The organism is Aeromicrobium sp. 636, from assembly GCF_024433585.1.
In the GTDB taxonomy this organism is placed as follows: domain Bacteria; phylum Actinomycetota; class Actinomycetes; order Propionibacteriales; family Nocardioidaceae; genus Aeromicrobium; species Aeromicrobium senzhongii.
In genome coordinates this window covers 736,873-1,187,372 of sequence record NZ_WNJU01000001.1, presented here as the reverse complement: position 1 = coordinate 1,187,372, position 450,500 = coordinate 736,873, and the positions used below count along the sequence as shown (strand labels likewise).

Below are 450,500 nucleotides of genomic sequence, written 5' to 3'. Positions count from 1 at the left end.
CAGATCAACGCCTCGGGTCGCGTGGCCATGGTCCAGCCCTACGTCGCGGGGGTCGACGCCGCCGGCGAGACCGCCGTCGTGTTCCTCGGGGGCGAGTTGTCGCACACGCTTCACAAGAAGCCGGTGCTGCGTGAGCAGGGGACCGCCGAGCTGCTCGATCCCGACGACCCGGCCTCGGAGGCCGCGATCATGCACGACGACGACCTGGTCACCGCGCGCGAGGCGGCCCCGGAGTTCGTCGATCTCGCCCTCGCCGCACACGGTGAGCTCGCGGCCCGCTTCGGCGAGCCGCTCTACGTGCGGGTCGACCTGGTGCCCGGGCCGTCCGGCCCCGTGGTCATGGAGATCGAGGCGGTCGAGCCGTGCCTCTACCTCGACCTGGTCCCGGGCGCGGCCGAGCGCTTCGCCGCAGCGATCAGGTCACGCCTCGACCGCTGAGGCACGCGTCCCCGTGCGGGCCGGCGCCAGCCACACCGCGATCGCGGTGGTGATGGGCACGGCGAGCACGAGACCGATCGCACCCACGAGGGTGCGGATCACCTCCTGGGCGATCCCCTCGGTGACGGCGACCTCCAGCAGCGGACGCTGGTAGGCCGAGATCAGCAGCAGGGTCGTCATCGCGGTGCCGGCGTAGGCGAAGACCAACGTGTAGACGCTCGAGGCGATGTGGTCCCGGCCGATGCGCATGGCCGAGACGAACAGCTCCGGCCGGGCGGCAGTGGGCTTGAGGGCGCGCATCTCCCACACGGCGCTGGCCTGCGTGACGGTGACGTCGTTGAGCACGCCCAGGCCGGCGATCACCATGGACGCCGCGACGACGCCCGACAGGCTCATCTGCGGCGCGGTCGCCAGCAGCAGGTGGTCGTCCTCGGACCCGACCCCGGTCAGGTGCGCCCAGTCGGTCGAGGCGGCACCGACGATGGCGGTGAACGCGATGCCGAAGAGCGTGCCGAACAGGGCCGCCGTCGTACGGATCGAGACCCCGTGCGCGAGGTAGAGGACGGCGAGCATGATCACCGTGGACCCCGCCACCGCGACGGCGATGGGCGGCTGGTCCGCCAGTAGGGCGGGCAGCACGAATCGCAACAGCACGAGCAGGGTGATGCCGATGCCGATCAGGGCGAAGAGGCCGCGCCAGCGGCCGACCACGGTGACCAGCACCGCGAACACCAGAGCGATGATCGCCAGCTGCGGGCCGCGTTGGTAGTCGTAGAACTCGTACGTGGTCTCCTGGCCGTCGGCCGTGAAGGCGCTGACCCGGATCTCGTCGCCCTCGGACATGCCGCCGCCGACGTACCGGGTCGGGTCGAGCGTGAAGGAGGCCGATCTGCCGTCGTCGGTCTCGGCGGTGACCTGGGCGCACATGCCCTCGACCATCGGGACGTTGTCGGGGCCGGTCCCGGTGCTGCCGCAGTCGAACGGCGTCACCTTCGTGACCGTGGCGTCCACGAGGTCGACCTGGCCGTACGGGTCGGCACCCTTCGGGACCTCGCTCTGGTTCGGCCACAGCAGCGCGACGGCGGCCAGTGCGGCCAGCGTGACGGCCAGGACGGCCGCGGTCAGCGACCAGGCCAAGCGGGGGCGGGGCGGTCCCTCGGGAGGCTCGATGCCGTGGTGGTGTGTCACGATGCCAGCGTGTCACGTGGCGAAGAGATCCCTGAACACCTCCCCGGCGGGTCCGGCGGCGTGTGGCGCGTCGGCCGCACCGTCCGGCGCCCCACCGGCCCCTGGACGCCGGCGGTCCACGAGCTGCTCGACTGGCTCGCCGACGAGGGCCTCGGCGGCATCCCGCACGTCTCGGGAGTGGACGAGGACGGCCGCGAGATCGTCTCGTACATCGAGGGGCGCGGGGTGCCCGTCGACGACGAGGTCGTGCTCGACCAGGTGCTGGTCGAGGCGGTCGCGTGGCTGCGGGACTTCCACGACATCGTCGACGGCTACGCGCCCGACGGCCCGCGCGTCTGGCGCCAGACCGGCGACGACCCGGTCGACCTGGCGCCCGGCCAGATCATCTGCCACAACGACCCGGGCGCCTACAACTGGATCATCCAGAGCGGTCACTTCGTCGCGATGATCGACTGGGACCTGGCCGGCCCCGGCCGACCGATCGACGACCTGGCGTTCCTGTGCTGGACGGCCATCCCGCTCTACCGCGAGATCCCGCTCGAGGACGTCGTCCGGCGCCTCGAGCTGGTCGTCGACACCTACGCCGAGTGGGGACCGCTGACGCTGTTGGACGCGGTCGTCGCCCGGATGACGACCGCCAGCGAGCGGATCGCCACGGGCATCGAGCGTGGCGACCCGGGAATGATCAACCTGCAGAAGAACGGTGAGCCGCAGCGCACCCGCGACCGGGTCGCGGCGTTCGAGGCTCGCCTGCCCGCGATACGCGAGGCCCTCGAAAAGTAACTCAGAGTGACATTCGTCACGTAGGGTGTCGGCCATGGACTCGAGCCTCTCGACCGTCGGGCTGCCCGTCGCGCTCGGCATCATCATGTTCGGCCTCGGTCTGTCGCTGACCGTCGGCGACTTCGCTCGGGTCCGCCAGTCGCCGCGCGCGGTCGTGATCGCCCTGCTGTGCCAGCTGGTCCTGTTGCCGATCGTCTGCTTCGGGCTGGTCCTGGCGCTCGACCTGCCACCGCTGCTCGCGGTGGGCATGCTGCTGCTGGCGGCGTCGCCCGGCGGCAGCACGGCGAACCTCTTCAGCCACCTGTTCCGCGGCGATGTCGCGCTGAACATCACCCTGACGGCGATCAACTCGATCGTGGCGATCGTGTCCCTGCCGGTCGTGACGAACCTCGCGATGGCCTACTTCGACCTCGGCGACGAGGTCTCCCTGCAGTACCGCAAGGTGGTCGAGGTGTTCGCCGTCGTCCTGGTGCCCGTCGCCCTGGGGATGCTCGTGCGGGCCAAGGGTCCCGACTTCGCGCACCGCATGGACACGCCCGTCCGCATCGGGTCGGCGGTGCTGCTGCTGATCATCATCGTGGGCATCGTGGTCGACCAGCGCTCGAACGTCGGCGACTACGCGGCCTCGGTGGGCCTGGCGGTCACGATCTTCTGCGCGGCCAGCCTGGTCATCGGCTACCTGGTCCCGTGGTGGGCCGGGGTGAAGGAGAGCCAGGCCGTGGCGTGCTCGTTCGAGATCGGCGTCCACAACGCCACGCTGGCGATCTACGTGGCCGTCGAGGTCCTCGACAACGTCGAGCTCTCGGTGCCGGCCGCGGTCTACGGTCTCGTCATGTTCCTGCTGGCGACGCTGTGGGGCCTGACCCTCACGCGCTGGATCCTGCCGCGGCGGACGGAGTCGGGCGCGTTACCGTCGCAGCATGCCTGAGGTTCATTTCGACGAGCGTGAGGACGCGGAGGCCTTCGTCGCGGAGCTGGAGTCCCAGGGCCTCGCTCACCGGCTGCACCGCGACGAGTTCGCGGGTGAGGACGACTTCGAGGACGCGGCCTGGCTCGTCGAGGTCGAGGCGACCGTCCCGGACCTGCACGCCCGCGTCGAGCGCGCCGGCGGCTGGCTCGTGGAGGCTCCGGATCCGAGCCGATCCGTACCGCCCCCGCTGCCGGAGGCACCACGTCGGATCAAGCGCTCCCCGGGGCATTGACGGGTCACGTGTTCTTGCACGTGTGATCGGTGACCCGGCACAGACCTGCCTGCTGTCGACCTCCTTCAGCCGCACGTCCCGCGGGTCACCGCCGCGGATCCGCTGCTGGGGGAGTGGTTCGACTCCTGCTTCGACCTCAGACGGAGACGGGCTGCTCGTCCTCGGGAAGTCGGATGACTCCGCCGTAGATCGTCAGCAGCACCTGGTCGAGCACGGCCTCGCGGTCGAAGGGCCGGCCGGTCCACCGAGCCATCTCGGCGGCGAACCACAGCGAGCCGAAGATCTGCTCGTGGGCGAGCCGGACGTCGACCTCGTCCTTCATGAGGTCGGGGATGCCGTTGACGGTGATCGTCGTGGCGACGTCGAACAGGGCGTCGAGGCGCTCGACGAGCTTGCTGCGAACCGGTGAGTCCGGCCCGAACGCGGTGGCACCGATGAGAGGGCCAAGCTCGACGGCGAGGTCGGCCAGATCGGTGAAGAAGCGACGGATGCCGTCCTGGATCTCGGTGGACGAGCCGGCGAGGTCCCGGCTGATGCTGCGGGCGTTCGCGTTGGCCCCGATCATGGCGGCGTCGATCGACTCCAGGACCGAGGCCTCGAAGAGCTCCTCCTTGGAGGGGAAGTGTCGGTAGAGCATCGCCTCGTTGACACCGGCCTCCGCCGCGATCTCGCGGGTCCGGGTCGCGGCGTAGCCCTTCTCGGAGAACACGCGCCGCGCGGAATCGGTGATCTGAGCACGGCGAAGCGCGGCGGACATCCGCCGTTTGGGGCCTCGTTCAACACTCACGCGAGAAACGGTAGGTCACATCCCTGGAATGTGGGTGAAAAGAGATGAAACTCGTGTGACCCGTGTGACTGGTGTGACGGAATGTGTGTCAAATGGTAACGGGAATCACAATTTTTTCGAATTCGTTTGCACGCCGCGTCAGAACCCACCTAATCTGGCGTCACTTCATAGAAGTCAATACCTACTTACTTAGGTCGGGATGCTGCCCCGGTCTTTGCGCAAGGAGAGAACATGAGCGTTCCGAAGCCGCTCGTAAGGACCCGCCTACGGATGGCGCGACCGGTGATGCACTCCACCCGCGTCAGCCTGGGCGCGAAGCGCACCATGGCCGACTCGATGGCCGGGTCCGCCCGGGCCCCCGAGGGCGCCATCTACGACTTCGACGTGATCGCCGGACTGCCGGTGCAGTTCGTCACCGTCGAGGGGACCGGCCCGGCCACCGGCCGCGCCACCATGATCTACCTGCACGGCGGCGGTCACGTCGTCGGCAGTTCGCGCGCCTACCGTGCCTTCGCTGCGCACCTGGCGATGCACTCGGGCATGGACGTGCTGCTGCCCGAGTACCCGCTGGCCCCCGAGAGCCCTTACCCGGCGGCGCTCGACTCGCTCCTCGCGCTCTACCGCGCGTTGCCCGCCTACGGTGTCGACCCGACCACCGTGGTGCTCGCCGGCGACGATGCCGGTGCCGGTCTGGCCCTGGCGATGGCGCTGGAGATCCGTGACCGCGGTCTGCCGATGCCCGCCGCGATCGGCATGATCAGCCCTTGGCTGGACATGAGCGCCGACGTCGAGCGCGCCCGTCCCTCGGCGTCGGACCCCTGGTTCACCCCGGCCCTGGCCACGCGATGGGCTCGCACCTACCTCGGTGGCGCCGACCCGCGCGAGATCGGCGCCTCGCCGTTGCACGGCGACTTCGACTCGCTGCCGCCGATCGTCGTGCACTACAGCGGCCTGGACCCGCTGCACACCGACGCCGAGGCGTTCCTGGAGAAGGTCACCCTGAACGCCGAGGGCCCGCGGGTCATCGCCCGGGAGTACCCCGAGATGTGGCACTCCTTCCACCTCCAGGCCGGTCGTCTCGCCGCCGCCGACGAGGCGGTCGAGGAGTTCGGCAAGGCGATGGCGTCCCTCGTGCAGGTCCCGCGTCGCCACGGCGACGTCGTGCCGATCAACCGGCCCGTCGCGGGTCAGGGTGGTCGCCGGCTGCGACTGGTCAAGCCAGTTGCTGCCGCAGGAACTCCATCTGTATGAGCTTGAGGTTCTCGGCGACCTCTTCCTGAGGCGTCATGTGGGTGACTCCGGACAACGGCAGCACCGTGTGCGCTCGTCCTGCCGCCAACAGTGCGGAGGACAGCCGCAGGGTGTGCGCTGCGACGACGTTGTCGTCGGCGAGCCCATGGATCAGCATCAGCGGACGCTCGAGCCGCGGCGCCAGCGGCAGCAGTGAGTTCTCGTCGTAGACCTGCGGGTCCGTGGCGGGATGTCCCAGGTAACGCTCGGTGTAACAGGTGTCGTAGAGCCGCCACTCGGTGACGGGCGCCCCGGCGACCGCCGCGTGGAAGACGTCCGGACGTGCCAGCACGGCCAGTGCCGCGAGGTACCCGCCGTAGGACCAGCCGGTGATGCCGACCCGCCCGGCGTCGACGTCGTCCGGGTGGCGCTCGGCGATCGCCGCCACGGCGTCGACCTGGTCCTGCAGGGTCACCTCGGCGAAGCGGTGGTGGATCTCGCGCTCCCAGGCCGAGCCGCGCCCCGGCGTGCCGCGGCCGTCGGCGACCACGACGCAGAAGCCCTGGTCGGCCATCCACTGGGCCTCGAGGAACATCCGTCCCGAGGCCAGCACGCGCTGGGCGTGGGGACCGCCGTACGGGTCCATCAGCAGCGGCAGCCGCCGCGAGCCGGGCACGTGGTCGCGGGGGAACAGCACCGCGGCTCGCAGTTCGCGGTCACCGAGCCGGACCAGCTCGACCTCGGGTGTGAGGGGAGCGGGCTCGGACAGGACCCGGATCGGCGCCGGCTCGCGGCCGGGCGCGTGCACGGTGACCGTGGTGGTCGTCGACTCGAGCTCACTGCGGACGATGACGGTCGTGCCCCCGCCGGAGACCGCGCCGTGGACGGCGCGCCCCTGGGTGAGCACGTCGGTCGAGCCGTCGAACCCGATGCGGACGACGTGCACCTCGGTGGGCTCGTCGGACGCGGTGACGAGGACGCCGGAGTCGGAGACGTCGATGATCGAGCGGACCTGCCACGCGTCGCCGCTGATGGCGGTGCCGTCGACGCACACGCGGCGGCGGCCTTCGAAATCCTCCACGGTGACGAGACGCCCGCCCGGACCGCGCCGGGGAGCCGAGGACAGCTCGACCCAGGCGTCGTCGGCGAGCTCGCGCAGGGTGCGGGTGGCACCCGTGGCCGGATCGACCTCGAGCACGAGACTGCGCCGCTGGTCGCGGCTGAGCACCTGCAGCACCGGGTCGGAGCCCTCGGACCAGTCGATCCGGGCGAGGTACTCGAAGGCCGCGTGGTCCCACGTCACCTCGGTCGGCGCGGAGCCGTCGAGGGTGACGTGCCACAGGGTGACGATGCTGTTCGGCGTGCCCGCGGCGGGATAGCGCTGCTCGACGGCCGGGCGATCGGGGTTGGCCGGGTCGGCGATGTGCCAGACGGGCACCTCGGCGTCGTCGTACCGCTCGACCAGCAGCGATCGACCGTCCGGCGCCCACCAGAACCCGCGCATGCGGTCCATCTCCTCGGCGGCGATGAACTCCGCACGGCCCCAGGCCTGGGTCGGCCTCTCGGGTGACACGAGAGCACGGTCCTGCGTGCCCGCCACGTCGACGACGCGCAGCTCTCCGGCGGAGTTGGCGTACGCGACGTGGCGACCCGTCGGGTCCAGACGAGGATCGATGACAGCGCCCGTCGCGGGCAGCTCGCGCACGGCGTTCGCTCCCAGGTGGACCGCGAACAGTCGCCCCGACAGCGTGAAGCACGCCCACCGCCCGGTGCCGTCGACGTCGTAGGAGACCAGCCCGCCGGCCGACTCGCGCGTACGCTCGCGCCGCGATCGCTCCTCGGGGGACAGGTCCTCGTCGGCCCCGGCGAGCACGTCCTGGGGGTCCACCAGCAGTGACTCGGCACCGGAGGCGACGTCGAGCTCCCACAGCTGGCCCGAGCGCGTGACGCCGTCGGGCGTGCGGATGAAGCGGACGGTCGCGCCGTCAGGCGAGACGGTCACGTTCCGCGGGATGCCGAGGGTGAAGCGCAGGGTGCGCGCCGCGAGCCGGGGGTAGGAGTCGGTCATGGGCCCATCTTGGCAGGGGCGCTCTAGATTGGAGCCATGCCCGATCGCCGCCTGCTGCTGGTCCATGCCCATCCTGACGACGAGTCCATCGGATCGGGGCTCGCGATGGCGAAGTACGCCGCCGAGGGAGCCCAGGTGACGCTCGTGACCTGCACGCTGGGCGAGCACGGTGAGGTGCTCGTGCCCGAGCTGGAGCACCTGGCCGCCGAGCGCGAGGACGACCTCGGCCCCCATCGCCTCGGCGAGCTGAGCGACGCGATGGCGCACCTGGGTGTCAAGGACTTCCGCCGGCTCGGCGGGGACGGGACCTATCGCGACTCCGGCATGGTCTGGGACGAGAACGGCAACGCCGCGGCGATGGACGACATCGACCCCCGGGCCTTCTGGCGTGCCGACCTGCTGGAGGCGGCCACTCACCTGGTGGCCGTGATCCGCGAGGTGCGGCCGCAGGTCCTGGTGACCTACGACGAGTTCGGCGCCTACGGCCATCCCGACCACATCCAGGCGCACCGCGTCGCGCATTACGCGGCCGCCCTGGCCGCGGTGCCCTCCTACCGGCGCGACCTCGGTGAGGCGTGGGACATCCCCAAGATCTACTGGACCGCCGAGTCGGCGTCCCGGCTGCGCGAGGCCTCCGAGCAGCTGGCGCAGGCCGGTCAGGAGATGCCGTTCCAGTTCGACCTGGACCACCTGCCCCCGATGTTCGCCGAGGACGAGGACCTGAGCGCCGCGATCTCGTCGACGCCCGAGCACGTGCAGGCCAAGCTCGACGCGATGCGCGCGCACGCCACGCAGATCACCCCCGACGGCCAGTTCTTCGCCATGGGGATGGACCTCGCGGCGATCACCTGGGGCACCGAGTACTACCGGCTGGCCAAGGGAGTCGCGGGTCCGGTGGGCGAGTCCGGGTTCGAGGAGGATCTGTTCGCCGGCTTGGGCTGAACCCGGCACTGGGCGATGACCCGTACGCTTGACGGGTGGAGAAGTCCGTCGATCAAGCCGCGTTCCGGGGCGCGCTGTCGCGATTCGCCAGCGGCGTGACCGTGGTGTCGACCGCCCATGACGGTGTCGACCACGCCATGACCGCGAGCGCATTCACGTCCGTGTCCCTCATTCCGCCACTCGTCCTGGTGTGCACCAACCGGGGCAGCCGGTTCCACGACGCCGTGCGCCAGTCCCAGCGCTGGGGCGTCTCGATGCTCTCCGAGCACGGCCGTGAGGCGTCGGCGTGGTTCGCCCATCGCGGACGACCGCTGGCCACCCAGTTCGACCAGATTCCGCACCACCGCAGTCCCGGCGGCCTGGCGCTGCTGGACGACGCCCTGGCGTGGCTCGAGTGCGAGACCGAGGCCGAGCACGACGGTGGCGACCACCTGATCCTGGTGGGCCGCGTGCTGTGGGCCGACTACCACGACGAGGCCGACAACCCCCTGCTGTACTACCGCTCGCACTACGGTTCGATCGTGCGCCAGCCCGAGTCCGAGAAGACCGTGTATCGGAGCGGCCGGTGAGCCGGCGTCGTCTGCTGGCCGTGACCGGGGGAGTCGTGGCCGTCCTGGCTGCCGCGTACGTCGGCGGGTACGTCCTCACCGGCCAGCGCCTGCCGGCCGACACGACCATCGCCGGTGTCGACGTCGGTGGCAAGAGTCCCGACGAGGCCGAGGCGGCTCTGACCCGCTGGCTGGCCGAGCGGGTCGAGGAGCCGATCGTCGCGACGTTCGAGGAGCAGAAGTTCGAGCTCGACCCCGAGCAGGCGGGACTGGCGGTCGATGTGCCCGCCAGCGTCCGGGCGGCTGGCGGGCGCTCGTGGGACCCGCGCGACATGATCGCCCTGTTCGCCGGCGGCTCCGACCACGACCCGCAGTTGCGCGTCGACGACACGAAGCTCGCTGCCGCCGTCGCATCGGTCGCCGAGACCGTGGACCAGCCCGTCGTGCAGGCGCAGATCACGTTCCCCGACGCGAAGCCGAAGGCGCGTCAGCCCAAGCCCGGCAACCAGGTTCCCCAGGACGAGTTCGCCCAGACGATCCGCGAGTCGTGGCTGACGAGCGAGGACCCGATCCGGGTGCCGGTCGCGGCCGTGGCTCCCGCCGTCGACCGAGCCGGACTCGAGCGCGCCATGCGCGAGATCGCGCAGCCTGCCGTCTCCGCACCCGTCACGCTGAAGGTCGGCTCGAGCCGGGCCGATCTGCCGGTCACCGCCTACGCGCCGGCCCTGTCGGTCGTCGTCCGTGACGGCGCGATGGTGCCGACGATCGACGCGAAGGACCTGGCCGGCCCACTGACCAGCTCCGTGACCGGTATCGGCCGTCGGGCCGTCGACGCGTCGTTCCGCTTCGAGGGCGGCCGTCCCGTCGTCGTGCCCAGCAAGGCCGGCATCGGTCTCGACCCCAAGACGATGGCCGAGCAGCTCGTGCCGGTGCTGACCAAGACCGGCGACCAGCGCGTGATCACGGTCGAGGCCACCAGCGTCCAGCCGGACTTCACCACCCAGGACGCCGAGGCGCTCGGCATCAAGGAGCGGATCGGCAGCTTCACCACCGAGTACCCGCACGCCGACTACCGCAACACCAACCAGGCCGAGGCGGCCCGCCGGATCGACGGCACGATCCTGAAGCCCGGCGAGACGTTCAGCTTCAACGAGACCGTCGGCGAGCGCACTGCCGCGAACGGCTTCGTCTCGGGCTTCGTCATCAACGGGGGAGTGTTCCGCGAGGAGCTCGGTGGTGGCGTCTCGCAGGTCGCCACGACCGCCTACAACGCGGCGTTCTTCGCCGGTCTCGACGACGTCGAGCACCACCCCCACGCGTTCTACATCGACCGCTATCCGGTGGGCCGCGAGGCGACGATCTACTACGGCAGCCTCGACCTGCGCTTCCGCAACCCCTACAAGACCGGCGTCGTGATCCGGGCCTGGGTCGACAAGAGCAGCCCGGGCTCGTCGGGACGGATGAACGTCGAGATCTACGGCACCAAGGTGTACGAGGTGAAGTCGCGCCAGAGCGAGCGGTACAACTTCCGCGAGCCGGGCACGCAGTACGACGACACCCCGGCCTGCGTCTCGCAGTCGCCGGTGACGGGCTTCGACATCGACATCCACCGCGACTTCTACCAGGGCGGCAAGCGGGTCAAGACCGAGAAGGACACGGCGTACTACCAGGCCGCCGACCGCGTCATCTGCGGCAAGAAGCCGAAGAGCGACTGACCGCCCGCTGCCTCACGGTGCCGTGAGGTAGCGGTACGCGTGGTGGGTCGTGAAGCCGTAGGCGCCGTAGAGCCCGAGGGCCGGCGCGTTGTCGCGCATGGTCTGCAGGTAGGCCTTGTCGGCGCCGCGCGCCGCCGCCCACGCCAGGGCGGTGTCGACGATCCGTCGCGCCAGGCCGCGGCGCCGGTGCGCCGGGTCGACCTCGACGGCGGCCAGTCCCGCCCACTCGCCGGTGACGACGACCCGGCCGATCGCGACGTCGTCGAGTGACAGGAAGCCCACCGTGGCGGGGCCCTCCAGCACCGCACGTGCCGTGGCCGGTTCGCTGACGCGACCGTAGTGCCGCAGCCAGGCGTCGGAGGCGTGCGTCTCGACCACGACCTCGGGGTCGGGCGCGGGAACGGCGGCGAGGTTGGCCACCTGCACGATCGCGCCGGGCGGCTGGTCGGTGACGGGCACCCAGGCGGCGGCCTCGAACCGGCGGTCCCAGACCGACCCCTCGACCAGCTGGGCCAAGGGCCGGAGACGGCGGGCGGTGTAGAAGTCGACGACGGCGGCGAACGGCTCGTCGGTGTGCGGATCGCCGTGGACGGCGACGGAGTTCGCGCGGCCGGTGAACCCGCCCGACGCCCGCAGCTCCCAGTCGCCGAGCGGGACCGATTCGACGGCGGGCCAGCCCCGCGACGTGATGCGGGTCAGCTCCTCGGCCGAGAACGAGGCCGCGCGGCGGGTGCGCCGGGGTCGGTCGGGCACGACGCGCATGGCCAGGACCGTGCCCGCCGGCACGAAGGCGAGCTCGCCGTCGCGGCGCTCGATCCGCAGCCCGTCGGGCCCTGCGGCGAGCACGCGTCCCACGACGTCGCGTACGCCCTCGCCGTCGCGATGGCGCACCGAGACGCGTCGTCCGAGCAGATCCACGACGACACGATCTCATGAGGCGAACCCGGCCAGCGGAGGTTGGGTCGCACCCGTGATACTGGGGACCGAACCGAAGGAGCAAGCCCGTGACGTATGTGATCGCCCAGCCGTGTGTCGACATCAAGGACCGTGCCTGTGTGGACGAGTGCCCGGTCGACTGCATCTACGAGGGCAACCGCATGCTCTACATCCACCCCGACGAGTGCGTGGACTGCGGCGCCTGCGAGCCGGTGTGCCCGGTCGAGGCCATCTTCTACGAGGACGACACCCCGGACGAGTGGAAGGACTACTACGACGCGAACGTGCACTTCTTCGACGACCTGGGCTCGCCCGGCGGCGCGGCGAAGATGGGCGTGATCGACGCCGACCACCCGTACGTCAAGGCCCTGCCCCCGCAGAACCAGGAGTGACCCGCCGTGGGTCACGCCTCGGTGTCGGGACGGTTCCCCGACTTCCCCTGGGACACGATCGCGCCGGCCAAGGCCCGCGCCGCTGAGCATCCGGGCGGCCTGGTCGACCTGTCGATCGGCACTCCCGTCGACCCGACGCCCGAGGTCGCACGTCAGGCGTTGATCGCCGCGGCCGACTCGCCGGGGTACCCCACCGTGCTCGGGCCCGAGTCCCTGCGGCGATCGGTCGGCGACTGGCTGGACCGGCGCTTCTCGATCCCGGGCATCGGCACCGACGAGGTCCTGGCCACGATCGGCAGCAAGGAGCTGATCGCGAACCTGTGCGTCCAGCTGGGGATCGGCCCGGGCGACGTCGTGGGTCTGCCCGAGACGGCCTATCCGACCTACGCGGTCAGCGCGGCCTACGCCGGCGCCACCGCGATCGCGACCGACTCCCGGGTGGCCTTCGGTCCTCAGCGCCCGAAGCTGGTCTTCATCAACTTCCCGGCCAACCCGCACGGCCGCGTGGTCGGGCGCGAGCACCTGAAGGCCTGGGTCGACTACTGCCGCGAGTCCGGAGCGTTGCTGGTCAGCGACGAGTGTTACCTGGAGTTCGTCTGGGAGGGCGAGCCGGTCTCCGTGCTCGACCCGCAGGTCAACGGCGGCTCGCTGGACGGGATCATCGCGCTGCACTCGCTGTCGAAGCGGTCGAACATGGCCGGGTACCGCGACGCCTTCGTCGTGGGCGACCGCACGGTCATCGCCGAGTTGCTCGCCGTGCGCAAGCACCTCGGTTTCATGCTGCCCACCCCGGTCGCGGCGGCGATGCAGGCGGCGCTGGCCGACGACACCCACGTCGACGAGCAGCGCGAGCGGTACGCCCGACGCCGGGCGACGCTGCGCGCGGCCCTCGAGGGTGCGGGCTTCCGCATCGACCACTCGCAGGGCTCGCTGTACCTGTGGGCCACGCGCGACGAGCCGTGCCGCGAGACGGTGCAGTGGCTGGCCGAGCGCGGGATCCTCGTCGCGCCGGGCGACTTCTACGGCGCCACCGGCACGCGCCACGTCCGCTTCGCGTTCACCGCCACCGACGAGCGCATCGCGGCCGTGGCCGAGCGCCTGGCCTGATCAGCGGGGCAGCTCGACGGCGTCCAGCGCCAGCAGCACGCTGCCGACGCAGGAGGGCCGCTCGTCCAGCTCGGAGACCGTGACGCGGACCTGGCGGGCGACCGGAGTCAGCGCGTGGCGGCGCATGGAGGCCCGGACCTCGTCGAGCAGGAGGTCCCCGGCCACCGCCAGCTCGCCGCCGATCACGACCACTTCGGGCCCGAGCAGGTTGGCGAGCGTCGCGACGGCCTCGCCCAGGTGCCGGCCCGCATCCTCGATCAGTCGACGTGCGCCCTGGTCGCCGTGCAGCGCCCTCTCGACGAACCCGGGCACGTCGAGCTCGCCGCCCATGGGGGCGAACTGGGCGATCAGCGCGGACCCGCCGACGTAGGCCTCGAGGCAGCCGCGGCTGCCGCACCGGCACAGGGGCCCGGACTCGTCCATCGTGAGGTGGCCCAGCTCGCCGGCCGTGCCCAGGCCGCCGTGGTGGACGCGGCCGCCGAGGACCAGCCCGCAGCCGACGCCGGACGCGATCTTGATGTAGACGAGGTCCTCGTGGCCGCGCCCCGCACCGCGCGTCCATTCGGCCAGGGCGCTGAGGTTCGCGTCGTTGTCCACGACGACGGGGCACTCGAAGGTCTTCTCGGCGGCGGACCGCGCGTCGACGCCGACCCACCCGGGCAGGATCGAGCCGGAGTCGATGACGCCGTCGCGTCCGATGGGCGCGGGGATGGCCATCCCGACCGCCCGCAGGTCGTCATGGGTGAGGTCGCCGTCGCCGAGCAGCGCGTCGACCATCTCCCGGGCGAGGCCCAGGGCGTCGTCGCTCGGTGCGTCCGGAGCCAAGGGCACGGCGCGCGCCGCACGGATGCGCCCGGCGAGGTCGGCCACCGCGACCTGCAGGTGGGAGTGGCCGAAGTCGACGCCGGCCACGACCCCCGCGCCGGGGGAGACGGTCACGGTCGCGCCCCGGCGGCCCGAGCCTGCCTCGGAGTGCAGGAAGCCCGCGTCCACCAACTCGCGGATGATGCCCGAGACCGTCCCGGGCGCCAGGTGCGTGCGACGCGCGATCTGGGCCTGGCTGAGCCCGCCGGTCTCGCGCACGACGCGCACGACGCGGCGCTGGTTCGAGGCGCGCAGGGCGGCGGTGGTCCGGGGGGCGGTCGGCATGCGCATACTGTCGCGCAGCCCCAACTTGTCGTCAAGTATCGAACACAAGGGGTTGGCAGCACTGCTCGAATGCGCCGTTGTGTTCACCTGTTGACCCCAATTGTGTGACGTAGTTCACTGTTGGTACTCCACGCCGAGGTGGGGGTCGACATTTCTTGGAGGATCTGTGAACACCTTCTCTCGCGTCGCCGTGGTGACGGCGACCCTCACGATCGGCCTGGGCGCACTGTCCGCGTGCGGTGCCAACGACGACGGCGGTGACGACGGTGGCGGCGGTGGCGACAAGGAGAAGAAGATCGCCCTGCTGCTCCCCGAGACCAAGACGACGCGCTACGAGAGCTTCGACAAGCCGCTCTTCGAGGCCGCGGTCAAGAAGATGTGTGACACGTGCACGGTCGAGTACCTCAACGCCGACCAGGACGCGTCCAAGCAGCAGCAGCAGGCTCAGTCCGCCATCACCAACGGCGCGAAGGTCCTGGTCCTGGATCCGGTCGACGGCAAGGCCGCCACCACGATCGTGAAGTCGGCGCAGAGCTCGAAGGTGCCGGTCGTCGCGTACGACCGCTTCATCGAGGGCGCCGACTACTACGTCTCCTTCGACAACGAGCGGGTCGGCCAGATGCAGGCCGAGGCGCTCGTCAAGGCCACCGGCGACCAGGGCGACATCCTCATGCTGAACGGCTCGCCGACCGACCCCAACGCCGCGCAGTTCAAGGAAGGCGCCCACTCGGTCCTGGACAAGAGCAACCTCAAGATCGTCGCCGAGTACGACAACCCCGACTGGAGCCCGGACAACGCCCAGAAGTTCACCAGCTCGCAGTTCAACAAGATCGAGCCCCAGGACCTGGCGGGGGTCTACGCCGCCAACGACGGCCAGGCCGGCGGCGTGTTCGCCGCCTTCAAGGCCGCCGGGGTCGCGAAGATCCCGCCGATCACCGGTCAGGACGCCGAGTTGGCGGCCATCCAGCGGATCATCGCGGGCGATCAGTACATGACCGTCTACAAGCCGATCCGCCGGGAGGCCGAGAAGGCCGCCCAGCTCGCCACCGACCTGGCCAACAGCGTCGACATCGCCGGAACCGAGGACGTGGACGGCGTCGCGTCGTTCATCCTGGACCCGATCGTGGTCGAGAAGGACAACATCGACGACACGATCGTGAAGGACGGCTTCTACACCGTCGAGGACATCTGCACTCCCGAGTACGCCGACGCCTGCAAGGCGGCCGGCCTGTCGTGAGGCGGTGAATCGGGGGCCGGCTCCGGCCGGCCCCCGTCCGCACGCCCATCGTCCTCAAACCCCCCAGGAAGTCCCATGACCAGTCCCGTGTTGTCCCTGCGAGGCGTCGGCAAGCGCTTCGGCGCCGTGCAGGCGCTCACCGATGTCGACTTCGATGTCCGTCCGGGCGAGGTCGTCGCCCTCGTCGGCGACAACGGCGCCGGCAAGTCCACCCTCGTCAAGATCATCTCCGGCGTGTACGGCGCCGACTCCGGCACGATCGAGCTCGAGGGCCGCGAGGTCCAGATCCACGGTCCGAAGTCGGCCCAGGAACTCGGCATCGCCACGGTCTTCCAGGACCTGGCCCTGGCCGACAACCTCGACGTCGTCGCCAACCTCTTCCTCGGCCAGGAGACGACCGCGGTGGGCGTCCTGGACGAGGAGGCGATGGAGTCGCGCAGCTGGGAGCTGCTCCGCCAGCTCTCGGCCAAGATCCCGTCCGTCCGGATCCCCATCGCCGGCCTGTCCGGTGGTCAGCGACAGACCGTCGCGATCGCCCGCAGCCTGGTCGGCGACCCGAAGATCGTCATGCTCGACGAACCCACGGCCGCCCTCGGCGTCGCCCAGACGGCCGAGGTGCTCAACCTGGTCGAGCGGCTCCGTGAGTCCGGGCTGGCCGTCGTGCTCATCACCCACAACATGGCCGACGTCCAGGCCGTGGCCGATCGGATCTACGTCCTGCGGCTGGGCCGCAACGCCGCGGAGTTCCGCATCGACGACGTCACGACCGAACAGCTGGTCGCGGCCATCACCGGGGCCTCCGACAACGTCGTCGCCGCGCGGCGTGCCCGCGCCGAGGGCGCCGCCGTCCCCCTGATTCCCCCCACCGACCTGCCGACGGAGGACGACGCATGAGCCACGCCGACCGCGCCGACGAGCGCCTCGTCCAGGACACGTCGCCCCGGGCGATGGTGGGCACCCTCGTGCGTCGACTGAAGTCCGGTGACCTCGGGATGATCCCGGTCGTCATCGGGCTCGTCGTCATCTGGATCGTCTTCTACGCGATGAACCCCCGGTTCCTCTCGTCACGCAACCTCGTCGAGCTGAGCCTGGACTCGGCCACGATCGGCATGATCTCCGTGGGCATCGTGCTGGTGCTGCTCCTGGGGGAGATCGACCTGTCGGTGGGATCGGTCTCCGGACTGTCCGGTGCCGTCCTGGCGGTCCTGCTGGTCTACCAGGACTGGCCGCTGCTGGCGTCGATCCTCTCGGCCCTGTGTGTGGGACTGCTGATCGGCGCGTTCTACGGCTTGCTCTTCACCCGGTTCGGGGTGCCGAGCTTCGTGATCACGCTCGCGGGTCTGCTGGCCTTCCTCGGCGCGCAGCTGAACGTGCTCGGCTCACGCGGCACGGTCAACCTGCCCGGGGACTCGGCGCTGATCGACTTCGCGAACTTCACCTTCCTGCCGCCGTGGCTGTCGTACGTGCTCGCTGTCGCGGTGGGGCTGGCCTACCTGCTCGCCCGGCTGCGGACGCTGCGCCGCCGTGCCGCGGCCAACCTCTCGACCCCGAGTCTGAGATGGATCGTCGTGCGGGCCGTCCTGATCGTCGCCGCCGTCGCGGGCGTGGCGTGGTACCTCAACATCGACCGCGGGTTCGGCGCCCTGCCGCTGCTGTGGGTGGGCGTCATCATCGTCATGGACTTCCTGCTGCGGCGCACGACGTGGGGCCGGCACGTGTTCGCGGTCGGCGGCAACGAGGAGGCGTCGCGACGTGCGGGTGTCGCGGTGAACAAGGTCTACATCTCGGTGTTCGCGCTGTGCTCGATGTTCGCGGCCCTCGGCGGCGTGCTGGCGGCCGGCCGGCTGCAGGCCGTCAGCCAGAGCAGCGGAGGCACCGACACCAACCTGATGGCGATCGCCGCCGCGGTCATCGGCGGCACGAGCCTGTTCGGCGGTCGCGGGTCGGTGTACTCGGCGCTGTTCGGGATGCTCGTGCTGCAGTCGATCACGAGCGGGCTCAACCTGGTCGGGGTCGACGCCTACGTGCGCTACATGGTCACCGGCGCGGTGCTGTTGCTGGCCGTCACCATCGACTCGCTCGCGCGGCAGGCCCGCAAGAGCAGCGGCAGCGGATGATGGCCTGCCGGGGCGGGTGCCGGTCCCCGTTAGTCTCGTGCGCATGCGAACTGAGACCGACGTCGTCGTCGATCACCTGACCAAACAGTTCGGCTCCGTCAAGGCCGTGGATGACCTCAGCTTCACCGTCCGCCCCGGCGCCGTGACCGGATTCCTCGGTCCGAACGGAGCCGGCAAGACCACCACGTTGCGGATGCTGCTGGGACTCGTGCGGCCCTCCGGAGGGCGCGCCCTCATCGGCGGCCGGCGCTACGAGGACATCAAGCAGCCCGGAGCCGTCGTCGGAGCCGCGTTGGAGGCCTCGAGCTTCCATCCCGGCCGGACCGGACTGGACCACCTGCGCGTGTACGCGCCGCAGGTCGGAGCCAGTGACGCGCGCTGCCACGAGCTGCTCGAGCTGGTCGGCATGACCGACGCGGCCCAGCGCCGCGTCGGCGGCTACTCCATGGGCATGCGGCAGCGGCTGGGCCTGGCCTACGCGCTGCTCGGCGACCCGGACGTGATCTTGCTGGACGAGCCGGCGAACGGTCTGGACCCGCAGGGCATCGTCTGGCTGCGCCACCTGCTGCGCGCCTTCGCCGACGAGGGCCGCACGGTGCTGGTCTCGAGCCACGTGCTCAGCGAGGTCCAGCACACCGTCGACGACGTCGTGATCATCTCCCACGGCCGCCTGGTGCATGCCTCGCCGCTGCAGGGCCTGCACGCCCTGGTCGAGTCGCGCGTCCGGATCGCCGGTCCGGCTCCCGAGCGGATCGCGGCCCTGGCCGCTGAGCGAGGGTGGCGCCACGAGCCCGTGGCCGGGGGCGTCGACGTCGTCAACGTGTCCGCCGCCGAGGTCGGTGCCGCGGCGTTCGCGGCGGGCATCGAGGTGCACCAGCTGGCGGACGTCGGCGTCGGTCTCGAGGACGTCTTCCTGCGCCTGACCTCCAGTCCCGACGCCCCGGCGTCGCGAGGGGGTGTCGCGGCATGAGCACTGCGATCAAGGCAGAGCTGCGGAAGCTCTTCAGTACCCGTCTGTGGTGGCTGCTGGCCCTCGTGCTGGTGGCGTACCTCGTGTTCATCGCCGTGGTGATCTCGTTCTCGTTCACCGTCGACATGGGCGACGACTCGGTGGGCATGCCGGTGGGTGAGGAGCTGGCGCGCGTCGTCTACTCGCTCACCAGCCCGATCGGCTACGTCTTCCCGCTCATCGTGGGCAGCCTGCTGTTCACCGGCGAGTTCCGGCACAAGACCATCACCGCGTCCCTGCTGGCCCAGCCCAACCGGTCGGTGCTGATGGCCGCCAAGCTGGTCGCGGCCGTCGTGGTCGGCCTGATCTACGGCGTCATCGGGACGCTGTCGACCGTCGCCGGGGCGGCTCCCGTGCTCGCGTGGCGCGGTGACGGCGCCTACCTGGGTGCCGAGAGCGTGCTGGTCCTGCTGGGCATGTCGGTCCTGGTCATGACGATCTGGGCCGTCCTGGGCACCGCGATCGGCAGCGTCCTGACGAACCAGGTCGCCGCGATCATCGTGATCCTGGCGTTCACCCAGTTCGTCGAGCCGATCGCGCGCGTCGCGCTCGGTGCCTGGGACGCGACGTCCGAGGTGGCCAAGTACCTGCCGGGCGCGGCAGCCGATGCCGTCCTGGGGTCGAGCTTCTTCGCCCAGGACACCACGACAGATCTGCTCTCGCGTGGGCCCGGGGCGATCGTGCTGCTGGCCTACGTCGTGGTGTTCGTCCTCCTGGGCCGCTTCGTGACCCTGCGTCGCGACATCGGCTGAGCGACTCTCGCCGCCGCCCCCTGGCAACTTTTGGAAACGGATCCACCTTTCTGCCCCGGCAGAAGGTGGATCCGTTTCCAAAAGTGCGAGCGGGGGAGGGGCTGAGGGCGAGGGCTGAGGGCGACCGAGGGCGAGGGCTGAGGGCGACCGAGGGCTGAGGGCTGATCGAGCCCGCTCAGCGGCGGACGAACCGCACGTCGGTCCGGCTGGCGTCCCGCGTGGGGCGCCAGCCGGGCTCGTCCTGGCCGGCCTCCCAGCGCATGTCGTCGAACGTGACCTCGCTGATGCGGAACTCGGTCGAGTTCGCCACGAGGAACTGCGCCAGCGCCCAGCCGCGGGTGCCGATCTGGTCGCCGCTCAGCGTGATCGCCTGCTGGCCGGACGACGGGTCTGAGTCGACGCGCACGCGGCCCCAGGCCTGGTTCAGGTACGCGTCGAGGTCGGCGCCGGTCGATCCGGCCTTCGGGTCGGTCGCGCAGGCGAACGCCGCGGGGGAGTAGCCCCGCAGCGCGGAAGCCAGCACCCGGGCGTCGGCCTCGTGGTCGGCGTAGGCCTGCGGGAAGCCCGAGCGCTGGACGGCCTGGGCGGCGTCGGTGATCTCCATGGACTCGTAGTCGTCGATCTTCGCCAGGGCGTCGTAGAACTTCCCGGTCGAGTAGACCGGATCGAGGATCTGCTCGACCGTGCCCCACCCCTGCGAGGGACGCTGTTGGAACAGGCCGACGGAGTCCCGGTCGCCGTAGTCGATGTTGCGGATCTTGGACTCTTGGTACGCCGTCGCGATCGCGATCGTCGTGGCCCGCGGCGGCAGGCCCCGCTCGTGGGCCTGGGCCGCCATGAGGGCAGCCCACTTGGCCTGCTCCACGTCGACCTCGACCGTGCGGTCACCCACCGTGGCGACGCAGAAGCCGCTGCTGTCGATGCTGTTCTCGAAGGTCTTCAGGACGACGAGCACGAGCGCCGCCGTGGCGACGACCGTGGCGACGATCCATCGCATCAGTTGGCGTGCAGGTCGGCGTTGAGCTCCACGCCGGTCCGGCCGCCGCGCGGACGGGCCTCCAGTGCGCCGGTCTGGCTGTTGGTCAGGAACAAGATGCCGTCGGCGCCCGAGAGCTGGGCGGCCTTGACGACCGACCCGTCGGGCATGGTGATCTTGGAGCCCGCGGTCACGTAGGTGCCCGCCGCGACGACACAGTCGTCGCCCAGCGAGATCCCGATCCCGGCGTTGGCGCCGATCAGGCAGCCCTCGCCGACGCTGACGACCTCCTTGCCGCCACCGGACAGCGTGCCCATGATCGACGCGCCGCCACCGACGTCCGAGCCGTTGCCGACGACGACGCCGGCCGAGATGCGGCCCTCGACCATGGCGTGGCCGAGCGTGCCGGCGTTGAAGTTGACGAAGCCCTCGTGCATGACCGTGGTGCCCTCGGCCAGGTGGGCGCCCAGGCGGACGCGGTCGGCGTCGCCGATGCGCACGCCACCGGGCACGACGTAGTCGGTCATGCGGGGGAACTTGTCGATGCTCGTGACCGACACGGTCAGGCCGGCGGCGCGGGCTCGGGCGCGGACCGCCTCGAAGTCGTCGACGGCGCACGGGCCGATCGAGGTCCACACGACGTTGGTCAGCAGGCCGAAGATGCCGTCGAGGTTCTGCCCGTGGGGCCGGACCAGGCGGTGCGACAGCAGGTGCAGACGCAGGTAGACGTCGTAGGCGTCGGCCGGCGGCGCGTCCAGGTCGGCGATCTCGGTGTGGACGACGTGGGTGCTGACACCGCGGATCGGGTCCTCACGCTCGGCGGCGACCAGGTCGGACGGCTCGACGGTGGTCTCGGGCGCCGGGCCGAGGATCGGCTCGGGGTACCAGACGTCCAGGACGGTGCCCTCGGGCGTGACGGTGGCCAGGCCCCAGGCGTGGGCCGATCGGGTGTCGCTCATGACCCAAGGTTATCGAGGCCGGTCACGCCGACGGTGTCGTGTCAGACGCCGCCGGCGAACCCGTGTTGGCGCCACGCCTCGTACACGGCGATCGAGGCGCAGTTCGCCAGGTTCATCGAGCGTCGCGACGGCATCATCGGCAGGCGCAGCCGGTCGGTGACGCGCGCGTCGGCGAGGACCTCGTCGGGCAGGCCGGTCGGCTCCGGCCCGAAGAGCAGGACGTCGCCGGGCTCGTAGGCGATGTCGGTGTAGGCGGTCGTGGCCGCCGTCGTGAAGGCGAAGACCCGGGCCGGCAGCAGCGCGGCGTACGCGTCCTCGAGGGTCGGGTGGACCGTGACGACGGCGAGGTCGTGGTAGTCCAGACCGGCGCGGCGCAGCTTGCTGTCCTCGAAGTCGAAGAGTGGATCGACCAGGTGCAGGTGGCTGCCGGTGGCGGCTGCGAGCCGGATGGCGTTGCCCGTGTTGCCGGCGATGCGTGGCTCGAAGAACAGGATCCGGAACACGCCCCCACAGTAGGCGCTACCACTTTCTCGGCGCCTCGGACGTCCGTTCCTGACAGGTGAGACGTGGTCAGAGCGACGGGTGGGACCTGCCTACGGTCGTGTCGACCCCCCGCACCACGGGTCGCCCGCACCATGAAAGGAACTCCCCCCGTGTCCGAGAACTCCCCCCTGATCGAGGCACCGAAGCGTCGCGGCCCCGCCATCGCCCTGGCCGTCGCCGTCCTCCTCGTCGTCGGCGCCCTGGTCGCCTTCGCGCTGACCCGCGGCGACGACTCCGCCGGTGACGACCTGACGAAGGTGAAGCTCGGCGTGGTCGGCGCCAGCGACCCGTACTGGAAGACGCTGAAGGACGAGGCGAAGGACGAGGGCATCGATCTCGAGGTCGTCGACTTCGCCGACTACCCGCAGCCCAACCCGGCGCTGACCGAGGGCGAGATCGACATCAACCAGTTCCAGCACATCGTGTACCTGGCCGACTACAACGTCGCCAACGACCAGGACCTGACGCCGATCGGCTCGACGGCGATCTACCCGCTGGGCCTGTACTCGCAGAAGGTCGACTCCGTCGAGGACATCAAGTCCGGCGACACCGTCGTCGTCCCCGACGACGACAGCAACCAGGCGCGCGCGCTGGGCATCCTGCAGTCGGCCGGCCTGATCAAGCTCAAGGATGGCGGCTCGATCTTCTCGACGCTCGCCGACATCGACAAGGACGCCTCGAAGGTCAAGGTCAAGGCGATCAAGGCCGACCTGACGCCCACCTCGCTGCCCGACGTGGCCGCCGCGATCGTCAACAACGACTTCGTCGAGAAGGCCGGCCTGAAGTTCGAGGACGCCATCGCGAAGGACGATCCGTCCGACCCGAACGCGGTGCCGTACATCAACATCTTCGCCGTCCGCGCCGAGGACAAGGACAACAAGACCTACGCGAAGCTGGTCGAGGTCTACCAGAACAGCAAGAAGGTCCAGGACGGCGTGCAGGACATCGCGGCCGGGACGGCCGAGCTGCTGAAGACGCCGGTCGCCGACCTCGAGGCCTCGCTGGCCAAGGTCGAGGCGGACACCCGCGCGCGGGGCTGACGATGGCACTGGTCGAGCTGCGTGACGTCCACAAGACGTTCGCGCCCACGAAGCGCGGTGGCGCCCCGATCGAGGCGGTCCGCGGGGTCTCCCTGGACGTCGAGGCCGGCGAGATCCACGCGATCGTCGGGTACTCCGGCGCGGGCAAGTCCACCCTGGTGCGACTCGTCAACGCCCTGGAGCAGCCCACGTCCGGCACGGTGACGGTGGACGGCACGCGGCTCGACCAGCTGGGGGAGCGTGACCTGCGCCGCGTGCGGCAGGGGATCGGGATGGTGTTCCAGCAGTTCAACCTCATGCGGTCGCGCACCGTGTGGGGGAACCTGGAGTTCCCGCTGAAGCTCGCGGGCGTCGACCCGGCCGAGCGCCAGCGGCGCATCTCCGAGCTGTTGCACTTCGTCGGCCTGGCCGACAAGGCGCACGCCCACCCCGAGCAGCTGTCGGGCGGTCAGAAGCAGCGCGTGGGCATCGCCCGGGCGCTGGCGACGAATCCGTCGATCCTGTTGGCGGACGAGTCGACCAGCGCCCTGGACCCCGACACCACGCGCGAGGTCCTCGGCCTCCTGCGCAAGGTGAACGAGGAACTGGGCATCACCATCATCGTCATCACGCACGAGATGGACGTCGTCCGGACACTGGCCCACAAGGTCAGCGTCATGGAGACCGGCCGGGTGGTCGAGAGCGGTCCCGTGATCGACATCTTCGCCCGCCCGCGCGAGGCGGTGACCCGGCGCTTCGTCAGCACCCTGGTCGACGAGGTCCCGCAGGGCGCCGAGCTCGAGGCGCTGCGGCGCCAGTTCGAGGGCCGGTTGATCGTCGTCGACGTCGAGGGGCACACCAGTCAGTCCGACGTGTTCACCGCGCTGGCGACCCGCGGTCTGTCCGTCGAGGTCGTCCAGGGCGGCGTGAACCGCGTCGGCCCGGCCGTGTTCGGCCACGTGACCCTCGCGGTCCGCGGCGAGGGAGTGGACGAGGTCGTGGCCGAGGTCGGCCGCCTCGAGGGCGTGGAGGTGCTCGCATGATCAGCCAGGACACCAACCTGCCCGAGCTGTGGTCGCTCATCGGGACGGCGACGTGGGAGACCGTCTACATGGTCGCGATCACCCTCGCCATCGGTGGCTTCCTGGGCCTGGGCGTGGGGCTCGCGCTCTACGCGACCCGCGCGGGTGGGCTCTTCGCGAACCGGGTGGCGTTCACGCTGCTGAACCTCGTGGTCAACTTCTTCCGACCCATTCCGTTCGTCATCTTCATCGCGACGGTCCAGCCGCTGGCTCGCCTCGTCGTGGGCATCGGCATCGGCAACAAGGCGATCATCTTCGCGATGACGCTGGCGGCGATGTTCGGCATCGGCCGCATCGTCGAGCAGAACCTCGTGACGGTCGACTCCGGGGTCATCGAGGCGGCACGCTCGATGGGCGCCAGCCGGCTGCGCATCCTCACGACCGTCGTCGTTCCCGAGGCGCTCGGCCCGCTGATCCTGGGCTACACGTTCGCCTTCGTGGCGATCGTCGACATGAGCGCGATCGCGGGCGCGATCGGCGCCGGCGGCCTGGGCAACTTCGCGCTCCAGTACGGCTACCGCCAGTTCGACACCGTCGTGACGTGGACCGTGGTGCTGATCATCGTCGCGTTCGTCCAGGTGGGGCAGTTCCTCGGCAACACCGCGGCGCGCCGCGTCCTGCGGCGCTGACGAGGTCCCGGCCGCATCGTGAGACGAGCGGAGACTGTCCGAGGCGCGTGAGTGACTGGAGGTCCGACCGCACGACCGACGACTGGAGGTGACCGTCATGACCGAGCCGATCCGCAGGCCCGTCTCGCAGTTGCGAGCCGGCGACCTGATCGCCCCGGACGACGGAGGGACCGTCTACGTCGTGTGCGCGATCTCCCAGCCGGTCGGCACGAGCCGGCGGGCCGAGGTGGTCGACGCTCGCACGGGCGAGGCCGACCACTGCGTGCTGCTGCCGCTGCACGACGCGGTGCTGACCGTCCCGGGCCGGGCCCGCTGGGTCGAGGTCCCCGATGCGGCCGGTGACGAGGTCGCTGGACTGCTCGTCGGCCCCGAGTTCCCCGTCGACGATGCCGTGCACGCGGTCTGGGAGGTCGAGATCGACCTGTTGAGCCACCCCGGCTGGGAGGAGCTCGTCCGTGGTGCGCGGCTCGACCCGGTCGCGGAAGCCGCCTGACGTGACACCGGCGGCATGCCTCGCCATACTGCTCCGGTGCTGATCTCCTCCCGTTCCCGGTCCCTTCGACTGCCCGTCGTCGGGCTGCTCGCCCTGGCCGTCCTCCTCGCGTCCTGTGCGGGCGAGGGGGCCCAGCAGGACACGTCCGCGCCCGAGACGTCGGCGCCACCGGCGATCACTCTCGCGTCGATCGGTCTGGGCGAGGTTCCGGCCCCGGACGCGATCGATGCGGACTGGCCGAAGGCCCCGGCCGGTTTCGACGCCGAGCGCTACCACTCGATGGTCTACGCCCTGCGCAACTGGGGGCAGGCGGCGGCGCTCAGTCAACAGGTCCGAGAGGCCGAGGATCCGATCGCCGCCGTCGAGGACGCGATCTCGGTCTTCGACATCACGTACCGGCTCACGGAGAGCTTCAAGGAGCAGATCACGCCCCGGCTGACCGCGGCGTCCGTGTTCCACCCGGACGTGGAGGCCGTGGGTGACCCGCACGTGACGTGGGCCTGGAAACGGAGCATGGAGACCGACCCGAAGAGCGGGATCGAGATCGTGACGGTGACGCTCCAGACGCGCGCGGCCTACCCGGTCACGGTGAAGGACGGCGCGGAACGGGTGGTCGGAGTCATCCGGTCGCACTCCCTGACGACCGGTCCGGGTCCGCGCGGACAGTTCGGGATGGGCTATGCCTGGCAGGGCTTCGGCGTCGACGAGTGCGCGATGGTGCTCGACGACGCGTTCCTGCCCGATGACGATGTCGCGGCGGCCACGAAGAGCCTGCGTCGGTTCGCCCAGGTGGTGACGTCGACCAAGGTCAGCACCAAGCCCGTGGGCGGCGGCGCCAAGCCCATCGACGAGGGGTTGGCGAAGCGGTGCGAGGCTGACGCAGCCTGACCCGGTCAGCGGGCCGTGGGGCCTGTCGCGACCGGCAGGTCGAGGTTGCTCCACTGCGACCACGAGCCCGGGTAGAGGGCGGCGTCGATGCCCGCGATCGCGAGTGCCGCGATCTCGTGGGCGGCGGTGACGCCGGAGCCGCAGTACGCCGCGACGGGTCGTGAGCCGTCGGCACCGAGCGCGGCGAAGCGCTCGCGTAGCTCGGCGGGGGAGCGGAAGCGCCCGTCGTCCGGGGTGAGGTTCTCGGTGGTGGGCGCGCTGTGGGCACCGGGGATGTGTCCGGCCTTCGGGTCGATCGGCTCGACCTCGCCGCGGTAGCGCTCGGCGGCGCGGGCGTCGAGCAGCACGCCCGATGCGGCGAAGTCGGCGACCTCGTCGAGCTCCAGCACCGGAAGCGCCCCTGCCGACAGCGTGACCGATCCCGGGGCCGGGGACACGTCGCCCGTCTCCAAGGGGCGCCCGCTCGCGACCCACGCCGCCAGCGCGCCGTCGAGCAGCCGCACGTCCGCGAAGCCCGCCCAGCGCAGCAGCCACCACGCGCGTGCGGCGGCGAGGTTGCCGTTGTCGTCGTAGACCACGACCGAGGAGTCGTCGTGGACGCCCCATCGGCGCGCCGCGCGCTGCAGGTCGGCGAGCGACGGGAGCAGGTGACGCCCGTCCGTCGGCTCCCCGTGCGCGGCGAGCTCGGTGTCGAGCGGCACGAAGACGGCCCCCGGGACGTGACCCGCCCGGTGGGCGGCGTCGCCCGACGGACCGCCGAGGGTCCAGCGGACGTCGAGCACGACGGGCGGGCGGCCGGAGTCCAGGGCGGCGGCGAGCTCGTCGACGTCGATCAACACCTCGGCGCCCACGTGAGGCCCCGGACGCCCGTCCATCAGAGGAAGTCGTTCGGGTCGAACTCGTCGATCGGGATGACGCGGATGCGCGGCAGCTCGACGGTGAAGGCGTCGACGTCGTGCTCGAGGTCGAAGCACTCCAGCCCGCGCGGCACGAGGGCCGCGAACCGCGAGTTGCGGAACTCCTCGAAGCCCAGCACCGCGACCCGACGGCTGCCCGAGACGAGCGCCTCGACCTGGGGCACGAAGTCGCCGTCGTTGCTGGCGAGCATGACGTCGGCGTCGCGGCGCGCGATCTCCTCGAGCGTGCGCTGGATGGCCAGGTCGACGACCTTCTGGTCGGGCGTGCCGGACAGCGGCACCGGCCGGTAGCCGATCGAGGTCAGCGCCTGGACGAACGGCATGGGCAGCTCGGTGTCGACCGCGAGGAAGAACAGGCCCTGCACCGGCTGGTCCCAGACCTTCTCCGCGAACCGGAGCAGGCGGTCCCAGCGCGGGCGCTCCTGAGGCTGGGGGCGGCGGCCCAGGATGGACATGCCGAGAGTGGCGTCGATGTTCTCGCCGTCGACCAGCAAGTAGGTCAGGGGGCCGGGCGTGCTGTCGTTCACGCCTCGACCCTACGCGGACGGGCACCGGCCGGGAACGAGACCGCCCTCACGGCGGGAGGAACGCCGGAAAACGCCTGCGCGGCGCCGGGGTTCCGCTTAGCGTGGGTCTCCCCATGCACATACGCCCCTTCTTCCTCACTGGCCTCGCTCTCGCCCTCGCGTTCGGCGGGCTGCTGAGCGCCCCCGCCCACGCCGCCCCTCGGGTCGGCCTCGTGCAGGCCGTCGGAGTCACCGCCACCTCCGTCACGCTCTCCTGGCCGAAGTACCGGGGTGCGAAGACGTACCGCGTGCAGCGCGCGGCCAACTACGCCTTCACGAAGGGGGTCCGCACCGTCAAGGCGAAGCGGAACCGGGCCACCGTGCGCGGGCTGCGCCCCGGCGTCGAGTACTGCTTCAAGGTGCGCGCGTACAACCGCAAGGGCAAGCACGTCGCGACGAGCGCTCGCACGTGCAAGCCGGCTGCCGCGATCTCGGTCCCGAGCCGGGGAGTCAGCGTCAGCACCCTGACGTACAACATCTGCTCCAGGGCCTGCGACAGCAGTCAGGAGGCCTGGTGGGCCGGGATGAAGCCGTGGGCCCAGCGACGCCCCGTCGTCACGAGGACCGTCCTGGGCTCCGGTGCAGACGTGGTGGCGCTGCAGGAGTCCTCCGGCTGGAACACCGTCGCCGCCGACGTCCGGGCCACGTACTCGACCGTGCCCGACTTCGGTCGCTACCTGACCTCGAGCCTGCTGTTCCGGACGTCACGGTTCGAGCAGGTGGCGGACACGGTGACCTACCCCGACGACTCGGCGCCCGGGGGAGTGGGCCACTGGACGACGCCCCGAGCCGCCACGATCGAGATCGGGAACGGACGGCGAGCCACCTGGTCGGAGCTGCGTGACAAGCGCACCGGGAAGCGCACGATCTTCGTGTCCGTGCACCTCTCGCCGGACAAGAGCGCCGCGGCGAACCGGCGGCGCAGGGCCGAGACGCTCTCGCTGATGCGGCAGGTGAACGCGGCGAACACGAACCGCTCGCGCGTGGTCTACCTGGGGGACTTCAACTCGAACAAGTCCCGCGGCCGTGCCCAGGACACTCCGGCCCGGGTGATGAGTTCCGCCGGCTACCGCGATGCCTACGACCAGGCGCGGACGCTGTCGCGGCCGAACTACAACAGCGGGACCGCGGGCGGGCGCAAGCCGGTCGTCTCGTACACCTGGGGCGATCACGTGGACAAGGTCTGGATCCGCAAGGGCGACGGCATCGGCGTCCTGTCGTGGGCGAACGTCAACCCCCGCCGCGGCGCGAAGTACGCCGGTCCGGTCGGGTCCGACCACTGCCCGATCCGGGTGGTTCTCAAGCTCTCGTGACCCCGGAACGACGACGCCCCCGGGAGTGATCCCGGGGGCGTCGTTCGTGCAGTCGACTCAGCGCAGGTCGAACCGGTCCAGGTCCATGACCTTGGTCCAGGCGGCGACGAAGTCCTTGACGAACTTCTCCTTCGCGTCGGCGCTGGCGTAGACCTCGGCCACGGCGCGCAGCTCGGAGTTCGAGCCGAACACCAGGTCGGCGCGGGTGCCCGACCAGCGACCGTCCTTCGTGGCGAAGCGCGTGCTCGACTCGTCCGTCGCGGTCCACTCGGTGTCGATGTCGAGCAGGTTGACGAAGAAGTCGTTCGTCAGGGCGCCGACCCGGTCGGTGAGGACACCGAGGTTCGAGCCGTCGTAGTTCGCGCCCAGGACCCGCAGGCCGCCGACCAGGACGGTCGTCTCCGGCGCCGTCAGGGTCAGCAGGTTGGCGCGGTCGATCAGCTCGTACTCCGCCGGCATGCCGCCCTTGCCCTCGTAGTTGCGGAACCCGTCGTGACGCGGCTCCAGGTACGAGAACGACTCGACGTCGGTCTGCTCCGGCGTGGCGTCGACGCGGCCCACCGAGACGGGGACCGTGATCTCGACGCCGCCGTCACGGGCGGCCTTCTCGATCGAGGCCGCACCGGCGATGGCGATGACGTCGGCCAGCGAGACGGCCTTGTCGTAGCCGTCCGCCACGTCCTGCAGGACCGAGATGACCTTCGCCAGCTGGGCGGGGTTGTTGACCGCCCAGCCGTTCTGCGGGGCCAGGCGGATGCGGGCGCCGTTGAGGCCGCCGCGCTTGTCGCTGCCACGGAAGGACGACGCGGCCGCCCAGGCGGTGGAGACCAGTTCCGAGACGGTCAGACCGGTCTCGAGGACCTTGGCCTTGAGCGCGGTGACGTCGGCGTCGCCGATGACGTCGCCCTCCCACGTGGGCAGCGGGTCCTGCCAGAGCAGGTCCTCCTGCGGCGCCTCGGGACCGAGGTAGCGCGCCTTCGGGCCCATGTCGCGGTGCGTCAGCTTGAACCAGGCGCGCGCGAACGCATCGGTGAACGCCTGCGGGTCGTTCTTGAAGCGCAGCGCGATCTCGCGGTAGGCCGGGTCCTCGCGCAGGGCGATGTCGGACGTCAGCATGCGGGGCTCGCGACGGCCGTCGCCGAACGCCTCGGGGACCATGTCCCCGCCCGCGCCGTTGATCGGGCGCCACTGGTGCGCGCCGGCCGGCGAGGTGAAGAGCTCCCACTCGTACGCGAACAGGATGTGGAAGAACTCGTTGTCCCAGCGGGTCGGGTGGTAGGTCCAGGTGACCTCCAGGCCCGACGTGATCGTGTCGGGGCCGTGGCCCGTTCCGTGGGTGTTCTTCCAGCCCAGACCCATCTGCTCGATGGGCGCGCCCTCGGGCTCGGGCTGCAGGTGGTCGGCCTCGGCGGCGCCGTGCGTCTTGCCGAAGGTGTGTCCACCGCCGATGAGCGCGACGGTCTCCTCGTCGTTCATCGCCATGCGGCCGAACGTCTCGCGGATGTCGCGCGCCGAGGCGAGCGGGTCGGGGTGACCGGCCGGGCCCTCGGGGTTGACGTAGATCAGGCCCATCTGGACGGCGGCCAGCGGGTTCTCGAGGTCGCGCTCGCCCTCGTAGCGGTGCTCGTCGCCCAGCCACTCGGTCTCGGCGCCCCAGTACACGTCCTGGTCGGCCTCCCACACGTCCTCGCGACCGCCGGCGAAGCCGAAGGTCGGGAAGCCCATGGTCTCGAGGGACACGTTGCCCGCGAGGATCATCAGGTCGGCCCAGCTGATCTTCTTGCCGTACTTCTGCTTGACCGGCCACAGCAGGCGGCGGGCCTTGTCGAGGTTGACGTTGTCCGGCCAGGAGTTGAGCGGGGCGAACCGCTGCTGGCCGGCGCCGGCGCCGCCGCGGCCGTCCGTCACGCGGTACGTGCCGGCGCTGTGCCACGCCATGCGGATCATCAGCGGTCCGTAGTTGCCGAAGTCGGCCGGCCACCAGTCCTTGGAATCGGTCAGGACGGCGGCGATGTCGGCCTTGAGCGCGTCCAGGTCGAGCGACGAGAACTCCTCGCGGTAGTCGAAGTCGTCATCCATCGGGTTCCGCGCGGGGGCGTTCTTGGCCAGGATCTGCAGGTTGAGGCGCTCGGGCCACCACTTGCGGTTGGCGTCACCGGCCGTCGGCTTCGGCAGCTGGTTGTGGACGACGGGGCACTTGCCCTTCGCCTCGTCCGGGTCGTTGACCTCGGCGAGGATCGCGTCGGGGTGGTTCTGGTCAGACATGGAGTGTCCTTTCGATGGGTTCGGGGGTCGCAGGTGAGCAGGAGGGGCACAGGCCCCAGAAGACGACCTCGGCCTCGTCGATGACGAAGCCGTGGTCCTGGCCGGGGGTCAGGCACGGTGCCGCGCCGATCGTGCAGTCGACGTCGACGATGCGGCTGCACGAGCGGCACACCAGGTGGTGGTGGTTGTCGCCCGTCCGGGTCTCGTACCGCGCTGCCGAGCCGGCCGGCTCGATGCAGCGCACGACGCCGGCGTCGGTCAGGGCGTGCAGCGAGTCGTAGACGGCCTGGTGGGACAGGTCCGGGATCGTCTCGCGGGCACGGTCGATGATCGACGCGGTGTCCGAGTGCGGGTGGGCCGTGACCGCGTGCAGGACGGCGGTCCGTTGGCGGGTGACCCGCAACCCGGCGGCGCGCAGCGCCTGCTCGAGGTCGGGGGAGTGGGGCATGACGCCCACTCTACCCTTTTCTTGAATCAATCAAGAAAGCGGGGTCGGCCCGGCGAGCCCGTCCGTGGTTTGCTGGGAGTCCGCCAACCTGAGGAGATCACCGATGCCGCTGACCGGAGAGTACGAGCCCAGCACGTCCGAGTGGGCGCGCACCCAGGCCGAGACGTACGAGGCGACAGGTGGCCGCGAGGCGAACCTGCTCAAGGGTGTGCCGATCATCGTGCTGACGAGCGTGGGCTCCAAGTCGGGCAAGCTGCGCAAGACCGCGCTGATGCGCGTCGAGCACGACGGCGACTACGCGGTCGTCGCCTCGAAGGGCGGCGCCCCCGACCACCCGGCGTGGTACTGGAACCTCAAGGCGAATCCGCACGTCGAACTGCAGGACGGCGAGACCAGGCGCGACTACCGTGCCCGTCAGCTCGAGGGTGATGAGTACGCCACGTGGTGGGAGCGCTCTGTGGCCGTGTGGCCGGACTACGCCGAGTACCAGAAGAAGACGGACCGCCAGATCCCCGTGTTCGTGCTGGAGCCCATCGACTGAGGGTGCCGGTGACAGGACTTGAACCTGCACGCCCGTGAGGACACCAGGACCTAAACCTGGCGCGTCTACCGTTCCGCCACACCGGCAACGGGGACGAGTCTATGGTCGTCTGCGCCTACGCGGCGTCGAGACCCAGGTCACGGCGCAACTTCGCCACGTGTCCGGTGGCCTTGACGTTGTACTGCGCCAGCTCGACCTTTCCGTCGGCGTCGATCACGAACGTCGAGCGGATGACGCCCTGGACGACCTTGCCGTAGAGCTTCTTCTCGCCGAACGCACCGTAGGCCGTCAGGACCGACTTGTCCGGGTCGGAGAGCAGCGTGATCGTCAGGCCGTCGCGCTCGCGGAACTTCGCCAGCTTCTCGGGCTGGTCAGGGCTGATGCCCAGCACCGTGAAGCCCTCGGCCTGCAACCGATCGATCGAGTCGCTGAAGTCGCACGCCTGCTTCGTGCACCCCGGAGTCATCGCCGCGGGGTAGAAGTACACGATCACGCGCTGGCCCCGCAGGTCCGAGAGAGTGACCTCGTTCCCGTCGTCGGTCGGGAGGGTGAAGTCGGGGGCCTGGTCGCCGGGCTGCAGTCGGGTCGTCATGGGCACTATCCTGACAAGGCACCCCGCACCGATCGAGAGGACTCCCGTGGCACGAGGACATGCCGAACCCGCCCAGGCGTCTCCCGACGAGATCGTCGACGAGCTGGAAGTGCTCCTGACCCGACTCAGCGACAACGTCGACGAGCTGGTCGATCGCGTCCGGCCCGCCAACGTCGCGCAGCGACAGATCCAGCGCGTGAAGGACTACTTCGTCGACGAGGAGACGGGCCCGCGCTTCGAGCACATCGTGCCCGTCGTCGTCGGCACCGTCGCCACGATCGCCGGACTCGCGGTGCTGCGTCGACTCCTGAAGTGATGGACGCCAAGCTTCCGATCCGGATGCTGCACGACCGGCTCCTGGTGTCCCTGGACTCCGAAGCCGGCGACCGGCGGTCGTCCGGAGGCATCGTCATCCCCGCCACCGCGGCCATGGGGCGGCGGCTGTCGTGGGCGCGGGTCGAGGCCGTCGGGTCCCAGGTCCGTGCCGTCGAGGTGGGCGACCGGGTCCTGTTCGACCCCGAGGACCGCGCCGAGGTCGAGGTCCGGGGCGAGAGCTTCATCCTGCTGCGCGAACGCGACCTGCACGCCGTCGCGTCCGAGCGCATCGACGAGGGCCAGACCGGCCTGTATCTGTGATGAGCAGCGACCGGCTCCCGTTCAGCCGGTTGCGCCTGCCGCGCCCCGAGATCACGGTGCGCCAGCGATGGATGGGGGTTCGCGAGAACTGGCGACTGCTGCTGCGGCTGGCCGTCGCCACCGGCAGTGCGTTCACGATCGCCACGTACCTCCTCGGGCACACGCAGGCCTTCTTCGCCCCGATCGCCGCGGTCATCACGATGATGGGCGGCGCGGGACGGCGTCAGCGCGTCATCTTCGAGTTGGTGCTCGGTGTCGCCTTCGGCGTCCTCGTCGCTGAGCTGCTGATCCTGCTGATCGGTCGCGGCGGCTGGCAGATGGCGCTGGTGGCCTCGCTGACGGCGGTGGTCGCGATGCTGTGCAATCTCAAGGGCATGGCGTTGACCCAGGCGATCAACTCGGGGGTGCTGCTGGCCGCCGTCGTCCCCCTGCCCGGCGTGGCGAACCCCGCGGTCACCCGCTTCACCGATGCGTTGATCGGCGGGATGTGCGGGTTCTTGATGATGCTGATCCTGCCGCGCGACACCCGCCGTGACCTCGACGAGAGCCTGCAGAAGCTGCTGACCGGCCTGGCGGACGTCCTGCGCCACACCGCCGAGGCGATGCGGACCGACGACGCGGCGATGGCCGATGCCGCCCTGGACCAGGCTCGTGACACCCAGTCCACGATCGAGTCGCTGCACTCCACGGCCGCCAACGTCAGCGAGATCGCGCGGCTCGCGCCGCTGCGGTGGAACCAGCGGGCCGATGTGGAGCGGTACGCCGGGAGCGTGAACGACCTCGACAACGCCATGCGCGACGCCCGCGTCCTCGCCCGGCGGGTCGCGGCGATGCTGCGGCACCACGAGTCGGTGCCCTCGGGGTTGACCGACGCCGTCGAGACGCTCGTGGTCGCGGTCCAGATCTATGCCGACGAGTTCGCTTCGTCCGTCGACCTGGAGCGTGCCAACGAGCGGCTCGTCGAGGCCTCGAACCTGGCCATGCAGGCCCTGAGCGATCGCCTCACGGTCAACACCGCGTCGGTGGCCGCGCAGGTGCGGTCCCTGGCAGCCGATCTGCTGATGGCCGGGGGAGTGTCCCGCACCGCACTCGACGACATCCTGGACGTGGACTGATGGAACCTCGACACCTGCTGGCCCAGCTGCGCAAGCGGCTGGCGGACCTGGCGCGCGACGGCGAATCGGGCGAATCCGGCGAATCCTCAGAATCCGAGGACGAGACCTCGACAGAGGACGACTGAGTCCCTTAGGGTCGTTCTCAGCACTTCGATCGAAGTGACGTGTCACACACACAGGAGGTGAGTCCCATGACGAACAAGAACGCTTGCATGTTCGCCCCCGGGCACGCCTCCGTCGTGATGTTGACCTAGTCGATTCTGTCGACCTGTATCACCAGCCGCTTCGGACGCTCGTCCGAGGCGGTTTTTCTTTGTGTCCACCCGACGAATCAGAAAGGAGGCGCGTCATGACCACGACATTCCCCCACTTCACCCTCATGCCCGCGAACGCCACACTTCCGACTCCAGTCCCGGACTCCGGGACCGCACACGCGGAGGCGACCACGGGAGAGGGGGTGATCTCCATGTCGTTGTTCGATTACGGGAACCGGCCGCAGTCGCGCGCCGACCTCGATCGTCTCGTCATCCTGGAGCGGCTGAAACAGCGCCGCCGGGCCGAGCGGCACATGCGCGCGGTGCACAGCCAGCTGTGGGGCCTGCGCGCCAACCGATGAGGCGCATCAACGGCACGAGGCGCGTATCGAGACCCAGGTCTCGGTACGCGCCTCGTGTGCGTTCGGCTCAGCGGCCCTGCAACGCCTCGGCGTAGGCCAGGATCCGCTTCGCGTCACGGATGTGCAGCTCCTCGATCATCTTGCCGTTGAAGGTGGCGACGCCCTTCTTCTCGGCGGCGGCCTCGTCGAAGGCCGCGATCATGCCCCGGGCGCGCTCGATGTCGGCCTCGCTCGGGGCGAACGCCTCGTTGGCCGGATCGACCTGCGACGGGTGGATCAGCGTCTTGCCGTCGAAGCCCATCTCGCGACCCTGGCGGGCCTCGGCCGCGAACCCCTCGGCGTCCTTGACGTCGTTGTAGACGCCGTCGATGACGACCTTGCCGGCGGCGCGCACGGCCAGCAGCGTCCACGAGAGCGCCGTCAGGACGAGCGGGTTGCGCCCGGGCACGTGCAACCCGTACGTCTCGTTGACGATGTCGTTGGTGCCCATGACGATCACGGTCAGGCGTTCGTGGGCGGCCGCGATCTCCTCGGCGTGCAGCAGGGCCTTCGGGGTCTCGATCATGGCCCACAGCTGCGTGCTGTCGGGGGCGCCGGCGGCCTCGATCGCGGCGACCAGGTCCAGGACCTGCTGGGCCGACTCGACCTTGGGCACGAGGATGGCGTCCGGACCGGCCTTGGCGGCGGCCGCGACGTCGTCGTCGTGCCACTGGGTGCCGATCGAGTTGACCCGGATGGCCAGCTCGCGGTGGCCGTACTCGCCCGAGGCCACGGCGGCGCAGACGTTGGCGCGACCGGTCTCCTTGGCGTCGGGCGACACGGAGTCCTCGAGGTCGAGGATGAGGGCGTCGGCGTCGATGCTCTTGGCCTTCTCCAGCGCGCGCTCGTTGGCGCCGGGCATGTAGAGGACGGAACGGCGGGGGCGGATCTCAGTCATCGTGGCTCCTCAGAGGTCGTAGGCCGCGGCCAGGTCGGGGTCGCGCTCGGCGAGGGACTTGGCCAGGTCGAGCATGACCAGGCACTGCTTGCAGGAGGCGTCGTCCTCCATCTTGCCGTCGATCATCACCGCGCCGGAGCCGTCGCCCATGGCCTCGACGACGCGCTTGGCGTGCGCGACGTCCTCGGGGCTGGGGGAGAAGACCTTCTTGGCGATGTCGATCTGGACCGGGTGCAGGCTCCAGGCGCCGACGCAGCCGAGCAGGAACGCGTTGCGGAACTGGTCCTCACAGGCGACGACGTCCTTGATGTCACCGAACGGTCCGTAGAACGGCAGGATGTCGTTCATCGCACAGGCGTCGACCATGCGCGCGATCGTGTAGTGCCACAGGTCCTGCTGGTACGTCGCGCGACCGGTGGTGAGGTCCTCGCCCGTGGGGTCCTGGCGGACGATGTAGCCGGGGTGGCCACCGCCGACGCGCGTGGTCTTCATGCGGCGGCTGGCGGCGAGGTCGGCCGGGCCGAGGCTGATGCCCTGCATGCGCGGGCTGGCCGCGGCGATCTCCTCGACGTTCGCAACGCCCTCGGCGGTCTCGAGGATCGCGTGCACGAGGATCTGGCGGTCCAGGCCCGCGCGGGCCTCGAGCTGGGCCAGGAGGCGGTCGACGTAGTGGATGTCCTGGGCGCCCTCGACCTTGGGCACCATGATGACGTCGAGCTTGTCGCCGATCTCGGTGACGAGCGTGATGATGTCGTCGAGCACCCACGGCGAGTCGAGGCTGTTGACGCGGGTCCACAGCTGGGTGTCGCCGAAGTCCGTGGCCTTGGCGATGTCGACCAGGCCCTGACGCGCGGCTTCCTTCTTCTCGGTCTTCACCGCGTCCTCGAGGTTGCCCAGGATGATGTCGACCTTCTTCGCGATGTCCGGCACCTTGGCCGCCATCTTCTCGTTGCTCGGGTCGAAGAAGTGGATCATGCGGCTCGGGCGGAACGGGACGTCGGAGCTGGGCTTCGGAGCGCCGACGGCGAGCGGACGCAGGAAGGCACGGGGATTGCGCACGGGAACTCACTTCCGTGGGAGTCAGGGTCGGGGCCAGTATGGCGCGCCGGGCGGGGGAGAGCGCGGCGGGTCCGGGGCGCGGGTCGAGCCGGCACGAGAGGATGCGTTCGGTATTGGGCCCACGAGCGAAGGAGTCCTTCAGAGGATCTCGTCGAGCCTCTCGAGCGGACGGGCCAGGCGGGTGCCCGTCGAGGTGACCACGAACGGTCGCTCCACGAGGACGGGGTGCTCGACCATGGCGGCCAGCAGCTCGTCGTCGCTGGCGTCGGCGAGCCCGAGCTCGGTGTATAGCTTCTCGCGCTTGCGCACCGCCTGGCGGGGCGTCAGGCCGGCGGCGTCGAAGAGCTCACGCAGCTGGGCCTCGGTCCAGCCCTCGTCGACGTACTTCACGACCGTCGGCTCGATCCCGGCGTCGCGCAGCCGGTCCAGCGCCTTGCGAGAGGTCGTGCAGCGGGGATGGTGATAGATCGTCGCGTCCACGCGCCCCACCGTACTCACCACGCGCGGCGCAGGACCTGTACCGGATCTCCCGGGCCGATTCCGCCACGCGGGACGATCACCACCACATCGGCGTCGGCCAGCGCGGTCAGCAGATGAGGACGGCTCCGGCCGACGGGAACGACTCCCGCGGCCGTGTGGCGAGCCGGCACGAGGGTCGTGTCGGCCCGGCCCTCGAACGCTGCACCCGCCACGGCCCACGCAGGCTCGGCCGGAACGGCTGCGGTGAATCCCTCGACCAGGGCCGGGACGAAGGACAGGGCGGTCATCATCGCCGCGAGTGGGTTGCCCGGGAGGGCCAACCACGGCCGACCGTCCGGCAGGACCGCCAGTGAGACCGGGTGGCCGGGCCGCATGTCGACGCCCCGGAACCGCACGTCCGCGTTCGACCGTGCCCAGGCGGCGTCGATCGGATCGGCGGCCGAGTGGCCGGTGCCCCCGGCGGTGATCACGAGGTCGGCGTCGCCGGACACGACCTTCGCGGCGAGGGCGCGGGGGTCGTCACGCACGTGGTCGAGCCGGGCGACCTTGCCGCCGAGAGCACCCAACAGCGGCGGCAGCGTCGGTGTCAGGGCGTCGCGGACGTGCCCGGCCTGAGGCACGCCGGAGGGGACGAGCTCGTCGCCCGTGACGACCAGGTGGACCAGCGGCGCGCGGCGTACGGCGATCGTGTCGTGCCCGGTCATCGCCAGCACGCCCACCCGGGCCGGCGTCAACACCTGGCCCGCCGACACGAGGACGTCGCCCTCCTGCGCCTCCTCGCCGGCGGGACGCACGTGGCGACCGGGCACAGGAGGGTCGCCGTGCAGGACGTCGCCGGACAACCGGCCCGCCTCGGAGGGCACGATGGCGTCGGTCCCGTCCGGCGGGACGGCGCCGGTGACGACGGCCCGCGCCCGGCCGGGGGAGAGTGGTCCGTCGTCGGGGTCGAGCTGCCAGGGCGCGGGTCCGCACACCGCCCAGCCGTCCATCGCCGACGTCGTGGCGTGCGGGATCGGTCCCAGTGCCCGCAGGTCCTCGGTCGCGACGGTGCCCACCGCGCCCGCGAGGGTGACGGAGATGATCTCGCCGCGAGGCAGTGCCGCCCGGGCCAGGTCGCGTGCCTCGGCCCACGACGGATCGGTCACCCGAAGTCCTCGGCCGCGCGTTCGGCACGCTCGACGAGCGAGTCCATGCCGGCCGCGTCGGCGTCGGCCAGGCCCGCCGCGTAGCCGACCAGGAAGGTCGTCAACGGTGCTGCCGGACGGACCACGGCGTGGGCCGCGGTGCCGGCGAGGTCGAGCAGGACGTCGGGGTCGGCGTCGGGATCGACGCCCAGCGCGGTGCACAGCTGACGCCACCAGCGTTGCAGGATCTCGTCATCGTTCGACATCGGCGTACTCCTCCAGGTCGTCGGGGGTGTCGAGGTCGGCCACGGCCTCGGCGGTGAGGGGGACCTCCAGCGGGTCGAGCGCTCCGATGGCCGCCTTCAAGGCAGCGTCGGCGGTGGGGGTCGCGGCCAGCGCTCGGGCCAGGTCGCCGGCACGGGCCCGACTGCACGCCCATTGCCGGCGCCCCTCGGGGTCGACGGCGACGCGAGCGCCGGAGCCCTGCGACAGCGCGGTCACCACGAGGTCGGGTCGCAGCAGGTCGCCGGCCAGGATCAACACCTCGTCGTCGTCCTGGGCACGCAGCGCGGCCAGTCCCGCGGCGACCGCGTGGAGAGGGCCGGCGAAGGGCGGATCCTCGCGCACCCAGAGCACCTCGCGGTCCAGCTCGAGATCACGACGCGCGCCCACGACCGCCACGCTCCGGGCGTGGGGGAGGGCGGCGACCACGCCTTCGAGCAGGGTCCGGCCACCGACGCGCACCATGAGCTTGTCGCGTCCGCCGAGACGGCGGGCTCGTCCTCCGGCCAGGACGATCGCATGGAACGGCTCCATGGGGCTCATCGTGCCTCATGGCGGCCTGCACTTGCATGTGACCCAAGTCACGCGCTTCATGGAAACATGGCGAAGTTCGACGGCCCCGCGTCCACGGCCCTGCTCAAGACCGGGCGATTCTTCACCCGGTGGGACGAGTCGGAAGACGGCCGGGCCGTCTTCCGCGAGGGCGGCCGGCGCGGCGATGTGTTCTACCGCGACCGGTGGAGTCACGACAAGGTGGTCAGATCGACCCACGGGGTGAACTGCACCGGGTCCTGTTCCTGGAAGGTCTACGTCAAGGACGGGATCATCACCTGGGAGGCCCAGCAGACGGACTATCCGTCGGTGGGGCCCGATCGCCCCGAGTACGAGCCGCGCGGCTGTCCTCGAGGCGCTGCCTTCTCCTGGTACACCTACTCGCCGACCCGCGTGCGCTATCCGTATGCCCGAGGGGTCCTGCTGGAGATGTACCGCGAGGCCAAGGAGCGGCTGGGCGACCCGGTCCTGGCCTGGGGGGACGTCATGGCCGACCCCGAGCGCCGCCGCCGCTACCAGCAGGCCCGCGGCAAGGGCGGCTTCGTCCGGACGAACTGGCTCGAGGCGGTCGAGATGACCGCGGCCGCGCAGGTGCACACCATCAAGGAGCACGGACCGGACCGCATCGCGACGTTCAGCCCGATCCCGGCCATGTCGATGGTGTCGCACGCGGTGGGGGCCAGGTTCACCCACCTGCTCGGTGGGGCGATGACGTCGTTCTACGACTGGTACGCCGACCTGCCGGTCGCGAGCCCCCAGGTGTTCGGCGACCAGACGGACGTGCCCGAGTCGGGCGACTGGTGGGACGCGAGCTACCTGATGATGTGGGGCTCGAACGTGCCCGTCACGCGCACGCCCGATGCCCACTGGATGGCCGAGGTCCGCTACCGAGGCACGAAGGTCGTCACGGTGAACCCCGACTACGCGGACAACACCAAGTTCGCCGACGAGTGGCTGCCCGCCCAGGCCGGGACCGACGGTGCGCTCGCGATGGCGATGACGCACGTCATCCTCAAGGAGTTCTTCGTCGAGCGCCGCGTGCCGATGTTCGTGGACTACACGCGCCAGTACACCGACCTGCCGTTCCTCGTGACCCTGACGGAGAACACCGAGCACGGCGGCCTCGTCCCCGGCAAGTTCCTCACGGCGGCCGACCTCGGCGACGTCGCACCCGAGGGCGCCTGGAAGACGGTGCTCCTGGACGCCGCGACGGGCGAGCCCGTCGTGCCGAACGGCTCGATGGGCTTCCGGTACGCCGAGTCGGGCGAGGGCCGCTGGAACCTCGACCTCGACGGGGTCGTGCCCGCGCTGACGCTGAGCGAGGCGAACGTGCCGGGCGAGACGGCCGAGGTGCTGCTGCCGTCGTTCGCGGGCCTCACCGGCGAGGGCGAGGTGCTGCGCCGCGGCGTGCCGGTCGCCCGGGTGGCCGGACGGCTGGTCACGACGGTGTTCGACCTCATGCTCGCTCAGCACGGCGTGGGGCGCCCGGGTCTGCCGGGACAGTGGCCGAGCGGGTACGACGACCCGTCGACGCCGTACACGCCGGCGTGGCAGGCCGAGATCACGAGCGTCCCCGCCGAGGCGTGCATCCGGGTGGCTCGCGAGTTCGCGACCAACGCCGAGGAGTCCGGCGGCCGCTCGATGATCATCCTCGGTGCGGGCGTGTGCCAGTGGTTCCACGGCGACGCGACGTACCGCGCGATCTTGTCGATGCTGATGCTGACCGGCTGCATGGGCCGCAACGGCGGCGGCTGGGCGCACTACGTCGGCCAGGAGAAGTGCCGGCCGATCACGGGCTGGATCTCGCTGGCGAACAACCTCGACTGGAGCCGGCCGCCGCGCACGATGACCGGCACCTCGTACTGGTACATGCACACCGACCAGTGGCGCTCGGACGGGTACCGGGCCGATGCGCTGGCGTCGCCGCTGGCCGAGGGGCACCTCGCGGGGATGCACACGGCCGACACGATCGCGCAGTCCGCCCGGATGGGCTGGATGCCGTTCTACCCGCAGTTCGACCGCAATCCGCTGGACCTGGCCGACGAGGCCCAGGCCGCCGTGGACGCGGGGACCGCCTCGGACGTCAACGACTACGTGGTGCAGCGGCTGAAGGACGGGTCGCTGCACTTCGCGATCGAGGACGTCGACGCACCCGAGAACTGGCCCCGGACGCTGACCCTGTGGCGGTCGAACCTGCTCGGCTCGTCGGCCAAGGGCAACGAGTACTTCCTCAAGCACCTGCTGGGCACGCACTCGAACGCCACGGCGGTCGACGGGGATCCCTCAGTGCGACCGAAGGACGTGACGTGGCGCGAGGAGGCGCCCGAGGGCAAGCTCGACCTGCTCGTGTCCGCCGACTTCCGGATGACCTCGACGACCCTGCTGTCGGACATCGTCTTCCCGGCAGCGACCTGGTACGAGAAGTACGACCTGTCGGCGACGGACATGCACCCGTTCGTGCACGCGTTCACGCCCGCGATCGACCCGCCGTGGGAGACCCAGACCGACTTCGCGATGTTCCACCACGTCGCGCGCAAGATCGCCGAGCTGGCGAAGACGCACCTGGGGGTCCGCCGGGACATCGTGGCCGTGCCGATGCAGCACGACACGCCCGGCGAGACCTCGCAGCCCGGTGGAGTCGTGCGGGACTGGAAGCACGGCGACGTCGAGCCGATCCCCGGCAAGACGATGCCGGCCCTGCACGTCATCGAGCGCGACTACACGGCGATCGCCGAGAAGCTCGCCGCCATCGGCCCGCTGGCCGACCGCCTCGGGCTGGGCGTGAAGAACGTGACGTTCGAGCTGAAGGAGGCGCTGGACATCCTCGCGAGGTCCGGCGGCGTGTTCGACCGGGGCGCCGCGGCGGGGCGGCCGGCGATCGACACCGACGCGAAGATGGCCGAGGCGATCCTGACGCTCTCGGGCACCACGAACGGCGAGCTGGCGGCGCAGGGCTTCCGCACCTTGGAGAAGCGGGTCGGTAAGCCGCTGGCCGACCTCGCCGAGGGGGCTCGCGACCGGCGCATCACGTTCCGCGACACGCAGACGGCGCCCCAGCCGGTGATCACGTCGCCGGAGTGGTCGGGCTCGGAGACCGGCGGGCGACGGTACTCGCCGTTCACGATCAACGTCGAGCGGCTGAAGCCGTGGCACACCCTCACGGGGCGGATGCACTTCTTCCTGGACCACGACTGGATGCGCGACCTGGGCGAGTCGATGCCGGTGTACCGGCCACCGCTGGACATGAGCCGGCTGTTCGGCGGCCCTCGGCTCGGTCCGAACGGCGACCGCGAGATCACGGTGCGCTACCTGACGCCCCACAACAAGTGGTCGATCCACTCCGAGTACCAGGACAACCTGCTCATGCTGTCGCTCTCGCGCGGTGGCCCCACGGCCTGGCTGAGCCGCGAGGACGCCGAGGCGATCGGCGTGAAGGACAACGAGTGGATCGAGTGCGTGAACCCCAACGGCGTGTTCGTGTGCCGCGCGATCGTCAGCCACCGCATCCCCGAGGGCGTCACCTTCGTCCACCACGCCCAGGAGCGCACGATCGACGTGCCCAAGTCCGAGGCGACCGGGCGGCGCGGCGGCATCCACAACAGCGTCACGCGCGTGCTGGTCAAGCCCAGTCACCTCATCGGCGGCTACGCCCAGTTGTCCTACGCCTTCAACTACCTCGGCCCGACGGGCAATCAGCGGGACAACATCGCGACGATCCGTCGCCGGTCGCAGGAGGTGACCTACTGATGCGAGTCATGGCCCAGATGGGCATGGTGATGAACCTCGACAAGTGCATCGGCTGCCACACGTGCTCCGTCACGTGCAAGCAGGCCTGGACCAACCGTGCCGGGACCGAGTACGTGTGGTTCAACAACGTGGAGACGCGACCCGGTCAGGGGTACCCCCGGCGGTACGAGGACCAGGAGAAGTGGCGCGGCGGCTGGGAGCTGCGGCGAGGTCGCCTGCAGCTGAGGACCGGCAGCCGGCTGCGCCGGCTGTTCGGGATCTTCGCCAGTCCGGTCATGCCCGAGCTCAGCGACTACTACGAGCCGTGGACGTACGACTACTCGATGCTCATCGACGCGCCGCTGGGCGACGACTTCCCGGTGGCTCGGCCGAAGTCGCTCATCACCGGCGAGAACACGGCGATCACGTGGTCGGCCAACTGGGACGACAACCTCGGCGGCGCGAGCGAGATGGGCGACCTGGACCCCATCGTCGAGAAGGTCCGGCGCGAGAGCGAGGACAAGATCAAGTTCGAGTTCGAGCAGACCTTCATGTTCTACCTGCCGCGGATCTGCGAGCACTGCCTGAACCCCTCGTGCATGGCCTCGTGCCCCTCGGGCGCGATCTACAAGCGCGAGGAGGACGGCATCGTCCTGGTCGACCAGGACCAGTGCCGCGGCTGGCGCATGTGCATCACGGGCTGTCCCTACAAGAAGATCTACTTCAACCACAAGTCGGGCAAGGCCGAGAAGTGCACCTTCTGTTACCCGCGCATCGAGGTGGGGATCCCGACGGTCTGCGCCGAGACCTGCGTGGGCCGGCTGCGCTACATCGGGCTGTACCTGTACGACGCGGACGCGGTCACCGCAGCGGCCTCGACCCCCGACCCGAAGGACCTCTACGAGGCCCAGTTGGACCTCATGCTCGACCCCCACGACCCGGAGGTGATCCGCGCCGCCCGCGAGCAGGGCATCGCCGAGGACTGGCTCGAGGGGGCCCAGAGGTCGCCGGTGTACGCGCTGGCGAAGAAGTACCGGGTGGCCCTGCCGCTGCATCCGGAGTACCGCACGATGCCGATGGTCTGGTACGTCCCGCCGCTCTCGCCGATCGTCGACCTGTTGCGCGAGCAGGGCCACGACAGCGAGGAGGCAGGCACGCTGTTCGGCGCGATCGACGCCCTGCGCATCCCGATCGAGTACCTCGCCGAGCTGTTCACCGCGGGCGACACGCAGGTCGTCTCGAACGTGCTGGCCACGCTCGGCGCCATGCGGGCGTACATGCGCGACATCAACCTCGGGCGCGAGAGCGACGCCTCGATCCCCGAGGCCGTCGGCATGACGGAGGAGTCGATGTACGAGATGTACCGGCTGATGGCGATCGCGAAGTACGACGAGCGCTACGTCATCCCGACGGCGCACGCCGAGAAGGCGCACGACCTCGAGGAGCTGGGCTGCTCGCTGGACTTCGACGACGGGCCCGGCATGGGTGGCTCGGGCCCGTTCGGCGAGGCCAGCGGCACGCCGACGCCGGTGGCCGTCGAGACCTTCCACGCGCTGAAGGACCGCCAGGAGTCCGACTCGGTGGCGGGCGGCCAGAACATGCGCGACCGGGTCAACCTGCTGAACTGGGACGGCAACGGCCGACCGGCGGGCCTGTTCCCGGAAGGGGAGCGGGACCGGTGAGCGCGCAGGTCGTGCACCAGGTCGCGTCGTGGGTCCTGTCGTACCCGCACGACGAGGTCCTCGCGGCCCTGCCCGAGCTGACCTCGGCGCTGGGGGAGCAGCGTCCCGACCCGGCGGTGCGCGAGCTGCAGGCGGTCCTGGCCTGGTTGGCCGAGACGCCGCCCGAGCAGCTGCGCAACGACTACGTCGAGACGTTCGACCTGAGCCGGAGCCACGCGCTGCACCTGTCGTACTGGACCGAGGGCGACACGCGTCGCCGCGGTGAGGTGTTGGCCGCCTTCAAGCAGGTGTACCGCGACAGCGGGATGGTGGTGCGACTCGACGGCGAGCTGCCCGACCACCTGCCCGTCGTGCTGGAGTTCGCGGCGCTCGTCGACCCGCAGGCGGGATCGGCCCTGCTGCAGCGGTACCGGGCCAGCCTGGAGATGCTGCGCTTCGAGCTGGAGGACCACGGGTCGCACTGGGCCGGGGCGGTGCGCGCCGTGTGCGCCACGCTGCCCGGCGCGTCGCCGAGGAACCGGACCGAGGCCATGGCCCTGGCCGGGCCCGTGCAACCGGTCGAGACCGTCGGTCTCGAGCCGTACGATCCGCGGCTCCTGCCGCTGGCAGAAGGAGCACGCTGATGGACGTCGTGTTGTGGGGGATCCTGCCCTACGTGATGTTGGCGGTCCTGATCGGCGGCACGATCTGGCGCTACCGCTACGACAAGTTCGGGTGGACGACGCGGTCGTCCCAGCTGTACGAGTCCCGGCTGTTGCGGATCGGCTCGCCGCTGTTCCACTTCGGGATCCTCGTGGTCCTCGTCGGACACTTCGTCGGCCTGGTGATCCCCGAGAGCTGGACCGAGGGCGTCGGGGTCACCGAGGAGATCTACCACGCCAACTCGCTGGTCCTCGGCCTGATCGCGGGCATCGCGACGCTCGTTGGGCTGGTCCTGCTGATCTGGCGTCGCCGCACCAGCGGTCCGGTCTTCATGGCGACGACGGTCAACGACAAGGTCATGTACGTCGTGTTGGTCGCGGCGATCGTCCTCGGCCTGTGGACCACGCTGGCCTCGGCCGGCGCCGGCGACGTCGAGGCCTACAACTACCGCCAGACGGTCTCGCCGTGGTTCCGGTCGATCTTCGTGTTCCAGCCGGACGTCGACGCGATGGCCGCGGCTCCCTGGGACTTCCACGTGCACGTGCTGGTCGGGATGCTGCTGTTCACGATCTGGCCGTTCACTCGCTTGGTCCACGCCTTCACGGCGCCCGTGCACTACCTGTTCCGGCCGTACCTCGTCTACCGCAGTCGCGACGCGCGCCCCACCGTCGGCACGCGCGCCGTCCGTCGCGGCTGGGACCCGATCGGGACACCGGACGACGTCCAACCCAGGAGGCCACGATGACCAGCACCGAGCCGGACCTGAGGACCGGCCAGACGCGCAATCTCGCCCTGGCCACCCTCGCCTTCGCAGTGAGCTTCTGGGCGTGGAACGTGATCGGCCCGCTGGGCGTGCGATATGCCGAACAGCTCGACCTGTCGTCGAGCGAGAAGTCCCTGCTCGTGGCCATGCCCGTGCTGGTCGGTTCGCTGGGCCGGATCCTGTCCGGCACGCTGACCGACCGGGTCGGCGGTCGGGTGATGTTCACGGTGCTGCTGCTGATCTCGGCGCCGTTCGTGCTCCTCGTCGCGTTCGCCGGTGATCAGGGCTCGTACGCGATGCTCCTCGTGTTCGGGTTCTTCCTCGGGATCGCGGGCACGACGTTCGCGGTCGGGATCCCGTTCGTGAACGCCTGGTTCGACAAGCCGCGCCGCGGTTTCGCCACCGGCCTGTTCGGCGCCGGCATGGGCGGCACCGCGCTGTCGTCGTTCTTCACTCCGAGGATGGTCGAGTGGTTCGGGTACGGGCTCACCCACGTCCTGATCGCGGCGGCACTCGTCGTGGTGGCGGTGCTGTCGTGGCTCGGCATGCGCGACTCACCCGCGTGGCAGCCCAATCGGGACCCCGTCGTCCCCAAGCTGGCCGGCGCGCTGCGGTTGCCGATCACGTGGCAGCTGTCGTTCCTCTACGCGGTCACCTTCGGCGGGTTCGTGGCCTTCTCGACCTACCTGCCCACCTACCTCAAGGACGTCTACGACTTCGACCTGGCGGCCGCCGGCACCCGCACCGCCGGCTTCGCGGTGGCGGCCGTGGCGGCGCGGCCCCTGGGCGGTGTCCTCTCGGACAAGCTCGGCCCGAAGCTCGTCACGATCGTCTCGCTGCTCGGCACCGCCGTGATGGCCGGCGTGGTCGCGTTGCAGCCCCAGCCCGAGATCCCGGCCGGTGCGGCGTTCATCCTGCTCGCGGTCTTCCTGGGCCTGGGCACCGGCTCGGTGTTCGCGTGGGTGGCACAGCTGGCGCCGGCCGAGCGGGTCGGCAGCGTCACCGGTGTGGTCGGCGCCGCCGGCGGGTTGGGCGGCTACTTCCCGCCGCTGGTCATGGGCGCGACCTACAACGCGCAGGACCACAGCTACACGACCGGTCTCGTGCTCCTGATGGTCGTCGCGCTCCTCGCCTGCGCGTTCACGCAGTGGGTGATCCGCCCGGCGCGGAGGGCTCGGACCTGAGGCCCGACCGGCTCAGCCGATGCCCAGCAGGCCCGCCATCAGCGTCACGCCGGTGACGATGATGATGATGCCCAGGACGTCGAACACGATGCCCGAGCGCAGCATCCGCGTGATGGGGACCATGCCCGTGCCGTAGACGATCGCGTTCGGGGGCGTCGACACCGGCAGCATGAAGCCGAACGACGCGCCGAAGATGGCCGCCAGGACGGGCACGGCCGGGTTGACGTCGGCCGCCAGGGCCAGCTGCGCGGCGATCGGCGCGACCACCACGACGCTGGCGGTGTTGCTCGTGGTCTCGCTGATGATGACCGCGATGACGGTGGCCAGGATCGTGATGCCGACCAGGCTCGTCGTGCCCAGCAGGTCCGACAGGGAGGTGCCCATCGTCTCGGCCAGCCCGGTCGTCGAGAGCAGTCCGCCCAGCACGATGCCGCTGCCGAACAAGATGATCGTGCCCCAGTCGATCTTGACCGCGTCGTTCCAGTTCAGGGTGAACTGGCGCCGGCCCCAGTCCACCGGCAGCAGGAACAGCAGGGAGGCGGCGAAGATCGCGACGGCGCCCTCGTTGAGGTGCTCCAGGAGCCAGTCGTACGTGGCGGACTCGCCGCCGGTGGCCAGGCCGACCACGCCGGGCAGCACCCACAGCGTGACCGCGACGCCGAACGCGATGAGGGTGTTGCGGCCGCCGACGCCCATCGCGCCGAGCTTCGAGCGCTCCTCGCGGATGTAGTCCTCGACGCCCTCCACGTGCTTGGCCTCGGGCTTGTTCAGCCGGATCAGCACGACACACAGCACGAGGAACATCACCAACACGAGCGGCGCCGCCAGCACCATCCACTGGAAGAACGGGATCGTGATGTCGAGCTCCTCCTCGAGGTACGCGCGGCCGATCAGGTTCGGGGGACTGCCCACGGGAGTCAACAGGCCGCCCACGCTCGCGCTGTACGCGACCATCAGCATCAGGGCTGTCGAGAACTGGAGGCGCTCGGGGTTGAGCTCGGCCTGCGCGTCGGCCCGGCGCATCGCCGAGACCATGAACCCGACGATGCCGGCGCCGATGGGCATCATCATGGCCGCCGTCGCGGTGTTGGAGACGAAGCCGCTCAGGATGGCGGTGATGGCGCCGAAGGCGACGATGATGCGTGTCGTCGAGGCGGCCACGCCGGGCAGGCTGAGGACGCCGAACGCGAAGCGCCGGTCGAGCCCGTGCTTGCTCATCGACTCGGCCAGGATGAAGCCGCCGATGAACACGAAGATCGTGCTGTTGCCGAACGACCCGAAGACGTCGTCGGCGGCTGCGATGCCCAAGGCGATCACCAGCGCCATGGCCAGCATCGCCGTCACCGGGATCGGGATCGCCTCGCAGACCCAGTAGACGGCGACCCAGGCCAGGACGCCGGCCAGTCGTTGTGCCGACTCGTCGAGGCCTGCGCAGGCGAAGTACACCGCGATGCCGATGACCGGGCCGGCGAACAGCCCGGTGGTGCGGCGGATCCGCTCGAACCGCTGCTCGGCCGGACTGAGCGTCGACTGGACCTCGTCGAAGGTGCGGTAGGTGGTCGGTTTCTTCTCGGTGTCGGTCACTACGCCCCCCTGCAAGATGATCTGGATCACATCACCGTAAGAGAGGTGGACGCGTCACGCGAATGGAAGCTCGCCCTGGTCGTCCTCGTCGTCGGCGCTGCTCGTGAGGTGCCGATGGGCCTCGAGGATCTCGATCTCGGGCCGCTCGGCCATCCAGCGCTCGACCGCGTCGAGCACCTCGACGACGTGCGCGCGGTCGATCGACACCAGCGAGCCGCCGATGCCGGCGCGGCGGTACAGGTCGACCGAGTCGGTTTCGGCCGCCGACAGGGAGAACCTGCGGCGCAACTCGTTCACGACCGGCCGGATGATGGAGCGCTTCTCCTTGAGGGAGTGCACGTCACCGAGTCTGAGGTCGAACTCGATCCATCCCACCCACATGGGGTCAGTCTGGCAGCACGTCGTCGACGAGCCGGTGCAGCATCGCGCGCAGGTCCTCGAGGGGCTCGGTCGTGCGCAGGGCGCGGGCCGTCATCACCGCGCCCTCGATCGCGCTGACGTGGAACCGGCCCAGGGTCGCCGCGGCCTCCGGGTCGGCGCCCGCCTGCTCCAGCCGCGAGGCGAAGCGTGCGGACCAGTCGGCGAACACCTCTGCGGCCGCGGCCACGACGCCGGGGGAGTCGGACCCCGCGAGGGCGGCGGCCGCCACCGGGCAGCCGAGCGCGAAGTCGTGCCGGCGCAGCTGGTCGGTCCACCAGTCGATCCGGTGGTCGACCTGCGCGTGCGGGTCGTCGGGCGTGCCCCGGGTGACGTAGACGCCCGCGCGCCGGGTGGCCTCGGCCACGAGCTCGGCCTTGCCGCCGGGGAAGTGCTGGTAGATCGACTGGCGCGCCGCGCCGCTGGTGGCCAGCACCTCGGCGATGCCGGTCCCGTGGACTCCGCTGCGTCGCAGCGACGTGATCGTGGCGTCGAGCAGACGCTCACGCGGGCCTCGCGACGTTCCCATGTCGACGAGCATAGACCGATCGGTCTATGGTGGCGAGCATGACGAACCTCCCGCTCTCGGACGAGCACCTCGCCGCGGTCTCCCAGATGACCGGTCTGGAGTTCCTGCGCTTCGCCTTCTCGTTGCCCCGCGAGCAGCGCCCGCCCGTGATCGGCGACCTCTTCGGCTTCGAGGTCCAGTCGCTGGAGGAGGGCGAGGTGTCGTTCTCGATGGTCTCGATGCCCTCCGGCGCCAATCCGCTGGGCACCCTGCACGGCGGCGTGTGCGCGACCTTGCTCGACTCGGTCATGGGCTGCGCCGTGCACACGCGCCTGGGTCCCGGGGTCGGGTACGGAACGCTCGAGCTGAAGGTGAACTACATCCGCACGGTGCCCGTGGACGGTCGCACCCTGATCGGTACCGGGTCGGTGATCCACCTCGGGCGCAGCACCGCCACGGCGGAGGGGCGTGTCGTGGACGCCGACGGCAAGCTCGTCGCGCACGGGACGACCACCTGCATGATCTACTCCTGAACCACGCCGCTCTGCGGGATAGGCTGGAGTCTGGTGTGCCGGGAAGTCTGGTCGGCGTCCTTGCTGCCGACCCCTGAAGGAACCCCATGAGCTCACCTGGCCTGTTCTCCCGTGGCAGTTGGCCCGAGACCGCCCGCATCGCCGACGTCCTGCGTCGCGAGACCGTCGGCGGATCGATCCTGCTGGTCGCCGCCGTGGCTGCCCTGGTCCTGGCGAACTCGCCGTGGTCCGACGCGTACTTCGACCTGGCCGCGCTGCGGATCGGGCCCGAGTCGCTGCACCTGGACCTGACGGTCGCGCAGTGGGCCGCCGACGGGTTGCTGGCGATCTTCTTCTTCGTGGTGGGACTCGAGCTCAAGCGCGAGTTCGTCGCCGGCGACCTGCGCGATCCGCGCCGCGCGATGCTGCCCGTCGTCGCCGCCATGGGCGGCATGATCGCCCCGGCGCTCATCTTCGTGGCCTTCAACGCGAGCAACGGGACCACGCACGGCTGGGCCATCCCGACCGCGACCGACATCGCCTTCGCCGTCGCCGTGCTGGCTGTGCTGAGCACGCACCTGCCTGCAGCGTTGCGGACCTTCCTGCTCACTCTCGCTGTCGTCGACGACCTGCTGGCCATCACGGTGATCGCGGTCTTCTACACCGAGTCCGTCGACCTGTTGATGCTGCTGGGCGCGGTGCTGCCGCTGGCGGCCTTCGCGTTCGTCGTGCGCCGTGCGCCGCACTGGTGGTGGCTGCTGATCGCGCTGGCCGTCGTCACGTGGGTGCTCATGCACGAGTCGGGCGTCCACGCCACGGTCGCCGGCGTGCTGCTGGGATTCATGGTCCCGGCGCGCGGGGACCACAGCATCGCCGAGCGGATGGAGCACCTGGTCCGACCGGTCTCGACCGGGTTCGCCGTGCCGGTCTTCGCATTCTTCGCGGCCGGGGTCGCGGTCTCGGGCGAGGTGCTGTCCGGAGCCGCGGGCTCCGTCGTGACGTGGGGCATCGTCGCGGGTCTCGTGCTGGGCAAGCCGCTGGGCATCGTCGGCAGCTCGATGCTGCTGTCGGCCACGACCCGCGCCCAGCTCGATCCCAGCATCCGCTGGATCGACGTCGTGGGGGTCGCGATGCTGGCCGGCATCGGCTTCACGGTGTCGCTGCTGATCGGGGATCTCGCGTTCGTCGGTGAGGACCTGGAGGAGTACGTCAAGATCGGCGTGCTCGGCGGCTCGCTGCTGGCGGCCGCGCTCGCCGCCGTCGTGCTGCGGTCGCGCAACCGGCACTACCGCCGCATCGAGGAGCAGGAGTCCGCGGACGACGACGGGGACGGTGTCCCCGACGCGTTCCAGCGGTGAGGCTCAGAGGATCCAGAAGAACGCGGCCACCGTCGGGACCAGCAGCACCAGCAGGAACGGCAGCGAGCGCCAGGTGAAGACGGGCTTGTCGAGGATCACCCGGGTCACCCCGAAGATGATGAACGCCAACGGCACCGAGACGACGAGCAGGATGATCTGGTCGCCCCGCCGGTCCGAGCCCAGCGCGTAGGCCCCGCCCAGGGTGCCGAACAGGCCGTGGATCGCCGTGACGACCCAGGTGATCGCCAGGATCCGGCGCCGGACGAGGTTGAGCGACTCCTCCGAGGAGTCCGGGAGGCGGGAGGTCATGCCGTGGTCCTTTCCTGGGCGCGGTCGGCCCGGTCGATCAGTTCGCGCAGCCACCGGTTGACCTGCTCCAGCTCGGCGACGTCCATGTCGAAGCGCTCGAGCATCGTGGTCGGCACGGCAAGGGCCTGCTCGCGCAGCGCCCGTCCCTGGGCGGTGACGGTCAGGGAGAACGCCCGGTCGTCGTCGGGGCGGCGGTCGCGACGCACCAGCCCGGCCGCCTCGAGTCGCTTCACGAGGGGGGAGACGGTGGCCGGCTCGAGCCGCAGCACGTCGCTGAGGCCGCGCAGGGTCAGGCCGTCGGACTCCCACAGGGCCAGCATCACGAGGTACTGCGGATGCGTGAGCCCCAGCGGCTCGAGGACGTCGCGGTAACTCCCGATCACGGTGCGCGAGGCGACCGAGAGGGCGAAGCACACCTGCTCGTCCAGCGAGAGGGGATTGCGGGACTCGCTCATGTCATCAGTGTACGAACTGTTCGTGTGCTCACGACATGGGGTGCATCCTGTGCGATCGCGTCGTAGGTTGACTCCATGGCCTTCCGCCACCGCCGCAAGTACGACGATTCCGTGCCGCGCGCCCTCCATGCCGCCCGCGAGGCGTACGACTCCGCCACCGCCGAGTACGAGCGCGCCATCGCGCGGGCTCGCGGCGAGTGGGCCGCCGCGCTGGCCGCCGCGATCGAGGCGGGGATGTCCTACCAGGAGATCGCCGACGAGGTCGGTGTCTCGCACACGAGCATCAGTCGCGCGATCAAGCAGTACGGCGCCAGCTGACGCCCCGGCCATGAGGCGAGTTCACGTGGTGGTGCGCGGGCTGGTCCAGGGAGTGGGGTACCGCTGGTCGACGCGGATCGCCGCGCAGCAGGCCGGCGTCTCGGGCTGGGTGCGCAATCGTGCCGACGGCTCCGTCGAGGCCGAGTTGCAGGGAGAGCCGGCGCAGGTCGACGCCGTGCTCGCCTGGATGGCCGAGGGGCCGCCGGGCGGTCAGGTCGAGTCCGTGGACGTCCGCGACCTCGCGACCACCGAGAGCCACGGATTCACCGTCCGCTGAGAAACGAGAAAGGCCCCGGCGAACCGGGGCCCTCATCGTTGGTACACCCCCTCGGACTCGAACCGAGAACCCATTGATTAAGAGTCAATTGCTCTGCCAATTGAGCTAGGGGTGCTCACGCGCTGCGCGATCACCAACACTACCGCATACCCTCCGCGGGGGTGAAATCCGGCCCCCTCGCTACGCCGATTCCAGCACGGCGCGGGCCGCGTTGTGGCCGCCGATCCCGCTGACGGCACCGCCACGGCGGGCGCCACTGCCGCACAGCAGGACCCGGGGGTGCGCGGTGGCGACGCCCCAGCGATCCGCCGGGGTGCGCGGATGCTCCCCCTCCTCGAGCCACGGCCAGGCCAGGTCGCCGTGGAAGATGTGCCCGCCGGGCATCCACAGCTCGCGCTCGATCTCCGACGGCGTCTTGGCCTCGAGCCCCAGGATGAGCGGCTCGATCGGCTCGGCCAGGTGTGCGTCCAGGGCGGCCAGGACTCGGGCCACGGCCGAGTCCTTGGCGCCCGGCGCGTCCAGGACCCCGGGCGGCGTGTGGAGGCCGAAGTAGGTGAGGGTCTGGGCCTCGGAGTCGCGCAACTCCGGGCCGAGGATCGATCGGTCGGTCAGGGTGTGGCAGTAGAACTCCCCGGTCGCCGGGGGCAGGTCGCCGGACGCGGCGGTGGCCCAGGCCAGCTGCAGCTGGTCGAACGACTCGTCGAGGTGGAAGGTCCCCGCGAACGCCACGCGGGGATCGACGCCCGACGCCAGGCGCGGCAACCGCGAGAGCAGCACGTTGAGCTTGAGCTGGGCTCCCGCCGGCTTGGCGGCGGGGGTGCGGCCCAGGAGGCGTTGCAGGACGTACGGTGCGGCACCGAACAGGACCCGGTCGGCGCGCTCGACGAAGCCGTCTCCGGCGATCGTGACGTCCACGTCGCTGACGTCGATCCCGTCGACCTCGGAGTTGAGCCGGATCGTCGCCCCGGCCTCGGTGGCGACGCGTGCCAGCTCGCTCGTGACGGCGCCCATGCCACCGACCGGCACGCGCCACTCGCCGGTCCCGTTGCCGATGAGGTGGTAGAGGAAGCAGCGGTTCTGCACGAGCGTGAGGTCGTCCAGCGAGGCGAACGTGCCGATCAGCGCGTCGGTGGCGACGACGCCGCGCACGATGTCGTCGCTGAAGCGGCGACGCAACGCGGTCCCGAGCGGCTGTTCGACCACATCGGTCCAGATCGCCATCGGCACCCGGTCGCGCACGTCGCCGATGTGCGGCAGCGGCTCCAGCAGAGTCGGCGCGAGGGCCCCGGCCAGCGTGCTCACCTCGTCGTAGAAGGAGCTCCAGGCGTCGAACGCGCGGTCGTCGCCGGTCAGCTCGGCGAAGCTCTGCCGGGTCGCCTCGCCGGCGTCGGTCTCGACGAGGAGTCCACCGGCGCGACCGTCGCGTCTCCACGGGGTGAACGACGCCGTGTCGCGCGAGCGGAGCTCGAGGTCCAGCCCCAGCTCGTCGATCAGGGCCTGGGGGAACAGGCTGACGAGGTAGGAGAACCGTGAGAGGCGCGCGTCGTACCCGTCGAACGCCGGCGCGCTGACGGCAGCGCCGCCGACGTGATCGAGGCGCTCCAGCACCAGCACCTCGTGGCCCGCGCGGGCCAACAGTGCGGCGGCGACGAGCCCGTTGTGTCCAGCTCCGACGATGACGACGCGTTCGGCCATGGCACGAGCGTATGACGCCGCGGGTCTTCTAGGGTGAGGCCCATGTCACAGCAGTACGTCGGTGCGATCGACCAAGGCACGACCAGCACGCGGTTCATGGTGTTCGACCATGGCGGGGACGAGGTCGGCCGGCACCAGGTCGAGCACGAGCAGATCCTGCCGCAGGCCGGGTGGGTCGAGCACGACGCCGCGGAGATCTGGGCGAACACCCGCACGGTCGTCGAGAAGGGCCTGGAGGCCGCCGGCATCGCCGCGACGGACCTGGCCGCCGTCGGCATCACCAACCAGCGCGAGACCACCGTGGTCTGGGATCGTCGCACGGGCGAGCCGTACGGCAACGCGATCGTGTGGCAGGACACCCGCACCGCCGCTCTCGCTCGGACCATCGAGGAGGACGGCCGCGGCGCGATCGTCCACGCGAAGTCGGGCCTGCCGCCCGCCGCGTACTTCGCCGGCGGGAAGCTGCACTGGATCCTCGAGAACGTCGACGGGGTCCGCGCCGACGCCGAGGCGGGGCACGCCCTGTTCGGCACGATCGACACCTGGCTGATCTGGAACCTCACCGGTGGGCCGGACGGCGGCGTCCACGTCACCGACGTCACGAACGCCAGCCGCACGATGCTGATGGACATCGAGGCCCTGCAGTGGGACGACGAGCCGCTCGAGATCTTCGAGATCCCGCGGCAGATGCTGCCCGAGATCACGTCCTCCTCGCAGGAGTTCGGCCGCACGCGCGCCGATGGTCCCTTCGGGGCCGAGGTGGTCCTCGCGGGCAATCTCGGCGACCAGCACGCCGCGCTGGTCGGTCAGGCCTGCTTCGAGCCCGGGATGCTCAAGAACACGTACGGCACGGGCAACTTCCTCGTGCTCAACACCGGCACCGAGATCGTCCGCTCCGAGCGAGGTCTGCTGACCACGGTGGCCTACCGCTTCGGGGACGCGCCTCCCGTCTACGCCCTCGAGGGCTCGATCGCGGTCACCGGGTCGGCGATCCAGTGGCTGCGCGACCAGCTGAAGGTGTTCGCCGAGGCGGCCGACTCCGAGGCGCTCGCCGAGACGGTCGACGACAACGGCGGGGTTTACTTCGTGCCGGCGTTCAGCGGCCTGTTCGCGCCGTACTGGCGTCCGGACGCGCGCGGGGTGATCGTCGGCCTCTCGCGCTTCAACACGGTCGCGCACGTGGCGCGCGCCGCGCTCGAGGCGATCTGTTACCAGAGCAAGGACGTCGTCGACGTCATGGTCGCGGACTCCGGCATCGAGCTCGAGGTGCTGCGGGTCGACGGCGGCATCACCGCCAACGAGCTGTGCATGCAGATCCAGGCCGACATCCTCGACATCGAGGTCAGCCGCCCGGTCGTCGCCGAGACCACGGCGCTCGGCGCGGCCTACGCGGCCGGGCTGGCCGTCGGGTTCTGGACCGGCACCGACGAGCTGGTCGCCAACTGGTCGGAGTCGAAACGGTGGACCTCCCAGTGGACCGACGAGGACCGTGAAGCCGGATATCACCAGTGGAAGAAGGCCGTGGAGCGCACGCTCGGGTGGGTCGAGTGAGCGCCGGGACCCGCGCCGGCCTGTCGGCCGCGCTGCAGGCCGAGCGGGCCGTGATCCGCGGCTTCGCCCGGCTGCCCGAGTCCGTCGTCGCCCGCCTCGGCCGTCATGCGCCGGTGAACCGCGACGGTGAGCAGCTCGCTCCCGAGATCGCCGTGGCCCTGCGCGTCATGAACCGCATCCCCGGCAGCGACTTCACCCAGTACCCCGTCGAGCAGGCGCGCCGCATGCTCACCGACGAGGCGCTCGTGTTCGCCGACGTCTTCGAGGACTTCGCGGTCGAGGAGGACCTCGTGATCCCCGGACCGGCCGGCCCCATCCCCGCCACCCGCTACCGCGCCACGACGGAGTCGAAGGGCCTGGTCGTGTACTTCCACGGCGGGGGATGGGTCCTGGGCAGCCGCGTCAGCACCGATTCGGCCGTGCGCTTCCTGGCTCGCGAGGCCGGGGTCGACATCCTCTCGGTGGACTACCGGTTGGCGCCCGAGCACCCGTTCCCGGCGGCGGTCGAGGACGCGGCCGCCGCGTGGGACTTCGCGGTCGACCACGCGCCCGGGTGGGGCGTCGACCCGACCCGCATCGTCGTGGCCGGCGACAGCGCCGGCGGCAATCTGGCGGCCGTGCTGGCGCACCACCTGCGGGGCCGCGACGTCGTGCCGGTGATGCAGCTGCTGCTCTTCCCCGTGACGGACTTGTCGACGAAGCACCCCTCCTACGCCGAGTTCCGTGAGGGCTTCTTCCTCACCGAGCAGCACATGGACTGGTACGCCGAGCGGTACCTGGCCGACCCGGCCGATGCCCTCGATCCGCGGGCGTCCCCGCTGTTGGCCGAGGACCTCACCGGCCTGCCGCCGGCCTACGTCGCGGTCGCCGGGTTCGACCCCTTGCGCGACGAGGGCATCGCCTACGCCCGGCGCCTGGAGGAGGCGGGCGTGCCCACCACGCTGGCCCGCGAGGGATCGCTGATCCACGCCTTCATCAACATCACCGGCGTCAGCCGGACGGCCAGGGAGGCGACGATCCGCATCGCCCGGGCGATCGAGGCGTCGATGGCCTGAGGCTGGTTGACTGGTGGGCATGCGACCGGTTGCCCTGTCTCCGACCCACCGCGAGGACGCCCTGGACGCACTGGGCTCCACGCACCTCGACGTCCTCGTCATCGGCGGTGGTGTCGTCGGCGGGGGTGCGGCCCTCGACGCCGCGACGCGCGGACTGACGGTCGGTCTGGTGGAGGCGCGCGACTTCGCGTCCGGCACCTCCAGCCGGTCGAGCAAGCTGATCCACGGCGGCCTGCGCTACCTCGAGATGCTCGACTTCCGGCTCGTGGCCGAGGCGCTGGGGGAACGCAGCCTGCTCATCGACAAGCTGGCGCCGCACCTGGTCAAGCCCGTGCCGTTCCTCTACCCCCTGACGCACCGGGTGTGGGAGCGGTTCTACGCCGGCTCCGGCGTCGCCCTCTACGACTCGATGGCGCTGCTGTCGGGCCGCTCGCGCGGCGTCCCGCGCCACCGGCACCTCACCCGCACCGGCGCGCGCCGCGTGATGCCGGCGCTGCGCAAGGATGCTCTGGTCGGCGCGCTGCACTACTACGACGGCCAGGTCGACGACGCCCGCCACACCATGTTCCTGTCGCGCACGGCCGCCGCCTACGGCGCCCACGTCGCCAGCCGCACCCGCGTGATCGACCTGCTGCGCGAGGGCGGCCGGGTCGTCGGCGCCCGCGTCAAGGACCTCGAGAGCGGCCGCGAGATCGACGTCCGTGCCCGTCAGGTGGTCAACGCGACCGGCGTCTGGACCGACGAGACCCAGTCGTTCGCGGGGGAGCGCGGCCAGTTCAACGTGCGCGCCAGCAAGGGCATCCACCTCGTCGTGCCGCGCGACCGCATCCGTGGCGAGTCCGGGCTGATCCTGCGCACCGAGAAGTCGGTGCTGTTCGTCATCCCGTGGGGACGGCACTGGATCATCGGCACGACCGACACGGACTGGTCGCTGAGCAAGGACCACCCGGCCGCCAGTGCGAAGGACATCGAGTACCTGCTCGAGCACGTCAACCAGGTGCTTGTGGAGCCGCTCGTGCCCGAGGACGTCGAGGGCGTGTTCGCGGGGTTGCGGCCGCTGCTGGCCGGCGAGTCCGAGGCCACGAGCAAGCTCTCGCGCGAGCACGCGGTCTCGACCTCGGTCCCGGGGCTCGTCGTCATCGCGGGTGGCAAGTACACGACCTACCGGATCATGGCCAAGGACGCGATCGACGCCGCGGTGCAGCAGATGAGCTCGCTGCTCGACCGGCGGGTGCCGGCCTGCGTCACCGACGACATCCCGCTGCTGGGCGCCGACGGCTACGCGGCGCTGTGGAACCGCCGGCAGGCCCTCGCCGAGGCGCACGGGCTGGGCGTGGGACGGATCGAGCACCTGCTGAACCGGTTCGGCACGTTGGCCACCGAGGTGCTCGAGCTCATCGCCGAGCGTCCCGACCTGGCCGAGCCCCTCGGTGGTGCCGACGACTACCTGCGCGCCGAGGTCGTCTACGGCGTCACCCATGAGGGGGCGCGGCACCTCGACGACATCCTGGCTCGCCGGACGCGCATCTCGATCGAGACCTTCCACCGAGGCACGGAGTGCGCGGAGGAGGTGGCCGCTCTCATGGCCGAGGCCCTGGACTGGTCCGACGCCCACCGCGAGCGCGAGGTCGACCACTACCTCAAGCGGGTCGAGGCCGAGCTCGAGAGCCAGACGATGCCCGACGACGAGACGGCCGACGCGGCGCGCATGGGCGCGCCCGACGTCGTGCCGGTCGGCCACCTGTGAGCGTCGATCCGTCGCGCGTCCTGGTGGTCGCCGCGACGAAGGTCGAGGCGGCGTACGTGCCCGAGCATCTCGAGGTCGTGCTGACCGGGATCGGCAAGGTCGAGGCCGCGGCGGTGACGGCCGCCGCGATCGCCCGCTCGCGGCCCGAGCTGGTGCTGAACGTGGGCACCGCGGGCGCTCTGAGGCCCGGGCTGACGGGGCTGTTCCTGCCGTCGACCGTGGTGAACCACGACTACTCCGCCGACGCGATCCGCGCACTCGGCCACGACGCCGTCGACGAGATCGAGATCGCGGGCGGTGACGGCACGGTGCTGGCCACCGGCGACCTGTTCGTGACCGACCCCGTCGTGCGTGACGCGCTGGCCGCGCGGGCGCAGTTGGTCGACATGGAGGGATTCGCGGTCGCGCGCGCCTGCCGGCTGGCCGGCGTGCCGTGCCGGCTGGTCAAGATCGTCAGCGACGCCGCGGACGACTCGGCCCTCGAGTGGGCGGCGGTCGTCGATGCGTGCGCCCGGCTGATCGGACACTGGGTCCGCGACGAGATCGGCTGATTATCCGCGGTGGTGCACGAGGAACAGCAGTGCCGTCGTCAGGAGCAGACCGCCGGTCAGGAAGCAGACCCGCGCGGGGCTCGAACGTGACTCCTCTGGTGCGGTGAGCGTCACGACCATCGTGCCGAGCGAGATCATCACTGCCATCGCGATGTACACCGGCGTGCGATAGAGCCAGGCGTACAGGACGAAGTGCATCGAGGTGATCGCCGCGAAGGTGAACGGCACGAGGCGGTACTGGTGCCTGACCACGAGGACGATCAGGAGCGGCAGGCCGAGCAGTTGCGAGGTCCCGATCAACACCGAGAGTTGGGTGATCTCGTCGCCCACGGGCCGGTCGGGGCCGATCGCGCCGATGAGTGCCGAGAGCCCGAGCGCCGCCGGCAGCGCGAACAGTCCCTGGAAGAGCGTCGCGTAGGTCGCCACCTGTTCGGTGGTCCGACGCCACAGCAGGCCGCAGGCCACCCACGTCACGCCGTAGGCGGTGAGGAAGGCCACGCCGGAGAGGTTCTGCTCGGCGAGCCGTTCGAGGGAGGTGATCAGGTCCACGGGGGCCACTGTGTCATCGCCGAGAATGCGACCGAGGCCCGGACCTGCCCGCGAGGGCGAGGTCCGGGCCTCGGTCGTTCTGGGGTGGATGACGGGACTTGAACCCGCGGCCACCGGCACCACAAGCCGGTGCTCTACCAACTGAGCTACACCCACCATGTGCGCCTCGCGGCGCAGCGCGACGAGTCTACCGGACGTCGCAGCCGGGTCCTACTCGGGCTGGCTGCCTGCCGTGATCTCGGCCGCGATGGCGCGCGCGGTCTCGGTGTCGATGCCCGGGTCGGGGGTGAAGATCGCGCGGCGGTAGTAGCGCAGCTCGTCGATGCTCTCGCGGATGTCGGCCAGGGCGCGGTGGGCTCCGCCCTTCTCGGGTGCGGCGAAGTACGCCCGGGGGAACCAGCGGCGAGCCAGCTCCTTGATGGAGGACACGTCGATGACGCGGTAGTGCAGGTACGACTCGAGCTCGACCATGTCGCGGGCGAGGAAGGCGCGGTCGGTGCCGATCGAGTTGCCGGCCAGCGGCGTCTTGCCCGGCTCGGGGGAGTACTGGCGCACGTACTCGAGCACCTGCTCCTCGGCCTCGCGGACGGTGATCCCGGAGTCGAGCTCGTCGAGCAGGCCCGACGTCGTGTGCATCGTGGTCACGACCTCGTTCATCTGCTCGAGCGCGGCCTGCGGAGGCTTGATGATCAGGTCGACCCCGTCACCGAGGATGTTGAGGTCGTAGTCGGTGACCAGGGCCGCGATCTCGATCAGGGCGTCGTCCTGGAGGGACAGCCCGGTCATCTCACAATCGACCCACACCAGCTTGTCGTTCACCCCGCCACCCTAGTGCGCTTCGGCGACGGGTGCGTCTCGCCCGGTAGGCTTCCGGCGGTACCACGTCCATGTCCGAGGAGCTCACGTGACGAACGACCGCCAGGCCCGCGCCGCCCGCGCCGAGCAGATGCGCAAGGAACGACAGAAGGCCGAGCGCAAGCAGCGCAACAAGATCACCGTCGCCATCGTCGCGGTGGTCGTCGTGCTCATCGCCCTGGCCGCCTGGGGCGTCAAGTCGCTCTCGGACCAGAACGCGAAGAACACCGAGGTCATCGAGCCGCGGAACCTCGTCGACGACGGAGTGCCGTTCCCCGCGACCGGCGAAGCCGACGCGGCCCAGAAGCCGATCGTCGAGCTCTTCGAGGACTTCCTGTGCCCCGCGTGCGCCTCGTTCGAGCAGGTCAGTGGCAAGTTCCTGCAGAGCCAGGCGGCCGCCGGCGAGATCCAGTTGCGCTTCATGCCGTTCTCGTTCCTGCACCGTCAGAGCACCAACGACTACTCCCGCCGGGCCACCAACTTGGCGATGTGCGTCGTCGACCAGGACGGCGACGAGGCGTTCTGGAAGGTGCACGACTCGCTCTACGCGACCCAGCCGCAGGAGGGTGGCGCCGGTCCCGAGGACGCGGCGCTCATCGAGTTGGCCGAGGAGGCCGGCGTGACCGGCATCGACAACTGCGTGCGCACCGAGAAGTTCGTGCCGTGGATCGACCAGGTCCAGAAGACGTTCTCGGACGACCGCAAGGTCTCGGGCACGCCGTCGGTGTTCATCAACGGCAAGGAGAGCCAGGCGCGCACGCCGGACGAGCTGCAGAAGGCGATCGCCGACGCCTCGAAGTCCTGACGTGACGAACCAGCGACGCAAGGCGTCCGCTCGCGCCGAGGCGGCTCGCCTGGAGCGTGAGCGGGCCGAGCGCCGCAAGCGCCTCATCCTGACCGGCTCGATCGCCGCTGCCGCCACGGCGCTCGTCGCGGCCGCGGCGTGGGGCGTGTCGGCCCTCGCCTCGGCGGACGAGGACCGCGACGTCGTCGCGCCGCGGTACGTCAGCGGTGGCGCGCCGGGCTTCGCCTTCCCTGCGAAGGCCGACCCGGGCGCGCCGGTGGTCGAGGTCTACGCCGACTTCCTGTGCCCGCACTGCGCCGACTTCGCGGCATCGGACGGTGAGCGCTTGTTGAAGGAGCGGGCCGAGGCCGGCGAGATCGCGCTGCGCTTCGTGCCCATGACGATCATGGACGGCCGGGCGTCCGACGGTCCGGCCCACGACGTCATGAACGCGGCGGTCTGCGCGGCCGACGCCGAGGGACCCGAGGCGTTCTGGTCGATGCACACGGCGCTGTTCGCCGCCGGGTTCCACGAGGGCGGGTCCGAGCCGTCCAGCACGGACCTGGACCAGATCGCGCAGGACGCGGGCGTGTCCGGCATCGCCGAGTGCATCGACCAGGACCGCTTCGTGCCGTGGCTGAGCGAGCCGCGTGACGCGGCGCGCGATCGCGGGGTCACCGGCACCCCCACGGTCCTCGTGGACGGCGAGAAGGTCGACGACCCCACGGCCGCGGCACTGCAGGCCGCGATCGACGCGGCCTGAGATCAGCTCACCAGCGCAGCTCGATCTCCAGTTCGTTCTCGTCGCCGATCTCGATCTCGACGGAGAGCTCGACCTCGTCGGGCACATCGACGGTGATGCGGTTGTCGCCCTTGATGAACTCCACGGAGTTGTGGCGCGCGAGCGCGTCGGCGAGGGCGTGCAGCTTCGCAGCGGCCGCCTCGCGGCTCAGGCGCTGGGTCTGGTCGAGCTCGAACAGGTCCATGGTCTTCTCCTTCGTTGACGAATCCGCGCGCCCGGCAGGACTCGAACCTGCGACCTAGAGATTAGAAGGCTCTTGCTCTATCCGGCTGAGCTACGGGCGCTCGGGGCCAGACTATCGGGACCGGCCGGTGTCCCCGCGGCGCTCTACTCTGGTCCGGTGACGACGACCGCGGCGCTGGTACTGCCCCCCGAGGTGGACCCCCTCCGACAACGTGGCCGCAAGCTCCTGGTCGTCCTGGTCTGGATCACGGCGGTCGTCGGCGCCGGTGGCGCGGTGTTCTTCGCGTCGATCTCCGGTTCGATCGCGGGCACGTCGCTCGCGCTGGTCTACGCCCTCATCCCGTTGCCCGTCGCGCTGTTCGCGTACTGGTGGCTCGACCGGGTCGAGCCCGAGCCGTTCCGGTACAAGGCCGCCGCCTTCGTGTGGGGCGCGGTGGTGGCGGTGGGCATCGCCCTGCCGGTCGAGATCGCGATGTCGCGCCTGGGCATGAACGAGGACTGGCTCACGGCGGTCGGGGCCCCCGTGGCCGAGGAGTTCGCCAAGGGCCTGTTCGTCCTGCTGACGCTCGTCCGGGTGCGCCGGATCATCGACGGAGTCCTCGACGGCCTCGTCGTCTCGGGGCTCGTGGCGCTGGGCTTCGCGGCGATGGAGAACGTCGGCTACTACGCAGCCAGCTACCTCGGGTTCGACGAGGTGCCGTACTCCGGCGCCGAGATGGCCACCGCGACCTTCGTCGTCCGCGGCCTGTTCAGCCCTTTCGCCCATCCGCTGTTCACCGCGGCGATCGGCATCGCGATGGGCCTGGCCGTCCACCGTTCGTCGCGGCTGCAGCGCTGGGGTCTGCTGGCGCTGGGCTACCTCGCCAGCGTCGGGCTGCACGCGATCTGGAACGGCGCGATCGTCGTCGGCGGCGGCATCGGGTTCCTGCTGGCCTACATCGTGCTGGCGGCACTGCTGCTCGGCCTGGGCGTCACGGCCGTGGTGCTGCGCATGAGCCAGATCGACATCCTGTCCCGGGCGTTGACCGACATCGCCCGCCGCGGCTGGATCCATCCCGCCGAGGTGCCGTGGCTCGTCCGCTTCGCTCGCCGGCGCCAGGCCAGGGCCTACGCGGCTCGGTACGGACCCGTCGCCGTCGATGCCGTCAAGCGCTACCAGCGGCTCGCGACCGAGGTCGCGTTCCTGCACGACGCGGTGATGACCGGGGTGGCCAAGCCGGGCGGCCCCGACCGCACCTACGCGCTGCTGGACCGGATGTGGCACCTGCGCCCGTTCCTGCACCTGCCGCCGGCTCTCCCGCCGGGGATGAAGTAGTCACGCGTCGATTCGGTGCGGCTCGGTACCGGACGGTAAGGTCGAGCTTATGGATTATCGCGTCAAGGACCTGTCCCTCCACGAGTACGGCCGCAAGGAGATCGAGCTCGCGGAGCACGAGATGCCCGGCCTCATGGCCATGCGTGAGCGCTACGGGGACAGCAAGCCCTTGGCCGGCGCCCGCATCGCCGGTTCGCTGCACATGACGATCCAGACCGCGGTCCTCATCGAGACGCTCACGGCGCTGGGCGCCGACGTCCGCTGGGCGACCTGCAACATCTTCTCCACCCAGGACCACGCCGCCGCCGCGGTCGTCGTCGGGCCGAACGGCACGCCGGACGATCCGCAGGGCACGCCGGTCTTCGCGTGGAAGGGCGAGACGCTCGCCGAGTACTGGGACGAGGCCGAGAAGGTCTTCGCCTTCACCGACGAGCAGGGTGCCGAGTGCGGCCCCAACGTGCTGCTCGACGACGGTGGCGACATCACGATGCTGCTGCACCTGGGCGTCGAGTACGAGAAGGCCGGCGCCGTTCCCCCGCAGGACAGCACCGACAACGAGGAGTTCAAGGAGGTGCTGCGCGTCCTGGCCCGTTCGCTGGAGACCAAGCCGCAGTACTGGACGAACATCGCCAAGGACATCAAGGGCGTCTCCGAGGAGACCACCACCGGCGTCCTGCGCCTGTACGACCGCTTCCGCGAGGGCACGCTGCTCTTCCCGGCGATCAACGTCAACGACTCGGTCACCAAGAGCAAGTTCGACAACAAGTACGGCTGCCGCCACTCGCTGATCGACGGCATCAACCGCGCCACCGACGTCATGATCGGCGGCAAGGTCGCCGTCGTGTGCGGCTACGGCGACGTCGGCAAGGGCTCGGCGGAGTCGCTGCGCGGCCAGGGTGCCCGCGTCATCGTCACCGAGATCGACCCGATCTGCGCGCTGCAGGCCGCGATGGACGGCTACGAGGTCAAGCGCCTCGAGTCGGTCGTCGAGTACGCCGACATCTTCATCACCACGACGGGCAACTTCGACATCATCCGGGTCGAGCACTTCGAGAAGATGAAGCACCAGGCGATCGTCGGCAACATCGGCCACTTCGACAACGAGATCAACATGGCCGGCCTGGCCAAGATCCCCGGCATCGTCAAGGACGAGATCAAGCCGCAGGTCCACCAGTGGATCTTCCCCGACGGCAAGAAGATCATCGTGCTGTCCGAGGGCCGTCTGCTGAACCTGGGCAACGCGACGGGCCACCCCTCGTTCGTGATGTCGAACTCGTTCACGAACCAGGTCCTCGCGCAGATCGAGCTGTACAGCAAGGCCGACCAGTACGAGTTGGGCGTCCACGTGCTGCCCAAGCACCTCGACGAGGAGGTCGCTCGCCTGCACCTCGACGCCCTGGGCGTCGAGCTGACCGAGCTGACCAAGGAGCAGGCCGAGTACCTCGGCGTCGACGTGGCGGGTCCGTACAAGTCGGACCACTACCGCTACTGAGCATGTCGCAACGTCGCCCCAAGCACGAGCGGGTGCTCGTCGTCGACGACGATGCGTCGTTGGCCGAGATGCTCACGATCGTCCTTGAGGGCGAGGGATTCCGGACGGCCGTCTGTCACACCGGCGACGCGGTGATGGCGGCGTTCGAGGAGTTCAAGCCCGACGTGGTCCTGTTGGACCGGATGCTCCCGGGTCTGGACGGCATGGAGGTGTGCCGCCAGATCCGGGACGTCTCGGGCGTCCCGATCGTGATGCTGACCGCCAAGGGCGAGACGCGGGACATCGTCGACGGCCTCGAGGTCGGCGCCGACGACTACCTCACCAAGCCGTTCCGCAACAGCGAGCTGATCGCCCGGATCCGGGCGCGGCTGCGCCGGCGAGACCCGCTCGGCGGACGGATCGAGTTCGGGGACATCGTCCTGGACCCCCAGGGGCACACCGTCACCCGCGACGGGCGCCCGGTCTCGCTCACCCCGCTGGAGTTCGACCTGCTGGCCTGCCTCATCTCGGCACCCGAGCAGGTCTTCAGTCGCGAGGTGCTGCTGCAGAAGGTGTGGGGCTACCACCACCCCGGTGACACGAAGCTGGTCAACGTCCACATGACGCGACTGCGCCAGAAGATCGAGGACGAGGCCGAGAACCCGCAGGTCATCCGCACGGTGCGCGGCATCGGCTACCAGGCGATCGACCCGGCCTCCCGCTGATGCGCCGGCTCGTGGGGCTGTGGCGCCGTTCGCTGCGCACCCGGGTGGTCATCAACACGGTGCTGCTGAGCACGGCCGTCATCTTGATCGTCGGCTGGGCGCTGCTGCACGACGTGGCCGGCGGCCTGGCCGAGAACCGCCGCGACGCCGCGATCGGCGAGGCCCGCGCCGGCCTGGAGCAGGCCCAGTCCCAGCTCGACGCCGCGGTCGACAGCGAGCCCACCCGTCAGTCGCCGGCGTTGACGCAGCTGGTCGACGCGCTGGCCGCGACCCGCGGCGAGAACCGCTCGTACGAGCTCGTGTTGCAGGGCCCGTTGGCCGAGGCCGGGGGAGCGCCCGTGCGGGCGTCGGGCAACGTCGGCATCGACGCGGTGCCCGCCGACCTGGTTCGCCAGGTCAGCTCCGAGCAGGGCATCTTCTGGACCTTCTCCGAGCTGTCGGTCTTCGGCACCGGTGACGTCCCCGTCGTCACGGTCGGCGGTCGGGTGACCGCGCCCGGCTCGAACGACCGGTACGCGCTCTACTACGTGTTCTCGATGGCCGACCAGCAGGAGACGCTGGGCCTCGTGCGCACCGCCCTGCTGGCCGGTGGCGCGGGACTGCTGGTCATGGTGACGCTCGTCGCCGGACTGGTCGCGCGTCAGGTGGTCGAGCCGGTCCGTCTGGCGCGACGCATCGCCGAGCGGTTCGCGGCCGGCAACCTCGAGCAGCGGATGCACGTCAAGGGCGAGGACGACATCGCGCGCCTGAGCACGTCCTTCAACCAGATGGCCGAGAGCCTGCAGAGTCAGATCCGCCGCCTCGAGAACCTGTCCCGGCTGCAACAGCGCTTCGTGTCGGACGTCTCCCATGAGCTGCGCACGCCGTTGACGACCGTGCAGATGGCCGGTCAGGTGCTCTACGAGGCGCGCCCGGGCTTCGACCCCCAGACCGCGCGAGCGGCCGAGTTGCTGCAGACCGAGGTCGGCCGGTTCGAGGCGTTGCTGTCGGACCTGCTGGACCTGAGCCGCTTCGACGCCGGAGCCGCCACCTTGGAGACCGATCCCGTGGACCTGGCGGCGGTGGCCCGGACCGCGGCGGCGGACGACGTGCTCAAGCGGGCGGGCATCGTGGGCCACGCCCGCGGCGCCGACCGGCCGGCGATCGTCGAGGCGGACTACCGACGGGTCGACCGGATCGTGCGCAACCTCGTCACCAACGCCGCCCGGTACAGCGAGTCCGACCAGGTCGACGTGATCGTGTCCCAAGCGGCCGACCGGGTCTCGTTGGCCGTCCGCGACTACGGCGTCGGCATGGAGCCCGACGTGGTCCGCCGGGTGTTCGACCGCTTCTGGCGCGGTGATCCCGCTCGCTCGCACGGTGGCACGGGGCTCGGGCTGGCGATCGCCCGCGAGGATGCCGCCCTGCACGGCGGGACCCTCGAGGTGTGGTCGCGGCCCGGCGAGGGGACCGAGTTCATCCTGACCCTGCCGCGGGTCGCGGGGGAGCGCGTGTGGTCGCCCGTCACGAGCTCGGTGTTCGCATGAGGGCGCCCCGCACCGCCCTGGTCCTGGCGGTCGTCGCCGCCGTGCTGGCCGGTTGTGCGGGCATCCCGACCTCCGGCCCGGTCGAGCGGGTCCAGGACGAGTCGGGACTGGGCGAGAGCACGGTCCGCTACACCCCGGCAGGCCCGGCGCCCGATGCGACCGAGGCCCAGATCGTGCGCGGCTTCCTCGACGCCATGCTGGCGTACCCGGTGACGCACCGGGTCGCGGCCGAGTACCTGACGCCCGAGGCCGCCGACCAGTGGCGCCCCGGCCGGAGCACCACGGTGTACACGGCGGCGTACGTGTCCTCCGACGCGGTCGGGTCCGGGCGGATCGACCTGACCGCCGACGCGCGTCTCGACGCCCAGGGCCGGTTGACCCGCCTGGGGACCACGAAGCGGTGGGACCTCGACCTGGAGCGGATCGACGGGCAGTGGCGCATCGCGACCCCTCCCGACGGCGTCCTGGTGAGCCGGGGCTGGTTCGAGGACTACGTCCGCACGTTCGACCTGTACTTCCTCGACCAGAGCGGGAGCCACCTGGTGCCCGTACCCGTCCACGAGGTGGTCGGCGACCAGTTGGCGACGTCGCTGATGACCAGCCTGGCCATCGGGCCTCGGCCGGGTTCCGCGCCGGGGCTCACGACCGCCGTCCCGCCCGTCGAGGACCTGCGTGCCTCCGTCCCCGTGGTGGACGGGGTGGCCCAGATCGAGTTCTCGACGCGGGTCGGGGACCTCAAGCCCGCCCTGCAGAAGCGACTCTCGGCCCAGGTCGCCTGGACGCTGCGGCAGGTTCCCATCGTGACCGACGTGCAGATCACCGGCGACGGCACCGTGGTGGCGCCCGCGGGCGAGCCCGTCCAGGACGCGGGCGGCTGGACCTCCTTCGGCCCCGACAAGTCCCGTCGCTGGGCCACCGTCGTGGCCGAGGGTGTGGTCCACCGGGTCGGGCCGCGCTCACGGGAGCGGCTGCCGGGGGACTGGGGCACGGACGACGCCGGCGCGTCGATGGTCGCCGCGGACGAGGAGCGGGTCGTCGCGACGTGGCGCGACCGCGCCCGGGTCACGGCGGCCGACGGCACGGACCCCGTCGACATCACCGGCGAGCGGTTCCTGCGCCCGATCCTGGACATCGACGAGAACGCCTGGCTGGTCGACCGGCCCGCCGGCAGGACCCGCGTCCGGGTTCATGACGGCGAGTCCTTCGTCGGGGTCCCGGCGCCCGAGTTGCGCGGGATCTCGTCGTTCGCGGTCTCGCCCGACGGCGCCCGGTATGCCGCGACCGCGGACGGGCGGCTGTTCGTGGGCGGCGTCCAGCGCCGCGACGGTCGCGTCGTGGGCCTGACCGACGCGACGCGGCTGGCGACCGTCGCCGGAGCCCGCCAGGTCGTCTGGGTCGACGGCTCCCGGGTGGCCCATCTGGGACCACCGGGCAGCCAGGTGCACTCGCTGCGCATCGACGGCACCGAGGTCGTCGACGCCTGGCCCGGCGGTGGTCAACTCCTTCCGGACATCGAGCCGGTCGCCCTCGTGGCGACCGCCGCGGCCGACTCCGACCTCTACCTGCTCGACAGCGAGGGTGGCGTCTGGATCCTCGACCGGACCCGCTGGGTCGCGGTGGACGTCGCGGCCGCACGCGGCATCGCCTGACTCGTCCACAGCCCCGCGCACGGGCTGGCCGGGGTCCGGTTCCACCGCCCAGACTGGCCGGATGCGCGGGTGGTGGCAGGCGGCGGCCGATCTGGTCCTGGGTGTGTGCTGTCCACTGTGCGGGGCGCCCGGACTGCATCCGTGCCGGACCTGCGTCGCCGCGGTCGCGCCCGATCCGGTGGTGGTGGACGTCGGCGACGTCCCGGTGGCCGTGGCGGGCGTCCACCGGGGCCTGCGGCGCGAGGCGCTCCTGGCCTGGAAGGTCGGTGGGGCCGCGAGCCTCGATCCGGTGATCGCCCACCACCTCGCGTCGGCCGTGGTGTGCCTGATCGGCGACGTCTCCTCGGTGGCCCTGGTGCCGGTGCCATCGACCCGCCGTTCGCGCCGGGAGCGCGGACGCGAGCTCGTCACGGATCTGGCCGCTTCGACGGCGCGCACGCTCGCCGGCGTGGGCGTCGACGCCCAGGTCCGACCCGTCCTGCGACTGCGGCGACAGACGCGCGATCAGCACGCTCTCAGCCGCGGTGACCGGGCGCTCAACGTCGCCGGATCCATGGCGGCGGCGGCGGTGCCGACCGGCCCCGTGGTGGTCGTCGACGACGTCCTCACGACCGGCGCGACCCTCCTCGAGGCGGTCCGCGCACTGTCCGCGAGCGGGGCGTTCCCGATCCTCGGTGCGGCCGCAGTGGTGATGGCGCAGCCGGGGTCGACACCGGTGGCGAGTCACCCCGGCGACGGACTACGGTCGAGGTAGGGCGAGACGTTTCGGGACTCGCATTCGAGCAAGGAGACAGACATGGAAATCGTGGTCACCGGTCGCAACAGTGAGATCTCGGAGAAGTTCCGCAACCATGTCGCCGAGAAGCTGCAGCGGATCGAGAAGTTCGACAGCCGTCAGCGGATCAGCCGGGTCGAGGTCGAGGTGACGCATGAGAAGAACCCGCGTCAGCCCGAGACCGCCGCCCGTGTCGAGATGACGGTGCGTTCGCGCGGTCCGGCCGTCCGGGTGGAGGCCACCTCCACCGACCAGCACTCGGCACTGGACGCCGCGGTGGACAAGCTCGAGACCCGACTGCGCAAGGTCGTCGAGCGCAAGCGCAGCCACCGCGACAAGCACCGCGCCGAGTCGATCGAGGCGGCCACGGCCGACCTCCCCGTGGCCGACTTCGACGAGCTGGACGACACCGTGGAGTCCGACATCCGCAAGGTCGGACCGCTCGAGGTCGAGGGCGACGGCCCGCTCGTCGTGCGCGAGAAGGAGCACGTCTCCGAGGCGATGACGCTGGATCAGGCCCTCTACGAGATGGAGCTGGTCGGGCACGACTTCTACCTCTTCGTGGAGAAGGACTCGATGAAGCCGAGCGTCGTCTACCGCCGCAAGGGTTACGACTACGGCGTCATTCGTCTCACGGTCGAGGGGTGACGGTCCCGGACGTGGCATGATCGAACCCGTGACTGCAAACGGGGATGCGATCCGGGTCCTGCTGGTCGATGACCAAGAGCTGTTCCGACGTGGCGTGACCATGGTCCTCGGTGCCGACGGGGGGTTCGAGATCGAGGACGTCGACGACGGTGACGCCGCGTTGGAACGCATCGCGGAGGAGCCGTTCGACGTCGTTCTGCTCGACGTCCGGATGCCCCACCGCAGCGGTGTCGAGATCTGCGCCGCGATCAAGGAGACGGCGCCCACGACCGGCATCATCATGCTCACGGCCAGCGACGACGAGGCCGACCTGTACGAGTCGATCAAGGCCGGTGCCGCCGGATACCTGCTCAAGGACGGGTCGACGTACGACCAGGTCGCCGAGGCGGTCAAGCTCGTCGCGGCCGGTCAGTCGTTGATCAGCCCCAGCATGGCCACGAAGCTGCTCGACGAGTTCGTGCACATGGCCAAGGGGCCGGCGCCGGCCACGACCCTGACCGCGCGCGAGCTGCAGGTGCTGCGCCTGGTCGCTCACGGCAAGAGCAACCGCGACATCGCCGGTGAGCTGTTCATCAGCGAGAACACGGTCAAGAACCACATCCGCAACATCCTCGAGAAGCTGCAGATGAAGTCGCGGATGGAGGCGGCCATGTACGCCGTCCGCAGCAAGCTCATCGACGACGTTCTGTGACGGCGCGCCTCACGGCGCTGCAGGCTCGGCGCATCGCGCTCGGGGCGCAGGGGTTCACCCGCGCGCAGCCCGAGGTGGTGCGCCGTGAGCACGTGGCCCGAGTGGCGCGCCGCCTGGGGTTCTTCCAGATCGACTCCGTCAACGTCCTGCAACGAGCGCACTACCTGCCGCTGTACTCACGGCTGGGCCCCTACGACACCGACCTGCTGCACCGTGCCGCCGGCCGGGCACCGCGCCTGTTGTTCGAGTACTGGGCGCACGAGGCGGCCCTCGTCGACGTCGACCTGTGGCCGGCGATGCACCACAAGATGCGCTCCGGTCGCGGGATGTGGGGCGGGATGGCCCGCGCCGTCCAGGAGAACCCCGAGCTGATCGACCAGGTGGAGGCGGCTGTCGCCCGCTCGGGTCCGATCACGGCCCGCGAGCTGGAGGCCCGGCTCGGCGCCCAGGAGCGCGACCGGACCCACTGGGGCTGGAACTGGTCCCAGACCAAGCAGGCGCTGGAGTACCTGTTCTTCGTGGGCCGCGTCTCGTCCGCGCGGCGCAATGCCGCCTTCGAGCGCGAGTACGACCTGCCCGAGCGCGTGCTGCCCGCCCGGGTGCTCGCGCTGCCGGAGCCCTCGGACGAGGAGGCCCACCTGACGCTCGTGAGCCATGCGGCCCGAGCCCTCGGCGTCGCCACGGCGCAGTGCCTGCGGGACTACTTCCGCCTGGCGCCCGCTCCGACCACGGCCGCGGTGAGCGCCCTGGTGGCCGACGGCGTCCTCGAACCGGTGACCATCGAGGGCTGGAAGCGCCCGGCGTACCTGCATGCCGAGGCCGCCCGCCCGCGCCGGGTCGAGGCGCGGACCCTGCTCAGTCCCTTCGACCCGCTGGTCTTCGAGCGCACGCGCACCGAGCGACTCTTCGACTTCCGCTACCGCATCGAGATCTACGTGCCCCAGCCGCAGCGGGTGCACGGGTACTACGTCCTGCCCTTCCTGCTGGGCGACCGGATCGTCGCGCGCGTGGACCTCAAGGCCGACCGCGAGGGCGGGCGGCTGCTCGTGCTCGGCTCGTTCGCCGAGCCCGGGGCCCCGGCCGAAACGGCCCGCGAGCTGGGGCAGGAGTTGCTGCGCATGGCCGGTTGGCTGGGCCTGGGCGAGGTCGAGGTCCGTCCACGTGGTGATCTGGCCGCGATGCTGGCGCCGGAGTGTGCCGCCCCGCACTAGGATGATCGGGTGCCGAAGATCATCGACAGTATCCTGCGTGCGGGCGAGGGCAAGATCCTCAAGCGCCTCGACCGCATCGCCGACCAGGTCAACGCCCTGAGCGACGAGTTCGCCGCCATGAGCGATGACGAGCTGCGTGCCATGACGGACGAGTTCAAGGAGCGGTTGGCCGGCGGGGAATCGCTCGACGACCTGCTGCCCGAGGCCTTCGCCACGGTCCGCGAGGCCGCGTCGCGCGTGCTGGGCCAGCGGCACTTCGACGTCCAGCTGCTGGGCGGCGCCGCACTGCACCTGGGCAACATCGCCGAGATGAAGACCGGTGAGGGCAAGACCCTCGTCGCGACGCTGCCGTCGTACCTGAACGCCTTGACCGGCAAGGGCGTCCACGTGGTCACGGTCAACGACTACCTGGCCACCTACCAGTCCGAGATGATGGGCCGCGTCCACCACTTCCTGGGCCTCACGGTCGGCGTCGTCGTGGCCGGCCAGACGCCCGCGCAGCGCCGCGAGGCCTACGCCTGCGACATCACCTACGGCACGAACAACGAGTTCGGCTTCGACTACCTGCGCGACAACATGGCCGACAGCCTGGACGAGTGCGTCCAGCGCGGTCACCACTTCGCGATCGTCGACGAGGTCGACTCGATCCTCATCGACGAGGCCCGCACGCCGCTGATCATCTCGGGCCCCACCGAGGACGAGGTCAAGTGGTACGGCGAGTTCGCCCGGATGATCGACGGGATGCGGATCGACGAGCACTACGAGGTCGACGAGAAGAAGCGCACCGTCGCCGTCACCGAGAAGGCCATCGACGTCGTCGAGGACCAGCTCGGCATCGCCAACCTGTACGACGCGGTCAACACGCCGCTGATCGGCTTCCTGAACAACGCCGTCAAGGCCAAGGAGCTGTTCAAGCGCGACAAGGACTACGTCGTCATCGACGGCGAGGTCCTGATCGTCGACGAGCACACCGGCCGTCTGCTCGAGGGACGTCGCTACAACGAGGGCCTGCACCAGGCGATCGAGGCCAAGGAGGGCGTGCGGATCCGCGAGGAGTACCAGACGCTCGCCACGATCACGCTGCAGAACTACTTCCGCCTGTACGACAAGCTCTCGGGCATGACCGGTACGGCCATGACCGAGGCCGCCGAGTTCGACAAGATCTACAAGCTGGGCGTCGTCCCGATCCGCACGAACAAGCCCGTGCGACGCGACGACCTGCCCGACCTCGTCTACCGCACCGAGGACGCGAAGTTCAACGCCGTCGTCGACGACATCGTCGGACGCCACGAGAAGGGCCAGCCGGTCCTGGTCGGCACCACGAGCGTCGCCAAGAGCGAGCGCCTGAGCAAGATGCTCAAGAAGCGCGGCATCGCGCACGAGGTCCTCAACGCCAAGCAGCACGACCGTGAGGCCGCGATCGTCGCCCGCGCCGGTCACAAGGGCGCCGTCACGGTCGCCACGAACATGGCCGGCCGCGGTACCGACATCATGCTCGGCGGCAGCGTCGAGTTCCTGGCCGACGCCGATCTGCGCAGCAAGGGGCTCGACCCGGTCGAGACGCCCGAGGAGTACGAGGCTGCCTGGCCCGAGGCCCTCGAGCGGATCGAGAAGCAGGTCGCGGCCGAGAAGGAAGACGTCATCGCCGCCGGTGGCCTCGCGGTGATCGGCACCGAGCGCCACGAGTCGCGCCGCATCGACAACCAGCTGCGTGGCCGCTCCGGCCGTCAGGGCGACCCGGGCCTGACCCGGTTCTACCTGTCGCTCGAGGACGACCTCATGCGCCTGTTCAAGGGCGAGTGGGTCAACTGGATCCTGCAGACGATGAAGATCCCCGACGACGTGCCGATCGAGAACAAGCGCGTCACCAAGTCGATCGCGTCGGCGCAGGGCCTGGTCGAGGCGCAGAACTTCGAGACCCGCAAGAACATCTTGAAGTACGACGACGTCATGAGCGCCCAGCGGGAGGTCGTCTACTCCCAGCGCCGCCGGGTGCTCGAGGGCGAGGACCTCGAGCCGCGCGTGCGCCAGATGATCGAGGACGTCACGGGCGCCTACGTCACGGCCGCCACGCAGGGCTACTCCACGACGTGGGAGCTCGACAAGCTCTGGACCGCGTTGCGCACCCTGTACCCGATCTCGCTCGACCCCGACCAGGTCGTCGAGGAGGTCGGCGGGCTGGAGCGCCTCGACGCGGCGACGCTGCGCAGGCTGGTCGTCGAGGACGCGCTCGCCGCGTACGACAAGCGTGAGGCCGAGCTGGGCGACGAGGTCGCCCGTGAGCTCGAGCGCCGGGTCGTGCTGAGCGTGCTCGACCGCAAGTGGCGCGAGCACCTCTACGAGATGGACTACCTCCGCGAGGGCATCGGCCTGCGCGCGTACAGCCAGCGTGACCCGCTGGTCGAGTACCAGCGCGAGGGCTACGACCTGTTCAACGCGATGATGGAGGGCATCTCCGAGGAGTCCGTGGGCTACCTGTTCAACCTCAGCGTCGAGATCGAGGTCGAGGAGGGCGACGACGAGGCCCCCCAGATCATGGCCAAGGGTCTCGAGCCGGACACGACGCCCAAGCAGCTGTCGTACTCGGCCCCGTCGGAGGACGGGTCGGCGATCGCGGTCGACGAGTCGGTCGAGGTCGACGACGACGAGCCGGACGCCAACGAGGTCGCCCGCCAGAACAAGGCCAAGGAGGCCGCTCGCCGCAAGGCGAAGGCCGCTCGTCAGTCGCGCAAGAAGAACCGCTGACTCAGGCCCACTCGGCGGCGGTGCAGCGCCAGGTCGTGCGCCCCTGATGGTCACGACCGCGCTGCAGCCGCACCGCGATCGCGTGGGAGCGGCCGCGGTGGACCATGCGGGCGGCGATCTCGGCGGCTCCGTCGTCGACCATCGCGATGTGCACCGAGACGACCCGAGGGCTGTGGCGCGCACCGCCGGCGACGAAACGGGCCGTCACGTACTCGTGCAGCTGCTCGTACACGTCGCGGCTCAGCCACGCGCCGAGCTGGCGCGGAGGTCGCACCCCCGTGATGACCTCGGCCAGTGCCTGGGTGAACCGCGCGCACCGGTGACGCAGCTCGCGGGCGTCGCCGCGCTCCACCGGCACCGGTAGCAGCGGCGGTGACGGCGGGAAGGGCAGCGGCACCTGGTGCGGCGCGAACGGGTCGGTGGCGAGTGCCGTGGCGGTGATCATCGTGCTCCTGGTGGGTCGAGTCGCTGGCCGGGGTGGATGAGGTCGGGATCGGATCCGATGACGTCGCGGTTGGCGTCGTGCCACCGTGCGACCTCGGTACTGGTCGTGGCGGCGGTGCCGCCGGGGGAGTGGTCCTGAGCGATCGACCACAGGGACTCGCCCGCGACGACGACGTGGGTGCGGGTCGCGGGCGGCGGTGACGGCTCCGGCGACGGAGCAGCCTGGGTCAGTGGACGTTCCGGCAGGGCCAGGCCCTCCAGCGTCCCGCTCGAGCCGGCTCGGGCGGGCGTGGCGGTCGCCACCACGGCGCCCGTGACGAGGAGCGCGCGCAACACCGGAGGGCCGAGGCGGGCCGCGAGCCGGCGATCGACGAGCACCAGGGCGAGGCCGAGCAGCCACCACAGCGCCCAGGCCGCCAGGGCCGCGGCCAGCAGCCAGCGCAGCGCGGACTCCCATCCCACCGTCGACAGGTCGACCATCCGAACCCCGATCCATGACTTCTGATGACGTCTGATGTAGGCATTTGACGTCGGATGACGTCATACACCAGAGAAGCGCATGGCGAACGACCGCGTCAATGACGCGGTCGTGGGGTGTGGACGGGCGCTAGGGCGCGGGTCGGGTCCGGCGCAGGCGCTGGTTCTCGAGCTGCAGTCGCTCGAGCTCGGTCTCGAGCAGCAGGACCCGTTCGATGCCCGCGAGGTTCAGGCCCTCGGCCAGCAGGTCGCGGATGCGCCTCAGTCGCCGGATGTCCGAGCGGCTGTAGCGGCGGGTGCCGCCGGCGGTGCGATCGGGCTCGAGCAGGCCGCGACGCTCGTAGACCCGCAGGTTCTGTACCTGCATGGCGACCATCTCGGCGGCCACCGAGATGGCGTACACGCCGGTCTCGTCGTCCTCACGCATCGTCGTCCCTCCTGTCACCTGCATCGTACTTGACAAGGAATATGAAATGAGCAATATAGGTTTACATCAGTGGAACCACCGGACCACCAGCGAGAGGAGACGATGATGATGATTCGTTCGACCGACCCGTTCCGTGAGTTCGACCGGCTCACCCAGCAGTTCTTCGGCACCACCAACCGCCCGGCCGTCATGCCCATGGACGCCTGGCGCGAGGGCGACACCTTCGTGGTGGAGTTCGACCTGCCCGGTGTGTCCAAGGAGAGCATCGACCTCGACATCGAGCGCAACGTCCTGACCGTGCGCGCCGAGCGCGTCGTCGGCAACGGCGACTGGGAGATGCTCGCCACCGAACGCGCTCGCGGCATGTTCAGCCGCCAGCTGGTCCTGGGCGACAACCTGGACCTCGACCGCATCGAGGCCGCCTACGACGACGGCGTTCTGCGGCTGAGCATCCCCGTCGCCGAGCGGGCCAAGCCGCGCAAGATCGAGATCACCGGCGCGACGAAGGACGACCAGGCCGCCATCGGCGTCTGATCGATCCACCGACACCGTAGGGCCTCCCATCGGGAGGCCCTACGGTGTCTTCATGCGTTGGGACCGACTGTTCGCCGATCTCGAGGGTGCCGCGGTGGACGCGTACGCCGAGGAGCGGGACGCCCTGGCCGAGGACCTGCGCGACGAGCAGTGGGCGCGCCTGTCCTGGACCGATCTGCTGGGCGGGCGGGACATCCGGTTGGAGGTGGCCGGGCTCGGTGAGATCGGGGGTCGCGTCGTCAGCGTGGGCGACGTGGTGCTGGTCGAGGACGGCCTGCGCACGATCGTGGTCGTGCCCGAGGCGATCGTCGCGATCAGCGGATCGGACGGGCGCGCGGCAGCCGCGCCGGCACTGCGCAGGACACGTGCTCAGATGGCGCGGGCGCTGCGGGACGCCGGTGCGTCGGTGCGGGTCGTCCGCCGTGACGGCCGAGCGGTCGAGGGGGTCGTGGCGGCCGTCGGCTCGGACTTCCTGCAGGTCGCCGCGGCCGGTCGACGGGTCAGTCTGCCGTGGGCGTCGATTGCGGCTCTCGAGGAGCGCTGAGCTCGGTCTCGCGCGCCGTCCGCTCGTACTGGCGGGCGATGTAGTCCTCCAGGGCGCTGGCCTCGATGCGCCACATCTTGCGGCCGCCGACCTGGAACCCGCGCAGCTCGCCGGACTTGAGCAGGCTCCAGACGACCCGGACATCGACCTTGAGGGTCTCGGCGACGTCGTTCGCGGTGAGGAACTGGTGCTCGGGAGCCATGGCGCCATTCTCACACGCGGCCCCGACGACGAGTCGTAGGTCACGACCGGACTGTGGACGAACGGTGGCACGGGATCGGCGCGACCCCGTATGCATGCCTCATGCATGTCACGGGGGGTGACACGCCCCGGCGCACGAGCGCCCGGCGCACCTCGATCTCCAGATGGCGCAATCCGCGACTCCTGATGGGTGCCGTCCTGGTCCTGACGTCGGCCGTCGCAGGTGGCTGGCTCGTCGCGACCGCGCGCGACTCGACGGACTACTGGCTGGTGCGCGCCGAGGTGAAGGCCGGCGAGCCGGTCCGCGCCGACCAGCTGGCGCCGGTGTCGGGACGCGTGGAGTCGGCCGGGTCCGGCACCCTGCTGCCGACCGAGTACGGGGTGCCGCGAGGCGTCTGGGCGCGTGATGTCGGGGCGGGGACGCTGATGACGCGCGACGCGGTGCACCGCGGGGTCGAGCCGGGCCGCCAGCTCGCGATGGCTCTGACGGCGGGGTCGGCCCCGCCTGACCTCGAGACCGGGGACCGGGTCGACGTGTGGGCAGGTCCGGGCGAGACCGGCGACGGGGCCGCGTCGACGCGCCGGGTCCTGTCCGACGTCGCGGTCGTCTCCGTGTCGGCGTCGGACGGGACGGGATCGCGCACCCTCGTCGTCGACACCGATCGCCGTGGTCCCGACGCCGAGGTCGTCGAGGCGGTCGCCCGCGGCCGGCTGAGCGTGGTGCGCGTCCCGTGACCGAACCCGTGCGGGTGGCCGTCGCCGCCTGCGGAGCCCACTGGGAGGCCGCCGCGCTCGACGAGGTCGAGCACGACCCGCGCCTGGTCCTCGTGCGCCGGTGCGTCGACGTGGCCGATCTGCTCGCGACGGCCGGCACGCACCGGATCGACGTCGCCCTGCTGGCCGTCGACAGTCCGGGCCTGGACGCCGCCGTCGTGGACCGCCTCGCCGAGTCCGGCGTGCGGGTCGCCTCGGTCGGGGCCGACGGCACGGACCTGGGCATCGAGCACACGGCGCGACTGGGCGAGTTGGCGGCGATGGGCGCCGTGCCGGTGCAGTCGCGCGAGGCCGAGGGCGAGCCCGGCCGGCTCGTCGCGGTCTGGGGCGCGACCGGCGCTCCGGGTCGCAGCACGCTGGCGGTCTCGCTCGCGGCCGCGGCCGCGGCGAGCGGCCATCACACGGCCCTGGTCGATGCGGACGTGTACGGCGGCTCTCTCAGCCAGCTGCTGGGCGTCCTCGACGAGGTCAGCGGGATCATGGCGGCCTGCCGCGACGTCAACCGTGGCCGGCCCGAGGCCGCCACGTCCCACCTGCTGAGCGTGGGCCCGCACTGGGACCTGCTGACCGGTCTGCCCCGCTCCGACATGTGGCACCACCTGCGACCCGAGGCCCTCGAACGCGTGCTGCGTGCGCTCTGCCGCGACCACGAGCTCGTCGTGGTCGACTGCGGCTTCGGGGTGGAGGCCGGGTTCGGCCAGCAGCCGTCCCGCGACCAGGTGACCCGGCGCGTCCTCGACCTCGCCGACGAGGTGATGGTGGTCGGCCGGGTCGACCCGATCGGCCTGGCCCGGCTCGTGCGCGCCCTCGACGACGCCGAGCCGTGGACGCGGCCGCCCCGGCTCGTGCTCAACGGATTCCGCGGTGCGCTGGGTTGGACCGAGCGCGAGGTCGCGCAGACGGTCCGTGAGCTGACGGGCCAGACGCCGTGGGCGTTCCTGCCCCAGGACGGCCCGGGCCACGACCTGGCGCTCATGACCGGTCGCCCCCTCCGCGAGGTGTCTCCGGGCTCGGGATACGTGTCCCGGGTCGAGCGACTGGCCGCAGATCTGGTGGCCGTCCGGTGACGGTTTCGATACCGTTCCCGAGCCCTTCGCGGGTGGTAAGTTGCTGGGCTACGCGAGCACCGAGGCGAGGACATCAGGAGACGGCATGCAACGACTGAGCCCGCTCGATGCGATGTTCCTGCACCAGGACCATCCCGAGGCGCCGCGCCAGGTCGCCTCCCTGGCGATCATCACGCCCGGTGAGCGTCCCCTCGACTACGACCGGCTGATCCAGGTCATCAACGAGCGCATCGACCTGGTCCCGCGCTACCGCCAGGTGCCGCGCCGCGTGCCCGGCGGGATCGGGATGCCGGTGTGGGTGGACGACGAGCACTTCGACCTGTCCCTGCACGTGCGGCGCTCGGCGTTGCCGCGACCCGGAGGACGCGACGCCCTGCACGAGCTCGTGGGCCGACTCATCGCCCGACGGCTGGACCACGAGCGTCCGTTGTGGGAGCTCTACCTCATCGAGGGTCTCCAAGGCGGCGAGCTGGCCCTGCTGTTCAAGTCGCACCAGGCGCTCGTCGACGGCTCCCACACCGTCGACCTGGCCCAGGTGCTGCTCGAGGAGACCCAGCGCGATCGCACGATCCCGCACGAGGAGTGGACCCCGCGGTCCGCGCCCGGCGCGATCGAGCTGGTCGCCGGCTCCGTGCGGTCCCAGCTCAACCGCCCGTCCGAGGTGCTGTGGAGCGGCGAGTACCAGTGGTCCCGGCTCACGTCGAAGCTGCCGGTGCTGAGCCCGGACTCGGCCACTCACGGGCCGCTCGTCTCGTCGCTGTCACGGCACCGCCGGTTCACGACCGTCAGCGCGCCGCTGAGCGACTTCCGGCGCGTGCGCGACGAGCACGGCGGCACGGTCAACGACGTGATCCTGGCGGCGATCGCCGGCGGCCTGCGGGGCTGGATGCTCACCCGGGCCGAGCCGGTCACCGCCAAGACCGGGTTCCGCGCGATGGTGCCGATGTCGGTCACCCGCGACGGACCGGCCGGTGACGGGCTCCCGACCTCGCTGGGCCCGCGCGTGCGCGGACTCATGCTCACGCTCCCGGTGGGGGAGTCCAACGCGGTCGTGCGCCTGCACCAGGTGTCCTACGCGCTGAAGGGCCACCGCGAGATGGGGTCGGCCGTGGCCGCGAACAAGATGGCCAGCCTCCCGGGCTTCGCCACCTCCACCTTCCACGCCGTGGGCGCCCGCGTCGCCGCCGACGAGTCGCACCGCCCGTACCACCTGGTGATCACCAACGTCCCCGGTCCGCAGGACCCCGTGTACATGGCCGGACAGCAGCTCCAGGAGATCTATCCCGCGATCCCGTTGACGGGCCACCGCACGATCTCGGTGGGCGTGACGTCCTACGACGGCCACGTCTACTTCGGGGTGGTCACCGATCGCGAGGCGGTGCCGGACGCCGACGTCCTGGGGCAGTGCATCCTGGAGGCGTTGGAAGAGCTGACCGAGACGATCGGTCCCCGTCGAACCCGCGCCCCGCGCGGAAGGAAGAGGCCCACATGAGCGACGTCCGGGTCTACGGTGCGGCGGACGTGCAGGCACTGCGCGCGCTGGCCGACGACCAGCCCGTCACCCTCGACTACGTCATCGCCGCTTCGACGGACGAGGAGGACGAGTACGACGCGCTGATGACGGCAGCCGAGGACGGTCCCGTCGTGGTGTGTGCGCTCGTCGAGGCCGACGGCGCGCCGGTGCGTCTCGACGACCTCCAGTCCCTGCACGTCGATGCCGACGGCAGTGGCGACCTGGCCTGGTACGCGCCGCAGGAGCTCGACGACGTCATCGAGCTCCTGGGCGCGTGAGGCTCAGAGGCGGGTCGCGCCGAACTCGACCTCGTCCTTGAGCGACGCCGAGATCGCCTTGGCGACCTCCGGCTCGATCCGGCGGCCGATCAGGGGGATCGAGACCTTCACGTCGCCGTCGACCGACATCGCGGTGGTGGCGCCGTGGGCCGCGATCGTGGAGGTGCCCTGCATGCGCGCGGGCTGACCGTGGATGTCGACCGACACCTCGGCGGTGCGCGACCCCGCCGCGTCGGCCGGGCCCCACTTCTCGACCTGGGTGACCGTCACGGCGTCGCCGGTGAGCTTCTTGATGAAGTCGGGCATGTCCGACTCCATGGTGCGGACGATCGTGACGGTCGTGGTGTCACCCTGCGGCTCGACGGTCACGGTGTAGTCGCGCGCTCCCTGGCGCTCGCAGGACTGCTCGCGGAAGGTCTGGTCGCTGATCAGGGCGAAGACCTGCTCGGGGTCGGCCGGGTACTCGAACCGCTCGGTGAACTTCACGCGTCGTCCTCACTGGTGGTGGAACCGGCGCCGAGCCCCTTGAGCTCAGCCAGCCGGGCTTCGATCTCGAGCTGGCCGGCGTCGGCCTCCAGCTCGGCGAACTGGGCGTCCAGGCTCGTCGAGGCGAGCTCCTGCTGCCCCTGGACCTGGGCCTCGATGCGGCGGACTCGCTCCTCGTAGCGGCTGAGCTCGCTCGTGGGATCGAGGATGTCGAGGGACTTGATGGCACCGGTGACCTGGGCCTGGGCCTCGGCCGTGCGGTGGCGCGCCACGAGCTGGTCGCGCTTGGCGTTCAGCTCGGTCAGCTTGCCGCGCATGGCGACCAGCCCGGTCTTGAGCTGCTCGACGACCTCACCCTGCTGGGCGATCATCGGAGCGGCGGCGCGGGCCTCGTTCTCGGCGGAGATCTGCTTGCCCAACGCGACCTTGGCGAGCTGGTCGAAGCGGTCGGCCTCGCCCGCGTGCCCGCTGGCGCGCAGCTGGTCGGCCTTGTTGGAGGCGGCGATCGCCTTGGCGCCCCACTCCTTCGCGGCGGCGACGTCCTCGGCGTGGTCGGCCTCGGCCAGCCGCAGGTTGCCGATCGTCTGGGCCACGGCCTTCTCGGCCTCGGCGATCGAGTTGGTGTAGTCGCGGACCATCTGGTCGAGCATCTTCTGCGGATCCTCAGCCTTGTCCAGGAGGGCGTTGATGTTCGCCTTCGTCAGCTGGGAGATGCGCCCGAGGATGGACTGTTTCTGTGCCATGCGTCGATCATGGTGCACCGTCCAAACCAGCCGCAACCTCGAGGCCCCGGAATGACAGCGGTGTCATTAACACGACCAAACCTTAAAGGTCGGCTTTAGGTTCACATCGGCGTGTCGGTGCCATAGGCTGTCGATCATGCGTCGACTGGGACTCGTGGGACTGGTGTGCCTTTTCGTGATGGCCGGACTCACCGCCACGGCGTCCTCGGCGCAGGCGTTCGCGCTGATCTGCAGTGCCAAGACGAAGGCCCAGGTCGCCGCGTGCGACACGTCGGGCTACGCGGAGGTCATGCACCAGATGCACTGGCGGATGTACGCCGGGCACAACTGCACGAACTACGCCGCGTACCGGATGAAGCGCAACGGGGTTCCCGAGCCGAAGATCCTCATGGGCAACGCGCGTGATTGGCACACGAACGCCAAGAAGCTCGGATACGTCGTCGACAACCGCCCCGCCGTCGGTGCGATCGCGCAGTGGTCGAAGGCCGCCAGCCACGTCGCCTACGTCGAGGAGGTCGGCCCCAAGCACCTGATCCTGTCCGAGGACAGCTACACCTCGAAGGTCTACCGCCGGTACAAGGTGTCCACCGGTGACTCCTGGTACCCCGAGCGCTTCATCCACTTCAAGGACCTGGGCGCGCCGGCCGCGCCGGTGCCGACGCCGTCACCCGCCCCCGCGCCCACCCCGGCCCCGGCAGCGCCGGTGAAGCCGAGCGTCGCCGTGTCGGGTCCGGCGAAGGTCAGCACCCGGGTCGCTCCCAAGATCACCGTCAAGGTGTCCGCGGCCCGGGCCGCTCCGGTGGGCAAGGTGCGCATCCGTCGCGGTGGGGTCACGGTCAAGACCATCAACCTGACCGCGGCGTCGAAGGGCACCGCCACCGTCGCGATCCCGAGGATGAAGCGCGGCAAGCAGTGGATCTCGGCGGTCTACGCGGGCAACGCCCAGGTGGGCAAGGGAACGAGCCGCACCATCAAGGTCGTCGTGACCAAGCCGCCCAAGGTCGTCTCGGCGAAGACGAGCATCGCCCTGCCGAAGGCGCCCCACCTGGCGGGGACGCGGCCCGTGGCCACGGTCACCGTGAAGCCCACGGACGGGCGGGTCGTGACGAACAAGGTCTCGGTCTACGTCGACGGCAAGCGGATCGCCGCCCCCGCCCTGACCAAGGCCAAGCGCGGCAAGGTCTCGGTCCGCCTGCCCGCGCTGACGGCGGGCAAGCACACGATCCGGGCCACGTACTGGGGCTCCAAGACGGTGCGCCGGTCCCACGCCAAGGCCCAGGCCTTCCACGTGGTCGAGCCCACCACCGTCCACGCGACGCTCGACCGGACCTCGGTCGGCCCGGCCGAGTCCGCGCACGTGACGGCCACGGTGGCGACGGCACGGAAGGTGGCACCCACCTCCGGTGAGGTCTGGGTGCTCGCCGACGGGGCGAAGGTCGCCGCCGCGACGCTGGGCCCGGCGGCTCGCGGGTCGGTGCGGATCGCCCTGCCCGCGCTCGACCCGGGCACCCGCCGGATCGCGGTGCAGTACCGCGGGGCGACGTTCCAGACCGCGTCACTGAGCGCCGAGGTGCCCCTCGTGGTCCGCGACCGGTCGGTCACGACGACGGCCCTGTCGGCGACCTCGGTGAAGGCGACCGCCTCCGCGAAGGTGACCGTGACGGTCCAGTCGGGCCGGGGCGCCGCGGTGACGGCGGGAACGATCACCGTCAAGGCCGGGGCCAAGACGATCGCCACGGCGAACCTGACGGTGGCATCGAAGGGCAAGGTCGTCGTGACGCTGCCCAGGCTCGCGGCCGGCAAGCACGCGATCACGGCGTCGTTCTCGGGGACCGGCCTGGTCGATCCGTCGGCGGCCGCCGCGCGCACCCTGACCGTCACGAAGTAGAGCGGTCGGGCGGCCCTGACGGGCCACGTACGCTGGTGTCATGCCTGTCGACTCCGTCTATCCCCGACTCGAGCCGTTGCTCTCGGGGGTCTCCAAGCCGATCCAGTACATCGGCGGTGAGCTGAACTCCACCGTCAAGGACTGGGACGAGGCCGACGTCCGTTGGGCGCTGATGTACCCCGACGCCTACGAGGTCGGCCTGCCCAACCAGGGTGTCCAGATCCTCTACGAGGTCCTCAACGAGCGTGAGGGGATCCTCGCCGAGCGCACGTACGCCGTCATGCCCGACATGGAGGCGGTCATGCGCGAGCACCGCATCCCGCAGTTCACCGTCGACGCGCACCGGCCCGTGGCGGAGTTCGACCTCTTCGGGATCAGCTTCTCGACCGAGCTGGGCTACACGAACCTGCTGACGGCGCTCGACCTCGCGGTCATCCCGCTGCTGGCGGTCAACCGCGACGACACGCACCCGATCGTCATCGCCGGCGGTCACAGCGCCTTCAACCCCGAGCCGATCGCCGACTTCGTCGACGCCGCCGTCATGGGCGACGGCGAGGAGGTCGTGCTGGCGATCAGCGAGGTCGTGCGCGAGTGGAAGGCCGAGGGTCGTCCCGGCGGTCGCGACGAGGTGCTGGCGCGCCTGGCGGCGTCCGGCGGCGTCTACGTGCCGAAGTTCTACGACGTCACGTACCGGCCCGACGGGCAGATCGCGGCCATCACGCCGAACCGCCCGGGCGTGCCCGCACGGATCGCCAAGCACACCCTGATGGACCTCGACAGCTGGCCGTACCCGAAGAAGCCCCTCGTGCCGCTGGCCGAGACGGTCCACGAGCGGTTCAGCGTCGAGATCTTCCGCGGGTGCACCCGCGGCTGCCGGTTCTGCCAGGCCGGCATGATCACCCGCCCGGTGCGCGAGCGCTCCATCCAGACGATCGGCCAGATGGTCGACAACGGCCTGAAGCAGTCCGGCTTCGAGGAGGTCGGCCTGCTGAGCCTGTCCAGCGCCGACCACTCCGAGATCGGCGAGGTCGCCAAGCAGCTCGGCGACCGGTACGAGGGCACCAACACGTCGCTCTCGCTGCCGTCGACCCGCGTCGACGCCTTCAACATCACGCTGGCCAACGAGTTCAGCCGCAACGGGCGACGCTCGGGCCTGACCTTCGCCCCCGAGGGCGGCAGCGACCGGATGCGCAAGGTCATCAACAAGATGGTCAGCGAGGACGACCTGATCCGCACCGTCGCAGCGGCGTTCTCGCACGGCTGGCGTCAGGTGAAGCTCTACTTCATGTGTGGTCTGCCCACCGAGACCGACGAGGACGTCCTGCAGATCGGCGAGCTGGCCAAGCGCGTCATCGACACCGGCCGTGAGGTCTCGGGTCGTCGCGACATCCGCTGCACCGTCTCGATCGGCGGCTTCGTGCCGAAGCCGCACACGCCCTTCCAGTGGGCGTCCCAGCTCGATCACGAGACGACCGACGACCGGCTGCGCAAGCTGCGGGCCTCGGTCCAGTCCGACAAGCGCTACGGCAAGGCCATCGGCTTCCGCTACCACGACGGCAAGCCCGGAACCATCGAAGGACTGCTGTCACGCGGTGACCGTCGCGTGGGCGGCGTCATCGAGGCCGTGTGGCGCGACGGCGGCCGGTTCGACGGCTGGAGCGAGCACTTCAGCTACGACCGGTGGGCCGAGAAGTCGGCCGAGGTGCTGTCGCCGCTGGGCGTCGACCTCGACTGGTACACGACCCGCGAGCGCGACCACGACGAGGTCCTGCCGTGGGACCACATGGACTCGGGCCTGGACCGCGAGTGGCTCTGGGAGGACTGGCAGGACGCGATCGATCCCGACGGCGCCGCCGAGGTCGAGGACTGCCGCTGGACCCCCTGCTACGACTGCGGCGTGTGCCCTGAGCTCGGGCTCGGGATCGAAATCGGTCCCACGGGCAAGAAGCTGCTGCCCCTCTCGGTGGTCTGAGATGGGTGCGCATTCCCCGCGTCAGTCGCTCGTGGTCGCGCTGGCCACGGGCGTCGTGTCCGTCGTCCCGATCGGGCGCGCCCCGCGCCGGGTCCGGGCCGCGGTGGTCGCCGGCACCGGCCTGGTCGCAGGCGGCGCCATGTTCACGGCCCTGAACCGTCCCCATGTCGTCGGCTTCGAGCAGCAGCCGACCCCTGCGCGACCGGCGGCCGCCATCGGAGCAGTCGTCGGCGCCGCGGCGGCCGGGGCGATGGCCGTGGGCGTGGTGCTCGATCGGGAGGCCGAGCAGTTCCTGGTGCGCCGGGGAGTGCGGCGTCCGCGTCTGGTCCTCGGGGTGGCCGGCGCGGTGCTGTCCTACGTGTTCGACGCTCTCGACCGGCGCTTCGACACGGCCGACTGACGAGGCCTCCGCGTCAGCGCGGCGTACCGAAGTTCTGCACCCAGTAGCTGCCGTACTTGTCGTTGCTGGCCGCGTAGCCGACACCGAGCTCGGTGAACCCTCCGGCCATGATGTTCCGGCAGTGTCCGGGGCTCGCGACCCAGCCCTGGACGACCGCCTCGGGGGAGGGGTAGCCCGCCGCGATGTTCTCGCCGATCCGCGACCAGTTGTAACCCTGGGCGTCGACGCGATCGCGCAGGCTCGAGCCGTTGCGCCCCGTGTGGCTGAAGTAGCCGTGCGCCGCCATGTCAGCGCCGTGCGCCTGGGCCGACCGGGTCAGCCGCTCGTTCAGGCGCAGCGGCCCGCGAGCGGGGAACGACTCCTCACCGCACTCGCGTGCCTGCGCGCGGGCCGCGTTCACGAGGGCCAGGACCCGCTGGGACCGGGCGTCCGGCGTCCATGCCGTGCGGGTGGCAACCTTCTTGACCGGGCTGTTGACGGCGCGGAGCCGGCCCTTCGCCGTGACGCGGACGCGCAGCTTCACGGTGGCACCGGCCTTCGTGGTGGCGCGGTGGCGCAGCACGACTCGGCCGTGGCGGTTGGTGCGCTTGCGGTCGACCTTCACCCAGCGTCCGTTGACGCGGCGCTGCAGCGTCACCACGCGGCCCTTCGACGCCTTGCGCTTCGTCGTGACCTTGACGGCGTACTTCACCGTGGCGCCGGGCTTGACCGTCTGACTCTTCGACGTGAACCCCCGGACCTTCGTGGCCGTCGTGCCGGCGGCGCCGGCAGGTGCACCTCCCAGGAGGAGGGCACAGGCGGTCAACAGGAGGACGAAGGTGTGACGCATGTGACACACGGTAACGGTGGGGACAGGGTCGCGGAACCCCTTCGGACGTCGCCGTAGGCTGGTTTCGTGAGCAACGACGGCGGAACGACCCTGCAGGGCACTCCCAATCCGGAAGCCCCGAACCCGCAGCTGCCGATCGTGCAGAAGCTGCGCATCCGGTACGCCAAGCGCGGCCGCATGCGGTTCACCAGCCACCGCGACTTCGCGCGGGCCTTCGAGCGGGCCATCCGCCGCGCGGCGCTGCCCATCGCGCACTCGTCGGGCTACTCGCCCCATCCGAAGATCTCGTACGCGGGCGCCTCGCCCACGGGCGCGGCCAGCGAGGCGGAATACCTCGAGATCGGTCTGATCCGTGCGATGGAGCCGGCCGAGGTCCAGGCGGCCCTCGACGAGGCGCTGCCGACCGGCCTGGACATCATCGACGTCGTCGTGTCCCCGGGCGGTCCCCTGGCCGATCTGCTGCAGGGCAGCCGGTGGTTCATCGAGCTGCCCGAGGTGTCCGCCGAGGCCGCCGCGGCGGCCGTCGAGACGTTCCTGGCGCGGGACGAGGTCCTCGTCGAGCGCATGATGAAAAAGGGTCTGCGCACGTTCGACTGCCGGGACGCCGTCATCCGACTTCGCGTCGATGAACGCTCCGGCACGGACGGATGTGCGATACTGGACGTGGTCGTACGCCATGACATCCCGTCGGTGCGACCGGACGACGTGATCACCGGACTGCGCACCCTGTGCGGCCTGCCGATCGAGAAGGCGCCTCTGGCGACCCGCTCGGACCAAGGGCCGCTGGATGTTCAGAACGGTACGGTCGGCGATCCGCTCGCCACCGGCCGCGACGCACCGTGAGGTGCTGACCGCGGCAGGTAGAGGGGTCGCCGTGTGACAGGCCTAAGCGCCGTCCTGCAGACAGACTTGAGGTCCTGCGGGACCGTTGACCAGCCCGGTGGGTGGCTGCGCCGCTGCCGGGCGAAGGAGAGCACATGCTCGATCCGAACGACGCGACCGACGCGCCCGACACCACTGGGCCTGACACCACCGAGACCACCGAGGCCCCGACGCGCACCCGCCGTCGCGCGGCCGGGCGGCCCGCCGGCCCGCCGGCCGCGGTGTTCGCACCCCCGGTCGAGGAGGCTCCCGAGCCGCCCGTGACCGACGAGGAGGAGCCGGACGAGGACGAGGCACCGGAGACGGCCCCGACCACCCCGACGGCCCGCAAGCTGCCGCCCGTCGGCGCGATGTTCCAACCGCCGCCGGCCGAGCTGGCTCCGCCGCGCGAGAAGAAGCGCGTCGAGCCCCAGGACGACGACTCCGACGCCGCCACGAGCGACCTCGACGCCTCCGACGACGAGGACGGGTCCGGTGACGACGAGGGCAGCGAGGGCGGACGCCGCCGTCGCCGCCGTGGTGGTCGCCGCCGTCGCAAGAGCGACCAGGACGGTGGCGCCGAGGGCTCGGACGACTCCGATGCCGACGCGACCGAGACCGAGGCCAAGGACGGCGACACGGGGGACGAGGAGCAGTCCTCGTCCGGATCCACCCGTCGCCGCCGGCGCCGTGCGCGGGCCGGCGAGGGAGCCGACGGCTCTCCCGACGACCCCGAGAACACGGTCGTCAAGGTCCGCGAGGGCCGCACCGCCTCGGACGAGATCACCGGGGTCACCGGCTCGACCCGCCTCGAGGCCAAGAAGCAGCGCCGCCGCGAGGGTCGCGAGGCCGGTCGTCGCCGCGCCCCGATCGTCAGCGAGGCCGAGTTCCTGGCCCGCCGCGAGGCCGTCGACCGCGAGATGGTCGTGCGCCAGCGTGACGACTACACGCAGATCGCCGTGCTCGAGGACGGCGTCCTGGTCGAGCACTACGTCGCCCGCGAGTCGCAGACCTCGCTGATCGGCAACGTCTACCTGGGCAAGGTCCAGAACGTGCTGCCCAGCATGGAGGCCGCCTTCGTCGACATCGGCGCCGGCCGCAACGCGGTGATCTACGCCGGCGAGGTCGACTGGTCGAACATCCAGAACGGCAAGCAGCGCAAGATCGAGGACGCGCTGCAGCCCGGCCAGACCGTCCTGGTCCAGGTGTCCAAGGACCCCATCGGCCAGAAGGGCGCACGGCTCACGAGCCAGATCAGCCTGCCCGGCCGGTTCCTGGTCTACGTGCCCGGCGGCGGCAGCAACGGCATCAGCCGCAAGCTCCCCGAGAACGAGCGCGCCCGGCTGAAGGGTCTGCTCAAGGAGGCGCTGCCCGAGAGTGCCGGCGTCATCGTGCGCACGGCCGCCGAGGGCGCCACCGAGGACCAGCTGCAGCGTGACATCACCGCGCTGACGGCCCGCTGGGAGGACATCGAGAGCAAGGCGGCGGCCGGCAAGGCGCCCCAGCTGCTGTACTCCGAGCCGGACCTGATGATCAAGGTCATCCGCGACCTGTTCAACGAGGACTTCGCGACGCTGACCATCCAGGGCGACGAGGCCTGGGACATGGTCGCGGGCTACATCGCCCATGTCGCCCCCGATCTGGAGGAGCGGGTCAAGCGCTGGGAGGGCGAGAACGACATCTTCGCCGAGCGGCGCCTGGACGAGCAGATCCACAAGGCGCTGGACCGCAAGGTCCACCTGCCGTCGGGTGGCTCGCTGGTCATCGACCGCACCGAGGCGATGGTCGTCGTCGACGTCAACACGGGCCGGTTCACCGGCTCGGGTGGCAACCTCGAGGAGACCGTCACCAAGAACAACCTCGAGGCAGCCGAGGAGATCGTGCGTCAGCTGCGGCTGCGCGATCTCGGCGGCATCATCGTCATCGACTTCATCGACATGGTGCTCGAGAGCAACCGCGACCTGGTGATGCGTCGCCTGGTCGAGTGCCTCGGTCGCGACCGCACCCGCCACCAGGTCGCCGAGGTCACCTCGCTGGGTCTGGTGCAGATGACGCGCAAGCGCATCGGCACGGGCCTGCTGGAGTCCTTCAGCCACGAGTGCGAGCACTGCCACGGCCGTGGCGTCGTCATCGAGGACGCGCCGGTCGAGCCGAAGAAGGACGACGGCCAGCGCCGCGGACGCCGAGGCGGTCGTTCCGGCCGCAGTGGTGGCGGCAACGCTGGCGGGAGCAGCAACGGCAACGGTGGGGGACGCCCGCCGCGTCAGGACCGGAACGACGAGTCCGACGACGATGCCGTGAAGACCGAAGAACCCCGAAACGACGAGTCGTCGCAGGCTCCTTCGCAGGAGCCGGCGGCGGTTGAGGCACCCGTTTTGACCGACGATGGTGCGCCCGAGTAGAATCGACAGTCGGTGCGCATTGCGCACCTCCCGACTTTTTCAGGACGAAGTGAGGAATCCCGTGGTGTACGCAATCGTGCGCAATGGCGGCGGCCAGGCCAAGGTCGCGGTCGGCGACGTCATCTCGATCGACCAGGTCAAGGCGGCCGAGGGCGACACCGTCCAGCTCGCCGCGGTCATGGTGGTCGACGGTGACCAGGTGACGGCCGGTGCCGACGCCTCCAAGGCCAAGATCGACGCAGAGGTGATCGGTGGGCTCAAGGGCCCGAAGATCATCATCCAGAAGTACAAGAACAAGACCGGTTACAAGAAGCGCCAGGGTCACCGTCAGAAGTACACCCAGGTCAAGATCACCGGCATCTCCAAGTAAGGGACTGACGACATGGCACACAAGAAGGGCGCAGCCTCCACCAAGAACGGTCGCGACTCCAACGCCCAACGCCTCGGCGTCAAGCGTTTCGGCGGCCAGTTGGTCAACGCGGGCGAGATCATCGTTCGTCAGCGTGGCACCCACTTCCACCCCGGCTCCAACGTCGGCCGTGGCGGCGACGACACGCTGTTCGCCCTCGCTCCCGGCGCGGTCGAGTTCGGTTCGAAGCGCGGCCGTCGCGTCGTGAACATCGTTCCGGAGCAGTGACGCGCAGATCTTCCTGAGGAGGGGCGGTCCGCTGATGCGGGCTGCCCTTTCTCTTTTCCCCCACCACGTTCAGGAGAACCCATGGCGATCCCCAGCTTCGTTGACCAGGTGACCCTGCACGTCTCCGGGGGCAACGGCGGCAACGGCGTCGCGTCCGTCCACCGCGAGAAGTTCAAGCCTCTCGGCGGACCCGACGGCGGCAACGGCGGGCATGGCGGCGACGTCATCCTCGTCGTGGCCCCCGACGTCACGACGCTCATCGACTACCACCACGAGCCCCACCGCAAGGCCACCAGCGGTGCGCCCGGTGCCGGCTCGAACCGCAGCGGCTCCAACGGCGAGGACCTCGTCCTGCGCGTCCCCGACGGCACCGTCGTGCGCGACGCCAACGGCGAGGTGCTGGCGGACCTGGTCGGCGCCGGCACCGAGCTGGTCATCGCGGCCGGCGGCCGTGGCGGCCTCGGCAACGCCGCGCTGGCGTCCAGCAAGCGCAAGGCCCCCGGGTTCGCGCTCAAGGGTGAGCCGGGCGAGGAGCGCACGGTCACGCTCGAGCTCAAGGTCGTCGCGGACATCGGTCTGATCGGCTTCCCGTCGGCGGGCAAGTCCAGCCTCATCGCCTCGCTGTCGCGGGCCCGACCCAAGATCGCGGACTACCCCTTCACGACCCTGGTGCCCAACCTGGGCGTCGTCACGGCCGGCGACACCACGTTCACCGTCGCCGACGTTCCCGGCCTGATCGAGGGCGCCAGCGAGGGTCGCGGTCTGGGCCACGACTTCCTGCGCCACGTCGAGCGTTGCGCCGCCCTCGTGCACGTCATCGACTGCGCCACGGTCGAGCCGGGCCGTGACCCGCTGTCGGACCTGGACGTCATCGAGAACGAGCTCGCCCGCTACGGCGAGTACGCCGGTGTCGACTTCAGCGACCGGCCCCGCCTGGTCGCCCTGAACAAGACCGACGTCCCCGACGCCGCCCAGATCGCCGAGTTCGTCACCGACGAGCTGCGCCAGCGCGGCCTGCGCGTCTTCGAGGTCTCCGCGGCCAGCCATGCCGGCCTGCGCGAGCTGTCGTTCGCCATGGCCGAGATCGTCGCCGCCCGTCGCGCCGCCGAGCCGCACCGCGAGGCCACGCGCATCGTGTTGCGCCCGCCGGCCCCGTCCGGTGTCGGCCGCGAGTTCGAGGTCCGTCAGATCGAGGGCCGCTGGCACGTCATCGGCGAGAAGCCCGCCCGCTGGGTCCGCCAGACCGACTTCAGCAACGACGAGGCCGTGGGCTTCCTCGCCGACCGGCTCAACCGGATCGGCGTCGAGGATCACCTCCTCAAGCTGGGCGCCAAGGCCGGCGACGACGTCGTCATCGGTGCCGCCAGCGAGGCAGACCTGGGTCGCGACGAGGTCGTGTTCGACTTCGATCCCACCATCACGGCCGGCGCCGAGGTGCTGGGCCGTCGTGGCGAGGACCTGCGTATCGACCAGAGCACCCGTCGCACGAACCAGGAGCGGCGCGAGCTGCTCGCGGCACGTCGTGCCTGGGAGCTCGAAGCGGTCGCCGCCCGGGCCGAGGGCCGCGAGCCCGAGCCGTTCGACCCCCGCACGGTCCTTCCGGACTGGGAGATCGGTGAGGAGTACCCCGGCGACGACGAGTTCGACGAGGACGATCGGTGAGGGTCGTCCTCAAGGTCGGTTCGTCCTCGCTGACGACGCCTGACGGACATCTGGACCCCGACCGCATCGGCACCGTCGTCGATGCCGTCGTCGCGGTGCGCGCCCGCGGTGACGAGGTCGTGCTGGTCTCCTCCGGAGCCATCGCCGCCGGCCTCGGCCCGCTCGCACTGCCGAACCGCCCGCGCGACCTGCCCACGCAGCAGGCCGCCGCGGCGGTCGGCCAGCGCGCCCTCATCGCGCACTACTCCGAGGCCTTCGCGGCCGCCGGCCTGATCGTCGGGCAGGTGCTGCTGACCGTCGAGGACGTCACCCGCCGCAGTCACTACCGCAACGCGCGTCAGACCTTCGCCAAGCTGCTCGAGCTGGGCGTCGTCCCGGTCGTCAACGAGAACGACACCGTGGCCACGTCCGAGATCCGCTTCGGCGACAACGACCGGCTGGCGGCGCTCGTGGCCCATCTCGTGCACGCCGACGAGCTGATCTTGCTGTCGGACGTCGACGGCCTCTACACCGCTCACCCCGACCTACCCGGCTCGCGTCCCATCGCCACCGTGTCCTCCGACGCGGACCTCGAGGGGATCGACGTCGCCCGCGTCGGATCGGCCGTCGGCACCGGTGGCATGGTCACCAAGATCGAAGCCGCGCGGATCGCGACGGCCGCCGGCATCCCCGTCCGGCTCACGTCCGCCGCTCGCGCCATCGAGGCCGTCGAGGGTCAGCCGGTCGGCACGAGGTTCAACCCCACCGGCAAGCGCCGCGCCACACGTCTGCTGTGGCTCGCCCACGCGAGCGAGACCCGGGGCCGGCTGCTGCTGGACGACGGCGCCCGCCGCGCACTCGTCGAGCGCGGCGCCTCGTTGCTGGCCGCCGGCATCGTCGCCGTCGAGGGCGAGTTCTCCGCCGCGGACCCCGTCGACGTGATCGGTCCGGACGGTGCACTGGTCGCCCGCGGGATCGTCAACTACGACAGCCAGGAGCTGCCCGAGATGCTCGGTCGCTCCACCTCGGAGCTGGCCGCCACGATGGGCGCCGACCACGACCGCGCGGTCATCCACCGCGACGATCTGGTCCTCATGTCCTGACGCTGTCGCATCAGCAGGCCTTGCACGGCCTCTCTCTCGGTGACACGGTCAAGTCACGGAGGTCGGTCGATGCCCGCACCCAGCACCGCCCAGGTGGTCATGGAGCTGCGCGTGCACGGCGTGCGCGGGACCCCGACCGCGTCGATGCTCGGCGTCGACCAGAGCCGCGTCGTCCAGGTGGCGGGGGACCGGCTCACCGGCTTCTACCGGATCGCCGACGGCGCCGACCCGCCGCTGCGGACGCTGCCGCCCGGCATGGCCCTCGAGGCGTACTCCTGGGGCGAGCTGACGTCGGGCGTCCGCGGCATGTGGGGGTGGGTGACCCGCGTGCTCTGGCTGGGGCTGCTGCCGTTCGCGCTGGTGAACCTCGCATTCTGGGCGCGGACGCAGGTCGGTGAGAACAACGGTCAGGCCCGCTGGGGGTTGCGCGCCGTGCGCGTGAGCGGTCTGATCCTGACCGCGATCGCGGTGCTGACGGCGTGCTTCATCGCGATCGACCTGATCGCCTGGCAGTGCTTCCGGGCGAACTCCGTCGCGTGTCCGGTGCTGCCGGGGTGGATGGACGGACTCGCCTCCCTGACCGCGGGACGGCGGATCGCCGTGACCTCGCTGGTGCCCGTGGCCATGGTCCTGGGCCTCGTGGCCCTCACGCGCCAGAGCGTCACCCGGTACGAGGCGACCCCGGACGCGCCGGCCCAGGCGACACGCGACCAGGAGCACGACCGATGCGCCGACAACGTCCTGGGCCACCCGAGGATGTGGCAGGGCGAGCACCGGACGCGCCAGCTGCTCTACCTCCACGTCGCGCTGGCGCTCGCGACCATCGTGCTGTTCTCCGGCGTGCACCTGATCGCGCGGGAGGCGACCGGACCCGTGTGGGCGACCACGCTCGCGGCGGCCGCCGTGGCGCTGCTCGTGGTGGCCCGCGCGCTCTCTGTCGATGAGGACGACCCGGAGTTCCGCGACACGTGGAAGGTCTCCGTCGCCGGCACCACGCACGAGTTCCCCCGTCGGCCGATGCACTGGATGACGGGGCCGGGAGAGCTGCTGCGCCGGATGCCGTTGCGGCCCGTGGCGCTGGCGGCCGCGGTGGTCGTCGCCGCGCATCTGGCGCTGCTGTGGACCACGGACGTCACCAGGGAGGACGGGGACTGGTACGGCGCGAACCTGTGGTTCATCGGCCTGTTCGTCGCGCTGACGATCGTGCACGTCATCGTCTTCGTCGGCGGCCGGGCCCGACTGCGCGGCACCTTCCTCGTCGTCCTGCTCCTGCTGGCCCTGGTGGTCGGGGGCCGTGAGCTCCCGACCCTCGTGCTGGCGGGCCTCACCGCGTTGGTCTGGCTGGCGTTGATGATCTGGCACCACCGTCAGGCCGCGAAGCCCGAGCAGGCCGCGTTCGCGTGGGGCGGCGCGGGCGCCTCGGTGATGCTGGGCGGGGCCACGATGGTCGCGCTGTTGTTCACGTCGGCCGCGGCCGTCGCGGCGGCCGACTACCTGAACGACGGCTCGCAGTCGGTGGCCGACCTGACGACCCGCCGCAACGAGAACGCGCCGCTGTCGGCAGCGGGGGAGACCGACCCCCTGACCCTGGCCGGCGACGTCGTCCTCGAGGGGGCGCGGATCGTGCGGACGAACACGACCGTCGCGGTCACCCACGGCACGGTGCGCACGGACGCGCTGACCCGACGCAGTCGCGTCGATCCCGACTCCTCCTACTCGATGGCGTCGTCACGGGTGCAGCACGCGACCCTGGCCCTGCCCGAGGGCGTCACCACCGTGCGGCTCGTGTCCGCGTGCTTCGGCACGAACTCCGCGAAGCGCAGCGCCGTCTGCACCGGTGAGTCGACGGGCTTCCGCACGGCCGGGGTGCTCATCGTGAGGCCGACGTGCGAGGTGGACGGGACGGTGCGGCGATGCCTCACGGTCGACGCCGCCGGTGGGCGGGTGGCGCTCGAGGTGACGGACCCGCCGCAGACGCCACTGGTCGTGCCGCAGATCCTCGTGTGGACCCCGTTGATGCAGCTGGCGGTCATCGTCTCGGGCGCCGTCGTCACGGGATTGCTGGTGTGGCGATTCCGCCGCCGCGCCGCTCCGCTGATCCGGGCGCGGGTGGACGATGACGACCCGGTCGTCCCCGAGCAGGACCGGGCGGCGGTGAAGAACGCTCGCGTGACGGCGGCGCTGGCACACCGGGGCGAGCGGCTCCTCGACGGGATCGGCGCCGTCGCCTCGCTGCTGGCCGTGATCACGCTCGCCCTGTCCTCCGCCGGTCGCCCGCCGTGGGACTGGTGGGAGCCGGCGCGGCCGCTCGCGACGCTCTCGCTGTACGTGGCCCTCGGCCTGAGCGTCGCGCTGATGATGCTCGGCGCCCGCATCCGCCGTTCACCCACCGCGCGACGGAACGTGGGCGTCCTGTGGGACATCACGACGTTCTGGCCGCGGGCGGCTCATCCGTTCGCGCCGCCCTGTTACGCGGAGCGGGTGGTCCCCGAGATCACCACCCGGGTGCGCTGGGCGATGGGGGAGGAGGGCCAGGACCCGGGCCGCGTCGTGGTGCTGTCCGGCCACAGCCAGGGCTCGTTGATCTGCGTCGCGGTGGCGAGCCGCCTGAACGGACGGGCGACGCAGTTGCGACTGCTGACGTACGGGAGCCAGATCCGGGCGCTCTACGGGCGGGTCTTCCCGGCTGCCGCCGGACCCGACGCACTGGGCTACGTCCCCACCACCGGGCCCGCGCTCATGGGCGAGGCGTGGCCCGACGTCCCGAACACACCGCCCGACGACTCACCGGCGATGGCGGTGGGGCTCCGCGAGCGACTGCAGGACCCGGCGCACTGGGTGAACCTGTTCCGCCGGTCCGACCCGCTCGGGTACCGCGTGTACTCCGACCGGGACCACGTGGTCCTCGACCGGCCCACGCTCGAGGTGCGGCGCGCCGGCTCGGGCGATCCGGGCTCGATGGTGATGACGCACGGGGGCTACCAGCACACACCCGAGTACCGCGAGGCCATCGCGGAGTGGACGGGCGAGACGGTGCAGGTGCCCTCGACGGACCCCGCGAGCACCGAGCCGCTGCCGCCGGCGTGACCTACCGTCGCCGGGGCAGCGCGCGATCCCAGGCCACGACGACCGCCAGACCCACCACGACGCCGAGGATGGTGTCGGACAGCCGGTCCTGCAGCAACGACGTCACGGGCGCGGTCGAGCCCAGGTGCACCATCAGCAGCGCGAGCGGGGTGACGACCATCAGCGCGACCGCGTAGTTGCGGCCGATGAGCAGCTCGGCGCCGACCTGCAGGACGATCACGAGCAGGATCGTGGCGAGCGTGCCCAGGTCGAGGGCCAGCAGACCCGCGGCGACGACGACGCCCAGGAAGGTGCCGACGGCGCGGTGCACGCCGCGCAGGACCTGGTGTCGGGTGCTCGGCCCGGCGATGGCGGCGGCCGCCGCGACCGACGCCCAGTAGGCGTGCCCGAGCCCGAAGACGGTGGCGACGATCGCCGCCAGGGCGACGGCGAGCGTGACGCGGGTGATCTCGGGCGCCGTGCGCGGCGACCGCAGCGCGGCGTGCAGGGGCGCGTCCCAGTGCTGGCGGGGGCGGTGACGTGCCGGCGTCAGGGCGCCCATGGCCCCGACGACAAGAGCGAAGAGCGCTGTCACCACGGCGACCGCGAGGTGAAGGGCGACGTCCCGGCTTGAAACAGGCGCCCCCGCGGTCGCCCCGACGGCGAAGACGGGGAAGAGGACGCCGGGCGGGTGCCAGGCCCAGACCAGCGAGGCCAGGGCGGCGACGGCCGCGATCCCGGCGAGACCGACGACGACGAGCCACTCACCGGCTCCGGCGGCGGAGAGCACCGTCCCGGTCGCCACCGCGACGACGAGGACGACGGCCGCGGTGCTCTGCATCAGGGCGCGTGGCCGGTGGGAGTTCGCCCGGCCGTACAGAGCCGTGAACGCACCGAAGGTGGCCGGCAGCGCCAGGTCGAGGCGACCGATCGCCCACAGCAGGAGCAGCGGCATGCCCATGCTGACGCCGGCGCGCAGTGCGACCCAGTGCGCGTCCCCGTGCGGACCGAACGCCGTCAGTGACTCCCACGCGCGATGCAGGGCGGTGGAGTCGGAGGAGGGCACGCCTCGATGGTAGAACTCGGAACTAGACTCGCCGCATGGGTACCGAGGTTCGTGAAGCCGCACTGCGCGCGCGGGACGCCGCGCGGGTGCTGGCGCTCGCCACGCGCAAGGAGAAGGACGCCGCGTTGACGGCGATGGCCGAGGCACTGGTGGCCGGCACCGACCGCATCGTGGCCGCCAACGCCGAGGACGTCGCCGAGGCGCGAGCCGAGGGCACGCCCGAGAACGTCATCGACCGGCTGGCGCTCGACGTCGACCGGGTCGCGGCCTTCGCGCAGGGCGTCCGCGACATCGCGGCCCTGCCCGATCCGATCGGCGAGGTGGTGCGCGGGTCGACCCTGCCGAACGGCCTGCAGTTGCAGCAGATCCGCGTCCCGATGGGCGTCATCGGGATGATCTACGAGGGCCGTCCCAACGTCACGGCCGACGCCGCCGCGATCTGTCTCAAGGCCGGCAGCGCCTCGCTGCTGCGCGGCTCGCGCTCGGCCCGGCGCTCCAACGCGGTCATCGCCCGGATCATGCGCGACGCCGTCGCCTCGGCAGGCCTGCCCGCCGACGCGATCCAGGCGATCAGCGCCGAGGACCGCAGCACCTCCACCGACCTGATGACCGCCCGGGGCCTGGTCGATCTGGTCATCCCGCGCGGGGGAGCGGGTCTGATCCGCACGGTCGTCGAGCAGTCCACCGTCCCGGTGATCGAGACCGGCACGGGCAACGTCCACGTGTACGTCGACGCCGATGCCGACCTGGACATGGCGCTGGACATCGTCATCAACTCTAAGACCCACCGCACGAGCGTGTGCAATGCGGCCGAATCGCTGCTGGTCCACCGTGACGTCGCCGACGAGTTCCTGCCGCGGGTCGTCAAGGAGCTGCAGGGACGCGACGTGGTGATCCACGGTGACGCCGCGTTCCAGGCGTTCGACGGGGTCGACGCGGCCACGGACGACGACTACGCCACCGAGTACCTGGCGTCGGAGATCTCGGCGAAGGTCGTGGACTCCCTCGACGAGGCGGTCGACCACGTCCGCCGGTTCAGCTCGGGGCACACCGAGGCGATCGTGACCCGTTCGCTGGAGGCGGCCCGCCGCTTCACGATGGGGGTCGACTCGGCCGCGGTGATGGTGAACGCGTCCACACGGTTCACCGACGGCGGCGAGTTCGGCTTCGGGGCCGAGATCGGCATCTCGACCCAGAAGCTGCACGCTCGCGGTCCGATGGGCCTGACCGAGATGACCACGACCACCTACGTGGTGACGGGTGCCGGTCAGACGCGCTGAGACGCTGGTAGATTGTGGCCATGCTCGATCTGATCCTGGCCGCTGAAGAAGCGGCTGAACACGGTGAGGCCGCGGTGAACCCGTTCGTCTTCGGCGCCATCGCCCTCGCTGTCCTGATGGCGCTCCTCCTCATCACCGTCGTCTTCGGGTTGGGTCGCGAGCACACCTGAGCATGAGCGATCGTCGCCGCCGCATCGGCGTGATGGGCGGCACGTTCGACCCCATCCACCACGGACACCTCGTCGCCGCCAGCGAGGTGCAGTCGTGGTTCGACCTCGACGAGGTCGTCTTCGTCCCCACGGGCCAGCCCTGGCAGAAGTCCGACCGCGAGGTCTCCCCGCCGGAGGACCGCTATCTGATGACGGTCATCGCCACGGCGGCGAACCCACGGTTCAACGTCAGCCGGGTCGACATCAACCGTGAGGGGCCGACCTTCACGATCGACACCCTGCGCGACCTGTCCGCTGCGTACCCCGACGCCGACCTGTACTTCATCACCGGCGCGGACGCCATGGCGGCGATCCTCACCTGGCGCGACCACCGCGAGCTCTTCGAGCTGGCGCACTTCGTCGGCTGTACGCGACCGGGTCACGAGATGAACGAGTCGACGCTCGAGGGCCTGCCCCGCGAGCGCGTCACCCTCGTCGAGATCCCGGCGCTGGCGATCAGCTCCACCGACTGCCGTGCGCGGGTCCACAGCGGCGAGCCGGTCTGGTACCTCGTGCCCGACGGCGTCGTCCAGTACATCGGCAAGCACGGCCTCTACCAACCTGAAGAACGAACGACGAAGGACGCCTCATGACCGCCACCGATCGCGCGATCGAACTGACTCGTGCCGCAGCACATGCCGCCGCCGACAAGCAGGCGGACGACCTCATCGCCTTCGACGTCTCCGACCAGCTCGCCATCACCGATGTCTTCCTGCTCGCCTCGGCGTCGAACCCGCCGCAGATGAACGCGGTCAAGGACGCCATCGAGAAGAAGCTCCTCGAGCTGGGTGCCAAGACGATCCGCCGCGAGGGCCAGCGCGAGTCGCGCTGGATCCTCATGGACTACGGCGACATCGTCGTGCACATCCAGCACACCGAGGAGCGCGCCTTCTACGCCCTCGAGCGGTTGTGGAACGACTGCCCGGCGATCGACCTGCAGCTCTCGTGAAGCCCGGCAGCACGATGGGTCGCCGCGTCATCTTGTGGCGGCACGGCCGCACCGAGTGGAACGTCGCCGGCCGCGTACAGGGCCAGACCGACATCGCGCTCGACGAGGTCGGCCGCCAGCAGGCCGTCGAGGCCGCGGCGCGGCTGGCGTCGCTGGCGCCCGTCCGCATCGTCAGCTCGGACCTGTCGCGTGCCGCCGACACCGCGGGGGCGCTGAGCGAGCGCACGGGCGTCCCGGTCGAGCTCGACCCGCGACTGCGCGAGCTCGCCTTCGGGGCGCGCGAGGGGCTCACCTGGCGCGAGTCCTGGGAGCGCTTCCCGACCCAGATGCAGGCGTGGGCCGACGGTGACGAGACGCAGATCGAGGGTGCCGAGACGCACGCCCAGGCCGGGGCCCGCCTCGCCGCCGCGCTGCGCGAGTACCTCGACGAGCTTCCGCTGGGCGAGACGCTCGTCGTCGTCGCCCACGGCGCCGTCCTGCGCACGGGCATCCTGGAGTTCCTCGGCATCCCCGAGTCCTCGTGGCGTCAGTTCGGCGGCCTGTCGAACTGCCACTGGTCGGTGCTGGAGGAGGCGCGGTACCAGGACTGGTCGCAGTGGCGCCTGTCCGAATGGAACACCGGATCGCTCCCGGAGCCGGTCATGTCGGACGACGAGACCGAATAGGGGGACCCCGGTTTGGGGGTCTCGAGGGGGAGCAGTTAGTATTGCTGAGGTTGTTAGCGGGGCATTGGCGCAGTTGGTAGCGCGCTTCCATGGCATGGAAGAGGTCAGGAGTTCGAATCTCCTATGCTCCACCGAACAGAGGCCGATCCAGAGAATGGATCGGCCTCTTCTCATGTGCGGGCGTGGGCCAGACTGGGGTCATGGCGCGCTATGTGACGTACTCCCGGACCGGCGGACCCGAGGTCCTCGAGCTGCACGAGGGGCCCGACCCCACGCCCGGTGACGGGAAGGTGGTCGTCGAGATCCGCGCGGCCGGGGTGAACCCGATCGATCTCAAGCTGCGAGCCGGCATCCGGCCGTCACCGCCCTTCACCGAGCCGCGTCGCGTGGGCTTCGACGGCGGTGGTGTCATCGTGGCGGTGGGTGCCGGCGTGGACGGCGTCGGCGTCGGCGACGAGGTCGTCATCCAGAACACCCAGGGCACGTACGCCACGCACGTCGTGGCCGACCCCGGCCACCTCACGGCCAAGCCCGAGGGCGTCGACTTCGAGACGGCGGCCGCGCTGGGCGTCCCCGTCTCGACCGCGTACCAGGCCCTGCGCTCGCTCGAGGTCGAGAACGGCGACCGGTTGCTGCTGCACGGCGGCTCCGGCAGCGTCGGTCAGGCGGTGGTCCAGCTCGCGGTGGCCCGCGGTGCCCACGTCGTGGCGACGGCGGGGGAGCGCAACCACGACCGCCTGCGCGAGCTGGGCGCCACGCCGGTGACCTACGGCGAAGGACTGCTGGAGCGACTGCGTGAGGCGTCCCCGGAGGGCTACACGGTCTCGCTGGACTGTGCGGGCACGCAGGAGGCGCTGGAGACGAGTCTGGAGCTCGTGGACCGCGCCCGGATCGGCACGATCGTGCAGGGCGCCCAGTACCACGAGCTGGGCCTGCAGGCGTGGTCCGGCGGGTCGCCCGAGCCCCTCACGCCGCAGCAGCAGGCCTGGCGCGAGGAGGCCGTCCCCGCGGTCCTGCCGCTCATCGCCTCGGGCGCGTTCCAGGTCGAGATCGGGCGCGTCCTGCCCCTCGACCAGGCCGTCGAGGCGCACCGGCTCAGCGAGGCCGGCGACGTGCGCGGCAAGATCGTGCTCGTGCCCTGAGAGCGCGCGTCATAATGGGCTGATGCCCAAGATCTCCGCGCCGACCGTCGGCGCGCACCGCGAGGCACAACGTGCTGCGCTGGTGCGCGCCGCGACGGAGCTGCTGAGGGAGTCGGGTCTGGCCGGCGTGAGTCCGCGAACCGTCACCGAACGCGCGGGGATGGCGCGGTCGAGCTTCTACGACTACTTCCCATCGAAGGACGACCTGGTCGTCGCCGTGGCGATCGTGGCGTTCGACCGGTGGAACCAGGAGATCGACGCCGCTCTCGCCGATGTCGAACCCGGCCTGCCCCGACTCCGGGCGCTGGTCGACGCGACGATGCGCATGACCGCCGACGGGGAGCACGGCCTGGCCGGGGCCCTGCGCCAGGCCGAGCTGTCGCCCACGCAGTTCGAGAACCTCATGGCCCTGCACGAGGTCCTGATGCGGCCCGTGGCCGCGGTGATGGCCGAGGTCGGGATGCCTGATCGGTTCCTGCCGCTCGTCCAGAGCGCCCTCGGCTCGGGCGTGAGCCTGGTCCAGCGCGGTGGTGACCCCGTGCAGGCCGCGGATGACGTCTTCACCCTCCTCACGGCCGGTGTGCCCCGCGCCTGAGCCCCTTGGCCCGGGGTGGCAGACTGGGATTGTTGCCGACAGGGTGTCGGTAACCTGATACCCGAGGGACACGCATGTTTCTAGCCTTGCGCGAGCTGCGGTTCGCACGCGGCCGCTTCGCCCTGATGGGCACGGTGATCGCGTTGATCTCCGTGCTGGTCGTGTTGCTGTCCGGACTGTCGTCCGGACTGGTCAACGACGGCGTTTCCGGCCTGAAGTCCATGCCTGTCACCGCCTTCGCCTTCGACGAGGGCACGATGAAGGACAACGCCTTCAGCCGCTCGGTCCTCGAGGAGGACCAGCTGCAGCCCTGGCGCGACGCCGAGGGCGTCGAGGCCGCCGAGCCCATGGGCGTGAGCATCGTCAACAGCACGACGAGCGAGGGCCAGCAGGTCGACCTGACGCTCTTCGGCGTCGAGACCGACGGCTTCCTGGCTCCGGAGACCTCACAGGGCGATGGCCTGGGGCCGGTCAACGGCATCGTCGTCTCCGAGACCCTGAAGGACGACGGCGTCGAGATCGGCACCGTCATGACCCTGGACCGGATCGACGTCGAGCTGACGGTCGTCGGCTTCACCGAGGGGCAGGCGACCTTCGGTCACGTCGACGTGGCGTACCTGCCGCTCGCGACGTGGCAGCTGATCGCCTCGAACACCGCGCAGGCGGGTGTGCCCACCGAGGCCACCGTCGCCGCCTCCGACCACAGCCTGTTCAGCGCCGTCGCCGTGCAGGCGAAGGACGACGCAGACGTGGACCTCGCCGCCGCCGACAAGGCCGCCGGCACCACGAGCATGACCCTCACCGAGTCGTTCAACGCCTCGCCGGGCTACGAGGCCGAGACGATGACCCTGAGCATGATCCAGGTCTTCCTCTACGTGATCTGCGCGCTCGTCGTGGGCGCCTTCTTCACGGTGTGGACGATCCAGCGGGCCGGCGACCTGGCCGTGCTGCGCGCCATGGGCGCCTCCAGCCGCTACCTGCTCCGCGACAGCATCGCGCAGGCCACCCTCGTGCTGCTGGTCTTCACCGGCATCGGTGTGGCCGCCGGAGTCGCGTTGGGTGCTGCGATGCCCGCCGCGATGCCGTTCGAACTCGAGGCCGGCCCGATCGCGGTCGCCTCGCTCCTGACCATCGTGCTGGGTTTGCTGGGCGCCGCCGTCTCGGTGCTGCGCATCACCCGGATCGATCCCCTCGCCGCGCTGGGAGGCCGCCGATGAACACCGACACCACACCCGCCCTCGAGATCGTCGACGCGACGCTCGAACTGGGCGACGGCGACACCAAGGTCCGCGCACTGGACCACGTGTCGCTGACGGTCCAGCCCGGCGAGTTCGTCGCCATCGTGGGCCCCTCGGGCTCGGGCAAGTCCTCGCTGCTGGCCGTGGCCGGCGCGCTGTCGAACCCCGACTCCGGCTCCGTCAAGGTCCACGGCACCGATCTGAGCACCCTGTCGAGGGGCGCTGCCGCCAAGTTTCGGCTGGAGAACATCGGCTTCGTCTTCCAGTCCGGCAACCTGCTGCCCTCGCTGACGGCGGCGGACCAGCTGCGACTGGCCGGCCGTCTGGCCGGGAACCGCAAGGTCGACCCGCAGCCGGTCCTCGACTCCGTGGGCATGGCCCATCGTGCGAAGAACCGGCCGGGCAACCTCTCCGGTGGCGAGCGCCAGCGGGTGGGCATCGCCCGGGCCCTGGTGAACGATCCGACCCTGCTGCTGGTCGACGAGCCCACTGCGGCCCTGGATCGGCGCCGCAGTCACGAGGTCGTGCAGCTGCTGGCCGACCGCGCACGGGACGAGAACGTCGCCGTCGTCATGGTCACGCACGACCACGAGATCCTCGAGCACTGCGACCGGGTGCTGGAAATGGTCGACGGACGCCTGGAGGCGCTGGCCGGCTGGGCGCGTGCTGCCCGCACGCTGGACACCGCGTCGCCGCAGTGACCGCGGGGCTCAGGACAGACTGAGCCGCATCAGGACGCGAGGGAAGCCGCTGAGCACCGAGTCGGTGTCAGCGGCTTTCTCGAACCCGGCGCGCTCGAACATCACGCGGGTTCCGACGTACGCCATCGTCAGGTCGACCTTCGCGCCCTGGTTGTCCACCGGGTAGGCCTCGACCGCCGGGGCGCCCTGGGCGCGCGCGTACTCGACCGCCCCGGCGATCAGGCGCCCCGTGATGCCCTGCTTGCGATGGCCAGGCCGCACCCGCACGCACCACAGGCTCCAGACGTCGAGGTCGTCGACGTGGGGGATCTTGCGGCTCGTGGCGAAGGACGTGTCGGCCCGGGGATGGATCGCCGCCCACCCCACGACCTCGTCGCCGTCGTAGGCCAGGACGCCGGGCGGGCCCTGGGCCAGCAGCTCGCGGACGTACTCGCCGCGCGCTTCGCGGCGCAGCTCGCGGTTCAGCGGGCCGGGCACGCGATAGCTGAGGCACCAGCAGGACTCCGCGTCGGGCCGCTTGGGTCCCACCAGCGTGCGGACGTCCTCGAACTCGGTGGCTGGGCGCACGTCGATGGTCATGAGAGGGCTCCTGGGCTCAGGCGGGAACGGGACGATAGATCACGGGTGCGCCGACGACGTACGAGTCGACGAGTCGGATCGGCGGTGCGAGGCTGCGCCGGTCGAGGTGGTCGTGGGACTTCATGTTGTGGTGCTTCCTGCACAGGGACCGCAGGTTGTCGGCCGAGGTGGTGCCACCGCGATCGTAGGCCAACTCGTGGTCGAGGTCGGTGTCGCGGATGTCGGCCTGGCAACCGGCGACCCGGCAGGTGCCGTCGCGCCATCGCAACGCCTCGCGCAACGACTCGCTGGGCTGATAGCCGAGCTTCGTGGCGTCCATGACGTTGCCGAGCGGATCGAGCACGAGCCGGCGGAACAGCGTGTGCTCGCCGGCGGCCAGCTCACGCGCCCAGGCGGCGGGAACGGGCTCGCGGTCGCCACGGGTGAAGGCCGCGCCGGAGGTCAGCCCGATCAGGTCGGTGGAGTCGATCGTGATCGCGATCTCGGCGCGGATGTCGGTGTGGGTGCCCTCGCTGCAGGTCAGCCAGTGCGCGACGAGGTCGGCCTGCTTCTGCTCGCGGGTGCGGCGGTCGCGCTCGCCCGTGTCGGGATCGGTCCGGGGGAGCGCCTTGGCTGCAGCCCGCAGGCGGTTGCCGACCGCGACGGCCACGCCCGTGGGCAGCAGGGCGCTGAGCCACGACGTGCCGTCGTCGTTGTGCGAGATCTCGACGTGGCGCCGCTCGGTGGCTCGGGCGGCCTCGTCCTCGAAGGCCTCGGGCTCGAGCCGGGCCCGCAGCCGCTTCAGCCACGCGCGCAACTCGCCCGGGGTGTGCTCGGCACCGTACGCGGCAGCGTTCTGGTCGACGGCCTCGAGCGCCTCGGGCGTGCGCAGCCTGGCGACCACGTCAGCGATGAGACCGATCCGGCGCGCATCGAGGACTCCGTCGCGGAACGCGTTCCAGACGGTCGGAGCGCGATCACGGACCTCCTCGCCCTGGACGATGATCCGCCAGACCGCGTTCTCAGGGAGCCGGAGCTGCTGGGCGATCTCCAGGGTGACGGCGCGCCGGGCGAGTTCCTTGCTGATCGGGGCATCGTCGGTGGCGTCGATCCGCCGAATCTCGCGTTCGCGGTGGCTGATCACCAGGTTCCACTCGGTGAACTCGGCCTGGGCCCGCCCGCGCCGGACTGCGGCGAAGGCGTCAGCAGGGGTCGAGGTCATGACCTCAGTATAGAACAGGCGTTCGAACAATCGTCGAATTACACTCGGTTTCCCACTAGGTGAGACGGCTCTCCTTTCGCCGTGGGGCCAGCACGATCGCTGCGACGACCGGCAGGGTCAGCAGGCCCGCGACGCCCGTCAGCGTGCCGAAGTTCGACATCGCCACCACGAGCCCGGCCAGCAGTCCGCCTGCCGCGCCGGCGAGGTTCATCGACAGGTCGCTGAAGCCCTGCACGAGCGGCCGCACCGAGGGGTCGACGCTGCGGGTCAGCAGCGCGGCGCCGGCGATGACGGACATCGACCAGCCGATGCCGAGCAGAACCAGGCCGACGGTGATCTGGATGTTGGAGTGGCCCGCGGTGCCGGCGACGACACAGGCCAGGACGAGCACGACCTGGCCTCCCACGATGGTGGGCTCGGCGCCCCACCGGTCGGTGGTCCAGCCGAAGAGGGGCGAGAGGGCGAACATGCCGGCGATGTGCAGGCTGATCGTGAAGCCGATGACCGAGAGCTCGGTGCCGTGGCCGGACATGTGGACCGGCGTCAGGGCCATGACGGACACCATGATCGCGTGGGAGAGTGCCACGGCGGTGATCGCGACGGCGGTGGCGCCTCGGACGTGGGGGAGCGCGGCGGCGATCCGCGGCGGTGCGGGCGCGGAGGCGGCGCGTCGTTCGAGCGGGTCGGGGCGCAACAGCAGCCAGGTCAGGACTCCCGCGACGGCGAAGGCCAACCCCGAGAACACCTGGGGCCCGGCCAGCTCGGGGATGCCCAGCGTGCGCGCCACGACGGCACCGGGGCCGGTGAGGTTGGGACCGGCGACCGATCCGATCGTCGTGGCCCAGACGACGAGCGCGATCGAGCGGCCCACCTCGGCGGGCTCGGCACGGTCGGCCGCGGCAAACCGCGACTGGAGATTGGCGGCGGTGCTGGCGCCGAACAGCAAGAACCCCAGCAACAGCAACGGAAGGAACTCCCACGCGGCGCCGCCGACGACCGCCGTGGCACCGAGCGAACCACCCCACCAGCCCGCGGTGAGTGCCGGGCGGCGGCCACGGTGCACGGCGAAGTTCGACAGCGGAACGGTGAACAGGGCGGCGCCGAGCGTCGTGGCGACGACGGCCATCCCCGCCCAGCCGGCCGACCCGGTGACGTCCTCGATCAGCAAGGCTCCGACCGCGAGTCCCGCACCGTTGCCGATGCCGCCGACGACCTGGACCAGCGCCAGCGTGCCGACGGTCCGACGCTGGGCGGGCCAGCCCATGTCAGGCCCAGATGGTGACGCGCTCGGCCGGATCGAGCCAGAGCTCGTCGTCCGGAGTCACGTCGAACGCCTCGTAGAAGGCCTCGATGTTGCGCACCACCTGGTTGCAGCGGAACTCCGGCGGCGAGTGCGGGTCGACCGTGAGGCGTCGCAGCGTCTCGGCCGGCCGGGACTTGCCCTGCCAGGCGCGCGCCCAGGCCAGGAAGAAGCGCTGGTCAGGGGTGAACCCGTCGATGGACTCGGCCGGCTTGCCCTCCTGGGCGAGCTTGAACGCCAGGTACGCGATGCCGAGCCCGCCGAGGTCGCCGATGTTCTCGCCGATCGTGAGCGCTCCGTTGACCTTCTGCCCGTCGGCGTTAGCGGGGCTCAGATCGTCGTACTGGGCGATGATCTTGGCCGCGAGCGCGTCGAAGGCGGCGCGGTCGTCGTCGGTCCACCAGTTGCTCAGGGCGCCGGTGCCGTCGTACTGCGAGCCCTGGTCGTCGAAGCCGTGGCCGATCTCGTGTCCGATGACCGAGCCGATCGCGCCGTAGTTCACGGCGTCGTCGGCCCGCGCGTCGAAGAACGGCGGCTGCAAGATCGCGGCGGGGAAGACGATCTCGTTCATCGTCGGGTTGTAGTACGCGTTGACCGTCTGCGGCGTCATGTACCACTCGTCGCGGTCGATCGGCTTGCCGATCTTGGCCAGCTCACGGTCCATCGCGACCGACTGGGCGCGGCGGGCGTTGCCCACGAGGTCGCCCGGGTCGGTCTCGAGCGCGGAGTAGTCCTTGAAGCTCTCGGGGTGACCGATCTTCGGCGTGAAGGCGTCGAGCTTGTCCAGGGCGCGCTGCTTGGTCTCGTCGCTCATCCAGGGCAGCTTGCGGATGCTGATCCGGTAGGCCTCGAGCAGGTTCGCGATGAGCTCCTCCATGCGCGACTTGGCCTCGGCGGGGTACTCGGTGCGGACGTAGATCTTGCCGACGGCCTCGCCCATCGAGCCCTCGACGAAGCCGATGCCGCGCTTCCAGCGCGGTCGCAGCTCGTCGGTGCCCTGCAGGGTCTTGCCGTAGAACTCGAAGTTGGCGGCGACGAAGTCGTCGGAGAGGAAGGGTGCGGCGGCGTGCACGAGCTGCCAGCGCAGCCAGTCGAGCCAGGCCGGGAGCAGGTCGTCGGTCAGCAGCGTCTGCACGCCCTCGAGGTAGGAGGGCTGGGAGACGACGGCCTCGGCCAGCACCTCGTGGGCGATGCCGGCCTCGTCGGCCCAGGCGCGCCAGTCGAAGGAGGGGGTGAGCGCGTCGAGCTGGTCGAGCGTCATCAGGTTGTAGGTCTTCTGGGCGTCGCGGCAGGCGACCCGGTCCCAGTGGTGCGAGGCGATCCGCGTCTCGATGTCGAGGGCGCGGTCGGCGCGCTGGTCGGCCTCGTCGAAGCCGGCCAGGCTGAGCATGGTGGCGATGTGCGCGCGGTACGCCTCGCGGATCTCGGCGAACTGGTCCTCGCGGTAGTAGGACTCGTCCGGCAGGCCGATGCCGGCCTGGACGACGTGCGTGACGTACCGATCGGGACGACCCCGGTCGGGGGCGATGTAGAGGCCGGCGATGCTGTTCACGCCGGAGCGCTCGAGCGCCCCGATCGTGCGGACCAGAGCGGGGACCGAGGTGACCGCGTCGATCTTGGCGAGGTCGTCGGCCAGGGGAGCGGCGCCGAGCTGCTCGATGCGCTCGGTGTCCATGAAGCTGGTGAAGAGGTCGCCGATCTTGCGCTCTTCGTCGTCCTGGGGATCGGCGGCGCAGCGCTCGACGATCGTGCGGACCAGTTCCTCGGCCTCGTCGACCAGATCGATGAAGCCACCGGCCGTCGCGCGATCGGGTTTGATGGGCGCCTCGCGCAGCCACGGTCCGTTCACGTAGCGGAACAGGTCGTCCTGGACGCGGATCGAAGGGTCGAAGGTCGAGGGATCGAGGCCGTTGCTCACGCGGTTAGGCTACACAGCGTGGCGAATCGTATCGAGGTGGAAATGACCGTCCTCCGGACGGAGGAACTGGCCCCTCGGATGCGGCGGGTGGTTCTGGGTGGACCGGCGTTCGACGAATACCTCGCCAGCCACCTGCCCGCGACGGACACGTACGTCAAGCTCGTCTTCCCCTCGCAGGACGGCGACGTGCTGCGCACCTACACGGTCAGGTGGGTGGATCCGCAGGCGCGCGAGCTGGCCATCGACTTCGTCACCCACGGCACCGAGGGTCTCGCCGGCCCGTGGGCCGCCGCGGCCCGGCCCGGCGACACGCTGCGCTTCCGCGGCCCCGGGGGCGCCTACCGCCCCGATCCGACGGCCGACCACCACCTGTTCGTCGGCGACGAGTCGGCGCTACCGGCGATCGGCGCGTCCGTGGCGGCGTTGGAGTCCGGCGCTGCGGCCACCGCCTTCATCGAGGTCGACGGACCCGAGCACGAGATCGACCTGCCGACCTCCGGCGACCTGACCCTCGTCTGGCTGCACCGGGACGGGGACGCGCCCGGTTCGACGAGGCTGCTCGACGACGCGGTGCGGGCCTGGCCGTGGCCGCAGGGCCGCGTGCAGGCGTTCGTGCACGGTGAGTCGGCGCTGTTGAAGACGGTGCGGCCGTACCTCATGGACGGCCGTGTCGACCGCAAGGACATCTCCGTCTCGGCCTACTGGCGCTGTGGTGAGACCGAGGAGGGCTTCCGGGCCTGGAAGAAGCAACAGCAGGACGCGGTCATCCGACCGGCCGCACCCCGGTAACCTCGTCGGGTGACCGAAATGCGCAACGTCGCCGTGATCCTCGCTGGTGGGACCGGGACCCGGGTGGGCCTGTCGATTCCCAAGCAGCTGATCAAGATCGCGGGCAAGACGATCCTCGAGCACACGATCGCGGTCTTCCAGGCCGCCGACTCGGTCGACGAGATCATCATCCTCATGACGCCGGGTCACCTGGACCCGGTCAACGCGATCGTGCGTGACGGCAAGTACCCGAAGGTCACGCAGGTGCTCGAGGGCGGCGCGACCCGCAACGAGACCACGAGCCTGGCGCTGAAGGCGCTGGGTGAGGACGAGTGCAACGTCCTGTTCCACGACGCGGTGCGCCCGCTGGTGTCGCAGAAGATCATCGAGGACGTCGTCGAGGCGCTGGGCACCTACGAGGCCGTCGACACGGCGATCCCGTCGGCGGACACGGTCGTGTCGGTCCACCCCGAGCGCGAGGGCGATCTCGACACGATCTCGGACGTGCTGCGCCGCGACCTGTTGCGCCGCGGCCAGACGCCCCAGGCCTTCCGCGCGTCGATCATCCGCGACGCCTACGACAAGGCGTGGCAGGACCCCGACTTCACCGCCACCGACGACTGCACCGTCGTCCTGCGGTACCGGCCCGACGTGCCGATCGCCGTCGTGCAGGGCCACGAGCGGAACATGAAGGTCACCGAGCCGATCGACGTCTACATCGCCGACAAGCTGTTCCAGCTGGCGTCCGCCGAGGAGCCCGAGGCGCTCGACGACGAGCAGTACCGCGCCGCCCTCGAGGGCAAGACGATGGTGGTCTTCGGCGGCTCCTACGGGATCGGCGGCGACATCGCGAAGCTGGCCGAGTCGTACGGCGCGAACGTGCACGCGTTCTCGCGGTCCTCCACGGGCACGCACGTCGACCGCCGCGAGGACGTGGCCGAGGCCGCGCGCGAGGTCGTCGCGAAGGCCGGGAAGGTCGACTTCGTGGTCAACACCGCCGGCGTCCTGCCGATCGGGGACCTGGCCGACACGTCGGAGGAGACGATCTGGTCGGCCACCGAGATCAACTACCTCGCCCCGATCTTCATCGCGCAGGAGTTCCGGCCGCTGCTGGCCGAGACGAACGGCTCGCTGCTGCTGTTCACGTCGTCGTCCTACACGCGCGGCCGCAAGGGCTACTCGCTGTACTCGTCGGCGAAGGCCGCGACGGTCAACCTGACGCAGGCGCTGGCCGACGAGTGGGCCGGCGAGGTGCGCGTCAACTGCGTGAACCCCGAGCGCACCGGCACCCCGATGCGCACGAAGGCGTTCGGTGACGAGCCCGAGGGCACGCTGCTCTCGTCCGAGGAGGTCGCGCGCCGGTCCCTCGACGTGCTCGTCGCCGACATGACCGGACACGTCATCGACATCCGCCGCGAGGCCGGCCCGGCCGCCATCGGCGGGGGTCACTGACCCAGTGGGAAGCTCCGGCCGCTGACGAAGCTGCGGTCGGAGCCGTCCACCGGATCGGTGAACGCGAGCTCGCTCGCGAGGAGCTGGAGCGGCCGTGAGAAGTCGTCGACCGAGACGTCGGTGACCGTCGGGTAGAGCGGATCGCCCACGATCGGGCTGCCGAGCCCGGCCAGGTGCATCCGCAGCTGGTGCGTGCGACCGGTCCGGGGATGCAGCCGGTAGACGGCCAGGTCCTCGAGGCGCGACTCCATCTCGATCAAGGTCTCGGCGTTCACGGGCGCACCGGGCACGACCTCGGCCCGAGGCGCGCCGCGGTCCTTGCGCAGATGGTTGCGCACGACGACCGGTGACTCGAGGGATTCCTGCCACGGCGCGAGGGCGCGGTAGGTCTTGCGGACCTGCCGCTGCTCGAAGAGGGACTGGTAGGGCCCGCGCCAGCGACGCTCGGTGGCCAGCAGCAGGACCCCGGAGGTCACCCGATCGAGCCGGTGCAGGGGAGTGAGCTCGGGCAGGTCGAGCTCGGTGCGCAGCCGCACGACGACGCTCTGCAGGACGTGCCGGCCACGCGGGATCGTCGAGAGGAACGGCGGCTTGTCGACGACGATGATCCGCTCATCGCGGTGCAGGATCCGGATCTGGCCGGGGACCTCGACCTCGTCGCGCAGGTCGCGGTGGAACCACACGAAGGTGTGCGGGGTGTAGGGGTCGTCGGCTCGTACGGGCGTCAGGTCGTCGTAGACGAAGCGCTCGTCGGCGATCATCGCGTGCACGTCGGCGTGGGCCGCGACCTCGTGCTCCAGCCAGGCGGTCATCGTGGGCCACGGCGATCCCTGCGGATCCCGGTCCGGCGTCCGCAGCCACGCCGACTGCAGGCCGTGTCGCGGCGGCAGCGGGGAACGTGGGGGCACTGCCTGATTCTAGGCGTGACACCCCGGCGGTCACCGATTCCCTGAGGACAGCGCCGCCAGCTCGCGGTTTGAACCGACGACGCCTAGGACCAACGGTGGCTGCAGCGCAGTAGTTGTCCCTACCCCTGTGTACCCGGCTGCCTCGCTCCGAATCACCCCGCCCCCGATCGTGGAAGAATCGCAGCATGGTGAGTGACTTCTCCGGCGACCAGTACAACGTCATCGCCCGGTCCCTCAGCGCGGCGCTCGGGGCGACCGCGACGATCGAGGAGGCCACCGCGACGGCGCTGGCGATCGTCACCAACTGCGATCACGCGGGAATCGCGGTCGTGTCGAAGGGTCGCAAGATCGAGACGGTGGCGCCGACGGACAAGACGGTGATCCGCGCCGATCAGCTGCAGTACGACGTCAACGACGGGCCGTGCCTGCAGAGCATTCGTGAGCAGGAGACGGTCTACTCCGACGACCTGCGTGTCGACACGCGGTGGCCCCGGTGGGCTGCTGAGGCGACGACCGAGCTCGGTATCCGCAGCATTCTCTCGCTCCAGCTCTTCGTCGGACCCGACTCGATGGGCTCGTTGAACCTGTACTCCCAGAGCCCTCAGGCGTTCGGGACCGTCGACCGGGTGTCTGCCCTGGCGCTGGCATCGCACATCGCCGTGGCGATGACTGCGGCGAAGGACAAGGACAACTTCGAGTCCGCGCTGACGCACCGCACCGTGATCGGTCAGGCCGAGGGGATGCTGATGCAGGCCCTGCAGATCACGCCCGCCCAGGCGTTCGCCGCGCTCGTGCGGGTGTCCCAGAGCAAGAACATCAAACTGCACGTGGTGGCCAGCGACATCGTCAATCGCGGTATCCGGGCCGAGTTGTTCGACTGAGGAACGCGTGGCGCCCCGGTACGGTGACCGCCATGCCTCAGGTCACAGCGGAAGTGTGGGTCCCGGTCGAGCCCGACGTGGCGTTCGCCGTCTCGCAGACCACGGGTGAGGTCCGGATGCGGTGGGACCCGTTCATCCGCGAGCAGCACCTGATCGACGCCGACGTGCCGGCGAAGGGCGTCCGGACACACACCCGGGCTCGGGTCGGGCCGCGGATGGTGTCGGAGTACGTCTCCTACCGGCCGCCGACGTCCGTGGGCATGACGATGGTGACCGGACCGTGGTTCTTCGCGTCGTTCGGCGGCGGTTGGCGTTTCGTCCCCGCGGAGAAGGACGGTCGCGCCGGCACTCGCGCGGTCTGGAAGTACACGTACTCCGTGCGCCCGTCATGGCTGAGGTTCATCGCCGAGCCGATCGGACAGTGGCTGCTGGGCCGCGAGATCCGGGCGCGAATCGCCGCGTGGGCGCGCGCCTGCGAGGACCCGGTCGTCCTCGACTCGCTCTGAGCGCGTGGATCCTCAGTCGCCGAGGTCTGGACCCTCCACCTCCCACCGCAGGGCCTGTCGGATCGCTCCGGGCCGGGCGTACGCTCCGAGAATGAGTGCCGATGAGCTGTTGCCGCCGTTCCCGGCCGACGCGTTCGAGCGTGTCCTGTGCGTCGTGGCCCACCCGGACGACGTCGAGTACGGCACGTCGGCCGCGGTGGCGCGCTGGACCTCCGACGGCATCGAGGTCGGATACCTCCTGCTGACCCGTGGCGAGGCCGGGATGGACGCCCTGTCGCCGGACGAGGCGGCACCGCTGCGCCGGCGTGAGCAGCTGGCGGCGGCGGAGGTCGTGGGCGTCTCGTCGGTCGAGTTCCTGGAATACCCCGACGGGGTGCTGGAGTACTCGCTGGGAATGCGTCGCGACATCGCCGTGGCCATCCGCCGGTTCCGGCCGGACGCCGTGGTGGTCGGGTCGTGGGAGATGGAGTTCGCCGGGGGCATGCTGAACCACGCCGATCACCGCGTGGCGGGTCTCGCCACGGTCGACTCACTGCGCGATGCAGGGAACCGATGGGTCTTCCCCGAGCTGGTGGCCGAGGGCCTCGAGCCCTGCTCGCCCCGGTGGCTGTTGGTGGCCGGGGACGAGGCGCCCACGCACGGCGTCGACGTGACAGGCGCGCCGCTGGAGCGGGGGATCGCCTCGCTCGAGGCGCACGAGCAGTACCTGGCGGGACTGCCGTGGCATCCGCCGCCGCGTGAGCTGATCCCGCGCTTCACCGCCGAGGAGGGACGACGCATGGGCGTGGAGCATGCCCAGCTCTTCCGTGCTTTCGACTTCCAGGCCCCGATGGGAGCGAGCACCGAATGAGCCCACGCGCACTCGTCGTCGGCGAGGCGCTGGTGGACGTGACCCGCACGCCGGACGGCGCCGTCGCCGAGCACCCCGGCGGCTCACCCTTGAACGTCGCCGTGACCATGGCGCGACAGGGCATCGACACCACGTTGGCCGCCCAGGTGGGCAACGACCACTTCGGTGCGCTCATCCGTGACCACCTCGATCGCAGCGGCGTGACGCTCCTGGACGTCGGGCCATCGGGGTCGACGGCCTCGGCGACCGCCATGATCGACGCGGGCGGGGCGGCCACGTACGAGTTCGACCTCCACTGGGAGCCTGAGCACCTGCCCGATCCGGCCGACTTCGACCTCGTTCACGTCGGCTCGATCGGCGCGTGGATGGAGCCCGGGGCGAACGCGGTCGCCGACCTGGTGCGTCGGGCGCACGCGCAGGGCCAGGCAGTCGGCTTCGATCCCAACATCCGTCCCACGCTGGGCCCGCCGGTCCCGGTGTTGCGCCAGCGCGTCTTCGACCTCGCGGCGAGCAGCCGCTTCGTGAAGCTCAGCGACGAGGACGCGTCGGTCCTCGCGGACGGCTCCGGCGACCCGGAGTCGGTGCTCGGGAGCTTGGCCACTGCGGGCCCCGCGCTCGCCGCGATGACCCGAGGTGGCGAGTCGGTCGTGCTCTGCTCGGGAGATCACGAGGTGGAGGTGCCGGTGCCGGCGGTCTCGGTCGCCGACACCATCGGGGCGGGGGACACCTGGATGGGAACCCTCCTGGCCGAGTTGGTGCGGCAGGGCTGGGTGGACCGCACCGAGTTCAGTGCCGACGAATTGTGTGAGCTGGGGGAGGCGGCTGTCCGGGCCTCCGCCATCACGGTCTCGCGGCCCGGCGCCGACCCGCCGTGGCGCCGCGAGTTGCTCTGAGGCTGAACCGCTGTACACGGATGCCGCGAGCGGATCGTCGGGCGATGTCCCCTTCGGACTGGTCGGTGTGCTGGGGATCAGGCAGCCCGAGCACCCGTACGTCAGCGACGGCCCTTCACGAAGTACGCCAGCGGTCCGACCGGTTGGACGAAGGCCCCGACCGCCCAGGCGAGCTTCGGCCCGCGGACGCGCTCCGCCGGGCGCCGCGAGAGGTCCCACAGGACGGCTGTGGTCATGACCGCCTCGGCCGCTCCGGCCAGCCAGATCGCGCGTCGCTGTCCGGTCGTGAGATCCGACCACTTCGTCTTCGACATGTGCCCGATGCTAATCCGCCCCACTGTTGAGCGTTGGCACATCGTTGAACGTCGGCCTGGGCGCGGTGGTCGTGGCGTGGCACGATGACCGGCACGTCCGTCAGCGGTCGAGAGGAGCGTGTCGTGCGGAAGCACCGGTGGGCCATGGTGGCGATCCTGGTGGTCTCGACGTGCGGGTGCTCTGGTGCCAGCGAGGAGCCCGAGCGCGGTGGGGAGACCCAGTCGGCGGCGCGGACGGTCGCCTATCTGTCCGACGCCGAGCAGGACGCTCTGGTCCGGCAGGTGCAGCCGATCGTTCCCGGGCTCGTCATCGCATCGGACCGGGTCGCCGAGGCCATGCGGTCGACGTGCATCGCCATTCTCGACAAGGTTCCCCATGTCGAGCTCATGGCGGGGAACCACCTCGTGGCGGGTCTGCAGACCGATCTGAACGAGGCTCAGATCGTCGAGCTGATACGCCTGGCCACCGCGCAGGAGTGGTGCCGGCGCTGACGAGCGATCGACCGCACGGCCGGGGGCGGTGGGTCAGTCGAAGAGCTCGCCCAGCCAGTGGCTCTTCTTCTTGCCCCGGTAACCGCCACGGTCGTCGTACCGGCGGTCGCGATCGTCGTAGGAGGGCCGCGACGCGTACCGGTCGTCGCGCGGCGGGGCGGGCGTGGGAGCGGCGGTGCGAGATGCCTCGACCTCGGCGCGCTCGAGGATCTTGTCCAGCTCGCCACGGTCGAGCCACACGCCTCGGCACTCGGGGCAGTAGTCGATCTCGACGCCGGCGCGCTCACTCATGACCAAGGTCGTCGAATCGTTGGGGCACTTCATGGGTCCTCCTCGGCTGGACAGATTGCGCCCAGCGTAGGACCCCGGTCCGAGCTCGTGCCTAGCATGTGCACGTGCGCGTGCGATCCATTCTCGGGGTTCTGGCTGTCACGGCGATGCTCACCGCTTGCGGAGCAGGCGGCGAACCGGCGGCCGACCGTCCGACATCAACTGGTCCGACAACACCGACTCCGACGGCGTCAACTCCCGCGAGGTTCGAGCCGGCGGAGGCCGATCGCGCCACCGCCGCGGCGGCGGAGGCCCAGCTCAACGCGGCGCTCGACCGGCTGATGGATCGCCCGTTCACCTTCGCGGGCATGGCACCGATCGGCCTCGGCACCGTGAGCACGCAAGGTCAGGTCGACGCCGCCCGCAAGGACTCCGCCACCTCGGTCGTGGTGCCGACGACCGGGCAGGCGTCGGCGGCCACCCTTCCTCCTGCCGAGATCAACCTGGAGTCGCGATTCATCGCCGGCCGTGGCTACGTCGGCGTCCCGAACGTGCCCGGGCAGGGATGTTGGTTCGATGCGGCCAGCCTCCCCGGCGCCGAGGTCGGTGAGCAGTCGTGGATCCCGTACGCGCTGGCCGCGCTCGGGACCGCGTCCGCGCAGGGCTTCGCGGGGGAGAAGCGGGACGTCGTCGTGGTCGAGTCCGATGCCACCAACCTCACGGGCATCATCCTGGCCAAGGCGGCACGGACCTTGTACGTCGAGGACAGGGTCCCCGTCACCGCGGAGGTGACCCTCGAGGAGGGTCGGATCACCGGGCTGTCCTATGAGCTCCGGGACGCGGTGGAGGCACTCCTCGATGCCGGCGCGTCGCTGCCGGACGACCTGGACCGAGCGGCCCTGCTCGACACGGCCACGGGGAAGGTGGACGTGAGGTTCGCGCCGGGCGTGTCCGCCCCGGTCAAGGCGCCGAAGAAGTCGGAGCTGGTCGACATGAGCAACCCCGACGCCGCCTCGGAGGCCTGCCGCGCCGGCTGACCGAGGGCACCGCGCCATCGATTGCCCGGCGCAGCCATTGCTGGCAGCCTGCGGGGATGACCTCCTTCGTCTCGCACACCTCGGTCGACTGCGCCGACGCCTACGAGCTCTCGCAGTGGTGGAAGCAACTGCTCGGCTACGTCGACATCGAGGACGACCCGAACGAGCCGGGCGACGAGGAGTGCGCGATCCGTGACCCGGACTCCGGTCACGAGATCCTGTTCATCGAGGTGCCCGAGTCGAAGACCGTGAAGAACCGGGTCCACTTCGACCTGCGACCGCGCTCGGGTGATCGCGACGCCGAGATCGAGCGCGTGCTGGGGCTGGGTGCGCGCGAGGTCGAGGACCACCGGGGGATCCACGGACCCGGGACGGGGTGGTTGGTGCTGGCCGATCCGGAGGGCAACGAGTTCTGCATCCTGCGCTCGCAGGCCGAGGTGGCGGCCGCCGCCGAGTGAGCCTGATTCCAGCAGTTTTCGAGGGTCGAGGGGTGTTCCGGCGGCGCCCGGCAGGCTTACCGTCGGAGCATGTGCCGAAACATCCGCGTGCTCCACAACTTCGAGCCGGCGACCACCGATGACGAGGTCCGCGAGGCCGCCCTGCAGTTCGTCCGGAAGGTGAGCGGCTCGACGCGCCCGTCGCAGGCGAACGCCGAGGCCTTCGACCGCGCGGTCGACGAGATCGCGCACGCCACCCGCCACCTCCTCGACGACCTCGTGACGAAGGCGCCGCCGAAGACCCGCGAGAACGAGGCCCTGAAGGGGCGCGAGCGGCACGAGAAGCGGATGGAGCGCGAGGTCCGCAACCGGACCGCCTCCGCCTGACCCCCGCGACTCCCGCTTGCCGACCAGCCGAACGAGCGGACGATGGAGGAGAAGGAGTTGATCCGCCATGACGGTCACGCCCGAAGGTCCGCGCGCGCCGGAGGAGACGGTGACTGCTCCGCCGGCTGCCTCCTCCTACTACCCGGTCCACGTCGAGGGTGACCTCGATCCGCACCTCAGCCGCGGACTGTGGATCGTCAAGTGGATCCTGCTGATCCCGCACTACATCGTCCTGGCGTTCCTGTGGATGGCCTTCTGGATCACGACGGTCCTGGCGTTCTTCGCGATCCTCATCACCGGACGCTTCCCGCGGTCGTTGTTCGACTTCAACGTCGGCGTCCTGCGCTGGTCGTGGCGCGTGGCCTTCTACGGCTTCCACGCCCTCGGCACCGACCGCTATCCGCCGTTCACCCTGGCCGAGCGGCCCGACTATCCCGCCCGGCTCTGGGTCGACTACCCCGAGCGACTGTCGCGGGGGCTCGTGCTGGTGAAGTGGTGGCTGCTGGCGATCCCGCACTTCGTCGTCGTGGCCCTCCTCCAGGGCACGTGGGGTGGCACCACCCTCGGCGGCGATCGGTATCCGCTCATCGGCCTGGGCCTGATCGGCCTCCTGGTCCTGGTCGCGGCGTTCGTGCTGCTGTTCAAGGGGCACTACCCCCGGCGACTGTTCGACCTCGTCGTGGGCTTGGATCGCTGGCTCTACCGCGTCGCCGGATATGTGTGCCTCATGACCGACCGCTATCCGCCCTTCGCGCTGGACCAGGGGGGACGGGAGCCGGCTCCCACGAACGACCCGACGCCCACCGGCGAGCCCGTGCCGGTGCACACGCGCGCCCGCTGGTCGGCGGGCCGGGCGATTCCGCTCGTCGTGGGCTCCGTGCTGGTGATGACCTCTCTCGTCATCGCCTCGGTCGCCTTGGTGATCACGGTGTTCGACGTGGCCGCGGAGGACGAGGACGGGTTCTGGATGACCACGCACGAACCGCTGCGGAGCAACTCCTTCGCGATCGCCTCGGAGAGCCTGCGGCTGCACCTGGACGGCGAGGCCGCGCAACTGCCGGAGGCGATCACCGGAGACGTCCGGCTCAACGCCGACAGCGTCACCGGCCGCCCGATCTTCGTCGGCATCGGACCCTCCGCCGACGTCGATCGTTACCTCGCCGGCGTCGGCCACGACACGCTGGTGGGGTTGGACGACCAGGACGATGAGGCGAAGTACCGCGTCACGACCGGCGGCCCGCCGCGGACCGCCCCCAACGGTGAGGGGTTCTGGGACGTGCAGGACGCGGGTGTCCAAGACGTGCAGATCACCTGGGCTCCGAAGGACGGTGACTGGACCGTCGTCGTGATGAACGCGGACGGCGCGCCGGTGGTCGACACCCGCATCGCCGCCGGCGCCGAGTTCCCGATCGTGGCGGCCTCGGCCGTCGCCCTGTGGGTCACCGCCGGGCTCGCCCTGCTGCTCGGCATAGTGTTGATCGCGGTGTCCATCTGGATCGTGGCCCGAGACCTCGGACGCCAGGCTGACGAGAGGAGCACGACATGAGCGCACTGGTGATCTACGAGTCCTGGTGGGGCAACACCCGCGCCATCGCCGAGGCGGTGGCCGAGGGCATCGGGCCCGACGTGCCGGTCGTCGACGTCATCGACGCGCCCGAGCCCCTGCCGCCGGAGCTGGAACTGCTGGTGCTCGGCGGCCCGACCCATGCCTTCTCGATGAGCCGCGAGGCGACGCGCAAGGACGCGGTCGAGCAGGGTGCGCCCCCGGGCCACGTCACCCGGGGGATCCGCGAGTGGCTCGACGACCAGGAGGGGCGTGACGACCTCGACGTGGCCACGTTCGACACCCGCATCGCCAAGATGCGCAAGCTGCCCGGGTCCGCCGCGAAGGCGGCCGCCCGGTCGGTCAAGAGGCACCACCTGGGGCGGTTGATCGACGAGGAGAGCTTCTTCGTCGACGCCGTGGAGGGGCCGCTCCTCGACGGCGAGGTCGACCGGGCTCGCGACTGGGGCGCCTCCATCCTGAGCCGGCACGGAGGACTGTCGCCGGGGGTGTGACGAAGCGCATCCCTCCTGGGTGGAACGCCTGGGGCTGTTGGGACGTTCTTGCTGGTGTGAGCCATCTGTTGAAACTGACCCCCGAAGCCCAGGACCTGCTGTTCCGTCAGGCCCGCACCGCCAACACCTTCACCGACGAGCCGGTGAGTGACGAGCAGGTCGAGGCGATCCAGGACCTCGTCAAGTACGGCCCCACGGCGATGAACTGCCAGCCGCTGCGCGTCATCCTCGTTCGCAGCGACGACGCGCGCGCCCGGTTGCTCAAGCACATGTCCGAGGGCAACCGTGAGAAGACCGCCACCGCTCCGCTCGTGGCCGTCCTGGCCGCCGACACGAACTTCAACGAGAACCTGCCCCAGGTCTTCCCTCACGCCGAGGGCGCGAAGGACTGGTTCCCGGACCCCGAGGCCCGGGAGGCCATGGCGCGCCTCAACGCCGGCCTGCAGATCGGCTACTTCCTGATGGGCGTGCGCGCCGCGGGACTGGCCGCCGGCCCGATGACCGGCTTCGACGCCGCCGGCATCGACGAGGACCTGCTGGCCGGCACCGGCTTCAAGTCGATGGTCGTCGTCAACATTGGCCACCCCGGCGAGAACGCCTGGTTCGACCGCCTGCCGCGCCTCGAGCACGAGCAGGTCGTCACCACCCTCTGAGTCCCGGACTCAGGACAGCGGGGGAGCGTCCACCGCGTCAGGACCGTGCCCGCGCCGAGTGACCTCGGCGCGGGCGCGGTCGATGCCGCCGTGCTCGAGCGCGGCGACGTCGGACTGGCCCTCCCAGACGACGACGCCGCGACGCCGGACCGTGACGCGCATGTGGGCACCGAGGTGCTCGATCGCGCCGGGCACGTTGCGTCGTTCGAACGGCAGCGGCACGGGGAGGACGTGAGCGTGGGCGAGACTGCCCGACCCCTCGACGTCGATGCTCCACTGGGCGCTGCGCCCGTGCAGTGACCAGCGCTCGTCCGTCACGTCGGCGTGCACCGGCGAGACGACCGGATCGCCGAGACGGACGAGTCGCCCGCCGGGTAGCAGGACGACGAGCGCGGTCACGGTCGTGCGCAGCGGCCCCGCCGTGACCTCGCCGCCCGCGAACGCGACGCACACCGCCGGGTCCTCGAAGCCCTGCGCCTGGCCCCACCACCACGAGTCGGGGAAGCCGCCCTTGCCCCAGTTCTTCTCGGCGTAGACCGACCATCCGTCCAGCTCCCAGATGTCGTTCCCGACGGTGACCTCGCCGCGCGCCGAGCCGCCCAGGAGCCACGGGTGCCAGTACTGGTTCAGACCCGGGACGGATTGGAAGACGCTGGAGCCACCGACGCTGCGGCGGGGCCACGGCACGGGGTCGTGGATCGCCACGTCGACGCGGGCATCGGGGCCCAGATCGACGTGCAGGCGGTCCGAGGAGCCGCGGAACGCCGTCCCGGAGACGACGCCCAGCCGGCCCTCGTCGGCGTGACCCTCGGGGTGCACCGTCGTGCGCAGGAAACCGCTCGGGTGTGCCGCGAGCCCCAGCGTCGACCACGTCCCGTCGGCCGCCCGGTTCACGCCGTCCAGCGCGATGACCACGCGACCGGTCGCCGGATCGGTGAACCGCCAGAAGTAACCCTCCATCGCGACGCCGTGCGCGGGCAGGGGGTCGCCGAAGGGACGATCGGCGCCGCTCGCCCGGTACGCACGTCGTAGCGAGGTCAGGGTGTCTCGGGCCAGCGGGATCATGTCAGCACTGTGGCAGCCCGCCGCCGGAGGCGCATCGTGGCGCCGGTTCGCCACGGGTGGTCCTCGCGCTCTCGCTCCTGCTCCTCTAGGCTCCGGGGAATCCAGTGCGACCAGAGGACGATCGATGAGCGCACTGCGCCGAGCCCGACAGCTGCAGCCCGGCTCCGTCGTGCGCTGGGACAGGCTTGAGCGCGACGCGTTCTCGGCACACCCCGAGGTGCTCGCCGGGCCGAAGGCGGGCAGCTCGGGCCCGCCCAAGCCCCGGGAGTGGCTGTTGCTCGCCCCACTGGGACTCCTCGCCGCGGTGGTGGCCGGCGCCCCCATCTGGGGATACGTGGCGATCGCCGCTGACGGCAGCCGGTTCGCCACCGCAGCACCCGACTCGGACCCCTCGGTGACGATCGCCGTGGCGGGATCCTTCTATGCCTGTGCCCTCGTCGTGGTGCTGTCACACATCGTCATCTGGCTCCGGAACGGACGCCCGAAGGCGCGCATGGACCTGGGATACGTGGGGATCACCGCGGTGCTCGGTGCGATGACGACGCTGTCGGTGTGGCGTCGCGGCACCGCGGGCGGGGTCGAGACGTGGGACCGGTGGATCATCCCCGTCGTCCTCGCCACCGTGGTGAGCGGTGTCCACGCATGCGTCCTGCTCGTCATCAAGCTCCGCCACGAGGCGTCCAGCGCCCTGTCCCTCGAGGGCAGTGACGCCCTCGACGCGCGCACCGCCCGCGCGGCCGAGCTCGACGACGCCGAACAGGCGACGATCCGAGCCGACCTCGACGCCGCGATCGCCGATCTCGAGCGGCGGGGCATCATCACCACCGCCGTCGCCGCACGCGCCCGGAGCCTGGACCTCGGCGCCTTGGCGCTGACGATGATGAGCCGGAATCGGGGGACGGGCTCAGCGAGGTTGCCGTGACGCTGCGCCATGGCGAGCATGAGGGATGACCACGCCGACCCCTCGGACGCTCGCTCGGGGCCTGCTGGTCGTGGTGCTGGTCGTCGGAACGGGGGTCGCCGTGCTCTGGGCGTTGCAACGTCAGCTGATCTACTTCCCGGACGCGTCACCCGTGCCCGCGGCGGCCGACGCCGTGGCGGGTGGGCGTGACGTCACGCTGAGCACCGAGGACGGGCTCGAGCTGGCTGCCTGGTTCGTGCCGCCCGTCGGTGGGGACACGGAGATGGCCGTGCTCTTCGCGCCCGGCAACGGCGGCAACCGCGCCGGCCGGGCCGAGCTGGCCCAGGAGCTGAGCCGGCGCGGACTGGCCGTCCTGCTGATGGACTACCGCGGGTACGGCGGCAATCCCGGCACGCCGGGGGAGGAGGGCCTGGCCGCCGACGCCGACGCGGCGGTGGAGGCGCTCCGGGACCTGGGCTACCCGCCGGAGCGGACGATCTACTTCGGCGAGTCCCTCGGCACCGGTGTCGTCGCCGCCCTGCAGGCCCGGACCACGCCGGCGGGCGTGGTGCTCCGCTCGCCGTTCACCGAGCTCGCCGACGTCGGCGCCCACCACTACCCGTGGCTGCCCGTGCGGTGGCTGTTGCGGGACCGCTTCCCGGTCGTCGAGCACCTCGCCGCGAGCGACGTCCCGGTCACCGTGATCCACGGCGATCGCGACTCCGTCGTGCCGACGAGCCTCAGCGTGCGGGTGGCCGACGAGACCCGCGTGCTGGCGGAACGACTCGTGCTGACCGGCGACCACAACGATCCCGTGATGTTCGGACCCGAGGTCGCGGACGCGGTCCTGCGCCTGGCCGAGCGCGTGGGGTGAGGGCTCAGCCCATCTTGTCGACCCAGTGGGTCAGCCGGCCGTCCTCGCCGACCTCGTGGAACGCCGGGGGACCGGGCACCGGGTCCTCGCGCAACGCCGCGATGACCTCGTCGGGTCCGTGCAGACGCTCCTCGACCGCGGTCACCCAGACGACGTCGGGGGAGAGGGACGCGGCGAGGCGGTCCCAGTCCCGCCGCTCGATGAGGCTCAGGATGTTCCCGACCGCGGGGACGAACTCAGCCATCACGCACTCCTGCTCGGTCGTGGAGGTGGGCCGGGCGGACCGCCGACTGCACGAACGGTCGCAGAGGGTGGGGCGTCGCGGCAACCGGTCTGGCGTGACTCAGGCCGTGAGCAGTCCGATGCCCAGCGTGGCCAGGCTGACGGCGAGCAGCAGCGCGCCGAGCAGCACGAGCGCGATCCAGCGGTTCGGCTCGGTGCGGCCTCGGCCCATGGATGCGAAGAAGAACCCGCCCGGCATCAGCAGCGCCGAGACGGCGACCCCGCTGCGGGCCAGCCAGGCCCACCCGCCGGTCAGGTCGGTCGCGTCGACGAAGGGCTGGCACACGAGAGCCAGGAGGAGGAGCACCCCGGCGTGGGCGTGCCCGGCGCGGGCGAACTTCTCCTGGAACGGCGTGACCGACTCGCGGCCGCTGACGATGCGCAGGAGGTAGAGACCGCCGGTTTCGACGGTGACGAGCGCCAGGAGCAGGATCCCGGCCAGGTCGCGGGACTCGGAGGACAGGAACGGCTCCATGTCGATCACCAGTTTCAGATAGTTGTGCTCTCCCATTTATTGGAGACCTTGGCTATCCCATCTGTCAAGATGTCGGTATGCGTCTTGCCGAACTCTCGTCGCGCAGCGGCCTGCCCACCGCCACGATCAAGTACTACCTGCGGTCCGGACTCGTCCCGCCGGGAGAGACCGAGGGCAGCACCTGGGCCCGCTACGACGAGACGCACCTGCGCCGTCTGCGCCTGGTCCGCGCGCTGACCGAGTTCGCCGGTCTGTCGCTCGACGAGGTCCGCGTGGTGGTCGCGGCGCTGGACGCCGCGGGCTCGGAGCACGACGCCCGGGGTGCGGCGCAGTGGCCGCTCTCCGCACCCGGTCCGGACGAGCCGACCCCGGAGGCGCTCGACCAGGTCCATGCGCTCATCGCCCGGCACGGCTGGAACATCGAACCCGACAGCCCGCACCGCCGGGTCCTCGCCGCCGCGCTGGACACCGTGGGCGAGCTCGGCATGCCGGCGACGGACGAGATCCTGGACGCCTATGCCGAGGCCGTCGACATCGTGGCGGCCGTCGACGTCCCGTCGGTGATGGCCGAGACCGACCCGATCGTCGCCGCCGAGAAGCTGGTCGTCGGAACGCTCTTGTACGAGCCCGTCCTGACGACGCTGCGCCGGATGGCACACGAGGCGGTGTCGGCAGAGCCGTCGTGACTCAGGTCATCAGACGCTCGGCCAGCACGGGGACGCCCGCGCCGTCGAGGTCGTCGAGCGCGACCGTGCGCCCCGAGAGCGCAAGAAGCACCGACAGTGCCGGACCGCTGACGAGGGGACCGTCGCCCAACTCGAGGTCGGCGTCGGTGGCGGCGACGCGGACCGCCGACAGATGGTCCTTGGCCCCGCCGAGGGATCCCGGCGTGCGCACCTGCGAGCCGATGGCGCGCAGCACGGCCTCCTGCTGGTAGACGTGCTCGATGTCCAGCGGCCGGCGGATGTCCTCGCCGTGGACGACCTCCTCGACGAGTCGGCTGTCCAACGGCGCGGGCGGTGTCGCGGTGCTGTCGGCGGCGGCACGGAGCCCGTCGAGGGTCTCGGCCGGCGTCCGGCCCCGGCGCCGCTGGACGCCGCGCTCGTTGAGGCGGTGGAAGTCGAACCGGGCACGGACCAGGGCCACGGCGAATCCCCGGCGCGTCGTGAGCGCGCTGTCGACGAGGTGCGCGGCCACGTCGTGGACGGTCCACCCCGGGCAGAGCGAGGGCGTGTCCCACGCTGCGGGCGACACCTGCTCCAGATCGGCGATCAGGGCTCGGCGCTGCTCGTGGACCAGCGGCCACACGTCGGTCATCTGCACTCCTGGCGTCTCGGGGAGGAACATGCCTCACGCTAGACGTCGCCGGGGACGTATGCGCACGACCAGGTCGCGGGAGTCCCGCAGGGTGCCACGCGGGTGCCAGAGTGGGAGCCATGGCCGACGGTTCCCCTGCGCCCCTCGAGCTCGCGTACCCCTTCGACGGTCGCTGGCAGGCGCGCAACAGCCCGGCGCGACGCGTGCCGAGCCACGGCACCCACCTCATGGGCACGACCTACGCGATCGACTTCGTCGCCGTGGACGAGCAGGGCCGGTCGGCGCCATGGTCGTGGCGGGCGGCGGTGGCCACCGAACCGCCTGAGACGTTCGTGGGGTTCGGCGCGCCGATCCTGGCGCCCTGTCCGGGCCGGGTGGTGGTGGCCCACGACGGCGAGCCCGACCACGAGGCGCGGCGATCCGCACCGTTCCTGCTGGGCTACGCGCTCACGCAGGCGCGGCGCGTGCGGGCCGGTGCGGCGTCCATCGCGGGCAACCACGTGGTGATCGCGACGGGGGAGGGTGGCCCGTTCGTCCTGCTCGCCCACCTGCGGCGCGGTTCGGTGCGGGTCGCCGTCGGTGACGAGATGGCCGAGGGCCACGTCGTGGGCGCCTGCGGCAACTCGGGCAACAGCACCGAGCCGCACGTGCACCTCCAGGTGACCGACAGCCTCGCGTGGGACACCGCACGGGGCCTCCCGCTGAGATTCCGCGGCCCGGACGGCCCCACCCTCCCGGCCGAGTCCGAGATCGTCCGGGTCCGCGCGGGAGCGTGACCGACCCCGGTCAGTCCGCGGGGAGGGCGGCGAACGACTTCTTCATGTCGTTGTACCAACCGAGCGACTTCTTGGGGTGGCGCCAGCGACCCTTCATCGCGTCGCGCGCCTCCTGATGGGTCGCGTCGCCGGCCTTCTCGGCGTCCTTGAGGTGCTGGTCCTGGGCGGCGATGACGTCGTCGGCGGTCTCGCCGCGGTGCGCGAGCTCGCAGGGGCCGCCGAGCTGGCGACAGGTCATGGTCTTCATGGCTTCTCCTCTTTCCGGTGCCGTGCTGTGTCCTGTTGACGATCGGGGTGGGTGAAGTGTGACCGGCCTCAGCCGCGCGGGTCCGCTCCGTCGCGGCGGACGACCTGAGCGAGCACGTCGGGCTCGGCGCGGAACGTGATCGCCGTGACCTGCCCGTCCTCGACGGTGAAGTCGAAGACGACCCTGGCCTGGCCGAGGTGGAACCAGGCGGTGGCGGGCCGGTCCTCGACGAACACCGGGAGGGCGGCGTGGGCGCTGCCGTTGAAGAAGGTCGCCACCTCGTCGCGGCCCTCGATGTGCTCCGGAGTGCCCACGAGGATGGCCGCCCGGTCGGCGGTCACGGTGGCGTCCGGCGCCAGCAGCTGCAGCAGCCGCTCGAACTCCCCGTTCTTCGCCGCGGCCATGAACGCGTCGACCACCTCCCAGTCGGCCAGACGGTCCTCGGGGGAGGGCTGGCGGACCTTCGCCCGGGCGCGGGACGCCAGCTTGCGCGCGGCCGCGGGGGTCGTGTCCAGCAGCTCCGCGATCGTCGTGAACTCGTAGCCGAACGAGTCGTGCAGCACGAACGCCACGCGCTCGCCGGGGCTGAGCCGATCCAGGACGACGCTCAGCGCGGCCCCGACGGTGTCGGCCAGGGTCACGTCGTCCGCGGGGTCGCCGACGGTCTCACCGGGATCGAGGTCGTCGACCGGCACCGGGGTGCGCGACCGCAGCCGGTCCAGGCACAGCCGCGTCGTGACGGTCGTCAGCCAGCCGGGCAGGTTCTCGATCTCGGCATCGGTCCCGTGCCAGCGCAGCCACGCCTGCTGCACGATGTCCTGGGCCTCGCTCGCGTCGCCGAGCATCCGGCTCGCGATCCTCACCAGACGCGGCCGCTCGGCCTCGAACCATTCGTCCTGCTGCATGGTCCTCACCCTTCCACGTCCCTTGGTCCTCCCTCTGACGATCGGGACGGCCCTGGTGTGACCGGACGCCGCCGTCGCGGTGAACTTTCGCAAGGCCCGGCACGGGAGCACAGTGGAACCAGGGGGAGGGGGAGAAGGTCATGACGAATCTTCTTCGCTGGGCTGTGGTGGCGATCCTCGTGCTGCACGGGTTCGTTCATCTGCTGGCTGCGGCCCAGCGGTTCGGGTGGGTCGACGACCCCATGCTCGCGCGGTCCCCGGGCCTCGGCGTCCTGTGGCTGGCCGCGGCGATCCTGTTGCTGGCGGCCGCCCTGCTCGCCGCCCTCGGCGCCCCCACCTGGTGGTGGCTGCTGGCGATTGTCGCCGCCGTGACGTCCGAGGCGGCGATCATGACGTCCTGGAGCGTCTCGAAGTCGGGCACCCTGGTGAACGTCCTGCTGATCTTCGTCGCGGTGTACTCGCTGCTGCTGCGGGGGCCACCCAGCTTCCGGGCCCAGTGGCGGCGGCGGTCCAAGGAGGCGCTCGCCTCGGTGGCGCCCGATCCGAGGCCCTTGACCGAGGACGAGCTGGCCGGGCTGCCCGAGCCGCTGGCGGCGTACATCCGCCGCTCGCTGCGGCACGGGGAGCCGCGGGAGGCGACCCTCCACGCCCGGTTCCACGGCCGGATCCGCAGCGACCCGGACGCCGAGTGGATGCCGTTCCGGGGTCGGCAGGTGAACACGTTCGGCGACCACCCGACACGCACGTTCCTCATGATCGCGTCCCGCTCGGGCGTGCCCGTCACGGTCCTGCACTGCTTCGCGGACGGGCGGGCCACGATGCGGGCCAAGGTGCTGTCCCTCGTCACGGTGACCGACGCGGCCGGGCCGGAGATGGACCGCGCGGAGACGGTCACCGTCTTCAACGACCTCGTGGTCCTCGCGCCGGGCGCCATCGTCGACGCTCCCATCACGTGGACCTCCGTCGGCAAGCGGCAGGTCCGCGGTGTGTTCACCCTGGGAACCCAGAGCGTGTCGGCCGTCCTGACGTTCGACGAGCGCGACGACCTCGTCGACTTCGTCTCGGACGACCGGTCGCGGGCCTCGGCCGACGGCCGCTCCTTCACCCCGCAGACCTGGTCCACCCCGTTGCGCACCCACCGAGACGTGGAGGGCCTGCGGGTGCTGACCCGGGGAGCCGCGCGCTGGCTGGGGCCGGACGGATGGTTCACCTACATCGAGCTCGAGTACGACGAGATCACCTACAACGTGCACGAGGTGGAGACCGGCGCCGCCGCCGGTCCCGCGCTCCAGGGGCTGACGCCGGAGCGCGTCAGTCGGTCCGGGGAGACCGCGCACCGACGGCCGCGACGAGCAAGGTGATGAGCGCCGCGGCCAGGAGTCCGGCGCCCAGATGCCACGTCAGCAGGGCTGCCCCGGTTCCGGCGCCGGCCAGGATGAGCAGCACGGCCGCGGACCGGCGACCGCTGTCGGCACCCGTGCCGCCGCCCAGCACCGAGTCGGCCGCCAGTCCCGTCAGCGTCGAGGTGATCACGACGGTGGTCACGTCCTTGACCCCGATCAGGCGTGCCGTGGCGGCCTGCACCCCCATCGCGGTGCCGAGCAGGGTGCTGAGCGTCAACGCGACGGGCCGGGTGGGCTCGGGGTCGAGGAAGATCGCCACCGAAAGTCCCATGATCACCACGCCGACCAGCACCAACAGCACGGTGGTGCGCCTTGACCAGCCCTTGGCTGCGCCCTTGAGCACGCGCCCACCGAATGCCGCGCCGACGAGGAAGCCGATCAGCGCGAGCGCTGGGCCGAGCACCGGCAGGTCCTCGGCGCCCGCGAGGCCCATGCCCAGGATGACCACGTTGCCGGTCATGTTCCCGGTGAACACCCGATCGAGTCCGAGGTATCCGACGGCGTCGATCATGCCGGTCGAGAACGTCAGCGCCAGCATGAGGACGAGGTGCTGGCGCTCGGCGGGTAGGCGTCGGATCACCTCTCGATCATGGTCCACATCGGCGACCGGAGTGTCATCGACGCGTCACGGCGGCGTTACACGACCTGCCTACGCTCGCGGGATGACCGTCCTGCACACCGGCGTCGGCCTGACGGGCAGGGCGACCTACCTGCCCGCCTCCCTCGACCATGTCCTGTGGGGTCGGCTGCCGTGCGCGGCCGACCGGCCGGTGCTGACCGTCGATCCGGGTGACACGGTCGTGTTCGACACGATCAGCCACGAGGGGATCCTCGAGGACCAGGGCCGGGACCCTCGCGCGTTCTTCGAGCGGTACGGCGTGGACGTGCTCGACGACGCCGTGGCGCTGGCCCGCGCCGACGTCCCGCGGACCTTCGGGGTGGACGGCCCGCACGTCGTGACCGGACCGGTGGCCGTCCGCGGCGCCCGGGTGGGCGACCTGCTGGCGATGACCGTCGTCGACGCGGTGCCCCGCGTGCCGTACGGGGTCGTCTCGAACCGTCACGGACGGGGGGCGCTGCCGGGGGAGTACCCCGCCACGGGCGACGTGATGAGCGTGTTCGCCCGCGCCGAGGACGGGTACGGGCACATCGCCTACGGGCCGGACGACGCCCGCACCGTGCGGTTCCCGCTGGCGCCGTTCCTGGGGATCATGGGGGTGGCGGTCGCCGGGAGCGAGCGACCGCACAGCGTCCCGCCGGGGCCGCACGGGGGCAACATCGACATCAACCTGCTGACCGCGGGATCGACGCTCTACCTGCCGGTCCAGGTCGACGGCGCACTCGCGTACGTGGGCGATCCCCACTTCGCGCAGGGCGACGGAGAAGTGGCGTTGACCGCGATGGAGGCCTCGCTGCGGGCCACGATCCGGTTCGACGTCGTCGCCCGCGAGGACGCGCTGCGCGAGCTCGGGGAGGTGGCCGGCCCGTTGGCCCGGACCAGCGAGTTCCTCGTGCCCACCGGCATGGACCCCGATCTCGACGTCGCGGTGCAGAACTGCGTGCGGGCCGCGATCGGCCTGCTGGGCGCGCGGTACGGGATGGATCCGGCGCACGCCTACGCGTACCTGAGCGCCGCGACGGACTTCAACATCAGCCAGGTGGTGGACCTCGTGAAAGGCGTGCACGCACGGATTCGGCTGGAGGACTTCCGATGACCCACGTACTCGGCGATCCCGCGCCGGACGGGCTGCTCGACGCCTTCTGGGCCTATGAGCGCGCCCTGATGTCCGACGACCTCGCGATGCTCGACCGCCTCTTCGCGCAGGGACACGACACCCTGCGCGGCGACGCGGCCGGGCTGCTCGTCGGTCACGACCAGATCAGCCGGTTCCGCGGCGGACGCGGCGGCGCACCGGCCCGCTCGGTGCTGCAGGTGCACGTCCGGTCGCTGAGTCCCGCGCATGCGCTCGTCGTCGCGATCACCGAGCTGGAACGCGGGGGCCGCGGTCAGCAGACCCAGGTCTGGCGACGCGGCGTCGACGGGTGGCGGGTCATGGCCGCCCACGTGGCCGTGCCCGCCCCGGCATTCGACTCGCGCGTCTGGCGCGTCGTCGGCGACCCGCTGGCGCGGCCCACGGGCTCGGGGCCGCTCGACGGCGAGACCGTCGCCGTCAAGGACCTCTTCGCCGTCGCGGGACACCCGGTCGGCGCGGGGAACCCGGCGTGGCTGGACCAGGCCCGGGTCGAGCCGTCGGACGCGTGGGCGGTGCGGATGCTGACCGGAGGAGGCGCCGCGGTCCGCGGCATCGCGCGCACCGACGAGTTCGCCTACAGCCTGGCCGGCACCAACGCGCACCACGGCACGCCGCCCAACCCGCGCGCACCGGGGCGGATCGGCGGAGGATCGAGCTCCGGCTCGGCGAGCGCGGTCTCGCTGGGGCACGCGACGATCGGTCTGGGCACGGACACCGGTGGCTCGATCCGCGTGCCGGCGGCCTATCAGGGGCTGTACGGCCTGCGGACGACCCACGGGGCCGTCCCGACGGCAGGGGCCATGGCGTTGGCGCCCGCCTTCGACGCGGTCGGCTGGCTCACGCGGGACGCGGAGCTGCTCGCACGGGTCGGTGGAGTGCTGCTGCCCGACACGGCTCCGCGGCCGGTGCGCGAGGTCGTCGCCGTCCCCGAGCTCTGGGCCCTGGCCGAGCCGGACGTGGCCGACGCCGTCGAGGCGTTCGCCGAGGGCGAGTCGGCCCGGCAGGAGTCGTGGGATCTGACCGATCTGGAGTCCTGGCGCGAGGCGTTCCGCGTGCACCAGGCGGCGCAGGCGTGGGCCACGCACGGGTCGTGGCTGCGGAACCGGCTCGACGTGCTGGGACCCGACGTGCGGAGTCGGTTCGAGGCCGCCGCGCAGGTCACTCCCGACGAGGCGTCCGCCGCCGCCACCGGGGTGGCCGAGGCGCGACAGGCGATCCGCGACCTGGTCGGCGACCGGGTCGTCGTCCTGCCCTCGGCGTCCTCGGTCGCCCCGGCCCTGGGCTCGGATCCGGGCCGGGTGCGTGATGCGACGATGCGCCTGACCTGCCTGGCAGGACTCGGGGGCCTTCCCGCGATCAGCATCCCGACCACCACGCAGGAAGGGCTGCCGTGCGGGGTGAGCCTGATCGCCGCGCCGGGTCGCGACCGCGACCTGCTGGCGTTCGCCGTCGATCACGCGCAACGTTTACGCCCCTGAAACGATCGTTGCAGCTCGTGTAACACCGCCCACCTAGCGTCAGGGCGCATGAACGTCACCCGCTTCGACGAGGCCGACCCGGCCGCCGCCTCAGCGCTCGTTCGCGCGTGCGCCGCCGTCGAGTCGTGGGTCGACGCCGTCGTCACGGGCCGACCGTACGGAAGCCTCGACGCCTTGCTCGACCGGGCGGACGCGCTGAGCGCCCGGTGGGGCGCGGCCGAGGTGGAGGAGGCCCTGGCGGACCACCCCCGCATCGGCGAGCGCCACCCCGGCTCGGGTGCCGGCGCCTCCCTGTCGCAGCAGGAGCAGTCGGGCGTCGACCGCTCGACGGACACGGTGGCGCGACTGGCCGAGGGCAATCGACGCTACGAGGACCGCTTCGGCCGCATCTTCCTGGTCCGCGCGGCAGGCCGTGACGCCGAGGAGATCCTCGAACAGCTCGAGCGCCGGCTGGACCACGACCCCGACACCGAGCTGGCGGTCACCGCCGGTCAGCTTCGCGAGATCGCCGCGCTGCGGCTGAAGGGATCGTTCTCATGACCACCCTGTCCACCCACGTCCTGGACTCCGCCCGCGGCCGGCCCGCCGCCGCGATCACGGTCACGCTCGACGGCGCCCGGACCCTCGAGACGGACGCCGACGGCCGGATCGCCTTCGACGGCGATCTCGCCGCGGGAGCCCACACGCTCGAGTACGCCACGGGGGACTGGTTCGCCGGTCAGTACCGCGACACGTTCTTCCCGTCGGTCCAGCTGACGTTCGAGGTCGAGCCCGATCGTCCCCACCTGCACGTGGCCCTGCTGCTGGGCCCGTTCTCCTACACCGCCTACCGAGGGAGCTGAGCATGGCGCACGGCGACATCGTCCTGGGACCCAACCAGTACGGCAAGGCGGAGGTCCGGCTGGTCCGGGTCACGCGCGACACCGAGGTCCACCGCGTCGAGGACCTCAACGTCACGACCCAGCTGCGCGGCGACTTCGCCGACTGCCACACGGCGGGCGACAACAGTCACGTCGTGGCCACCGACACCCAGAAGAACACGGTCTACGCCTTCGCCCGCGAGCACGGGATCGGCTCGCCCGAGCAGTTCCTGACGACGCTGGGCCGGCACTTCGTCGACGGCTTCGAGCAGGTGACCGGCGGCCGCTGGGAGTCCCAGCTGCACGCCTGGGACCGGATCGCGGTCGACGGTCGGCCCCACGACCACGCCTTCCTGCGTGAGGGGCGCGAGGTCCGCACGACGCTCGTGCAGGCGGACGGCGCCGACACGTGGGTGCTCGCCGGGTTCGCCGACTGCACGGTCATGAAGACGACGGGCTCGGAGTTCCACGGCTTCCCACGCGACCGGTACACGACCCTGGCCGAGACCGACGACCGGATCCTGGCCACCTCGGTGACGGCGTGGTGGCGGTACACCTCGGCCGACCTCGGTGACTGGAACGAGCGTTACGCGGCGATCCGTGACGCCATGCTCGAGACCTTCGCGGGCCTGCACTCGCTGGCCCTGCAGCAGACCATCTTCGAGATGGGTCGTGCGGTGCTCGAGCAGTTCCCGGAGGTCGCCGAGGTCAAGCTCTCGTGCCCCAACAAGCACCACTTCCTCGTCGACCTGGCGCCGTTCGGCCTGGACAACCCGAACGAGGTGTTCTTCGCCGCCGACCGCCCCTACGGACTGATCGAGGCGACCGTCCAGCGCGAGGGCGCCCCGGCGGCGCCCCGGGCCTGGGCCACCGTGGCGGGGTTCTGCTGAGCATGCGGCTCGATGCCATCCGTGGCCGCCAGGTGCTGGTCGACGGTGAGTTCCGGGCGGCGACGCTGCTGCTGCGCGACGGCCGGATCGCGGCGATCCAGCCGTTCGGCGAGGTGGTCGACGGGGCCGTGCTGGACGCTCCGGACGGCACGTTCGTCCTGCCCGGCGTCGTCGACACGCACGTCCACGTCAACGAGCCGGGTCGCACCGAGTGGGAGGGGTTCCGGTCCGCCACCGAGGCGGCCGCCCGGGGTGGTGTGACGACGCTCGTCGACATGCCGTTGAACGCCATCCCGCCCACCACGACGGTCGAGAGCCTCGAGCTCAAGCGCGGGGCGGCGCAGGGGCAGTCGATCGTGGACGTCGGCTTCTGGGGCGGTGCGGTGCCCGGCAACGTGGCCGACCTCGAGCCGATGTGGGAGGCGGGCGTCTTCGGCTTCAAGTGCTTCCTGTCGCCGTCCGGTGTCGAGGAGTTCCCGCCGCTGGACCGCGACGAGTTCCTGGCCGCGCTGCGCGAGGTCGCCCGGTTCGACGGGCTGATGATCGTGCACGCGGAGGACGCCGCGATCCTCGCGCAGACGCCAGCCCGCGCCAGCCGGTCCTACCGCGACTTCGTGGCCTCGCGCCCGGACGCCTCCGAGGTCGCGGCGATCCGGCAGGTGATCGACGGCGCGCGCGAGACCGGGGCGCGGGTGCACGTGCTGCACCTGTCGAGCGCCCGGGCGCTCGACGTCATCGCCGGCGCCAGGGCCGAAGGGCTGCGGCTCACGGTCGAGACCTGCCCGCACTACCTGTGCTTCAGCGCCGAGGAGATCCCGGACGCGGCCCCGGAGTTCGCGTGCTGCCCGCCGATCCGCGACAGCGGGAACCGCGACGCACTGTGGCAGGCGCTGGACGAGGGCCTGATCGACTGCGTCGTCAGCGACCACTCACCCTCGACGGCGGCCGAGAAGAGCCGCGGCGACGGCGACCTGCAGCAGGCGTGGGGTGGCGTCTCGGGGTTGCAGGTCGGGTTCGGCGCGGTCGCCCACGAGGCGGCCCGACGCGGCATCGGCCCGGACCGGGTCAGCCGGTGGATGTCGCGGAACACCGCCGACCTGGTGGGCCTCGACCGCAAGGGTCGTCTGGAGGTGGGCGCCGATGCCGACGTCGCGATCCACGACCCGGCCGCGACCTGGCACGTCGACGCCGAGCGACTGGCGCACCGCAACCCCATCTCGGCCTACGACGGGATGCGCCTGGACGGCCGGGTCACCAGCACCGTCCTGCGCGGCCGCCTCGTCGCGGGGCACGACCTCGATCCCACGTTCGGGCGCCTGGTGTCCCGACCCGACCTCGGAGACGACCGATGACCAGCCTGCCCGTGAACCCGCCGCCGCGACTGCTGATGGGGCCCGGCCCGATCACGGCGGACCCGCGCGTGCTGCGCGCGATGTCGGCCCAGCTGGTCGGCCAGTACGACCCCGCGATGACGGCGTACATGAACGAGACGATGGAGCTCTACCGGCGGGTCTTCCGCACCCAGAACGAGCAGACCTTCCTCGTCGACGGCACGTCGCGCGCCGGCATCGAGGCCGCGCTGGTCTCCCTGCTCGAGCCCGGGGACCGAGTGCTCGTTCCGGTGTTCGGGCGGTTCGGTCACCTGCTGGCGGAGATCGGCCGGCGCTGCGGTGCCGAGGTCCACACGATCGAGACGCCCTGGGGCACGGTGTTCACGCCCGAGCTGATCGAGGAGGCCGTGGCGGCGGTGCGCCCGAAGGTGCTGGCCGTGGTCCACGGCGACACCGCCACCACGATGTGCCAGCCGCTCGACGACCTGGGCGAGATCTGCCGGCGCCACGACGCCCTGCTGTACTGCGATGCCACGGCGACCCTGGGCGGCAATCGGTTCGAGGTCGACGCGTGGGGGGTCGACGTCGCGACGGCGGGGTTGCAGAAGTGCCTCGGCGGGCCGTCGGGCAGCGCGCCGATCACGATCGGCGAGCGTGCCGTCGGGGTCATCGAGGGACGGTGTCACGTCGAGGCCGGGATCGCGGAGCCCGAGGACGTCGGGCGCGGTGTGCCGATCGCCTCGAACTACCTCGACCTCGCCCAGATCATGGACTACTGGGGCCCACGCCGGCTGAACCACCACACCGAGGCGACCGCGATGCTCTACGGGGCTCGCGAGTGCGCGCGCCTGCTGGTCGACGAGGGTCTCGACGTGGCGGTGGAGCGGCACCGCCTGCACGGTGCCGCCATGCTGGCCGGCGTCCGGGGACTGGGCCTGGAGGTGTTCGGCGACGTCGCGCACAAGATGCACAACGTCGTCGCGGTGCACATCCCCGAGGGAGTCGACGGCGACGGCGCCCGCGCGGCGTTGCTGCAGGACTTCGGGATCGAGATCGGGACCTCGTTCGGACCGCTCCACGGCAAGGTCTGGCGGATCGGCACCATGGGCCACAACGCCCGCAAGGACGCCGTGCTGGTCACCCTGGCCGCGCTCGAGCAGGTGCTGCGGGCGGCGGGGGTCCCGGTGACGGCCGGTGGCGGCGTCGGTGCGGCGCAGGAGGTCTACGCATGACGACCGCCGTCGAGGTCCTGGCCCGTTGTGCCGAGCTGGACCAGCACTCCGCACATCCCACGCACCTCGAGCGCGTGCACCTGACACCCGAGCACGCGGCGGCCAACGCGCTCGTGGCCGGGTGGATGACCCGGGCCGGGCTGACCACGTGGCAGGACGCGGCCGGGAACCAGTACGGCCGGCGCGAGGGCCGTGCGCCCGGGTTGCCCGCGCTGCTGCTGGGCTCGCATCTCGACACGGTGCCGGACGCGGGCTCCTACGACGGGATGCTCGGGGTGGTCCTGGCCGTCGCCGTGGCCGAGCGACTGGGCGATCGGGTCGGGGACCTGCCCTTCGCGCTCGAGGTGGTCGGGTTCGGCGACGAGGAGGGAGCCAGGTTCGGCAAGGCCCTGTTGGGCAGCTGCGCCGTGGCGGGCACGTGGGATCCCGCCTGGTGGCGGCTGCGGGACGCGGACGGCACCACCCTGCGGCGGGCCTTCGGCGACTTCGGGCTCGACCCCGAGCGCGTCGGCGAGGCGGCCCGTCGCCCCGAGGAGCTGGTCGGATACCTCGAGGCGCACATCGAGCAGGGCCCCTACCTGGAGGAGGCGGACGCCTCGCTGGGCTACGTCACCGCCATCGCGGGTGCACGGCGCTTCGTGATCAGCGTCCTGGGCCAGGCCCGGCACGCCGGCGGCACGCCCTACGAGCGACGCAAGGACGCCCTGGTGGGTGCCGCCGAGTGCATCACCGCGGTCGAGCGGCTGGTGCGTCCCTCGGGGTGCATCGCGACCGTGGGCCGGATCGAGGCGCACCCCGGGGCGGTCAACGTCATCGCGGGCCGCGCCGACTTCACCCTGGACCTGCGGGCCGCGACCGACGAGGACCGCGACGCGATGTGGAAGCGACTGGAGGTCGAGCTGCAGGGGATCTGCGCCGCGCGCGGTCTCGGACTGACGGTCGTCGAGACCCATCGCGCCCCCGCGATGCCCTGTGCGCCGTGGTTGACCGAGGCCATCGTCGAGGGCATCGCCGCGACGGCCGACCCCGACCCGATGGGGCTGTGGAGCCGGGCCGGCCATGACGCCATGGCGATCGGCGCGGTCACGGACGTGGCGATGCTCTTCGTCCGCTGCCACGACGGGATCAGCCACCACCCGGACGAGGACGTGCGCGAGATCGACGTCGCGCGGGCCCTCGACGCCCTCGAGCGGGCCGTGCTCGCGGTGGCCGAGCGGGTGGAGGGACGATGACCGACACGTCGGACGTGCGCCCCATCGAGTCGCGGATCGCGGAGCGCTACCCGACGCTCTCGCCCCAGGAGCGCCGGGCGGCCGATGCCCTGCTGGACCACCTGGACGACCTGGCGATCTATCGCGCGGCCGAGCTGGCCGAGCTGGCCGGCGTCTCCAAGGCGACGATGAGCCGGCTCTTCCGCCGGCTCGACTACGACGACTTCACGCAGGTGCGCGAGCAACTGCGCACGATGCGCAGCTCGGGCGTGCCGGTCACGGTCGACGGTGCTCCCTCGGTCGAGCACCACGTCAGGGCCGAGACCGAGCACCTGCAACGGGTGCTGCACACGGCCGAGCCGGCCATCGAGCGAGCGGCGGAGCTGCTGGCGGCCAGTGCGTCCGTCACCGTCGTCGGGCTGCGCAACAGCTATCCGGTCGCGCTCCACCTGGCCCAGCAGCTGGGCCAGGCACGCGCGCGCGTGCGTGTCTCGCCGGCGCCGGGTCAGTCGCTGTCCGACGATCTCGTGGGGCTCGGGCCGGAACACGCCGCCGTGGTGGTCGCGTTCCGGCGGCGGCCCCCGCAGGTGCCCGGGCTGCTGCGGCTGCTGCGCGAGGAGGGCACGCCGGTCGTGCTGCTCGGCGACCCGTCCGGCCGACGGCTGGCGCGCCACGGCGACGTCTGGATCGAGTGCGGGGCGTCGACCCAGACCGCGTTCGACAGCTACGCGGCGGCGATGAGCGTCGTGGCGGCCCTGTCGGCGCGCGTGCTGGACCGGGTGGGCCCCGATGCCACGGCACGGGCGGCGGCGATCGACGCGTCCTACCGCCTCGTCGGCGAGATCGAGGCCGGGTGACCTGATGGACCTGCACACCGTCGAGACGTTCCGGGCGGCCGGGACCGACCTGCGCCTGGCTCCGGGCGAGACGTGGGTGGCCGGCGGTACCTGGCTGTTCTCCGAGCCGCAGCCCGGTGTGCGCGGCCTGGTCGACCTGACGGTGCTGGGCTGGCCGGCGTGGGAGGAGCAACCCACCGGGGTGTCGATCGCGGCCACCTGCACCGTCGCCGAGCTCGTCGAGCGCGCGGAGACGTCCGACCTGCCGGCGTGGACGGTCGCGCGCCCGTGCGCCGAGTCGCTCGTGATGTCGACCAAGATCTGGGGCGCGGCGACGGTGGGCGGAAATGTCTGCCTCGCGCTGCCGGCCGGTGCGATGACGTCGCTGCTGGCGGGACTGGGTGCCACGGCGGTCGTGCTCGGGACGGCGGGGGAGCGCCGCGAACCGGTGGCCGACCTGGTGCGCGGGGTGCGGCGGACCTCCCTGGCCCCCGGCGAGGTGGTGCGGTCCTTCGAGATCGACCGCGAGGTGCTCGCCCGTCCGGCCGCCTTCCGGCGCTTCGCGCTCACCGACATGGGCCGGTCCGGCGGTGTCGTCATCGGCCGGCCCGTGGGCAACCGCGTCCTCGTGACGATCACCGGCGCGACCCGGCGACCGTGGGTCCTCGACGTCGATCGCGGTTCCGTCGACGAGGTCCTGGGCCTGGTCGGCCGGTGGTACGACGACCCCCACGGTGCCCCGGACTGGCGCCGGGCCCAGACCCGCCGGTGCGTGCACGAGATCCTCGAGGAGCTGTCATGACCCGCATCAACGGGACCCCCGTCGACACGTCGCCCCGCCCGGGCCAGTGTCTGCGCACGTTCCTGCGCGAGCACGGGGGGACCGAGGTCAAGAAGGGCTGCGACGCCGGGGACTGCGGCGCCTGCACGGTGCTGTTGGACGGGAAGGCCGTGCACTCGTGCGTGACGCCGGCCGTGCGAGCCGTGGGTCACGAGGTCACCACGGTCGCGGGCCTCGGTGCGTCGGATGCGCTGCACGACGTCCAGCGCCGGTTCGTCGACGCGGCCGGGTTCCAGTGCGGGTTCTGCACCGCCGGCATGGTCGTCACGGCCGCGGCCCTCGACGAGGGTCTGGAGGACCGCGAGCCCCGGTGCCGGGCGATGAAGGGCAATCTGTGCCGCTGCACGGGATACCGCGCGATCCACGATGCCCTCGCGGGGACCGTCAACGTGCAGACCCCGAAGGACGGGCAGGCCTTCGGCACGTCGACGCGGTCGCCCGCGGCGGGGCGGATCGTCAGCGGGCAGGAGCCGTACACGCTCGACCTCCCGGCCCCCGCGGGCCTGTTGCACGTGGCGGTGCTGGGCAGCCCGCACGCCCACGCCCGCATCGTGAGCATCGACGTGCGCCGCGCGGCCGCGCTCGACGGCGTGCACCTCGTACTGACGCACCACGACGTCCCGGGCGTCCTGTACTCCACCGGTCGTCACGAGAACCGGCTCGACGACCCGGACGACACGCGGATCCTCGACCCGGTGCTGCGCTTCCACGGGCAGCGGGTCGCGGTCGCGGTGGCCGAGAGCGTCGCGCTGGCGCAGGCCGCACTGGCGCTGGTCGAGGTCGAGTACGAGCTCCTGCCGGCCGTCTTCGACCCCGAGGAGGCGCGACGTCCCGGCGCCCCGGTGCTGCACGGCGACAAGGACCCGGCCGAGTCCCGCGTCGCCGACCCGGCCCGCAACGTCGTCGCCCAGCTGCACGACGAGCACGGGGACGTCGAGACGGCACTGGCCTCGGCGCACGCGACGGTGTCGGGCACGTGGCGGACCGGACGGGTCTCGCACGCCCAGTTGGAGACCCACGGCGGCCTGGGTTGGCTGGACGACGACGGCACGCTCGTGGTGCGCACCAGCACGCAGGTGCCGTTCCTGGTGCGGGCCGAGCTGGCCCGGTTGTTCGACCTGCCGGCCGAGCGGGTGCGGGTCATCGCCGCCCGCGTCGGGGGCGGCTTCGGCGGCAAGCAGGAGCTGCTCGTCGAGGACCTGATCGCGCTGGCGGTGCTGCGCACCGGGCGCCCGGTCCAGTACGAGCTCAGCCGCGAGGACCAGTTCACGATCGTGCCGTGCCGACACCCGATGCGGGTCGAGGTCACGCTGGGTGCGGACGCCGACGGCCACCTGGTCGCGATGAAGCTCGACGTCCTGACCGACACCGGTGCGTACGGCAACCACGCGATCGGCGTGATGTTCCACGGCTGTCACGAGTCGGTGGCGCAGTACCGCTGCCCGAACAAGCGGGTGGACGCCGAGGCGGTCTACACGAACCAGCTGCCCTCAGGGGCGTTCCGCGGTTACGGGCTGGGTCAGGTGATGTTCGGACTCGAGTCGGCGATGGATGAGTTGGCGCGCGAGCTGGGGATCGACCCGCTCGAGCTCCGTCGCCGCAACGCCGTCGTGCCCGGCGATCCCTTCGTCGTGACGTCGGCCGAGCAGGGCGACCTGCAGTACGGGGGCTCGTACGGCCTGGACCAGTGCATCGACCTCGTGGACGAGGCGTTGGCGTCCGGACGAGGCCTCCCGGCGCCCGCGGGATGGCCCACCGGCCGCGGCGTCGCCATGGCGATGATCGCGACGATCCCGCCGCGCGGGCACTTCTCGCACGTCACCGTCTCGGTCGACCCGGCCGGTGTCTACACGGTGGCGGTGGGCACGGCCGAGTTCGGCAACGGCACCACGACGGTGCACGTCCAGCTCGTCGCGACCGAGCTGGGCACGACGCCCGACCGCGTCCGGGTGCTGCAGAGCGACACCGCGTCCTCCGGCTACGACACGGGCGCGTTCGGATCCACGGGCTCGGTGGTTGCGGGTCGCGCCGTGCAGACCGCGGCCGAGCGCCTGCACGCGGAGCTCCTGACCCTCGCGGCACGGGCCGCGGGCGTCGACAGCGGCCACTGCGCGATCCGTCGCGACGGAGTCCTGCTGCCCGACGGGACGCTCGTGCCGTTCGCGCGGATCGCGCCCGAAGGAATCACGGCCGACGGCAGCCACGACGGCACGCCGCGGTCGGTCGCGTTCAACGTGCACGGCTTCCGGGTCGCCGTCGACCCGGCCACGGGCGAGGTCCGGATCCTGCAGTCGGTGCACGCCGCCGACGCGGGTGCGGTCATCAACCCCGAGCAGCTGCGCGGCCAGATCGAGGGCGGCGTGGCGCAGGGGATCGGCTCGGCGCTGCAGGAGGAGATCGTGGTGGACGACGGGATCGTGGTCACCCGGACCTTCCGCAACTACCGCGTCCCGCAGATGGCCGACGTCCCGCACACCGAGGTGCTCCTGGCCGAGACCGTCGACGCACTCGGCCCGCGAGGGGCGAAGTCGATGAGCGAGGCGCCCTACAACCCCGTGGCCCCCGCGCTGGCGAACGCGATCACCGAGGCGATCGGTGTGCGGCCAAGGGAGCTGCCGATGACCCGGGACCGGGTGTGGCGACTGGCGCAGCAGGTCAGCGGTGCAGGGGACCGCCGGTCCGACTGAGCGGGAGACCGGTCGCCCCGTGCCGGACGGCGAGGACCTCGGCGAGGATGGCCACGGCCGTGTGCTCGGGCGTCGAGCCGCCGAGGTCGAGCCCGATCGGCGAGCGCAGCCGCGCGATCTCGGCGGTCGTGGCCCCCAGTTCGCGGAGCGCCTCGACCCGGCGCTCGTGCGTGGCGCGCGAGCCCATCGCGCCGACGTACCCCGCGCCGGCACGCAGCGCGGCGAGGATCGCGGGGGTGTCGTGCCCGAGGTCGTGCCCCAGGACGCAGATCGCGTCGTCGGGCGCCCAGCCCCGCTCGGCGATCCACGCGGCGGGAGGGCCGACGACGACCGCGGTCGCGTCGGGGAAGCGCTCCTTCGTCGCGAACGTGGCGCGGTGGTCCAGGACGGTCACGGCGAAGCCGGCGCGTGCGGCCAGGGCGCCCAGTGCCACACCGAACTCGACCGCGCCGACGACGACGAGGTGGCGTGGCCGGCGCACGGAGAGCGTCACCACCGGGTCGTCGGCGCAGCCCTGGCCGAGGGCGTCCAGCGACAGGGTCGCGTCCAACCCGGCGGCGGCGCGCTCGACCTGGTGCCAGGCCGCGTCGTCGAGCGCGGCGACGTCGCTGATGAGGACCTCGACGGTGCCCCCGCACATCAGGCCCGGCTCCAGCCAGTCGCCCACGCCGTAGCGGCGCCGCCGGGCCGGTCCGCCCGCGAGGACCTGCTCGCACTCCGCCACCAGGTCGGCCTCGACGCACCCGCCCGAGATGCTGCCGGCGACGCGCCCGGTGTCGTCGACGGCCAGGGCGGCGCCGACGCCCCGCGGGGCGCTGCCGTCCACGGCGACCAGGGTGGCCACCGCGACCCGGCGGCCCTCGGCCGACCAGGCTCGAAGGGTGGTGGCGATCTGCAGCATGGGGCGACACTAAGAGACGCGTGTTTCATGCGGGGGACGGCGACGAAACGGACAGGAAACACCCGCTTGCGACGATGACCGTCCGCCCCGTCCCGAAGGAGCTCCATGACGCGACAGCACGACATCCGGTGGTTGGGGACGGCGATCGACCTCGCCGTCGAGAACGTCGACGCCGGCGGCGGGCCCTTCGCCGCCCTGGTCGTCCGCGGGGACGAGCTGATCGCGACGGGCCGGAACCGGGTCACCCCGAACCTCGACCCCAGCGCCCACGCCGAGGTGGTCGCGATCCGTGCCGCGTGCCGCGAGATCGGCGATTTCTCGCTGGCAGGACTGACCTTGTACACGTCGTGCGAGCCGTGTCCGATGTGCCTGGCGACCTCGCTGTGGGCCCGGGTCGACCGGGTCGTCTACGCCGCCGACCGTGACGACGCGGCGCGCGGCGGCTTCGACGATCGCGAGTTCTACGACCTGTTCGCCCGGGATCGGTCGACGTGGCCGACGGCGGTGGTGGAGGCCCGTCCGGCCGACGCCGAGCGACCGTTCACCACGTGGCTGTCCAAGGCCGACCGCGTCCCCTACTGACCGCCGAGGATTAACGCCCACGTAATCGGCTGCGTCGAGACGTGAAACGAACCGCTCATAGCGTCACGGCCTGTCACGGGGGTTTCGTCGCAGCGGTCGAACAGGTCGCTCGGACTAGGGAGTTCACACCATGAAGATGTCGTTCCGTCGAGGTCATGGCGCGCGGTGGGCCGTCGCGCTGTCGGCCGCAGCACTCACTCTGGCCGCGTGCGGCTCCGACTCCGAGGACTCGGGTTCGGGTTCGGGTGGAGAGGCCGACTTCGGCGCGCTGACCGTGCAGCTGTCGTGGGTCAAGAACGCCGAGTTCGCGGGTGAGTTCATGGCCGACTCCAAGGGCTACTTCGCCGACGCCGGCTTCTCCAGCGTGAAGCTCAACGCCGGCCCGGGCGCGACCGAGAACCTGGTGGCGTCGGGCAAGGCCGACTTCGGCCTGACGAACGCCGTGACCGCCGCCCAGGTGATCACGCAGGAGGACGCGCCGCTGAAGATCATCGGCACGACCTACCAGAAGAACCCCTTCACGATCCTGTCGCGCAAGGACACGGGCAACATCGCGACGCCGGCGGACCTCAAGGGCAAGAAGATCGGCGTGCAGGCCGGCGGCAACGAGATCTTGTTCAAGGCGCTGCTCTCGGCCAACGGCATCAAGGAGGACGAGGTCACGATCGTCCCCGTCGAGTACGACCCGGCCCCGTTGGTCAACAAGGAGGTCGACGGGTTCGTCGCGTACCTGACCAACGAGTCGATCCTGGTGGCGTCGCAGGGCATCGAGGTCACGAACCTGCCCTTCGCCGACAACGGGCTGCCGTTCGTCGCCGAGTCGATCATCGCGACCGACCAGACCATCGAGGAGGAGCCCGAGATGGTCAAGGCGTTCCTCGAGGCCGAGATCAAGGGCTGGAAGGACGCGTGCGCGGACCTCGAGGCCGGCGCGAAGCTCGCCGTCGACGAGTACGGCAAGGACCTCAAGCTCGAGCTGCCCAAGGAGATCGAGCAGAACACCGTGCAGTGCGAGGACCTGATCAACACCGACGAGACCGCGACGAACGGCATCTTCACGATCAGCGACGAGTTGCTGGCCGAGAACCTGAAGTCGCTGGCCGGTGCCGGCATCGACGTCGAGGCCGACGAGGTCTTCGACCTGTCGCTGCTGGACGAGCTCTACGAGGAGAAGCCCGACCTCAAGGGCTGACGGATCCATGCGCACGCCCGAAGTGCTGGCCGCGTCCGGTGCCGTGGGAGCCGATGGCTCCCTCGGCACCGGCGTCCGCCTGCAGAACCTGACCAAGACGTTCACGATGGGGCGCAAGAGCGTCACCGCGCTGGACGACGCCACCCTCTTCACCGACCGGGGCAGCTTCCTGTCGCTGCTGGGTCCGTCGGGCTGCGGCAAGTCGACGATCCTGCGCATCCTGGCGGGTCTGGAGAAGCCGACCAGCGGCACGGCGCTCGTCGACGGGAAGTCGCCGTTGGAGTTGCGTCGCAACCACGAGCTGGGCATCGCGTTCCAGGACTCGGCGCTGTTGCCGTGGCGCAGCGTGCTGTCGAACATCCGGTTGCCCTTCGAGGTCTCCGGGCGCACGCCCGACGACGCGCTCGTGGCCGAGCTGATCCAGCTGGTCGGGCTCGAGGGGTTCGAGAAGGCCAAGCCGGCGCAGCTCTCGGGCGGCATGCGCCAGCGCGTCTCGATCGCCCGGGCGCTCGTGGTCAAGCCCTCGGTGCTGCTGCTGGACGAGCCGTTCGGTGCGCTCGACGACATGACGCGGCAACGGCTCAACGTCGAGCTGCTGCGGATCTGGACCGAGAAGCCCGCGACGACGCTCATGGTCACGCACGGCATCTCCGAGGCGATCTTCCTGTCCGACCAGGTCGCGGTGATGAGCGCACGCCCCGGCCGGGTCGTCGAGGTCATCGACGTCGACCTGCCCCGCCCGCGGGTGCCCGAGATGATGCGAACCCCCGAGTTCCACGCCCTGCACGACCGGGCCTCGGAGCTGTTGTTCGGCGTGCACGGAGTGGCTGCCGATGGCCAGTGAGTCCCGGACGAGGACCGTCCTCACCGGCTCGATCGGTCTCGGGGCGATCGTGCTGGTGTGGGCCGTGGCCGCCGCGACGGTGTTCGCGGACAAGGCGATCCCGACGCCGTGGGGCGTGATCACCGGGTTCGCCGACGACGGCTTCGAGTTCTACCGGAGCAACTTCACCGGCACGGTGACCGAGGCGGCCATCGGCTTCTTCTGGGGCAACCTGATCGCCCTGGCGCTGGCGGCCGTGGTGCTGCTCGTGCCGGTCTTCGAGAAGGTCGTCACCCAGATCGCCGTGATCAGCTACTGCGTACCGATCGTGGCCGTGGTCCCGATCCTCTACATCGTCCTCGGGCCGCCCGAGGCGCCCACGGATCCGTCGCCGACCGCCGTCGTGCTCGCGGGCGTCTCGGTGTTCTTCACGACCGTCGTCGGAGCCGTGCTCGGCTTCCGCTCCACCGACCCGACGAGCCTCGACGTCGTCAGCGTGTACGGCGGCGGGCGCTGGAAGCAGATGACCAAGGTGCAGCTCATGTCGGCGGTGCCGGCGATCATCTCGGCGCTGCAGGTCGCGGCGCCGGCGGCGTTCCTCGGCGCGATCCTGGGCGAGTACATCGGCGGCCTCGACCGCGGCGTCGGGCCGGCGTTGGTCAACGCCCAGCAGAGCCTCGACGTCGAGCGCGCCTGGGGGATCATGTTCGTCTGCGCGCTGGTTGCGGGTCTGGCCTACGCGACCCTGGGCCTGGTCGGCCGGATCTTCGCCTCGTGGTCGGCGGGGACGTCGATCCCGGGTTCCTCGTGGCTCCGGGGAGGGACGGCATGAGCGCGGCGGCTCCGGTCCGCGAGAGCGTCGCGCTGACGATCGGCCGCGGGGTGGCCCGCGCCCTCGGCAACGCCCTGCTGGTCGTCGTCATGGTCTACCTGCTGTGGATCCTGGTCGTGGGGCTGGTCGACAACCCCTTCGTGGCGAAGGGCCCCGGGGACGTCGCCGAGTACCTGATCACCGGCGACGACGCCGCCCAGCACCGCTCCGAGGTGATGGGTCAGCTGATGGTGACGCTGCGCGACGCGGCGATCGGGTTCACCGCGGGCATGCTCGCGGCGCTCGTGCTGGCGGGCGCCATCGTGCTGTCGCGCGGCGTCGAGTCCACGGTGATGCCCGTCGCGATGATCCTGCGTGCCGTGCCGCTGATCGCCCTCGCGCCCGTGATCCGGCTGATCTTCGGCCGGGGGATCTCGACGGTGGCGGTGATGAGTGGCATCGTCGTGCTGTTCCCGGCGCTCGTCGGCATCGTGTTCGGGCTGCGCTCGTCGAGCAAGCAGATGCACGACGTCGTGCAGGTCTACGGCGGGAGTGAGCGCGACGTCCTGTTCAAGGTCTCGTTCCCGTCGGCACTGCCCTCGCTCTTCGCGGCGATCCGGATCTCGGTGCCGGGCGCCATCACCGGCGCTCTGATCGCCGAGTGGCTCGCCACCGGGAAGGGCATCGGGTACGCCGTGGTGTCAGCCGCCGGGCAGTCCAAGAACAACGAGGTCTGGGCGCTGGTCATCGTCGTGACGCTCGTGTCGCTGCTGCTCTACACGCTTGCGCAGGTGCTGGAGACGTTCGTGCTGGCGCGGTACGGCAAGGACGCGGGCCGTGCCTGACCGGTCGGTCGGCATCGTGCTGGCCGCGGGGGAGGGGCGCCGGTACGGCATGCCCAAGGCGCTCGCCCGAGCGTCCGACGGGAGGCCGTGGTGCGCGCGGGCGGTCGACACCCTGGTGGAGGGCGGCTGCGACGGCGTGGTCGTCGTCCTCGGGGCGATGGCCGAGACGGCACTGCACCTGGTCCCAGCGCACGCCGAGGTGGTGCTGGCACGGGACTGGGCCGCCGGTCCGGCGGCGTCCCTGCGTGCCGGGCTCGCCGCGTGCGGTGCCGAGGTCGCGGTCGTGACCCTCGTGGACCTCCCGGATCTGACACCTCGGTCCGTGGTGCGCCTGCTGGCGGGCGCGGGCGACACGACGGTCGCCCGCGCCACCTACGGCGGACGGCCCGGCCATCCCGTGGTGATCGGCCGGCAGCACTGGCCGGTGTTCACCGACGACCGGCGGCCGGGCGAGGTGCTGGCCGCGCTGGGCGCGGTGTCGGTGGACTGCAGCGCACTCGGCGGCGGTGACGACGTCGACCACCGCCCCCGAGATTTGCTCTGAATCTCACCTTTCATCTCCCGCGAAAGGTGGAATGCGGAGCACATCTGGGGACGTCAGCTCTCGGGCTCGGGGATGAACTCGCGCACCTCGAGGACGCAGCGGCACGCGGCCGCGAACGTGGCCGCCCACTCCAGGGCGTCCTCGAGCGACTCGACGTCGACCACGCCGAGGCCCGCGAGGTGGCTGTGGCGTTGGGGGTCGGGGCCGTCGGCGACCGTGCCGTCCGGGTAGACGACGGTCGAGAGCTCGTGGTGCATCAGCCCGCCGCCCAGGACCCAGGCGTCGGCCGCCCGGGCCTGCTCGACCGCGGCATGGGCCGCCGCGACCACCGCGGGGATCTCCTCCTCCGGGATGTCCATCGCGCCCTCGGCGAACGAGATCAGGAACTTGGACATGCTCAGTCCTTCCGATCGTCCCCCGCCGGCCGGTTCGGGCCGCTACCTCCAGTGTGGACCCGCGAGCGGTCGCCCAGCCGTCCTCGCAGTGTTAGACCTGAGGGATGGACGAAGGCACACGCAGGCGCCGAGGGGCCGGCGCCGCGGTCACGGGACTGGCAGCAGCGGCGCTGGGCGGAGTGGCGGTGCACGACCTGACCCAGCGCAAGCACGCGCTGCTGCGGAACTTCCCGGTGATCGGTCACTTCCGCTACTGGGTCGAGACGGTCGGTCCCGAGCTGCGCCAGTACATCGTGACCAGCAACGACGAGGAGCGGCCGTTCTCGCGGGACCAACGCCGCTGGATCTACGCCAGCTGCAAGGGCGAGAACAACTACTTCGGGTTCGGCACCGACAACGACGTGGAGCACAGCTCGGGCTACCCGATCATCAAGCACCGCACGTTCGCCGGTCCGGGCGCGAGCACGTCGCGGCACGGCAGCGAGGGCGTCCCCCTGCCGTCCGCCAAGGTGCTGGGCGGCCCGCGTGGTCGGCGCCACGCCTTCCGGCCGGCCTCGGTCGTGAACGTCTCGGGGATGAGCTTCGGGGCGCTGTCGGACCCGGCGATCCAGGCGCTCAACGAGGGCTCCGCCCTGGCCGGCTGCACGCAGAACACGGGGGAGGGGTCGATCGCGCCGGCGCACCGCCACGGCGGCGACCTCGTCTTCCAGATCGGCACGGCGTACTTCGGCTGCCGCGACGAGCAGGGCCGCTTCGACCTGGGGCGGCTGGTCGACCTGGTGCAGTCGGCACCGGTGCGGGCCATCGAGATCAAGCTCTCCCAGGGCGCCAAGCCCGGACTGGGCGGGATGCTGCCGGGGGCGAAGGTCGACGCGACGATCGCCCGGATCCGCGGCATTCCCGAGGGGGTCGACTGTGTCTCGCCGAGCCGGCACACCGCGTTCGACGACGTGGACTCGATGCTCGACTTCGTGGAGACGATCGCCGACGCGACCGGGCTGCCGGTGGGGATCAAGTCGGCCGTGGGCAACCTGGGCTTCTGGGACGACCTGGTCGAGCAGATGGTCCCGCGCACCCGCGGTGTCGACTTCCTCACCATCGACGGCGGCGAGGGCGGCACGGGGGCCGCGCCGATGATCTTCGCCGACTCGGTGGCGTACCCGTTCCGGATCGCCTTCACCGAGGTCTACAAGCGGTTCGCGGCCGCCGGGCTGACCGACGACCTGACGTTCATCGGGGCCGGGAAGCTGGGCCTCCCCGAGAACGCGCTGGTGGCTTTCGCCCTGGGTGCCGACCTGGTCAACGTGGGCCGCGAGGCCATGTTGTCGATCGGCTGCATCCAGGCGCAGAAGTGCCACACCGACCACTGCCCGGTCGGAGTGGCCACCCAGAACCCGCGCTACACCCGCGGGCTCGACCCCACGCTCAAGAAGCACCGGCTGGCCGGCTACGTCCTGGCGCTGCGCCGCGACCTGCTCAAGGTCGCCGAGGCCGTCGGCGTCGTCCACCCGGGCCTCATCACGGCCGACGACATCGACATCCTGGACGGCCAGCGCTCGAAGGTGTCCCTGCGTGAGCTCTACGGCTACGAGCCCGGCTGGGGTGAGTTGGGCCAGGGAGTGCAGGCCGAGCTGCTCGACGTCATGGTGTCGGTGGGGGAGGACCAGGCGTCATGAGCGCCGGCGGACGGCGTCGCCACGCCGGGCTCAGGACGCCGCGTCGAGCGAGCGGTAGGCGTCGATGAGCTGGTTGCGGGCGCGCCCCAGGTAGTCCGGCAATTCGACGGCGGTCTCGTCGCTGCGGCCCTGCTCGAGGTGGGAGCAGATCGTCCGCCAGGAGCTGCCCACCGAGGGGATGACCTGGGTGCGGTCCAGGTGCCGGCGTCGGGCCTGATCGTCTTCATGGACGATCATCCGGTCACGGGCGGGTACCTGGTTCATCCGTCTCACGCCGGACCTCGCCGCGACTGCCGGCCCACGACTCAGGGATGACACGGACCGACCTTGCAAAAGCGCTCGCGGGTGCCTCGTCCGGTGATTAGGGTTGATTGGCCCAAGCCTGTGACCGATCGGGGGGAAGTTACTTGAGTGAAGAAGCCTGGCATGAGGCTCGCCTGATCCCGACGAGCGGCATCAATGGCGCTCAGGAGCAGGAGAAGCGAGCGACGTCGGCACTGCTGGCAGTGATGGGCGCGGTTCCCGAGTTCTCCAAGGCTCTACTCAGCCCACTGGGCGCCCCGGCCCGTGTGCCTGCGACCTACATCGAGGTCCCTTTCGACCTGTCGGGGAAGAAGGTCATTCCCGACGGACTCATCCGCGTGACCCGGGGGAGCAAGACCTGGACCGCCCTGGTGGAGGTCAAGACGGGGAAGAACGAACTACAGACCGAGCAACTCGACAACTACCTCGACGTCGCCCGGGGTGAGGGTTTCGATGCGCTCATCACGATCAGTAACGAGGTTCCGTCGTTGCCGGGCGTGCATCCGACACCCGTCGACAAGCGCAAGCTTCGCAAGGTGCAGATCTTCCACTGGTCGTGGTCCTACGTCTTGTCCACCGCGATTGTCCAGAAAGAGCACCGCGGCATCTCCGACCCTGATCAAGCGTGGATTCTCGGTGAGCTGATCCGGTATCTGGAACACGATCGGTCCGGCGCATTGGAATTCGACGACATGGGTCCCAATTGGGTCTCCATCAGGGATGCGGTGGCCGCAGGGACACTGCGCGCCAATGACAAGGTGGCTCCCGAGGTGATCGCCCGGTTCGATGCGCTGTTGCAGTATCTCGCGCTCCGCTTGGGCCGTCGGCTCGGTATCGATGTGTCGCAGGTAGTGGACCGCAAGAGCACGACCAATCCCACCGCGTACTTGGCGGACCGTATGAATGACCTCGCAGCCAACGGCACCCTGACAGGTTCACTCCGGATCCCGAATGCTGTGGGGCACCTCGTGGTGACGGCCGACCTACGCGCCAATCTCATCACCAGCCACGTCGAGCTCGATGCGCCCAAGGAAGGACGACAGACCACACGCGTGAACTGGTTGCTCCGCCAGCTGCGAGATGCGCCCGACAGTGCACGGGTGGAGTCCTTCGCCGTACGATCCCGAACCGGAAACGCGGAACTCCTGTCGGTGGCACGGGAGGATCCGAAGTTGCTCGCCCCGGATCCCTCGAAGGAACTTCGTTCGTTCCGCGTCGCCATGGACTCGAAAGCCGGCGCCAAGCGTGGCAGTGGCCAAGGCAGCTTCATCGATTCCGTGGTGAAGTCCGTCGATCAGTTCTACGGGGAGGTCATGCAGAACCTGAAGGCGTGGACCCCGACGGCCCCGAAGATGCGCCCAGAAGTCCCCGCTGCGGATGACGGTCTGCGGTCCGTATCGCTCTCCTCTCAGGATGGCCCTGCGTCCAGTGCTCCCTGATTTCCGATGGGAATGGCGGAAAGCACGAGGCTCTGGCGGGCGTGAGTGGCCGCGGAGCACCGTGGAGCATGAGGATTCGTCGCGCCATGCCGGTGCTCACCACGAACGACCCCGCGGCTGCCCGTGAGTTCCACACGTCCTGTCTGGGCTCCCGGGTTGCCATGGACGAGGACGGGATGAGGGTTTGACAGGGCTCGGGGTCGTCGGTGTCGACAACGGACGACCGGGGGGTTAGACCTGAGGTATGGCAGCGAGGAGCGTGGGCTCGCTCAGCGGAGTGGCACTGGAGGGCCGAGACCCGGCCGCCCTGGCCGCGTTCTACAGCGCCGTCACGGGCTGGCCGATCCTGCACTCCGACGAGGACTGGTACTCGATCGGTGCGCCGGACGGGGCGTTCCACCTCTCGTTCCAGCTCGCTCCCGAGCACGAGCCGCCGGCGTGGCCGGACCCCGCGTCCTCCATACAGGCCCACCTGCACGTCCGCGTCGACGATCTCGATGCCGCCGAGGCGCGCGTGCTGGAACTCGGCGCGACCCGGTTCGCGCACCAGCCGAACCCCGACGGATCACGGGTCTTCGCCGATCCCGCGGGCCACCCGTTCTGCCTCTGCGGCTGAGACCATGAAGATCCGTCGCGCCATTCCCGTGCTCACCACCGACGACCCTGCCGCCGCTCGCGCGTTCTACGAGTCCTACCTGGGCTTCCGGGTCGCGATGGACGAGGACGGGATGCTGATGTTCTCGTCTCCCAGCACCCCGACGACGCAGGTCATCGTCACCTATCCCAGCCCGACCGCGGTCGACCCGGAGGCGGCCACGGTCGACGTCTCCGTGGAGGTCGATGACGTGGACGAGGCCCACCGCGCCGCCCTGGACGCCGGCTGGGAGGTCGTGCGCGAGCTGCGCGACGAGCCGTGGGGGATTCGCCGGTTCTTCGTCCGCGACCCGACCGGTCGCGTCATCAACGTCGCCGCGCACCTCCAGGAGCCGGGCGTCCCCTGAGACAGTCCCGTGAGTCAGACCAGCACGAACCGCAGGCAGACGATCGGGGTGTCGTCCTCGACCGCAGCGCCTTCCGCGGCCCAGAAGGCGCGATGCCCGTCACGCCATTCCTCGATGTCGGCGTCGCCCTCGCCCTCGGCGGCGGCGAACTCCCACGGCACGTCGATGAACGGCACGATCTGCAGGTCCGTGATCTCCACCGTCGCGATCTGGTCGCCCAGGTCGTCCAGCAGCGCCAGCCGCTCGCCGATGTGCTCGAGCTCCTCGCCCTCGGCCCCGTACTCCGTCAGCAGTCCCGCCGTCGCCTGCTTCTGGCCGGTCAGGACCAGGCCGTTCAATCGCTCCCGCATCCGGCCGGGCGTCCCCAGCTCGAGTCCGCGCAGCGCTCCCACTCGTGGCCAGCTCATCGTCGTCTCCTGACCGCTGTCAGCGCCGTGCCGACGCGCACTCGAAGCAGGTGCGCGCCACGGGCCGGGCCTCGAGCCGCGCTGCCGCGATCGGTCGTCCGCAGCTCTCGCACACTCCGTACGATCCCTCATCGAGGCGCGATTGCGCGTCGTCGATCTCGTCGAGGTGCCGGCGGGCCTGCTGCAGGAGCGAGTCGACCTGCGAACGCTCGAAGGCCACGGTCGCCCCGTCGGGGTCGTGCTCGTCATCTGCGTTGGAGTCCTTGGACGCCTCGATGACCGCGTCGAAGTCCCGGGTCAGACTCGCCAACTGATGCACCGTTCGCAGCCGCTCCGTTTCGAGTCGTTCACGATCCTCGACCGTCATGTCGGACCCCCGTTCGTCGACCGGCATCGTCTCCCCATGATCCCCGCCGTGCCAAGGCCAGGGGTTCCGCGACGGCCGGCAGACGACGACACTTCGGGGTATGGACACGTGTGAGCTCGATCCGGCCTGCCGGACCTTGATGGGGATCGTCGAGGACATCGAGGACGGGCACCTCGACCGGCCCACGCCCTGCGAGGGCGTCTCCGTCGGGCAGCTGCTCCAGCACGTCGTCGGGTTGACCCTCGCCTTCCGCGCCGCCGCCGACAAGGAGTTCGGCCCGCTGACCGACACGAGCCCGGACGCGGGCGGCTGGCCCGACCTCGAACCGGGCTGGCGCGATGCTCTGCGCGAGCAGGTGCCGCAGTTGGTGAAGGCGTGGTGCGCGGACTCGGCCTGGGAGGGCATGACGCGGGCCGGGGGAGTGGATCTGCCGGGCGCGGTCGCCGGTTTGGTGGCGCTCAACGAGGTGGTCCTGCACGGCTGGGACCTCGCCCGCGCCACGGGCCGGGAGTACACCCTCGACGCCCCGACGGCCGCCGCCTGCCTGGAGTTCGTGGAGGAGTTCGATCCCGCAGGGACGCCGGGCATGTTCGGGCCCGCCGTCCCGGTCGCCGAGGACGCGACCGTCCTCGACCGGCTGGTCGCCCGGGCCGGACGCGATCCGCACTGGGCGCCCGCCTGACACCTCAGGCGCGCAGGATCTTCTCCATCGCCTTGCCCTTGGCCAGCTCGTCGACGAGCTTGTCGAGGTAGCGGATCTGCTGCATGAGCGGGTCCTCGACGTCCTCGACGCGGACGTGGCAGACGACGCCGGTGATGAGGGAGACGTTCGGGTTCAGGCGGGCCTGGGCGAAGAACTCCTCGAAGGTCGTCCCCTCGTCGAGGTGGCGGCGCAGAGCGGCGTCGTCGAACCCGGTGAGCCACTCGATGATCTCGTCGACCTCGGCTCGCGTGCGCCCCTTGCGTTCCGCCTTGGCCACGTAGAGCGGGTACACGTCGGCGAAGCTGGTCGTGAAGATCCGGTGCATCCGGCGAGTGTAAGCGCGATCAGCGACGCGAGGCAGCCTCGTTGTAGGCGGAGGCGAAGGCGCCGAAGTGCTCGAGGAACCGTGATCGCTCGTTCTCCGGCAGGCACTGGAGGGCCTCCTCCAGCAGGGCCAGGTGATCCTGCAGGTCCTGCGTGAACTCGTCCATCGTCTCGTCGACGGGCAGGAACTGCCACGCGTTCTGGCCGGGTTCGCGGAACCGGCGCACGTGACCGGCCTTGAGTGCACCGTTCACCTGCCGGTTCACCGTCGACTGCTCGAGGCCGAGCTCGTCGGCGATCTCGCGCAGCGTGCGCGGCCTGCCGTCGGAGAACATCCACAGCAGCCGCTGTTCGGCATGGTTGAAGCGCAGGCTGTCGGCGGCTCGGCGGCCCCGCTCGATCCTCGCGATCGCCGCCAGAGCGCCCCAGGCCGGGTTGGCGCGGGCGGCGGCCTGCGTGAGGGACGTCATGCGTGCTCCGATGGGACGAGGGCGTCGACATGTGTAGTCTACATATCCGCTGCGTGTGTAAGTTACACATCGCTGTTCGGACAGGACGACCCCTCCATGCACTCTCCCTCCGCCGTCGACGCGCCCGTCGAGACCCGGTTCCCGCCGATCGCGGTGATCCTCGTGCTGTGCTTCGGCAGCCTCGCCGGCGCGCTGATGCAGTCGCTCGTGATCCCGATCCAGAGCGAGCTTCCCCAGTTGCTGAACACGGCACCGGGCAATGCTTCGTGGGCTGTCACGGCCACGCTCCTCGCGGCCGCTGTGACGATGCCCGTGACCGGCCGGCTGGCCGACCTGTACGGCAAGAAGAAGGTCATGGTGGCCTCGGCGGGCATCCTCGTCGTCGGCTCGATCGTCGCCGCCCTGTCGAGCTCGCTCGCGCCGTTCCTGGCCGGGCGCGCCCTGCAGGGCATGGCGATGGGATACATCCCCGTCGCGATCAGCATGGTGCGCGAGGTCGCCCCCGTCGAGAAGCGCGCCACCGCCACCGCCGCCGTCAGTGCGACCCTCGGTGTGGGCGGCGCCCTCGGCCTGCCGCTGGCCGCGTGGATCGCGCAGGACTACTCGTGGCACGCACTGTTCTGGTTCTCGGCCGTGCTGGCCGCGGTGGTCTTCGTGGCGACCCTGGTCGTCATCCCCAAGGTCCACGACGAGCACCCCGCCAGGATCGACGTCGTCGGCGTCATCGGGCTGGCCGTCGGTCTGGTCTCCGCGCTGATCGGCGTCAGCAAGGGCAGTGAGTGGGGCTGGTCGGACGGCCGGACGATCGGCGCGATCGTCGGCGGCCTCGTGGTCCTGCTGCTGTGGGGCTGGTTCGAGCTGCGTCACCACGATCCGCTGGTGGACCTGCGCACGAGCGCGCACCCGCCGGTGCTGTTCACGAACCTCGCCGCCGTCCTCATCGGCTTCGGCATGATGGCCCAGTCCATCGTGCTGCCGCAGCTGCTGCAGATGCCCGAGGAGACCGGCTTCGGCCTGGGGCAGACGATCCTGCAGGCCGGCCTGTGGATGGCTCCCGGCGGCCTGATGATGATGTTCTTCGCCCCGGTCTCGAGCCGGCTGATCACCTCCGTCGGTGCGCGGATCACGCTCTCGGTCGGTGCGACCGTCATCGCGGTCGGCTACCTCGTCACGCTCTTCCTCATGAGCGCCCCGTGGGAGCTCATGCTCGGCTCGCTGGTCGCCTGCGCCGGTGTCGGCATCGGCTACGCCGCCATGCCCACGCTGATCCTGGAGAACGTCCCGGAGTCGGAATCTGGCTCGGGCGTCGGACTCAACGCGCTGATGCGCTCGGTCGGCACCACCATCGCCGGCGCGGTCATGGCTGCCGTGCTGACCAGCAAGACGGTGGACTTCGCGGGTGTGGCGATCCCGGACAAGGGGGCCTTCCAGCTCTGCTTCATCATCGGCGCGGGCGCGGCCTTCGCCGGCGCGATGGTCGCGCTGCTGGTGCCTCGTCAGGGCAGCAAGGCCTGAGCGAGGGTCGCGCCGGAGCTCCAGATCAACAACACCTGGCGACGCAACCACCGCTACCGGCCGCTTGCGGCGTGACTCAGGGTCCCGTCGCGCCGAGGCGTCGGTGCTCGGCCCACGTGCGGTCGCGCAGCTCGATCGCGTCGGCGCACGCTTGCAGGAAGCGCTGCGTCGCGACGCCCGGCGTCGTGTCACCCAGGTAGTACTCGAGCAGCTCACGGCGGGCGGTGGCCGTGGGGTCCGCGGTCAGGTGCTCGGTCACGACGGCCGCCACGTCGGCGCCCTCGTCCAGCAGGGGCAGCGTGTCCATGAGACGCGACGGCGGCACGGGCACCCGCGGGCGCGTGACCAGCACCGGCTTGCCACGGGGCAGCCAGTTCAGGGTGACCGCAGAGACGTCGGTGACCAGCAGGTCGGCGTCGGCGAACGACCGCTCCAACGGCACGTCCGTGTCGACGCGGTCGGCCCGGGCGCGGACGGCGGCGTCGGCCTCACCGTAGGCCGGGTCGATGACACCGTTGAGCGGATGCGGCCGGTAGATCACGCGGTACGTGCCGGTCAGCGCGTCCATGATCGCGGCGCCGTGCGTCAGCAGGGACCCGTACGAGACGGACGGCTGCGAGGCCTCCCACGTGGGCGCGTAGAGCACGGTGCGCCGGTGTGGATCGGGGGAGGGGACCGGAGCGGGCGCGTCCAGCTGCGGCTGGCCGATGAGCACCGAGTGGGCCGGAGCGTCGTAGAGCATCACCCCGGCGCTCGTCCGGTCCAGGGCGGCCTGACCGGCCAGGAAGCAGAAGTCGTACGCCTTGACCTGGTTCGAGACCGACACGCCCTTGTCGCTGTCGCCGTGCCCCAGGTAGACGTGCACCAGCGACGTGAACCGCAGGCACTCGAAGTTGATCGGGTCGTGGTTGACGTACAACGCCAGCTTCACGTCGCTGAGGGCCAGGATCTCGTCCAGTTGGCCGTACCGGGCCAGCGTCACGCAGTCCAGCCCCGACTCGGCGCGGACGATCGCCGCCGTGCGCGAGTCCTTGAAGACGGCCACCACGCCGTGCGCGGCGTCGAGCGCCTGCAGGGCCGTGAACCACGGTCGCAACTGGTACAGGGCGTCGGCACCGTTGGGGAAGTAGACCAGCACGGTCTGCCGGAACGGGCGGCCGAGCCGGTCCTCGTCGGTGCGCTTGTCGGGCATGCCGACGGGCAGGAAGCGCGAGCGGCGGATGCGGCCGATGGCCCACTGGCGCAGCCGGGGGACCAGGCCGACCCGCGAGTCAGCCACGGACGAGTCCCGGCCTCAGGACGTTGTCGACCATCGAGAGCGCCGACGCGATCGCCATGTGCATGTCGAGGTACTGGTAGGTGCCGAGCCGGCCACCGAAGTGCACGCCGCTCTCGCCGTCGACCAGGTCGCGGTAGGCCTTCAGCGCCGTGCGGTCGTCGGCGGTGTTGACCGGGTAGTACGGCTCGTCGTCGGTGCCGGCGCGCGCGAAGCGGCTGAACTCGCGCATGATGACGGTGGCGTCCGACGGGTAGTCCCGCTCGGGGTGGAAGTGGCGGAACTCGTGGATCCGCGTGTAGGGGATCTCCTCGTCCGCGTAGTTCATCACCGGCGTGCCCTGGAAGTCGCCGATCGGCAGCACCTCGGACTCGAAGTCCAGCGTGCGCCAGCCCAGCGGGCCATGGGCGTGGTCGAAGTAGCGGTCCACCGGGCCGGTGTAGACGATCGGCAGCTGACCGACCGTGGCGGCCTTGTTGAGCGGCTGGCCCTCGTCGAAGAAGTCGGTGTCGAGGCTGACGGTGATGTTCGGATGGTCGGCCATCCGCTCGAGCCACGCCGTGTAGCCGTCGGTGGGCAGGCCCTCGTACCGGTCGTTGAAGTAGCGGTTGTCGTACGTGTACCGGACCGGCAGCCGCGTGATGATGTCGGCCGAGAGCTCGGTCGGATCGGTCTGCCACTGCTTGGCGGTGTACCCGCGGATGAACGCCTCGTACAGCGGCCGCCCGATCAGGCTGATCGCCTTCTCCTCGAGGTTCGCCGCCGCAGCGGCACCGCCCGAGAACGCCGTGCCGGCCTGTTCGGTCACCCACGCGCGAGCCTCGGCCGGGCTCATCGCCGACCGGTTGAACTGGTTGATCGTGCCGAGGTTGATCGGCAGCGGGAAGACCTCGCCCCGGTACGTCGAGTAGACGTGGTGGCGGTAGTCGGTGAAGGTCGTGAAGCGGTTGACGTAGTCCCAGACCCGCTCGTTGGAAGTGTGGAACAAGTGCGCGCCGTAGCGGTGCACCTCGATGCCCGTCGTGGGCTCGGCCTCGCTGTAGGCGTTGCCGCCCACGTGCGAGCGCCGGTCGATGACGTGCACCTTCAGGCCGGGGTCGTTCGCCAGCTGCTCGGCCACGGTCAGGCCGAAGAAGCCGGACCCGACCACCAGGACGTCAGTCATCGGCGCCGCCCGTCAGCGCGGGCATGGGCCGCCACGAGCGGTCGGCCCAGATCTTGCGGCCGTCGCGCCAGCCGTTCACCAGGGACATGAAGCCCTTCGCCGAGCGCTCGACCACGACCAGCCGCACGACCTCCTTGGCGAAGGTCAGGAAGGTGCCGAGCGCGAAGCCGAGGCGGTTGAGCCGGCCGTGCTCCTCGAAGTAGCGGCCGACGTACGCCCGGTTGCGCATCACGTGGTACTTGGCCAGCGGGCTGGAGTCGTTGAGGTGCCGGATGCCGAGGCTGACCTGCTTCTGCTCGCGCTTCTTCTGCAGGACGAACTCGTCGACGTAAACGACCTCGGTCTCGAGCGAGGCCAGCCAGGCGTAGATGGCGTCGTCCCAGGAGATGAAGAACCGCGGGTCGGGCAGGCCGATCCGGCGCACCACGTCGGCGTGCACGAGCATGCCCTCGAAGGTGCCGGAGTTGGTCAGCGCGTAACCGTCGGTGTTGAAGGTCTTGATCGAGTAGGGCAGCGGGACGCCGAGGAACTGGTTGAACTTCGCCTGCCAGTAGAACGGGGTGCCGTCCACGTCGTAGCGGCGGCCGTGAATGACCTTGAACCGCTCCATCCAGGGGGCGAACCGCTCGAGGGCGTCCGGCAGGATCTCGACGTCGTCGTCCATCAGCCAGACCCACTCGGCACCCAGCTCGAGGGCCACCTTGGTGCCCTCGCTGAAGCCGCCGGCGCCGCCGGTGTTGGTCTCCATGCGGTGGTTGACCAGCACGCCGGGAGGGAACTTCGACTCCCAGGCGGACACGACCTGCTGGGTGTCGTCGGTACTGGCGTTGTCGACGACGATGATGCGATCGGGTGCCGTCGTCATCGTCGAAGCGCTCTGCAACAGCTCGTCGAGCAGGGCAGATCGGTTGAACGTGACGATGGCGATCGCCAGGGGGCCGGTCGTCGAACTCACCACGACAGGCTATCTGCCGCGGTGCACGATGAGTGAATCCGGCCGACGCGTCGGCACGCCGGTGCCGATCTCAGCGGTACATCGCACGCTCGGCCTCGGAGCGGGCGACGAACGCGGTGACCGCCTCGCGGAACGCCTCGAGCGTGCGCTGCTCGGGCGGGCCGAGCAGGTACGTCGCCAGCTTCGAGCGGTACTCGGCCAGCTGGTCGGGGCCACGGCCGGTGACGACGTCGATCAGCTCGTCGACGCCGCGCGCCTCGCGGTCGAGGATCGTCGCGGCGGCGCTGGACGGGAACTGCTCGCGGAACTGCTTGGTCGAGAGCCCGGTGTGGTTGAACACCGCGTAGGGCTTCTCGCCGGCGAGCCAGTCCGAGAGGACGCTGGAGATGTCGCTGACCAGGGCGGTGGACTGGTTCATCCAGTCGGTCAGGGAGCCGCTGGACACGACGCGGTGGTCGATGCCGGTACGCAGCTTCGCCTCGTTGAGTCGGCGGGCGATCGACGCGTGGGCGGCGCGGTACTTGGCGTCGCGCTGGCCCGTGAACGGGTGCGGCTTGTAGACGACGCGCACCGAGCCGTCCGCCAGCAGGGCGTCGATCAGCTCGACGCCGATCGCGCGCAGCGAGGAGTACTCCTGCAGCTGGTTCACGCCTTCCCACGTCGGCGCGTAGAGCACCGTCGGGATCTCGGTGTCGCCGATGCGCGGCGTGGGCTCGATCGCGTGCACCTGGGGGCGCCCGACGAACCGGAACTGCGCCTCGGGGATGTTGATCCCGGACCGGCGGTACCGGTCGGCGCCGGCCTCGCCCGCGACCCACAGCTCGTCGTAGACGCGCGAGAACGGGTTGTTCGAGGCGCTCTTGTCGCTGTCGCCGTGCCCGATGAAGGCGCTCATCATGGTCGGCAGCCGCAGCAGGTGGATGTTGTTGCCCGTGTTGCTCGGGTACAGGGCGACCCGGGCCGACGAGAAGTCGAGCATGAGCAGCTCGCTCGGCGCCGGCAGCGACAGGGTGGGCAGCGTCGAGGGCGCCATCTTCTCGAAGAGCGGGTGGTCGCGCAGGATGACGAAGACGCGCTGGTCGAGGCTCTCGAGCGCCTCGATCCAGGTGTTGATCTGGTAGGCCGCGGTGTCGGGGCCGGAGAGGTGCACGACCACCTCGGGCTGGTACTCGTCGATGAACTCCTGGACGGCCGACAGCTGCGGCGTGAAGCCCGTCGCGCGCTTGGCCGCGCGCATGCGCCAGCTGTCCAGGAACTCCGGCACGGTCCCGGCCATGAGGGCGCCGAAGGCGACGGCGCCCACCAGCAGGACGTCGTACCAGGCGGCTCCGAAGAGGGCCGGCATGACGGCGGCGAGCTCGACGGTGGCCACCAGCACGGGACGGCTCGTCGGCTCCTCGTCGATGCGCGTGGCGCCGGGGATGTGGCGGGTGCGCATCGGCTTGAGCGGGCCGATGCGGCGGTACTCCGCGTGCAGGGCGCGGGCGCACAGGCCCGTGACGACGAGCAGCGCGACGGCGACGAAGGAGTAGAGGGCCGCGCGGTCGTCGAACCGCGAGGATGCCGCGACCGCCACGAGGGCGCGCAGGGCGAACCGCAGCGGGGGACCGGCCGAGGCCTGACGCAGCAACAGCGTGGTCGTCGGCGAGCGCCGCTCGAGCCACCACTCCGAGACGATCGAGACCAGCAGCGTGATGACGGCGGCGAGGTCCTGGCCGAGGGCCACGAGCAGCAGCGCCAGGATGATCGTGCCGTTGACGAGCAGCAGGCCCGGAAGCTCCGAGCTCCGCCCCAGTCGGGCCACGAGCGCACGCAGGAAACTCGCCGGGGAAGCCATGGCGGCAATCTACCGGGTCGCTCACGCGCAGCCGGTGTACCGTCGGGGCGTGCCCTGGCGCCGCCGTTATCGCCTCCCGGCGTCGATCGCTCATCCCGTGCGATTGCTGCCGCTGGCCTTCTTTTCCCTGATCGTGATCGGCACGTTGTTGCTGTTGATGCCGTTCGCGCGCGAGGGCGAGCACGATCCCTCGTTCATGGATGCGCTCTTCACTTCCGCCTCCGCCGTCACGGTGACGGGCCTGGCCACGGTCGACACCGGCACCTACTGGTCGCCGATCGGGCAGGGGATCATCGTCGTGCTCGTCGAGATCGGCGGCATCGGCATCATCGCGATGACGACCGTGCTGGGCCTGTTCGTCGGTGGCCGCCTCGGATTGCGCACCCGGCTGGCCGCCCAGACCGACATGCACGTCGTGAGCCTGGGCGACGTCGGCCCGCTGTTCCGCCGCGTGGCCGTCACGATGCTGCTGTTCCAGGGCCTCACGGCCATCGTGCTGACCCTGCGCTACTACCTGCACTACTTCGACTCGTTCGGCTACTCGCTGTGGCACGGCGTGTTCGACGCCGTCATGGCGTTCAACAACGCGGGCTTCTCGCTGCACGCCGACAGCCTCACGGGCTATGCCGGCGACTACGCGGTGATCCTGCCGATCTCGGTCGCGGTGTTCGCCGGCGGCGTGGGGTTCCCCGTCCTGGCCGAGCTCTACAAGGAGTGGCGCTCGCCCAAGACCTGGACGATCCACACCCGCCTGACCGTGTGGGGCTCGCTGTTCCTGCTGGTGGTCGCCTCGACGCTGTTCATCGCGGCCGAGTGGAACAACGCCGCGACGATCGGCGGTCTGAGCCCGATCGACAAGTTCATCACGGGCATCGAGGGCGGCATCATGCCCCGGTCCGGCGGGTTCAACAGCTTCGACTGGGGCAGCGTCGAGCCCGTCACCCTCAACACCGCGATCATCATGATGTTCATCGGCGGCGGCAGCGCCTCGACCGCCGGCGGCATCAAGGTCACCACGTTCCTGTTGCTGGGCTACGTGATCCTGGCCGAGATCCGCGGTGAGGAGCAGGTGCGCATCGGCTCGCGCTCGATCAGCCCGCGCACCATTCGGACGGCGCTGAGCATCGCCCTGATCGCCGTGGGCCTGGTGGCCATGGGATCGATGCTGCTGATGATCTTCTCCGGGGTCTCGTTCGCGGAGGGACTCTTCGAGGCGACCTCGGCGTTCGGCACCGTCGGGCTGTCGACCGGGCTGACCCCGCTGCTGAACGTGCCGGGCCAGCTGGTCTTGATCTTCTTGATGTTCATCGGCCGAGTGGGCACGATTACGGCAGCCTCTGCCTTCGTGCTGCGGCGCCGCCAATCCAGGTATCACCTTCCCGAGGAGCAACCGATCATTGGCTAACAACGACCCCCTCAGCGCACCCGTCCTCGTCGTGGGACTGGGCCGGTTCGGCTCCGCCGTCGCGCGGTCGCTGGTCCGGCTGGGCCACGACGTGCTCGGCGTGGACGAGGACCCCAACCTGGTGCAGCGCTTCGCCAGCGAGTTCACCCACGTCGTGTCCGCCGACACCACCGACAGCGAGGCCCTCAAGCAGATCGGTGCCGACCAGTTCGACCGCGCCGTCGTGGGCATCGGCACCGACATCGAGGCCAGCGTCCTGACGGTGCTGAGCCTCGTCGAGCTCGGCGTCTCCGAGGTGTGGGCGAAGGCGATCAACGCCAAGCACGCCCGCATCCTCGAGCGCGTCGGTGCCACGCACGTCGTGCGACCGGAGTCGGCCATGGGCGAGCGGGTGGCCCACATGGTCACCGGCGCCATGATCGACTACATCGAGTTCGACGACGGCTTCTCGATCGCGCGCACCCGTGCGCCCAAGCTCGCCGCCGGACGCACCCTGCTCGAATCGCAGCTGCGCGCCCGCTTCGGCGTGACGGTGGTCGGGGTGAAGCGTCGCGGCGAGGACTTCACGTACGCCCGGCCCGAGACCTCGATCGAGACCTCGGACGAGCTGATCGTCTCCGGCCCGACGAAGAAGGTCGAGAGCTTCTGCGCCCTGAGCTACACGTAGCCCGCGTGGGGCGCCCGTGCCCTGCGGATAACCTTGACCGGTGAGCAACCAGGACACCCAGGAGGGTGCGGCACCCGAGGGCGCCGCACACCGGTACACCAGTGACTTCGCCGGCCGCATCGAGACGGCATGGCAGGACCGCTGGGAGACCGAGGGCACGTTCGAGGCGCCCAACCCGGTCGGCGAGCTCGCCCTGCCCGGCTCCGCGCACAACGCGCACGGGCCCAAGTTCTTCGTGATGGACATGTTCCCGTACCCCTCGGGCGCGGGCCTGCACGTCGGTCACCCGCTGGGCTACATCGCCACCGACGTCATCGGGCGCTTCCGCCGGATGAAGGGCGACAACGTCCTGCACGCCCTGGGCTACGACGCCTTCGGTCTGCCCGCCGAGATCTACGCCGTCCAGACCGGCCGCCACCCGCGCGAGACGACGCTGGAGAACATCGCCAACATGCGGCGCCAGCTGCGCCGACTGGGCCTGGCGCACGACAACCGCCGCTCGTTCGCCACGATCGAGCCCGAGTTCGTCCGCTGGACGCAGTGGATCTTCCTGCAGATCTTCAACTCCTGGTACGACGCCGAACAGGGCCGTGCCCGGCCGATCGCCGAGCTGATCGAGGAGCTGGGCACCGACGACCCCGCGGTCATCGACCAGTACCGGCTGGCCTACATCGACGAGTCGCCGGTCAACTGGTGCCCGGGTCTGGGCACCGTGCTGGCGAACGAGGAGGTCACCGCCGACGGCCGCAGCGAGCGCGGCAACTTCCCGGTCTTCAAGCGCAGCCTGCGTCAGTGGAAGATGCGGATCACCGCGTACGCCGACCGGTTGATCGACGACCTCGAGCGCGTCGACTGGCCCGAGCCGGTCAAGCTCATGCAGCGCAACTGGATCGGCCGCTCGCACGGCGCGAAGGTGCGCTTCGAGTCCGCAGCCGGCCCGATCGAGGTCTTCACGACGCGTCCCGACACGTTGTTCGGCGCCACCTACATGGTGCTGGCGCCCGAGCACCCGATGGTCGACGAGCTGGCTGCCGAGACGTGGCCCGAGGCCGTCGACGAGCGGTGGACCGGAGGCGCCCCCGACCCGATCTCCGCGATCGAGCAGTACCGTCGCACCGCGGCCGCGAAGTCCGACGTCGAGCGTCAGGAGAACAAGGAGAAGACCGGTGTCTTCATCGGCTCCTTCGCCACCAACCCGGTCAACGGCGAGGCCGTGCCGGTGTTCATCGCCGACTACGTCCTGATGGGCTACGGCACGGGCGCGATCATGGCCGTGCCCGGCCACGACGAGCGCGACTTCGAGTTCGCCACCGAGCTGAGCCTGCGCATCACCCCCGTGGTCGAGTCGCCCGAGGACGCGGTCCTGCCGTGGACCGGCGACGGCGTCGCGATCAACTCCGACAACCACGACATCTTCGGCGACGAGGGCGTCAGCCTGGACGGCATGGCCGTCGACGAGGCGAAGCGCGCGATCATCGCGTGGCTGGAGCAGCGCGGCGTCGGCGAGGGCACCACCACCTACCGCCTGCGCGACTGGCTGTTCAGCCGCCAGCGCTACTGGGGCGAGCCCTTCCCGATCGTCTACGACGAGGACGGCCGCGCCATCGCGCTGCCCGAGTCGATGCTGCCGGTCGACCTGCCCGAGGTGCCGGACTACTCGCCCAAGACGTTCGAGCCCGACGACGTCACGAGCATGCCCGAGCCCCCGCTGGCGCGCGTGCCCGAGTGGGTCGAGGTCGAGCTCGATCTCGGCGACGGCCCGAAGCGCTACCGCCGCGAGACGAACACGATGCCCAACTGGGCCGGCTCCAGCTGGTACGAGCTGCGGTACACCGACCCGACGAACACCGAGGTCCTGGCCGATCCGCGGAACGAGAGCTACTGGCTCGGCCCGAAGACGCCCGGCGGCGCCGGCGGCGTCGACCTGTACGTCGGCGGCGTCGAGCACGCCGTCCTGCACCTGCTGTACGCCCGCTTCTGGCACAAGGTCCTGTTCGATCTCGGCCACGTCAGCGGCGAGGAGCCCTTCCAGCGCCTCGTGAACCAGGGGTACATCCAGGCCTACGCCTACACCGACGAGCGCGGGGTCTACGTGCCGGCGGAGCAGGTCGAGGAGCGCGACGGCCAGTACTTCTTCGAGGGCAAGCCCGTCAACCGCGAGTACGGGAAGATGGGCAAGAGCCTCAAGAACTCCGTCACGCCCGACGAGATGTACGAGGCGTACGGTGCCGACACCCTGCGCGTCTACGAGATGTCGATGGGTCCGCTCGAGCAGTCGCGGCCGTGGGAGACCCGGGCCGTCGTCGGCTCGCAGCGGTTCCTGCAGCGGGTCTGGCGCCTGATCGTCGACGAGGAGACCGGTGTGGTCGTCGTCGACGACAGCGAGCCCGACACCGCCGCGCTGCGTGCCCTGCACCAGACGATCGCCGGCGTCACCGAGGACATGGCCGAGCTGCGGTTCAACACCGCGATCGCCAAGCTGATCGAGCTGACGAACCACCTGACCAAGGAGTCGGTGCGGTCGCGCTCGGTCATCGAGTCGCTCGTGCTCATGCTGGCGCCGTTCGCCCCGCACGTGGCCGAGGAGGCGTGGTCGCGGCTGGGCCACGACCAGACGCTCACGTACGAGACCTGGCCCACCGCCGACGAGCAGTACCTCGTCGAGGACCTGGTCACGTGCGTCGTGCAGATCCAGGGCAAGGTCCGCGGCAAGCTGGAGGTCCCCGCCGACATCAGCGACGAGGACCTCACCGCCCTGGCGCTGGCCGAGCCCAACGTCGTCCGCACGATCGACGGCCGCGAGATCCGCAAGGTCATCGTGCGCGCGCCGAAGCTCGTCAGCGTCGTCGTCTGAGCCCTCGAGATTTGCCCCCGATTCCACCTTTCACCCGGGGTGAAAGGTGGAATTCGGAGCATTTCACGGCTCGTGCCTGGCGGACCTCGCGGCCGCAGGGCGGTACGCCGAGGACGTCCACCGACACCGACTCGCAGCACCCGGCACGCAGTAGGGTTTCGGCCATGACCGTGGCCGTGGTGACCGACTCGACCGCTTCGCTCGACGCCGACGACGCCGCGCGCGAGGGCATCAGCGTCGTCCCGACGACGGTCATCATCGGGGCCCGGGTCTACACCGAGGGCGTCGACGTGACCTCGCAGATGATCGCCGACGCACTGACGCAGAACGTGCCGGTCAGCACGTCGCGCCCCTCGCCCGAGACGTTCCAGGCGGTGTACCGCGCGCTGGCGTCCACCGGGGTCGACGCGATCGTCTCGGTCCACATCAGCTCCAAGGTCTCCGGCACCGTCGACGCGGCGCGGCTGGCGGCCGACCGGGTCGACATCCCGGTCCACGTCGTCGACACCCTCCAGGTGGGCCTGGCCACCGGGTTCGCCGCCGGTCAGGCCGCGCGTGCGAGCGCTGCCGGCGCCACGGTCGAGGAGGTGGCCGCCGCCGCGCTGGAGTCGGCTCGGTCGTCCCGCGTGCTGCTCTACGTCGACACCCTCGAGTACCTGCGCCGGGGCGGCCGGATCGGCCGGGCCGCGGCGCTCATCGGCTCGGCGCTGGCGGTCAAGCCCATCCTCACGATCGACGACGGGGAAGTCACGCCGCTGGAGAAGGTGCGCACCTCGTCCAAGGCGCTGGCCCGGCTCGTCGCCCTGGGGGTCGAGGCCGCGCGCTCCCATCCGGACGGCTACGACATCGGCATCCTGCACCTGGCCAGCGAGACCGTGGCCACGTCCGTGGCGGAGTCGCTGGCGCAGGAGCTGGACCGTCCCGCGATCGCGATCGACGAGGTCGGTGCCGACATCGGCGCCCACGTCGGACCGGGGATGATCGCGGTCACCGTCAGCGCCCGCTGACGGTCCACACCCCGCCTCCGCCCCGTCGCCTGTCCACAGCCGTGCCGCGGGAGGTTCCGTCGGGAAGGCGGACTTCCTAGGGTCGCGGCATGGTCCCCGTCCCGCCCGAGACCCGCGCCCAGGTCGCCCGGCAGCGGCTCGCCGAGCTCGCCGCGACGTTCGACGCCACCCTGCCCGACCCGCAGGACCAGACGGGCGCCGGCCGGCGCCGCAAGCCCGAGCCCGCGCGCCGGCGCCTGCGTCCGGTGCACGTGCGCTTCGCGGGCGTCACCGCCGGGCTGGCGGCCGTCCTCACGGTGTGGTGGCTGCTCGCCGGCCGCCCGCAGGAGACGGCGGTACCGCCGGCGTCGACCGTCGAGGTCGCGGGCACGGAGGCGTCGGCCCCCGCCACGGGTGAGCTGGTCGTCGACGTGGCCGGCAAGGTGCGTCGGCCCGGCATCGTCACGTTGCCGCCCGGCTCACGCGTCCATGAGGCGATCGCGGCGGCCGGTGGGGTGAAGGGCAGGGTGGACACGACGGCGCTCAACCTGGCGCGCGTCCTGAACGACGGCGAGCAGGTGGTGGTCGGGTCGGCACCTCCGCCTGCGGCCGCCGCTCCGGGCGCGTCCTCGGGATCGGCCGCCGCGCCCGGGGCCCCGGCGGGGCAGGTGAACCTCAACACCGCCGACCTGGTGGCCCTCGACACGCTGCCGGGGGTCGGACCGGTCACGGCCGAGGCGATCGTGGCGTGGCGCGACGAGAACGGACCGTTCCGCTCGGTCGAGGACCTGCTGGACGTCAAGGGGATCGGCGAGGCCACGCTGGCCGAGTTGCGTGACCGCGTCACGGTCTGACCTGCGGGTCGTCCCGGCCGCCGTGGCGGTGTGGGGGACGGCCGCAGCCGTATCCCACCTCCGGCCCTGGTGGGCGTTCGTCGTGGTCGCCGCGGCGGCCCTGGTCGGGGCGTGCGGTTGGCGTCGTCCCGCCCTCGCCTTCCCCGCTGCGTGCCTCGTCCTGGTGGCGGCCTGTTGCGGATGGCGCGCCGCCGCCGTGGAGGCGTCTCCCGTCACCCGGTTGGCCGAGCGGGGCGCCGTCGTCCGCGCCGAGGTCGTCGTGCGCGAGGACGGCCGCGCCTACGACGGCCGGGCCGGACCGGGCGTCGTCGTGCCCGTGACCGTGCGGATCGTCGAGTCGGGGGAGCGGACTTGGCGGGTCCGCGTGCGGGCGACGGCCTTCGTCGACGGGTCGGCCGATGCCTTCGTCACGGGCATCCGGCTGGCCGTCCGGGCCGATCTGGAGCCGGCGGACGGCACCGACGAGGCTGCCGTCCTGCGCCTCCTGGACTGGCGGGTCATCGGCGGCGGGCCGTGGTGGTGGCGGTCGTCCGAGGTGGTCCGCGACGGGATCCGCGGGGGCGTCGATCATCGTGACGACCAGCCCGCCGCGCTCGTGCCGGCGCTCGTGGCCGGGGACGACGCACGCCTCTCGGAGCAGACGAAGCAGGAGTTCACCCGGACCGGTCTGACCCATCTGCTCGCGGTGTCGGGCGCCAACCTGACGATCGTGCTGGGCGTCGTCCTGTTGGGGCTGCGTGCAGCGGGGGCCTCACGGCGGGTGCTGCTGCTGGCCGGGGCGCTCACGGTGGTCGCGTTCGTCCTCGTGGCGCGTCCCGAGCCGAGCGTGCAGCGCGCCGCGGTGATGGGCTCGGTCGCGCTGGCGGGTCTGCTGGTCGGCCGGACCGGCGCGGGCCTGAGGGCGCTGGCGTGGGCGGTCATCGTCCTGCTCGTGCTGGACCCGTGGCTGGCCGCCCGGCCCGGCTTCGTCCTGTCCGTCTGCGCGACGGCGGGCATCATCGTCCTGGCGCCGCCGCTGGCCCGGCGCCTGGCCTGGCTGCCGGAGCCCGCCGCGCAGGCCGTCGCGGTCCCGGTCGCGGCGCACCTGGCGTGCCTGCCGGTCGTGGCCTCGCTCAGCGGCGAGGTCTCGCTGGTGGCGGTGTTCGCCAACGTCGTGGTGGCCCCGGCCGTGGCGCCCGCGACCGTCGCCGGTCTGGCCGCCGGTCTGATCGACCTCGTGGTGCCGGCGGTCGCCGTGGTTCCCGGAACCGTCGCCTGGGCGTCGGCGTGGGGCATCGTCGAGGTCGCCCGGGTCGGGGCCGCCGCCCCCGGCGCCGCGATCACCTGGCCTTGGCCGGCCTGGACGCTCGTGCCGGTCGCGGCCGTGACCGGCGTGGTCCTGTGGCACCTGGCGCGGCGACCCGCCCTCGCCGTGGGGGTGACGTTGGGCCTGCTGGTGGCCGTGTTGCGTCCTCCCACGCCGGGTTGGCCGCCGGAGGACGTCGTGGTGGTCGCGTGCGACGTGGGTCAGGGCGACGCCTTCGTCGTGCCGACGGCACCGGGCGAGGCCATCGTGATCGACGTCGGCGAGGAGCCGGCGCCCATCGACCGCTGCCTGACCGAGCTCGGCATCGACCGGATCGCGCTGCTGATATTCACCCACGGCGACGCCGACCACGTCGACGGCTGGCGCGGCGCCGTGCGAGGCCGGCGGGTCGACGTCCTCGCCGACGGACCCTCGGGCGGGCCCGCGGTCCCGGCCGGCCGTCGCGTGCGGCTGGTGTCGGGGGGACACGTCACCGTGGGCGCGGTCGGGCTGGAGGTGCTGTGGCCCCGCCGCGACGCCGACCGGGTCCCGGCCGAGGCCCGCAACGACGCCAGCGTCGTCGTCCGTGCCACGGTGCGGGGACACCGGGTGCTGTTCACCGGCGATCTGGGGGAGGAGGCCCAGCGTGGCCTCGCGCGGCTGCATCCCGACCTGGCGGCCGACGTCCTCAAGGTGGCCCACCACGGCAGTGCCGACCACTGGCCCGAGCTGGTCGAGCGCGTCGGGCCGTCCGTGGCCCTGATCGGGGTGGGGGCCGACAACCCGCACGGACACCCCGCTCCGGCGGCCCTGTCGACGCTGTCCGACGCGGGCGTCGCCGTGTGGCGCACGGACCGGTCCGGCACCGTCGCGGTGGTCGAACGCGACGGGGCGCTCGCCGTGTCGGCGCGGTGACCTATTCTCGGGACGTGGCGAACCCGTTCGGCAAGGTCTGGCTGATCACCGGCAACTCCGAGTTCCTCTCCGACCGAGCCCGGCGCCAGGCGGTCGAGCAGATCCGCGCCGCCGCGCCCGAGGCCGAGGTCGCCCACGCGGTGGCGTCGTCGCTCGCGCCGGGCGAGTTCACCGCGCTCACCAGCGCCTCGCTGTTCAGCACGGCCGCGGCCGTCGTGCTCACCGACCTGCAGGACCTGGGCGAAGCCGTGGCCGCCGAGCTGCTGCAGTACGCCGCGGCCCCGTCGGACGACACCGCCGTCATCCTGATCCACGGTGGGGGAGCCAAGGGCAAGGGCCTGCTCGACAAGCTGCGCAAGCTGCCTGCCGTCTCCGAGGTCTCCCAGCAGGCGCCGAAGTACGAGCGCGACCTGGTGGCGTGGGTGCGTCAGGAGTCGCGAGCACTCGGTCGGTCGATCGACGAGGAGGGCGCCTCGGTGCTCGTCGCGGCGGTGGGCTCCGACCTGCGGTCGCTGGCCGCGGCGGTCGACCAGCTCGTCACCACCCTGGCCGAGGGCGAGAGCCTCGACGCCACGGTCGTCCGGCGCTACTTCGGCGGCCGGGCCGAGGTGCGCGGCTACGAGATCGCCGACGCCGCCCTCGACGGCCGGCTCGACCTCGCCCTGGAGCGGGCCCGGTGGGCCGAGGCCGCCCGGGTGGCGCCCTTGCTGATCACCGCCGCCCTCGCCTCGGGCCTGCGTCAGCTGGCGCGTGTGGTCACGGCCGACCCCGGCCTGCGCGACGCCGACCTCGCCCGCGAGATCGGTGCCCCGCCGTTCAAGATCCGGGCCCTGCGCCAGAGCGCGCGCGGCTGGAACGAGACCTCACTGCGCCACGCGCTCGACGCGGTGGCCCGGGCCGACCTGCAGGTCAAGGGCGGCTCGGCCGAGCCCGGTCACGCGGTCGAGCAGATGATCATCGACGTCGCCGTCGCCCGCTCGCGCAGCTGAGCGACCCGCGTCCGGGCACGTGAAAAGACCCCGCACCCATCGGGTGCGGGGCCTTGTCAGCGGCTCAGAGAGCGGCGGCCTTCTTGGCGATCGCGGACTTGCGGTTCGCGGCCTGGTTCTTGTGGATGACGCCCTTGGACGCGGCCTTGTCGAGCTTCTTGGCGGTGTCGGCGGCGAGGTTCTTGGCCTCGTCGGCGTTGCCGGCCTCGACGGCCTCCTGGAAGCGGCGAACCGAGGTCTTCAGTGCCGAGCGCACGGACTTGTTGCGCTCGCGAGCGGCCTCGCTCTGCCGGTTGCGCTTGATCTGCGACTTGATGTTCGCCACGGCAAACCTGTTCTTTCGTCGTTCCGGTGATGAGAAGTCTTGGTCGTATCCGAGCCCCTCGTACGGTGGGCTGGACACGCAAGGAGCAACTCTACCAGCGCATGGCCGTGCGCCTCAAATCGCAGGGCCCGGATAGGGTTCTGCTCGTGGAAACCTTGTACACCGTCATCGTCGGCCTGCACATCCTCTCGTGGCTCGGAGCGCTCGCGCTCATCGATCCGCGCGCCGGCGTGATCCGCAAGGGAGCCGCCCACGCCGTCGCCACCGCGCTGGTCACCGGCATCATCCTGGTCGGCCTGGGCGAGTCCGTCGCGTCGCTCGACAAGGACTACAACCACATGAAGATCGGCATCAAGCTGCTGGTCGCGGTCGTGGCGACGGTCTACGCCTTCGTGCAGACCAACAAGCCCACGCCGAACAAGGCCGCCGGCATCCTGTTCGGCCTCGTCGGCCTGAACATCCTGCTCGCCATCCTCTGGTGACCTCTTGACGATGACCGCACCCGTGCTCACGGGTGCGAGAATGGACGCATCATGACGCGCCCCACTCCCGCCCCGAGCCCCGGTGCCACGCCGCCCGAGCTGCTGCGGAACTTCTGCATCATCGCGCACATCGACCACGGCAAGTCGACGCTCGCCGACCGGATGCTGCAACTGACCGGTGTCGTCGACGAGCGCGCCGCCCGTGCGCAGTACCTCGACCGCATGGACATCGAGCGCGAGCGCGGCATCACGATCAAGAGCCAGGCCGTGCGGATGCCGTTCACCAAGTCCGACGGCGACGACGACGGCACGACCTACGTGCTCAACATGATCGACACCCCCGGGCACGTCGACTTCACGTACGAGGTCAGCCGCTCGCTCGAGGCGTGCGAGGGCGCGATCCTGCTGGTCGACGCGGCCCAGGGCATCGAGGCCCAGACGCTGGCGAACCTGTACCTGGCGATGGACGCGGACCTGCACATCATCCCCGTGCTGAACAAGATCGACCTGCCCGGCGCCCAGCCCGAGAAGTACGCCGCGGAGATCGCCGGCATCATCGGCGGCGAGCCCGACGACGTGCTGCGGGTCTCGGCCAAGACGGGCCAGGGTGTCGAGGCGCTGCTGAACCTCATCGTCGACGAGGTGCCCCCGCCGCAGGGCAACCCCGATGCGCCGCCGCGCGCCCTGATCTTCGACTCGGTCTACGACACGTACCGCGGCGTCGTCACCTACGTCCGGGTGTTCGACGGCAAGCTCAGCCACCGCGACAAGATCAAGATGATGTCCACGGGCGCCGTGCACGAGATGCTCGAGGTCGGCGTCATCAGCCCCGAGCCGGTCAAGGCCGATCATCTCGGCGTCGGCGAGGTCGGCTACCTGATCACGGGCGTGAAGGAAGTGCGCCAGAGCCGCGTCGGCGACACCGTCACCTCGGCCACCAAGCCCGCCGAGGAGGCGCTCGGCGGCTACCAGCACCCGAACCCGATGGTCTTCTCCGGCCTGTACCCGATCGACGGCGACGACTTCTCGACGCTTCGCGACGCACTGGAGAAGCTGCAGCTCAACGACGCCGCCCTGGTCTACGAGCCGGAGTCCTCCGGCGCGCTGGGCTTCGGCTTCCGCATCGGCTTCCTGGGGCTGCTGCACCTGGAGATCGTGCGCGAGCGGCTCGAGCGCGAGTTCAACCTCGACCTCATCTCGACGGCGCCGAACGTCGTGTACCGCATCGAGATGGAGGACGGCAGCGAGCGCGTCGTCACCAACCCCAGCGAGTACCCGAACGACGGCAAGATCGCCAAGGTCTACGAGCCCGTCGTGTCCGCCACGATTCTGGCGCCGACCGACTACATCGGCACGATCATGGAGCTGTGCCAGTCGCGCCGCGGCAAGCTCGGCGGGATGGACTACCTGTCCGAGGACCGCGTCGAGATCCGCTACACGCTGCCCATGGGCGAGATCATGTTCGACTTCTTCGACGCGCTGAAGTCGCGCACGAAGGGCTACGCCTCGCTCAACTACGAGCTCTCGGGCGAGCAGGCCGCCGACCTGGTCAAGGTCGACGTGCTGCTGCAGGGCGAGGTCGTCGACGCGTTCAGCGCGATCGTCCACCGCGACAACGCCTACTCCTACGGCGTCTCGCTGGCGGGCAAGCTCAAGGAGCTCATCCCGCGCCAGCAGTTCGAGGTGCCGATCCAGGCCGCGATCGGCGCGCGCGTCATCGCCCGCGAGAACATCCGTGCGATCCGCAAGGACGTGCTCGCCAAGTGCTACGGCGGCGACATCAGCCGCAAGCGCAAGCTGCTGGAGAAGCAGAAGGAGGGCAAGAAGCGCATGAAGATGGTCGGACGCGTCGAGGTCCCCCAGGAGGCGTTCATCGCCGCCCTCTCCACCGGCGAGACCAAGCAGGCCTGACCGGCCCCGGCCCCACCCCCACTTTTGGAAGCGGATCCACGTTATTTCGGGCGGACATGGTGGATCCGGTTCCAAAAGTGGTCCCGTGGGCGCCGGCGTTCGCTAGCCCTTCGGGTTGCGGCTGAGCTCCTCGAGTGCCCACGGGACGAAGCGCGGCGGCGGACCGCTGTGCCCGCGTGAGACCAAGGCTCGCCAGACCCGACCGATCAGGCCGGCCGGGTGGTCGAGGTCGCTGGAGACGACCACGATCACGAGCCATCCCTCGGCCTCGAGTCCCTCGCGGCGAGCGATGTCCTTGCGCCGCTGTGCGGCACTCCGCTCGTGGTACCAGCCGTCGTACTCGAGCACGATGCGGTGCCGCGGAAGCACGAGGTCGCCGCAGCCGAGGTGCGTTCCGCGCGGATCGAAGATGTCGAGATTGACCTCGAACTCCGGCAGGCCCGCGATCGCGAGAAGCAAGCGCAGATCGGTCTCCCGGAAGGAGCGCACGCGCTCGCGCAGCAGGTCGAGGTTGGCACGAGACCGTCGCACACCGTGAAGGTGCCGCGTCCACGCGTAGTGCGCGAAGCCCTCGGCGGTCATCTGGTCGGCGGCGATCAGGGCATCTGCATACCGCACGATGTCGCGGTGGCTGAGCATGATGGCCGCATCCACGAGGCAGCGATGTGCCGGCAGGACGGGGACGCCGTCGATGCCCACGGGACGCAACGGCGCCTGGCGGCGGTGCAGCGTGACTGAGCGCAGGCCGCGGCGGTGCGGCGTGTTCGTCGACCAGTGCCGCAGACTCGTATCGATGTCGAGGCCGTGGAGTTGCAGCCCCGTCACGTGACTCACCGCGGCATCCCGGGGCAGGACCAGGAGGTCGGCCCGGAGCAGGAAGCGCAGGTCGCGGGACTCCTCAGCCACCGCCCACACGCCGCGACCCGGGTGGATCGCCTCGAAGCGGCGCCCTTCGAGCATCCGTCGGGTCACGCCGAGTGCGGCGGCCTCGCCGGTCGTGAACGGCCGCCCACGCAAGGACTCGGGAATCGGCCGCACGAACCGAGCCTCGACCGCCGAAGTTCACCGGACCAGTCCCCGCCCCGAGGCTGGGGACAGCAGCACGGTCCCGCCCGCGGGTGGGGACGAACGCGCCAGCGTGCCCACTTTTGGACGTCATTTCACCTTTTCCCGGACGGAATACGTGGATCGGCTTCCAAAAGTGGGCACGGGGCCGGCGGAAGGCGGGCGCGCGCGGTGGGCGAGCGTTCACGCACGCTTCACCTGGATCTTGTTCCACGGTTCGCCCGGTCCGATTGCCTCGGACCATGACTCACATCGGGGGACGAGCAGCCCGCAGCCTGCTCGCACTGACCACGACCGGCGCGCTCCTGGCCGGTACCGCCGCCGCGGCCCACGCCACACCGGAGCCGCGACCGACGCAGCGGGCGACCACCGTTCCCACGCTGGTCGCCCGCGCGACGCTGTCGGCCGACCACCTGGCTCCCGGCCCGCCGTCGGGTGCCAAGGCCACGGCGGCCAACGGCCGCACCGGACCGTTCGGTGGCCAGGTCGTCCCGGGTTTCTCGGCGATGATCGAGAACCGCGACGGCACGTTCTGGGCGCTGCCGGACAACGGCTTCGGGTCGAAGGCGAACTCGGCGGACTTCCTGCTGCGGATCTACCGGATCACGCCGCAGTGGGAGACCGCCCGGGGCGGGCCCGGCCGGATCCGGCTCGACCGGTTCGTGTCCCTGCGTGACCCGCACCGCCGGGCGGGCTTCCCGATCGTCAACGAGGACACGAGGGAGCGCCTGCTGACGGGAGCTGACTTCGACGTGGAGTCGATCGTCCGGGCGAAGGACGGCACGTTCTGGATCGGGGAGGAGTTCGGTCCGTTCCTGCTGCACGTCGACGCGACCGGCGTGCTGCTCGAGGCTCCGGTGCCGCTGCCGGGCGTGCAGTCCCCGTCGCACCCGACGCCCGCCGGCGCCGCGAACCTGCCGAACAGCAAGGGGTTCGAGGCGATGGCCGCCAGCGCCGACGGCCGCTACCTGTACCCGATCCTCGAAGGGGCCCGGACCGACGACGCGCAGCCCAGGCGGCGGTGGATCCACGAGTTCGACACCCGCGCGAAGCGTTACACCCCGCGTCGGTGGGCCTACGAGTCCGACACGGACGCCTCCCTGGTCGCGGACGCCTTCACGGTCGGCCGTCACGAGCTGCTGGTCGCGGAGCGTGACGACTTCGAGGGGGAGCAGGCGGTCGTGAAGCGGGTGTACCGGGTCGACCTGGACCGCCGCGACCGCGACGGCTTCGTCCAGAAGGAGCTCGTGCTCGACGCGCTCAAGATCGCCAACCCCGCGCGGATCGGCGCGGGTGACGGGTACGGCACGGGCGATCCGTTCTCGCTACCCGTGCAGTCCTTCGAGACGATCGTGCAGCTGCGCGACGGGCGGCTGTTGATCGGGAACGACAACAACTTCCCCGGGAACGACGCCCGCGTCCCCGGCGAGCCCGACGACACCGAGATCGCGGTGGTCGAGCTGAGGCGCCAGCGGGTGTCCGCGAACGGTGCGCTGGTGGTCGCCCACCGCAGGGCCTCCGGGCACCGGCCGGAGCACACGCTGGCCTCCTACGCCGAGGCGATCCGCGAGTGCGCCGACCACATCGAGCCGGACCTGGTCTCGACGAAGGACGGCGTCCTGGTGGCGCGGCACGAGAACGAGATCGGCGGCACCACGGACGTCGCCGCGCGGGCCGAGTTCGCCGGCCGGCGCACGACCCGGACGATCGACGGGAGGGCGATCACCGGCTGGTTCACCGAGGACTTCACCCTGCCCGAGTTGCGGACGCTGCGCGCGAAGGAGCGCATCCCGGCCCTGCGCCCCGCCAACACGGCCTTCGACGGGCTGTACCCGGTGCCGACCTTGGACGAGGTGCTCGACCTCGCCCGTCGCTCGCGCACCTGCGACGGCCGGCCGGTGGGGGTCTACCCCGAGACGAAGCACCCGACGTACTTCGACTCGATCGGCCTCTCGCTCGAGGAGCCGCTGGTCGAGGGGCTGCGCCGCGCCGGGCTGGACCGGCCCGGCGCCCGGGTCGTGCTGCAGAGCTTCGAGACGCAGAACCTGCGCGAGCTCGACCGGCGGAGCCGGGCCCGCATCGTCCAGCTCGTCGACTGCGCGGGCGCGCCGTACGACCTCGTGGCCGCCGGGGACCCGCGCACCTATGCCGACCTCGTCAGCCGGAAGGGCCTGCGGGCGATCAGCCGGTACGCCGACGGTGTCGGGCTGTGCAAGGACCGCATGATCCCGCGCACCGCAGACGGTCGGCTGGGCCGACCGACGCGGGCGATCATCGATGCGCACGCGGCGGGGCTGACGGTGCACGGGTGGACGTTCCGCCGGGAGAACCAGTTCCTGCCCGTGGAGTTCCGCCGTGGCGCCGATCCGGCCGGGATCGGTGATCTGGCGGGGGAGATCCGAGCCTTCCGCGCGGTGGGGATGGACGGGTTCTTCGCCGACAACCCGGGGGCGGGGGCCGCGGCCGTCGCGCGCTGATTGCTACAGCGCAAGGCGAAAGGCTCAAGTCCTCGTCTGGACGGCTCATGGGCGCTAGGGTGACCTGAATCACACTTCGCCCCACGTCCCCGGGAGAACTTCATGGCAGTGTCCACCGCCGACCAGCTCACGATCGTCGAGAACCGCGCCCGGAACGTGGGTGAGCTCTTCTTCGGCAGGGTCGAGGCGTCCGGGCCGCGCGAGGCGTTCCGCTACCCCGACGCCGACGAGAACTGGATCTCGATGACGTGGAGTGAGACCGGTGACAAGGTCTCCAAGATCGCCGCCGGGCTCGTGGACCTGGGCATCGAGCCCGAGCAGCGCGTCGCGATCGCCTCGGGCACGCGGATCGAGTGGATCCTCTCGGACCTCGCGGTGAACGCGGCCGGCGCGGCGACGACCACCGTGTACCCGACCTCGAGCACCGACGACGTGGCCTACATCCTGTCCGACAGCGACAGCCGCGTCGTCTTCGCCGAGGACGACGAGCAGGTGGCCAAGCTGCGCGAGAAGCGCTCCGAGCTGCCCAGCGTCTCGCGCGTCGTCGTCTACGACGGCGAGGCCGACGGCGACTGGGTGATCACCCTCGACGACCTCATCGAGCGCGGCGAGAAGTACCTGCTCGACCACCCCGACGTCGTGCGCGAGCGCATCGCCGGCACCGAGCCGGAGTCGCTCGCCACCTTGATCTATACGTCGGGCACGACCGGGCGCCCCAAGGGCGTGCGCCTGGTCCACGACTGCTGGACGTTCGAGGGCGCCGCCGTCGCCGCCCCGGGATCGCTGTCCGAGTCCGACCTGGAGTACCGCTGGCTGCCGATGGCGCACTCGTTCGGCAAGGTGCTGCTGACCGCTCAGCTCACGATCGGCTACCCGTGTGCGGTCGACGGGCGCGTGCCCAAGATCGTCGACAACCTCGCGGTCGTCCGCCCCACGTTCATGGGCGCAGCCCCGCGCATCTTCGAGAAGGCCTACGGCCGCGTCGTCGGCATGATGGTCGAGGAGGGCGGCGCGAAGCTCAAGCTGTTCCGCTGGGCCGAGAAGGTCGGCCTGCAGGTCTCGCGCCTCCAGCGCGCCGGCAAGCCGATCCCGGTGGGGCTGAAGATCCAGCACCGCATCGCCGACAAGCTCGTCTTCAGCAAGATCCGCGACCGCTTCGGCGGGCGCGTGCGCTTCTTCATCTCCGGCGCCGCGGCGCTGTCGACCGAGATCGCCGAGTGGTTCCACGCCGCCGGCGTGCTGGTCATGGAGGGCTACGGCCTGACCGAGACGTCGGCCGGCGCGTTCGTCAACGATCCCGACGACTTCAAGATCGGCACGGTCGGCCGGGCGTTCCCGGGCACCGAGGCCAAGATCGCCGCCGACGGCGAGGTCATGATCAAGGGCCCCAACGTCATGCGCGGCTATCACAACCTCGAGGGTGAGTCGGCCTCGGCGCTGACCGAGGACGGCTGGCTCGCGACGGGCGACATCGGCGAGTTCGACGCCGACGGCTTCCTGCGCATCACCGACCGCAAGAAGGACCTGTTCAAGACCTCCGGCGGCAAGTACGTGGCCCCTTCGCACGTCGAGGGCACGTTCAAGGCCGTGTGCCCGCTGGCCAGCCAGATGGTCGTCCACGGCAACGACCGCAACTTCTGCTCGGCCCTGATCACGCTCGACCCGGACGCGGCCGAGGCCTGGGCCGAGAGCCACGGCATGGCCGGTGCGTCCTACGCCGAGATCGCCGCGTCGGACCGGATGCAGGCCGAGATGGCCGGGTACGTCGACGAGCTCAACTCGCGGCTCAACCGCTGGGAGACGATCAAGAAGTGGGCCCTGCTCGACCACGACCTGTCGATCGAGTCCGGTGAGATCACCCCGAGCATGAAGGTCAAGCGCCGCGTCGTCGAGGAGCGCAACGCCGACCTGCTCAACAGCTTCTACGTCGAGGCCTGATTCGGGGCCGCGTACTCTGGGAGCGTGGCGTTCGGCATCTATCTGCACGTGCCGTTCTGCTCCGTGCGGTGCGGCTACTGCGACTTCAACACGTACACCGCCGACGAGCTCGGCGGACCCGACGTGATCGGCGCGTCCAGGGCCACCTACATCGAGGCGGCCCTGGCGGAGCTGTCGCTCGTCCCCGAGCGCACGGTCGACACCGTGTTCGTCGGGGGCGGCACACCGTCGCAGGTTCCGGCCGGCGACCTCGTGCGGTTCCTGCGCGCGGTCGACCACCGGCTGGGCCTGGCGCCCGGTGCCGAGGTGACGACCGAGGCGAACCCCGACAGCGTCTCGCCGCAGTCGCTGGCCGAGCTGCGCGAGGGCGGGTTCACCCGGATCTCGTTCGGCATGCAGTCGGCGGTGCCCCACGTCCTGTCGGTGCTCGAGCGCACCCACGATCCCGAGCGGGTCCCGCAGGCCGTCGCCTGGGCGCGCGAGGCCGGATTCGAGCAGGTCAGTCTCGACCTCATCTACGGCACGCCGACCGAGTCGATGGACGACTGGCGGCACTCCGTGGAGTCCGCGCTGGCCATGGAACCGAACCACATCAGCGCCTACGCCCTGATCGTCGAGCAAGGCACGGCCTTCGCCCGCAAGGTCCGCCGCGGCGAGGTCGTCATGCCCGACGACGACGAGACCGCGGACAAGTACCTCCTGGCCGACGACCTCATGGCGGCCGCCGGACTGCACTGGTACGAGCTGTCCAACTGGGCCCGGGACGAGGCCGCGCGGTGCCGTCACAACATCGGCTACTGGAACGGCGGCGAGTGGTGGGGCGTCGGTCCCGGAGCGCACTCCTTCGTCGGCGGTGAGCGCTGGTGGAACGTCAAGCACCCGGCGGCCTACGCCCAGCGGCTGACCGCGGGGGAGTCGCCGCGCGCCGACGGCGAGCGCCCGGATGCCGAAGCGCGGCACCTCGAGGACGTCATGCTGCGGATCCGTCTCGCCGAGGGCATCGAGACCGCGTTGCTGGGCGGCGCCGATCGGCTGGTCGACGCCGGCTGGCTGACGCCGGTCGGCGACCGCATGGTGCTCACCCGCACCGGGCGCCTCATGGCGGACCGGGTCGTCCTGGAGGCGGTCGAGGCGCTCGGCTGAGCGCGGACCGGCCCTGATTCGGCTACGTTCAACTCCATGGGCGAGGCGGGCACGACGACGCATCACTCCACCGTCACCAAGGTCGGCCGCCCGGTCCTGACCGCGATGGTGATCGGCTCCATGGTCGGCGGCGGGGTCTTCTCACTGCCGGGCGGCTTCGCGACGACCACCGGCGTGGCCGGCGCGCTCATCGCGTGGACGCTGGCCGGCACGGGCATGCTCATGCTCGCGTTGTGCTTCCAGAACCTGGCCCTGCGCCGACCCGAGCTCGACGCCGGCGTCTTCGTCTACGCCAAGGCCGGCTTCGGCGACTACGTCGGCTTCAACTCCGCGATCGGCTACTGGGCCAGCGGCGTGGCCGGCAACGCCTTCTACTGGGTGTTCATCACCGCGACGATCGGTGCGTTCCTGCCGGGGTTCGGCAGCGGCGGCACGCTGCTGGCGGTCGCCGTCTCGACGGTCGGGGTGTGGGTGTTCCACTTCCTCATCGCCCGCGGCGTGCGGGACGCGGCGGTCGTCAACCGGATCGTCACGATCTGCAAGCTGGTGCCGATCCTGGTGTTCGTGGTCGTGCTGGCCACGCAGTTCGATCCGGAGGTGTTCCGCGCCAACTTCCTCGCCCGGGACGAGCTCGGCTCGCTGACCGACCAGGTCAAGAACACGATGATCATCACGACGTTCGTGTTCATCGGGGTCGAGGGCGCCAGCGTCTACTCGCGCCACGCCCAGCGCCGTGAGGACGTGGGCACCGCCACCGTGCTGGGCTTCCTGAGCGTCCTGGCGCTGTTCGCCCTGGTGACGATGGTCTCCTACGGGGCGTTCGACCGGTCCCGGATCGCCCAGACGCGAGAGCCGTCGATGGTCGGCCTGTTCGAGGGCGTCGTCGGGCCGTGGGGCGAGTGGTTCGTCAGCGCCGGCGTCGTGGTGTCCGTGCTCGGCGCCTACCTGGCGTGGACGCTGATGGCGGCCGAGGTCATGCACGCTCCCGCCCGGGCGGAGGACATGCCAGCCGCGCTGGGGCGCGAGAACGACCACGGCACGCCGGTCGGCGCGCTGCTGGCGACCACCGTGGGCGCCCAGGTGCTGCTGGGCCTCACGCTGCTGATCAGCGACTCGCTGGACTTCATGCTGGCGCTGAGCACGTGCATGGTGCTGGTGCCGTACCTGCTGGCCGCCGCCTACGCGCTCAAGCTCGCCGTCACGGGCGAGACCTACGAGCACGACGCACGCCACCGGCGACGGCACGCCGTCATCGCCGTGCTGGCCGTGGCCTACGCGATCTTCCTCTTCGTGGCGGCCGGGCCGCCCTTCCTGCTCCTGTCGTGCTTGGTCTACGCGCCGGCAGCACTGCTGTACGTCCGGGCGCGCACCGAACGTGGCCGACGGATCTTCACCCGGGCCGAGCTCGTGCTCTTCCTGATCATCTGCGTCGGCGCGATCGCCGGCGTCTACACGCTCGTGACCGGCGGGATCGACGTGTGACCCGCCACCACCGGAAGGACCTCCGATGACCCAGCCGTCCGACGCCTACGGCGTCCACTCCGAGGTGGGCCGGCTCCGCAAGGTCCTGGTCTGCGAGCCGGGGCTGGCCCACGAGCGGCTCACGCCGTCCAACTGCAAGGACCTGCTGTTCGACGACGTGCTGTGGGTCGAGCACGCCCAGCGCGACCACGCCGACTTCGTGGCGATGATGCGAGCGCGCGACATCGAGGTGGTCGAGCTGCACGACGTGCTCGCCCAGACGATGGCCGACCCCGCCGCGCGCACCTGGCTGCTGGACCGCAAGATCGTCCCGAACGAGGTCGGCATCGGGCTCGTGGAGGAGACCCGGGCGTACCTCGACGGCCTCGCGGCGGCCGACCTCAGCCGCTACCTCATCGGCGGCCTGTCGACCCGCGAGCTGCCCAGCGACCTCTCTGCGGGGTACCGCGCCCTCGTCCGCCAGGCGCACGGCGGCCACGAGTACCTGATGCCCCCGCTGCCCAACACCCTCTACACCCGCGACACGACCTGCTGGGTCCACGGCGGGGTGACGCTGAACCCGCTCTACTGGGCGGCGCGCAAGGACGAGACGCTCCTGATGAAGGCGATCTACGAGTTCCACCCGGAGTTCGTGGGGTCGACCGTGTGGTGGGGCGACCCGGAGATCAACTGGGGCACCGCCACCGTGGAGGGCGGCGACGTGATGGTGCCCGGCGGGGGCGTCGTGCTGATCGGGATGAGCGAGCGCTCCTCGCGGCAGGGCATCACGCAGCTGGCCAAGGCTCTGTTCGAGCAGGGCGCGGCGGAGCGGGTCATCGTGGCGGGGATGCCGAAGCTGCGGGCGGCGATGCACCTCGACACGGTCTTCACGTTCGCCGACCGTGACGTCGTGACGGTCTATCCCGAGATCGTGAACACGATCCATGCCTTCACGATCGTGCCCTCGGACGTCGCACCCGGCATCGAGGTGATCGATCACGACGACACCCCGTTCCTCGAGGTGGTGGCGAAGGCCCTGGGGGTGGGGAAGTTCCAGGTCGTCGAGACCGGCGGCAGCGAGTACGACATCCAGCGCCAGCAGTGGGACAGCGGGAACAACCTCGTCGCCCTCGAGCCGGGCGTCGTGGTGGCCTACGACCGCAACACCCACACCAACTCGCTGTTGCGCCAGGCCGGGCTCGAGGTCATCGAGATCGTCGGCGCCGAGTTGGGGCGCGGCCGCGGCGGCGGCCACTGCATGACCGGTCCGCTGATCCGCGACGCGGTGGACTGAGTCCTACGCCGGCTGGGTGACGAAGTCGATGAGCTCCTCGACCCGGCCGAGGAAGGCGGGCTCGAGGTCGGTCCAGGAGTCGACGCGTCCGAGGATCGCCTTCCAGGCCCGGGCGATGTCGGCCTGTTCGGCGTGGGGCCAGCCGAGGTGGGCGCAGACGCCCTTCTTCCACTCGACGTGGCGCGGGATCGTGGGCCACGCCTCCATCCCGAGGCGCTGCGGCTTCACCGACTGCCACACGTCGACGTAGGGGTGGCCGACCACCAGCAGGTGCGGCACGTGCTTGACCTCGTCGGCGAGACGCTGCTCCTTCGAGCCGGGCACGAGGTGGTCGACCAGGACGCCGAGGCGCCGCTTCGCGGTGGGCTGGAAGTCGCGCACGATCGCGGCCAGGTCGTCGATCCCGCCGAGGTACTCGACCGCGACGCCCTCGGCGCGCAGGTCGTCGCCCCACACCTTCTCGACGAGCTCGGCGTCGTGGCGACCCTCGACGAAGATGCGGCTGGGCAGTGCCACCTTGGCGCGGGTGTCGGCGGCCAGGCGCGATCCCGAGGCGGTGCGGGTGGGCGCGGTGGCGGCCTTCGGGGTCGGCGCGACCAGGACGACGGGCTTGCCCTCCATCAGGAAGCCGGGCCCCAGCGGGAAGACCTTGCGGCGCAGCCGGCGGTCCTCCAGCTCGACGGTGCCCAGGTCGCGCTCGACGCGCGTGATCTCGCCGACGAAGCCGCTGGAGGCCTCCTCGACGACGAGACCGAGGTCGGCGGCCAGCTCGGTCGAGCGGCCCCGCTTGGGCTTGCGCCAGTCGCCGGACAGGACGTCGGAGCCGTACCGGTCAGCCATGCCCGAACCACACGCCGAGCAGTCGCTGGTGGAACGCCTCGATGTCGTCCTTGGACCCGCTGTCGAGGGTGTCGTCGACGATCAGGCCGATCGCCAGGTCGACGGCGGCGGGCCAGGAGTCCGGAACGGTGTCGGGGACCTCGTCGGTGACCAGGGCGCCGAGGGCGACGTCGGGGGAGTGGCCCGGACGCGTCACGACCATCACCAGCTCGCCACCGGCGGGACCGTGGCCCAGGTGGGAGACCTCGACGAACGTCTCGCCCACGGACGTGGCCCACACCGAGGCCATCGTCCCGCCACGGGACTCGTGCTCGACGGTGGTGCCGTCGGGCGCCGTGACGGCATAGGGGGTGTAGATCAGGACCTCATCGGCGTCGACGACCTCGATCGAACCGTCGTCGCGCACGGACACCTCACTCACCCCGACAGATTGCCATGTCGGCGAGGGGTTCGTGCAGGCGCACCGCCGTGTGACTCGCCGGTAGACTGGCACTGACCCGGGTCGAGTGCCAGCAGCGTGGAGGTGACAGCGTGATCGAGGACCGCCGTCTCAACGTCCTGCGTGCGATCGTCGAGGACTACGTCGCGACGCAGGAGCCGGTCGGATCGAAGGCCCTGGTCGAGCGCCACCGCCTCGGCGTCTCGTCCGCCACGATCCGCAACGACATGGCCGCCCTGGAGGACGAGGGGTACCTCACCGCTCCGCACACCAGCGCCGGCCGCATCCCGACCGACAAGGGCTACCGGATGTTCGTCGACCGCCTGGCCGAGGTGAAGGCACTCTCCGTCGCCGAGCGCCGCGCCATCGAGACCTTCCTGTCCGGCGCCATCGACGTGGACGACATCGTCATGCGTAGCGTCAAGATCCTGGCCCAGCTGACCAACCAGGTCGCGATCGTGCAGTACCCGTCGCTGACCCGCTCGACCGTGCGCCACGTCGAGCTCGTGGCCCTCGAGGGCTCGCGCGTCCTCATCGTCGTCATCACCAGCAGCGGTCGCGTCGAGCAGCGCATCGTCGAGCTGGCCCAGACCCCGGGCGACCAGCTGCTCGCCGACCTGAAGTCGCGCATCGTGCGCGCTACCTTGGGCGAGCGACTGCCGCAGGCCTCCCTGCACCTGGCCGACCTCATCGACACGTTCGACGTCGACGACCGCCCGGTCGTGTCCTCGATCGTCACGACCCTGGCCAACACGTTCTCCAACGAGCGGTCCGACGAGCGGGTCGCCGTCGGCGGCACCGCGAACCTGGCCCGGTTCGGCGCCGACTTCGACACCGCCATCCGGCCCGTGCTGGAGGCGATGGAGGAGCAGGTCGTCCTGTTGCGTCTGCTCGGCGAGGCCACGACCGGTCCCCACGTGCGCATCGGTCGCGAGACCGGCCGCGACGACCTGTCCGGGACGGCCGTCGTCGCCAGCACGTACGGCCCCGATGGCGAGTCCTACGCCCAGTTGGGCACGATGGGACCGACCCGCATGGACTATCCCGCCACGATGGCCGCCGTCGGCGCCGTCGCCCGTTACGTCGGCCGCATCCTCGCCGACGGCTGAGCGCCCACCTCGCGACTGACTGCGAAAGAGAAGAGATCTTGGACTACTACGAACTGCTCGGCGTCTCCCGCGAGGCCACCCCCGAGGAGCTGAAGAAGGCGTACCGCCGGCTGGCGCGCCAGCTGCACCCGGACGTCAACGACGCTCCCGATGCGTCCGAGCGCTTCAAGGAGGTCACGACGGCCTACGAGGTGCTGTCGGACCCGCAGAAGCGGTCCGTCTACGACCGCGGCGGCGACCCGCTGTCCGGCGGCGGGATGGGCGGCGGCTTCGGCCAGGGCTTCAGCTTCGACGACATCATGGACGCGTTCTTCGGGCAGACGTCGTCGCGTGGTCCGCGGTCCCGGGTCCAGCGCGGTCAGGACGCGCTGTTGCGCCTCTCGGTCAGCCTCGCCGAGGCGGCGTTCGGCGTCACGCGTGAGATCAAGGTCGACACGGCCGTCACGTGCGAGGTCTGCGACGGCTCCGGTGCGAACGAGGGCTCCGAGCCGGTCGCGTGCGGGACGTGCCACGGACACGGCAGCGTCCACCACGTGCAGCGCTCGCTGCTCGGCGACATCCGCACCTCGCGTCCGTGCCCCACGTGCCACGGCTACGGCACCGTCATCCCCGACCCGTGCCGCGAGTGCGGCGGCGAAGGTCGCGTGCGGTCGCGTCGGAGCCTGCAGGTCACCGTGCCGGCCGGCGTCGACGACGGGAACCGGATCCAGCTGGCCGGCGAGGGCGAGGTCGGCGCCGGTGGCGGACCGGCCGGCGACCTCTACATCGAGATCAAGGTCGCGCACCACCCCGTCTTCACCCGCCAGGGCGACGCGCTGGTCTGCCAGGTCACCGTTCCGATGACCGCTGCGGCGCTGGGCACGCGGATCGACCTGCCGACGCTCGACGCCGAGCGTGAGGACCTCCCCGACCTCGAGAAGTCCGTCGCGATCGACGTGCCCGCGGGCACCCAGTCCGGCGAGACGATCGTCACCCGTGGCTTCGGGGTCCCGCGGCTGCGCGGCTCGGGTCGCGGCGACCTCACGGTCCAGGTCGTGGTCGAGACGCCGCGCGACCTCGACGCCGCGCAGCGTGAGCTCCTCGAGCAGCTCGCCACCGCGCGCCAGGAGGAGCACGTCGACCCGGTCGTCAGCCACAGCTCCCGCGGCGTCTTCAGTCGCCTGCGCGACGCCTTCAAGTGACCTCCCCGCCCCGAGATTTGCTCCCAAACTGACCTTTCAGAGCTCCTGAAAGGTCAGTTGCGGAGCAAATCTCGGGAGGTCGCTAGAGTCGGCGCATGGCTGCTGACTGCATCTTCTGCAAGATCGTCGCGGGCGAGATCCCGGCCGACGTCGTCGCCGAGAGCGAGCACACGCTGGCGTTCCGCGACATCAACCCCAAGGCGCCCGTGCACGTGCTGGTCGTGCCGAAGGTCCACCAGCGCGACGCCGCCGCGCTCGCGCAGGCCGAGCCGGCGATCGCCGCCGAGCTGTTGGCCCAGACGCGGGCCATCGCGGCGCAGGAGGGGTACGAGGACTACAACCTGGTCTTCAACACCGGTGCGAACGCCGGCCAGACCGTCTTCCACGCCCACGCCCACGTGCTGGCCGGGGTCGACGTCTCCAAGCTCTTCCTGGCCTGAGCCGACGTGGCTGCGTCGACTGCGTCCGAACCGTAGACTGGAGGGGTATGACACAAGACATCTCCGAGGCCCGGCACACGGTCACGATCCCCGCCTCCGTCCCCCTGGTCTCCCTGTTCGGTCCGGCCGACGAGTTCCTGCGTCTGATGGAGTCCGCCTTCGAGGCGAAGATCCATGCCCGTGGCAACGAGGTCACCCTCATCGGCGAGCCCGCCGAGATGGCGCTCGTCGAGCGTCTCCTCGACGAGCTCGTGACGATCCTGCGCACGGGTCAGGCGCTCAACGCCGAGACCGTCGAGCGCAGCATCACCATGCTGCGCACCGAGACGCAGGAGCGCCCGGCCGACGTGCTGAGCCACAACATCCTGTCGAGCCGGGGCCGCACGATCCGTCCCAAGACGCTCAACCAGAAGAAGTACGTCGACGCGATCGACGAGCACACCATCGTGTTCGGCATCGGGCCCGCCGGCACCGGCAAGACCTACCTCGCGATGGCCAAGGCCGTGCAGGCGCTGCAGGCCAAGGAGGTCACCCGCATCATCTTGACCCGGCCCGCGGTCGAGGCCGGCGAGCGGCTGGGCTACCTGCCCGGCACGCTCAGCGAGAAGATCGACCCGTACCTGCGTCCGCTCTACGACGCGCTGCACGACATGCTCGATCCCGAGACGATCCCCAAGCTGCTGACGTCGGGCGTCATCGAGGTCGCGCCGCTGGCGTACATGCGCGGCCGCACGCTCAACGACGCGTTCATCATCCTCGACGAGGCGCAGAACACCACCGCCGAGCAGATGAAGATGTTCCTGACCCGTCTGGGCTTCGGCTCCAAGATGGTCGTCACCGGCGACGTCACGCAGGTCGATCTGCCCGGTGGCGCCACGAGCGGCCTGCGCATCGTGCAGCAGATCCTCGGCGACGTGCGCGACGTGCACTTCAGCCGGTTGACGAGCAACGACGTGGTCCGCCACAAGCTGGTCGGCCGCATCGTGGCCGCCTACGACGACTACGAGGCGAAGGGCCGGCCCGCCGCCGAGTCCGCCGGGGGAGCACATGACCGTCGACGTTCTCAATGAGTCCGGCGTCGAGGTCGACGTCGCCGACCTGACGTCGCTGTGCCGGTTCGTCATGCGCCGCATGCGCCTGCACCCGCAGACCGAGATGACCCTGCGCCTGGTCGACACCGACACCATCGCCGTGCTCAACGAGCAGTGGATGGGCAAGCAGGGGCCCACCGACGTCCTGTCGTTCCCGATGGACGAGCTGACCCCCGGCGACGGTGACGGTGACCGCGGCGAGGCGGGCTACCTGGGCGACATCGCCCTGTGCCCGCAGATCGCCGAGCAGCAGGCGCCGGCCGCGGGTCACGAGCGCGACGACGAGATGGCCCTGTTGACCGTCCACGGCATGCTGCACCTGCTCGGGTACGACCATGCCGAGCCGCAGGAGCATGCCGAGATGTTCGGCATCCAGGGCCGGCTGCTGCTGGAGTGGGCCGACCCGGCCCTGCGGGAACCGTGAGCCGATGACCGGCACCGGCGCCCTGTTGCTGGCTGTCGTCCTCGTCTTCCTCGCCGGTCTGCTGGTGGCGGTCGAGGCCGCGATCTCGACCTTCTCGCGCGCCCGCGCCGACGAGCTCACCGAGGAGGGCGTCAGCGGCGCCAAGCGACTCGCGCGCATCCTCGAAGACCCCGCGCCCTACCTGAACTCGGTCCTGCTGCTGCGCATCGTCTCCGAGACGGCCGGCGTGGTCCTGGTGGCCGCGGTCGTGGCCGACCGGGTCGCGGGCTACTGGCACAACGTCCTGATCGCCGGCGGCATCATGTCCGTCGTCTCGTTCGTCGCGATCGGCGTCGGGCCGCGCACCCTGGGCCGCCAGCACTCCGAGAAGATCGCCGTCGCCTCGGCCGGGCCCGTCATCTGGCTGACGGTCCTGCTGGGACCGGTGCCCCGGCTGCTGATCCACCTCGGCAACGCGCTGACCCCCGGCCGTGGCTTCGCCGAGGGCCCGTTCGCCTCCGAGGTCGAGGTCCGCGAGCTGGTCGACCTGGCCGCCGCCTCATCGGTCATCGAGTCCGGTGAGTCCAAGATGATCCAGTCGGTCTTCGAGCTGGGCGACACGATCGTGCGCGAGGTGATGGTCCCGCGCACCGACCTGGTCTACATCGAGAGCCACAAGACCTTGCGCCAGGCGATGTCCCTGGGGTTGCGCAGCGGCTTCTCGCGCATCCCGGTCACGGGCGAGAACCTCGACGACGTCATCGGCATGGCGTACCTCAAGGACATCACCAAGCGCGTCTTCGACAACCACGCCGCCGAGACGACCGAGAAGGTCGACTCGATCTGCCGGCCCGTGGTCTTCGTGCCCGACACGAAGCCCGCCGACGACCTGCTGCGCGAGATGCAGGCCCAGCGCACGCACGTGGCCATCGTCATCGACGAGTTCGGCGGCACGGCCGGACTGGTCACGATCGAGGACATCCTCGAGGAGATCGTCGGTGAGATCACCGACGAGTACGACGACGAGCCGGACGAGCGCGAGCAGCTGGCCGACGGCGCGTGGCGGGTCAGCGCGCGCTTCGACGTGGACGATCTCGAGGAGCTCTTCGGCATCCCGGTGCGCGACGAGGACGTCGACTCGGTGGGCGGCCTCATGGCCAAGCACCTGGGCACGGTGCCCATCCCCGGAGCGGTCGTCGAGGTCGACGGACTGCGTCTGGAGGCACAGGCGCCGGTGGGTCGACGCAACCGGATCGGCCGTGTGGTCGTGTCCCGCGTCGAGCCGCTCGACGTGACCGCCGACGCCTGAGCGTGAGTCCCGGGCGGTACATTCGAGGCATGGATCTTCCCCCAGAGGACGCGAAGCTCGTGACGCTCGCCCGGACCTCGCGAGCCCGTCTCGACGTCGCCCAGGGGGCCGCCGTCCGCGACCTCGACGGCCGCACCTACGCCGCCGCGACGGTCAACCTCGACACCCTGACGATCTCGGCCGTCGATCTGGCCGTCGCCATGGCGGTGTCCTCGGGCGCCAAGGGCCTCGAGGCCGTCGCGCTCGTGACCGAGGGCGACGTGCCCGTCGGTCTGGACGCGGTCATCGAGTTCGGCGGCGTGGGCGTCACGGTCGTGGTCGCCGATCCGAAGGGCACGGTCGACACGGTGCTGACCACATGAGCACGCCCGAGGGATTCCGGTCCGGCTTCGCCTGCTTCGTCGGCCGGCCGAACGCGGGCAAGTCGACCCTGACGAACGCCCTGGTCGGCGGCAAGATCGCCATCACGTCGTCGCGCCCGCAGACCACGCGCCACGCCATCCGCGGGCTGGTCAACCGCGAGAACGCGCAGCTCGTCCTGGTGGACACCCCCGGCCTGCACAAGCCGCGCACCCTGCTGGGCCAGCGGCTCAACGACCTGGTCCGCACCACGTGGGCCGAGGTCGACACCGTCGGCATGTGCCTGCCCGCGAACGAGAAGATCGGCCCGGGCGACCGCTACCTGATCAAGGAGATCGCCGCGCTGCGCCGCAAGCCGGTGTTCGCGATCGCGACCAAGACCGACCTGGTGTCGCCGGAGCGGCTGATCCAGCACCTGTCCGACATCGCCGCGGCCGGCGAGGAGGCCGGACTGACGTGGCGCGAGGTCGTGCCGGTGTCCGCCGTCTCCGGCGAGCAGGTCGACCTGCTCGCCTCGCTGCTGATCGACACCCTGCCGCAGGGCCCGGCGCTGTACCCCGAGGGACAGCTGACCGACGAGCCCGAGGCCACCTTGATCGCCGAGATCATCCGCGAGGCGGCGCTCGAGGACGTCCGCGAGGAGCTGCCGCACTCGTTGGCCGTCGTCGTCGAGGAGGTCGTCCCGCGCGAGGACCGCCCGGCCGACCGGCCGCTGCTGGACGTGCGCGCCAACGTCTACGTCGAGCGCGACAGCCAGAAGGGCATCATCATCGGCAAGAAGGGCGCCCGGCTCAAGCAGATCGGGATCGACTCCCGCGGCCAGATCGAGCGGCTCCTCGGCACGCCGGTGCACCTGGACCTGCACGTCAAGGTGGCCAAGGACTGGCAGCGCGATCCCAAGCAGCTGCGCAAGCTCGGCTTCTGAACCCGGCCGGACTCAGCGCGGCGCGTGCTGCCGCAGGCGCTCGCTGATCCGGTCGAGCAGGGGCGAGTCGAGCTTCCAGCGCTGCCAGTACAGCGCGACCCGCGTCGTCGAACGCCCCAGCCGGGCCAGGGCGCCGGCCTCGATCCCGGCCGTCGCCTGGTCGCGAGGCAGCAGGCCCCAGCCCAGGCCGGCCTCGATCGCCGCCCGGAAGTCGTCCGAGGACGGCACCTCGTGCACGACCCGCGGGTCGGCGTCGGTGTGCCGCCGCAGCTCCTCGTGCTGCAGCCGGTCCTTGCTGTTGAACACGACCATCGGCAGGGCCGCCCGGTCTGGGCGTCCGCCAAACGGGTCCAGCAGGCGGGGGTGGGCGACGGGCAGGTAGTGCATCGTGCCCAGCGGCGTCACCGAGCAGCCCTGGACGGGCGCCGGGTCGCTCGTGATCGCGCCGACGACCTCGCCGCGGCGCAGCAGGTCGTGGCTGTGACCCTCGTCCTCGACCCGCAGCTTCAGTGCGACGTCGCCCCAGGCGGCGACCTCGGCCAGGACCGGACGGAACCACGTCGCGAGCGAGTCGGCGTTGACCGCCAAGGCCAGGTCGGTCGGTCCGTCGTCGGTCAGGGCCTCGGCGAAGACCAGCTCCAGCTGTCGACCGAGCCGGACGAGTGCGGTGCCGGCCTCGGTGGGCGTGCAGGGCGAGCCGCGGCCGACGAGCACGCGGCCGACGGCGTTCTCGAGGGCCCGGACGCGCTGGCTCACGGCGCTGGGCGTGATGTGCAGGCGCTGGGCCGCAGCCTCGAAGGAACCGTGATCGGCGATCGCGACGAGGGTGGCCAGCTGGGCGGGGGAGAGGTCCACCCGTCCAGTGAAGCATCTCTTCACGAACTTCAGAATGATTCGTTGGACTTCACCCGGGCCCGGGCCTAGCGTCGGACACGTGCTGCACGCTCTCGTCACCGGGATGGTGACCGGTCTGTCCCTCATCGTCGTCATCGGCGCCCAGAACGCCTTCGTCCTGCGCCAGGGGATTCGGCGGGCCCACGTCGTCCTCGTCGTCGCGATCTGCGCGACCTCGGACGTGGTCCTGATCCTGGCCGGTGTCGTCGGCATCGGGGCGATCGTCGACCGCGCGGGCTGGGTCATCGACGTCGTCACGTGGCTCGGCGTCGCCTTCCTGGTCTGGTACGGCATCGCGTCGATCCGGCGGGCGAGCCGCCCGGAGCGGCTGGAGGCCACCGGGCGCACCGTGGGCCTGCGCCGGGCGGTCGCGCTGCAGGCACTGGCGCTGACGTGGTTGAACCCGCACGTCTACCTCGACACCGTCGTCCTGCTCGGCTCGATCGCGCAGACCCACGGGCCCGTCGACCGCTGGTGGTTCGCGGCGGGCGCGTGTCTGGGCAGCGTGGTGTGGTTCTCGTGCCTGGGCCTGGGCGCCACGAAGCTGGCACCGCTGCTGGCTCGCCCGCGCGCCTGGCAGGTGCTGGACCTGCTGATCGGCGTCGTCATGTTCGTCATCGCCGCGAGCCTGATCTGGTGAGTTTTGTCCGGTTCTTGCACGATGGGGTCCGTGGACCCCGTCGAAGCACTGCGTGAGACCGCGTTCTGGCTCGAGCGAGAGCGAGCCTCCAGCTATCGCGTCGAGGCCTTCCGCAAGGCCGCCGCCGCCCTGGGCGACCTGCCGCCCGAGGAGATCTCCGAGCGGGCACGGACAGGCGCCCTCGGTCGGATGAAGGGGCTCGGTCCCCGCACCACCACGGTCGTCGAGCAGGCCCTCTCCGGCGAGGTCCCGGCCTATCTGTCAGACCTGCGTGAGCGGAACACCGAGCCGCTGGCCAGCGGCGGCACCGAGGTGCGGAAACTGTTGCGCGGCGACCTGCACAGCCACTCCGACTGGTCCGACGGCGGCAGCTCGATCGAGGAGATGGCCGGCGCGGCGGCCTGGCGTGGCCGCGAGTACCAGGCCATCACCGACCACTCACCGCGCCTGACCGTCGCCAACGGTCTCAGCCGCGAACGGCTGGAGGTGCAGCTGGAGGTCATCGCCGAGGTCGACGCCCGTCTCGACGACCTCACCTTGCTGACGGGGATCGAGGTCGACATCCACCTCGACGGCTCCCTGGACCAGGACGACGACCTGTTGGGCCGGCTCGACGTCGTGGTCGCCAGCGTCCACTCCAAGCTCGCGATGGACGCACCCTCCATGACCCGGCGCATGCTGGCCGCCGTGGCGAACCCGCACACCGACGTGCTGGGCCACTGCACGGGTCGCCTGGTCGAGGGCGGTCGCGGCACGCGTCGCCAGTCGCAGTTCGACGCCGAGGAGGTCTTCCGGGCCTGCGCCGATCACGGCGTGGCGGTCGAGATCAACTCGCGGCCCGAGCGCCAGGATCCGCCGGACGAGCTCATCGACCTCGCGAACGAGCTGGGCTGCCTGTTCGCGATCGACACCGACGCGCACGCGCCGGGGCAGCTGGACTTCCTCGACCACGGGGCGGCCCGGGCCGCCGCCCGGGACATCGACCCCGACCGGATCGTCACGACGTGGCCGCTCGACCGGCTGCGGACCTGGCTGGACCGCTCGCGCTGACCCTCAGTCCATCAGCAGCGCGGCCAGCGTGCCGCCCAGTTCGGTCGCCGCGGCCAGGTGCGGCTCCACGTCCCCGGTGAAGACCAGAGGGCCGGCCGCCGGCGTCCACTGCAGACCCGTCGTGATCGACTCCATGGCGCGCTCGGCGCCGGTCGTGTCGTAACCGCCCCGGATCCAGTACGAGAACGGCCGCTTGGCGGTGGGCTCGCGCACGTCGTCGTAGACGGTGTCGAAGAAGTGCTTGAGCGCGCCGGAGAGATAGCCCAGGTTCGCGCTCGTGCCCAGCAGATAGCCGTCGGCCGCGAGCACGTCCTCGACCGTTGCCTCGAGGGCGGGCCGCACGACGACCTCGACGCCTTCGATGGCGTCGTCGCGGGCCCCGGCCAGCACCGCGTCGCCGATCCGGGCCAGGCGCGGGGTCGGGCAGTGCTGGACGACGAGGAGGCGAGCCATGGCGTCACGGTACCGCCGGACTTTCTCGACGACGTGCCCGACGTTGCTCGGTGTGCCTACGATCAGCGCATGGACTTCGCCGCAGCAGCACAGTCCGTTCTCGACAACGTCGCCACGGTCATCGATGGCAAGCAGCACGCCATCGAGACAGCTCTCGTCGTGATGCTGGCCGAGGGACATCTGCTGATCGAGGACGTGCCCGGGGTGGGCAAGACGGCCCTCGCGCGTGCCCTGGCCCGCTCGGTCGACTGCTCCGTGCGCCGCATCCAGTTCACCCCCGACCTGCTGCCCTCGGACGTCACCGGAGTCTCGGTCTTCAACCAGGCGGTGTCCGAGTTCGAGTTCAAGCCCGGCTCTGTCTTCGCCAACATCGTGATCGGCGACGAGATCAACCGGGCCTCGCCCAAGACCCAGTCCGCGCTGCTCGAGGCGATGGAGGAGCGCCAGGTCTCGGTCGATGGCACGACGTACCCGCTGCCGGCGCCGTTCATGGTCGTGGCCACCCAGAACCCGTTCGAGATGGAGGGCACCTACCTGCTGCCCGAGGCCCAGCGCGACCGGTTCATGGCCCGGATCTCGCTGGGCTACCCCGACGCCGACGCCGAGCTGGCGATGCTGCGCGACCGCGACCTGAGCGATCCGGCCGCCCTGCTCCAGCCGGTCGTCATGGCCGACGACCTGCAGCAGATGATCATCCACGTCCGCGCGGTCCACGTCGCCGAGTCGGTCGAGCGCTACATCGTCGCGCTGGCTCGAGCCACCCGCGAGTCCGGCGACCTGCGGCTCGGCGCCAGCCCGCGCGCGACGCTGCAGCTGGTCCGTGCCGCCAAGGCCCTGGCGGCCCTGCGCGATCGCGAGTTCGTGCTGCCGGACGACGTCGCCGAGCTGGCCCCACTGGTCCTGGCCCACCGCCTGGTCCCCCTGCGCGGAGGCGGCTCGACCGATGAGGTCGTCGCGGACGTGCTGCGCCGGGTCCCGGTCTGACGATGTGGCTCACCGGTCGGTCCGTCGCCCTCATCGCCACCGCGGCGCTGAGTCTGTCGCTGGCGTTCCTGGCCGGGATCCCCGCCCTGCTCTACGTCACCGGCCTGTGCGCCGGGCTCGTGGTGGTGGCGCTGCTTCTGGCGGTGCTGGCCCGTCCCCGGCTTGAGGTCAGGCGCACGATCGAGCCCGCCATCGTCGAGCCCGACGAGCCGGTCGAGGTCGTGGTGGACCTGGCGGTGCGCTCGGGCGTCCCCGTCGTGACCGGCCGGTGGCGCGACCGGGTACCGAGCACCGTCCTGGGCACCGCCACCGGAACCGTCCCGGTCGCGCAGGGGTCTCGGGTCCGGATCGCTTACGACGTGCGCGGGCGACGCCGGGGCAGCCACGAGGTCGGTCCGTTCTCGGTGGTGGTCGGTGACGCCTTCGGCCTGGTCGAGCGATCGCTGAGTGCGGGGGAGCGCGACCGGTTCGTGGTCCTGCCCAGGCGCCGGGTCCTGGACGTCCGGGGTGGTCCGGCCGGCACCACGGAGGGGACGACCCGCCTGCGCGCGACCTCGGGCCTGGGCCAGGACGACGTCATCGCGCGGCCCTACCTGCCCGGCGATGCCCTCAAGCGGTGGCACTGGAAGGCCACGGCGCACCACGGCGAGCCCATGGTCCGCCAGGAGGAGTCGCAGATGCGGCCCACGATGCTGGTCGTCCTCGACGCGGATCCGCGGGTGCACGACCACGCGGGCTTCGAGTGGAGCGTCTCGGCGGCGGCCTCGGTCGTGGCGCACTACGGCGAGCGCGGCTTCGACGTCGACCTGGCCTGCGGCCCGTCCCTGGTCTCGCTGGAGTCCGGTCACGGGGTGCAGGACGCCCTCGTGACCCTGGCCCTGGCCGAGCCGGACACCGCGCCCCTGATCGTCCCGAGCCGCGAGCGCACCACCATCGTCCTGAGCGGAGCGCTCGACAGCGCGGCCGCCACCCGACTCGTCGCGGCGGTCCCGTCGCGCGACACGATCGCCTTCGTCGCCCGCTCCACCACGGCCGAGGCCCGCTCGGTGCTGGTCGCCGCCGGCTGGCACGTCGTCGTCCGCGACTCCGGCGACGACCTCGCCGCGACGTGGGAGACCGCGATGGGGGTGACCTCGCGATGAGTCGGTCACGCGTGGACGAGTTCGGCGACACGATCGTCGTCCTGGTGGCCTCGGCGGTGTTGCTGGCCGGATTCGCGCCGCTGCTGGACGGGTACCGCTGGGCGGTCACGGTGCTCGCGGTCCTGGTGCCGGTCGCAGCCGTCACGGCCCTCGTCCGGTTGCGCGCGCCCGCGTGGGGCACGCCGGTGGCGGCCCTGACCGGTGCGCTGATGCTGGTCTGGGTGTTCGTCCCGGGCACGACCGCCTTCGGCCTGCCGACCCCGCGGTCGTTCACCGCCCTGGGCGGCCTCCTGGGCCGATCGCGTTCGGTGATCCTCGAGGAGGTCGCGCCCATCGCGCCGCCGGACTCGATCGTGCTGCTGCTCGCGGCGACCTTCCTCGTCACGTTCGTCCTGGCCGACGCCGTCGCACGGCAGACGTGGCGCGTGCCGCTGCTGGGCCTGTTGTGGGCGACGATGCTGGTCGTCCCCAGTGTCATCTCGATGCAGATGCCGCAGTGGCCGGTGTTCCTGGGGGTGGCCGCGGCCTGGCTGTGGCTGTGGTGGTCGGAGTCGCCGCACGTCGGTCACCTGCCCACGCGCGCCGCCGCTCTCACCGGTGCCGGTGCGCTCCTGGTCGCGCTGGCCCTGCCCGTGCTCGGCCCGGACATCGAGCCCACCTCGAGTGACTTCGGCGTGACCGAGAGCGAGGTCTTCGGTGCGGGCATCAACCCGATGATCGAGCTCGGACAGAACCTGCGGCAGTCGAAGGCGCGGCGCGTGCTGACGTACACCTCCGACGCCGGCGAGGGGCAGTACCTCAAGGTCGCGACCCTGCGTCAGTTCACCGGCCGCACGTGGGGTCCGAGCCCTGTGCTGGGCGACGCCGACATCGAGGGGATCGACGACCTGGCCGAGGACGTCGAGACCCGCGAGATCTCGACGCGGGTCCGCATCGACAGCCTCCGCTCGAACCTGCTGCCGGTGCCGTACCCGGCCACGCGGGTGCGCGGGCTCGAGGGCCAGTGGCGGTGGCTCCGCGACGGCAGCACCGTCCGCGGCGAGGGCCGCACGAACACCGAGGACCAGCGGTACACGGTCAGCAGCGTCGACCGCCAGCCGACGGCCGAGCAGGTCCGGGCGGCGGGTCCGGCCGGACCGAGCCTGGACGTCTACCGCACCCTGCCGCGGGCGGTGCCCGACACCGTCGACCGTCTCGCGCGGGCGAGGTCAGCGAACGCACGCACCGACTACGACCGGATGGTCGCATTGCAGGACTGGCTCCGTGGGGACTTCTCGTACTCGGTGGAGTCTCCCGTCGAGGACGGGTACGACGGCAACGGCCTGGACGTGATGGAGGAGTTCCTGCGCAAGAAGTCGGGCTACTGCGTCCACTTCGCCTCCACGCTGGCCGTCATGGGCCGCGTCGTCGGCGTGCCGACGCGGGTCGCGGTGGGCTACGCCCCGGGTGACAACCTGCTGAGTCGCACGACCGAGGGCACGACCTACGGCGTCGACTCCGACGACCTGCACGCGTGGACCGAGGCGTACTTCCCCGGCATCGGCTGGATCGGGTTCGACGCCACCCCGGGCATCGGTGACGCGACCGAGTTCGCCGAGGAGGCCCAGCCGCAGGACGCGCCGGGCTCGGACGCCGAGGTGCCCGAGAGCAGCGGCGGCTCGGAGCAGAGCCTCGATCCGGGTGACGACGACACCACGGCACAGGCCGAGGAGGCGCCGGCGGCCTCGTGGAGGCCGGCGCTCGTGGCGATCGTGGTGCTGGCCGTCCTGGGCGCCGTGCCCGCCGTCGTCCGCCAGGTGCGCCGGCGCCGCCGCTGGACCGCCGGGCAGTCGGCCAGCGAGCCGCTGTGGAGCGAGATCGCCGACACGGCGCGCGATCTGGGCATCGACCCCGACCCGGCCGAGACGCCGCGCGGGTTCGCCCGCCGGTTGGGCACGTACGGGGTGGACGTGACGGCCATGGACCGGGTCGTGAGCGCGGTCGAGCAGGACCGCTACGCCGGCACCGTCACGACGAGGTCGCACGTGGGGGAGGCGCAGCAGGTCGTCGAGTCGCTGCAGGCGTCCCGCGGGCGCCGGGCCCGGTGGCTGGCCCGGATCGCCCCGCGGTCGCTGCTGCGCTGAGTCAGTCCCAGACGGACAGGTCGGGCCCGCGGGGCACGATCTGCGTGGGGTTGATGTCGGTCTGCACGACGTAGTAGTGCTGCTTGATCTGCTCGAAGTCGGTGTTCTGGCCGAACGCCGGCTGGTGGTACAGGTCGCGGGCGTAGCGCCACAGGTTCGGCAGGTCGATCAGCTGGTTCCGATTGCACTTGAAGTGGCCGTGGTAGACCGCGTCGAAGCGCGCGAGGGTCGTGAAGAGGCGGACGTCGGCCTCGGTGATCTGCTCGCCCATGAGGTAGCGGCGGTCGGCCAGCCGCTCCTCGAGCCAGTCCATCGCCGTCCACAGCCGCTCGTAGGCGGCGTCGTAGGCCTCCTGGGAGCCGGCGAACCCGCAGCGGTAGACGCCGTTGTTGACCTCGGTGAAGACGCGCAGCATCACGTCCTCCATCTCGTCGCGGACGTCGGCGGGCCACAGGTCCGGGGCGTCCGGGGCGTGCAGGTCGCGCCACTCGAAGAACAGGTCGTGGGTGATCCAGGGGAAGTCGTTCGTGACGACCGCGCCGGTGGCGACCTCGACGATCGCCGGGACCGTGATGCCGCGCGGGTAGTCGGGGTAGCGGGCGAAGTACGCGTCCTGCAGCCGCTCGATGCCCAGCACCGGGTCGACACCGCCGGGGTCGAGGTCGAACGTCCAGCTGCGGGCGTCGTGCGTGGGTCCTGGCAGGCCGACGCTGATGGCGTCCTGCAGACCCAGCAGGTCCCGCACGATGAGCGCGCGGGTCGCCCACGGGCAGGCCTTGGCGGCGATGAGGCGGTAGCGGCCGGGCTCGACGGGCCAGGTGGGCGCGTCGGCGACGGGCGGCTTGCCGGTGCCGGCCCGGTCGTCGACCGGCGCTCCGCCCGTGCGGGTGATCCGGTCGGGGATGTAGTTCATGTCGCGGTCGAAGGCGGCGCCGGCCTTGACGTACGAACCGGACGTGGAGAGGGGGGAGTCGTCGGCCATGCTTCGACCCTAGCCACCGAGCCCGGACCGCGCCCCGAACGCCGGTGATACGCTGACGCCATCATGCGGATCGTGAATCTTCTCGAGTCGAGCCTGCTCCGCGGGCTCCTTCGTCGCCGCGCCGAGGTCCACTGAAGGTCGGACCCCTCGGCGCGGAGTTCGGCGTTTCCGACCGCTGACCACCGCTCGACGTCGAGCCCCCGAGGAAAGATCCTTCCGTGAAGAACAACCCCGTCTCGCCCCAGCAGCCCTCACCGATGCCGTTCGGGCGCTACCAGCCGTTCACTCCCGTCGACCTGCCGGACCGCACGTGGCCGAGCCAGCAGATCACCCAGGCGCCCCGGTGGCTCTCCACCGACCTGCGCGACGGCAACCAGGCCCTGATCGACCCGATGACCCCCGCCCGCAAGCGCCGCATGTTCGACCTGCTCGTGCGCATGGGCTACAAGGAGATCGAGGTCGGCTTCCCGTCGGCCAGCCAGACCGACTTCGACTTCGTCCGCTCGCTGATCGAGGGCGACGCGGTGCCCGAGGACGTCACGATCTCGGTCCTGACCCAGGCCCGCGAGGACCTGATCGAGCGCACCGTCGAGTCGCTGGTCGGGGTGCCGCGTGCCAACGTCCACCTGTACAACGCCGTCGCGCCGCTGTTCCGCCGCGTCGTGTTCGACGTGAACCGTGACGAGTGCCGCGCCATCGCCACGCGCGGCACCGAGCTGGTGATGAAGTACGCCGAGCAGCTGCTGGGCGACACCGCGTTCGGCTACCAGTACAGCCCCGAGATCTTCACCTCCGCCGAGCTGGACTTCAGCCTCGAGGTCTGCGAGGCCGTCATGGACGTGTGGCAGCCCGAGGGCGACCGCGAGATCATCCTCAACCTGCCCGCCACCGTGGAGATGGCCACCCCGAACACGTACGCCGACCAGATCGAGTGGTTCGGTCGCAACATCAGCCGCCGGGACGCGGTCGCGATCTCGCTGCACCCGCACAACGACCGGGGCACGGCCGTCGCCGCCACCGAGCTGGCGATGATGGCCGGCGCCGACCGCGTCGAGGGCTGCCTGTTCGGCCACGGCGAGCGCACCGGCAACGTCGACCTGGTCACGCTGGGCATGAACCTGTTCAGCCAGGGGATCGACCCGCAGATCGACTTCTCCGACATCGACGAGGTCCGTCGCACGGTCGAGTACTGCACCAACCTGCCCGTGCACCCGCGCCACCCGTACGCCGGCGACCTGGTCTACACGGCGTTCAGCGGCTCGCACCAGGACGCGATCAAGAAGGGTCTGGAGGACCTCGACCGCCGCGCCGCCGAGCAGGGCGTGCCGGTCTCGGAGATGACCTGGGAGGCGCCCTACCTGCCGATCGACCCGCACGACGTGGGCCGCACGTACGAGGCCGTCATCCGCGTCAACAGCCAGTCCGGCAAGGGCGGGGTCGCGTACATCATGAAGTCCGAGCACCAGCTGGACCTGCCGCGCCGCCTGCAGATCGAGTTCAGCCGCGCCATCCAGTCGATGAGCGAGGGTGAGGCCGGCGAGATCCAGCCCGAGGAGATCTGGGGCGCGTTCACGCGCGAGTACCTGGAGCGCGACGAGCCGTACGCGCTGACGCGGTACAGCTCGGTCACGAGTGAGGACGGCAACGACGAGCAGGTCGTCGACCTCGTCGTCCGCGGCGAGGAGCGCTCCTTCAAGGGCGAGGGCAACGGGCCCGTGGCGGCGTTCGTCGACGGCATGCGCCAGGCCGGCGCCGACATCCGGGTGCTGGACTACAGCGAGCACGCCCTCAGCTCCGGCGGCGACGCGAAGGCCGCCGCGTACGTCGAGTGCGAGATCGCCGGCGAGGTCGTGTGGGGCGTGGGCATCCACGAGAACATCGTCACCGCCTCGCTGCACGCCGTCGTGTGCGCCGCGAACCGGGCCGAGGCCACCACGATCCCCACCCACTGAGTCCCGACGGACCACCGGCCCGCCAGCAGCGCTGGCGGGCCGGTGGTCTGTCCACGGGGCAGGTCACTTGATGGTGCCGGTGCCCTCGCCCTCGATGCCCTTGTCGTGGATCAGCTCACCCTCGGCGTCCACCGGGACGACGCGCGCCTTGAAGGTGATCTTCGAGCCCGCCTGGTGGTGGAAGTTCTCGCCGTAGGAGTACTGCTGGCCCGCGCCGAGCGTGTAGACGCCCGACTCCTGGAATCCGCCGGGCTTGATGGCGGCGCTGTTGATGCCCTGCGCCTCGTAGAGCGCGAAGTCGGTGATGCCGCCCATGCCCTGGGCGTACTGCCAGTCCTCGTAGCGCGGCGAGATGCTGACCAGGGACGCGCCCAGGTCGACGGCGTCGCCCTTGTTGGTGACGACGTAGTTGACGAACACGATCGGGTCGCCCTTGGCGATCAGCGGCTTGTTCGTCTTGGGGTCGACCCACATGCCCTGCTTGGGCGCCGGCGCGGTGCCGACCTGGTAGACGTCGACCGTGATGTCGCCGGCCTCGAAGCTCGAGATCTTGTCGCCCTTCGTGACCACCGGGTTCGCCCAGTCGGGCTGGTCGCCCGACGCGGCCTCGGCGTCGGCGGACGCGGAGGGCTCCTGGGACGGCGCCTCGGACGCGGCGGAGGTCGTCTCCTCCTGGGCGGGCTCGTCGTCGGAGCCGCCGCAGGCGCTCAGCGTGAGCAGTGCGGTGGTGGCGGCGGCGGCGAAGGCGGCCTTGATCGGTCGAGCGGTGTGCACGGTATTTCCCCCTGTGAATGTTGGTGACAGTGTGTCTCAAGTTACCCGTGGTGCACCGAAATTGCCTCCGTTTTGCTGTGGCGCACGCCACATCGAGGGCCGGGGACGAGGGCCGGTCAGTCCAGCCGCAGTGCGTCGGTCACCGCGCGCAGCAGGGGGCGGTCGCGCTCGCCCGAGCGGACGACGGCGCGGATCTCACGGCCCAGGCGCCCGCCCGCGGGCACGGCGACGTGCAGGCCGGGCCGGTCGACGTCGATCGCCAGCCGCGGGAGCATCGTCACGCCCTGCCCGGCGGCGACGGCCTGCGACAGCAGCTGCAGGTCGTCGGTCTCCCAGCGCACCTGCGGCTCGAATCCCGCCTGACGGCAGGCATAGCGGACAGCCTGTCCGCACGCGGCCTCCGCGGGCGGCATGACCCAGCGCTCGTCCGCGAGGTCGGCCAGCGTGGTGCCCGCCGCGAACGGCTCGCGGCCGATCAGCACGAGGGGCTCGCGGTGGACGGTGGTGGCCGTGACTCGCGACGGGAGCGCCATGGGGGCGTGCTCGTAGACGTCGACGAGAGCCAGCTCGATGCGACCCTCGTGCAGGGCGGCCAGGCTGGACTGGGGCTCGGCCACCGTGACGGTCGTGTCGATGCCCGGGTGCTCGGTGCCGAGCCGGGCGAGCGCGGGCAGGATGAGGGCCTGCGCCGCCGAGGCGATGGTCCCGATGCGCACCCGGCCGACGAGCAGGTCGTCGAACCCGTCGATGTCGCCGCGCGCGGCCTCCAGCAGGCGGACCAGGGCACGGCCGCGCTCGGCCAGGACCTCGCCGGCGGCCGTCAGTGCCACGCCGCGGGGGAGTCGTTCGAGCAGGGGCACGCCGCACTCGCGCTCGAGGGTCGTGAGTTGCTGCGAGACCGCCGACGCGGTGATCGCGTTCGACCTCGCGGCACCGGCGATGGACCCGTGGTGGGCCACGTCGACCAGCAGCCGCAGGCGCGTCGGATCGGGCAGGTCCTTCACGACGAGACCTCCTTGAGGCATAAGCACAACTTATGGTGGACAGTGTGCCCCATCAGGCAGGACGATGGAACCGTGATGATCGAGAGCGTCGCCGTGTTCGGCCTGGGCAAGGTGGGGGAGCTGGTCGCGCACCTGCTCGCCCGCGCGGGTTTCGAGGTCGTGGGATTCGACTCCCGCGAGCGTGAGATCCCGTCGTTGCGGACCAGCGTGCTGGACGTGACCGACGCGGACGCCCTGCGCGAGTCCCTCGGCCGGGTCGACGCGGTCGTGTCGTGCCTGCCGTACCACCTGAACATCGCCGTGGCCGAGGCCGCGCACGACACCGGCGCGCACTACTTCGACCTCACCGAGGACGTCCCGACCACGAACCGCGTCATCGAGCTGGCGAAGGACCGGGCCGAGAGCGCCTTCGTGCCGCAGTGCGGACTGGCGCCCGGACTCATCGGGATCGTCGGTGCCAGCCTGGCGGCGACGTTCGACTCGATCCGCAGCATCGAGCTCAAGGTCGGCGCACTGCCGCAGAACCCCACCGGGCTGCTGGGCTACTCCTTCAACTGGTCGGCCGAGGGCGTCGTCAACGAGTACCTCAACGACTGCGAGGTCGTGCGCGCCGGCGAGCGGCGGATGGTCCCGGCCATGACCGAGACCGAGCGCGTCCTCATCGGTGGCATCGAGCTCGAGGCGGCGCTGACGTCCGGCGGCCTGGGCACGATGTGCCAGACCTACGAGGGCCGCGTCCAGCGCCTCGACTACAAGACGATGCGGTACCCGGGCCACTTCCGCCAGATGCAGTTCCTGTTCGAGGAGCTGAACCTGCGGGACGAGCGCGAGCTGGTGGGCCGGATCCTCGTCGACGCGAAGCCGCCGGTCAACGACGACGTCGTCTACCTGCACGCCGCCGTCGAGGGGGTCTGCGAGGGTCAGCCGTTCCGTCGCAACCACGTCCGGACGTACCGGCCGATCGACATCGACGGCCAGACGTGGCGAGCGATCAGCTGGACCACCGCGGCCAGCGCGGTCGCCGTCGTCGAGCTCGTGGCGGGTGGCCGGCTCCCCGCGAGTGGCTTCGTCCGCCAGGAGGACATCTCGCTGGACGACCTGCTGGGCACCCACTCCGGCCGACTCTTCGAGACCCATGGAAAGGTCGATGCATGAGCATCACTGAGCACGTCACCGAGATCTTCGAGCGGATCGGCGCCCCGGTCGGGTTCAGTGCCGACGGCGAGATCGTCTGCCGCACGCCGATCGACGGCTCCGAGCTGGGCCGGCTGACCGCTGACACCGCTGCCTCCGTCGCCGACAAGGTGGGGGCGGCGCAGGCCGCCTTCGAGCAGTGGCGCACCGTGCCCGCGCCGGCGCGCGGCGCGTTCGTCCGCGAGCTGGGTGAGCTGCTGCGTGAGCACAAGGACGATCTCGGCGCCCTCGTCACGATCGAGGCGGGCAAGATCGTCTCGGAGGGCCAGGGCGAGGTCCAGGAGATGATCGACATCTGCGACCTCGCGGTCGGACTGTCGCGCCAGCTGCACGGTCTCACGATCGCCAGCGAGCGTCCCGGCCACCGCATGATGGAGCAGTGGCACCCGCTGGGGGTCGTGGGCGTCATCAGCGCGTTCAACTTCCCGGTCGCCGTGTGGTCGTGGAACGCCGCGCTGGCGTTCGTGTGCGGCGACAGCGTCGTGTGGAAGCCGTCCGAGAAGACGGTGCTGACGGCTCTCGCGTGCCAGGCGATCGCCGCCGAGGCCGCACGCCGCACGGGCGCGCCCGAGGACCTGCTCCAGGTCGTCGTGGGTGCCCGCGAGGTCGGCGAGGCCCTGGTCGACGACCCGCGCGTGCCGCTCGTCTCGGCGACCGGATCGACCCGCATGGGCAAGGAGGTCGCGCCGCGCGTCGCCGCCCGACTCGGCCGGACCCTGCTGGAGCTCGGTGGCAACAACGCGGCGATCATCGCGCCCAGCGCCGACCTGGACCTGGCCGTCCGCGGCATCGTGTTCTCCGCCGTCGGCACCGCCGGACAGCGCTGCACGTCGTTGCGCCGCGTCATCGTCCACGAGTCGATCAAGGACGACCTCGTCGCCCGCCTCGTGGCGGCCTACGAGACGCTGCCGATCGGCTCGCCCCTGGACGGCGGCACGCTCGTGGGCCCGCTGATCGACGCCTCCGCGGCGTCGGGCTTCGAGAAGGCGATCGACCAGGCCCGTTCGGACGGCGGCACGGTCCTGACCGGTGGCACGCAGGCCGACGGGGTCGAGGGCGGCCACTACGTGCACCCGGCGATCATCGACATGCCCGCCCAGACCGACATCGTCAGGGCCGAGACCTTCGCGCCCGTGCTGTACGTGCTGACCTACCGCGACCTCGACGAGGCCATCGCGCTGCACAACGGCGTCGCCCAGGGCCTGTCCAGCGCGATCTTCACGATGGACGTCCGCGAGGCCGAGCTGTTCGTCTCGGCGACCGGCTCGGACTGTGGCATCGCCAACGTCAACATCGGCACCTCGGGTGCTGAGATCGGCGGCGCCTTCGGTGGCGAGAAGGAGACCGGTGGCGGGCGCGAGTCCGGCTCGGACGCGTGGCGCAACTACATGCGCCGGGCGACCAACACGATCAACTACTCGACCGAGCTGCCGCTGGCCCAGGGCGTCGACTTCGGCTGACCCCGGCGGGGTGCCGTCCCGAGAAGGGACGGTGCGCTGGGGCAGAATGGGACGGTGGGCACCTATCGCGACACCGGTGTCGTCCTGCGCACCCAGAAGCTGGGCGAGGCCGACCGCATCGTCACGATGCTCACGCGCGGCCGCGGGGTCGTCCGGGCCGTGGGCCGGGGCGTCCGCAAGACGTCCAGTCGCTTCGGTGGCCGGCTCGAGCCCTTCATGCACGTCGACGTCCAGTTCGTCGAGGGACGCACGCTCGACATCGTGGCCCAGGTCGTCACGATCGATCCCTTCGCCTCCCACCTCGGCGAGGACTACGGCGCGTACACCGCCGGCACCGCCATGCTCGAGACGGCCGAGCGGCTCGTCTCCGACACGGCCGAGCCTTCGGTGCCCCAGTACCAGCTGCTCGTCGGCGCCCTGCGCGCCCTGACCGAGCACCGCCAGCCCCCGGGCGTCCTGCTGGACTCCTTCCAGCTGCGCTCGCTGGCGATCGCCGGCTACGCCCCCTCGTTCGACGGGTGCGCCCGGTGCGGGCTGGAGGGGCCGCACCGCCACTTCCACGCCGGCTCGGGCGGGATGCTGTGCGACGCCTGCCGCGTGCCCGGTTCCTCCGTCCCGGCGGCCACGACGGTCGCCCTGCTGGCGGCCCTGCTCGTGGGTGACTGGAACTCGGTCGCCCTGGCCGACGACCGCACCCGGCGCGAGGCCGGCAGCATCGTCGCCAACTACCTGTCCTGGCACCTCGAGCGCGGACTGCGCTCCCTGGCTCACGTGGATCGCTGATGCCCCGACTCCCCACACCGCACCCCTCGGGTGCCACCGCCCCACGCCTCGCCCCCGAGCAGGTGCCCCAGCACGTCGCGATCGTCATGGACGGCAACGGCCGGTGGGCCAAGGAGCGCGGACTGCCGCGCACCGAGGGCCACAAGGCCGGCGAGGCCGCCCTGTTCGACGTCGTCGAGGGCGCCATCGAGGTGGGCGTCAAGGCCGTCAGTGCCTACGCCTTCAGCACCGAGAACTGGAAGCGATCGCCCGAAGAGGTGAAGTTCCTCATGGGCTTCAACCGCGACGTCATCCGCCGGCGCCGCGACGAGATGCACGAGCTGGGCGTCCGGGTCCGCTGGGCGGGCCGCCGGCCGCGGCTGTGGCGCAGCGTCATCCGCGAGCTCGAGGCCGCCGAGGAGCTGACGAAGGACAACACCGTCTGCACCCTGACGATGTGCGTCAACTACGGCGGCCGCGCCGAGATCGCGGACGCGGCGGCCGCCCTGGCGCGCGACGTGAAGGCCGGCCGCGTCAACCCCGACAAGATCACCGAGGCCACGTTCGCGCGGTACCTCGACGAGCCGTGGATGCCCGACGTCGACCTGTTCTGGCGCACCTCGGGCGAGCAGCGCACCAGCAACTTCCTGCCGTGGCAGTCGGCCTACGCCGAGCTCGTCTTCAGCGACATCGCCTGGCCCGACGTCGACCGGCGTGCCCTCTGGGCGGCCGTCGAGGAGTACGCCACCCGCCAGCGGCGCTACGGCTCGGCCTGAGCCGACATCGTCCAGCGGATCCCGGTTGATCGGGTCTCGAGTGGGTACCTCCGGTCGTGCTGACGCAGACGGAGGGACACACATGTTCGACGCACTGGTGATCGGCGGGGGACCGGCTGGCCTGCAGGCTGCCCTGACCCTGGGGCGCATGCGCCGCAGCGTGGTGCTGATCGACTCGGGGCGGTACCGCAACGGTGCGGTCGAGTACGCCCACAACTTCGTGACCCACGACGGTCGTGCCCCCGACGAGTTGCGCCGGCTCGCTCGCGAGGACCTCGCCAAGTACACGACGGTCGAGCTGCGCGAGGGGACCGTGGCCACACTCCGAGAGACCGACGACGGGTTGGTCGCCGAGTCCGACGCGGGGTCCATCGAGGCGCGCACGGTCGTCCTCGCGACCGGGATGAGCGACGAGCTGCCCGACGTCCCGGGCCTGGCCGAGGCCTGGGGCGCGGAGGTCGCGAGCTGCCCGTTCTGCCACGGCCACGAGTACGCGGACCGCCCGATCGGGATCCTGGGCGACGGGCCGCACGTTGATCAGCTGGCGGCGATGCTCGCTCCCATCGGCTCGGAGGTCATCACCTTCGGGCACGACGACCTCGCCAAGGTCGAGCAGACCGAGAAAGGGCTGCTCGCCCACCGCACCGACGGTGACGCGGTCGAGCTGGCAGGACTCTTCCTGCACCCCAGCACGTCGCAGGCCGCTCCGTTCGCCGACCAGCTGGGGCTGGACATCCTGCCCTCGGGCTGTGTCCGGGTCGACGTGCTGAACCGGACGAGCCACCCCCGGGTGTTCGCCGCCGGCGACCTCGCCCACGTCGAGGAACTGCCCGTGCCGATGCCCTCGATTCTCGCCGCCGCGGCAGCGGGCCAGGCCGCCGGAGCGAGCGCGGTGCGGTACCTCGCCGATCCGGGTGCCGAGACCGAGTCGAACCCGTTCACCGGCGACTGACGCTTCCTGACGGTCGAGGCGGTCGCGTCGGGCGGTGCCGCCGACGCTCGGTAGTGTGGAGGCCATGCGCGTGGCCCGATTCGCCGGCGACGACGACCCCCGTTACGGGGTCGTCGGAACCGATGGCGACACACCGATCATCGCTCCTCTCAAGGGAGACCCCCTCTACGCTCCACTGGAGCTGACCGGCGAGAAGCTGCCGTTGGAGGACGTGCGCCTGCTGGCGCCCGTCATCCCGCGCAGCAAGGTCGTCTGCGTCGGCAAGAACTACGTGGCGCACGCCGCCGAGATGGGTGGTGAGGTGCCGCAGGAGCCGCTGATTTTCCTCAAGCCCAACACCTCCGTCATCGGCCCCGGCGAGCCGATCTTCTACCCCAAGCAGACGCAGGACCTGCACTTCGAGGGCGAGCTGGCCATCGTGATCGGCCGGATCTGCCGCAACCTCAACGCCGAGGACGCCCCCAAGGTGATCTACGGCTACACGGTCGCCAACGACGTGACGGCCCGCGACCTGCAGTCCAAGGACGGGCAGTGGGCCCGCGCCAAGGGCTTCGACACCTTCTGCCCGTTGGGCCCGTGGATCGAGACCGACTTCGACCCGTCGAACGTGCGCGTGCGCACGGCCCTCAACGGCGAGACCAAGCAGGACGGGAACACGTCGGACATGGTCTTCGACGTCCCCTCGATCCTGCAGTACGTGACCAGCTTCATGACCCTGTTGCCCGGCGACGTCATCCTCACCGGAACCCCCGAGGGAGTCGGCCCCATGCAGGCCGGCGACCACGTGGCCGTGACGATCGACGGCCTGGGCACCCTGACCAACCCGGTGGTGGCCGATGACTGAGACCCGATGGACGACCGCGACCGGCAGCGACGTGGTCGCACGCTTCTGCCCGTCCCCGACGGGCAACCCGCACGTGGGCATGGCGCGCACGGCGTTGTTCAGCTGGGCGTTCGCCCGCCACAACGGCGGCCGGTTCGTGTTCCGCATCGAGGACACCGACGCCAGCCGTGACTCGCAGGAGTCGTACGATCTGCTGCTCGACGTCATGCGGTGGCTGGGCCTGGACTGGGACGAGGGCGTCGAGGTCGGCGGCCCCAACGGCCCGTACCGCCAGAGCCAGCGCATGGACGTCTACGCCGACGTCGCGCAGCGCCTCATGGACGCCGGGTTCGCCTACAAGGCCTACGACACCGCCGAGGAGTTGGAGGAGCGCCGCAACGCCGCCCGCGCCGCCGGTCGTCCCAGTGGGTACGACGGGCTGCACCGCGACCTCACGCCCGAGCAGCAGGCCGCCTTCGAGGCCGAGGGCCGCCAGCCGGTCATCCGGTTCAAGATGCCGCAGCGCGACTGGACCTTCGACGACCTCGTGCGCGGCGAGATCACGTTCGGCGCCGAGAACGTCCAGGACTTCGTGATCGTCCGGGCCAACGGTCAGCCGCTCTACACGCTGACCAACCCCGTCGACGACGCGCTCATGGGCATCACGCACGTGCTGCGCGGCGAGGACATCCTGTCCTCCACGCCGCGTCAGATGGCGCTGTACGAGGCGTTCGCCGAGATCGGCGTGGGCAGTGGGTTCACGCCGCGGTTCGGCCACCTGCCGTACGTCATGGGCTCGGGCAACAAGAAGCTGTCCAAGCGCGACCCCGAGTCGAACCTGCTGGGCTACCGCGACCAGGGCTTCCTGCCTGAGGGCCTGCTGAACTACCTGGCGCTGCTGGGCTGGTCGATCGCCGAGGACCGCGACATCTTCTCGCTCGACGAGATGGTGGCCGCCTTCGAGATCGAGCGGGTCAACCCGAACCCCGCGCGCTTCGACCTCAAGAAGTGCGAGGCGATCAACGGCGACCACGTGCGCATGCTGTCGCCGGAGGTCTTCGTGCAGCGGTTGTTGCCGTACCTGCCCCAGGGCGTGGACGTCGACCTCGTCACCGCGGCGGCGCCGCTGGTCCAGGAGCGCAGCAACCTGCTCACCGAGGCCGCCGACATGCTCGCCTTCCTGTTCGCCGGCGACGACTTCACGGTCGATCCCGACGACGCGGCCAAGCAGCTCAACGAGGACGGCCTCGAGGTCGCCAAGGCGGCGCGTGAGGCGCTCGCGGGTGTGGGGGAGTGGACCACCGAGTCGATCGAGGCGGCGCTGCGTCAGGCGCTCATCGAGGAGCGGGGACTGAAGCCGCGCCTGGCCTTCGGCCCGGTGCGCGTCGCGGTGACGGGCAAGCGCATCTCGCCGCCGCTGTTCGAGTCCATGGAATTGCTGGGACGCGAGGCTTCTCTGGCGCGTCTCGACGCGGTCCTGTGACCGATGCGCGGGCCCGGTTTGGGCCCGCGCGAGGGTGTCCGGTAAAGTGATCTCTTGGTTCGGAGAGGTACCGAGAGGCACTGATCCGATACCCCCATGGGGTATGGTGTAATTGGCAACACAGCGGTTTCTGGTACCGCCATTCTAGGTTCGAGTCCTAGTACCCCAGCGAGAACGCTCCCAGAGCAATCTGATAGCGTTACTCACTGCTGGCCCCGTTGTGTAGCGGCCTAGCACGTCGCCCTCTCAAGGCGGTAGCGCGGGTTCGAATCCCGTCGGGGCTACCAGCGAAAAGGCCCCCGATCCTCGGATCGGGGGCCTTTCCTTTTGCCGGTGCTCAGGTCACGGAGCGCCCTTGCGGCCCTCGGCGCGACCGTTGGTGATCCAGTGCGTCATGCCCTTGCGGTAGTTTTTGCCGAACGCCGCCCGCACGTCGGGGTTGGTGCCCAGATAGTAGGCAGGACCGAAGTCGGCCGAGCCCTGTCGTCCCTCGTCCAGCCCGAACACGGTGAAGTGGTCCGTCACCGCCACGTTGGACGCCCCGGCCATGTCGCCGTACCGGGCCTTGTAGTGGACCGGGTCGAAGAACACTGACGCCCGGCGCCCTTCAGCGTTGCCGAACTGCACGTAGTGACGGATGGCTGCGTCGTAGTTGTTCCAGCCGTACGCCGCGACGATGTCCGGGTGGTTGTTCATGTAGAAAATCGGGTCGAAGGTCGCCGATCCCGCACGGCCCCACGGAATGCCGTAGTTGAGCCAGTGCCACTGCGCATGGTCGTAAACGGTGCCGCCCTGCTCGGCCACCTTCTGATCCGCCCACGGGCGGACGTCCGGGTAGGCATCGAGGTAGAACTTGCTGTCGAACACCATCCGGTTCTGCAGCGGGCTGCTCGGGTTCGAGCCCGGGCGGTAGTAGTAGCCGACGTAAGCGCCGAGCTGGGCCCGGAAGCAGTCGTTGTCCGCGCACGCCGGGGGCGCAGGGGGGTCTGTTGTTCCGGTACCGCTCTTCTTCTCCCATATCCTGACCCAGTCGACCTCGAAGTTGCCGGGTGTGGCGTCCTGGTGGCGCTCGTCGATGTTCGTCAGAACAGCATGGACTCGTATGGCGCTCGCGAGCTTGGGGTCGAATCCAGTCGAACGTACCCCGTCAATGAAGAAGACCAACTTCTCGCCCGGCGTCCAAACGACGTGGAACGTGTGCCATCCGTCATTGCTGTTGTAGAGCGGGTTGGCTTCATCCTTCAGGAGGCAGTGCTTGTGCCCCGTGCGGGGGTCGTACTTGCTGTAGAAGGAGTGGTTTAGTCCGTAGAAGTCAGGCTTGTTGGCCGAGACGGTCGCTGTGCTCTTGCAGTTTCGGGGTTCGTTCGACTTGCCCGAGTTCTCGATGACGTCGATCTCGTTGAACTCGACATTGTCACCCGTCCCTCGACTGCCGTTCGCCCAGAACGAACTGAGATGACCGGTAGTTTTGTGCAGCTTGACGCGCGCAGCCAAGATGTGCGTCTTCGGTGTTGCCTTGGAGCCTGGCTTCACCTCGAAGAGCGACGTGATTCGGCACCGCCATTCGGTGCCCTTCGGGTCAGTCCGATGGTCGTTTCGTCGAGGGACGACGACCAGGACTCCGTCGTCCCTGATGGACGCGCATCTGCTCATGTCCATCGCCACCTCGCCGTGGTCGTTGTGCCAAACGGGTGTCGCTGTCCCGTCTGCATTCACCACAGACAAGTTCTTGCCCTCGAAGACGTGCGTCGCTGGGTCGAAGTCGTCCTCGAACACGGTCTTCCAGCCGTTGTTCCCCCCGGCCGGCGGCAACTGGGCCTGCGCCTCCGCAGGCCGCGGGCCGCCTTCCAGGCCTCCGAGCCCCCCGAGCGCGATGCCTCCCACGAGCACCAGCGCCATCATCATGCGTTTCATGCATCCCCCATCTGATTCCCCCCGAACGCCAAGCGCGCTCGGCGACCGTCAGCCTAGGGGCTCGAAGTGTCGTTCTTGCGCGGCGGAAATGGGTCGGGGCAGCGTGAGGCGGCAGGAGTGAGGCGGGCGTGGCGGGAGGGCAACGAAGAGCCGTCAGGGGCGTGGTCGATGTGACGGGAGCCATACGCGGTGATCGGGGAGTTCCGGAGCGCCCGGTGACCTCGGGACTCCCCGATGAGGCTCAGCAGTCGGCGATCTCGCGGCAGCTCTCGCTTTCGGGGTCCAACGCCGCGGCCGTGATGGCACGCGCGGCATCGGCCAGGGCCGCCAACTGCTCGTCGGAGAGCGTGTCGATCACGAGCCGGCGCACCTCGCGCACGTGCCCCGGTGCGATGTTCTCGACCTGGGTCATGCCGTCGTCCGTCAGTCGGGCGCGCATGCGGCGGCCACCGGGCTCCGTGCCAGGGAAGCGCTCGACCCAGCCGTTGCGCTCGAGTCGGGTGAGCGCGTGGGAGAGGCGCGACAGGGAGCAGCGGGCGCGGGTGGCCAGATCGGACAGTCCCAGCTCATGGTCGCGCGATTCCGACAGGGCGGTCATCACCTGGTACTCGTACGAGTTCAGCCCGGCGTCGCGCTTGAGCTGCGCATCCAGGGCCGGCGGCAGGATCGCGAGCAGGTCGATCAAGGCCCGCCAGTGGTCCTGCTGCTCGTCCGACAGCCACGGGACGTCGTCCGCGGCGGCTGTGGTGGGGGCGATTTCAGTGGACACGTCTCCGATGGTACCCCGGGTTGAATGTTCAAGCCAGAGCACGTAGGCTCCACTTGAACATTCAAATCAATGAGGAGAACCCCATGACTCTGCTCCGTGTCGACGCCAGCATCCAGGGCGAGATGTCCGCCAGCAGCGCGCTGGCCGATCTCGTCGTCGACGAGTTCGTCGCCAGCCACCCGGGGGTGCCGGTCGTGCGGCGTCATCTGGGCCAGCACCCGCTGCCCGCCGACGTCTGGGCCACGGCTCACGCCGCCGGGTTCACGCCCGAGGACGAGCGAAGCGAGCACCAGCGGGAGGCCCTGGCGATCGCCGAGGAGGTCGCGGGGGAGCTACGCGAGGCCCAGGCCGTCGTCCTGGCGCTGCCGCTGTACAACTTCGGCATCTCCCAGCACGCGAAGACCTGGATCGACGTCGCGCTCGCCGGTGGACCGCAGGGCACGCGACTGCTCGAGGGCAAGCCCACCGTCCTGGTCACCACCCGAGGCGGCGCCTACGGCCCCGGCACCCCGCGCGAGGGCTGGGACCACAACACCGACTTCCTGCGGCGGATCCTCGTCGACATCTGGGGAGCGGACCTGACCGTGATCGAGCGCGAGTTCACCCTCGTCGGTGTCAACCCGGCTCTCGACGAGTTCACCGAGACCGCGACCCAGATGCGCAAGACCGCAGAAGAGGCGGCGGTCGAGGCCGGCGCAGCTCTCGCCGCCCGCCGCGCGGCCTGACCGAACGGAGATCCGACATGGTGCACGAACACGCGATCCGCCTCGGCGTCGAGCTCGACGGCCGCGGCGACCCCGCGGCCGCCGTCGAGCAGGCGGTCGCGGCCGAGCGACTGGGCTACGACCTGGTCGTCGTCGCGGACGGCGGGGCGGGGTTCGCCGATGCGTGGACCATGGCGACGTGGATCGCCGCCCGCACCGAGCGCATCGCGCTGGTGCCGGTGACCGATGACGCCACCCGGCCAGCCACCGTGCTGGCGAGGGCGACCGCCGGCCTGGACCTCCTGTCGGGCGGGCGGGTGACGCTCGGCCTGTCCGGCGACGACCCTGAGGCGGTGGCCGACGCGGTCGCCGTCGCGCGGCGGATGTGGGACCCGTCCGCCCCGGCGGTGCATCGCGAGGGCCGCCATCGCGTCGCCGGAGCGGAGCCCGGGCCCGCGCCGGCGCACGAGGTCCCGGTCTGGGTGTCCGGTGACGATGCCGGTCTGCTCGAGGTCGCGGGTCGCGTGGCCGACGGCTGGATCGGGCACCTCGGCATGGAGGTCGATCCGCTCCTGGCTCGTCTCGATGCCCTGCGTCGGCACGCGACCGACGCGGGTCGGGACCTCCGCGAGCTCCGGCGCGTCGTCACGGCGTTCGACCGGGAGACACTCACCGCCGAGCAGTGGGTGGAGAGGTTGCGGCCACTCGCCGAACACGGCGTCACGACGTTCGTCCTGCGCGTGGGGGAGTGGGCGCCCGTCGAGCGGCTCGAGTGGTTCGCCGACGAGGTCGTGCCGGCTCTGGAGGAGTCGGCTCGCCGAGCGGTCGCCGCGGGGCTCGTGGCAGCGCGACCGCTGCGTCGCGCCACGGTGCGCGCCCATCGGCGTCCCGGCATCGACTACGACGGTCTGCCGGAGTCCTTGGCCGCCGGAGCCGTTGAACCCGGCGATCTCCGCTACTCGGGCGTCCGCTCGACGTACCTGCGCGGTGGTCGGCCGGGACTCGTGCTGCGTCCGCGCTCCGTCGCCGAGGTCGTCGACGCCGTGGCCTTCGCGCGGCGCCACCGCGACGTCCCGCTGGGCGTCCGCAGCGGCGGCCACGGGATCAGCGGCCGCTCGACCAACGACGGCGGCCTGGTGATCGACGTCGGCGCCCTGAACCAGATCGAGGTCCTCGACGCCTCCCGTCGGCTCGTCCGCATCGGACCCGGGGCCAGGTGGAAGCAGGTCGCGCGAGCGCTGCAGCCCCACGGCTGGGCGCTCAGCTCCGGCGACTACGGCGGGGTCGGCGTGGGCGGACTGGCCACCGCCGGCGGCATCGGGTTCCTCGGGCGCAAGCACGGCCTGACGATCGACCATCTGCGCGCCGTCGAGATGGTGCTCGCCGACGGCTCCGTCGTGCGCGCCACCGAGCAGGAGAACGCAGAGCTGTTCTGGGCCGCCCGCGGCGCCGGGGCGAACTTCGGGATCGCCACGGCTTTCGAGTTCGTCGTCGACGAGGTCCCCGCGGTGGGATGGGCCCAGCTCGGATTCGAGGTGGCGGACCCGGCCGCGTTCCTGGCCGACTTCGGCCGCGTCACGAAGGCGGCGCCTCGCGAGACGACACCGTTCGTGGTGTTCGGCAGATCCGGGATCGCTCACGTGACGGCGATGGTCGACTCCGGTGATCCGGACGTGATCGTGTCGCAGCTGCAGCCGTTCGCGCAGATCGCGCCGATGGTCCAGCAGCAGGTCGTGATCGCCCCCTACGCCGACGTGATGGACATGTACCCCGACACGCCGCACCAGGCCGCGGGAGAGCCGATCGCGCGGTCGGGACTGGTCGACGACCTGTCGCCCGAGGTGGCTGCCGCCAGCGCGCGGCTGATGAACAGCGGCGCCGTCTACTTCTTCCAGATCCGCAGCATGGGCGCCGCGGTGTCCGACGTCGCGCCGGATGCGACGGCCTTCGCCCATCGGGGAGCTCGCTTCCAGATCACCGCGATGGGTGCCGACGACGCGTCCCTGGACCGCGCCTGGGAGCAACTGGCCCCGTACCTGAACGGGACCTATCTCAGCTTCGACACCCGCGTCGGCCCCGATCGGGTCGCAGACGCCTTCCCGCCCGCGACCCTCGCCCGCCTGCGATCGTTGAAGCGCGAGCTCGACCCCTCCAACCTGTTCCGCGACAACTTCAACGTCGCGACACCCCTCACCGCCGGGAGCGCCTCATGACCGACTATGGACACGACCTGTTGTTCGGCACGTTCGTCACGCCGACCAACCACCCGCCGCACCAGGCCGTCGAGCAGGCGGTGGTGGCCGAGCGCGCCGGACTGGACCTGGTGACCTTCCAGGACCATCCCTACGTGGCGCGGTTCCACGACACGTGGACGCTGATCGCCTACGCCGCCGCCCGCACCGAGCGGATCCACCTGACGGCGAACGTCACGAACCTGCCGCTGCGTCCTCCCGCCGTCCTGGCCCGCAGCGTCGCGACGGCGGACCTGCTGTCCGGCGGGCGCATCGAGCTCGGCCTGGGCGCCGGTGGCTTCTGGGACCCGATCGAGGCGATGGGCGGACCGCGGCGCACGCCCGGCGAGTCGATCGTCGCGCTGGGCGAGGCCATCGACATCATCCGGGGCATCTGGGACACCGAGACGCGCGGAGGACTGAGCTACGAGGGGCAGCACTACGTCCTCGCGGGCGCGAAACGCGGCCCGGCACCCGCGCACCAGCCCGGCATCTGGGTCGGCGCGTACAAGCCTCGGATCCTGCGCCTGACCGGCCGGCTCGCCGACGGGTGGTTGCCGTCGTTGCAGTACCTGCCCGGTGGCGTCGCCGACCTTGCCGAGATGAACGAGCGCATCGACGGCGCGGCCGAGGGCGCCGGTCGGAGCCCGCGCGACGTGCGGCGGATGCTCAACATCGTGGGCCGGTTCAGCACGACCAGCAGCGGCTTCCTCGACGGCCCGCCGGAGCAGTGGGTCGAGGAGCTGGTCGACACGACGCTGACCTACGGGACGACCGGGTTCATCCTCGCCTCGGACGACACGGCCACCACCGAGCTGTTCGCCCACGAGGTGGCCCCGGCCGTCCGCGACGAGGTGCGCAAGGCGCGGGCTAGCTCGGGTCGCACGTCGCCAGCATCTCGGTGAGCGCGCGCGCCTCGCTGCGATCGACCGCCAGCTGCCAGCGGTGCTTCACGTCGATCCAGTGGGTCGCGTAGGCGCACTGGAACGGCCCTTTGGGGCGCCAGGCCGCGGGATCGCCCGATCCCTTCGAGGCGTTGGTCGGGCCGTCGGAGGCGAGCAGGACGCCGAGGTCGTTGGCGAACCGCTCGCGCCGCTCGGCCGGCCACGCGTGAGCACCGGACAACCATGCCTCGGCGAGGGGGACCACGTGGTCGATCTGGATCGCCTGCGCCTGGCGCTGGTCCTTCAGGTCGGTGAAGGTGAGCTGCGCGCCGCTGTACGGGTCGACCCAGGTGCCCGCGAGCACGTCATGCGGGCACGAGCGCTGGACCTGCACGACCGTCGTGCCGGGGACGGCGTCGCGCAGCAGCACGTCGTCGCGCTGGTTGCAGCCGTTGCCGTCGACGTCCTTCCACGCGGTGCCGAACTCGCGGCGTGAGTAGTCCGGAACTCCGGCGGGGCGTCGTTCGGCGACGCGCAGGGCCGGCAGCTGCTCCCGCGCGGTCGACGGCGAGTACGACGGGGCGGGCGCCACCGCCTCGGTGTCGTCGACGGCGTCGCTCAACTGATCGAACAGCTCACAACCGGCGAGCGGCAGGAGCAGCAGAGCGAGGATCGCAGCTCGGATTCTCACGGGAGTCACCCTGTCACGCGGCGCCGACCGTTCCGGTGGGCAGGAGGTGTCCGCACGCCGGCGTGACTTTTGCGGAAACGCCTCGAAGCCTGGAATCTGGGGCGACGATGGGTTTCATGTTCCGCCGCAATCTTGCTCTCGTCGCTCTCCTGGGCGCTGCCCTCTTCGGAGGACTTGTCACTGCACCGGTGGCGAGCGCCGCTCCTGCGGTGTCCATCAAGAAGATCTCCAACAAGAAGGTCGCCTATGGCGCCCGCGCCACGATCAAGCCATCCGTGCGTGCCGCGCGCACGACGAAGGTCGTGTCGAAGCGTCTGACAGTCAAGGTTGGCAAGAAGACGATCGCGAAGAACCGTGCATCGGTCCGACTCAAGAGTGGCAAGTACAAGGTGACCACCACCGTCAGGTTCCGCATCAGAAAGGACCGCACGACGCAGTCGAAGGTCGCGAAGAACGTGCTCACCGTCCCGGCCTACCACGACACGCCGGTGACCTGTGTCGCCAACAACGTCCGTGGCGAGTTCGGTCCGCTGACCTACGACCTGGCGTGCACAGGTGCACTCTTCGACGGCACGCACACTTTCTACGATGTGACAGACGACGGCTCCGGCACCATCTGGGCCTGGGACTCCAGGGGGAGCTACATCAGCGGACCGGCCACCATGGCGTCGGAAGGTGCCCGGTTCTCCCTCACTCTCAGCCCGGGCTACGACCTCTATCAGCTCCGCATGGTCACCGTGAAGAAGACCGTGACGACGTGGAGCGGCATGAAGACGACGAAGAAGAGCCAGTCCTTGACGGTTAAACAACGTCCCCGTCCGAACCGGGCGGACCCGGATGCTTGGGGGGAGTGCCCGTCCTGGGCCCCCATCAAGGGCAATGGCGACTCGATGATCTACCACGTCCCCGGTGGGCGGTACTACGAGGCGACGATCGCTGAGGAGTGCTTCCGGACCGAGGGCGCCGCGCGCGCCGCAGGCTACCGGGCGTCGCGGAACGGCTGACTCAGGGAGAGACGCCCTCGGTCACGGCTCCGGAGGCGCTGGCCGACAGCACGGCACCGGCGACCGCGAGTGCCTGGTTGCGGATGTCGGGGACGGCCGTCGACTCCCACAGCTCGCCGCGGCGCAGCGCGCCCAGCACCCAGATCGGTGCCTGCGGCCGGCCGGACGAGCCCACGAGGCGACCGCCGCGCGTGCGAAAGCCCATGCCCGCGGTGGCGGGGACGGCGAGGCTGCCGTCGGGGCGGGACCGCAGGAGGTCGTCGAGCAGCGGGTCGTGGAGGTTGCGGACGTCGGTGTCGGGCCCGGTGGCGTTCACGACCCACCCGACGTCGCGCACGCTGCCGTTCGAAAGGTGCACGCGCAGCCCGTCGTCCAGGGCCTCGGCGTCCGTCACCCGGGCCGCCGACGTGGTCAGCCGGCCGCCGACGTGCAGGTCGTCGATGCGGCGCGCGCTCGGCGCCGGGATGCGGTGCCGGACCCGGTTCCACTCGCCGGCGTGGTCGCGCAGGAACCTCAGCCGGTCGGCATCGTCGAGCCGTCCCCAGAGGTCCTGAACGAGATGGCGCAGGCCGTCGACGCCGGGGCGCCAGTCGCCGGTCAGCCGTTCGGCATCGGCCAGATGGGCGCGGACGTGGGACACGATGGTGTCGAGCCCGTGGCCCCACTCGCTGATGTCGGGGACGGCGGGCGCCTGCGGTCCGTCCGCGTGGCGGCGGGGCATCTCACCGCTGCGGCTCACGGCGTGGACGCAGCGGTCGCCGCGGGCGTTCGTGGTGACGGTCGAGGCGATGTCGACCATGGTCAGGCCGGTGCCGACGATCAGGACGTCGGGCAGGGACGCGACGTCGTAGCGCACCCGCTCCAGCATCCCCGGTGCCCACGGGTCGGCCAGGAATCGCTCGCTGTCGCGCAGCGCCGGGGGCGCCCAGACCACCGAGGGAGCCGGGAGGCCGGTGCCGATGACGAGGGACTGCGCCGTGACGGTGCTGCGGTCGTCGAGGGTCACCGTGACGCCGCCGGGGTGGGGCTCGACCGCGACAGCGCGACGGCGCAGATGGCTCAGGGTGACGCGGGGCCCGGCGTCCGCCAGGGCACTCGAGAGCGTCTCGGCCACGTAGCGGCCCCATGCGGCCCGAGGGGCGAACTCGTGCGGGTCGACCTCGGCGCCCGTCGTCGCCGCGCGCCACTGGGCGAAGTGGCCGGGATCGTCCGGGAGGGCGCTCATGCCCGACGCCGGAACGTTCAGCAGGTGGGTCGGGTCGGTCGTGCCGAACGCCGTGCCGGTTCCCAGCTCCGCGGCGGGGTCGATGACCACCAGATCCACACCGTGCGTCGCCTCACGCGCGAGGTGCAACGCCGTCAGGGAGCCCGCGGCACCACCACCGACGAGGACGACGGTGGGACGGGTGGGCGGGCGACCGGGCATGTTGTCAAGTAAACCGCACGACTTACAGATATTCGGTGCGGGCCGCGCCCGCGTGACAGGCGACACGGTGCGCAGCGAAGGTGCGGAACGGGACTCAGGCTGGCGCGTTGACGTGCAGGCCCGCGTGATGGGCCAGGAGGTCGAACAGGGCGCGGGCCGACGGGGTGGGCCGGGCGCTGCGACGCCGCAGCATGACCATCCGGATGACGGTCTCCTCGTCCTCGATCGGCCGGAACGCCAAGGTGCCGTTGGCCTCCAGGGGGTCGTCGTGCAGGGCGAAGTCGGGCATCAGGGACACGCCGATCCCCGACGACACCATCTGCTTGCAGACGTCGGCGCTGTCGGCGGTGTGCCACGTCAGCGGCGGTGAGTCGCCGAACACGCGCTGGGCCACGCGGTGCATGAGGTAACCGGCGCGGGCCCCGACGAACACCTCCTGGCGCAGGTCATCGACGGACACGCGCTCCTTCCGGGCCAAGGGCGCGCCGCCGGGCAGCACGGCCACCGGGCGGCCATGGACGAGCTCGGTCGCCACGAGGTCGGGATGGACGTCGTCACCGGGCAGCAGGCTGATCAGGCCGATGTCGAGCGAGCCGTCGCGCAAACCGTCGTTCACCTCCTCGTGCCGCAGCTGGCGCAGGTCGACGGAGGTGTGCTGGTGGTCGACCTCGTGACTGCGCATCGCCGGCAGCACGATCGCGGTCACGCCGAAGTACACGCTGCCGACGCGCACCGGGCGGTGGAACTGGGACTCGCCGCGCGCGGCGGACCGCAACCGGTCGGCGGAGTCGAGGACCTCGAGGATCCGGGGGAGGAGTTCGCGCCCCGTGGCGTTGATGCGCGTGCCGGAGCGGTGCCGGTCCAGCAGCGTCACGCCCAGCTCGCGCTCGAGCTTCGTGACCGCCTCGCTCAGCGCCGGCAGGGACACGTGGAGGTGCTCGCCGGCCCGACGCAGCGAGCCGTGCTCGCCGACGGCACGGACGTACTCCAGTTGCTCCAGACGCATGGCTTCCTCCCGATTCCCCGGTGACGCTACGTGATCGGCAGGGCCGTTCACGTGATCTCCCGGTGCGTGAGACGGCCCCGGACGGGATCGGCGCGTCCCTAGCGTCGTCGACCAGTACCCGCCCTCCACGAGACAAGGCACCTCGCATGAATCACCCCCGCAGCCATCGCTCCGCCCGCACCCTGGTCGTCGCCGCCACCGTCGCGCTCGTGGCGGCCGGCCTGACCGCCTGTGGCAGCGCCGGCGCGGACTCGGGAGGGGAGGAGACCACGATCCGCTACCAGAGCTACGCCGGGGCGGTCGACGCCTTCCTGCTCGCCGACGCCCTCGGCGAGTTCGAGGGCCTGACGCTCAAGCGGGTCGGCGACGTCACCGGCGGCCCGCAGGCGCTGCAGGCCCTGGTCTCGAACCAGACCGACATCGGCGGATCGGCGTTCTACGGCGCCATCGCCCAGTTGGTGGCCACCGGGGCGCCGATCAAGGCGGTCATCCCGTTCTACGGCTCGAACCGGACCACCAACTCGCAGGTCGTCGTCCTGGACGACTCGTCGATCAAGGGCGCGAAGGACCTGGTCGGCAAGAAGGTCGCCGTCAACACGCTCGGGGCCAACTCCGAGGCCGTGCTCGACACCTGGTTCGACCAGGAGGGCCTGAGCCAGGCCCAGCAGGACAAGATCACGCTCGTCCCGCTGCCCCCGCTCAACACGCCCGAGGCGCTCGGCAACGGCAAGGTCGACGCCGCCGTGGTCAGCTTCCAGAGCAAGCAGCAGACCGCGAAGCAGTACAAGATCCGGGCGCTGGTCAGCGACGTCGAGGTCGTGGGCGAGCCCTACGCCGGTGGCGGACTGACGTTGCGCGAGGAGTTCATCGAGAAGAACCCCCGGACCTCGCGCCAGATCGTCGAGGGCGTCGCCGCGGCGATCGAGTTCATCGAGACCCACGAGAAGCAGGAGATCTTCGACGTCTACTTCCCGTACCTGGAGAAGGAGGGCTACGGCGACTACATCGAGCCGATCCGCACGAACTTCCCGGGCACGCTCGGCATCGACGCGAAGCCGACCATCGCCGACGAGGACATCCAGCGCTGGGTCGACTGGCTGGACAGCCGCGGCGACATCGACGCCAAGGACATCGACGTCTCGGACGTCTACACCAACGAGCTCAACCCGAACGCCTGAGGAGGCAGCCATGAGTTCACGCATCGAACTGAGGAACGTCGGCCAGACCTTCTGGGTCCGTAGCGACGACGACAAGAAGCTGCGCGAGTTCGTCGCGCTCGACGGTCTCGAACTCGACATCGCGGCGGGGGAGTTCCTGACCCTCGTCGGCCCGTCCGGCTGCGGCAAGTCGACCGTGCTGGACCTGATCTCCGGGCTGGCCGCGCCCACGTCGGGTTCCCTGACGATCGACGGCGCGCCCATCACCGGACCGGGACTGGACCGCAGCGTCGTCTTCCAGCAGTACACCCTGCTGCCCTGGCGCACGGCGGCCTCGAACATCGAGTTCGCGCTCGAGGCCAAGGGCGGGCTGTCCCGCTCCGAGCGGGCGGCGGTCGCCCGGGAGTACCTGGACCTCGTCGGTCTCGGCGAGTTCGCCAACCGGTACCCGCACGAGCTCTCCGGCGGCATGAAGCAGCGCGTCGCGATCGCGCGCAGCCTGTCCTACCAGCCGCAGGTGCTGCTCATGGACGAGCCCTTCGGAGCCCTCGACGCCCAGACCCGCGAGCGGCTGCAGGAGGAGCTGATCCGGATCTGGGAGCACACCGGCACCACGGTCGTGTTCATCACCCACGACATCGAGGAGGCCGTCTTCCTCGGCCAGCGGGTCGCCGTCATGAGCGGACGCCCGGGCCGGATCAAGGAGATCGTCACGGTCTCGCTCGACCGGTCCGCGGCGGCAGAGACCGACCTGCGCGCCACGCCCGAGTTCGCCCACCACCGGCACCACATCTGGTCGCTGCTGCGCCAGCAGCAACCGGTGGCGCGCCAGGAGCTGGCCCATGTCTGACCTCATCGCCGAGAAGACGCAGGCCCGGCCGAACCCGCGCCAGGAGGAGGCGGCGAAGGCCAAGGGCGCGTCCCTGCGCAAGACCCGCACGATCGCCGGCACCCGCGGCCTGGCCGGCCTGGTCGCCCTGGCGCTGGTCTGGGAGTTCGCTCCCCGGGTGGGGCTCGTCGACGCCTACTCGATCCCGCCGCTGCACGTGGTGCTGCAGGAGTGGTGGTCCATGACGACCAGCGGCGAGCTGTGGCGGCACGTGTCGGCGAGCCTGACGCGATCGGTCATCGGCTTCGCGCTGGCCATCGCCACGGCGATCCCGCTGGGCGCCTCGATCGCCTGGTACCGCCCGGTCCGGGAGTTCTTCACCCCCGTGCTGGAGTTGTTCCGCAACACGGCGGCGCTGGCGATCCTGCCCGTCTTCATGCTGATCCTGGGCATCGGCGAGACCTCCAAGATCGCGATCGTCCTGTACGCCTGCTTCTTCCCGATCCTGCTGTCGACGATCGCCGGTGTCGCCACGGTCGACCCGCAGCTGCTGCGGTCGGCGCGCGTGCTGGGCCTCTCACCGGTGACGACGTTCCGCAAGGTCGTCTTCCCGGCCGCGGTCCCGACGATCTTCACCGGCATCCGGATCTCGGGAGCCGCCGCCATCTTGGTCCTCATCGCCGCCGAGATGATCGGCGCGACCGCGGGCCTGGGCTTCCTCATCAACTACGCGCAGTTCAACTTCCTCATCCCGAAGATGTACGCCGCGATCCTCACCACCTCCCTCATCGGCGTGGCCGTCAACTACGGACTCGTCGCCCTCGAACGCCGCTTCTCGCAGTGGCGTGCCATCTGACCTGCCAAGGAGAGACACCATGACCCGCACCCTCAGCCTCAACGCCTTCCTGCACGACACCGGCCACCACGAGGCCTCGTGGCGCCACCCCGACTCCGCCGCCGAGCGGGTGTTCGACATCGACTTCGCGGTCGAGAACGCCCAGATCGCCGAGCAGGCCAAGTTCGACGCGATCTTCTTCGCCGACGGGCCGGGGGTGTGGTCGGCCACGCCGCACCGTCCCGCCGGTCACCTCGAGCCGATCACGCGCCTCGCGGCGATCGCCGCGCGCACCGAGCGCATCGGCCTGATCGCCACCGCCTCGACGACGTTCTACGACCCCTACAACCTGGCGCGCCTGTTCTCGTCGCTCGACATCTTGTCGAACGGCCGGGCGGGCTGGAACATCGTCACGACCCAGTCGGAGGCGATCGCGCGCAACTTCAGCCTGAAGGAGCTGCCCAGCCCGTCCGAGCGCTACCTGCGCGCCCAGGAGTTCATCGACGTCGTGACGAAGCTGTGGGACAGCTGGGAGGACGACGCGATCCTCGCCGACCGCGAGTCGGGCGTGTTCTTCGATCCCGAGAAGGTGCACGCGATCAACCACGTGGGCACGCACTTCCAGGTCGAGGGGGCCCTCGCGGCACCGCGCTCACCCCAGGGCCGTCCCGTCTACGTCCAGGCGGGTTCGTCGAACGACGGGCGCGCCTTCGCCGGCCGCAACGCCGAGGCGATCTTCACCGCGCACCAGACGATCGAGGACGCGCAGGCCTTCTACGCCGACATCAAGGCGCGCGCCGTGGCCTTCGGTCGCTCGCCCGACGAGGTCAAGATCCTCCCCGGCATCAGCCCGTTCATCGCCGACACCGAGGCCGAGGCCGTCGAACTGCAGCACTACGTCAACTCGCTCACGGTGCCGGCGTACGGGCTCGCCCAGCTCGAAGGGCTCGCGGGCGTCTCCCTGGCCCACCTCGAGCTCGACGAGGCCGTGCCGCGCGAGATCTTCGGCGAGGCCGGGAACGTCCTGGACAACAACCGCAGCCGCCTGCAGGTCATCGCCAACATCGTGGAGCGCGACCGCCCGACCCTGCGCGGGCTGCTCCACCGCCTCGCCGGCGCCCGGGGCCACAACGTCGTGGCCGGCACGCCGACGCAGGTGGCGGACATCATCACCGACTGGTTCCAGAACGGGGCCGCGGACGGCTTCAACGTCATGCCGCCGCTGTACCCGCAGCTGCTGGAGGCGTTCACCGAGGGCGTCGTGCCGATCCTGCAGGACCGTGGCCTGTTCCGCACCGAGTACACGGGTCGCACCTTGCGCGACCACTTCGGCCTGGCCCGGCCGGAGTCGCTGTACGCGGCGGACCCGACCGAGGAGGCCCACGTTGTCTGACCAGCCGGTGTCCGAGCCCGTCCGCACGGCCGTCGTCGTCGGCAACCCGAAGCCGGCGTCACGCACGCTCTCCGCCGCCACGCACGTGGCCCGTGAGCTGACCGGTGCCGAGCCGGACCTGGTCGTCGACCTCGCGACGCTCGGGGTGCAGGTGCTCGACCACGGCTCGGCCCGGGTCGCCGAGCTGGTCGGGCTGGTCGGCCGGGCCGACCTCGTCATCGTGGCCTCACCGACCTACAAGGGCACGTACACGGGCTTGCTGAAGGTGTTCCTCGACCGTTTCGCCGGTGGCACGGGGCTGCGAGGGCTGGCGGTGCCGCTGCTGCTGGGTGCGGGTCCGCAGCACGCCCTGGCGTCGGAGCTCACGCTGCGTCCGGTCCTCACCGAGCTCGGAGCGACCGTTCCGGGGCGCGGGCTGTTCATCCTCGACACGCAGTACGAGGAGCCGGCCGCCTACGATCCCTGGCTCGAGGAGGTCCGGCCGCTGGTGCGGGCCCTGCTGCAGGCGGTCGCATGACGGCCGCGTTCCCGACCAACCAGGACCTGGACCCGCGGCGGTTGCGCACGGCGTTCGGCAACTTCCCCAGCGGTGTGGTGGCGGTGGCGGCCGAGGTCGACGGGGCGCCGGTGGGCCTCGCGGCCAGCAGCTTCACGAGCGTCAGCCTCGATCCGCCGCTGGTGTCGATCAACCTCGCCGCGACGTCCAAGACCTGGCCCGACCTGCGACGCGCGGTCAGGCTGGGGGTCACGGTGCTCGCCAGCCATCACGGCCCGTTGTGCCGCCAACTGGCCGGCGCGGTCGAGCAGCGCTTCACCGGCATCGACTACAGCGTCAGCCCTGAAGGGTCGATCTTCATCGACGACGGGATGGCCACGTTCGACACGACGATCCATCGCGAGGTGCCCGCCGGCGACCACATCCTGGTGCTGCTGGAGCTCCACGCGGTCGAGCATCGCTCCGACGGGGGACCGCTGTTGTTCCACCGCAGTGTGTTCGGTCAGCTGGCGGCAGCCGAGTGATGCAGGGACGTGAGAGGGCCCCGCATCGCCGAAGCGGTGCGGGGCCCTCGACCGTTCACGCGCGGTCGCGCTCCGCGGCGATCGTCGTGTCGTCACCGTGACCGGTGTGCACGACCGTCTCGCCCGGGAGGGTGAACAGACGCGCGGCGATCGACTCGCGGATGACGTCGGCGTCGCTGTACGAACGGCCCGTCGCGCCGGGACCACCGTGGAAGAGGGTGTCGCCCGTGAAGACGCAGCCCAGGTCCTCGGCCAGCAGGCACGTCGCGCCGGGAGCGTGGCCCGGCGTGTGGATCGCGCGCAGGGTCGTGCCGCCGACCGTGAGCTCGGTGCCGTCCGTGAGGTCGCGGTCCCAGGACACGTTCGTGTGGGTCAGCTCCCACAGCGGCCGCTCGTCGGGGTTGAGCCAGATCGGGGCGCCGGTCCGCTCGCGCAGCTCGGGGGCGACGCGGCAGTGGTCGTCGTGCGCGTGGGTCAGCACGATCGCGGTGACCCGGCGGTCGCCGACGATCTGCATGATCGCGTCCACGTCGTGCGGGGCGTCGATGACGATGCACTCGGCGTCGTCACCGACGACCCAGACGTTGTTGTCGACGTCGAACGTCTCGCCGTCGAGGCTGAAGGTGCCCGAGACGACGCCGTGGTCGATGCGCGCGGTCATCAGAGCACCACCACCGAGCGCAGCACGTCGCCGTGGTGCATCTTCTCGAAGGCCGCCTCGACGTCCTCGATGCCGATCTCCTCGGTGACGAAGGCGTCCAGGTCGAGCCGGCCCTGCTGGTACAGGTCGACGAGCATGGGGAAGTCGCGGCTGGGCAGGCAGTCGCCGTACCAGCTGGACTTCAGGGCCCCGCCGCGTCCGAAGACGTCGATCAGGGGCAGCTCGGGGACCGTCATGTCCGGCGTGGGGACGCCCACCAGGACCACGGTGCCGGCCAGGTCGCGGGCGTAGAACGCCTGCTTCCACGTCTCGGGACGGCCGACCGCCTCGATCACGACGTCGCGACCTTCGGCGCCCTCGTAGGTCTCGGCGCAGATGCGCTTGATCTCCTCGACGGGGTCGACCTTCGAGGAGTCGACCGTGTGGGTCGCGCCCATCTTGCGTGCGGCCTCGAGCTTCGCCGGGTCGATGTCGACCGCGATGATCGGGCTGGCGCCGGCGAGGGCCGCACCCGCGACGGCGGCGACCCCCACGCCGCCGCAGCCGATGACGGCCGCCGAGCGGCCCCGGGTCAGCGCGCCGGTGTTGATGGCCGCACCGATGCCGGCCATGACGCCGCAGCCGAGCAGGCCCACGGCCGCGGGCCGGGCCTGCGGATCGACCTTCGTGCACTGGCCGGCGGCGACGAGGGTCTTCTCGATGAACGCGCCGATGCCCAGCGCGGGCGAGAGCTCCGTGCCGTCCTCGAGCGTCATCTTCTGCTTGGCGTTGTGGGTGGCGAAGCAGTACTGCAGGTCACCGCGCTTGCACGCACGGCACTCTCCGCAGACGGCGCGCCAGTTCAGGACGACGAAGTCACCGGGAGCGACCTCGGTGACACCCTCGCCGACGGCCTCGACGATGCCGGAGGCCTCGTGGCCGAGCAGGAACGGGAACTCGTCGTTGATGCCGCCCTGGCGGTAGTGCAGGTCGGTGTGGCAGACACCGCATGCCTGGATCGTCACCACCGCCTCGCCCGGGCCGGGGTCGGGAACGTTGATGGTGACCAGTTCGACCGGTGCGTCCTTCGCTCGCGCGATGACGCCCTTGACCTGCTGCACGGATGACTCCTCGTGTCGGGGGTGGTGATCTGTCGAGCCTGCCAGACGACCGTCTGCGAGCGGTAGTGGGACCCGCTCCCGGCGTCAGGTGACGCGCGGTACCGGATGCTGAGATCGCAGGGAGAAACGCTCGACATTCGAACAGATGCACAATAAGATGTGGGTATGGATCCGGGGGTTGATGAGTTGGTCGGTGCACTGCGCGCGGCGGCGCACGCCGTGCGCTCGGTGACGACGTCGACCGCCGATGAACTGCGCGCGCTGGTGCAGGCCCGTGACGCGGTCGAGGCTGCGATGGCCGAGCGCCTCGCGGAACTCGAGCAGACCCAGGGGTACGTGGCTGAGGACGCGTCGAGTGTGTCGACGTGGGCCCGGCGTGAGTTGCGTCAGGATGCGCGGCGCACCCGCCAGCTGATCACCGCGGCGGGGACGATGTGTGAGTTGCCGCAGGTGGGGGAGGCCGCGAGGGCCGGTCGGATCTCGATCGATCATGTGGCGCGGTTCTCGTTCGCGTTGGCCCATGTCGACCCGGTCGAGGTGCGGCGGTTGGAGTCACACCTGGTCGCCGTGGCGCTGCTGCACCCGCCGTCGCGGGTCAAGGCGTTGGTCGACCGGTTGCGGGCCATCCTCCATGCCGAGGAGTTGGACGAGGCGTGGATCGCCGGCGCGGACAAGGCGCACTTGACGTTGAACCCGTTGCAGGACGGGTGGCACGTCACCGGGTTCCTGCCCATCGACGTCGGGGCGAAGCTGAAGGTCGTGCTCGATGCGGTCTCGGTGCCGCGGGAGGCGGGAGACCGGCGCTCCGCCTCCGAGCGGCGCATCGACGGCCTCGACCAACTGCTCGCCCGGGTCCTGGCTGACGGTCTGCCCACCGACGGCACCGTGCGTCCCCAGATCCACGTCATCGTCGATGCCGGCACCCTGCAACGCGCGCTCGCACCCGGCGCCGAGAGCGCGTTAGAGCGCGTTCGAGCCGGTCGAGCCGGCCGTCCTGCACGGCTTCGGCCACATCGGACCGAACCTGCTGGCGCACCTGACCTGCGGCGCCGACCTGATTCCGGTCCTGGTCGACCACATCGGACCGAACCGCACCGTCCTGGATGTCGGCCGTCGTCACCGGGACGCCACCGCGAAGCAACGCCACGCGGTCTGGGTGCAACAAGACGGCCGCTGCGCCACCGACCACTGCCACCACAGCATCGACCACGTCCACCACCGCAGACGGTGGTCCGACGGCGGCCCCACCGACTTGGCCAACCTCGTCGGACTCTGCACCGCCTGCCACCGCCACACCCACCGCCACGACACCGTCCTGGCGAGAGCCGGCTGAATCCCGCGACGGTCATGTCCGATTCCCGCGAGAACTGTTGCCGGGGCTGAGACAGGATGGGAGTCATGGACCCCGTCGACTGCTACCGAGCCGTGAGTGCCCGGGACGCGCGGTTCGACGGCGTCTTCTACACGGCGGTCCGGACGACGGGCATCTACTGCCGACCCTCGTGCCCGGCCATGACGCCGCGCGAGGCCAACGTCGGCTTCTACCGGTCGGCGGCCGCCGCCGAGCGGGCCGGCTTCCGTGCCTGCCGGCGGTGCCGGCCCGACAGCACGCCGGGCTCGCCGGAGTGGAACGTCCGGGCCGACGTCGTCGCACGCGCCGTCCGACTGATCGGTGACGGCGTCGTCGAGCGCGAGGGCGTGAGCGGGTTGGCCGGCCGCCTCGGTTACAGCGAGCGTCAGGTCAATCGCCTCGTCACCGCCGAGCTCGGTGCGGGCCCACAGGCGATCGCGCGCAGCAACCGGGCCCGCACGGCTCGGCTCCTGCTCGAGACCACCGCGATGCGCGCGGCCGACGTCGCCTTCGCCGCCGGATACGGATCGGTGCGGCAGTTCAACGACTCCATCCGCGAGTCGTTCGGGCTCACTCCGCGCGAGTTGCGTGCCCGGTCGCGCCGCTCGACCCACGACGGTGCCGGTCGCATCCGGCTCGAGCTGGCCGTCCGGCCGCCGTTCCATGGGGCGGGTCTGCTCGAGTGGCTCGCCCCGCGGGCGATCGAGGGAGTCGAGGCCGTGGGCGAGCGCACGTACGCCCGGATCCTCAACCTGCCGCACGGCGTCGGCGCGGTCGAGCTGGAGCTGCACGGCGATCACGTCACGGCCGATCTCGAGCTGACCGACCTGCGCGACCTGGCCACGGCGGTGCACCGCTGTCGCCGGCTGCTCGACCTCGACGCCGATCCCGTCGCGATCGACGAGGCGCTGTCGACCGATCCGCTGCTGGCCGACCTCGTCCACGAGGTCCCGGGCATTCGGCTGCCCGGCCAGGTCGACGGGTTCGAGATGGTGCTGCGTGCGATCGTCGGCCAACAGGTGTCGGTGGCCGGCGCCCGCACGATCCTGGGCCGGATCGCCCGTTCGCGTGGCACCGAGGTCGACCTCGCGCTGGCCCGTCGTCACGGGCTCACCCACGCCTTCGCCACCGCCGAGTCCGTCGCCGAGGCGGCCCCCGAGGAGTTCGCCATGCCCCGCGGCCGGGCCGCAGCGATCCTCGAGGTCGCGCATGCGATCGCCGCGGGCGAGCTGGACCTCGATCCGGGCGCCGACCGCGAGCGGGCGAGGGAGCAGCTCCTGGCGATTCGGGGGATCGGCCCGTGGACCGCCGACTACGTCAGGATGCGGGCGCTCGGCGATCCCGACGTCCTGCTCGACACCGACCTCGTGCTGCGGCGTGTCCTCGCGCGCGAAGGGCTCGACCGGGCACGCACCGACCGGTGGCGGCCATGGCGGTCGTACGCCTCACTGCACCTGTGGAGGACCGCATGAAGACACGTTGGATGGACTCACCCGTCGGCGGCCTGCGCCTGTACGTCGATGCGGGGCTGCTCACCCGCATCGCCTTCGACGCCGAGCCCGACGGGGAGCGCGACGAGGACGACCTGCTGGACGAGGTCGAGCGACAGCTGACCGAGTACTTCGCCGGTGAACGACGCGAGTTCGATCTGCCGGTCGCCGCCGACGGCACCGAGTTCCAGAAGAAGGTGTGGGCCTACCTGCGCAAGATCCCTTACGGCGAGACGGTGACCTACGGGCAGATCGCCACCGACCTGGGCTACGAGCCCGGCATCTCGCGCGCCGTCGGGGCGGCCAACGGCGCCAACCCGATCCCGATCGTCGTGCCGTGCCATCGGGTGGTCGGCTCGGACGGCAAGCTCACCGGGTACGCGGGCGGCGTCGAGCGCAAGACGATCCTGCTCGAGCTGGAGCAGCCCGGCCTGTTCTAAGGCCGGTCTGCTCCGCGGGGGTCAGCGACGCAGGTTCTGCGAGAGCTTCTCGGCAGCCGCCACGACGGCCGGCGCGTGCATGCGACCGGGCTGGCGGGTGAGGCGCTCCAGGGGACCCGAGACCGACACCGCGGCGACGACCTTGCCACTGGGGGAGCGGACGGGGGCCGAGACCGAGCCGACGCCCGGCTCGCGCTCGCCGACGCTCTGCGCCCAGCCGCGCTTGCGCACGGCGGACAGCTCGGCGGCCGAGAACGTGGCCTTCATGAGGCCCTTGTTCATGCGCTCGGGGTCCTCCCACGCCAGCAGGACCTGGGCGGCGGAGCCCCCCGACATCGTCAGCTGGCTGCCGACGGGGATCGAGTCGCGCAGACCGGTCGGCCGATCGGCGGCCGAGACGCACACGCGGTGGTCGCCCTGACGTCGGAACAGCTGGGCGGACTCGCCCGTGATGTCGCGCAGTCGAGCCAAGACGGGGCCGGCGGCGGCGAGCAGTCGATCCTCGCCCGCAGCAGCGGCCAGCTCGGACAACCGCGGGCCTAGAATGAAGCGACCCTGCATGTCGCGCGCCACCAGTCGGTGGTGTTCCAGGGCCACCGCGAGGCGGTGTGCGGTGGGCCGTGCCAGGCCCGTGGCGGTCACCAGACCGGCCAGCGTCGCCGGTCCCGGCTCGAGCGCCGCCAGTACGAGGGCGGCTTTGTCAAGAACGCCGACTCCGCTAGAGTTGTCCATGTCTTGATACTGCCGTATCGCATTGTGAGACGCAACCCCCGAACTGAGAGAGAATCATGGGCAAGACGCTCGCTGAGAAGATCTGGGACGACCACGTCGTCCGTTCCGCCCCGGGAGAGCCGGACCTGCTGTTCATCGACCTCCACCTGCTCCATGAGGTCACGAGCCCGCAGGCGTTCGACGGACTGCGTCTCTCCGGGCGCAGTGTGCGTCGTCCCGACCTCACCTTGGCGACCGAGGACCACAACATCCCGACGACCGACCTCGACAAGCCGATCGCCGACCCCGTGTCGCGCACGCAGGTCGAGACGCTGCGCCGCAACTGCGCCGAGTTCGGCGTCCGCCTGCACCCGATGGGCGACATCGAGCAGGGCATCGTCCACGTCGTCGGGCCGCAGCTGGGCCTGACCCAGCCGGGCATGACGATCGTGTGCGGCGACTCGCACACCTCGACGCACGGCGCGTTCGGCTCGATCGCCTTCGGCATCGGCACCAGCGAGGTCGAGCACGTCCTGGCCACCCAGTCGCTGTCGCAGGCCAAGCCCAAGATGATGGCCGTCGACGTCGTCGGCGACCTGCCCCCGGGCACCACCGCGAAGGACCTGATCCTGGCGCTCATCACCCAGGAGACCACCGGCGGCGGCCAGGGCTACATCGTCGAGTACCGCGGTGAGGCGATCCGCAAGCTCTCGATGGAAGAGCGCATGACGATCTGCAACATGAGCATCGAGTGGGGCGCCAAGGCAGGCCTCATCGCTCCGGACCAGACGACGTTCGACTACATCCAGGGCCGCCCGCACGCGCCGCAGGGCGCCGACTGGGACGCCGCCGTCGAGTACTGGAAGGGCCTCGTCTCCGACGCGGACGCCCACTTCGACAAGGTCGTCACGATCGACGCCTCGCAGGTCACGCCGTGGGTCACGTGGGGCACCAACCCCGGTCAGGGCGTCGCGCTGTCGGGCCTGGTCCCGAACCCGGACGACTTCGCGGACCCGGACGAGCGCGAGGCCGCGGCCAACGCGCTGCGCTACATGGGCCTCGAGGCCGGCACGCCGATGCGTGACATCACGGTCGACACGGTTTTCGTCGGCTCGTGCACCAACGGCCGCATCAGCGACCTGCGTCGCGCCGCCGACCTGATCAAGGGCAAGAAGGTCGCCGACGGCACGCGCATGCTGGTCGTCCCCGGCTCGGTGCGGGTGCGCCTGCAGGCCGAGGAGGAGGGCCTCGACGTCGTCTTCAAGGAGGCCGGCGCCGAATGGCGTGGCGCGGGCTGCTCGATGTGCCTGGGCATGAACCCCGACCAGCTCACGCCGGGCGAGCGCAGTGCCTCGACCTCCAACCGCAACTTCGAGGGCCGTCAGGGCAAGGGTGGCCGGACCCACCTGGTCTCGCCCGACGTCGCCGTCGCCACCGCCGTCACGGGCCACCTGGCCTCGCCGGCCGAGCTCTGAGGACGCACACCATGGACAAGTTCATCTCGCACACCGGCGTCGGCGCCCCGCTGCGCCGCAGCAACGTCGACACCGACCAGATCATCCCCGCGGTGTACCTGAAGCGCGTCACCCGCACGGGCTTCGAGGACGGTCTCTTCGCCGCGTGGCGCAACGATCCCGAGTTCGTGCTGAACCAGCCCGCCTACCAGAACGCCACCGTGCTGGTCGCCGGTCCGGACTTCGGCACCGGCTCCTCGCGCGAGCACGCCGTGTGGGCCCTGCAGAACTACGGCTTCAAGGTCATCATCAGCCCGCGCTTCGGTGACATCTTCCGGGGCAACTCGGGCAAGGCCGGGCTGCTGGCGGCGCAGGTCGACGAGAAGGTCGTCGCCGCGCTGTGGGCGTACCTCGAGGCCAACCCGGGCGCTCAGATCAGTGTCGACCTGGAGTCGCGCACGGTCTCGGCCGGCGAGGGCGTCGACCGGATCGAGGACTCGTTCACGATCGACGACTACACGCGTTGGCGTCTGCTCGAGGGCCTCGACGACATCGGCATCACGCTGGGCCACGCGGACGACATCGCCGCCTACGAGGCGAAGCGTCCGAGCTTCAAGCCCGCGACGCTCTGACGCTCGCGCCTGACATGGGACGGCCGTACTAGGGTCGTCCCATGTCACGCACGCGTCCCCTGCCACCCGTGCTCCGGGTGGTCGTGTGGATCCTGCGACCGATCTTCATGGTCGTGACCCGTCGCGACTGGCGCGGCGACGAGCATCTGCCGACGTCCGGCGGGTACGTCATCGCGGCCAATCATCTGTCGTACACCGATCCGTTCCTGCTCGGCCACTGGCTCGTCGACCACGACATCCCGCCGCGCTTCCTGGTCAAGGACCCGCTCTTCGCCGTGCCGGTCATCGGCCGGCTGCTGCGGATGGCCGAGCAGATCCCGGTGTACCGGGGCACCGGCCTGGCCGCCGAGTCGCTGCGGGCCGCGATCCACGCCGCCGCCTCGGGCTCGATCGTCACGATCTACCCCGAGGGCACGATGACGCGCGATCCGCAGGGATGGCCGATGTCGGGCCGCGACGGCGCCGTCCGCACCGCGCACGCCGCGGGCGTGCCGCTCGTGCCCGTGGCCCAGTGGGGCCCGCAGGAGATCATGTGGCCGTACCGGCGCGAGTTCCGGCTGTTCCCGCGCAAGACGATCCACGTGTTCGCCGGTGCGCCCATCGACTTGTCCGACCTGGGTGATCACCCCACTCAGGCCCAGTTCCACGCCGCGACCGATCGGCTGATGGACGCCATCACGGCGCTGCAGTCGCAGATCCGTGGCGAGGTACCCACCTCGCCACGCATCGACGTCCGCACGCTGGGCAAGCCCAAGACCCGATATGAGGAGAGCTGATGGTCACTGCTGCAGTCATGGGAGCCGGGTCCTGGGGCACCGCCTTCTCGATCGTGCTGGCCGACGCCGGCCACGACGTCCACCTGTGGGGACGTCGTGAGGAGACCTGCGCCAACATCAACGAGCGTCACGAGAACACCGAGTACCTCCCTGGTCTCGAGCTGCCCGAGACCATCCGCGCCACGACCGATCCCGCGACGGCCCTGGCCGGCGCCTCGATCGTGGTGCTCGCCGTGCCGTCGCAGACGCTGCGCGCCAACCTCGAGTCGTGGGGCCACCTCATCGATCCGTCGGCCGTGATGGTCAGCCTGATGAAGGGCGTCGAGCTGGGGTCGCACCTGCGCATGAGCGAGGTCATCGCCGAGCTCACCGGCGCCGGTCCCGAGCGGATCGCGGTGATCACCGGGCCCAACCTCGCCAAGGAGATCGCGCGCCGCGAGCCGGCCGCCAGTGTCGTCGCGTGCGCCGACGAGTCCGTGGCGTTGCAGTTGCAGAAGTACTGCCACACCCCGGCGTTCCGCCCTTACACGAACCAGGACGTCGTCGGCTGCGAGCTGGCCGGCACGGTCAAGAACATCATCGGCCTGGCGGTCGGGGTGTGCGACGGCCTGGACTTCGGCGACAACACCAAGGCCTCGGTCATCACGCGCGGCCTGGCCGAGACGGCGCGTCTGGGGCTCGCGATGGGCGCCGACCCGATGACGTTCATGGGCCTGGCCGGTCTGGGCGACCTCGTCGCCACGTGCTCCTCGCCGCTGTCGCGCAACCGCACCTTCGGCGAGAAGCTCGGCCGTGGCATGACCGTCGAGGAGATCACCTCGCAGACGCGCCAGGTGGCCGAGGGCGTGAAGTCCTGCGTCTCGGTCGCCGAGCTTGCGCGCCTGCACGGCGTCGACATGCCGATCGTCGAGCACGTCCGCGCCCTCGTCGACGGCACCATGACCCCGACCGAGCTCGTCGAGACCCTCATCAGCCGCTCGGCCAAGGCCGAGACCCGCTGACCCCCGTCCCGAGATTTGCTCCCAAACTGACCTTTGAGCCGGGCTCAAAGGTGAGATGCGGAGCAAATCTCGGGGCTGGAGGGTGTCTGGTGCTCAGCCCAGGGCGTTCTCGATGTCGGCCCAGAGGTCCTCGACGGCCTCGATGCCGACGCTGAGCCGGATCAGGCCCGCGGGGATGGTCTCCGGCTCGGCGGGGAAGCGGCGCCGGCGTTCCCACGTCGACTCGACGCCGCCCAGGCTGGTGGCGTGGGTGATGACGCGGCTGGCCTCCGTCGCGCGCTGGGCGTGCTCGGCGTCGTCGATCACGAAGCACACCATGGTCCCGAAGCCCGGGTAGCGGACCTCGGCGACGGCCGGGTGGGCCTTGAGCCGGTCGGCCAGGATCGCCGCGCTGGACTCGGCACGGTCGAGCCGGACGGCGAGGGTGCGGACGCCGCGTGCGGCCAGGAAGCTCTCCAGCGCGCCGGGGATGGCGCCGTGCAGCGACCGGTGCTGCAGCAGGCGCTCGAACAGTGCGTCGTCGGCGGTCGCCATGACGCCGAGGACGAGGTCGCTGTGCCCGCCGAGCAGCTTCGAGGCCGAGTGGGCCACGATGTCGGCGCCGTACGACAGCGGCCGATCGCGCAGGGGAGTGCGGAAGGTGTTGTCGACGGCGACGAGGGCGCCGGCGTCCTTCGCGGCGGCGACGAGCGTCGGCAGGTCGCCGACCTCCATCGCCGGGTTGGTGGGCGACTCGAGCCAGACCAGGTCGGCGCCGGCGAAGGCCTCGATGCTGCTCTCGGTGTCCGACGGATCGATCAGGCGCACCTCGTACGGCCCGCTCTGCACGAGGCTCGTCGTGCCGTTGTAGCCATGACGGGGGAGCACCACGACCGCGCCCGGCTCGACCAGTCCTAGGGTGGCCGCGGCCGTCGCGATGCCCGAGGCGAAGGCCAGGGCACGGCCGCCCTCGAGCGCACCGACGACCTGCTCGAACGACTCGTAGGCCGGGTTGCCGTGGCGGCCGTACTCGAAGTCGCCACCGGCGTGGAACGAGCTCGCGAGGGTGATGGGGGCGTTCAGCGGCGTGCCGGGCTGCTTGGCCGGGCGACCTGCGATGACGGTCACGGTGTCGGGCTGCATGGTTCCAGTGTCACAGGCGGGTAGAGTCGAATCGATGCGCACCACGATCGCCGTTGTCTTCGGAGGCCAGTCCAGTGAGCACGGTGTCTCGTGCCTGACGGCGCGGGAGGTGCTCGCTGTCATCGACCGCGACCGGTACGACGTCGTCCCCGTGGGGATCACGACCGACGGCCGGTGGGTCGAGGAGACCGCCGTCTGGGACGACCTCGAGCCCGGCGTCCTGCCGAAGGTCCGCGACGACATGCCTCCGTTCTCGTGGGACCGCATCCGTGATCTCGACGTCGTCTTCCCGCTGCTGCACGGCCCGTGGGGTGAGGACGGCACCGTCCAGGGCATGCTCGAGCTGTCCGGAGTCCGCTACGTCGGCGCGGGCGTGCTGGCCAGCGCCGTGGGCATGGACAAGCCCTTCACCAAGACCGTGTTCTCGGCCGCCGGTCTGCCACAGCTGCCGTACGTGACGATCCAGCCGTGGGAGTGGGACGCCAAGCGCGACCGCGTCCGGGCCCGGGTCCACGCGCTCGGATTGCCGGTGTTCGTCAAGCCCGCGCGCGCCGGCTCCAGCTCGGGCGTCACCCCGGTGCACCACTGGGAGGACTTTGACGTCGCGGTCGAGACGGCTCGGACGTTCGATCCCAAGGTCATCGTCGAGTCGGCGGCGAACGGCAAGCGCGAGGTCGAGTGCGCCGTGATCCAGGACGAGCACGGCATGCCGATCGCCAGCGAGGTCGGCGAGATCGTCGTGGCCGCCGAGGCCGATCACGAGTACTACGACTTCGAGGCCAAGTACCTCGACGGAACCAGCACCAACGTCGTGCCGGCTGACCTGCCCGAGTCGGTGCGTCAGCGGATCCGCGAGTACGCGCTGCAGGCCTTCGACGCGATCGGCTGCGAGGGTTTGGCGCGGGTGGACTTCTTCCTCACCGACAGCGTCGGTGGCGGCCTGGTGATCAACGAGATCAACACGATGCCCGGGTTCACGCCGTTCTCGATGTTCCCCAAGCTCTGGGCGGCGTCGGGCGTGGACTACCCCGAGTTGGTCGAGCGCCTCATCCAGTTGGCCCTGCAGCGCCCCCTCGGCCTGCGCTGACCCCGCGGCTCTGCCGCACCTCCCCGCCCCGTCCCGAGATTTGCTCCATTTCTTCCCTTTCAGCGGCGCTGAAACGTCGAGATGGGAGCAAATCTCGCGCGCTGGAGGGCGGCCACGAGCCGGTTCACCACCATCGTCGGGTTCTCCAGGTCGGCGGCGGTGACGACGATGACGCGCCAGCCCTCGCCCTCGAGCACCTCGCGCCGGCGCAGGTCGTGCTGGCGCTGGCGGGCGTCGCGTTCGTGCTGCCAGCCGTCGTACTCCACGACGAGCCGCTCGGCGCGATAGACCAGGTCCCCGTAGGCCAGGAAGCCGCCGTGGCGGTCCGTGATCAGCGCGTTCAACTCGGGTTCAGGGAGACCGGCGCGGACGAGCTCGAGTCGGACTCGCGACTCCTGGGGTGAAGCCGAGCCGTCGCGGACCCACTCCATCGCGCGTCGCGCCCGCTGGACGCCGTCGAAGTGGACGTCGTGGACGAACGCCAGCAGATCGAGCCGCGCGATGAGGCCGGTCGAGATCATCCAGTCACCCACGACGACCAGCTCCCGCCATGACAGGAGGGTGCCGCAGTCGACGAAGGTCCGGGCCGCGCCGACCAAGGGCAGCCCGCGGACCTCCTCGAGGAACAGCGGGCCCTGGAACCGATGGACCACGAACCCGTCGGCTGCCCGGTCGACCCGACGGCGGGTGGCCAGGTGCACCGGAACCACGGCGCGCATCTCGAGTCCACGCCACGCCAGGTTGCTGGTGTGGCTCAGTCCCGCCTCGGCGCCGAGCCAGCCGAGGCCGGAGCGGGCCGCCAGCTCGGGCGTCAGGTCGGTGGTGGCGTACCGGTACCAAGCGGGCGCGACCGGCGCGCACCTCGGACCGCGCAGCACGCGATCGGTGAGTCCGGCGGCGAGTGCCTGCCGGCGCGAGAACACCGCGTTCGTGAACTCTTCCGGCAGATCGGCGAGACGGGCCATGCCCGCCAGCGTGCCGACGTCAGCCGGGCACGTGACCGCTGTCCACAGCCGAACTCACCCGGGCACCGAGATGTGCTCTGATTTCAACCTTTCACAGGTCTTGAAAGGTGTGAATCAGAGCAAATCTCGGGACGGGGGAGAGGTCAGATGCGGACGACGGGGCAGGTCAGGGTGCGGGTGATGCCGGGGACGCGCTGGATCTGCGAGACGACCAGCGTGCCGAGCTCGTCGACGGAAGGGCCCTCGGCGCGGACGATGACGTCGTAGGGACCGGTGACGTCCTCGGACTGCTCGACCCCGGGGATCTGGGCGATGGCGGCGGCGACCTCGGCGGCCTTGCCGACCTCGGTCTGGACGAGGATGTAGGCGTGAACGGCCATGGGGACGTCCTTTCGTTCGGGCCATGACACGCTATCGCAGTCACCCGGGACGGGTGCGCCGGGCTGAGACAATGACCCCGTGACCCAGCGACAGAACGACCAGACCATTGCCGACGTCGGCGAGTTCGCGCTGATCGACCTGGTGCGGGAGCAGCTCGGCACCAGCGACTACGTGCTCGTGGGACCCGGGGACGACGCGGCGCACATCGCGACCGCGGACGGCACCTACGTCACCGCGACCGACATCCTCATCGAGGGCCGGCACTTCCGTCGCGACTGGTCCACGGCCACCGACATCGGACGCAAGGCCGTCGCGGCCAACCTGTCCGACATCAACGCGATGGGCGGGGTGGCCACCGCGCTGCTGGTGGCGTTCGCCGCGCCCGGTGACACGCCGGTCTCGTGGGTCACCGATCTCGTCAGCGGCATGGTCGAGGAGTGCGCCAAGGTGGGCGCGCGGATCGTCGGCGGAGACATGTCGGCGGCCGACCAGGTCGTCATCTCGATCACCGCCCTCGGGGACGCCGAGCGTCCCGTGACGCGATCGGGCGCCCAGCCCGGCGACCAGGTCGCGTTCGCCGGCACGCTGGGCCTGGCCTCGGCCGGCTACGGCGCGCTCAGCCGCGGCTTCCGCTCGCCCAAGGCCGCCGTGGACGAGCACCGCGCCCCGCACCCGCCCTACGCCGCGGGTCCGGCGGCCGCCGTCGCCGGAGCCACCTCGATGATCGACGTCAGCGACGGGTTGTTGGCCGACCTCGGCCACGTCGCCCGAGCCAGCAAGGTCGCGATCGACGTCGACCCGACCTCGTTCGAGATCCTCGACGCCGTGCAGACCGTCGCCGGGGCGCTGGGCGGCGTCGACCCGCTGGGCTTCGTCCTGAGCGGCGGCGACGACTACGCCCTGGCCGCCACCTTCCCGGCCGACGCGACCCTGCCCGAGGGGTGGACGCGGATCGGCGTCGTCCGGTCGGGCGAGGGCGTCACGGTCGCCGGAGCCCCCTGGGAGGGCGGCCGCGGCCACCGGCACTGGACCTGAGTCAGTCCTGGATCCGCGCGAAGGGCGAGGCCGCCTCGAGCTCGAAGGCCAGCTCCAGCAGCGTGCGCTCGTCGCCGTGGTCGGCCGAGAAGTGCAGACCCAGCGGCAGGTCCTGCGAGGTGCGTCCCAGCGGCAGGCTGATCGCGGGACCGCCCGAGGCGTTGTTGAGCGGCGTGTAGGCCACGTAGGTGCGCAGCCGGGCGAACGCCTCCTCGAACTCCACGCCGGGGTCGAGCCAGCCGATCTCGGGCGTCGTGTGGCCCAGCGTCGGGCTGAGGACGACGTCCCAGTCGGCGAAGACCTCGCTGTACTGGCGGGCCGAGCGCTTCAACGCGACGAGCGCGCCGGGCGTGCGCCAGAAGTTGCGCAGGAACGCCCGGGCGAGCCCGCGCGTGAACGGGTCGACCTTGCTGCGGTCGAAGTCGCGCGACACCACGAACCGGCCGGTGTAGTCCAGCGAGAAGGCCAGGGTGCGCCAGTACTGGACGAAGTGGCGCTCGAAGGTCGGATCCACCGGGATCGGCATGTCGACGACCTCGTGGCCCAGCGACGAGACGAGGTCGGCGACGCGGAGCAGCTCGCGCGTGCTGTCCTCGTCCAGCTGCTCGCCGTGCAAGGTGGCGGTGACGAGACCGACCCGCAGCCGGCGCTTCGCGGGTCCCTCGACCAGGCCGACGCGCGGGAGGCGAGGGACCGGGCGGTACCGCTCGGCGGCGGCCAGGAACACGGCAGTGTCGCGCACGCTACGGGTCATCACGCCGTTGGCGACGATGTCCAGCGGCGCGTCCTTCATCGCCTTGGCCGACGCGAGGCGGTTGCGGGTCGTCTTCAGCCCGACCAAGCCGCAGGCGGCGGCGGGGATGCGGATCGAGCCGCCGCCGTCGTTGCCGTGCGCGATCGGCACCGCGCCGGCCGCGACGAGCGCCGCAGAGCCGCCCGAGGAGGCGCCGCTGGAGTACCGGGGGTCCCACGGGTTGCGGGTGGGCTCGCGGTCGACGAACTCGGTCGAGGCGGTCAGACCGAAGGCCGGCAGCGTGGTGGCGGCGACGACGTTGACGCCGGTCGCGAGGAACTGCTCGGTGAACTCCTCGTGGGAGTCGGCGGGGGTCGCGGGCACGGCTGCCGAGCCCTGCTGGGTGGGCAGGCCCTTGAAGTCGGTGTTGTTCTTGATCAGGCTCGGCACGCCCGCGAACGGGGCGCCCTCGGCGAGCGGCTCCTCGGCCCGGACGGCGGCGCGCGCACGGTCGTCGTGCGCGATGGCGTTCAGCGTCGGATCGACCCGATCGATGCGGGCGAGCGAGGCCTCGAGGGCCTCGGAGGCGCTGATGGCTCCCGAGGAGATGAGCTGGGCCACGGCGACGGCGTCGTGGTCGGCGAGGACGTCGTCGGTGAAGGCATGGGTTCGGGTCACCCCGTGAGAATAGACAACGGCGGCCCGAGGGCCGCCGTTGTCATGAAAAGTGCCGAACGCTCAGCGCGAGACCTTGCCAGCCTTGAGGCAACCCGTGCAGACGTTGAGCCGCTTCGGAGTGCCCTCGACGGTGGCGCGGACGCGCTGGATGTTCGGATCGAAACGACGCTTGGTACGTCGGTGCGAGTGAGACACGTTATGGCCGAAGCCCGGTCCCTTGCCGCACACATCGCAGACGGCTGCCACGGCGACCACTCCTGAACTAGATCGGGGGAAATACAACCTCTCCACCATACCTGACACGACACGGCCAGCGCGAATCGAGTCCCGGCCACTCCTCGATAGGCTCACCCCCATGGCCCTGCGGATCGAGAGTGAGCGCTTCGGCGCCTGGGCCCGCCTGTGCACCGAGTCCCTGGCCGTCGCCCGCGACGAGATCGACGCGCTCAACGTCTTCCCCGTGCCGGACAGCGACACCGGCACGAACGCGTACTTCACGTTCGTCTCGGGGGTCGAGGCGATCGATGCGCTCCCGGCCGAGGCGACGCCGCTCGAGACGATGCGGGCCTTCGCCGAGGGTCTGCTGATGGGCGCGCGCGGCAACTGCGGCACGATCCTGGCCGAGCTGGTCCGAGGCAGCCTGCGGGTGCTGCGCGGCTGCGTCGACGGACTGTCCGCCGAGGACGTGGCCGAGGCGCTCGGCGCGGCCTCCGCCGCCGCCTACGCCGCGGTCGGCCGCCCCCAGGAGGGCACGATCCTCACCGTGGCGGCCGCTGCCGCCCGGGCCGCCCGGGCGGCCGCAGCGACCGACGACGACCCCAAGCGCGTGTTCGACGAGGCGGCCGGAGCCGCCCGCGAGGCCCTCGCGCTGACGCCGACGCAGTTCGAGAAGCTCGCGCGGGCCGGTGTCGTCGACGCGGGTGGGCGAGCCCTCGTGGTGGTGCTGGACTCCGTCGCCTTCGCGCTGACCGGTCGCGTCCCGTCGCCCCGGCCCGCCACGGTGCCGGTGCCCCTCATCGAGCCGGGCTCGGACCTGGACGAGGACGGCCCGGCCTACGAGGTCATGTTCCTGCTGCGCACCCCCGACGAGCGGATCCCGGCGCTGCGCGAGGCGCTCGAGCCGCTGGGTGACTGCCTCGTGGTGGTCGGGGGCGAGGGGTTGTGGAACGTCCACGTCCACGTCGACGACGTCGGCGCGGCGATCGAGGCGGGCATCGGTGCCGGCTCCCCGTTCCAGATCTCGGTCACCCACTTCGCCGACCAGATTGCCCGCGCCACGCCCGTCACGGGCGGCCGCGTCATCATCAGTGCCGTCACCGGACCGGGCCTGGCCGACCTCACGCGCCGCGCCGGCGGCACCCCCCTGCTGTTCGGTCCCGACGAGCCGTTGAGCGTCGCCACCGTGGCCGAGGCGATCCGCGACAGCAAGGCCGACGAGGTGATCTGCCTGCCGAACCGCAGTGGCCACATCGCGATGTTCGAGGCGGCTGCGGCGTCCGCTCGCGACGGCGGCGCACGGGTGGCGGTGCTGCCGACGACCGTGCAGGTCCAGGCGCTCACCGCGCTGGCGGTCCACGATCCCGGGCGCCCCTTCGACGTCGTCGTGGTCGCCATGTCGAACGCGGCGGGCGCGACCCGGCACGGCGCGATCACGATCGCGGCCGAGGACGGCATCACCATGGCCGGACCCTGCCGGGCCGGCGACGTGCTCGGCGTCGTCAACGGCGACTTCGCGATCATCGGCGCCTCGCAGGCCGACGTGGCGTACGAGATCCTCCAACGCCTCGACCTGGCCACCGCCGAGATGGTCACGTTGGTCCTGGGCCGTGACTGCGAGCCGCAGGTCAGCGACGAGCTCGCCGCCCGGGTCCGCCGCGACGCGCCCCACGTCGACGTCGAGGTCCTCGAGGGCGACCAGGGCACCTACTCGCTGTTCCTGGCGGTGGAGTGACCTCGTGATCGACTTCGACACCCGCCTGTCCAAGGTCGTGGGCGACTCGGCCAAGAAGCTCGAGAAGGCGTTCGGACACCGCACCGTCGGCGACCTGCTGCGCCACTTCCCGCGCCGGTACATCGACCTGGAGCACGCCGACTCGTTCGACGATCTCGAGCCCGGCCAGATCGTGGCTTTCGTGGCGACCGTCCTCGACGTCAAGAAGCTGTCCTTTCGCAACAACCCGCGCATGTTCCGGGTCGTCGTGACGCTGTCGGACGGCAGCTCGACGATGGAGGCCGTCTTCTTCAACCAGTTCGCCATCGCCAAGACGCCGGTGGGCAGCCAGCAGCTGCTCTCCGGCGAGGTCTCGGTCTACCAGGGCCGGCTGCAGCTGGCCTCGCCGCAGATGCGCGAGCTGCCCCCGGGCAAGACGCTGGCCGACCTGGGGCGTGGCGGCACGGCGCTGCCGATCTATCCGGCCGGCTCGGGCCTGACCTCGTGGGACGTCGAGCGCTCGGTGCACCTGGCCCTCGACGTCGTCGACACGTTCCCCGAGCCCATCCCCGCGCAGGTCCGCAGCGAGCGCGGCCTGTTGGACGCGGCGACGGCCTACGAGTACATCCACCGGCCGCGCAAGCGGACGGACTGGGTGTTCGCCCAGACCCGGCTGCGCTTCGAGGAGGCGTTCGAGGTGCAGGCGGTCTTCGCCCGCCGGCGGCTCGACACCCAGCAACGCCGGGCCCTCCCGCGTCCCGGTCGCGGCGACGGCATCCGCGTGGCCTTCGAGGAGCGACTCCCGTTCACCCTGACCGAGGGGCAGGCCAAGGTCGCCGCCGAGATCGACCAGGACCTCTCCGCCGCCCATCCGATGCACCGGCTCCTGCAGGGCGAGGTCGGCTCGGGCAAGACGATCGTGGCGCTGCTGGCGATGCTGCAGGTGGTCGACTCCGGCGGCCAGGCCGCCCTGCTGGCGCCCACCGAGGTCCTGGCCACCCAGCACCACCGCAGCATCGAGCGGATGCTCGGCGACCTCGCCAAGGGCGGCATGCTCGGCGGCGCGGACGAGGCCACCCGCGTGCGGTTGCTGACCGGATCGATGGGCGCGAAGGCCCGCCAGCAGGCATTGCTGGACATCGTCTCGGGCGAGGCCGGGATCGTCATCGGCACCCATGCGCTGCTGGAGGAGACCGTGCAGTTCGCCGACCTGGGGCTCGTCGTCATCGACGAGCAGCACCGGTTCGGCGTCGAGCAGCGCTCGGTGCTCTCGGACCGGGCGGCCGCCGCCGACGGGGTCAGCCCTCATGTGCTGGTCATGACGGCGACCCCGATCCCGCGCACCATCGCGATGACCGTGTTCGGCGACCTCGAGGTGTCGACCCTCCGCGAGCTGCCGGCCGGACGTCAGCCGATCCAGACCAACGTCGTGCCCGTGGCCGAGCAGCCGGCGTGGCTCGAGCGCGCCTGGCAGCGCGTCCACGAGGAGGTCGGTCGCGGCCGCCAGGCCTACGTGGTCGTGTCCCGGATCGGCGAGGCCGTCGCGGACGAGGACACCCCACCGCCGGACGACGGCGAGGACGAGAAGCGTCCCACCGTCGGGCTGGTCGAGCTCGCGGAGGCGCTCGAGCAGGGCCCGCTGGCCGGGCTGCGCCTGGGCCGCCTGCACGGCCGGATGCCGGCCGACGAGAAGGACGTCGTGATGTCCGCCTTCGCCGCGGGCGACCTCGACGTGCTCGTCGCCACGACCGTCGTCGAGGTCGGCGTCGACGTGCCGAACGCCACGATGATGATCGTGATGGACGCCGACCGCTTCGGCGTCTCGCAGCTGCACCAGCTGCGCGGACGCGTGGGACGAGGCTCCGAGCCCGGCCTGTGCCTACTGGTCACCGGTTCGCCCGCCGGCACCCCCGCGCGCGAGCGACTGTCGGCCGTCGCGGCCAGCACGGACGGCTTCGAGCTCTCGCGGCTGGACGCAGAACTGCGGCGCGAGGGCGATGTGCTGGGCGCGCGCCAGTCCGGCGTCCGGTCCAGCCTGAAACTGTTGTCGGTGGTGCGCGACGAGCAGGTCATCGTCTCCGCGCGTGACGCCGCCGTGGCGACCCTGGCCTCGGGCGACGTCCCACCCGACCTGGAGGCATCGATCAGGCGGCTCGAGGAGTCCGAGCGCGCCGACTACCTGGAGAGAGCATGACGAGGATCATCGCGGGCCGCTGGGGCGGCCGCAGGCTGACCGTGCCCACGGGCGACGGCACACGTCCCACGTCCGACCGGGTGCGCGAGTCGATGTTCGCGTCCCTCAACTCGCTGCTCGGCGGATTCGACGGCCTGCGCGTGCTGGACCTGTACGCCGGCTCCGGAGCGCTGGGCCTGGAGGCGCTGTCCCGCGGTGCCGTCCACGCCGATCTGGTCGAGTCCCACGCGAAGGCCGCTCGCACGATCCAGCGCAACGTCAAGGAGCTCGGCGCGCCGGCCGAGGTCCACGCCGTCACGGCGCAACGGTTCGTCGACGAGGAGTCCGGCCCCTGGGACCTGGTGTTCCTCGACCCGCCGTACGCGGTGCCGAGCGCCGAGGTCGAGGCGCTCCTCACGGCACTGCGCCCGGCCCTGGATCCGGACGCGGTGGTCGTGGTCGAACGCGCCAAGCGCGACCCGTTCGACTGGCCGGACGGCTTCGAGGGTCTGCGGGACAAGGCGTACGGCGACACCCGCCTTTGGTACGGTCACTGACATGACGCGCGTGGTGTGCCCCGGCTCCTTCGACCCGGTGACCAATGGCCACCTCGACATCATCGAGCGGGCCTCGTTCCTGTTCGACGAGGTCGTCGTCGTGGTCCTGGTCAACGAGAGCAAATCGGGCCTGTTCCCGATCGAGCGCCGGATCGAGCTGATCGCCGACGCCACCGACGAGCTCGAGAACGTCACGATCGACTCGTACTCGGGTCTGCTGGTCGACTACTGCGCCCAGAACGACGTCCAGGCGATCGTCAAGGGCCTGCGGGCGGTCTCGGACTTCGACTACGAGCTGCAGATGGCGCAGATGAACGGCAACCTCACGGGCATCGACACGGTGTTCATCCCCACCTCGCCCGACTACATGTTCATCGCCTCGAGCCTGGTCAAGGAGGTCGCCAAGCACGGTGGCGACGTGACCGGCCTGGTGCCTAAGCAGGTCATGAACGCCCTCGACGAGGTCTTCGGTCACTGACCCCGGCTCACTGCACGGGCGAGCGTGGCTCCCAGCTGCGGTCCAGGTGACTGCCGCGGCGCACGGCGGTGTTCCCGAACCGCTCGGCCACCTGGTCGAGCGTGCGGTCGAGCGCCGGATCGGCCTCGCCGTCCAGCGGCAGGGCCAGCTGGACGCCCTCGTCGTCCAGGCCCGACAGCGCGACCCCGACGAGCGTGATCTGGTCGCGCTCGATCTCGTCGCGGCGCGCCAGCAGCAGCCCGCGCGCGACGTCCGAGACGGCCGTGGTGCTCTCGGTGGGCCGGGGCAGCGTGCGTGACGAGGTCGAACGGCGGTAGTCGCCGAACCGGAACCGGACCGTCACGGTGCCCGCGGTGCGTCCGGCACGCCGCAGGCGCCGACCGACCTTGTCGCACAGGGCCAGCAGCGCGAGGTCGGCCTCGGCGAACGTGCCGCGTCCGCCCAGGGCGTGCTGGGCGCCGATCGACCGGCGGCGCGTGCCTGTCTCGACGCGGCGCGGGTCGTGTCCGGTGGCCAAGGCGTGCAGGTGATGGCCGGCGGCCCGGCCGACGATGGCCGACAGCTCGGCGGGGCTGAGGCGGGCGACGTCGGCGACGCGGCGCAGTCGTGCCGCGTGCAGCTTGGCGGCCGTGACGTCGCCGACGCCCCACAGCCGCTCGACCGGCAGGGCGTGCAGGAACCGCAGCTCGCCGTCGGTGGGGACGACGAGCAGCCCGTCGGGCTTGGCCAGGGCACTGGCGACCTTGGCCAGGTACGGCGTGCGGGCGATACCGACCGAGATGGGCAGTCCCACCTCGGCCTGGACCCGACGGCGCAGCTCGCGGGCGATGGGCAGCGCGGGACCGCGCAGCCGCCGTAGACCCGAGACGTCGAGGAACGCCTCGTCGATCGAGAGCGCCTGGACCAGGGGAGTGGTGTCGCGGAAGATCTCGAAGACGGCCCGGCTGGCCTCGACGTACGCCTCGAACCGCGGCCGGACGACGACGGCCTCGGGGCACAGGCGCAGCGCCTGCCGCCCGCCCATGGCGGTGCGCACCCCGCGGGCGCGCGCCTCGTACGAGCCGGCCAGGACGACCCCGCCGCCGACGATGACGGGGCGACCCCGCAGGGTGGGATCGTCACGCTGCTCGACCGAGGCGTAGAAGGCGTCCAGGTCGGCGTGCAGGATCGATCCGATCCGGTCTCCGTCCGCCTGCTGGTCCACCTTCGGATGGTCCCAGCCGGGTCCGACAGTCCGGCTCGCGCGCCGAGGGGACCGCGATTGGCATCGCCGCGGCGGCGCGGGGTACGATTGACGCTGGCCCGTTTGTGGGCCGTGGTTCTTTCAGTGCATTCGATGAGGGGCTTGACGTGATTTCGGGACCGTTCGTGTTCGACACCCAGGTGTTGAGGCGACAAGTCGGGACCGAGAAGTCGTTCGAGCTCGTCCTCGAGGCACCGGCGGACCTCGGTCTTCCGGTCTTCGGTGTCCCCGAGGGATCCTCCATCGATCTCGAGCTGCGGCTCGAGGCCCTGATGGAAGGTGTTCTCGCCACCGGAACCGCCTCGGTCCACGCCGCCGGCGAGTGTGTGCGCTGCTTGAAGGACGTCGAAGAGGATTTCGACTGCGACTTCCAGGAGCTCTACCTCTACGAGGGCGCGGGCGAGGACGAACTGGCCCTCGAGGACGAACTGCTCGACCTCGAGCCCGTCCTGCGGGACGCGGTGGTGCTCGCACTGCCGCACAACCCGTTGTGTGACCCGGACTGTCCGGGACTGTGCCCCGACTGTGGGGCTCGGCTCGCGGATGATCCCGATCACACACACGGTGACGCGATCGACCCCCGGTGGTCGACGCTGACCCAACTGACCGAACGACCTGAGGAGTAATCGTGGCCGTCCCGAAGCGGAAGATGTCGCGCAGCAACACCCGGCACCGCCGTTCAGCCTGGAAGACGACGGCTGTTGCCACTGTCGACTGCGCGAACCCGGCATGCAACGGCAAGGTGATCTCTCACCGCGCCTGCGCCGAGTGCGGCCAGTACGGCGCCCGTGGCGAGCGTCGCCAGGTCCTCTGACCCACGACGTGCCCGATCTCGCGGCACTGAGTGAGACCCTCGGGGTTCCTGACCTGGATCCCGAGTTGATGACCCACGCCCTGACGCACCGGTCGTACTCGTACGAGAACGGCCAGATCCCGAACAACGAGCGCCTGGAGTTCCTGGGCGACTCGGTGCTCGGGCTGGTCGTGACCGAGACGCTGTTCCGGGGTCATCCCGACCTGCCCGAGGGCCAGCTCGCCAAGCTGCGCGCGGCCGTGGTCAGTGCCAAGGCACTGGCCGAGGTCGCGCGCACCTTGGGGCTGGGCGACCACCTGCGCCTGGGTCGCGGCGAAGAGGCCTCCGGAGGGCGCGACAAGCCCTCCATCCTCTCCGACGCGATGGAGGCCGTGCTGGGCGCGATCTTCATCGAGTTCGGCATCGAGCGCGCCGCGGACGTGATCCACACGATCTTCGACCCGGTGATCGCCGACGCCGCCACGATGGGCGCGGGGTTGGACTGGAAGACCTCGTTGCAGGAGATCTCGGCCCTGCACGGGCTCGGGGTCCCCGTGTACGTGCTCGAGGGCACCGGCCCCGATCACGACAAGACCTTCACCGCCTCGGTCCTGCTGAACGACCTGCGGTTCGACGGCGGCACGGGCCGGTCCAAGAAGGACGCCGAGCAGATGGTTGCCGAGATCGCCTGGCGGGCGATCAACAGCGACGCCGACGCCGATGCGCGTGCTTCCGGCAGCGCCGAGAGCAACGGTGCCCGAACTTCCTGAGGTCGAAGTCGTCCGGCGCGGGCTGGACGACCATGTCGTCGGCCGCACGATCACCTCGGTCGAGGTGCTCGACTCCCGGTCGCTCCGCCGTCACGGCGCCGGCCCCACCGACTTCGTCGCGCGACTGGTGTCGCGCCGCGTCGACGGGGCCCATCGACGCGGCAAGTACCTGTGGCTGAGCCTGGACGACGGCTCCAGCGTGCTGATGCACCTGGGCATGAGCGGACAGGCGCTCATCAGCGACGCCGACGCCCCGGCACATCGACACCTGCGCGTCGTCCTGGACCTCGACGACGGCCGCCAGCTGCGCTTCGCCGATCAGCGCATCTTCGGTGGCATGTCGATCAGCGAGACCGACCCGCCCACCGAGATCGCGCACATCGCGCTGGACCCGCTCGATCCCGCGTTCGACGACGCTGCCTTCGTCGCGCGGCTGCGCCGCCGCCAGACCGGGGTGAAGCGGGCGCTGCTCGACCAGGGGCTCGTCTCGGGCGTCGGCAACATCTACGCGGACGAGGCGCTGTGGCGCACGCCGCTGCACTACGCCCGTAACACCAAGGGACTGCGCATCGCCGAGGCGACGGCGCTGATCGGTCACGTGCGCGACGTCATGACCGAGGCGCTGCAGCAGGGCGGCACGTCGTTCGACGCCCTCTACGTCAACGTCAACGGCCAGAGCGGCTACTTCGACCGCTCGCTGCACGCCTACGGCCAGGAGGGCCGCGCGTGTGAGCGCTGCGGCGACATGATCGTGCGCGAGCCGTTCATGAACCGCTCCTCCTACCGCTGCCCGACGTGCCAGCCGCGCCCGCGCAACGGTCGCTGGTGACCTTCGCATGCCCGTCTGCTCGCTAGGGTGACGGCGTGACGGAGTCCATCGGTGTCTACGGCGACGAGGCGCGCGAGCGGTACGTGGTCGAGCCGCCGAAGCGATCCGGGCGCAGCTCGTTCGAGCGGGACCGGGCGCGGATCGTGCACTCGTCCGCGCTGCGCCGCCTCGCCGGCAAGACCCAGGTCATGGGCGCCGGCACCGACGACTTCGTCCGCAACCGCCTGACCCACTCGCTGGAGGTCGCCCAGGTGGCCCGCGAGCTGGGCAAGAGTCTGGGCTGCGACCCCGAGATCGTCGACTCCGCCGCGCTGGCGCACGACCTCGGGCATCCGCCGTTCGGCCACAACGGCGAGATCGCGCTGGACCAGGTCGCTGCGTCGATCGGCGGCTTCGAGGGCAACGCGCAGACCCTGCGCATCCTGACCCGGCTCGAGGCCAAGACGTTCAGCCCGCAGGGGCAGAGCGTCGGACTCAACCTGACCCGGGCGACGCTGGCGGCGTGCGTGAAGTACCCGTGGCGCCGCGGCGAGCGCGACACCGTGAAGTTCGGCGTCTACGACGACGACGTCCCGGTCTTCGAGTGGCTCGGCACGCAGGGCCGGCTGACCATCGAGGCGCAGGTCATGGACCTCTCCGATGACATCGCGTACTCCGTGCACGACGTCGAGGACGGTGTCGTCGGCGGGTGGCTCAGTCTCGTGGGCGACCTGGACACGCCGGGATCGTGGCACGTCGCCCGTGACTGGTACGACCCGACGGCCACCGACGACCGGCTCGACGCGGCGCTCGCCAGGCTCCGCGCGATGGGCGAGTGGCCCGTGGGCCCGTTCACGGGCGACCGGGCGTCCCAGGCCGTCCTCAAGAGCCTCACGAGCGCCCTCATCGGCCGGTTCGCGGGCGCCGCGTACGAGGCGACCGTCAAGCGGTGGGGCCACGGTCCGCTGGTCCGCTACGACGGCCAGCTGGAGGTCCCGCCCGAGACGCTCGACGAGATCAACGTGCTGAAGTCGCTCGCGGCGCACCACATCATGCGCGCCGACCTGCGCGTGCGGGATCTGGAGAACCAGCGCGATCTGCTGCACGCCCTCGTGGCGCACCTGCGGCAGGTGGGGGAGGCCGAGCTGGAGCCCGAGTTCGCCGCCGACTTCCGGGCCGCGCCGGACGACGCGCACCGGCTGCGCGTGATCGTCGACCAGGTCGCCAGCCTGACCGATGCCTCGGCGGTCGCGTGGGGCCGCCGCGTGCTCGGATGAGGCCACGACCCGGCACGGCCTCTGGCGCCGCCGCGTAGGATCACGCCATGGCACGCATCAAGGACGAGGACATCCAACTCGTCCGTGAGCGGGTCCGGATCGACGAGGTCGTCGAGCAGTACGTCACCCTCCGCAACGCCGGCGGCGGCGCCCGCAAGGGACTGTGTCCCTTCCACGACGAGAAGTCCCCGTCGTTCAACGTGCGGCCGGCCCAGGGCTTCTACCACTGCTTCGGCTGCGGCGTCGGCGGCGACGCCATCAAGTTCCTCATGGAGATCGAGGGCCTGACCTTCGCGGAGTCGGTCGAGCGCCTGGCCGACAAGTACGGCGTCCAGCTGCGCTACGAGGAGACCGGCGCCCCCACCGGCCCGCGGCGCGATCCCGGCCAGCGTCAGCGCCTGCTGCTGGCCCACAAGGCAGCCGAGCGGTTCTACGCCGAGCAGCTCATGTCCTCGCCCGAGGCGGCGCCGGGCCGCAAGCTCGTCACCGACCGCGGGTTCGACCAGGCCGCGGCCGAGCTCTTCGGCATGGGCTGGGCGCCGAAGTCCGGGCAGGCGCTCGTGAACCACCTGCGAGGCAAGGGCTTCGCCGAGGACGAGCTGGTCATCGGTGGCCTTGCCCGCAAGTCCGCGCGCGGCCTGTTCGACGCGTTCCAGGGTCGCCTGATGTGGCCGATCAAGGAGATCTCGGGCGAGGTCATCGGCTTCGGCGCCCGCCGGATGTTCGACGACGACTTCATGAGCGGCAAGTACGTCAACACGTCCGAGACGCCGATCTACAAGAAGGCCCAGGTCCTCTACGGCATCGACCTGGCGCGCGACCCGATCCGCAAGCAGAGCCAGGCCGTGGTGGTCGAGGGTTACACCGACGTGATGGCCTGCCACCAGGCCGGCGTCCTGACGGCCGTCGCCACGTGTGGCACGGCCTTCGGCGAGGGGCACGCGCGCGTGCTGCGCCGGCTCATGCTCGACCACGATGCCTTCCACGGGGAGGTCATCTTCACGTTCGACGGCGACGAGGCCGGCCAGAAGGCCGCGGTCAAGGCGTTCGAGGGCGACGAGGAGTTCACGGGCCAGACCTACGTCGCGGTCGAGGGCACCGGCAAGGATCCCTGCGACCTGCGCCTGGCCGAGGGCGACGAGGCAGTCCGCGAGCTGATCGGCTCGCGCATCCCGCTGTACCGGTTCGTGCTGGACAACACCCTCGAGCGCTACGACCTCGACCGGGGCGACCAGCGCATCGACGCCGTGCGCGAGGCCGTCCGGCTCGCGTCGGCCGTCCGCGACACGTCCAAGGTCGACGAGTTCCTGCGTGAGATCGCCACGCGCGCCGGCGTCGACATCGACCTCGTGCACGCCGAGCACCGCAAGGCGAAGAACCAGAAGCCGAGCGCGCCCAAGCTGACCCGCGCCGGGGCCGCAGCCGCCGAGCCGGAGCCGGCCCGTCCCGAGGCGTCCGTGTTCGCCAGCTTCGGGGCGCCCCAGTTCGCCGCCGAGCGCGAGGCGCTCAAGGCGCTGGCCCAGTACCCCCAGGTCGCACGGACGGTCGCGGCCGACCTGACGGACGACGACTTCGTGCACCCCGTGGCGCGCGAGATCTGGCGCCACATGGTGGCCCGCGGCCTGCCCGACCACGCCGACGCCGGATGGCTGCCGGCGGTGGCCGACTCGCTGCCCGGCGACGACCTGCGCCGGGTGCTGGGGGTGGCCGCGGTCGAGCCGCTGCACGCCTCCGAGCAGACCGCGGTCACCGTCGTGCCGGCCGTCCTGGCCCACCTCCAGGAGCTGGCCATCTCGCGTCAGATCGGCGACGTGAAGTCGCGCCTGCAGCGCACCGATCCGACCGCTCCGGAGTACCAGGAGGTCTTCGGCCAGCTGGTCGCTCTCGAGCAGCGCCGCCGCGGCGTGCGCGAGCGGGCCCTGGGCGCCGTCGGCTCCTGAGCCGCTGCCTGTGGGCGACGTCGCAGCCGTCCACACCCGGCGCGACGACGCTGTGCCCGCGTGTCCGCACGTCCGAGAGTGGGAGGCGTGTCGCCCTTCGTCTCCTTCGCCCTGGCCCAGGTCCCGATCCCACCCGATGCCGAACGGCTGCTGGCCCGTGCCGCGGCCGATGGCGACCGTGACGCACGCGAGGAGCTGATCTGCGCGGGTCTGCGCAATGTCGCCCTGCACGCGCTGCGACTGGGCCACCGCGGCGACGACCTCGACGAGGCGGTCGCGGCGGGGGTCGAGGGTCTGATCCAGGCCGTCGACCGCTTCGATCCCGACCGGGGGACGCGCCTGGCCACCTACGCCTGGGCGTGGATCGCCCGGGCCATGACGCCCGCCCCGCCCGTCACCGTCAGCGAGCCGCGTGAGCCGGCCTCGGTGGACACGGACCTGCTGGATCGGCTGCCCGCCGACCTCGCCGCGGTGGTCGGACTGCGGTTCGGCCTGCTGTGCGAGGACGGGGTCGGACTGACGATCCAGGAGGTCGCCGACCGGCTCGGACTCACGCGGTGGCAGGTGCGCGATCGAGAGGGGAGGGGCCTTTCGCGTCTGCGTGAGGGACTTGCTAGAGTTACTCGTCGTGCTCCTCAAGGGGAGCCGATCCCCCGTAGCTCAATTGGCAGAGCATTCGACTGTTAATCGAAGGGTTATTGGTTCGAGTCCAATCGGGGGAGCGGGACAGGCCCGGTTTTCGTTCGCACGCGAGCGAGAACCGGGCCTTCTTCATGGCGGGACCGCCCGGACTTGTACGCTCGGACCGCGACGGGGAGGTAGCTCAGCCGGTCAGAGCAGAGGACTCATAATCCTTGGGTCGTGGGTTCGAGCCCCACCCTCCCTACCGAGGCGAGACGGAGTCACGATGCGCGAGGCGGCACTGTTCGACCTGGACGGCACCTTGTGCGACACGTCCGCGATCGAGCACCTCACGCAAGGGCCCGATCGCGACTACGCCGCCTTCCACGCGGCGTCGGCCGACTGCCCGCCGCGGGCGGACGTCAGGGCCGCCCTGGACGATGCCCGCGAGCGTGGTCTCGCGATCGTGCTGTGGACCGGGCGGGAGTTCGTCTGGCGCGATCTGACGCTGGACTGGCTCGCCGGTCACGGGATCGCCCACGACGGGCTCTACATGCGCTGGGCGGCCGACTACCGTCCCGCGACGACGGTCAAGGCCGCGCTGCTCGAGGACATCGCCGCCGATGGCCTGCAGGTGGCCGAGGCGTGGGAGGACGACGCAGCGGTCGCCGACCTGCTGCGCGAGTCCAGCGTGACCGCCGTCCACCTCGTCTGAGCCCTGTTCTTCCAGTGATTCCGCGCGCTGTCGCGGGCCTGTGAAGTGCTTGACAGAAAACTCTTGACTCTCGTCCGGCACCGGATCAGTGTGAGTTACATCACACACGGCAGGGGAGTCCGATGAGTCCTTCGATCCGCTCGTTCCGATCCATCCGCGTCGCCGTCGCTGCCCTGGCCGCGTCCTTGGCCCTGGCCTCCTGCAGTGGTGATGGCGGAAGTGACTCCGCCGATGAGGAGAAGGACCACCTGAAGGGGGTGACCGGGACCCCCGAACGAGGCAAGCGGCTGACCTTCGCCATGGAGACGGAGGCGACGTCGGTCAACCCGGCGACCGTCAACATCGCCTTCGTCAACTACACGCTGCTGGCGTACGAGCCGCTGATCTACCGCAGCTCGGACGGCACTCTGAAGCCGGCGCTGGCGCAGGAGTGGGAGATGGGCGACGGCAACACCTCGATGGAGCTCGAGCTGAGGGACGGGGTGACGTTCACCGATGGGAGCCCGGTGAACGCCGCCGCCGTGAAGGCCTCGCTGGAGTACGTCCGGGACGGTCAGGGGCCCAACGCCCACCTGCTGGCGAACGTGAAGAGCATCGAGGCGGAGGACGATGACAGCCTGACGCTGCGACTCAGCTCGCCCAACCCGATGCTGCCGGAGTTCCTGACCCAGAGCTACGGGGTCGGCCAGATCATCAGCCCCACCGGGGTCAAGGCGCCGGGTCAGCTCACGGCCGACAACCCGTCCCAGGGCGCCGGTGCGTACGTCTTCGACCCGAAGCAGTCGGTCCCGGGCGATCACTACACGTACACCGCGAACCCGGACTACTACGCCAAGGACGAGCGCCAGCACTACGACGAGGTCGTCATCCGCGTCATCGGCGACCAGCAGGCCCGCGTCAATGCCCTGGCGACCGGTCAGATCGACCTCGCGACGGCCAGCCCCGACACCGTCGACCAGGCGACGAGCGCCGGCGCGCAGATCGTCTGGATCCCGTTCGTGTGGCAGGGCCTGAGCCTCATTGACCGCGACGGCGAGGTCAGCAAGCCGCTCGGCGACGTCCGCGTCCGCCAGGCGATCAACTACGCGATCGACCGCAAGAAGATCACCGAGGCGCTGCTCGGCAAGTACGGCGTGCCGACCGACACCGTCGTCATGGAGGGCGGTGAGGGCTGGTCCAAGGAGGCGGCCGACCGCTACCCCTACGACGTCGACAAGGCCAAGTCGCTCATGAAGGAGGCCGGCTACGAGAAAGGCTTCCCCCTCAAGGTCCTGTCCATCCGGTTCGCCGAGATCGACACGATGGCCGAGGCGGTCGCGCCGTACCTGGCGGAGATCGGCATCAAGGCCGATCTCAACCACCTCACCGACGAGCAGTCCTACGTCCAGGGTGCGACCGACAAGAGCCACCCGGCGATGTCCGTGGGTTACGGGGCGCAGCCGATGTACCTGCTGGGCCAAGGCCTGTTCCTGCCGAACGCGGGCATCTTCAACGGCTTCGCGACGGAGCGCAAGGAGCTCACGGACCTCTACGACAAGGCGGCCGCGGCCAGCGGTGACGAGCGCGACAAGCTGAACCAGGACATGATCACGTACCTGACCGACGAGGCCTGGTTCGCGCCCGTGTCCTTCGGTCCCGTGCTCTACGCGAGCCGCGACGACCTCGGCGGCGTGGCGGTGTCGCCGAAGGCGCCCGTGGCCACGCCGTTGGACTGGTACGACGTGGCGAAGTGACATGCTGCGCCTGGCAGGTCGATGGGTGCTCACGGCGGTCGCCCTGGTCGTCTCGGTGTCCTTCCTGACCTTCGTGCTGGTCGACCTGGTGCCCGGTGACGCCGCGCGCTCGGTCGTGGGCCTGAACTCGACGGAGGAGCAGTACCTGCAGATGCGCGAGGCCATGGGCCTGGACCGGCCCCTGCTCGAGCGGTACGGCGACTGGGCCTGGGCGGCGCTGCACGGCGACTTCGGGAACTCGCTGACGAACGGCGCCGCGGTGGCGAGCCAGCTGACGACCCGGCTGTCGGTCACGGTGACGCTGGTGGTCGCGTCGCTGCTGGTGGCCACCGTGGTCGGAGTGTCCCTGGGGGTTGCCGCGGCAATGCAGCACGGGTTCCTGGGACGGCTGGTCGACGGTCTCGCGCTGCTCGGTCTGGCCGTGCCGTCGTTCTGGTTCGCCTACGTGCTGGTCTTCCTGTTCGCGATCGAGACGTCCTTCTTCCCGGCGACGGGATACGTCACGTTCGGCTCCGATCCCGCCGGCTGGGCGAGATCGCTGGTGCTGCCCGTCCTGACGCTCGGGCTCACCAGCAGCGCACCCATCGCGAAACAGACCCGCGACGGGATCCGCTCGGAGTTGGACAAGGACTACGTCTACGCGTTGCGGGTGCGCGGCATCGGCGAACGCTCGGTCATCGGCCGCCACGTCCTGCGCAACGCGGCCGCGCCGGTCATCACGATCATGGGGTTGGTCTTCGTCGGCCTGCTCAGTGGGACGGTCCTGGTCGAGACGGTCTTCGTCCTGCCCGGTCTGGGCAGCCAGGCCGTCCAGGCGACGATGTCCAGCGACCTGCCGCTGATCCAGGCGATCGCCGTGACGTTCACCGTGATGGTCGTGGTGGTGAACCTGCTGGTCGAGTTCGTCTACGTGCTGCTCAACCCCCGGGTGCGTGCCGGATGACCCGCCGCTCCTGGGTGACCTACTTCGTGCGCCAGAAGGTGCCCATGGCGGCCGCCGCCTATCTCGCCCTCGTCCTGTTGCTCGTCCTGTTCGCCGGCGCGATCGCTCCGTACGGACCGACCGAGCAGGACCTCGACGCCAACCTGGCCGGGCCGAGTCGCGAGCACCTGCTCGGCACCGGGCAGCTCGGACTGGACGTCTTCAGCCGCATCCTGTGGGGCGGCCGCACGACCCTGTACGGCGTCCTCGTCGCCGTGGTGGTGTTCGCCGTGCTGGGCGTGAGCGCGGGCCTGCTGGCCGGCTACCTGCGCGGACCGGTCGAATGGGCCGTGCTGCGGACCAGCGAGGTGCTGCTGGCCGTCCCGGCCGCGATCATCCTGCTCGTCGTCCTGGCGGTGTTCCCGGGACGCCAGGTGATCGCCATGGTCGCTCTGGGAGTCCTGGGCGCACCCGGTCTGGCGCGGGTCGTGCGGTCGGTGACCCTCGGCGTGCGCGAGGAGCTGTACGTCCGCGCCGCGCAGACGATGGGCCTGCGACCCGCCACGATCATGCGCCGCCACGTGCTGCCCCACCTGAGCGGCCCGGTCATCGTCCAGCTCTCCCTCTTCGGGGCGGCCGCGGTCGGACTCGAGACCGCCCTGGGCTTCCTGCGGCTGGGCAGCGGCGAGTCGTCGTGGGGCCTGCTGGTGGCCGAGGCGTCCCGGCACCTGGGCGCCCACCCGTGGCTGATGGTCCCCTCCGGGTTCGTGATCATGTCCTTCGTCATGGCGCTGGGCCTGGTCGGTGACGGGGTGCGCGACGCGGTCGCGGCCAGCATGCGCACGCGGGTCGAGACCGGGGTGCGGCCGAGAGCGGTGACCCCGCCGGCCCCCGAGCTGCCGGACCCCGAGGACGCCCTGGTCTCCGTGCGGGGACTGACGGTCAGCTTCCCGCGCGGGCAGGAGTGGATCGACGTCGTCCGCGGCGTCGACCTGGCGGTCCTGCCGGGAGGGGCGTTGGGGATCCTCGGCGAGAGCGGATGCGGCAAGTCGATCACGGCCGAGGCGATCGTCGGGCGCATCCGTGGCGACGGACAGGTCACCGCCGGCGAGGTCCGTCGTCGCGGGCGCGTCGGCTGGGTGGCGCAGGATGCAGCGTCGAGCCTGGACCCAAGCGGCCGCGTCGGCGCCCAGGTGGCCGAGGTCGTGCGCGTGCATCGTCCCGAGGCCGGTCGTGCCGAGGTGCGGGCCCGCGTACGTGAGCTGTTCGAGCGGGTGCGCCTGCCCGAGCCGGAGCGGGTCGCCCGCAGCCGGCCCTGGGAGCTGTCCGGCGGCATGGCGCAGCGCGTCGGCATCGCGATGGCCCTGGCCACCGATCCGGACCTGATCGTGGCGGACGAGCCGACGTCGGCGCTCGACACGACCGTGCAGGCCGAGGTGTTGGACCTCTTCGACGAGCTGCGCGCCGACGGCATGACGCTGGTCCTCATCACGCACGACGTGGGGGTCCTCGCCGCCGTCTGTGACAGCGCGGCGGTGATGTACGCCGGCGAGGTCGTCGAGCTCGCGCCCACCCGCGAGCTGCTCGCCCATCCCGCCCACCCGTACACCGCCGCGCTGCTGGCCGCGGACCCGCGCCGCGGCACGCCGGGGGAGCGGCTGGCCGCGATCGACGGAACCGTTCCGGCCCCGGGGGCGTGGCCGACCGGCTGCCGGTTCGCCGACCGCTGCCACCTCGTGACGCCGGCGTGCCGCCAGGCCTCGGTGCCGCTGTTCGCCGTGGACCCCGACGATCCGACCGATGCCGGCGATCCGCGCGTGAGCCGGTGCCTCAGGTTCGCGGACGTGCTGGACAGGACCCGCGCATGAATGCCGCGCCCCTCGTGGCGACGCGCGGCGTCACGGTGCAGTACGGCTCCGGTCGGCGAGGCGTGGTCGCCCTGGAGGGGATCGACCTCGAGGTGCGGCGCGGCGAGGTGCTGGGCCTGGTGGGCGAGTCCGGCTCGGGCAAGTCCACGCTCGGTGCAGTCCTGGGCGGGCTGCTGTCGCCGACGGCCGGCACCGTCACCTACGACGGAGCGCCGCTGCTCGTGCGGCGGGGACGCCGCTCACGCGATCTGGCCCGACGACGCCAGATCGTGTTCCAGAACCCTCGCAGCGCCCTGAACCCGCTGCGGACGATCGGTGACTCCCTCACCGAGGGCCCCCGGCTGACGCTGGGGCTGGGCCGGGACGGAGCGCGCGAGCGTGCCGTCGACGCCCTCGCGGACGTCGGCATCGAGGCCGACGCGCTCACCCGGTACCCCGACGCGTTCTCAGGCGGCCAGCGCCAACGGATCGCCATCGCCCGTGCACTGGCGATGGACCCGGAGTTCCTCATCTGCGACGAGGTCGTGAGTGCCCTGGACCTCTCGGTCCAGGCACAGGTGTTGAACCTGCTGGCCGACCTGGGACGCCGTCGTCAGCTCACCCACGTGTTCATCTCGCACGACCTCACGGTGGTGCGGCACCTCAGCGACCGCATCGCCGTGCTCGACGGCGGCCGGCTCGTCGAGGTCGCGGGGGCGCGGCAGATCCACGAGAACCCCGTCGCGGACGTGACCCGGCGGCTCTGGCGGGCGATCCCGAGCGCCGTCGTGGGCGAGAGGAGTCGCGATGACCGGCCGTGAGGGTCGACCGACGATCTACGACGTCGCGCGGCTGGCTCGCGTGTCGATCGCGACCGTCTCGCACGTGCTCAACCGTCCGGAGCGGGTCGGTGCCGCCACGCGCGAGCGCGTCCTCGCGGTGATCGACGACCTGCAGTTCGTGCCGAAGGAGGCGGCGGTCTCGCGGGCGAGGCGGGGCACGGGGCGGATCGGGGTCCTGGCGCCCTTCACGTCGTACCCGTCCTACCTGCAGCGGCTGGCGGGAGTCCTGGAGAACCGGTCCGGGCGGACCGAGGTCGTCGTCTTCGACCACGACTCGGTTGCGGCGGACCCGCACCCGCTGCTGGCCTCGCTGCCGGCCTCGGGCCGGCTCGACGGCCTGATCATCATGGGCGTGCCCCTGGACCGTGAGCTGGCCGAGCGGCAGGCGAGGCGAGGGCTGCCGACGGTGTTGGTCGACAGCGAGCACGAGGGCTTCTCGTCGGTGTCGGTCAGCGACGACCACGGCGGTCTGGTCGTGGGGCGGCACCTCGCCGAGCTGGGCCATCGGCACATCGCCTTCCTGGCCGAGGAGCAGGTCTCGAACGACTACCTCTCGCCCGGCCAGCGTCGGTGGCGTGCCGTCGAGCGGGCGTTCAGCGAGGCGGGCCTGCCCGAGGGGGCGATCCGGAGGGTGGTCTGCGGGCCAGACTTCGCGGGGGCCCGGGAGGCGGTGCACGAGATCCTCGAGCTCGACCCACGGCCGACGGCGGTCTTCGCCCACCACGACGAGCTGGCCGCCGGCGTCGTCACCGCAGCCCGCCAGCTGGGCCTGCGCGTGCCGGAGGACCTCGCGGTCATCGGCTACGACGGGGGAGTGCTGGCCGACGCGTTGCAGCTGACGACCGTCGTCCAGCCGTTGCGCGAGTCCGGCGTCGTCGGGCGCCGCCTGCTGATGGCGCGGCTCGACGGGGACACCACGACGCAGCAGATCATGCTCGAGCCCCGCCTCTCGCGGGGCGTGACCACCTGACCACGGACTGTGAGGAGCCACCATGGTGCCGGACGACATGCCGCCGCGGCTGCGTTCGCTGGTCGAACGCGCACTGGCTGCCCAGGCCGAGAGCCCCACGCCACCGCTGCCCGATCCCGAGCCTGCCCCGGGTGAGACCCGCGAGGACTGGGAGCGGCGCGTGGCACGGGTGCGCGCCCAGCACGACGCGCTGGCCCTCGAGACCGCGGCCCGGTACGGCTTCCTGGGCGACCGGGACGACCCGGTCGGGTCGATCGGGTACGTGGACATTCCGGTCGAGGGCGGGACGATCGCAGCGCGGGTCTACCGGCCGATCGACCCCGGGGACCGTCCGCCGGCGATCGTGGTGCTGCACGGCGGAGGCTGGTGGATGGGCGGGGGAGCGCAGGGGTACCGGCTGGGCGACGGCACGTGCCGGATGCTGTGTCACGGGCTCGGGGCGGTCGTCCTCAACGTCGACTACCGGTTGGCGCCGGAGTTCCGGTTCCCGGTGCAACTGCACGACGCGCGCGACGTTGTCGCGTGGCTGCGGCGGGGCGCCGGCCCGCAGGTCGATCCGGACCGGGTCGCGGTCGCGGGCACCAGCTCGGGCGGACACCTCGCCGCGGCGTTGACGTTGCTGCTCAAGGATGAGGGTGAGCAGCAGCTGGCGATGCAGGTCCTGGTGGCACCCGCGGTCGACCTCGCGGAGGACCCGGCCGGCCTGGAGGACCCGCAGGCCCTCCGGGGGATCGAGACGCTGCGCCGCTACTACGCGGGGGACGCCCCGAACCGGGCGATCCCGTACCTGTCGCCGTTGCGGGCGCCGGACCTGAGCGGACTGCCGCCGGCCGTCGTGGTCACCGGAGACTTCGATCCGTTGACGGCGCCGGCGCTGGATTACGTGGAGCGGCTGCGCGAGGCCGGGGTCCGTGTCGACCACGTCTCGGCGCCGGTGACCCACACGATCGGCGCGCAGGAGGACTGGCGGGCCGCCGAGGAGCAGATCCTGGCCGCCTGCCGCGAGCTGCTGTGACGTCGCGGGCGAGCCCCGGCGAGCCGCCGACGGCGCGTCGTGGCGCCCCACCCTTGTCGTGACGGGGTGTTTGGGACACAATGGGCGCAGGTATCACCCGAGATCGCTGGGGAAGGCGCACCTAGGGAGGTACCGATGAACACGGTGAACACGGTCCGAGCCGGCACCCCGATGACCCGGGGTGTCCTTTTCGTGCACTCCGCACCGTCCGCGCTGTGCGCTCACATCGAGTGGGCTGCGGCCGGCGTGCTGGGTGGCAAGGTCGATCTCTCGTGGACCCCGCAGCCGGCCGAGCCGGGCACCTACCGCGCCGAGTTGTCGTGGCAGGCCGCCGCCGGGACGGCCGCCGCGCTGACCTCCGTGCTGCGTGGCTGGGACCTGCTGCGCTTCGAGATCACCGAGGAGCCCACCGCGACCACCGAGGGCGCGCGCTACTCCTTCACGCCCACGCTCGGCATCTTCCACGCCATGACCGGCCTGCACGGCGACCTGCTGATCCCCGAGGACCGCATCAAGGCGTTCCGGGTCAAGGCCGCCCAGGGCGAGATCACCATGGACGAGGCACTCGACGGGCTCCTGGGCGTCAAGTGGGACGCCGAGCTCGAGCCCTTCCGCCTGGCGGGCGAGGGCGCACCGGTGCGCTGGCTGCACCAGGTGATCTGAGAAGTCAGGTCACCGGGTGGACGCTCGCCATGACGAGGAGCGCAGCGACGAGCGGGTCGGCCCGGCGGAGCTCTGCGGAGCCGGGAGTGAGCGCGAAGCGAAGCGAGCGCGCCCGACCCATCAGCCGATCGTGACGGGGATGTCCGGCGTGTTGTCGCCGGAGGCCTTGTCGATCACGCGGAACTTCCGCTCGCCCGTGCGCGACGTGTAGATCTTCGTCTCGAAGCTTCCGCCGTCCCGCGCGGTGACGGTGACCGGGAAGTCGTCCCACGGCCCGTCGCCGTCCTTGACCTGGATCTGCAGCACGGTGCCGGCGTCGACCGACGGCAGGACGCCGACGATCGCGAAGCGCTCGCCGGGGGCGACCCGGTCGCCGGGCACGCGGTTCAGACGCGGCTTGGGCGTGTCGTCCTCCTGCGGCTCCTCCGGCGTGGGCTCCGGCTCGGGGGTGGCCGTGGTCTCGGGCTCGCTGGTGGGCGCGGCCAGGGGCGGCAGGTCGGCCGACGTCACGCCGGTGGCCGTCAGCGCACCCGCGGAGAACAGGCCGAAGCCGATGCCCAGGGCCACACCGATGAGTGCCAGCCAGCCGAAAGCGCGCGCAGCACGATGGCGCAGGTCGGGTCGAGACGTCACGTGGCGAGTCTAGTCGCTTCACCACGTAACCCCCGCCCACCTGACCTACGATGTGAAGATGGTGCTTCCCCCGGAGCGCGGAGCAGTCGACGACGTCGAGTACGTCGTGGTCCACGGTTACCGACGCGCCTACCGCATGCGAGGAACCGGCCCGCCGCTGCTCCTCCTGCACGGCATGGCCTGCGACTCCACGACCTGGTTCCCGGTCATGGACCAGTTGGCCCAGCACTTCACCGTCATCGCGCCCGATCTGCTCGGGCACGGCGAGTCCGACAAGCCCAACGCCGACTACTCCCTGGGCGGCTTCGCCAACGGGATGCGTGACCTGCTGACGATCCTGGGCATCGACAAGGTCACGGTCGCCGGACACAGCTTCGGCGGCGGCGTCGCGATGCAGTTCGCCTACCAGTTCCCCGAGCGCACCGAGCGAGTCGTGCTGGTCTCCAGCGGGGGACTGGGCCCGGAGGTCACCCCGTTGATCCGCGCCCTCACCCTGCCCGGGGCGGGACTGGGCATCCGGCTGGCGACCGCCAGGCCGTGGCGCGGTCTCGTGAGCGGCTCGATGCGCGCCCTGTCGCACATGCCGCTGGCACGCGACCTGGACGAGGTCGCCCAGATCTACGACGGTCTGGCCGATCCCACCACGTCACTCGCGATCCGCCGGCTCACCCGGACCGTGCTGGACTGGAACGGCCAGTTCGTCACGATGGCCGACCGTGCCTATCTGACGCGCCTCATGCCACTGCTGGTGGTGTGGGGGCGCAACGACCACGTCATCCCGGTCGCCCACGCCCAGCGGCTGCCGCTCATGGACAACTCGCACGTGCACGTCTTCGAGGACTCCGGGCACTTCCCGCACAAGGACCATCCGGACGAGTTCGCCCGGGTGGTCGTCGACTTCTGCCACAGCCAGTCGCCGGCGCAGTACCACCGTGGCAAGTGGCGCGCGTTGCTGCGGCGCGGGGATCAGGCGGGGTTGGCCAGCGTGTCGCTGCCGGACGAGGCGTCTCCGTCGGCCGTCAGCTGAATCTTGTGGTGCCGCTGGTGCCAGAAGCCGTTGCCCGTGGCCCAACCGGCCAGGGCGACCGAGATCCAGCCGATGAACGCGCCGGCGATGTCGTCGGCGATGAAGTGCCAGCCGAAGTAGATCGTGGCGATGACCGTGAGGACGAAGTAGACCCACGCGGTGATCTGCAGGTAGCGCGGCTGGTCGGTGCGCTGGAAGAACAGCACGGCCGTCAGCGTCACCGAGACGTGCAGCGACGCGAAGGCGCCGATGCCCCAGATGGGGGCGTTCATCGGATTCTCGAGGTTCTGGGCGGCGTTGACGAACAACGAGTACTGCAGCTGGGTGACGCCGGTGGTGGGCAGGGCGTCGAACAGTGCGGCGTTCGTGTAGGCCGGGCCCAGCGAGGGGAAGATGTAGTACGCGGCGGCGCCCAGGACCCAGTTGAGCGACAGTGCGGTCGCGTACCAGGCGCCCAGCGTGAAGTCGCGGTTCAGGACCAGGAACGCGGCCAGCGTGATGGGGATGAGCGGCAGGTAGCTGACGTACACGGTCGCCAGGACCTGGGCGGCGAACCCGGTGCCGAGCAGCTGGTGCAGCAGGTCGGCCGGGTGGTGGCCGAACATCATCCAGTAGTCCCAGCGCGACAGCATGGTGTCGAAGTTGACGCCCTCGCGCACGGTGGGCAGGAAGCCCTTGATGTTGCGGTAGCTGACGTAGCAGACGTAGAACGTCAGCAGGCCCGTCGCGATGTGGAACACGCGGTTCCACGACCACTCGTCACGGATGATGTCCTTCACGCCACGGCCGAAGTGGCGCACGCCGGCGCGCTTCAGGGCCAGCGGCACGATGCCCAGGGCGAAGAAGCCCAGGCCCATCACCGGGAGCCGGACGTAGGCCGGTCCGAGGAAGCCCTCGGGGTCCTTCAGGGCGATGCCCAGACTGCTCGACATGACGATCGCGGTGATGCCGACGGCGGCGGCCAGGAGGACACCGAAGGTGTAGGGCCATGACCGTGCTGCGCTCCACCACCGTTGGACCATGCGGGACAGTCTACGGGTGGCCGACCGGCCGCCGATGAGGCGGCCGGTCGGCCGAACTCAGGCCCCGCCGCCGTCCTGGTTCCCGCCGCTGGCGGCGGTCGGATCGTCGATCCGCAGGGACTCGAACGCCTCGCGAGCGACCTTCAGGTCCACGCGACCCTCACGGCCCAGCGACGCCAGCACCGCCACGACGATCGACTCGGCGTCGATCTGGAAGTAGCGCCGTGCGCCCGCGCGGGTGTCGGCGAAGCCGAACCCGTCGGCGCCCAGGGACATCCACGCGCCGGGGACCCAACGAGCGATCTGGTCGGGCACGGCCCGCATGTAGTCGCTCACCGCGACCGTCGGACCACCGTCCTGGAGCTTCGTGGTGATCCACGGCGTCTTCGGCTCCTGGTCGAGGTGGTTGAAGTTCCAGCGCTCGACCTCCTCGGCCTCGCGAGCGAGCTCGTTCCACGAGGTGACGGACCAGACCTCGGCCGCCACGCCGTGCTCCTCGGCGAGCATCTGCTGCGCCTGAAGTGCCCACGGCACCGAGACACCGGACGCGAGGATCCGCGTCGGTGCGTCGTCCTCGATGGGCGAGGCGGCGTACCGGTAGGCGCCCTTGAGGATCCCGTCGACGTCGACGCCCTCGGGCTCGGCGGGCTGGTTCAGCGGCTCGTTGTAGACCGTCATGTAGTAGATGACGTTCTCGCCCGTGCCGCCCTGCGGGTTGGGCTCGTCGCCGTACATGCGGCGCATGCCGTCCTGCACGATGTGCGCGATCTCGAACGAGAACGCCGGGTCGTAGTGGACGACGGCCGGGTTCGTGCGCGCCAGCAGGGGAGAGTGGCCGTCCGCGTGCTGCAGCCCTTCGCCCGTGAGGGTCGTGCGACCGGCCGTGGCGCCGATCAGGAAGCCGCGGGCCATCTGGTCGGCCATCGCCCAGATCGAGTCGCCGGTGCGCTGGAACCCGAACATCGAGTAGAAGAGGTACACCGGGATCATGTGCTCGCCGTGCGTGGCGTAGGCGCTGCCCGCCGCGGTCGCCGACGCCATGGCGCCGGCCTCGCTGATGCCCTCGTGCAGCAGCTGGCCCTGCTGGCTCTCCTTGTAGGCCAGCAGCAGCTTGCGGTCGACCGACTCGTACATCTGCCCGTGCGGGCTGTAGATCTTGGCCGAGGGGAACATCGAGTCCATGCCGAACGTGCGGTACTCGTCCGGGGCGATCGGCACGATGCGCGAGCCGATGTTCTTGTCCTTCATCAGCTCGCGCAGCAGCCGCACGAACGCCATGGTCGTGGCGATCTGCTGCTTGCCCGAGCCCTTGCGCAGGTCGTCGTAGGCGTCCTGCGCCGGCAGGACCGGCGGCTTCGCCTTGACGATGCGCGACGGCAACGGGCCGCCGAGCTGGCGACGGCGCTCGAGCATGTACGTGATGTGCTCGTGGTCCTTGCCGGGGTGGTAGTACGGCGCACCGTCGGGCGACTCGATCTGCTCGTCCGTGATCGGGATGTGCAGCCGATCGCGGAAGTTCTTCAGGTCGTCCGTCGTCAGCTTCTTCATCTGGTGCGTCGCGTTGCGCGCCATGAGCGACTCGAGGAGCCAGCCCTTGACGGTGTGCGCCAGGATCACGGTCGGCTGGCCCTTGTGCTTGAGCGCCGAGTCGAACGCCGCGTAGACCTTGCGGTAGTCGTGACCACCACGCGGCAGCTTCTCGATCTGCTCGTCCGAGAGGTGCTCGACGATCTTGCGCAGCTCGGGGTCGGGGCCGAAGAAGTGCTCGCGGTTGTACGCGCCATCGGCGATCGACAGGTTCTGGAACTCGCCGTCGGGGACGCGGTTCATCTGGTTGACCAGCGCGCCGGTCGTGTCACGGGCGAGCAGGTCGTCCCACTCGCGGCCCCACACGACCTTGATGACGTTCCAGCCCGCGCCGAGGAAGATCGACTCCAGCTCCTGGATGATCTTGCCGTTGCCGCGCACCGGGCCGTCGAGCTGCTGCAGGTTGCAGTTCACGACGAACGTGAGGTTGTCGAGCTGCTCGCGGCCGGCGACGCTGATCGCGCCGAGCGACTCGGGCTCGCCCATCTCGCCGTCGCCCAGGAACGTCCAGACGTGCTGCTCGCTGGTGTCCTTGATGCCGCGGTGCTGCAGGTACCGGTTGAACCGGGCCTGGTAGATCGAGTTGATCGCCGCGAGTCCCATCGAGACCGTCGGGAACTCCCAGTAGTCGCTCATCAGCCGCGGGTGCGGGTACGAGGGCAGGCCCTTGCCGGCGCCCTGCGAGTGCTCCTGGCGGAAGTTGTTCAGGCGGTCCTCGTCGAAGCGTCCCTCGAGGAACGAGCGGGCGTAGATGCCCGGGGCGGCGTGACCCTGGTAGAAGATCTGGTCGCCACCGCCGGGGTGGTCCTTGCCGCGGAAGAAGTGGTTGAAGCCGACCTCGTAGAGGCTCGCCGCCGACTGGTAGGTGGCGATGTGTCCGCCGACGCCCAGTCCGGGCCGGTTCGCGCGCGAGACCATGACCGCGGCGTTCCAGCGGATGTAGGAGCGGATGCGCCGCTCGATCTCCTCGTCGCCGGGGAAGTCGGGCTCGCGCTCGGGGGGGATGGTGTTGATGAAGTCGGTGCTGCGCAGTGCGGGCATGCCCACGGCGCGCTCACGGGCACGCTCGAGCATCCGCAACATCACGTAGCGGGCGCGGTCCCGGCCGCGCTCGTCGACCATCTGGTCGAGTGAGCGGAGCCAGTCCTGCGTCTCTTCGGAATCCACGTCGGGCAGCTGTGTTGGCATGCCTCCGTGGATGATCGGACGGTCGGGGCCGGATGGGGCCATGTTGCACTCCCTGGGGTGTCGGGATGGACCCTTCCATCAAACCACCCGGAGTTCGCTAGTGTGAGTCCGGCAAGCAACCGATACACCCTGTCGAGAAGCAGGGGAGAAGGAGGTGCGGTGGACGCGGCGAAGCTGGGCTTCGAACCTGACTCCGTCATCCAGGAGCTCGGCTGGGACGAGGACGTCGACGACGAGCTTCGCTCGGCGGTCGAGTCACACACCGGAAGCGAACTGGTCGACGGTGACGTCGGCGAGGTCGTCGACGGAGTGATCCTGTGGTGGCGTGAGGACGATGGTGACCTGACCGATGCGCTGGTCGACGCGACGCAGGACGTCGCGGAGGGCGGCTCCGTGTGGCTCTTGACCCCGAAGGTCGGGCTGGACGGTCACGTCTCCGGCGCCGACATCGGCGAGGCTGCCCCGATCGCGGGCCTCTCGATCACGACCACGTCGGCCGTGGGCCCGAACTGGGTCGCCACCAAGCTGTCCACGCACAAGCGGTGACCATGACCGGATCCCTGGTCGAGGTCGGCGCCGAGGCGCCGGACTTCACTCTCAAGAACCAGCACGGCCAGGACGTCTCGCTCTCGGGTCTGCGCGGGCGCAACGTGGTCGTCGTCTTCTACCCGTTCGCCTTCAGCGGCATCTGCACCGGCGAGCTGTGCGAGATCCGCGACAACCTGGCGGTCTTCAACGACGCCGACGCCGAGGTCCTGGCGATCTCGTGCGATCCGATGTTCTCGTTGCGCGCCTGGGCCGACCAGGACGGCTACGAGTTCAGCATGCTGAGCGACTTCTGGCCCCACGGCGAGGTCGCCAAGGCGTACGGGATCTTCCAGGAGGGCCCCGGCGCGGCGGCACGCGGAACCTACGTGATCGACCGCGAGGGCATCGTGCGCTGGAAGGTCGAGAACGGTCTGGGTGAAGCGCGCGACCTCGCGGCGTACCGTGAGGCACTTGAGTCACTTCCCTGACAACACAGCAATTTTTCAGGCCAGATCGGGCGCGAATAACTCACATTGACCATATGAATCTGGTTTGATGGTGCTACCGCGCCGCCGGGGACCCGAGACCCCGGCGGCGCGGCCTTTCTGTCTCCGGGGTCTCGTCAGACACCCGGTGCGCTAACGTTCACCTGCGTTCGGGCGAATAGCTCAGTTGGTCAGAGCATCCGGTTTACACCCGGAAGGTCGGGGGTTCGAGCCCCTCTTCGCCCACCTTCTGCGCCACGATCAGCTGTTGCTGATCCCGATGGCGGCACCGATGGTCGACGGGTCCTGCACGACCTGGAGCAGATAGGCCGCCAGATCGGCGCGCGTGATCGTGCCGCGCAGGGTTCCCGGCTGGCCGACCTCGAGAGCGGTCCATGCGCCGGTGGAGGGCTTGCGGGTGAGGCCGGTCGGCCGCACGATCGTCCAGTCCAGGCCCGAGCTCATGACGGCCGCCTCCTGGGCGTTGTGGTCAGCCAGAGGGCTGGCGAGCAGGAGCGGGGTGATCCAGCGCAGCACGCCGGGCAGCTGGCGGGCGGAATCGCCGGCGCCGAGCGACGACTGGACCACCAGGCGCCGTACTCCGGCCTGCTCCATCGCGGTGACGATCTCGGCGGTGACAGCCGCTCGTTGGTGGCGAACCCCCTTGGCACCACCGACGGTGACGACGACGGCGTCGGCGCCGCTCACCGCAGCAGCGGCGCTGGCCGGATCAGTGGCGCTGCCGGTGATCGAGCGGGCGCCGGCGGGCGCTGAACCGCTGCGTGACAGGACGGTCACCTCGTGACCTGCTGCCGAGGCGAGCCGGGCCAGCTCGGCACCTGTGCCCTGCGAACCGCCGATGATGGTGATCTTCATGGTGCTCCTTCTCGCGATGCGTTCAGGCTAGGCCGCGAGCACGGCCAGTGCTGGCCCCGGGTTGCGGCAGAGCTCCTGTGGCACGGCCATGGCGGGAGGTCGAGGGCTCGAGTCCTTCGTCCCCACCTTTGTAGGCTGGGGAGATGTCGCCGCAGGAGGTGCTCGTGCGCCGCATCCGTCGCGCGCTCGCCGGCCGGCGGACTCGCGAGGTCTCGATGTTCGGCGGCCTGTCCTTCATGGTCGACGGCGCGCTCGCGGTCTCGGCCGGTGGCGAGGGGGGCCTGCTGGTGCGCATCGATCCGGGCCGCCGGGACGAGCTGACGGCGCGACCGGGTGCGCGCCCCGCCGCGATGAGGAACGGTCGTGAGATGGGGGAGAGGTGGTTGCAGGTCGACCCCATCGGCCTCGGCGAGGACGCCGATCTGCGGTTCTGGATCGACGTCGGGCTGGCCGCGCGACCCGGCTGATGCAGCGAGTGCGCCCGGCTGTCGGAGCCGCCTGACACGATCGGGGCATGACGTCGATCGCCACCGCCACCGCCGATGCCGCCCTCGAACGACTCCGTGCGCTGACCGGGCGACCCGACGCGCAGTTTCACGAGGGCCAGCTCGAGGCGATCTCGGCCCTGGTCGACGAGCAGCGCCGCGCGCTGGTCGTCCAGCGCACCGGCTGGGGCAAGTCGGCGGTGTACTTCGTGGCCACCGCTCTGCTGCGCGCCCGCGGTGCCGGACCGACGGTCCTGGTCTCCCCGTTGCTGGCGCTGATGCGCGACCAGGTCGCCGCCGCCGAGCGGGCCGGGGTGCGGGCCGCCGCGATCAACTCGGCCACGGTCGAGGAGTGGGACGACATCGAGGCGCGATTGGCGGCCGACACGATCGACGTGCTGCTGGTCTCGCCCGAGCGGCTGAACAACCCGACGTTCCGCGAGCGGCAGCTGCCGCGACTGCTCGAGCAGATGGGCCTGCTCGTCGTCGACGAGGCGCACTGCATCTCCGACTGGGGCCACGACTTCCGGCCCGACTACCGCCGGCTGGCCCACGTCATCGAGTCGCTGGGGCCGCACGTGCCGGTCCTGGCGACCACCGCCACGGCCAACGCCCGCGTCGTGGCCGACGTGGCCGAGCAGCTCGGCGGCGACGTCCTGACCCTGCGCGGCTCGCTGGCACGTGACTCGCTGCGGCTGGGCTGCCTGACGCTGCCCACCGCCAAGCAGCGGCTGGGCTGGCTCGTCGCCCACCTGGGCGACCTCGACGGCAGTGGGATCATCTACGCGCTCACCGTCTCGGCGGCCGAGGACACCGCCCGGCTGCTGCGCGAGGCGGGCTTCGAGGTGCGGGCGTACACCGGCCGCACGGACCCCTCCGAGCGCGAGGAGCTGGAGCAGGCGCTGAAGGAGAACCGGGTCAAGGCGCTCGTCGCCACGAGCGCCCTGGGGATGGGCTTCGACAAGCCCGACCTGGGGTTCGTGATCCACCTCGGCGCGCCCTCGTCGCCCGTGGCCTATTACCAACAGGTGGGCCGTGCCGGCCGCGCCACCGAGCGCGCCGACGTGCTGCTGCTGCCCGGGCCCGAGGATCGCGACATCTGGCGGTACTTCGCCACGGCGTCGATGCCCGATCCCGAGCGCGCGGCTCGCGTCATCGACCAGCTGGGCTCCGAGCCGATCTCGACACCCGCGCTCGAGGCGCTCGTCGACGTCAAGCGCACCCAGTTGGAGTTGCTGCTCAAGGTGCTCGACGTCGACGGCGCCGTCCGCAAGGTCCGTGGGGGATGGGTCGCCACCGGCCAGCCCTGGACGTACGACGCCGAGCGGTACGAGCGGATCGCGGCGGCCCGTGAGCACGAGCAGCAGGCGATGCTGACGTACGAGCGGGGTGAGACGTGCCGGATGCAATTGCTGCAGCAGGACCTCGACGACCCCTCGGCCGCGCCCTGCGGTCGGTGCGACGTGTGCGCGGCGCCGTTCTATCCGACGGACGTCCCCGAGGCCACCGTCGGCCGTGCCACCGAGGCACTCGACCGGGTCGGCGTGCCGATCGAGCCCCGGGGCCAGTGGCCCACGGGTGCCGATCGCCGCGGGGTCGACGTCAAGGGCCGGATCGCGCCGGACGAGCGCGCCGAGACCGGGCGCGTGGTCGCCCGACTGACCGACTTGGGCTGGGGCGGCACGTTGCGTGAGCTGTTCGCCGCAGGGGCGCCCGACCGCGAGATCCCCGAGCCGTTGGTCGGCGCCGTCGTGCGCGCGCTGCGGGACTGGCCGTGGGACCAGCGACCCGTCGCGGTCGTGGCGATGCCCTCGGTCACGCGACCGACCCTGGTGCGCTCCACGGCCGAGACGATCTCGCGACTGGGCCGGATGCCGCTGCTCGGCACGCTCGACCTCGACCCGCACATCCCGCGCGCCGAGACCGGCGGCAACAGCGCCTTCCGTCTCGCCTCGGTGTGGGGACGGTTCTCGGTCGGTCCCGAGCTGGCTGCCGCGTTGGCTGGTCTGAACGGGCCGGTTCTGCTGGTCGACGATCTGGTCGACAGCCGGTGGACGATCACCGTCGCGGCCCGCGAGCTGCGACGAGCCGGCGCGCCCGGCGTCCTGCCCTTCGCGCTGGCCAGTGTCGGCTGACCGCGTGTCGCGGATGTCGAGCCGCGACTCCGGCCGGTGGCGCCGAGCGGTCAGCGGTCTGTTCCCGGTCTGGGCCTGGGGGTTCCTGGCGGCGGTGGTGTCGGGGTTGCTGCCGCCGGTGCCCTACGCCGTCGCGGGACCGTTCACCCTGCTGTTCTTCGCGTTGGCGCTCGTGCGGCCGCCCCATCAGGACGGTTGCGACCCGGTGCACGTCGCCAGTCCGGTGCGAGGCCGGTGGACCGTCGTGCACAGCCCCGCGAGTGCCGTGCCCAGCCACGGCGTCCGCGCCTACGGGCAGTCGCACGCCGTCGACATCATCCATCCCCGACCCGAAGGCACGAAACCGTCGTACCCGCTGCTCGGCGGCTTCGAGCGTCCCGACCGGTTCAGCTCGTTCGGCGAGCCGATCCTGGCCGTCGCCGACGGCACGGTCGTCCGGGTGCTGGACGGTCGGCGTGACCACCTCTCGCGCACCTCGTGGCTCGCGTTCGCGTACATGATGGTGATCGACGGCTTCCGCGACCTCGGTGGTCCGGGTGCTGTCATCGGCAACCACGTGGTGGTCGATCACGGCGACGGCGTGCACTCGCTCTATGCCCACGTCCGCCGGGGGACCGTGGCCGTCGCGGTGGGGGACCGGGTGGCCGCCGGCGACCTCGTCGGTCAGGTGGGCAACTCCGGCAACAGCTCGGAGCCGCACCTGCACTTCCAGCTCATGGATCGGCCGCAGCCGCTGCGCGCGGCCGGGCTCCCGGTGCGGTTCCACGACCTGGACCAGCCGGTGGGCGCGGTCGACCGTGGGTGGGACAAGAAGCCGCCGGCCACCGACATCGAGCCGGGCCTGCCGGCCAACTTCCAGGTCTTCGAGGCCTGAGCATCCCGCGTGACAGACTCATCCCATGCCTGCGCTGCGTGACGTGATCGCCGTCCTGGACGGCCTCTACGACCCCCGATGGGCCGACGACTGGGATGCCGTCGGCACGGTCGCCGGTGACCCCGACGCCGAGGTCACCTCGATCCTGTTCGCTGTCGACCCCGTGCAGGCCGTCGTCGACGAGGCCGTCGAGCGCGGCGCCCAGCTCGTGGTGACGCACCACCCGCTCCACCTCAAGGGCGTCACGTCCGTCGCGGCGACGACACCGAAGGGCCGCGTCGTGCACACCTTGATCTCGCACGGCATCGGTCTGCACACCTGCCACACGAACGCCGACTCCGCCCCGCGCGGCGTCAGTGAGTCGATGGGCCTCGCCCTGGGCCTGACCGACCTGCGCCCGCTCGAGACCGATCTCGAGTCACCGTTGGACAAGTGGGTCGTCTACGTCCCGCGCGACGACGCCGACCGGGTGGTCGCCGCGATGCACGACGCCGGCGCGGGCCGGATGGGCGACTACGACCGGGCCCAGTTCCGCAGCGACGGTCGCGGCTCGTTCCGCCCGCTCGACGGCGCCCAGCCGGCGATCGGGTCCGTCGGTGACGTCGAGTGGGTCGACGAGACGCGCATCGAGGTCGTCGCCGCCGCTCGGATCCGCGAGAGCGTGCGCGCGGCGATGCTGCACGCCCACCCCTACGAGGAGGTGGCGTACGACCTGTGGCCGCTCGCCGCCCGGCCCAGCGACCGCGGGTCGGGACGCATCGGTCGTCTCGTCGAGCCCATGACCCTGAGCGCGTTCGCGGAGCACGTCCGATCGGCGCTGCCGTCGCACGCCGGCGCCACCCGCATCGCCGGCGACCTCGACCGGACCGTCGAGATCGTCGCGCTGTGCGGGGGATCGGGCGACTTCCTGCTGGGCACCGCCGACGCTGCCGGAGCCGATGTCTACGTCACCTCCGACCTGCGCCACCATCCGGTCAGCGAGCACCTCGAGCGGTCGGGCGCCTGCGCCGTCGTCGACGTGCCGCACTGGGCCGCCGAGTGGACCTGGCTGCCGACCGTGGCGGCGGCGGTCCGTGAGGCCTTGGGCGATACGGTGAAGACCCACGTCTCCACGATCGTCACCGATCCGTGGAGCCGGACGCTGTCGTGAGGAGTCGTACGTGAAGGCTGAACCGGTCGCCCAGCAGGCACTGTTGGACCTGCAGGGGAAGGACTCGGCGCTGGCGCAGTTGACCCACCGTCGCAAGTCCCTGCCCGAGCACGCCGAGATCGCCGCGGCCGACGGCCGGATCCGCGAGCTCGACGCCCGCCGCATCGAGGTCCAGACCCGCGTGTCGGACCTTGCTCGCGCCGCGGCGAAGGCCGATACCGAGGTCGAGCTGGTCAAGACCCGTCGCACGCGCGACGAGGACCGGCTCTCGTCCGGCGCCATCACGAACCCCAAGGACCTGTCCAGCCTCCAGAGCGAGCTCGAGGCCCTCGCGCGGCGCATCGCCACGCTCGAGGACGAGGAACTCGAGGTCATGGAGCAGCTCGAGGCCGCCCAGGCCGAGCTGGCCGAGGCCGAGGCCGCGCTCGCACAGGAGAACGCCGCCCGTGAGGTCCTCGTTGCCGCGCGCGACGAGAAGGTCGCCACGTTCGACGCCGAGGCCGCTCAGCTCGTCGCGGCGCGCAAGCTCGTGCTGCCGCGGGTGCCCGCCGACCTGCTGGCGCTCTACGAGAAGGTCGCGGGGAGCCACAGCGGGCTGGGTGCGGCCGAGCTGCGCGCGCGCCGCTGCACCGGCTGCCACATCGAGATCAATGGGGCCGACCTGCGCGAGCTCGCCGCCGAGCCCGCTGACACGGTCCTGCGGTGCCCGGAGTGCAGCCGCATCCTGGTGCGCACGCCCGAGTCCGGCGTCTGATGGGCTGGACCGCCGAGGCTGACGGAGGATCTCGCGGCAACCCCGGTCCTGCCTCGTACGGCGCCGCGCTGTTGCGCGACGGCGTGCTGGTGGCCGACCGCGGCGAGACGATCGGGCGTGCCACGAACAACGTCGCCGAGTACCGCGGCCTGATCGCCGCCCTCGAGCTGGCCCGTGAGCATGCCCCGGGCGAGCCGCTCGAGATGCGCATGGACTCCAAGCTGGTCATCGAGCAGATGGCCGGTCGCTGGAAGATCAAGCACCCGGACATGAAGCCGCTGGCGATGCGGGCCCAGGAGATCGTGCGCGATCTCGGGCCGGTCACCTGGACCTGGGTGCCGCGCGCCCAGAACGCCCGGGCCGACGCCTTGGCCAATGCCGCGCTCGACGCCGAGAAGGCCGGCCGCCCCGGTCTGGTCTCCTCGTTCGTCTCGACCGGTCCGGTGCAGCTGGCCGACGAGCCGCCGGAGCCGCCGTCCCTGTTCACCGAGCCGCGCGCCGACGCGCCGGTGCGGGCGCAGGGCAAGAACCCCCTGCTGGGCTGGCGTGGCTCGATGCACGGCGACCCGACCACCGTCATCCTGCTGCGGCACGGCGTGACGGCCCACACCCAGCGCAAGCTGTTCAGCGGCTCGGGCGGCGAGGACCCGCCACTGGTGGACGAGGGGGTCCAGCAGGCGCGTCGTGCGGCCGACTGGATCGCCGACCACGGCGGTGCCGACGCGATCGTCGCCTCACCGCTGCTGCGCACGCGTCAGACGGCGGCCGCGGTCGCCGAGCGGCTGCGGCTGCCCGTCGGGATCGAGGAGGGCTTCGCCGAGGCCGGCTTCGGCGAGTGGGACGGCTCCTCGTTCGCCGAGATCATGAAGCGCTGGCCCGCCGAGCTCGACGCGTGGCTGTCGTCGACGGCCGTCCCGCCGCCCGGTGGCGAGTCGTTCGACGCCGTGGCCCGACGCGTCGAGGCCGCCCGCGACCGGCTGCTGCAGACCCACGGGGGTCGCACGGTGGTCGTGGTCAGCCACGTGACGCCGATCAAGCTGATGGTGCGGCTGGCGCTCGGCGCCGACATGAACGTCATCCATCGCATGGAGCTGTCGCCGGCCTCGATCACGACGATCGCGTGGTGGCCCGACGGGACGCCGAGCCTGCGGAACTTCTCCGTCGCTCCCTGAGCGGCGAGAGCTCACCTCACCCCACCCCACCCCACATTTGGAACTGGATCCACCTCAACCGGACCGTTTGACGTGGATCCGATTCCAAAAGTTGGGGGGGTGGGCGCGGCGGACGAGGAGTCGGGTCGCGCGCCTCAGCGCAGGACGACGTCCAGGCGGGCCGGTCCCGAGGACTCCACCGACCAGCCGAGATCGCGCAGGGCGTCGGCGAGCGAGCCCGCGTCCTTCGCCTCGACGCCCTCGGCGAGCAGCTGGCGCACGATGCGCCCCTTCGTGGCCTTGTTGCTGTGGCTGACGATCGACCGCTTGCCGTTCGCCTCGGTCAGCACGCGCATCGTCACCGAGCCGGCGGGCGCCTGGCCGAGCGCGACGTACGTGCCCGACCGCAGGTCCAGCACCAGGTCGCCGTCGGCGAGGTCGATCAGGGCAGCGGGCAGGACCGGCTTCCAGCGTGAGGCGACGGTCCCGAGGCGGGGCAGGCTCACCGATCCGCTCATCCGGTAGGCCGGAATGAGGTCGTGCGGGCGCACGAGACCGAACAACGCCGACGCGACGGCCACGCTGGCCCGGCCGCGCTCCCGGGCGGTCTCGTCGAGGTCCGCCCAGCCCAGCTCGCCGTAGAGGACACCGGTGTAGACCTCGATGGCCGGGGCGGTCGGCTCCTCGCGCAGCCGCGCGTTGCGGACGATGTCGTCGGCCTGCTGGGGCCCCAAGCCGAGGATCTCGGCGGCACGCTTGGTCGAGCTGAGCCGCACGAGGGCGTTCAGCAACTGCTCGCGGGTGCGTGTCAGCCGGGGCGACGAGAGCGAGGCGAGATCCAGCGGAGGACCGGTCTGCGGCCGGGTCTTGCCTTCGGACGGGGGGAGGACGATCAGCACGTCGGAGACCCTATGTCAGCCCACGAGCATCCAGATGCCGAGGGCCGCGAACAGCAGCGCGGCAACGGCGTGCACGGCGCGCACCGGCAGGACCTTGAGGATCTGCTTGCCCAGCACGACGGCCAGGGTGATCGAGACGAGCATGCCGAGCGTGCTGCCAACCCAGACCCAGACCCACGAGTACTGCGTCGCGAGGGTCATCGTCGCGAACATCGTCTTGTCGCCCAACTCGGCCAAGGCGAACGCCAGCCCCACGGTGACCAAGGCCCGACCACTGTGCGGGACGACGTCGGGCTCGTCCTCGTGCTCATCGCCGAACAGCGACCAGGCGGTGATGGCCGCGAAGACGAGGAAGACCACGCCGGCCACGACCTGCAGCACCTGTTCGGGGATGAAGTTGCCCAGCGCCTCACCCGCCAGCGCCGAGGCCAGGTTGATGATCGCGCAGGCGATGCCCATGCCGAGCACGACCGTGCGGGCGCGGTAGCGCGTCGCGAAGGTCATCGCCATGAGCTGGCTCTTGTCGCCGAGCTCGGCGACGAACACCAGTGCTGCCGCGATGAAGACGGCTTCCATCAGAAAAGCTCCTCGTCCACCCGGACGAGGAGCCATGTTCGCGACGAGCCTCGACCGGGCTCGTGTACACGAATCCGGTCGAAAGTCTCGTCCGCCAGATTTCTCTGGCCCGCTGTACCGGAGGCCGAGGCCTCAGTGTGTCGACACAGCGATTGGGGACTACTCCCTTTCGATGACTCCAGCGTACCGGGCCGGGGGGCACGGCGGTGTCTCGGCATAGGATGGGGACGCGAATGAGTCGGCCGGGCGGTCGCGGCGTCTTCGGGCGTCGAGGAAAGTCCGGACTCCACAGAGCACGGTGGTGGTTAACAACCACCCACGGCGACGTGCGGGACAGTGCCACAGAGAACAGACCGCCAGCGGCCACCTCCGGGTGGTGCGGGTAAGGGTGAAACGGTGAGGTAAGAGCTCACCAGCACGGCGGGTGACCGTCGTGGCTAGGTAAACCCCACCGGGAGCAAGACCAAGTGAGCCCCGTTCGCGGGGCCGTGCCACAGGGCTGCTCGTCCGACGTGGCAGGTAGGTCGCACCGAGGTGTCCAGCAATGGGCATCCCAGATGGATGGCCGTCCCTGCTCCGGCAGGACAGAATCCGGCTTATAGGCCGACTCATTCGCACCCTCGGTTTCCCGGGCCCGGGCACCTACATCGCTCGCGCGAACGGTCCTGGGCGCTGTCCTCGTTGACGCACAGCACGACGGCGCGGCGCTCGAGCCCCTTGGCGCCGAGCACGTGACCGTAGAAGACGTCGTCCTCGTCGAAGAACGTCGACCAGTAGCCCGCCTGGTCGTGGTAGTCGGTGCGCGCGACCTGCACCGGGTGGCGTCGACCGGTGGTGAGCAGGCAGACGTGGTCGGGATTCCGGCCCTCGTCCAGCAGGGCGTCCACGGAGTCATCGGCGGCGCGAGGGCGTCGTCCGGCGAGGCGGCCACGAACCGGACGGCCGGCCCCTCGCCGCCACGGGAGTACATGCGCGACGGCGCGAGCGGCCCGAACGCCTCGTGGATCTGCTGCGTGTTGCGCAGGTTGTGGTCGTCGCTCCCAGAAGTCACTGTCGGTGCGATCGCCGTCCGGCGCGCCCCACTGGCGACCGAAGTCGTGGAAGGTGCCGACGAACGCCGGCCGCTCCTTGCGGTTCCACGACCGCACCTCGCGACCGAGGTGGGCGGCCAGTCCGGAGCAAGTAGCAGAGGACGGCCACCCGCTGAGGCTTGACGCCGCCGCGCCCCTTGCTCAGTTGCTTGGCCTGCTGCAGGGCGAGGACGGTCTTGCCGCTTCCGGCACCGCCGCGCACCTCGACGCGCGTCAGCAACCGCGTGACGCCGAGGATGGTCGCCTGCTCCTGCGTCAGCCGGTCGGCTGTCTCCGCGCGCTCGTCGGCCGCGGCGTTCACGTCGAACGAGGTGGGCAGGCGCCCGGTCAGGATCTCGGCGATGAGGTCCACGTCGTCCTGCGTCGGCACGAGCTTGCCGTGCTGGGCCCGCCGTGCGTTGTCGACGAGCCGCTCGAGGAGCCCCGCCTGCTGGGAGCGCGGGCCAACCTGGAGGCCGAGTGAACGCTGTTACGCCCGGGACCAGCACGTTGACGACGAACCCGACGAAACCGTTGATTTCCCGAAAAAAACCGTTGATTTCGTTGGCCCGCACTCGGTAGCGTCACCAGGAATGAGCCGTCGATCCGAGTAGGGGACCGCCGTGGAAGAACCGCTCTCGTCGCACGGGCTCGAACGAAGGCGCCTGCTGCTCGGCCTCGGCGCCGCCGTGGTGGCAGGCCTGGCGCCGTCGTCGCTCTGGCGGGTGGCGCCCGCCGACGCCGCGCTCCTCGCCGACCACGTCGCCCCGGGAGGGACGGGGCCGACGTACTGCATGAGCCGGCCGACCTACGACACGATGGCCGGGCTCGCCGCCTGGGTGCTGCCGGGTGACGACGCCTACTCCGCGACCCAGGGCGTCACCGATCCCCGCCCGGGAGCCGTGGCCGCCGGCGCACCGCAGTTCCTCACCATGGCCTTCAACCAGGTGCTGCTCGACCCCACGGCGATCACGCTGCTGCTCGACCGGCTCGCCGACCTCTTCCAGCTGGTCGAGCTGCCCGACGACGTCGCCGCCTGCGAGCGGATCGGCTCGGCGATCGAGCAGGAGGGCGCCGTCCCGCTGGCGCCGGTCATCGTGGCGCTGGTCAACGCCGTGGCCGTCTCGGTCCGCCCGTCGAGCGCAGCGGGCCCGCACGCGGCGCCGTTCGCCCGCCTCAGCTGGGCCGAGAAGGCCGAGACGTGGCGCCGACTCGAGCAGGACGTCCCCCGGCTGCTCAAGCCGCGGTACCCCGCCATGGAGGCGCCGGTCGTGGGTCGGCTCCTCGAGCTGAACGAGACGCTCGGCGGGATCATCGAGTACGCGTCCGGCGTGGCGCCGATGCTCGCCGGGTTCTTCGGTTACAGCGAGACGCTCGTGTACGACCGTGCCGCCCGGCGGCTGGTGGATCGGCCGATCGGCTGGGACCTGTCGAACCACCTGCCCGGCCGCCTGTGGCCGGTCGACGGATGGGACGAGTTCCGGGGCTACTACCAGGGGAGGTCGAGCGTCGATGCCTGACGTCATCGTGATCGGAGCGGGCGGTGGCGGGCCCGTCGTCGCCAAGGAGCTCGCCCAGCGCGGGCTCGACGTCCTGCTCCTCGAAGGGGGGAGCCGCAACGCGAACATCGAAGCCAAGTGGACACGCCTCGAGGACGACGCCAACAACCCGCTCTGGGGCTACCTCCGCTTCGGCGCTGACGACCGGGAGATGCCGTGGTGGCAGCGTGACCACCCGCAGAACTCCCAGGTCTTCCATGTGGCCGGCGTCGGCGGCACGACCGCGCACTACTTCGGCAACAGCCCGCGGACGCCACCGGGCGTCTTCGCCGGGTACGCCGGCCCCGACGCCGGCGCCTACGACACGGCGCACCGCTTCCCCTTCACCTACGAGGAGTTCCGGCCGTACCTGGAGTGGGTCGAGGACACCCTCCCGATCCTGACGGCGCCGATGGGTACGAAGGAGGAGATCTTCTTCCGGGGGTGCGAGCGGATCGGCCTACCGGTGCTCCGTCAGCGCGACACCACCCACGACTCCTACCGCCCGCAGGAGAACGCCATCCTGCAGCCCGCGGGCACCGCCGGCCGCACCACCGACCCGGCGCTGCTCACGTACCCCCAGGCCCAGGGCTGCACCATGTGCGGGGGCTGCCTGCAGGGCTGCAACCTGCCGAGGCAGGCACCGCGCAACCTCAAAGCCAAGCGCTCGACCGACAACAGCTACGTGCCCATGGCCCTGACCGCCGACCGGTGGGCGCCGGGCGGACGCGCCGTGACGCTGGTGAGCGACGCGTTCGTGACGAAGATCCACACGCGCACGACGTTGCTCGGCGCCCCGCAGGCCGTCGGCGTCACTTGGCGCGACACCAGGACCGGTGCGGTCACCCGGGCCGACGCCAAGGTCGTGGTCATGGCCGGCAGCGTCGTGGAGAACCCCCGGCTGTGGTTGAACAGCGGCCTGCCGAACCCGAACGGCTGGGTGGGCCGGGGCCTCACCGATCACGCCCTCGACTGGGTGACCGGGATCTTCGACGAGGACACCGACCAGGACAAGGGCCAGGACTCGGCGTGCCGGGCCGACTTCCCCGGCCGCGGGGCCATCGAGAACGTCGGCCTCGGTCCGGCGACCCAGGTGCTCAGCATGCTGCTGAGCGACAGCGGCGTCCGCGGCGCCTACGGCAACGGCCGTGGGGTCACGGGGCCGTGGGACGGGAAGACCGGCCGTCCCCTCGGGCTCGAGCTGAAGGACACCATGCGCGACAACAACAAGTTGTTGAACATGCTCATCCTCACCGACGACGACGTCGAGGCGAAGAACCGGGTGCTCCGCTCGCCGCTGCCGCCCGACCACAACGGTCCGATGCCCAAGGCCCGCATGTACAAGCGGGTCCGCTCGGCCCGGACGCTGCGCAACCGCGAGTGGTTGGCGGCCAAGGCGGTGGAGATCATGCGGGCCGCCGGCGCCCGCAAGGTCATCCGCATCGACATGGCGCCGCTGATGCTGCACACGCAGTCGTCGATGCGGATGGGCCACCGCGCCTCCGACTCCGTGCTGAACGCCGACGGCGAGGCCCGGGCGGTGCGGAACCTGTTCATCGCCGACAACTCGGCGCTCCCCAACAGCGTCGGCGGCGTGAACCCGACGCTGACCACCCAGGCTCTCGCCACCCGCACGGCGGAGAAGATCTTCACCCGTCACTTCGGGGGTGACCCGTGGGTCAACGTGGAGGCCCCGCTGAGCTCGGCCGACGACCGGGTCACGCAGGCGGTGGTGGCCGCCGGGATCACCTGATTTCGAGCTGGGCCGCCAGCGCCGCCGGCTCGGTGACCGACTGGCGGCAGGCGAACGCCTCCTACACGTAGGCGCGGCCCTCGGCTCGCCCCACGCCAGCACGGTCCGCGGGCGGGACGCCTGCTGCACGACGCCGACCAGGTCGGGCCGCTCGCCGACCACGGCGACCTCGGTCACCGGCCCGACGAGGAGGTCGACGGCGGCCAGCAGGTGGGCGAACGCCGTGGCTAGGTAAACCCCACCGGGAGCAAGACCAAGTTGGCCCCTCGCGGGGTCGTGCCACAGGGCTGCTCGTCCGACGTGGCAGGTAGGTCGCACCGAGGTGTCCAGCAATGGGCATCCCAGATGGATGGCCGCCCCTGCTTCGGCAGGACAGAATCCGGCTTACCGGCCGGCTCATTCGCGCCCCGGCCCAGCGCCGGGGCGCGCCTCACTCGATGCCCAGGCGCTTGGCCACCTCGAGGCCGCCCATGTCCCGGATCACCTCGGGATCGCCGACCACGATCAGCTCGTCCGTGGCGCGCGACATCCCCACGTACAGCCGCTCCCGGGAGCGCTCCTGGACGCTCGACTCGTTGACGCACAGCACGACGGCACGCCGCTCGAGGCCCTTGCACCCCAGCACGTGCCCGTAGAAGACGTCGTCGTCGTCGAAGAACGTCTCCCAGTAGCCGCTCTGGTCGTGGAAATCGGTGCGCTCCACCTGGATGGGGTGGCGCCTTCCGGTGGTCAGCAGGCAGACGTTGCCCGCCTTCCACCCCTCGTCGAGGAGCGCGTCGATCGCGTCGTCGGCGACCGCCAGCGCGTCGCCCGCCTCGGCGGGCAGGAAGCGCACGCCCGGACCCTCGCCACCGCGGGCGTACATGCGCGAGGGGGCCAGGGGACCGAAGGTCTCGTGGATCTGGCGCGTGTTGCGCAGGTTGTGGTCGAGCACGAGGGGGACCAGGTGCACCGGCGGGCGGCCGAAGCGGGCGAAGATCCGCTGGTTCTCGTCGGAGTACACGAAAAGGCCGCTCTCGTTCTCGTCGCGCAGGGACTTCAGGACGGGCTGCCACCAGTCGTCGGCGAAGTCCTGGGCCTCGTCGACGATGACGGCGTCGTACTTCTTGCTCTGGGGAAGGTCGTCGGCCAGGTCCGACATGAGCGCGGGCAGCCGGCGCTCCCAGAAGTCGCTGTCCGTCCGGTCGCCGTCCGGGGCGCCCCACTGCCTGCCGAACTCGTGGAAAGTGCCCACGAACGCCGGCCGCTCCTTGCGGTTCCACGACTGGACCTCGCGCTTGAGGTACTCGGCCAGGCCCAGGGAGTAGCAGAGCATCGCCACGCGCTGGGGCCGCTGACCGCTGCGGCCCTTGGTCAGCTGCTTGGCCTGCTGCAGCGCCAGGACCGTCTTTCCGCTGCCGGCCCCGCCGCGCACCTCGACCCGGTGCAGCAGTCGGGTGACCCCGAGGATCGCGGACTGCTCCTGCGTGAGGCGGTCCGCGGCGGCGGCGCGCTCGTCGGAGTCGGCGTTGATGTCGTACCTCGTGGTGAGGCGCCCGGTCAGGATCTCGACGATCAGGTCCACCTCGTCCGCCGTCGGCGGGAGCTTGCCGTGCTGCTGCCGGGCCGCGTTGTCGCGCAGGCGCGTCACGAGGTCGTGCTGGTCGTCCCGGTCGTGCAGCATCCAGCGGGGACACTCGGGCAGGTCGAACTCGTCATCGAAGGCGGAGTACGGGGTGACGACCGCGTGGCCCCAGGCGACGTGGTTGCGCCGGCTCCACCGCTCGTCGTGGCCCACGTAGTTCCGGATGGCGTACTTGGTGCCGCGCACCTGGTCGACGGGGTGGATGACCGTGGGACGTCCGTTGCGGCTGATGAGCCAGCGGTCGCCGTCGTGCCACACGCTCCCGCCCTTGACCTCGACGACCACGATCCCGACGTCCGGCATCAGCACGACCAGGTCGGCCTCGTGGTCCTTCGTCTCGTCCGTGAGCCGCAGGTTGGCGATCAGGACGTCATCGGGGCCGAGTCCGTCCCGCAGCCGCGTCCAGACCTCCTGCTCGGAGGCGGTCGTGAACTGTGGTGCGGACGGGATCAAGCGAGGCATGACGGCACGATGTCATGGCGCCGCGTCGCTGTCCGGAAGTTCCCGGGACGCGAGCCCGGCGACCCCCCGTTAGCGTGGACCGCATGACGGTTCCCACTCTCACCTTGAACAACGGCGTCCAGATCCCCCAGTTCGGCTACGGCACGTGGCAGGTGCCGCCGGAGACGGCGCAGGACCGCGTGGCCGAGGCGTTGGACATCGGCTACCGGCACATCGACACCGCGCAGATGTACGGCAACGAGGAAGGCGTCGGCGCGGCGATCGCGGCCTCCGGGCTGGCGCGTGACGAGGTCTTCGTCACGACGAAGCTGAACAACAACCGGCACGATCCCGAGCGCGTCGGACCAGCGCTGGACGAGTCGCTGGACAAGCTCGGCCTCGAGCGGGTCGACCTGTTCCTCATCCACTGGCCGCTGCCCATGATCGACATCGACTTCGTCGACACGTGGCGCGCCATGGAGGAGGCCTACGCCGCCGGCAAGGCCCGCGCGATCGGCGTCTCGAACTTCCAGCCGTCGCACCTGCGTCGCGTCGTCCAGGAGGCCACGGTCGTCCCCGCGGTCAACCAGATCGAGATCCACCCGTACTTCACCCAGGACGAGCTGCGCGCCGTGAACAGCGAGCTCGGCATCGCCACCGAGGCCTGGTCCCCGCTGGCCCAGGGCCAGGTGTTCGACGACGCGGCGCTGGAGGCCATCGCGCGCAGCACCGGCCGCAGCGTCTCGCAGGTCGTCCTGCGCTGGCACCTGCAGCGCGGCGACATCGTGTTCCCGAAGGCCTCGTCGGTCGAGCGGCTGAAGCAGAACTTCGACCTGTTCGACTTCGAGCTCTCCGACGCCGACATGGGCGCGATCTCGGCCTTGGACGCCGGCCGCCGGATCGGCGCCGACCCCGACGAGATGAGCTGGGTCCCCGAAGGCTGAGGTCCCAGCGCGCGCCGCGCCTCGATCGGGCACGATGTGCCCATGGCCTACTACTACTGCTTGAAGCACCATGCCGTCGAAGGCGATCACGGTTGCAAGGCCGCCGACCGCATGGGGCCGTACGAGACCGAGGACGAGGCGTCGCGCGCGCTGGAGATCGCCCGCGAGAAGACGAAGGCGTGGGACGAGGACCCGACGTGGAACGACGACGTGCCCGAGCCGGGCTCGCCTGAGTGACGCTGCGCGACGACCTTCGGTCCCGGCCCTGGCTGATCGCCTGGATCCTCCTGGTGCTGCCGCTGGCGTGGTGGACCGTGCAGCTCGTCGCAGGTGGGTGGGTCCCGCACGGTGACACCGCGGTGGCCGCCGTGCGGGTCCACGACGTGTTCGGGGCGCACACCCCACTGCTCGGTATGCCCTCCACGAGCGGGCTGGCCGTGGAAGGCGTCCACGCCCACCACCCGGGGCCGCTGCAGTTCCAGTTGCTGGCGCCGCTGTACGCCCTGACCGGTCACGCGCCGTGGGCCCTCGTCGTGGGGTCGTTCGTCCTGATCGCGACCCTGCTGGCGCTGGCACTGGCCGCCGCGAACGCCGCCGGCGGCCGGCGCGGGGCGATCGCGGTCGCCGTCGCACAGGCGGTCGCGCTCCCGGTGGTGGGCGCGGGCCTCGTCACCCCGTGGAACCCGTGGGTCGCCATGGTCGCGTTCACGGCGGCCGTCGCGTCCGGCTGGGCGATCCTCGTCGGCCGCGGCGGGTGGTGGCCGGTCTTCATCGTGACGGTGTCCGTGGCCGCGCAGTCCCACTTGGCCTTGGCGCCGGCGTCGGTCGTGCTGGGGGTGGTCGCGCTCGTCGCCTCGGTCGTGCTGTGGCGTGCCGGCCGGCTGCAGATGAGCCGAGGCACCGTCATCCTGACCGCCGCCCTGGGTCTCGTCTGCTGGGTCGCCCCGCTCGCGGACGTCGCGACGCGTCGTCCGCACAACTTGGAGCTGTTGCTGCGGGTCGCCGGCGCCGGGGACGGCGCGCCCGTCCTCTCGGTCGTCGTGCTGGCGGGGGCCGGCGCGCTGTTGTGGTGGCTCCATCGGCATGGCGGGGGAGTGGCCTCGGGGAGGCCGTCGGTCGTCGTCCCCTGGGTCGCCATCGTCACGGCCGTCCTGCTGCTGTCGGCGACCCGCGCCGGCGGTGGACGGGCCGGCTACATCGCCATCGGGCTGCCGGCCGTGCTGATCCTGCTGACGTGGCCCGTCGTGGGCTGGTGGAGCCGGTCCCGGCACGCCCGCGCAGCCGCCGGCGTCCTCGTCGCCGTGGTGGCCCTCGGTCTGCTGCTGGTCCCTCGACCGTTCGAGCGGCTCATCGGCGCGGACGCCGATCGTGCGGCGGTCGTGGTCGAGCGCGCCCGCCAGGTGGCGCGGGGGATCGACGGGCCGGTCGTGATCCGGTCGACCGGGAGTACCGCCTGGGCCGACATCGCTCCAGCGGTCTATGCCGCACTCCTGGCCGACGGGCGCGAGGTCTACTTCGAGCCCCGGGTCGACGGGCAGCGCGAGGACGACTTCCGTCACCCGCGCCACCTGGACGCCCCGCACCGCACGCTGCTCGTCGACAGCTACGCGGATCGGCCCCAGCCGGCACCGGAGGGGGCCGTGGTCGAGCGGGTCGAGCTGCCCGAGCGGCCCGATGCCCCCGCGCCCGGCGGCGACCGTTACGTCGACCTGGTCCTGACCCCGCCGCGGTGAGGGCGGCTCAGCTCTCGAAGACGTGCTCGGGGCCGGGGAACGTCCCGTCGGCGACCTCGCTCTGGAACTGGTCGACGGCGCCGGCGATGATGCCGCGCAGATCCGCGTACTGCTTGACGAAGCGCGGCGCCTTGCCCGACCGCAGGCCCAGCATGTCCTGCCACACGAGCACCTGGGCGTCACAGTCCGCGCCGGCGCCGATGCCGATCGTGGGGATGTGCAGCGTGGCGGTGATCTCGGCGGCGACAGGCGCCGGGACCATCTCCATCACGACGCTGAAGGCTCCGGCGTCCTGGACGGCCAGGGCGTCGTCGATGAGCTTCTGGCGGGCGTCGCCGCGACCCTGGACCCGGTAGCCGCCGAGGTTGTGCTCGGACTGGGGCGTGAAGCCGATGTGCGCCATCACCGGGATGCCGCCCTCGGTGAGCTTGCGGATCTGGGGGGCCATCTCGGCGCCGCCCTCGAGCTTGACCGCGTGCGCCAGACCCTCCTTCATGAACCGGACGCCGGTGTCGTAGGCCTGCTCGGGCGAGCGCTGGTAGGAGCCGAAGGGCAGGTCGGCGACGACCAAGGCGCGCCGGACCGAGCGCGTGACGCCCTTCGTGAGGGCGAGCATCTCGTCCACCGTGATCGGCAGGGACGACTCGTAGCCGTACACGTTGTTGGCGGCGGAGTCGCCGATGAACACGACCGGGACACCGGCCTCGTCGAAGATCTGCGCGGTGTACTGGTCGTAGCTGGTGAGCATCACCCACTTGTGGCCCTCGGACTTCCACTTCGCGAGGTGGTGGGTGCGGACCTTGCGCACGTCGGGCGAGGTCGTCGGACGGGAACCGTAGGGTGCGGGCTCTTCAGTCATGGCGATCACAGTAGTCCCCGGCACGTGTCGCGAACGGCCCGTAGACTGCCGAGGTCCTCGACCCCGTCCCGCGCAAGGAACCCGTGCCGACCTCGCCCGCCTCGATCCGCACCCGGATCGGCCGCCGCCTCGCCGTACGAGAACACCTCTGGTTCTGGACGGTCTTCGCCGTCCTGCTGCTGCCGGTCGCCTGGTGGTTCGTCTCGCGCCTCGGCGAGGGCTGGCTGCCCCAGGGTGACGACGCGATGATCGCCATCCGGGCCCACGACGCGTGGACCGGACACTGGCCCCTGGTCGGCATGCGCTCGACCAGCGACCAGACGGTCGACGGCGTGTTCGCGTACCACCCCGGGCCGCTGGAGTTCTACGTGATCGGCCTGCCCTACCTGCTCTCCGGGTGGCACGTGTGGGGCCTGCTGCTCGGCTGCGCCCTCGTGCTGGCGGCGTTCGTCGGCGTGACGCTGTGGTCGGGCTACCGTGCCGCCGGCCGGCCCGGGCTGCTCGTCATGGCCGGTGCCACGATCACGCTCTACGGACTGTTCGGCTCGGTGCTGGTGCTGCCGTGGAACCCGTGGCCGACCGTCTTCGGCCTGCTGGCGAGCCTCGCGGTCGCCTGGCGGATGCTGTTGGGCCACCGAGGGCTGTGGCCGTTGTTCATGGTGTGCGTCAGTTGGACGGGCCAGGCGCACCTGGGCGTCACGCCGGTCGTGGGCCTGCTGGGCGTGTGGATGCTCGCGCTGACCCTCCGGCGGTGGTGGCGCGGCTACCGCAGCGCACCGGGCGCTGTCAGCAAGACCCTGATGGTGACACTCGTGTGCTGGGCGGGTCCGATGATCGAGGTGGTGACCTACTCACCCAACAACATCGGCGAGATCCTGGCGCTGACCACCGCCGAGAAGACCGAGGACACGGCGCGGGGCCAGGCATGGGTCCACCTCAGCCAGATGATGTTCCCGTGGACGCGCCGGTGGCGTGACGCGGGCGAGGCCACCTGGCCCGCCCTCGTGCTGCTGGCGGTCGCCGTCCTGGCCGTGGCGTGGCGGTGGCGCGACCGCCGTCTCCGTCGCCGGATCGATCCGGACGTCGACGCCGCGACCAGCGCCGTCGTCGTGGGGCTCTTCGCCCTCGTCGCGTGCTTCTGGGCCGGGACGCGCACCGGAGGCGACCTGCGCATCGTCTACCTGGACTTCACGATGGCCGGGCCCGTGTTCTTCACGGCCGCGGTCGCGCTGTGGGGCTTCCACCGCGCCCGGCTGACGCTGCAGGAGCGCGGCGAGACGCCCGCGCGCCTGCAGCAGTGGGGCCGCTTCGCCGCGGCGGCTGCGCTGGTCCTGCCGGCGGTGGGGGCCACCAGCGGCTGGGCCTCGGTCCGGACCTTCGTCGAGGCGGGCAACGAGGTCAACACCGAGCAGGCCCGGCTCGTGCTCGACGAGCTGGTGCCCGTCCTGCAGAAGTGGCCGTACGCCGACCTGCCGGTCCAGCTCGAGGGCATGGCTTCACGGCCTGGGGCAGCGTCGGACCGGCGGTGTCCCACGAGCTCATCGTCGAAGGACGTGACGTCTACTACGAGTCCTGGTGGCCCAAGTCCGCCGACGACGACCACCGCCGGCCGCGCGACATCGACGGCCAGCGGGTCGTGGTGCGATTCGAGGAGCGCGCGGGCGACACCGGCTGGGCCGATCCGCAGGAGCCGGCCGACGAGACGTTCACCTACCCGCTGCTGACCGACGAGGGCGACGGCGAGATCCGCGTCCTGGTGTCGGTCCGCGACGAGTGAGCCTCGCCCGCCGGCTCAGAGCTGCTCGCGCCAGCGGCTCGTGATCGGCACCCGCCGGTCGCGGCCGAAGTTGCGCTTGCTGATCTTCGGGCCCGGCGGGTACTGGCGACGCTTGTACTCCGCCCGGTCGACCAGGGTGACGACCTTCTCGACGATCTCGGCGTCGAATCCCTCGGCGACGACCTCGGCCGAGCTGAGGTCGCGCTCGACGTAGGCGTCGAGGATCCCGTCCAGCACGGGGTAGGGCGGCAGGCTGTCGGAGTCGCGCTGGCCCGGTCGCAGCTCGGCCGACGGCTCCTTCGAGATCGTGTTCGGCGGGATCGGGGGCGTCTCGCCCCGGGACTCGGCCCACGCGTTGCGCCACTTCGCCAGCTCCCACACGATCGTCTTGGGCACGTCCTTGATCGGGGCGTATCCACCGACCGCGTCGCCGTAGATCGTCGAGTAGCCGGTTGCCAGCTCGGACTTGTTGCCGCACGCCAGCACCAGATGGTTCTCGGCGTTCGACAGCCCCATCCAGATGACGGCGCGGATGCGGGCCTGCAGGTTCTCCTCGGCGATGCCCTCGAGGTGCAGCGCGTCCTGGTAGGCGTCGAAGATCGGGGCGATCGGGATCGTGCGCAGGTCCAGGCCGGTGCGCTGGGCCTGGTCGGCGGCGTCGGAGCGCGAGTGCTCGGTGGACCACTCGCTGGGGTTGGAGACGCCGAAGACGCGGTCCGGTCCCAGGGCGTCGCAGGCGAGGGCCGCGACGAGGGTGGAGTCGATGCCGCCGGACATGCCGAACAGGACCGAGCGGAAGCCGTTCTTCTCGACGTAGTCGCGCAGGCCCAGGACGATCGCCTGCCAGCGCTCGCCCAGGTCGTCCCACCGCTCGGCCACCGAGGGCGCGACGGGCTCGTAGGCCGGCAGCGGCTCCTGACTGATGATCGTGCGCTCGACCAGCAGCCCTTCGAAGCGGGTGCCCGGCTCCGGCATGGCTGCCGTGGCGGCCGGCAGGTCGAGGTCCACGACCAGCAGCTCGGTCTGGAACTGCGCGGCGCGGGCGACGAGCTCGCCACGGGTGTCGACGACCAGCGAGTCGCCGTCGAAGACCAGCTCGTCCTGTCCGCCGACGAGGTTGGCGTACGCCAGGGCGCACTCGCCCTCGACGGCGCGCCGGGCGCACAGCTCGAGGCGCTCGTCGTCCTTGGCGGCCTCGTACGGGGAACCGTTCAGCACGACCAGCAGGCCGGCCTCGGCGGCCTTCGCGGCCCGGGAGGGGCCCTCCTGCCAGATGTCCTCGCAGATCGCGATCGCGATGTCGACGCCGTGCACCTGGACGATCTGCAGCCGCTCACCGGACACGAAGTGGCGGAACTCGTCGAAGACGCCGTAGTTGGGCAGGTGGTGCTTGTCGTAGCGGGCGACGACCGCGCCGTCGTGGATGATCGAGGCGGCGTTGACCGGTGCGTTCTTCGGGACGCCGAGGCGGTCGGGGATGTCCCGGGCGCGATCGAGGTGCCCGACGATCACGACGAGGTCCTGCAGACCCTCCTGGACGAGCTGCTCGCTCAGGGACGCGACGGCGGCCTGCGAGCGCTCGATGAAGGAGCGACGGTAGGCGAGGTCCTCGATCGGATAGCCGGTCAGCGCCATCTCGGGTGTGACGAGCACGTGCGCCCCGGCAGCGTGCGCCTCACGCGCCTGCTGCAGCACGATCTCGAGGTTGCCGTCGACGTCTCCGACGACGGGGTTGACCTGGGCGAGGGCGAGACGAAGTTGAGGCACGGCACCCAGCGTAGGACGTGCCCGTGGGGCGGGCTGGGTGACGGTTTACCACGGTGCCATGGGAAGTTGGCGCCTCCCCAGGGAAACTTCCCTAGGGAGGCGCGGGTTTACCACGGGACCGTGGTAAACCGCGCCCACGAGCGACCGGGACCGGGCCCTACACTGACCGCATGAGTAAGCAGGAGGACTTCGTCCTACGCGCGATCGAGGAGCGGGACGTCCGCTTCGTCCGGCTGTGGTTCACCGACGTGCTCGGATCGTTGAAGTCGGTGGCCATCGCCCCGACCGAGCTCGAGGGCGCGTTCGAGGAGGGCATCGGCTTCGACGGCTCGGCCATCGAGGGCTTCGCCCGGGTGCACGAGGCCGACATGCTGGCCAAGCCCGACCCGACGTCGTTCCAGATCCTGCCGTGGCGCGGCGAGACCCCGGCGACCGCGCGGATGTTCTGCGACATCGCGATGCCCGACGGCAGCCCCTCGTACGCCGACCCCCGGTACGTGCTCAAGCGCGCGCTGGCCAAGGCGTCGGACGCGGGCTTCACCTTCTACACGCACCCCGAGATCGAGTTCTTCGTCTTCAAGAACAAGCCCGACCCCGGCACGCGCCCGGTCGCGGTCGACGACAGCGGCTACTTCGATCACACGGCCCAGGGCGCCAGCCAGGACTTCCGCCGCGAGGTCATCTCGATGCTCGAGGCGATGGGCATCTCGGTCGAGTTCAGCCACCACGAGGGCGGCCCCGGCCAGCAGGAGATCGACCTGCGGTACGCCGACGCCCTGTCGATGGCCGACAACATCATGACGTTCCGCACGATCGTGCGTGAGGTCGCGCTGAGTCAGGGCAAGTGGGCGTCGTTCATGCCCAAGCCGTTCACCGACCACCCGGGCTCGGGCATGCACACGCACGTCTCGCTGTTCGAGGGCGACGAGAACGTCTTCTACGAGGCCGGCGCCAAGTACCAGCTCAGCAAGACCGGGCGCGCGTTCATCGCCGGCATCTTGCACCACACGCCCGAGATCACGGCCGTGACGAACCAGTGGGTCAACTCCTACAAGCGTCTGGCGTGGGGCGGCGAGGCGCCGAACTACGTCTGCTGGGGCCACAACAACCGCTCGGCCCTCGTGCGGGTCCCGATGTACAAGCCGCACAAGTCCGGGTCGGCCCGCGTCGAGCTGCGCGCCCCCGACTCGGCGTGCAACCCGTACCTGGCGTACGCGCTGATCCTGGCCGCGGGCCTCAAGGGCATCGAGAACGACTACCCGCTGCCGCCCGAGGCCGAGGACGACGTGTGGTCGCTGAGCGAGAACGAGCGACGCGCGATGGGCATCTCGCCGCTGCCGCGCAACCTCGACGAGGCGATCCGGACGATGGAGACCAGCGAGCTGGTCGCCGAGACGCTCGGTGAGCACGTGTTCGACTTCTTCCTGCGCAACAAGCGAGCCGAGTGGCAGGACTACCGCTCGCAGGTGACGCAGTTCGAGATCGACCGTCTCATGCCGGTCCTCTAGGCGTCGCCGTGTCCCGATCGCGGTTCGCCGACCCGGAGTCCGCCCGGGCCAACCTGGCCCGGTTGGGCGAGGTCTCTGTGGACTTCGTCGACCAGATCTCTGCCGTCGCCGATCCCGACACCGCGCTGGCGTCCCTCGTGGCGCTGGCCGAGACCGACGACGGCCGCGGGGTCATCGAGGCGCTGGACGACGACCCCGTGCTGCGTCAGCGGGTCATGGTGGTGCTCGGCACGAGTCGCGCCATCGGCGACTTCTGGCGGCGCCACCCCCAGTACGTGATGGACCTCGTCGGCGAGAACCTGCTCGAGCGCCCGGCGACCGAGCCGGAGTACCGCGACTGGCTCACCGACGCCACGGACCCGGACACGCTGCGGGTGCGGTACCACCGCGAGCTCGCGGCCATCGCCGCGCGCGACCTGAACGCGCACACGACGTTCGCGCAGTCGTCGGCCGAGCTGTCGGACCTGGCGGTGGCCACGCTCGAGGCGGCCCTGCGGATCGCGGTGGCCAACGAGCCCGAGGCCGACCTGGTGCGGCTCGCGGTCATCGCGATGGGCAAGACGGGCGGCCACGAGCTGAACTACGTCAGCGACGTGGATGTGATCTTCGTGCACGAGCCGACCGAGGGCGCCGACGACCACCGCGCCACGGCCGTTGCGGCACGCCTGGCCTCGGCGATCATCAAGATCTGCGGTGAGCACACCGCCGAGGGCACCATCTGGGAGGTCGACCCGAACCTGCGGCCCGAGGGCAAGCAGGGTCCGTTGTCACGCACCCTGGCCAGCCACATCGCCTACTACGACCGGTGGGCGGTCACCTGGGAGTTCCAGGCGCTGCTCAAGGCCCGGTATGCCGCGGGCGACCGCGAGCTGGCCGACGAGTACCTCGCGGCGTTGCAGCCCTTGGTGTGGAAGGCCGCCGAGCGCGAGAACTTCGTGCCCGAGGTGCGACGGATGCGCCGGCGCGTCATCGAGAACATCCCGGCGGCGCACCGCGACCGTCAGCTCAAGCTCGGCAGCGGCGGTCTGCGCGACGTCGAGTTCGCGGTCCAGCTGCTGCAGCTGGTGCACGGTCGCGTCGACGAGCAGATCCGCAGCCCCAACACGCTGGAGGCGCTCAGCGCGCTGACCGAGCGCGGATACGTCGGGTGGCGCGACGGTTCGGCGCTGGAGGAGTCGTACGAGTTCCTGCGCGCACTCGAACACCGCTTGCAGCTCTTCCGCCTGCGGCGCACGCACCTCGTGCCCGAGGACCCCGACGACCTGCGCCGCATCGGCCGCAGCATGGGATTCACCACGAACCCGGCCGAGAACCTCGTCAAGGAGTGGCAGGCGCACCGGCGGATCGTCAGCCGGCTGCACGAGAAGATCTTCTACCGTCCGTTGCTCGAGGCGGTCGCCTCGCTGCCCGAGGATCGGTTGCGGCTCAGCACGCAGGCCGCCGAGGACCGGCTCGCCGCCCTCGGCTTCAGCGATCCCCGCGGCGCCATGGCGCACATCAGTGCCCTGTCCTCGGGAGTCACGCGCCGCGCGGTGATCCAGCGCTCGCTGCTGCCGGCGATGCTCAGCTGGTTCGCCGAGTCGCCCCAGCCCGACGCGGCGCTGCTGGCCTTCCGGCAGATCTCCGAGGAGCTCGGCGACTCGCCCTGGTACCTGCGCAAGCTGCGCGACGAGGGCACCGGTGCCCAGCAGTTCGCCCAGATGCTGTCCTCCAGCACCTACGTCACCGACCTCATCCGCCGGGCGCCCGACGCCGTGGCGCTGCTCGGTGACGACGAGGCCCTGGTCCCGCGCGAGCTGGAACGTCTCGACACCGAGATGACGCTGGCGGCCAGGCGACACCCGATCCCCGAGGGCGCGGTGCGCGCGATCCGGCGCATCCGGCGCCGCGAGCTGTGCCGCGTGGCGATGTCCGACGTGCTGGGCCGGCTGGACATCACCGAGGTCGGCGAGGCACTGACCTCGATCAACACCGCCACGATCGCCGCCACGTTGCGCACGGCGCAGCTGGCGTGGTCCATCGAGCACGACCGGCCGGTGCCGACGCGCAACGCGATCATCCTCATGGGGCGTCTCGGCGGCCACGAGGCGGGCTACGGCTCCGACGCCGACGTCATGTTCGTGCACGACCCGATCGCGGGCGCCGATGTCGACGAGGCCAAGGCGTGCGCCCTGTGGGTTGCGCAGCTGATTCGCAAGATGCTCGGCGAGGCCGGTGCCGACCCCGCGCTCGAGATCGACGCCGGACTGCGGCCCGAGGGCAAGAACGGCCCGCTCGTGCGGACCTTCGACGCCTACGCGGCCTACTACGCGAAGTGGTCCGACACCTGGGAGGCGCAGGCTCTGCTGCGTGCCGAGGCGGCCGTCGGCGACCCGGAGCTCTGCGAGCGCTTCACGGCCCTGATCGATCCGCTGCGCTATCCCGAGGACGGCCTGTCGACCACCCAGGAGCGTGAGATCCGGCGGATCAAGGCGCGGGTCGACTCCGAGCGGCTGCCGCGAGGCGCCAATCCGAACACGCACCTGAAACTGGGGCGCGGTGGACTGGCCGATGTCGAGTGGACGATCCAGCTGCTGCAGATGCAGCACGCCCATCGCGTGCCGGCGCTGCGCACCACCCGCACCCTCGCCGCGCTGGAGGCCGCCGCCGAGGCCGGCCTGTTGTCGACCGAGGACGCGCAGGCGCTCATCGAGTCGTGGCGCCTCGTCGCACGGATCCGCAACGGCGTCGTCCTGTGGCGGGCCAAGCCGGCCGAGTCGATGGTCGAGACGGCCACCGACCGGGCCGGCCTGGCCCATCTGCTGGGCATCGGACAGGACCACACCGAGGAGATGGTGAACGACTACATGCGCATCACGCGGCGTGCGCGTCAGGTCGTCGAGCGCGTCTTCTACGAGTGACGGCTCGAGCCGAGGGGGAGCGGCCGGCCGGGGGTTAGCCTGAGCACATGCTCTCCCGGTTGCTCCCCGTCCTGCTGACGGCGGGTCTGCTCTCGGCGGTTCCCGCGGTCGCCTCCGCCGAGCCCGCCCCCACCACGCCACCTCCGGCCGTGGTCCCGACCGCGGCGCCCGCGCCCCAGCGCATCGTGATGACGGAGCGCCCCCGGGTGAAGGGCACGGCACGCTTCGGCCGGACGCTGCAGCGGAGCGTGGGGCGCTACTCGGTTGGCGGCCTGCGGTTCCGGACCCAGTGGCTGCGCAATGGCAAGGCGATCAAGGGCGCCACTCGCGCCTCCTACAAGCCCCGGGTCCGCGACGTCGGGCACACGATCGCGGTCCGGGTGACGGTGAGCCGTCCCGGATACACCACCATCGCGCCGCGGTCGCCGCGCAGGACGGTCAAGCACGCGCGCGACGTGCGCAAGACCGTGAAGTACTCGGTCAAGACGAACGGCAAGATGACCACGAGCGTCCCGGCCTTCCGGCGTCAGGTCCAGCAGATCCTGGACGACCCCCGGGGCTGGAGGGCGGCCGGCATCGCGTTCAAGCGGGTCACGTCCGGCGGGTCCATGACCATCGTGCTGGCCCAGGCATCGAAGGTGCCGACGTACTCCAGCGGATGCTCGTCGACGTGGAGTTGCCGGGTCGGCCGTCACGTCATCATCAACCAGGAGCGCTGGAAGCACGCGTCGCCGGCGTGGAACAAGGCCAAGGGGACGACCCGACTGGGGTACCGGCACATGGTCGTCAATCACGAGGTCGGTCACTGGTTGGGCTGGGGCCACGCGCGCTGCGGTGGCAAGGGGCAGAAGGCGCCGGTCATGATGCAGCAGTCCAAGGGCCGCAACGGGTGCACGTTCAACCCCTGGCCGAAGCCATCCGAACGGAACGTGCCCCGGTACCGCTAGGGCACCGGGGCACGCACGCGCGTGGACGAGATCAGCTCATGATCGAGCTGCAGGTCTTGTCACTCTCGAACGCCTTCTTCAGCTCGGCGTTGCTCGCGCTGAGCTCGGCCAACGGGCCCTGGTAGCTCGAGGACTCGGCCAGGGACTCGCCGACCTGCAGCAGGGTCGCCTGCATCTGGTCGGCGTTCTTCGGGTCGGCCTTCTTCAGACGCTTGATGACACCCTGCAAGGTCTGGGAGCCGTCGGCGACCGACTTCTTGGCCTTCTCGTAGGCAGCCGCGTCGACCTCGGGGGGAGCGCCGGCCTCGTCGAGAACCTGGGCCTGGGAGTCGAGACGGTCGCGCAGGGTGCGCAGGAACTTGACGATCTCCTTCTTGGACTCGGCCGGGGTGGCGGCCCCGTCGGTGGCCGGGGGAGAGACGGCGGCGGTCGTCGGCTCGAGCGCCTCGCACAGCGACTGGGCCCACTTCTCCTGGGGCGTGGCCTGGGGCTTCGGGTCCTCGCCGGAGCTGCCCGTGCACCCACTGAGTGCCAGACCGAGTGCCGCCAGGGCCAAGGTGGCCCGGGTCGTCCTGTTCATGGTGTGCCTTTCGGTGTGTTCGGAACTGAGGAAGGGCCCCGCCGCAACAGCGGCGGGACCCTCCCCGGTATTCAGTTGGTGATGATCAGACTGCTCAAGGAGTGAGCGTGGCGCTGATCTGGTTGCCGCTGCCCGACGCGAAGACCGACAGGACCGGCGTCAGCAGACCGCAGCCCTGGAGCTTCGCGATCGAGTACGTACCGGTCACCGAGCCACCCCTGAGGGGATCGAAGCGGCCGGTCGACGTCAGCGGGATGTTGGACGGCGACGACGTCTTGCACTGCGCGCCGCCACCGATCTTCAGACCGAACGACTTGACCGTCGGGATGAAGATGTCGACCTTCGAGTTGGCCGTCAGCTGACCGTTGGCCAGGTTGATGGCACCTGTGGTCTTGCCGACCGACTTGAAGGTGAGGTCCGCGTCGACGGGCAGGAAGCCCAGGGCCTTCAGCTTGGCCGTGGTCTTGTTCAGCGTCAGGTCGGCGACGAACTTGCCGCTGGCCAGATCGAAGTCAGCCGCGATCTTGCCCGTGAGCGGGGCGGTGCCGTTGCCGGCCTTGATCGTGGTGTTGCCCTTCAGGTTGAACGAGACCTTGACCGGCTCAGCAGTCGGCTGCGTCGTCGGCTCCGTGGTCGGCTCCGTGGTCGGCTCCGTGGTCGGCTCCGTGGTCGGCTCCGTGGTCGGCTCCGTGGTCGGCTCCGTGGTCGGCTCCGTGGTCGGCTCCGTGGTCGGCTCCGTGGTCGGCTCGGTGGTCGGCTCGGTGGTCGGCTCCGTGGTCGGCTCCGTGGTCGGCTCCGTGGTCGGCTCCGTGGTCGGCTCCGTGGTCGGCTCCGTGGTCGGCTCCGTGGTCGGCTCCGTGGTCGGCTCGGTGGTCGGATCCGTGGTCGGCTCGGTGGTCGGCGTCGTGACGGCGATCGAGCCGAGGGTCAGGTCGGCAGGACCGGTGCACCGCAGCGTCGAGTCGACCGGACCATCGGGGGTGGTGATGGTGGCCGTGATGGAGAACGCGGCAGGCATGCCGACGACAACCGTGTCGACCGCGTTGTCCGGAGTCGTGATCGCCGGAACGGTGCCGGACGCCGGGATGATCCACGGCTCGTCCACCACCTGCGGGATCGGCGTGTCAGGCGCGCCGAGGTTCGGGATCGGGATGGTCTGGGTCTGACCAGCGGTGGTGATGGTGACCGCGGAGTCGGTCGACGCACCCGAGGCCGACGTGCCACCGAGGAGACCTGCCGTGGAGCTGCGCAGCAACTCGGGCAGCGTCAGGGTGATGGTCACCGGGGTCGGGGGAATCACCTCGCCGGGCGAGACGGCGTCGGGAACGGACGTCTCGGCCAGGACGTTGATGACGTGCGTGCCGAGGCCCAGGCCGCCTGCCCGAACCACACACGTGTAGTCAAAGTTCTCTTCGAGGTCCGCGGCATTGGCGCCCGCGGCTCCGATTACAGTGAGGGTTCCTGCGCTGAGGGCTGCAACTGCCCCTGTCGCCAGGACCCTTCCGGTTGTTGTCATCTTCTTCACAGGGTGTCCTTCTATGGGAGTTGGGCCGACTCCGCTGAGGGCGCGAGAGGTGCTCTCGGGAGAGTTGGCTGTGACAGACACCACACAACTTAGGGCGCAGGTTACGAAAGTGCAACCGCCTGTTACAAGTCAGTGTTCACTCCGGAAACAGCGGTCACCAGCCCTGCGTGAGCCCCCCTGGGCCTGGCGGCGTACACGCCGAAACGCACCGAATCCCCAGGGGGACTCGGTGCGTTTCGCGGGTGCTGTGTCGATCAGGGCACACGGCCCGGATCGTGGGACTCAGGCGGCCTGGTGGGCCTTCATCGCCTCACGCTTGGCCCGGCGCAGGGCTTTCGACTCCGGCGAGCGACCGACCTTGTACGGGTCGGACGGCTTCTTGGAGTAGATCGCCAGCTGACGCACGACGCTCGCGAGCTGCTTGGACAGCCGGCCTTCGTTGTAGCGCAGGCCGTACTTCTCGACGAGACGCTGCACGTCGACCTTGACCTCGCTGTAGCGGCGGGCCGGGATGTCGGGGAACAGGTGGTGCTCGATCTGGTGGCTGAGGTTGCCCGTCAAGACGTGGAACGGCTTCGAGCCGGAGATGTTGGCCGAGCCGAGCAGCTGGCGCAGGTACCACTGGCCGCGGGTCTCGTTCTGGGCGTCCTCCTCCTGGAAGGTCTCGGCACCGGCCGGGAAGTGGCCGCAGAAGATGACCAGGAAGGTCCAGATGTTGCGCACCAGGTTGGCGACGAAGTTGGCGCCGAGCACGGCCACCGGGGCCCACCAGCCGACGAACGGGATCGCGGCGCAGGCGATGACCGGGTAGACGACGTAGTCCTTGAACAGCTGGCGGCGGACCTTGACGTACGCGCGCTTCTTGCGAGCCTGGAACTCCTCCTTGCTCATCTTGCCGCCGAGGTACTCGTCGAGCTCGATGCCGTGGTACATCACGCCCCACTCGAAGAACAGCATCAGCATGAACGACAACGGCAGGTTGAACCGGTGGTTCGGGTACCAGGGCTGGTCGGGGTCGATCCGCAGCAGGCCGTAGCCGATGTCGCGGTCCATGCCGTGGATGTTCGTGTACGTGTGGTGGATGAAGTTGTGGCCGTGCTTCCAGTCCTGCGCGGGGGCCACGTTGTCCCACTCGTAGCGCTTGCCATCGATCATCGGGTCGTTCATCCAGTCGTACTGACCGTGCATGATGTTGTGCCCGATCTCCATGTTCTCGATGATCTTCGAGAGCGACAGGAACACGACGCCGGCGATGAAGGCCGGCGGGAAGATCGGCAGGAAGATGCCGATGCGGCCCAGGACCTCGAACCACTTCTGCAGGCGGATGACGCGGCGGATGTAGTCGGCGTCCTTCTGGCCCAGGTCGTCGAGGACGCGCTGGCGCACGGCGTCGAGCTCGCGCCCGAACTCCTCGAGCTCCTCGTACGTCATGTACTCGAGCCCGATGGTGGACTTGCGATTCGGGTCGTAGGTGTCGACCAGGGGCACGGGAGCCTGGTTGTGCTCCGATGCGCTCAATCGCTCGATCGGTGCGTGCTTGGCGCGCTTCAACAGGGGCATCTGTTTCTCCTCACAGATCGACCGCGACGTCGCCCACGGGGACGTTGACGCAGACCTTGATGGTTTCGTCGGTGTCGGCACAGACCTCACCGCTGATGACGTGACGCACTGCGCCATGGAGCTTCTTGACCGCGCAGGTGTTGCACACACCCATGCGGCAGCCGTACGTGGGGGACAGTCCGGCGGCCTCGGCCTGCTCGAGGATCGTGGTGCCGGAGTTGGGGGCGGCGACGCCGCTGGCCTCGAACGTGACGCTGCCGGTCGCGTCCGCGGCATCCAGGTCGACCGAGGGGACCTTGAAGTACTCGGCCGTCAGCTGGTCCTGGGCGCCGAGGTCCTCGTACAGGTCGCGGACCGTCGCGATGAGACCGGCGGGTCCGCAGACCCAGGTCGGCGTGGTCAGCGGGTCGATGCCCAGGTGGCGCAGGTGGTCGAGGGTGATGCGGCCGACGAGGTCGGCACCCGGCTCGGGGTCGCGCGTGTAGACGCGCACCATGTCGACGAAGGGCAGCTCGCCCAGGGCGTCCAGCTCGGTGGAGAACATCTCGTCCTCGCGCGAGCGCGCATAGTGCAAGAAGGTGACGTGGCCGGTGTGGCCACGGTCGGCCAGCGTGCGCAGCATGCTCATGACCGGGGTGATGCCCGAGCCGCCGCTGATCAGCAGCATGTCGCCGGGCACCTGCTTCGGGAGCACGAAGTCGCCGGAGGCGGGGGACAGGTAGACGACGGTGCCGGGCTTGAGGTGGCCGGCGTGCAGGAACTGCGAGACGTAACCGTCGGGATGGGCCTTGACCGAGACGCTGAAGAGTCCGTCCTTGCGCTCGGCGGAGCTCGACACGCTGAACACGCGCACGCGGCGCGTGCCGTCGACCTCGACGCCGAATTCGACGTGCTGGCCCGGGACGAATCCGGTCCAGGCGCCGTTGGGGCGCATCACCACGGTGCTGGCGGCGCCGGTCTCGCGGATGACCTCCACGACGCGGCCCCGCACGGCCTGGACCGTGAGCATGGGGTGGACGAGGGTCAGGTACTCGTCGGGGTGGTGCGGGGACGTCACCTTGGCGACGGCCGGGGAGGCCAGGGCCCTGCGGATCAGTCCCATGGAGCTCCTGTCGGGTGGGGCGACGTCGCGTGAGCGAAATCAGTGAACATCTGTTCACCCAAGAATGTCAGGTGAAGCAACCTGTGGTCAACAGGACAGGCCGTGTCGTGGAACACGTGTTCACCGAACCGAGGGCCGACCGTACGCCCTAGGCTGGGACCGTGTCCGAAGCCGTCAGTGCGCGTCAGCAACAGAAGGAGCGCACCCGTGCGGCTCTCCTGGACGCTGCGCTCGAGCTCAGCAGCGAGCAGGGTTTCGCCCAGACCAGCCTGCGGCAGGTCGCGAAGCGTGCGGGGGTCGTCCCCGCGGCGTTCTACCGGCACTTCGCCTCGATGGACGAGTTGGGCCTGGCCCTGGTCGAGCGGTGCTTCGGCACGCTGCGCACCATGATCCGCGACGCCTCGCGCGACCCCCAGGTCTTCCTGCAGATCATCGACGCGGCCGCCGAGATCCTGGTCGACGCGGTCAAGCAGAACAAGGCCGACTTCGCGTTCGTGGCTCGCGAGCGCGTCGGTGGGTCCGAGGTCGTGCGGCGCGCGATCGGCCACGAGCTGGACCTGTTCGTCTCCGAGCTGGCCGTCGTGCTGGCGCGGCTGCCCAACATCGAGACGTGGAGCGCCGACGACGTGCAGATGGTGTCGCGGCTCTTCGTGCGCAACATGGTGGCGAACGCCGAGGAGGTCGTCGAGATGCCCGAGGGGCGTCCCGACCTCGAGGAGCGCATCCGCGAGGGTGCCCGGCGCCAGATGCGGCTCATCGTGCTCGGCTTCGAGGACTGGCGCAGCTGACACGCGCAGGGCGATCACCGGCCGGTGGACACAATGGACACCATGACGAATTCCGGGGCGTCCGACTCAGTTGACCTCGGGGTCCTTCGCCAGCTGGCGGGGAGCCCTCACGGGCCGGTGGAGTTCCGGCACCGCCTGCGCGAGGCGCAGCGGCAGATCTCGGGATTCCTGATGGAGTACAAGTTCGCCCTCGACGAGATCGAGACGAAGATCTCGATCCTGCGCGAGGAGTTCGAGCTGGCCCACGAGTACAGCCCGATCGAGCACGTGAAGTCGCGTCTCAAGACCCTCCAGAGCCTCGTGGACAAGGTGGACCGCATCGACTGTCCCCGCGACCTGCCCACGATCCGCGAGCGGATCCGCGACATCGCCGGCATCCGGGTGTCGTGCGTCTTCGTCGAGGACACCTACCGCTTCGCCAAGATGCTCTCGCAGCAGCACGACATCACGGTCCTGGAGACCAAGGACTACATCGCCCGGCCGAAGCCGAACGGCTATCGGAGCCTGCACCTGATCGTCGAGGTGCCGGTCTTCCTCTCCGACCGCACGGTGCACGTCCCGGTCGAGGTGCAGGTCCGCACGATCGCGATGGACTTCTGGGCCAGCGTCGAGCACCAGATCTACTACAAGTACCGCACCGACGTGCCCGGCGAGCTGAGCGCCAAACTGGCCGAGGTCGCCGCGACCGCCGCTGATCTGGATTCGCAGATGGGACGCCTGCGCGAGGAGATCGGCTCCCTGTAGTGATGTGGGATCCGTTACAGTCTGACTAAGCAAGCGCTTAGTCAGGAGAATCCCATGTCCGTGGTGCTGTCCCGTCGAGACGTCGACTTCCTGCTGTTCGAGTGGCTGGACGCGGTCGATCTGACCACGCGCGAGCGGTACTCCGAGCACTCCCGCGAGACCTTCGACGCCGTCATCGACCTGGCCGAGGCCATCGCCACCGAGCGGTTCGCCCCCATCAACCGGCTGCTGGACACGCACGAGCCGTTCGTGGGCGAGGACGGCAAGGTCGTCCTGCCGGCCGAGCTCGCCGACGCGCTGCGCGTCTACGCGCGGTCGGGGATGCCGGCCGCGACGTTCGACGCCGAGGTCGGCGGCATGCAGCTGCCCTTCACCGTCGGGCAGGGTGCGTTCGCCTTCCTGCAGGCGGCGAGCGCGGCTGCGGCGTCGTACCCGTTCCTGTCCACGGGCAACGCCAACTTGCTGGTCGCCCATGGCTCCGCCGAGCAGGTCGAGCGGTATGCGCTCCCGGTGATCGAGGGCCGTTGGTACGGCACGATGGCCCTCTCGGAGCCCCAGGCCGGGTCGTCGCTCGGCGACATCACCACGCGCGCGGTGCGCCAGCCCGACGGCACGTATCGATTGTTCGGGACCAAGATGTGGATCTCGGGCGGCGACCACGAGCTGAGCGAGAACATCGTGCACCTGGTCCTGGCGAAGGTCGAGGGAGCGCCCCCGGGCGTCAAGGGGATCTCGCTGTTCATCGTGCCCAAGTACCTGGTCGAGGCGGACGGGTCGCTCGGTGAGCGCAACGACGTCGCCCTGGTCGGCCTCAACCACAAGATGGGTTGGCGCGGCACCACCAACACGCTGCTGAACTTCGGCGAGGGCCTCGCGACCCCGGGCGGCGTGGCGGGTGCGGTCGGCGACATCGTCGGCGAGGAGGGCCAAGGTCTGGCCCAGATGTTCCACATGATGAACGAGGCGCGCATCTCGGTCGGCATGGGCGCGGTCGCGCTGGGCTACACCGGGTACCTCCACTCGCTCGAGTACGCCAAGCAGCGCACGCAGGGGCGCGTGGCCGGCGCCAAGGACCCGGCACTGCCGCAGGTGCCGTTGGTCGAGCACGCCGACGTGCGACGGATGCTGCTGGCCCAGAAGTCGTACGTCGAGGGCGGCCTCGGCCTGCTGCTCTACTGCGCGCGACTCATCGACGAGCAGGTCAGCGGGACGGACGACGCCGCACGCGACCGGGCGCGCGAGCTGCTGGAGGTGCTCACGCCGATCGCCAAGTCCTGGCCCTCGCAGTGGTGCCTCGCCGCGAACGACCTGGCGATCCAGGTGCACGGCGGCTCGGGCTACACCCGCGACTACGCGGTCGAGCAGTTCTACCGCGACAACCGGCTGAACCCCATCCACGAGGGCACCCACGGCATCCAGAGTCTGGACCTCCTCGGCCGCAAGGTCGTCGCGGGCGGTGGCGCGGCCCTGGGCACGCTGGTCGGGACGATCAAGGCGACGACGGCCCGTGCTGCCGAGGGCGACGAGACGGTGGCGGCGTACGCGGCGCAGCTGGACGCGCGGGTGGACCGGCTCGTCGAGGTGACCGGCGCGCTGTGGGCCGGGGGTGACCCGGCCGTCGCGCTGGCGAACTCGGCGGTCTACCTGGAGGCGGCCGGCCATGTCGTGATGGCGTGGATCTGGCTCGAGCAGCTGCTCGCGGTCGGTGACCGCACGGACGCCTTCTACGACGGCAAGCGGGCCGCCGGCCGGTACTTCTTCGCGTTCGAGCTGCCGAAGGTCGATCCGCAGTTCGACCTGCTCGCGTCGCTGGACCGCACGGTGCTGGATCTGGATCCCGCGGTGCTCTGAGCGCTGCGGTTCCGGGGGACCGACGCGACCGGCGCGTCGCTCAGCCAGCGGTCCCGCGCGACGACGGATCGATCTCGGCGGCGAGGCTGAGGCCGCCGATCGTGATCGCGGTGAGCGCCGCGACGGCGGTGTCGGCATCGACCTCGACGCCCCGGAAGTGGGCGTCCATCGCGACGCCCCAGCACATGCCGACGCACATCGGGGTGGTGAGCTTCGGGTCCAGGGTCTGCGACCACACGGTGTCGGCAGCGGCGGTCTGGGCGGCGATCGCGTCCATGTACGGCGCGATGCGGCGCAGGTAGAAGTCCTGGCCGTTGGCGCGGTCGCTGAACAGGACCACGTGGAAGACCTCGAGGTAGTCGGTGAAGACGCCCAGCAGCGCCCGGTAGAACGCATCGATCATGTCGGGAACGCCCGGAACGGGCGTGCTGACCAGTCGGGTGCGCATCAACTGGTCGAGCGGCTCGACGATCGCCTCCTCGAACAGCTGCTCCTTGGAGTCGAAGTAGCGGTAGAGCAGGGCGACGTTCACTCCGGCGCGATCGGCGATGTCGCTGACCCGGGCGCTCCCGGGTCCGACCCGCAGGAACTCCTCACGGGCAGCCTCGAGAAGTTGCTTGCGCCGCTCCTCGGCATGCAGTCGCGCCATGGTCCTTGCACCTCCTTCGGGGTGAGCCTAAGTCGCCGACGGCTCACTGCGTGGCTCATCCGTGCTGGAGGTACTGGTCACGCGGAACGACAGCCTCCCTGCAGAGTGATACGCCTGATCACTCTGCTTTTCAGGATCGCACGAGTGGGGCCTCTGGGCCTCCCAAAGAGTGGTGGCAGCTCAGCCCCGTGAGGCGCGCGCCCGCTCGGTCTGGCGTTCGTCCAGTCCAGGACAGGTCGCCACAGCAGATCGGCCGCGGAGGCCCGGAGGAAACCCAGGTGTCCGACCTGCCGACCGGGCGCCGGCGCGAGCTGCAGTCGCTCTGTTATCGCCGTCGGCCCACGGGACCTCGCCCCGGAGCGAACCGAGCGGCTCCTAGACTCGAAGGGTGACGTCGGGCCGCTCGGGTCCGACCTTCGAACGGCAAGGCAGGAACGATGTACGAGCACGGTGAGCGCCCCTGGTCCGTCCACTACGGCCCCGGCGTACCGACGCAGATCGACATCCCGGACGAGCCCATCACGGCGGGTCTGGAGCGTGCAGCGAAGAAGTGGCCCGACCGGATCGCCACCGACTTCCTCGGTGCCACCGCGACCTACGCCGAGACCGAGCAGGCGGTCCGCCGGGCCATGGTGGTGCTGCGCGACCTCGGCGTGAAGGCCGGCGACAGGGTGGCCCTGGTGCTGCCGAACAGCCCCAGCCACCTGGTCGCCTATCACGCCGCCCTCCGCCTGGGCGCGGTCGTCGTCGACCTGAATCCGACCTACACGCAGGCCGAGTTGACCCACCTCCTCGCCGACTGCGGCGCGACGTACGCGCTGGTGTGGCACAAGGCCGTCGAGACCGTCCTGGCCGCGCGCGGCCAGACCCGCGTCAAGGTCGTCAGCGTCGACATCAGCCGCGACCTGCCGGCCTCGGCGCAGTTGTTGCTCAAGCTGCCGGTCAAGGCGGCCCGCGAGAAGCGCGACGCGCTCCGGGGCACCGTCCCGGCGGACATCCTCGACTGGCACACCCTGGTGAAGAAGGCCCGCGGCGAGGTCGCGGCCGCCGAGGTGCATGGCGACGACCTGGCGCTGCTGCAGTACACCGGCGGCACGACGGGCACGCCCAAGGCCGCGATGTTGACGCACCGCAACCTGGTGGCCAACGTGGTGCACGGCCAGGCCTGGGTCTCGTTCCGCGAAGGAGAGGAAACCGTCTACGGCGTCCTGCCGTTCTTCCACGCCTTCGGTCTGACCTTCTGCCTGAACCTGCCCGGGTACATCGGGGCGACGCTCGTGATGTTCCCGAACTTCGATCCCGAGGCCGTGCTGGCCGCGTTCGACCGCCGCCCCGCGACGTTCATGGCCGGCGTCGCCCCGATGTTCGACCGGATCGCGCTGGCCGTCGAGAAGGCGAAGAACCCGCCCACGGAAGGGCTGCGCCAGGTGCGGCTCGGTTTCGCCGGCGCCATGCCGATCCCGGAATCGACCGTCGAGCGCTGGGAGGCCCTGACCGGAGGCCTGTTGATCGAGGGCTACGGGATGACCGAGTGCGCCCCGATCGCGCTGGGCAACCCGTGCAGCCCGGCGCGTCGCCCGGGCACGCTGGGGGTGCCGTTCCCCAACACGGACATGAAGATCGTCGACATCGACGACCACACCCGCGAGGTGACGCCCGATGAGCACGGGTACCGGCGCGGCGAGCTGCTCGTGCGCGGTCCGCAGGTGTTCTCGGGTTACCTGAACCGGCCCGAGGAGACCGCCCACCAGCTGCTCGAGGGCGGCTGGCTGCGCACCGGCGACGTCGTCGAGGTCGACGAGACCGGCTGGGTCACCCTGGTCGACCGCGTCAAGGAGATGATCATCGTCGGCGGGTTCAAGGTCTACCCGTCGAACGTCGAGGACCACCTGCGCCTCATGCCGGGCATCGCCGACGTGGCGGTCGTGGGCGTGCGCACGAGCGCCGGCGACGACCAGGTGCTGGCGGCCTTCGTGCTCGAGGAGGGCGCCGTCGCGCCGTCGCTCGAGCAGGTCCGCGCCCACGGCGAGACCCATCTCGCGCGCTACGCGCTGCCGCGCCGGGTCGAGATCCTCAAGGACCTGCCGCGCTCGCAGATCGGCAAGGTCATGCGCCGGCAGGTGCAGAAGCTCTTCACGCACGGGGACTGAACGCAGTCGGGCGGTCGCACCCACGCGACACGACGACGGGCGGCCCGCATGGTGCGGGCCGCCCGACGTCGCGGTGCGGATGGGCCGGTCGTCAGAACTTCGCCGTGTCGTCCTGCTTCGGCGTGGCCGAGTCGCCGTCGGGCTGGCCGTCGCCGTTGTAGTCGGGTGACTGCTGGGACCGGTCACCGCGCTGGCCCTGGTCGGGCCGCTCGCCCTGGCCCTGGTCGGGCCGCTCGCCCTGGCCCTGGCCCTGGCCCTGGTCCTGGTTCTGGCCCGGGCCGCCGGGGAACTGCCCGCGGTGGCCCTGCCCGGGCCCGCCGGGCATCTGCTCGCCGCCGTGCGGACCGCCCTGGCGGTCGAACTGCTGGGACATCTCGTGCCCGCCGCGCTCGGGTCCGTCATCGTCCCCGACCGCGTAGCCGGCGCCGAAGCCGACCGCAGCGAGGACCACGCCGCCGGCGACGGCGCCCGCGATGGTCGCCTTGCGGCCTCGGGGCAGGCGCTCGCGCCACGTCGAGCTGCGGGGCTCGGCCGGGGAGTCGGCGGCCGCGGGCGCGCTCTCGGCGGGGGTGGTGGGCTGGGGGGTGGTGGGGTTCTCGTTGGTGCTCATGTTGGTGGTGTTCCTCTCTGGGTGGGGGGGGTCAGTGGGCCGCGGATCCGGGGCCGCCCGCAGGGGCCTCCCCGGCGGTGGCCGTGGTCGTGTGCCCGGCCGCGGTGACGGTGTACGTCTGGCCGGTCGTGATCTGCGGCGATGAGTAGACGACTGCTGCGAGGTCCTTGCGGGCCGTGAAGGTGGCGACCTCATCACCCTTCGGGTCGGTGATGACGACCTTTTCGCCCGCACTCACCGTGCGGTCGAGCGGCACGGCGATCCACGCCTGCTCCGACTCGCCGGACGGCGCGGTCAGCATGGTGGCGCTGCCGGTCGCGAGCAGGGTGCCGCCGGAGATCTCGAAGTCGCCGTTCACGTCCAGAGCGCCGTCCTCGCCGCTCGTGGGGCCGTGCACCGTGACGGTGCCTCCGGTGACCGTGAGGTCGCCGTTGGAGTCGATGCCGTCGCCACTGGACCAGACGTCGACGGTGCCGCCGTTGATGACGATGCGCAGTGAGTCGTCGGGCTCCATGGAGCCGGTGCCGCCGTGCGCGCTCGTCGACTCCTCGTCCGAGGACGAGGCGTTGACGGCGTCGTCGGCCGAGCGCAGGTCCAGGTCGCCGCCGTCGACGATGACGACGGAGCCCTCGACCGCCTCGGTCGATCCGGCGACGTCGACGGTGCCGCCGGAGACCAGAACCTGCACGCCCTTGAGGGCGTCGTCACGGGAGTCCACGCGGACGGAGCCGTCCTCGACCAGGACGAAGCCCGCGCCAGGATCCTCGGTGTTGTCGGACCTCAGGCCGTCGTCCACCGCGGTCACGCTGACGTCGGCGCCCGATGCGACGAGGTAGTCCTTGCCGATGATCCCGTCGTCGACGGCGTCGACCGAGATCGTGCCGCCGGCCAGGACCAGCCCGTCCTTGCTCACGATGCCGTTGTTGCTGCGGCCCTCGACGCTCAGGGAGCCGGTGCCCCCGATGGTCAGGTCGGCCGTCGAGAACAGGGCGCCGGTGGGGGCGTCGTCGGAGGTGTCGGCGTAGGTCGTGGCGTCCTCGAGCCGGTTCTGGCTGCCCTGCGCCAGCACGACCACGACCGAGTCCGCCTCGGCCACGTGCAGCGCGGCGGTGGTGCCGGAGGTGATCGAGGCGCCGTCCAGGAGGAGCCGCACGGCACCCTCGGCGTTGCTGTCGACGACGACCTGGCCGGTCAGGCTCCCGTGCAGCCGGTAGGTGCCCGGTGCGGAGATCGTGACGGTGCCGTCCTTCGCGGACACGTCGTCGCTGTCGGAGGAGGCGGTGGCGCCGGACAGGGTGACGTCCACGGCGTCGGCGGCGTCCTCGGAGGTGTCTCCGGTCTCGACGTCGACGTTGTCGGCCAGGGCCGCACGGACGGTCGTGGCGTCGGTGATCGTGGTCGGGTCGTGCGGGGCGTCGCCGGATGGCGTCTCGGACGCGCCGCAGCCGGCGATGAGCGCCAGCGACGCGGTCGCCACCAGGACGCTCCGCAACCTGTGAGTCTTCATGAGGGTCCTTTCGGGACGGGCTCGGTGCTTCGTTGTCTCGATCGTGCTGCGCCGACCTGTCGCCGTGATGGAGTCCAGATGTGAGCGGGCTGTGAGGGTCCCGGACGCCGTCGCGGGGGAGCTCCCGGCCGCTCACAGGCTGCTCACAGGCGGGTGGGGGTCCGGCGACAGCGCGCGCTGCAAGGGTGGTGGTCACCGAGCTCTGTGAGGAGTCAGCATGAATCCACGTCGCGCGTCCTCGTCCCCGTGCGCGCCGAACCCGCCCGCGGGTACCGTCGGAAAGGTGGACCCCAAGGCATCGCAGTCCTCCCGGCTCACGCGCCCGGACGGATCCCCGCTGCGGGTGCTCGTCGTCGACGACGAGGTCAACCTGGCCGAGCTGATCGCGATGGCGCTGCGCTACGAGGGCTGGGACGTCACGATGGCCCACACCGGCCGCAAGGCGGTCGACCTCGCGCGGGAGCTGCGTCCCGACGCCGTCGTGCTCGACATCATGCTGCCCGACTTCGACGGGTTCGAGGTGCTGCGCCGGATGCGCTCCTTCGACCCGAACGTGCCGGTCCTCTTCCTCACCGCGCGCGACGCCGTCGAGGACCGCGTCGCCGGCCTGACCGAGGGCGGGGACGACTACGTGACCAAGCCCTTCTCGCTGCAGGAGGTCGTCGCCCGCGTCCGGGCCCTGATGCGGCGCGCCGGCGCGCAGCAGGCCGAGTCGTCGTCGGTGCTCGTGGTCGGCGACCTGACCCTGGACGAGGACAGTCACGAGGTCTTCCGCGGCGGCGACGAGATCACCCTGACCGCGACCGAGTTCGAGCTGCTGCGGTTCCTGATGCGCAACCCCCGGCGCGTGCTGAGCAAGGCGCAGATCCTCGACCGGGTCTGGAACTACGACTTCGGCGGACAGGCCAACGTCGTCGAGCTGTACATCTCCTACCTGCGCAAGAAGATCGACGCGGGCCGTGCGCCCATGATCCACACGATGCGTGGCGCCGGCTACGTCCTCAAGCCGGCGGAGTGACGTGCGACCGGGTGGGCCGCGCTCCCTGACGGCGCGACTGGTGGCCACGACGGTGCTGCTCGTCGTGGGCGTGACCGTGCTGGTCGGGGCATTGAGCGCTGTCGCGGTGCGGTCGTACCTGCTCGCCCAGCTGGACGACCAGGTCACGGCGTCGCTGCAGCGAGCCCAGCGTGCGCCGTCGTTCGGCGACGGGCCCGGCCCGGACGGTCTCGACGACCGTCGCGGCCAGGGCGTCGGCACCCTCACCGCGGTGTGGATCCCGGACCGGGACGTGGCAGTCGGCGACGTCATCGTCGAGGGGCAGGACGGCCGGACGAGTCGGTCGCCACTGTCCGAGGACGACCTGGAGGCCCTCGACGAGGTCTCGGCCGACGACGGTCCCCACACCGTGCGGCTGGACGAGTTCGGTGGCTACCGCGTCGTGGTCGTCGAGACCTCGGCGGGGAAGCTGGCGGCGGGCCTGCCCACCCGTGACGTGGACGCCGCGGTGGCCACGCTGCTGGGCTGGCAGGGCGTGCTGACGGTGCTCGGCGCGGTCGCCGCACTGGGCGGGGCCCTCGTCCTGGTGCGCCGCCAGCTGCGGCCGCTGCGCGAGGTGGCCGGCACCGCGAACGCCGTGGCGCGGCTGCCGCTGGCCCGGGGGGACATCGAGCTGGCGGAGCGGGTGCCCGCAGACCTCGCCGACGAGTCGACCGAGGTCGGTCAGGTGGGCAGCGCGCTGAACACGCTGTTGGACCACGTCGAGTCCTCCCTCGAGGCACGTCAGCGCAGCGAGGAGCAGGTGCGCCAGTTCGTGGCCGACGCGTCACACGAGCTACGGACGCCCCTGGCGACCATCGCGGGCTACTCCGAGCTGGCCCGCAGCCGACCGGACGACGAGGAGGCGCTGCGCCGGGCCCTGGAGAAGGTCGAGGAGGAGTCGCACCGGATGACGGCTCTCGTCGAGGACCTGCTGCTGCTGGCGCGGCTCGACGCCGGCCGTCCGCTCGCTCGCCAGCCCGTCGACCTGACGCGGATGCTGCTGGAGGCGGTCGCCGACGCGCGGGTGATCGCGCCGGACCACGTCTGGCGGCTGACGCTGCCGGACGAGCCGATCGAGGTGCTCGGCGACGAGCAGCGGTTGCACCAGGTCGTCACCAACCTGCTCACGAACGCGCGCAAGCACACGCCCGCAGGAACCACCGTGACCGTGGCCGCCGACCCGTCGGGGTTCACCGTCCACGACGACGGGCCGGGGTTCTCACCCGAGTTGGCCGAGCACGCCTTCGAGCGGTTCACTCGCGGCGACCGTGCCCGCACCCGAGAGGGTGGCGTCGGGCTGGGGCTCGCGCTGGTGGCGGCCATCATCGAGGCGCACGGCGGCAGTGTGACGCTCGACAGCCGGCCGGGGGACACGACCTTCACGGTCCGGCTGCCGGCGGAGGGCGCGCAGGAGGACCCGCCCGGTGAGATCGACGGGTGAGGTGCGCCGGGCCACGGAGGGGACGGAGCGTTCACCCGGGGTTCGCGACTTCTTCTCCCACGCGCCGTAGCACCGTCCCCGTCCAGCCCACCGGTGTTCATCCGTCTCGGGCTGACTAGCTCTCAGGGTGCGCATCCACGCGCACGTACCGAGAGGAATCCAGATGAAGAACCCCATGGGCCGGGCGCGATCCCGGCGCATGTCACTGGCCGCCGTGGCGCTCGCCGTCGCCGGCGTCGGTTGCCTGAGTCCGGTCGCGACCGCCACGGCCTCGTCGACCGCGGCACCGGGCATCGTCCGGGTCGCGGACGAGCCGACCTACTTCGCGCCGCTGATCGACGCCGGCACCTCGTGGCGCTACCTGGCCACCGGCGTCGACCCCTCGCCGACCGGTGACCGCCACGCCTGGGCCCAGCCCGGCTTCGACGACAGCACCTGGGCCACCGGCAAGGGTGGATTCGGTGCGAAGTGGGAGAGCGGTGTCGAGACCGCCGACTTCGACGACGGGATGCGCGCCACCACCGTGCTGCCGATGCGACCGACCGGTGGCGACAACATCCCCACGTACTTCTTCCGGACCACCTTCGATGTGACCGCCGAGCAGCTCGCGACCGGCGAGGACATCGGCTTCGACGGGTACATCGACGACGCGGCCGTCATCTTCATCAACGGCGAGGAGGTCAAGCGTCACCTCGTCGAGGACGGCACACCCAACGTCGCGTACGACAGCGGCACCGGCGAGGAGCTCGCGTTCACGATCCCCGCGTCGAAGTTCCGGACGGGCAGCAACACCATCGCCGTGCGGCTGCACCAGGACCGTGCCGCGAGCTCGGACATCTGGTTCTCGCTGGACCACCTGGGCGGCGAGCTTCCGCCCCCGCCCTCCGGCCCCGCCGTCGGCGCACCCAGCCGCGTCATCCTGACGCCGACCGAGACCCCCGAGACCTCGCAGAGCTTCACCTGGCTCGCGGGCGCACCGGACGTCAGCGTGGGCCGCGTCCAGTTGCGGGTCGGCGACGGCCCCATTCGGACGGTCGGCGCCACGAGTCAGGGCACGGCCGTCAACCAGGGCAACCCGCACTTCTCCGCGACGGTCCGTGGCCTGAAGCCCGACACGGAGTACACCTACCGCGTCGGCAACCCGGACGCCTGGAGCCAGTGGAAGACGTTCACCACCGCCGACCCGGACGCGGAGGAGACCGAGTACGTCTACTACGGCGACGCCCAGATCGGCCTGGACTCGACCTGGCCGAACGTCGTCAAGCTGGCCCGGGAGAAGGCGCCGAACTCGATCGGCTCGGTGCATGCCGGCGACCTCATCGACACCTCCAGCAACGACACCCAGTGGAAGAACTGGTTCACCGGCATGGTGGAGTCCGCCGCGACGACGAACATCTTCGCCGCGCCGGGCAACCACGAGTACTCGGGCGATCGGCTGCTGAAGTCGTGGAAGGCGCACTTCGAGTACCCGGACAACCAGCCGAACTCCTCCACGATCGGCGACCTGGCCCAGCGCTCGGTCGGCGACACGGAGGTCGCGCGCCAGTACCAGGCCTACTTCGACCACTGGTCGCAGTTCGCGCACGAGACGGTCTACTACAGCGACTACCAGGGCATCCGCTTCATCACGATCAACGCCACGACCGACTCGACGTTCCTGACCCCGCAGAACCTGCCGTCCTGCTCGGGTGAGGAGTGCCCGTCGAAGCGGGTCGCCGCGCTGTGGGCCGAGTACCAGGCCGCGTGGATGGACCACATCCTGGGCGAGTCGCCCGCGAAGTGGAACGTCGTCACGTTCCACCAGCCGGTCTACTCGGCGTCGGCCGGTCGCGACGAGCCGCACCTGCGTGGACCGTGGGTGCCGGTCTTCCAGAAGCACAACATCGATCTCGTCCAGATGGGCCACGACCACGTCTACGCCCGCGGCTTCAACAACGAGAACCGGACCGATCGCGACGGTGTCACCGACGGCCCGGTCTACATCGTCCAGAACTCCGGCGCCAAGCACTACGACCTGGAGACCGACGAGCGGAACGTGTGGACGAAGAACGGTGCGACCCAGGTGCGCAAGGGTGAGGACTTCTCGAGCTTCGCGGTCGTGAAGGTCACCGACGACCGCCTGCACTACACGTCGTACATCGCCGAGAAGACCGCGTCGTCCACGACCGATGTCCCGGTCGGTGGCGTGTGGGACGAGTTCGTCGTCACCAAGCACGACGACGGCCGCAAGGTCGTCACCGAGGCCGGTGCCCCGGTCCCCGAGTTCGAGGACCTCACCCCGGCACCGCAGATCGTGAAGCAGTCGCCGACCACGGTCCACACGAAGGTCGGCGGCACCGTGCGCCTGGCCGTCGAGGCCCGTGGCGAGGGCGGCCTGTCCTACCAGTGGCAGCGCAGCCCGGTCGGGAAGAACGCGTGGACGGACATCGTGAACCAGGACAAGTCCAGCCTCGTGCTGGAGGACGTCACCGCGAACACCGGCCGTCAGCAGTATCGGGTGGCCGTGACCTCGGGCACGCGGACGGTTCACTCGCTGCCCACGACCGTGATCGTGGCCCCCGACCGCAAGATCGCGTCGAAGGTCGCCGTCGGCAAGGCGACGGTCAAGGCCGGCAGGAAGGCCGCCGTGGCCGTGCGGCCCAGCGTCACCGGGAAGGTTCGCGTGACCGTCCGGGCGGGCGGCAAGAAGCTCACCCGCACCGTGACGGTGAAGGCCGGTCGCAAGACGACGGTGCGGCTCGGCGCGGTGCCGAAGCGTGCCAGGGGTCGAGCCGTCGTCACGGTCGTCCTCGACCCGAGCGACGCGAAGTACGCGACGTCCACCCGGACCAAGGCGGTGAAGGTGAAGCGCTGAGTCTCGGTACGAGCGGGCCCGCCACCGGCTTCGGCCGCGGCGGGCCCGTCCGCTTCTCCTCCAGCAGACGCGTCGAGTCGCGAGCCCGGTGGACCGTGCCTACCGTGGCCGAATGAAGAGCCGCACCCTCGCCAGCAGCATCGCCGCGCCGGTCGCCGCGGCCGTCCTCGGGTCCGTCGCGACGTCCACCGGGATGAAGAGCCTCTGGTACCGGACGCTGCGCAAGCCGTCGATCCAACCGCCCGGGCCCGTGTTCCCGGTCGTGTGGACCGGTCTCTACGCCTCCACGGCCTGGGCGTCGGTTGATGCGCAGGCACAGATGACGCCGGACGAGGCGAGCACGTACCGCCGCAAGCTCGCGCTCAACATGGCCCTCAATGCGGGTTGGTGCTGGTCGTTCTTCCGCGGACACCAACTGGTCCCGTCGATCGCGGTGGCGGGCGCCCTGGCTGCCAGCTCGGCCGACCTGGCACGCACCGCCGGGGGAGCCTCGAGGCGAGCCGGGTGGGCGCTGGTGCCGTACACGGCGTGGAACACCTTCGCGACCGTCCTCACCGCCGCGATCTGGCGGAAGAACAGGAACCGCTGACTCAGGCGAACGTGTCGAGGGCTCGTCGCAGCGAGAGCACGACACTGTTGACCACCAGCTGCTCGTGGGTCTCGCGAGCCTGGAAGTGGAGCAGTTCGGTCAGCTCCTCGTCGGCGGCCTTCAGATCGGGGTCCGTGTCCGCCCCGTCGGCGTAGGCGTCGAGCGCATCGGCCACCCGGTGCATCGCGCGGGCGATCGGCTCTCGGACGGAGTCGGCCAGAGTCGCTTGACCGGTGGGGTCGCCCGGTGCGCCGTGGGATCGCAGCACGAGGTCGCTGACATCGGCCACGAGCAGCGCGACGCGGTCGAGAGCGTCCGCCTCCTCGGTGAGCTTCCTCAGGGCCTGACGGTGGCGGCGCGCACGGGCGTTGCCCGTCAGTGACTCCTGGGCGCGCAGCACGGCGTCACGCATCTGCGCCCGTGCGCGACGGAGCTCGGAGTGGTCCCGGTGCCACTGCTCCAGGGTGGGCAGCTCGTACGCCACCATGAGGTCGCCCAGCTCGCGCAGCTGTGAGGCCAGGACGTGCCGCGTGTGTCCCACCGCGGACCGGGCGGGAGCCAACGGCAGCGGGGGAGCCATCACGTTGATCAGGATGCCGACCGCGGCGCCGTAGAGGGTCAGGCCGCCGTACGCGCCGATGAAGAACGCCTCGCCGTGGCCGATGATCAGTGTGAACAGGGCCGCCGTGGGCGCCCAGCCACCCATCACGCCCAGTGGTCGCCAGCCGGCCGCGCAGACCGAGAGCGCGACCACGATGCCCACGGTCAGGGGAGCGGTGTCACCGGTGACGAGGTCCACCAGCCACGCGATGGTGCCGCCCACGACGATGGCACCCACGGCCTGCATCGACTCGCGGACCGATCCGGCGAGGGTCGAGGTCGTGGCGATGATCGCCCCGAACGGAGCGTAGTACGGGTAGTCCTGGGCGCCGGGGATGAAGCGGACGAGGCTCCAGGCGATCGCCGCGGCACACGCCGCACGCAGCGCGAGCGCGAACCGGGGGTGGCTCGCCCAGAGGTCGAGGAGCCGGATTCGTGCGGAGTGCATCCGGTCCACGGTGCCACGGTTCGCCGAGGGCGGCATGTCGTCGACGGGGCACGAGCCCGATCGTGCGCGCCCGCCACGGGGGGAGATCAGCGGGGCACCAGCAGCACGACCTTGCCCACCGACGCCCTCGATTCCAGCGCGCGATGGGCCGCTGCCGCCTCGGACAGGGGGAGAATCGTCCCGACGTGGGGAACCCGTGTCCCGTCGGCCGCCGCGCGGAGAGCCGCCCGCTCGAACTCGTCGAGCCGGTCCAGGATCGGTGGGCCGAGCACGTCGATCACCGGCCGGCTCGGATCGGCGTAGTCGTTCGGCTCTCCGGAGGACCAGCCGAACCGCACCAGCCGGCCGCCCGGCGCGAGGCTGCGATACAGGGCGCGACCGATCGGTCCCGCGACGCCGTCGAGGACGACGGTCGGCGTGCCGACCTCACGCAGTCGCAACTGCCAGTCGGGACGCTGGTGGTCCAGCGCCAAGGTCGCGCCGAAGCGAGCGACCAGCGCCGTCTTGTCCGGACCGCCCGCCAGTCCGACGGTCCGCGCCCCCGCGGTGGCCGCGCCCTGCAGCAGCAGCGGACCCAGCCCACCGGCGGCGGAGGTGACGACCACGACGTCCTCCGGCCTCAGCTCGGCCAGCTCGAGGATGGCGGTGGCCGTGCGGCCCGTCCCGATGGTGGCGACCGCGGTGGCGGCGTCGAGACCGGCGGGCACGAGATGGGCCCGGTGCGAGTCGACCACGGCCTGCTCGGCGTAGCCGCCACTCGCGAAGCCGAGGTGGGCGACGACGCTGCGCCCCAGCCAGGTCCCTTCCACGCCGGCGCCCACGTCGTCGACGACGCCCGCGACCTCGCGGCCCGGGATCATCGGCAGCGTGGGGCGGTCGCCGGCGCCGAAGGCGTCCCCGGCCCGGATGGACGTATCGAGCAGGTGGACCCCGACTGCGTCCACGCGGATGCGCAGTTGCCCCTCTCCCGGGACGAGGTCGGGCAGGGTCTCGAGGCGCAGGACGTCGGCGGGGCCGAACTCGTGATGACGGATCGCGTGCATGACCTCATCGGACAACCTCAACCGGACTTCAGGTCAAGCGCTCCCACCTGCCGCCGCGGCTTTCGGTGCGTAGGGTTCGAGGATGACCTCGATCCTGCTGACGTCCGAGGACCCTCGCGGCATCCTGCTGTTCGCGCCCGGAGCCGCCGGCGACCCGACCCGCTACGAACGTCTGCTGACGTCCGCGAACGAAGCCGGGTTCATCGTCATGTCGCCCGAGCATGACCTCGACGAGACCTTCTCCGACGAGGTCGTGCGGGAGCGCGTGACGGCCCTCGCTGCAGGGCTCGAGGGTCTCGGGCACGAGGACCTTCCCGTGGTGGCCGCCGGTCACTCGCTCGGCGGCTGCGCGGCACTGTGCCTGGCCGGCGTGCGCCCGCGGAACAGCCAGGGCGCCGTGATCGACGTGCCCCGAGAGCCGCGGGTCGGCCGCGTGGTGGTGCTCGCGCCGGCGACCGGGTGGTTCGAGGGCCGCGATGCACTGGACGACCTGAGCGTCCCGATCACGGTGTTCATCGGTGCGAAGGACGACGTCACCCCGCCGGATACGGCCGAGGTCCTGTGGCCGGCTCCGACCTGGCTCGAACTGCGCACCTACGAGGGCGTGGGCCACTTCGACTTCATGTGGCCACTCCCGGAGAACAAGGTGCCCACCCCGGGCCTGGATCACGAGGAGTTCTACGAGCGGTTCATCGCGGACTTCGTCACCGCACTCGGCTGAGCTCGGGCCCTCACGCGGTGATGACGAGCTCCGCGATCCGATCACCGGCCATCGTGACCCGGTAACGCAGGTCCGCGACGCCGCCGGGGACGTCGCAGCTGGTCGGCCAGCACCGGGACGTGGAGCCAATTTGCTACTCGGTCTGGGCGAATGTCTCCGCGCGGGGGCGGGCAACCGCTAGGGTCGGCACGAACCCAGGGGATGTCGCTGTGCGAGGGGGCTCGCGAAGGACCCGTGACCGACGGAGGCAAACCCGTGAGCGCATCCACCCTCGAACGAGCCCGCTGGCGCCGCGCCGCCGCCCGGGCCGTTCCCCTCGTGCTGGTGGCAGGCACCCTGCTCGGCACGCCGGCCCAGGCCGAACCGCTCGCGCCGGTCGACGGCGCGCAGACCGCGGGAGACGCGATCTTCCCGCACGTCGGCAACGGCGGCTACGACGCCCTGCACTACGACGTCGACATCGCGTGGCAGGCGAACGGCCTCGTCGGCAACATCATGAGCGGCGAGCTCACCGACGCCTCGACCACGATGCGGGCGCGCACCACCGGCGCCCCGCTGCGCACCTTCTCGCTCGACTTCGAGGGCCTGCAGATCGACTCCGTCACGGTCAACGGCGCCCCCGCCACGTACGAGCGCGTGCAGAGCGCGGCGGACATCAAGTTCAAGCTGATCGTCACCCCGGCCGAGCCCGTCGAGGGCGAGTTCACCACCGAGGTGACCTACCGCGGCACGCCGAGCACCCACGTCGATCCCGACAACTCGTGGGAGGGCTGGGTCCCCACGACCGACGGCGCGATCTTCATGGGCCAGCCGGTCGGCGCGATGGCGGGTTTCCCGCACAACAACACGCCCGGCGACAAGGCGACCTGGTCGTTCACGCTGGACGTCCCCTCCACGATCACCAGCGCGACCGGCACGGGCCCCGCGGCGGCCGTCAGCAATGGTGAGTTGGCCTCGAAGACCGTCAGCCCCGGCGGCGAGCGCACCACGTGGGAGTGGGTGCAGCGCGAGCAGATGGCCAGCGAGCTGGCGCTCATCTCGATCGGCAAGTACGACGTGCACGAGTCCCAGGTGACCCTCTCGGGCGGGCGAGTCATCCCCGAGTGGTCCTTCGTGGACTCGTCGCTCTCCGAGGCGAACAAGACCACGATCAACAACCGGCGCGCCCTGCTCGGCGAGATGCTGCGGCGCTTCGAGGGCGTCTTCGGCCTCTACCCGGGCAACAGCACCGGCGTGGTGATCGACACGGTGCCTTCCGGCATCAACTACGCCCTCGAGACCCAGGACCGCTCCTTCTTCCCCTCGGCTGGCTCCGTCAACGGCAACACGTTGCTGCACGAGCTGGCGCACCAGTGGTACGGCAACAACGTCTCGCCGGGACTGTGGACCGACATCTGGATCAACGAGGGCATGGGCACGTGGGCCCCCACCTATTACAGCAGCACCCTGGCGGCGCCCACGCCGAACCCGGGTGCGGTCGAGACGACGTACTACAACAGTTGGAACAGCACCGCGGCCAGCCACCCGAACTGGAGGACTCCGCCCGGGGCCCAGACCAACCCCGGGAGCCTCTACGGCTACCAGACCTACACCCGTGGCGCCCAGTTCTGGGAGGCGCTGCGGACGGTCCTGCGTGACGAGGACTTCCTGCGGGTCCTGAAGCGGTGGCAGGTCCGGTACGCGGGGACGAGCCCGCGCGCCGACCGGCTCAAGGAGCTCGCCGAGGAGATCTCGGGCCACGACCTCAACGCCTTCTGGCAGGACTGGATCTACGACGCCGACAAGCCGGCGTGGCCCAGCAAGTACGACGTGTCGGTCAGCTCCGAGCCGGCCCAGGGCACCGTGTCCGGCGGCGCGGAGGTCGCCTTCACCGTGAAGGCCGTCAACTCCGGCAAGGTCCCGCTGCCGGGCGCGACCGTGACAGTGGACGTCGGCGACGTCGTCGACGACGGTCGCCTCGGCACGTTGCCGGCCGGGGTGACCCGCGCCGGTGAGACGCTCACCTGGACCGTCCCCGAGACCGCCGTCGGCGCGACGGCATCGACGACCTTCACGGTGACGACGCGAGCCGCCAGTGACGACCTCTTCGTGAAGGCCGACCCCGTGACGATGGGCGGGGCCTGCGTCGCCTGCGGCGGTCTGAAGTCCGCCCCGAAGCCGACGGTCTCGGGCACGCCGACGGTCGGCGCGACGCTGACGGCCGAGGGCGCCTGGCCCCAGGGCACGACTCTGACCCACGAGTGGTCGGTCGACGGCGTCGTCCGCACCGGTGCCACCGAGCGCACGTTCGTTCCCGAGCCGACCGACATCGGCAAGACCGTGAGCGTCGTCGTCACCGGCGTCGCTCCCGGCCGCTCCGCGACGCGCCGGGTCAGCGCGCCGACCGAGGCCGTGGTCGAGGGCATGCAGGCGGCCACGCCGGTGCCGACCCTCAGCGGCACCCCGCGCGTCGACGCCGAGGTCTCGGTGGTCCCGGGGGAGTGGGACGCCGGGGTGAGCCTGACGCGCGAGTGGTTCGTCGACGGCGAGTCGGTGGGCAACGGCGCGTCGTACACCCCGACGGCCGCCGATGCGGGCAAGCCGCTGACCGTGGCCGTGACCGGCGAGCGTGCCGGGTACGCCTCGGTGACGCGGACCAGTGCTGCGGTCGAGGTGGCCCTTGCGGAGCAGTCGGCCACGCCGGTGCCCACCATCGCGGGCACCGCCCGGTTCGGGTCGACTCTGCGCGCGACGGCGGGCACGTGGGACGCCGGCGTGACGCTGACATACCAGTGGCGTCGCAACGGCGCTCCCATCGCCGGTGCGACCACCGCGACCTACCGGTCGGGTCTGGCCGACCTCGGCAAGCGGATCTCCGTCGAGGTGACCGGCTCCCGGGCCGGATACGAGTCGGGCTCGAAGGTCAGCGTCGCGACCGCGCCGGTCGCGCGCGCCACGCTGCCGCGCGGCCGGGTCAAGGTCGTCGGCAAGCCGGTGGTCGGCCGTCAGCTCGGCCTCAGCGTGACCCGGTTCGGCTCGGGACACCGGGTCACCTACCGCTGGTACGTCGGCGGCAAGCGGGTCGGCAACGCCAAGAAGCTGCGGCTGAAGAAGGGGTACGCGGGCAAGCGCGTTTCGTACCGCGTCACGATCAGCAAGCCCGGCTTCACGACCGTCACGAAGAGCGGCAAGGTCAAGGCCAAGGTCAAGCCCCGCCGCTGACCTCACGGGTGGAGGGCTCGGCAGCCACGGCTGCCGGGCCCTTCGTCGTGTCGGGGCGGGTCCGGCCGGTGACGCTGCCTCCGATGGAGCTGGCGGTCCCCGCGACACGAGCGACCCCGCCGAGTGGCGCACCGGTATCGCCCGTCTTCCGGCTGGCCGCCGGCGCTCCCGCGCGGCTGACTCGCCGCGCGGGCCCCTCAGTCGCCTCCGGCCGGCAGCTCCTCCAGCAGAACGTCCGGGTTGTCGCGGGCGACCTTGTTCGCGCGCCACTTGTCCGTGAAGAGCGCCAAGTAGGTGCCGTCCGCCCGTTGCAGGACCTCGACGTTGCGCACTCCGGCCAACGCCTTCGCGCCGTCGGCGTCGGTGCGACGGGCGACCTGGTACTCCAGGCGCGAGAGTCGGATCGGGGAGTTGAACTCGTTCTTCATCCGCTCCTCGACGACCTCGAACTGGAGGGGGCCGACTGCGGCCAGCACAGGGCTCTGGTCGCCGCGGAGGTCGGAACGAAGGACCTGGACGACGCCCTCTTGGTCGAGCTGCTCGATGCCGCGCCGGAACTGCTTGTACCGCCCGATGTCACGGGCGGTCGCGGTCATGAAGTGCTCGGGCGCGAAGCTGGGCACCGGGGGATAGTCGATCGGGTCGCCGACGTAGACGGTGTCGCCCACGCGCAGCGCCTGGGCGTTGACGAAGCCGATGATGTCGCCCGGCGAGGCGTGCTCGGCCGAGGAGGTCGTCCGGCCGAAGACCGCCTGGGCGTACTTCGTCGCGAAGGGCCGGCCGGTCGAGGCGTGGGTCACGATCATCCCGCGGTCGAAGGTGCCGGACACGACGCGGGCGTAGGCGAGCCGGTCGCGGTGAGCGCTGTTCATGCCGGACTGGACCTTGAAGACGAACGCGCTGAACTCGTCGTCGACCTGGCGGACCGTGCCGTCGACCCCGGCGGTCGCGCTCGGGCCGGGGGCGAGTTCGAGCAGCAGCTCCAGCAGCTGGGCGACACCGAAGTTCTGCAGCGCCGAGGCGAACATGACCGGGGTCGTCTCGCCGGCGAGGAAGCGCTTCTGGTCATGATCGGCGCCGTCGAGCGAGAGGAGTTCGCTCTCGTCGGTCGCGGCGGCCCAGACGTCGGCGTCGACGTCCTCGACCTCGTCCGCCGTCATCCGGCGCTCGGGTGCGCGCTCGGCGCCACCGGCGGTGCGGGTGTACTTCACGAACTCGCCGGTGCGGCGGTCCAGGACGCCCCGGAAGTCGCCGGCCTCGCCCACGGGCCAGGTCAGGGGAGTCGGGCGCAGCTTGATCTGCTGCTCGATCTCGTCCATCAGGGCCAGCGGCGACAGGCCCGGCCGGTCCCACTTGTTGATGACGGTGATCACCGGGATGCCACGCAGCGCGCACACGCGGAAGAGCTTGAGGGTCTGCGGCTCGAGGCCCTTGCCGGCGTCGACCAGCATCACGGCCGAGTCGACGGCCGAGAGCACCCGGTAGGTGTCCTCCGAGAAGTCACTGTGGCCCGGGGTGTCGACGAGGTTGATCACGTGATCGCGATAGGTGAACTGCAGCGCTGCGGACGTGATCGAGATGCCACGCGCCTTCTCCATGTCCATCCAGTCCGACACGGTCGCCTTGCGGTCGTCCTTGCCGTGCACGGCCCCGGCCTGGTTGATGACTCGGGCATGCAGCGCGAGCGCTTCGGTCAGGGTGGACTTGCCGGCATCGGGGTGACTGATCACGGCGAAGGTGCGGCGGGGGCGTTTGTCGGACACCACCCGATTTTACTCGGGTGCACGGCAGGTGGGTTCAGCGGAGCGCTGCGGACGCCGGATCGGTGCTCAGCACCCGGACCGCGAGCGCCGTCGTCCTCTCGACCCCCAGGTAGCCCACGACCGTGTTGACCCGACCGAGGTCCAGCGGCAGCAGTCCCGGTGTGCCCGGCACGTCGGGCGTGAGACCGAGGTCGAGGTCGTCGCGGCCCGACATCATCTGGATGTTGAACTCGTAGCGCTCGCGTGCCTCGGGCGCGGCGAGCTTGCGGACGATGGTGGCACCCATCCGACGCGTGCCCGTCTCCACCGCCCAGGAGTCCAGGGTCGCTGCGAGGGTGCGTCCCTCGTTGTGGTCGATGTCCGCCCAGACCGTCTGCATGGAGCCGGCCTGCGTGAGGAGCACCGCCGCGGTCTTCTCCCCGATCCCGGAGACTCCCGGGAGGTTGTCGCTGGGATCGCCGCGCAGGGCGGCGAAGTCGAGATAGTGCTCGGCGGCGATGCCGTACATGCTGACGAGCCGGGTCGGGTCGAGCAGCGGCGACGCGTCGATGCCTCCGTTGATGAGGCGTAGGACGCGGGTGTGTTCGCTGATGTGGCTGAACGCGTCCCGGTCGGACGTGATGATGACGCAGTTCCAGCCGTGGTCGCGTGCCCACCGGGCGCCGGAGGCGCTGACGTCGTCCGCCTCGAGTCCCGGGGGCGTGAGGGTGGCCAGGCCCAAGGCGTCCAGGAACGTGCCCGCGCGGTCGAGCTGGTCGACGAGCGCCGCATCCTTCTCGGCGCGCCCGGCCTTGTAGGCGGGATAGAGCTCCTCGCGCACGGACGCCTTGCGGTCGTCGAGCCCGAAGATCACGGCGTCGGGAGCGAACCGCTCGATCGCCTCGATGATCTGCCGCAACATGCCGTGGATCGCCCATGCGGGCCGTCCGGACCGGTCCATGAGCCCGGTGTGGGCGCGGGCGTGGTGATTGCGGTGCAGCAGTGAGGGTGCGTCGACCACGAGCAGCAGCTTGCGGGGAGGGGCGTGGTGGACAGGCATGAGCGTCCCCATCCTAGGACCGTCGACGCGCAGCCACGCGCCTCTGCGAGGGAGGTCGGGCTCAGAGGTCGCGGCGGAACTCCTCGGGACCCGGATCGTGCCGCATGAGGTTGAGGATCGCGAGGCCCAGGCCGCCCCAGAGGACGACCATCGCGACGATCATCATGATGACGGCCTCGGCGTTCATCGTGCGACTCCTTCGGTGTGGTCGACAGGGGCTTCGTCGGCGGTTTCGTCGGGGCCGTCCAGCGAGGTGCCGGGACGCCAGGGGGTGGGGGCCAGGACGTACCCTGCGACCATGACCACCGCAGCGGCGCCCCAGCCGAAGACGGCGATCATCCAGGTCGGGTAGCCGCCATAGGGCGTCTCGACGACGGTGCGGAACGAGTCGAAGACCAGGTAGGCCAGCGCGATCGGTACCAGGCCTCCCACCAGCAGCCGCCACCAGAGCCTCAGCTTGATCGACCCGCGTCGGTTCATGTGGTCGGCCAGCTCGGGGAGCGCCCGAAGGGACCACGCCACCACCACCATCGACACGAGTGCGACCAGCAGGATGCCGAACTGGTTGATGAAGTAATCGAGGATGTCCAGGACGTACAGTCCGCTGGCGGTCGAGAAGAACGCCAGGCTCAGCAGAGCCGCGGGGATGCTGACCACGGCAGCGGCTGCGCCCCGCGACAGGTCGAACTTGTCCCGGATGGCCGAGACGACCACCTCGAGCACCGAGACCAGCGAGGTGATCCCCGCGACGACGAGGGAGGCGAAGAACAACACGCCGATGAGGGCGCCGCCGGTGGCCTCGCTGATGATCGTCGGGAAGGTGATGAACGCCAGCCCGACGCCGCCTTCGACGACCTCGCCGACCTCCACGCCCTGGCTCTGCGCCATGAAGCCCAGAGCGGCGAACACGCCGATACCCGCCAGCAGTTCGAAGCTGGAGTTCGCCAGGCCGACGACGGTGCCGGAGCCCGTCATGTCGGTGTCGCGGTCGACGTAGGAGGCATAGGTGATCATGATGCCGAATCCGATCGACAGCGAGAAGAAGATCTGGCCGAAGGCCGCCGCCCACACCCCGCCGTGGGTCAAGGTGCTCCAATCGGGAGTGAAGAAGGCCTCCAGCCCGTCGATCGCGCCGGGCAGGAAGAGCGAGCGGATCACGAGGGCGAGGAAGGCCACGACGAGCACGGGGATCGCGACCACCGAGGTCAGGCCGATGCCCTTCTCGACGCCGACCACCATCACGACGATCACGGCAAGCCACACGATCGCCATCGGTATCAGCACACCCGTCACGAGCGTCAGGTCGACGGTGACGTCCCCGGTCTGCAGGAAGTCCTTCATGAAGAACGTCTCGGGATCGTCGCCCCACGCCTCGTTCACCGAGAAGAACGTGTAGCGCAGGGCCCACGCGATCACGGCGGCGTAGTAGGTGGCGATCATGAAGCAGACGCCGACCTGCCACCAGCCGACGGCCTCGGCGGGCCGGCTCAGTCGTGCGAAGGACAGGGGAGCCGAGCCGCGGAACCGGTGGCCGAGCGCGTAATCGAGGTACAGGAACGGCAACCCGGCGCAGAACAGCGCCACCAGATAGGGGATCAGGAAGGCGCCGCCACCGTTCTCGTAGGCGACGTAGGGGAAGCGCCAGATGTTCCCCAGCCCGACGGCGGAGCCGATCGCGGCGAAGATGAACACCTTGCGCGAGGAGAACGCTCCTCGCTTCGCCCCCTCGGACGTGGCATCGGCCGACATGTCGCTCCTCTCGAGAGGGGATCGCTTGCGCTGGATCAGGTCGCGGTCCGACCATCGTGGCAGACGACGAGCCCCGGCGTCCCTCGGGGCGCGGGCGACTGCAGCCGTCGCGGTCGTCTGACATCACGGCCCCGCGGTGTGACGATGGGGGAGTCGGTCGCCGAAGCAACGGGGGTTGTCATGTCGAGCGAGAACACGACGCTGGTGGACGAGGCGGGACGATCGGACGAGGTCACGATCTCCGGGGTCGGGCAACCGCCGGACCAGGTGCCGATCTGGATCGTCAAGAGCGGCAACGATCTGTATGTCCGCTCGTACCGCGGTCCGACCGGCCGGTGGTACCGGCGGGTCCGGGAGGCGGGACAGGCCATGCTCGGCATCGGGGGCAGGCAGCTGGAGGTTCGCGTCGAGCCGGTGGGCGACCACGACCAGGCCGCGATCAACGCCGCCTACGTGCACAAGTACGGCCACTACGGTCCGGCGTACATCGGCCCGATGACCAGCGAGGACGTCGTGTCGACGACGCTGCGCCTGGTCCCGCAGTGACCAGCGGCTCCTGAGGAGCCCTCAGGTCGTGAGCTCGGCGGCGCGGCCGAGGCGAGCGCGCTCGGCCGCGGCGCGTCCCCGGGCGGTCGAGTGCTCATCGGCCACGGCGTTGCTGCCGCGCCACGTGCCCCGGACGCCGTGTTGGCGGCGCATGTAGTCGAAGTAGTCGCGCACCTCGACGTCCTTGGCGACCAGCGCGGGCAGCTTGGTGCCCTTGGCCGTGCCAGTGATCAAGTTGATGCCGTTCGAGTAGACCCCGGCGCTGGACTGCGCCGCCCACTGGGCTCGCTGGAGCCGCTGCTCGATCCGTGCGGTCCAGCCGGAGTAGAAGGCCGCGCGCGCGGTGCGCCCGTGCACCGGCCGATGGGCGCCGGAGCGGATGTAGGCGTCGGCGTCGGCCACCATCTGCACGACGAGGGAGACGTAAAGGGTCTTCACCACGGCGATGTCGTCGGGGAACCCGTACAAGGTCACCCCGGTGTTGTCGCCGCGGATGGTGCAGCGCAGGTCGTTGGCGCGGGCGACGGCCAGCATCAACTCGATGTATCGCACGTTCGACTGCTGGCCACGGTGCCCAAGCCGGACCGGTTCGAACGAGGGGGTCGGCGACGACTCCGTCTGCTCGTGCGCGGCCCGCGCCACCGCCAGCTCGATCGAGTGGCTCGTGGCGAGCTGCTGCGCCTTGGTGAGGAAGGCGTCGCGCTCGGCCTCGGTGCTGGCGCCCTCGGCGTGGCGCAGCATCTTCCCGACCTTGGCGAGCATGCCGTCGCCTTCGGGTCGTTGGCTGTCGAGCCCCAGCTGCCGGTGTGCCTCACGGAGCATCGCCGCGATCTCGGTCCAGCCGATGTCCTCGAGCAGTTGCAGCATCGTGGCCCGGAATCCGGCGCCGTGCGTGTCGATGATCGCGCCCTCGACACCGGTGTTCAGGTGATGGGCCAGCTCGTGCACGACCACGAAGCCCCGCAGGGCCCAGGCGCCGCCGCGCTCTCGCTCAGGCAGGCAGATCTGGCCGTCGCGGTAGGTGGCCTTCTTCCATCCGCGGTACGTCACCACCTCGACGGGCTTGCGCTCGCGGTCGCGATAGCGGGAGCCGTAGTCGCGGGCCTGCTGACGCAGTCGGTCGAGGACCTGGTCGACGAAGACCGTCACGTCCGAGGGCTTCGAGAAGCGCGGCTCGGTCTCGGGCGAGAAGTCGACGACGCGACGCTTGCCCCCGCGGGTGAGGGTCACCTGGACGGTCCCGGAGTCGGGGGAGACGGCGTCCAGCCACGCGGTCACCATGTCCTCGGCGGCATACGTCGACCGCTGGTCGGGATCGTCCATGCCCACGAGCGTGCCAGAGGGCTCAGACATCGTTCGGGGCGCCGTGCGGCGCGCCCGCCTGGTCTGCGGAGTTCGCCGGACGCGTCGGGTGATCTCAGGCGGGGATCGCGGCGGCGCGGCCGGTGACAGCGACACTCGGATCGTCGTCCGTCACGTCGACGAGCAGTTCGCTCGGTCGTCCCATGTCGTGGCCCTGATGGATCGTCACGCGGGTCGGCGTCGACACGAGGTGGAGGTCGCGCAGGTAGCCGCCGAACGCCGCGGCGGCCGCGCCGGTGGCGGGATCCTCGACCACGCCGCCGGGCGGGAACGGGTTGCGGACGTGGAACGTCACCTCGTCCTCGGCCCAGAACAGATGCGCCGTCGTCCAGCCCTCCCGGGCCATGAGTGCCTCGAGCGCCGTGAAGTCGTAGGCGAGCGCGGCCAGCGTCTCGCGGCTGCGGACGCCCAGGACGAGATGGTCGTTGCCGGCGAAGGCGACGTGTGGGGGATGGACGGGGTCGAGGTCGGCGGCGGTCCAGCAGAGCGCGGCCAGCGCCTCGGTCAGCACGTCCGGGTCGACCGGACGGGTGTGCGTCGGGGGCGAGGACACGGTGGCGACGAGACGGCCGGCCTCACTGCGGGTGCTCACTGCCACGTCACCGGCGGCGGTGCTCAGGGCGAGACGCCCGGGGCCGTGACGCTCGGCGAACGCCACGGCGGTGGCGACGGTGGCGTGACCGCAGAACGCGACCTCCGCCACGGGGCTGAAGTAGCGGACGTCCGCCCGGGTCGTGCCCTCATCGGTCGCGCCGACCGACAGGAAGGCTGTCTCGGAGTAGCCCACGTCCTGCGCGATCGTCAGCATCGTCGCATCGTCGAGCCCGGTGGCGTCGAGGACCACGCCCGCGGGGTTGCCGCCCCCTTCGACCGTCGTGAACGCGGCGTAGTGGAGCACCTCGGTGGTCATCGCGCGGGCCCCTCCTCGGTGAGCCTGCAGTCAGGCGGGTCTGGGTCTGTCCGCTCAGCGTGGCACGAGCAGGGTCTCGTCCGCACCAGCCGACTGCGGCGCGACGACCTCCGGGCGGCCGGTCTCGTACCCGGACGGCTGAGGCGCCTCAGTTGCTCCAGATCCAGCCGAGCAGTCCGGCCATGGGCTCCGGGACCGCTTCGAACGGCACGGTCTCGGCCATCAGGGCGGCGTACCTGGCCTTCCGGGATCCGGTCGCGGACACGAAACGGCGCACCTGGTCCAGCGCCTCGTGGTCGCGGTGCGCCGGTTGGTTCTGGAAGTCGCGGAACGTCTTCAGGTCGCCGTTCGCCTCCAGCAGCGACGTCATCGCGGCCACCCCCATCGCGCGAGCCAGCTCCAGCTCCAGATCGGGGCGGCAGGCGAAGAATCCCTGCCGGGTGAGGTCCTCGCCCTCCTGGCGGTTGAGTGCGCCGGCGACGAAGCGCTCCTCGGCCTCGTCGTACAGGCCGCCCACGCGGTGTCCCTGCGCAGCCGCCTCGGCGATCGCACGGCCGAAGTTGCCGGCGCCCCCGATGGCGGTGACGGTGATCTGCTCCGCTTCGAGGTCGACCCCGAAACGCGGAGCGAGGGCGACGAGGGCGCCGCGGTCGGACTCGCCCTCGACGAGGAGTGTGATGGGTTTGGGCACCCGCCGATTCTCGTGGAGCCGCCGGGGGAGCCGTGGGCCGGGTCGGCGGGCCCTCGACGACCAACGCGGACTGAAAACCACGAAACCGGCCCCCGATCCTGCGTTTCCGCAGTTCAGGGGCCGGTTGACTGGGCCAGTCGGCTCAGATGTCGTAGTACAGCTCGAACTCGTGCGGGTGCGGCCGCAGCTGGATCGGCAGGATCTCCTCGGTGCGCTTGTAGTCGATCCACGTCTCGATCAGGTCGGGCGTGAACACGTCGCCCGCCGTCAGGAACTCGTGGTCGGCCTCGAGGCTGTCGAGCACGGCGCCGAGCGACGTCGGGACCATGTCGATCTCGGCGTACTCCTCCGGCGGCAGCTCGTAGATGTTCTTGTCGATCGGGGCCGCCGGCTCGATCTTGTTCTTGATGCCGTCGATGCCGGCGAGCAGCAGCGCGGAGAACGCCAGGTACGGGTTGCTCGACGGGTCGGGGCAGCGGAACTCGATGCGCTTGGCCTTGGCGTTCGCGCCCGTGATCGGGATGCGGACACAGGCCGAGCGGTTGCGGGCCGAGTAGACCAGAGCGATCGGAGCCTCGAAGCCCGGCACGAGGCGGCGGTAGGAGTTCACCGACGGGTTGGTGAACGCCAGCAGCGACGGGGCGTGCTTCAGGATGCCGCCGATGTACCAGCGGGCCGTGTCGGAGAGTCCGCCGTAGCCGGCCTCGTCGTAGAACAGCGGCTCGCCGTTGTTCCAGATCGACTGGTGCACGTGCATGCCCGAGCCGTTGTCGCCGAAGATCGGCTTCGGCATGAACGTCACGGTCTTGTCGTTGGCCCACGCGGTGTTGCGGACGAGGTACTTGAACTTCATCGTGTCGTCCGCGGCCTTGAGCAGCGTGTCGAAGCGGTAGTTGATCTCGGCCTGGCCGGCGGTGCCGACCTCGTGGTGGCCGCGCTCGAGGATGAGGCCGGCGTTCGCCAGGTTCGTCATCATGTCGTTGCGCAGGTCGGCGAAGCGATCGGTCGGCTGGACCGGGAAGTAGCCACCCTTGTAGCGGACCTTGTAGCCGCGGTTGTCCGCCAGGTCGTCACCGGTCGACCATGCCGACTCGGCGGACTGGATCTCGTAGTAGCTCTTGTTCGCGCCGGTGCCGTAGGCGACGCGGTCGAAGATGTAGAACTCGGCCTCGGGGGCGAAGAACGCCGTGTCGCCGATGCCGGTGGTCTTCAGGTACGCCTCGGCCTTGCGGGCGATGTTGCGCGGGTCGCGCGAGTAGGCCTCGCCGGTGATCGGGTCGTGGACGAAGAAGTCCATCGCGATCGTCTTGGGGTTGCGGAAGGGATCCACGTACGCGGTGCCGTAGTCCGGCAGCAGCTTCATGTCCGACTGGTCGATGGTCTGGAACCCGCGAATCGACGAGCCGTCGAACGCGACGCCCTCGGCGGCGGTGTCCTCATCGAATGCCGAGATCGGCATCGTGACCTGCTGCTGGATGCCCGGAAGGTCGGTGAACCGGATGTCGATGTACTCGACGCCCTCGTCCCGGACAAACTTGAAGAACTCGTCGGCATTGCCGAACATGTGGCCTCCTCGACCGCGATGCAGCGGATAGATCGGTTCGGACGGCATCTCCCTGCGTCCACCTAGAGGCTAGGTGGGGGCAGTTTCCCGTCCATCACCGGATTGTTACATGCAGGTTACGCTGCCGCAGTTCGTCAAATTGACCCGGTGTCGGTGGCGAGTGGTAAGCAGCGAGCGCTCAGCAGGCACCGAGATAGCAGGAAAAAAGACTGGACATTCGAACACATGACCCAATAAGGTGTGGGTATGTCTTCGGGGGTTGACGAGCTGGTCGGCGCGTTGCGCACGGCTGCTCAGACGGTGCGATCGGTCACCAGCTCGGTGGCCGAGGAGTTGCGCGCGTTGTCCGCGGCCCGAGATGCCGCCGAGGCTGCGATGGCCGAGCGCCTCGCGGAACTCGAGCAGACCCAGGGGTACGTGGCTGAGGACGCGTCGAGTGTGTCGACGTGGGCCCGGCGTGAGTTGCGTCAGGACGCACGGCGGACGCGTCAGCTGATCACCGCGGCGGGGACGATGCGCGAGCTTTCCGAGGTGGGGGAGGCCGCAAGGGCCGGTCGGATCTCGATCGATCATGTGGCGCGGTTCTCGTTCGCGTTGGCCCATGTCGACCAGGTCGAGGTGCGACGGTGGGAGTCACACCTGGTCGCCGTGGCGCTGCTGCATCCGCCGTCGCGGGTCAAGGCGTTGGTCGACCGGTTGCGGGCCATCCTCCATGCCGAGGAGCTCGACGAGGCGTGGATCGCCGGCGCCGACAAGGCGCACCTGACGCTGAACGCGCTGCAGGACGGGTGGCACGTCACCGGCTTCCTGCCCATCGACGTCGGGGCGAAGCTCAAGGTCGTGCTCGATGCGGTCTCGGTGCCACGTGAGGCGGGGGACCGGCGGTCGGCATCCGAGCGTCGCATCGATGGCCTCGACCAACTGCTCACCCGGGTCCTGGCTGACGGTCTGCCCACCGACGGCACCGTCCGTCCCCAGATCCACGTCCTGGTCGATGCCGGCACCCTGCAACGCGCGCTCGCACCCGGCACCGAGAGCGCGTTCGAGCCGGTCGAGCCGGCCGTCCTGCACGGCTTCGGCCACATCGGACCGAACCTGCTGGCGCACCTGACCTGCGGCGCCGACCTCATCCCCGTCCTGGTCGACCACATCGGACCGAACCGCACCGTCCTGGACGTCGGGCGTCGTCACCGTGACGCCACCGCGAAGCAACGCCACGCAGTCTGGGTGCAACAAGAAGGCCGCTGCGACACCGACCACTGCCGCAACTCGATCGACCACGTCCACCACCGCAGACGGTGGTCCGACGGCGGCCCCACCGACCTGGCCAACCTCGTCGGACTCTGCACCGCCTGCCACCGCCACACCCACCGCCACGACACCACCCTCGCCCGGGCCGGCTGACGCCGCTGCCTACGCTTGGAGACGTGACCGAGACCTACGACGAGCCCTCGCTGGGCCGGCGCATCGTCGCGCTGCTCATCGACTGGGTGATCGCCAGCCTGTCCGCCGTCGCCCTGTTCGGGTGGGCCGGCGTACGGTTCCCGCCCGCCGGCATCCGCGACCAGCTGATCATCAACGGCGTGTTCGTGCTCGAGGTGTCGATCCTGCTCGGCCTCGTGGGCTTCTCGATCGGCAAGCGCGTCATGGGTCTGCGACTGATCAACCCCGACGGTAGGCCGATCGGCATCCCCCGCGCGGTGCTGCGCACCGTCCTGCTCAGCTTCGTGATCCCCGCGATCATCATGACCGAGGACAAGCGCGGACTGCACGACCTCGCGGCCGGCAGCAAGGTCGTCCGGGCCTGAGTCAGCCGCGCATCGCCTTGCGCGCGCCCTTCATGCTCGTGGGCATCGGGCCGCGCGGCATGGGGGCGGCCGGACGCATCGCGTCAAGCGCCTTGAGCTTGTAGAGCACGTCGGTCTGCTGGGCGGGCTTGATCGCCTTCGGCAGCTTCTTGACCCGCTTGACCAGATCGGGCAGCGGGACCTCGCCCTCGCCACGGCCGACGATCAGCGTCGTCACAGGGACACCGTCGCCGACGATGCGCTGGTGCTTCTTGGCCTCGGAGGCGAGCAGGTTCTTGACCCGCGCGTGCTGGCCCTCGCCCACGAGCACGACGCCGGGGCGGCCGACGAGACGGTGCACGACGTCCTGCTGCTTGGTGAAGCCGACGGCGGGCTTGACGTCCCAGCCGCGGCGGAGCATCTGCAGCGCGCCTGCGCCGGCGCCCAGCTGGCCCTCGGCCTGCTGGTACATCGACTTCTCGGCGCGCTTGCCGAACACGATCATCGTGACCAGCAGCGAGGTCGTCAGCGCCAGCACGGCGGTGATGATGATCGAGAACCAGGCGGTGCCCAGCAGGAGCACGCCGAGGGCGGCCACGGCGGCTGCGGACAGGACGAAGACGCCCAGCAGCAGCAGGCCGATGCGCGGCTGGGTCTTCTTCGTCATCTGGTACGCATTGCGCAACTGCGCGAGGCGACCGGTGGGCACGGCGGATGCGGGGCTGGACATGAGCCCGATTCTACGTCAGGCCCGGGCGTCCATGGCCTGCTGGTAGAGCCTTCCGGCGCGGTAGGACGAACGGACGAGAGGCCCGGACATGACGCCGGAGAAGCCGATCTCGTCCGCCTCCTGCTGCAGCTCGACGAACTCCTCGGGCTTGACCCACCGCTCGACGGGGTGGTGACGTGCCGACGGACGCAGGTACTGGGTGATCGTGATGAGCTCACAACCGGCGGCGTGCAGGTCGCGCAGCGCCTGCGAGACCTCCTCGCGGGTCTCGCCCAGGCCCAGGATCAGGTTGGACTTGGTGACCAGGCCGAACGCGCGCGCCTGCGTCAGCACATCGAGCGAGCGCTCGTAGCGGAAGGCCGGGCGGATGCGCTTGAAGATGCGCGGCACGGTCTCGACGTTGTGGGCCAGCACCTCGGGGCGCGACTCGAAGACCTCGGTCAGCAGCTCGGGGATGCCGTTGAAGTCGGGGATGAGGTTCTCGACGCCCGTGCCCGGGTTCAGCTCATGGATCTTGCGCACCGTCTCGGCGTACAACCACGCGCCGCCGTCGGGCAGGTCGTCGCGGGCGACGCCGGTGATCGTGGCGTACTTCAACTCCATGGTGCGGACGCTCTCGGCGACGCGGCGCGGCTCGTCACGATCGAGGTCGGAGGGCTTGCCCGTGTCGATCTGGCAGAAGTCGCAGCGGCGGGTGCACTGCTCGCCCCCGATGAGGAAGGTGGCCTCGCGGTCCTCCCAGCACTCGAAGATGTTGGGACAGCCGGCTTCCTGGCAGACCGTGTGCAGGCCCTCGCTCTTCACGAGCTTCATCAGCTCGTTGTACTCGGGGCCCATCTTGGCGCGGGTCTTGATCCACGCGGGCTTCTTCTCGATCGGCGTCTCGGCGTTGCGAACCTCGAGCCGCAACATCTTGCGTCCTTCGGGAGCGATGGTCACGGGGACCACCCTACGCGGGGGTGGTGATCGCATCTGTGAAGTGCCTCTCACCCCCTAGGCTGAGCCGGTGAGAACTCGGGTCGACACGACGCAGCGATGGGCCTATCCGGTGATCATGGTGCTGCTGGCAGTGGGTCTGGGCATCTCCGGAGCGCCGGCCCCGCTGTACGGGGTGTACGCCGCGGAGTGGGACTTCGCGCCCCTCACGACGACCGTCGTGTTCGCCGTGTACGCCTTCGGCGCCCTGGTCAGCGTGGTGCTGACCGGGCCGGTGTCGGACCGGATCGGGCGCCGTCCCGTCCTGATCGCCGCCGTCCTGGCGCTGCTGGCCGGACTCGCGCTCTTCGTCCTGGCGGAGTCCGTCGCCTGGCTGATCGTGGCCCGCGCGATCCACGGGGTGGGCGTCGGCGCGATCGTCGTGACCGCGTCGGCCGCGTTGCTGGACCTGCAGCCCGATCAGGGGGCGCGGTCGGGCAAGCGCACCGGGGTGGCGTTCAACCTCGGCATCGCGATCTCGATCATGGCGACGGCGTTGATCGCGCAATACGGGGCTCACCCCCTGGTCACGCCGTACGTGCTGCTCGCGGTCCTCATCACCGCCCTGCTGGTGGCGATCCTCGTGATGAGGGAACCGCACGACGGCCACGGCGCGGAGGACCTGCGGATCGCCCGGCCCCGGGTGCCGGGGTCGATCGCGGCCGACTTCCGGTTCGCGGCGATCGGGGTCATGGCCTCGTGGTCGGTGCTGGGGGTCTTCCTGTCGCTGTTCCCGAAGATCGCCTCGGACGCCGTCGGCACCGACAACCTCGTCTTCGGTGGATCCGTGGTGGCCCTGTCGGCGTTCGCCGCCGCGATCAGCCAGCTGGTCGCCGTCCGGTGGACGCCCCGGGTGGCGGCCGTGGCCGGCGACGCCGGCACGGCCGTGATGCTGCTGGTCAGCATCGTGGCGATCCACACCGGCTCCGCGGTGGCGATCCTGGCCACCTCGACCGTGCTCGGGTTCTTCTTCGGCATGGCGTTCGGCAGCTCGCTGCGTCACCTGGGCGACGTCGTGCCGGCGGGTCATCGCGGCGAGGTCATGAGCGCCTTCTACGTGCTGGCCTACTCCGCGATGGCGGTGCCGACGATCCTGGCGGGCTGGGCGGCGACCACGTGGAGCCCCGAGCAGATCCTGGCGCCGTTCCTGGCCTGTGTGGCACTGGCCAGTGTCGTGGCCGGGGTGCTGGGCTGGCGGCTCCAAGCGCCCGACGCGGACGCCGTCATCGACTGAGCGGAGGCTCAGAGCAGGGGCACCGAGGCGTGCTCGACGCGCTCGATGTCGGGGGAGGGGGCGTACGGCCCCCACGCCAGCAGGTCCCGCAGGTGGGTAATGACCCGGGGCGCCACGTCGGCCGGGCGGACGTCGCGCCCGATCTCGCGGTCGAGCGAGGTGACGCCCGCGTCGGCGATGCCGCAGGGGACGAAGCGGTCGTACCAGCCCATGTCGACGTCGCAGTTGAGGCTGAAGCCGTGCATGGTGACCCCCCGCGAGACGCGGATGCCGATCGCGGCGATCTTGCGCTCGGGGCGACCCGGGGCGGCCGGCAACCAGACGCCCGAACGGCCGGGAACGCGGCCCGTGGCGACGTCGAGCTCGGCGAGCGTGCGGATCAGAGCCTCCTCGATCCGGCGCACGTAGTCGACGACCAGTACGTGCGAGGGCAGCTTCACGATCGGGTAGCCGACCAGCTGCCCGGGGCCGTGGAAGGTGATCTTGCCGCCGCGATCGACGTCCACGACGGGGGTGCCGTCCTGGGGACGCTCGTGCGGCTCGGTGCGCCGGCCGGCGGTGTAGACCGGCGGGTGCTCCAGGAGCAGGGCCGTGTCCTGGATGCGGTCGGCGACCCGGTCGGCGTGCACCTCGCGTTGGAGGTCCCACGCCTGCGTGTACTCGAGCGCGGCGTCGCCGTACCAGTCCTGGAGGAAGCGCACGCGATCAGCCTACGGGGCAGCGCAGGACCGTCAGGTCCAACCACCGGTCGAACTTGCGGCCGACCTCGGCCAGGTGCCCGGTCTGCTCGAAGCCGAGGTCCTCGTGCAGCTCGATCGAGACGGTGTTGCCCGACTCGATGAGGGCGAGCACGACGTGGACGTCGGCGTCGTCGTAGGCGTGCCCCAGCAGCGCGACGAGCAGTTCGCGGGCGATGCCGCGGCGTCGGTGGTCGCGGTGCACGTAGACGGAGTTCTCGACGGTGTGCCGGTAGGAGCTGCGGGTGCGGAACGGCCCGTAGGAGGCATACCCGGCGACCGTGCCCCCGGTCTCGGCGACCAGCACCGGGTAGCCGGCCGTGACGAGGTTCTCGTACCAGCGGACCCGGTCGGCGAGCTCGGCAGGCGTCTCGTCCCAGATCGCGGTGGTGTTCAGGATCGCCTCGTTGTGGATGTCGAGGATCGCCGGGAGGTCGGCGGGGGTCGCTTCACGGATGGTCGCCACGGGTCCATCGTCTCAGGGCTGTGGAGGAAGAGTCGACATCCGTGGCCCGTGGCGCGAGGCTGCGGCCATGGGGGAGTTGATCGCGGCTCTCGTCGCGCTGGTCGTTCCGGGCACCGGCGGGTGCGATGCCCTCACGGCCCTCGACACGGTGCGCACGGCCGCGTGGACCACCGCCGACGAAGGCCTGTTGTCCGGGATCTACGGCTCCGACGCGGGTCGCGCCGACGTCGAGCGGCTGCGCGCCTGGCATGAGCGCGGGGTCACCGTCGAGGGGGCGCGGACGATCCGCGCGTCATGCCGTGACAGGGGTGCCGCGGGCATCGAGGTCGTCGAGCGGCTCGGTCCGACGGTGGCGGTGCTGCCCGACGGTGCGCGCAGGAGGCTCCCGGCCGACGGGTGGAGCCGGCGCACCGTCGACCTCGAGCGCGAGGGCGGGCGGTGGCGGATCGTGCGGGTGTCGTGAGGCTCAGGCGCCCCGGCCGAGCGCCGTGCGCAGCACGCGGTCGATGCCCGGGTCGGCGAAGGAGAACCCGTCGGCCATCAGCGCGGCGGGACGCAGGCGCAGCGATCCCAGCAGGTCGTCGGCGAGTCCGCCGAGCGCGAGCCGGACGGCGAACGACGGTGCCGCCAGCACGGCCGGTCGGCGCAGGGTCGAGGCGAGCGTGCTGGTGAAGTCGCGATTGGTGACGTCGTCGGGGATGGCCAGGTTGACCGGACCGCTCAGCTCGCCCTCGAGCACGTGCGTCACCGCGGTCACCCAGTCACGGCGCGAGATGGTCGAGAAGTACTGGTCGCCGTCCCCGAGCCGAGCGCCCAGGCCCAGGCGGAACGGCGGCAGCATCAGCTGGAGCGCGCCGCCGGAGCGGTCCAGGACGACCGAGGTGCGCAGGTAGGCCACGCGGGCGCCGGCCTCCACCGCGGGCGCGGCGGCGGCCTCCCACTGCTGGGCGACGTCGGCGAGGAAGCCCGTCCCGGGCTCGGAGGTCTCGTCCAGTTCGTCGGCGCCGCGATCGATGCCGTACCAGGACATCCCGGAGCCCGAGAGGAACGCCGGAGGCGTGGGTGCGGCGGCCACGGCCCGGGCGAGCGTGCCCGTGGCGCCCAGGCGCGAGGAGAGGATCTCGGCCTTGCGCCCGGGGGTGCGCGGCCACTGCTGGATGGGGGAGCCGGAGAGGTTGACGACGGCGTCGGCCGAGTTGATCAGCTCCTGGTCGACGAGGCCTTCGGAGGGCTTCCACCAGGACTCCCCGGTGCCCGCCGTGCGGCGGACCAGCGCGGTGACGTCGTGTCCGCGCTGGCGCAGATGATGGACGAGGGGCGCGCCGAGGAATCCCGACGCGCCCCCCACCACGACCTGCATGGTCAGCCCAGCTCGCCCTCGAAGGCGCCGGCCTGCAGCCGCTCCTTGATCGCCGTCAGGAAGCGACCGGCGTCGGCACCGTCGATGATGCGGTGGTCGTACGTCAGGGCCAGGTAGGCCATCGAGCGGATCGCGATGGACTCGGAGCCGTTCGCGTCGGTGATGACGACCGGGCGCTTGACGATCGAGCCGACGCCGAGGATCGCGACCTGCGGCTGGTTGATGATCGGCGTGTCGAACAGGGCCCCGTTGCTGCCCAGGTTCGTGATCGAGAACGTCCCGCCGGAGAGCTCGTCGGGCAGCACCTTGTTGTTGCGGGTGCGGGCGGCGATGTCGGCGATCTTGCGTGCCAGTCCGGCGATGTTGAGGTCGCCCGCGTCCTTGATGGTCGGAGCCAGCAGGCCGCGCTCGGTGTCGACCGCGATCGACAGGTGCTCGCCGTCGGGGTAGGTGACGGTGCCGCCCTCGAGGTCGAGCGCCGCGTTGACCTGCGGGTACTGCTTGAGCGCCTCGATGGCCGCCTTCGCGAAGAACGGGAGGTAGGTCAGCTTGACGCCCTCGCGCTCCAGGAACGCGTCCTTGTGCTGGGCACGCAGTCGTACGACCTCGGTGACGTCCACCTCGTGCACCTGCGTGAGCTGCGCCGCGACCTGCAGCGACTCGACCATGCGCGTGGCGATGGTCTTGCGCAGCCGGGTCAGCTTGTCGGTGCGACCACGCAGCGGGGACGGCTCGGACGCCGGCGCCGCGGAAGCGGCCGGTGCCGACTCCTGGGCCGGGGCCTGGGCCGCCTTGTTCTTCTCGGCGGCGTCGAGGATGTCCTGCTTGCGGATGCGGCCGCCGACACCGGAGCCGGTGACGGTCGCCAGGTCCACACCGTGCTGCTTGGCCAGCTTGCGCACGATCGGCGTCACGTAGCCCTCGCTCGAACCGTCGGAGGAGTCGGACTCCTGCGCCTTCGGCTGCTCCTGCTGGGGCTCTTCAGCCTTCGGCTCCTCGGCCTTGGGCTCTTCAGCCTTGGGCGCTTCAGCCTTGGGCTCGGGCTCGGGCTCGGGCTCGGGCTCCGGCTCCGGCTCGGGCTCGGGCTGCGACTCGGCGGGAGCCGCACCCTCTTCGCCGATGATGGCCAGCTCGGCGCCGACCTCGACCGTCTCGTCCTCGGCGACCTTGATCTCCAGCAGCGTGCCGGCGACGGGCGAGGGGATCTCGGTGTCGACCTTGTCGGTCGAGATCTCCAGCAGCGGCTCGTCGACCTCGACGGTGTCGCCGACGGACTTGAGCCACTGGGTGACGGTGCCCTCGGTGACGGACTCGCCCAGGGCGGGCAGCGTGACGGCCTGGCCCTGTGCGCTGCCGGACGACGCCGGCTTGGCCTCGGGCTCGGGGGCGGGCGCCTCCTCGTCGGGCTCGGCGGCCGGCGCCTCGGCCTCGGCGGCCGGCTCCTCGGACTGGGGCTCGACCTCGGCCTCGTCGCCGTCCAGGTTCGTGTCGCCCGCGGCCTCGGCGGCGTCGGAGCCACCGTCGGACGAGGACTCGCCCTCGTCGCCGATGATCGCCAGCACGGCGCCCACCTCGACGGTGTCGTCCTCCTCGGCCCGGATCTCGAGGATCGTGCCGGCGACGGGGGAGGGGATCTCGGTGTCGACCTTGTCGGTCGAGATCTCCAGCAGCGGCTCGTCGACCTCGATCGTGTCGCCGACGGACTTGAGCCACTGGGTGACGGTGCCCTCGGTGACGGACTCGCCGAGCGCGGGAAGGGTGACTTCGGTTGCCATGTGTCGTTGTCCTTGATCTCAGGCGTGCGAGTGCAGCGGCTTGCCGGCCAGGGCGAGAGCCGCCTCGCCGAGGGATTCGTTCTGGGTGGGGTGGGCGTGGATGAACTCCGCGACGTCGTCGGGGTAGGCCTCCCAGCCGACCCAGAGCGTCGCCTCGCCGATCTGCTCGCCCATGCGCGCGCCGAGCATGTGGACACCCACGATCGGGCCGTCCTTCTCGCGGACGACCTTCACGACACCCGCGGTCTGCAGGATCTGGCTCTTGCCGTTGCCGCCGAGGTTGTACTCGACCGTCTCGACCTCGCCGTGCTTCTCCTTGGCCTGGGCCTCGGTCAGACCGACCGACGCCAACTCGGGCTCGCAGTAGGTGACGCGGGGGATGTTCGAGTCGATGACGGGGCGCGGGTTGAGGCCCGCGATCTCCTCGGCCACGAAGATGCCGTGGGCGAAGCCGCGGTGCGCCAGCTGCAGGCCGGGCACGAGGTCGCCGACCGCGAAGACGCCGTCGACGTTGGTGCGCAGGCGCTCGTCGGTGGGGACCCAGCCGCGCTCGACGTTGACGCCGGCCTCCTCGAAGCCGAGCCCGGCCGAGCGCGGGCCACGGCCCACGGCGACCAGGACGACGTCGGTCTCGATGGTGTCGCCGTTCTCGAGGGTGACGACGGCGCCGTCGTCGTTCTGCTCGACGCCGGTGAACTTCACCCCGGTCTTGAAGCCGATCTTGCGCTTGCGGAAGGCGCGCTCGAGGCCCTTGCTGAGGATCGGGTCCTCGAGCGGGACGAGCGTCGGGAGGGCCTCGATGATCGTGACCTCGGCGCCGAAGGAGTTCCACACGGAGGCGAACTCGACGCCGATGACGCTGCCGCCGATGATGACGGCGCGCTTCGGGACCTCGTCCATGCGCAGGGCCTGGTCGCTGGTCATGACCCGGCCGCCGATCTCGATGCCGAGCGTGCGCGGCTCCGAGCCCGTGGCGAGCACGACGTTCGTGCCGGTGTAGCGCTGGCCGTCGACCTCGACGGTCTTGGCGTCGACGAGCTTGCCCTCGCCCTCGATGACGGTGATGCCGCCGGACTTCACCAAGCCGGTGAGTCCCTTGTAGAGGCGGTCGATCACGCCCTGCTTGTAGGCGTTGACCTTGGTCATGTCGACGCCGTCGAAGCTGGTGTGGACGCCGATCGAGTCACCCTCGCGGGCGGTCTGGGCGACCTCGGCCGCGTGCAGCAGCGCCTTGGTGGGGATGCAGCCTTCGTGGAGGCACGTGCCACCCACCTTGGCCTTCTCGATCATGGCAACGGTCTTGCCGAGCTGGACGGCGCGCAGTGCGCACGCATAGCCCCCGCTTCCGGCTCCGAGAATGACGATGTCGAACGAATGGGGTGCGTCGTCGGGCACGATGTCCTCCGGGTAGGTGGTCTCATGTCATCTTGTCACCTGCTCGGTGACGACTGCCACCGGGGAGCCGCGGATGGCCCGGTTGCGGCGAGGTTGGCGTCGTCAGTGGGCCGCGTCCGGCAGAATTGCGCCGTGGGTCTTTTCAAGCGTCGCCGCCGCACCGATGCCGGTGCCGTCGTGTCCGACCGCGACGCCACGCGGGCCGACCTGGCCGCCCTGCGTGAGTTCGCGACCACCCGGACGGGGGTCGAGGCGTATGTCGAGCCCAAGACCACCGTCACGCAGACGACGGTCGTGTTCGTCGCCTCCGACGGCGAGTGGACCCGTCGCCGCATCCCCAACGAGAAGGCCGCCGCCGACCTGGCGCGCAGCCTGAAGATCCCGGTCTACGACGCGAATCGCGTGGGCTATCCCCAGCGGATGCGCGACTACAACGCGCGCGCCAGCGCCAAGAAGACCAGTGTCGAGGTCGAGCGCGGCGACTACAGCCCGTCGCAGTTCGGCGCGATCATGACGCTCGAGACGATCGCCGGCACTGACCCGTTGCCGCGCAACCCGTCGAAGTCCGACCTCGAGCGGGTCCTGCGCGCGGCGCGCGCCCAGGCCCACCCGGACCGCACCGGCGGCGACCGGACCCGCTGGGACAAGGTCGAGCAGGCCGCCCGCACGCTCGGTCTCTGAGCAGCGTCGGCCCCGGCCTCAGTGCCAGCCGCGGGGGTCCAGGCCGCCGGGGTGCGCGACCGCCGGGTCGTAGGGCTCGCGGCTGAGGATGAACGAGGCCAGGTCCAGGGCCCCGTCGGGCCGGACCACCAGGCGCTCGCCGGCGAAGTAGGTGTCCAGCCCGCGCCAGCCGTCACCGTCGCGCACGAAGCGCGAGCGCCGGTTGGCCATGGCGTCGGAGAGATGGAAGCCGTCGGCCGTCGCCTCGAGCCGGTACGGGACAGGACCCCAGAACCAGTCGCCCACCAGGTCGGCCACGTCGGGCGCCGGCTCCACGGCGGTCGCGGGCGTGGGTCGCTGGTCCAGCATCCGGGCCGCCTCGAGCAGCCCGGTGGCGAGGTCGCCCAGCCGCAGCGTGTCGTTGGTGAGGACGACGACGCCCCAACCGCTCTCCGGCTCGGCGATGGCGGTGGCCAGGAATCCGGGCATCGAGCCGCCGTGGCCGATCAGACGGCCCGATCCGTTGCCCGGCCAGATGCGCCAACCCAGTGCCTGCGCGGTCGCCCAGGGGACGCCGGGCCGATCGTCCACCGCGAGCGGGACGACCATCTCGGCCCAGGTCGCGGCCGAGAGCACGTCGCCGGTGTCACCGGCGGCGAAGGCGGCCCAACGGGCCAGCTCCTCGGCGCCGGCCCACAGCTGCCCGGCGGGCGCCATCGCTCCGGCGTCGTGATGGGGCTCGACCATGAGGCGATCGTCGAGGGGGTGGTGGGACAGGCCCACGGCCGCACCGTCGCCGGGTTGCAGCGTGACGCCTTGCATCCCGAGCGGCTCGAGGATCCCCACGCGGACGGCGTCGAACCAGGAGGTCCCGCGCAGCACCGCGACGAGACGGCCCAGGACGGCGAAGCCGACGTTCGAGTAGTGGAAGCGCGTCCCGGGAGTGTGGACCAACTCCAGGCCCGAGCCGATGAGCTCGTCCCAGTCGCCGCCCGGAGTGCGCTCCCACCACGGTCCGTTCGTCTCGGCCTGCAACCCCGACGTGTGGGACAGCAGCTGGGCGATCGTGACGTGGCCGAACGGCACGTCGGGCAGGTGCCGGTCGATGCGATCGGCGAGATCGAGCCGGCCCTCGTCACGCAGCCGCATCACCTCGACGGCGACGAACGTCTTGGTGATCGAGCCGATCCGGTACGCGGTCGCGGGCGTCGCGGGGGCACCGTCGCGTCCGTCGACCGTGCCGACCGCGCCCGACCACTGCAGCGCGCCGTCGCGCACCAGCGCGGCGGTGACGGACGCCTGGCCGGAGGCCTCCTGCTCGGCGAGCAGGAGGTCGTCGAAGGCTGACACCGGGTCAGCCGAGGTCGCGGGCGAGGCGGACGAGCGTGCGCACGCCGGCACCGGTGCCGCCGCCGGGCGTGTAGTCGAACGCACCGCCGTCGTTGTACCCCGGTCCGGCGATGTCCAGGTGGGCCCACGAGGCGTCGCCGACGAAGGCACGCAGGAAGGCGGCGGCGAACAGCGTGCCGCCGTAGGGCTTCGGGTTGTGCTGGCGCAGGTCGGCGATCGACGAGGTCTTCACGGCCGCGCCGATCTCCTCGGTGATGGGCAGGCGCCACATCGGCTCGCCCGCGAGCTCGGCCGCGGCCAGCACCCGCTCCTGCAGGTCGTCGTCGTTGCCCAGGACGGCGGTGGTGCGCGTGCCCAGGGCGACCATCGCGGCGCCGGTCAGCGTGGCGACGTCGATCACGTGGTCGGGCTCGTCCTCGACCGCGAGGGCCAGCCCGTCGGCCAGGACCAGGCGGCCCTCGGCGTCGGTGTTGTGCACCTCGACGGTGGCGCCCGAGCGCATGCGCAGGACGTCGCCGGGGCGCGTGGCCGTTCCGCTGGGCAGGTTCTCGGCGATGCAGGCGTACGCCGTCACGCGGATCGGCAGGCCGAGGCGCGCGATGGCGTTCGTCGCGGCGACGATCGCGGCGGCGCCGCCCATGTCGCACTTCATCGTCATCATCGAGGCGCCCGGCTTGAGCGAGAGGCCGCCCGAGTCGAAGGTGATGCCCTTGCCCACGAGCGCGAGGTGCTTCGTGGCGCCCTCGGGGTTGTAGGTCAGGCGGACCAGGCGCGGCGGGGCGTCCGAGCCGGCCCCGACGCCCAGGATGCCGCCGCAGTTCTCCTTGGCGAGGCGCTTCTCGTCCCAGACGGTGACGCGCACACCGGCCGGAGCCGCTGCCTTGATCGCGTCGGCGAACGAGGGCGGACGCAGGTCGCCGGGAGGAGTGTTGACCCAGTCGCGGGCCACGCAGGTGGCCTCGGCGACCACGACGGCCTCGTCGACGAGTCGCTTGGTCGCGGCCTTGCGGGCGTCGGGGCTCAGGATCGTCACGGTGTCGACGACCGTGGTCTTCTCGCGGGCCTCGGTGCCCTTGTAGTCGAGGTAGGTGTAGGTCGTCAGCACCGCAGCCTCCGCGATGGCGGCCAGGTCGGGCTCGGGCAGGCGGCTGGGATCGATGCCGATCCGGGTGGCCTTCGGCACGGCGCGCAGACCCTTGGCGACGGCACGACGCTGCTGCTCGGCGTCGGGCTCGGCCGCGGTGACGACCCACGCCGTCACCTGCTCGTCCCCGCTGGGGACGACGGCCACGTCGCCGGCCTCGCCGGTGAAGCCGAGGGCCGCCCACGGGACTCCGCTCGGGAGCTCCGCACCGGACGGCAACAGGGCCACGACGGCATCGACGGTGGGCAGGGAGGCACGCAACTGGACCGTGGACATGCAGCCACTGTAGTCAGCGGTAGTTTGGCCCGCATGGACCTGCTCCAGTCGCCCTTGCGCGAGCGACACGAGGCGCTCGGCGCCAAGTTCTCCGAGTTCGGTGGGTGGTCGATGCCCCTCGAGTACGCCGGTGGCGGTGTGCTCGCCGAGCACAAGGCCGTCCGCGAGGCGGTCGGCCTGTTCGACGTCAGCCACCTGGGCAAGGCCCTCGTGCGCGGCACCGGTGCGGCGGGGTTCGTGAACTCCTGCCTGACCAACGACCTGGGCCGCATCACGCCGGGCAAGGCGCAGTACACGTTGTGCTGCTCCGAGGACGGAGGCACGATCGACGACCTCATCGCCTACCTGCGCAGTGACTTCGAGGTCTTCCTGATCCCGAACGCCGCCAACAACGCGGAGGTCGTGCGTCGGCTGCAGGCAGCCGCGCCCGAGGGGATCGAGGTCGAGAACCAGCACCGCGACCACGCCGTGCTGGCGATCCAGGGGCCGTCCAGTGACGAGCTGCTCGCAGCTCTCGGCGCGCGGGCCGACCACGAGTACATGTCCTTCACCACCGGGACGGTCGACGGTGTCGAGCTCACGGTCTGCCGGACGGGGTACACCGGCGAGCGCGGCTACGAGCTCGTGGTCCCGGCCGAGGACGCCGTCGCCGTCTGGGACGCCGCCATGGCGGCGGGGGAGTCGCTGGGCATCCGCGCCTGTGGGCTCGCCGCCCGCGACACCCTGCGCACCGAGATGGGCTACCCGTTGCACGGTCACGAGCTGTCGGCCGAGGTCACGCCCGTCATGGCGCGCACCGGCTGGGCGATCGGGTGGTCCAAGCCCACGTTCTGGGGCAAGGAGGCGCTCGAGCGCCAGCGCGCCGAGAAGAAGGTGCGCACGCTGCGCGGCCTGCTCTCGCAGGGACGCGGCATCCCGCGTCCCGGGATGGCGGTCCACGACGCGGACGGCGCCACCCTCGGCGAGGTCACGTCGGGCACCTTCTCGCCGACGTTGCGTCAGGGCATCGGCCTGGCCCTGCTCGAGCCGTCCGTCGAGGACGGCTCGACCGTCACGGTCGACGTGCGCGGCCGCGCCGAGTCCTTCACGGTCACCAAGCCCCCGTTCGTCCGAGCATCGACCAAGGAGAGCTGAGATGACCTGGTCCTGGCAGTACGAGAACAGCGCCGGCGAGGCGACCGGCACGTCCGAGACGTTCGACCAGCGCAGCGAGGCCGAGACCTGGATCGGCACGAGCTTCGAGGACCTGCTCGAGGACGGGGTCGAGCGCGTGCGCCTGTTGCAGGACGGGACCGAGGTCTACGGGCCGATGTCGCTGCGGCCGGAGTAGGCCCCCGGCTCAGTAGTGCTCGCGCAGCGGCTGCCCGACCTCGATGGCGGGCTTCGGCAGGCGCATGCGACGGATCTGCGTGCTGCGCAGGACGGCGTAGAGCATCGCGCCGCGGCGCTCGGGCTTCGTGAAGCGCTTGGTCAGCTCGCGCTTGAGCGTGATCAGCAGCCAGACCTCGTCGAGGATCGTCGCGAAGATCGTGACGGTCCAGAGGCTGAAGACGACCGAGGCCAGTGACGGGAAGAAGCTGAGCACGAGGATGACCACCAGGATCGGCAGCATGAACTCGGCGACGGTGCGGCGTCGGTCGACGGCGTCGCGGGCGAGGGCCTTGGCCGGACCACGGTCGCGGGCCGGCAGGTCGGCGGTCGAGCCGCCACCCATGAGCGCCTGACGCTGCTTGTCGCGAGCGGCCGCACGACGACGGCGCTCGCGCTCGGCCTGCTCCTTGCGGGTCAGGGGGCGCTTCATCTGGGCCTTGCGGGCGGCCTCGGCCTCCTTGCGGCTGCGGGTGGGTCCGCTCTTGCGCTGAGGGGTCGGATCGGCTGCGTCGTTCACGCCATGGACCCTACAAGGCCGGGCCCCATGCTGGTGCGCACGGCTAGGGTGGTGCCATGGCTGACGGCGGGATCTGGGGACGTGTCACGCGGCTGTTCCGCGCGCGCAAGAACGGCGGCGACGGCCCTGGGCTGGAGGAGGTGCGCGAGCGTCTCGACGAGGCGTACCGCACCCAGTCCCAGTTGCTGGCCCAGGTGCGCCGTGGCGTCGCCGACGTCTCGACCAGTCGCAAGCGGGTCGAGATCCAGCTCGCCGGGCTGCGCCGCGAGATCGAGACCGCCGGCGCCGAGGCGAAGGCCGCGGTCGGCCGCGGCGACGACGCCGACGCCCGCCGCGCACTCGAACGCCAGGTGACGCTGGAGAAGGCGGCGACCGAGCTCGACGAGCGCCGGGCGCAGCTGAGGTCCGAGGAGGACCGGCTGAACGGCTCGGCCGCGTCGATCGAGCGCCAGATCGAGGACTTCCGGGTCCGCAAGGACACGCTCGCGGCCCGGTACTCCGCCGCCCAGGCGCGCCAGGAGATCCAAGGCGCCACCGCCGGGATCGGCGCGACGAGCGGCGAGGTGGGCCGGGTGATGGCCGACGCCGAGCGGCACACCCGCGAGCTGGAGGCCACCGCCGACGCGGTGGACGAGCTGATGAACGAGGGCATCCTCACGCGACCGGGGGAGTCGCAGGACGAGGCGCTGCTGCGACGATTCGACGAGGCGCTCGACTCGGTCCCCACCGAGCCGCGCCGCGTGGAGGGAGACGACCATGGCCCGCACCAGATTTCGCAGTGACCGCGGCCTGACCCTGCGCATGGGCGGGGTCGGGTTGGGACTGGTCCTGCTCTACGTGGCGTTCGGCGCGTTCCTGATCTCGAGCACCAACATGGTGTTCGGCTTGGTCGTCGTGCTCGGCATGTCGTGGGGACAGTGGTACTTCTCCGACTCGCTCGCGCTCAAGTCGATGGGCGCCCACGTCGTCGAGCCCGAGCAGGCGCCCGAGCTGCACGCGATGATCGACCGGCTCGTCGCGCTGGCCGACATGCCGAAGCCGCGCGTCGCCGTGGCGGTGACCGAGATGCCGAACGCCTTCGCGACCGGTCGCTCGCCGAGCCACTCCGCCGTGTGCGTCACGACCGGCATCATGCAGCGCCTCGACGCCGACGAGCTGGAGGGCGTGCTGGCCCACGAGCTGGCCCACGTCGCCAACCGCGACGTCTCGGTCATGACGGTGGCGTCCTCGCTCGGCCTGCTGGCGGGCTTCCTGACCCGCTGGGGCATGTGGTTCGGCGGCGGCCGCGACCGCAACAGCGGCCCGGCGATGATCGTCGTCATCTTGGTCAGCGTCGTCGTGTCGGCGATCAGCTTCATCCTCACGCGCGCCCTGTCGCGGTACCGCGAGCTCAGTGCCGACCGCTCGGGCGCCTACCTCACGGGCCGTCCGTCGAAGCTGGCGTCGGCGCTGGTGAAGATCTCGGGTGACATGGCCCGGATCCCCACCTCCGACCTGCGCGAGGCGCAGTCGATGAACGCCTTCTTCATCGCCCCGGCCGTCAACGGGCAGAGCGTGCAGGAGCTGATGTCGACGCACCCGCCGTTGCAGGCTCGCCTCGACCAGCTCGCCCAAATCGGCGCCGACCTGTCCGAGCGACGCTGACGTGGGCTTCCTCGACGGTCTGCTCGGCCGCAGCAAGCCCCCGAAGGCGAACCTGGACGTCCTGTTCTCGGTCCCGCAGGCGGCCCTGACCCTGCAGGCCGAGGGCTTCGCCTTCACCGGGCAGGGTGCGGTGTGCTTCCGCGACGGCGAGGGGCGTGCCGACGACGAGGTGATCGCGTCGGCGCAGGAGATGATCCGGACCGACCCCACCGCGTCCGTCGAGCTGAACCACGACGAGTTCGGGTTCTCCTGGCTCGAGGTCGCCCGGCCGTCGGGCGACGTCGCGGGCCTCGTCACTGACCTGCACGCCGTGAACTCCACGATGGCCGACCAGGGCTTCGACACCGCGATGCTGTGCTCCACCGTGGTGTTCGAGCACGAGGGTCACCGGTTGGCCCTGGTGTACCTGTTCAAGCGGGGCACCTTCTACCCGTTCGTCCCCGATCCCTCGGGCGCGCGCCGGCGCGACAACCCCACCGAGCTGCGGATGCGGGCCCTGATCGAGAAGGACGTGCCGATCGAGCCCGATCTGGGCCGATGGCTCGCCATCTGGGGAGCTCCCGGACTGTGAGCATTCCGGTCTAGGCACTGCGTCGATGGCCCTAGACTCACCGCCCATGGGCGAGGTCCGGGGGGTGCTGCGCGACGCGATCGCGGTTGTGTGGAACGGCTTCCGGCTCGTCGGGGCGCACTGGCCCGTGCTGGCCACGATCTTTCTGCTGGGGGCCGCCGGCCGCTGGGGCTTCCTGTGGCTGGCCGTCGCCCTGAGCGAGAACCACTCGACGTTGGCCGGTCTGGTCATCCCGCTGGCGCCGCTGTCGACCCTCGTCGCGATCATCGCGATGCTGCTGGTCGTCTCGACCTCGTTGACGTCGCTGGTCGCCGACACCTCGGCGCCGTCGCCGGGGACGGCCCCGCGCACGAACGGCTGGCTCGGCGTCGTGGCAGGAGCCCTGCTGCCCTTCCTCACGGTCTACGCCGCGCAGGGGATGCTGAAGCAGGACGTCGAGGCCTACGTGAACGAGGCCACCTACGACGAGCTCTACGGCAGTGCGGCGGTCTTCTACGGCGAGTCGGCGAACGTCGACCGCACGGCGATCGCCACCGGCTGGCTGCTGGTGGGGATCGTGGTCGTCGCGCTGGTGCTGCGCTTCCTGTTCGACCGGTTCGACCTGCCGGCGCGCAGCCGGCCCCTCGCGTTCGGCGCCGCCTACGTCGAGACGCTGTGGATCGTCACCCTGGGCGTGACGTTCACGAGCTACCAGGACCGGGCCTGGCAGTGGATCACCGAGCGGCGGTTCGTCCACTGGGTGCAGGACCGTTGGGCCGAGGTGATCGAGGTCCTCGGGCCGATCGGCGACCCGGTGGCGACCGTCGTGGGATGGGTCGGCACGTTCATCGACAACGCCGACGACGTGGTGCTCGTGCCGCTGGCCTGGCTGACCGTCGCCGCGGTCGTCTTCGGCAGCAGCATCGCCCCGCCGCCGCCCCGCGCGACCCGGCTGCGTGCGCCTCGCAGGCTGGCTGCCGTCGGTGCTCGCACACCGGCCGTGGTCAGGCGGTGGGCGGGGGAGGCGACCTCGGGGTTCCGGGGCCGCTTCAGCGGGCTGCGGGACGGGTTCCGCGTCCTGGCCCTGGGCGGGCTCGTGCCGATGGTGATGTTCTGCCTGGTCTTCGTGATCGCCGACCAGGCCAACGCGCTCGTCAACGAGCTGTGGCGCCTGGTGCTGGGACCGCGGGACCGCGACACGGCCCTGGCGTTCGCCCCGTGGCTGGACATCACGGCGTCGGCGCTGGAGTACGTCGTCCTGGCCGGGCTCCTGGCCGCCGCCATCGACCGCATCCTGACCAACCAGCGCCGGTGGGCGCAGGAGACGGCCGCAGCGGGCTCAGACGCCTGAGGGCTCCAGCGGCAGCTCGACGTGGCGAGGCAGCGAGTACCAGAGCCGCACCGCCGCCGGGACCGCCTCCTGCGGCAGCAGGAACACGGTGTCGGTGGTGAAGGTGGGCGGCCGGACGTCGTCCTCCTCGAGCAGCCGCGGGGCCGCGGCGCTGCCGAACTCGGGCTGAGGGCCCGGGGTGTCGGCCGGGACGCAGGTCGAGAAGCGCGAGCCGTCGAGGGTCATCCCCGCATCGGACTCGCGGTGCAGGCTGCCCGCCGTGTCCACGATCGCGACGGTGCAACCAGTCAGCACGGTGTCGGGATCGGCCTCGACCGCCAGGCTCAGTCGCCAGGCGCGCACACCGTCCGGCAGCGGATCTCCGCCGAGCAGGCGCAGGTCCTCCGCCGGCACGAACGAGGCCACGGAGTACTCGGCCTCGATGGGGTAGCGCAGGTGACCGTCGTCGTACTGGTCGACCAGGGACGCGGCGCCGCCGGAGACGGGGACCGGGTCGTGGAAGCCGTGCGTCCACCAGTAGTCGTGCAGCCGCGAGCTGCCGGCGGCCAGGGCCAGCGCGAGCGCCAGCGGCAGCGCCAGCAGGCCGATGCGATTGCGCTGCCACCACGTGCGGCGGTGCTCGACGGTGTCGGTCACGATGCCTCCGTCCGGGTCATGACGCCGGCCTCGGGCAGCTCGAGCGGCTCGGTGCGGGCACTCCACTTCTGGACCAACTGGCGCGTGGCCCCCAGGTCGATGACGGCCATCGAGTCCCAGCGCTCGTCGATGTCGCTCGGCGCGACGGCGATCCGGGCCCCCGGCACCGTGGCGGGATCGGCCTCGACGACCGCCAGGCACCGGGTCGGCCGGTCCACGAGGCGGCCCGTGCAGGTGATCGAGCTGCGTCCGCTGGAGCCGAAGAACGGCAGGACCCGGCCGGCGTTGTCGCGCAGGGCGGCGTACCGCAACGACGAGGACTCGCCACGCGGCGTGAAGGTGAACTCGACGGCGACGAAGACACCGGGGGAGACCAGGACCTGCCCGCCCGCGGGCGCGACCGACGTGGCGCCCTCGACGGAGAGGACCTCGACGTCACCGGTCCGCAGGCTCACCGTGTCGCCCACCGCGACCTGCTCCTCGAACGGCCGCGACGACGAGACGCGCTCCGGCAGTTGCTGGTGGAGCCATTGACCCAGCACCAGGGCGAGCACGACCAGCACGCCGGCGGTCGCGGGAGGGCGCCGTGGCACCAGCCGGCTCACGACTCACGTCCCGGCTCGACGGCGAGGTCGCCGGAGTGGGTCACCACGGGGTCGAACCACAGGAACTGGTCGTCGAGCCGGCTCTTGCGCCAGGTGTGCGCGGCGACGGCGACCGTCGCCCGGGTCGGCACGGGCTCGGACTCGGCCTGCTCCCACACGAACGCCACCTCGTACTCCAGCCCCGGAGCGGCGGTGCCGAGGATGCTCGCGTCCGCGAGGACCAGGACCTGGGGCGTCGCCTGCTCGCTGGGGCCCGTCTCGTCGCCGGAGGCTCCCCGGTAGACGCCGTCTAGCCCGCGCAGCTGGAGGGTCCGGCCGATCTGGCTGCCGTACACGGGATGGTCCGAGGTGTTCGTGAGCTTCGCGACGACCGCGATGGAACGGCCGCGGGGCTCGCCGCCGAGTCCGAGATCGTCGACCTGGCGGGCCCGCTCGATCGAGAGGTCGAACGGCTCGGCGTGGATCGTCCGACCCACCTTCAGCTCGGCGGGACCCTCGGGGGTGGCGGTGGCCAGGCCTCCGAACAGGCCCGAGGCCAGCACGGCCACCGCGGCGATCGCCAGGAGTGTCTGGCGCAGGGTCACGGTGCGGGACCACCGGAGCAGCCAGCGTCGCAGGCGGTCGTCCGCAGCCCTCGTCATGGCGCCGATGGTAGGGCAGCATCGCGGTGCTGCGGTGCCGACGCCGAGATTCGGGAGGTGCGCGATACCTTGGCCACGTGACCCTCGACTCCCTCTCCCGAGACCAGCTCGAAGCGTTCCTGGCCGAGCAGCAGCAGGCGTACACCGCGTTGCAACAGGCCGGACTGAAGCTCGACATCACCCGCGGCAAGCCCTCGGCGGCCCAGCTCGACCTCTCGCAGGACCTGCTGACGGCGCCGCTGACCGATCACCTCTCGGACGGCGTCGACGTCCGCAACTACGGCGGCGGGACCGGTCTGACCGAGCTGCGCGCGATCTTCGCCGAGCTCCTGGGCGTGCCGGTCAATCAGCTGCTGGCCGGCAACAACGCCAGCCTGTCGATGATGCACGACTCGATCGTCTTCGCGCTGTTGCACGGCACCCCGGAGTCGCCGGCGCCGTGGCGCGACGGCCCCGTCAAGTTCCTGTGCCCGTCGCCGGGCTACGACCGCCACTTCGGGATCTGCGAGCACCTCGGCATCGAGATGATCCCGATCGCGATGCTCGAGGACGGGCCGGACATGGCGGCCGTGCGCGAGCACGTCACCGACCCGGCCGTCAAGGGCATCTGGCTCGTCCCGACGTACGCCAACCCCACCGGTGCGGTCGTCAGCCAGGAGGTGGCCGCCGAGCTGGCCGCCCTGCAGACGGCGGCCCCGGACTTCCGCATCATGTGGGACAACGCGTACGCGGTCCACGACCTCACCGAGGAGCACGCCAAGCCCGTCGACATCCTCGGCCTGTGCGCCTCCGCGGGTCATCCCGAGCGTGCCCTGGTGTTCGCGTCGACCTCGAAGATCACGTTGGCCGGCTCCGGTGTGAGCTTCCTGGCCGGCTCGCCCGCGAACGTCGCCTGGTACCTGTCGCACACCGCGTTCCGCACGATCGGTCCGGACAAGGTCAACCAGCTGCGGCACGCGCGGTTCCTGGGCAGCCCGCAGGGCGTGCTCGACCTGATGGCCCGCCATCGCGAGATCCTGCGGCCCAAGTTCGACACCGTGCTACGGCTGCTGTCCGAGCGCCTCGGCCCGCACGGCGTGGCGACCTGGACCGAGCCGCGCGGCGGGTACTTCGTCAGCCTGGACGTCGTCGACGGCACCGCCTCGCGGGTCGTGCAGTTGGCGAAGGAGGCCGGCATCTCGCTGACCCCGGCGGGTGCCTCGTTCCCGTACGGCAAGGACCCGCGGGACCGCAACATCCGGATCGCCCCCTCCTTCCCGCCGCTGGACGAACTCACGCAGGCGATGGAGGGACTGACGACCTGCGTGCTGCTCGCCGCGGCCGAGAAGGCCCTCGCCGCCTGACGTGCGCATCGTCGTCGCGCCCGACAAGTTCGCGGGCACGCTGACCGCACCCGAGGCGGCTCGGGCGATCGCCGAGGGATGGCGTCGCTCCGCCCCGGGGGACGAGCTCGTCGAGGCCCCGATGGCCGACGGGGGACCGGGGTTCGCGGATGCGCTCCACAGCGCCTTCGGTGACGCCTCGCGGATCGAGGTCGTCACGGTGCCCGGCCCGCTCGGCGAGCCCACGCCCGTCGGGCTGCTGCTGCACGGTGACACGGCCTACCTCGAGTCCGCGCAGGCGTGCGGGCTGCACCTGGTCGGCGGTGAGCGTCCGATGGACGCCACGACCGTCGGTGTCGGCCGGGCCCTCGCGGCCGCGGTCGACGGGGGAGCGCGGCGGATCGTGATCGGCCTGGGCGGCAGCGCCACGACCGACGGGGGCGCCGGCCTGCTGGCAGCGCTCGGGGCCACGGCCGACGTGCCGCTCGACGCCGGACCTGCCGGGCTCGACGGCGTCAACGTCGTCGACCTGGGACCGGTCCGTGAGCGGCTCGCCGGTGTCGAGCTGGTCGTGGCGGCCGATGTCGAGACCACCCTGCTGGGGATGTTCGGCGCCGCGCGCACGTTCGGCCCGCAGAAGGGTCTGAGCGACGAGCAGATCCTCACCGTCGACCACCGTCTGGACCGCTTCGTCGAGGCGGTGTGCGGCAGCACGCCCGCCGAGCGGCGCGTCGCCGATCTCAAGGGCGCGGGCGCGGCGGGCGGGCTCGGCTTCGCCCTGATGGTCCTGGGCGCCGAGGTCACGTCCGGCATCGGACTGGTCGCGCAGGAGTCCGGACTCGACGAGCTCCTGGACGGCGCCGACCTGGTGCTGTCGGGGGAGGGGGCGTTCGACTACTCCTCCCGCGCGGGCAAGGTCGTCCACGGCGTCGCCACCGTCGCGATGCGGCACGCGGTGCCCTGCGTGGTCCTGGCCGGCCGGGTCGATGTCGGCAGCCGTGAGATGCGCGCCCTCGGGGTCGAGTCGGCCTACAGCCTGGTCGACCGGGTGGGTGTCGAGGCCGCGATGGCCGAGCCCGCTCGGCACCTGGGCGACCTCGCCGCCCGCGTCGCGCGGTCCTGGTCGGCCTGACCCGTTCGGCCCGCCGCGCTGGCTCCGGGCTTCGCGACGCGCGTAGGATGGGAATCGAACCGGATCGTGCGGTGTTGACCACGTCAGCCGCACGATCCATCCGTAGACCGAGGAGCCTCGATGACCGCCACGGACCAGACCAGCACCGAAACCACCCCCGCCGACGGCATCACGCTGAGCGAGGGCGCGGCCGGCAAGGTCAAGAGCCTGCTGGAGCAGGAAGGACGCGACGACCTCGCGTTGCGCATCGCCGTGCAGCCCGGCGGTTGCTCCGGCCTGCGCTACCAGCTTTTCTTCGACGAGCGCACGCTCGACGGTGACGAGATCCGCGAGTTCGACGGCGTCAACGTCGTCGTCGACCGCATGAGCCTGCCGTACCTGCACGGCGCGACGATCGACTTCGTCGACACGATCGAGAAGCAGGGCTTCACCATCGACAACCCGATGGCGACCGGCTCCTGCGCCTGCGGCGACTCCTTCCACTGAGTCGTCGGGCCACCGACGTGGATCGGGGCGTACCACCGGGGTTTCCGGGGGTGCGCCCCGATCGCATATGGTGGCGGCCGTGCACCTCGCCATCGCCGGATCGGTAGCCACCGACCACCTGCAGACCTTCGCCGGTAAGTTCTCCGACTCGCTCGTCCCCGATCAGCTGGACAAGCTGTCGGTGTCGTTCCTCGTCGAGGACCTGGACGTCCGCCGAGGGGGGTGTGCCGCCAACATCACCTTCGGACTGGGCAGCCTGGGGCTCCACCCGACGCTCGTGGCGGCCGTCGGTCGAGACTTCGACCTCGGGTACCGCGAGTGGCTGCAGGGCGCGGGTGTGGACTGTGAGAGCGTCCTGGTCCATCCCACGCTGCACACGGCGCTGTGCACCATCACCACCGACGAGGCGCACGCGCAGATCGTGACGTTCTATCCCGGGGCGATGGCCAAGGCGCGTGAGATCGACGTCGCCGCGCTGCATGCCGAGAACCCGATCGACCTGCTGCTGATCGGCCCCGACGACCCGGACGGCATGCTGCGCCACACGCGCACCGCCCGTGAGCTGGGGATCCCGTTCGCCGCCGACCCGTCCCAGCAGCTCGCGTGGGCCGGGGGAGAGCTCATCCGCGATCTCATCGACGGCGCCGCGTACCTGTTCAGCAACGACTACGAGGCGGCCCTGATCGCCCAGAAGACCGGCTGGAGCGACGCCGACATCGCCGAGCGGGTCGGTGTCCGCGTCGTCACGCACGGCAAGGACGGCTGCATCGTCCACGAGGCCGACGGCACGACGCACCAGGTCCGAGCGATCGACGGCGTCACCGCGGTCGACCCCACGGGCGTGGGCGACAGTTTCCGCGCCGGCTTCATGGCCGGTGTCGCGGCCGGCCTGCCGCTCGATCGCGCGGCCCAGGTCGGCTGCACGATCGCGGCCAGTGTCGTCGAGACGATCGGCACCCAGGAGTACGTGCTGGAACGCTCGGCGTTCCTCGATCGCGTGGCTTCGACCTACGGCGACGAGGCTCGTGAGGAGATCGCCGCGGCGCTCTCGATCGGGCACGAGGCGACGGTCGAGTCAGGCTGACCTCCTCGCTGGGCGCCCCGTCGCCTGCGTTACTGTTGGCCAAAACCCTGTGTGGGTCGAAATCTTCTGAGAAAGGCGCTCCGTGGGTCGGATGAAATTGGCGGCTCTGACCGCCCTGGCCGCTGTCATGCTCGGCGGCTGCTCCCCCTGGGACAAGTCGGATGTCAGCCGGCTCGCGCTCCCTGTGGCCGGTTCTGACCGGTCCATCTACATGTGGAACCTGTGGCTCGGCACCTGGATCGCCGTCCTCGTGGTGTTCGTGGTCGTGTTCGCCATGATCCTGTACGCGCCGATCCGTTACCGTCGCAAGAACAGCGACGATCCGGCCCCGGTCCAGGTTCGCTACAACCTGCCGCTGGAGGCGCTCTACACGATCGCCCCGGTCATCGTCGTCGCCGTGTTCTTCTTCCACACCGTGGAGTCGCAGAACGAGCAGCTGCGCGAGGTCGAGAACCCCGATCACACGATCGAGGTCGTCGGCAGCAAGTGGCAGTGGACCTTCAACTACCTCGAGGGCGCCCCCGGCGGTGAGCCGGTCTACGACCAGGGCAACCCCGCCGAGCTGCCCGAGTTGTGGCTCCCGGTCAACGAGTCCGTGAAGTTCGAGCTCATCTCGCCGGACGTCATCCACTCGTTCTGGGTCCCGGAGTTCTACTTCAAGATGGACGTGGTTCCGGGCAACATCCCGGGCAAGGATGGCAACAACTCGTTCACGATGACGCCGGACCGCGAGGGCACCTTCACGGGTCGCTGCGCGGAGCTGTGCGGCGTCTACCACACCCGCATGCTGTTCAAGGTCAAGGTCGTCTCCGCCGAGGAGTACCAGGCGCACCTGGCCGACCTCGAGGCTGCCGGCCAGATCGGCACCCCGAAGGGCTCGACCACAGCTGAAACCGTCGCCGGCCTGCAGGCCAGCGGCGAGACCGAACCGGAGGACTGATGGCCACCGCAACCTTCGATGCCCCCGAGGCACGTAGCACTCCCGCGAAGAAGGAGCGCTCGCTCGGGACGAAGGCCTTCACGCTGCTGACGACCACCGACCACAAGGTCATCGGTCAGATGTACGCCGTGACGACGTTCTTCTTCTTCATCTTCGGCGGCATCCTGGCGCTGATCATCCGCGCCGAGCTGTCCCGTCCGGGGACGCAGTTCGTCGGCGACGAGACGTACAACCAGCTGTTCACGATGCACGGCACGATCATGCTGCTGATGTTCGCGACGCCGCTGTTCTTCGCCTTCGGCAACATGATCATGCCGCTGCAGATCGGTGCTCCCGACGTCGCGTTCCCGCGACTGAACATGTTCAGCTACTGGCTGTACCTGTTCGGCTCGCTGATCGCCGTCTCGGGCTTCATCGTCCCCGGTGGCGCCGCCAGCTTCGGCTGGTTCGCCTACCTGCCGCTGTCGGACTCGATCCACAGCCCCGGCGTCGGTGGCGACCTGTGGGTCATGGGCCTGTACATGTCGGGCCTCGGCACGATCCTGGGCGCCGTCAACTTCATCACCACGATCTTCTGCATGCGCGCTCCGGGCATGACCATGTTCCGGATGCCGATCTTCGTGTGGAACACGCTGGTCACCAGCATCTTGATCATCGTCGTGTTCCCGGTGTTCGCCGCGGCGCTGCTCGCGCTGGGCGCGGACCGCATGCTCGGCTCTCACGTGTTCGACCCATCGACCGGTGGACCGATCATGTACCAGCACCTGTTCTGGTTCTTCGGACACCCAGAGGTGTACATCATCGCCCTGCCGTTCTTCGGCATCATCACCGAAGTCCTGCCGGTCTTCAGCCGCAAGCCGGTCTTCGGCTACGTCGGCCTGGTCGGCGCGACCCTGGCGATCGCGGTGCTCTCGGCGGCGGTGTGGGCTCACCACATGTTCGTCACGGGGGCGGTCAACCTCGCGTTCTTCAGCTTCATGACGCTGTTGATCGGTGTGCCAACCGGTGTGAAGTTCTTCAACTGGATCGGCACGATGTGGGGCGGATCGGTCTCGTTCGACTCGCCGATGCTGTTCTCGCTGGGCTTCCTCACGACCTTCCTGTTCGGCGGTCTGACCGGCATCGTGCTGGCCTCGCCGGCGCTGGACTTCCACCTGTCCGACACCTACTTCGTGGTGGCGCACTTCCACTACGTCGTGTTCGGCACGGTCGTGTTCGCGATGTTCGCGGGCTACTACTACTGGTGGCCCAAGATCACGGGCCGGATGCTCGACGAGAAGCTGGCCAAGATCCACTTCTGGCTGCTGTTCGTCGGCTTCCACCTGACCTTCCTGGTGCAGCACTGGCTGGGTGTCGAGGGCTTCCCGCGTCGTTACGCCGACTACCTGCCCGGTGACGGCTTCACGCGACTCAACGAGATCTCCACGATCGGCGCCTTCTTGCTCGGTGCCTCCACGCTGCCGTTCCTCTACAACGTGTGGAAGTCCCGCAACGCGCCCCTGGTCCGCCAGGACGACCCGTGGGGCTGGGGCCGCTCGCTGGAGTGGGCCACCTCGAGCCCGCCGCCGCGTCACAACTTCGTGTCGCTGCCGCGGATCCGCTCGGAGAGCCCGGCGTTCGACCTGCACCACCCGGACGTGGTCGAGCTGGAGATGGCCCAGAACCCCGACGCCAACGACGCCCTGGCGGACACTCCCGACGTGGAGGGTCGCCGCGAGGCGCTCGGCGGCAACAACCCCAAGGCTGGTGAGTGACCGATGCGCAAGGAGTTCTGGCTCTTCCTGAGCTGTGGCGTGTTCTTCGTGATCGTCACGCCCGTCTACTGGGCGCTGACGCACGAGGTCACCGGCACCACCGCGCTGACCATGGCGATGCTGCTGTTCTTCATGATCAGCTTCTACCTGTGGTTCGTCACCAAGGCCATCCCCGAGCGTCCTGAGGACCGCAAGGACGGCGAGATCGTGGAGGGTGCCGGCGAGCTCGGCTTCTTCCCGCCCTACAGCTGGTGGCCGCTGTTCGCGGCGATGGCGTTCGGACTGCTCGTCCTGGGTGTCGTCTTCGGCTGGTGGATGTTCATCATGGCCCTGCCGATCGGTGCGATCTGCGTCATCGGCTGGCTGTTCGAGTACTACCGCGGAGAGCACGCTCACTGAGCAGTTCTCCCGCACGCAACGCACCCGGTGTCCTCGACACCGGGTGCGTTGCGTTTTCGGGGATCGGGGTGCGCTGCCTACACTTCTGGAGTGAGAAGTGTGGGACGCCTGGTCACGATCGTGTTGCTCGCCGTGCTCGTCCTGTCGGGCTGCACCGACGGCGGGGGAGCGAGCGACCCCGCCACCGAGTCCGTCGCGCCGAAGGACCCGTTGACGATCGAGACGAGCGTCGACGACGGCGCGTCCTCAGTCCCGGTCGACACGGTGGTGACCGTCGACGGGTTCGACGGGCAGCTGTCGGACGTGACCCTGGCCTCGCAGGACGGCAAGTCCACGGTGGCCGGCGACATCCGTGGCGTGCGGTGGACCGCTCAGGAGTTCCTCGAGCCGGGCACCCCGTACGTCCTCACCGCGGTGGGCACGGGTGACGACGGCAAGAAGGTCACGTCCACCACGCGGTTCACCACGCGGGCCCTGACGCTCGACGAGCAGACCTACCCCGCGGTGGCGCCGCTCCAGGGCGAGACCGTCGGTGTGGGGATGCCGGTCATCGTCAGCTTCGACCTCCCGGTGAAGGACCGGGCGGCCTTCGAGAAGCGGATGAAGGTCACGGCGGAGCCGGCGACGGTCGGCGGCTGGTACTGGCTCAGCGACAACACCGCGCACTGGCGGCCGAAGAGCTTCTGGAAGCCCGGCACCAAGGTCTCGGTCGACCTGGCGCTCAACAGCGTTCCCGCCGGCGGCGGCGTCTACGGTCAGCAGGACCAGCACGTGAAGTTCACGGTCGGCCGATCGGTGGTCTCGGTCGTCGACACGAAGCGTCACCAGATGACGGTGAAGATCGACGGCAAGGTCCGGCGGACGATCCCGGTGTCGACCGGCGACGCGTCGCACCGCAGCCGCAACGGGACCAAGATCATCATGGAGAAGCACGAGTCGATCGACATGGACGCCGCCACGACCGGTGTGGACTCCGACGACCCGGGCTACTACAACCTCACGGGCGTCAAGTACGCGATGCGCGTCACCAACTCGGGCGAGTTCCTGCACGCCGCGCCGTGGTCGGTCGCCTCCCAGGGCAACGCCAACGTCAGTCACGGCTGCGTCGGCATGAGCACGGCGAACGCGGGGTGGCTCTTCTCGAAGAGCAAGCGTGGCGACGTCGTCCGCTACGTGGGCAGCCCGCGTCGGCTCGAGCCGGCCAACGGCTGGACGGACTGGAACGTGTCCTGGGGCGACTGGCTCGAGGGCTCAGCGCTGCAGGGCGACGCGGACGCGGCGTGAGCGTGCGCCTCAGCCGGACTGGGCGGCCTTCTTCGCCGCCTTCTGCTCGCGCTTGAACTCGCGCACCTTCGTCAGGGTCTCGGGACTCGTGATGTCGGCGACGCTGCGGTGTCCCGGCTGCCCGTAGTCCCCGGCTGCCTCGCGCCAGCCCCGACCCTCGTAGCCGTACTGCTTGCCCAGCAGGGCGAGGAAGATCTTGGCCTTCTGGTCGCCGAAGCCCGGCAGCGCCTTGAGCCGCTTGAGCACCTCGGCCCCGTCCGGCGAGCCCTGGGTCCAGATCGCGGAGGCGTCGCCGCCCCAGGTGTCGCGCACGGCGACCGCGAGGGCCTGCACCCGGCCGGCCATCGAACCGGGGTAGCGGTGCACGGCCGGCGTCTGGCGGAAGACCGCCTCGAAGGCCTCGGGGTCCTGCGCCGCGATCTCGGCGGGCTCGAGCGTGCCGACGCGTTCGCGGATCTTCGCCGGACCCGCGAACGCGGTCTCCATGGCGATCTGCTGGTCGAGCAGCATTCCGACCAGGAGCGCGAAGGGGTCGTCGGTCAGCAACTGGTCCGCGGCGGCGTCGCCGGTGATGGAGAGGCTCATGCCCCCATCCTCGCCGGTCGCGGCTCGACTGCCGCCCCAGGCCCCGGGGAGGCGCCCGTGGCGAGAGCGCGCATGCGCGCCACCAGGGCGTCGAGCCAGGCACCGACGTTGCGGCGCGCGGTGGCCGTGTCGGGGTAGCGACAGCGCAGGTGCACGCCGGAGTCGTCGATGATGAACCACAGCATCACGCCGTGGGTCGAGATGGCGGCGCTGACGTACTGCGCGTCCAGGCCGGCGGTGTCGATCCGCACCGGCAGACGGCGCATGTCGAGCCAGGAGACCGCGAACATGCCCGGCGCCTCGGGCATCCCGCCCCACGGGGCCATGAGCTCGGCCAGCGGCCACGAGCCGAGCCGGATCGCCTCGCGGACGGCATCGGCGCAGGCCCTCGGGTCGGGGTCCTCGGACTCGAGCACGGCATTGGTGATGAACCAGCCGACCGAGTCGTGCCACCGCTGCTCGTACCGGCTGTGCACGGGGAAGACGGTGCGCAGGGCCGTGCCCGCCAGCTCGCGGGTCGTCGAGGTCATCGCCGAGACCGCCAGGGCCAGCGTCGTGGCCTTCTCGGCGGCGGCCCGCGCCGAGAAGGCGGCGAGGCTGTCGAGGTCGAGCACGTCGCGGATGACGACGCGTTCGGGCTGCGGCGCCGGATCGCCCAGGGGGAGGGGGAAACGGGGCATCGCCCCGCCGCCGGCCTCGATGACCTCGGCCCAGCGGCGGTGGATCTCGGGAGGGGCGGGGGAGCGCTGCTGCAGTGCGACCGTGTGCTCGGCGAAGGTCGGCACCTGACGCGGCGTGGGCGCGACGCCCTGACGGCACTGGTCGAGCGCCGCCAGCACGTCGCGCGCGATGACGAGCATGGACCACATGTCGACGTGGGCGTGGTCGGCCGCCACGACGAGCGTCGGCCCGTCCGCGGTCTCGATGACGCAGAACCGGTGTGAGGGCTGGGAGTACGGACGGCAGCCGGCGTCCAGCACGGCGTGCAGCGCGTCGTTCATGGCCTGCCCGGGTCGCACCTCGTGCTCGGTCCAGCCGCCGTCGCCGACCGTCACCTCGTGCAGCGCGGGAGTCGCGTCGTCCCCGGGCACGAACACCGAGCGCAGGGTGCCGTGGGAGGCCACGACGGCCCGCCACGCGGCGGCGAGGTCCTCACGGGCCACCGGGGCGTCCAGGCGCATCGCCAGGGCCATCCAGGAGCCGGCCCGGTCGCCGGCGCCGACGTGCCGCGCCTGGTCGAACGACACGGGCAGGGGAGCGCCGGGCGCCGAGAACGTCAGATCGTGGCTCAGCAGGGGGCCGAACGGCAGGCGCAGGTGCGCGACGTGCGTGAGACGCATGCCAGTAACCTATTCCCCTGATCCCACCCGAGCGCAGGAGGCGGCGTGCACAGGTTCACGGTGCCGGGCGCCGAGCTCGCCTGGGCGTTCAGCGACGAGTCCGGGCCCGCGGTCGTGCAGCTGCACGGCCTCACGTCCAGCCGGGCGCGCGACCGCGTGCTCGACCTCGACCTGGGCCGAGGCCTCTCGGGCACCCGGCTGCTGCGCTACGACGCGCGCGGACACGGACACTCCTCCGGTCGGCCCGAGCCGCACGACTACCGGTGGCCGTCGCTCGCCGACGACCTGCTGCGCCTGCTGGACCACTGGTTCCCGGGGGAGCGGGTGCACGGTGTCGGCCCGTCGATGGGCGCCGCCACGCTGCTGCACGCCGCGGTCCGCGATCCGGAGCGCTTCGGTGGACTGACCCTGTTGCTGCCGCCCACGGCCTGGGCCACGCGTGCGGCGCGAGCGGGCGACTACCTGCGCCTGGCCGACCTCGTCGAGGCGGAGGGTGTCGAGCGCGTGATCGAGGAGGGGAGAGCCGCCCCGCAGCCGCCGGCCACGGTCGGACACCCCGACACCGTGCCCGACGTGAGCGCCGCGCTGCTGCCGTCGGTCCTGCGCGGCGCCGCCCGCAGCGACCTGCCGGCGCCGGAGATGATCGCCGGGATCGATGTCCCCACCACGGTGCTGGCGTGGGTGGACGACCCGGCCCACCCGATCTCGACCGCCGAGGCGCTGGTCGAGCTGATGCCCCGCGCCACGTTGCAGGTCGCCGAGACCGGCGCGGACGTGCTCCGCTGGCCGGGCGTGCTGGCGTCCGACATCGCGCAGCCCACCCGCTGACAAGACCCGCTGCTGCGGACTCGCACCCCGTCGCGTCCAGCCGTCGACAACGCACGAGGGCCCCGACCGTGACGGTCGGGGCCCTCGTGCGTGGTGCGATGAATCAGTGGACGCGCGGGACGCCCGTCTCGGACACGCCCTGGAAGTCGTCTCCCAGGTCGACCGGGTGCTCACCGCTGTGGGCGAGGTGCTCGGCCGCGTGCTCCATGTCCGTGCGGGTCGGCTTGTCCACCGAACCGTCGTAGTAGAACCGGCGCAGCTTCTCGCGGAACGACTCCTTGCGGTAGTTCGGGTTGCGAACACCGTAGGCGTCGGTCTTGTGCACGACCTCGTCCTCGAGCTCGGGCAGACGCTCACGAGAAGCCGTGAGGGCGTAGGCCTCGGTCTCGGGCAGCGGCGCGTGGCGCTCGGAGTAGCCGCCGTCGGGGGAGCGGTCGATGACACCCGTCTCCCAGCCGTGGGTCAACGTCTCGTTGTCCTTGCGCTGCAGCGAGATGCAGATCCGCTTCGTGATGATGAAGGCGATGACCGGGAAGATGAACAACCCGAACCGCAGCACCCAGGTGATCGCGAAGATGTCCAGACCGAACTTGAGCGCGATGATGTCGTTGCCGCCGGCGATCCAGCCGACGCCGTAGGCGGTCATCGCCGCGACGCCGAGCGCGGTACGGACCGGCGCGTTGCGGGGACGCTCGAGCAGGTGGTGCTCGCGCTGGTCACCGGTGATCCACCGCTCGATGAACGGCCACAGGGCCAGCGACGTGAACAAGATGCCCAGGCCGCCCACACCGGGCAGGAAGACGCTCCAGGTCCAGGTGCGGTTGAACCACGTGGTCTCCAGCGGAGGCATGAGACGCACGAGACCCTCGGACAGACCCATGTACCAGTCCGGCTGGGAGCCGGCGGTGACCTCGGAGGGGTTGTACGGACCGTACGCCCACACCGGGTTGATCTGGATCAGCGCGCCCATCAGCGCCAGGAAGCCGAAGACGATGAAGAAGAAGCCGCCGGCCTTGGCCATGTAGACGGGGAGCATCGGGTAGCCCACGACGTTGTCGTTGGTGCGTCCGGCGCCGGGCCACTGCGTGTGCTTGTGGTAGACGAGCAGCAGCATGTGAGCGCCGATGAGGCCCAGCAGGAGCGCCGGGATCAGCAGGATGTGGGCCATGTACAGGCGCGGGATGATGATCTCACCCGGGAACTCGCCACCGAAGACGAAGAACTCGAGGTAGGAGCCGACCAGCGGGATCGAGCGGATCAGGCCGTCGACGAAGCGCAGGCCCGTGCCCGACAGCAGGTCGTCGGGCAGCGAGTAGCCCGCGAAGCCCTCGACCATGCCGAGGCTGAGCAGGCCGACACCGATGAGCCAGTTGACCTCACGCGGCTTGCGGTAGGCGCCCGTGAAGAACACGCGCAGCGCGTGCGCCATCATCGCCGCCACGAACAGCGCAGCCGCCCAGTGGTGGATCTGGCGCATCAGCAGGCCGCCGCGGATGTCGAACGAGATGTCGAGCGTCGAGGCGTAGGCCTGCGACATCTCGATGCCGTACAGCGGACCGTACGAGCCCGTGTACTCGACCTCGCCCATGCTGGGAACGAACCACAGCGTCAGGAAGACACCGGTCAGCAGCAGGACGACGAAGCTCCACAGCGCGATCTCGCCGAGCATGAAGGACCAGTGCTCGGGGAAGACCTTGCGCAGGTTCTTCTTGCCGGCCGCGGCCAGGCCGAGGCGGTCGTCGAGCCAGCCGACGGGGCCGGCCAGCTTCTTTCCGGTCGGGGAGTCCTCGACTCGGGTGAAGGTGTTTGCGCTCACAGGTCACCGCCGAACTTCTCGTTGAGCTTCTTCTGGTCGCGAGCGAGCTCGGGGTAGCTCGGGGCCACGATCTCGGGGAAGTCGCTGACCGCGATGAGGTAGCCCTCGCCGTCGACCGCGAGCGGCAGCTGCGGCAGCGGACGGACGGCGGGACCGAAGATGACCTTGCCGTTGTCGGCCAGGTCGAAGGTCGACTGGTGGCACGGGCACAGCAGGTGATGCGTCTGCTGCTCCCACAGGCTGATCGGGCAGCCGACGTGCGTGCAGATCTTCGAGTAGCACAAGATGCCGTCGACGCCCCAGTTCTCGCGACCCTTGGCGGGCGTGATGTCCTGCGGACGCATGCGCACGATGATGACCGCGGCCTTGGCCTTGGCGGCCAGCAGGTCGTGACCGTGGATGACGGGGTGACCCTCGCCGTCGGTCTCGAAGAAGACCGCGGGCTCGCCGTTGACCAGCTGCCCGACCTCGAGGTCGGCGGGCTTGATCGGCTGGCCCGAGACGTCATTGACGACGCGCATGCCCTTCTTCCAGACGGTGACGTCCTGGTCATGGGGGAGCGGGCCGAGGTCGCGCAGCAGCACGATGGCCGGCAGGCCCATGGCGCCGACGGCGCCGAGCAGGCTGTTGCGGATCAGGGGACGACGGCCGATGCCGCTCTCCTGGATGCCGGCGTTGATGTCGGCCATCGTCGCGGAGCGATCGTCGTCGCTGGAGCGGGCCGGGTGGCGCATCTCGACCATCTCGTGGTCGCCCATGAGCTTCTTGGCCCACTGGATGATGCCCACGCCGATCAGCAGCAGGCCGCCGCCGAGCGTGGTGCCGAACGCGAAGTTCTGCGCCGACCAGCCGCCGAAGGCGTTGCCGGACGCGGGGTCGCCGACGGCGAAGATCCGCTCGTCCGCGTCGATCATGAAGTACGCGAAGCAGAAGCCGATCAGCAGCAGCGTGGCCAGGCCGAACATCGCGGCGATCTGGCGCTCGGTGCGGCGCTCCTGAGCGACGTCGACGTCCTGGGGCCGGTACTGGTGGGGCTGGATCCCCGGGTCGGGGATCGGATCGCCGGTGGTTTCGATTTCGGTGCTCATCGCTTCTTCGACCTCGTTCCGTGCATGCCGATCCAGATGGCGAAGGCCGTCAGGCCACCCATGCCGATCAGCCAGACGAACATGCCGTCGACGACCGGGCCGAGACCGCCGCCGCCGATGCCGCCGGCGTTGCCCTGCTGCTGGACCGTCTTGACGTACGCGATGACGTTGCGCTTGTCCTCGGGGGTCAGCACGTCATCGGAGAAGACGGGCATCTGCTGCGGGCCGGTCAGCATGGCCTCGTAGATGTGGATGGGATCGACGCCCTTGAGGGTCGGGGCGAAGCGGCCGCTGGGCAGCGCACCGCCGGCGCCGACGGAGTTGTGGCACGCGGTGCAGTTCGTCCGGAAGAACTCGCCACCCTCGGAGATGCCCTCCTTGTCGACGTTCTGCCAGTCGAGGTCCTCGTCGGACGGACGCGAGGGGCCGGGAGCCAGCGAGGCGACGTAGGCCGCGATCTGGTTGATCTCGTCCTGGCTGTACTCGACGTGCTTCTTCACGGCCTGCGGCGCGGTCTGCGCCATCGGCATACGGCCGGTCTCCATCTGGAAGCCGACGGCGGCAGCGCCGACGCCGATCAGCGAGGGACCGTAGTTGCCGGGGTTGTCGCCCGTGCCGCGGGTCGTGACGCCCTGGGCGTTCAGGCCGTGGCAGCTGGCGCAGCCGACGACGAAGAGCTGCCGTCCGGCCTCGACCTCGGAGACGGAGGAGGCGGACTCGGCCGTGGCCGGTTCCGGTGCCACCGTCGCGTAGGCCGCGCCGGTGAGCAAGAGCGCCAGTGCCAGCAGCGCCAGAAGCGCCATGGGATGCCGGCGGCGTGTCGACAGTTTCCGCACCGAGAACCTCGTTCCTGAAGGATCAAAAATGGGACCAGAGGGGGACGGCACGAGTTGTCGTCCCCAGAAAATGTGGGCCCATGCGTTCGCATCAGAGTAGCGAGCGCCGGGCTCAGTCTGTGAAGTTAGGTACGCCTATACGGCGCAGGGTCAGCGGATGATGTAGATGGCCGCGAACAGGGCGACCCAGACGACGTCGACGAAGTGCCAGTAGTACGACACGACGATGGCGGAGACGGCCTGCTCGTGGGTGAACTTGCGGGCCGCGTACGTACGCGCGATGACGATGAGGAAGGCCAGCAGACCGCCGACGACGTGGAGGCCGTGGAATCCGGTGGCGAGGTAGAAGAGGCTGCCGTAGGCCGAGCTCTGGATCGTCAGACCCTCGTGGATCAACTCGGCGTACTCGGTCACCTGGCCGGCGATGAACACCGAGCCCATGACGAAGCTGATGATGAACCACTTGCGCATGCCGGCCGCGTTGCCCTTGGCCGCGGCGTAGACGCCGAGCTGGCAGGTGACCGACGACAGCACCAGGATCGTGGTGTTGGCGGTGGCGAACGGGATGTTCAGCAACTCGGTCTCGGTCGCCCACAGATCCGGGGCGACGCTGCGCACCGTGAAGTAGGCAGCGAACAGGGTCGCGAAGAACATGAGCTCGCTGGCCAGCCACACGATGGTGCCGACGGTCACGTAGGACGGACGGCCCTCGACGCCGTGGAGACGGGACGCGGGGATCGCAGAAGTAGTTGCCACACGCTCATTATGTACGATGCGATCGTGAGCCAGCACCAGCCCCTTCGAGTCCTGCTCTACAGCGACGATCGCGACGTCAGATCTGCCGTCGTCGCCGCGCTGGGCGCCCGACCCCACCCTGACCTTCCGCCCCTTGAGTACGTCGAGTGCGCGACCGAGCCGGTGGTCTGGCAGCAGCTCGATGCCGGCGGCATCGCGCTGGCGATCCTCGACGGCGAGGCTCGGCCCGCCGGCGGCATGGGCATCGCCCGCCAGATGAAGGACGAGCTCTACCAGGCTCCGCCGAGTCTGGTCCTGACCGGCCGCCCGCAGGACGCGTGGCTCGCCACGTGGTCGCGCGCCGACGCCGTCGTGCCGCAGCCGCTGGACCCGTTCCGGCTGGCCGAGTCGGTCATCGCGTTGCTGCGCGGGGCCGCCGTGTCCGGCTCGCGTCCTTGAGCGGCGCCCGTCCGGCGGCCCTGACCTGGCCGTCCGTCCTGACCGATCTGATCGCCGGTCGCGACCTCGACGCCGCGGCCACGGCATGGGCGATGAACGAGATCCTCTCCGGCGACGCCACCGGTGCGCAGGTCGCGGGCTTCGCCGTCGCGCTGCGTGCCAAGGGCGAGACCGCTGCTGAGCTGCAGGGCCTGGTCGACGCGATGTACGCCAAGGCCACCACGCTCGACCTGACCGATCGCGTCGTCGACATCGTCGGCACCGGCGGCGACATGGCCAAGACGGTCAACATCTCGTCCATGGCCGCCGTCACCGCCGCCGGCGCCGGGATCGGCGTGGTCAAGCACGGCAACCGTGCCGCCTCCAGCCAGTCCGGCACGGCCGATGTCTTCGAGCGGCTCGGGGTGCGCCTGGACGTGCCCGCCGAGCGGGTGCTGGACGTCTACCGCGAGGCGGGCATCACGTTCTGCTTCGCTCCGGTGTTCCACGCCTCCATGCGCTTCGCCGGCCCGGCCCGGCGCGAGCTGGGCATTCCGACGTTCTTCAACTTCCTGGGCCCGCTGACGAACCCGGCGCGGCCGGCCGCCTCGGCCATCGGGTGCGCCGACCCGCGGATGGCGCCGCTCATGGCCGACGTGCTGGCACGTCGGGGCAGCAGCGCCTTCGTGTTCCGCGGCGACGACGGTCTCGACGAGATCACCGTCACCACGACCACACGGTTCTGGGTCCCGGGCGAGCACGGCATCGAGGAGCAGGTGTTCGATCCGCGCGACCTGGGCTTCGAGCTCGCGCCGGCCGACGCGCTGCGCGGCGGTGAGCCCGAGTACAACGCCGACGTGTTCCGGCGGGTGCTCGACGGTGAGTCCGGTCCGGTCCGCGACGCGGTGGTCCTCAACGCCGGAGCGGCGATCGCCGCTCACGAGGGCGCCGAGGGCACCTTGGTCGAGCGTCTGGGCGCAGGTGTGGGGCGGGCGACCGAGTCGATCGACTCCGGTGCCGCTCGCGACGCGCTGGCCCGCTGGGTCGACGCCACGTCGCGCCACGCGCGCTGAGCGCGCCGGCGCCGGTCAGTCCAGACCGATGCTGAACGCACCCTCGAGGTCGTGACGACTGAAGGTGCGGAAGGCGATCTGGGTCTGGGTCGACAAGACGCCGGGCACCTTGTTGAGGCGGTCGGCGACGACGTTCGCGATCTCGTCGTGATCGCGCACGCGCACCATCGCGATGAGGTCGTGGTCGCCGGTGACGGAGTAGACCTCGCTGATGCCCGGGATGTCGGCGATCGCTGCGCCGGTCTCGGGAATCGACGAGACCTCGGCCTGGATGAAGACGATGGCGGTGATCACCCCGCCAGCCTAACGGTGGCCTCAGGCCAGCCGCGCGACCTCCAGGTCGACGTCGAATCGCTCGAGGTGCCGCGCCGCCGCGGGCCACGGTGACTGCCAGGCGCCACGGACCATGCGCACCCCGGGGGACTCGAGCCAGCGCAGGAGGGTCTCGGTCTCCTCGATGAGCGCCGACGGCACGGGCCGCAGGGCCGGCTCGACCGTCTCGGCCGTGGACAGCAGCGTGTCGACCCATCCGGCCGTGGCGCCGCGCGTGGTCGCGACCTGCCGCGGCAGGATGGCCGCGGCCGCGAGGCGTCCGTGCCGGATCACGTGCACCTGCCACCCGTCCTGGTGCGGGGCGGCGGCGATGACCTCGGGCTCGCGGGCGAGGGAGTCCAGCCGCTGGGTGCGGCGCACCGCGCGGATGAGGCTCGCGGCGCGGTCGCGCAGGACGGCGGCGTCCTCGAACCGCTGGGACTCGGCCAGGTGGGCCATGCGGCGCTCCAGGTGCGTCACGACCTCGACGGGGTCGGCCGTCATCGCCGTGCGGACGCGCCCCACCTCGTGCAGGTAGTCGGCCGGGGAGATCGCACCGTCGCAGGGGGAGAGGCACTGTCCGAGCTCGGCCAGCACGCAGGCCGCCCGGCTCGGCAGGATCGGCAGCCGCCCGGTGCACTGGCGGATCCGGAACGCGTCGTGCAGGGTCGCCAGCGCCGCCTCGGCCTGACGCCGGCTGCCGAAGGGCCCGATGTGGGTGGCTGCGCCCTCGGTGACCTTGCGCACGATCGAGACGCGCGGCCAGGGCTCGTCCGTCAGGCGCAGCCAGGAGAGACGGTCGGGGAACTTGGAGCGGCGGTTGTACGGCGGGCGGTGGCGATCGATCAGGCGCAGTTCGCGCACGCGGGCCTCGGTGTCGGTGGCGCACACGACCGTGTCGACCCGCTCGGCCAGCGCGATCATCTCGCCCATCCGCGTGCGGGTCTCGGCCTTGGTGAAGTACGAGCGCACGCGGGTGCGCAGGGACCGTGACGTGCCGACGTAGAGGACCTCGTCGCGGGCGTCACGGAAGAGGTAGACCCCGGGAGCGTCCGGGACGTTGTCGGCGAGGTGGCGCTTGCGGCGCTGCTGGGGCGTGACCTTGGCGGTGAAGGTCGCCACGTCCTCGACGGTGGCGACGTTCCAGGTGCCGAGCCGCTCGAAGAGGGCGTGCAGCACGTCGACCGTGGCCCGCGCGTCGGTGAGCGCGCGGTGATCGGGCTGGACGGGGGAGAAGCGGGCGGCAAGGGTCGCGAGCTTGACGTTCGGGACCTCGTCGCGCAGCAGGACCCGGCGTGCGAGCGGGACAGTGTCGATGACGTCGAAGCCCGGCCACGTGATGCCCAGCTCCTTGGACGCGTGCTTGAGGAAGCCGACGTCGAAGGGCGCGTTGTGGGCGACCAGGACGGTGCCGTGGGCGAACTCCAGGAAGCTGGGGAGCGCCTCGGCGATGCGGGGCGCCTCGACGAGCATCTGGTCGGTGATGCCCGTCAGCACCGTGATGAACGCGGGGATCAGCTGGTCGGGGTTCACGAGGGTCTGGAACTCGCCGAGGATCTGGCCACCGCGGACCTTGACCGCGCCGATCTCGGTGATCCGCGATCCCTTGGCCGGCGACCCGCCCGTCGTCTCGAGGTCGACCACGCAGAACGTGGTGTCGTGGAGAGGGCGACCGCCCCAATCGATGTCGGGATCGTCGAAGGCGGGTTGGTGCGGTGCCATGGATCAGACCGTAGGTCGCGGGTCCGACGAATCCGGGCAGGCGGTGCCGCAGACGGAATTTGTCGGTCGTCACACCTAGCGTCGCGGCCATGAACGAGATGGAACCCACGGCACCGGTCGTCGTCGACTGTGACAGTTGCCTCGTCCGCTGCCCCGCCGTGTGCGGCGACTGCGTTGTCTCCGTGCTGCTCGGACCGCCCAGCGACGTCGCCTTCGACGCCGACGAGCGTGCCGCCCTCGACACCCTCGCCGCCTCGGGGCTCGTGCCCCCGCTGCGCCTCGTGGTGGGGCTGAACGATCCGGAGCCACACCGCGACGCGGGTTGAATCGGCCCGGCCGGCCGACGTACAGTTGCCACCGTGTCGCCGACGGCGACACCGCCGAATCGTCCGAGACCCTCGTGGTCGACGACGAGCCGGGGAACCAAGGTACGTGGGGTGAATCGACCGGCTTGCCGGTCGTAGGGCAAATACCGAGGCCCGAATCCGTCAGCTCACCTGGTAGGCGTCGAGGTAATCAGGAGTTCTTTTCGTGCGCTTTCGCACCACTGCAGCCGCCATGGCTGCGTCGGCCGTCGTGGCCGGTTCGTTCATCATCGTCTCCCCAGCCAACGCCGATCCCGAGGTCACTCGCGCCGATGTCGAGAAGGCCTTCGACCGCGCCGAGGCCGCCAACGAGGCGCTCAACCAACTCACCGTGGACGCCGAGGACCTCGACGCCCGCATCGACGAGGTCAGCGCCGAGATCGCCAAGATCCGCAAGGTCTACACGGTCCAGCGCAACGAGCTGGGCGCCGACATCGTCCAGCAGCACATGGAGCAGCCCCTCGGCCCGACCGTCGGCCTGCTCGGCAGCCAGGACCCGGATCTGTTCATCGAGGGCCTCAGTGCCATCGACGCGCTGAACACCACCCGTGCCGACGCCCTGGAGTCGTTCACGCGGACGCGTGTCGAGCTGCAGAAGCGCCGGGCCCAGCTGGCCGAGCACGAGGACGAGCTCGCGGCCAAGGTGGCCAAGGCCAAGAAGACCAAGGCCCAGCTGACCGAGTCCTACCGCAAGGCCAAGGCCGACTTCGCCCGCCTCTCGGCCCCGCAGCAGTCGGCCATGAACGAGGGCGGCGATGTCGAGCCGGTCAGCAACTCCGGCTCGGGCGCGGCCAAGGCGGCCATCGCCTTCGCGATGAGCCAGTTGGGCGATCCCTACGTCTACGGCGGCACCGGCCCCGACGGCTGGGACTGCTCCGGTCTGATGATGAAGGCCTACGCGGCGGCCGGGGTCTCGATCCCGCGCGTCGTCGGCCCGCAGATCGCCGCCGGTCGCAAGATCTCGGCCGGCGAGCTGCAGCCCGGTGACCTCGTGGCCTACCCGAGCATGTCCCACATCGGCATGTACCTCGGTGGCGGCAAGGTCATCCACGCTCCCCGTCCGGGCAAGAGCGTCGAGATCACCAGCCTGTCCTCGGGCTTCGGTGTCTACGCCCGCGTCTCCTGACCGACGCAGCAGCCCGACCCACGCAGCACAGAGAACGGCCCCCGGCGCACTGCGCCGGGGGCCGTTCCTCGTTGCTGCGTCTTCTCAGCGGACGTAGAGCGCTTCGATCCGGTCGTGCAGATCGCGCACGACCATGTGGCGCTTGACCTTGAACGAGGGCGTCAGGTAGCCGTTCTCCTCGGTCCAGTCCTCCTCGATGATCGCGAACTTGCGGATCGCCTCGGCGCGCGACACCTGGCTGTTGGCGTCGTCCACCGCCTTCTGGACCTGCTCGAGCAGCGCGGGGTCGTCCAGGTCGCCCTCCCACGCCTCGCGGTCGATCGTGACGAGCGCGGCGACGAAGGGCTTGCCCTCACCGACGACCAGGCACTGGCTGACCAGCGAGTGCGACCGCACCCGGTCCTCGAGGATCGCCGGCGAGACGTTCTTGCCGCCCGCGGTGACGATCAGCTCCTTCTTGCGGCCCGTGATCTTGACGAAGCCGTCCTCGGTGACCTCGCCGAGGTCGCCGGTCGAGAACCAGCCGTCCTGGCTGAGCACGTTGCGCGTCGCGGTCTCGGCGTTCCAGTAGCCGACGAACACCTGCGGGCCGCGGAACTGCAGCTCGCCGTCCTCGGCGATGCGGACCTCGACGCCCGGGAGCGGCGGCCCGACGGTGCCGATGCGCTGGGCGCCGGGGTGGTTGACCGTCAGCGCCGCCGTGGTCTCGGTCAGGCCGTAGCCCTCGAGGACGTTCACGCCGATGCCGCGGTAGAAGTGGCCGAGGCGGTCGCCCAGGGGCGCGCCGCCGGAGATCGCGAACTCGGCGCGGCCGCCCAGGGCGTTGCGCAGCTTGCTGTAGACGAGCTTGGAGTACAGCGCGTGCTTGGACTTGAGCGCCAGGGAGGGGCGGCCCGACTCGGTAGCACGGCTGTAGGCGATCGCGGTCCGCACGGCCGCGTCGAAGATCCGACCCTTGCCCTCGGCGTAGGCCTTGGTGCTCGCGGAGTTGAAGACCTTCTCGAACACGCGCGGGACGGCGAGGATGAAGGTGGGGCGGAACTGGCCGAGATGATCGACGAGGTTCGCGATGTCGGCGGTGTGGCCCAGCACCGAGCCGTAGCGGATCGCGCCGACCTGGATGATCCGGGCGAACACGTGCGCCAGCGGCAGGAACAGCAACGTCGAGGCGCCCTCGGCGGCGAACATCTCCTCGAGCCGGACCTTGGCGCCGAACAGCTCGGCGCGGAAGTTCGCGTGCGTCAGCTCGCAGCCCTTGGGACGACCCGTCGTGCCCGAGGTGTAGATCAGGGTCGCGAAGTCGTCGGGGCTGACGGCCGCGCGACGCTTCTCGACGGTGTCGTCGTCGACGTCCGCGCCCTCGGCGGCCAGCGACGTCAGGACGTCGCCCAGCGGCCGGATCGACCGCAGCTCGGGCGTCTCGGGGCGCGCCTCCTCGATGCGGAGCCGGTGCTCCTCGTTCTCGTAGAAGATGTGCGTCGCACCGGAGTCGGCCAGGATCCAGGCGATCTGCGAGGCCGAGGAGGTCTCGTAGATCGGGACGGTCACGGCGCCGATCCACCAGTTCGCGTAGTCCAGGACCGTCCACTCGTACCGGGTCTTCGCCAGGATCGCGACGCGGTCGCGGTGGCCGACACCGTCGGCGAGCAGGCCCTTGGCGGCTGCGGTCACCTCGGCGTGGAACTGGGCCAAGGTGACGTCGACCCAGTCTCCGTCGACCACGCGGCGCAGGGCCACCTTGTCGCGATCGGCCTCGAGCCGGTCGAGGATGTCCTGGCTGAGGGTGCCCCAGTCATCGACGGTCACGGCGGGGGAATTCTGCGTGCTCACAGACAGCACCGTACCTTCCCGCCGACGGCGGTCATGCGCCGATAGGCTGTGCGGCAGTCGAGGGAGGTGGACATGGCGCGCACCGTCAGTGACATCGTGATCGATGCTCCGCCCAGTGCTGTGATGTCAGTCATATCGGCGTTCGGCGCCTACCCCGACTGGGCCACCGGGATGCGTGAAGTCACCGTGCTGGAGCGTGACCACGAGGGCCGGCCGCGCGACGTCCGCTTCGTCGTGGACTCCGCTCCCATCCGCGACACGTTCACGTTGCGCTACGACTGGCGCGGCGAGCGGCTGGTGACGTGGAGTCTGGTGCCGCAGGACGAGACGATGCTCTCGGCGATGGACGGCTCGTACACGCTCGACGCCGTCGCCGGCGGGCGGACGCGGGTGACCTATCAGCTGGCGGTCGAGTTGAGACTGCCGCTGCTGGGGATGCTCCGGCGCAAGGCCGAGAAGGTCATCGTCGACACCGCCCTGAAGGGCCTCAAGCAACGCGTCGAGAGCCGGACCGGTGTCTGAGCGGCTCGCGGTCGGCATCGACGTCGGTGGTACGAAGATCGCCGGCGGAGTCGTCGACGAGGACGGCCGGGTCGTGGCTCGCGCGCGCCGCGCGACCCCGACCACCGACCCGACGGCCGTCCTGGACGCGATCACCGAGATCGTCGCGGAGTTCCGCGCCCAGTACGTCGTCCGGGCCGTCGGCGTGGGTGCGGCCGGGTACGTCGACGTCACGGGCTCCACCGTCGTCTTCTCGCCCCACCTGGCCTGGCGCAACGAGCCCTTGCGCGATGCCCTCGTGCGACGCACCGCCCTGCCGGTCCTGGTCGACAACGACGCCAACGCGGCGGGCTGGGCCGAGTGGCGCTTCGGCGCCGCGCAGAACCACCCGGACGTCGTGATGGTCAATCTCGGCACGGGCATCGGCGGCGCCATGGTGCTCGACGGGCGCCTGTACCGCGGCCACTCCGGCATGGCGGGGGAGTTCGGTCACCAGCGTGTCGTCGAGGACGGCCGGCCGTGCCCGTGCGGCAATCGCGGATGTTGGGAGCAGTACGCCAGCGGGCGCGTGCTCCAGCGACGGGCCTCGGCTGCCGTCGCCGAGGGCTCGGACATCGGCCGGGCCCTGGTCGACCTGGCCGGTACCCCGGAGCAGGTCGACGGCACGATCGTCGGTCGGCTGGCGATGGCCGGGGACGAGGAGGCGATCGCCTGGGTGGGCGACGTCGGCCGATGGCTCGGCATCGGGCTGGCCAATCTCGCGGCGGCCCTCGACCCGGGGATCTTCGTCATCGGCGGCGGTGTCAGCGAGAACGGCGAGGCACTCCTGCGTCCCGCGCGTCACGCGTTCGCGGATCACCTGACCGGACGGGGCTACCGCTCGGAGGCGCGGATCGTCGCGGCGCACCTGGGGAACGACGCCGGACTGGTCGGCGCGGCCGACCTGGCTCGGCTCAGAGCGCGGCGCCGTCGTCTGGCCAGTCCGGGTTACTCGGTCCGCGGTCCGGCAGTTGCGAGATCAGATAGACGACGGCGACGACGATCGCGATGACCACCAGGGCGGCCACGAACGTCGGCAACGGCATGGACGCCATGGTGGTGACCAGCAGCAGCGCGGGACCGCCCACGAAGACGAACCAGGCGAAGCGGACCCGCCCCCGCGAGCGCAGCTGGGCCGGTCCGACCTCACGGTAGAACTGGTCGTCGGCGTTCTCCTGCGCCTCGGCCGCACGGCGCCACTCCTCGCGAGCCTGCGCCTCGGCGCGCTCACGCTCGGCCGTCACCCGGGCGGCGGAGGCGTCGAAGTCCTCCAGGCCGGTCAGGTCCAGGTCCAAGCCCTCGACGATGCGGTCGAAGTCGTCGGGTGACGAGGATGCGTCGGTCACGACGGCCTCCCGGTGGATACGGCCACCCTCAGGGGGTGGGTGCGTGATCGGCGATGAACTGCGCCGATGTCTCCATGATGAACTCCGCATCATGATCGAGCGTCGCGACGTGGAAGCTGTCCCGCAGTTCGATCAGCTCGACCTGCGACGAGGAGACGCCGTCGAGGACCAGCCGGGCCGTGATCTCGTCGACGACGTGGTCCTCGACCGAGCGGAACATCAGCAGGGGAGCGGTGACCTGTTCGAGGTTCTCGCGCACGTCGCGCCACAGCTGCAGCTGGGAGGCCAGGGCCTTCAACGGCGTCCGGTCGTAGGCGACCTCGTCCTGGCCGGCGAGCTTGATGTCGTTCCCGACGCCCGCCAGCGAGGGCACGAAGCGGCTGAGCAAAGGGACGGCCAGCAGGTCGCGGCGCTTCAGGGCGATCGCGGGATTGACCAGCACCAGGGCGTCGACGTCCTCGGGTCGCTGCTCGGCCAGGCGCAGCGCCAGGGCCCCGCCCATCGACAAGCCGCACACCGCGACCCACTCGCACTGTGAGCGCAGCTCGGTCAGCGCGTCGTCCACCTCGCCGTACCAGTCGCGCCACGTCGTCGTGTTCATCTCCTGCCACGTGGTGCCGTGACCCGGGAGGCGAGGCACCGCGACCGTGTGACCCAGCTCGGCCAGGAATCGGCCCCAGGGGGCCATCGACGCCGGCGACCCGGTGAAGCCGTGGCTCAGCAGGATCCCGACGCGCCCACCGGGTGCGTAGAAGGGCTCGGCGCCCGTCCGGACGGGGGAGTGGCCGTGCACGGAGGAGTCGGACATGACGCCATCGTGCCCCATGTCACGCTCGGTCGCGGAGCGGCGCGGTAATGTCTCGTGCGTGTTCTATTGGTTCCTGAAGTTCCTGGCGCTGGGTCCGGTGCTGAAGCTGATCTTCAGGCCATGGGCCGAGGGGACCGAGAACGTCCCGCGCGAGGGCGCCGTCATCCTGGCCAGCAACCACCTGTCGTACAGCGACTGGCTCTTCATGCCGCTGGTCATCCCGCGCCGGGTGACGTTCGTGGCCAAGGCCGAGTACTTCGAGGGGACCGGTCTCAAGGGCTTCCTGCAGCGCCAGTTCTTCTCCGGGTCGGGTCAGGTCCCGATCGACCGCAGCAGCGGCACTGCCGCCGCCGGCGCCATCCGCACGCAGTTGCGGCTGCTGGCCGACGGCGAGGTCTGCGGCATCTATCCCGAGGGCACCCGCTCGCACGACGGCAAGCTCTACCGCGGCCGCACCGGGGTCGCGCGGCTGGCGCTGGAGGCGAAGGTCCCCGTGATCCCCGTGGCCGTCATCAACACCGACATCGTCGCTCCTCCGGGCAAGATCTTCGGCCGGTACGCCCGTCCGGGCGTGCGCTTCGGCAAGCCGCTGGACTTCTCGCGCTACGACGGCATGCAGGACGATCGCTACATCCTGCGCGCGGTCACCGACGAGATCATGTACGAGATCATGAACCTGTCCGGCCAGGAGTACGTCGACCTCTACGCCCCCGACGCGAAGAAGCGCGACAAGGAGCTGGAGAAGCAGGCCGCCCGTGAGCGCGAGCGGGCCGAGGCGCAGGAGATCTGGGAAGAGATCGCCGAGTAGGCCCCCGCGGCGCCGCGGTTCGTGGCGACCGGCTCTCGTGGGCTGGACATCGTGTCGGGCCCACAGGCCGGTCGCGTATCCTTGCCCGGTGAGCATCCCCAGCCTGGAAGAACTGCGTGCGATCGGTGCTGCACAGCAGCCGACGTACCCCGACCTCGACGCGCGTGATCGTGCCGTCGAGAAGCTGAGGAAGATGCCGCCGCTGGTCTTTGCCGGCGAGTGCGACGCGCTGCGCGACAAGATGGCGGCCGTCGCCCGCGGTGAGGCGTTCCTGCTCCAAGGTGGCGACTGCGCCGAGACCTTCGAGGGCGTCACCGCCGAGAACGTCCGCAACAAGCTGCGGGTCCTGCTGTCGATGGCCGTCGTGCTGACGTACGCCGCCAGCGTCCCGGTGGTCAAGGTCGGCCGTCTCGCCGGCCAGTACGCCAAGCCGCGCTCCAGCGACACCGAGACGCGCGACGGCGTCACGCTGCCGGCCTACCGCGGCGACGCGGTCAACGGCTTCGACTTCACGCCCGAGGCGCGCCACCCCGACCCGCAGCGCCTGCTCGACGTCTACCACGCGTCCAGCGCCACCTTGAACCTCGCGCGCGCCTTCACGACCGGCGGTTACGCCGATCTGAAGCAGATGCACACGTGGAACACCGACTTCGTGCGCAACAGCCCCGTCCGCGAGCGCTACGAGCGCATCGGCGACGAGATCGATCGCGCGCTGGCGTTCATGGAGGCCATCGGCGCCGATCCCGACGAGTTGCACACCGTCGACTTCTACTCCTCGCACGAGGCGCTCGTGCTCGAGTACGAGCACGCCCTGACCCGCATCGACTCGCGCACGGATCTGCCGTACGACGTGTCCGGCCACTTCGTGTGGATCGGCGAGCGCACGCGCCAGCTCGACGGCGCGCACGTCGAGCTGCTGAGCCGCATCGCCAACCCCATCGGCGTCAAGCTCGGCCCGACCAGCAGCGCCGACGACGCGCTCGCCCTCTACGAGAAGCTCAATCCCGACCGCGTTCCGGGCAAGGTCACCTTCATCACCCGCTTCGGCGCCGAGAAGATCCGCGACCTGCTGCCGACGCTGGTCGAGAAGGTCACGGCCGCGGGTGCCGAGGTCGCCTGGGTCACCGATCCGATGCACGGCAACACGTTCGCCACCGACAACGGCTACAAGACCCGTGAGTTCGACGCCGTGATCGACGAGGTGCGCGGCTTCTTCGAGGTGCACCGCTCGCTGGGCACGTGGCCCGGCGGTCTGCACGTCGAGCTGACCGGCGACGACGTCACCGAGTGCCTGGGCGGCGGCATGAAGCTGTCGGCGCAGGACCTCGAGCACCGCTACGAGACGCTGTGCGACCCGCGCCTGAACCGCGCGCAGTCGCTGGAGCTGGCGTTCCTCGTCGCGGAGATGCTCGCCGGCCGCTCCTGAGGATCGGGGCGCCCTCGGCGCCCCACCCGGGGGACCGGGCCGACAGGCTCAGGACAGGAAGACCGTCACGGTCGACCCGCGCTTGATCTTCTTGCCCGCGTCGGTCATCTGGTACTGGACCCGCGCGTCGGCACCGGCGAACGGGTTGCGCGCGGCGTTCAGCTTGAGCCCGAGTGCGTCGAGAGCGGCGCGTGCCTCGTCCTCGGTCTTGCCCTTGAGGTTCGGCACCACGACGAGCGGGGGACCCTGCGAGACCGTCAGGGTGATCGTGTCCCCGCGCACGCCGGTGCCCGACGAGGGCGTCTGGGAGATGACGCGACCCTTCTTGACCGAGTCGCTGTTCTCCTCGACCGTGCGGACCGTGAAGCCCTGGCCCTGGAGCTCGGCGGTGGCCTCGTCGGCCGGATCGCCGGTGTGGTCCTGGATCTTGATCGGGCGCGGGCCCTTGCTGACGACGAGGTCGACCTCGGTGTCGCGCTTGACCTGATCGCCGACCTTGTGGCTCGAGGACTTGATGATCCCGTCGGTGGGGACCTTGTCGCTGAACTCCTCGGTCACCTCGCCGACGCGCAGGTGCCGGGCACCCAGGATCGTCTCGGCCTCGGCGACGGTGCGGCCCTGGATGTTGGGGATCTCGTACCGCTCCTTGCCCTTGGAGAGGGTCAGGGTGATGGTCTCGTCCGGCAGCAGGCGCGAGCCGGCGTCGGGGTCGGTCGAGACGACGGCGCCCTTCTCGACGACCTCGGAGAACGCGGGGTCGCCCACCTCGACGGCGAAGCCGGCCGACTCGGCGGCCTCGACCGCCTCCTGGCGATCCATGGACACCAGGTTCGGGACCGTCTCGTACCGGCCGATGGCGAGGTACCAACCGAGCAGGGCGGTGGCGGCGAGGGCGCCCACCGCAGCCATCAGCAGCACCGGGCCGCGTCGGCTGCGTGCCGTCGCGACGGCCGGCTCGGGCGGCACCACGGGAGGCGGCGCGGCCGCACCGAAGGTCGTGGTGGGCTCGCTGACCGAGGTCGTCGCCTGCGTCGGGGGACCGTCCGTCCAGGAGGCGACCGGAGCGGTCAGCTCGACGTCGGCCGGCACGCGGTCGAGCGTCGGCATCTCGGCGGGCGTGGGTCCGGCTCCGGGCAGCAGGTCGCTGGTCAGATCGGGATCGTCGGCCAGTCCGGCGGCGAGCGCCCGCTGGACCTGACGGACCTGGTGCAGCAGCACGCGGGCGTCGGGGGAGCGGCGGCCGCGGTCGCGGGTCATGGCGCGCATCACGAGCGCGTCCAGGTACGGGGGGATGCCCGGCTGCAGTTTCGAGGGCGGCTCGACGTCCTCGTTGACGTGCAGGTGCGCCACCGCCAGGGGCGAGTCGCCGACATGGGGCTTGCGGCCCGTCAGCATCTCGAAGAGCATCGCGCCGCAGGCGTAGACGTCGGTGCGCGGATCGGCGCCCTGGTGGGTGATGACCTCGGGCGCCAGGTACGAGACCGTGCCGACGAGGACGCTGTCCAGCGTCGACTCGGTGCTGATGGCGCGCGCCAGCCCGAAGTCGGCCAGCTTGACCTCGCCGGTCGTGGAGATGAGGACGTTCTCGGGCTTGATGTCGCGGTGGATGAGCCGGGCGTCGTGCGCCGCGGACAGGGCCATGAGCACGGGCTCGAGGTAGGACAGCGCGCGGCGCGGGGGCATCGGGGCCTCCTCGCGCAGGACGTCGCGCAGGGTGCGGCCGGGGACGTACTCCATGACGAGGTAGATGGTGTCCCCGTCGACGCCCTGGTCGTAGACCGAGACGATGCCGCGATGGTTCAGCTTGGCGGCGGACTGGGCCTCACGGACGAACCGTTCGGGGGTGTCGGCCAAGTCGGTGTCGGGGTGCATGATCTTCACGGCGACGACCCGGTCGAGGCGCAGATCGGTGGCGCGGAAGACGCTGGCCATGCCGCCACGGGCGATGCGTTCGTGGATCACGTAACGCTGGTCGAGCGTCCGCCCGACCAGTGCGTCGTCATCCGTGACCGTCATGCGCGCCTCCTGGAACACCTTGATTCTAGGGGTCGCTCCCCGAAGTCCGGTGGTCCGGCGGATCAGCGGACGCGTCGGGTCGCCGCGTCGACCAGGGGGTCGAGCACCTCGGCGGCCTCGTCACCGAGCACCGCGATGGCCCGCTCGGCCTGCGCGACGAGCCGATCGATGTCGCGCTCGACCTCGGTCAGCGCGCCGCTGGCCTCGATGAGGTCCCGCAGCTCGTCGACGCCCTCGGGCCGGCCCAGCAGGGACAGGACGTGCGCGTCGCCGGCCACGTCGGCCGTCCGGGCCACCAGGACGGTCCGCTTGCCCTCACGCAGGTCGTCGCCGGCCGGCTTGCCGGTGTCGGCGGGATCGCCGAAGACCCCGAGCACGTCGTCACGCAGCTGGAAGGCCTCGCCCAGCGGCAGGGCCACGTCGGTCAGGCGGGACAACAGGGTGTCGTCGCCCCCGGCGAGGGCGGCGCCCACGTGCAGCGGCCGCTCGATCGTGTACTTGGCGGACTTGAACCGGATGACGTGCATGGCGCTGGCGACGTCGACCGTCTCGCGGGTCTGGGCCAGCACGTCGAGGAACTGCCCGGAGACGACCTCGGACTTGCAGGCGTCCCACAGTCGGGCCGTCCGGGCGTCGGGCTCGGCGCGACGGAAGTGCTCGTCCGCCCACGACAGCATCAGATCGCCGAGCAGGATCGCGACGCGGGCCCCGTACTGCTCGGGGTCGCCCACCGCGCCGGCGGCGACGTGTCGCGCCTCGAAGTCGCGGTGCACGCTCGGTCGGCCGCGACGCGTGTCGGAGCCGTCCATGAGGTCGTCGTGGACCAGGGCGCTGCCCTGGAGCCACTCGAACGCGGCACCGGCGGCGGCGATGCGCGGTTCGGCGGGGGAGCCGCCGGCGAGCAGCCAGCCGGCGTGGCAGAAGGTCGGCCGGAACAGCTTGCCGCCGACGGTGAAGTCGACCGCCGCCTGCACGAGGTCGCCCACGGCCGGGTCGACCTCGGTCAGCAGGCCGCGCTGGTCCGCGACGAAGGAGTCCAGCTGTCGGGCGACGGCTGTCCGAAAGGTGGGATCATCTGCCGGGCTGGTCACCTCGGTGACGATACCGTTGACGTCATGCCCGACACCGACGACGCCGCACGCCAGGACCCGATCCTGCAGGCGCTGGCCTCCGACCGGCCCGCGGTCTCGTTCGAGTTCTTCCCGCCCAAGGACGACGAGGGCGAGGCGCAGCTGTGGCGCACCATCGACGACCTCGCGCCGCTCGAGCCGACGTTCGTCTCGGTGACGTACGGCGCCGGCGGGACCAGCCAGGACCGGACCGTCCGCATCACCGAGCGGATCGCCCGTGAGGCTCCCATGCCGCCCGTCGGACACCTGACCCTGGTGGGACAGAGCCGCGGCGAGATCGAGACGGTGTTGAAGCAGTACGTCGCCGCCGGCGTGCGGCACGTGCTGGCGCTGCGCGGCGACCCGGCCGGCGGTCCCCGTGCCCCGTGGGAGCCGCACCCCGACGGCATGAGCCACGCGATCGAGCTGGTCGAGCTGGTGCGCGAGGTGGGCGGGCTCGCGGTGGGTGTGGCGGCCTTCCCCGAGGGACATCCGGACGCGGACGGTCTCGACGCCGACGCCGACGTCCTCGTGGCCAAGGCCCGGGCGGGCGCGTGCTTCGCGATCTCCCAGCTGTTCTTCCGTGCGGACGACTACTTCGGCCTGGTCCGCCGGGTCCGCGAGCGCGGCTGCGACCTGCCGATCGTGCCGGGCATCATGCCGATCCTGAACCTCAAGCAGGTCGCCCGGATGGCCGAGCTCTCCGGTGCGGACATGCCGCGCGAGGTCCTCGACCAGATCGAGCCGCTCGCCGACGACCCGAAGGCGGTGCGGGCCAAGGGCATCGACCTCGCGACGCAGCTGTGCCGCGACCTGATCGCCGGTGGGGCCCCGGGCCTGCACTTCATGACGCTGAACCGGTCGCCCGCGACCCGCGAGATCTTCGAGCGGTTGCGCGCCGACGGCGTGGTCTGAACCCGCTGCCGGGCCTCAGCGCGGGACGGCGCCGAGGTGCTCCGCCAGCGCGGCGGTGCCCATCCCCGTGACCTCGAGGGACGCGCCGGGCGACGCCGCGGCGCCCACGAGCCACAGGCCGGGGCGCGGGCTCCTGGCCGGGCGCGGCAGATCGTCGGACGTCGGGGGAGCCGGGACGCTGCCGCGCCAGGTCACGAACGAGGTGAGGTCCAGTCCGTGGCGGGCCAGCACCGCCAGCGGATCCACGCCCCGCGGAGCCTCGAAGACCCAGCCGTCGGTTCCGGAGCGCCACCCGCGCACGACGTGGGAGTCGTGGACGACGAGGTCGTCGGGCACCTCGGCGGCGCCGTCCAGGCGGACCGCGGTGTGCTCCAGGCTCGGCGTCGGCGCGGCCGCCAGCGGATCGGTCCCCGTCGCCCACACGACCACGTCGGCCTCGCGGATCGATCCGTCCGCGAGCTCGACGCCGGAGTCGACCGGCCGGGCGACGTCGACGCCGGTCTCGATCGTCACCTTGCGCTCGCGCAGTCGCGTCGTCAGGGCGGTCGCCAGGCCGGCACTGCCGCCGTCGAAGCGCCAGCGCCCGAAGTTGCGCTCGACGTAGTGCCACACGGCCAGGACGCCCGGAGCGGACTCGGTGAGGCCGGGCAGGTCGGCGGCGAGCCGGCGCAGCCGCGGATCACGCAGGGCGCGGACGGTGCGGCTCAGCGACCGGTCGCTCCAGGCCACCTCGGGAACGGGGGAGTCGTGCGGGTGCGCCACCTCGAGCACGCTGCGGCGTAGCTCGTTCCACGGATCGGGTGACTCGTCGACCCACGGCGACCACGCGTCGGAGCCGAACGCCGCGACCACGGCGTCGTGCTGGGCACCGCGCGTGCCGAAGGGCAGGTCGAGGGTCACCGTGTGCCGCGGCCAACGAGCCGGCAGCACGTGGTGGCGCGGGCCGGCCGGGCTGATCGCGATGAGAGCGTCCATGGGGCGGCCGGACTTGCGGAACAGGTCGCGGAAGACGCCCGGCAGCGTCACGCTCTCGGGGCCCGCCGCCCAGCGGTCGCCACCGATCGGGACGCCCAGCAGCCGGCCGCCCGGCTCGGCCCCGCGCTCCAGGACGGTGACGTCGTGGCGCAGCTTCGCCAGCCGCGCCGCGGCCGACATGCCGGCGAATCCACCGCCCACGACCAGGATCCTCGCCATGCTCAGGGCCTCCGTCCGGTGTCCGCCGTGACCCCGCGCTGGGGTCCGTGGAGGCGATCCGTGGGTCGGTCGAGGGCCGCGAGATCCATGTCGCGACCGTACCGCGAGCGGCCCGGCCGACCGTCCTGTGGGAAGGTGGCGTCATGGGTCCGATCCGTGGCGTCCTGGCGTGGCAGTCCGTGCTCGACGCATTGGTGCAGGCCGGCGCGGCGGAGGACGGATCCGGCTCGCTGGACGTGCTCGACCTCGGGGGCGGCACCGGTTCGGACGCGGTCCGGGTCGCAGCCCTGGGCCACCGCGTGACCGTGGTCGACCCCAGCCCCGATGCGCTCGCCGCCTCGGCGCGACGTGCGGCCGAGGCGGGCGTGGAGGTCGAGGGACGTCTCGGCGACTCGGCCGACCTCGCCGAGCACGTCGCCGACGGATCGATCGATCTGGTGATCTGCCACGGGGTCCTCGAGCACGTCGTCGACCCCGCGCAGGCCGTGGACGCCGCTCGCGCCGTCCTGCGGCCCGGTGGCTGGCTCAGCGTGCTCGTGGCGGGCCGGGTCGCGGCCGTCGCCGCCCGAGCGGCCGCGGGCGACTTCGCCGGCGCGCAGGCCCTCGTCGCCGCCACTCCGGACGCGACCTGGGACCTCGCCGGCCTCGGGCCGCGACGCTGGCTGCCCGAGGAGCTCGAGGCGCTGCTGTCGGCTCACGGCCTGACGCCCGTCCTGGCCCAAGGAGTCAGAGTTCTCAGCGACGAGGTCCCCGGTGTCGTGGTGGACGGCTCCGCGGGCGCCCGCGAGCAGTTGTACGCGCTGGAGCGCGAGGTCCGGCGGATTCCCCAGTTCGCGGGACGTTCGGCTGGTTTGCAGACCATGGCCCGCCTAGAATCAACATCACACCCCTGATCAAGGAGTCCACCGTGCCACTGTCGGACGAAGAGGCCCGACTGCTCGCCCAACTGGAGCAGTCCTTGGCCGAAGAGGATCCCGAGTTCGCGTCCACGTTGCGCGGCTCCAAGTTGATCGCGCACAACCGTCGTGTCGCGGCCATCTGTGTCGTGGGCTTCCTGGCCGGCATTGCGATGTTGCTGGGCGGAGCCGTGTCCAAGATGACCTGGATCGGCGCCGCGGGCTTCGTCGTGATGGTGGCGTCCGCCTACCTGTTCGTCCGTGCCTGGCGCCGGGGGATCTCCGGGGCGCAGGAGCCGACTCGTCCCACGCCGTCCTCGCCGCGAGGCCCGAAGGGCTCCGGCTCGTTCGTCGAGCGGATGGAGGAGCGGTGGCAGCGTCGTCAGGACGACGGCTACTGATCCGCCCCCGCTGAAACCACCTCGACAGGCCCCGCCACGGCGGGGCCTTCGGCGTTCTTCCCCCTGATGCCCCACCAGGTGCGCTGAATCTCCCCACTTCCCTCCACCGGCCCGTCATCCCCGTGATGACGGGCCTTTTGCATGCCGTCTCACGCGACACACCCCGTCCCTTGACGAAAAGTGGGTGGATGGTGGAGCGTTGTGGGTTAAGGTGGTGCGTAGTGGTGGAAACACCGAACTTCGACCGCGAAGGGGAGCAACGTGGAACAGGAGGGACGCGATGACCGCACCGGCATCAGCGCACTTCTTCGGCACGTTCACCCCGCGGCTGGACGAGAAGGGGCGACTGTTCCTTCCCGCGAAGTTCCGCCCACTGCTCACGGACGGCGTGGTGTTGACCCGCGGTCAGGAGCACTGCATCTACGGGTGGACGCCCGAGGCGTTCGACGAGTTCTCGTCGCGAGCCCGGCAGGCGTCGTTCACGAACCGGCAGGCACGCAACTTCATCCGCATGCTCTTCGGCGGTGCGGCGCACGAGACGCCGGACAAGCAGGGGCGTGTGCCCGTCTCGCAGCTGCTGCGCGAGTGGGCCGGACTGGAGCGCGACTGCACGGTCGTGGGCACGGGCGAACGCTTCGAGATCTGGGACTCCACCCGATGGAACGACTTCTCCGACGAGCACGAGGAGGGCTTCGCCGACTTGTCGGAGGAGATCTTCCCCGGGATCTTCTGAGCGCGCGGACGGTGGGGCGCGATGCCCGCCTGAGGGGTTCTGACGTCACTTCCCCGGCGTCAGAACTCTGCAGGCGGGGATCGGGCCCCATCGGTCGTGCCCGTCAGGCGACGGAGTCGCGCGCATGAGCGCCCGGCACGTCCCGGTGATGCTGGACCGCGTCGTGTCGGAGTTCGCGCCCGTCGTGGAGCGGGTCGACCGTCCGGTCATCATCGATGCGACCCTCGGGCTCGGCGGACACACCGAGGCGCTGTTGACCCGGTACGAGAACCTGCACGTCATCGGCGTCGACCGCGACGGTGAGGCGCTGCGACGCGCGGGGGAGCGGCTGGCCCCGTTCGGCGATCGCTTCGAGGCCGCCCACGCGGTCTACGACGAGCTGCCCGAGGTCGTCGCGGCCAGCGGCCGCACGACCGTCGACGGCGTGCTGTTCGACCTCGGCGTCTCCTCGATGCAGCTGGACCTGGCCGAGCGCGGCTTCGCCTACGCCCAGGACGCGCCGCTGGACATGCGCATGAACCCCGAGGACGAGCTGACCGCGGCCGACGTGCTCAACACGTACGCAGAGGGCGACCTGGCTCGCATCCTGCGTGAGTACGGCGAGGAGAAGTTCGCCCGCCGGATCGCCAAGGAGATCGTCTCCGAGCGCGCGACGCGCCCCTTCGAGCGCAGCGACCAACTGGTCGACCTGATCCGCCGGTGCATCCCGGCGCCGGCGCGGCGCACGGGCGGCAACCCGGCCAAGCGCACGTTCCAGGCGCTGCGCATCGAGGTCAACGACGAGCTCGGCGTCTACCGCCGCGCCCTGCCGGCCGCTCTCGACCTGCTCTCGGTCGGTGGCCGCGTCGTCGTGCTGTCCTACCACTCGCTGGAGGACCGGATCACCAAGCGCGTCATCACCTCCGTCACCACCTCCAAGGCTCCGCGGGACCTGCCCGTCGTGCCCGAGTCCATGCTGGCCCGCTTCAAGTCCCTCACCCGGGGAGCCGAGCTGGCCAGCGAGGACGAGATCGCCGACAACCCCCGCGCGCGTTCGGTCCGGATGCGCGCTGTCGAACGGATCGCCGCCCCATGAGCACCGCCACCTCGCCCCGCACCCTGACCCGCACGGCCGTCGGCCGCTCCTCCGCGCTGGCCTCGGGGATCGCCGCCCGTGGCCGCGACGCCCGTGACGTCGGGCTGCGCCTCGTCGGCCCGGTCCGGGTCCGCGCCCGCCGGGCGCCGTTCGTCGTGGTCGTGCTCTCGGTTCTGGCTGCCGGGCTGGTCGGCCTGATCCTGCTCAGCACCGCGATGCAGGCCCAGGCCTTCCGCATCGACGAGCTGCAGCAGCGCTCGACGCTGCTGCAGGCCCAGAAGGAGCAGCTCGCCACCGAGGTCGACCGGATGCAGAGTCCCTCGGGCCTGGCCGATCGTGCCCTCACCGAGGGCATGGTGCCCAACGCGAACCCCGTCTTCCTGCGCCTCTCCGACGGCAAGGTCATCGGCGAGGCCGTCCCGGCCGAGCGCGGCACCAACGTCAGGAGGGCCGGCTGATGCCCGTCTCGGTCACCCGGACCCGGCTGCGGGTCCTCGTCGTCTGCGTCCTGGCGCTGTTCGCCCTCTTCGCGGGCCGGCTCTTCCAGATCCAGGCCGTCGACGCCAAGGCGTACGCCGCGATGGCGGTCGAGGCCGGCACCCGCAAGGCCGTCGTCCCCGCGCCGCGCGGCGACATCGTCGACCGCAACGGCGAGGAGCTGGTCACCAGCACCCAGGGGCTGACGATCACCGGCGACCCGTCCATGGCGGCGGACAAGGCTCCCGAGATCGCCCGGATCCTGCACGAGAAGCTCGGCGACGAGATCGACTACTTCGACACGATCCGCAAGCTCCGCACCCCGAAGTCCCGGTTCGTCTACCTGGCCAAGGACCTCCCGGCCTACGAGGCGCGCAAGGCGGTCCAGGCCGTGGCCGAGGCCGGGTACCCCGGCGTCTTCACGCAGACCAAGAGCCTGCGCAGCTACCCGGGCGGGTCGCTGGCGGCCAACGTCCTGGGCATCACCGAGGAGAACGGCAAGGGCATCGCCGGTCTCGAGGCGCAGTACGACGGCGAGCTGACCGGCACGGACGGGTCGTCGACCTACGAGGTCTCCTCGACCGGCCAGCGCATCCCGATGGCCGACTCGACGGTCAAGGAGATGATCCCGGGCAGCGACGTCAACACGACGCTCGACCGCGACCTGCAGTGGTACGCCGACCAGCGCCTGCGCGACGTCGTGAGCTCCGCGGGGGCCGACTACGGTCTCGCGGTCACGATGGACGTCCGCACGTGCCAGATCGTGCAGCTGTCGCAGGCGCCCACCTACAACCCGGACACGCGCGTCGGCGTCAACGACGCGACGCTGGTCAACCGCGCCGTCTCCAACGTCTTCGAGCCCGGCTCGGTCATGAAGACGATCACGATGGCGGCGTTGGCCGACCAGGGCAAGGTCGCGGCGGACACCAAGATCAAGGTCCCCTCGGGCATGGTCGTCGACGGCTTCCCGATCGGCGACTACTGGCAGCACGGCACCCTGCGGCTGACGGCGGCCGGCGTCATCGCCAAGTCGTCCAACCTGGGCACGATCGTGGCGGCCGAGCAGATGTCGGACTCGACCTTCTACTCCTACCTGCGCAAGTTCGGCTTCGGCTCCCGGAGCGGGATCGACCTGCCGGAGGAGTCGGTCGGCATCGTCTCGCCCGTGCGCGAGTGGACCAAGGCGAAGAAGGCGACGACCTCGTTCGGCCAGGGCGTCTCGGTCAACGCGATCCAGATGGTCCGCGCCGTGGGCGCGATCGCCAACGGCGGCGTCATGTGCACCCCGCGGGTGGTCGACTCGGTGACGAAGGCCGACGGCTCCGTCGAGAAGACCCCGGCCGGAGAGTCCCAGCGGGTCGTCTCGCGCGGGGCGGCCGCCGAGGTCACGCGGATGATGGAAGCGGTCACGGCCGACGACGGCACCGCCCCGGCGGCGCAGATCGAGGGCTACCGCGTGGCGGGCAAGACCGGTACGGCGTGGCGCGTCAACCCGACCACCGGCCGGTACGTGCGCGGACAGAACACGATCTCGTTCATGGGCTTCGCGCCCGCGGACAACCCGCGCTTCATCACCTACGTCGTGATCGACAAGCCGCCGGCCAACGCCGGTGGTGGCTCGATGGCCGGTCCGGTCTTCCAGGACATCATGTCCATGGCGCTGGAGCGTTTCGGCGTGGCGCCCACCGGCGCGAAGCCGCCGAAGATCAAGCAGGACTGGTAGCCCGCGTGGCGCCCGGTAGGTTGGGGCGAGTGGATGAGATGAGGGTCAGGCCGCTGAACGTCCCCGTGTGGACCCTCTCGAGGGTCGGCGACGCGCTCCCGGGATCGACCGTCTCGGGGGACGCCACGGTCACCGGGATCAGCCTCTCGACTCGCGACGTGGTCGCGGGCGACCTGTTCGCCGCACTGCCCGGCGCCACGACCCACGGCGTTCGGTTCGCCGCCCAGGTCCTCGAGGCCGGCGCGGTGGCGGTGCTGACCGATCCGGAGGGTGCGGCGGCGCTGCCGGCCGACGTGCCCCGGGTCGTCGTGGACCGGCCGCGAGCCCGCCTGGCCGCCTTCGCGGCGGACTTCTACGGTCACCCGAGCACGCGCTTCACGACGATCGGCGTCACGGGGACCCAGGGCAAGACGACCACCACCTACCTGGCCGAGGCGGCGCTGGGGGAGTCCGACGCGGCGGTGATCGGCACGATCGGCACCCGGATCGCGGGCCGTCCCGCCGCGAGCAGCCTCACCACGCCGGAGGCGCCCGCCCTCCAGGCGCTCTTCGCCGTCATGGCCGAGGAGCAGGTCGCGGCCTGCGCGATGGAGGTCTCGAGCCACGCGATCGTCCAGGGTCGCGTCGACGGCTTCGTGCTGGACGCGGCGGTCTTCCTGAACCTCGGGCGCGACCACCTGGACTTCCACCACGACGTGGAGTCGTACTTCCAGGCCAAGGCCGCGCTCTTCACCCCCGAGCACGCCCGTCGCGCCGTCATCAACCTCGACGACGCCCACGGTCGCCGGCTGACCGAGCTCACGACCCTGCCCGTGACGACCTTCTCCACCGAGGGCGCGGCGGCCGACTGGCGCGCCGTCAACATCCGCGCGCACCGACTGGGCAGCGACGTCACGCTGCTCGCTCCCGACGGCCGCGAGACGGAGCTGTCCGTCCCGCTGCCGGGCGCCTTCAACGTCTCGAACGCGGTCGCGGCGGTCGTGGCGCTCGCCGGGGAGGGGCACGACCTGCAGCGCCTTGCGGACGGCATCGCCACCGCGCGCGGCGTCCCGGGCCGGATGGAGCGGGTCGAGGAGGGCCAGTCCTTCACGGCGATCGTCGACTACGCCCACAAGCCGGAGGCGGTCGAGGCCGTGCTGCACGCACTGCGCCCCGTCACGGCCGGTCGGCTCATCGTCGTGCTCGGCGCCGGCGGCGACCGCGACCGTGGCAAGCGCCCCCTCATGGGCGAGGTGGCCGCCCGGCTGGCCGACGTGCTCGTCGTCACCGACGACAACCCCCGCAGCGAGAACCCCGCGAGCATCCGGGCCGAGGTCCTGGCCGGTGCCGAGTCGGGTGCCGCCCAGGTGCTGGAGATCGGCGACCGCCGCGAGGCGATCGCCGCGGCGGTCGATCTCGCGCGCACCGGCGACACCGTCGTCGTCGCGGGCAAGGGGCACGAGCGCGGCCAGCAGGTGGGCGACGTCGTCCACCCGTTCGACGACCGCGAGGTGCTCGCCGAGCTGATCGGGGACGTCCGGTGATCCGCACGACACTGGCGCAGATCGCCGAGGCGACGCGCGGACGCGTGGAGGGTGATGACACCCTCGCCGTCCACGGTCCCGCCGTCGTCGACTCCCGCCGGGTCGTGCCCGGATCGCTGTTCGTCGCGATCCCCGGTGAGCGGGTCGACGGAAACGACTTCGTCGGGACGGCCCTGGACGCCGGCGCCGTCGCGAGCCTGGCCACCCGCGAGGTGCCCGGGCCGCACGTGCTGGTGGACGAGCCCGTCCACGCCCTCGGCCTGTTGGCGACCGATCGGCTGGCGGCGCTGCGCCGCGGGGCCGACGTCACCGTGGTGGCCGTGACGGGGTCGCAGGGCAAGACCAGCGTCAAGGACCTGATGGCGCACGTCCTCTCGACACGCGGCGCCACCGTCGCACCCGAGGGCTCCTTCAACAACGAGCTCGGCGTGCCGCTGACGGTGCTGCGTGCCGACGAGGGCACCCGGAACCTGGTCCTGGAGATGGGGGCGCGTGGCATCGGCCACATCGCCACGCTCTGCGCGATCGCCCCGCCCGACGTGGCGGTCGTCCTGAACGTCGGCAGCGCCCATGCGGGGGAGTTCGGCGGTCTCGACCGCACGGCGCAGGCCAAGGGCGAGCTGGTCGAGGCCCTCGGTCCCGACGGCATCGCGGTCCTCAACGCCGATGACCCGCGCGTGGCCGCGATGGCCTCGCGCACGCGCGGCCGCGTCGTGACCTTCGGCCGGGCCGGGGACGTCCGCCTCGTGGGGGACGTCACCCTCGACGAGGACGGGTACCCGCACTTCGTCCTCGAGGTCGACGGTGAGCGGTACGAGGCCGCCGTGCCCCAACTGGGCGACCACCAAGCCATGAACGCCGCCGCCGCGGTGGCCGCCACGACGGCGGCGGGCGTGCCCGTCGCCGACGCCGTGGCCGCTCTGGCCGGGGCCCACGCGGCGTCGCCCATGCGGATGGAGCGCCACCGGACCAGCACGGGTGCGGTGGTCATCAACGACGCCTACAACGCGAACCCCGAGTCCATGTCCGCGGCCCTGCGCACCCTGGCCGAGCTGGCCCCGGGACGCGGCGTCGCCGTCCTCGGTGAGATGCTGGAACTGGGCGAGGAATCGCCGGATCAGCACCGCCGCATCGGTCGGCTCGCAGCCGACCTCGGAATCGCGCGGGTCGTCGCCGTGGGCGCGGCCGCCGCGGACATCGCGGAGGGCGCCGGTCCGGTCGGGGAGTCGGTCCCGGACGTCGAGACGGCCGTGACCGTCGTCTCCGCGAGCCTGGACCCCGATGCTGTGGTGCTTGTGAAAGCATCGAGAGGCGCCCGCCTCGAGCGGGTCGCCGAAGCGCTGTTGCGCGACTGAATCACGTCACGGAAGGAACGAACGGAAGCGATGCTGGCCGTATTGATCGCGGGGGTCGTCGGGCTCGTGGGAACGCTCGTCGGTACCCGATTCGCGATCTCCGTGCTCGTGAAGAAGGGCTACGGGCAGCTCATCCGCGATGACGGCCCCACGTCGCACCACGTCAAGCGCGGCACCCCGACCATGGGTGGACTCGTCATCATCGTGTCCACCGTCCTGGGCTACGCCATCGCCAAGCTCATCACCGGGCACGAGACGAGCGCCTCGGCGCTGCTGTTGCTGTTCCTGTTCGTGGGACTGGGCGCCATCGGCTTCCTCGACGACTGGATCAAGGTCAGCAAGCAGCGCAGCCTCGGCCTGCGCAGCAAGGCCAAGATGATCGGCCAGATCCTCGTCGGCCTGGTGTTCGCCGTGCTGGCGATCGGCTGGGAGGACGGCGACGGCCAGACCCCGATCACGCACGCGATCTCCTTCACCCGGGATCTGCCCTGGACCCTGCCCACCGTCCTGCTGGTCCTGTGGGTGCTGCTGATGATCGCCGGCGCCAGCAACGGCGTGAACCTCACCGACGGACTCGACGGCCTGGCCACGGGTGCCTCGGTGATGGTCTTCGGCGCCTACGTCCTGATCAACGTCTGGCAGTCCAACCAGAGCTGCTTCATGCCCGACGCCGGCCCCAAGTGCTACGAGGTGCGCGACCCGCTCGACCTGGCCGTCGTCGCCTCGGCCGTCACCGGCGCGTGCTTCGGCTTCCTGTGGTGGAACGCCTCGCCGGCCAAGATCTTCATGGGCGACACCGGCTCGCTCTCCCTGGGCGGCCTGATGGCCGGCTTCGCCCTGATGACCCGCACCGAGCTGTTGCTCGCGGTCATCGGCGGCCTGTTCGTCATCATCACGTTCTCGGTGATCCTGCAGGTGGGCTACTTCAAGCTCAGCGGCGGCAAACGGATCTTCCGCATGGCCCCGCTGCAACACCACTTCGAGCTCAAGGGCTGGGCCGAGATCACGATCGTGGTCCGGTTCTGGATCATCAGCGGCATCTGCGTCGTCTCCGGAATCGGCCTCTTCTACTGGGAGTGGGTCGCCGGTGCCTTCTGACCGCGACGTGTCATCGCTCGGGCGCGAGGACGCCTGGGAGGGAGTGCGCGCCGTCGTCACCGGCTTCGGCGTCAGCGGCTTCGCGGCCGCCGACACGCTGAACCACCTGGGCGCCGACGTCATCGTCCTGGACGAGTCCGAGGGCGACGGGCACCGTGCCGAGCAGGCACAGCTGCTGGAGGTGCTGGGCGCGGACGTGCGGCTGGGCCCCGGCTCCACGGCCACGCTGCCGCAGGACGTCGACCTCGTCGTCACCTCGCCGGGGTGGCGCCCGACCGCTCCGCTGCTGGTCGAGGCCGCCGGGCGTGGGGTGCCCGTCTGGGGCGAGGTCGAGCTGGCCTGGCGACTCCGCGGACCGGATCCAGCCCCGTGGCTGGCCGTCACCGGCACGAACGGCAAGACCACGACCGTGCAGATGCTGGAGTCGATCCTGCAGGCCGCCGGGCTGCGCGCCCAGGCGGTCGGCAACGTCGGCACCCCTGTCGTCGAGGCGGTCATGGACCCGGCAGGCCGTGACGTGCTGGCCGTCGAGCTCTCGAGCTTCCAGCTGCACTGGACCCGGTCGATGTCCGCCCAGGCGGCCGCCGTGCTCAACCTCGCGCCGGACCACTACGACTGGCACGGCGGGGCCGAGTCCTATGCCGCCGCCAAGGGCAAGGTCTACGAGCGGGCCCAGATCGCCTGCGTCTACAACGTCGCCGACGAGGCCACGATGCGACTGGTCGAGCAGGCCGACGTCGTCGAGGGCGCCCGCGCGATCGGCTTCACCCGGGCGATCCCCGAGGTCGGCATGGTCGGCATCGTCGACGACCTGCTGGTCGACCGGGCGTTCGTCGAGGAGCGCGTCACCAGCGCCGCCGAGCTCGCCTCGCTGGCCGACCTGGACGACGCCTCACCGCACAATGTCGAGAACGCCCTCGCGGCCGCGGCCCTGGCCCGCGCGCACGGAGTGCCGGCGGTCGCCGTCCGCGACGGCCTGCGTGCCTTCCGCCTCGGACCCCACCGGATCAGCACGGTCGCCGAGAGTGGCGGCGTGCGCTGGGTCGACGACTCCAAGGCCACCAACCCGCACGCCGCCCGGGCGTCGCTGCTCGCCTTCGACCACGTGGTCTGGGTGGCCGGGGGACTGGCCAAGGGCGCGACCTACGCCGATCTGGCGCGCGACGTCCGCGACCGGTTGCGGGGAGCGGTCCTGATCGGCGCCGACCGTGACCTGATCGCGGCCGCCCTGGCCGAGCACGCGCCGGACGTCCCGGTCGAGATCGTCGACGCCGCCGACGCCGAGGCGCTCATGGACGCCGTCGTGGCCGCCGCCGGGCGCCTGGCCCGGCCCGGCGACACGGTCCTCCTGGCTCCCGCCGCCGCGTCGATGGACCAGTTCCGCGACTACGCCCACCGCGGCGACGCGTTCGCGCAGGCCGTTCGCCGCGTCACCGGCTGAGCCGGGACGGGGACGCGACACGCGTCCCAGATGCAGGTCCGTCGACGCCCCACGGGCCACACTGATGAGAGTTTCTCTTCTTCTTCCCCGAAGGAACGCCATGAGTACCACCGCTTCTCGGCGGTCGTCGAGCAAGCTCGAGGCCGTGCGGACCCTGCTCGAGCGTCCGCTCGCGTCGTACCAGCTCGTGCTGGGCACGACCGGGCTGTTGCTCGGCCTGGGGCTGATCATGGTGCTCAGTGCCAGCTCGGTGCTCGCCCTGCGGGTCTACGGCAACTCCTTCGAGATCTTCCTGCGTCAGGCGATCTTCGCCGTCGTCGGCGTCACCGCGATGGTGATCGCGATGCGCATCCCGCTCGACCGCGTCCGCCAGCTCGCCCGACCGGCCCTGTTCGGCGTCGTGCTGCTGATCGGTCTGACCTTCACGCCGCTGGGCATGGAGATCAACGGCAACCGCAACTGGATCCCGCTGTTCGCCGGCTTCAACCTGCAGCCCTCGGAGTTCGCCAAGCTCGCGATCGTGCTGTGGATCGCCGATGTCTACACGCGCCGCCACAAGTACCTGGGCACGGCGCGCTACGTCATCACCCCGGTCGTCCCCATCGCGGGCGCGGTCTCGGCCCTGGTCGTGTTCCAGAAGGACCTGGGCACCGCCGTCATCTTGTTCGCGATCATCGCCGGACTGCTGTGGATCGCGGGCCTTCCGCTCAAGCCCATGCTGGCCTTCGGTGCCGGCCTCGTGGTCATCCTGCTGTTCTTCGTCGCCACCGCCCAGCACCGCGTCGACCGCTTCATGTCGTTCCTCAACCCGATGGCCGATCCGGAGAAGTCCGGCTACCAGGCCATCAAGGCGATGATGGGCTTCGCCCGCGGCGGGTTCTGGGGTCTGGGCCTGGGCAGCAGCCGCCAGAAGTGGGGCGCCCTGCCCGAGGCGCACACCGACTTCATCCTCGCCGTGATCGGCGAGGAGCTCGGCCTGGCCGGCAGCCTCGTCGTCCTGGCGCTGTTCGGTCTGCTGGCGTACACCGGCTTCCGGATCGCGCACCGCAGCCGCGACCGCTTCGCCCGCTACCTGGCGGCCGGCATCACCATCTGGATCACCACGCAGGCCGTCATCAACATCGGCATGGTGCTGGGTCTGCTGCCGGTCATCGGCGTGCCGTTGCCGCTCATCTCGTACGGTGGATCCAGCATGCTCGCCACTCTCGCCGCGCTCGGCCTGCTCGCCAACTGCGCCACCACCGAACCCGGGGCCGCCCGTGCCCTGTCGACCTCCCGTCGGGCCAAGGCCCGCAAGAAGCAGCGCAAGGTGGGTCGTTGACCATGCGGGTCCTGCTCGCCGGCGGAGGCACCGCCGGCCACACCTCTCCGTTGCTCGCGACCGCGGCCGTCCTGGCCGAGGCGGGCGACGACGTCCTGTGCCTGGGCACGCCGCGCGGTCTCGAGGTCACCCTCATCCCGCAGGCCGGCTACGCCCTCGAGCTCGTCCCGCCCGTGCCGTTGCCGCGCCGCCCCAACGGCGACCTGGTGCGACTGCCGCGCAACCTGCGCCGGTCGGTCTCGGCCACGCTGAAGGTGATCGACACGTTCCGCCCCGATGTCGTCGTCGGCTTCGGCGGCTACGTCTCGGTGCCGGCCTACCTGGCCGCTCGCAAGCGCAAGCTGCCCCTGGTCGTGCACGAGGGCAACGCGCTGCCCGGGATCGCGAACAAGCTCGGGGCGCGGCTGACCCGCCACGTCGCCACGAGCTTCCCCGACACGCCCCTGCGGCACGCCACCTACGTGGGGCTGCCCATCCGTCGCCAGATCGCCCACCTCGACCGCGAGGCGTCCCGGGCGCAGGGCCGGGAGCACTTCGGCCTCGACGCCGATCGCCCCACGATCCTGGTCACGGGCGGCTCCCAGGGGGCCCGCCGCATCAACACCACGATGGCGGCCGCCTCGCGCGACCTCGCCGACGCCGGCATCCAGGTGCTGCACGCGGCCGGGCGCCCCGAGGAGGTCGAGCTGTCGCGCCGTCCCGGCGACCCGCCCTACGTCGTCGAGCAGTACATCGACCGGATCGACCTGGCCTACGCCGCCGCCGACCTCGTCGTGTGCCGCTCCGGCGCCAACACGGTCACCGAGGTCTCCTCGGTCGGACTGCCCGCCGTCTTCGTCCCGCTGCCGATCGGCAACGGCGAGCAGGCCCTCAACGCCCACCCCGTGGTGGGTGCCGGGGGAGCGCTGCTGATCGACGACGCGGCGTTCACCCCCGCCTGGGTGGACAGTGCCGTGGTGCCGCTGGTGACCTCGCCCGAACGTCTCGCGAGCATGTCCCGGGCCGCGTCCGGCATCGTGCGCGGTGACGCCGCCGAGCAGTTGGCGGCCATGGTGCACCGAGCCGGCGAGGCCGGCCGGTGAGGATCGACCTGCCCGACGAGGTCCTGCCCGCCGACCGGCTCGGCCGCGTGCACCTGATCGGCATCGGCGGCGCCGGCCTGTCCGCGATCGCCCTGCTCATGCACGAGTCCGGGGTCGACGTGACGGGCAGCGACGCCCGCGACTCCGCCGTCCTGGAGCGGCTGCGGGCGGCGGGGATCGTCTGCCACGTCGGCCACGCCGCCGAGCACCTCGCCGACCGCGACACCGTCGTCGCCTCGACCGCCGTCCCGGAGGACAACCCCGAGGTCGTCGAGGCGCGCCGACGGGGGTTGCGGCTGTGGCCCCGCTCGGCCGGGCTCATGTCGACGATGCTGTCCGACCGCCGGATCGCGGTGGCCGGCACGCACGGCAAGACGACCACGACGGCCATGCTGACGTTCGCCCTGCGCGGCGCCGGAGCCGATCCGTCCTTCGCGATCGGTGCCGAGGTCGCGGGTCTGGGCACCAACGCGCGTCGCGGCGCCGGGCCCGAGTTCGTCGTCGAGGCCGACGAGAGCGACGGCGCGTTCCTGCACTACCGCCCGTACGCCGCGGTCGTCACCAACATCGACGCCGACCACCTCGACACGTGGGGCACCGTCGACGCCTACGAGCAGGCGTTCGCCGACTTCGCGTCGACGGTCGAGGAGGTCGTGGCGGTCTCGGCCGATGACCCCGGCTGCCGCCGGCTGGTCGAGGCGGGCACGTCCGCGCGACTCGTGACGGCCGGCTTCGCCGCGGACGCCGACGTCCGGGGCACCCACGTCGTGGTCGAGGGCTCGACCACGCGCTTCACGGTCTCCGGCGCCGGGCTCGGCCCGACCGAGGTCGTGCTCGCCGTCCCCGGTCGGCACTACGCCGCCGACGCGTTGCTCGCGCTGGCGATCGGGATCGAGCTGGGCCACGACGCGGCCGGCCTGATCGACGGCCTGGCCGCGTACACCGGCGCCGCGCGCCGGATGGAGCCCAAGGGCGCGGCCGGTGGCGTGCGCGTCGTCGACTCCTACGCCCACCACCCGACCGAGATCGCCGCGGACCTGGCCGCCGCCCGCGCCCTGGCCGGCGACGACCGTCTCGTGGTGGTGTTCCAGCCGCACCTGGTCAGCCGCACCCGGCTCTTCGGTGAGCGGATGGGCCAGGAGCTCGCCGCCGCCGACGTCGTCGTGGTCGCGGACCTCTACCTGGCCCGTGAGGCCGCCGACCCCGACGTGACGTCGGACCTGGTCGTGCGGGCCGCGGGTCCCGGTGCGCTCGCCGGGGGTTCGGTGCAGGACGTGCCGCGTCTGCTGGCCTCGCTCGTGCGACCCGGGGACCTCGTGCTGACCCTGGGTGCCGGCGACGTGACGACGGTGGGGCCGGCGCTGCTGGACCTGCTGCGGGACTCCGCCGATGAGTGATCGCTTCACCGAGAAGCTGCGACAACGGCGCCGCCGGTCGCGATGGCGGATCGCCGGTGTCGTGGCTGCCGTGCTGGCCCTCGTCGCCGCCGGCTGGGCGGTGTGGTTCTCCAGCCTGCTCGAGGCCCGGACGGTCGAGGTCACAGGAGTGGAGCACCTTCCCGCCGAGTGGGTGGTCCGGTCGGCCCAGGTACCGCTGGGCACCCCGGTGCCGCGTATCGACACCGACGCGGTCGCCGAGCGGGTCGCCACCTTGAAGCCCGTCGAGTCGGTCCGGATCGAGCGCGACCTGCCGCACACCATCCGGATCGTCGTCACCGAGCGCTCGGCCGTCGCCTGGGTCGATCGGTCGGGCACGCCCTGGGCCGTGGACGAGTCGGGGATCGCCTACCGTCCCTTGAACTCGCGACCGACGCACCTGCCGCGCCTCGACGTGGACGTCGACGACCGTGAGGTCGTGGCGGCCGTCGCCCGCGTCGCGGCCGACATCGCGGACGGCGACCGTGAGCTGCTCGGTGACACCGACGTCATCCGGGCCGAGACCACGGACTCGATCGAGCTGGCACTGACGAAGCGCCGCACGGTCGTGTGGGGGAGTGCCGAGCAGGCGCGCCCCAAGCTGGCCGTGCTGCGGCCCCTGCTGCAGATCAAGGCACGCAGCTACGACGTCAGTGCGCCCGAGCGCCCGACGACCCTCAAGTGACGCGTCTCTCCCCATCCGTCACAACAACACGCCGGTGACACGGCGTGTCACCACTGAACGACTCGCGCGCGCCCCTAGTGTCTAGACATCGACGAGGTTGACATAACTATAAGCCTCGACTTGAAGGTTAAGGTTGAAGGGGAACGACATGGCGGTCCAGAACTACCTTGCGGTGATCAAGGTCGTCGGCATCGGCGGCGGTGGTGTCAACGCCGTGAACCGCATGATCGAGGCCGGGCTCAAGGGTGTGGAGTTCATCGCGATCAACACCGATGCCCAGGCATTGCTCATGACCGATGCGGACGTGAAGCTCGACGTCGGTCGCGACTCGACGCGCGGCCTCGGTGCCGGCGCCGATCCCGAGATCGGCAAGAAGGCGTGCGAGGACCACGCGGAGGAGATCGAGGCGGCCCTCAAGGGCGCCGACATGGTCTTCGTCACCGCGGGTGAGGGCGGCGGCACGGGCACCGGCGGTGCCCCCGTCGTGGCGCGCCTCGCGCGTTCGCTCGGCGCGCTGACGATCGGCGTGGTGACGCGCCCGTTCAAGTTCGAGGGACGCAACCGCGCGGCGCAGGCCGACCTGGGCGTCCAGCGGCTGCGCGAGGAGGTCGACACCCTCATCGTCATCCCCAACGACCGACTCCTGTCGATCAGTGACCAGAGCATCAGCCTGCTCGACGCCTTCCGCCAGGCCGACCAGGTGCTCTACCAGGGCGTCTCGGGCATCTCCGAGCTCATCACCACGCCCGGTCTGATCAACGTCGACTTCGCCGACGTGAAGTCGATCATGAGCGACGCCGGCTCGGCCCTCATGGGCATCGGCTCGGCGCGCGGCGAGCACCGCGCCGCCACGGCCGCCGAGCTCGCCGTCTCCAGCCCGCTGCTCGAGGCGTCCATCGAGGGCGCCCGCGGCGTGCTGCTGTCGATCGCGGGCGGGTCCGACCTGGGCCTGTTCGAGATCAACGAGGCGGCCGAGCTGGTGCAGGAGGCCGTCCACGAGGACGCCAAGATCATCTTCGGTACGGTCATCGACGACTCGCTGGGCGACGAGGTGCGGATCACCGTCATCGCGGCCGGCTTCGACGGTGGCGAGCCCAAGCAGCGCGACACGGCCCAGCCGGCGCTGCGGGGCCGCGAGGCGCAGCAGTCCTCCAGCGGTACCGCACAGGAGTCCGCCCCCGCCGCCCGGCCGCAGGCCGAGCGCGAGCGCCCGACGGAGCAGCGCGTCGTCACCGAGCCCGTGCCGGTGGGACGGCCCTCCGGCCAGGAGTTCGGCGACGGCCTGGACATCCCGGACTTCCTGCGCTGATCGTGACGCCCGCTCCCGCTCCGCTGTGGTTCCGGGCCGACGTGGGTCATGCGCGGCTCGGCTTCACCGACGCGCGGACCGACCTCGGTCGCGGACCCGCCGCTGACGGGTCGGCCGTCGCGGGGGTCCAGTCCCTCGGGGCGGCCCTGGGCGGACGCCCGGCGCTCATGCGTCAGGTCCACGGAGCCCAGGTGGCGGTCGCGGACCCGGACGCGCCGACGCCGCAGGCCGATGCGCTCATCGTCGACCGGCCCGGAATCGTCGCGATCGTGCGCGTGGCCGACTGCACCCCTGTCGTCGTGGTGGCGCCGGACCGGCCGCTCGCGGCCGTCGTGCACGCCGGCCGGGTCGGGATGGCCGCCGGAATCGTCACCGCCACGGTCGACCAGTTGCGTCGCCGCGGCGCCGAGCAGCTCGAGGCGTGGGTCGGCCCGCGGGCCTGTGGCCGGTGCTACGAGGTCCCCGCACAGATGGCCGACGACGTTGCGGCGCTCGAGCCGGCCGCCCGCGCGACCACGCGCCGCGGCACGCCCGGCCTCGACATCGGTGCCGGTGTCATCGCCCAGTTGCAGCGCGCCGGCGTGACCGTCCACGACCTCGGTGGCTGCACGATCGAGGACGACACCTTCTGGTCCCACCGACGCCAGGGCGACGCGGCCGGCCGCTTCGGCGCCGGTGTCGTGCTGGGGGAGGCCGGTGACCATGCGGCGCCGTGACGAGCTGGAGAACAACCTCGCCGCCGTGCGCGAGCGCATCGCCCGCGCGTGCGAGCAGCACGGCCGTGCGGCCGACGACGTCACCTTGATCGTCGTCACCAAGACCCATCCCGCCTCCGACGTGGCGATCCTGGCCGAGCTCGGCGTCACCGACGTCGGCGAGAACCGTCACCCCGAGGCCGGCGACAAGCACCGCCAGGTGGTCGAGGCCGGGATCGACCTGCGCTGGCACTTCGTCGGCGCGCTGCAGACCAACAAGGCCGGCGCCGTCGCGCGGTACGCCGACGTCGTCCAGAGCCTCGACCGGCCCAAGCTGGCGCGCGCGCTCGACCGCGGCGCGCAGGCGGCCGGGCGCACCCTGCGGTGCCTGATCCAGGTCGACTTCGACACGACCGATCCCGGCCGGGCCGGGGTGCCGCCCCAGGACGTGGCCGCGCTGGCCGAGGTCGTCGTGACCGAGTGCCCGCACCTGGAGCTCGGCGGCGTGATGACCGTGGCACCCCTGGGGCAGGACCCCGCACCGAGCTTCGCGCACCTGCGCGAGATCAGCACCGAGCTCACCCGCACCGTGCCGTCGGCGACGACGATCTCGGCCGGGATGAGTGAGGACTTCGAGACCGCCATCGCCCACGGGGCGACACACGTACGCGTGGGTCGCTCGGTGCTCGGGCAGCGGTCCTTACTGCAGTAGTCTCAACAACGTCAAGACCGAGGATCGGGAGTGAGCATGGCTGGCGCAATGCGGAGGATGGGCGAGTACCTGGGACTCGTCGAGCAGGCCGAGTACGACGACGCGCTCGAGTACGAGCCGGAGGCCTCGGCGCGCCCTGCTGCACCCGTGCGTCAGGCCGCCGCGCCCCAGCAGGTGGCGCCGCGCACCGTGACCGCGCTCGACGACCGACGTCAGCCCGGCATGTCCGTGGCCGACCTCGCCCGGATCGAGACCGTCACGCCGCGCACCTACAACGACGCCCGCACGATCGGCGAGTCCTTCCGCTCGGGCGTGCCCGTGATCATGAACCTGTCCGACATCGGCGACGACGACGCCAAGCGGCTCGTCGACTTCGCCGCGGGCCTGGTGTTCGCGGTCCACGGCACGATCAACCGGATCACCGCCAAGGTCTTCCTGCTGTCGCCCGAGGGGGTCCAGGTCTCCGACGAGGACCGGGCCACGCTGGCCGCCGGCGGCTTCTACAACCAGAGCTGAGGCTCCGTGTCGCTGATCGGCTCCATCCTCTACAACCTGATCTACCTGGCGATCATCTTCGTGATCGCCCGTTTCGTCGTGGACTGGGTGCAGCTGCTGGCGCGCCAGTGGCAGCCCCGCGGTGCGATCGCCGTGCTGTGCGAAGCGATCTTCACCGTGACCGACCCGCCGCTGCGTGCGTTGCGCAAGGTCATCCCGCCCATCCGGCTCGGCGGCATCATGCTCGACGTCTCCGCGATGGTGTTGTTGCTGCTGTTGTTCATCGCCCAATCGTTGGTGCTGGTCATCTTTTAGGTGACCGTTGAGACTTGAGCGCCATCCGACTGCTCGGTGCTTAAGATGAAGCGGTACCGTTGACGACGGCTCCGAAGCTTTCAGACCGAAACATACGACTCACACGCAGAGGTGACCAGATGGCGCTCACGCCCCAGGACATTCGCGACAAGCAGTTCACCGCCGTGCGCTTGCGCGACGGATACGACATGGGCGAGGTCGAGCAGTTCCTCGACGAGGTCGAGGTCGAGTTCGAGCGTCTCGTCAACGAGAACTCCGAGCTCAAGGCGAAGGTCGCCGAGCTCGAGGCCGCCCTCGAGGAGGCCTCGAAGGCCCAGCCCGCTCCCGCGGCTGCCAAGCCCGAGCCGGCCAAGGCCCCCGAGCCGGTCAAGGCTCCCGAGCCCACGCCCGCCCCGGCGCCCGCCGCTCCCCAGGAGCTGCGCGTCACCTCCACCTCGGAGGCCTCCACGGCCGCCGCGCGTCTGCTCGAGATCGCGTCGGCCAACGCCGACCAGCTCATGGACGCCGCGAAGGAAGAGGCCGACTCCATCATCGGTGAGGCCCGTGTCGAGGCCGAGCAGCTCTCGGCCGAGGCCCGTCGCAACGCCGACACGCTGCAGTACGAGTCGCGCAAGCGCGCCGAGCAGCTGGACGTCGAGACCGAGCAGCGTCGCAAGGAGGTCATCTCCAACCTCGAGCGCGAGCGTCAGGAGCTCCAGGGCGAGATCGACCACCTGCGTGCCTACGAGCGCGAGTACCGCGCCCGTCTGAAGGCGTACTTCCAGGATCAGCTCGCCCAGCTCGAGGGCAGCGCTCCGGTGGCGCCGAAGCAGGGCACCGCGCTCGACGGCGGGTCCGAGTGACCTTCGCCCGAGCCGCGTACTGAGTCGTATGACAACGGCGCCCGACCCCCTGAGGGGTCGGGCGCCGTTGGCGTTCCCGGCGGTCAGGCCCGCTGCAGGCTGACCGACAGGCCGAGGTCCTCGTCGCGCACGTCGTCGGCCGCTCCAGCCTCGAACGACACCGCGAGCACCTCCTCGGCGATGCTGGCACCGTGCTGGCGCAGGGCCTCGGCGGTCTCGCCCTCGGCGGCCCAGGTCAGGGTGATCCGGTCGGTGATCTCCAGGCCGGCGGACTTGCGGGCCTCCTGGATCACGCGGACCGCCTCGCGGGCCAGCCCGGCCAGGCGCAGCTCGTCGTCGATCGCCAGGTCCAGGGCGACGGTTTCGCCCTGCTCGTTGACGACGGACCAGCCCTCACGCGGGCGCTCGGTGATGATGACGTCGTCGGCCTCGACCTGCCACGACGCGCCGTCGGCGCCCGTGACGGTGGCGGAGCCGGACTCCAGCGCGGCGGCCAGCTCGCCCGCGTCCGCCGCGGCGATCGCCTGAGCCACCACGGGGGTCTGCTTGCCGTGACGCTTGCCGAGCTGGCGGAAGTTCGCCTTGGCCGAGAACTCGACCAGGTCGGCGCCGGCGTCGGCCAGGGAGCCGAGCTCGAGGATGTTCAGCTCCTCGCAGACCTGCTCGCGCAGCTCCGGGCCGAGGTGGTCGAAGTGCGCCGAGCCGATGAGGGCGCGGCGCAGCGGCTGCCGGGTGCGGACCTTCGCCTCGGCCCTCGCGGCGCGACCGAGCTCGGTGACGCGGCGGGCCAGGGAGACGCGCCCGGCCAGGCCGTCGACGACGAGCGACTCGTCGACCTGCGGCCAGGAGGCGAGGTGGACCGACGGTGCGGCGCCGGGGGTGACCGGGACGATGACGTCCTGCCACACCCGCTCGGTGACGAACGGCACCAGCGGAGCCATCAGGCGGGTCAGGACGTCCAGCACCTCGTGCAGGGTCGCCAGGGCGGCTGCGTCGCCGCGCCAGAAGCGCTTGCGCGAGCGGCGCACGTACCAGTTGGACATCTCGTCGACGAAGGTCGACAGCAGGGCGCCGGCTCGCTGGGTGTCGAAGTCCTCGAGCGACGCGGTGACGTCGCGGACGAGGTCCTGCGTCTGCGACAGCAGCCAGCGGTCCAGCACACCGCGCTCGGCGACCGGGGGAGCGGCGCCGTCGGCCGGGCTCCATTCCTCGGCGCGGGCGTACAGGACGTGGAACGCCACGGTGTTCCAGTAGGTCAGGAGCACCTTGCGGACGATCTCGGTCAGGGCGTTGTGCCCGATCCGGCGGGCCGACCACGGCGAGCCGGAGGCAGCCATGAACCAGCGCAGTGCGTCGGCGCCGTGCTCGTCCATGAGCGGCATGGGCAGCAGGATGTTGCCCAGGTGCTTGCTCATCTTGCGGCCGTCCTCGGCCAGGATGTGACCCAGGCACACGACGTTCTCGTAGCTGGAGCGGTCGAACACCAGGGTGCCGACGGCCATGAGGGAGTAGAACCAGCCGCGGGTCTGGTCGATGGCCTCACAGATGTACTGCGCGGGGTAGGCCTGCTCGAACTTCTCCTTCGAGCCCTCGACGTGGGGGTACCCCCACTGGGCGAACGGCATGGAGCCGGAGTCGAACCACGCGTCGATGACCTCGGGGACGCGGCGGTAGGTGCCGGGCTCGCCGTCGATCGTGAAGGTGACGTCGTCGATGTACGGGCGGTGCGGGTCCAGGTTCGACTGGTCCGTGCCGGTCAGCTCGGACAGGTGCGCCAGCGACTCGACGCACACGACCTTGCTCGGGTCGGCGTCGTTGCGCCAGATCGGCAGGGGAGTGCCCCAGAACCGATTGCGCGACAGCGACCAGTCGATGTTGTTCTCGAGCCAATCGCCGTAGCGGCCGTGCTTGATGGTCTCGGGGTACCAGTTCGTCTGCTCGTTCTGGGCGAGCAGCTCGTCCTTGCGCGCCGTGGTGCGGATGTACCAGGCCGGCAGGGCGAAGTACATCAGCGGCGTGTGGCAGCGCCAGCAGTGCGGGTAGCTGTGCTCGTAGTCGAGCTTGCGGAACAGCAGCCCGCGCGCGTCGAGGTCGGCGACCAGCGTCGGGTCGGCCTCCTTGAAGAACGCTCCGCCGACCAGGTCGACATCGGCCTCGAAGTGGCCGTCGGGCGTGATCGGGTTGACGACGGGCAGGCCGTAGGCCTTGCAGACCGCCATGTCATCGGCGCCGAAGGCGGGGGACTGGTGCACCAGGCCCGTGCCGTCGTCGGTCGTGACGTAGTCGCCCAGCACGACGAAGTGCGCGTCGGGGATCTCGACCAGGTCGAACGGTCGGCGGTAGGTCCAGCGCTCCATGTCGCGGCCGGTCATCGTCTCGGTGACGTCCCAGCCCTCGCCCAGGGCGCTGCCGACCAGCGGCTCGGCGACGACGACGCGGTCGGAGCCGTCGGTCGCGACGACGTACGTGACGTCGGGGTGGACGGCGACCGCGGTGTTCGAGACCAGCGTCCACGGCGTGGTGGTCCACACCAGCAGGTCGGTGCCCGCCCAGGGGCCGGACGTCAGCGGGAAGCGGACGTAGACCGACGGATCCACGACGGTCTCGTAGCCCTGGGCCAGCTCGTGGTCCGACAGGGTCGTGCCGCAGCGCGGGCAGTACGGGGCGACCCGGTAGTCCTCGACCAGCAGGCCCTTGCCGTGGATCTGCGACAGCGCCCACCAGACGCTCTCGACGTAGGAGGCGTCCATCGTGCGGTAGGGGTGGGCCATGTCGGTCCAGTAGCCCATGCGCGCGGTCATGTCCTCGAAGACGTCGACGTTGCGCAGCACCGACTCGCGGCACTTGGCGTTGAACTCGGCGATGCCGTAGGCCTCGATGTCGGGCTTGCCGTTGAAGCCCAGCTCCTTCTCGACCGCGATCTCGACGGGCAGGCCGTGGCAGTCCCAGCCGGCCTTGCGGTCGACGTGGTAGCCCTGCATCGTCTTGAAGCGCGGGAAGACGTCCTTGAAGACGCGCGCTTCGACGTGGTGGGTGCCGGGGACGCCGTTGGCGGTGGGCGGTCCCTCGTAGAAGGTCCAGCGCGGAGCGTCGGCGGGGGTGTCGAGGCTGGCCGCGAACGTGCCCTGCTCGGCCCAGAGATCGAGGATCTCGCGCTCCATCGCCGGAAGGTCGACATGGGCGGGTACCGGGCGGTAGCGCAGCGGTTCTCCGGCGGTGCCGGAGAGGGCGGTCGCAGGCTGCGCTGCGGGGGCGTTCGGGGTGTCCTGACTCACCCGGTCGATTCTACGGTGAGCCGACTTGCACCGGCTTCGTGGTCGGTTTAGTGTCCCGGGCATGCCCAAGACCACGCTGGCCGTCCGCTCGGACGAGACGCCCTGGACCACCGCCGAGGCCACGGCCGTGCGCGAGGAACTCACCGAGGATCTCGCTCGTTTGAAGTCCGAACTCGTCGATTCCGCCCGGGATCTGCAGGACATCCTGGCCGGTGGCGTCGACGGCGCGGGCAACGATCAGGCCGACGTCGGATCGAACAGCCTCGAGCGTGACGCCGAGCTCTCGCTCGCCGCGAACCAGCGCGAGCTGCTGCTCCAGACGGAGAAGGCCCTCTCGCGTCTCGACGACGGCACGTACGGCGTGTGCGAGCTGTGCGGCGAGCCCATCGGCAAGCTGCGTCTCATGGCCTTCCCCCGCGCGACGTTGTGCATGGACTGCAAGCGCCGCGAGGAGCGTCGCTGAGCACCGTGGCCTCCTCTGCGGACCCGGCGGCCGCGCCCGTCGGCCGGAGCCGGGTCGCCCTGTTCTCGATCGTCGCCGTCGTCGTCGTCGCGCTGGACCAGCTCACCAAGTGGTGGGCGGTCGAGCGGCTCGACGGCCATGACCCGATCCCCGTGGTCGGCGACCTGCTGACCTTCCGATTCGTGCTCAACCCCGGCGCCGCGCTCGGCACCGGCGCGGGCTACACGATCGTGCTGAGCGCGATCGCCATCGCGGTGACGATCACCCTCATCGTGATCGCCCCCCGGCTGCGCGACACCTGGTGGGCGGTGGGGCTGGGGCTGTTCCTGGGTGGAGCGGTCGGTAACCTGATGGATCGGCTGTTCCGTGAGCCCGCGTTCCTGCGTGGTCACGTGGTGGACTTCATCGACTACGCGGGATTCTTCGTGGGGAACGTGGCCGACATCGCCCTGACCGTGGCGGCGATCGTCATCATCTGGCGCTCGTGGCGTGGTCACCGCTTCGACGGAACGAGAGAGCCTACGTGACCCACGACGACCCGACCGAGCAGCGCAGCGTGTACATCCCCGAGGGGCTGGCGGGCGAGCGGGTCGACGTCGCCCTGGCCCGGCTGTTCGGGGTGTCCCGCACGCGGGCCGGCGACCTGGTCGCCGACGGACTGGTGCTGCTCGACGGCGCCCAGCCGATCAAGTCCGAGCGCGTCGAGGCCGGCGCCCTGCTCGAGGCCACGATCCCCGCGCCGCGCCGCGCGGTGATCGTGCCGAGCGCGGTCGACGGGATGAGCATCGTCCACGAGGACGACGACATCGTCGTGGTCGACAAGCCCGTGGGCGTCGCCGCCCACCCCGGCATCGGCTGGGACGGGCCCACCGTCTCGGGCCATCTCGCCGGTGTCGGCGTGCGGATCTCGACCAGTGGCGCCCCCGAGCGCCAGGGCATCGTGCAGCGACTCGACGTCGGCACGAGCGGCCTGATGGTCATCGCCAAGTCCGAGCGCGCGTACACGATCCTCAAGCAGGCGTTCCGCGACCGCACGGTCGACAAGACCTACCACGCGCTGGTCCAGGGTCATCCCGACCCGCACACCGGCACGATCGACGCGCCGATCGCGCGCCATCCCAAGCACGACTTCAAGTTCACGGTCCGCGCCGACGGCCGCCCGAGCATCACCCACTACGACACGCTCGAGGCGCACCGGTACGCGTCGCTGCTCGACATCAAGCTCGAGACCGGCCGCACCCACCAGATCCGCGTGCACATGGCCGCGATCAAGCACCCGTGCGTCGGCGACCCGCTCTACGGCGCCGACCCGGTGCTGGCCAAGCGCGTCGGCCTCGAGCGCCAGTGGCTGCACGCCGTCCGGCTGGGCTTCATCCACCCGGGCACCGGCGAGCCGGTCGAGTACGAGAGCCCGTACCCGGCCGACCTGCAGCACGCGCTCGACCTCATCCGCGACCTGGACTGAGCCGAGCCGCTCCGCGACACCCGGTGCGGAGCCGAGGCGCCGGACGCGTCCGGCACAATGGGCCCATGAGCCATGTCGTGCGCCAGTCGGAGAAGTTGAGGGATGTCCTGTACGACATCCGCGGCCCCGTCAGCGCGCGAGCTGCCCAGCTGGAGGCCGAGGGTCACCGGATCCTCAAGCTGAACATCGGCAACCCCCAGCCGTTCGGCTTCGATGCGCCCGCCGAGATCCTGCAGGACGTGATCGCCGGCCTGCCGACCTCGCAGGGTTACTCCGACTCCCGCGGCATCCAGTCCGCGCGCCGCGCCGTGGTGCACCACTACCAGCTGCAGGAGGGCTTCCCCGCCCTCGACATCGACGACGTGTGGCTCGGCAACGGCGTCAGCGAGCTGATCCAGGTCGCGTTGCAGGCCCTGCTGGACAACGGCGACGAGGTGCTGATCCCCGCGCCGGACTACCCGCTGTGGACCGCGGTCACGAACCTCGCCGGCGGCCGTCCCGTGCACTACCTGTGCGACGAGGCCAACGACTGGAACCCCGACCTGGCGGACCTCGAGTCCAAGATCACCGACCGGACCAAGGTCATCGTGGTCATCAACCCGAACAACCCCACGGGCGCGGTCTACAGCCGCGAGACGCTGACGGCGATCGCGGACCTGGCCCGCAAGCACGACCTGGTCCTGATGTCGGACGAGATCTACGACAAGATCCTCTACGACGACGCGGTCCACATCCCGATGGCCAGCGTGGCCCCGGACGTCCTGACCCTGACCTTCAACGGCCTGTCCAAGGCCTACCGGGTCTGCGGCTATCGCGCCGGCTGGGTCGTCGTGACCGGTCCGCTGGAGCGGGCCCAGGACTACCTCGAGGGCATCACCTTGCTGGCCTCGATGCGGCTGTGCCCCAACGTGCCGGCCCAGAACGCCATCCAGGTGGCGCTCGGCGGCTACCAGTCGATCAAGGAGCTGATCCTGCCCGGCGGGCGCCTGCTCGAGCAGCGCGACACGGCGGTCAACGAGCTGCGCAAGATCCCGGGCGTCAGCGTCGTCGCGCCGCGGGGCGCCCTGTACGCGTTCCCGCGTCTGGATCCCGAGGTCTACCCGATCAAGGACGACCAGCAGCTCGTGCTGGACCTGCTGATGAGCGAGAAGATCCTGCTGACGCAGGGCACGGGCTTCAACTGGCCCGATCCCGACCACCTGCGCATCGTCACCCTGCCGTGGTCGCGCGACCTGGCCGAGGCGATCCAGCGGATGGGCAACTTCCTCAGCAGCTACCGCCAGGCCTGACGTCGGTCAGCGTCCTCGCATCCGGTCGAGCCAGCCGCGGCGGGGCGCGTCCAGGGCGGGCGCGTCCGGGACCTCGACGGCGACCGGTGGCGGTGCGGCCTGATCGGCGAAGTCCCGCTTGCGCCAGGTGTGCTTGAACGCCGGGTCGGGCGTGCTCCAGCCCGGGCCGTAGATCGTCTCCAGGTAGGTGACCGGATCGGCGGGCAGGGGACACGAGATCCCCAGCAACTCGCCCCGGCTGATCGGGAACATGCTCGATCGGGCCAGGGCGGCGCGGGTCCCGGGGTACCAGGAGACGCGATCACCCTCGAACAGGCCGGAGAAGACGTCGATGTGCTTGCCGCCGGGCCGCGCGACGTGCCGGTGGCCGAAGAAGTCGCCCTTGACGACGAAGCCGCGGGCCCGGAGGAACTCCTCGACGCGGGCGTGTGCCTCGGGCAGCGTGGCGGCCTCGTCGGGCTCGAAGGCGATGATCAGGTCGAGGTCGTCGTCGTGGGGGATCAGGTCGCCGTCGCGGACCACCGCCAGAGCGGCCCCGTACCCGAAGCAGACGTTCGGCGTCAGGTCACGCAGGGCGTCGGCGACCGACACGGCGAACTCGATGTAGTCCAGCTTCTCGGACTCGGACCAGAACCGGAACGAGCGCAGCGGACCATGGGCCGTCCACTCCAGCGAGCGCTCGCGCAGGAGTTCGTCGTTCACCGCGGCCACGTACGCGCGACGGCCGTCGTCGGACAGTGTCCGCTTGAGCTCCTTCACGGCCGCACGCGCCTCGCCGTAACGGCCGGTCAGCGTCTGGGTCAGGGGACCTGCCAGCCGGGCGTACTCGTCGCGGGCCTCGACGGGCACGGCGGCGACCGACTCGTCCACGAACGCCCGGACCTGCGCGGCGCGCTGGTCGGCCTCGTGAACGGTCACGAGAGGCTCGCCGGGTGACCCGATCTGGACGCGGATGGCGCGGTTGAGCACGACGGCGCGTCCGGGGAGTCCACGCAGTCGCACTCCGGTGATCTCGACCGGGGGCTCGAAGGTCAGCTCGACCCACGGCTGTTGCTCGGCCTGGGTGTGGACGGCGATGCCGCTGGGATGCTCGGCGTCGAGCAGCCGGACCGGTTCGAACGCGGCGCGCGTGTCGCCGTGCCAGCTGCTGGCCGTGACGGTGCTGCGGGCCACGAGCTGCTCGGTCGAGAGTCCCTCGGTCGTCGTGACTCCCACGGACTGCAGCTGCAGGGCCACGTGGGCGCCGACGTCGACCCGGACGCGGTCGACGGTCGTGGGGGTGACGTCCACCCGCAGCTCGCCACCGGGGGACAGGAAGTCCAGATCGGGGAACCGCTCACGCGCCTGACGGATCGTGCCGCGCAGTGCCTGCTCGAGCCCCGACACGCTCAGCGCCTCACGAACAGCGCCCGGGCCACATAGGCGTCATCCTGCTTGTACTTCGCGAAGCCGAAGCCCTCGACCGCGTAGGTCACCTCGAAGCCGTGCAGCACGGCCTTGGCGTTGAAGGACGAGGGGTTGACGAAGCGCCGGTAGTGGGCGCCGGTCACCTTCGCGCCACTGGAGTCGCGCACCGTCCGGTACTCGACGGCGAGTCGGTCGCCCGGGGACGTCAGCCGAGCCGCGAGGTCGAGGAAGGCGGTCTCCTCCTCGTCGGTGATCGCGTGCACGAAGAACCGGGCGTACACGAGCGTGTTGCCCGCCTCGACCCGCAGTTGGGACGCGAGGTCGGGCTGGTCGATCGTGGCGGCGACGAAGGTCGCCCCCTCGCCCAGCGTCGCGGCCAGGGCCGAGCACGCGTCCACGGCCGCCTTGGACCCGTCGACGCCGGTGACGTCGTGTCCGTGGGACGAGAAGAACAGCGAGTCCCGCCCGGCGCCACTGCCGAACTCGAGGATGCGGGTCGGTCCTTCGAGCTCGCCGGCCACGAAGGTCGCGAACTGCGACGGCAGCGGGCGCCGCGCCGTGCGGGTGCTGGCGTAGTAGGCGTTCCAGTACGACTCGCGCTCGGCATCGGACTCGTGCGAGACGGTGGGGTCGGTCATGTGCTCTCCGAGGGTACGGGCCGCGGGCCGGCCGGTGGATGGTCGACAGAGTACGCGCCCGGCCGGCCGATGCGGTGGCGGCGCCCGGGGTCAATCTGCGGCGCGGAACGTCCGGCGGATCTCGCGGGCGCCGCGCTCGTCGAGCTCGCGCAACTGGGTCGCGATCTCGGAGCTGGTCCGATGCGCGTGGGCGAGGTCCTCGCGGATCTGCTCGAAGTGGTCCTTCCACGTGCGCTGGAAGCCGTTCATGCTGCCCACACGCTCGTCCTCGGGTGTCATGCGGCCCTCGCGGATCGACAGCCGGATGCCGGGCAGTCGCTCGCTCAGCTGCGCGATGGCGCGCGCGCACTCCTGGATCTGCTCGCCCACCGAGGCGATGTCGTCCGGCCGTGACAGCCGCATCGGATCGGGGGCCTGCTCGCCTCCCGAGACGATCGCCGTGGCGATGGCCTTCTCGTGGCGGGGGAGCTGCTCGATCACCTGCTGGTCGAGCCGGTGGACGGGGCGCAGCGCCTCGACGAGCTCCTCGAAGGCGGCGTGGACGCTCTGGCGGTAACGCTCGGCGGCCTGCTCGGCCTTGCCGTTCATGATGGCCACGGCGCCGTGCCGGTCGGTGAACTCCAGTCCGGTCAGGCGACGCAGCGGCCCGTCGAACTGGTCCAGGACCTGCTGGTCCATCGCGCGGATGAGCTGGCGGGCCTCGGTGGGGGGATCGATCTCGCGGTCGTCGTGGTGACCGCCTGCGCGGAACTCACGATCGAGGTGGGCGGGGCCCCGCTCCGTCTGCTCGCCCTTCGCGGCGCGCTCGCGCTCGGCCTGCTCGGCCCGTTCGCGTTCGGCGCGACGCTCGGCCCGTTCGCGCTCGGCCCGCTCGGCGGCCTGGTTGAGCGAGTCGATCTCGGTGCGCAGCTCCTGGCGCGCCAGCCGCCAGCGCCGGCGGGTGTCCTCCAGTGCCACCTGCGCATCGGTGAGCAGGTCACCTTGTCGGCGGACCAGCTCGGACAGCTCGGTCAGCTGGTCGGCATCGGCCTCGAGCACCCGGCCCAGCTGGCCGGCGACCCGCGACATGGCACGAACCGTCGGTCCGCGGGTCTCCTTCGGCGCGTCCGCCTGGCGCAGTCGTTGGGCCAGGTCCTTGACCTCGGCGACCAGGTCCTGGAGGCGCTCGGCGCCCTGGTGCAGCCGGTCGGGATCACCCGGCAACGCGATCGCGTCGGGATGGAATCTGGTCACCATCTGCAGCTCCGCGGTCATGCTTCCCCCCCGAGATCTGGATTTTGCTGGCACATTCCTACCACCGATCGCGACGTTTCGACCTTCGTAGGGGTGATTTCTGTCGGCGGTGTGTCCCATGATCGAGGGATGAGCGACATGATCCGCGCGACCGGACTGGTCAAGCGCTACGGCGACGTCGAGGCCCTGGGGGGACTCGACCTGGCGGTGCCCGAGGGCACCGTCCTGGGTCTGCTCGGGCCCAACGGTGCGGGCAAGACCACTGCGGTCCGCATCCTGACCACCTTGTTGACCCCCGACGAGGGGCAGGCCACGGTGGCCGGCGTCGACGTGGCGGCCGACCCCGACGGGGTGCGACGGCAGATCGGTCTGTCGGGTCAGTACGCGGCCGTCGACGAGTACCTGACCGGCTACGAGAACCTCGAGATGGTCGGGCGACTCTATGGGATGAAGGCGAAGGCCGCCGGGGCCCGCGCCCGCGACCTGCTCCGGCGCTTCGACCTGGCCGACGCGGCCGACCGTCCCTCCAAGACCTATTCCGGGGGCATGCGACGGCGGCTGGATCTCGCCGGAGCCCTCGTGGCCGAGCCGCCGGTGATCGTGCTGGACGAGCCCACCACGGGCCTCGACCCGCACGGTCGTCAGCAGATGTGGGAGGTCATCTCCGACCTCGTCGACTCCGGCGCGACGGTCCTGCTGACGACGCAGTACCTCGAGGAGGCCGACCTGCTGGCGGACAACATCATCGTGATCGACCGTGGCCGCGCGATCGCCGAGGGCACGGCCGACCAGCTCAAGTCACAGGTCGGCGGTGACCGCATCGAGGTGGTCCTGCAGGATCCGGCCCACGCGCCTCGGGTCCGCGAGTTCCTGGCCGAGGTCGCCAAGGGCGAGGTCTCGGTCCGCGATCGCGCCCTCTCGGTCGCGGTCAGCGGATCGGGCGCCGACGACCTCATGCAGGTGCTCGGCAACATCCGGGCCGGCGGGATCGACGTGCTCGACATCGGGCTGCGCCGCCCGACCCTCGACGACGTGTTCCTGTCCCTGACCGGCCACGAGGCCGAGGACGGAACGACCGAACAGGAGCAGGTCCGATGAGCACGATCACGCAGCAACGCCGACCGTTCCGCGCGCTCACCGACGGGTGGGTCTGCGCGCGGCGGAACCTCATCAAGATCAAGCGCGTCCCCGAGATCATGGTCTTCGTCCTGATCTCGCCGATCATGTTCGTCCTGCTGTTCGCGTACGTCTTCGGCGGCGCGATCGACGCCGGACCCGGACTGGACTACAAGGAGTTCCTGATCGGCGGGATCTTCGCCCAGACCGTCGTGTTCGGCGCCACCTTCTCGGGAGCGGCGATGGCCGAGGACATGCAGAAGGGCTTCATCGACCGGTTCCGGTCGTTGCCGATGGCGCGCTCGGCGGTGCTGGTCGGGCGTACGGGCGCCGACGTCGTCTACAACGTGCTCTCGCTCATCATCATGGCGCTCACGGGCCTGCTGGTGGGCTGGCGAGCGCACCACGGGATCCTCAAGCTGCTGGGCGCCTTCGCGCTGCTGCTCGTCTTCGCCTACGCCGTCAGCTGGATCATGGCCTGGGTCGGCCTCATCGTGCCGAGCGTCGACGTCATCAACAACGCGTCGTTCATCGTCATCATGCCGTTGACCTTCGTCTCGAACGCGTTCGTGCCGACCGAGTCCTTCCCGAAGTTCCTGCAGCCGTTCGTCGAGTGGAACCCCGTCTCGGCGGTGACCCAGGCGGTGCGCGAGCTGTTCGGCAACGTGCCCGACGGCGTGCCGGTTCCCGACGTGTGGAGCCTGCAGCACCCGGTGATCTACACGCTGATGTGGGTCGTCGCCATCGTGGCGGTCTTCGTGCCGCTGTCGGTGCGGGCCTACGAGAGGGCGACCACCAAGTAGCACCCGAGGGAGGGGCTCCGGCTCGGGCGTGCCCCCGCGATCGTCGCGGGTCGCTCACGTAGTCTGGAGTCCTTCCCCGATCCCTCGGCCGTCCGGCAGCTCTGGCGGCCCGACCACCTGTCCCCGGACCGGGATTGACGATGTAGCGGAGGCCGACGGCGACCATGGCGAGTGATTCGAGCTTCGTGCACCTGCACGTCCACACGGAGTACTCGATGCTCGATGGACACTCGTTGCTCGGAGGGCTCTTCGAGCGCACCGCCGAGCAGCAGATGCCGGCCATCGCGATGACCGACCACGGCAACGTGCACGGCGCGTACGACTTCTGGAAGACGGCCAAGAAGCACGGGGTCAAGCCGATCATCGGCCTCGAGGCCTACCTGACGCCCGGCACGCACCGCACCGAGAAGAAGCGCGTGCGCTGGGGCCGCGGCAACGCCGCCGAGGAGGGCGGCGACGACGTCGCGGGCGGTGGCGCGTACACCCACATGACGATGTGGGCGTCGTCCACCGAGGGGATGCACAACCTCTTCCGGCTGTCGTCGCTGTCGAGCCTCGAGGGCTACTACTACAAGCCGCGCGCCGACCGCGAGCTGCTCGAGAAGTACTCGACCGGGCTCATCGCCACCACCGGCTGCCCGTCCGGTGCCGTCCAGACCCGGCTGCGGCTGGGCCAGTACGAGGAGGCCCGTCGTGAGGCCGCCGAGCTGCAGGAGATCTTCGGCAAGGAGAACCTGTTCCTCGAGCTCATGGACCACGACATCTCGGTCGAGCGCCGGGTCCGCGAGGACCTGCTGCGCCTGGGCCGCGAGCTGGGCATCCCGCCGGTGGCCACGAACGACTCCCACTACACGCACCCGCAGGACGCCGCGGCGCACGACGCGCTGATCTGTGTCGCCTCGGGCAAGCGCATCAGCGACGAGAAGCGGCTGCGCTTCGACGGCGGCGGCTACTACATCAAGTCCGCGGCCGAGATGCGCTCGCTGTGGGAGGACAAGCACGGGATGAAGGAGGCGTGCGACAACACGCTGCTCATCGCCGAGCGCTGCGAGGTCGAGTTCACCGAGTCCACGGGCGGCTACATGGCCCGCGCCGACATCCCCGCCGGCGAGACCGAGGAGTCCTGGTTCCGCCAGGAGGTCTGGCGCGGCATCGAGTCACGCTACGGCGCCGACTTCGGCGACGACGTGCGCGCCCGCACCGAGATGGAGCTCGACATCATCGCCCAGAAGGGCTACTGCGGGTACTACCTCGTGGTCGCCGACTTCATCGGCTGGTCCAAGGACAACGGCATCCGGGTCGGCCCGGGCCGTGGCTCGGGCGCCGGCTCGATCGCCGCGTACGCGTTGCGGATCACCGACCTGTGCCCGCTGAAGAACGGCCTGATCTTCGAGCGCTTCCTCAACCCCGAGCGCCCCTCGATGCCCGACTTCGACATCGACTTCGACGAGCGTCGCCGCGGCGAGGTCATCCAGTACGTCAGCCAGAAGTACGGCACCGACAAGGTCGCCCAGATCGCCACGTTCGGCCGGCTCAAGTCCAAGGCCGCGATCAAGGACGCCAGCCGCATCCTGGACTACCCGTTCGCGATGGGCGACAAGATCACCAAGGCGATGCCCGCCGACGTCATGGGCAAGGGCGTCAAGCTGGCCGAGATCTTCGACGAGTCGCACCCGCGCTACAACGACGGCAAGGACTTCCGCGACCTGCACTCGCAGGACCCCGACGTGCGCAAGGTCTACGACATCGCGCTCGGCCTCGAGGGCCAGATCCGCAACTGGGGCGTCCACGCCGCCGGCGTGATCATGAGCAGCGACCCGCTGCTGGACATCGTGCCGATCATGAAGCGCGAGGCCGACGGCTCGGTCATCACCCAGTTCGACTACCCCATGTGCGAGTCGCTGGGCCTGGTCAAGATGGACTTCCTGGGCCTGCGCAACCTCACGGTCCTCAACGACGCGATCGAGAACATCAAGGCCAACCGCGGCATCGACCTGGTGCTGGAGGACCTGGCGTTCGACGACCCCGAGGCGTACGCGCTGCTGTGCCGTGGCGACACGTTGGGCGTCTTCCAGCTCGACTCGCCGCCGATCCGCCAGCTGCTCAAGCAGATGCAGCCCGACAACTTCGAGGACATCAGCGCCGTCATCGCGCTCTACCGTCCCGGACCGATGGGCGCCGACAGCCACACGAACTACGCCAAGCGCAAGAACGGTCGCCAGGAGATCGACTACATCCATCCTGAGCTGACCGAGGCGCTCAAGCCGATCCTGGGCACGACCTACGGGCTGATCGTGTACCAGGAGCAGGTCATGGAGATCGCCCAGGTGCTGGCCGGCTACTCGCTCGGACAGGCCGACAACCTGCGTCGCGCGATGGGCAAGAAGAAGCGCGAGGTCCTGCAGCAGGAGTTCGTCGGCTTCGAGGCCGGCATGATCGAGCGCGGCTTCTCCAAGGACGCGGTCAAGACGCTGTGGGAGATCCTCGTCCCGTTCGCCGACTACGCCTTCAACAAGGCGCACTCGGCGTCGTACGGCGTCATCAGCTACTGGACCGCCTACCTCAAGGCGCGCTACCCGGCCGAGTACATGGCGGCGCTGCTCACCAGCGTCAAGGACGACAAGGACAAGTCCGCGCTGTACCTGGCCGAGTGCCGCCGCCTGGGCATCAAGGTGCTGCCCCCCGACGTCAACGACTCGGTCGCGAACTTCGCCTCGGTCGGTCCCGACATCCGCTTCGGGCTCACGGCCGTGCGCAACGTCGGCGCCAACGTCGTGGCCGGCATCGTCGAGGCACGCGAGACCAAGAGCGCCTTCACCGACTTCGCCGACTTCCTCGACAAGGTCCCGACCCAGGTGTGCAACAAGCGCGTCCTGGACTCGCTGATCAAGGCCGGTGCGTTCGACTCGCTCGGCCACGGCCGGCGCGCGCTCGCGTCGATCGCCGAGGAGGCGGTCGACCAGTACATCGACATCAAGCGCAATGCCGCGATCGGTCAGGACTCGCTCTTCGGTGCGTTCGAGGAGGAGTTCGACGGCCTGGGCATCACGGTCCCGGACATCGCCGACTGGGAGAAGACCCAGAAGCTCGCCTTCGAGCGCGACATGCTGGGCCTGTACGTGTCCGACCACCCGCTGGGCGGCCTCGAGCACGTCCTGGCCGCCAACTCCGACACCTCGATCGGCACGCTGCTCGACGGCGACCGGCCCGACGGCGACGTCCTGAAGCTCTGCGGCCTCGTCACCAACGTCCAGCGCCGGATGAGCAAGAAGGGCGACACCTGGGCCACGATCACGCTCGAGGACCTCGAGGGATCGGTCGACATCGCCGTCTTCCCGGCCGCCTACAACCTGGCCGCCTCGGTCCTGACGCAGGACTCGCTCGTGGTGGCGAAGGTGCGGGTCCGGCGCAACGACGAGGGCATGGACCTGTCGGCCAACGAGGTCACCCGTCCCGCGATCGGCGAAGGGCGCACCGACCAGCCGCTGGTCGTCAGTCTGGCCACCTCGCGTTGCACGCTCGACACGATCAACGCCTTCAAGCAGGTGCTCGCCGCCCATCCCGGCGTCACCGAGGTCCACCTGCGGCTCTCGGGCAACGGCAAGACCACCACGATGCGGCTCGACCAGGGCCTGCGGGTCTCGACCACGTCGTCCCTGTTCGCCGACCTGAAGGAACTGCTCGGTCCGGGGTGTCTCACGTGAACCGCGTCTCGTGGTCGTTGCTGGGCGTCATGGCGTCCGGGGTCCCGGCCGCCTTCGTGTGGTGGGGCCTGGGCCGTCCGTCGCAGTGGCTGGCCACCGAGCGCGGCCTGGTGCTGACCGAGGAGAACGCCACCGGGCGATTCCAGGTGGTCGCCGTCTTCACCCTCGTGGGGGTCGTGCTGGGGCTGGTGGCCGGTGTCCTGGTCCAGCGGATCACGCGGTCGGCTCAGTGGCAGACCGTCGTGGGTCTGGCGGGGGCCGCGTCGGCGGCCTCGCTGGTGTGCTGGCGCCTCGGCGTCTGGCTCGGTCCTCAGCCGGTCCGTGACGCCACGGGGCTCGAGGTGGGCGATGTCGTCCGCGACCAGTTCGCCGTCGACACGATCGTGCCGTTCCTGCTGTGGCCGCTCGCCGCGGTGTTGGGCTACACGATCACGCTGTACCTGAGCTCGGACGGCGTCGACGAGGACGACGAGCCGTCCGCCGAGGTCAGCGAGCGATCCGCGCCGTGACCGCCTGAGTGTGGGCGATCAGGTCGGCCGGAGCGACCTCGAGGTCCAGGCCCCGCCGCCCACCCGAGACGAAGACCGTCGGATGGGCCAGGGCGCTGGTGTCGACGATGGTGCGGTGCTGCTTCTTCTGGCCGAACGGGCTGATGCCGCCGAGCACGTAGCCGGTCGCCCGCTGGGCGGCGGCCGCATCGGCCAACTGGGCGCGCTTGCCGTCCAGTGCCGCGGCGGCACGCTTGAGATCCAGGCTCCCCGAGACCGGGACCACGGCCACCGCCAGCGTGCCGTCGATGTCGATCATGAGGGTCTTGAAGACGCGCGCGGGATCCAGTTTGAGCGCGTCGGCGGCCTCGAGTCCGTACGAGCGGATTCTCGGGTCGTGCTCGTAGGCATGAACCGTCACCGGCACGCCGGCGCGGTGCAGCGCCACGAGGGCCGGGGTCGCTTCACCGGAGTTCTTCTTTGCCACGAGCGCGAGGCTACCTGTCTTCGGGGTCGTCGCGCTCCAGTACGACACGAACGAGAAGTCCCAGCAGCAGGGCCCAGAACGCTGATCCCACCGACAGCAGCGTCACGCCCGAGGCCGCGAACAGGAAGGTGACGCCCGCGCTGGTGCGGTGGCGCGCCGGCGTCAGCGCGCCCTGAAGAGCCGCCACGAGCGCGCCGATGAGGGCCAGGCCGGCGACGGCCTCGATGATCCCGGCCGGTGCCGCCGCGGCCAGGGCGACCACGACCCCGGCTGCGCCCGCGATGACCAGGTACCCCACGCCTGCCGAGACCGCCGCGAGCCACCGTCGCTCGCGCGGGCCGGCCTCGTCGCCGGCGGCCAGGGCGGCGGACAGGGCCGCGAGATTCATGGCGTGCCCACCGAACGGGGCGACGATCGCGGTGCCCACCCCGGTCGCGACGACCGAGGATCGCCACGGCACCGCGAAGCCGAAGCTGCGCAGGACCGCCGCACCCGGCAGGTTCTGCGAGGCCATCGTGACGATCGTGAGCGGGACGGTGATCCCCACGACCGCCGACCAGGTCCACGTCGGCGTGGTCCACTCCAGCGTGGGTACGAGGGCGCCCGTGTCGAACTCCCGGCCGGACCGCTGCACCGACACCGTGATCGCCGCCACCGCGACCAGCAGCGCCGCGGGCACCGCCCAGCGTGGCCGGACCCGGCTGACGACCAGCCACGCCGCGATGACCGGGGCCACGTATCCGGGCGAGTCGGCCAACGAGACGAACGGTGCCAGGCACAACGGCAGCAGGATCCCGGCCAGCATCGCCTGGGCGATCTCCGCCGGGATCCGGGCGACGAGAGCGCCCAGGAACGGGACGGCACCGATCAGGGCGATCAGCACGCCGGTGACGACGAAGGCGCCGACCGCGGCCGACCACCCTCCGTCGACACCTCCGGTGGAGGCCAGCAGGGCCGCTCCCGGGGTGGACCACGCCAGGGTGACGGGGACCCGGTGCGTCAGCGCCAGGACGATGATCAGCAGCGCGAACCCGACGGTCAGCGCGAACAACCCGCTGGCGGCCTGGGACTCCGACGCGCCGACGGCGCGCAACCCCGCCAACACGACGGCGAACGAGGACGTGAAGCCCACCAGCGCGGTGACGACTCCGGCGGTGATCGGCTGCAGCCGGTCGTGCGCCGCGGGGGAGGGGGACACGCTGTGAGGCTAGGCCATCGCGCGACCTAGACTTGCGGGGTGCTCAGACGACTCGACCTGCGTGACCAGACCGACGGATACCGCGACGCGGTGCCCCGCGCGGAGGTCGACGTCGAGCATGCGCTCGCGGCCGTCGTGCCGATCTGCGACGACGTGCGCGCACGGGGTGCCGAGGCGGTGCTGGACGCGGGCGAGAAGTTCGACGGCGTGCGCCCCGAGCGCCTCCGCGTGCCCACCGAGGCGCTGGAGCAGGCACTCGCCGACGTCGACCCCGCCGTGCTGGCCGCGATCGACGAGTCGATCGCCCGCCTACGGCTCACCTGCGAGGCCGAGCTGGAGCGCTCGGTGTCCGTCGACGTCGCGCCCGGCGCGACGGTCGAGCGCCGGATCGTCCCGATGCAGCGGGTCGGCCTCTACGTTCCCGGTGGCCTCGCGCCGCTGGTCAGCACCGTCATCATGAACGCCGTCCCGGCGCAGGTGGCCGGGGTGCCGGGCATCGCGCTCGCCAGCCCGCCGCAGGCGGAGTTCGGCGGTCTGCCGCACCCGACGATCCTGGCCGCGTGCGCGCGGCTGGGCATCGACGAGGTCTACGCCGCCGGCGGCGCCCAGGCCCTGGCGATGCTCGCCTACGGCACCCAGGAGAACGAGGCGGTCAACCTCGTGACCGGCCCGGGCAACATCTTCGTGGCGGCCGCGAAGCGCCACCTGCAAGGTGTCGTGGCCATCGACGCCGAGGCCGGTCCCACCGAGATCGCGATCGTCGCGGACTCCACGGCCGATCCCGAGTTCGTCGCCGCCGACCTCATCAGCCAGGCCGAGCACGATCCGCTGGCCGCCGCCGTGCTGATCACCGACTCGCTCGAGCTGGCCGACGCCGTCGACGCCGAGCTCGAGCGCCAGGTGCCCACGGCGCGTCACCAGGAGCGGATCCGCACCGCTCTGGCCGGCCAGCAGTCCGCGACCGTGCTGGTGCGCGACGTCGACCAGGGCGTCGACGTGGCGAACGCCTACGCGGCCGAGCACCTCGAGATCCAGACCGCCGACGCATCGGCCGTCGCCGACCGGATCGTCAACGCCGGCGCCGTCTTCGTCGGCTCCTTCGCGCCGGTCTCGCTGGGCGACTACGCCGCCGGCTCGAACCACGTGCTGCCCACCGCCGGGTGCGCCTGCCACTCCTCGGGTCTGTCCGTGCGCGCGTTCCTCAAGAACATGCACGTCGTGACGTACTCCGAGGACGCCCTGCGCGACGTCGGCGACCGGGTGGTCACGCTGGCCGAGGCCGAGGACCTGCCGTCGCACGGTGCGGCCGTCACGGTCCGGCTGGAGCGCGAGAAGTGAGTGTTCCGGCGTGGGTGCCGATCCGTGAGGAGTTGCGCGGCGAGGAGCCCTACGGTGCCCCGCAGATCGACGTGCCCGTCCGGCTCAACACGAACGAGAACCCGTACGGCCCCAGCGCCGAGGCGGCGGCCGACATCGCCGCGGCCGTGCAGGCGGCGGCGCTCGAGCTGAACCGGTACCCCGACCGCGAGGCGTGGGCGCTGCGCGAGGCGTTGGCCGGCTACCTCGGTCACGGACTCACCGCGGCGCACGTCTGGGCCGCGAACGGCTCGAACGAGGTCATGCAGCAGATCCTGCAGGCCTTCGGCGGTCCCGGGCGCACGGTCCTGTCCTTCGCGCCGACCTACTCGATGTACCCCGAGTACGCCCGCAACACCCACACCCGCTGGGTGGCCGGACGTCGCCGGGAGGACTTCGCGATCGACGTCCCCGCGGCCGTCGCGCTGATCGAGGCCGAGCGACCCGACGTCGTCTTCCTCACCTCGCCCAACAACCCCACGGGCACGGCGCTGGGGGTCGAGGAGCTGCACGCGGTCCTGGCCGCGGCGCCCGGCGTGGTCGTGGTCGACGAGGCGTACGCGGAGTTCCGCCGCGCCGGCACCCCGACGGCCCTGGAGCTGCTCGCCGAGCACCCGCGCCTGATCGTCACGCGCACCATGAGCAAGGCCTTCGCGCTGGCCGGCGGCCGGCTGGGCTACCTGGCCGCGGATCCGGCGATCGTCGACGCGCTGCGGATCGTGCGGCTGCCGTACCACCTGTCGGCGGTCACGCAGGCGACGGCGCTGGGCGCCCTGCGGCACACCGACGAACTGCTGGCACGGGTCGACGAGCTGCGCAGCACCCGCGACGAGACCTCGGCCTGGCTGGCCGATCGCGGGTACGACGTCGCCGCGTCCGACGCGAACTTCGTGCTGTTCGGGCATTTCGCCGATCGTCACGCGGTGTGGGAAGGTTTGGTCGATCGAGGGGTCCTGATCCGCGAGGTCGGACCCGACGGTTGGCTCCGGGTGTCGATCGGCACCCCGGACGAGATGCGGGCGTTTCGCACCGCACTGATGGAGGTGGATCCCCGATGAGCAGGACCGCACGGATCGAGCGGAAGACCTCCGAGTCGCACGTCGTCGTCGAGCTCGACCTGGACGGCACCGGGCGTCACGAGATCAGCACCGGCGTCGGCTTCTACGACCACATGCTCACCGCCTTCAGCCGCCACTCGCTGATCGACCTCACGGTCCGGTCCGAGGGCGACCTGCACATCGACGCCCACCACACCGTCGAGGACACCGCGATCTGCATCGGCGAGGCCCTGCGCGAGGCGCTCGGCGACAAGTCCGGCATCCGCCGCTACGGCAACGCCCTGGTCCCGCTGGACGAGGCCATCGCCCAGTGCGTCGTGGACGTCTCCGGACGCCCGTACTTCGTGCACACCGGCGAGCCCGAGCGCCAGATCACCGCGATCATCGGCGGCTCGTACATCGGGTCGCTGACCTCGCACGTCTTCGAGTCGATCGCGCACCACGCCGGCATCACGATGCACATGAACCTGCTGGCCGGTCGCGACCCGCACCACATCGCCGAGTGCCAGTTCAAGGCGCTCGCCCGGGCGATGCGCGCCGCCGTCGAGCCCGATCCCCGCGAGACGGGAATCCCCTCGACCAAGGGCGCGTTGTGACCCGTGTGACCGGAGCCCGCGCATGACCACCGTCGCCGTCCTCGACTACGGATCGGGCAACCTGCGCTCCGCCGTGCGCGCCGTCGAGCGCGCGGGCGAGGCGCGGGGCGTCGACGTCCAGCTGACCTCCGACACCCGGGTCGCCGAGCACGCCGACGGCCTGCTCGTGCCCGGCGTCGGGGCCTTCGAGGCCTGCATGCGCGGCCTGCGCGAGGTCGACGGCGAGCGGATCATCGAGCGCCGGCTGATCGCCGGCCGCCCGGTCCTGGGCATCTGCGTGGGCATGCAGATCCTGTTCGCCGAGGGCATCGAGCACGGGGTCCGCAGCACGGGCTGCGGCGAGTGGCCCGGGACGGTCGAGAAGCTCCAGGCGCCGATCGTGCCGCACATGGGCTGGGACACCGTCGAGCCGCCGGCCGACTCGGCGATGTTCGCCGGGATCGAGGACGATCGCTTCTACTTCGTGCACTCCTACGGTGTGCGCGAGTGGCACCTCGACGCCGAGGGCACGGCGTTCAAGGCACCGGGTGTCACGTGGACGCAGTACGGCGGCGACCGGTTCGTCTCGGCCGTCGAGCACGGCCCGCTCTGGGCGACCCAGTTCCACCCCGAGAAGTCCGGCGACGCGGGTCGCCGGTTGCTCGAGAACTGGATCGCGACCCTCTGAGGCGCGGCCCTCGGGCCGATCAGGCGCGGTAGCGCTCCGGGCGGTGGTTGAACGCCAGGATGAGGTTGAGGACGACCGCGCCCGCGGCGGACAGCAGCACGTTGTCCCACGGCACGACCAGCAGCGCGGCGACCACGACGAGCACGTCGAGCGCCATCTGCACGTACCCGGCGCGCAGGCCGGCCTGCTCCTGGGCGATCAACGCCAGGACGCTGAAGCCGCCCAGACTCGACCCGTGGCGGAACAGGATGAGGATGCCCACACCGGCCAGGATGTTGCCGGTGAGGACGCCGTAGACGGGTGCGAGGTCGGGGGAGGGGATCAGCTGCCCGTGCACCGAGGTGAACGCCGACAGCAGCCCCACCGCGACGATCGACCGGAACGTGAAGCGCCAGCCCTTCTTCCACGCCGCGAGCGCGAAGAACGGCAGGTTGACCACGATCAGCATGAGCGGCAGCGCCACCGGGAACGCGTAGGTGAGCAGCAGCGAGAGACCGGCCGTGCCGCCCGTGACCGCATGCGCCTCGTGCAGCAGGTGCAGACCCAGCGAGGCCAGCCACGTCCCGGTGAGGACGCCGAGGATGTCCTCGGCGGGCGTGTGGGGGATGGTGACCGCGGTGGGCTCCGTGGTGTCGAAGGACTCGGGGGAGGTGGGTTCGTGCTGGCTGTCAGTCATGGCCCACCAACTCTACGGAGGGCGGTCGATACGATCGCGGGGTGACTCTCGAACTGCTCCCCGCCGTCGACGTCGCCGAGGGCCGGGCCGTGCGCCTGGTCCAGGGCGAGCTCGGCAGCGAGACCTCCTACGGATCCCCGCTCGACGCCGCCCTGCAGTGGCAGTCCGACGGAGCCGAGTGGGTCCATCTGGTCGACCTGGACGCCGCGTTCGGGAAGGGCTCCAACCGTGAGCTGCTGGCCGACGTGATCGGCCGCCTCGACATCGACGTCGAGCTCTCCGGCGGGATCCGCGACGACGCGTCGCTCGACGCCGCCATGGCCACGGGCTGCCGCCGGGTCAATCTGGGCACCGCCGCGATCGAGGACCCGGACTGGTGCCGGTCGGCCATCGCCCGCTACGGCGACCGGATCGCCGTGGGCCTCGACGTGCGCGGACGGACCCTGGCGGCGCGCGGCTGGGTCAAGGAGGGCGGCGACCTGTTCGAGACCCTCGCCCGGCTCGACGCGGACGGCTGTGCCCGCTACGTCGTCACCGACGTCACCAAGGACGGCACGCTCTCGGGACCCAACCTCGACCTGCTCCGCCAGGTCTGCGAGCAGACCGACAAGCCGGTCGTCGCCTCGGGCGGCGTCTCGAGCCTGGACGACCTGCGCGCGATCGCCTCGCTCGCGGACATCGGCGTCGAGGGTGCGATCGTCGGCAAGGCCCTGTACGCCGGGGCCTTCACCCTGCCCGACGCCCTCGCCGCGGTCGCGGAGTAGTCGTGGCCGGCCTCGTGCGGTGGGACGGCTTCAGCGCCGATCCACGCCGTACGGAGGTGGCCGGCGTCCGTGCCTCCGACGGCGACCGTGAGACGGCCGTCGAGGCGTTGCGCGAGGCGTACGCCGACGGGCGGCTCGACCGCACGGAGTTCGACCGCCGTTCCCAGGCCGCACTCTCGGCGACGTTGCTGGGCGAGTTCGCGCCGCTGCTGCAGGACCTCGAGGCTCCCGCTCCAGCGGCGCTGTCCGTGCGCGACGAGGCGGTGCGGCGCTACCGTCGCGAGACGCGCGACGCTCGCAACGCGGTGTTGACCGTCGGCACCATGACGACCGGGATCTGGGGCGCGACCAGCGTCTTCAACGGTGACGTGTACTTCTTCTGGCCGATCTTCCCCATCCTGGGCGTGGGCGTCGGCTGGCTCATGCAGGTGGTGAACCGCGGCCAGCGCATCGAGCACCACGAGCGCAGGATCGCGCGGCGCCTGGGCCGGCGCAGGGACGCAGATCGCGAGGACGACGGCGACGCGTGAGGCTCAGCAGCCGTCGCGCATGAGGTCGGGCCTGGTGCCCTGCGTGACCTCGACGAGGACGACCTTGTCGTTCGGGCCGACCGACTCGGGGTCCGCGTCGAACAGGTAGCCCAGCCAGCGGTCGCCGTCGGTCACGAGCACGCCCGTCTGGCCGTAGCCGGCCTCGGTGAGCTCGGCCGTCTCGTGCACGCCCGAGACCTGGCGCAGGGTGCTGCCGACACCGAGGCCGTCCGCCGTGCGCGGCTGCTCGCCGCGGACACCGAGGGACACGATCGTGCCGTCCTCCTGGGCCAGCACGTCCAGGGACGAGGCGTAGTCGGGCTTCCAGGCCAGCGGCGCGACCCGGCCGCAGTCCTCACCCCGGACCGGTGCGTCGGCCTCGAACAGGCCGGTGGCGAGGGCTTCGTCGCGCGTCATGCCCGCCGCGGCGGGGCCGACGCGTCCGGGGGACACCACGAGCTCGGCGAGGGGCGGCAGCGCCTCGGGCGCCGGCGTGGTCGGCGACTCGGTGGCCGGCGTCGTGGTCGGTGACGAGGTGGCGCTGGCCGAAGGGCTGCTGGGGGTCGGCGCGGGCTCCTCGTCCGGGGAGTCCGAGCAGGCGGCGAGGGTCAGCGCTGTCGTCACCGCGACCACCCACAGGCGGCTCGACCGGACGTGGGACCCACGGACTACGCTCATGCGCGTGAGCCTAGCTGTCCGTGTGATCCCCTGTTTGGACGTGGACGGCGGCCGAGTCGTCAAGGGCGTGAACTTCGTCGACCTGCGTGATGCGGGCGACCCCGTCGAGATGGCCCGCGTCTACGACGCCGAGGGCGCCGACGAGCTGACCTTCCTCGACATCACCGCCTCCAGCAGCGACCGTTCCACGACGTTCGACATCGTGGGCCGCACCGCCGAGCAGGTCTTCATCCCCCTGACCGTGGGTGGCGGCGTCCGCACGGTCGACGACGTCGATCGGCTGCTGCGGGCGGGCGCGGACAAGGTCGGCATCAACACCGCGGCCATCGCCCGACCCGAGGTGATCGCCGAGATCGCGCACCGCTTCGGGAATCAGGTCCTCGTGCTGAGCGTTGACGCTCGACGTGCAGGCGATCAACCCAGCGGGTTCGAGGTGACCACCCACGGCGGCCGCCGCTCGGCCGGCATCGACGCGATCGAGTGGGTGCGCCGGGCCAGCGAGCTCGGCGTGGGTGAGGTCCTGCTCAACTCGATGGACGCCGACGGCACGCAAGCGGGGTTCGACCTCGAGATGATCCGCGCGGTGCGCGGCGTCACGGACGTCCCGCTCATCGCCAGCGGCGGCGCCGGCCGCCTCGAGCACTTCCCGCCGGCCGTCGAGGCCGGCGCCGACGCGGTGCTGGCCGCCAGCGTCTTCCACTTCGGCTCGCTGACGATCCCCGCGGTGAAGGAGACGCTGCGAGCCGCGGGACACGTGGTTCGGTGACCACCCCGATCCTGGACTCCCTCGGGGGCGGTGGCACCGAGAACCTGACCCGACGCGGCTTCGCCGTCGTGGGTCGCGGCATCATGCGCCAGCGCGTCATGTTCACGTGGGCCGCGCTGGCCTCCCTGCTCTTCGGCGTCATGACCGTCGCCGACGCCTGGGTCCTGGGCTGGGCCACCGACCACGTCATCACCCCGTCGGTCGAGGACGCGGCGATCACCTGGTCGACCCTGTGGGCCGGGATCGGCCTGTTCCTGCTGGCCGCCCTGCTGCGCACCGTCGGCGTCGTCGGTCGCCGCCTGCTCGGCGGAGTGGTGTTCTACCGCCTCGTGCGCGACGACCGGCTGCGCGTCACCCGGCGGTACCTGCAACTGCCGTTGCGCTGGCACCACCGCCACCCCGCCGGCCAGCTGCTCAGCAACGCCAACGCCGACGTCGAGGCCACCTGGTCGGTCTTCATGCCGCTGCCGATGGCGCTGGGCACGATCGCGATGCTCGTCGCGGCGATCGCGACGATGGTGGTGGCCGACCCCGTGCTCACGCTCGTGGGGCTGGTCGTGATCCCGTTGCTCTTCGTGGCGAACGCGGTCTACCAGCGGGCCCAGGGGCCGCGGATCGCGCTGGCCCAGAGCCTGCGCGGCGACGTCTCGACCGTCGCGCACGAGTCGTTCGACGGTGCCCTCGTGGTCAAGTCGCTGGGCCGCGAGGCCGACGAGACCGCCCGCTTCCGCGCCGCCAGCGAGCGTCTGCGGGACGCGGCGATCGGGATCGGCCGCATCCGTGCCGTCTTCGACCCGGTGATCGAGATGCTGCCCAACCTGGCGGTGCTCGCCGTCGTGCTGATCGGCGCGCTGCGGGTGCAGTCGGGCGCGGCGGACGCCGGCGACGTCGTCCAGGTCGCCTACCTCTTCACCGTCATCGGCATGCAGATCCGCTCGTTCGGCTGGGTGCTGGGCGAGCTGCCCCGTGCCGTCGTCGGCTGGGACCGTGTCTCGCGCGTCATCGACGAGGACGAGGCGATGGACTACGGCACGGCCCGGGTCCCGGGGACCGGACCGGTCGACCTGCACGTCGAGGACCTCGACTACAGCCATCCCGACGAGCCCGACACCGCGGTGCTGCGCGACATCTCGTTCACGGTCCCGGCCGGCACGGTCACCGCGATCGTCGGCGGCACCGGCAGCGGGAAGAGCACGCTGGCGTCGCTCGTGACCCGCCTCGTCGACCCCGACTCCGGTGCCGTCCTCGTCGGAGGCACCGACGCCCGCGACCTGTCCCAGCACGAGCTGACGCGGGCGGTCGCGCTCGTCCCGCAGTCGACGTTCCTGTTCGACGACACGGTGCGCGCCAACGTCGTGCTGGACCTCGACGTCCCCGACGAGCGGGTGTGGGAGGTCCTGCGCATCGTGCAGGCCGACCGCTTCGTCGCCGCACTGCCCGCCGGCCTCGACACCGAGCTGGGGGAGCGGGGCACCTCGCTCTCCGGTGGCCAGCGGCAGCGACTGGCCCTGGCGCGCGCCCTCGTCCGCGACCCGCGCGTGCTGGTCATGGACGACGCCACGAGCGCGCTCGACCCCGAGGTCGAGCAGCGGATCCTGCGGGCGCTGGCCGACCGGGACGGATCGCCGACGACCGTCGTGGTCGCCTACCGCAAGGCCACCATCGCCCTGGCCGACGAGGTCGTCTTCCTCGACGGCGGCCGGGTCGCCGACCACGGCACCGACGCGCAGCTGCGTGAGCGATCGGTGGCCTACCGCAATCTCGTCGACGCCTACGACCAGGCCCGTGAGGAGGTCGACCATGAATGAGACACCCGCGCGGGAGCATGAGCGTGAGGGCGGTGTCGCCGTCCTCGTGCGGGGGATGCGTCACAACCCGGAGATGACCGAGGGCATCTGGCTGACTCTCGTGCTGGCCCTGATCAGCACGGCCGGCGGATCGCTGGTGCCGATCGTCGTCCGGTCGGCGCTCGACGAGGGCTTCGCCTCCGGCGACGTCCAGACCTCCACGATCACGCGGTACGTGGTCATCGCCGCCGTGCTGATGGTCGCGATCGCCGCCACGGGCTACTGGTCCAAGGTGCGGATCTTCACCGCCAGCGAGCGCGGGCTGGCCAACCTGCGCGTCGCGGCGTTCCGGCACGTGCACGACCTGTCGATGCTGACCCAGAACACCCAGCGTCGCGGCTCGCTCGTCTCGCGCGTGACGTCCGACGTCGACCAGATCAGCCAGTTCCTGCAGTTCACCGGCATCATGATGATCGTCAGCATCGGTCAGATGCTGGTGGCGACGATCGTCATGGCGTTCCTGTCCTGGCAGCTGACCCTGGTCGTCCTGATCAGCTTCGTGCCGCTCGCGCTGAGCCTGCGCTGGCTCGCCGGCGCGATGTCGCGTGCCTACGACCGCGTGCGCGCCAGCGTCGGCGAGATGCTCGCCGTCATCGCCGAGCCCGTCGTGGGAGCGGCCGTCGTGCGCTCCTACGGCATCGAGGCCCGGACGCAGGAGCGTGTCGACGTCGCCGTGCGCGCGAACTACCGCAACAACATCCGCGCCCAGACGATCACGGCGGGCGCGTTCTCCGCGGCCATCGTGGTCGCCGGCATCGCCAACGCGGCCGTCCTGGGCATCGGGGTGTGGCTGGGAGTCGTCGGCGAGCTCTCCGTCGGCACGATCGTCGCGTTCGTGTTCCTCGTCGGACTGTTCACCGGTCCCGCGCAGATGGCCACCCAGGTGATCTCCGAGGCCCAGAACGCCATCTCGTCGTGGCGCCGGGTCCTGGACCTGCTGGACACCCCGGCCGACGTCGTGGATCCCGGTCCGGGCGGTGAGCGGCTCCCCGAGGGCGATCTGGACGCCCGGTTCGAGCACGTGTCCTTCGCGTACCCCGACGGCCCCACGGTGCTGGCCGACGTCGACGTGACGATCGCGCCGCGTCAGCGGGTCGCCGTGGTCGGCGAGACCGGCTCGGGCAAGACGACGTTCGCCAAGCTGCTGACCCGGCTGATGGACCCCGCCGAGGGGCGGGTCCTGCTCGGCGGTGTCGACATCGCCCGGGTGCCCTTCGACGACCTGCGCCGGCACGTGCTGATGGTGCCCCAGGAGGGGTTCTTGTTCGACGCGACGCTGGCCGAGAACCTGCGGTACGGGTCACGGACGGCCACCGACGAGGACCTCGTGCACGCGGTCGAGCAGCTGGGCCTGGCCGACTGGTTCGCCGCTCTGCCGCACGGCCTCGGCACCCGGGTCGGCCAGCGCGGCGAGTCGCTGTCGGCCGGGGAGCGCCAGCTGGTCGCCCTCGTGCGCTCGGCGCTGGCGGACCCCGCCTTCCTCGTCCTGGACGAGGCGACCAGCGCCGTCGACCCGCAGACCGAGCTGCGCGCCACGCGCGCGCTCGACCGTCTGCTGCAGGGCCGCACCAGCGTCACGATCGCCCACCGCCTGTCCACCGCCGAGAATGCCGACCGCGTGCTCGTGTTCGACCAGGGCCGGCTCGTCGAGGACGGCCGGCACGCCGACCTCGTGGCAGCCGGCGGCGTGTACTCGCGGCTGCACGCGTCCTGGGTGGCGCAGGCCTCGCTGGCGTGACGGTTTACCACGGTCCCGTGGTAAACCCGCGCCTCCCCAGGGAAACTTCGTCGGGGAGGCGCCAGAACACCACGGTCCCGTGGTAAACCGACCACCGCCGCCCTGAGACACTGGGAGACGTGACTTCCTTGGATCCCGCGATCGCGACCCGGTTGAAGCGCGACCCGGCCGGACTGGTGCCGGCCGTCGTGCAGGACGCGACCTCCCTGGCCGTGCTGATGGTCGGCTGGATGGACGACGAGGCGCTGCACCGCACGCTCACCACGGGACGCTCCACGTTCTGGAGCCGCAGCCGCGGCGAGTACTGGGTCAAGGGCGAGACGTCCGGGCACACCCAGAGCGTGCGCGAGGTCCGGCTCGACTGCGACGGCGACACGTTGCTGCTCGTCGTCGACCAGACCGGCCCCGCGTGCCACACCGGCGCCACGACCTGCTTCGACGAGGGTCTGCTCACGTGAGACGCAATCTGCTGGCCCCGGCCGTCCTGCTGCTCCTGGCAGTCGGTGGCGGCACGCTGGCCGCCGTCCGCGCCACCTGGGCCCGCGCGACGGTGTCCGCGGCCGGTCTGCCGGAGGTGGACCTCGCGGTGTCCGGCGCCGACGTCGTCCCCGGAGCCACCGGCCTCGCCGTGCTCGCGATGGCCGCGGGCGCCGGAGTGCTGGCGGCCGGTCCGCGGCTGCGCCGGGTCGTCGGAGCGGTGGTCGCCCTGGCCGGCGCGGTCGGCGTCGTGATGTCGGTCGGGACCGACGACGCGATGCGCACCGCCCGCGCCCGCGCCATCGACGAGGCGGCCGTCTCCGGCGTCGCCGTCGACTGGAGCACCACCGCCGCGCAGGCGCTCTCCGTCGTGGGCTTCGTGCTCATCGTGATCACCGGAATCCTGGTCGCCTGGCTCGGCCCGCGCTGGGCGACGATGGGCCGCAAGTACGAGACGCCGGCCGCCCGGGAGCCCGAATCGAGCGACCTGTGGAAGGCGATGGACGACGGCGTGGATCCGACGGCCTGACCACCCAGTAGGCTGTCGTCCGAACCACCCCGAGCATCCCTAGGAGCACACCCCATGTCGCACGGATCGTCGCCGGCCGCCTGGACCGCCGTCCTCGTCAGCCTCGCCGGCTTCCTCGTCGGCGGGATCGGCCTGATCCCCGAGCCGAACTGGGTCGTCTTCACGATCGGTGTCGTCCTCGCGGTGGGCGCCCTGCCCCTGGGCAAGGTCATGAGCCTCGCCGGCTTCGGCTCCGACCGGGTGAAGGGTCACTGACCCTCCCGGTCACTCCACCGGCCGCCTCGCGCGGTCGGCTGGTCCGCGCCCCGCTCATCGCCGCTGCGGCCGGAGTGGGGGCGCTCGCCCTGCTGCACCTGCGCGACCCGCACGTCGAGGGTGCGTACGGCTTCTGTCCGTTCCTCGTCCTGACGGGTCAGCCCTGTCCGGGATGTGGCGGTCTGCGCGCGATGAACCTGTTGACGCGCGGCGACGTGGCCGGAGCCGTCTCCAGCAACCTGTTCGCGGTGAGCCTGGTCCTCGTGGCCTCGGTGGCGTGGCTGGTCTGGTTCCTGCGGCGAGCCCGCGCGATCCCCGCGCCCTACCTGACCTGGTCCGCGCGGACCGTCACGTTCGCCGCGTTGGCGGTCGTCGCCTTCGGGATCGTGCGCCTGACGCCGTGGGGCGCCTGGCTCGCTCCCTGAGTCCCGGTGGCCGACCTGTCGGTCAGTACCAGCCGTTCAGCCACACGTCCAGGCCGATGCTGACGGCCGCGGCCAGCACCGAGATCACGCCGACGGCGATGGACCCCACGCCCACCCAGAAGGCGGCGGTGGCCATCGTGGTGTCGGCCTGCGGGCCGGCGAGCTCCTGTGCCCGGGTCCGGGCGCCGCGGGCCAGCACGATGGCGGCGATCCCGCCGCCGATCGAGAACAGGCCGCAGCAGCAACTGGCGAACAGACTGATGAGCGCGGTGGCGAGTGCCCACACGGCCTGGTTGTCCTGCGGCTGGGCCTGTCCGTAGCCCCACGGGGACGGGCCGCCGGGCGGCGGGGGATAGCTGCTCACGCGATGAGCATAGGGCGGCGCGGCCGGGCCGTCGGACCGGCCGCGCCACGGGCCGCTCAGAGAACGGGCTGGTTCTGGAACTTCTTGTAGGCGTACGCCGTGGCGATGGCCGTGACGGGGTAGGCCACGAACAGTCCCACGAAGCACAGGCAGATGCCCACGATCAGGATCAGGATCGACAGCAGCGCCAGCAGCAGCGACGACCCGACGTTCGCCGAGATCAGCGAGATGCTCGACTTGATCGCCTGGATCGGGGACTCGTTCCGGTCGACCACGAACAGCAGCGCGAAGTAGCTCAGGAACGCGAACACGATGCCGGGCACCACGCACAGCAGCAGGCCGATCGTGACGCCGATGGAGACCAGCAGCGACGTGAGGATGGCGTTGCCGACCGGCACGCGCTCGAAGATGCCCGAGATGGTGAAGCGCCGGCCCTCGGTCTCGTCCAGGGCGCCCCGGTAGACGTAGGCCGTGATGAGGTACCCGACCAGGGTCGAGAGCAGGTTGACCACCGCACCGCCGAGGTTGAGCGCGGCGAACGGGTTGCTGTCGCTCAGGTCGTCGGGCTGCACGATCCAGCTCAGGACGCTGAAGGCCATCGACACGAGGACGATCGCCAGGCCCGCGAGGAGCCACTGGCCGGCGTTGGACCCGAACTTGGTGAATCCGTAGCCGATCGCGTCGGTGGCGCTGAACGGCTGCACGTAACCCGGGCCGCTCGGGGGCGGGGGCGGATACCCGCCGGACCCGTAGCCGCCGCCCGCGCCGGGTGGAGGCGGGTAGCCCCCGGAGCCGGCACCGGGACCGTCGCCCGGAGGCGGGGGATACGTGCTGCCGTACGAGGGCGGGGGCGGCGGGACCGGCTGGTCCGGGTCCTGGGGCTCGGGTCCGGTGGGCGGCTCGTGGGTCGACATGCGCCGAGCCTAGGGATGATCTCCCGCGACGTACACCGCGCCGCCGTCGACTCGTCCTGAAACGGAGGGTGCGTGCCGCTTTGTGTGCCACCGGCTATACGCTGGTGGTCGGTTCGGAGCCGAGACCGAACAGGGGAAGGGACAGTGCGATGTCCGTACTCGACGACATCCTCGCCGGCGCGGCCGAGGACCTGGCCGAGCGTCAGGCTCGGGTCGGCCTGGATGAGCTCAAGCAACAGGCGGCCAAGCAGCCGCCGGCGCTCGACCCGATGCCGGCCTTCCGTGCCGACGGCGTGTCGGTGATCGCCGAGGTCAAGCGGGCGAGTCCGAGCAAGGGCGCCCTGGCCGACATCAAGGACCCGGCCGAGCTGGCCGGCGACTACGCCTCCGGTGGCGCCGCCGCCATCAGCGTGCTCACCGAGCAGCGTCGCTTCAACGGCACCCTCGCCGATCTGCGCGCCGTCCGGGCGCGCGTCGACGTCCCGGTGCTGCGCAAGGACTTCATCACGACGTCGTACCAGCTCTGGGAGGCCCGCGCGGCCGGTGCCGACATGGCCCTGCTGATCGTGGCCGCCCTCGACCAGAACGCGCTCGCCTCGCTGATCGACCGGGCCCGCTCGATGGGTCTGACGCCGTTGGTCGAGGTCCACGACGAGGCCGAGGTCGAGCGAGCCCTGGAGGCCGACGCCGACCTCATCGGGGTGAACGCGCGCAACCTCAAGACCCTCGAGGTCGACCGTGGCACCTTCGAGCGGCTCGCCCCGCAGATCCCCGACTCGGTCGTCAAGGTCGCCGAGTCCGGTGTGCGCGGTCCGCACGACGTGATCGAGTACGCTCGCTCCGGCGCCAACGTGGTGCTCGTCGGCGAGACCCTGGTCAAGGGCGACGACCCCCGCGCCACCGTCGCGGACCTCGTCGCGGCCGGTCAGCACCCGGCCTTGCAGCACCGATGGCAGCCGAGCTGAAACCGCGCCGGCACACCATCTCTCACCCAGGACGACCATGACTGACACTCCCGACCGATCGCGGTCGCGATCGGCTCTTCCCGACGGCCCCGGCCACTTCGGCCGCTTCGGCGGCCGGTTCATGCCCGAGGCGCTCATCGCCCCCCTCGACGAGATCACCCGCGAGTGGGAGGCCGCCCAGGCCGACCCCACCTTCCGGGGCGAGCTCGACCGGATGCTGCGCGAGTACGCCAACGTCCCCAGCCCGCTCTACGAGGCGCACCGCTTCTCGCGGGCCGTGGGCGCGCGCATCCTGCTCAAGCGCGAGGACCTGAACCACACCGGCGCCCACAAGATCCGCAACGTCATCGGTCAGGCGCTCCTGGCCAAGCGGATCGGCAAGCCGCGGTGCATCGCCGAGACCGGTGCCGGTCAGCACGGTGTCGCCTCAGCCACCGCCTGTGCCTACCTCGACCTGGACTGCACGGTCTACATGGGCAAGGTCGACACCGAGCGCCAGGCGCTCAACGTCGCCCGCATGCAGATGCTGGGCGCCGAGGTCATCCCGGTCACCACCGGCAGCGCGACCCTCAAGGACGCGATCAACGAGGCCCTGCGCGACTGGGTCACCACGGTCGACACGACGCACTACCTGTTCGGCACCGCGGCCGGCCCGCACCCGTTCCCCACGATGGTGCGCGAGCTGACCCGCGGCATCGGCGACGAGGCCCGGGCCCAGTGCCTGGAGCTGCTGGGCACGCTGCCCGACGCCGCGGTCGCGTGCGTGGGCGGCGGCTCGAACGCGATCGGGCTGTTCACCGCGTTCGTGCCCGACGAGAACGTCCGGCTCATCGGCATCGAGGCCGGCGGTGACGGCTTCGAGACGGGTCGTCACGCCGCCACGATCACCGCCGGCGAGGTCGGCGTCCTGCACGGCGCCCGCTCGTTCCTGCTGCAGGACGAGGACGGGCAGACGATCGAGTCGCACTCGATCAGCGCCGGCCTGGACTACCCGGGCGTCGGCCCCGAGCACGCCCACCTGGCCGACATCGGCCGGGCCCAGTACCGGCCCGCGACCGATGCGCAGGCGATGGCCGCGTTCGACCTGCTGTGCAAGACCGAGGGCATCATTCCCGCGATCGAGTCCTCGCACGCGCTGGCGGGCGCCATCATGCTCGCCGAGGAGATGGGCCCGGACGCCACGATCCTGGTGAACCTCTCGGGCCGCGGCGACAAGGACGTGCACACCGCCGCGAAGTACTTCGGGCTGCTGGACGAGAACGACCGGGCGGAGACCGACCGATGACCGTGATCGACGACCTCTTCGAGCGCACCCGGTCCGAGAACCGCGCCGCCCTGGTCGGCTACCTGCCCGCCGGCTTCCCGACGGTCGACGGCTCGATCGCCGCGATCCAGGCGTTGGTCGAGGGTGGCGTCGACCTGGTCGAGGTCGGCCTGCCGTACAGCGATCCGGTGATGGACGGACCCACGATCCAGGCGGCCGCCGAGGCCGCCCTGGTCAACGGCACCCGCGTCGACGACGTGTTCCGTGTCGTCGAGGCGTCTGCCGCCACCGGTGCGCCGACGGTCGTCATGACCTACTGGAACCCGGTCGAGCGTCGCGGCGTCGACCGGTTCGCCGCCGATCTGGCAGCCGCCGGGGGAGCGGGCCTGATCACGCCCGACCTGATCCCCGACGAGGGCATCGAGTGGGAGCGCGCCTCGCGGGCCCACGACCTCGACCGCGTGTACCTCGTGTCGCCGTCGTCCACCGACGAGCGCCTCGCGATGACGGCGGACGCGGCCAGCGGCTTCATCTACGCCACGGCGGTCATGGGCGTCACCGGCCAGCGTGCGCAGACCAGCAGCCTCGCGCCCGAGCTGGTCGCGCGACTGCGCAAGGTCACCGACAAGCCCGTCGGCGTGGGACTCGGCGTCAGCAACGGTGCCCAGGCCCACGAGATCGCCGAGTTCGCCGACGCGGTCATCGTCGGATCGGCTCTCGTGCGGTGCCTGCTCGACCAGCCGGACGAGGCGTCCGCCCTGGCCTCCCTGCGCGAGCTCGCGGCCGAGCTGCGGGCCGGCGTCGAGCGGGACTGACATGACCATCGCGTCGTACATCCCCTCCCCGGACCAGGCGGTCTGGCACCTCGGCCCGTTCCCGCTGCGCGCGTACGCGCTGTGCATCATTGCCGGAGCCGTCGCGGCGATCTTCATCGCCGAGCGCCGGTTCGTCGCGCGCGGAGGCCGGGCGGGCGCCATCGGCGACATCGCCATCTGGGCCATCCCGTTCGGGATCATCGGCGGCCGGATCTACCACGTCCTGACCGACGCCGAGCTCTACTTCGGCGCGGGCCGCGACCCGTTGGACGCCCTCAAGATCTGGGAGGGCGGACTCGGGATCTGGGGTGCCGTCGCGTTGGGCGGCGTGGGCGCGTGGATCGCCTGCCGCCGGTACGACATCGACTTCCTGAAGATGGCCGACGCCCTGGCGCCCGGGCTCCTCGTGGCCCAGGCCATCGGCCGCTTCGGCAACTACTTCAACCAGGAGCTCTTCGGGAAGCCGACGACGCAGCCCTGGGGCCTGGAGATCGACCGGCAGTTCCGCCCCGACGGGTACGAGCAGTTCGCCACGTTCCACCCCACGTTCCTCTACGAGGCGCTGTGGAACCTCGCCGCGGCCGCGCTGCTGGTGTGGCTGGAGCGTCGCCTGAAGCTCGCGCACGGCCAGGTCTTCGCGCTCTACGTGATGCTCTACACGCTGGGCCGCGGCTGGATCGAGATGCTGCGCATCGACACGGTGAACCACCTGGGTCCGTTCCGCCTGAACGTGTGGACCTCGATCATCGTGTTCTGCGGGGGACTGGCGTACTTCCTGTGGGCGAGGCGGCGGTACCGGGACGAGCCGGTCGACACCAGCGCCTGACCGGGGCTGGAAGACTGGACCCATGAGCCGTCCCGTGGTCGCGATCGTCGGCCCGACGGCGTCGGGCAAGACCGGGCTCTCGGTCGCCCTGGCGCAGGAGCTGGACGGCGAGGTCGTCAACGCCGACTCGGTGCAGCTGTACCGCGGGATGGACATCGGCAGCGCCAAGGCCACCCCGGCGGAGCGGGGCGGGGTGCCCCACCACCTGCTCGACGTCCTCGAGGTGACCGACGAGGCGAACGTCTCGCAGTTCCAGCAGTGGGCCCGGGCCGCGATCGACGACATCCGGGACCGTGGCCGGCTGCCGATCCTGGTGGGCGGCTCGTCGCTCTACGTGCGGGCGGTGCTCGACCCCCTGGACTTCCCCGGCACGGACCCTCAGGTGCGGGAGCGCTGGGCGGCCCGACTGGACGAGATCGGCCCCGAGGCGCTGCACGCCGAGCTGGCGCGCCGCGACCCGCCGGCGGCCGCGGCGATCCTGCCCACCAACGGCCGGCGGATCGTCCGGGCGCTCGAGGTCGGCGAGCTGACCGGCCAGCCGTTCATGGCGACCATGCCCCCGGCCGTCTCGATCTACCCCCACGTCGCGATGATCGGCCTGGACGTCCCTCGCGACGTCCTGGACGCGCGCATCGACGCCCGCGTCGACCAGATGTGGGCCGACGGATTCGTCGAGGAGGTCCGCTCCCTGCCCGGGCTGGCCGGATCGCCGACCGCCTCGCGGGCCCTGGGCTACCAGCAGGTGCTGGCCTTCCTGGCCGGCGAGATCTCCGAGGACGAGGCCCGGGCCGAGACGAAGGCCGGCACGCGGCGCTTCGCCCGGCGCCAGGATCGGATGATGCGCAAGGACCCGCGGATCCACTGGTTGCCCTTCGACGCCCCCGACCTGCTCGCGCGGGCGGTGTCCCTCGTCGGCTCCCCGTAGGCTGGGCCCATGGAATTCGCGTGGTTCAAGGGTCATGGCACCGAGAACGACTTCGTGTTGCTGCCCGACCACGACGGCACGGTGCACGGCGACCTCGATCCGGCCTTCGTGGCGGCCCTGTGCGACCGGCGCCGGGGCATCGGCGCCGACGGCGTCATGCGCGTCGTCCGGTGCACCGCGCTGGGGCACAACTCGCCCGCCGAGTGGTTCATGGACTACCGCAACGCCGACGGCACCCTGAGTCAGATGTGCGGCAACGGCATCCGTGTCTTCGCCCGCCATCTGCTCGAGCAGGGCCTCGTCGAGGGTCCCGAGTTCCCGATCGACACCCGTGACGGACTCAAGTTCCTGTCGGTCGTCGGCGACGAGCTCTCGGTCGACATGGGCGCCTGGACCACCGGCGGCCACACCAAGGTCAGCGCGGACGACCGCACGTGGGAGGCCCTCGAGGTCCACACCGGCAACCCGCACGCGGTGGCCTTCGTCGACTCCCTGGCCGACGCCGGCGCGCTGACCGAGCCGCCCCGTCACGACGAGGCGGTGTTCCCCGAGGGCGTGAACGTCGAGTTCGTCCAGCGCCTGGCCCCGCAGCACGTGGCGATGCGCGTGCACGAACGAGGCTCGGGCGAGACCCGGTCGTGCGGCACCGGCGCCTGCGCGACGGCGATCGCCACCGCGAAGGCCGACCGCCAGAGCGGACCGGCGACCTACCGCGTCGACGTCCCCGGCGGCACGTTGCACGTGACCGTCTCACCCGACCGCACGGTGCTGACCGGCCCGGCCGTGATCGTCGCCGGCGGCACGATGGAGTGGAGCGCATGACCGACCAGAACCGACCCGACGAGGTCCCCGAGCACGAGCTCGACCGCGGTGAGATGGACCTGCAGGACCGGTCGTCGCTGCGCCGCGTCGCGGGCCTGTCGACCGAGCTGGAGGACATCAGCGAGGTCGAGTACCGCCAGCTGCGACTCGAGCGGGTCGTGCTGGTGGGGGTCTGGAACGAGGGCACCGTCGAGGACGCCGAGAACTCGCTGACCGAGCTCAAGGCGCTCGCCGAGACCGCGGGCTCGGAGGTGCTGGACGCCCTGATCCAGCGTCGCCAGAAGCCCGACCCGGCCACCTACATCGGCAGCGGCAAGGTCGAGGAGCTCCGCGAGGCCGTCCGCGCCACGGGGGCCGACACCGTGATCTGCGACGGCGAGCTCGCACCGAGCCAGCTGCGCAACCTCGAGGACCGGGTCAAGGTCAAGGTCGTCGACCGCGTGGCGCTGATCCTGGACATCTTCGCCCAGCACGCCAAGAGCGCCGAGGGCAAGGCCCAGGTCGAGCTGGCCCAGCTGCAGTACCAGACCCAGCGCCTGCGCGGCTGGGGCGGCAACCTGTCGCGTCAGGCCGGCGGCCAGGCCGCAGGGGGCGAGGGCATCGGTGGCCGTGGCCCCGGTGAGACCAAGCTCGAGACCGACCGCCGACGCATCCAGGCCCGCATCGCCAAGCTGCGCCGCGAGCTCAAGGAGCTGCGCGGCACGCGCGAGACCAAGAAGGCCGAGCGCCGGCGCAACAAGATCCCCTCGGTGGCCATCGCGGGGTACACGAATGCGGGCAAGTCGAGCCTGCTCAACCGGCTGACCGGAGCCGGCGTGCTGGTCGAGGACGCGCTGTTCGCGACCCTGGATCCCACCACGCGCCGGGCCGAGACGTCGGACGGGCGCGTGTACACGCTCTCGGACACGGTCGGCTTCGTCCGGCACCTGCCGCACCAGCTGGTCGAGGCGTTCCGCTCGACGCTGGAGGAGGTGGCCGAATCCGATCTGATCCTGCACGTCGTCGACGGCTCGCACCCCGATCCCGAGGGTCAGATCAGCGCGGTGCGCGAGGTCTTCTCCGAGGTCGGCGCGCTCGGCGTGCCCGAGATCATCGTGATCAACAAGGCCGACGCGGCCGACCCGCTCGTGCTCAAGGGACTGCTGGCGCGTGAGCCGCACGCGGTCGTCGTCAGCGCGCGCACGGGCGAGGGGATGGACGAGCTGCTCAGCGCCATCGAGGCCGACCTGCCCGTTCCCGAGGTGCTCGTGGACGCGGTCGTGCCCTACTCGCGCGGCGACCTGGTCAACCAGCTGCACCTGCACGCCGAGATCGAGGTCCTCGAGCACGTGGCCGACGGCACCCACGTCGTCGCGCGGGCCCACCCCGAGCTGGCCGCCGAGCTGGCCCCGTTCGCCTCGGCCGACCGCTGAGAGCACACCGGCGCGGCGGTGCCGCACTGTGGATCGGTGCTCCCGCGCCTGTCGTGGCCGGGTAGCGTTCGCTCATGCCCTCCCGCCCCGCCGTGACCGACGTCCTGGCCGCCGCGGTCGCCTCCGTGGGCGGCTCCGAGCGGCCCGGCCAGGTCGCCATGGCCGAGGCCGTGGCGCAGGCGCTGCGCGACGAGCGCCACCTCTTGGTCCAGGCCGGCACCGGCACCGGCAAGTCGCTGGGCTACCTCGTGCCCGCGCTGCTGCACGACAAGCGCGTCGTCGTCGCGACCGCCACCCTGAACCTGCAGCACCAGCTGGTCGAGCGCGACATCCCGGCCCTCAAGGAGGCCGCCCGGGACACGATGGACACGGTGCCCCACCACGCCGTCCTCAAGGGCCGTGCCAACTACGCCTGCCTGCACCGGGTCCGCATGGGCGCGCCGGACGAGCAGGGGATCCTCGTCGAGGTGCCCGAGGGCTCCCTGGGCGCCGAGGTCGTGAAGCTGCGCGAGTGGGCCGAGGAGCAGGCCGAGGGCGGACACCAGGGTGACCGCGACGGCGCCCCGACCCACGGCGACCGCGCCTGGCGCCAGGTCAGCGTCACGTCACGCGAGTGCCTGGGCGCATCCCGCTGCGAGTACGCCACCGAGTGCTTCGCCGAGCGGGCCCGCGAGGACGCCTCGAAGGCCCACGTCGTGGTCACCAACCACGCGATGCTCGCGATCGACGCGATCGAGGGCGTGCCGATGCTGCCGGAGTTCGATGCCGTCGTGGTCGACGAGGCGCACGAGCTGGCGGCCCGGGTCACGCAGGCGTCCACCGACGAGCTCGACCCGGGTCTCATCGAGCGGGCCGCGCGGCGGGCCCGGTCGTATCTCGACGACGCCGGAACGGCCGACGACCTCAGCGACGCCGCCGATGCGCTGGCCGACGCGCTCACCCATGTCCAGCCCGGCCGCATCGACGCGATCGAGCCCGCGCTGGCCGGAGCGCTCGCGCTGGTGCGCGACAGCGCCCGCGCGTGCTTCTCGAACTTCACCAAGGAGAAGGGCGAGGACGCCGACCCGGGACGCCAGCAGGCACGCAGCACGATCGAGGACGTCCGCCTGGTCGCCGAGCGGATGGCCGCCGGTCGCGAGACCGAGGTCCTGTGGCTCGGGGAGGGTCGCAGCGGCCTGCACCTGAAGATCGCGCCCATCGACGTCTCCGGCGCGCTGCGCGAGAAGCTCTTCGGCGAGAAGACGGTCGTGCTGACCAGTGCGACCTTGACCCTCGGTGGGTCCTTCGGGCCGGTCGCGGCCTCCCTGGGGCTGGACCTGCAGGGGTCGGACTGGACCGGGCTCGACGTCGGCTCGCCGTTCGACTACACGCGCCAGGGGATCCTCTACGTCGCCAAGCACCTGCCGCCGCCGGGTCGCGACGGTGCCGACGCCGAGCAGCTCGGCGAGATCACGGCGCTGATCAAGGCCGCCGGCGGGCGGACGCTCGGCCTGTTCTCGTCCCGCCGCGGGGCCGAGAAGGCCGCCGAGTACGTGCGCGCGTCGTTGCCCGACCTCGACGTGTGGTGCCAGGGCGACGCGCAGCTGCCCGAGCTGGCCCGCCGCTTCGCCGAGGATCCCAGCGCCTGCCTGTTCGGGACGCTGAGCCTGTGGCAGGGCGTCGACCTCCCCGGCGACACCTGCACCCTGGTCATCATCGACCGCATCCCGTTCCCTCGTCCGGACGATCCGCTGAGCAGCGCCCGGCAGCGACTGGTCGAGCGTCGCGGCGGCAACGGCTTCATGCAGGTCGCGGCCCAGCACGCGGCTCTGCTGTTGGCGCAGGGCGTCGGCCGACTGATCCGGCGCTCGACCGACCGGGGGGTCGTCGCGGTCCTGGACCCGCGCCTCGTGACCGCGCGGTACGGCGGCTTCCTGGCGTCGTCCCTGCCGCCCCTGTGGCGCACGACGGACCGGGCCGTGGTCACCGCGGCACTGCGGCGACTCGACGCTGCGGCGAAGGACGGGAATTCCGCCGCAGTTTGATACCGTGGCCCGGACTCATCGTTCAACACCTCGGGGATCCCATGCCGTTCCGCCTTCCTTCGCTCGCCGCTGCCTTCGTGGCGCTCGTCGGATCTCTCATCGTCAGCATCGCGCCCGCCCAGGCGGCGGGTTTGTCGACCAAGACCTCCGTCGTCGCCATGAGCGAGGCCGGCTACGGCTCGGTCTGGGCCCGCTGCACCAAGAAGAAGGCGTGCTCGGGCACGGTCTACGTCGAGGGAGCCGCGGCCCAGAAGCGCAGCTTCAAGGTCAAGGCCCGGTCCGCGCGATGGGTCACCTTCCGCAACACCGGGTGGAAGGCCCGTCCCTCCGCCGTGCTGCGGATGACCGGCGCCTCCCCGAAGCGCATCCATCAGGAGGCGAAGGTCGCGTACGGCACCATCTCGGGCACGGTCTCCCGCGCCAGCGGCGCCGGCGCCAGTGGTGTGAAGGTCGAGCTGTGGCGCATCGGGTCGCGCAACCGCAACGTCCTGGTCTCCACCGTCAATGACGTCGAGCGCAACGGCGGCCGGTTCTCCTTCCGCGTGGCGATGGGCGCCAACAACGGCGCGTCGGCCACGTACAAGCTGCACGTCGTCGGCACCTCCGGCGGCGAGCGCCGCTCGTGGTGGTGGCGCGGCAACGGCAACGGCGGCTTCGCCGGGGGAGCGCGCGACATGGGCGCGGGCACCGCGATCAAGGTCACCCGCGGACAGAAGTTCCGCTACGTCGCCAACGCCCGCTACGCCTCGATCAAGGGCCAGGTGCGCAACGGCGCCAAGCCCGTCGCCGGCACCGAGGTCACGATCGTCGGCCGTCCGCCGTACTGGTCCTCCTCCTCGCGCGTGCTGCGCGACCTGGACTTCATGTCCTGCGCGAACGTCTACGGACGCACCACGACCAACGGCAACGGCAACTACGAGGTCGGCTTCCTGCCGACGTCCACGGCGCGGATCTACGCCGTCAAGCCGGCAGGTGGGCTGTGGTTCGGCTCGGGCGACCGCTCGTGGGGAACGTGCCACGCCGTGGTGAACAACCGCGCCGACACGGCCTCCACCGGCCGCATGCTGCCGCTGCCCGCGGCCGGCCTGGCGAACCGCGTCCACAACGTCGGACGCGGCCGGACCACGGTCAGCGTCGCCGTCGGCGGCTACCAGGGACCGTCCAGCTCGGCCAAGGTCGACCGGTACCTCACGGTGCGCGAGTACGCCAAGGGTCGCAAGATCCTGTCCTCGGACGTCGTGCGTGCCGGCTCGGGCCGCAAGGTCAGCCTGGGTGAGGGCCACTACTGGTTCGAGATCGGCCGCCGCACGGGCTGCTCGGCCTGGTACAAGAGCCGCTACAAGAACAACGACGGCTACTTCAACGGTCTCGACCGCGGGTTCGAGAAGTGGAAGGCCAAGAACCACAAGATGTACCGCCAGCACTGCCGCGCCTACACCGCCGGCACGTACAAGCTGGTCTACGTCAAGGGCTCGTCGATGCGGGTCGTGCTGAAGAACGCCAAGGGCGGATCCGTCAGTGGCCGCGTCACCGCGAAGAAGATCAAGCCGCGCACCGAGCTGATGGTCCGGTTGACCTCCACCGACGGCAAGAAGGTCTACCGCACGGCGATGACCGACGGCGCCGGCAAGTTCAAGGTCACCGGCCTGGCGTCGGGCAGGTACCGCATCGTCGTGAACGCCGACTCGTGGCGCGGCATCTCGCGTGCGTTCTCCGGTCCCAAGACGGTG

At 70.9% G+C, this 450,500-nt stretch carries 449 protein-coding genes, 10 tRNA genes, 1 other RNA gene, 2 pseudogenes and 1 riboswitch (2 of these 463 only partly in view); of the genes and pseudogenes, 308 read left to right on the top strand and 154 right to left on the bottom strand.

The annotated features are described in order from the left end of the window. Positions 1-438, top strand: partial view of a RimK family alpha-L-glutamate ligase gene (locus tag GL325_RS05890; RefSeq protein WP_187768876.1) — the 3' portion only. 435 nt of this gene lie to the left of the window's left edge; only the last 438 of its 873 coding nucleotides appear in the window; its start codon lies off the left edge, out of view; the stop codon is at positions 436-438. Here GL325_RS05890 and GL325_RS05885 read toward each other — a convergent pair. Further along, positions 421-1,626 (bottom strand): YibE/F family protein, encoded by a 1,206-nt coding sequence (locus GL325_RS05885; RefSeq protein WP_187768875.1) that lies wholly within the window; start codon positions 1,624-1,626, stop codon positions 421-423. The genes GL325_RS05890 and GL325_RS05885 overlap by 18 nt on opposite strands. Before the next feature lie 9 nt (positions 1,627-1,635). On the opposite strand from GL325_RS05885, the gene GL325_RS15925 reads away from it, so the two are divergent. From GL325_RS15925 to GL325_RS05870, 3 genes are read left to right on the top strand one after another with little or no spacing between them, the layout of a single operon-like run. Then, entirely contained in the window at positions 1,636-2,409 is a 774-nt protein-coding gene (locus GL325_RS15925; protein WP_255955646.1) for a phosphotransferase, read from the top strand. Between the two features lie 34 nt (positions 2,410-2,443). After that, positions 2,444-3,337 (top strand): bile acid:sodium symporter family protein, encoded by an 894-nt coding sequence (locus GL325_RS05875; RefSeq protein ID WP_187768874.1) that lies wholly within the window; start codon positions 2,444-2,446, stop codon positions 3,335-3,337. Then, positions 3,330-3,611, top strand: a complete 282-nt coding sequence (locus GL325_RS05870) for a hypothetical protein (RefSeq protein ID WP_154595591.1) — start codon at positions 3,330-3,332, stop codon at positions 3,609-3,611. Before GL325_RS05875 ends, GL325_RS05870 begins: the two co-directional genes overlap by 8 nt. Positions 3,612-3,747: 136 nt before the next feature. Here the strand turns inward: GL325_RS05870 and GL325_RS05865 are convergent, their stop codons facing one another. Beyond that, entirely contained in the window at positions 3,748-4,398 is a 651-nt protein-coding gene (locus GL325_RS05865; RefSeq protein WP_154595590.1) for a TetR/AcrR family transcriptional regulator, read from the bottom strand. Positions 4,399-4,629: 231 nt separating this feature from the next. Between GL325_RS05865 and GL325_RS05860 the strand changes: the two genes are divergently transcribed. Then, entirely contained in the window at positions 4,630-5,649 is a 1,020-nt protein-coding gene (locus GL325_RS05860) for an alpha/beta hydrolase fold domain-containing protein (protein WP_187768873.1), read from the top strand. On the opposite strand, the gene GL325_RS05855 is transcribed toward GL325_RS05860, so the two are convergent. Then, a complete protein-coding gene (locus GL325_RS05855) occupies positions 5,612-7,696 on the bottom strand; it encodes a S9 family peptidase (RefSeq protein ID WP_187768872.1) in 2,085 nt (694 codons plus the stop codon). The genes GL325_RS05860 and GL325_RS05855 overlap by 38 nt on opposite strands. A gap of 36 nt (positions 7,697-7,732) precedes the next feature. Between GL325_RS05855 and mshB the strand changes: the two genes are divergently transcribed. From mshB to GL325_RS05840, 3 genes are read left to right on the top strand one after another with little or no spacing between them, the layout of a single operon-like run. Further along, positions 7,733-8,638 (top strand): N-acetyl-1-D-myo-inositol-2-amino-2-deoxy-alpha-D-glucopyranoside deacetylase, encoded by a 906-nt coding sequence (gene mshB, locus GL325_RS05850; RefSeq protein WP_187768871.1) that lies wholly within the window; start codon positions 7,733-7,735, stop codon positions 8,636-8,638. Positions 8,639-8,673: 35 nt separating this feature from the next. Further along, positions 8,674-9,207, top strand: a complete 534-nt coding sequence (locus GL325_RS05845; RefSeq protein ID WP_187411780.1) for a flavin reductase family protein — start codon at positions 8,674-8,676, stop codon at positions 9,205-9,207. Beyond that, on the top strand, positions 9,204-10,901 hold the full coding sequence (locus tag GL325_RS05840; protein WP_187768870.1) for a VanW family protein: 1,698 nt from the start codon (positions 9,204-9,206) through the stop codon (positions 10,899-10,901). The genes GL325_RS05845 and GL325_RS05840 overlap by 4 nt, the downstream gene beginning before the upstream one ends. Positions 10,902-10,913: 12 nt before the next feature. Here the strand turns inward: GL325_RS05840 and GL325_RS05835 are convergent, their stop codons facing one another. Further along, positions 10,914-11,819, bottom strand: a complete 906-nt coding sequence (locus tag GL325_RS05835) for a GNAT family N-acetyltransferase (RefSeq protein WP_187768869.1) — start codon at positions 11,817-11,819, stop codon at positions 10,914-10,916. An 86-nt stretch (positions 11,820-11,905) separates the two neighbouring features. On the opposite strand from GL325_RS05835, the gene fdxA reads away from it, so the two are divergent. Continuing rightward, positions 11,906-12,229 (top strand): ferredoxin, encoded by a 324-nt coding sequence (gene fdxA / locus GL325_RS05830; RefSeq protein ID WP_187411781.1) that lies wholly within the window; start codon positions 11,906-11,908, stop codon positions 12,227-12,229. A gap of 6 nt (positions 12,230-12,235) precedes the next feature. After that, entirely contained in the window at positions 12,236-13,336 is a 1,101-nt protein-coding gene (dapC, locus tag GL325_RS05825; RefSeq protein ID WP_255955643.1) for a succinyldiaminopimelate transaminase, read from the top strand. On the opposite strand, the gene GL325_RS05820 is transcribed toward dapC, so the two are convergent. Continuing rightward, positions 13,337-14,485, bottom strand: coding sequence for an ROK family transcriptional regulator (locus GL325_RS05820; RefSeq protein ID WP_187768868.1), 1,149 nt, complete (start codon positions 14,483-14,485; stop codon positions 13,337-13,339). 166 nt (positions 14,486-14,651) lie between these two features. On the opposite strand from GL325_RS05820, the gene GL325_RS05815 reads away from it, so the two are divergent. The 5 genes from GL325_RS05815 to GL325_RS05795 all read left to right on the top strand — a co-directional run bounded on the left by GL325_RS05815 (position 14,652) and on the right by GL325_RS05795 (position 19,600). Further along, positions 14,652-15,722, top strand: a complete 1,071-nt coding sequence (locus tag GL325_RS05815; RefSeq protein WP_187411783.1) for a substrate-binding domain-containing protein — start codon at positions 14,652-14,654, stop codon at positions 15,720-15,722. A gap of 75 nt (positions 15,723-15,797) precedes the next feature. Then, positions 15,798-16,616: an ATP-binding cassette domain-containing protein gene (locus GL325_RS05810; protein WP_187768867.1), complete on the top strand. Its 819-nt coding sequence runs from the start codon at positions 15,798-15,800 to the stop codon at positions 16,614-16,616. Continuing rightward, on the top strand, positions 16,613-17,839 hold the full coding sequence (locus GL325_RS05805) for a sugar ABC transporter permease (RefSeq protein WP_154595582.1): 1,227 nt from the start codon (positions 16,613-16,615) through the stop codon (positions 17,837-17,839). The genes GL325_RS05810 and GL325_RS05805 overlap by 4 nt, the downstream gene beginning before the upstream one ends. Positions 17,840-17,882: 43 nt before the next feature. Then, positions 17,883-18,809: an ABC transporter ATP-binding protein gene (locus tag GL325_RS05800; RefSeq protein ID WP_187768866.1), complete on the top strand. Its 927-nt coding sequence runs from the start codon at positions 17,883-17,885 to the stop codon at positions 18,807-18,809. Continuing rightward, positions 18,806-19,600, top strand: coding sequence for an ABC transporter permease subunit (locus GL325_RS05795; RefSeq protein WP_154595580.1), 795 nt, complete (start codon positions 18,806-18,808; stop codon positions 19,598-19,600). Before GL325_RS05800 ends, GL325_RS05795 begins: the two co-directional genes overlap by 4 nt. A 175-nt stretch (positions 19,601-19,775) precedes the next feature. On the opposite strand, the gene GL325_RS05790 is transcribed toward GL325_RS05795, so the two are convergent. Genes GL325_RS05790 through GL325_RS05780 form a run of 3 tightly spaced genes read right to left on the bottom strand, consistent with a single transcriptional unit; the run spans position 19,776 to position 22,038 of the window. Then, positions 19,776-20,597 (bottom strand): hypothetical protein, encoded by an 822-nt coding sequence (locus GL325_RS05790; RefSeq protein ID WP_187411784.1) that lies wholly within the window; start codon positions 20,595-20,597, stop codon positions 19,776-19,778. Then, positions 20,597-21,535 (bottom strand): 2,3,4,5-tetrahydropyridine-2,6-dicarboxylate N-succinyltransferase, encoded by a 939-nt coding sequence (gene dapD / locus GL325_RS05785; RefSeq protein ID WP_187768865.1) that lies wholly within the window; start codon positions 21,533-21,535, stop codon positions 20,597-20,599. Before dapD ends, GL325_RS05790 begins: the two co-directional genes overlap by 1 nt. 41 nt (positions 21,536-21,576) lie before the next feature. Next, positions 21,577-22,038, bottom strand: coding sequence for a tRNA (cytidine(34)-2'-O)-methyltransferase (locus tag GL325_RS05780; RefSeq protein WP_187768864.1), 462 nt, complete (start codon positions 22,036-22,038; stop codon positions 21,577-21,579). 150 nt (positions 22,039-22,188) lie between these two features. On the opposite strand from GL325_RS05780, the gene GL325_RS05775 reads away from it, so the two are divergent. The 5 genes from GL325_RS05775 (at position 22,189) to GL325_RS05755 (ending at position 26,189) form a co-directional block, all read left to right on the top strand. Beyond that, positions 22,189-23,118, top strand: coding sequence for a MetQ/NlpA family ABC transporter substrate-binding protein (locus GL325_RS05775; RefSeq protein WP_255467323.1), 930 nt, complete (start codon positions 22,189-22,191; stop codon positions 23,116-23,118). Positions 23,119-23,120: 2 nt separating this feature from the next. Further along, entirely contained in the window at positions 23,121-24,140 is a 1,020-nt protein-coding gene (locus tag GL325_RS05770) for a methionine ABC transporter ATP-binding protein (RefSeq protein ID WP_154595577.1), read from the top strand. Further along, positions 24,137-24,808 (top strand): methionine ABC transporter permease, encoded by a 672-nt coding sequence (locus GL325_RS05765; protein ID WP_154595576.1) that lies wholly within the window; start codon positions 24,137-24,139, stop codon positions 24,806-24,808. Before GL325_RS05770 ends, GL325_RS05765 begins: the two co-directional genes overlap by 4 nt. 97 nt (positions 24,809-24,905) lie before the next feature. Then, the gene (locus GL325_RS05760) at positions 24,906-25,301 is read left to right on the top strand and encodes a hypothetical protein (protein ID WP_154595575.1); all 396 of its coding nucleotides are present in this window, start codon (positions 24,906-24,908) and stop codon (positions 25,299-25,301) included. Between the two features lie 36 nt (positions 25,302-25,337). Then, positions 25,338-26,189: a hypothetical protein gene (locus GL325_RS05755; RefSeq protein ID WP_187768863.1), complete on the top strand. Its 852-nt coding sequence runs from the start codon at positions 25,338-25,340 to the stop codon at positions 26,187-26,189. Between the two features lie 5 nt (positions 26,190-26,194). Here the strand turns inward: GL325_RS05755 and GL325_RS05750 are convergent, their stop codons facing one another. Together GL325_RS05750 and GL325_RS05745 are read right to left on the bottom strand one after the other, a co-directional pair. Continuing rightward, the gene (locus tag GL325_RS05750; RefSeq protein ID WP_187768862.1) at positions 26,195-27,064 is read right to left on the bottom strand and encodes a sulfurtransferase; all 870 of its coding nucleotides are present in this window, start codon (positions 27,062-27,064) and stop codon (positions 26,195-26,197) included. Next, complete coding sequence (locus GL325_RS05745) at positions 27,064-27,633, bottom strand: NYN domain-containing protein (RefSeq protein WP_187411786.1); 570 nt, start codon at positions 27,631-27,633, stop codon at positions 27,064-27,066. The genes GL325_RS05750 and GL325_RS05745 overlap by 1 nt, the downstream gene beginning before the upstream one ends. A 113-nt stretch (positions 27,634-27,746) precedes the next feature. Here GL325_RS05745 and GL325_RS05740 point away from each other — a divergent pair, with 113 nt between their 5' ends. Further along, complete coding sequence (locus GL325_RS05740; RefSeq protein ID WP_187768861.1) at positions 27,747-28,985, top strand: fibronectin type III domain-containing protein; 1,239 nt, start codon at positions 27,747-27,749, stop codon at positions 28,983-28,985. A 57-nt stretch (positions 28,986-29,042) separates the two neighbouring features. On the opposite strand, the gene katG is transcribed toward GL325_RS05740, so the two are convergent. Next, positions 29,043-31,250 (bottom strand): catalase/peroxidase HPI, encoded by a 2,208-nt coding sequence (katG, locus tag GL325_RS05735; RefSeq protein ID WP_187768860.1) that lies wholly within the window; start codon positions 31,248-31,250, stop codon positions 29,043-29,045. Further along, on the bottom strand, positions 31,243-31,698 hold the full coding sequence (locus GL325_RS05730; protein WP_187768859.1) for a Fur family transcriptional regulator: 456 nt from the start codon (positions 31,696-31,698) through the stop codon (positions 31,243-31,245). The genes katG and GL325_RS05730 overlap by 8 nt, the downstream gene beginning before the upstream one ends. 103 nt (positions 31,699-31,801) lie before the next feature. Here GL325_RS05730 and GL325_RS05725 point away from each other — a divergent pair, with 103 nt between their 5' ends. Continuing rightward, positions 31,802-32,239, top strand: a complete 438-nt coding sequence (locus GL325_RS05725; RefSeq protein ID WP_154595569.1) for a nitroreductase family deazaflavin-dependent oxidoreductase — start codon at positions 31,802-31,804, stop codon at positions 32,237-32,239. Positions 32,240-32,242: 3 nt separating this feature from the next. Here the strand turns inward: GL325_RS05725 and GL325_RS05720 are convergent. Next, positions 32,243-32,325, bottom strand: a tRNA-Leu gene (locus tag GL325_RS05720). A 29-nt stretch (positions 32,326-32,354) separates the two neighbouring features. After that, on the bottom strand, positions 32,355-32,831 hold the full coding sequence (gene bcp, locus GL325_RS05715; protein ID WP_154595568.1) for a thioredoxin-dependent thiol peroxidase: 477 nt from the start codon (positions 32,829-32,831) through the stop codon (positions 32,355-32,357). A gap of 46 nt (positions 32,832-32,877) precedes the next feature. Here bcp and GL325_RS05710 point away from each other — a divergent pair, with 46 nt between their 5' ends. The 5 genes from GL325_RS05710 to GL325_RS05690 all read left to right on the top strand — a co-directional run bounded on the left by GL325_RS05710 (position 32,878) and on the right by GL325_RS05690 (position 35,198). Further along, entirely contained in the window at positions 32,878-33,147 is a 270-nt protein-coding gene (locus GL325_RS05710) for a DUF3618 domain-containing protein (RefSeq protein ID WP_187411787.1), read from the top strand. Next, entirely contained in the window at positions 33,147-33,467 is a 321-nt protein-coding gene (locus GL325_RS05705; RefSeq protein WP_154595566.1) for a co-chaperone GroES, read from the top strand. Before GL325_RS05710 ends, GL325_RS05705 begins: the two co-directional genes overlap by 1 nt. Continuing rightward, positions 33,467-34,582, top strand: a complete 1,116-nt coding sequence (locus tag GL325_RS05700) for an aromatic acid exporter family protein (protein WP_154595565.1) — start codon at positions 33,467-33,469, stop codon at positions 34,580-34,582. Before GL325_RS05705 ends, GL325_RS05700 begins: the two co-directional genes overlap by 1 nt. Next, positions 34,582-34,707, top strand: a complete 126-nt coding sequence (locus GL325_RS05695) for a hypothetical protein (protein WP_255467325.1) — start codon at positions 34,582-34,584, stop codon at positions 34,705-34,707. Before GL325_RS05700 ends, GL325_RS05695 begins: the two co-directional genes overlap by 1 nt. Before the next feature lie 341 nt (positions 34,708-35,048). Then, positions 35,049-35,198: a hypothetical protein gene (locus GL325_RS05690; RefSeq protein ID WP_154595564.1), complete on the top strand. Its 150-nt coding sequence runs from the start codon at positions 35,049-35,051 to the stop codon at positions 35,196-35,198. 67 nt (positions 35,199-35,265) lie between these two features. On the opposite strand, the gene GL325_RS05685 is transcribed toward GL325_RS05690, so the two are convergent. From GL325_RS05685 to GL325_RS05660, 6 genes are all read right to left on the bottom strand, one after another. Further along, the gene (locus GL325_RS05685) at positions 35,266-36,135 is read right to left on the bottom strand and encodes a CoA ester lyase (RefSeq protein ID WP_187768858.1); all 870 of its coding nucleotides are present in this window, start codon (positions 36,133-36,135) and stop codon (positions 35,266-35,268) included. Positions 36,136-36,144: 9 nt separating this feature from the next. Continuing rightward, on the bottom strand, positions 36,145-37,194 hold the full coding sequence (locus GL325_RS05680; RefSeq protein ID WP_187411788.1) for a CoA ester lyase: 1,050 nt from the start codon (positions 37,192-37,194) through the stop codon (positions 36,145-36,147). Positions 37,195-37,332: 138 nt separating this feature from the next. Further along, positions 37,333-37,674: an arsenate reductase (glutaredoxin) gene (arsC, locus tag GL325_RS05675; protein ID WP_187768857.1), complete on the bottom strand. Its 342-nt coding sequence runs from the start codon at positions 37,672-37,674 to the stop codon at positions 37,333-37,335. Between the two features lie 14 nt (positions 37,675-37,688). Continuing rightward, positions 37,689-38,819, bottom strand: coding sequence for a molybdopterin molybdotransferase MoeA (locus tag GL325_RS15920; RefSeq protein ID WP_187768856.1), 1,131 nt, complete (start codon positions 38,817-38,819; stop codon positions 37,689-37,691). After that, complete coding sequence (locus GL325_RS05665; protein ID WP_154595561.1) at positions 38,816-39,064, bottom strand: DUF6457 domain-containing protein; 249 nt, start codon at positions 39,062-39,064, stop codon at positions 38,816-38,818. The genes GL325_RS15920 and GL325_RS05665 overlap by 4 nt, the downstream gene beginning before the upstream one ends. Next, complete coding sequence (locus tag GL325_RS05660) at positions 39,051-39,614, bottom strand: molybdenum cofactor guanylyltransferase (protein WP_187768855.1); 564 nt, start codon at positions 39,612-39,614, stop codon at positions 39,051-39,053. The genes GL325_RS05665 and GL325_RS05660 overlap by 14 nt, the downstream gene beginning before the upstream one ends. Before the next feature lie 66 nt (positions 39,615-39,680). Between GL325_RS05660 and GL325_RS05655 the strand changes: the two genes are divergently transcribed. The 5 genes from GL325_RS05655 to GL325_RS05635 are packed head-to-tail and all read left to right on the top strand — an operon-like array spanning position 39,681 to position 47,629. After that, positions 39,681-43,379 (top strand): nitrate reductase subunit alpha, encoded by a 3,699-nt coding sequence (locus GL325_RS05655; protein ID WP_187768854.1) that lies wholly within the window; start codon positions 39,681-39,683, stop codon positions 43,377-43,379. Continuing rightward, entirely contained in the window at positions 43,379-45,040 is a 1,662-nt protein-coding gene (gene narH, locus GL325_RS05650; RefSeq protein WP_154595558.1) for a nitrate reductase subunit beta, read from the top strand. Before GL325_RS05655 ends, narH begins: the two co-directional genes overlap by 1 nt. Continuing rightward, entirely contained in the window at positions 45,037-45,663 is a 627-nt protein-coding gene (gene narJ / locus GL325_RS05645) for a nitrate reductase molybdenum cofactor assembly chaperone (RefSeq protein WP_187411791.1), read from the top strand. The genes narH and narJ overlap by 4 nt, the downstream gene beginning before the upstream one ends. Next, a complete protein-coding gene (gene narI / locus GL325_RS05640) occupies positions 45,663-46,427 on the top strand; it encodes a respiratory nitrate reductase subunit gamma (protein WP_187768853.1) in 765 nt (254 codons plus the stop codon). Before narJ ends, narI begins: the two co-directional genes overlap by 1 nt. After that, complete coding sequence (locus GL325_RS05635) at positions 46,424-47,629, top strand: nitrate/nitrite transporter (protein WP_187768852.1); 1,206 nt, start codon at positions 46,424-46,426, stop codon at positions 47,627-47,629. Before narI ends, GL325_RS05635 begins: the two co-directional genes overlap by 4 nt. 12 nt (positions 47,630-47,641) lie before the next feature. Here GL325_RS05635 and GL325_RS05630 read toward each other — a convergent pair whose 3' ends face one another. Genes GL325_RS05630 through GL325_RS05620 form a run of 3 tightly spaced genes read right to left on the bottom strand, consistent with a single transcriptional unit; the run spans position 47,642 to position 50,159 of the window. Next, on the bottom strand, positions 47,642-49,213 hold the full coding sequence (locus GL325_RS05630) for a DASS family sodium-coupled anion symporter (protein WP_187768851.1): 1,572 nt from the start codon (positions 49,211-49,213) through the stop codon (positions 47,642-47,644). 54 nt (positions 49,214-49,267) lie between these two features. Then, positions 49,268-49,594 carry a DUF503 domain-containing protein gene (locus GL325_RS05625; RefSeq protein WP_154595555.1) on the bottom strand — a complete coding sequence of 109 codons (327 nt, stop codon included), beginning with the start codon at positions 49,592-49,594 and terminating at the stop codon, positions 49,268-49,270. Between the two features lie 4 nt (positions 49,595-49,598). Then, a complete protein-coding gene (locus GL325_RS05620) occupies positions 49,599-50,159 on the bottom strand; it encodes a TetR/AcrR family transcriptional regulator (protein WP_187768850.1) in 561 nt (186 codons plus the stop codon). 38 nt (positions 50,160-50,197) lie between these two features. Between GL325_RS05620 and GL325_RS05615 the strand changes: the two genes are divergently transcribed. Next, complete coding sequence (locus GL325_RS05615) at positions 50,198-50,671, top strand: PaaI family thioesterase (protein ID WP_154595553.1); 474 nt, start codon at positions 50,198-50,200, stop codon at positions 50,669-50,671. Between the two features lie 86 nt (positions 50,672-50,757). Next, entirely contained in the window at positions 50,758-52,008 is a 1,251-nt protein-coding gene (gene nhaA, locus GL325_RS05610; protein ID WP_187768849.1) for a Na+/H+ antiporter NhaA, read from the top strand. Between the two features lie 3 nt (positions 52,009-52,011). Here nhaA and GL325_RS05605 read toward each other — a convergent pair whose 3' ends face one another. Both GL325_RS05605 and GL325_RS05600 read right to left on the bottom strand, forming a co-directional pair. Beyond that, positions 52,012-52,317, bottom strand: coding sequence for a hypothetical protein (locus GL325_RS05605; protein ID WP_154595551.1), 306 nt, complete (start codon positions 52,315-52,317; stop codon positions 52,012-52,014). Beyond that, positions 52,314-52,772 carry a MarR family winged helix-turn-helix transcriptional regulator gene (locus GL325_RS05600; protein ID WP_154595550.1) on the bottom strand — a complete coding sequence of 153 codons (459 nt, stop codon included), beginning with the start codon at positions 52,770-52,772 and terminating at the stop codon, positions 52,314-52,316. The genes GL325_RS05605 and GL325_RS05600 overlap by 4 nt, the downstream gene beginning before the upstream one ends. A gap of 75 nt (positions 52,773-52,847) precedes the next feature. Here GL325_RS05600 and GL325_RS05595 point away from each other — a divergent pair, with 75 nt between their 5' ends. Both GL325_RS05595 and GL325_RS05590 read left to right on the top strand, forming a co-directional pair. After that, entirely contained in the window at positions 52,848-53,090 is a 243-nt protein-coding gene (locus GL325_RS05595) for a helix-turn-helix domain-containing protein (RefSeq protein ID WP_154595549.1), read from the top strand. 10 nt (positions 53,091-53,100) lie between these two features. Beyond that, entirely contained in the window at positions 53,101-53,367 is a 267-nt protein-coding gene (locus GL325_RS05590; RefSeq protein WP_187768848.1) for an acylphosphatase, read from the top strand. Positions 53,368-53,406: 39 nt separating this feature from the next. On the opposite strand, the gene GL325_RS05585 is transcribed toward GL325_RS05590, so the two are convergent. Together GL325_RS05585 and GL325_RS05580 are read right to left on the bottom strand one after the other, a co-directional pair. Further along, positions 53,407-53,482 (bottom strand) — tRNA-Lys (locus tag GL325_RS05585). A 65-nt stretch (positions 53,483-53,547) separates the two neighbouring features. After that, on the bottom strand, positions 53,548-55,062 hold the full coding sequence (locus GL325_RS05580; protein WP_187768847.1) for an NAD(P)/FAD-dependent oxidoreductase: 1,515 nt from the start codon (positions 55,060-55,062) through the stop codon (positions 53,548-53,550). A 42-nt stretch (positions 55,063-55,104) separates the two neighbouring features. Between GL325_RS05580 and glpK the strand changes: the two genes are divergently transcribed. The 4 genes from glpK to GL325_RS05560 are packed head-to-tail and all read left to right on the top strand — an operon-like array spanning position 55,105 to position 59,966. After that, the gene (gene glpK, locus GL325_RS05575; RefSeq protein ID WP_187768846.1) at positions 55,105-56,613 is read left to right on the top strand and encodes a glycerol kinase GlpK; all 1,509 of its coding nucleotides are present in this window, start codon (positions 55,105-55,107) and stop codon (positions 56,611-56,613) included. Beyond that, entirely contained in the window at positions 56,610-57,668 is a 1,059-nt protein-coding gene (locus tag GL325_RS05570; protein ID WP_223110967.1) for an alpha/beta hydrolase, read from the top strand. The genes glpK and GL325_RS05570 overlap by 4 nt, the downstream gene beginning before the upstream one ends. Before the next feature lie 19 nt (positions 57,669-57,687). After that, positions 57,688-59,415 carry a glycerol-3-phosphate dehydrogenase/oxidase gene (locus GL325_RS05565; RefSeq protein WP_187768845.1) on the top strand — a complete coding sequence of 576 codons (1,728 nt, stop codon included), beginning with the start codon at positions 57,688-57,690 and terminating at the stop codon, positions 59,413-59,415. Then, positions 59,412-59,966: a nucleosidase gene (locus tag GL325_RS05560; protein WP_222865851.1), complete on the top strand. Its 555-nt coding sequence runs from the start codon at positions 59,412-59,414 to the stop codon at positions 59,964-59,966. Before GL325_RS05565 ends, GL325_RS05560 begins: the two co-directional genes overlap by 4 nt. Here GL325_RS05560 and GL325_RS05555 read toward each other — a convergent pair whose 3' ends face one another. The 3 genes from GL325_RS05555 to orn all read right to left on the bottom strand — a co-directional run bounded on the left by GL325_RS05555 (position 59,967) and on the right by orn (position 61,334). Continuing rightward, complete coding sequence (locus tag GL325_RS05555) at positions 59,967-60,515, bottom strand: hypothetical protein (protein ID WP_154595544.1); 549 nt, start codon at positions 60,513-60,515, stop codon at positions 59,967-59,969. It lies immediately after the preceding gene. Positions 60,516-60,595: 80 nt separating this feature from the next. Next, positions 60,596-60,671, bottom strand: a tRNA-His gene (locus GL325_RS05550). Between the two features lie 54 nt (positions 60,672-60,725). After that, the gene (orn, locus tag GL325_RS05545) at positions 60,726-61,334 is read right to left on the bottom strand and encodes an oligoribonuclease (protein WP_187411794.1); all 609 of its coding nucleotides are present in this window, start codon (positions 61,332-61,334) and stop codon (positions 60,726-60,728) included. 85 nt (positions 61,335-61,419) lie between these two features. On the opposite strand from orn, the gene GL325_RS05540 reads away from it, so the two are divergent. Both GL325_RS05540 and GL325_RS05535 read left to right on the top strand, forming a co-directional pair. Continuing rightward, positions 61,420-62,175: a thioredoxin domain-containing protein gene (locus tag GL325_RS05540; RefSeq protein ID WP_154595543.1), complete on the top strand. Its 756-nt coding sequence runs from the start codon at positions 61,420-61,422 to the stop codon at positions 62,173-62,175. A 1-nt stretch (position 62,176) separates the two neighbouring features. Next, positions 62,177-62,917 (top strand): thioredoxin domain-containing protein, encoded by a 741-nt coding sequence (locus GL325_RS05535; protein ID WP_154595542.1) that lies wholly within the window; start codon positions 62,177-62,179, stop codon positions 62,915-62,917. 7 nt (positions 62,918-62,924) lie between these two features. Here GL325_RS05535 and GL325_RS05530 read toward each other — a convergent pair whose 3' ends face one another. Beyond that, positions 62,925-63,140, bottom strand: a complete 216-nt coding sequence (locus tag GL325_RS05530; RefSeq protein ID WP_154595541.1) for an amphi-Trp domain-containing protein — start codon at positions 63,138-63,140, stop codon at positions 62,925-62,927. A 26-nt stretch (positions 63,141-63,166) separates the two neighbouring features. Beyond that, a tRNA-Arg gene (locus GL325_RS05525) sits at positions 63,167-63,240 on the bottom strand. A 56-nt stretch (positions 63,241-63,296) separates the two neighbouring features. Here GL325_RS05525 and GL325_RS05520 point away from each other — a divergent pair. The 10 genes from GL325_RS05520 to secA all read left to right on the top strand — a co-directional run bounded on the left by GL325_RS05520 (position 63,297) and on the right by secA (position 75,895). Further along, positions 63,297-64,454, top strand: coding sequence for a PrsW family intramembrane metalloprotease (locus tag GL325_RS05520; RefSeq protein ID WP_187768844.1), 1,158 nt, complete (start codon positions 63,297-63,299; stop codon positions 64,452-64,454). Between the two features lie 49 nt (positions 64,455-64,503). Continuing rightward, positions 64,504-65,946 (top strand): adenosylhomocysteinase, encoded by a 1,443-nt coding sequence (ahcY, locus tag GL325_RS05515; RefSeq protein ID WP_154595539.1) that lies wholly within the window; start codon positions 64,504-64,506, stop codon positions 65,944-65,946. A 2-nt stretch (positions 65,947-65,948) separates the two neighbouring features. Beyond that, entirely contained in the window at positions 65,949-66,650 is a 702-nt protein-coding gene (gene mtrA / locus GL325_RS05510) for an MtrAB system response regulator MtrA (protein ID WP_154595538.1), read from the top strand. Then, the gene (mtrB, locus tag GL325_RS05505) at positions 66,650-68,176 is read left to right on the top strand and encodes an MtrAB system histidine kinase MtrB (protein ID WP_154595537.1); all 1,527 of its coding nucleotides are present in this window, start codon (positions 66,650-66,652) and stop codon (positions 68,174-68,176) included. Before mtrA ends, mtrB begins: the two co-directional genes overlap by 1 nt. After that, positions 68,173-69,825: an LpqB family beta-propeller domain-containing protein gene (locus GL325_RS05500; protein WP_187768843.1), complete on the top strand. Its 1,653-nt coding sequence runs from the start codon at positions 68,173-68,175 to the stop codon at positions 69,823-69,825. Before mtrB ends, GL325_RS05500 begins: the two co-directional genes overlap by 4 nt. 61 nt (positions 69,826-69,886) lie before the next feature. After that, positions 69,887-70,579: a ComF family protein gene (locus tag GL325_RS05495; protein ID WP_187768842.1), complete on the top strand. Its 693-nt coding sequence runs from the start codon at positions 69,887-69,889 to the stop codon at positions 70,577-70,579. A gap of 42 nt (positions 70,580-70,621) precedes the next feature. Beyond that, on the top strand, positions 70,622-71,248 hold the full coding sequence (gene hpf / locus GL325_RS05490; protein ID WP_154595534.1) for a ribosome hibernation-promoting factor, HPF/YfiA family: 627 nt from the start codon (positions 70,622-70,624) through the stop codon (positions 71,246-71,248). A gap of 28 nt (positions 71,249-71,276) precedes the next feature. Then, the gene (locus tag GL325_RS05485) at positions 71,277-71,939 is read left to right on the top strand and encodes a response regulator transcription factor (protein ID WP_255467328.1); all 663 of its coding nucleotides are present in this window, start codon (positions 71,277-71,279) and stop codon (positions 71,937-71,939) included. Further along, positions 71,936-73,150, top strand: a complete 1,215-nt coding sequence (locus GL325_RS05480) for a winged helix-turn-helix domain-containing protein (RefSeq protein ID WP_187411796.1) — start codon at positions 71,936-71,938, stop codon at positions 73,148-73,150. The genes GL325_RS05485 and GL325_RS05480 overlap by 4 nt, the downstream gene beginning before the upstream one ends. Positions 73,151-73,171: 21 nt before the next feature. Then, a complete protein-coding gene (gene secA / locus GL325_RS05475) occupies positions 73,172-75,895 on the top strand; it encodes a preprotein translocase subunit SecA (protein WP_255955708.1) in 2,724 nt (907 codons plus the stop codon). Position 75,896: 1 nt separating this feature from the next. Here secA and GL325_RS05470 read toward each other — a convergent pair whose 3' ends face one another. The 3 genes from GL325_RS05470 to GL325_RS05460 form a co-directional block, all read right to left on the bottom strand. Next, a complete protein-coding gene (locus GL325_RS05470; RefSeq protein ID WP_154595532.1) occupies positions 75,897-76,340 on the bottom strand; it encodes an Rv3235 family protein in 444 nt (147 codons plus the stop codon). Beyond that, positions 76,337-76,819, bottom strand: a complete 483-nt coding sequence (locus tag GL325_RS05465; RefSeq protein WP_187768840.1) for a LysM peptidoglycan-binding domain-containing protein — start codon at positions 76,817-76,819, stop codon at positions 76,337-76,339. Before GL325_RS05465 ends, GL325_RS05470 begins: the two co-directional genes overlap by 4 nt. A 127-nt stretch (positions 76,820-76,946) precedes the next feature. Next, positions 76,947-77,243 carry a MerR family transcriptional regulator gene (locus tag GL325_RS05460; RefSeq protein ID WP_187768839.1) on the bottom strand — a complete coding sequence of 99 codons (297 nt, stop codon included), beginning with the start codon at positions 77,241-77,243 and terminating at the stop codon, positions 76,947-76,949. A 105-nt stretch (positions 77,244-77,348) separates the two neighbouring features. Between GL325_RS05460 and GL325_RS05455 the strand changes: the two genes are divergently transcribed. Together GL325_RS05455 and GL325_RS05450 are read left to right on the top strand one after the other, a co-directional pair. Beyond that, on the top strand, positions 77,349-77,777 hold the full coding sequence (locus GL325_RS05455; RefSeq protein WP_154595529.1) for an Hsp20/alpha crystallin family protein: 429 nt from the start codon (positions 77,349-77,351) through the stop codon (positions 77,775-77,777). A 52-nt stretch (positions 77,778-77,829) separates the two neighbouring features. Continuing rightward, on the top strand, positions 77,830-78,321 hold the full coding sequence (locus GL325_RS05450) for a hypothetical protein (protein ID WP_187768838.1): 492 nt from the start codon (positions 77,830-77,832) through the stop codon (positions 78,319-78,321). On the opposite strand, the gene GL325_RS05445 is transcribed toward GL325_RS05450, so the two are convergent. After that, positions 78,278-78,523 carry a helix-turn-helix domain-containing protein gene (locus tag GL325_RS05445; RefSeq protein WP_154595527.1) on the bottom strand — a complete coding sequence of 82 codons (246 nt, stop codon included), beginning with the start codon at positions 78,521-78,523 and terminating at the stop codon, positions 78,278-78,280. The genes GL325_RS05450 and GL325_RS05445 overlap by 44 nt on opposite strands. A 101-nt stretch (positions 78,524-78,624) precedes the next feature. On the opposite strand from GL325_RS05445, the gene GL325_RS05440 reads away from it, so the two are divergent. From GL325_RS05440 to GL325_RS05425, 4 genes are all read left to right on the top strand, one after another. Further along, positions 78,625-79,257 (top strand): hypothetical protein, encoded by a 633-nt coding sequence (locus GL325_RS05440; protein ID WP_154595526.1) that lies wholly within the window; start codon positions 78,625-78,627, stop codon positions 79,255-79,257. After that, positions 79,254-80,363: a P-loop NTPase gene (locus GL325_RS05435; RefSeq protein WP_154595525.1), complete on the top strand. Its 1,110-nt coding sequence runs from the start codon at positions 79,254-79,256 to the stop codon at positions 80,361-80,363. Before GL325_RS05440 ends, GL325_RS05435 begins: the two co-directional genes overlap by 4 nt. Positions 80,364-80,448: 85 nt before the next feature. Next, positions 80,449-81,855, top strand: a complete 1,407-nt coding sequence (locus GL325_RS05430; RefSeq protein ID WP_187768837.1) for a wax ester/triacylglycerol synthase family O-acyltransferase — start codon at positions 80,449-80,451, stop codon at positions 81,853-81,855. Continuing rightward, on the top strand, positions 81,852-82,154 hold the full coding sequence (locus tag GL325_RS05425) for a hypothetical protein (protein WP_187768836.1): 303 nt from the start codon (positions 81,852-81,854) through the stop codon (positions 82,152-82,154). Before GL325_RS05430 ends, GL325_RS05425 begins: the two co-directional genes overlap by 4 nt. Before the next feature lie 3 nt (positions 82,155-82,157). Here the strand turns inward: GL325_RS05425 and GL325_RS05420 are convergent, their stop codons facing one another. Continuing rightward, complete coding sequence (locus tag GL325_RS05420; protein ID WP_187768835.1) at positions 82,158-82,640, bottom strand: DUF2505 domain-containing protein; 483 nt, start codon at positions 82,638-82,640, stop codon at positions 82,158-82,160. After that, on the bottom strand, positions 82,637-83,383 hold the full coding sequence (locus GL325_RS05415; RefSeq protein WP_187768834.1) for a PspA/IM30 family protein: 747 nt from the start codon (positions 83,381-83,383) through the stop codon (positions 82,637-82,639). The genes GL325_RS05420 and GL325_RS05415 overlap by 4 nt, the downstream gene beginning before the upstream one ends. Before the next feature lie 136 nt (positions 83,384-83,519). Between GL325_RS05415 and GL325_RS05410 the strand changes: the two genes are divergently transcribed. From GL325_RS05410 to GL325_RS05400, 3 genes are read left to right on the top strand one after another with little or no spacing between them, the layout of a single operon-like run. Next, on the top strand, positions 83,520-85,271 hold the full coding sequence (locus GL325_RS05410; RefSeq protein ID WP_187768833.1) for an Ig-like domain repeat protein: 1,752 nt from the start codon (positions 83,520-83,522) through the stop codon (positions 85,269-85,271). 40 nt (positions 85,272-85,311) lie between these two features. After that, a complete protein-coding gene (locus tag GL325_RS05405; protein ID WP_187768832.1) occupies positions 85,312-87,243 on the top strand; it encodes a TIGR03960 family B12-binding radical SAM protein in 1,932 nt (643 codons plus the stop codon). 1 nt (position 87,244) lies between these two features. Next, positions 87,245-87,643: a hypothetical protein gene (locus GL325_RS05400; RefSeq protein ID WP_187768831.1), complete on the top strand. Its 399-nt coding sequence runs from the start codon at positions 87,245-87,247 to the stop codon at positions 87,641-87,643. A 13-nt stretch (positions 87,644-87,656) separates the two neighbouring features. On the opposite strand, the gene GL325_RS05395 is transcribed toward GL325_RS05400, so the two are convergent. Further along, complete coding sequence (locus GL325_RS05395; protein ID WP_187768830.1) at positions 87,657-88,472, bottom strand: CAP domain-containing protein; 816 nt, start codon at positions 88,470-88,472, stop codon at positions 87,657-87,659. Positions 88,473-88,538: 66 nt separating this feature from the next. Between GL325_RS05395 and GL325_RS05390 the strand changes: the two genes are divergently transcribed. The 7 genes from GL325_RS05390 (at position 88,539) to GL325_RS05360 (ending at position 98,203) form a co-directional block, all read left to right on the top strand. Further along, the gene (locus GL325_RS05390; protein ID WP_187411799.1) at positions 88,539-89,315 is read left to right on the top strand and encodes a TIGR03936 family radical SAM-associated protein; all 777 of its coding nucleotides are present in this window, start codon (positions 88,539-88,541) and stop codon (positions 89,313-89,315) included. A 134-nt stretch (positions 89,316-89,449) separates the two neighbouring features. Beyond that, positions 89,450-91,735, top strand: a complete 2,286-nt coding sequence (locus GL325_RS05385) for an Rne/Rng family ribonuclease (protein ID WP_187768829.1) — start codon at positions 89,450-89,452, stop codon at positions 91,733-91,735. Positions 91,736-91,799: 64 nt separating this feature from the next. Continuing rightward, the gene (gene rplU / locus GL325_RS05380; RefSeq protein ID WP_187411946.1) at positions 91,800-92,105 is read left to right on the top strand and encodes a 50S ribosomal protein L21; all 306 of its coding nucleotides are present in this window, start codon (positions 91,800-91,802) and stop codon (positions 92,103-92,105) included. Between the two features lie 12 nt (positions 92,106-92,117). Next, the gene (rpmA, locus tag GL325_RS05375) at positions 92,118-92,372 is read left to right on the top strand and encodes a 50S ribosomal protein L27 (protein WP_146827583.1); all 255 of its coding nucleotides are present in this window, start codon (positions 92,118-92,120) and stop codon (positions 92,370-92,372) included. Positions 92,373-92,453: 81 nt separating this feature from the next. After that, positions 92,454-94,034 (top strand): GTPase ObgE, encoded by a 1,581-nt coding sequence (obgE, locus tag GL325_RS05370; RefSeq protein WP_187768828.1) that lies wholly within the window; start codon positions 92,454-92,456, stop codon positions 94,032-94,034. Beyond that, positions 94,031-95,116, top strand: a complete 1,086-nt coding sequence (gene proB, locus GL325_RS05365) for a glutamate 5-kinase (RefSeq protein ID WP_187411800.1) — start codon at positions 94,031-94,033, stop codon at positions 95,114-95,116. Before obgE ends, proB begins: the two co-directional genes overlap by 4 nt. Before the next feature lie 69 nt (positions 95,117-95,185). Beyond that, complete coding sequence (locus GL325_RS05360) at positions 95,186-98,203, top strand: hypothetical protein (protein WP_187768827.1); 3,018 nt, start codon at positions 95,186-95,188, stop codon at positions 98,201-98,203. Position 98,204: 1 nt separating this feature from the next. Here GL325_RS05360 and GL325_RS15915 read toward each other — a convergent pair whose 3' ends face one another. Beyond that, positions 98,205-99,248 (bottom strand): FUSC family protein, encoded by a 1,044-nt coding sequence (locus tag GL325_RS15915; protein ID WP_187768826.1) that lies wholly within the window; start codon positions 99,246-99,248, stop codon positions 98,205-98,207. A 35-nt stretch (positions 99,249-99,283) separates the two neighbouring features. Between GL325_RS15915 and GL325_RS05350 the strand changes: the two genes are divergently transcribed. The 10 genes from GL325_RS05350 to GL325_RS05305 all read left to right on the top strand — a co-directional run bounded on the left by GL325_RS05350 (position 99,284) and on the right by GL325_RS05305 (position 106,027). After that, complete coding sequence (locus tag GL325_RS05350; protein WP_154595512.1) at positions 99,284-100,528, top strand: glutamate-5-semialdehyde dehydrogenase; 1,245 nt, start codon at positions 99,284-99,286, stop codon at positions 100,526-100,528. A gap of 20 nt (positions 100,529-100,548) precedes the next feature. Further along, positions 100,549-100,698 carry a hypothetical protein gene (locus GL325_RS05345; protein WP_187411801.1) on the top strand — a complete coding sequence of 50 codons (150 nt, stop codon included), beginning with the start codon at positions 100,549-100,551 and terminating at the stop codon, positions 100,696-100,698. A gap of 2 nt (positions 100,699-100,700) precedes the next feature. Continuing rightward, positions 100,701-101,330 (top strand): nicotinate-nucleotide adenylyltransferase, encoded by a 630-nt coding sequence (gene nadD, locus GL325_RS05340; protein WP_154595511.1) that lies wholly within the window; start codon positions 100,701-100,703, stop codon positions 101,328-101,330. After that, positions 101,327-101,686, top strand: coding sequence for a ribosome silencing factor (rsfS, locus tag GL325_RS05335; protein ID WP_154595510.1), 360 nt, complete (start codon positions 101,327-101,329; stop codon positions 101,684-101,686). Before nadD ends, rsfS begins: the two co-directional genes overlap by 4 nt. Continuing rightward, positions 101,683-102,351 (top strand): histidine phosphatase family protein, encoded by a 669-nt coding sequence (locus GL325_RS05330; protein WP_255955617.1) that lies wholly within the window; start codon positions 101,683-101,685, stop codon positions 102,349-102,351. The genes rsfS and GL325_RS05330 overlap by 4 nt, the downstream gene beginning before the upstream one ends. A 58-nt stretch (positions 102,352-102,409) precedes the next feature. Then, positions 102,410-102,482 (top strand) — tRNA-Ala (locus GL325_RS05325). Between the two features lie 69 nt (positions 102,483-102,551). Next, the gene (locus GL325_RS05320; protein WP_187768825.1) at positions 102,552-103,493 is read left to right on the top strand and encodes an NADP-dependent oxidoreductase; all 942 of its coding nucleotides are present in this window, start codon (positions 102,552-102,554) and stop codon (positions 103,491-103,493) included. A 22-nt stretch (positions 103,494-103,515) separates the two neighbouring features. Next, a complete protein-coding gene (locus tag GL325_RS05315; protein WP_154595508.1) occupies positions 103,516-104,088 on the top strand; it encodes a TetR/AcrR family transcriptional regulator in 573 nt (190 codons plus the stop codon). Between the two features lie 74 nt (positions 104,089-104,162). Further along, positions 104,163-105,305 (top strand): ABC transporter permease, encoded by a 1,143-nt coding sequence (locus tag GL325_RS05310; protein ID WP_154595507.1) that lies wholly within the window; start codon positions 104,163-104,165, stop codon positions 105,303-105,305. After that, positions 105,302-106,027 carry an ABC transporter ATP-binding protein gene (locus tag GL325_RS05305; RefSeq protein ID WP_187768824.1) on the top strand — a complete coding sequence of 242 codons (726 nt, stop codon included), beginning with the start codon at positions 105,302-105,304 and terminating at the stop codon, positions 106,025-106,027. Before GL325_RS05310 ends, GL325_RS05305 begins: the two co-directional genes overlap by 4 nt. 9 nt (positions 106,028-106,036) lie before the next feature. Here the strand turns inward: GL325_RS05305 and GL325_RS05300 are convergent, their stop codons facing one another. From GL325_RS05300 to GL325_RS05285, 4 genes are read right to left on the bottom strand one after another with little or no spacing between them, the layout of a single operon-like run. Next, positions 106,037-106,606 (bottom strand): GNAT family N-acetyltransferase, encoded by a 570-nt coding sequence (locus tag GL325_RS05300; RefSeq protein ID WP_154595505.1) that lies wholly within the window; start codon positions 106,604-106,606, stop codon positions 106,037-106,039. A 16-nt stretch (positions 106,607-106,622) separates the two neighbouring features. After that, on the bottom strand, positions 106,623-107,807 hold the full coding sequence (locus GL325_RS05295) for an HNH endonuclease signature motif containing protein (protein ID WP_154595504.1): 1,185 nt from the start codon (positions 107,805-107,807) through the stop codon (positions 106,623-106,625). Positions 107,808-107,862: 55 nt separating this feature from the next. Continuing rightward, positions 107,863-109,071, bottom strand: coding sequence for an MFS transporter (locus GL325_RS05290; protein ID WP_154595503.1), 1,209 nt, complete (start codon positions 109,069-109,071; stop codon positions 107,863-107,865). Position 109,072: 1 nt separating this feature from the next. Beyond that, a complete protein-coding gene (locus tag GL325_RS05285; RefSeq protein WP_187768823.1) occupies positions 109,073-111,025 on the bottom strand; it encodes a M13-type metalloendopeptidase in 1,953 nt (650 codons plus the stop codon). A gap of 42 nt (positions 111,026-111,067) precedes the next feature. On the opposite strand from GL325_RS05285, the gene GL325_RS05280 reads away from it, so the two are divergent. After that, positions 111,068-111,814 (top strand): siderophore-interacting protein, encoded by a 747-nt coding sequence (locus GL325_RS05280; protein ID WP_154595502.1) that lies wholly within the window; start codon positions 111,068-111,070, stop codon positions 111,812-111,814. Between the two features lie 18 nt (positions 111,815-111,832). Beyond that, positions 111,833-113,245: a bifunctional cytidylyltransferase/SDR family oxidoreductase gene (locus GL325_RS05275; RefSeq protein ID WP_187769033.1), complete on the top strand. Its 1,413-nt coding sequence runs from the start codon at positions 111,833-111,835 to the stop codon at positions 113,243-113,245. Here the strand turns inward: GL325_RS05275 and GL325_RS05270 are convergent. Beyond that, on the bottom strand, positions 113,239-114,057 hold the full coding sequence (locus GL325_RS05270) for a pseudouridine synthase (protein ID WP_195849051.1): 819 nt from the start codon (positions 114,055-114,057) through the stop codon (positions 113,239-113,241). The two genes, GL325_RS05275 and GL325_RS05270, sit on opposite strands and share 7 nt — an antisense overlap. Positions 114,058-114,338: 281 nt before the next feature. On the opposite strand from GL325_RS05270, the gene GL325_RS05265 reads away from it, so the two are divergent. The 4 genes from GL325_RS05265 to GL325_RS05250 all read left to right on the top strand — a co-directional run bounded on the left by GL325_RS05265 (position 114,339) and on the right by GL325_RS05250 (position 117,283). Then, positions 114,339-115,034 carry a GAF and ANTAR domain-containing protein gene (locus tag GL325_RS05265; protein ID WP_187768822.1) on the top strand — a complete coding sequence of 232 codons (696 nt, stop codon included), beginning with the start codon at positions 114,339-114,341 and terminating at the stop codon, positions 115,032-115,034. Between the two features lie 32 nt (positions 115,035-115,066). Beyond that, complete coding sequence (locus GL325_RS05260) at positions 115,067-115,540, top strand: SRPBCC family protein (RefSeq protein WP_187768821.1); 474 nt, start codon at positions 115,067-115,069, stop codon at positions 115,538-115,540. A 91-nt stretch (positions 115,541-115,631) separates the two neighbouring features. Next, the gene (locus tag GL325_RS05255) at positions 115,632-116,390 is read left to right on the top strand and encodes a PIG-L deacetylase family protein (RefSeq protein WP_187768820.1); all 759 of its coding nucleotides are present in this window, start codon (positions 115,632-115,634) and stop codon (positions 116,388-116,390) included. Further along, the gene (locus GL325_RS05250; protein WP_187768819.1) at positions 116,387-117,283 is read left to right on the top strand and encodes a carbohydrate kinase; all 897 of its coding nucleotides are present in this window, start codon (positions 116,387-116,389) and stop codon (positions 117,281-117,283) included. Before GL325_RS05255 ends, GL325_RS05250 begins: the two co-directional genes overlap by 4 nt. Before the next feature lie 101 nt (positions 117,284-117,384). Here GL325_RS05250 and GL325_RS05245 read toward each other — a convergent pair whose 3' ends face one another. After that, the gene (locus tag GL325_RS05245) at positions 117,385-117,597 is read right to left on the bottom strand and encodes a PLD nuclease N-terminal domain-containing protein (RefSeq protein ID WP_154595497.1); all 213 of its coding nucleotides are present in this window, start codon (positions 117,595-117,597) and stop codon (positions 117,385-117,387) included. An 84-nt stretch (positions 117,598-117,681) separates the two neighbouring features. On the opposite strand from GL325_RS05245, the gene GL325_RS05240 reads away from it, so the two are divergent. After that, a complete protein-coding gene (locus tag GL325_RS05240) occupies positions 117,682-118,089 on the top strand; it encodes a hypothetical protein (RefSeq protein ID WP_187768818.1) in 408 nt (135 codons plus the stop codon). 33 nt (positions 118,090-118,122) lie between these two features. Here GL325_RS05240 and GL325_RS05235 read toward each other — a convergent pair whose 3' ends face one another. Then, the gene (locus GL325_RS05235) at positions 118,123-118,413 is read right to left on the bottom strand and encodes a zf-TFIIB domain-containing protein (RefSeq protein WP_154595495.1); all 291 of its coding nucleotides are present in this window, start codon (positions 118,411-118,413) and stop codon (positions 118,123-118,125) included. A gap of 71 nt (positions 118,414-118,484) precedes the next feature. Here GL325_RS05235 and GL325_RS05230 point away from each other — a divergent pair, with 71 nt between their 5' ends. The 6 genes from GL325_RS05230 (at position 118,485) to GL325_RS05205 (ending at position 122,931) form a co-directional block, all read left to right on the top strand. Then, entirely contained in the window at positions 118,485-119,396 is a 912-nt protein-coding gene (locus GL325_RS05230; protein WP_187768817.1) for a hypothetical protein, read from the top strand. Positions 119,397-119,452: 56 nt separating this feature from the next. Next, positions 119,453-119,854 carry a VOC family protein gene (locus GL325_RS05225; protein WP_187768816.1) on the top strand — a complete coding sequence of 134 codons (402 nt, stop codon included), beginning with the start codon at positions 119,453-119,455 and terminating at the stop codon, positions 119,852-119,854. A gap of 69 nt (positions 119,855-119,923) precedes the next feature. Continuing rightward, entirely contained in the window at positions 119,924-120,220 is a 297-nt protein-coding gene (locus GL325_RS05220) for a DUF2277 domain-containing protein (RefSeq protein ID WP_154595492.1), read from the top strand. Positions 120,221-120,287: 67 nt separating this feature from the next. Further along, positions 120,288-121,766: a DUF4389 domain-containing protein gene (locus GL325_RS05215; protein WP_187768815.1), complete on the top strand. Its 1,479-nt coding sequence runs from the start codon at positions 120,288-120,290 to the stop codon at positions 121,764-121,766. Then, on the top strand, positions 121,763-122,278 hold the full coding sequence (locus GL325_RS05210) for a hypothetical protein (RefSeq protein WP_154595490.1): 516 nt from the start codon (positions 121,763-121,765) through the stop codon (positions 122,276-122,278). Before GL325_RS05215 ends, GL325_RS05210 begins: the two co-directional genes overlap by 4 nt. A 56-nt stretch (positions 122,279-122,334) precedes the next feature. After that, positions 122,335-122,931 (top strand): malonic semialdehyde reductase, encoded by a 597-nt coding sequence (locus GL325_RS05205; RefSeq protein WP_223110966.1) that lies wholly within the window; start codon positions 122,335-122,337, stop codon positions 122,929-122,931. 9 nt (positions 122,932-122,940) lie between these two features. On the opposite strand, the gene GL325_RS05200 is transcribed toward GL325_RS05205, so the two are convergent. Further along, positions 122,941-123,996 (bottom strand): tocopherol cyclase family protein, encoded by a 1,056-nt coding sequence (locus GL325_RS05200; protein ID WP_187768814.1) that lies wholly within the window; start codon positions 123,994-123,996, stop codon positions 122,941-122,943. A 124-nt stretch (positions 123,997-124,120) separates the two neighbouring features. Here GL325_RS05200 and GL325_RS05195 point away from each other — a divergent pair, with 124 nt between their 5' ends. Together GL325_RS05195 and GL325_RS05190 are read left to right on the top strand one after the other, a co-directional pair. After that, entirely contained in the window at positions 124,121-124,918 is a 798-nt protein-coding gene (locus GL325_RS05195) for a hypothetical protein (protein WP_187768813.1), read from the top strand. A 25-nt stretch (positions 124,919-124,943) separates the two neighbouring features. Continuing rightward, complete coding sequence (locus GL325_RS05190) at positions 124,944-125,771, top strand: alpha/beta hydrolase (protein ID WP_187768812.1); 828 nt, start codon at positions 124,944-124,946, stop codon at positions 125,769-125,771. A 4-nt stretch (positions 125,772-125,775) separates the two neighbouring features. Here the strand turns inward: GL325_RS05190 and GL325_RS05185 are convergent, their stop codons facing one another. Both GL325_RS05185 and GL325_RS05180 read right to left on the bottom strand, forming a co-directional pair. Further along, on the bottom strand, positions 125,776-126,015 hold the full coding sequence (locus GL325_RS05185) for a hypothetical protein (protein ID WP_154595486.1): 240 nt from the start codon (positions 126,013-126,015) through the stop codon (positions 125,776-125,778). Between the two features lie 99 nt (positions 126,016-126,114). Next, entirely contained in the window at positions 126,115-126,564 is a 450-nt protein-coding gene (locus tag GL325_RS05180; RefSeq protein WP_255499336.1) for a hypothetical protein, read from the bottom strand. A 41-nt stretch (positions 126,565-126,605) separates the two neighbouring features. Between GL325_RS05180 and GL325_RS05175 the strand changes: the two genes are divergently transcribed. Beyond that, complete coding sequence (locus GL325_RS05175; RefSeq protein ID WP_187768811.1) at positions 126,606-127,214, top strand: MerR family transcriptional regulator; 609 nt, start codon at positions 126,606-126,608, stop codon at positions 127,212-127,214. Position 127,215: 1 nt separating this feature from the next. On the opposite strand, the gene GL325_RS05170 is transcribed toward GL325_RS05175, so the two are convergent. Next, positions 127,216-127,845, bottom strand: coding sequence for a maleylpyruvate isomerase family mycothiol-dependent enzyme (locus tag GL325_RS05170; RefSeq protein WP_187768810.1), 630 nt, complete (start codon positions 127,843-127,845; stop codon positions 127,216-127,218). A gap of 119 nt (positions 127,846-127,964) precedes the next feature. Between GL325_RS05170 and GL325_RS05165 the strand changes: the two genes are divergently transcribed. Beyond that, positions 127,965-128,621: a M23 family metallopeptidase gene (locus GL325_RS05165; RefSeq protein ID WP_187768809.1), complete on the top strand. Its 657-nt coding sequence runs from the start codon at positions 127,965-127,967 to the stop codon at positions 128,619-128,621. Positions 128,622-128,631: 10 nt separating this feature from the next. Here GL325_RS05165 and GL325_RS05160 read toward each other — a convergent pair whose 3' ends face one another. Together GL325_RS05160 and GL325_RS05155 are read right to left on the bottom strand one after the other, a co-directional pair. After that, positions 128,632-128,868, bottom strand: coding sequence for a hypothetical protein (locus GL325_RS05160; protein ID WP_187768808.1), 237 nt, complete (start codon positions 128,866-128,868; stop codon positions 128,632-128,634). 68 nt (positions 128,869-128,936) lie between these two features. Beyond that, on the bottom strand, positions 128,937-129,773 hold the full coding sequence (locus tag GL325_RS05155; RefSeq protein WP_187768807.1) for a sigma-70 family RNA polymerase sigma factor: 837 nt from the start codon (positions 129,771-129,773) through the stop codon (positions 128,937-128,939). Positions 129,774-129,913: 140 nt separating this feature from the next. On the opposite strand from GL325_RS05155, the gene GL325_RS05150 reads away from it, so the two are divergent. Continuing rightward, the gene (locus GL325_RS05150; protein ID WP_187768806.1) at positions 129,914-131,134 is read left to right on the top strand and encodes a DUF6544 family protein; all 1,221 of its coding nucleotides are present in this window, start codon (positions 129,914-129,916) and stop codon (positions 131,132-131,134) included. Here the strand turns inward: GL325_RS05150 and GL325_RS05145 are convergent. Beyond that, a complete protein-coding gene (locus tag GL325_RS05145; protein WP_223110965.1) occupies positions 131,085-131,756 on the bottom strand; it encodes a YoaK family protein in 672 nt (223 codons plus the stop codon). The genes GL325_RS05150 and GL325_RS05145 overlap by 50 nt on opposite strands. Before the next feature lie 82 nt (positions 131,757-131,838). Here GL325_RS05145 and GL325_RS05140 point away from each other — a divergent pair, with 82 nt between their 5' ends. The 11 genes from GL325_RS05140 to GL325_RS05090 are packed head-to-tail and all read left to right on the top strand — an operon-like array spanning position 131,839 to position 144,296. Further along, entirely contained in the window at positions 131,839-132,891 is a 1,053-nt protein-coding gene (locus GL325_RS05140) for an acetamidase/formamidase family protein (protein ID WP_187768805.1), read from the top strand. After that, the gene (locus GL325_RS05135; RefSeq protein ID WP_187768804.1) at positions 132,888-134,408 is read left to right on the top strand and encodes an AtzH-like domain-containing protein; all 1,521 of its coding nucleotides are present in this window, start codon (positions 132,888-132,890) and stop codon (positions 134,406-134,408) included. Before GL325_RS05140 ends, GL325_RS05135 begins: the two co-directional genes overlap by 4 nt. Positions 134,409-134,456: 48 nt before the next feature. Then, positions 134,457-134,948, top strand: coding sequence for a 2-oxo-4-hydroxy-4-carboxy-5-ureidoimidazoline decarboxylase (gene uraD, locus GL325_RS05130; RefSeq protein ID WP_187768803.1), 492 nt, complete (start codon positions 134,457-134,459; stop codon positions 134,946-134,948). Beyond that, entirely contained in the window at positions 134,945-135,250 is a 306-nt protein-coding gene (uraH, locus tag GL325_RS05125) for a hydroxyisourate hydrolase (RefSeq protein WP_154595476.1), read from the top strand. The genes uraD and uraH overlap by 4 nt, the downstream gene beginning before the upstream one ends. Before the next feature lie 2 nt (positions 135,251-135,252). Continuing rightward, the gene (gene pucL / locus GL325_RS05120; protein WP_187768802.1) at positions 135,253-136,158 is read left to right on the top strand and encodes a factor-independent urate hydroxylase; all 906 of its coding nucleotides are present in this window, start codon (positions 135,253-135,255) and stop codon (positions 136,156-136,158) included. Between the two features lie 2 nt (positions 136,159-136,160). Further along, positions 136,161-137,510: an allantoinase AllB gene (gene allB, locus GL325_RS05115; RefSeq protein ID WP_187768801.1), complete on the top strand. Its 1,350-nt coding sequence runs from the start codon at positions 136,161-136,163 to the stop codon at positions 137,508-137,510. Next, positions 137,507-138,721 (top strand): alanine--glyoxylate aminotransferase family protein, encoded by a 1,215-nt coding sequence (locus GL325_RS05110; protein ID WP_223110964.1) that lies wholly within the window; start codon positions 137,507-137,509, stop codon positions 138,719-138,721. Before allB ends, GL325_RS05110 begins: the two co-directional genes overlap by 4 nt. Next, positions 138,718-139,953, top strand: coding sequence for an allantoate amidohydrolase (locus GL325_RS05105; protein WP_187768800.1), 1,236 nt, complete (start codon positions 138,718-138,720; stop codon positions 139,951-139,953). The genes GL325_RS05110 and GL325_RS05105 overlap by 4 nt, the downstream gene beginning before the upstream one ends. Continuing rightward, positions 139,950-140,789 carry a MurR/RpiR family transcriptional regulator gene (locus GL325_RS05100; protein ID WP_187768799.1) on the top strand — a complete coding sequence of 280 codons (840 nt, stop codon included), beginning with the start codon at positions 139,950-139,952 and terminating at the stop codon, positions 140,787-140,789. The genes GL325_RS05105 and GL325_RS05100 overlap by 4 nt, the downstream gene beginning before the upstream one ends. Before the next feature lie 4 nt (positions 140,790-140,793). Beyond that, the gene (locus GL325_RS05095) at positions 140,794-141,570 is read left to right on the top strand and encodes an FAD binding domain-containing protein (RefSeq protein ID WP_187768798.1); all 777 of its coding nucleotides are present in this window, start codon (positions 140,794-140,796) and stop codon (positions 141,568-141,570) included. Continuing rightward, on the top strand, positions 141,567-144,296 hold the full coding sequence (locus GL325_RS05090) for a molybdopterin-dependent oxidoreductase (RefSeq protein WP_187768797.1): 2,730 nt from the start codon (positions 141,567-141,569) through the stop codon (positions 144,294-144,296). Before GL325_RS05095 ends, GL325_RS05090 begins: the two co-directional genes overlap by 4 nt. On the opposite strand, the gene GL325_RS05085 is transcribed toward GL325_RS05090, so the two are convergent. Further along, entirely contained in the window at positions 144,265-145,197 is a 933-nt protein-coding gene (locus GL325_RS05085; protein ID WP_187768796.1) for an XdhC family protein, read from the bottom strand. The genes GL325_RS05090 and GL325_RS05085 overlap by 32 nt on opposite strands. 105 nt (positions 145,198-145,302) lie before the next feature. Here GL325_RS05085 and GL325_RS05080 point away from each other — a divergent pair, with 105 nt between their 5' ends. The 6 genes from GL325_RS05080 (at position 145,303) to GL325_RS05055 (ending at position 149,994) form a co-directional block, all read left to right on the top strand. Next, positions 145,303-145,779 (top strand): nucleoside deaminase, encoded by a 477-nt coding sequence (locus GL325_RS05080; RefSeq protein ID WP_187768795.1) that lies wholly within the window; start codon positions 145,303-145,305, stop codon positions 145,777-145,779. Between the two features lie 130 nt (positions 145,780-145,909). Continuing rightward, a complete protein-coding gene (locus GL325_RS05075; protein ID WP_187768794.1) occupies positions 145,910-146,971 on the top strand; it encodes an ABC transporter substrate-binding protein in 1,062 nt (353 codons plus the stop codon). Positions 146,972-146,978: 7 nt separating this feature from the next. Next, positions 146,979-147,815 (top strand): ABC transporter ATP-binding protein, encoded by an 837-nt coding sequence (locus tag GL325_RS05070; RefSeq protein ID WP_187768793.1) that lies wholly within the window; start codon positions 146,979-146,981, stop codon positions 147,813-147,815. After that, positions 147,805-148,626, top strand: coding sequence for an ABC transporter permease (locus tag GL325_RS05065; protein WP_187768792.1), 822 nt, complete (start codon positions 147,805-147,807; stop codon positions 148,624-148,626). Before GL325_RS05070 ends, GL325_RS05065 begins: the two co-directional genes overlap by 11 nt. Next, positions 148,623-149,450 (top strand): ABC transporter permease, encoded by an 828-nt coding sequence (locus GL325_RS05060; RefSeq protein ID WP_187768791.1) that lies wholly within the window; start codon positions 148,623-148,625, stop codon positions 149,448-149,450. Before GL325_RS05065 ends, GL325_RS05060 begins: the two co-directional genes overlap by 4 nt. Then, a complete protein-coding gene (locus tag GL325_RS05055; protein ID WP_255955603.1) occupies positions 149,443-149,994 on the top strand; it encodes an NTP transferase domain-containing protein in 552 nt (183 codons plus the stop codon). Before GL325_RS05060 ends, GL325_RS05055 begins: the two co-directional genes overlap by 8 nt. A gap of 53 nt (positions 149,995-150,047) precedes the next feature. On the opposite strand, the gene GL325_RS05050 is transcribed toward GL325_RS05055, so the two are convergent. Continuing rightward, entirely contained in the window at positions 150,048-150,389 is a 342-nt protein-coding gene (locus GL325_RS05050; protein WP_187768790.1) for a YciI family protein, read from the bottom strand. Positions 150,390-150,493: 104 nt separating this feature from the next. On the opposite strand from GL325_RS05050, the gene GL325_RS05045 reads away from it, so the two are divergent. After that, positions 150,494-152,065, top strand: coding sequence for an FMN-binding glutamate synthase family protein (locus GL325_RS05045; RefSeq protein WP_187768789.1), 1,572 nt, complete (start codon positions 150,494-150,496; stop codon positions 152,063-152,065). Positions 152,066-152,095: 30 nt separating this feature from the next. Here the strand turns inward: GL325_RS05045 and GL325_RS05040 are convergent, their stop codons facing one another. Next, on the bottom strand, positions 152,096-152,329 hold the full coding sequence (locus tag GL325_RS05040; RefSeq protein ID WP_223110963.1) for a hypothetical protein: 234 nt from the start codon (positions 152,327-152,329) through the stop codon (positions 152,096-152,098). A 143-nt stretch (positions 152,330-152,472) separates the two neighbouring features. On the opposite strand from GL325_RS05040, the gene GL325_RS05035 reads away from it, so the two are divergent. From GL325_RS05035 to GL325_RS05025, 3 genes are all read left to right on the top strand, one after another. After that, entirely contained in the window at positions 152,473-153,807 is a 1,335-nt protein-coding gene (locus GL325_RS05035; RefSeq protein ID WP_187768788.1) for a stress response protein, read from the top strand. A gap of 244 nt (positions 153,808-154,051) precedes the next feature. Next, a complete protein-coding gene (locus GL325_RS05030) occupies positions 154,052-154,423 on the top strand; it encodes a VOC family protein (protein WP_187768787.1) in 372 nt (123 codons plus the stop codon). 4 nt (positions 154,424-154,427) lie between these two features. Further along, the gene (locus GL325_RS05025) at positions 154,428-154,808 is read left to right on the top strand and encodes a VOC family protein (protein WP_154595459.1); all 381 of its coding nucleotides are present in this window, start codon (positions 154,428-154,430) and stop codon (positions 154,806-154,808) included. Between the two features lie 14 nt (positions 154,809-154,822). Here GL325_RS05025 and GL325_RS05020 read toward each other — a convergent pair whose 3' ends face one another. Continuing rightward, positions 154,823-155,215: an ASCH domain-containing protein gene (locus GL325_RS05020; protein WP_187768786.1), complete on the bottom strand. Its 393-nt coding sequence runs from the start codon at positions 155,213-155,215 to the stop codon at positions 154,823-154,825. A 19-nt stretch (positions 155,216-155,234) separates the two neighbouring features. After that, a complete protein-coding gene (locus GL325_RS05015; protein ID WP_255955598.1) occupies positions 155,235-155,534 on the bottom strand; it encodes a TraR/DksA C4-type zinc finger protein in 300 nt (99 codons plus the stop codon). A gap of 148 nt (positions 155,535-155,682) precedes the next feature. Between GL325_RS05015 and GL325_RS05010 the strand changes: the two genes are divergently transcribed. Continuing rightward, the gene (locus GL325_RS05010; RefSeq protein WP_187768785.1) at positions 155,683-156,264 is read left to right on the top strand and encodes a TIGR03086 family metal-binding protein; all 582 of its coding nucleotides are present in this window, start codon (positions 155,683-155,685) and stop codon (positions 156,262-156,264) included. 4 nt (positions 156,265-156,268) lie between these two features. Here the strand turns inward: GL325_RS05010 and GL325_RS05005 are convergent, their stop codons facing one another. Both GL325_RS05005 and GL325_RS05000 read right to left on the bottom strand, forming a co-directional pair. Next, positions 156,269-156,610, bottom strand: coding sequence for a DUF2200 domain-containing protein (locus GL325_RS05005; RefSeq protein WP_154595455.1), 342 nt, complete (start codon positions 156,608-156,610; stop codon positions 156,269-156,271). Positions 156,611-156,629: 19 nt separating this feature from the next. After that, the gene (locus GL325_RS05000) at positions 156,630-157,079 is read right to left on the bottom strand and encodes a MarR family transcriptional regulator (protein ID WP_187768784.1); all 450 of its coding nucleotides are present in this window, start codon (positions 157,077-157,079) and stop codon (positions 156,630-156,632) included. A gap of 96 nt (positions 157,080-157,175) precedes the next feature. Between GL325_RS05000 and GL325_RS04995 the strand changes: the two genes are divergently transcribed. Next, a complete protein-coding gene (locus GL325_RS04995; RefSeq protein WP_187768783.1) occupies positions 157,176-158,594 on the top strand; it encodes an MFS transporter in 1,419 nt (472 codons plus the stop codon). A gap of 76 nt (positions 158,595-158,670) precedes the next feature. Here GL325_RS04995 and GL325_RS15910 read toward each other — a convergent pair whose 3' ends face one another. The 4 genes from GL325_RS15910 to GL325_RS04975 all read right to left on the bottom strand — a co-directional run bounded on the left by GL325_RS15910 (position 158,671) and on the right by GL325_RS04975 (position 163,827). Continuing rightward, on the bottom strand, positions 158,671-159,873 hold the full coding sequence (locus GL325_RS15910) for a CDP-glycerol glycerophosphotransferase family protein (protein ID WP_187768782.1): 1,203 nt from the start codon (positions 159,871-159,873) through the stop codon (positions 158,671-158,673). Then, a complete protein-coding gene (gene glf, locus GL325_RS04985; RefSeq protein WP_154595451.1) occupies positions 159,866-161,035 on the bottom strand; it encodes a UDP-galactopyranose mutase in 1,170 nt (389 codons plus the stop codon). Before glf ends, GL325_RS15910 begins: the two co-directional genes overlap by 8 nt. Next, positions 161,028-161,990: a glycosyltransferase gene (locus tag GL325_RS04980; RefSeq protein WP_222865856.1), complete on the bottom strand. Its 963-nt coding sequence runs from the start codon at positions 161,988-161,990 to the stop codon at positions 161,028-161,030. The genes glf and GL325_RS04980 overlap by 8 nt, the downstream gene beginning before the upstream one ends. A gap of 70 nt (positions 161,991-162,060) precedes the next feature. After that, positions 162,061-163,827, bottom strand: a complete 1,767-nt coding sequence (locus GL325_RS04975) for a CDP-glycerol glycerophosphotransferase family protein (protein ID WP_187768781.1) — start codon at positions 163,825-163,827, stop codon at positions 162,061-162,063. A 49-nt stretch (positions 163,828-163,876) separates the two neighbouring features. Here GL325_RS04975 and GL325_RS04970 point away from each other — a divergent pair, with 49 nt between their 5' ends. The 7 genes from GL325_RS04970 to holA all read left to right on the top strand — a co-directional run bounded on the left by GL325_RS04970 (position 163,877) and on the right by holA (position 173,782). Beyond that, the gene (locus GL325_RS04970) at positions 163,877-165,232 is read left to right on the top strand and encodes a TrkH family potassium uptake protein (protein WP_255467337.1); all 1,356 of its coding nucleotides are present in this window, start codon (positions 163,877-163,879) and stop codon (positions 165,230-165,232) included. Then, complete coding sequence (locus GL325_RS04965) at positions 165,225-165,899, top strand: TrkA family potassium uptake protein (protein WP_154595448.1); 675 nt, start codon at positions 165,225-165,227, stop codon at positions 165,897-165,899. The genes GL325_RS04970 and GL325_RS04965 overlap by 8 nt, the downstream gene beginning before the upstream one ends. A 40-nt stretch (positions 165,900-165,939) precedes the next feature. Next, positions 165,940-168,753, top strand: a complete 2,814-nt coding sequence (leuS, locus tag GL325_RS04960; RefSeq protein ID WP_187768780.1) for a leucine--tRNA ligase — start codon at positions 165,940-165,942, stop codon at positions 168,751-168,753. A 164-nt stretch (positions 168,754-168,917) separates the two neighbouring features. Next, positions 168,918-169,760 (top strand): DegV family protein, encoded by an 843-nt coding sequence (locus tag GL325_RS04955; RefSeq protein WP_154595447.1) that lies wholly within the window; start codon positions 168,918-168,920, stop codon positions 169,758-169,760. Positions 169,761-169,849: 89 nt separating this feature from the next. Then, positions 169,850-170,593 carry a ComEA family DNA-binding protein gene (locus GL325_RS04950; RefSeq protein WP_187768779.1) on the top strand — a complete coding sequence of 248 codons (744 nt, stop codon included), beginning with the start codon at positions 169,850-169,852 and terminating at the stop codon, positions 170,591-170,593. Then, on the top strand, positions 170,574-172,793 hold the full coding sequence (locus GL325_RS04945) for a ComEC/Rec2 family competence protein (RefSeq protein ID WP_187768778.1): 2,220 nt from the start codon (positions 170,574-170,576) through the stop codon (positions 172,791-172,793). The genes GL325_RS04950 and GL325_RS04945 overlap by 20 nt, the downstream gene beginning before the upstream one ends. 14 nt (positions 172,794-172,807) lie before the next feature. Next, entirely contained in the window at positions 172,808-173,782 is a 975-nt protein-coding gene (gene holA, locus GL325_RS04940) for a DNA polymerase III subunit delta (protein ID WP_154595444.1), read from the top strand. Between the two features lie 64 nt (positions 173,783-173,846). Here the strand turns inward: holA and rpsT are convergent, their stop codons facing one another. Beyond that, complete coding sequence (gene rpsT / locus GL325_RS04935; protein ID WP_187411807.1) at positions 173,847-174,107, bottom strand: 30S ribosomal protein S20; 261 nt, start codon at positions 174,105-174,107, stop codon at positions 173,847-173,849. Between the two features lie 146 nt (positions 174,108-174,253). Here rpsT and GL325_RS04930 point away from each other — a divergent pair, with 146 nt between their 5' ends. Together GL325_RS04930 and lepA are read left to right on the top strand one after the other, a co-directional pair. Continuing rightward, positions 174,254-174,589 (top strand): hypothetical protein, encoded by a 336-nt coding sequence (locus GL325_RS04930; RefSeq protein ID WP_154595443.1) that lies wholly within the window; start codon positions 174,254-174,256, stop codon positions 174,587-174,589. A gap of 51 nt (positions 174,590-174,640) precedes the next feature. After that, on the top strand, positions 174,641-176,500 hold the full coding sequence (gene lepA / locus GL325_RS04925; protein WP_154595442.1) for a translation elongation factor 4: 1,860 nt from the start codon (positions 174,641-174,643) through the stop codon (positions 176,498-176,500). A 102-nt stretch (positions 176,501-176,602) separates the two neighbouring features. On the opposite strand, the gene GL325_RS04920 is transcribed toward lepA, so the two are convergent. After that, complete coding sequence (locus tag GL325_RS04920) at positions 176,603-177,538, bottom strand: hypothetical protein (RefSeq protein ID WP_187768777.1); 936 nt, start codon at positions 177,536-177,538, stop codon at positions 176,603-176,605. A gap of 269 nt (positions 177,539-177,807) precedes the next feature. Between GL325_RS04920 and GL325_RS15905 the strand changes: the two genes are divergently transcribed. The 5 genes from GL325_RS15905 to GL325_RS04890 all read left to right on the top strand — a co-directional run bounded on the left by GL325_RS15905 (position 177,808) and on the right by GL325_RS04890 (position 185,878). Beyond that, the gene (locus tag GL325_RS15905) at positions 177,808-180,042 is read left to right on the top strand and encodes an esterase-like activity of phytase family protein (RefSeq protein WP_187768776.1); all 2,235 of its coding nucleotides are present in this window, start codon (positions 177,808-177,810) and stop codon (positions 180,040-180,042) included. 102 nt (positions 180,043-180,144) lie between these two features. Further along, a complete protein-coding gene (locus GL325_RS04905) occupies positions 180,145-181,980 on the top strand; it encodes a long-chain fatty acid--CoA ligase (RefSeq protein ID WP_187768775.1) in 1,836 nt (611 codons plus the stop codon). 24 nt (positions 181,981-182,004) lie between these two features. Continuing rightward, a complete protein-coding gene (gene hemW, locus GL325_RS04900; RefSeq protein ID WP_187768774.1) occupies positions 182,005-183,123 on the top strand; it encodes a radical SAM family heme chaperone HemW in 1,119 nt (372 codons plus the stop codon). A gap of 36 nt (positions 183,124-183,159) precedes the next feature. Beyond that, complete coding sequence (locus GL325_RS04895; protein WP_187768773.1) at positions 183,160-184,605, top strand: basic amino acid/polyamine antiporter; 1,446 nt, start codon at positions 183,160-183,162, stop codon at positions 184,603-184,605. A gap of 25 nt (positions 184,606-184,630) precedes the next feature. Continuing rightward, positions 184,631-185,878 (top strand): arginine deiminase, encoded by a 1,248-nt coding sequence (locus GL325_RS04890; RefSeq protein WP_187768772.1) that lies wholly within the window; start codon positions 184,631-184,633, stop codon positions 185,876-185,878. A gap of 3 nt (positions 185,879-185,881) precedes the next feature. Here the strand turns inward: GL325_RS04890 and GL325_RS04885 are convergent, their stop codons facing one another. Both GL325_RS04885 and GL325_RS04880 read right to left on the bottom strand, forming a co-directional pair. Continuing rightward, entirely contained in the window at positions 185,882-186,718 is an 837-nt protein-coding gene (locus GL325_RS04885) for a DUF3097 domain-containing protein (protein WP_154595436.1), read from the bottom strand. Beyond that, positions 186,711-187,139 carry a hypothetical protein gene (locus GL325_RS04880; protein WP_154595435.1) on the bottom strand — a complete coding sequence of 143 codons (429 nt, stop codon included), beginning with the start codon at positions 187,137-187,139 and terminating at the stop codon, positions 186,711-186,713. The genes GL325_RS04885 and GL325_RS04880 overlap by 8 nt, the downstream gene beginning before the upstream one ends. Before the next feature lie 110 nt (positions 187,140-187,249). Here GL325_RS04880 and hrcA point away from each other — a divergent pair, with 110 nt between their 5' ends. The 8 genes from hrcA (at position 187,250) to era (ending at position 193,975) form a co-directional block, all read left to right on the top strand. Then, complete coding sequence (gene hrcA, locus GL325_RS04875; RefSeq protein WP_187768771.1) at positions 187,250-188,266, top strand: heat-inducible transcriptional repressor HrcA; 1,017 nt, start codon at positions 187,250-187,252, stop codon at positions 188,264-188,266. A 38-nt stretch (positions 188,267-188,304) separates the two neighbouring features. Beyond that, on the top strand, positions 188,305-189,447 hold the full coding sequence (dnaJ, locus tag GL325_RS04870) for a molecular chaperone DnaJ (protein ID WP_187768770.1): 1,143 nt from the start codon (positions 188,305-188,307) through the stop codon (positions 189,445-189,447). 95 nt (positions 189,448-189,542) lie between these two features. Beyond that, complete coding sequence (locus tag GL325_RS04865; protein ID WP_187768769.1) at positions 189,543-189,887, top strand: HIT domain-containing protein; 345 nt, start codon at positions 189,543-189,545, stop codon at positions 189,885-189,887. A gap of 47 nt (positions 189,888-189,934) precedes the next feature. Next, positions 189,935-190,957, top strand: a complete 1,023-nt coding sequence (locus GL325_RS04860; RefSeq protein ID WP_187768768.1) for a PhoH family protein — start codon at positions 189,935-189,937, stop codon at positions 190,955-190,957. After that, positions 190,935-191,402, top strand: coding sequence for an rRNA maturation RNase YbeY (ybeY, locus tag GL325_RS04855; protein ID WP_154595430.1), 468 nt, complete (start codon positions 190,935-190,937; stop codon positions 191,400-191,402). Before GL325_RS04860 ends, ybeY begins: the two co-directional genes overlap by 23 nt. A gap of 4 nt (positions 191,403-191,406) precedes the next feature. Beyond that, on the top strand, positions 191,407-192,690 hold the full coding sequence (locus GL325_RS04850; protein WP_154595429.1) for a hemolysin family protein: 1,284 nt from the start codon (positions 191,407-191,409) through the stop codon (positions 192,688-192,690). Between the two features lie 29 nt (positions 192,691-192,719). Next, positions 192,720-193,052, top strand: a complete 333-nt coding sequence (locus tag GL325_RS04845) for a cytidine deaminase (protein ID WP_154595428.1) — start codon at positions 192,720-192,722, stop codon at positions 193,050-193,052. After that, the gene (gene era / locus GL325_RS04840; protein ID WP_154595427.1) at positions 193,049-193,975 is read left to right on the top strand and encodes a GTPase Era; all 927 of its coding nucleotides are present in this window, start codon (positions 193,049-193,051) and stop codon (positions 193,973-193,975) included. Before GL325_RS04845 ends, era begins: the two co-directional genes overlap by 4 nt. 12 nt (positions 193,976-193,987) lie before the next feature. Here era and GL325_RS04835 read toward each other — a convergent pair whose 3' ends face one another. Then, positions 193,988-194,830, bottom strand: a complete 843-nt coding sequence (locus GL325_RS04835; RefSeq protein ID WP_255955585.1) for a LysR family transcriptional regulator ArgP — start codon at positions 194,828-194,830, stop codon at positions 193,988-193,990. Between the two features lie 79 nt (positions 194,831-194,909). Between GL325_RS04835 and GL325_RS04830 the strand changes: the two genes are divergently transcribed. Next, positions 194,910-195,509 (top strand): LysE/ArgO family amino acid transporter, encoded by a 600-nt coding sequence (locus tag GL325_RS04830; RefSeq protein WP_222865858.1) that lies wholly within the window; start codon positions 194,910-194,912, stop codon positions 195,507-195,509. Positions 195,510-195,530: 21 nt separating this feature from the next. Then, positions 195,531-196,559, top strand: coding sequence for a PHP domain-containing protein (locus tag GL325_RS04825; RefSeq protein WP_223110962.1), 1,029 nt, complete (start codon positions 195,531-195,533; stop codon positions 196,557-196,559). A gap of 3 nt (positions 196,560-196,562) precedes the next feature. Here the strand turns inward: GL325_RS04825 and GL325_RS04820 are convergent, their stop codons facing one another. Next, positions 196,563-197,012: a flavodoxin family protein gene (locus tag GL325_RS04820; RefSeq protein WP_187768764.1), complete on the bottom strand. Its 450-nt coding sequence runs from the start codon at positions 197,010-197,012 to the stop codon at positions 196,563-196,565. Between the two features lie 69 nt (positions 197,013-197,081). On the opposite strand from GL325_RS04820, the gene GL325_RS04815 reads away from it, so the two are divergent. The 3 genes from GL325_RS04815 to GL325_RS04805 are packed head-to-tail and all read left to right on the top strand — an operon-like array spanning position 197,082 to position 201,261. Next, positions 197,082-197,996 carry a MoxR family ATPase gene (locus GL325_RS04815; protein ID WP_154595422.1) on the top strand — a complete coding sequence of 305 codons (915 nt, stop codon included), beginning with the start codon at positions 197,082-197,084 and terminating at the stop codon, positions 197,994-197,996. Positions 197,997-197,998: 2 nt separating this feature from the next. Then, the gene (locus GL325_RS04810; protein WP_187768763.1) at positions 197,999-199,138 is read left to right on the top strand and encodes a DUF58 domain-containing protein; all 1,140 of its coding nucleotides are present in this window, start codon (positions 197,999-198,001) and stop codon (positions 199,136-199,138) included. Next, positions 199,135-201,261: a DUF3488 and transglutaminase-like domain-containing protein gene (locus GL325_RS04805; RefSeq protein WP_187768762.1), complete on the top strand. Its 2,127-nt coding sequence runs from the start codon at positions 199,135-199,137 to the stop codon at positions 201,259-201,261. Before GL325_RS04810 ends, GL325_RS04805 begins: the two co-directional genes overlap by 4 nt. Position 201,262: 1 nt before the next feature. On the opposite strand, the gene GL325_RS04800 is transcribed toward GL325_RS04805, so the two are convergent. Continuing rightward, a complete protein-coding gene (locus tag GL325_RS04800) occupies positions 201,263-202,243 on the bottom strand; it encodes a glutathione S-transferase C-terminal domain-containing protein (protein ID WP_154595419.1) in 981 nt (326 codons plus the stop codon). Positions 202,244-202,500: 257 nt separating this feature from the next. On the opposite strand from GL325_RS04800, the gene leuA reads away from it, so the two are divergent. Next, positions 202,501-204,195 (top strand): 2-isopropylmalate synthase, encoded by a 1,695-nt coding sequence (gene leuA, locus GL325_RS04795; protein ID WP_154596263.1) that lies wholly within the window; start codon positions 202,501-202,503, stop codon positions 204,193-204,195. 63 nt (positions 204,196-204,258) lie between these two features. On the opposite strand, the gene GL325_RS04790 is transcribed toward leuA, so the two are convergent. Then, the gene (locus GL325_RS04790; RefSeq protein WP_187768761.1) at positions 204,259-204,969 is read right to left on the bottom strand and encodes a hypothetical protein; all 711 of its coding nucleotides are present in this window, start codon (positions 204,967-204,969) and stop codon (positions 204,259-204,261) included. Positions 204,970-205,085: 116 nt separating this feature from the next. Then, on the bottom strand, positions 205,086-205,994 hold the full coding sequence (locus tag GL325_RS04785; RefSeq protein WP_187768760.1) for a LysR family transcriptional regulator: 909 nt from the start codon (positions 205,992-205,994) through the stop codon (positions 205,086-205,088). Positions 205,995-206,048: 54 nt separating this feature from the next. On the opposite strand from GL325_RS04785, the gene GL325_RS04780 reads away from it, so the two are divergent. The 9 genes from GL325_RS04780 (at position 206,049) to GL325_RS04740 (ending at position 213,710) form a co-directional block, all read left to right on the top strand. Continuing rightward, positions 206,049-207,128 (top strand): saccharopine dehydrogenase family protein, encoded by a 1,080-nt coding sequence (locus tag GL325_RS04780; protein ID WP_187769027.1) that lies wholly within the window; start codon positions 206,049-206,051, stop codon positions 207,126-207,128. Next, the gene (locus GL325_RS04775; protein ID WP_187768759.1) at positions 207,125-208,627 is read left to right on the top strand and encodes an aldehyde dehydrogenase family protein; all 1,503 of its coding nucleotides are present in this window, start codon (positions 207,125-207,127) and stop codon (positions 208,625-208,627) included. Before GL325_RS04780 ends, GL325_RS04775 begins: the two co-directional genes overlap by 4 nt. Before the next feature lie 54 nt (positions 208,628-208,681). Beyond that, complete coding sequence (recO, locus tag GL325_RS04770) at positions 208,682-209,410, top strand: DNA repair protein RecO (protein WP_187411812.1); 729 nt, start codon at positions 208,682-208,684, stop codon at positions 209,408-209,410. Then, positions 209,410-210,165 (top strand): isoprenyl transferase, encoded by a 756-nt coding sequence (locus GL325_RS04765; protein ID WP_187768758.1) that lies wholly within the window; start codon positions 209,410-209,412, stop codon positions 210,163-210,165. Before recO ends, GL325_RS04765 begins: the two co-directional genes overlap by 1 nt. 82 nt (positions 210,166-210,247) lie before the next feature. Further along, entirely contained in the window at positions 210,248-211,117 is an 870-nt protein-coding gene (locus GL325_RS04760) for an NAD(P)/FAD-dependent oxidoreductase (RefSeq protein ID WP_187768757.1), read from the top strand. Positions 211,118-211,181: 64 nt separating this feature from the next. Continuing rightward, a complete protein-coding gene (locus tag GL325_RS04755) occupies positions 211,182-211,961 on the top strand; it encodes a fumarylacetoacetate hydrolase family protein (protein ID WP_154595412.1) in 780 nt (259 codons plus the stop codon). Then, positions 211,954-213,423 (top strand): glutamate--tRNA ligase, encoded by a 1,470-nt coding sequence (gene gltX / locus GL325_RS04750; protein WP_154595411.1) that lies wholly within the window; start codon positions 211,954-211,956, stop codon positions 213,421-213,423. The genes GL325_RS04755 and gltX overlap by 8 nt, the downstream gene beginning before the upstream one ends. Positions 213,424-213,520: 97 nt before the next feature. Beyond that, positions 213,521-213,592: transfer RNA gene (locus tag GL325_RS04745), tRNA-Gln, on the top strand. A gap of 42 nt (positions 213,593-213,634) precedes the next feature. Further along, a tRNA-Glu gene (locus GL325_RS04740) sits at positions 213,635-213,710 on the top strand. A 55-nt stretch (positions 213,711-213,765) separates the two neighbouring features. Here the strand turns inward: GL325_RS04740 and GL325_RS04735 are convergent. Then, on the bottom strand, positions 213,766-215,337 hold the full coding sequence (locus tag GL325_RS04735; protein WP_187768756.1) for a family 16 glycosylhydrolase: 1,572 nt from the start codon (positions 215,335-215,337) through the stop codon (positions 213,766-213,768). A gap of 241 nt (positions 215,338-215,578) precedes the next feature. After that, positions 215,579-216,106, bottom strand: a complete 528-nt coding sequence (locus GL325_RS04730; RefSeq protein ID WP_223110961.1) for a MarR family transcriptional regulator — start codon at positions 216,104-216,106, stop codon at positions 215,579-215,581. 83 nt (positions 216,107-216,189) lie between these two features. On the opposite strand from GL325_RS04730, the gene GL325_RS04725 reads away from it, so the two are divergent. From GL325_RS04725 to GL325_RS04715, 3 genes are read left to right on the top strand one after another with little or no spacing between them, the layout of a single operon-like run. Continuing rightward, the gene (locus tag GL325_RS04725) at positions 216,190-216,831 is read left to right on the top strand and encodes an FMN-dependent NADH-azoreductase (RefSeq protein WP_154595409.1); all 642 of its coding nucleotides are present in this window, start codon (positions 216,190-216,192) and stop codon (positions 216,829-216,831) included. 17 nt (positions 216,832-216,848) lie between these two features. Continuing rightward, entirely contained in the window at positions 216,849-219,023 is a 2,175-nt protein-coding gene (locus tag GL325_RS04720; protein WP_187768755.1) for an LLM class flavin-dependent oxidoreductase, read from the top strand. Beyond that, entirely contained in the window at positions 219,020-219,946 is a 927-nt protein-coding gene (locus tag GL325_RS04715) for an LLM class flavin-dependent oxidoreductase (RefSeq protein WP_187768754.1), read from the top strand. Before GL325_RS04720 ends, GL325_RS04715 begins: the two co-directional genes overlap by 4 nt. On the opposite strand, the gene GL325_RS15900 is transcribed toward GL325_RS04715, so the two are convergent. Beyond that, positions 219,912-220,616, bottom strand: a complete 705-nt coding sequence (locus GL325_RS15900) for an HNH endonuclease family protein (protein ID WP_187768753.1) — start codon at positions 220,614-220,616, stop codon at positions 219,912-219,914. The genes GL325_RS04715 and GL325_RS15900 overlap by 35 nt on opposite strands. A 62-nt stretch (positions 220,617-220,678) precedes the next feature. Here GL325_RS15900 and GL325_RS04705 point away from each other — a divergent pair, with 62 nt between their 5' ends. After that, on the top strand, positions 220,679-221,620 hold the full coding sequence (locus GL325_RS04705) for a hypothetical protein (protein ID WP_187768752.1): 942 nt from the start codon (positions 220,679-220,681) through the stop codon (positions 221,618-221,620). 1 nt (position 221,621) lies between these two features. Here GL325_RS04705 and GL325_RS04700 read toward each other — a convergent pair whose 3' ends face one another. After that, positions 221,622-223,046 (bottom strand): FAD/NAD(P)-binding protein, encoded by a 1,425-nt coding sequence (locus GL325_RS04700; RefSeq protein WP_187768751.1) that lies wholly within the window; start codon positions 223,044-223,046, stop codon positions 221,622-221,624. Positions 223,047-223,140: 94 nt separating this feature from the next. Then, positions 223,141-224,052, bottom strand: coding sequence for a LysR family transcriptional regulator (locus GL325_RS04695; protein ID WP_187768750.1), 912 nt, complete (start codon positions 224,050-224,052; stop codon positions 223,141-223,143). 146 nt (positions 224,053-224,198) lie between these two features. Between GL325_RS04695 and GL325_RS04690 the strand changes: the two genes are divergently transcribed. The 6 genes from GL325_RS04690 to GL325_RS04665 are packed head-to-tail and all read left to right on the top strand — an operon-like array spanning position 224,199 to position 229,286. Then, positions 224,199-225,230, top strand: coding sequence for an ABC transporter substrate-binding protein (locus GL325_RS04690; protein ID WP_187768749.1), 1,032 nt, complete (start codon positions 224,199-224,201; stop codon positions 225,228-225,230). Positions 225,231-225,240: 10 nt separating this feature from the next. After that, positions 225,241-226,059 (top strand): ABC transporter ATP-binding protein, encoded by an 819-nt coding sequence (locus GL325_RS04685; protein WP_187768748.1) that lies wholly within the window; start codon positions 225,241-225,243, stop codon positions 226,057-226,059. Beyond that, positions 226,052-226,894, top strand: a complete 843-nt coding sequence (locus GL325_RS04680; protein WP_187768747.1) for an ABC transporter permease — start codon at positions 226,052-226,054, stop codon at positions 226,892-226,894. Before GL325_RS04685 ends, GL325_RS04680 begins: the two co-directional genes overlap by 8 nt. A 19-nt stretch (positions 226,895-226,913) precedes the next feature. After that, positions 226,914-228,266 carry an LLM class flavin-dependent oxidoreductase gene (locus tag GL325_RS04675; protein WP_154595399.1) on the top strand — a complete coding sequence of 451 codons (1,353 nt, stop codon included), beginning with the start codon at positions 226,914-226,916 and terminating at the stop codon, positions 228,264-228,266. Continuing rightward, positions 228,259-228,783, top strand: a complete 525-nt coding sequence (locus GL325_RS04670) for an NADPH-dependent FMN reductase (protein ID WP_223110960.1) — start codon at positions 228,259-228,261, stop codon at positions 228,781-228,783. The genes GL325_RS04675 and GL325_RS04670 overlap by 8 nt, the downstream gene beginning before the upstream one ends. Then, entirely contained in the window at positions 228,780-229,286 is a 507-nt protein-coding gene (locus tag GL325_RS04665; RefSeq protein ID WP_187768746.1) for a flavin reductase family protein, read from the top strand. Before GL325_RS04670 ends, GL325_RS04665 begins: the two co-directional genes overlap by 4 nt. A gap of 55 nt (positions 229,287-229,341) precedes the next feature. On the opposite strand, the gene GL325_RS04660 is transcribed toward GL325_RS04665, so the two are convergent. The 4 genes from GL325_RS04660 to GL325_RS16085 form a co-directional block, all read right to left on the bottom strand. After that, the gene (locus GL325_RS04660; RefSeq protein WP_187768745.1) at positions 229,342-229,947 is read right to left on the bottom strand and encodes an MBL fold metallo-hydrolase; all 606 of its coding nucleotides are present in this window, start codon (positions 229,945-229,947) and stop codon (positions 229,342-229,344) included. Next, a complete protein-coding gene (locus GL325_RS04655; RefSeq protein WP_187768744.1) occupies positions 229,947-231,047 on the bottom strand; it encodes an S-(hydroxymethyl)mycothiol dehydrogenase in 1,101 nt (366 codons plus the stop codon). The genes GL325_RS04660 and GL325_RS04655 overlap by 1 nt, the downstream gene beginning before the upstream one ends. An 84-nt stretch (positions 231,048-231,131) precedes the next feature. Next, a complete protein-coding gene (locus GL325_RS16090; RefSeq protein WP_223110959.1) occupies positions 231,132-231,539 on the bottom strand; it encodes a hypothetical protein in 408 nt (135 codons plus the stop codon). A gap of 60 nt (positions 231,540-231,599) precedes the next feature. Next, the gene (locus tag GL325_RS16085; RefSeq protein WP_223110958.1) at positions 231,600-231,950 is read right to left on the bottom strand and encodes a hypothetical protein; all 351 of its coding nucleotides are present in this window, start codon (positions 231,948-231,950) and stop codon (positions 231,600-231,602) included. 253 nt (positions 231,951-232,203) lie between these two features. Between GL325_RS16085 and GL325_RS16080 the strand changes: the two genes are divergently transcribed. The 3 genes from GL325_RS16080 (at position 232,204) to GL325_RS04635 (ending at position 234,328) form a co-directional block, all read left to right on the top strand. Further along, positions 232,204-232,380: an HNH endonuclease gene (locus tag GL325_RS16080; RefSeq protein ID WP_223110957.1), complete on the top strand. Its 177-nt coding sequence runs from the start codon at positions 232,204-232,206 to the stop codon at positions 232,378-232,380. Positions 232,381-232,445: 65 nt separating this feature from the next. Beyond that, entirely contained in the window at positions 232,446-233,870 is a 1,425-nt protein-coding gene (locus GL325_RS04645; RefSeq protein ID WP_304518840.1) for an AlkA N-terminal domain-containing protein, read from the top strand. Then, positions 233,867-234,328 (top strand): methylated-DNA--[protein]-cysteine S-methyltransferase, encoded by a 462-nt coding sequence (locus GL325_RS04635; protein ID WP_187768741.1) that lies wholly within the window; start codon positions 233,867-233,869, stop codon positions 234,326-234,328. The genes GL325_RS04645 and GL325_RS04635 overlap by 4 nt, the downstream gene beginning before the upstream one ends. A gap of 21 nt (positions 234,329-234,349) precedes the next feature. Here the strand turns inward: GL325_RS04635 and GL325_RS04630 are convergent, their stop codons facing one another. Further along, positions 234,350-235,060, bottom strand: a complete 711-nt coding sequence (locus tag GL325_RS04630) for an IclR family transcriptional regulator (protein ID WP_154595391.1) — start codon at positions 235,058-235,060, stop codon at positions 234,350-234,352. 56 nt (positions 235,061-235,116) lie between these two features. On the opposite strand from GL325_RS04630, the gene leuC reads away from it, so the two are divergent. Genes leuC through GL325_RS04610 form a run of 4 tightly spaced genes read left to right on the top strand, consistent with a single transcriptional unit; the run spans position 235,117 to position 238,902 of the window. Next, positions 235,117-236,514 (top strand): 3-isopropylmalate dehydratase large subunit, encoded by a 1,398-nt coding sequence (gene leuC, locus GL325_RS04625; RefSeq protein WP_187768740.1) that lies wholly within the window; start codon positions 235,117-235,119, stop codon positions 236,512-236,514. 11 nt (positions 236,515-236,525) lie between these two features. Beyond that, on the top strand, positions 236,526-237,125 hold the full coding sequence (leuD, locus tag GL325_RS04620; protein WP_154595389.1) for a 3-isopropylmalate dehydratase small subunit: 600 nt from the start codon (positions 236,526-236,528) through the stop codon (positions 237,123-237,125). A gap of 41 nt (positions 237,126-237,166) precedes the next feature. Then, positions 237,167-237,901, top strand: coding sequence for a 1-acyl-sn-glycerol-3-phosphate acyltransferase (locus tag GL325_RS04615; RefSeq protein ID WP_187768739.1), 735 nt, complete (start codon positions 237,167-237,169; stop codon positions 237,899-237,901). Further along, positions 237,901-238,902, top strand: a complete 1,002-nt coding sequence (locus tag GL325_RS04610) for an NAD(P)H-dependent glycerol-3-phosphate dehydrogenase (RefSeq protein WP_154595387.1) — start codon at positions 237,901-237,903, stop codon at positions 238,900-238,902. The genes GL325_RS04615 and GL325_RS04610 overlap by 1 nt, the downstream gene beginning before the upstream one ends. 93 nt (positions 238,903-238,995) lie before the next feature. On the opposite strand, the gene GL325_RS04605 is transcribed toward GL325_RS04610, so the two are convergent. Continuing rightward, positions 238,996-240,024 (bottom strand): PLP-dependent aspartate aminotransferase family protein, encoded by a 1,029-nt coding sequence (locus GL325_RS04605; protein ID WP_187768738.1) that lies wholly within the window; start codon positions 240,022-240,024, stop codon positions 238,996-238,998. A gap of 34 nt (positions 240,025-240,058) precedes the next feature. Between GL325_RS04605 and GL325_RS04600 the strand changes: the two genes are divergently transcribed. Further along, positions 240,059-241,111, top strand: a complete 1,053-nt coding sequence (locus GL325_RS04600) for a D-alanine--D-alanine ligase family protein (protein ID WP_154595385.1) — start codon at positions 240,059-240,061, stop codon at positions 241,109-241,111. Positions 241,112-241,170: 59 nt separating this feature from the next. Here the strand turns inward: GL325_RS04600 and GL325_RS04595 are convergent, their stop codons facing one another. Further along, entirely contained in the window at positions 241,171-242,076 is a 906-nt protein-coding gene (locus tag GL325_RS04595; RefSeq protein WP_187768737.1) for an endonuclease domain-containing protein, read from the bottom strand. A 143-nt stretch (positions 242,077-242,219) separates the two neighbouring features. Next, on the bottom strand, positions 242,220-242,456 hold the full coding sequence (locus GL325_RS04590) for an Lrp/AsnC ligand binding domain-containing protein (RefSeq protein ID WP_154595383.1): 237 nt from the start codon (positions 242,454-242,456) through the stop codon (positions 242,220-242,222). A gap of 79 nt (positions 242,457-242,535) precedes the next feature. On the opposite strand from GL325_RS04590, the gene GL325_RS04585 reads away from it, so the two are divergent. Beyond that, a complete protein-coding gene (locus GL325_RS04585; RefSeq protein ID WP_187768736.1) occupies positions 242,536-243,492 on the top strand; it encodes a thiamine-phosphate kinase in 957 nt (318 codons plus the stop codon). Between the two features lies 1 nt (position 243,493). Here GL325_RS04585 and GL325_RS04580 read toward each other — a convergent pair whose 3' ends face one another. Both GL325_RS04580 and rpmB read right to left on the bottom strand, forming a co-directional pair. Then, a complete protein-coding gene (locus tag GL325_RS04580) occupies positions 243,494-244,903 on the bottom strand; it encodes an amidase (RefSeq protein WP_187768735.1) in 1,410 nt (469 codons plus the stop codon). Between the two features lie 60 nt (positions 244,904-244,963). Beyond that, entirely contained in the window at positions 244,964-245,149 is a 186-nt protein-coding gene (rpmB, locus tag GL325_RS04575; protein WP_187411817.1) for a 50S ribosomal protein L28, read from the bottom strand. Between the two features lie 109 nt (positions 245,150-245,258). On the opposite strand from rpmB, the gene GL325_RS04570 reads away from it, so the two are divergent. From GL325_RS04570 to coaD, 4 genes are read left to right on the top strand one after another with little or no spacing between them, the layout of a single operon-like run. Further along, positions 245,259-246,854, top strand: a complete 1,596-nt coding sequence (locus GL325_RS04570) for a DAK2 domain-containing protein (protein ID WP_187768734.1) — start codon at positions 245,259-245,261, stop codon at positions 246,852-246,854. 4 nt (positions 246,855-246,858) lie between these two features. Further along, the gene (locus GL325_RS04565) at positions 246,859-249,027 is read left to right on the top strand and encodes an ATP-dependent DNA helicase RecG (protein WP_187768733.1); all 2,169 of its coding nucleotides are present in this window, start codon (positions 246,859-246,861) and stop codon (positions 249,025-249,027) included. Next, entirely contained in the window at positions 249,024-249,563 is a 540-nt protein-coding gene (rsmD, locus tag GL325_RS04560; RefSeq protein ID WP_154595380.1) for a 16S rRNA (guanine(966)-N(2))-methyltransferase RsmD, read from the top strand. Before GL325_RS04565 ends, rsmD begins: the two co-directional genes overlap by 4 nt. 1 nt (position 249,564) lies before the next feature. Continuing rightward, complete coding sequence (gene coaD, locus GL325_RS04555) at positions 249,565-250,041, top strand: pantetheine-phosphate adenylyltransferase (RefSeq protein ID WP_154595379.1); 477 nt, start codon at positions 249,565-249,567, stop codon at positions 250,039-250,041. A gap of 7 nt (positions 250,042-250,048) precedes the next feature. On the opposite strand, the gene dinB is transcribed toward coaD, so the two are convergent. After that, positions 250,049-251,245 carry a DNA polymerase IV gene (gene dinB / locus GL325_RS04550; RefSeq protein ID WP_255955567.1) on the bottom strand — a complete coding sequence of 399 codons (1,197 nt, stop codon included), beginning with the start codon at positions 251,243-251,245 and terminating at the stop codon, positions 250,049-250,051. A 164-nt stretch (positions 251,246-251,409) separates the two neighbouring features. On the opposite strand from dinB, the gene GL325_RS04545 reads away from it, so the two are divergent. The 17 genes from GL325_RS04545 to GL325_RS04470 all read left to right on the top strand — a co-directional run bounded on the left by GL325_RS04545 (position 251,410) and on the right by GL325_RS04470 (position 266,200). Further along, entirely contained in the window at positions 251,410-251,910 is a 501-nt protein-coding gene (locus GL325_RS04545; RefSeq protein ID WP_187411819.1) for a DUF177 domain-containing protein, read from the top strand. A 2-nt stretch (positions 251,911-251,912) separates the two neighbouring features. After that, complete coding sequence (gene rpmF, locus GL325_RS04540) at positions 251,913-252,098, top strand: 50S ribosomal protein L32 (protein ID WP_078700579.1); 186 nt, start codon at positions 251,913-251,915, stop codon at positions 252,096-252,098. Between the two features lie 68 nt (positions 252,099-252,166). Next, positions 252,167-252,847 (top strand): ribonuclease III, encoded by a 681-nt coding sequence (gene rnc, locus GL325_RS04535; RefSeq protein WP_230081291.1) that lies wholly within the window; start codon positions 252,167-252,169, stop codon positions 252,845-252,847. Next, a complete protein-coding gene (gene mutM / locus GL325_RS04530; protein WP_187411820.1) occupies positions 252,831-253,676 on the top strand; it encodes a bifunctional DNA-formamidopyrimidine glycosylase/DNA-(apurinic or apyrimidinic site) lyase in 846 nt (281 codons plus the stop codon). Before rnc ends, mutM begins: the two co-directional genes overlap by 17 nt. Positions 253,677-253,711: 35 nt before the next feature. Beyond that, entirely contained in the window at positions 253,712-254,932 is a 1,221-nt protein-coding gene (locus GL325_RS04525; protein WP_255467346.1) for a deoxyguanosinetriphosphate triphosphohydrolase, read from the top strand. Between the two features lie 47 nt (positions 254,933-254,979). Beyond that, positions 254,980-256,872, top strand: coding sequence for a DNA primase (gene dnaG / locus GL325_RS04520; protein WP_187768732.1), 1,893 nt, complete (start codon positions 254,980-254,982; stop codon positions 256,870-256,872). 60 nt (positions 256,873-256,932) lie between these two features. Next, positions 256,933-257,559, top strand: a complete 627-nt coding sequence (locus GL325_RS16075; protein WP_369412535.1) for a sigma factor — start codon at positions 256,933-256,935, stop codon at positions 257,557-257,559. Beyond that, a tRNA-Asn gene (locus GL325_RS04515) sits at positions 257,522-257,594 on the top strand. The genes GL325_RS16075 and GL325_RS04515 overlap by 38 nt, the downstream gene beginning before the upstream one ends. 90 nt (positions 257,595-257,684) lie before the next feature. Beyond that, positions 257,685-257,758, top strand: a tRNA-Met gene (locus GL325_RS04510). Positions 257,759-257,779: 21 nt separating this feature from the next. Further along, complete coding sequence (locus tag GL325_RS04505) at positions 257,780-258,208, top strand: hypothetical protein (protein WP_187768731.1); 429 nt, start codon at positions 257,780-257,782, stop codon at positions 258,206-258,208. 122 nt (positions 258,209-258,330) lie between these two features. Beyond that, positions 258,331-259,941 (top strand): ABC transporter substrate-binding protein, encoded by a 1,611-nt coding sequence (locus GL325_RS04500; protein WP_187768730.1) that lies wholly within the window; start codon positions 258,331-258,333, stop codon positions 259,939-259,941. A gap of 1 nt (position 259,942) precedes the next feature. Then, on the top strand, positions 259,943-260,884 hold the full coding sequence (locus GL325_RS04495) for an ABC transporter permease (RefSeq protein ID WP_187768729.1): 942 nt from the start codon (positions 259,943-259,945) through the stop codon (positions 260,882-260,884). Next, a complete protein-coding gene (locus tag GL325_RS04490) occupies positions 260,881-262,731 on the top strand; it encodes a dipeptide/oligopeptide/nickel ABC transporter permease/ATP-binding protein (protein WP_187768728.1) in 1,851 nt (616 codons plus the stop codon). Before GL325_RS04495 ends, GL325_RS04490 begins: the two co-directional genes overlap by 4 nt. Continuing rightward, complete coding sequence (locus tag GL325_RS04485) at positions 262,728-263,531, top strand: ABC transporter ATP-binding protein (protein ID WP_187768727.1); 804 nt, start codon at positions 262,728-262,730, stop codon at positions 263,529-263,531. Before GL325_RS04490 ends, GL325_RS04485 begins: the two co-directional genes overlap by 4 nt. Further along, a complete protein-coding gene (locus GL325_RS04480) occupies positions 263,518-264,522 on the top strand; it encodes a LacI family DNA-binding transcriptional regulator (RefSeq protein WP_187768726.1) in 1,005 nt (334 codons plus the stop codon). Before GL325_RS04485 ends, GL325_RS04480 begins: the two co-directional genes overlap by 14 nt. 22 nt (positions 264,523-264,544) lie before the next feature. Next, on the top strand, positions 264,545-265,537 hold the full coding sequence (locus GL325_RS04475; protein ID WP_154595369.1) for an alpha/beta hydrolase fold domain-containing protein: 993 nt from the start codon (positions 264,545-264,547) through the stop codon (positions 265,535-265,537). 171 nt (positions 265,538-265,708) lie between these two features. Beyond that, positions 265,709-266,200: a DUF3145 domain-containing protein gene (locus GL325_RS04470; RefSeq protein WP_154596254.1), complete on the top strand. Its 492-nt coding sequence runs from the start codon at positions 265,709-265,711 to the stop codon at positions 266,198-266,200. A 120-nt stretch (positions 266,201-266,320) separates the two neighbouring features. On the opposite strand, the gene GL325_RS04465 is transcribed toward GL325_RS04470, so the two are convergent. Beyond that, entirely contained in the window at positions 266,321-266,833 is a 513-nt protein-coding gene (locus GL325_RS04465; RefSeq protein ID WP_154595368.1) for a hypothetical protein, read from the bottom strand. Positions 266,834-266,891: 58 nt separating this feature from the next. Here GL325_RS04465 and GL325_RS04460 point away from each other — a divergent pair, with 58 nt between their 5' ends. Beyond that, positions 266,892-267,860, top strand: coding sequence for an alpha/beta fold hydrolase (locus GL325_RS04460; protein WP_187768725.1), 969 nt, complete (start codon positions 266,892-266,894; stop codon positions 267,858-267,860). On the opposite strand, the gene GL325_RS04455 is transcribed toward GL325_RS04460, so the two are convergent. Both GL325_RS04455 and aceE read right to left on the bottom strand, forming a co-directional pair. After that, positions 267,800-268,882 (bottom strand): phosphatase PAP2 family protein, encoded by a 1,083-nt coding sequence (locus tag GL325_RS04455; RefSeq protein WP_154595366.1) that lies wholly within the window; start codon positions 268,880-268,882, stop codon positions 267,800-267,802. The two genes, GL325_RS04460 and GL325_RS04455, sit on opposite strands and share 61 nt — an antisense overlap. A 57-nt stretch (positions 268,883-268,939) precedes the next feature. Beyond that, positions 268,940-271,699, bottom strand: a complete 2,760-nt coding sequence (gene aceE / locus GL325_RS04450; RefSeq protein WP_187768724.1) for a pyruvate dehydrogenase (acetyl-transferring), homodimeric type — start codon at positions 271,697-271,699, stop codon at positions 268,940-268,942. A gap of 117 nt (positions 271,700-271,816) precedes the next feature. Between aceE and GL325_RS04445 the strand changes: the two genes are divergently transcribed. The 3 genes from GL325_RS04445 (at position 271,817) to GL325_RS04435 (ending at position 272,916) form a co-directional block, all read left to right on the top strand. Beyond that, the gene (locus tag GL325_RS04445) at positions 271,817-272,203 is read left to right on the top strand and encodes a DUF3052 domain-containing protein (RefSeq protein WP_187411821.1); all 387 of its coding nucleotides are present in this window, start codon (positions 271,817-271,819) and stop codon (positions 272,201-272,203) included. Between the two features lie 2 nt (positions 272,204-272,205). Further along, complete coding sequence (locus GL325_RS04440; protein ID WP_154595364.1) at positions 272,206-272,673, top strand: peroxiredoxin; 468 nt, start codon at positions 272,206-272,208, stop codon at positions 272,671-272,673. A gap of 169 nt (positions 272,674-272,842) precedes the next feature. Next, positions 272,843-272,916 (top strand) — tRNA-Val (locus GL325_RS04435). Between the two features lie 15 nt (positions 272,917-272,931). Here GL325_RS04435 and GL325_RS04430 read toward each other — a convergent pair. Further along, positions 272,932-273,546, bottom strand: coding sequence for an NAD(P)-dependent oxidoreductase (locus GL325_RS04430; protein ID WP_187768723.1), 615 nt, complete (start codon positions 273,544-273,546; stop codon positions 272,932-272,934). Between the two features lie 143 nt (positions 273,547-273,689). On the opposite strand from GL325_RS04430, the gene GL325_RS04425 reads away from it, so the two are divergent. From GL325_RS04425 to GL325_RS04400, 6 genes are read left to right on the top strand one after another with little or no spacing between them, the layout of a single operon-like run. Then, positions 273,690-274,013, top strand: a complete 324-nt coding sequence (locus GL325_RS04425) for a TfoX/Sxy family protein (RefSeq protein ID WP_187768722.1) — start codon at positions 273,690-273,692, stop codon at positions 274,011-274,013. Between the two features lie 47 nt (positions 274,014-274,060). After that, positions 274,061-276,166 (top strand): ATP-dependent DNA helicase RecQ, encoded by a 2,106-nt coding sequence (locus tag GL325_RS04420; RefSeq protein WP_187768721.1) that lies wholly within the window; start codon positions 274,061-274,063, stop codon positions 276,164-276,166. Between the two features lie 13 nt (positions 276,167-276,179). Further along, complete coding sequence (locus GL325_RS04415) at positions 276,180-277,040, top strand: M23 family metallopeptidase (protein ID WP_187768720.1); 861 nt, start codon at positions 276,180-276,182, stop codon at positions 277,038-277,040. 25 nt (positions 277,041-277,065) lie between these two features. Then, the gene (locus GL325_RS04410) at positions 277,066-278,190 is read left to right on the top strand and encodes a Nif3-like dinuclear metal center hexameric protein (RefSeq protein ID WP_187768719.1); all 1,125 of its coding nucleotides are present in this window, start codon (positions 277,066-277,068) and stop codon (positions 278,188-278,190) included. A gap of 10 nt (positions 278,191-278,200) precedes the next feature. Further along, positions 278,201-278,944, top strand: coding sequence for a zinc ribbon domain-containing protein (locus tag GL325_RS04405; RefSeq protein ID WP_255467348.1), 744 nt, complete (start codon positions 278,201-278,203; stop codon positions 278,942-278,944). Beyond that, positions 278,893-280,116 (top strand): bifunctional RNase H/acid phosphatase, encoded by a 1,224-nt coding sequence (locus GL325_RS04400; protein ID WP_255955558.1) that lies wholly within the window; start codon positions 278,893-278,895, stop codon positions 280,114-280,116. The genes GL325_RS04405 and GL325_RS04400 overlap by 52 nt, the downstream gene beginning before the upstream one ends. A 134-nt stretch (positions 280,117-280,250) precedes the next feature. Here the strand turns inward: GL325_RS04400 and GL325_RS04395 are convergent, their stop codons facing one another. Next, complete coding sequence (locus GL325_RS04395; protein ID WP_187768718.1) at positions 280,251-280,994, bottom strand: peroxide stress protein YaaA; 744 nt, start codon at positions 280,992-280,994, stop codon at positions 280,251-280,253. A 15-nt stretch (positions 280,995-281,009) separates the two neighbouring features. Further along, positions 281,010-281,570, bottom strand: a complete 561-nt coding sequence (locus GL325_RS04390) for a TMEM165/GDT1 family protein (protein WP_154595357.1) — start codon at positions 281,568-281,570, stop codon at positions 281,010-281,012. Between the two features lie 234 nt (positions 281,571-281,804). Between GL325_RS04390 and rnpB the strand changes: the two genes are divergently transcribed. Beyond that, an RNA gene (gene rnpB, locus GL325_RS04385) (RNase P RNA component class A) lies at positions 281,805-282,185 on the top strand. Here the strand turns inward: rnpB and GL325_RS04380 are convergent. Next, the gene (locus GL325_RS04380) at positions 282,179-282,457 is read right to left on the bottom strand and encodes a hypothetical protein (protein WP_187768717.1); all 279 of its coding nucleotides are present in this window, start codon (positions 282,455-282,457) and stop codon (positions 282,179-282,181) included. The two genes, rnpB and GL325_RS04380, sit on opposite strands and share 7 nt — an antisense overlap. A gap of 349 nt (positions 282,458-282,806) precedes the next feature. Here GL325_RS04380 and GL325_RS04375 point away from each other — a divergent pair, with 349 nt between their 5' ends. From GL325_RS04375 to GL325_RS04365, 3 genes are all read left to right on the top strand, one after another. Continuing rightward, positions 282,807-283,124 carry a hypothetical protein gene (locus tag GL325_RS04375; protein WP_187768716.1) on the top strand — a complete coding sequence of 106 codons (318 nt, stop codon included), beginning with the start codon at positions 282,807-282,809 and terminating at the stop codon, positions 283,122-283,124. Between the two features lie 139 nt (positions 283,125-283,263). Then, a complete protein-coding gene (locus GL325_RS04370) occupies positions 283,264-284,160 on the top strand; it encodes a hypothetical protein (RefSeq protein WP_187768715.1) in 897 nt (298 codons plus the stop codon). Continuing rightward, on the top strand, positions 284,153-285,931 hold the full coding sequence (locus tag GL325_RS04365; RefSeq protein WP_187768714.1) for a GMC family oxidoreductase N-terminal domain-containing protein: 1,779 nt from the start codon (positions 284,153-284,155) through the stop codon (positions 285,929-285,931). Before GL325_RS04370 ends, GL325_RS04365 begins: the two co-directional genes overlap by 8 nt. 430 nt (positions 285,932-286,361) lie before the next feature. Here the strand turns inward: GL325_RS04365 and GL325_RS04360 are convergent, their stop codons facing one another. Beyond that, complete coding sequence (locus tag GL325_RS04360; RefSeq protein WP_187768713.1) at positions 286,362-288,017, bottom strand: nuclease-related domain-containing DEAD/DEAH box helicase; 1,656 nt, start codon at positions 288,015-288,017, stop codon at positions 286,362-286,364. A gap of 83 nt (positions 288,018-288,100) precedes the next feature. Here GL325_RS04360 and GL325_RS04355 point away from each other — a divergent pair, with 83 nt between their 5' ends. Genes GL325_RS04355 through GL325_RS04345 form a run of 3 tightly spaced genes read left to right on the top strand, consistent with a single transcriptional unit; the run spans position 288,101 to position 290,673 of the window. Beyond that, the gene (locus GL325_RS04355; protein WP_187768712.1) at positions 288,101-288,940 is read left to right on the top strand and encodes an aldo/keto reductase; all 840 of its coding nucleotides are present in this window, start codon (positions 288,101-288,103) and stop codon (positions 288,938-288,940) included. 42 nt (positions 288,941-288,982) lie between these two features. After that, complete coding sequence (locus GL325_RS04350; RefSeq protein ID WP_187768711.1) at positions 288,983-289,177, top strand: hypothetical protein; 195 nt, start codon at positions 288,983-288,985, stop codon at positions 289,175-289,177. After that, positions 289,174-290,673, top strand: coding sequence for a hypothetical protein (locus tag GL325_RS04345; RefSeq protein ID WP_187768710.1), 1,500 nt, complete (start codon positions 289,174-289,176; stop codon positions 290,671-290,673). Before GL325_RS04350 ends, GL325_RS04345 begins: the two co-directional genes overlap by 4 nt. Positions 290,674-290,680: 7 nt before the next feature. On the opposite strand, the gene panB is transcribed toward GL325_RS04345, so the two are convergent. Beyond that, positions 290,681-291,532 carry a 3-methyl-2-oxobutanoate hydroxymethyltransferase gene (panB, locus tag GL325_RS04340; RefSeq protein ID WP_154595348.1) on the bottom strand — a complete coding sequence of 284 codons (852 nt, stop codon included), beginning with the start codon at positions 291,530-291,532 and terminating at the stop codon, positions 290,681-290,683. 83 nt (positions 291,533-291,615) lie between these two features. On the opposite strand from panB, the gene GL325_RS04335 reads away from it, so the two are divergent. Beyond that, entirely contained in the window at positions 291,616-293,256 is a 1,641-nt protein-coding gene (locus GL325_RS04335; protein WP_187768709.1) for a hypothetical protein, read from the top strand. A 68-nt stretch (positions 293,257-293,324) separates the two neighbouring features. Here GL325_RS04335 and GL325_RS04330 read toward each other — a convergent pair whose 3' ends face one another. After that, on the bottom strand, positions 293,325-295,076 hold the full coding sequence (locus GL325_RS04330) for an NAD+ synthase (protein ID WP_187768708.1): 1,752 nt from the start codon (positions 295,074-295,076) through the stop codon (positions 293,325-293,327). 170 nt (positions 295,077-295,246) lie between these two features. On the opposite strand from GL325_RS04330, the gene GL325_RS04325 reads away from it, so the two are divergent. From GL325_RS04325 to GL325_RS04315, 3 genes are read left to right on the top strand one after another with little or no spacing between them, the layout of a single operon-like run. Next, positions 295,247-296,584 carry a glutamine synthetase family protein gene (locus GL325_RS04325; RefSeq protein ID WP_154595345.1) on the top strand — a complete coding sequence of 446 codons (1,338 nt, stop codon included), beginning with the start codon at positions 295,247-295,249 and terminating at the stop codon, positions 296,582-296,584. A gap of 8 nt (positions 296,585-296,592) precedes the next feature. Further along, positions 296,593-299,484, top strand: a complete 2,892-nt coding sequence (locus GL325_RS04320; RefSeq protein WP_255955552.1) for a bifunctional [glutamine synthetase] adenylyltransferase/[glutamine synthetase]-adenylyl-L-tyrosine phosphorylase — start codon at positions 296,593-296,595, stop codon at positions 299,482-299,484. Between the two features lie 47 nt (positions 299,485-299,531). Further along, positions 299,532-300,431, top strand: a complete 900-nt coding sequence (locus tag GL325_RS04315; RefSeq protein WP_187768706.1) for a DUF3152 domain-containing protein — start codon at positions 299,532-299,534, stop codon at positions 300,429-300,431. 31 nt (positions 300,432-300,462) lie between these two features. Here the strand turns inward: GL325_RS04315 and GL325_RS04310 are convergent, their stop codons facing one another. Further along, the gene (locus tag GL325_RS04310) at positions 300,463-301,011 is read right to left on the bottom strand and encodes a hypothetical protein (protein ID WP_187768705.1); all 549 of its coding nucleotides are present in this window, start codon (positions 301,009-301,011) and stop codon (positions 300,463-300,465) included. A gap of 377 nt (positions 301,012-301,388) precedes the next feature. Here GL325_RS04310 and GL325_RS16070 point away from each other — a divergent pair. Beyond that, positions 301,389-301,859 (top strand): annotated as a pseudogene (locus tag GL325_RS16070) (hypothetical protein); the annotation flags it as partial. A gap of 83 nt (positions 301,860-301,942) precedes the next feature. Here GL325_RS16070 and GL325_RS16065 read toward each other — a convergent pair. The 3 genes and pseudogenes from GL325_RS16065 to GL325_RS04295 form a co-directional block, all read right to left on the bottom strand. Beyond that, a pseudogene (locus GL325_RS16065) lies at positions 301,943-302,527 on the bottom strand (DUF6801 domain-containing protein); the annotation flags it as partial. Between the two features lie 291 nt (positions 302,528-302,818). Beyond that, positions 302,819-304,096, bottom strand: coding sequence for an acyl-CoA desaturase (locus GL325_RS04300; RefSeq protein ID WP_154595341.1), 1,278 nt, complete (start codon positions 304,094-304,096; stop codon positions 302,819-302,821). Between the two features lie 10 nt (positions 304,097-304,106). Then, the gene (locus GL325_RS04295) at positions 304,107-305,198 is read right to left on the bottom strand and encodes a ferredoxin reductase (protein WP_154595340.1); all 1,092 of its coding nucleotides are present in this window, start codon (positions 305,196-305,198) and stop codon (positions 304,107-304,109) included. A gap of 161 nt (positions 305,199-305,359) precedes the next feature. On the opposite strand from GL325_RS04295, the gene GL325_RS04290 reads away from it, so the two are divergent. Genes GL325_RS04290 through GL325_RS04280 form a run of 3 tightly spaced genes read left to right on the top strand, consistent with a single transcriptional unit; the run spans position 305,360 to position 308,581 of the window. After that, positions 305,360-305,986, top strand: a complete 627-nt coding sequence (locus tag GL325_RS04290; RefSeq protein ID WP_187411826.1) for a TetR family transcriptional regulator — start codon at positions 305,360-305,362, stop codon at positions 305,984-305,986. A 42-nt stretch (positions 305,987-306,028) separates the two neighbouring features. Beyond that, positions 306,029-306,730 (top strand): GTP pyrophosphokinase family protein, encoded by a 702-nt coding sequence (locus GL325_RS04285; protein WP_187768703.1) that lies wholly within the window; start codon positions 306,029-306,031, stop codon positions 306,728-306,730. Between the two features lie 54 nt (positions 306,731-306,784). Further along, positions 306,785-308,581 carry an acyl-CoA dehydrogenase gene (locus GL325_RS04280; protein ID WP_187768702.1) on the top strand — a complete coding sequence of 599 codons (1,797 nt, stop codon included), beginning with the start codon at positions 306,785-306,787 and terminating at the stop codon, positions 308,579-308,581. Between the two features lie 40 nt (positions 308,582-308,621). Here GL325_RS04280 and GL325_RS04275 read toward each other — a convergent pair whose 3' ends face one another. Beyond that, positions 308,622-309,230 carry a TetR/AcrR family transcriptional regulator gene (locus GL325_RS04275; RefSeq protein ID WP_154595337.1) on the bottom strand — a complete coding sequence of 203 codons (609 nt, stop codon included), beginning with the start codon at positions 309,228-309,230 and terminating at the stop codon, positions 308,622-308,624. 437 nt (positions 309,231-309,667) lie between these two features. Here GL325_RS04275 and GL325_RS04270 point away from each other — a divergent pair, with 437 nt between their 5' ends. Next, a complete protein-coding gene (locus tag GL325_RS04270; protein WP_187768701.1) occupies positions 309,668-311,380 on the top strand; it encodes an AMP-binding protein in 1,713 nt (570 codons plus the stop codon). Between the two features lie 91 nt (positions 311,381-311,471). Here GL325_RS04270 and GL325_RS04265 read toward each other — a convergent pair whose 3' ends face one another. Next, complete coding sequence (locus GL325_RS04265; RefSeq protein ID WP_187768700.1) at positions 311,472-311,990, bottom strand: hypothetical protein; 519 nt, start codon at positions 311,988-311,990, stop codon at positions 311,472-311,474. Between the two features lie 31 nt (positions 311,991-312,021). Continuing rightward, positions 312,022-313,497 (bottom strand): carbohydrate-binding domain-containing protein, encoded by a 1,476-nt coding sequence (locus GL325_RS04260; RefSeq protein ID WP_187768699.1) that lies wholly within the window; start codon positions 313,495-313,497, stop codon positions 312,022-312,024. Positions 313,498-313,780: 283 nt separating this feature from the next. On the opposite strand from GL325_RS04260, the gene GL325_RS04255 reads away from it, so the two are divergent. The 4 genes from GL325_RS04255 (at position 313,781) to GL325_RS04240 (ending at position 319,420) form a co-directional block, all read left to right on the top strand. After that, complete coding sequence (locus GL325_RS04255) at positions 313,781-314,515, top strand: response regulator transcription factor (RefSeq protein WP_255955547.1); 735 nt, start codon at positions 313,781-313,783, stop codon at positions 314,513-314,515. A 40-nt stretch (positions 314,516-314,555) separates the two neighbouring features. Next, positions 314,556-315,977: a HAMP domain-containing sensor histidine kinase gene (locus GL325_RS04250; protein ID WP_255955545.1), complete on the top strand. Its 1,422-nt coding sequence runs from the start codon at positions 314,556-314,558 to the stop codon at positions 315,975-315,977. 163 nt (positions 315,978-316,140) lie between these two features. Next, positions 316,141-318,831 (top strand): metallophosphoesterase family protein, encoded by a 2,691-nt coding sequence (locus tag GL325_RS04245; protein ID WP_187768696.1) that lies wholly within the window; start codon positions 316,141-316,143, stop codon positions 318,829-318,831. A gap of 112 nt (positions 318,832-318,943) precedes the next feature. Continuing rightward, positions 318,944-319,420 carry a TspO/MBR family protein gene (locus GL325_RS04240; protein WP_187768695.1) on the top strand — a complete coding sequence of 159 codons (477 nt, stop codon included), beginning with the start codon at positions 318,944-318,946 and terminating at the stop codon, positions 319,418-319,420. A gap of 1 nt (position 319,421) precedes the next feature. Here GL325_RS04240 and GL325_RS04235 read toward each other — a convergent pair whose 3' ends face one another. Then, the gene (locus GL325_RS04235; RefSeq protein ID WP_187768694.1) at positions 319,422-320,468 is read right to left on the bottom strand and encodes an aromatic acid exporter family protein; all 1,047 of its coding nucleotides are present in this window, start codon (positions 320,466-320,468) and stop codon (positions 319,422-319,424) included. Positions 320,469-320,554: 86 nt separating this feature from the next. Then, positions 320,555-321,511 carry an alcohol dehydrogenase catalytic domain-containing protein gene (locus tag GL325_RS04230; protein ID WP_187768693.1) on the bottom strand — a complete coding sequence of 319 codons (957 nt, stop codon included), beginning with the start codon at positions 321,509-321,511 and terminating at the stop codon, positions 320,555-320,557. 82 nt (positions 321,512-321,593) lie between these two features. Here GL325_RS04230 and GL325_RS04225 point away from each other — a divergent pair, with 82 nt between their 5' ends. Next, the gene (locus GL325_RS04225; protein ID WP_187768692.1) at positions 321,594-322,232 is read left to right on the top strand and encodes a hypothetical protein; all 639 of its coding nucleotides are present in this window, start codon (positions 321,594-321,596) and stop codon (positions 322,230-322,232) included. Positions 322,233-322,487: 255 nt separating this feature from the next. Then, entirely contained in the window at positions 322,488-325,433 is a 2,946-nt protein-coding gene (locus tag GL325_RS04220) for a M1 family aminopeptidase (RefSeq protein WP_187768691.1), read from the top strand. A 197-nt stretch (positions 325,434-325,630) separates the two neighbouring features. Here the strand turns inward: GL325_RS04220 and GL325_RS04215 are convergent, their stop codons facing one another. The 4 genes from GL325_RS04215 to GL325_RS04200 form a co-directional block, all read right to left on the bottom strand. After that, entirely contained in the window at positions 325,631-327,196 is a 1,566-nt protein-coding gene (locus tag GL325_RS04215) for a peptide chain release factor 3 (protein WP_187411829.1), read from the bottom strand. Between the two features lie 34 nt (positions 327,197-327,230). Continuing rightward, on the bottom strand, positions 327,231-328,235 hold the full coding sequence (locus tag GL325_RS04210) for a 5'-3' exonuclease H3TH domain-containing protein (protein WP_187768690.1): 1,005 nt from the start codon (positions 328,233-328,235) through the stop codon (positions 327,231-327,233). A gap of 61 nt (positions 328,236-328,296) precedes the next feature. Next, a complete protein-coding gene (locus GL325_RS04205; protein WP_154595325.1) occupies positions 328,297-328,422 on the bottom strand; it encodes a methionine/alanine import family NSS transporter small subunit in 126 nt (41 codons plus the stop codon). Then, a complete protein-coding gene (locus GL325_RS04200; protein ID WP_187768689.1) occupies positions 328,419-329,984 on the bottom strand; it encodes a sodium-dependent transporter in 1,566 nt (521 codons plus the stop codon). The genes GL325_RS04205 and GL325_RS04200 overlap by 4 nt, the downstream gene beginning before the upstream one ends. Positions 329,985-330,164: 180 nt before the next feature. On the opposite strand from GL325_RS04200, the gene GL325_RS04195 reads away from it, so the two are divergent. After that, positions 330,165-330,530, top strand: a complete 366-nt coding sequence (locus GL325_RS04195) for a DUF2255 family protein (RefSeq protein ID WP_187768688.1) — start codon at positions 330,165-330,167, stop codon at positions 330,528-330,530. Positions 330,531-330,551: 21 nt separating this feature from the next. Here GL325_RS04195 and GL325_RS04190 read toward each other — a convergent pair whose 3' ends face one another. The 4 genes from GL325_RS04190 to glnA form a co-directional block, all read right to left on the bottom strand. Then, the gene (locus GL325_RS04190; RefSeq protein ID WP_187768687.1) at positions 330,552-331,853 is read right to left on the bottom strand and encodes a DUF2786 domain-containing protein; all 1,302 of its coding nucleotides are present in this window, start codon (positions 331,851-331,853) and stop codon (positions 330,552-330,554) included. A gap of 94 nt (positions 331,854-331,947) precedes the next feature. Beyond that, the gene (locus tag GL325_RS04185; protein ID WP_187768686.1) at positions 331,948-332,802 is read right to left on the bottom strand and encodes a PhzF family phenazine biosynthesis protein; all 855 of its coding nucleotides are present in this window, start codon (positions 332,800-332,802) and stop codon (positions 331,948-331,950) included. A gap of 148 nt (positions 332,803-332,950) precedes the next feature. Next, a complete protein-coding gene (locus tag GL325_RS04180; RefSeq protein ID WP_187768685.1) occupies positions 332,951-333,493 on the bottom strand; it encodes a TOPRIM nucleotidyl transferase/hydrolase domain-containing protein in 543 nt (180 codons plus the stop codon). Positions 333,494-333,635: 142 nt separating this feature from the next. Beyond that, positions 333,636-335,057: a type I glutamate--ammonia ligase gene (gene glnA, locus GL325_RS04175; protein WP_187768684.1), complete on the bottom strand. Its 1,422-nt coding sequence runs from the start codon at positions 335,055-335,057 to the stop codon at positions 333,636-333,638. 246 nt (positions 335,058-335,303) lie between these two features. Here glnA and GL325_RS04170 point away from each other — a divergent pair, with 246 nt between their 5' ends. Then, positions 335,304-336,461: an HNH endonuclease signature motif containing protein gene (locus GL325_RS04170; protein WP_187768683.1), complete on the top strand. Its 1,158-nt coding sequence runs from the start codon at positions 335,304-335,306 to the stop codon at positions 336,459-336,461. Positions 336,462-336,484: 23 nt separating this feature from the next. Further along, a complete protein-coding gene (locus tag GL325_RS04165) occupies positions 336,485-336,865 on the top strand; it encodes an RDD family protein (protein WP_187411834.1) in 381 nt (126 codons plus the stop codon). A 1-nt stretch (position 336,866) separates the two neighbouring features. On the opposite strand, the gene GL325_RS04160 is transcribed toward GL325_RS04165, so the two are convergent. Then, positions 336,867-337,574 (bottom strand): DUF4191 domain-containing protein, encoded by a 708-nt coding sequence (locus GL325_RS04160; protein ID WP_187768682.1) that lies wholly within the window; start codon positions 337,572-337,574, stop codon positions 336,867-336,869. Between the two features lie 15 nt (positions 337,575-337,589). Beyond that, on the bottom strand, positions 337,590-338,486 hold the full coding sequence (lipA, locus tag GL325_RS04155; RefSeq protein WP_078701445.1) for a lipoyl synthase: 897 nt from the start codon (positions 338,484-338,486) through the stop codon (positions 337,590-337,592). Positions 338,487-338,580: 94 nt separating this feature from the next. Between lipA and GL325_RS04150 the strand changes: the two genes are divergently transcribed. Next, a complete protein-coding gene (locus tag GL325_RS04150; protein ID WP_255955537.1) occupies positions 338,581-339,783 on the top strand; it encodes an MFS transporter in 1,203 nt (400 codons plus the stop codon). Positions 339,784-339,791: 8 nt separating this feature from the next. Here the strand turns inward: GL325_RS04150 and lipB are convergent, their stop codons facing one another. Next, on the bottom strand, positions 339,792-340,484 hold the full coding sequence (gene lipB / locus GL325_RS04145; RefSeq protein WP_187768681.1) for a lipoyl(octanoyl) transferase LipB: 693 nt from the start codon (positions 340,482-340,484) through the stop codon (positions 339,792-339,794). A gap of 4 nt (positions 340,485-340,488) precedes the next feature. Then, positions 340,489-340,986: a GNAT family N-acetyltransferase gene (locus tag GL325_RS04140; protein WP_187768680.1), complete on the bottom strand. Its 498-nt coding sequence runs from the start codon at positions 340,984-340,986 to the stop codon at positions 340,489-340,491. Positions 340,987-341,053: 67 nt separating this feature from the next. On the opposite strand from GL325_RS04140, the gene GL325_RS04135 reads away from it, so the two are divergent. After that, positions 341,054-341,449: a hypothetical protein gene (locus GL325_RS04135; protein ID WP_187768679.1), complete on the top strand. Its 396-nt coding sequence runs from the start codon at positions 341,054-341,056 to the stop codon at positions 341,447-341,449. A gap of 3 nt (positions 341,450-341,452) precedes the next feature. On the opposite strand, the gene GL325_RS04130 is transcribed toward GL325_RS04135, so the two are convergent. The 3 genes from GL325_RS04130 to lpdA are packed head-to-tail and all read right to left on the bottom strand — an operon-like array spanning position 341,453 to position 345,516. After that, positions 341,453-342,346, bottom strand: a complete 894-nt coding sequence (locus tag GL325_RS04130; protein WP_187768678.1) for a TIGR01777 family oxidoreductase — start codon at positions 342,344-342,346, stop codon at positions 341,453-341,455. 2 nt (positions 342,347-342,348) lie between these two features. Beyond that, positions 342,349-344,121: a 2-oxoglutarate dehydrogenase, E2 component, dihydrolipoamide succinyltransferase gene (gene sucB, locus GL325_RS04125; protein ID WP_187768677.1), complete on the bottom strand. Its 1,773-nt coding sequence runs from the start codon at positions 344,119-344,121 to the stop codon at positions 342,349-342,351. Positions 344,122-344,139: 18 nt separating this feature from the next. Further along, entirely contained in the window at positions 344,140-345,516 is a 1,377-nt protein-coding gene (gene lpdA, locus GL325_RS04120; protein WP_187411837.1) for a dihydrolipoyl dehydrogenase, read from the bottom strand. A 132-nt stretch (positions 345,517-345,648) separates the two neighbouring features. Here lpdA and GL325_RS04115 point away from each other — a divergent pair, with 132 nt between their 5' ends. Continuing rightward, positions 345,649-346,197 (top strand): hypothetical protein, encoded by a 549-nt coding sequence (locus tag GL325_RS04115; RefSeq protein ID WP_223110956.1) that lies wholly within the window; start codon positions 345,649-345,651, stop codon positions 346,195-346,197. An 18-nt stretch (positions 346,198-346,215) separates the two neighbouring features. On the opposite strand, the gene GL325_RS04110 is transcribed toward GL325_RS04115, so the two are convergent. After that, the gene (locus tag GL325_RS04110) at positions 346,216-347,526 is read right to left on the bottom strand and encodes a serine hydrolase domain-containing protein (RefSeq protein WP_187768676.1); all 1,311 of its coding nucleotides are present in this window, start codon (positions 347,524-347,526) and stop codon (positions 346,216-346,218) included. A 4-nt stretch (positions 347,527-347,530) separates the two neighbouring features. Continuing rightward, positions 347,531-348,946, bottom strand: a complete 1,416-nt coding sequence (locus tag GL325_RS04105) for a leucyl aminopeptidase (protein ID WP_187768675.1) — start codon at positions 348,944-348,946, stop codon at positions 347,531-347,533. Positions 348,947-348,979: 33 nt separating this feature from the next. Here GL325_RS04105 and gcvT point away from each other — a divergent pair, with 33 nt between their 5' ends. Together gcvT and GL325_RS04095 are read left to right on the top strand one after the other, a co-directional pair. Continuing rightward, positions 348,980-350,080, top strand: coding sequence for a glycine cleavage system aminomethyltransferase GcvT (gene gcvT / locus GL325_RS04100; RefSeq protein WP_187768674.1), 1,101 nt, complete (start codon positions 348,980-348,982; stop codon positions 350,078-350,080). A 1-nt stretch (position 350,081) separates the two neighbouring features. Continuing rightward, on the top strand, positions 350,082-350,276 hold the full coding sequence (locus GL325_RS04095) for a hypothetical protein (RefSeq protein WP_154595310.1): 195 nt from the start codon (positions 350,082-350,084) through the stop codon (positions 350,274-350,276). A gap of 9 nt (positions 350,277-350,285) precedes the next feature. On the opposite strand, the gene GL325_RS04090 is transcribed toward GL325_RS04095, so the two are convergent. Then, a complete protein-coding gene (locus tag GL325_RS04090; RefSeq protein WP_154595309.1) occupies positions 350,286-350,834 on the bottom strand; it encodes a DUF3043 domain-containing protein in 549 nt (182 codons plus the stop codon). A gap of 56 nt (positions 350,835-350,890) precedes the next feature. Here GL325_RS04090 and GL325_RS04085 point away from each other — a divergent pair, with 56 nt between their 5' ends. From GL325_RS04085 to GL325_RS04070, 4 genes are read left to right on the top strand one after another with little or no spacing between them, the layout of a single operon-like run. Continuing rightward, positions 350,891-351,616, top strand: a complete 726-nt coding sequence (locus tag GL325_RS04085) for a PspA/IM30 family protein (RefSeq protein ID WP_154595308.1) — start codon at positions 350,891-350,893, stop codon at positions 351,614-351,616. Further along, a complete protein-coding gene (gene htpX, locus GL325_RS04080) occupies positions 351,591-352,478 on the top strand; it encodes a zinc metalloprotease HtpX (RefSeq protein WP_154595307.1) in 888 nt (295 codons plus the stop codon). Before GL325_RS04085 ends, htpX begins: the two co-directional genes overlap by 26 nt. Position 352,479: 1 nt before the next feature. After that, complete coding sequence (locus GL325_RS04075; protein ID WP_187411839.1) at positions 352,480-353,049, top strand: hypothetical protein; 570 nt, start codon at positions 352,480-352,482, stop codon at positions 353,047-353,049. Between the two features lie 46 nt (positions 353,050-353,095). Next, the gene (locus GL325_RS04070) at positions 353,096-354,379 is read left to right on the top strand and encodes a hypothetical protein (protein ID WP_187768673.1); all 1,284 of its coding nucleotides are present in this window, start codon (positions 353,096-353,098) and stop codon (positions 354,377-354,379) included. Here the strand turns inward: GL325_RS04070 and GL325_RS04065 are convergent. Genes GL325_RS04065 through GL325_RS04055 form a run of 3 tightly spaced genes read right to left on the bottom strand, consistent with a single transcriptional unit; the run spans position 354,368 to position 356,261 of the window. Then, positions 354,368-355,015, bottom strand: coding sequence for a hypothetical protein (locus GL325_RS04065; protein ID WP_187768672.1), 648 nt, complete (start codon positions 355,013-355,015; stop codon positions 354,368-354,370). The two genes, GL325_RS04070 and GL325_RS04065, sit on opposite strands and share 12 nt — an antisense overlap. Further along, complete coding sequence (locus tag GL325_RS04060) at positions 355,012-355,620, bottom strand: hypothetical protein (protein ID WP_187768671.1); 609 nt, start codon at positions 355,618-355,620, stop codon at positions 355,012-355,014. Before GL325_RS04060 ends, GL325_RS04065 begins: the two co-directional genes overlap by 4 nt. Continuing rightward, a complete protein-coding gene (locus tag GL325_RS04055) occupies positions 355,617-356,261 on the bottom strand; it encodes a hypothetical protein (protein ID WP_187768670.1) in 645 nt (214 codons plus the stop codon). Before GL325_RS04055 ends, GL325_RS04060 begins: the two co-directional genes overlap by 4 nt. Before the next feature lie 77 nt (positions 356,262-356,338). Between GL325_RS04055 and GL325_RS04050 the strand changes: the two genes are divergently transcribed. The 8 genes from GL325_RS04050 to GL325_RS04015 all read left to right on the top strand — a co-directional run bounded on the left by GL325_RS04050 (position 356,339) and on the right by GL325_RS04015 (position 364,662). Further along, positions 356,339-357,604 carry an aminotransferase class I/II-fold pyridoxal phosphate-dependent enzyme gene (locus GL325_RS04050; RefSeq protein WP_187768669.1) on the top strand — a complete coding sequence of 422 codons (1,266 nt, stop codon included), beginning with the start codon at positions 356,339-356,341 and terminating at the stop codon, positions 357,602-357,604. A gap of 1 nt (position 357,605) precedes the next feature. Then, complete coding sequence (locus GL325_RS04045; protein ID WP_187768668.1) at positions 357,606-358,715, top strand: glycerate kinase; 1,110 nt, start codon at positions 357,606-357,608, stop codon at positions 358,713-358,715. A gap of 120 nt (positions 358,716-358,835) precedes the next feature. After that, complete coding sequence (locus GL325_RS04040; RefSeq protein WP_154595301.1) at positions 358,836-359,201, top strand: iron-sulfur cluster assembly accessory protein; 366 nt, start codon at positions 358,836-358,838, stop codon at positions 359,199-359,201. Between the two features lie 79 nt (positions 359,202-359,280). Next, entirely contained in the window at positions 359,281-360,285 is a 1,005-nt protein-coding gene (locus GL325_RS04035; protein WP_187411842.1) for a carbohydrate kinase family protein, read from the top strand. 91 nt (positions 360,286-360,376) lie between these two features. Continuing rightward, positions 360,377-361,225: a cytochrome c oxidase subunit II gene (coxB, locus tag GL325_RS04030; RefSeq protein WP_154595299.1), complete on the top strand. Its 849-nt coding sequence runs from the start codon at positions 360,377-360,379 to the stop codon at positions 361,223-361,225. Beyond that, positions 361,225-362,979: a cytochrome c oxidase subunit I gene (ctaD, locus tag GL325_RS04025; RefSeq protein WP_154595298.1), complete on the top strand. Its 1,755-nt coding sequence runs from the start codon at positions 361,225-361,227 to the stop codon at positions 362,977-362,979. The genes coxB and ctaD overlap by 1 nt, the downstream gene beginning before the upstream one ends. 3 nt (positions 362,980-362,982) lie before the next feature. After that, on the top strand, positions 362,983-363,378 hold the full coding sequence (locus GL325_RS04020; protein ID WP_154595297.1) for a cytochrome c oxidase subunit 4: 396 nt from the start codon (positions 362,983-362,985) through the stop codon (positions 363,376-363,378). Between the two features lie 90 nt (positions 363,379-363,468). Then, entirely contained in the window at positions 363,469-364,662 is a 1,194-nt protein-coding gene (locus tag GL325_RS04015; RefSeq protein ID WP_255955527.1) for an Ig-like domain-containing protein, read from the top strand. Between the two features lie 9 nt (positions 364,663-364,671). Here the strand turns inward: GL325_RS04015 and GL325_RS04010 are convergent, their stop codons facing one another. Then, complete coding sequence (locus tag GL325_RS04010) at positions 364,672-365,247, bottom strand: HhH-GPD-type base excision DNA repair protein (RefSeq protein WP_187768667.1); 576 nt, start codon at positions 365,245-365,247, stop codon at positions 364,672-364,674. After that, positions 365,244-366,587 carry a condensation domain-containing protein gene (locus tag GL325_RS04005; RefSeq protein ID WP_187768666.1) on the bottom strand — a complete coding sequence of 448 codons (1,344 nt, stop codon included), beginning with the start codon at positions 366,585-366,587 and terminating at the stop codon, positions 365,244-365,246. The genes GL325_RS04010 and GL325_RS04005 overlap by 4 nt, the downstream gene beginning before the upstream one ends. 45 nt (positions 366,588-366,632) lie before the next feature. On the opposite strand from GL325_RS04005, the gene GL325_RS04000 reads away from it, so the two are divergent. Further along, positions 366,633-367,415: an alpha/beta fold hydrolase gene (locus GL325_RS04000; RefSeq protein ID WP_187768665.1), complete on the top strand. Its 783-nt coding sequence runs from the start codon at positions 366,633-366,635 to the stop codon at positions 367,413-367,415. A 103-nt stretch (positions 367,416-367,518) separates the two neighbouring features. On the opposite strand, the gene GL325_RS03995 is transcribed toward GL325_RS04000, so the two are convergent. The 4 genes from GL325_RS03995 to GL325_RS03980 form a co-directional block, all read right to left on the bottom strand. Continuing rightward, positions 367,519-369,231, bottom strand: coding sequence for a cytochrome bc complex cytochrome b subunit (locus GL325_RS03995; RefSeq protein ID WP_187411844.1), 1,713 nt, complete (start codon positions 369,229-369,231; stop codon positions 367,519-367,521). Then, the gene (locus tag GL325_RS03990) at positions 369,228-370,319 is read right to left on the bottom strand and encodes a ubiquinol-cytochrome c reductase iron-sulfur subunit (protein ID WP_154595294.1); all 1,092 of its coding nucleotides are present in this window, start codon (positions 370,317-370,319) and stop codon (positions 369,228-369,230) included. The genes GL325_RS03995 and GL325_RS03990 overlap by 4 nt, the downstream gene beginning before the upstream one ends. Then, positions 370,316-371,122, bottom strand: a complete 807-nt coding sequence (locus tag GL325_RS03985; RefSeq protein ID WP_154595293.1) for a cytochrome c — start codon at positions 371,120-371,122, stop codon at positions 370,316-370,318. Before GL325_RS03985 ends, GL325_RS03990 begins: the two co-directional genes overlap by 4 nt. 183 nt (positions 371,123-371,305) lie before the next feature. After that, the gene (locus GL325_RS03980; RefSeq protein WP_255467500.1) at positions 371,306-371,848 is read right to left on the bottom strand and encodes a heme-copper oxidase subunit III; all 543 of its coding nucleotides are present in this window, start codon (positions 371,846-371,848) and stop codon (positions 371,306-371,308) included. An 87-nt stretch (positions 371,849-371,935) separates the two neighbouring features. On the opposite strand from GL325_RS03980, the gene GL325_RS03975 reads away from it, so the two are divergent. After that, positions 371,936-372,349 carry a hypothetical protein gene (locus GL325_RS03975; RefSeq protein WP_255467361.1) on the top strand — a complete coding sequence of 138 codons (414 nt, stop codon included), beginning with the start codon at positions 371,936-371,938 and terminating at the stop codon, positions 372,347-372,349. Further along, positions 372,346-373,401 carry an anthranilate phosphoribosyltransferase gene (gene trpD / locus GL325_RS03970; protein WP_255499332.1) on the top strand — a complete coding sequence of 352 codons (1,056 nt, stop codon included), beginning with the start codon at positions 372,346-372,348 and terminating at the stop codon, positions 373,399-373,401. Before GL325_RS03975 ends, trpD begins: the two co-directional genes overlap by 4 nt. Before the next feature lie 15 nt (positions 373,402-373,416). Here the strand turns inward: trpD and GL325_RS03965 are convergent, their stop codons facing one another. Beyond that, positions 373,417-373,695, bottom strand: a complete 279-nt coding sequence (locus tag GL325_RS03965; RefSeq protein WP_187411847.1) for an Lrp/AsnC family transcriptional regulator — start codon at positions 373,693-373,695, stop codon at positions 373,417-373,419. Positions 373,696-373,716: 21 nt separating this feature from the next. Then, entirely contained in the window at positions 373,717-375,435 is a 1,719-nt protein-coding gene (locus GL325_RS03960; RefSeq protein ID WP_187768664.1) for a DEDD exonuclease domain-containing protein, read from the bottom strand. Positions 375,436-375,524: 89 nt separating this feature from the next. On the opposite strand from GL325_RS03960, the gene GL325_RS03955 reads away from it, so the two are divergent. Together GL325_RS03955 and GL325_RS03950 are read left to right on the top strand one after the other, a co-directional pair. Then, a complete protein-coding gene (locus GL325_RS03955) occupies positions 375,525-375,761 on the top strand; it encodes a hypothetical protein (RefSeq protein WP_154595291.1) in 237 nt (78 codons plus the stop codon). A 42-nt stretch (positions 375,762-375,803) separates the two neighbouring features. Next, positions 375,804-375,957, top strand: a riboswitch (cyclic di-AMP (ydaO/yuaA leader). A gap of 36 nt (positions 375,958-375,993) precedes the next feature. After that, positions 375,994-376,926 carry a C40 family peptidase gene (locus tag GL325_RS03950; RefSeq protein WP_154595290.1) on the top strand — a complete coding sequence of 311 codons (933 nt, stop codon included), beginning with the start codon at positions 375,994-375,996 and terminating at the stop codon, positions 376,924-376,926. Positions 376,927-377,010: 84 nt separating this feature from the next. Here GL325_RS03950 and GL325_RS03945 read toward each other — a convergent pair whose 3' ends face one another. Further along, positions 377,011-378,756: a long-chain fatty acid--CoA ligase gene (locus tag GL325_RS03945; RefSeq protein WP_187768663.1), complete on the bottom strand. Its 1,746-nt coding sequence runs from the start codon at positions 378,754-378,756 to the stop codon at positions 377,011-377,013. Positions 378,757-378,828: 72 nt separating this feature from the next. Here GL325_RS03945 and GL325_RS03940 point away from each other — a divergent pair, with 72 nt between their 5' ends. Continuing rightward, on the top strand, positions 378,829-379,278 hold the full coding sequence (locus GL325_RS03940; protein WP_154595289.1) for an SRPBCC family protein: 450 nt from the start codon (positions 378,829-378,831) through the stop codon (positions 379,276-379,278). Then, complete coding sequence (locus GL325_RS03935; RefSeq protein ID WP_187768662.1) at positions 379,271-380,308, top strand: ROK family glucokinase; 1,038 nt, start codon at positions 379,271-379,273, stop codon at positions 380,306-380,308. Before GL325_RS03940 ends, GL325_RS03935 begins: the two co-directional genes overlap by 8 nt. Here GL325_RS03935 and GL325_RS03930 read toward each other — a convergent pair. After that, positions 380,211-380,642: a hypothetical protein gene (locus tag GL325_RS03930; protein WP_187768661.1), complete on the bottom strand. Its 432-nt coding sequence runs from the start codon at positions 380,640-380,642 to the stop codon at positions 380,211-380,213. The two genes, GL325_RS03935 and GL325_RS03930, sit on opposite strands and share 98 nt — an antisense overlap. Before the next feature lie 28 nt (positions 380,643-380,670). Beyond that, on the bottom strand, positions 380,671-381,450 hold the full coding sequence (locus GL325_RS03925) for a carboxylesterase (RefSeq protein WP_154595287.1): 780 nt from the start codon (positions 381,448-381,450) through the stop codon (positions 380,671-380,673). 58 nt (positions 381,451-381,508) lie between these two features. Here GL325_RS03925 and GL325_RS03920 point away from each other — a divergent pair, with 58 nt between their 5' ends. After that, on the top strand, positions 381,509-382,258 hold the full coding sequence (locus GL325_RS03920) for a 1-acyl-sn-glycerol-3-phosphate acyltransferase (RefSeq protein WP_187411850.1): 750 nt from the start codon (positions 381,509-381,511) through the stop codon (positions 382,256-382,258). 88 nt (positions 382,259-382,346) lie between these two features. After that, the gene (locus tag GL325_RS03915; RefSeq protein WP_255467365.1) at positions 382,347-383,684 is read left to right on the top strand and encodes a class II 3-deoxy-7-phosphoheptulonate synthase; all 1,338 of its coding nucleotides are present in this window, start codon (positions 382,347-382,349) and stop codon (positions 383,682-383,684) included. A 48-nt stretch (positions 383,685-383,732) separates the two neighbouring features. Here the strand turns inward: GL325_RS03915 and pknB are convergent, their stop codons facing one another. Together pknB and GL325_RS03905 are read right to left on the bottom strand one after the other, a co-directional pair. Continuing rightward, a complete protein-coding gene (gene pknB / locus GL325_RS03910; RefSeq protein WP_187768660.1) occupies positions 383,733-385,700 on the bottom strand; it encodes a Stk1 family PASTA domain-containing Ser/Thr kinase in 1,968 nt (655 codons plus the stop codon). Between the two features lie 62 nt (positions 385,701-385,762). Beyond that, complete coding sequence (locus tag GL325_RS03905; RefSeq protein ID WP_255467366.1) at positions 385,763-386,791, bottom strand: polyprenyl synthetase family protein; 1,029 nt, start codon at positions 386,789-386,791, stop codon at positions 385,763-385,765. A 24-nt stretch (positions 386,792-386,815) separates the two neighbouring features. Here GL325_RS03905 and metF point away from each other — a divergent pair, with 24 nt between their 5' ends. Further along, positions 386,816-387,724 (top strand): methylenetetrahydrofolate reductase [NAD(P)H], encoded by a 909-nt coding sequence (metF, locus tag GL325_RS03900; protein WP_187768659.1) that lies wholly within the window; start codon positions 386,816-386,818, stop codon positions 387,722-387,724. A 15-nt stretch (positions 387,725-387,739) separates the two neighbouring features. On the opposite strand, the gene GL325_RS03895 is transcribed toward metF, so the two are convergent. Then, complete coding sequence (locus GL325_RS03895; RefSeq protein ID WP_187768658.1) at positions 387,740-388,918, bottom strand: NAD(P)/FAD-dependent oxidoreductase; 1,179 nt, start codon at positions 388,916-388,918, stop codon at positions 387,740-387,742. A gap of 143 nt (positions 388,919-389,061) precedes the next feature. Here GL325_RS03895 and GL325_RS03890 point away from each other — a divergent pair, with 143 nt between their 5' ends. The 20 genes from GL325_RS03890 (at position 389,062) to GL325_RS03795 (ending at position 408,511) form a co-directional block, all read left to right on the top strand. Then, positions 389,062-389,811, top strand: a complete 750-nt coding sequence (locus tag GL325_RS03890; protein WP_187768657.1) for a bifunctional 2-polyprenyl-6-hydroxyphenol methylase/3-demethylubiquinol 3-O-methyltransferase UbiG — start codon at positions 389,062-389,064, stop codon at positions 389,809-389,811. A gap of 14 nt (positions 389,812-389,825) precedes the next feature. After that, positions 389,826-390,215, top strand: a complete 390-nt coding sequence (locus GL325_RS03885; protein ID WP_187411851.1) for a DUF3040 domain-containing protein — start codon at positions 389,826-389,828, stop codon at positions 390,213-390,215. Between the two features lie 280 nt (positions 390,216-390,495). Then, positions 390,496-390,948, top strand: a complete 453-nt coding sequence (gene mraZ, locus GL325_RS03880) for a division/cell wall cluster transcriptional repressor MraZ (protein WP_154595281.1) — start codon at positions 390,496-390,498, stop codon at positions 390,946-390,948. A gap of 124 nt (positions 390,949-391,072) precedes the next feature. After that, positions 391,073-392,023 carry a 16S rRNA (cytosine(1402)-N(4))-methyltransferase RsmH gene (gene rsmH / locus GL325_RS03875; protein ID WP_154595280.1) on the top strand — a complete coding sequence of 317 codons (951 nt, stop codon included), beginning with the start codon at positions 391,073-391,075 and terminating at the stop codon, positions 392,021-392,023. Further along, on the top strand, positions 392,020-392,481 hold the full coding sequence (locus GL325_RS03870) for a hypothetical protein (protein ID WP_187768656.1): 462 nt from the start codon (positions 392,020-392,022) through the stop codon (positions 392,479-392,481). The genes rsmH and GL325_RS03870 overlap by 4 nt, the downstream gene beginning before the upstream one ends. Continuing rightward, the gene (locus GL325_RS03865; protein ID WP_154595278.1) at positions 392,481-394,223 is read left to right on the top strand and encodes a penicillin-binding protein 2; all 1,743 of its coding nucleotides are present in this window, start codon (positions 392,481-392,483) and stop codon (positions 394,221-394,223) included. The genes GL325_RS03870 and GL325_RS03865 overlap by 1 nt, the downstream gene beginning before the upstream one ends. 38 nt (positions 394,224-394,261) lie before the next feature. Further along, positions 394,262-395,746 carry a UDP-N-acetylmuramoyl-L-alanyl-D-glutamate--2,6-diaminopimelate ligase gene (locus GL325_RS03860; protein ID WP_187769018.1) on the top strand — a complete coding sequence of 495 codons (1,485 nt, stop codon included), beginning with the start codon at positions 394,262-394,264 and terminating at the stop codon, positions 395,744-395,746. Then, complete coding sequence (murF, locus tag GL325_RS03855; protein ID WP_187768655.1) at positions 395,743-397,101, top strand: UDP-N-acetylmuramoyl-tripeptide--D-alanyl-D-alanine ligase; 1,359 nt, start codon at positions 395,743-395,745, stop codon at positions 397,099-397,101. The genes GL325_RS03860 and murF overlap by 4 nt, the downstream gene beginning before the upstream one ends. A 30-nt stretch (positions 397,102-397,131) precedes the next feature. Next, positions 397,132-398,199 carry a phospho-N-acetylmuramoyl-pentapeptide-transferase gene (gene mraY / locus GL325_RS03850; RefSeq protein ID WP_154595277.1) on the top strand — a complete coding sequence of 356 codons (1,068 nt, stop codon included), beginning with the start codon at positions 397,132-397,134 and terminating at the stop codon, positions 398,197-398,199. Continuing rightward, entirely contained in the window at positions 398,189-399,640 is a 1,452-nt protein-coding gene (gene murD, locus GL325_RS03845) for a UDP-N-acetylmuramoyl-L-alanine--D-glutamate ligase (RefSeq protein WP_255955506.1), read from the top strand. Before mraY ends, murD begins: the two co-directional genes overlap by 11 nt. 100 nt (positions 399,641-399,740) lie before the next feature. Further along, positions 399,741-400,961, top strand: a complete 1,221-nt coding sequence (gene ftsW, locus GL325_RS03840; RefSeq protein ID WP_154595276.1) for a putative lipid II flippase FtsW — start codon at positions 399,741-399,743, stop codon at positions 400,959-400,961. Positions 400,962-400,963: 2 nt separating this feature from the next. Then, positions 400,964-402,043 (top strand): undecaprenyldiphospho-muramoylpentapeptide beta-N-acetylglucosaminyltransferase, encoded by a 1,080-nt coding sequence (gene murG, locus GL325_RS03835; RefSeq protein WP_154596231.1) that lies wholly within the window; start codon positions 400,964-400,966, stop codon positions 402,041-402,043. Next, positions 402,040-403,440: a UDP-N-acetylmuramate--L-alanine ligase gene (murC, locus tag GL325_RS03830; protein WP_187768654.1), complete on the top strand. Its 1,401-nt coding sequence runs from the start codon at positions 402,040-402,042 to the stop codon at positions 403,438-403,440. Before murG ends, murC begins: the two co-directional genes overlap by 4 nt. Beyond that, positions 403,433-404,143 (top strand): cell division protein FtsQ/DivIB, encoded by a 711-nt coding sequence (locus tag GL325_RS03825; protein ID WP_154595275.1) that lies wholly within the window; start codon positions 403,433-403,435, stop codon positions 404,141-404,143. Before murC ends, GL325_RS03825 begins: the two co-directional genes overlap by 8 nt. Before the next feature lie 148 nt (positions 404,144-404,291). Next, positions 404,292-405,452: a cell division protein FtsZ gene (gene ftsZ, locus GL325_RS03820; protein ID WP_187768653.1), complete on the top strand. Its 1,161-nt coding sequence runs from the start codon at positions 404,292-404,294 to the stop codon at positions 405,450-405,452. 2 nt (positions 405,453-405,454) lie between these two features. After that, positions 405,455-406,168, top strand: coding sequence for a polyphenol oxidase family protein (locus tag GL325_RS03815; protein ID WP_187768652.1), 714 nt, complete (start codon positions 405,455-405,457; stop codon positions 406,166-406,168). Further along, on the top strand, positions 406,155-406,859 hold the full coding sequence (locus tag GL325_RS03810; RefSeq protein WP_187769016.1) for a YggS family pyridoxal phosphate-dependent enzyme: 705 nt from the start codon (positions 406,155-406,157) through the stop codon (positions 406,857-406,859). The genes GL325_RS03815 and GL325_RS03810 overlap by 14 nt, the downstream gene beginning before the upstream one ends. Before the next feature lie 36 nt (positions 406,860-406,895). After that, positions 406,896-407,375, top strand: a complete 480-nt coding sequence (locus tag GL325_RS03805) for a cell division protein SepF (protein WP_154595273.1) — start codon at positions 406,896-406,898, stop codon at positions 407,373-407,375. Positions 407,376-407,381: 6 nt separating this feature from the next. After that, positions 407,382-407,669 (top strand): YggT family protein, encoded by a 288-nt coding sequence (locus GL325_RS03800; RefSeq protein WP_187411855.1) that lies wholly within the window; start codon positions 407,382-407,384, stop codon positions 407,667-407,669. Between the two features lie 119 nt (positions 407,670-407,788). Next, positions 407,789-408,511, top strand: a complete 723-nt coding sequence (locus tag GL325_RS03795) for a DivIVA domain-containing protein (protein ID WP_154595272.1) — start codon at positions 407,789-407,791, stop codon at positions 408,509-408,511. Positions 408,512-408,594: 83 nt separating this feature from the next. On the opposite strand, the gene ileS is transcribed toward GL325_RS03795, so the two are convergent. Beyond that, on the bottom strand, positions 408,595-411,714 hold the full coding sequence (gene ileS / locus GL325_RS03790; protein WP_255499396.1) for an isoleucine--tRNA ligase: 3,120 nt from the start codon (positions 411,712-411,714) through the stop codon (positions 408,595-408,597). Positions 411,715-411,847: 133 nt separating this feature from the next. Between ileS and GL325_RS03785 the strand changes: the two genes are divergently transcribed. From GL325_RS03785 to GL325_RS03770, 4 genes are all read left to right on the top strand, one after another. Further along, entirely contained in the window at positions 411,848-412,249 is a 402-nt protein-coding gene (locus GL325_RS03785; RefSeq protein WP_154595270.1) for a TraR/DksA family transcriptional regulator, read from the top strand. Positions 412,250-412,254: 5 nt separating this feature from the next. After that, the gene (gene lspA, locus GL325_RS03780) at positions 412,255-412,776 is read left to right on the top strand and encodes a signal peptidase II (RefSeq protein ID WP_255467370.1); all 522 of its coding nucleotides are present in this window, start codon (positions 412,255-412,257) and stop codon (positions 412,774-412,776) included. Continuing rightward, a complete protein-coding gene (locus GL325_RS03775) occupies positions 412,773-413,714 on the top strand; it encodes an RluA family pseudouridine synthase (protein ID WP_187768650.1) in 942 nt (313 codons plus the stop codon). The genes lspA and GL325_RS03775 overlap by 4 nt, the downstream gene beginning before the upstream one ends. A 65-nt stretch (positions 413,715-413,779) precedes the next feature. After that, complete coding sequence (locus GL325_RS03770; RefSeq protein WP_154595268.1) at positions 413,780-415,003, top strand: pyridoxal phosphate-dependent aminotransferase; 1,224 nt, start codon at positions 413,780-413,782, stop codon at positions 415,001-415,003. A 6-nt stretch (positions 415,004-415,009) separates the two neighbouring features. On the opposite strand, the gene GL325_RS03765 is transcribed toward GL325_RS03770, so the two are convergent. The 3 genes from GL325_RS03765 to GL325_RS03755 all read right to left on the bottom strand — a co-directional run bounded on the left by GL325_RS03765 (position 415,010) and on the right by GL325_RS03755 (position 418,284). Next, complete coding sequence (locus tag GL325_RS03765) at positions 415,010-416,389, bottom strand: hypothetical protein (RefSeq protein WP_187768649.1); 1,380 nt, start codon at positions 416,387-416,389, stop codon at positions 415,010-415,012. A 2-nt stretch (positions 416,390-416,391) separates the two neighbouring features. Continuing rightward, positions 416,392-417,048 (bottom strand): bifunctional 2-polyprenyl-6-hydroxyphenol methylase/3-demethylubiquinol 3-O-methyltransferase UbiG, encoded by a 657-nt coding sequence (locus tag GL325_RS03760; protein ID WP_154595266.1) that lies wholly within the window; start codon positions 417,046-417,048, stop codon positions 416,392-416,394. Between the two features lie 90 nt (positions 417,049-417,138). After that, on the bottom strand, positions 417,139-418,284 hold the full coding sequence (locus GL325_RS03755) for a hypothetical protein (protein ID WP_187768648.1): 1,146 nt from the start codon (positions 418,282-418,284) through the stop codon (positions 417,139-417,141). A gap of 126 nt (positions 418,285-418,410) precedes the next feature. On the opposite strand from GL325_RS03755, the gene GL325_RS03750 reads away from it, so the two are divergent. The 4 genes from GL325_RS03750 to GL325_RS03735 all read left to right on the top strand — a co-directional run bounded on the left by GL325_RS03750 (position 418,411) and on the right by GL325_RS03735 (position 424,413). Beyond that, positions 418,411-419,379 (top strand): ATP-binding cassette domain-containing protein, encoded by a 969-nt coding sequence (locus GL325_RS03750; RefSeq protein WP_154595264.1) that lies wholly within the window; start codon positions 418,411-418,413, stop codon positions 419,377-419,379. After that, on the top strand, positions 419,376-420,200 hold the full coding sequence (locus GL325_RS03745; RefSeq protein WP_154595263.1) for an ABC transporter permease: 825 nt from the start codon (positions 419,376-419,378) through the stop codon (positions 420,198-420,200). Before GL325_RS03750 ends, GL325_RS03745 begins: the two co-directional genes overlap by 4 nt. Before the next feature lie 164 nt (positions 420,201-420,364). Further along, complete coding sequence (gene dnaE, locus GL325_RS03740; protein ID WP_187768647.1) at positions 420,365-423,904, top strand: DNA polymerase III subunit alpha; 3,540 nt, start codon at positions 420,365-420,367, stop codon at positions 423,902-423,904. Next, on the top strand, positions 423,901-424,413 hold the full coding sequence (locus tag GL325_RS03735; RefSeq protein ID WP_187768646.1) for a hypothetical protein: 513 nt from the start codon (positions 423,901-423,903) through the stop codon (positions 424,411-424,413). The genes dnaE and GL325_RS03735 overlap by 4 nt, the downstream gene beginning before the upstream one ends. On the opposite strand, the gene ybaK is transcribed toward GL325_RS03735, so the two are convergent. Together ybaK and GL325_RS03725 are read right to left on the bottom strand one after the other, a co-directional pair. Further along, positions 424,391-424,879 (bottom strand): Cys-tRNA(Pro) deacylase, encoded by a 489-nt coding sequence (gene ybaK / locus GL325_RS03730; protein WP_187411857.1) that lies wholly within the window; start codon positions 424,877-424,879, stop codon positions 424,391-424,393. The two genes, GL325_RS03735 and ybaK, sit on opposite strands and share 23 nt — an antisense overlap. Positions 424,880-424,889: 10 nt before the next feature. Further along, positions 424,890-426,077, bottom strand: a complete 1,188-nt coding sequence (locus tag GL325_RS03725; RefSeq protein WP_222865862.1) for a benzoate/H(+) symporter BenE family transporter — start codon at positions 426,075-426,077, stop codon at positions 424,890-424,892. A 39-nt stretch (positions 426,078-426,116) separates the two neighbouring features. Between GL325_RS03725 and hisD the strand changes: the two genes are divergently transcribed. From hisD to hisH, 4 genes are read left to right on the top strand one after another with little or no spacing between them, the layout of a single operon-like run. Then, positions 426,117-427,415 carry a histidinol dehydrogenase gene (hisD, locus tag GL325_RS03720; protein WP_187768645.1) on the top strand — a complete coding sequence of 433 codons (1,299 nt, stop codon included), beginning with the start codon at positions 426,117-426,119 and terminating at the stop codon, positions 427,413-427,415. Beyond that, positions 427,412-428,491 (top strand): histidinol-phosphate transaminase, encoded by a 1,080-nt coding sequence (locus GL325_RS03715; RefSeq protein ID WP_255955500.1) that lies wholly within the window; start codon positions 427,412-427,414, stop codon positions 428,489-428,491. Before hisD ends, GL325_RS03715 begins: the two co-directional genes overlap by 4 nt. Continuing rightward, positions 428,488-429,087, top strand: coding sequence for an imidazoleglycerol-phosphate dehydratase HisB (gene hisB / locus GL325_RS03710; RefSeq protein ID WP_187768644.1), 600 nt, complete (start codon positions 428,488-428,490; stop codon positions 429,085-429,087). The genes GL325_RS03715 and hisB overlap by 4 nt, the downstream gene beginning before the upstream one ends. A 22-nt stretch (positions 429,088-429,109) precedes the next feature. Next, on the top strand, positions 429,110-429,754 hold the full coding sequence (gene hisH, locus GL325_RS03705) for an imidazole glycerol phosphate synthase subunit HisH (RefSeq protein ID WP_187768643.1): 645 nt from the start codon (positions 429,110-429,112) through the stop codon (positions 429,752-429,754). A 19-nt stretch (positions 429,755-429,773) separates the two neighbouring features. On the opposite strand, the gene GL325_RS03700 is transcribed toward hisH, so the two are convergent. Continuing rightward, complete coding sequence (locus GL325_RS03700; protein WP_154595258.1) at positions 429,774-430,430, bottom strand: YitT family protein; 657 nt, start codon at positions 430,428-430,430, stop codon at positions 429,774-429,776. Positions 430,431-430,471: 41 nt separating this feature from the next. Here GL325_RS03700 and priA point away from each other — a divergent pair, with 41 nt between their 5' ends. Together priA and GL325_RS03690 are read left to right on the top strand one after the other, a co-directional pair. Continuing rightward, a complete protein-coding gene (gene priA, locus GL325_RS03695) occupies positions 430,472-431,194 on the top strand; it encodes a bifunctional 1-(5-phosphoribosyl)-5-((5-phosphoribosylamino)methylideneamino)imidazole-4-carboxamide isomerase/phosphoribosylanthranilate isomerase PriA (protein ID WP_187411859.1) in 723 nt (240 codons plus the stop codon). A 2-nt stretch (positions 431,195-431,196) separates the two neighbouring features. Then, positions 431,197-431,724 (top strand): DUF1707 domain-containing protein, encoded by a 528-nt coding sequence (locus GL325_RS03690; protein ID WP_154595257.1) that lies wholly within the window; start codon positions 431,197-431,199, stop codon positions 431,722-431,724. A gap of 3 nt (positions 431,725-431,727) precedes the next feature. On the opposite strand, the gene GL325_RS03685 is transcribed toward GL325_RS03690, so the two are convergent. Further along, positions 431,728-432,402, bottom strand: a complete 675-nt coding sequence (locus GL325_RS03685; RefSeq protein ID WP_187768642.1) for a hypothetical protein — start codon at positions 432,400-432,402, stop codon at positions 431,728-431,730. Positions 432,403-432,406: 4 nt separating this feature from the next. On the opposite strand from GL325_RS03685, the gene hisF reads away from it, so the two are divergent. From hisF to GL325_RS03650, 7 genes are all read left to right on the top strand, one after another. Continuing rightward, positions 432,407-433,168 carry an imidazole glycerol phosphate synthase subunit HisF gene (gene hisF, locus GL325_RS03680; protein WP_304518649.1) on the top strand — a complete coding sequence of 254 codons (762 nt, stop codon included), beginning with the start codon at positions 432,407-432,409 and terminating at the stop codon, positions 433,166-433,168. After that, positions 433,165-434,976, top strand: a complete 1,812-nt coding sequence (locus tag GL325_RS03675; RefSeq protein WP_308209233.1) for an ABC transporter ATP-binding protein — start codon at positions 433,165-433,167, stop codon at positions 434,974-434,976. The genes hisF and GL325_RS03675 overlap by 4 nt, the downstream gene beginning before the upstream one ends. Beyond that, positions 434,969-436,753, top strand: a complete 1,785-nt coding sequence (locus GL325_RS03670; protein ID WP_187768641.1) for an ABC transporter ATP-binding protein — start codon at positions 434,969-434,971, stop codon at positions 436,751-436,753. The genes GL325_RS03675 and GL325_RS03670 overlap by 8 nt, the downstream gene beginning before the upstream one ends. A 119-nt stretch (positions 436,754-436,872) precedes the next feature. Continuing rightward, positions 436,873-437,211 carry a phosphoribosyl-AMP cyclohydrolase gene (hisI, locus tag GL325_RS03665; protein WP_187411860.1) on the top strand — a complete coding sequence of 113 codons (339 nt, stop codon included), beginning with the start codon at positions 436,873-436,875 and terminating at the stop codon, positions 437,209-437,211. Next, positions 437,208-437,759 carry a Trp biosynthesis-associated membrane protein gene (locus GL325_RS03660; RefSeq protein ID WP_187768640.1) on the top strand — a complete coding sequence of 184 codons (552 nt, stop codon included), beginning with the start codon at positions 437,208-437,210 and terminating at the stop codon, positions 437,757-437,759. The genes hisI and GL325_RS03660 overlap by 4 nt, the downstream gene beginning before the upstream one ends. 54 nt (positions 437,760-437,813) lie before the next feature. Continuing rightward, a complete protein-coding gene (locus GL325_RS03655; protein WP_154595251.1) occupies positions 437,814-438,014 on the top strand; it encodes an HGxxPAAW family protein in 201 nt (66 codons plus the stop codon). A 74-nt stretch (positions 438,015-438,088) separates the two neighbouring features. Further along, positions 438,089-438,439 (top strand): DUF2752 domain-containing protein, encoded by a 351-nt coding sequence (locus tag GL325_RS03650; RefSeq protein WP_222865863.1) that lies wholly within the window; start codon positions 438,089-438,091, stop codon positions 438,437-438,439. A gap of 22 nt (positions 438,440-438,461) precedes the next feature. Here GL325_RS03650 and GL325_RS03645 read toward each other — a convergent pair whose 3' ends face one another. Together GL325_RS03645 and GL325_RS03640 are read right to left on the bottom strand one after the other, a co-directional pair. Further along, positions 438,462-438,803 (bottom strand): hypothetical protein, encoded by a 342-nt coding sequence (locus GL325_RS03645; protein ID WP_187768639.1) that lies wholly within the window; start codon positions 438,801-438,803, stop codon positions 438,462-438,464. Between the two features lie 56 nt (positions 438,804-438,859). Next, a complete protein-coding gene (locus GL325_RS03640) occupies positions 438,860-439,717 on the bottom strand; it encodes a hypothetical protein (protein ID WP_154595248.1) in 858 nt (285 codons plus the stop codon). A gap of 149 nt (positions 439,718-439,866) precedes the next feature. On the opposite strand from GL325_RS03640, the gene trpC reads away from it, so the two are divergent. The 9 genes from trpC to GL325_RS03595 all read left to right on the top strand — a co-directional run. Next, the gene (gene trpC / locus GL325_RS03635) at positions 439,867-440,682 is read left to right on the top strand and encodes an indole-3-glycerol phosphate synthase TrpC (RefSeq protein ID WP_187768638.1); all 816 of its coding nucleotides are present in this window, start codon (positions 439,867-439,869) and stop codon (positions 440,680-440,682) included. A gap of 37 nt (positions 440,683-440,719) precedes the next feature. Next, positions 440,720-441,967, top strand: a complete 1,248-nt coding sequence (trpB, locus tag GL325_RS03630) for a tryptophan synthase subunit beta (RefSeq protein WP_154595246.1) — start codon at positions 440,720-440,722, stop codon at positions 441,965-441,967. Next, the gene (gene trpA / locus GL325_RS03625; protein ID WP_187768637.1) at positions 441,964-442,761 is read left to right on the top strand and encodes a tryptophan synthase subunit alpha; all 798 of its coding nucleotides are present in this window, start codon (positions 441,964-441,966) and stop codon (positions 442,759-442,761) included. The genes trpB and trpA overlap by 4 nt, the downstream gene beginning before the upstream one ends. A gap of 1 nt (position 442,762) precedes the next feature. Continuing rightward, a complete protein-coding gene (gene lgt, locus GL325_RS03620; RefSeq protein WP_187768636.1) occupies positions 442,763-443,587 on the top strand; it encodes a prolipoprotein diacylglyceryl transferase in 825 nt (274 codons plus the stop codon). A gap of 22 nt (positions 443,588-443,609) precedes the next feature. Then, positions 443,610-444,512, top strand: coding sequence for a tRNA (adenosine(37)-N6)-dimethylallyltransferase MiaA (miaA, locus tag GL325_RS03615; protein WP_187768635.1), 903 nt, complete (start codon positions 443,610-443,612; stop codon positions 444,510-444,512). A 9-nt stretch (positions 444,513-444,521) separates the two neighbouring features. Continuing rightward, positions 444,522-445,334, top strand: coding sequence for a diaminopimelate epimerase (gene dapF / locus GL325_RS03610; protein WP_187768634.1), 813 nt, complete (start codon positions 444,522-444,524; stop codon positions 445,332-445,334). Further along, on the top strand, positions 445,331-446,746 hold the full coding sequence (gene hflX / locus GL325_RS03605; protein WP_187768633.1) for a GTPase HflX: 1,416 nt from the start codon (positions 445,331-445,333) through the stop codon (positions 446,744-446,746). Before dapF ends, hflX begins: the two co-directional genes overlap by 4 nt. A gap of 74 nt (positions 446,747-446,820) precedes the next feature. Continuing rightward, positions 446,821-448,770 (top strand): ATP-dependent DNA helicase, encoded by a 1,950-nt coding sequence (locus tag GL325_RS03600; protein WP_187768632.1) that lies wholly within the window; start codon positions 446,821-446,823, stop codon positions 448,768-448,770. Between the two features lie 41 nt (positions 448,771-448,811). Next, positions 448,812-450,500 carry the 5' portion of a collagen binding domain-containing protein gene (locus GL325_RS03595; RefSeq protein WP_187768631.1) on the top strand. 54 nt of this gene lie beyond the right edge of the window, so 1,689 of the gene's 1,743 nt are visible here — the first part of the coding sequence; it begins with the start codon at positions 448,812-448,814; its stop codon lies off the right edge, out of view.

Bases quoted from the DNA above. Each gene is read 5' to 3' on its own strand.
- GL325_RS05875 (WP_187768874.1), top strand. From the start codon at position 2,444: ATGGACTCGAGCCTCTCGACCGTCGGGCTGCCCGTCGCGCTCGGCATC.
- GL325_RS05870 (WP_154595591.1), top strand. From the start codon at position 3,330: ATGCCTGAGGTTCATTTCGACGAGCGTGAGGACGCGGAGGCCTTCGTC.
- GL325_RS05860 (WP_187768873.1), top strand. From the start codon at position 4,630: ATGAGCGTTCCGAAGCCGCTCGTAAGGACCCGCCTACGGATGGCGCGA.
- GL325_RS05855 (WP_187768872.1), bottom strand. From the start codon at position 7,696: ATGACCGACTCCTACCCCCGGCTCGCGGCGCGCACCCTGCGCTTCACC.
- mshB (WP_187768871.1), top strand. From the start codon at position 7,733: ATGCCCGATCGCCGCCTGCTGCTGGTCCATGCCCATCCTGACGACGAG.
- GL325_RS05820 (WP_187768868.1), bottom strand. From the start codon at position 14,485: ATGCCGACCGCCCCCCGGACCACCGCCGCCCTGCGCGCCTCGAACCAG.
- GL325_RS05810 (WP_187768867.1), top strand. From the start codon at position 15,798: ATGACCAGTCCCGTGTTGTCCCTGCGAGGCGTCGGCAAGCGCTTCGGC.
- GL325_RS05805 (WP_154595582.1), top strand. From the start codon at position 16,613: ATGAGCCACGCCGACCGCGCCGACGAGCGCCTCGTCCAGGACACGTCG.
- GL325_RS05800 (WP_187768866.1), top strand. From the start codon at position 17,883: ATGCGAACTGAGACCGACGTCGTCGTCGATCACCTGACCAAACAGTTC.
- GL325_RS05795 (WP_154595580.1), top strand. From the start codon at position 18,806: ATGAGCACTGCGATCAAGGCAGAGCTGCGGAAGCTCTTCAGTACCCGT.
- GL325_RS05790 (WP_187411784.1), bottom strand. From the start codon at position 20,597: ATGCGATGGATCGTCGCCACGGTCGTCGCCACGGCGGCGCTCGTGCTC.
- dapD (WP_187768865.1), bottom strand. From the start codon at position 21,535: ATGAGCGACACCCGATCGGCCCACGCCTGGGGCCTGGCCACCGTCACG.
- GL325_RS05770 (WP_154595577.1), top strand. From the start codon at position 23,121: ATGGCACTGGTCGAGCTGCGTGACGTCCACAAGACGTTCGCGCCCACG.
- GL325_RS05765 (WP_154595576.1), top strand. From the start codon at position 24,137: ATGATCAGCCAGGACACCAACCTGCCCGAGCTGTGGTCGCTCATCGGG.
- GL325_RS05760 (WP_154595575.1), top strand. From the start codon at position 24,906: ATGACCGAGCCGATCCGCAGGCCCGTCTCGCAGTTGCGAGCCGGCGAC.
- GL325_RS05750 (WP_187768862.1), bottom strand. From the start codon at position 27,064: ATGGACGGGCGTCCGGGGCCTCACGTGGGCGCCGAGGTGTTGATCGAC.
- GL325_RS05740 (WP_187768861.1), top strand. From the start codon at position 27,747: ATGCACATACGCCCCTTCTTCCTCACTGGCCTCGCTCTCGCCCTCGCG.
- katG (WP_187768860.1), bottom strand. From the start codon at position 31,250: ATGTCTGACCAGAACCACCCCGACGCGATCCTCGCCGAGGTCAACGAC.
- GL325_RS05730 (WP_187768859.1), bottom strand. From the start codon at position 31,698: ATGCCCCACTCCCCCGACCTCGAGCAGGCGCTGCGCGCCGCCGGGTTG.
- GL325_RS05725 (WP_154595569.1), top strand. From the start codon at position 31,802: ATGCCGCTGACCGGAGAGTACGAGCCCAGCACGTCCGAGTGGGCGCGC.
- bcp (WP_154595568.1), bottom strand. From the start codon at position 32,831: ATGACGACCCGACTGCAGCCCGGCGACCAGGCCCCCGACTTCACCCTC.
- GL325_RS05705 (WP_154595566.1), top strand. From the start codon at position 33,147: ATGGACGCCAAGCTTCCGATCCGGATGCTGCACGACCGGCTCCTGGTG.
- GL325_RS05700 (WP_154595565.1), top strand. From the start codon at position 33,467: ATGAGCAGCGACCGGCTCCCGTTCAGCCGGTTGCGCCTGCCGCGCCCC.
- GL325_RS05695 (WP_255467325.1), top strand. From the start codon at position 34,582: ATGGAACCTCGACACCTGCTGGCCCAGCTGCGCAAGCGGCTGGCGGAC.
- GL325_RS05690 (WP_154595564.1), top strand. From the start codon at position 35,049: ATGTCGTTGTTCGATTACGGGAACCGGCCGCAGTCGCGCGCCGACCTC.
- GL325_RS05685 (WP_187768858.1), bottom strand. From the start codon at position 36,135: ATGACTGAGATCCGCCCCCGCCGTTCCGTCCTCTACATGCCCGGCGCC.
- GL325_RS05665 (WP_154595561.1), bottom strand. From the start codon at position 39,064: ATGTCGAACGATGACGAGATCCTGCAACGCTGGTGGCGTCAGCTGTGC.
- GL325_RS05660 (WP_187768855.1), bottom strand. From the start codon at position 39,614: ATGGAGCCGTTCCATGCGATCGTCCTGGCCGGAGGACGAGCCCGCCGT.
- GL325_RS05655 (WP_187768854.1), top strand. From the start codon at position 39,681: ATGGCGAAGTTCGACGGCCCCGCGTCCACGGCCCTGCTCAAGACCGGG.
- narH (WP_154595558.1), top strand. From the start codon at position 43,379: ATGCGAGTCATGGCCCAGATGGGCATGGTGATGAACCTCGACAAGTGC.
- narI (WP_187768853.1), top strand. From the start codon at position 45,663: ATGGACGTCGTGTTGTGGGGGATCCTGCCCTACGTGATGTTGGCGGTC.
- GL325_RS05635 (WP_187768852.1), top strand. From the start codon at position 46,424: ATGACCAGCACCGAGCCGGACCTGAGGACCGGCCAGACGCGCAATCTC.
- GL325_RS05625 (WP_154595555.1), bottom strand. From the start codon at position 49,594: ATGTGGGTGGGATGGATCGAGTTCGACCTCAGACTCGGTGACGTGCAC.
- GL325_RS05620 (WP_187768850.1), bottom strand. From the start codon at position 50,159: ATGGGAACGTCGCGAGGCCCGCGTGAGCGTCTGCTCGACGCCACGATC.
- GL325_RS05615 (WP_154595553.1), top strand. From the start codon at position 50,198: ATGACGAACCTCCCGCTCTCGGACGAGCACCTCGCCGCGGTCTCCCAG.
- nhaA (WP_187768849.1), top strand. From the start codon at position 50,758: ATGAGCTCACCTGGCCTGTTCTCCCGTGGCAGTTGGCCCGAGACCGCC.
- GL325_RS05605 (WP_154595551.1), bottom strand. From the start codon at position 52,317: ATGACCTCCCGCCTCCCGGACTCCTCGGAGGAGTCGCTCAACCTCGTC.
- GL325_RS05600 (WP_154595550.1), bottom strand. From the start codon at position 52,772: ATGAGCGAGTCCCGCAATCCCCTCTCGCTGGACGAGCAGGTGTGCTTC.
- GL325_RS05595 (WP_154595549.1), top strand. From the start codon at position 52,848: ATGGCCTTCCGCCACCGCCGCAAGTACGACGATTCCGTGCCGCGCGCC.
- GL325_RS05590 (WP_187768848.1), top strand. From the start codon at position 53,101: ATGAGGCGAGTTCACGTGGTGGTGCGCGGGCTGGTCCAGGGAGTGGGG.
- GL325_RS05580 (WP_187768847.1), bottom strand. From the start codon at position 55,062: ATGGCCGAACGCGTCGTCATCGTCGGAGCTGGACACAACGGGCTCGTC.
- glpK (WP_187768846.1), top strand. From the start codon at position 55,105: ATGTCACAGCAGTACGTCGGTGCGATCGACCAAGGCACGACCAGCACG.
- GL325_RS05565 (WP_187768845.1), top strand. From the start codon at position 57,688: ATGCGACCGGTTGCCCTGTCTCCGACCCACCGCGAGGACGCCCTGGAC.
- GL325_RS05530 (WP_154595541.1), bottom strand. From the start codon at position 63,140: ATGGACCTGTTCGAGCTCGACCAGACCCAGCGCCTGAGCCGCGAGGCG.
- ahcY (WP_154595539.1), top strand. From the start codon at position 64,504: ATGGATTATCGCGTCAAGGACCTGTCCCTCCACGAGTACGGCCGCAAG.
- mtrA (WP_154595538.1), top strand. From the start codon at position 65,949: ATGTCGCAACGTCGCCCCAAGCACGAGCGGGTGCTCGTCGTCGACGAC.
- mtrB (WP_154595537.1), top strand. From the start codon at position 66,650: ATGCGCCGGCTCGTGGGGCTGTGGCGCCGTTCGCTGCGCACCCGGGTG.
- GL325_RS05500 (WP_187768843.1), top strand. From the start codon at position 68,173: ATGAGGGCGCCCCGCACCGCCCTGGTCCTGGCGGTCGTCGCCGCCGTG.
- GL325_RS05495 (WP_187768842.1), top strand. From the start codon at position 69,887: ATGCGCGGGTGGTGGCAGGCGGCGGCCGATCTGGTCCTGGGTGTGTGC.
- hpf (WP_154595534.1), top strand. From the start codon at position 70,622: ATGGAAATCGTGGTCACCGGTCGCAACAGTGAGATCTCGGAGAAGTTC.
- GL325_RS05470 (WP_154595532.1), bottom strand. From the start codon at position 76,340: ATGATCACCGCCACGGCACTCGCCACCGACCCGTTCGCGCCGCACCAG.
- GL325_RS05465 (WP_187768840.1), bottom strand. From the start codon at position 76,819: ATGGTCGACCTGTCGACGGTGGGATGGGAGTCCGCGCTGCGCTGGCTG.
- GL325_RS05460 (WP_187768839.1), bottom strand. From the start codon at position 77,243: ATGCGTGAGGACGACGAGACCGGCGTGTACGCCATCTCGGTGGCCGCC.
- GL325_RS05455 (WP_154595529.1), top strand. From the start codon at position 77,349: ATGATGATTCGTTCGACCGACCCGTTCCGTGAGTTCGACCGGCTCACC.
- GL325_RS05450 (WP_187768838.1), top strand. From the start codon at position 77,830: ATGCGTTGGGACCGACTGTTCGCCGATCTCGAGGGTGCCGCGGTGGAC.
- GL325_RS05445 (WP_154595527.1), bottom strand. From the start codon at position 78,523: ATGGCTCCCGAGCACCAGTTCCTCACCGCGAACGACGTCGCCGAGACC.
- GL325_RS05440 (WP_154595526.1), top strand. From the start codon at position 78,625: ATGCATGTCACGGGGGGTGACACGCCCCGGCGCACGAGCGCCCGGCGC.
- GL325_RS05430 (WP_187768837.1), top strand. From the start codon at position 80,449: ATGCAACGACTGAGCCCGCTCGATGCGATGTTCCTGCACCAGGACCAT.
- GL325_RS05425 (WP_187768836.1), top strand. From the start codon at position 81,852: ATGAGCGACGTCCGGGTCTACGGTGCGGCGGACGTGCAGGCACTGCGC.
- GL325_RS05415 (WP_187768834.1), bottom strand. From the start codon at position 83,383: ATGGCACAGAAACAGTCCATCCTCGGGCGCATCTCCCAGCTGACGAAG.
- GL325_RS05410 (WP_187768833.1), top strand. From the start codon at position 83,520: ATGCGTCGACTGGGACTCGTGGGACTGGTGTGCCTTTTCGTGATGGCC.
- GL325_RS05405 (WP_187768832.1), top strand. From the start codon at position 85,312: ATGCCTGTCGACTCCGTCTATCCCCGACTCGAGCCGTTGCTCTCGGGG.
- GL325_RS05400 (WP_187768831.1), top strand. From the start codon at position 87,245: ATGGGTGCGCATTCCCCGCGTCAGTCGCTCGTGGTCGCGCTGGCCACG.
- GL325_RS05395 (WP_187768830.1), bottom strand. From the start codon at position 88,472: ATGCGTCACACCTTCGTCCTCCTGTTGACCGCCTGTGCCCTCCTCCTG.
- GL325_RS05385 (WP_187768829.1), top strand. From the start codon at position 89,450: ATGCTCGATCCGAACGACGCGACCGACGCGCCCGACACCACTGGGCCT.
- rpmA (WP_146827583.1), top strand. From the start codon at position 92,118: ATGGCACACAAGAAGGGCGCAGCCTCCACCAAGAACGGTCGCGACTCC.
- obgE (WP_187768828.1), top strand. From the start codon at position 92,454: ATGGCGATCCCCAGCTTCGTTGACCAGGTGACCCTGCACGTCTCCGGG.
- GL325_RS05360 (WP_187768827.1), top strand. From the start codon at position 95,186: ATGCCCGCACCCAGCACCGCCCAGGTGGTCATGGAGCTGCGCGTGCAC.
- GL325_RS05350 (WP_154595512.1), top strand. From the start codon at position 99,284: ATGGGTACCGAGGTTCGTGAAGCCGCACTGCGCGCGCGGGACGCCGCG.
- GL325_RS05345 (WP_187411801.1), top strand. From the start codon at position 100,549: ATGCTCGATCTGATCCTGGCCGCTGAAGAAGCGGCTGAACACGGTGAG.
- nadD (WP_154595511.1), top strand. From the start codon at position 100,701: ATGAGCGATCGTCGCCGCCGCATCGGCGTGATGGGCGGCACGTTCGAC.
- rsfS (WP_154595510.1), top strand. From the start codon at position 101,327: ATGACCGCCACCGATCGCGCGATCGAACTGACTCGTGCCGCAGCACAT.
- GL325_RS05320 (WP_187768825.1), top strand. From the start codon at position 102,552: ATGGCGCGCTATGTGACGTACTCCCGGACCGGCGGACCCGAGGTCCTC.
- GL325_RS05315 (WP_154595508.1), top strand. From the start codon at position 103,516: ATGCCCAAGATCTCCGCGCCGACCGTCGGCGCGCACCGCGAGGCACAA.
- GL325_RS05310 (WP_154595507.1), top strand. From the start codon at position 104,163: ATGTTTCTAGCCTTGCGCGAGCTGCGGTTCGCACGCGGCCGCTTCGCC.
- GL325_RS05305 (WP_187768824.1), top strand. From the start codon at position 105,302: ATGAACACCGACACCACACCCGCCCTCGAGATCGTCGACGCGACGCTC.
- GL325_RS05300 (WP_154595505.1), bottom strand. From the start codon at position 106,606: ATGACCATCGACGTGCGCCCAGCCACCGAGTTCGAGGACGTCCGCACG.
- GL325_RS05295 (WP_154595504.1), bottom strand. From the start codon at position 107,807: ATGACCTCGACCCCTGCTGACGCCTTCGCCGCAGTCCGGCGCGGGCGG.
- GL325_RS05290 (WP_154595503.1), bottom strand. From the start codon at position 109,071: ATGGGCTGGCCCGCCCAGCGTCGGACCGTCGGCACGCTGGCGCTGGTC.
- GL325_RS05280 (WP_154595502.1), top strand. From the start codon at position 111,068: ATGACCGTCCTCCGGACGGAGGAACTGGCCCCTCGGATGCGGCGGGTG.
- GL325_RS05275 (WP_187769033.1), top strand. From the start codon at position 111,833: ATGCGCAACGTCGCCGTGATCCTCGCTGGTGGGACCGGGACCCGGGTG.
- GL325_RS05270 (WP_195849051.1), bottom strand. From the start codon at position 114,057: ATGACCGCCTGGCTGGAGCACGAGGTCGCGGCCCACGCCGACGTGCAC.
- GL325_RS05265 (WP_187768822.1), top strand. From the start codon at position 114,339: ATGGTGAGTGACTTCTCCGGCGACCAGTACAACGTCATCGCCCGGTCC.
- GL325_RS05260 (WP_187768821.1), top strand. From the start codon at position 115,067: ATGCCTCAGGTCACAGCGGAAGTGTGGGTCCCGGTCGAGCCCGACGTG.
- GL325_RS05255 (WP_187768820.1), top strand. From the start codon at position 115,632: ATGAGTGCCGATGAGCTGTTGCCGCCGTTCCCGGCCGACGCGTTCGAG.
- GL325_RS05250 (WP_187768819.1), top strand. From the start codon at position 116,387: ATGAGCCCACGCGCACTCGTCGTCGGCGAGGCGCTGGTGGACGTGACC.
- GL325_RS05245 (WP_154595497.1), bottom strand. From the start codon at position 117,597: ATGTCGAAGACGAAGTGGTCGGATCTCACGACCGGACAGCGACGCGCG.
- GL325_RS05240 (WP_187768818.1), top strand. From the start codon at position 117,682: ATGACCGGCACGTCCGTCAGCGGTCGAGAGGAGCGTGTCGTGCGGAAG.
- GL325_RS05235 (WP_154595495.1), bottom strand. From the start codon at position 118,413: ATGAAGTGCCCCAACGATTCGACGACCTTGGTCATGAGTGAGCGCGCC.
- GL325_RS05225 (WP_187768816.1), top strand. From the start codon at position 119,453: ATGACCTCCTTCGTCTCGCACACCTCGGTCGACTGCGCCGACGCCTAC.
- GL325_RS05220 (WP_154595492.1), top strand. From the start codon at position 119,924: ATGTGCCGAAACATCCGCGTGCTCCACAACTTCGAGCCGGCGACCACC.
- GL325_RS05215 (WP_187768815.1), top strand. From the start codon at position 120,288: ATGACGGTCACGCCCGAAGGTCCGCGCGCGCCGGAGGAGACGGTGACT.
- GL325_RS05210 (WP_154595490.1), top strand. From the start codon at position 121,763: ATGAGCGCACTGGTGATCTACGAGTCCTGGTGGGGCAACACCCGCGCC.
- GL325_RS05200 (WP_187768814.1), bottom strand. From the start codon at position 123,996: ATGATCCCGCTGGCCCGAGACACCCTGACCTCGCTACGACGTGCGTAC.
- GL325_RS05195 (WP_187768813.1), top strand. From the start codon at position 124,121: ATGAGCGCACTGCGCCGAGCCCGACAGCTGCAGCCCGGCTCCGTCGTG.
- GL325_RS05190 (WP_187768812.1), top strand. From the start codon at position 124,944: ATGACCACGCCGACCCCTCGGACGCTCGCTCGGGGCCTGCTGGTCGTG.
- GL325_RS05185 (WP_154595486.1), bottom strand. From the start codon at position 126,015: ATGGCTGAGTTCGTCCCCGCGGTCGGGAACATCCTGAGCCTCATCGAG.
- GL325_RS05180 (WP_255499336.1), bottom strand. From the start codon at position 126,564: ATGGGAGAGCACAACTATCTGAAACTGGTGATCGACATGGAGCCGTTC.
- GL325_RS05175 (WP_187768811.1), top strand. From the start codon at position 126,606: ATGCGTCTTGCCGAACTCTCGTCGCGCAGCGGCCTGCCCACCGCCACG.
- GL325_RS05170 (WP_187768810.1), bottom strand. From the start codon at position 127,845: ATGACCGACGTGTGGCCGCTGGTCCACGAGCAGCGCCGAGCCCTGATC.
- GL325_RS05165 (WP_187768809.1), top strand. From the start codon at position 127,965: ATGGCCGACGGTTCCCCTGCGCCCCTCGAGCTCGCGTACCCCTTCGAC.
- GL325_RS05160 (WP_187768808.1), bottom strand. From the start codon at position 128,868: ATGAAGACCATGACCTGTCGCCAGCTCGGCGGCCCCTGCGAGCTCGCG.
- GL325_RS05155 (WP_187768807.1), bottom strand. From the start codon at position 129,773: ATGCAGCAGGACGAATGGTTCGAGGCCGAGCGGCCGCGTCTGGTGAGG.
- GL325_RS05150 (WP_187768806.1), top strand. From the start codon at position 129,914: ATGACGAATCTTCTTCGCTGGGCTGTGGTGGCGATCCTCGTGCTGCAC.
- GL325_RS05140 (WP_187768805.1), top strand. From the start codon at position 131,839: ATGACCGTCCTGCACACCGGCGTCGGCCTGACGGGCAGGGCGACCTAC.
- GL325_RS05135 (WP_187768804.1), top strand. From the start codon at position 132,888: ATGACCCACGTACTCGGCGATCCCGCGCCGGACGGGCTGCTCGACGCC.
- uraD (WP_187768803.1), top strand. From the start codon at position 134,457: ATGAACGTCACCCGCTTCGACGAGGCCGACCCGGCCGCCGCCTCAGCG.
- uraH (WP_154595476.1), top strand. From the start codon at position 134,945: ATGACCACCCTGTCCACCCACGTCCTGGACTCCGCCCGCGGCCGGCCC.
- pucL (WP_187768802.1), top strand. From the start codon at position 135,253: ATGGCGCACGGCGACATCGTCCTGGGACCCAACCAGTACGGCAAGGCG.
- allB (WP_187768801.1), top strand. From the start codon at position 136,161: ATGCGGCTCGATGCCATCCGTGGCCGCCAGGTGCTGGTCGACGGTGAG.
- GL325_RS05110 (WP_223110964.1), top strand. From the start codon at position 137,507: ATGACCAGCCTGCCCGTGAACCCGCCGCCGCGACTGCTGATGGGGCCC.
- GL325_RS05105 (WP_187768800.1), top strand. From the start codon at position 138,718: ATGACGACCGCCGTCGAGGTCCTGGCCCGTTGTGCCGAGCTGGACCAG.
- GL325_RS05100 (WP_187768799.1), top strand. From the start codon at position 139,950: ATGACCGACACGTCGGACGTGCGCCCCATCGAGTCGCGGATCGCGGAG.
- GL325_RS05095 (WP_187768798.1), top strand. From the start codon at position 140,794: ATGGACCTGCACACCGTCGAGACGTTCCGGGCGGCCGGGACCGACCTG.
- GL325_RS05090 (WP_187768797.1), top strand. From the start codon at position 141,567: ATGACCCGCATCAACGGGACCCCCGTCGACACGTCGCCCCGCCCGGGC.
- GL325_RS05085 (WP_187768796.1), bottom strand. From the start codon at position 145,197: ATGCTGCAGATCGCCACCACCCTTCGAGCCTGGTCGGCCGAGGGCCGC.
- GL325_RS05080 (WP_187768795.1), top strand. From the start codon at position 145,303: ATGACGCGACAGCACGACATCCGGTGGTTGGGGACGGCGATCGACCTC.
- GL325_RS05075 (WP_187768794.1), top strand. From the start codon at position 145,910: ATGAAGATGTCGTTCCGTCGAGGTCATGGCGCGCGGTGGGCCGTCGCG.
- GL325_RS05070 (WP_187768793.1), top strand. From the start codon at position 146,979: ATGCGCACGCCCGAAGTGCTGGCCGCGTCCGGTGCCGTGGGAGCCGAT.
- GL325_RS05065 (WP_187768792.1), top strand. From the start codon at position 147,805: ATGGCCAGTGAGTCCCGGACGAGGACCGTCCTCACCGGCTCGATCGGT.
- GL325_RS05060 (WP_187768791.1), top strand. From the start codon at position 148,623: ATGAGCGCGGCGGCTCCGGTCCGCGAGAGCGTCGCGCTGACGATCGGC.
- GL325_RS05050 (WP_187768790.1), bottom strand. From the start codon at position 150,389: ATGTCCAAGTTCCTGATCTCGTTCGCCGAGGGCGCGATGGACATCCCG.
- GL325_RS05045 (WP_187768789.1), top strand. From the start codon at position 150,494: ATGGACGAAGGCACACGCAGGCGCCGAGGGGCCGGCGCCGCGGTCACG.
- GL325_RS05040 (WP_223110963.1), bottom strand. From the start codon at position 152,329: ATGAACCAGGTACCCGCCCGTGACCGGATGATCGTCCATGAAGACGAT.
- GL325_RS05030 (WP_187768787.1), top strand. From the start codon at position 154,052: ATGGCAGCGAGGAGCGTGGGCTCGCTCAGCGGAGTGGCACTGGAGGGC.
- GL325_RS05025 (WP_154595459.1), top strand. From the start codon at position 154,428: ATGAAGATCCGTCGCGCCATTCCCGTGCTCACCACCGACGACCCTGCC.
- GL325_RS05020 (WP_187768786.1), bottom strand. From the start codon at position 155,215: ATGAGCTGGCCACGAGTGGGAGCGCTGCGCGGACTCGAGCTGGGGACG.
- GL325_RS05010 (WP_187768785.1), top strand. From the start codon at position 155,683: ATGGACACGTGTGAGCTCGATCCGGCCTGCCGGACCTTGATGGGGATC.
- GL325_RS05005 (WP_154595455.1), bottom strand. From the start codon at position 156,610: ATGCACCGGATCTTCACGACCAGCTTCGCCGACGTGTACCCGCTCTAC.
- GL325_RS05000 (WP_187768784.1), bottom strand. From the start codon at position 157,079: ATGACGTCCCTCACGCAGGCCGCCGCCCGCGCCAACCCGGCCTGGGGC.
- GL325_RS04995 (WP_187768783.1), top strand. From the start codon at position 157,176: ATGCACTCTCCCTCCGCCGTCGACGCGCCCGTCGAGACCCGGTTCCCG.
- glf (WP_154595451.1), bottom strand. From the start codon at position 161,035: ATGACTGACGTCCTGGTGGTCGGGTCCGGCTTCTTCGGCCTGACCGTG.
- GL325_RS04975 (WP_187768781.1), bottom strand. From the start codon at position 163,827: ATGGCTTCCCCGGCGAGTTTCCTGCGTGCGCTCGTGGCCCGACTGGGG.
- GL325_RS04955 (WP_154595447.1), top strand. From the start codon at position 168,918: ATGACCGTGGCCGTGGTGACCGACTCGACCGCTTCGCTCGACGCCGAC.
- GL325_RS04950 (WP_187768779.1), top strand. From the start codon at position 169,850: ATGGTCCCCGTCCCGCCCGAGACCCGCGCCCAGGTCGCCCGGCAGCGG.
- lepA (WP_154595442.1), top strand. From the start codon at position 174,641: ATGACGCGCCCCACTCCCGCCCCGAGCCCCGGTGCCACGCCGCCCGAG.
- GL325_RS15905 (WP_187768776.1), top strand. From the start codon at position 177,808: ATGACTCACATCGGGGGACGAGCAGCCCGCAGCCTGCTCGCACTGACC.
- GL325_RS04905 (WP_187768775.1), top strand. From the start codon at position 180,145: ATGGCAGTGTCCACCGCCGACCAGCTCACGATCGTCGAGAACCGCGCC.
- GL325_RS04895 (WP_187768773.1), top strand. From the start codon at position 183,160: ATGGGCGAGGCGGGCACGACGACGCATCACTCCACCGTCACCAAGGTC.
- GL325_RS04890 (WP_187768772.1), top strand. From the start codon at position 184,631: ATGACCCAGCCGTCCGACGCCTACGGCGTCCACTCCGAGGTGGGCCGG.
- GL325_RS04885 (WP_154595436.1), bottom strand. From the start codon at position 186,718: ATGGCTGACCGGTACGGCTCCGACGTCCTGTCCGGCGACTGGCGCAAG.
- GL325_RS04865 (WP_187768769.1), top strand. From the start codon at position 189,543: ATGGCTGCTGACTGCATCTTCTGCAAGATCGTCGCGGGCGAGATCCCG.
- GL325_RS04860 (WP_187768768.1), top strand. From the start codon at position 189,935: ATGACACAAGACATCTCCGAGGCCCGGCACACGGTCACGATCCCCGCC.
- ybeY (WP_154595430.1), top strand. From the start codon at position 190,935: ATGACCGTCGACGTTCTCAATGAGTCCGGCGTCGAGGTCGACGTCGCC.
- GL325_RS04850 (WP_154595429.1), top strand. From the start codon at position 191,407: ATGACCGGCACCGGCGCCCTGTTGCTGGCTGTCGTCCTCGTCTTCCTC.
- GL325_RS04845 (WP_154595428.1), top strand. From the start codon at position 192,720: ATGGATCTTCCCCCAGAGGACGCGAAGCTCGTGACGCTCGCCCGGACC.
- era (WP_154595427.1), top strand. From the start codon at position 193,049: ATGAGCACGCCCGAGGGATTCCGGTCCGGCTTCGCCTGCTTCGTCGGC.
- GL325_RS04825 (WP_223110962.1), top strand. From the start codon at position 195,531: ATGGGGTCCGTGGACCCCGTCGAAGCACTGCGTGAGACCGCGTTCTGG.
- GL325_RS04820 (WP_187768764.1), bottom strand. From the start codon at position 197,012: ATGGCTCGCCTCCTCGTCGTCCAGCACTGCCCGACCCCGCGCCTGGCC.
- GL325_RS04815 (WP_154595422.1), top strand. From the start codon at position 197,082: ATGGACTTCGCCGCAGCAGCACAGTCCGTTCTCGACAACGTCGCCACG.
- GL325_RS04810 (WP_187768763.1), top strand. From the start codon at position 197,999: ATGTGGCTCACCGGTCGGTCCGTCGCCCTCATCGCCACCGCGGCGCTG.
- GL325_RS04805 (WP_187768762.1), top strand. From the start codon at position 199,135: ATGAGTCGGTCACGCGTGGACGAGTTCGGCGACACGATCGTCGTCCTG.
- GL325_RS04800 (WP_154595419.1), bottom strand. From the start codon at position 202,243: ATGGCCGACGACTCCCCCCTCTCCACGTCCGGTTCGTACGTCAAGGCC.
- leuA (WP_154596263.1), top strand. From the start codon at position 202,501: ATGCCGTTCGGGCGCTACCAGCCGTTCACTCCCGTCGACCTGCCGGAC.
- GL325_RS04785 (WP_187768760.1), bottom strand. From the start codon at position 205,994: ATGCCTCAAGGAGGTCTCGTCGTGAAGGACCTGCCCGATCCGACGCGC.
- GL325_RS04780 (WP_187769027.1), top strand. From the start codon at position 206,049: ATGATCGAGAGCGTCGCCGTGTTCGGCCTGGGCAAGGTGGGGGAGCTG.
- GL325_RS04775 (WP_187768759.1), top strand. From the start codon at position 207,125: ATGAGCATCACTGAGCACGTCACCGAGATCTTCGAGCGGATCGGCGCC.
- GL325_RS04765 (WP_187768758.1), top strand. From the start codon at position 209,410: ATGCCCCGACTCCCCACACCGCACCCCTCGGGTGCCACCGCCCCACGC.
- GL325_RS04760 (WP_187768757.1), top strand. From the start codon at position 210,248: ATGTTCGACGCACTGGTGATCGGCGGGGGACCGGCTGGCCTGCAGGCT.
- GL325_RS04755 (WP_154595412.1), top strand. From the start codon at position 211,182: ATGCGCGTGGCCCGATTCGCCGGCGACGACGACCCCCGTTACGGGGTC.
- gltX (WP_154595411.1), top strand. From the start codon at position 211,954: ATGACTGAGACCCGATGGACGACCGCGACCGGCAGCGACGTGGTCGCA.
- GL325_RS04735 (WP_187768756.1), bottom strand. From the start codon at position 215,337: ATGAAACGCATGATGATGGCGCTGGTGCTCGTGGGAGGCATCGCGCTC.
- GL325_RS04725 (WP_154595409.1), top strand. From the start codon at position 216,190: ATGACTCTGCTCCGTGTCGACGCCAGCATCCAGGGCGAGATGTCCGCC.
- GL325_RS04720 (WP_187768755.1), top strand. From the start codon at position 216,849: ATGGTGCACGAACACGCGATCCGCCTCGGCGTCGAGCTCGACGGCCGC.
- GL325_RS04715 (WP_187768754.1), top strand. From the start codon at position 219,020: ATGACCGACTATGGACACGACCTGTTGTTCGGCACGTTCGTCACGCCG.
- GL325_RS04700 (WP_187768751.1), bottom strand. From the start codon at position 223,046: ATGCCCGGTCGCCCGCCCACCCGTCCCACCGTCGTCCTCGTCGGTGGT.
- GL325_RS04695 (WP_187768750.1), bottom strand. From the start codon at position 224,052: ATGCGTCTGGAGCAACTGGAGTACGTCCGTGCCGTCGGCGAGCACGGC.
- GL325_RS04690 (WP_187768749.1), top strand. From the start codon at position 224,199: ATGAATCACCCCCGCAGCCATCGCTCCGCCCGCACCCTGGTCGTCGCC.
- GL325_RS04685 (WP_187768748.1), top strand. From the start codon at position 225,241: ATGAGTTCACGCATCGAACTGAGGAACGTCGGCCAGACCTTCTGGGTC.
- GL325_RS04680 (WP_187768747.1), top strand. From the start codon at position 226,052: ATGTCTGACCTCATCGCCGAGAAGACGCAGGCCCGGCCGAACCCGCGC.
- GL325_RS04675 (WP_154595399.1), top strand. From the start codon at position 226,914: ATGACCCGCACCCTCAGCCTCAACGCCTTCCTGCACGACACCGGCCAC.
- GL325_RS04665 (WP_187768746.1), top strand. From the start codon at position 228,780: ATGACGGCCGCGTTCCCGACCAACCAGGACCTGGACCCGCGGCGGTTG.
- GL325_RS04660 (WP_187768745.1), bottom strand. From the start codon at position 229,947: ATGACCGCGCGCATCGACCACGGCGTCGTCTCGGGCACCTTCAGCCTC.
- GL325_RS16090 (WP_223110959.1), bottom strand. From the start codon at position 231,539: ATGATCGATCGAGATCCGACCGGCCCTCGCGGCCTCCCCCACCTGCGG.
- GL325_RS04645 (WP_304518840.1), top strand. From the start codon at position 232,446: ATGGACCCCGTCGACTGCTACCGAGCCGTGAGTGCCCGGGACGCGCGG.
- GL325_RS04635 (WP_187768741.1), top strand. From the start codon at position 233,867: ATGAAGACACGTTGGATGGACTCACCCGTCGGCGGCCTGCGCCTGTAC.
- GL325_RS04630 (WP_154595391.1), bottom strand. From the start codon at position 235,060: ATGGACAACTCTAGCGGAGTCGGCGTTCTTGACAAAGCCGCCCTCGTA.
- leuC (WP_187768740.1), top strand. From the start codon at position 235,117: ATGGGCAAGACGCTCGCTGAGAAGATCTGGGACGACCACGTCGTCCGT.
- leuD (WP_154595389.1), top strand. From the start codon at position 236,526: ATGGACAAGTTCATCTCGCACACCGGCGTCGGCGCCCCGCTGCGCCGC.
- GL325_RS04615 (WP_187768739.1), top strand. From the start codon at position 237,167: ATGTCACGCACGCGTCCCCTGCCACCCGTGCTCCGGGTGGTCGTGTGG.
- GL325_RS04610 (WP_154595387.1), top strand. From the start codon at position 237,901: ATGGTCACTGCTGCAGTCATGGGAGCCGGGTCCTGGGGCACCGCCTTC.
- GL325_RS04605 (WP_187768738.1), bottom strand. From the start codon at position 240,024: ATGCAGCCCGACACCGTGACCGTCATCGCAGGTCGCCCGGCCAAGCAG.
- GL325_RS04600 (WP_154595385.1), top strand. From the start codon at position 240,059: ATGCGCACCACGATCGCCGTTGTCTTCGGAGGCCAGTCCAGTGAGCAC.
- GL325_RS04595 (WP_187768737.1), bottom strand. From the start codon at position 242,076: ATGGCCCGTCTCGCCGATCTGCCGGAAGAGTTCACGAACGCGGTGTTC.
- GL325_RS04590 (WP_154595383.1), bottom strand. From the start codon at position 242,456: ATGGCCGTTCACGCCTACATCCTCGTCCAGACCGAGGTCGGCAAGGCC.
- GL325_RS04570 (WP_187768734.1), top strand. From the start codon at position 245,259: ATGGCCCTGCGGATCGAGAGTGAGCGCTTCGGCGCCTGGGCCCGCCTG.
- rsmD (WP_154595380.1), top strand. From the start codon at position 249,024: ATGACGAGGATCATCGCGGGCCGCTGGGGCGGCCGCAGGCTGACCGTG.
- coaD (WP_154595379.1), top strand. From the start codon at position 249,565: ATGACGCGCGTGGTGTGCCCCGGCTCCTTCGACCCGGTGACCAATGGC.
- rnc (WP_230081291.1), top strand. From the start codon at position 252,167: ATGACCCACGCCCTGACGCACCGGTCGTACTCGTACGAGAACGGCCAG.
- dnaG (WP_187768732.1), top strand. From the start codon at position 254,980: ATGGCACGCATCAAGGACGAGGACATCCAACTCGTCCGTGAGCGGGTC.
- GL325_RS04505 (WP_187768731.1), top strand. From the start codon at position 257,780: ATGCGCGAGGCGGCACTGTTCGACCTGGACGGCACCTTGTGCGACACG.
- GL325_RS04500 (WP_187768730.1), top strand. From the start codon at position 258,331: ATGAGTCCTTCGATCCGCTCGTTCCGATCCATCCGCGTCGCCGTCGCT.
- GL325_RS04495 (WP_187768729.1), top strand. From the start codon at position 259,943: ATGCTGCGCCTGGCAGGTCGATGGGTGCTCACGGCGGTCGCCCTGGTC.
- GL325_RS04490 (WP_187768728.1), top strand. From the start codon at position 260,881: ATGACCCGCCGCTCCTGGGTGACCTACTTCGTGCGCCAGAAGGTGCCC.
- GL325_RS04485 (WP_187768727.1), top strand. From the start codon at position 262,728: ATGAATGCCGCGCCCCTCGTGGCGACGCGCGGCGTCACGGTGCAGTAC.
- GL325_RS04480 (WP_187768726.1), top strand. From the start codon at position 263,518: ATGACCGGCCGTGAGGGTCGACCGACGATCTACGACGTCGCGCGGCTG.
- GL325_RS04475 (WP_154595369.1), top strand. From the start codon at position 264,545: ATGGTGCCGGACGACATGCCGCCGCGGCTGCGTTCGCTGGTCGAACGC.
- GL325_RS04470 (WP_154596254.1), top strand. From the start codon at position 265,709: ATGACCCGGGGTGTCCTTTTCGTGCACTCCGCACCGTCCGCGCTGTGC.
- GL325_RS04460 (WP_187768725.1), top strand. From the start codon at position 266,892: ATGGTGCTTCCCCCGGAGCGCGGAGCAGTCGACGACGTCGAGTACGTC.
- GL325_RS04455 (WP_154595366.1), bottom strand. From the start codon at position 268,882: ATGGTCCAACGGTGGTGGAGCGCAGCACGGTCATGGCCCTACACCTTC.
- aceE (WP_187768724.1), bottom strand. From the start codon at position 271,699: ATGGCCCCATCCGGCCCCGACCGTCCGATCATCCACGGAGGCATGCCA.
- GL325_RS04440 (WP_154595364.1), top strand. From the start codon at position 272,206: ATGACCGGATCCCTGGTCGAGGTCGGCGCCGAGGCGCCGGACTTCACT.
- GL325_RS04430 (WP_187768723.1), bottom strand. From the start codon at position 273,546: ATGAAGATCACCATCATCGGCGGTTCGCAGGGCACAGGTGCCGAGCTG.
- GL325_RS04425 (WP_187768722.1), top strand. From the start codon at position 273,690: ATGTCGCCGCAGGAGGTGCTCGTGCGCCGCATCCGTCGCGCGCTCGCC.
- GL325_RS04420 (WP_187768721.1), top strand. From the start codon at position 274,061: ATGACGTCGATCGCCACCGCCACCGCCGATGCCGCCCTCGAACGACTC.
- GL325_RS04415 (WP_187768720.1), top strand. From the start codon at position 276,180: ATGTCGAGCCGCGACTCCGGCCGGTGGCGCCGAGCGGTCAGCGGTCTG.
- GL325_RS04410 (WP_187768719.1), top strand. From the start codon at position 277,066: ATGCCTGCGCTGCGTGACGTGATCGCCGTCCTGGACGGCCTCTACGAC.
- GL325_RS04390 (WP_154595357.1), bottom strand. From the start codon at position 281,570: ATGGAAGCCGTCTTCATCGCGGCAGCACTGGTGTTCGTCGCCGAGCTC.
- GL325_RS04365 (WP_187768714.1), top strand. From the start codon at position 284,153: ATGCCTGACGTCATCGTGATCGGAGCGGGCGGTGGCGGGCCCGTCGTC.
- GL325_RS04360 (WP_187768713.1), bottom strand. From the start codon at position 288,017: ATGCCTCGCTTGATCCCGTCCGCACCACAGTTCACGACCGCCTCCGAG.
- GL325_RS04355 (WP_187768712.1), top strand. From the start codon at position 288,101: ATGACGGTTCCCACTCTCACCTTGAACAACGGCGTCCAGATCCCCCAG.
- GL325_RS04350 (WP_187768711.1), top strand. From the start codon at position 288,983: ATGGCCTACTACTACTGCTTGAAGCACCATGCCGTCGAAGGCGATCAC.
- panB (WP_154595348.1), bottom strand. From the start codon at position 291,532: ATGACTGAAGAGCCCGCACCCTACGGTTCCCGTCCGACGACCTCGCCC.
- GL325_RS04325 (WP_154595345.1), top strand. From the start codon at position 295,247: ATGAGTAAGCAGGAGGACTTCGTCCTACGCGCGATCGAGGAGCGGGAC.
- GL325_RS04315 (WP_187768706.1), top strand. From the start codon at position 299,532: ATGCTCTCCCGGTTGCTCCCCGTCCTGCTGACGGCGGGTCTGCTCTCG.
- GL325_RS04310 (WP_187768705.1), bottom strand. From the start codon at position 301,011: ATGAACAGGACGACCCGGGCCACCTTGGCCCTGGCGGCACTCGGTCTG.
- GL325_RS04300 (WP_154595341.1), bottom strand. From the start codon at position 304,096: ATGCCCCTGTTGAAGCGCGCCAAGCACGCACCGATCGAGCGATTGAGC.
- GL325_RS04295 (WP_154595340.1), bottom strand. From the start codon at position 305,198: ATGGGACTGATCCGCAGGGCCCTGGCCTCCCCGGCCGTCGCCAAGGTG.
- GL325_RS04285 (WP_187768703.1), top strand. From the start codon at position 306,029: ATGACGAATTCCGGGGCGTCCGACTCAGTTGACCTCGGGGTCCTTCGC.
- GL325_RS04280 (WP_187768702.1), top strand. From the start codon at position 306,785: ATGTCCGTGGTGCTGTCCCGTCGAGACGTCGACTTCCTGCTGTTCGAG.
- GL325_RS04275 (WP_154595337.1), bottom strand. From the start codon at position 309,230: ATGGCGCGACTGCATGCCGAGGAGCGGCGCAAGCAACTTCTCGAGGCT.
- GL325_RS04270 (WP_187768701.1), top strand. From the start codon at position 309,668: ATGTACGAGCACGGTGAGCGCCCCTGGTCCGTCCACTACGGCCCCGGC.
- GL325_RS04265 (WP_187768700.1), bottom strand. From the start codon at position 311,990: ATGAGCACCAACGAGAACCCCACCACCCCCCAGCCCACCACCCCCGCC.
- GL325_RS04260 (WP_187768699.1), bottom strand. From the start codon at position 313,497: ATGAAGACTCACAGGTTGCGGAGCGTCCTGGTGGCGACCGCGTCGCTG.
- GL325_RS04245 (WP_187768696.1), top strand. From the start codon at position 316,141: ATGAAGAACCCCATGGGCCGGGCGCGATCCCGGCGCATGTCACTGGCC.
- GL325_RS04240 (WP_187768695.1), top strand. From the start codon at position 318,944: ATGAAGAGCCGCACCCTCGCCAGCAGCATCGCCGCGCCGGTCGCCGCG.
- GL325_RS04235 (WP_187768694.1), bottom strand. From the start codon at position 320,468: ATGCACTCCGCACGAATCCGGCTCCTCGACCTCTGGGCGAGCCACCCC.
- GL325_RS04230 (WP_187768693.1), bottom strand. From the start codon at position 321,511: ATGCACGCGATCCGTCATCACGAGTTCGGCCCCGCCGACGTCCTGCGC.
- GL325_RS04225 (WP_187768692.1), top strand. From the start codon at position 321,594: ATGACCTCGATCCTGCTGACGTCCGAGGACCCTCGCGGCATCCTGCTG.
- GL325_RS04210 (WP_187768690.1), bottom strand. From the start codon at position 328,235: ATGCCTGTCCACCACGCCCCTCCCCGCAAGCTGCTGCTCGTGGTCGAC.
- GL325_RS04205 (WP_154595325.1), bottom strand. From the start codon at position 328,422: ATGAACGCCGAGGCCGTCATCATGATGATCGTCGCGATGGTCGTCCTC.
- GL325_RS04200 (WP_187768689.1), bottom strand. From the start codon at position 329,984: ATGTCGGCCGATGCCACGTCCGAGGGGGCGAAGCGAGGAGCGTTCTCC.
- GL325_RS04195 (WP_187768688.1), top strand. From the start codon at position 330,165: ATGTCGAGCGAGAACACGACGCTGGTGGACGAGGCGGGACGATCGGAC.
- GL325_RS04190 (WP_187768687.1), bottom strand. From the start codon at position 331,853: ATGGACGATCCCGACCAGCGGTCGACGTATGCCGCCGAGGACATGGTG.
- GL325_RS04185 (WP_187768686.1), bottom strand. From the start codon at position 332,802: ATGACCACCGAGGTGCTCCACTACGCCGCGTTCACGACGGTCGAAGGG.
- glnA (WP_187768684.1), bottom strand. From the start codon at position 335,057: ATGTTCGGCAATGCCGACGAGTTCTTCAAGTTTGTCCGGGACGAGGGC.
- GL325_RS04170 (WP_187768683.1), top strand. From the start codon at position 335,304: ATGTCTTCGGGGGTTGACGAGCTGGTCGGCGCGTTGCGCACGGCTGCT.
- GL325_RS04160 (WP_187768682.1), bottom strand. From the start codon at position 337,574: ATGTCCAGCCCCGCATCCGCCGTGCCCACCGGTCGCCTCGCGCAGTTG.
- lipA (WP_078701445.1), bottom strand. From the start codon at position 338,486: ATGTTGCGGCTCGAGGTTCGCAACGCCGAGACGCCGATCGAGAAGAAG.
- GL325_RS04135 (WP_187768679.1), top strand. From the start codon at position 341,054: ATGGGGGAGTTGATCGCGGCTCTCGTCGCGCTGGTCGTTCCGGGCACC.
- GL325_RS04130 (WP_187768678.1), bottom strand. From the start codon at position 342,346: ATGCAGGTCGTGGTGGGGGGCGCGTCGGGATTCCTCGGCGCGCCCCTC.
- sucB (WP_187768677.1), bottom strand. From the start codon at position 344,121: ATGGCAACCGAAGTCACCCTTCCCGCGCTCGGCGAGTCCGTCACCGAG.
- GL325_RS04105 (WP_187768675.1), bottom strand. From the start codon at position 348,946: ATGTCCACGGTCCAGTTGCGTGCCTCCCTGCCCACCGTCGATGCCGTC.
- gcvT (WP_187768674.1), top strand. From the start codon at position 348,980: ATGGACCTGCTCCAGTCGCCCTTGCGCGAGCGACACGAGGCGCTCGGC.
- GL325_RS04095 (WP_154595310.1), top strand. From the start codon at position 350,082: ATGACCTGGTCCTGGCAGTACGAGAACAGCGCCGGCGAGGCGACCGGC.
- GL325_RS04085 (WP_154595308.1), top strand. From the start codon at position 350,891: ATGGCTGACGGCGGGATCTGGGGACGTGTCACGCGGCTGTTCCGCGCG.
- htpX (WP_154595307.1), top strand. From the start codon at position 351,591: ATGGCCCGCACCAGATTTCGCAGTGACCGCGGCCTGACCCTGCGCATG.
- GL325_RS04070 (WP_187768673.1), top strand. From the start codon at position 353,096: ATGGGCGAGGTCCGGGGGGTGCTGCGCGACGCGATCGCGGTTGTGTGG.
- GL325_RS04055 (WP_187768670.1), bottom strand. From the start codon at position 356,261: ATGACGAGGGCTGCGGACGACCGCCTGCGACGCTGGCTGCTCCGGTGG.
- GL325_RS04040 (WP_154595301.1), top strand. From the start codon at position 358,836: ATGACCGCCACGGACCAGACCAGCACCGAAACCACCCCCGCCGACGGC.
- coxB (WP_154595299.1), top strand. From the start codon at position 360,377: ATGAAATTGGCGGCTCTGACCGCCCTGGCCGCTGTCATGCTCGGCGGC.
- ctaD (WP_154595298.1), top strand. From the start codon at position 361,225: ATGGCCACCGCAACCTTCGATGCCCCCGAGGCACGTAGCACTCCCGCG.
- GL325_RS04020 (WP_154595297.1), top strand. From the start codon at position 362,983: ATGCGCAAGGAGTTCTGGCTCTTCCTGAGCTGTGGCGTGTTCTTCGTG.
- GL325_RS04010 (WP_187768667.1), bottom strand. From the start codon at position 365,247: ATGAGCCTCTCCATCACCGGCGACGCCGCCGCGGACCAGTTGCTGACC.
- GL325_RS04005 (WP_187768666.1), bottom strand. From the start codon at position 366,587: ATGCGTCTCACGCACGTCGCGCACCTGCGCCTGCCGTTCGGCCCCCTG.
- GL325_RS03990 (WP_154595294.1), bottom strand. From the start codon at position 370,319: ATGAGCACCGAAATCGAAACCACCGGCGATCCGATCCCCGACCCGGGG.
- GL325_RS03985 (WP_154595293.1), bottom strand. From the start codon at position 371,122: ATGGCGCTTCTGGCGCTGCTGGCACTGGCGCTCTTGCTCACCGGCGCG.
- GL325_RS03960 (WP_187768664.1), bottom strand. From the start codon at position 375,435: ATGGCACCGCACCAACCCGCCTTCGACGATCCCGACATCGATTGGGGC.
- GL325_RS03955 (WP_154595291.1), top strand. From the start codon at position 375,525: ATGAACGAGATGGAACCCACGGCACCGGTCGTCGTCGACTGTGACAGT.
- GL325_RS03950 (WP_154595290.1), top strand. From the start codon at position 375,994: ATGGCTGCGTCGGCCGTCGTGGCCGGTTCGTTCATCATCGTCTCCCCA.
- GL325_RS03940 (WP_154595289.1), top strand. From the start codon at position 378,829: ATGGCGCGCACCGTCAGTGACATCGTGATCGATGCTCCGCCCAGTGCT.
- GL325_RS03925 (WP_154595287.1), bottom strand. From the start codon at position 381,450: ATGTCCGACTCCTCCGTGCACGGCCACTCCCCCGTCCGGACGGGCGCC.
- pknB (WP_187768660.1), bottom strand. From the start codon at position 385,700: ATGACGGTCACGGATGACGACGCACTGGTCGGGCGGACGCTCGACCAG.
- metF (WP_187768659.1), top strand. From the start codon at position 386,816: ATGCCCGACACCGACGACGCCGCACGCCAGGACCCGATCCTGCAGGCG.
- GL325_RS03895 (WP_187768658.1), bottom strand. From the start codon at position 388,918: ATGGCGAGGATCCTGGTCGTGGGCGGTGGATTCGCCGGCATGTCGGCC.
- GL325_RS03890 (WP_187768657.1), top strand. From the start codon at position 389,062: ATGGGTCCGATCCGTGGCGTCCTGGCGTGGCAGTCCGTGCTCGACGCA.
- mraZ (WP_154595281.1), top strand. From the start codon at position 390,496: ATGACCGCACCGGCATCAGCGCACTTCTTCGGCACGTTCACCCCGCGG.
- rsmH (WP_154595280.1), top strand. From the start codon at position 391,073: ATGAGCGCCCGGCACGTCCCGGTGATGCTGGACCGCGTCGTGTCGGAG.
- GL325_RS03870 (WP_187768656.1), top strand. From the start codon at position 392,020: ATGAGCACCGCCACCTCGCCCCGCACCCTGACCCGCACGGCCGTCGGC.
- GL325_RS03865 (WP_154595278.1), top strand. From the start codon at position 392,481: ATGCCCGTCTCGGTCACCCGGACCCGGCTGCGGGTCCTCGTCGTCTGC.
- GL325_RS03860 (WP_187769018.1), top strand. From the start codon at position 394,262: ATGAGGGTCAGGCCGCTGAACGTCCCCGTGTGGACCCTCTCGAGGGTC.
- mraY (WP_154595277.1), top strand. From the start codon at position 397,132: ATGCTGGCCGTATTGATCGCGGGGGTCGTCGGGCTCGTGGGAACGCTC.
- ftsW (WP_154595276.1), top strand. From the start codon at position 399,741: ATGAGTACCACCGCTTCTCGGCGGTCGTCGAGCAAGCTCGAGGCCGTG.
- murG (WP_154596231.1), top strand. From the start codon at position 400,964: ATGCGGGTCCTGCTCGCCGGCGGAGGCACCGCCGGCCACACCTCTCCG.
- GL325_RS03825 (WP_154595275.1), top strand. From the start codon at position 403,433: ATGAGTGATCGCTTCACCGAGAAGCTGCGACAACGGCGCCGCCGGTCG.
- ftsZ (WP_187768653.1), top strand. From the start codon at position 404,292: ATGGCGGTCCAGAACTACCTTGCGGTGATCAAGGTCGTCGGCATCGGC.
- GL325_RS03810 (WP_187769016.1), top strand. From the start codon at position 406,155: ATGCGGCGCCGTGACGAGCTGGAGAACAACCTCGCCGCCGTGCGCGAG.
- GL325_RS03805 (WP_154595273.1), top strand. From the start codon at position 406,896: ATGGCTGGCGCAATGCGGAGGATGGGCGAGTACCTGGGACTCGTCGAG.
- GL325_RS03795 (WP_154595272.1), top strand. From the start codon at position 407,789: ATGGCGCTCACGCCCCAGGACATTCGCGACAAGCAGTTCACCGCCGTG.
- GL325_RS03785 (WP_154595270.1), top strand. From the start codon at position 411,848: ATGCCCAAGACCACGCTGGCCGTCCGCTCGGACGAGACGCCCTGGACC.
- GL325_RS03770 (WP_154595268.1), top strand. From the start codon at position 413,780: ATGAGCCATGTCGTGCGCCAGTCGGAGAAGTTGAGGGATGTCCTGTAC.
- GL325_RS03760 (WP_154595266.1), bottom strand. From the start codon at position 417,048: ATGACCGACCCCACCGTCTCGCACGAGTCCGATGCCGAGCGCGAGTCG.
- GL325_RS03755 (WP_187768648.1), bottom strand. From the start codon at position 418,284: ATGGTGACCAGATTCCATCCCGACGCGATCGCGTTGCCGGGTGATCCC.
- GL325_RS03750 (WP_154595264.1), top strand. From the start codon at position 418,411: ATGAGCGACATGATCCGCGCGACCGGACTGGTCAAGCGCTACGGCGAC.
- GL325_RS03745 (WP_154595263.1), top strand. From the start codon at position 419,376: ATGAGCACGATCACGCAGCAACGCCGACCGTTCCGCGCGCTCACCGAC.
- dnaE (WP_187768647.1), top strand. From the start codon at position 420,365: ATGGCGAGTGATTCGAGCTTCGTGCACCTGCACGTCCACACGGAGTAC.
- hisB (WP_187768644.1), top strand. From the start codon at position 428,488: ATGAGCAGGACCGCACGGATCGAGCGGAAGACCTCCGAGTCGCACGTC.
- hisH (WP_187768643.1), top strand. From the start codon at position 429,110: ATGACCACCGTCGCCGTCCTCGACTACGGATCGGGCAACCTGCGCTCC.
- GL325_RS03700 (WP_154595258.1), bottom strand. From the start codon at position 430,430: ATGACTGACAGCCAGCACGAACCCACCTCCCCCGAGTCCTTCGACACC.
- GL325_RS03685 (WP_187768642.1), bottom strand. From the start codon at position 432,402: ATGAGCGTAGTCCGTGGGTCCCACGTCCGGTCGAGCCGCCTGTGGGTG.
- GL325_RS03670 (WP_187768641.1), top strand. From the start codon at position 434,969: ATGAATGAGACACCCGCGCGGGAGCATGAGCGTGAGGGCGGTGTCGCC.
- GL325_RS03655 (WP_154595251.1), top strand. From the start codon at position 437,814: ATGTCGCACGGATCGTCGCCGGCCGCCTGGACCGCCGTCCTCGTCAGC.
- GL325_RS03640 (WP_154595248.1), bottom strand. From the start codon at position 439,717: ATGTCGACCCACGAGCCGCCCACCGGACCCGAGCCCCAGGACCCGGAC.
- trpC (WP_187768638.1), top strand. From the start codon at position 439,867: ATGTCCGTACTCGACGACATCCTCGCCGGCGCGGCCGAGGACCTGGCC.
- trpB (WP_154595246.1), top strand. From the start codon at position 440,720: ATGACTGACACTCCCGACCGATCGCGGTCGCGATCGGCTCTTCCCGAC.
- trpA (WP_187768637.1), top strand. From the start codon at position 441,964: ATGACCGTGATCGACGACCTCTTCGAGCGCACCCGGTCCGAGAACCGC.
- lgt (WP_187768636.1), top strand. From the start codon at position 442,763: ATGACCATCGCGTCGTACATCCCCTCCCCGGACCAGGCGGTCTGGCAC.
- miaA (WP_187768635.1), top strand. From the start codon at position 443,610: ATGAGCCGTCCCGTGGTCGCGATCGTCGGCCCGACGGCGTCGGGCAAG.
- dapF (WP_187768634.1), top strand. From the start codon at position 444,522: ATGGAATTCGCGTGGTTCAAGGGTCATGGCACCGAGAACGACTTCGTG.
- hflX (WP_187768633.1), top strand. From the start codon at position 445,331: ATGACCGACCAGAACCGACCCGACGAGGTCCCCGAGCACGAGCTCGAC.
- GL325_RS03600 (WP_187768632.1), top strand. From the start codon at position 446,821: ATGCCCTCCCGCCCCGCCGTGACCGACGTCCTGGCCGCCGCGGTCGCC.